Annotated in this window: 440 protein-coding genes, 23 tRNA genes, 3 rRNA genes, 1 other RNA gene, 6 pseudogenes, 5 riboswitches and 1 other annotated feature (2 of these 479 running past the window's edge); of the genes and pseudogenes, 342 read left to right on the top strand and 131 right to left on the bottom strand. The window is 44.9% G+C overall.

Annotated elements, in window-relative coordinates:
- Together NSS75_RS18850 and NSS75_RS18845 are read right to left on the bottom strand one after the other, a co-directional pair.
- Positions 1-307, bottom strand: partial view of a MarR family transcriptional regulator gene (locus NSS75_RS18850; RefSeq protein ID WP_339234422.1) — the 5' portion only. Its footprint begins 203 nt before the window's first position; only the first 307 of its 510 coding nucleotides appear in the window; it begins with the start codon at positions 305-307; the stop codon falls past the left edge of the window.
- 354 nt (positions 308-661) lie between these two features.
- A pseudogene (locus NSS75_RS18845) lies at positions 662-746 on the bottom strand (MarR family transcriptional regulator); the annotation flags it as partial.
- A gap of 134 nt (positions 747-880) precedes the next feature.
- Between NSS75_RS18845 and NSS75_RS18840 the strand changes: the two are divergent.
- Entirely contained in the window at positions 881-4,756 is a 3,876-nt protein-coding gene (locus NSS75_RS18840) for a metallophosphoesterase (RefSeq protein ID WP_339234419.1), read from the top strand.
- A 19-nt stretch (positions 4,757-4,775) separates the two neighbouring features.
- Here the strand turns inward: NSS75_RS18840 and NSS75_RS18835 are convergent, their stop codons facing one another.
- From NSS75_RS18835 to nagA, 3 genes are read right to left on the bottom strand one after another with little or no spacing between them, the layout of a single operon-like run.
- Positions 4,776-5,507, bottom strand: a complete 732-nt coding sequence (locus NSS75_RS18835; RefSeq protein WP_101859884.1) for a GntR family transcriptional regulator — start codon at positions 5,505-5,507, stop codon at positions 4,776-4,778.
- A gap of 13 nt (positions 5,508-5,520) precedes the next feature.
- Positions 5,521-6,249 (bottom strand): glucosamine-6-phosphate deaminase, encoded by a 729-nt coding sequence (nagB, locus tag NSS75_RS18830; RefSeq protein ID WP_339234416.1) that lies wholly within the window; start codon positions 6,247-6,249, stop codon positions 5,521-5,523.
- Entirely contained in the window at positions 6,246-7,436 is a 1,191-nt protein-coding gene (nagA, locus tag NSS75_RS18825) for an N-acetylglucosamine-6-phosphate deacetylase (RefSeq protein WP_339234414.1), read from the bottom strand. Before nagA ends, nagB begins: the two co-directional genes overlap by 4 nt.
- Before the next feature lie 182 nt (positions 7,437-7,618).
- On the opposite strand from nagA, the gene hprK reads away from it, so the two are divergent.
- From hprK to hprF, 5 genes are read left to right on the top strand one after another with little or no spacing between them, the layout of a single operon-like run.
- Positions 7,619-8,551 (top strand): HPr(Ser) kinase/phosphatase, encoded by a 933-nt coding sequence (gene hprK / locus NSS75_RS18820; protein ID WP_010332023.1) that lies wholly within the window; start codon positions 7,619-7,621, stop codon positions 8,549-8,551.
- Positions 8,552-8,564: 13 nt separating this feature from the next.
- Positions 8,565-9,374: a prolipoprotein diacylglyceryl transferase gene (gene lgt, locus NSS75_RS18815; protein ID WP_103671274.1), complete on the top strand. Its 810-nt coding sequence runs from the start codon at positions 8,565-8,567 to the stop codon at positions 9,372-9,374.
- 23 nt (positions 9,375-9,397) lie between these two features.
- The gene (locus NSS75_RS18810; protein ID WP_024122987.1) at positions 9,398-10,336 is read left to right on the top strand and encodes a nucleoside recognition domain-containing protein; all 939 of its coding nucleotides are present in this window, start codon (positions 9,398-9,400) and stop codon (positions 10,334-10,336) included.
- Positions 10,333-10,983 carry a pyrophosphatase PpaX gene (ppaX, locus tag NSS75_RS18805; protein ID WP_024122986.1) on the top strand — a complete coding sequence of 217 codons (651 nt, stop codon included), beginning with the start codon at positions 10,333-10,335 and terminating at the stop codon, positions 10,981-10,983. Before NSS75_RS18810 ends, ppaX begins: the two co-directional genes overlap by 4 nt.
- Before the next feature lie 3 nt (positions 10,984-10,986).
- Entirely contained in the window at positions 10,987-11,508 is a 522-nt protein-coding gene (gene hprF / locus NSS75_RS18800) for a heptaprenylglyceryl phosphate O-acetyltransferase (protein ID WP_095712936.1), read from the top strand.
- A gap of 19 nt (positions 11,509-11,527) precedes the next feature.
- Here hprF and NSS75_RS18795 read toward each other — a convergent pair whose 3' ends face one another.
- Both NSS75_RS18795 and NSS75_RS18790 read right to left on the bottom strand, forming a co-directional pair.
- Positions 11,528-12,193, bottom strand: coding sequence for a pectate lyase (locus NSS75_RS18795; RefSeq protein WP_339234407.1), 666 nt, complete (start codon positions 12,191-12,193; stop codon positions 11,528-11,530).
- 249 nt (positions 12,194-12,442) lie between these two features.
- On the bottom strand, positions 12,443-13,189 hold the full coding sequence (locus NSS75_RS18790; protein ID WP_010332017.1) for a C39 family peptidase: 747 nt from the start codon (positions 13,187-13,189) through the stop codon (positions 12,443-12,445).
- Between the two features lie 247 nt (positions 13,190-13,436).
- Here NSS75_RS18790 and NSS75_RS18785 point away from each other — a divergent pair, with 247 nt between their 5' ends.
- From NSS75_RS18785 to NSS75_RS18685, 21 genes are all read left to right on the top strand, one after another.
- Positions 13,437-14,612 carry an ATP phosphoribosyltransferase regulatory subunit gene (locus NSS75_RS18785; RefSeq protein WP_024122984.1) on the top strand — a complete coding sequence of 392 codons (1,176 nt, stop codon included), beginning with the start codon at positions 13,437-13,439 and terminating at the stop codon, positions 14,610-14,612.
- A complete protein-coding gene (hisG, locus tag NSS75_RS18780) occupies positions 14,605-15,246 on the top strand; it encodes an ATP phosphoribosyltransferase (protein WP_339234402.1) in 642 nt (213 codons plus the stop codon). The genes NSS75_RS18785 and hisG overlap by 8 nt, the downstream gene beginning before the upstream one ends.
- A complete protein-coding gene (gene hisD, locus NSS75_RS18775; protein ID WP_101859888.1) occupies positions 15,243-16,526 on the top strand; it encodes a histidinol dehydrogenase in 1,284 nt (427 codons plus the stop codon). The genes hisG and hisD overlap by 4 nt, the downstream gene beginning before the upstream one ends.
- Positions 16,523-17,107, top strand: coding sequence for an imidazoleglycerol-phosphate dehydratase HisB (gene hisB, locus NSS75_RS18770; protein WP_101864712.1), 585 nt, complete (start codon positions 16,523-16,525; stop codon positions 17,105-17,107). The genes hisD and hisB overlap by 4 nt, the downstream gene beginning before the upstream one ends.
- Positions 17,108-17,746: an imidazole glycerol phosphate synthase subunit HisH gene (gene hisH / locus NSS75_RS18765; RefSeq protein WP_188323333.1), complete on the top strand. Its 639-nt coding sequence runs from the start codon at positions 17,108-17,110 to the stop codon at positions 17,744-17,746.
- Entirely contained in the window at positions 17,743-18,480 is a 738-nt protein-coding gene (hisA, locus tag NSS75_RS18760; protein ID WP_339234397.1) for a 1-(5-phosphoribosyl)-5-[(5-phosphoribosylamino)methylideneamino]imidazole-4-carboxamide isomerase, read from the top strand. Before hisH ends, hisA begins: the two co-directional genes overlap by 4 nt.
- Entirely contained in the window at positions 18,477-19,235 is a 759-nt protein-coding gene (gene hisF, locus NSS75_RS18755) for an imidazole glycerol phosphate synthase subunit HisF (RefSeq protein WP_101859889.1), read from the top strand. Before hisA ends, hisF begins: the two co-directional genes overlap by 4 nt.
- Entirely contained in the window at positions 19,232-19,852 is a 621-nt protein-coding gene (gene hisIE, locus NSS75_RS18750) for a bifunctional phosphoribosyl-AMP cyclohydrolase/phosphoribosyl-ATP diphosphatase HisIE (RefSeq protein ID WP_101859890.1), read from the top strand. Before hisF ends, hisIE begins: the two co-directional genes overlap by 4 nt.
- Positions 19,853-20,102: 250 nt before the next feature.
- Positions 20,103-20,825: a lipoprotein YvcA gene (locus NSS75_RS18745; protein WP_268497350.1), complete on the top strand. Its 723-nt coding sequence runs from the start codon at positions 20,103-20,105 to the stop codon at positions 20,823-20,825.
- Positions 20,815-22,701 carry a DUF6792 domain-containing protein gene (locus NSS75_RS18740; RefSeq protein WP_339234393.1) on the top strand — a complete coding sequence of 629 codons (1,887 nt, stop codon included), beginning with the start codon at positions 20,815-20,817 and terminating at the stop codon, positions 22,699-22,701. The genes NSS75_RS18745 and NSS75_RS18740 overlap by 11 nt, the downstream gene beginning before the upstream one ends.
- A gap of 14 nt (positions 22,702-22,715) precedes the next feature.
- The gene (locus NSS75_RS18735; RefSeq protein ID WP_095712943.1) at positions 22,716-23,075 is read left to right on the top strand and encodes a hypothetical protein; all 360 of its coding nucleotides are present in this window, start codon (positions 22,716-22,718) and stop codon (positions 23,073-23,075) included.
- A 178-nt stretch (positions 23,076-23,253) separates the two neighbouring features.
- Positions 23,254-25,017, top strand: coding sequence for an ABC transporter ATP-binding protein (locus NSS75_RS18730; RefSeq protein WP_101859894.1), 1,764 nt, complete (start codon positions 23,254-23,256; stop codon positions 25,015-25,017).
- 127 nt (positions 25,018-25,144) lie between these two features.
- On the top strand, positions 25,145-26,599 hold the full coding sequence (locus NSS75_RS18725; protein ID WP_101859895.1) for a tetratricopeptide repeat protein: 1,455 nt from the start codon (positions 25,145-25,147) through the stop codon (positions 26,597-26,599).
- Positions 26,600-26,980: 381 nt separating this feature from the next.
- Complete coding sequence (gene cwlO, locus NSS75_RS18720) at positions 26,981-28,393, top strand: peptidoglycan DL-endopeptidase CwlO (protein WP_101859896.1); 1,413 nt, start codon at positions 26,981-26,983, stop codon at positions 28,391-28,393.
- Between the two features lie 218 nt (positions 28,394-28,611).
- Entirely contained in the window at positions 28,612-29,562 is a 951-nt protein-coding gene (gene trxB / locus NSS75_RS18715; protein ID WP_024122970.1) for a thioredoxin-disulfide reductase, read from the top strand.
- Positions 29,563-29,880: 318 nt separating this feature from the next.
- Complete coding sequence (locus NSS75_RS18710) at positions 29,881-30,357, top strand: 8-oxo-dGTP diphosphatase (RefSeq protein ID WP_081638370.1); 477 nt, start codon at positions 29,881-29,883, stop codon at positions 30,355-30,357.
- 24 nt (positions 30,358-30,381) lie between these two features.
- Positions 30,382-31,269 (top strand): RNase adapter RapZ, encoded by an 888-nt coding sequence (rapZ, locus tag NSS75_RS18705; RefSeq protein WP_024122968.1) that lies wholly within the window; start codon positions 30,382-30,384, stop codon positions 31,267-31,269.
- Between the two features lies 1 nt (position 31,270).
- Positions 31,271-32,224 (top strand): gluconeogenesis morphogenetic factor, encoded by a 954-nt coding sequence (gene mgfK, locus NSS75_RS18700; protein WP_024122967.1) that lies wholly within the window; start codon positions 31,271-31,273, stop codon positions 32,222-32,224.
- A 22-nt stretch (positions 32,225-32,246) separates the two neighbouring features.
- A complete protein-coding gene (gene whiA, locus NSS75_RS18695; protein ID WP_024122966.1) occupies positions 32,247-33,197 on the top strand; it encodes a DNA-binding protein WhiA in 951 nt (316 codons plus the stop codon).
- A gap of 23 nt (positions 33,198-33,220) precedes the next feature.
- Positions 33,221-33,478 carry an HPr family phosphocarrier protein gene (locus NSS75_RS18690; protein WP_024122965.1) on the top strand — a complete coding sequence of 86 codons (258 nt, stop codon included), beginning with the start codon at positions 33,221-33,223 and terminating at the stop codon, positions 33,476-33,478.
- 10 nt (positions 33,479-33,488) lie between these two features.
- The gene (locus NSS75_RS18685; protein ID WP_326231258.1) at positions 33,489-34,244 is read left to right on the top strand and encodes an arylamine N-acetyltransferase; all 756 of its coding nucleotides are present in this window, start codon (positions 33,489-33,491) and stop codon (positions 34,242-34,244) included.
- Positions 34,245-34,279: 35 nt separating this feature from the next.
- On the opposite strand, the gene NSS75_RS18680 is transcribed toward NSS75_RS18685, so the two are convergent.
- Positions 34,280-34,489 carry a hypothetical protein gene (locus NSS75_RS18680; RefSeq protein ID WP_010331995.1) on the bottom strand — a complete coding sequence of 70 codons (210 nt, stop codon included), beginning with the start codon at positions 34,487-34,489 and terminating at the stop codon, positions 34,280-34,282.
- A gap of 148 nt (positions 34,490-34,637) precedes the next feature.
- Between NSS75_RS18680 and NSS75_RS18675 the strand changes: the two genes are divergently transcribed.
- The 4 genes from NSS75_RS18675 (at position 34,638) to NSS75_RS18660 (ending at position 39,194) form a co-directional block, all read left to right on the top strand.
- Positions 34,638-35,351, top strand: a complete 714-nt coding sequence (locus NSS75_RS18675) for a response regulator transcription factor (protein ID WP_106019614.1) — start codon at positions 34,638-34,640, stop codon at positions 35,349-35,351.
- A complete protein-coding gene (locus tag NSS75_RS18670; RefSeq protein ID WP_198098053.1) occupies positions 35,345-36,415 on the top strand; it encodes a HAMP domain-containing histidine kinase in 1,071 nt (356 codons plus the stop codon). Before NSS75_RS18675 ends, NSS75_RS18670 begins: the two co-directional genes overlap by 7 nt.
- A gap of 84 nt (positions 36,416-36,499) precedes the next feature.
- Positions 36,500-37,279, top strand: coding sequence for a lantibiotic ABC transporter ATP-binding protein PsdA (gene psdA / locus NSS75_RS18665; RefSeq protein WP_024122961.1), 780 nt, complete (start codon positions 36,500-36,502; stop codon positions 37,277-37,279).
- A complete protein-coding gene (locus NSS75_RS18660; protein ID WP_216393891.1) occupies positions 37,254-39,194 on the top strand; it encodes an ABC transporter permease in 1,941 nt (646 codons plus the stop codon). Before psdA ends, NSS75_RS18660 begins: the two co-directional genes overlap by 26 nt.
- A gap of 37 nt (positions 39,195-39,231) precedes the next feature.
- Here NSS75_RS18660 and NSS75_RS18655 read toward each other — a convergent pair whose 3' ends face one another.
- On the bottom strand, positions 39,232-40,209 hold the full coding sequence (locus NSS75_RS18655; RefSeq protein WP_216393890.1) for a D-glycerate dehydrogenase: 978 nt from the start codon (positions 40,207-40,209) through the stop codon (positions 39,232-39,234).
- A gap of 403 nt (positions 40,210-40,612) precedes the next feature.
- On the opposite strand from NSS75_RS18655, the gene NSS75_RS18650 reads away from it, so the two are divergent.
- Both NSS75_RS18650 and NSS75_RS18645 read left to right on the top strand, forming a co-directional pair.
- Positions 40,613-41,197 (top strand): carbonic anhydrase, encoded by a 585-nt coding sequence (locus NSS75_RS18650; protein ID WP_095712951.1) that lies wholly within the window; start codon positions 40,613-40,615, stop codon positions 41,195-41,197.
- Positions 41,198-41,215: 18 nt separating this feature from the next.
- On the top strand, positions 41,216-42,826 hold the full coding sequence (locus tag NSS75_RS18645) for a SulP family inorganic anion transporter (protein ID WP_024122957.1): 1,611 nt from the start codon (positions 41,216-41,218) through the stop codon (positions 42,824-42,826).
- A gap of 28 nt (positions 42,827-42,854) precedes the next feature.
- Here NSS75_RS18645 and NSS75_RS18640 read toward each other — a convergent pair whose 3' ends face one another.
- Positions 42,855-43,175 carry a MazG-like family protein gene (locus NSS75_RS18640; RefSeq protein ID WP_024122956.1) on the bottom strand — a complete coding sequence of 107 codons (321 nt, stop codon included), beginning with the start codon at positions 43,173-43,175 and terminating at the stop codon, positions 42,855-42,857.
- Positions 43,176-43,291: 116 nt separating this feature from the next.
- Between NSS75_RS18640 and NSS75_RS18635 the strand changes: the two genes are divergently transcribed.
- On the top strand, positions 43,292-43,867 hold the full coding sequence (locus tag NSS75_RS18635) for a TIGR00730 family Rossman fold protein (protein WP_024122955.1): 576 nt from the start codon (positions 43,292-43,294) through the stop codon (positions 43,865-43,867).
- 34 nt (positions 43,868-43,901) lie between these two features.
- Here NSS75_RS18635 and clpP read toward each other — a convergent pair whose 3' ends face one another.
- Positions 43,902-44,498 carry an ATP-dependent Clp endopeptidase proteolytic subunit ClpP gene (gene clpP, locus NSS75_RS18630; protein ID WP_003219849.1) on the bottom strand — a complete coding sequence of 199 codons (597 nt, stop codon included), beginning with the start codon at positions 44,496-44,498 and terminating at the stop codon, positions 43,902-43,904.
- Between the two features lie 280 nt (positions 44,499-44,778).
- Between clpP and NSS75_RS18625 the strand changes: the two genes are divergently transcribed.
- Together NSS75_RS18625 and NSS75_RS18620 are read left to right on the top strand one after the other, a co-directional pair.
- Positions 44,779-44,854, top strand: a tRNA-Arg gene (locus tag NSS75_RS18625).
- A gap of 150 nt (positions 44,855-45,004) precedes the next feature.
- On the top strand, positions 45,005-46,348 hold the full coding sequence (locus NSS75_RS18620) for an FAD-binding oxidoreductase (RefSeq protein WP_024122954.1): 1,344 nt from the start codon (positions 45,005-45,007) through the stop codon (positions 46,346-46,348).
- A 77-nt stretch (positions 46,349-46,425) separates the two neighbouring features.
- On the opposite strand, the gene NSS75_RS18615 is transcribed toward NSS75_RS18620, so the two are convergent.
- Entirely contained in the window at positions 46,426-46,575 is a 150-nt protein-coding gene (locus NSS75_RS18615) for a hypothetical protein (protein ID WP_198098052.1), read from the bottom strand.
- 62 nt (positions 46,576-46,637) lie between these two features.
- On the opposite strand from NSS75_RS18615, the gene NSS75_RS18610 reads away from it, so the two are divergent.
- Positions 46,638-47,153, top strand: coding sequence for a DUF3231 family protein (locus tag NSS75_RS18610; protein ID WP_024122953.1), 516 nt, complete (start codon positions 46,638-46,640; stop codon positions 47,151-47,153).
- A 44-nt stretch (positions 47,154-47,197) separates the two neighbouring features.
- Here NSS75_RS18610 and NSS75_RS18605 read toward each other — a convergent pair whose 3' ends face one another.
- From NSS75_RS18605 to sacB, 6 genes are all read right to left on the bottom strand, one after another.
- Complete coding sequence (locus NSS75_RS18605; protein WP_024122952.1) at positions 47,198-47,512, bottom strand: multidrug efflux SMR transporter; 315 nt, start codon at positions 47,510-47,512, stop codon at positions 47,198-47,200.
- Positions 47,512-47,847 carry a multidrug efflux SMR transporter gene (locus NSS75_RS18600; protein WP_044160350.1) on the bottom strand — a complete coding sequence of 112 codons (336 nt, stop codon included), beginning with the start codon at positions 47,845-47,847 and terminating at the stop codon, positions 47,512-47,514. Before NSS75_RS18600 ends, NSS75_RS18605 begins: the two co-directional genes overlap by 1 nt.
- 77 nt (positions 47,848-47,924) lie before the next feature.
- The gene (locus tag NSS75_RS18595; protein WP_106019606.1) at positions 47,925-48,509 is read right to left on the bottom strand and encodes a TetR family transcriptional regulator; all 585 of its coding nucleotides are present in this window, start codon (positions 48,507-48,509) and stop codon (positions 47,925-47,927) included.
- Positions 48,510-48,604: 95 nt separating this feature from the next.
- On the bottom strand, positions 48,605-50,167 hold the full coding sequence (gene aspP, locus NSS75_RS18590) for an aspartate/proton symporter AspP (protein WP_024122949.1): 1,563 nt from the start codon (positions 50,165-50,167) through the stop codon (positions 48,605-48,607).
- 106 nt (positions 50,168-50,273) lie between these two features.
- Positions 50,274-51,824: a 2,6-beta-fructan 6-levanbiohydrolase gene (levB, locus tag NSS75_RS18585; protein WP_339234369.1), complete on the bottom strand. Its 1,551-nt coding sequence runs from the start codon at positions 51,822-51,824 to the stop codon at positions 50,274-50,276.
- A gap of 76 nt (positions 51,825-51,900) precedes the next feature.
- Complete coding sequence (gene sacB / locus NSS75_RS18580; RefSeq protein WP_095712955.1) at positions 51,901-53,322, bottom strand: levansucrase; 1,422 nt, start codon at positions 53,320-53,322, stop codon at positions 51,901-51,903.
- Between the two features lie 598 nt (positions 53,323-53,920).
- On the opposite strand from sacB, the gene NSS75_RS18575 reads away from it, so the two are divergent.
- The 8 genes and pseudogenes from NSS75_RS18575 to padC all read left to right on the top strand — a co-directional run bounded on the left by NSS75_RS18575 (position 53,921) and on the right by padC (position 60,189).
- The gene (locus NSS75_RS18575; RefSeq protein ID WP_024122946.1) at positions 53,921-54,262 is read left to right on the top strand and encodes a metalloregulator ArsR/SmtB family transcription factor; all 342 of its coding nucleotides are present in this window, start codon (positions 53,921-53,923) and stop codon (positions 54,260-54,262) included.
- Between the two features lie 11 nt (positions 54,263-54,273).
- Positions 54,274-55,572, top strand: coding sequence for an arsenical efflux pump membrane protein ArsB (locus tag NSS75_RS18570; RefSeq protein WP_024122945.1), 1,299 nt, complete (start codon positions 54,274-54,276; stop codon positions 55,570-55,572).
- Between the two features lie 22 nt (positions 55,573-55,594).
- On the top strand, positions 55,595-56,014 hold the full coding sequence (gene arsC / locus NSS75_RS18565; protein ID WP_339234362.1) for an arsenate reductase (thioredoxin): 420 nt from the start codon (positions 55,595-55,597) through the stop codon (positions 56,012-56,014).
- Between the two features lie 328 nt (positions 56,015-56,342).
- On the top strand, positions 56,343-56,909 hold the full coding sequence (locus NSS75_RS18560) for a hypothetical protein (RefSeq protein WP_024122943.1): 567 nt from the start codon (positions 56,343-56,345) through the stop codon (positions 56,907-56,909).
- 132 nt (positions 56,910-57,041) lie between these two features.
- A complete protein-coding gene (locus NSS75_RS18555) occupies positions 57,042-58,406 on the top strand; it encodes a serine hydrolase (protein ID WP_339234359.1) in 1,365 nt (454 codons plus the stop codon).
- Between the two features lie 5 nt (positions 58,407-58,411).
- Complete coding sequence (locus tag NSS75_RS18550) at positions 58,412-59,119, top strand: amino acid racemase (RefSeq protein ID WP_339234356.1); 708 nt, start codon at positions 58,412-58,414, stop codon at positions 59,117-59,119.
- Between the two features lie 107 nt (positions 59,120-59,226).
- Positions 59,227-59,681: pseudogene (locus tag NSS75_RS18545) on the top strand (DUF3237 domain-containing protein).
- 22 nt (positions 59,682-59,703) lie between these two features.
- On the top strand, positions 59,704-60,189 hold the full coding sequence (gene padC, locus NSS75_RS18540; RefSeq protein WP_010331962.1) for a phenolic acid decarboxylase: 486 nt from the start codon (positions 59,704-59,706) through the stop codon (positions 60,187-60,189).
- A gap of 28 nt (positions 60,190-60,217) precedes the next feature.
- On the opposite strand, the pseudogene NSS75_RS18535 reads toward padC, so the two are convergent.
- The 3 genes and pseudogenes from NSS75_RS18535 to slrR form a co-directional block, all read right to left on the bottom strand.
- Positions 60,218-60,406, bottom strand: a pseudogene (locus tag NSS75_RS18535) (hypothetical protein); the annotation flags it as partial.
- Positions 60,407-60,416: 10 nt separating this feature from the next.
- Positions 60,417-61,877, bottom strand: a complete 1,461-nt coding sequence (locus NSS75_RS18530; RefSeq protein WP_339234353.1) for a carboxylesterase/lipase family protein — start codon at positions 61,875-61,877, stop codon at positions 60,417-60,419.
- Positions 61,878-61,951: 74 nt separating this feature from the next.
- The gene (gene slrR / locus NSS75_RS18525; RefSeq protein ID WP_101859908.1) at positions 61,952-62,410 is read right to left on the bottom strand and encodes a transcriptional regulator SlrR; all 459 of its coding nucleotides are present in this window, start codon (positions 62,408-62,410) and stop codon (positions 61,952-61,954) included.
- 245 nt (positions 62,411-62,655) lie between these two features.
- Between slrR and NSS75_RS18520 the strand changes: the two are divergent.
- From NSS75_RS18520 to NSS75_RS18450, 15 genes and pseudogenes are all read left to right on the top strand, one after another.
- Positions 62,656-63,365, top strand: a pseudogene (locus NSS75_RS18520) (YveK family protein).
- 5 nt (positions 63,366-63,370) lie between these two features.
- Positions 63,371-64,054 carry a protein tyrosine kinase EpsB gene (gene epsB / locus NSS75_RS18515; RefSeq protein WP_339234349.1) on the top strand — a complete coding sequence of 228 codons (684 nt, stop codon included), beginning with the start codon at positions 63,371-63,373 and terminating at the stop codon, positions 64,052-64,054.
- A gap of 234 nt (positions 64,055-64,288) precedes the next feature.
- Positions 64,289-66,109, top strand: coding sequence for a nucleoside-diphosphate sugar epimerase/dehydratase (locus NSS75_RS18510; protein ID WP_174754434.1), 1,821 nt, complete (start codon positions 64,289-64,291; stop codon positions 66,107-66,109).
- Between the two features lie 11 nt (positions 66,110-66,120).
- Positions 66,121-67,266, top strand: coding sequence for a glycosyltransferase family 4 protein (locus NSS75_RS18505; protein ID WP_024122934.1), 1,146 nt, complete (start codon positions 66,121-66,123; stop codon positions 67,264-67,266).
- Positions 67,263-68,099: a glycosyltransferase EpsE gene (epsE, locus tag NSS75_RS18500; protein WP_339234344.1), complete on the top strand. Its 837-nt coding sequence runs from the start codon at positions 67,263-67,265 to the stop codon at positions 68,097-68,099. The genes NSS75_RS18505 and epsE overlap by 4 nt, the downstream gene beginning before the upstream one ends.
- Positions 68,092-69,240, top strand: coding sequence for a glycosyltransferase family 1 protein (locus tag NSS75_RS18495; protein ID WP_198098040.1), 1,149 nt, complete (start codon positions 68,092-68,094; stop codon positions 69,238-69,240). Before epsE ends, NSS75_RS18495 begins: the two co-directional genes overlap by 8 nt.
- Positions 69,241-69,242: 2 nt before the next feature.
- Positions 69,243-70,346, top strand: a complete 1,104-nt coding sequence (epsG, locus tag NSS75_RS18490) for a biofilm exopolysaccharide biosynthesis protein EpsG (protein ID WP_339234340.1) — start codon at positions 69,243-69,245, stop codon at positions 70,344-70,346.
- Positions 70,347-70,370: 24 nt separating this feature from the next.
- Positions 70,371-71,405 carry a glycosyltransferase gene (locus NSS75_RS18485; RefSeq protein ID WP_326231272.1) on the top strand — a complete coding sequence of 345 codons (1,035 nt, stop codon included), beginning with the start codon at positions 70,371-70,373 and terminating at the stop codon, positions 71,403-71,405.
- A 4-nt stretch (positions 71,406-71,409) separates the two neighbouring features.
- Positions 71,410-72,486, top strand: coding sequence for a polysaccharide pyruvyl transferase family protein (locus NSS75_RS18480; RefSeq protein WP_339234337.1), 1,077 nt, complete (start codon positions 71,410-71,412; stop codon positions 72,484-72,486).
- A complete protein-coding gene (locus NSS75_RS18475) occupies positions 72,483-73,517 on the top strand; it encodes a glycosyltransferase (protein WP_339234335.1) in 1,035 nt (344 codons plus the stop codon). The genes NSS75_RS18480 and NSS75_RS18475 overlap by 4 nt, the downstream gene beginning before the upstream one ends.
- Positions 73,514-75,031: an MATE family efflux transporter gene (locus tag NSS75_RS18470; protein WP_198098038.1), complete on the top strand. Its 1,518-nt coding sequence runs from the start codon at positions 73,514-73,516 to the stop codon at positions 75,029-75,031. The genes NSS75_RS18475 and NSS75_RS18470 overlap by 4 nt, the downstream gene beginning before the upstream one ends.
- The gene (locus NSS75_RS18465; RefSeq protein WP_101864748.1) at positions 75,028-75,636 is read left to right on the top strand and encodes a sugar transferase; all 609 of its coding nucleotides are present in this window, start codon (positions 75,028-75,030) and stop codon (positions 75,634-75,636) included. The genes NSS75_RS18470 and NSS75_RS18465 overlap by 4 nt, the downstream gene beginning before the upstream one ends.
- Positions 75,633-76,271, top strand: a complete 639-nt coding sequence (locus NSS75_RS18460) for an acetyltransferase (RefSeq protein WP_101859913.1) — start codon at positions 75,633-75,635, stop codon at positions 76,269-76,271. Before NSS75_RS18465 ends, NSS75_RS18460 begins: the two co-directional genes overlap by 4 nt.
- Positions 76,272-76,287: 16 nt before the next feature.
- Entirely contained in the window at positions 76,288-77,454 is a 1,167-nt protein-coding gene (locus NSS75_RS18455; RefSeq protein ID WP_216393881.1) for an aminotransferase class I/II-fold pyridoxal phosphate-dependent enzyme, read from the top strand.
- Positions 77,433-78,401 carry a polysaccharide pyruvyl transferase family protein gene (locus NSS75_RS18450; RefSeq protein ID WP_103671293.1) on the top strand — a complete coding sequence of 323 codons (969 nt, stop codon included), beginning with the start codon at positions 77,433-77,435 and terminating at the stop codon, positions 78,399-78,401. The genes NSS75_RS18455 and NSS75_RS18450 overlap by 22 nt, the downstream gene beginning before the upstream one ends.
- 9 nt (positions 78,402-78,410) lie before the next feature.
- Here NSS75_RS18450 and yvfG read toward each other — a convergent pair whose 3' ends face one another.
- The gene (gene yvfG, locus NSS75_RS18445) at positions 78,411-78,629 is read right to left on the bottom strand and encodes a protein YvfG (protein ID WP_024122922.1); all 219 of its coding nucleotides are present in this window, start codon (positions 78,627-78,629) and stop codon (positions 78,411-78,413) included.
- 79 nt (positions 78,630-78,708) lie between these two features.
- On the opposite strand from yvfG, the gene rpoN reads away from it, so the two are divergent.
- Positions 78,709-80,019, top strand: a complete 1,311-nt coding sequence (gene rpoN / locus NSS75_RS18440; protein WP_024122921.1) for an RNA polymerase factor sigma-54 — start codon at positions 78,709-78,711, stop codon at positions 80,017-80,019.
- Between the two features lie 26 nt (positions 80,020-80,045).
- On the opposite strand, the gene lutP is transcribed toward rpoN, so the two are convergent.
- Positions 80,046-81,737 (bottom strand): L-lactate permease LutP, encoded by a 1,692-nt coding sequence (lutP, locus tag NSS75_RS18435; RefSeq protein WP_024122920.1) that lies wholly within the window; start codon positions 81,735-81,737, stop codon positions 80,046-80,048.
- A 224-nt stretch (positions 81,738-81,961) separates the two neighbouring features.
- Here lutP and lutR point away from each other — a divergent pair, with 224 nt between their 5' ends.
- From lutR to NSS75_RS18400, 7 genes are all read left to right on the top strand, one after another.
- Positions 81,962-82,684, top strand: a complete 723-nt coding sequence (gene lutR, locus NSS75_RS18430; RefSeq protein ID WP_024122919.1) for an L-lactate utilization/bacilysin biosynthesis transcriptional regulator LutR — start codon at positions 81,962-81,964, stop codon at positions 82,682-82,684.
- A gap of 172 nt (positions 82,685-82,856) precedes the next feature.
- On the top strand, positions 82,857-83,849 hold the full coding sequence (locus tag NSS75_RS18425) for a LacI family DNA-binding transcriptional regulator (RefSeq protein WP_024122918.1): 993 nt from the start codon (positions 82,857-82,859) through the stop codon (positions 83,847-83,849).
- 149 nt (positions 83,850-83,998) lie between these two features.
- Positions 83,999-85,264 carry an extracellular solute-binding protein gene (locus NSS75_RS18420; RefSeq protein ID WP_103671295.1) on the top strand — a complete coding sequence of 422 codons (1,266 nt, stop codon included), beginning with the start codon at positions 83,999-84,001 and terminating at the stop codon, positions 85,262-85,264.
- A 39-nt stretch (positions 85,265-85,303) separates the two neighbouring features.
- On the top strand, positions 85,304-86,560 hold the full coding sequence (ganP, locus tag NSS75_RS18415) for an arabinogalactan oligomer ABC transporter permease GanP (protein WP_024122916.1): 1,257 nt from the start codon (positions 85,304-85,306) through the stop codon (positions 86,558-86,560).
- Between the two features lie 3 nt (positions 86,561-86,563).
- Positions 86,564-87,415, top strand: coding sequence for an arabinogalactan oligomer ABC transporter permease GanQ (gene ganQ, locus NSS75_RS18410; protein ID WP_024122915.1), 852 nt, complete (start codon positions 86,564-86,566; stop codon positions 87,413-87,415).
- Between the two features lie 18 nt (positions 87,416-87,433).
- On the top strand, positions 87,434-89,497 hold the full coding sequence (locus tag NSS75_RS18405; protein ID WP_339237693.1) for a beta-galactosidase: 2,064 nt from the start codon (positions 87,434-87,436) through the stop codon (positions 89,495-89,497).
- A gap of 64 nt (positions 89,498-89,561) precedes the next feature.
- Positions 89,562-90,848 (top strand): arabinogalactan endo-beta-1,4-galactanase, encoded by a 1,287-nt coding sequence (locus NSS75_RS18400; RefSeq protein WP_339234324.1) that lies wholly within the window; start codon positions 89,562-89,564, stop codon positions 90,846-90,848.
- Positions 90,849-90,897: 49 nt separating this feature from the next.
- On the opposite strand, the gene NSS75_RS18395 is transcribed toward NSS75_RS18400, so the two are convergent.
- Entirely contained in the window at positions 90,898-92,097 is a 1,200-nt protein-coding gene (locus NSS75_RS18395) for a SpoIIE family protein phosphatase (RefSeq protein ID WP_213418002.1), read from the bottom strand.
- A gap of 29 nt (positions 92,098-92,126) precedes the next feature.
- Positions 92,127-92,939, bottom strand: coding sequence for an alpha/beta hydrolase (locus NSS75_RS18390; RefSeq protein WP_339234320.1), 813 nt, complete (start codon positions 92,937-92,939; stop codon positions 92,127-92,129).
- A 307-nt stretch (positions 92,940-93,246) separates the two neighbouring features.
- Here NSS75_RS18390 and NSS75_RS18385 point away from each other — a divergent pair, with 307 nt between their 5' ends.
- The 10 genes and pseudogenes from NSS75_RS18385 (at position 93,247) to NSS75_RS18340 (ending at position 102,856) form a co-directional block, all read left to right on the top strand.
- Positions 93,247-94,149: an ABC transporter ATP-binding protein gene (locus NSS75_RS18385; RefSeq protein ID WP_101864758.1), complete on the top strand. Its 903-nt coding sequence runs from the start codon at positions 93,247-93,249 to the stop codon at positions 94,147-94,149.
- A gap of 1 nt (position 94,150) precedes the next feature.
- Positions 94,151-94,888, top strand: coding sequence for an ABC transporter permease (locus NSS75_RS18380; protein ID WP_024122909.1), 738 nt, complete (start codon positions 94,151-94,153; stop codon positions 94,886-94,888).
- A gap of 3 nt (positions 94,889-94,891) precedes the next feature.
- Positions 94,892-96,007, top strand: a complete 1,116-nt coding sequence (locus NSS75_RS18375; protein ID WP_339234316.1) for a sensor histidine kinase — start codon at positions 94,892-94,894, stop codon at positions 96,005-96,007.
- A 16-nt stretch (positions 96,008-96,023) separates the two neighbouring features.
- A complete protein-coding gene (gene yvfU / locus NSS75_RS18370) occupies positions 96,024-96,626 on the top strand; it encodes a two-component system response regulator YvfU (protein WP_024122907.1) in 603 nt (200 codons plus the stop codon).
- A gap of 77 nt (positions 96,627-96,703) precedes the next feature.
- Positions 96,704-96,831 (top strand): annotated as a pseudogene (locus tag NSS75_RS18365) (DUF2812 domain-containing protein); the annotation flags it as partial.
- A gap of 229 nt (positions 96,832-97,060) precedes the next feature.
- The gene (gene lutA / locus NSS75_RS18360) at positions 97,061-97,777 is read left to right on the top strand and encodes a lactate utilization iron-sulfur protein LutA (protein WP_213417999.1); all 717 of its coding nucleotides are present in this window, start codon (positions 97,061-97,063) and stop codon (positions 97,775-97,777) included.
- Positions 97,778-97,804: 27 nt separating this feature from the next.
- The gene (lutB, locus tag NSS75_RS18355) at positions 97,805-99,244 is read left to right on the top strand and encodes a lactate utilization iron-sulfur protein LutB (protein WP_095712986.1); all 1,440 of its coding nucleotides are present in this window, start codon (positions 97,805-97,807) and stop codon (positions 99,242-99,244) included.
- Complete coding sequence (lutC, locus tag NSS75_RS18350; protein ID WP_101859923.1) at positions 99,244-99,966, top strand: lactate utilization protein LutC; 723 nt, start codon at positions 99,244-99,246, stop codon at positions 99,964-99,966. Before lutB ends, lutC begins: the two co-directional genes overlap by 1 nt.
- 106 nt (positions 99,967-100,072) lie before the next feature.
- On the top strand, positions 100,073-101,107 hold the full coding sequence (locus NSS75_RS18345; RefSeq protein ID WP_257988142.1) for a glycosyl hydrolase family 18 protein: 1,035 nt from the start codon (positions 100,073-100,075) through the stop codon (positions 101,105-101,107).
- 97 nt (positions 101,108-101,204) lie between these two features.
- Positions 101,205-101,443 (top strand) — a binding site (T-box leader).
- A gap of 69 nt (positions 101,444-101,512) precedes the next feature.
- Complete coding sequence (locus NSS75_RS18340) at positions 101,513-102,856, top strand: amino acid permease (RefSeq protein ID WP_101859925.1); 1,344 nt, start codon at positions 101,513-101,515, stop codon at positions 102,854-102,856.
- A 63-nt stretch (positions 102,857-102,919) separates the two neighbouring features.
- On the opposite strand, the gene NSS75_RS18335 is transcribed toward NSS75_RS18340, so the two are convergent.
- Positions 102,920-104,070, bottom strand: a protein-coding gene (locus tag NSS75_RS18335; protein ID WP_339234310.1) for an IS3 family transposase whose coding sequence is annotated in 2 segments (ribosomal slippage) — positions 102,920-103,797 and positions 103,797-104,070 — 1,152 coding nt in all. Because the reading frame shifts where the segments join, the coding sequence is not laid out codon by codon here.
- A gap of 117 nt (positions 104,071-104,187) precedes the next feature.
- A complete protein-coding gene (locus NSS75_RS18330) occupies positions 104,188-105,105 on the bottom strand; it encodes a DMT family transporter (protein ID WP_339234306.1) in 918 nt (305 codons plus the stop codon).
- 99 nt (positions 105,106-105,204) lie between these two features.
- On the opposite strand from NSS75_RS18330, the gene NSS75_RS18325 reads away from it, so the two are divergent.
- On the top strand, positions 105,205-106,095 hold the full coding sequence (locus NSS75_RS18325) for a LysR family transcriptional regulator (RefSeq protein WP_339234302.1): 891 nt from the start codon (positions 105,205-105,207) through the stop codon (positions 106,093-106,095).
- Between the two features lie 51 nt (positions 106,096-106,146).
- On the opposite strand, the gene NSS75_RS18320 is transcribed toward NSS75_RS18325, so the two are convergent.
- Positions 106,147-106,557 (bottom strand): hypothetical protein, encoded by a 411-nt coding sequence (locus NSS75_RS18320; RefSeq protein ID WP_101859928.1) that lies wholly within the window; start codon positions 106,555-106,557, stop codon positions 106,147-106,149.
- A 321-nt stretch (positions 106,558-106,878) separates the two neighbouring features.
- On the opposite strand from NSS75_RS18320, the gene NSS75_RS18315 reads away from it, so the two are divergent.
- Complete coding sequence (locus NSS75_RS18315; RefSeq protein WP_106021985.1) at positions 106,879-107,889, top strand: LLM class flavin-dependent oxidoreductase; 1,011 nt, start codon at positions 106,879-106,881, stop codon at positions 107,887-107,889.
- A gap of 46 nt (positions 107,890-107,935) precedes the next feature.
- Here the strand turns inward: NSS75_RS18315 and araR are convergent, their stop codons facing one another.
- The gene (gene araR, locus NSS75_RS18310; protein ID WP_141243758.1) at positions 107,936-109,024 is read right to left on the bottom strand and encodes an arabinose utilization transcriptional regulator AraR; all 1,089 of its coding nucleotides are present in this window, start codon (positions 109,022-109,024) and stop codon (positions 107,936-107,938) included.
- A 203-nt stretch (positions 109,025-109,227) separates the two neighbouring features.
- On the opposite strand from araR, the gene araE reads away from it, so the two are divergent.
- The 3 genes from araE (at position 109,228) to gap (ending at position 112,997) form a co-directional block, all read left to right on the top strand.
- Positions 109,228-110,622, top strand: coding sequence for an arabinose-proton symporter AraE (gene araE, locus NSS75_RS18305; protein ID WP_024122896.1), 1,395 nt, complete (start codon positions 109,228-109,230; stop codon positions 110,620-110,622).
- Positions 110,623-110,920: 298 nt separating this feature from the next.
- Complete coding sequence (gene cggR, locus NSS75_RS18300) at positions 110,921-111,943, top strand: gapA transcriptional regulator CggR (protein ID WP_185848608.1); 1,023 nt, start codon at positions 110,921-110,923, stop codon at positions 111,941-111,943.
- A 46-nt stretch (positions 111,944-111,989) separates the two neighbouring features.
- Positions 111,990-112,997 carry a type I glyceraldehyde-3-phosphate dehydrogenase gene (gap, locus tag NSS75_RS18295; protein ID WP_010331916.1) on the top strand — a complete coding sequence of 336 codons (1,008 nt, stop codon included), beginning with the start codon at positions 111,990-111,992 and terminating at the stop codon, positions 112,995-112,997.
- A 112-nt stretch (positions 112,998-113,109) separates the two neighbouring features.
- Here gap and NSS75_RS18290 read toward each other — a convergent pair whose 3' ends face one another.
- Positions 113,110-113,262: a hypothetical protein gene (locus NSS75_RS18290; RefSeq protein WP_024122894.1), complete on the bottom strand. Its 153-nt coding sequence runs from the start codon at positions 113,260-113,262 to the stop codon at positions 113,110-113,112.
- 48 nt (positions 113,263-113,310) lie between these two features.
- Here NSS75_RS18290 and NSS75_RS18285 point away from each other — a divergent pair, with 48 nt between their 5' ends.
- From NSS75_RS18285 to NSS75_RS18220, 14 genes are all read left to right on the top strand, one after another.
- A complete protein-coding gene (locus NSS75_RS18285; RefSeq protein ID WP_095712992.1) occupies positions 113,311-114,495 on the top strand; it encodes a phosphoglycerate kinase in 1,185 nt (394 codons plus the stop codon).
- A gap of 30 nt (positions 114,496-114,525) precedes the next feature.
- The gene (gene tpiA, locus NSS75_RS18280) at positions 114,526-115,287 is read left to right on the top strand and encodes a triose-phosphate isomerase (RefSeq protein ID WP_010331914.1); all 762 of its coding nucleotides are present in this window, start codon (positions 114,526-114,528) and stop codon (positions 115,285-115,287) included.
- Positions 115,280-116,815, top strand: coding sequence for a 2,3-bisphosphoglycerate-independent phosphoglycerate mutase (gene gpmI / locus NSS75_RS18275; RefSeq protein ID WP_339234291.1), 1,536 nt, complete (start codon positions 115,280-115,282; stop codon positions 116,813-116,815). The genes tpiA and gpmI overlap by 8 nt, the downstream gene beginning before the upstream one ends.
- Before the next feature lie 27 nt (positions 116,816-116,842).
- Complete coding sequence (gene eno, locus NSS75_RS18270; RefSeq protein WP_007409956.1) at positions 116,843-118,135, top strand: phosphopyruvate hydratase; 1,293 nt, start codon at positions 116,843-116,845, stop codon at positions 118,133-118,135.
- A gap of 181 nt (positions 118,136-118,316) precedes the next feature.
- The gene (locus NSS75_RS18265; RefSeq protein WP_216393875.1) at positions 118,317-119,594 is read left to right on the top strand and encodes a M20/M25/M40 family metallo-hydrolase; all 1,278 of its coding nucleotides are present in this window, start codon (positions 118,317-118,319) and stop codon (positions 119,592-119,594) included.
- Between the two features lie 261 nt (positions 119,595-119,855).
- The gene (locus NSS75_RS18260; protein ID WP_095712999.1) at positions 119,856-121,190 is read left to right on the top strand and encodes a nucleotide sugar dehydrogenase; all 1,335 of its coding nucleotides are present in this window, start codon (positions 119,856-119,858) and stop codon (positions 121,188-121,190) included.
- A 12-nt stretch (positions 121,191-121,202) separates the two neighbouring features.
- Positions 121,203-122,369, top strand: coding sequence for a DegT/DnrJ/EryC1/StrS family aminotransferase (locus tag NSS75_RS18255; protein WP_283913073.1), 1,167 nt, complete (start codon positions 121,203-121,205; stop codon positions 122,367-122,369).
- Complete coding sequence (locus NSS75_RS18250; RefSeq protein WP_095713000.1) at positions 122,366-123,295, top strand: NAD(P)-dependent oxidoreductase; 930 nt, start codon at positions 122,366-122,368, stop codon at positions 123,293-123,295. The genes NSS75_RS18255 and NSS75_RS18250 overlap by 4 nt, the downstream gene beginning before the upstream one ends.
- On the top strand, positions 123,261-124,505 hold the full coding sequence (locus NSS75_RS18245; RefSeq protein ID WP_339234284.1) for an aminotransferase class V-fold PLP-dependent enzyme: 1,245 nt from the start codon (positions 123,261-123,263) through the stop codon (positions 124,503-124,505). Before NSS75_RS18250 ends, NSS75_RS18245 begins: the two co-directional genes overlap by 35 nt.
- Before the next feature lie 16 nt (positions 124,506-124,521).
- Positions 124,522-125,403, top strand: a complete 882-nt coding sequence (locus NSS75_RS18240) for a GNAT family N-acetyltransferase (RefSeq protein WP_101864770.1) — start codon at positions 124,522-124,524, stop codon at positions 125,401-125,403.
- Positions 125,376-126,134: a WbqC family protein gene (locus NSS75_RS18235; protein ID WP_339234279.1), complete on the top strand. Its 759-nt coding sequence runs from the start codon at positions 125,376-125,378 to the stop codon at positions 126,132-126,134. The genes NSS75_RS18240 and NSS75_RS18235 overlap by 28 nt, the downstream gene beginning before the upstream one ends.
- Positions 126,097-126,774: a PIG-L family deacetylase gene (locus NSS75_RS18230; protein ID WP_024122884.1), complete on the top strand. Its 678-nt coding sequence runs from the start codon at positions 126,097-126,099 to the stop codon at positions 126,772-126,774. Before NSS75_RS18235 ends, NSS75_RS18230 begins: the two co-directional genes overlap by 38 nt.
- 3 nt (positions 126,775-126,777) lie before the next feature.
- Entirely contained in the window at positions 126,778-127,695 is a 918-nt protein-coding gene (locus tag NSS75_RS18225) for a TIM barrel protein (RefSeq protein ID WP_101859936.1), read from the top strand.
- Positions 127,673-128,905, top strand: a complete 1,233-nt coding sequence (locus NSS75_RS18220) for an MFS transporter (RefSeq protein WP_103671312.1) — start codon at positions 127,673-127,675, stop codon at positions 128,903-128,905. The genes NSS75_RS18225 and NSS75_RS18220 overlap by 23 nt, the downstream gene beginning before the upstream one ends.
- A 45-nt stretch (positions 128,906-128,950) precedes the next feature.
- On the opposite strand, the gene NSS75_RS18215 is transcribed toward NSS75_RS18220, so the two are convergent.
- A complete protein-coding gene (locus NSS75_RS18215) occupies positions 128,951-129,418 on the bottom strand; it encodes a GNAT family N-acetyltransferase (protein WP_081638366.1) in 468 nt (155 codons plus the stop codon).
- A gap of 126 nt (positions 129,419-129,544) precedes the next feature.
- Between NSS75_RS18215 and NSS75_RS18210 the strand changes: the two genes are divergently transcribed.
- Positions 129,545-131,362: a zinc ribbon domain-containing protein gene (locus tag NSS75_RS18210; protein ID WP_229043960.1), complete on the top strand. Its 1,818-nt coding sequence runs from the start codon at positions 129,545-129,547 to the stop codon at positions 131,360-131,362.
- A 39-nt stretch (positions 131,363-131,401) separates the two neighbouring features.
- Here NSS75_RS18210 and NSS75_RS18205 read toward each other — a convergent pair whose 3' ends face one another.
- The 3 genes from NSS75_RS18205 to opcR form a co-directional block, all read right to left on the bottom strand.
- Positions 131,402-132,103, bottom strand: a complete 702-nt coding sequence (locus tag NSS75_RS18205) for a zinc ribbon domain-containing protein (protein ID WP_024122879.1) — start codon at positions 132,101-132,103, stop codon at positions 131,402-131,404.
- Positions 132,104-132,264: 161 nt separating this feature from the next.
- On the bottom strand, positions 132,265-132,879 hold the full coding sequence (locus NSS75_RS18200) for a PH domain-containing protein (RefSeq protein ID WP_024122878.1): 615 nt from the start codon (positions 132,877-132,879) through the stop codon (positions 132,265-132,267).
- Between the two features lie 181 nt (positions 132,880-133,060).
- On the bottom strand, positions 133,061-133,618 hold the full coding sequence (gene opcR, locus NSS75_RS18195) for an opuC operon transcriptional regulator OpcR (protein ID WP_044159138.1): 558 nt from the start codon (positions 133,616-133,618) through the stop codon (positions 133,061-133,063).
- A gap of 263 nt (positions 133,619-133,881) precedes the next feature.
- Here opcR and opuCA point away from each other — a divergent pair, with 263 nt between their 5' ends.
- The 6 genes from opuCA to NSS75_RS18165 all read left to right on the top strand — a co-directional run bounded on the left by opuCA (position 133,882) and on the right by NSS75_RS18165 (position 138,440).
- Positions 133,882-135,021, top strand: a complete 1,140-nt coding sequence (gene opuCA, locus NSS75_RS18190) for an osmoprotectant ABC transporter ATP-binding protein OpuCA (protein WP_101859940.1) — start codon at positions 133,882-133,884, stop codon at positions 135,019-135,021.
- Positions 135,022-135,042: 21 nt separating this feature from the next.
- Positions 135,043-135,696, top strand: a complete 654-nt coding sequence (opuCB, locus tag NSS75_RS18185; protein ID WP_024122875.1) for a glycine betaine/carnitine/choline/choline sulfate ABC transporter permease OpuCB — start codon at positions 135,043-135,045, stop codon at positions 135,694-135,696.
- Between the two features lie 64 nt (positions 135,697-135,760).
- A complete protein-coding gene (gene opuCC / locus NSS75_RS18180) occupies positions 135,761-136,627 on the top strand; it encodes an osmoprotectant ABC transporter substrate-binding lipoprotein OpuCC (RefSeq protein ID WP_185848924.1) in 867 nt (288 codons plus the stop codon).
- A 17-nt stretch (positions 136,628-136,644) separates the two neighbouring features.
- A complete protein-coding gene (gene opuCD / locus NSS75_RS18175; protein WP_339234268.1) occupies positions 136,645-137,334 on the top strand; it encodes a glycine betaine/carnitine/choline/choline sulfate ABC transporter permease OpuCD in 690 nt (229 codons plus the stop codon).
- Between the two features lie 219 nt (positions 137,335-137,553).
- A complete protein-coding gene (gene sdpR, locus NSS75_RS18170; protein WP_024122872.1) occupies positions 137,554-137,826 on the top strand; it encodes a sporulation delaying system autorepressor SdpR in 273 nt (90 codons plus the stop codon).
- Positions 137,823-138,440: an SdpI family protein gene (locus tag NSS75_RS18165; protein WP_024122871.1), complete on the top strand. Its 618-nt coding sequence runs from the start codon at positions 137,823-137,825 to the stop codon at positions 138,438-138,440. The genes sdpR and NSS75_RS18165 overlap by 4 nt, the downstream gene beginning before the upstream one ends.
- Positions 138,441-138,492: 52 nt before the next feature.
- Here NSS75_RS18165 and sdpC read toward each other — a convergent pair whose 3' ends face one another.
- From sdpC to NSS75_RS18145, 4 genes are all read right to left on the bottom strand, one after another.
- Positions 138,493-139,107, bottom strand: a complete 615-nt coding sequence (gene sdpC, locus NSS75_RS18160) for a sporulation delaying protein SdpC (protein WP_024122870.1) — start codon at positions 139,105-139,107, stop codon at positions 138,493-138,495.
- A 42-nt stretch (positions 139,108-139,149) separates the two neighbouring features.
- Positions 139,150-140,121: a sporulation-delaying protein SdpB family protein gene (locus NSS75_RS18155; protein ID WP_024122869.1), complete on the bottom strand. Its 972-nt coding sequence runs from the start codon at positions 140,119-140,121 to the stop codon at positions 139,150-139,152.
- Positions 140,118-140,597: a sporulation-delaying system protein SdpA gene (gene sdpA / locus NSS75_RS18150; protein WP_188323822.1), complete on the bottom strand. Its 480-nt coding sequence runs from the start codon at positions 140,595-140,597 to the stop codon at positions 140,118-140,120. Before sdpA ends, NSS75_RS18155 begins: the two co-directional genes overlap by 4 nt.
- A gap of 214 nt (positions 140,598-140,811) precedes the next feature.
- On the bottom strand, positions 140,812-141,345 hold the full coding sequence (locus NSS75_RS18145; protein WP_188323309.1) for a GbsR/MarR family transcriptional regulator: 534 nt from the start codon (positions 141,343-141,345) through the stop codon (positions 140,812-140,814).
- Between the two features lie 284 nt (positions 141,346-141,629).
- Here NSS75_RS18145 and opuBA point away from each other — a divergent pair, with 284 nt between their 5' ends.
- Genes opuBA through opuBD form a run of 4 tightly spaced genes read left to right on the top strand, consistent with a single transcriptional unit; the run spans position 141,630 to position 145,071 of the window.
- Entirely contained in the window at positions 141,630-142,775 is a 1,146-nt protein-coding gene (gene opuBA / locus NSS75_RS18140) for a choline ABC transporter ATP-binding protein OpuBA (RefSeq protein WP_198098023.1), read from the top strand.
- 14 nt (positions 142,776-142,789) lie between these two features.
- Positions 142,790-143,443, top strand: coding sequence for an ABC transporter permease (locus NSS75_RS18135; protein WP_095713009.1), 654 nt, complete (start codon positions 142,790-142,792; stop codon positions 143,441-143,443).
- Between the two features lie 11 nt (positions 143,444-143,454).
- Positions 143,455-144,375: a choline ABC transporter substrate-binding lipoprotein OpuBC gene (opuBC, locus tag NSS75_RS18130; protein WP_198098022.1), complete on the top strand. Its 921-nt coding sequence runs from the start codon at positions 143,455-143,457 to the stop codon at positions 144,373-144,375.
- A gap of 15 nt (positions 144,376-144,390) precedes the next feature.
- Positions 144,391-145,071 (top strand): choline ABC transporter permease OpuBD, encoded by a 681-nt coding sequence (gene opuBD, locus NSS75_RS18125; protein WP_024122863.1) that lies wholly within the window; start codon positions 144,391-144,393, stop codon positions 145,069-145,071.
- A gap of 45 nt (positions 145,072-145,116) precedes the next feature.
- Here opuBD and NSS75_RS18120 read toward each other — a convergent pair whose 3' ends face one another.
- From NSS75_RS18120 to rghR, 4 genes are all read right to left on the bottom strand, one after another.
- Positions 145,117-146,817, bottom strand: coding sequence for a HAMP domain-containing methyl-accepting chemotaxis protein (locus tag NSS75_RS18120; RefSeq protein ID WP_339234256.1), 1,701 nt, complete (start codon positions 146,815-146,817; stop codon positions 145,117-145,119).
- A gap of 126 nt (positions 146,818-146,943) precedes the next feature.
- Positions 146,944-147,270, bottom strand: coding sequence for a catDE operon transcriptional regulator CatR (gene catR, locus NSS75_RS18115; protein WP_010331897.1), 327 nt, complete (start codon positions 147,268-147,270; stop codon positions 146,944-146,946).
- 91 nt (positions 147,271-147,361) lie between these two features.
- Positions 147,362-147,781, bottom strand: coding sequence for a helix-turn-helix transcriptional regulator (locus NSS75_RS18110; protein ID WP_024122861.1), 420 nt, complete (start codon positions 147,779-147,781; stop codon positions 147,362-147,364).
- Positions 147,782-147,809: 28 nt separating this feature from the next.
- Positions 147,810-148,217 carry a transcriptional repressor RghR gene (rghR, locus tag NSS75_RS18105; protein ID WP_024122860.1) on the bottom strand — a complete coding sequence of 136 codons (408 nt, stop codon included), beginning with the start codon at positions 148,215-148,217 and terminating at the stop codon, positions 147,810-147,812.
- Positions 148,218-148,368: 151 nt separating this feature from the next.
- Here rghR and NSS75_RS18100 point away from each other — a divergent pair, with 151 nt between their 5' ends.
- Entirely contained in the window at positions 148,369-148,602 is a 234-nt protein-coding gene (locus NSS75_RS18100) for a helix-turn-helix transcriptional regulator (RefSeq protein ID WP_024122859.1), read from the top strand.
- Positions 148,603-148,645: 43 nt separating this feature from the next.
- Here the strand turns inward: NSS75_RS18100 and NSS75_RS18095 are convergent, their stop codons facing one another.
- The gene (locus NSS75_RS18095) at positions 148,646-149,410 is read right to left on the bottom strand and encodes an alpha/beta hydrolase (RefSeq protein WP_105953907.1); all 765 of its coding nucleotides are present in this window, start codon (positions 149,408-149,410) and stop codon (positions 148,646-148,648) included.
- Positions 149,411-149,562: 152 nt separating this feature from the next.
- On the opposite strand from NSS75_RS18095, the gene secG reads away from it, so the two are divergent.
- From secG to ssrA, 5 genes are all read left to right on the top strand, one after another.
- Positions 149,563-149,793 carry a preprotein translocase subunit SecG gene (secG, locus tag NSS75_RS18090; protein ID WP_003220028.1) on the top strand — a complete coding sequence of 77 codons (231 nt, stop codon included), beginning with the start codon at positions 149,563-149,565 and terminating at the stop codon, positions 149,791-149,793.
- Positions 149,794-149,924: 131 nt separating this feature from the next.
- The gene (locus NSS75_RS18085; RefSeq protein ID WP_127696470.1) at positions 149,925-150,665 is read left to right on the top strand and encodes a carboxylesterase; all 741 of its coding nucleotides are present in this window, start codon (positions 149,925-149,927) and stop codon (positions 150,663-150,665) included.
- 18 nt (positions 150,666-150,683) lie between these two features.
- On the top strand, positions 150,684-153,020 hold the full coding sequence (rnr, locus tag NSS75_RS18080) for a ribonuclease R (RefSeq protein ID WP_216393867.1): 2,337 nt from the start codon (positions 150,684-150,686) through the stop codon (positions 153,018-153,020).
- Positions 153,021-153,163: 143 nt separating this feature from the next.
- Positions 153,164-153,634, top strand: a complete 471-nt coding sequence (gene smpB, locus NSS75_RS18075; protein WP_010331890.1) for an SsrA-binding protein — start codon at positions 153,164-153,166, stop codon at positions 153,632-153,634.
- A 174-nt stretch (positions 153,635-153,808) separates the two neighbouring features.
- Positions 153,809-154,171: a transfer-messenger RNA gene (ssrA, locus tag NSS75_RS18070) on the top strand.
- A gap of 672 nt (positions 154,172-154,843) precedes the next feature.
- On the opposite strand, the gene NSS75_RS18065 is transcribed toward ssrA, so the two are convergent.
- Together NSS75_RS18065 and NSS75_RS18060 are read right to left on the bottom strand one after the other, a co-directional pair.
- Positions 154,844-155,359 carry a hypothetical protein gene (locus NSS75_RS18065; protein ID WP_339234247.1) on the bottom strand — a complete coding sequence of 172 codons (516 nt, stop codon included), beginning with the start codon at positions 155,357-155,359 and terminating at the stop codon, positions 154,844-154,846.
- A gap of 127 nt (positions 155,360-155,486) precedes the next feature.
- A complete protein-coding gene (locus NSS75_RS18060) occupies positions 155,487-155,687 on the bottom strand; it encodes a hypothetical protein (RefSeq protein ID WP_339234245.1) in 201 nt (66 codons plus the stop codon).
- Between the two features lie 1,065 nt (positions 155,688-156,752).
- On the opposite strand from NSS75_RS18060, the gene NSS75_RS18055 reads away from it, so the two are divergent.
- The 8 genes from NSS75_RS18055 (at position 156,753) to azoRB (ending at position 163,501) form a co-directional block, all read left to right on the top strand.
- The gene (locus NSS75_RS18055) at positions 156,753-157,547 is read left to right on the top strand and encodes an SDR family oxidoreductase (protein WP_185848618.1); all 795 of its coding nucleotides are present in this window, start codon (positions 156,753-156,755) and stop codon (positions 157,545-157,547) included.
- A 113-nt stretch (positions 157,548-157,660) separates the two neighbouring features.
- Complete coding sequence (locus NSS75_RS18050) at positions 157,661-158,215, top strand: TetR/AcrR family transcriptional regulator (protein WP_024122853.1); 555 nt, start codon at positions 157,661-157,663, stop codon at positions 158,213-158,215.
- 15 nt (positions 158,216-158,230) lie between these two features.
- Positions 158,231-158,584 (top strand): multidrug efflux SMR transporter, encoded by a 354-nt coding sequence (locus NSS75_RS18045; RefSeq protein WP_188323307.1) that lies wholly within the window; start codon positions 158,231-158,233, stop codon positions 158,582-158,584.
- Position 158,585: 1 nt separating this feature from the next.
- The gene (locus NSS75_RS18040) at positions 158,586-158,975 is read left to right on the top strand and encodes a YvaD family protein (protein WP_024122851.1); all 390 of its coding nucleotides are present in this window, start codon (positions 158,586-158,588) and stop codon (positions 158,973-158,975) included.
- A gap of 94 nt (positions 158,976-159,069) precedes the next feature.
- Positions 159,070-160,017, top strand: coding sequence for a DMT family transporter (locus tag NSS75_RS18035; protein ID WP_216393866.1), 948 nt, complete (start codon positions 159,070-159,072; stop codon positions 160,015-160,017).
- A 6-nt stretch (positions 160,018-160,023) separates the two neighbouring features.
- Positions 160,024-160,680, top strand: coding sequence for a GntR family transcriptional regulator (locus tag NSS75_RS18030; protein WP_103671322.1), 657 nt, complete (start codon positions 160,024-160,026; stop codon positions 160,678-160,680).
- A 135-nt stretch (positions 160,681-160,815) separates the two neighbouring features.
- On the top strand, positions 160,816-162,714 hold the full coding sequence (locus NSS75_RS18025) for an FUSC family protein (RefSeq protein ID WP_103671323.1): 1,899 nt from the start codon (positions 160,816-160,818) through the stop codon (positions 162,712-162,714).
- 160 nt (positions 162,715-162,874) lie between these two features.
- Positions 162,875-163,501 carry an FMN-dependent NADH-azoreductase AzoRB gene (gene azoRB / locus NSS75_RS18020; protein WP_101864801.1) on the top strand — a complete coding sequence of 209 codons (627 nt, stop codon included), beginning with the start codon at positions 162,875-162,877 and terminating at the stop codon, positions 163,499-163,501.
- Positions 163,502-163,535: 34 nt separating this feature from the next.
- On the opposite strand, the gene NSS75_RS18015 is transcribed toward azoRB, so the two are convergent.
- Complete coding sequence (locus NSS75_RS18015) at positions 163,536-164,582, bottom strand: oxidoreductase (RefSeq protein WP_024122846.1); 1,047 nt, start codon at positions 164,580-164,582, stop codon at positions 163,536-163,538.
- 157 nt (positions 164,583-164,739) lie between these two features.
- On the opposite strand from NSS75_RS18015, the gene csoR reads away from it, so the two are divergent.
- The 7 genes from csoR to NSS75_RS17980 all read left to right on the top strand — a co-directional run bounded on the left by csoR (position 164,740) and on the right by NSS75_RS17980 (position 172,129).
- Positions 164,740-165,042 carry a copper-sensing transcriptional repressor CsoR gene (gene csoR, locus NSS75_RS18010; RefSeq protein WP_024122845.1) on the top strand — a complete coding sequence of 101 codons (303 nt, stop codon included), beginning with the start codon at positions 164,740-164,742 and terminating at the stop codon, positions 165,040-165,042.
- 75 nt (positions 165,043-165,117) lie between these two features.
- A complete protein-coding gene (gene copZ, locus NSS75_RS18005; protein WP_024122844.1) occupies positions 165,118-165,327 on the top strand; it encodes a copper chaperone CopZ in 210 nt (69 codons plus the stop codon).
- An 83-nt stretch (positions 165,328-165,410) separates the two neighbouring features.
- On the top strand, positions 165,411-167,822 hold the full coding sequence (copA, locus tag NSS75_RS18000) for a copper-exporting P-type ATPase CopA (RefSeq protein ID WP_101859950.1): 2,412 nt from the start codon (positions 165,411-165,413) through the stop codon (positions 167,820-167,822).
- Between the two features lie 167 nt (positions 167,823-167,989).
- Entirely contained in the window at positions 167,990-170,101 is a 2,112-nt protein-coding gene (locus NSS75_RS17995; protein WP_339234233.1) for a heavy metal translocating P-type ATPase, read from the top strand.
- A 118-nt stretch (positions 170,102-170,219) separates the two neighbouring features.
- A complete protein-coding gene (locus NSS75_RS17990; protein WP_095713025.1) occupies positions 170,220-170,888 on the top strand; it encodes a DsbA family protein in 669 nt (222 codons plus the stop codon).
- Between the two features lie 4 nt (positions 170,889-170,892).
- The gene (locus tag NSS75_RS17985; RefSeq protein ID WP_095713026.1) at positions 170,893-171,309 is read left to right on the top strand and encodes a disulfide oxidoreductase; all 417 of its coding nucleotides are present in this window, start codon (positions 170,893-170,895) and stop codon (positions 171,307-171,309) included.
- A gap of 208 nt (positions 171,310-171,517) precedes the next feature.
- The gene (locus tag NSS75_RS17980; RefSeq protein WP_010331875.1) at positions 171,518-172,129 is read left to right on the top strand and encodes a trimeric intracellular cation channel family protein; all 612 of its coding nucleotides are present in this window, start codon (positions 171,518-171,520) and stop codon (positions 172,127-172,129) included.
- A 100-nt stretch (positions 172,130-172,229) separates the two neighbouring features.
- Here the strand turns inward: NSS75_RS17980 and NSS75_RS17975 are convergent, their stop codons facing one another.
- Complete coding sequence (locus tag NSS75_RS17975; protein WP_024122837.1) at positions 172,230-172,664, bottom strand: hypothetical protein; 435 nt, start codon at positions 172,662-172,664, stop codon at positions 172,230-172,232.
- Positions 172,665-173,245: 581 nt separating this feature from the next.
- On the opposite strand from NSS75_RS17975, the gene helD reads away from it, so the two are divergent.
- From helD to NSS75_RS17955, 4 genes are all read left to right on the top strand, one after another.
- Entirely contained in the window at positions 173,246-175,570 is a 2,325-nt protein-coding gene (gene helD / locus NSS75_RS17970; protein ID WP_339234227.1) for an RNA polymerase recycling motor HelD, read from the top strand.
- Positions 175,571-175,743: 173 nt separating this feature from the next.
- The gene (locus tag NSS75_RS17965; RefSeq protein WP_216393862.1) at positions 175,744-177,558 is read left to right on the top strand and encodes an assimilatory sulfite reductase (NADPH) flavoprotein subunit; all 1,815 of its coding nucleotides are present in this window, start codon (positions 175,744-175,746) and stop codon (positions 177,556-177,558) included.
- Between the two features lie 25 nt (positions 177,559-177,583).
- Positions 177,584-179,302 (top strand): assimilatory sulfite reductase (NADPH) hemoprotein subunit, encoded by a 1,719-nt coding sequence (gene cysI / locus NSS75_RS17960; RefSeq protein WP_044159104.1) that lies wholly within the window; start codon positions 177,584-177,586, stop codon positions 179,300-179,302.
- Positions 179,303-179,554: 252 nt separating this feature from the next.
- A complete protein-coding gene (locus NSS75_RS17955) occupies positions 179,555-181,567 on the top strand; it encodes a Na+/H+ antiporter (RefSeq protein ID WP_101859956.1) in 2,013 nt (670 codons plus the stop codon).
- A 66-nt stretch (positions 181,568-181,633) separates the two neighbouring features.
- Here NSS75_RS17955 and NSS75_RS17950 read toward each other — a convergent pair.
- Positions 181,634-182,784, bottom strand: a protein-coding gene (locus NSS75_RS17950) for an IS3 family transposase (RefSeq protein ID WP_339233173.1) whose coding sequence is annotated in 2 segments (ribosomal slippage) — positions 181,634-182,511 and positions 182,511-182,784 — 1,152 coding nt in all. Because the reading frame shifts where the segments join, the coding sequence is not laid out codon by codon here.
- 122 nt (positions 182,785-182,906) lie between these two features.
- Positions 182,907-183,392 carry a stress response protein YvgO gene (gene yvgO, locus NSS75_RS17945; protein WP_024122833.1) on the bottom strand — a complete coding sequence of 162 codons (486 nt, stop codon included), beginning with the start codon at positions 183,390-183,392 and terminating at the stop codon, positions 182,907-182,909.
- Positions 183,393-183,636: 244 nt separating this feature from the next.
- Here yvgO and pgoN point away from each other — a divergent pair, with 244 nt between their 5' ends.
- Positions 183,637-184,467 (top strand): glyoxal/methylglyoxal reductase, encoded by an 831-nt coding sequence (pgoN, locus tag NSS75_RS17940; RefSeq protein ID WP_024122832.1) that lies wholly within the window; start codon positions 183,637-183,639, stop codon positions 184,465-184,467.
- Between the two features lie 33 nt (positions 184,468-184,500).
- On the opposite strand, the gene modB is transcribed toward pgoN, so the two are convergent.
- Positions 184,501-185,193 carry a molybdate ABC transporter permease subunit gene (gene modB / locus NSS75_RS17935; protein ID WP_142389204.1) on the bottom strand — a complete coding sequence of 231 codons (693 nt, stop codon included), beginning with the start codon at positions 185,191-185,193 and terminating at the stop codon, positions 184,501-184,503.
- Positions 185,165-185,947 carry a molybdate ABC transporter substrate-binding protein gene (gene modA / locus NSS75_RS17930; RefSeq protein WP_024122830.1) on the bottom strand — a complete coding sequence of 261 codons (783 nt, stop codon included), beginning with the start codon at positions 185,945-185,947 and terminating at the stop codon, positions 185,165-185,167. The genes modB and modA overlap by 29 nt, the downstream gene beginning before the upstream one ends.
- A 110-nt stretch (positions 185,948-186,057) precedes the next feature.
- On the opposite strand from modA, the gene NSS75_RS17925 reads away from it, so the two are divergent.
- Positions 186,058-186,984, top strand: coding sequence for a substrate-binding domain-containing protein (locus tag NSS75_RS17925; RefSeq protein WP_024122829.1), 927 nt, complete (start codon positions 186,058-186,060; stop codon positions 186,982-186,984).
- Positions 186,985-187,010: 26 nt separating this feature from the next.
- Here NSS75_RS17925 and NSS75_RS17920 read toward each other — a convergent pair whose 3' ends face one another.
- Positions 187,011-188,867 (bottom strand): LTA synthase family protein, encoded by a 1,857-nt coding sequence (locus NSS75_RS17920; protein ID WP_024122828.1) that lies wholly within the window; start codon positions 188,865-188,867, stop codon positions 187,011-187,013.
- A gap of 103 nt (positions 188,868-188,970) precedes the next feature.
- Entirely contained in the window at positions 188,971-189,453 is a 483-nt protein-coding gene (locus tag NSS75_RS17915; RefSeq protein ID WP_024122827.1) for a metal-dependent hydrolase, read from the bottom strand.
- A gap of 166 nt (positions 189,454-189,619) precedes the next feature.
- Here NSS75_RS17915 and sspJ point away from each other — a divergent pair, with 166 nt between their 5' ends.
- Positions 189,620-189,760, top strand: a complete 141-nt coding sequence (gene sspJ, locus NSS75_RS17910; protein ID WP_010331863.1) for a small acid-soluble spore protein SspJ — start codon at positions 189,620-189,622, stop codon at positions 189,758-189,760.
- A gap of 116 nt (positions 189,761-189,876) precedes the next feature.
- A riboswitch (Lysine riboswitch) is annotated at positions 189,877-190,056 on the top strand.
- A 104-nt stretch (positions 190,057-190,160) separates the two neighbouring features.
- Positions 190,161-191,570 (top strand): amino acid permease, encoded by a 1,410-nt coding sequence (locus NSS75_RS17905; protein ID WP_024122826.1) that lies wholly within the window; start codon positions 190,161-190,163, stop codon positions 191,568-191,570.
- Positions 191,571-191,931: 361 nt separating this feature from the next.
- Here NSS75_RS17905 and NSS75_RS17900 read toward each other — a convergent pair whose 3' ends face one another.
- The gene (locus NSS75_RS17900; RefSeq protein ID WP_024122824.1) at positions 191,932-192,879 is read right to left on the bottom strand and encodes an iron-hydroxamate ABC transporter substrate-binding protein; all 948 of its coding nucleotides are present in this window, start codon (positions 192,877-192,879) and stop codon (positions 191,932-191,934) included.
- A gap of 204 nt (positions 192,880-193,083) precedes the next feature.
- Here NSS75_RS17900 and NSS75_RS17895 point away from each other — a divergent pair, with 204 nt between their 5' ends.
- The 6 genes from NSS75_RS17895 to NSS75_RS17870 all read left to right on the top strand — a co-directional run bounded on the left by NSS75_RS17895 (position 193,084) and on the right by NSS75_RS17870 (position 199,219).
- A complete protein-coding gene (locus tag NSS75_RS17895) occupies positions 193,084-194,133 on the top strand; it encodes an iron ABC transporter permease (protein ID WP_339234219.1) in 1,050 nt (349 codons plus the stop codon).
- On the top strand, positions 194,133-195,137 hold the full coding sequence (locus tag NSS75_RS17890) for an iron ABC transporter permease (protein WP_229043915.1): 1,005 nt from the start codon (positions 194,133-194,135) through the stop codon (positions 195,135-195,137). The genes NSS75_RS17895 and NSS75_RS17890 overlap by 1 nt, the downstream gene beginning before the upstream one ends.
- 14 nt (positions 195,138-195,151) lie before the next feature.
- The gene (locus NSS75_RS17885) at positions 195,152-195,961 is read left to right on the top strand and encodes an ABC transporter ATP-binding protein (RefSeq protein WP_024122821.1); all 810 of its coding nucleotides are present in this window, start codon (positions 195,152-195,154) and stop codon (positions 195,959-195,961) included.
- Positions 195,962-196,133: 172 nt separating this feature from the next.
- A complete protein-coding gene (locus tag NSS75_RS17880) occupies positions 196,134-197,327 on the top strand; it encodes an efflux RND transporter periplasmic adaptor subunit (RefSeq protein ID WP_103671335.1) in 1,194 nt (397 codons plus the stop codon).
- Positions 197,311-197,997, top strand: a complete 687-nt coding sequence (locus NSS75_RS17875; protein WP_103671336.1) for an ABC transporter ATP-binding protein — start codon at positions 197,311-197,313, stop codon at positions 197,995-197,997. The genes NSS75_RS17880 and NSS75_RS17875 overlap by 17 nt, the downstream gene beginning before the upstream one ends.
- Entirely contained in the window at positions 197,990-199,219 is a 1,230-nt protein-coding gene (locus NSS75_RS17870) for an ABC transporter permease (protein ID WP_024122818.1), read from the top strand. Before NSS75_RS17875 ends, NSS75_RS17870 begins: the two co-directional genes overlap by 8 nt.
- Before the next feature lie 33 nt (positions 199,220-199,252).
- Here the strand turns inward: NSS75_RS17870 and NSS75_RS17865 are convergent, their stop codons facing one another.
- The 3 genes from NSS75_RS17865 to NSS75_RS17855 form a co-directional block, all read right to left on the bottom strand.
- Positions 199,253-199,654, bottom strand: coding sequence for a YrvL family regulatory protein (locus NSS75_RS17865; RefSeq protein WP_024122817.1), 402 nt, complete (start codon positions 199,652-199,654; stop codon positions 199,253-199,255).
- 64 nt (positions 199,655-199,718) lie between these two features.
- A complete protein-coding gene (oxdC, locus tag NSS75_RS17860) occupies positions 199,719-200,876 on the bottom strand; it encodes an oxalate decarboxylase (protein ID WP_339234211.1) in 1,158 nt (385 codons plus the stop codon).
- A gap of 119 nt (positions 200,877-200,995) precedes the next feature.
- Complete coding sequence (locus NSS75_RS17855; protein ID WP_024122815.1) at positions 200,996-201,151, bottom strand: YvrJ family protein; 156 nt, start codon at positions 201,149-201,151, stop codon at positions 200,996-200,998.
- Between the two features lie 205 nt (positions 201,152-201,356).
- Between NSS75_RS17855 and sigO the strand changes: the two genes are divergently transcribed.
- From sigO to NSS75_RS17830, 5 genes are all read left to right on the top strand, one after another.
- Complete coding sequence (sigO, locus tag NSS75_RS17850) at positions 201,357-201,887, top strand: RNA polymerase sigma factor SigO (RefSeq protein ID WP_339237684.1); 531 nt, start codon at positions 201,357-201,359, stop codon at positions 201,885-201,887.
- Positions 201,888-201,890: 3 nt separating this feature from the next.
- Positions 201,891-202,127 carry a sigma-O factor regulator RsoA gene (gene rsoA / locus NSS75_RS17845; RefSeq protein ID WP_024122813.1) on the top strand — a complete coding sequence of 79 codons (237 nt, stop codon included), beginning with the start codon at positions 201,891-201,893 and terminating at the stop codon, positions 202,125-202,127.
- Between the two features lie 152 nt (positions 202,128-202,279).
- Positions 202,280-202,999: a two-component system response regulator YvrH gene (yvrH, locus tag NSS75_RS17840; RefSeq protein ID WP_024122812.1), complete on the top strand. Its 720-nt coding sequence runs from the start codon at positions 202,280-202,282 to the stop codon at positions 202,997-202,999.
- Positions 202,996-204,738 carry a HAMP domain-containing sensor histidine kinase gene (locus tag NSS75_RS17835; protein ID WP_339234206.1) on the top strand — a complete coding sequence of 581 codons (1,743 nt, stop codon included), beginning with the start codon at positions 202,996-202,998 and terminating at the stop codon, positions 204,736-204,738. Before yvrH ends, NSS75_RS17835 begins: the two co-directional genes overlap by 4 nt.
- Positions 204,739-204,807: 69 nt before the next feature.
- Positions 204,808-205,686 carry an SMP-30/gluconolactonase/LRE family protein gene (locus NSS75_RS17830; protein ID WP_339234204.1) on the top strand — a complete coding sequence of 293 codons (879 nt, stop codon included), beginning with the start codon at positions 204,808-204,810 and terminating at the stop codon, positions 205,684-205,686.
- A 35-nt stretch (positions 205,687-205,721) separates the two neighbouring features.
- On the opposite strand, the gene NSS75_RS17825 is transcribed toward NSS75_RS17830, so the two are convergent.
- A complete protein-coding gene (locus NSS75_RS17825; protein ID WP_024122809.1) occupies positions 205,722-206,513 on the bottom strand; it encodes an SDR family oxidoreductase in 792 nt (263 codons plus the stop codon).
- A 153-nt stretch (positions 206,514-206,666) separates the two neighbouring features.
- Positions 206,667-206,806: riboswitch (cobalamin riboswitch) on the top strand.
- A 101-nt stretch (positions 206,807-206,907) separates the two neighbouring features.
- Between NSS75_RS17825 and NSS75_RS17820 the strand changes: the two genes are divergently transcribed.
- The 11 genes from NSS75_RS17820 (at position 206,908) to liaR (ending at position 216,947) form a co-directional block, all read left to right on the top strand.
- The gene (locus tag NSS75_RS17820) at positions 206,908-207,861 is read left to right on the top strand and encodes an ABC transporter substrate-binding protein (RefSeq protein WP_024122808.1); all 954 of its coding nucleotides are present in this window, start codon (positions 206,908-206,910) and stop codon (positions 207,859-207,861) included.
- Positions 207,824-208,885 (top strand): iron ABC transporter permease, encoded by a 1,062-nt coding sequence (locus NSS75_RS17815; RefSeq protein WP_101859968.1) that lies wholly within the window; start codon positions 207,824-207,826, stop codon positions 208,883-208,885. The genes NSS75_RS17820 and NSS75_RS17815 overlap by 38 nt, the downstream gene beginning before the upstream one ends.
- Entirely contained in the window at positions 208,882-210,222 is a 1,341-nt protein-coding gene (locus NSS75_RS17810; protein ID WP_339234199.1) for an ATP-binding cassette domain-containing protein, read from the top strand. The genes NSS75_RS17815 and NSS75_RS17810 overlap by 4 nt, the downstream gene beginning before the upstream one ends.
- Before the next feature lie 22 nt (positions 210,223-210,244).
- Positions 210,245-210,826 (top strand): cob(I)yrinic acid a,c-diamide adenosyltransferase, encoded by a 582-nt coding sequence (locus NSS75_RS17805; RefSeq protein WP_326218321.1) that lies wholly within the window; start codon positions 210,245-210,247, stop codon positions 210,824-210,826.
- 176 nt (positions 210,827-211,002) lie between these two features.
- Positions 211,003-212,271, top strand: a complete 1,269-nt coding sequence (locus NSS75_RS17800; protein WP_024122804.1) for an MFS transporter — start codon at positions 211,003-211,005, stop codon at positions 212,269-212,271.
- Positions 212,272-212,432: 161 nt separating this feature from the next.
- Complete coding sequence (locus NSS75_RS17795; protein WP_339234196.1) at positions 212,433-212,813, top strand: protein liaI; 381 nt, start codon at positions 212,433-212,435, stop codon at positions 212,811-212,813.
- 26 nt (positions 212,814-212,839) lie between these two features.
- Entirely contained in the window at positions 212,840-213,520 is a 681-nt protein-coding gene (locus NSS75_RS17790) for a PspA/IM30 family protein (RefSeq protein ID WP_024122802.1), read from the top strand.
- A gap of 99 nt (positions 213,521-213,619) precedes the next feature.
- Complete coding sequence (locus NSS75_RS17785) at positions 213,620-214,492, top strand: DUF4097 domain-containing protein (protein ID WP_339234194.1); 873 nt, start codon at positions 213,620-213,622, stop codon at positions 214,490-214,492.
- Between the two features lie 34 nt (positions 214,493-214,526).
- Positions 214,527-215,255: a cell wall-active antibiotics response protein LiaF gene (gene liaF, locus NSS75_RS17780; RefSeq protein ID WP_024122800.1), complete on the top strand. Its 729-nt coding sequence runs from the start codon at positions 214,527-214,529 to the stop codon at positions 215,253-215,255.
- Positions 215,252-216,334: a two-component system sensor histidine kinase LiaS gene (liaS, locus tag NSS75_RS17775; RefSeq protein WP_024122799.1), complete on the top strand. Its 1,083-nt coding sequence runs from the start codon at positions 215,252-215,254 to the stop codon at positions 216,332-216,334. The genes liaF and liaS overlap by 4 nt, the downstream gene beginning before the upstream one ends.
- On the top strand, positions 216,312-216,947 hold the full coding sequence (gene liaR / locus NSS75_RS17770; RefSeq protein WP_024122798.1) for a two-component system response regulator LiaR: 636 nt from the start codon (positions 216,312-216,314) through the stop codon (positions 216,945-216,947). The genes liaS and liaR overlap by 23 nt, the downstream gene beginning before the upstream one ends.
- A 7-nt stretch (positions 216,948-216,954) precedes the next feature.
- Here the strand turns inward: liaR and NSS75_RS17765 are convergent, their stop codons facing one another.
- The 3 genes from NSS75_RS17765 to NSS75_RS17755 are packed head-to-tail and all read right to left on the bottom strand — an operon-like array spanning position 216,955 to position 220,581.
- Positions 216,955-218,070, bottom strand: a complete 1,116-nt coding sequence (locus NSS75_RS17765; protein ID WP_024122797.1) for a Ger(x)C family spore germination protein — start codon at positions 218,068-218,070, stop codon at positions 216,955-216,957.
- Positions 218,067-219,164: a spore germination protein gene (locus NSS75_RS17760; RefSeq protein ID WP_101859971.1), complete on the bottom strand. Its 1,098-nt coding sequence runs from the start codon at positions 219,162-219,164 to the stop codon at positions 218,067-218,069. The genes NSS75_RS17765 and NSS75_RS17760 overlap by 4 nt, the downstream gene beginning before the upstream one ends.
- Positions 219,133-220,581 (bottom strand): spore germination protein, encoded by a 1,449-nt coding sequence (locus NSS75_RS17755; RefSeq protein WP_095714042.1) that lies wholly within the window; start codon positions 220,579-220,581, stop codon positions 219,133-219,135. The genes NSS75_RS17760 and NSS75_RS17755 overlap by 32 nt, the downstream gene beginning before the upstream one ends.
- A gap of 117 nt (positions 220,582-220,698) precedes the next feature.
- Here NSS75_RS17755 and NSS75_RS17750 point away from each other — a divergent pair, with 117 nt between their 5' ends.
- Both NSS75_RS17750 and fumC read left to right on the top strand, forming a co-directional pair.
- Positions 220,699-220,884 (top strand): YvzF family protein, encoded by a 186-nt coding sequence (locus NSS75_RS17750; protein WP_010331829.1) that lies wholly within the window; start codon positions 220,699-220,701, stop codon positions 220,882-220,884.
- A gap of 66 nt (positions 220,885-220,950) precedes the next feature.
- On the top strand, positions 220,951-222,339 hold the full coding sequence (gene fumC, locus NSS75_RS17745) for a class II fumarate hydratase (protein WP_010331827.1): 1,389 nt from the start codon (positions 220,951-220,953) through the stop codon (positions 222,337-222,339).
- Between the two features lie 37 nt (positions 222,340-222,376).
- On the opposite strand, the gene NSS75_RS17740 is transcribed toward fumC, so the two are convergent.
- On the bottom strand, positions 222,377-223,252 hold the full coding sequence (locus NSS75_RS17740; RefSeq protein ID WP_202853391.1) for a TetR/AcrR family transcriptional regulator: 876 nt from the start codon (positions 223,250-223,252) through the stop codon (positions 222,377-222,379).
- A 168-nt stretch (positions 223,253-223,420) separates the two neighbouring features.
- On the opposite strand from NSS75_RS17740, the gene spxO reads away from it, so the two are divergent.
- Positions 223,421-223,585 (top strand): anti-adapter protein SpxO, encoded by a 165-nt coding sequence (spxO, locus tag NSS75_RS17735; RefSeq protein ID WP_003221681.1) that lies wholly within the window; start codon positions 223,421-223,423, stop codon positions 223,583-223,585.
- Positions 223,586-223,612: 27 nt separating this feature from the next.
- Here spxO and cssS read toward each other — a convergent pair whose 3' ends face one another.
- Positions 223,613-224,968, bottom strand: coding sequence for a secretion stress-responsive two-component system sensor histidine kinase CssS (cssS, locus tag NSS75_RS17730; protein ID WP_339234185.1), 1,356 nt, complete (start codon positions 224,966-224,968; stop codon positions 223,613-223,615).
- A complete protein-coding gene (cssR, locus tag NSS75_RS17725; RefSeq protein ID WP_024122792.1) occupies positions 224,965-225,642 on the bottom strand; it encodes a secretion stress-responsive two-component system response regulator CssR in 678 nt (225 codons plus the stop codon). Before cssR ends, cssS begins: the two co-directional genes overlap by 4 nt.
- A 275-nt stretch (positions 225,643-225,917) precedes the next feature.
- Between cssR and NSS75_RS17720 the strand changes: the two genes are divergently transcribed.
- Positions 225,918-227,294 (top strand): trypsin-like peptidase domain-containing protein, encoded by a 1,377-nt coding sequence (locus NSS75_RS17720; RefSeq protein WP_101859974.1) that lies wholly within the window; start codon positions 225,918-225,920, stop codon positions 227,292-227,294.
- A gap of 40 nt (positions 227,295-227,334) precedes the next feature.
- Here NSS75_RS17720 and mrgA read toward each other — a convergent pair whose 3' ends face one another.
- Together mrgA and NSS75_RS17710 are read right to left on the bottom strand one after the other, a co-directional pair.
- The gene (mrgA, locus tag NSS75_RS17715) at positions 227,335-227,796 is read right to left on the bottom strand and encodes a Dps family protein (RefSeq protein ID WP_024122790.1); all 462 of its coding nucleotides are present in this window, start codon (positions 227,794-227,796) and stop codon (positions 227,335-227,337) included.
- Between the two features lie 77 nt (positions 227,797-227,873).
- Complete coding sequence (locus NSS75_RS17710) at positions 227,874-228,728, bottom strand: oxidoreductase (RefSeq protein WP_268498671.1); 855 nt, start codon at positions 228,726-228,728, stop codon at positions 227,874-227,876.
- 134 nt (positions 228,729-228,862) lie between these two features.
- On the opposite strand from NSS75_RS17710, the gene NSS75_RS17705 reads away from it, so the two are divergent.
- The 4 genes and pseudogenes from NSS75_RS17705 (at position 228,863) to NSS75_RS17690 (ending at position 232,551) form a co-directional block, all read left to right on the top strand.
- Complete coding sequence (locus tag NSS75_RS17705; RefSeq protein WP_103671343.1) at positions 228,863-230,647, top strand: M3 family oligoendopeptidase; 1,785 nt, start codon at positions 228,863-228,865, stop codon at positions 230,645-230,647.
- 108 nt (positions 230,648-230,755) lie between these two features.
- A complete protein-coding gene (locus NSS75_RS17700) occupies positions 230,756-231,193 on the top strand; it encodes a YusW family protein (RefSeq protein ID WP_095714038.1) in 438 nt (145 codons plus the stop codon).
- A gap of 214 nt (positions 231,194-231,407) precedes the next feature.
- Entirely contained in the window at positions 231,408-232,235 is an 828-nt protein-coding gene (locus tag NSS75_RS17695; protein ID WP_095714037.1) for an ABC transporter ATP-binding protein, read from the top strand.
- 27 nt (positions 232,236-232,262) lie between these two features.
- A pseudogene (locus NSS75_RS17690) lies at positions 232,263-232,551 on the top strand (YusU family protein).
- 45 nt (positions 232,552-232,596) lie between these two features.
- On the opposite strand, the gene NSS75_RS17685 reads toward NSS75_RS17690, so the two are convergent.
- Complete coding sequence (locus tag NSS75_RS17685) at positions 232,597-233,463, bottom strand: LysR family transcriptional regulator (RefSeq protein ID WP_106019531.1); 867 nt, start codon at positions 233,461-233,463, stop codon at positions 232,597-232,599.
- A gap of 142 nt (positions 233,464-233,605) precedes the next feature.
- Between NSS75_RS17685 and NSS75_RS17680 the strand changes: the two genes are divergently transcribed.
- Entirely contained in the window at positions 233,606-234,346 is a 741-nt protein-coding gene (locus NSS75_RS17680) for an SDR family NAD(P)-dependent oxidoreductase (protein ID WP_095714035.1), read from the top strand.
- 19 nt (positions 234,347-234,365) lie between these two features.
- Complete coding sequence (locus tag NSS75_RS17675; RefSeq protein WP_339234176.1) at positions 234,366-234,749, top strand: tautomerase family protein; 384 nt, start codon at positions 234,366-234,368, stop codon at positions 234,747-234,749.
- Between the two features lie 34 nt (positions 234,750-234,783).
- Here NSS75_RS17675 and mdtP read toward each other — a convergent pair whose 3' ends face one another.
- The 4 genes from mdtP to NSS75_RS17655 all read right to left on the bottom strand — a co-directional run bounded on the left by mdtP (position 234,784) and on the right by NSS75_RS17655 (position 237,633).
- Positions 234,784-236,397: a multidrug efflux MFS transporter MdtP gene (gene mdtP, locus NSS75_RS17670; RefSeq protein WP_103671374.1), complete on the bottom strand. Its 1,614-nt coding sequence runs from the start codon at positions 236,395-236,397 to the stop codon at positions 234,784-234,786.
- Between the two features lie 25 nt (positions 236,398-236,422).
- Entirely contained in the window at positions 236,423-236,869 is a 447-nt protein-coding gene (locus tag NSS75_RS17665) for a MarR family transcriptional regulator (protein WP_339234172.1), read from the bottom strand.
- A 173-nt stretch (positions 236,870-237,042) separates the two neighbouring features.
- Positions 237,043-237,375, bottom strand: coding sequence for a spore coat protein (locus NSS75_RS17660; protein ID WP_024122779.1), 333 nt, complete (start codon positions 237,373-237,375; stop codon positions 237,043-237,045).
- A gap of 12 nt (positions 237,376-237,387) precedes the next feature.
- Positions 237,388-237,633 carry a hypothetical protein gene (locus tag NSS75_RS17655; protein ID WP_010331808.1) on the bottom strand — a complete coding sequence of 82 codons (246 nt, stop codon included), beginning with the start codon at positions 237,631-237,633 and terminating at the stop codon, positions 237,388-237,390.
- 99 nt (positions 237,634-237,732) lie between these two features.
- Between NSS75_RS17655 and NSS75_RS17650 the strand changes: the two genes are divergently transcribed.
- On the top strand, positions 237,733-238,641 hold the full coding sequence (locus tag NSS75_RS17650; protein WP_101859979.1) for a proline dehydrogenase: 909 nt from the start codon (positions 237,733-237,735) through the stop codon (positions 238,639-238,641).
- 27 nt (positions 238,642-238,668) lie between these two features.
- Here NSS75_RS17650 and NSS75_RS17645 read toward each other — a convergent pair whose 3' ends face one another.
- Positions 238,669-238,812, bottom strand: coding sequence for a YuzL family protein (locus NSS75_RS17645; RefSeq protein WP_010331806.1), 144 nt, complete (start codon positions 238,810-238,812; stop codon positions 238,669-238,671).
- Between the two features lie 175 nt (positions 238,813-238,987).
- Here NSS75_RS17645 and NSS75_RS17640 point away from each other — a divergent pair, with 175 nt between their 5' ends.
- The 19 genes from NSS75_RS17640 to sufB all read left to right on the top strand — a co-directional run bounded on the left by NSS75_RS17640 (position 238,988) and on the right by sufB (position 255,782).
- Positions 238,988-241,357 (top strand): 3-hydroxyacyl-CoA dehydrogenase NAD-binding domain-containing protein, encoded by a 2,370-nt coding sequence (locus NSS75_RS17640; protein ID WP_339234166.1) that lies wholly within the window; start codon positions 238,988-238,990, stop codon positions 241,355-241,357.
- Between the two features lie 10 nt (positions 241,358-241,367).
- Positions 241,368-242,543: an acetyl-CoA C-acetyltransferase gene (locus NSS75_RS17635; RefSeq protein WP_216393846.1), complete on the top strand. Its 1,176-nt coding sequence runs from the start codon at positions 241,368-241,370 to the stop codon at positions 242,541-242,543.
- 14 nt (positions 242,544-242,557) lie between these two features.
- Complete coding sequence (gene fadE, locus NSS75_RS17630; RefSeq protein ID WP_339234161.1) at positions 242,558-244,342, top strand: acyl-CoA dehydrogenase FadE; 1,785 nt, start codon at positions 242,558-242,560, stop codon at positions 244,340-244,342.
- A gap of 111 nt (positions 244,343-244,453) precedes the next feature.
- Entirely contained in the window at positions 244,454-244,810 is a 357-nt protein-coding gene (locus tag NSS75_RS17625; protein ID WP_024122775.1) for an arsenate reductase family protein, read from the top strand.
- Positions 244,811-244,876: 66 nt separating this feature from the next.
- Positions 244,877-245,260 (top strand): glycine cleavage system protein GcvH, encoded by a 384-nt coding sequence (gcvH, locus tag NSS75_RS17620; RefSeq protein WP_010331800.1) that lies wholly within the window; start codon positions 244,877-244,879, stop codon positions 245,258-245,260.
- 55 nt (positions 245,261-245,315) lie between these two features.
- Entirely contained in the window at positions 245,316-245,552 is a 237-nt protein-coding gene (locus tag NSS75_RS17615; RefSeq protein WP_010331799.1) for a YusG family protein, read from the top strand.
- 75 nt (positions 245,553-245,627) lie between these two features.
- Positions 245,628-245,981: a toprim domain-containing protein gene (locus tag NSS75_RS17610; protein WP_339237681.1), complete on the top strand. Its 354-nt coding sequence runs from the start codon at positions 245,628-245,630 to the stop codon at positions 245,979-245,981.
- Positions 245,982-245,992: 11 nt separating this feature from the next.
- Positions 245,993-246,313: a thioredoxin family protein gene (locus NSS75_RS17605; protein ID WP_024122773.1), complete on the top strand. Its 321-nt coding sequence runs from the start codon at positions 245,993-245,995 to the stop codon at positions 246,311-246,313.
- Between the two features lie 107 nt (positions 246,314-246,420).
- Complete coding sequence (locus NSS75_RS17600; protein ID WP_024122772.1) at positions 246,421-246,765, top strand: SCP2 sterol-binding domain-containing protein; 345 nt, start codon at positions 246,421-246,423, stop codon at positions 246,763-246,765.
- Positions 246,766-246,879: 114 nt separating this feature from the next.
- Positions 246,880-246,986, top strand: a riboswitch (SAM riboswitch).
- A 105-nt stretch (positions 246,987-247,091) separates the two neighbouring features.
- Positions 247,092-248,117, top strand: a complete 1,026-nt coding sequence (gene metN, locus NSS75_RS17595) for a methionine ABC transporter ATP-binding protein MetN (RefSeq protein ID WP_024122771.1) — start codon at positions 247,092-247,094, stop codon at positions 248,115-248,117.
- The gene (gene metP, locus NSS75_RS17590; RefSeq protein ID WP_010331792.1) at positions 248,110-248,778 is read left to right on the top strand and encodes a methionine ABC transporter permease MetP; all 669 of its coding nucleotides are present in this window, start codon (positions 248,110-248,112) and stop codon (positions 248,776-248,778) included. Before metN ends, metP begins: the two co-directional genes overlap by 8 nt.
- 13 nt (positions 248,779-248,791) lie before the next feature.
- A complete protein-coding gene (gene metQ / locus NSS75_RS17585; protein WP_095714027.1) occupies positions 248,792-249,613 on the top strand; it encodes a methionine ABC transporter substrate-binding lipoprotein MetQ in 822 nt (273 codons plus the stop codon).
- Positions 249,614-249,695: 82 nt separating this feature from the next.
- On the top strand, positions 249,696-250,073 hold the full coding sequence (locus NSS75_RS17580) for a carboxymuconolactone decarboxylase family protein (protein ID WP_038954281.1): 378 nt from the start codon (positions 249,696-249,698) through the stop codon (positions 250,071-250,073).
- 192 nt (positions 250,074-250,265) lie between these two features.
- Positions 250,266-250,418, top strand: coding sequence for a hypothetical protein (locus tag NSS75_RS17575; protein WP_010331789.1), 153 nt, complete (start codon positions 250,266-250,268; stop codon positions 250,416-250,418).
- Between the two features lie 176 nt (positions 250,419-250,594).
- Positions 250,595-251,380 carry a Fe-S cluster assembly ATPase SufC gene (gene sufC, locus NSS75_RS17570; protein WP_010331788.1) on the top strand — a complete coding sequence of 262 codons (786 nt, stop codon included), beginning with the start codon at positions 250,595-250,597 and terminating at the stop codon, positions 251,378-251,380.
- A 17-nt stretch (positions 251,381-251,397) separates the two neighbouring features.
- Positions 251,398-252,711, top strand: a complete 1,314-nt coding sequence (sufD, locus tag NSS75_RS17565; protein ID WP_095714026.1) for a Fe-S cluster assembly protein SufD — start codon at positions 251,398-251,400, stop codon at positions 252,709-252,711.
- Positions 252,711-253,931, top strand: a complete 1,221-nt coding sequence (sufS, locus tag NSS75_RS17560) for a cysteine desulfurase SufS (RefSeq protein WP_024122766.1) — start codon at positions 252,711-252,713, stop codon at positions 253,929-253,931. Before sufD ends, sufS begins: the two co-directional genes overlap by 1 nt.
- Positions 253,921-254,364: a Fe-S cluster assembly sulfur transfer protein SufU gene (gene sufU, locus NSS75_RS17555; RefSeq protein WP_003222809.1), complete on the top strand. Its 444-nt coding sequence runs from the start codon at positions 253,921-253,923 to the stop codon at positions 254,362-254,364. The genes sufS and sufU overlap by 11 nt, the downstream gene beginning before the upstream one ends.
- A 20-nt stretch (positions 254,365-254,384) precedes the next feature.
- The gene (sufB, locus tag NSS75_RS17550) at positions 254,385-255,782 is read left to right on the top strand and encodes a Fe-S cluster assembly protein SufB (RefSeq protein ID WP_003228608.1); all 1,398 of its coding nucleotides are present in this window, start codon (positions 254,385-254,387) and stop codon (positions 255,780-255,782) included.
- A 1,295-nt stretch (positions 255,783-257,077) separates the two neighbouring features.
- Here sufB and NSS75_RS17545 read toward each other — a convergent pair.
- On the bottom strand, positions 257,078-257,350 hold the full coding sequence (locus NSS75_RS17545; protein ID WP_024122765.1) for a hypothetical protein: 273 nt from the start codon (positions 257,348-257,350) through the stop codon (positions 257,078-257,080).
- Positions 257,350-257,499 (bottom strand): hypothetical protein, encoded by a 150-nt coding sequence (locus NSS75_RS17540; RefSeq protein WP_003240873.1) that lies wholly within the window; start codon positions 257,497-257,499, stop codon positions 257,350-257,352. The genes NSS75_RS17545 and NSS75_RS17540 overlap by 1 nt, the downstream gene beginning before the upstream one ends.
- A 158-nt stretch (positions 257,500-257,657) precedes the next feature.
- Here NSS75_RS17540 and NSS75_RS17535 point away from each other — a divergent pair, with 158 nt between their 5' ends.
- The 7 genes from NSS75_RS17535 to NSS75_RS17505 all read left to right on the top strand — a co-directional run bounded on the left by NSS75_RS17535 (position 257,658) and on the right by NSS75_RS17505 (position 264,514).
- Positions 257,658-258,776 (top strand): FAD-binding oxidoreductase, encoded by a 1,119-nt coding sequence (locus NSS75_RS17535; RefSeq protein ID WP_268498675.1) that lies wholly within the window; start codon positions 257,658-257,660, stop codon positions 258,774-258,776.
- A 102-nt stretch (positions 258,777-258,878) separates the two neighbouring features.
- A complete protein-coding gene (locus NSS75_RS17530) occupies positions 258,879-259,253 on the top strand; it encodes a nucleotide excision repair endonuclease (RefSeq protein WP_024122762.1) in 375 nt (124 codons plus the stop codon).
- Between the two features lie 215 nt (positions 259,254-259,468).
- Entirely contained in the window at positions 259,469-260,455 is a 987-nt protein-coding gene (gene frlB / locus NSS75_RS17525; protein WP_339234150.1) for a fructosamine deglycase FrlB, read from the top strand.
- 80 nt (positions 260,456-260,535) lie between these two features.
- Positions 260,536-261,804, top strand: a complete 1,269-nt coding sequence (locus tag NSS75_RS17520) for an ABC transporter substrate-binding protein (protein ID WP_024122760.1) — start codon at positions 260,536-260,538, stop codon at positions 261,802-261,804.
- Positions 261,805-261,861: 57 nt separating this feature from the next.
- Complete coding sequence (locus NSS75_RS17515; RefSeq protein ID WP_101859987.1) at positions 261,862-262,740, top strand: sugar ABC transporter permease; 879 nt, start codon at positions 261,862-261,864, stop codon at positions 262,738-262,740.
- A gap of 3 nt (positions 262,741-262,743) precedes the next feature.
- Positions 262,744-263,646, top strand: coding sequence for a carbohydrate ABC transporter permease (locus NSS75_RS17510; RefSeq protein WP_339234144.1), 903 nt, complete (start codon positions 262,744-262,746; stop codon positions 263,644-263,646).
- Between the two features lie 13 nt (positions 263,647-263,659).
- On the top strand, positions 263,660-264,514 hold the full coding sequence (locus tag NSS75_RS17505; RefSeq protein ID WP_268498677.1) for a fructoselysine 6-kinase: 855 nt from the start codon (positions 263,660-263,662) through the stop codon (positions 264,512-264,514).
- 24 nt (positions 264,515-264,538) lie between these two features.
- Here NSS75_RS17505 and frlR read toward each other — a convergent pair whose 3' ends face one another.
- On the bottom strand, positions 264,539-265,267 hold the full coding sequence (gene frlR / locus NSS75_RS17500; protein ID WP_024122756.1) for a transcriptional regulator FrlR: 729 nt from the start codon (positions 265,265-265,267) through the stop codon (positions 264,539-264,541).
- A 183-nt stretch (positions 265,268-265,450) separates the two neighbouring features.
- On the opposite strand from frlR, the gene ugpC reads away from it, so the two are divergent.
- Positions 265,451-266,554, top strand: a complete 1,104-nt coding sequence (gene ugpC, locus NSS75_RS17495; RefSeq protein ID WP_339234140.1) for a sn-glycerol-3-phosphate ABC transporter ATP-binding protein UgpC — start codon at positions 265,451-265,453, stop codon at positions 266,552-266,554.
- A gap of 33 nt (positions 266,555-266,587) precedes the next feature.
- Here ugpC and NSS75_RS17490 read toward each other — a convergent pair whose 3' ends face one another.
- Positions 266,588-267,454, bottom strand: a complete 867-nt coding sequence (locus NSS75_RS17490; protein WP_024122754.1) for an endonuclease — start codon at positions 267,452-267,454, stop codon at positions 266,588-266,590.
- A 456-nt stretch (positions 267,455-267,910) separates the two neighbouring features.
- On the opposite strand from NSS75_RS17490, the gene allC reads away from it, so the two are divergent.
- The 7 genes from allC to pucE all read left to right on the top strand — a co-directional run bounded on the left by allC (position 267,911) and on the right by pucE (position 275,857).
- On the top strand, positions 267,911-269,149 hold the full coding sequence (gene allC, locus NSS75_RS17485; protein WP_268498679.1) for an allantoate deiminase: 1,239 nt from the start codon (positions 267,911-267,913) through the stop codon (positions 269,147-269,149).
- Between the two features lie 16 nt (positions 269,150-269,165).
- On the top strand, positions 269,166-270,416 hold the full coding sequence (locus tag NSS75_RS17480) for an alanine--glyoxylate aminotransferase family protein (protein ID WP_216393837.1): 1,251 nt from the start codon (positions 269,166-269,168) through the stop codon (positions 270,414-270,416).
- 216 nt (positions 270,417-270,632) lie between these two features.
- Positions 270,633-271,634 carry an XdhC family protein gene (locus tag NSS75_RS17475; protein ID WP_268545221.1) on the top strand — a complete coding sequence of 334 codons (1,002 nt, stop codon included), beginning with the start codon at positions 270,633-270,635 and terminating at the stop codon, positions 271,632-271,634.
- Positions 271,631-272,296 (top strand): xanthine dehydrogenase accessory protein PucB, encoded by a 666-nt coding sequence (gene pucB, locus NSS75_RS17470; RefSeq protein WP_268545220.1) that lies wholly within the window; start codon positions 271,631-271,633, stop codon positions 272,294-272,296. Before NSS75_RS17475 ends, pucB begins: the two co-directional genes overlap by 4 nt.
- Positions 272,235-273,068 carry a xanthine dehydrogenase subunit C gene (gene pucC / locus NSS75_RS17465; RefSeq protein WP_339234133.1) on the top strand — a complete coding sequence of 278 codons (834 nt, stop codon included), beginning with the start codon at positions 272,235-272,237 and terminating at the stop codon, positions 273,066-273,068. The genes pucB and pucC overlap by 62 nt, the downstream gene beginning before the upstream one ends.
- Positions 273,069-275,306, top strand: a complete 2,238-nt coding sequence (pucD, locus tag NSS75_RS17460; RefSeq protein ID WP_339234130.1) for a xanthine dehydrogenase subunit D — start codon at positions 273,069-273,071, stop codon at positions 275,304-275,306.
- Positions 275,297-275,857: a xanthine dehydrogenase subunit E gene (gene pucE / locus NSS75_RS17455; RefSeq protein ID WP_339234127.1), complete on the top strand. Its 561-nt coding sequence runs from the start codon at positions 275,297-275,299 to the stop codon at positions 275,855-275,857. The genes pucD and pucE overlap by 10 nt, the downstream gene beginning before the upstream one ends.
- A 577-nt stretch (positions 275,858-276,434) precedes the next feature.
- On the opposite strand, the gene NSS75_RS17450 is transcribed toward pucE, so the two are convergent.
- The 6 genes from NSS75_RS17450 to pucR form a co-directional block, all read right to left on the bottom strand.
- Positions 276,435-276,512 carry a YjcZ family sporulation protein gene (locus tag NSS75_RS17450; RefSeq protein WP_072175780.1) on the bottom strand — a complete coding sequence of 26 codons (78 nt, stop codon included), beginning with the start codon at positions 276,510-276,512 and terminating at the stop codon, positions 276,435-276,437.
- A gap of 281 nt (positions 276,513-276,793) precedes the next feature.
- The gene (gene uraH / locus NSS75_RS17445) at positions 276,794-277,147 is read right to left on the bottom strand and encodes a hydroxyisourate hydrolase (RefSeq protein ID WP_268498551.1); all 354 of its coding nucleotides are present in this window, start codon (positions 277,145-277,147) and stop codon (positions 276,794-276,796) included.
- Positions 277,147-278,631 (bottom strand): factor-independent urate hydroxylase, encoded by a 1,485-nt coding sequence (gene pucL / locus NSS75_RS17440; RefSeq protein ID WP_268498552.1) that lies wholly within the window; start codon positions 278,629-278,631, stop codon positions 277,147-277,149. Before pucL ends, uraH begins: the two co-directional genes overlap by 1 nt.
- Before the next feature lie 13 nt (positions 278,632-278,644).
- Positions 278,645-279,937, bottom strand: coding sequence for a nucleobase:cation symporter-2 family protein (locus tag NSS75_RS17435; RefSeq protein ID WP_268498553.1), 1,293 nt, complete (start codon positions 279,935-279,937; stop codon positions 278,645-278,647).
- A 6-nt stretch (positions 279,938-279,943) separates the two neighbouring features.
- Positions 279,944-281,293, bottom strand: coding sequence for a nucleobase:cation symporter-2 family protein (locus NSS75_RS17430; protein ID WP_268498554.1), 1,350 nt, complete (start codon positions 281,291-281,293; stop codon positions 279,944-279,946).
- 146 nt (positions 281,294-281,439) lie between these two features.
- A complete protein-coding gene (gene pucR / locus NSS75_RS17425) occupies positions 281,440-283,035 on the bottom strand; it encodes a purine catabolism transcriptional regulator PucR (protein WP_101859998.1) in 1,596 nt (531 codons plus the stop codon).
- A 180-nt stretch (positions 283,036-283,215) separates the two neighbouring features.
- On the opposite strand from pucR, the gene NSS75_RS17420 reads away from it, so the two are divergent.
- The 7 genes from NSS75_RS17420 to yunB all read left to right on the top strand — a co-directional run bounded on the left by NSS75_RS17420 (position 283,216) and on the right by yunB (position 289,348).
- A complete protein-coding gene (locus NSS75_RS17420; protein WP_268545212.1) occupies positions 283,216-284,559 on the top strand; it encodes an allantoinase in 1,344 nt (447 codons plus the stop codon).
- Positions 284,560-284,657: 98 nt separating this feature from the next.
- A complete protein-coding gene (locus NSS75_RS17415; RefSeq protein ID WP_024122739.1) occupies positions 284,658-285,005 on the top strand; it encodes a hypothetical protein in 348 nt (115 codons plus the stop codon).
- A 37-nt stretch (positions 285,006-285,042) separates the two neighbouring features.
- Positions 285,043-285,891: a DUF72 domain-containing protein gene (locus NSS75_RS17410; RefSeq protein WP_024122738.1), complete on the top strand. Its 849-nt coding sequence runs from the start codon at positions 285,043-285,045 to the stop codon at positions 285,889-285,891.
- A 17-nt stretch (positions 285,892-285,908) separates the two neighbouring features.
- Positions 285,909-286,730: a sulfite exporter TauE/SafE family protein gene (locus NSS75_RS17405; protein ID WP_101860000.1), complete on the top strand. Its 822-nt coding sequence runs from the start codon at positions 285,909-285,911 to the stop codon at positions 286,728-286,730.
- Between the two features lie 20 nt (positions 286,731-286,750).
- Positions 286,751-288,139, top strand: coding sequence for a bifunctional UDP-sugar hydrolase/5'-nucleotidase (locus NSS75_RS17400; RefSeq protein ID WP_101860001.1), 1,389 nt, complete (start codon positions 286,751-286,753; stop codon positions 288,137-288,139).
- Between the two features lie 64 nt (positions 288,140-288,203).
- Positions 288,204-288,509: a YunC family protein gene (locus tag NSS75_RS17395; RefSeq protein WP_010331750.1), complete on the top strand. Its 306-nt coding sequence runs from the start codon at positions 288,204-288,206 to the stop codon at positions 288,507-288,509.
- Between the two features lie 71 nt (positions 288,510-288,580).
- On the top strand, positions 288,581-289,348 hold the full coding sequence (gene yunB, locus NSS75_RS17390; RefSeq protein WP_059292623.1) for a sporulation protein YunB: 768 nt from the start codon (positions 288,581-288,583) through the stop codon (positions 289,346-289,348).
- Positions 289,349-289,375: 27 nt separating this feature from the next.
- Here the strand turns inward: yunB and lytH are convergent, their stop codons facing one another.
- Positions 289,376-290,356 (bottom strand): L-Ala--D-Glu endopeptidase, encoded by a 981-nt coding sequence (lytH, locus tag NSS75_RS17385; RefSeq protein ID WP_095714003.1) that lies wholly within the window; start codon positions 290,354-290,356, stop codon positions 289,376-289,378.
- A 237-nt stretch (positions 290,357-290,593) separates the two neighbouring features.
- Here lytH and lipA point away from each other — a divergent pair, with 237 nt between their 5' ends.
- On the top strand, positions 290,594-291,490 hold the full coding sequence (lipA, locus tag NSS75_RS17380) for a lipoyl synthase (protein WP_010331747.1): 897 nt from the start codon (positions 290,594-290,596) through the stop codon (positions 291,488-291,490).
- Between the two features lie 15 nt (positions 291,491-291,505).
- On the opposite strand, the gene NSS75_RS17375 is transcribed toward lipA, so the two are convergent.
- Positions 291,506-292,135 (bottom strand): YhcN/YlaJ family sporulation lipoprotein, encoded by a 630-nt coding sequence (locus NSS75_RS17375; RefSeq protein WP_101860002.1) that lies wholly within the window; start codon positions 292,133-292,135, stop codon positions 291,506-291,508.
- Positions 292,136-292,247: 112 nt separating this feature from the next.
- Between NSS75_RS17375 and NSS75_RS17370 the strand changes: the two genes are divergently transcribed.
- The 3 genes from NSS75_RS17370 to nucF are packed head-to-tail and all read left to right on the top strand — an operon-like array spanning position 292,248 to position 293,782.
- Entirely contained in the window at positions 292,248-292,523 is a 276-nt protein-coding gene (locus NSS75_RS17370) for a YutD family protein (protein ID WP_003228682.1), read from the top strand.
- A gap of 24 nt (positions 292,524-292,547) precedes the next feature.
- A complete protein-coding gene (locus tag NSS75_RS17365) occupies positions 292,548-292,982 on the top strand; it encodes a DUF86 domain-containing protein (protein WP_101860003.1) in 435 nt (144 codons plus the stop codon).
- Positions 292,983-293,011: 29 nt separating this feature from the next.
- Positions 293,012-293,782, top strand: coding sequence for a 5' nucleotidase NucF (gene nucF / locus NSS75_RS17360; RefSeq protein WP_044158995.1), 771 nt, complete (start codon positions 293,012-293,014; stop codon positions 293,780-293,782).
- A 26-nt stretch (positions 293,783-293,808) separates the two neighbouring features.
- Here the strand turns inward: nucF and NSS75_RS17355 are convergent, their stop codons facing one another.
- Positions 293,809-294,309 (bottom strand): phosphatidylglycerophosphatase A, encoded by a 501-nt coding sequence (locus NSS75_RS17355; RefSeq protein ID WP_024122730.1) that lies wholly within the window; start codon positions 294,307-294,309, stop codon positions 293,809-293,811.
- A 153-nt stretch (positions 294,310-294,462) separates the two neighbouring features.
- On the opposite strand from NSS75_RS17355, the gene yutH reads away from it, so the two are divergent.
- The 5 genes from yutH to NSS75_RS17330 all read left to right on the top strand — a co-directional run bounded on the left by yutH (position 294,463) and on the right by NSS75_RS17330 (position 301,051).
- Positions 294,463-295,476 carry a spore coat putative kinase YutH gene (yutH, locus tag NSS75_RS17350; protein ID WP_216394000.1) on the top strand — a complete coding sequence of 338 codons (1,014 nt, stop codon included), beginning with the start codon at positions 294,463-294,465 and terminating at the stop codon, positions 295,474-295,476.
- A 204-nt stretch (positions 295,477-295,680) separates the two neighbouring features.
- Positions 295,681-296,982, top strand: coding sequence for a homoserine dehydrogenase (locus NSS75_RS17345; RefSeq protein ID WP_106019499.1), 1,302 nt, complete (start codon positions 295,681-295,683; stop codon positions 296,980-296,982).
- Complete coding sequence (gene thrC, locus NSS75_RS17340; RefSeq protein ID WP_024122727.1) at positions 296,982-298,040, top strand: threonine synthase; 1,059 nt, start codon at positions 296,982-296,984, stop codon at positions 298,038-298,040. The genes NSS75_RS17345 and thrC overlap by 1 nt, the downstream gene beginning before the upstream one ends.
- Positions 298,037-298,966: a homoserine kinase gene (gene thrB / locus NSS75_RS17335; RefSeq protein WP_101860004.1), complete on the top strand. Its 930-nt coding sequence runs from the start codon at positions 298,037-298,039 to the stop codon at positions 298,964-298,966. Before thrC ends, thrB begins: the two co-directional genes overlap by 4 nt.
- 108 nt (positions 298,967-299,074) lie before the next feature.
- Positions 299,075-301,051 (top strand): S9 family peptidase, encoded by a 1,977-nt coding sequence (locus NSS75_RS17330; protein WP_339234108.1) that lies wholly within the window; start codon positions 299,075-299,077, stop codon positions 301,049-301,051.
- 39 nt (positions 301,052-301,090) lie between these two features.
- On the opposite strand, the gene NSS75_RS17325 is transcribed toward NSS75_RS17330, so the two are convergent.
- Positions 301,091-301,426, bottom strand: coding sequence for a NifU family protein (locus NSS75_RS17325; protein ID WP_174754433.1), 336 nt, complete (start codon positions 301,424-301,426; stop codon positions 301,091-301,093).
- 101 nt (positions 301,427-301,527) lie between these two features.
- Between NSS75_RS17325 and NSS75_RS17320 the strand changes: the two genes are divergently transcribed.
- Positions 301,528-301,854, top strand: a complete 327-nt coding sequence (locus NSS75_RS17320) for a YuzD family protein (RefSeq protein ID WP_024122724.1) — start codon at positions 301,528-301,530, stop codon at positions 301,852-301,854.
- Between the two features lie 20 nt (positions 301,855-301,874).
- Here NSS75_RS17320 and NSS75_RS17315 read toward each other — a convergent pair whose 3' ends face one another.
- Positions 301,875-302,942 (bottom strand): NAD(P)/FAD-dependent oxidoreductase, encoded by a 1,068-nt coding sequence (locus NSS75_RS17315; protein WP_024122723.1) that lies wholly within the window; start codon positions 302,940-302,942, stop codon positions 301,875-301,877.
- Between the two features lie 263 nt (positions 302,943-303,205).
- On the opposite strand from NSS75_RS17315, the gene NSS75_RS17310 reads away from it, so the two are divergent.
- From NSS75_RS17310 to NSS75_RS17295, 4 genes are all read left to right on the top strand, one after another.
- On the top strand, positions 303,206-303,442 hold the full coding sequence (locus tag NSS75_RS17310) for a YuzB family protein (RefSeq protein ID WP_010331736.1): 237 nt from the start codon (positions 303,206-303,208) through the stop codon (positions 303,440-303,442).
- A 136-nt stretch (positions 303,443-303,578) separates the two neighbouring features.
- Positions 303,579-304,793 carry a NupC/NupG family nucleoside CNT transporter gene (locus tag NSS75_RS17305; protein ID WP_103671357.1) on the top strand — a complete coding sequence of 405 codons (1,215 nt, stop codon included), beginning with the start codon at positions 303,579-303,581 and terminating at the stop codon, positions 304,791-304,793.
- Between the two features lie 122 nt (positions 304,794-304,915).
- Positions 304,916-305,770: a diaminopimelate epimerase gene (gene dapF / locus NSS75_RS17300; RefSeq protein WP_339234099.1), complete on the top strand. Its 855-nt coding sequence runs from the start codon at positions 304,916-304,918 to the stop codon at positions 305,768-305,770.
- Between the two features lie 78 nt (positions 305,771-305,848).
- Positions 305,849-306,211: an iron-sulfur cluster assembly accessory protein gene (locus NSS75_RS17295; RefSeq protein WP_095713995.1), complete on the top strand. Its 363-nt coding sequence runs from the start codon at positions 305,849-305,851 to the stop codon at positions 306,209-306,211.
- A 53-nt stretch (positions 306,212-306,264) separates the two neighbouring features.
- On the opposite strand, the gene guaC is transcribed toward NSS75_RS17295, so the two are convergent.
- Positions 306,265-307,245, bottom strand: a complete 981-nt coding sequence (gene guaC, locus NSS75_RS17290; RefSeq protein ID WP_024122720.1) for a GMP reductase — start codon at positions 307,243-307,245, stop codon at positions 306,265-306,267.
- Positions 307,246-307,524: 279 nt separating this feature from the next.
- On the opposite strand from guaC, the gene NSS75_RS17285 reads away from it, so the two are divergent.
- A complete protein-coding gene (locus NSS75_RS17285; protein ID WP_101860006.1) occupies positions 307,525-307,665 on the top strand; it encodes a hypothetical protein in 141 nt (46 codons plus the stop codon).
- Positions 307,666-307,705: 40 nt separating this feature from the next.
- Here the strand turns inward: NSS75_RS17285 and yumC are convergent, their stop codons facing one another.
- Positions 307,706-308,704, bottom strand: coding sequence for a ferredoxin--NADP reductase 2 (gene yumC, locus NSS75_RS17280; protein ID WP_024122718.1), 999 nt, complete (start codon positions 308,702-308,704; stop codon positions 307,706-307,708).
- Between the two features lie 329 nt (positions 308,705-309,033).
- On the opposite strand from yumC, the gene NSS75_RS17275 reads away from it, so the two are divergent.
- The 4 genes from NSS75_RS17275 (at position 309,034) to NSS75_RS17260 (ending at position 311,706) form a co-directional block, all read left to right on the top strand.
- Positions 309,034-310,254, top strand: coding sequence for an NAD(P)/FAD-dependent oxidoreductase (locus tag NSS75_RS17275; RefSeq protein WP_049809958.1), 1,221 nt, complete (start codon positions 309,034-309,036; stop codon positions 310,252-310,254).
- Positions 310,255-310,428: 174 nt separating this feature from the next.
- Positions 310,429-310,572 carry a YuiA family protein gene (locus NSS75_RS17270; protein WP_024122716.1) on the top strand — a complete coding sequence of 48 codons (144 nt, stop codon included), beginning with the start codon at positions 310,429-310,431 and terminating at the stop codon, positions 310,570-310,572.
- Between the two features lie 50 nt (positions 310,573-310,622).
- Positions 310,623-310,943, top strand: coding sequence for a YuiB family protein (locus NSS75_RS17265; protein WP_024122715.1), 321 nt, complete (start codon positions 310,623-310,625; stop codon positions 310,941-310,943).
- 103 nt (positions 310,944-311,046) lie between these two features.
- Complete coding sequence (locus NSS75_RS17260) at positions 311,047-311,706, top strand: 3D domain-containing protein (RefSeq protein ID WP_095713993.1); 660 nt, start codon at positions 311,047-311,049, stop codon at positions 311,704-311,706.
- Between the two features lie 32 nt (positions 311,707-311,738).
- Here NSS75_RS17260 and NSS75_RS17255 read toward each other — a convergent pair whose 3' ends face one another.
- Positions 311,739-312,215 (bottom strand): divergent PAP2 family protein, encoded by a 477-nt coding sequence (locus NSS75_RS17255; RefSeq protein ID WP_044158979.1) that lies wholly within the window; start codon positions 312,213-312,215, stop codon positions 311,739-311,741.
- Between the two features lie 155 nt (positions 312,216-312,370).
- Between NSS75_RS17255 and NSS75_RS17250 the strand changes: the two genes are divergently transcribed.
- Both NSS75_RS17250 and NSS75_RS17245 read left to right on the top strand, forming a co-directional pair.
- Positions 312,371-313,873, top strand: coding sequence for a leucyl aminopeptidase (locus tag NSS75_RS17250; RefSeq protein ID WP_339234091.1), 1,503 nt, complete (start codon positions 312,371-312,373; stop codon positions 313,871-313,873).
- A 144-nt stretch (positions 313,874-314,017) separates the two neighbouring features.
- Positions 314,018-315,346, top strand: a complete 1,329-nt coding sequence (locus NSS75_RS17245; RefSeq protein ID WP_095713991.1) for a Na+/H+ antiporter family protein — start codon at positions 314,018-314,020, stop codon at positions 315,344-315,346.
- Positions 315,347-315,417: 71 nt separating this feature from the next.
- Here NSS75_RS17245 and NSS75_RS17240 read toward each other — a convergent pair whose 3' ends face one another.
- Positions 315,418-316,020 carry a biotin transporter BioY gene (locus NSS75_RS17240; protein WP_024122710.1) on the bottom strand — a complete coding sequence of 201 codons (603 nt, stop codon included), beginning with the start codon at positions 316,018-316,020 and terminating at the stop codon, positions 315,418-315,420.
- Positions 316,021-316,120: 100 nt separating this feature from the next.
- On the opposite strand from NSS75_RS17240, the gene NSS75_RS17235 reads away from it, so the two are divergent.
- From NSS75_RS17235 to NSS75_RS17200, 8 genes are all read left to right on the top strand, one after another.
- Positions 316,121-316,717, top strand: coding sequence for a sulfite oxidase-like oxidoreductase (locus NSS75_RS17235; protein ID WP_024122709.1), 597 nt, complete (start codon positions 316,121-316,123; stop codon positions 316,715-316,717).
- A gap of 212 nt (positions 316,718-316,929) precedes the next feature.
- On the top strand, positions 316,930-317,799 hold the full coding sequence (gene besA, locus NSS75_RS17230; RefSeq protein WP_101860010.1) for a ferri-bacillibactin esterase BesA: 870 nt from the start codon (positions 316,930-316,932) through the stop codon (positions 317,797-317,799).
- Between the two features lie 187 nt (positions 317,800-317,986).
- Positions 317,987-318,772 carry a 2,3-dihydro-2,3-dihydroxybenzoate dehydrogenase gene (locus tag NSS75_RS17225; RefSeq protein ID WP_095714062.1) on the top strand — a complete coding sequence of 262 codons (786 nt, stop codon included), beginning with the start codon at positions 317,987-317,989 and terminating at the stop codon, positions 318,770-318,772.
- A gap of 25 nt (positions 318,773-318,797) precedes the next feature.
- Positions 318,798-319,994: an isochorismate synthase DhbC gene (dhbC, locus tag NSS75_RS17220; protein WP_213417895.1), complete on the top strand. Its 1,197-nt coding sequence runs from the start codon at positions 318,798-318,800 to the stop codon at positions 319,992-319,994.
- 28 nt (positions 319,995-320,022) lie between these two features.
- Positions 320,023-321,642, top strand: a complete 1,620-nt coding sequence (locus tag NSS75_RS17215) for a (2,3-dihydroxybenzoyl)adenylate synthase (protein WP_326323625.1) — start codon at positions 320,023-320,025, stop codon at positions 321,640-321,642.
- 25 nt (positions 321,643-321,667) lie between these two features.
- Positions 321,668-322,603, top strand: coding sequence for an isochorismatase (locus NSS75_RS17210; RefSeq protein WP_198097978.1), 936 nt, complete (start codon positions 321,668-321,670; stop codon positions 322,601-322,603).
- A gap of 18 nt (positions 322,604-322,621) precedes the next feature.
- Positions 322,622-329,761, top strand: a complete 7,140-nt coding sequence (locus NSS75_RS17205) for an amino acid adenylation domain-containing protein (protein WP_339234080.1) — start codon at positions 322,622-322,624, stop codon at positions 329,759-329,761.
- 13 nt (positions 329,762-329,774) lie between these two features.
- Positions 329,775-329,984 (top strand): MbtH family protein, encoded by a 210-nt coding sequence (locus NSS75_RS17200; RefSeq protein WP_216393825.1) that lies wholly within the window; start codon positions 329,775-329,777, stop codon positions 329,982-329,984.
- Positions 329,985-330,036: 52 nt separating this feature from the next.
- Here NSS75_RS17200 and NSS75_RS17195 read toward each other — a convergent pair whose 3' ends face one another.
- The 3 genes from NSS75_RS17195 to NSS75_RS17185 all read right to left on the bottom strand — a co-directional run bounded on the left by NSS75_RS17195 (position 330,037) and on the right by NSS75_RS17185 (position 333,289).
- A complete protein-coding gene (locus NSS75_RS17195) occupies positions 330,037-330,714 on the bottom strand; it encodes a YukJ family protein (RefSeq protein WP_024122701.1) in 678 nt (225 codons plus the stop codon).
- A gap of 113 nt (positions 330,715-330,827) precedes the next feature.
- A complete protein-coding gene (gene ald, locus NSS75_RS17190) occupies positions 330,828-331,964 on the bottom strand; it encodes an alanine dehydrogenase (RefSeq protein WP_216393824.1) in 1,137 nt (378 codons plus the stop codon).
- A 101-nt stretch (positions 331,965-332,065) separates the two neighbouring features.
- Positions 332,066-333,289: a PucR family transcriptional regulator gene (locus tag NSS75_RS17185; RefSeq protein WP_095714061.1), complete on the bottom strand. Its 1,224-nt coding sequence runs from the start codon at positions 333,287-333,289 to the stop codon at positions 332,066-332,068.
- A gap of 506 nt (positions 333,290-333,795) precedes the next feature.
- Here NSS75_RS17185 and NSS75_RS17180 point away from each other — a divergent pair.
- From NSS75_RS17180 to NSS75_RS17105, 16 genes are all read left to right on the top strand, one after another.
- On the top strand, positions 333,796-334,089 hold the full coding sequence (locus tag NSS75_RS17180; RefSeq protein ID WP_003220661.1) for a WXG100 family type VII secretion target: 294 nt from the start codon (positions 333,796-333,798) through the stop codon (positions 334,087-334,089).
- A gap of 69 nt (positions 334,090-334,158) precedes the next feature.
- Positions 334,159-334,398 carry an ESX secretion system protein YukD gene (gene yukD, locus NSS75_RS17175; protein WP_010331710.1) on the top strand — a complete coding sequence of 80 codons (240 nt, stop codon included), beginning with the start codon at positions 334,159-334,161 and terminating at the stop codon, positions 334,396-334,398.
- A gap of 14 nt (positions 334,399-334,412) precedes the next feature.
- Complete coding sequence (essB, locus tag NSS75_RS17170; RefSeq protein ID WP_105991641.1) at positions 334,413-335,768, top strand: type VII secretion protein EssB; 1,356 nt, start codon at positions 334,413-334,415, stop codon at positions 335,766-335,768.
- 60 nt (positions 335,769-335,828) lie between these two features.
- Entirely contained in the window at positions 335,829-340,316 is a 4,488-nt protein-coding gene (essC, locus tag NSS75_RS17165) for a type VII secretion protein EssC (protein WP_339234075.1), read from the top strand.
- The gene (gene esaA, locus NSS75_RS17160) at positions 340,313-343,525 is read left to right on the top strand and encodes a type VII secretion protein EsaA (RefSeq protein WP_339234072.1); all 3,213 of its coding nucleotides are present in this window, start codon (positions 340,313-340,315) and stop codon (positions 343,523-343,525) included. Before essC ends, esaA begins: the two co-directional genes overlap by 4 nt.
- 31 nt (positions 343,526-343,556) lie before the next feature.
- Complete coding sequence (gene essA / locus NSS75_RS17155; RefSeq protein WP_081638360.1) at positions 343,557-344,009, top strand: type VII secretion protein EssA; 453 nt, start codon at positions 343,557-343,559, stop codon at positions 344,007-344,009.
- A gap of 63 nt (positions 344,010-344,072) precedes the next feature.
- Entirely contained in the window at positions 344,073-344,804 is a 732-nt protein-coding gene (locus tag NSS75_RS17150; RefSeq protein ID WP_024122694.1) for a (S)-benzoin forming benzil reductase, read from the top strand.
- Between the two features lie 197 nt (positions 344,805-345,001).
- A complete protein-coding gene (locus NSS75_RS17145) occupies positions 345,002-345,532 on the top strand; it encodes an HD domain-containing protein (protein WP_024122693.1) in 531 nt (176 codons plus the stop codon).
- 185 nt (positions 345,533-345,717) lie between these two features.
- Positions 345,718-345,954 carry a YuzF family protein gene (locus tag NSS75_RS17140; protein ID WP_024122692.1) on the top strand — a complete coding sequence of 79 codons (237 nt, stop codon included), beginning with the start codon at positions 345,718-345,720 and terminating at the stop codon, positions 345,952-345,954.
- A 436-nt stretch (positions 345,955-346,390) separates the two neighbouring features.
- Positions 346,391-347,500, top strand: a complete 1,110-nt coding sequence (locus tag NSS75_RS17135) for an AI-2E family transporter (RefSeq protein ID WP_024122690.1) — start codon at positions 346,391-346,393, stop codon at positions 347,498-347,500.
- 59 nt (positions 347,501-347,559) lie between these two features.
- Complete coding sequence (locus tag NSS75_RS17130; RefSeq protein WP_044158952.1) at positions 347,560-347,781, top strand: spore germination protein; 222 nt, start codon at positions 347,560-347,562, stop codon at positions 347,779-347,781.
- A gap of 73 nt (positions 347,782-347,854) precedes the next feature.
- On the top strand, positions 347,855-348,103 hold the full coding sequence (locus NSS75_RS17125; RefSeq protein WP_024122689.1) for a YueH family protein: 249 nt from the start codon (positions 347,855-347,857) through the stop codon (positions 348,101-348,103).
- A 70-nt stretch (positions 348,104-348,173) separates the two neighbouring features.
- Positions 348,174-348,572: a DUF1694 domain-containing protein gene (locus tag NSS75_RS17120; protein ID WP_095713979.1), complete on the top strand. Its 399-nt coding sequence runs from the start codon at positions 348,174-348,176 to the stop codon at positions 348,570-348,572.
- A gap of 96 nt (positions 348,573-348,668) precedes the next feature.
- Positions 348,669-349,220: an isochorismatase family cysteine hydrolase gene (locus NSS75_RS17115; protein ID WP_106019480.1), complete on the top strand. Its 552-nt coding sequence runs from the start codon at positions 348,669-348,671 to the stop codon at positions 349,218-349,220.
- A 15-nt stretch (positions 349,221-349,235) separates the two neighbouring features.
- On the top strand, positions 349,236-350,705 hold the full coding sequence (locus NSS75_RS17110) for a nicotinate phosphoribosyltransferase (protein WP_024122686.1): 1,470 nt from the start codon (positions 349,236-349,238) through the stop codon (positions 350,703-350,705).
- Positions 350,706-350,840: 135 nt separating this feature from the next.
- Positions 350,841-352,070, top strand: a complete 1,230-nt coding sequence (locus tag NSS75_RS17105) for an EAL and HDOD domain-containing protein (RefSeq protein WP_044158949.1) — start codon at positions 350,841-350,843, stop codon at positions 352,068-352,070.
- Here the strand turns inward: NSS75_RS17105 and NSS75_RS17100 are convergent.
- Positions 352,046-352,414, bottom strand: coding sequence for a hypothetical protein (locus tag NSS75_RS17100; RefSeq protein ID WP_024122684.1), 369 nt, complete (start codon positions 352,412-352,414; stop codon positions 352,046-352,048). The two genes, NSS75_RS17105 and NSS75_RS17100, sit on opposite strands and share 25 nt — an antisense overlap.
- 460 nt (positions 352,415-352,874) lie before the next feature.
- On the opposite strand from NSS75_RS17100, the gene degQ reads away from it, so the two are divergent.
- From degQ to NSS75_RS17070, 6 genes are all read left to right on the top strand, one after another.
- Entirely contained in the window at positions 352,875-353,015 is a 141-nt protein-coding gene (gene degQ, locus NSS75_RS17095) for a degradation enzyme regulation protein DegQ (RefSeq protein ID WP_024122683.1), read from the top strand.
- 184 nt (positions 353,016-353,199) lie between these two features.
- Complete coding sequence (locus tag NSS75_RS17090) at positions 353,200-354,060, top strand: polyprenyl synthetase family protein (RefSeq protein WP_101860066.1); 861 nt, start codon at positions 353,200-353,202, stop codon at positions 354,058-354,060.
- A 12-nt stretch (positions 354,061-354,072) separates the two neighbouring features.
- Entirely contained in the window at positions 354,073-354,237 is a 165-nt protein-coding gene (comX, locus tag NSS75_RS17085) for a competence pheromone ComX (RefSeq protein ID WP_105991648.1), read from the top strand.
- Positions 354,238-354,248: 11 nt separating this feature from the next.
- On the top strand, positions 354,249-356,549 hold the full coding sequence (locus tag NSS75_RS17080; RefSeq protein ID WP_339234063.1) for a histidine kinase: 2,301 nt from the start codon (positions 354,249-354,251) through the stop codon (positions 356,547-356,549).
- 80 nt (positions 356,550-356,629) lie between these two features.
- Positions 356,630-357,274: a two-component system response regulator ComA gene (gene comA, locus NSS75_RS17075; RefSeq protein ID WP_024122680.1), complete on the top strand. Its 645-nt coding sequence runs from the start codon at positions 356,630-356,632 to the stop codon at positions 357,272-357,274.
- 17 nt (positions 357,275-357,291) lie between these two features.
- Positions 357,292-357,672 carry a hotdog fold thioesterase gene (locus NSS75_RS17070; protein ID WP_024122679.1) on the top strand — a complete coding sequence of 127 codons (381 nt, stop codon included), beginning with the start codon at positions 357,292-357,294 and terminating at the stop codon, positions 357,670-357,672.
- A gap of 38 nt (positions 357,673-357,710) precedes the next feature.
- On the opposite strand, the gene mnhG is transcribed toward NSS75_RS17070, so the two are convergent.
- The 7 genes from mnhG to NSS75_RS17035 are packed head-to-tail and all read right to left on the bottom strand — an operon-like array spanning position 357,711 to position 363,479.
- Positions 357,711-358,085 (bottom strand): monovalent cation/H(+) antiporter subunit G, encoded by a 375-nt coding sequence (gene mnhG, locus NSS75_RS17065; RefSeq protein WP_024122678.1) that lies wholly within the window; start codon positions 358,083-358,085, stop codon positions 357,711-357,713.
- Entirely contained in the window at positions 358,069-358,353 is a 285-nt protein-coding gene (locus tag NSS75_RS17060) for a Na(+)/H(+) antiporter subunit F1 (protein WP_024122677.1), read from the bottom strand. The genes mnhG and NSS75_RS17060 overlap by 17 nt, the downstream gene beginning before the upstream one ends.
- Positions 358,353-358,829, bottom strand: coding sequence for a Na+/H+ antiporter subunit E (locus tag NSS75_RS17055; protein WP_044158941.1), 477 nt, complete (start codon positions 358,827-358,829; stop codon positions 358,353-358,355). Before NSS75_RS17055 ends, NSS75_RS17060 begins: the two co-directional genes overlap by 1 nt.
- A gap of 5 nt (positions 358,830-358,834) precedes the next feature.
- On the bottom strand, positions 358,835-360,316 hold the full coding sequence (locus NSS75_RS17050) for a Na+/H+ antiporter subunit D (protein WP_103671366.1): 1,482 nt from the start codon (positions 360,314-360,316) through the stop codon (positions 358,835-358,837).
- Positions 360,309-360,650: a Na(+)/H(+) antiporter subunit C gene (locus tag NSS75_RS17045; protein ID WP_095713974.1), complete on the bottom strand. Its 342-nt coding sequence runs from the start codon at positions 360,648-360,650 to the stop codon at positions 360,309-360,311. Before NSS75_RS17045 ends, NSS75_RS17050 begins: the two co-directional genes overlap by 8 nt.
- Positions 360,650-361,081 (bottom strand): Na(+)/H(+) antiporter subunit B, encoded by a 432-nt coding sequence (locus NSS75_RS17040; RefSeq protein WP_024122673.1) that lies wholly within the window; start codon positions 361,079-361,081, stop codon positions 360,650-360,652. The genes NSS75_RS17045 and NSS75_RS17040 overlap by 1 nt, the downstream gene beginning before the upstream one ends.
- On the bottom strand, positions 361,074-363,479 hold the full coding sequence (locus NSS75_RS17035) for a Na+/H+ antiporter subunit A (protein WP_095713973.1): 2,406 nt from the start codon (positions 363,477-363,479) through the stop codon (positions 361,074-361,076). The genes NSS75_RS17040 and NSS75_RS17035 overlap by 8 nt, the downstream gene beginning before the upstream one ends.
- A 234-nt stretch (positions 363,480-363,713) precedes the next feature.
- Here NSS75_RS17035 and NSS75_RS17030 point away from each other — a divergent pair, with 234 nt between their 5' ends.
- Positions 363,714-363,929 carry a hypothetical protein gene (locus NSS75_RS17030; RefSeq protein WP_099043587.1) on the top strand — a complete coding sequence of 72 codons (216 nt, stop codon included), beginning with the start codon at positions 363,714-363,716 and terminating at the stop codon, positions 363,927-363,929.
- A gap of 37 nt (positions 363,930-363,966) precedes the next feature.
- Here the strand turns inward: NSS75_RS17030 and maeN are convergent, their stop codons facing one another.
- The 7 genes from maeN to maeL all read right to left on the bottom strand — a co-directional run bounded on the left by maeN (position 363,967) and on the right by maeL (position 372,983).
- Entirely contained in the window at positions 363,967-365,313 is a 1,347-nt protein-coding gene (gene maeN, locus NSS75_RS17025; protein ID WP_339234053.1) for a sodium/malate symporter MaeN, read from the bottom strand.
- A 153-nt stretch (positions 365,314-365,466) separates the two neighbouring features.
- The gene (gene nupQ, locus NSS75_RS17020) at positions 365,467-366,426 is read right to left on the bottom strand and encodes a guanosine ABC transporter permease NupQ (protein WP_024122669.1); all 960 of its coding nucleotides are present in this window, start codon (positions 366,424-366,426) and stop codon (positions 365,467-365,469) included.
- Complete coding sequence (locus NSS75_RS17015; protein WP_101860029.1) at positions 366,427-367,473, bottom strand: ABC transporter permease; 1,047 nt, start codon at positions 367,471-367,473, stop codon at positions 366,427-366,429.
- Entirely contained in the window at positions 367,466-368,998 is a 1,533-nt protein-coding gene (locus tag NSS75_RS17010) for an ABC transporter ATP-binding protein (protein WP_339234048.1), read from the bottom strand. The genes NSS75_RS17015 and NSS75_RS17010 overlap by 8 nt, the downstream gene beginning before the upstream one ends.
- A 132-nt stretch (positions 368,999-369,130) precedes the next feature.
- Positions 369,131-370,210: a guanosine ABC transporter substrate-binding protein NupN gene (gene nupN / locus NSS75_RS17005; RefSeq protein WP_024122666.1), complete on the bottom strand. Its 1,080-nt coding sequence runs from the start codon at positions 370,208-370,210 to the stop codon at positions 369,131-369,133.
- Between the two features lie 471 nt (positions 370,211-370,681).
- A complete protein-coding gene (maeM, locus tag NSS75_RS17000; RefSeq protein WP_024122665.1) occupies positions 370,682-371,389 on the bottom strand; it encodes a two-component system response regulator MaeM in 708 nt (235 codons plus the stop codon).
- Positions 371,382-372,983, bottom strand: coding sequence for a two-component system sensor histidine kinase MaeL (maeL, locus tag NSS75_RS16995; protein WP_024122664.1), 1,602 nt, complete (start codon positions 372,981-372,983; stop codon positions 371,382-371,384). The genes maeM and maeL overlap by 8 nt, the downstream gene beginning before the upstream one ends.
- A gap of 177 nt (positions 372,984-373,160) precedes the next feature.
- On the opposite strand from maeL, the gene NSS75_RS16990 reads away from it, so the two are divergent.
- Positions 373,161-373,718 (top strand): YufK family protein, encoded by a 558-nt coding sequence (locus NSS75_RS16990; RefSeq protein WP_024122663.1) that lies wholly within the window; start codon positions 373,161-373,163, stop codon positions 373,716-373,718.
- A 17-nt stretch (positions 373,719-373,735) separates the two neighbouring features.
- On the opposite strand, the gene NSS75_RS16985 is transcribed toward NSS75_RS16990, so the two are convergent.
- The 3 genes from NSS75_RS16985 to NSS75_RS16975 form a co-directional block, all read right to left on the bottom strand.
- Positions 373,736-374,149, bottom strand: coding sequence for a thiol-disulfide oxidoreductase DCC family protein (locus NSS75_RS16985; RefSeq protein ID WP_024122662.1), 414 nt, complete (start codon positions 374,147-374,149; stop codon positions 373,736-373,738).
- A gap of 20 nt (positions 374,150-374,169) precedes the next feature.
- Positions 374,170-376,044, bottom strand: coding sequence for a transglycosylase domain-containing protein (locus NSS75_RS16980; RefSeq protein ID WP_024122661.1), 1,875 nt, complete (start codon positions 376,042-376,044; stop codon positions 374,170-374,172).
- 92 nt (positions 376,045-376,136) lie between these two features.
- Positions 376,137-377,315 carry a multidrug efflux MFS transporter gene (locus NSS75_RS16975; protein ID WP_106019471.1) on the bottom strand — a complete coding sequence of 393 codons (1,179 nt, stop codon included), beginning with the start codon at positions 377,313-377,315 and terminating at the stop codon, positions 376,137-376,139.
- On the opposite strand from NSS75_RS16975, the gene NSS75_RS16970 reads away from it, so the two are divergent.
- Together NSS75_RS16970 and kapD are read left to right on the top strand one after the other, a co-directional pair.
- Positions 377,248-377,451: a hypothetical protein gene (locus NSS75_RS16970; RefSeq protein WP_339237667.1), complete on the top strand. Its 204-nt coding sequence runs from the start codon at positions 377,248-377,250 to the stop codon at positions 377,449-377,451. The two genes, NSS75_RS16975 and NSS75_RS16970, sit on opposite strands and share 68 nt — an antisense overlap.
- Positions 377,452-377,528: 77 nt before the next feature.
- A complete protein-coding gene (kapD, locus tag NSS75_RS16965) occupies positions 377,529-378,146 on the top strand; it encodes a 3'-5' exonuclease KapD (RefSeq protein WP_024122659.1) in 618 nt (205 codons plus the stop codon).
- Between the two features lie 26 nt (positions 378,147-378,172).
- Here the strand turns inward: kapD and NSS75_RS16960 are convergent, their stop codons facing one another.
- From NSS75_RS16960 to NSS75_RS16950, 3 genes are all read right to left on the bottom strand, one after another.
- Positions 378,173-378,559 carry a kinase-associated lipoprotein B gene (locus NSS75_RS16960; protein ID WP_059334744.1) on the bottom strand — a complete coding sequence of 129 codons (387 nt, stop codon included), beginning with the start codon at positions 378,557-378,559 and terminating at the stop codon, positions 378,173-378,175.
- A gap of 45 nt (positions 378,560-378,604) precedes the next feature.
- A complete protein-coding gene (locus NSS75_RS16955) occupies positions 378,605-379,891 on the bottom strand; it encodes a HAMP domain-containing sensor histidine kinase (RefSeq protein WP_024122657.1) in 1,287 nt (428 codons plus the stop codon).
- Positions 379,892-380,016: 125 nt separating this feature from the next.
- Positions 380,017-381,180, bottom strand: coding sequence for a MalY/PatB family protein (locus tag NSS75_RS16950; RefSeq protein ID WP_213417877.1), 1,164 nt, complete (start codon positions 381,178-381,180; stop codon positions 380,017-380,019).
- 87 nt (positions 381,181-381,267) lie between these two features.
- Here NSS75_RS16950 and NSS75_RS16945 point away from each other — a divergent pair, with 87 nt between their 5' ends.
- On the top strand, positions 381,268-381,528 hold the full coding sequence (locus NSS75_RS16945; RefSeq protein ID WP_024122655.1) for a YugE family protein: 261 nt from the start codon (positions 381,268-381,270) through the stop codon (positions 381,526-381,528).
- A 26-nt stretch (positions 381,529-381,554) separates the two neighbouring features.
- On the opposite strand, the gene NSS75_RS16940 is transcribed toward NSS75_RS16945, so the two are convergent.
- Entirely contained in the window at positions 381,555-382,379 is an 825-nt protein-coding gene (locus NSS75_RS16940; RefSeq protein ID WP_095713965.1) for an alpha/beta hydrolase, read from the bottom strand.
- A gap of 149 nt (positions 382,380-382,528) precedes the next feature.
- On the opposite strand from NSS75_RS16940, the gene NSS75_RS16935 reads away from it, so the two are divergent.
- The 3 genes from NSS75_RS16935 (at position 382,529) to yugI (ending at position 384,785) form a co-directional block, all read left to right on the top strand.
- Positions 382,529-383,029 (top strand): Lrp/AsnC family transcriptional regulator, encoded by a 501-nt coding sequence (locus NSS75_RS16935; RefSeq protein WP_024122653.1) that lies wholly within the window; start codon positions 382,529-382,531, stop codon positions 383,027-383,029.
- On the top strand, positions 383,030-384,190 hold the full coding sequence (locus tag NSS75_RS16930) for an aminotransferase (protein WP_024122652.1): 1,161 nt from the start codon (positions 383,030-383,032) through the stop codon (positions 384,188-384,190).
- A 202-nt stretch (positions 384,191-384,392) separates the two neighbouring features.
- Entirely contained in the window at positions 384,393-384,785 is a 393-nt protein-coding gene (gene yugI, locus NSS75_RS16925) for a S1 domain-containing post-transcriptional regulator GSP13 (protein ID WP_019259312.1), read from the top strand.
- Between the two features lie 63 nt (positions 384,786-384,848).
- On the opposite strand, the gene NSS75_RS16920 is transcribed toward yugI, so the two are convergent.
- Positions 384,849-385,999 (bottom strand): IS3 family transposase gene (locus tag NSS75_RS16920; RefSeq protein WP_339233173.1). Its coding sequence is split into 2 segments (ribosomal slippage): positions 384,849-385,726 and positions 385,726-385,999, totalling 1,152 coding nucleotides; the frame shifts between segments, so codons are not numbered across the junction.
- Positions 386,000-386,122: 123 nt separating this feature from the next.
- Positions 386,123-386,359: a DUF378 domain-containing protein gene (locus tag NSS75_RS16915; protein WP_003220771.1), complete on the bottom strand. Its 237-nt coding sequence runs from the start codon at positions 386,357-386,359 to the stop codon at positions 386,123-386,125.
- Positions 386,360-386,600: 241 nt separating this feature from the next.
- Between NSS75_RS16915 and NSS75_RS16910 the strand changes: the two genes are divergently transcribed.
- From NSS75_RS16910 to NSS75_RS16890, 5 genes are all read left to right on the top strand, one after another.
- Positions 386,601-387,764, top strand: coding sequence for an iron-containing alcohol dehydrogenase (locus tag NSS75_RS16910; RefSeq protein ID WP_216393819.1), 1,164 nt, complete (start codon positions 386,601-386,603; stop codon positions 387,762-387,764).
- Between the two features lie 102 nt (positions 387,765-387,866).
- Positions 387,867-389,039, top strand: coding sequence for an iron-containing alcohol dehydrogenase (locus NSS75_RS16905; RefSeq protein ID WP_213417874.1), 1,173 nt, complete (start codon positions 387,867-387,869; stop codon positions 389,037-389,039).
- Between the two features lie 111 nt (positions 389,040-389,150).
- Positions 389,151-390,503, top strand: coding sequence for a glucose-6-phosphate isomerase (locus NSS75_RS16900; protein ID WP_024122649.1), 1,353 nt, complete (start codon positions 389,151-389,153; stop codon positions 390,501-390,503).
- Between the two features lie 58 nt (positions 390,504-390,561).
- Positions 390,562-390,933, top strand: a complete 372-nt coding sequence (locus NSS75_RS16895) for a hypothetical protein (protein WP_049809957.1) — start codon at positions 390,562-390,564, stop codon at positions 390,931-390,933.
- Between the two features lie 60 nt (positions 390,934-390,993).
- Positions 390,994-391,398 (top strand): YugN-like family protein, encoded by a 405-nt coding sequence (locus tag NSS75_RS16890; RefSeq protein ID WP_024122647.1) that lies wholly within the window; start codon positions 390,994-390,996, stop codon positions 391,396-391,398.
- Here NSS75_RS16890 and NSS75_RS16885 read toward each other — a convergent pair.
- On the bottom strand, positions 391,395-392,381 hold the full coding sequence (locus tag NSS75_RS16885) for a potassium channel family protein (protein WP_024122646.1): 987 nt from the start codon (positions 392,379-392,381) through the stop codon (positions 391,395-391,397). The two genes, NSS75_RS16890 and NSS75_RS16885, sit on opposite strands and share 4 nt — an antisense overlap.
- The gene (locus NSS75_RS16880) at positions 392,378-392,632 is read right to left on the bottom strand and encodes a protein mistic (RefSeq protein WP_185848684.1); all 255 of its coding nucleotides are present in this window, start codon (positions 392,630-392,632) and stop codon (positions 392,378-392,380) included. Before NSS75_RS16880 ends, NSS75_RS16885 begins: the two co-directional genes overlap by 4 nt.
- Positions 392,633-392,764: 132 nt before the next feature.
- On the opposite strand from NSS75_RS16880, the gene NSS75_RS16875 reads away from it, so the two are divergent.
- From NSS75_RS16875 to NSS75_RS16845, 7 genes are all read left to right on the top strand, one after another.
- The gene (locus NSS75_RS16875) at positions 392,765-393,028 is read left to right on the top strand and encodes a hypothetical protein (RefSeq protein ID WP_059335356.1); all 264 of its coding nucleotides are present in this window, start codon (positions 392,765-392,767) and stop codon (positions 393,026-393,028) included.
- Between the two features lie 44 nt (positions 393,029-393,072).
- Positions 393,073-393,750, top strand: coding sequence for a zinc metallopeptidase (locus tag NSS75_RS16870; RefSeq protein WP_024122643.1), 678 nt, complete (start codon positions 393,073-393,075; stop codon positions 393,748-393,750).
- 43 nt (positions 393,751-393,793) lie between these two features.
- Positions 393,794-395,083: a hemolysin family protein gene (locus NSS75_RS16865; protein WP_339234033.1), complete on the top strand. Its 1,290-nt coding sequence runs from the start codon at positions 393,794-393,796 to the stop codon at positions 395,081-395,083.
- Positions 395,084-395,268: 185 nt separating this feature from the next.
- A complete protein-coding gene (locus NSS75_RS16860) occupies positions 395,269-396,933 on the top strand; it encodes an alpha-glucosidase (protein WP_339234030.1) in 1,665 nt (554 codons plus the stop codon).
- 116 nt (positions 396,934-397,049) lie between these two features.
- Positions 397,050-397,448 (top strand): secondary thiamine-phosphate synthase enzyme YjbQ, encoded by a 399-nt coding sequence (locus tag NSS75_RS16855; protein ID WP_339234027.1) that lies wholly within the window; start codon positions 397,050-397,052, stop codon positions 397,446-397,448.
- Between the two features lie 14 nt (positions 397,449-397,462).
- Complete coding sequence (locus NSS75_RS16850) at positions 397,463-398,494, top strand: nitronate monooxygenase (protein WP_339234024.1); 1,032 nt, start codon at positions 397,463-397,465, stop codon at positions 398,492-398,494.
- 24 nt (positions 398,495-398,518) lie between these two features.
- A complete protein-coding gene (locus tag NSS75_RS16845) occupies positions 398,519-398,773 on the top strand; it encodes a hypothetical protein (RefSeq protein WP_024122638.1) in 255 nt (84 codons plus the stop codon).
- 12 nt (positions 398,774-398,785) lie between these two features.
- Here NSS75_RS16845 and NSS75_RS16840 read toward each other — a convergent pair whose 3' ends face one another.
- Positions 398,786-399,523: a protein-glutamine gamma-glutamyltransferase gene (locus NSS75_RS16840; protein ID WP_024122637.1), complete on the bottom strand. Its 738-nt coding sequence runs from the start codon at positions 399,521-399,523 to the stop codon at positions 398,786-398,788.
- A 160-nt stretch (positions 399,524-399,683) separates the two neighbouring features.
- Here NSS75_RS16840 and NSS75_RS16835 point away from each other — a divergent pair, with 160 nt between their 5' ends.
- The 9 genes from NSS75_RS16835 to rhaA all read left to right on the top strand — a co-directional run bounded on the left by NSS75_RS16835 (position 399,684) and on the right by rhaA (position 414,178).
- Positions 399,684-401,672, top strand: a complete 1,989-nt coding sequence (locus NSS75_RS16835; protein WP_339234019.1) for a methyl-accepting chemotaxis protein — start codon at positions 399,684-399,686, stop codon at positions 401,670-401,672.
- A gap of 174 nt (positions 401,673-401,846) precedes the next feature.
- Positions 401,847-403,835 (top strand): methyl-accepting chemotaxis protein, encoded by a 1,989-nt coding sequence (locus NSS75_RS16830; protein WP_268497565.1) that lies wholly within the window; start codon positions 401,847-401,849, stop codon positions 403,833-403,835.
- Positions 403,836-403,961: 126 nt separating this feature from the next.
- Positions 403,962-405,947 (top strand): methyl-accepting chemotaxis protein, encoded by a 1,986-nt coding sequence (locus NSS75_RS16825; protein ID WP_024122633.1) that lies wholly within the window; start codon positions 403,962-403,964, stop codon positions 405,945-405,947.
- Positions 405,948-406,059: 112 nt separating this feature from the next.
- Positions 406,060-408,048 (top strand): methyl-accepting chemotaxis protein TlpB, encoded by a 1,989-nt coding sequence (tlpB, locus tag NSS75_RS16820; RefSeq protein WP_216393814.1) that lies wholly within the window; start codon positions 406,060-406,062, stop codon positions 408,046-408,048.
- A gap of 143 nt (positions 408,049-408,191) precedes the next feature.
- Positions 408,192-410,261, top strand: coding sequence for a bifunctional aldolase/short-chain dehydrogenase (locus NSS75_RS16815; RefSeq protein ID WP_106019458.1), 2,070 nt, complete (start codon positions 408,192-408,194; stop codon positions 410,259-410,261).
- Positions 410,262-410,318: 57 nt separating this feature from the next.
- A complete protein-coding gene (locus NSS75_RS16810) occupies positions 410,319-411,104 on the top strand; it encodes a DeoR/GlpR family DNA-binding transcription regulator (protein ID WP_024122630.1) in 786 nt (261 codons plus the stop codon).
- The gene (gene rhaB, locus NSS75_RS16805; protein WP_103672555.1) at positions 411,101-412,558 is read left to right on the top strand and encodes a rhamnulokinase; all 1,458 of its coding nucleotides are present in this window, start codon (positions 411,101-411,103) and stop codon (positions 412,556-412,558) included. Before NSS75_RS16810 ends, rhaB begins: the two co-directional genes overlap by 4 nt.
- 15 nt (positions 412,559-412,573) lie before the next feature.
- On the top strand, positions 412,574-412,888 hold the full coding sequence (gene rhaM / locus NSS75_RS16800; protein ID WP_101860047.1) for an L-rhamnose mutarotase: 315 nt from the start codon (positions 412,574-412,576) through the stop codon (positions 412,886-412,888).
- A 15-nt stretch (positions 412,889-412,903) separates the two neighbouring features.
- Positions 412,904-414,178: an L-rhamnose isomerase gene (gene rhaA, locus NSS75_RS16795; protein WP_024122627.1), complete on the top strand. Its 1,275-nt coding sequence runs from the start codon at positions 412,904-412,906 to the stop codon at positions 414,176-414,178.
- Between the two features lie 39 nt (positions 414,179-414,217).
- Here rhaA and NSS75_RS16790 read toward each other — a convergent pair whose 3' ends face one another.
- Positions 414,218-415,204, bottom strand: a complete 987-nt coding sequence (locus NSS75_RS16790) for a Gfo/Idh/MocA family oxidoreductase (RefSeq protein WP_024122626.1) — start codon at positions 415,202-415,204, stop codon at positions 414,218-414,220.
- A gap of 180 nt (positions 415,205-415,384) precedes the next feature.
- On the opposite strand from NSS75_RS16790, the gene NSS75_RS16785 reads away from it, so the two are divergent.
- From NSS75_RS16785 to NSS75_RS16775, 3 genes are all read left to right on the top strand, one after another.
- Positions 415,385-416,551 (top strand): AI-2E family transporter, encoded by a 1,167-nt coding sequence (locus NSS75_RS16785; protein ID WP_024122625.1) that lies wholly within the window; start codon positions 415,385-415,387, stop codon positions 416,549-416,551.
- 91 nt (positions 416,552-416,642) lie between these two features.
- Complete coding sequence (locus tag NSS75_RS16780; RefSeq protein ID WP_339234005.1) at positions 416,643-417,473, top strand: undecaprenyl-diphosphate phosphatase; 831 nt, start codon at positions 416,643-416,645, stop codon at positions 417,471-417,473.
- Positions 417,474-417,579: 106 nt separating this feature from the next.
- Positions 417,580-417,652, top strand: a tRNA-Ala gene (locus NSS75_RS16775).
- 204 nt (positions 417,653-417,856) lie between these two features.
- Here NSS75_RS16775 and NSS75_RS16770 read toward each other — a convergent pair.
- Positions 417,857-418,342, bottom strand: a complete 486-nt coding sequence (locus tag NSS75_RS16770) for a cysteine dioxygenase family protein (RefSeq protein WP_095713951.1) — start codon at positions 418,340-418,342, stop codon at positions 417,857-417,859.
- A gap of 540 nt (positions 418,343-418,882) precedes the next feature.
- Here NSS75_RS16770 and NSS75_RS16765 point away from each other — a divergent pair.
- From NSS75_RS16765 to NSS75_RS16755, 3 genes are all read left to right on the top strand, one after another.
- Positions 418,883-420,445 carry an MFS transporter gene (locus NSS75_RS16765; protein WP_095713950.1) on the top strand — a complete coding sequence of 521 codons (1,563 nt, stop codon included), beginning with the start codon at positions 418,883-418,885 and terminating at the stop codon, positions 420,443-420,445.
- A 150-nt stretch (positions 420,446-420,595) separates the two neighbouring features.
- Entirely contained in the window at positions 420,596-421,444 is an 849-nt protein-coding gene (locus tag NSS75_RS16760) for a glucosaminidase domain-containing protein (protein WP_095713949.1), read from the top strand.
- A 107-nt stretch (positions 421,445-421,551) separates the two neighbouring features.
- Entirely contained in the window at positions 421,552-421,815 is a 264-nt protein-coding gene (locus tag NSS75_RS16755) for a YiaA/YiaB family inner membrane protein (RefSeq protein WP_024122620.1), read from the top strand.
- 34 nt (positions 421,816-421,849) lie between these two features.
- On the opposite strand, the gene NSS75_RS16750 is transcribed toward NSS75_RS16755, so the two are convergent.
- From NSS75_RS16750 to NSS75_RS16735, 4 genes are all read right to left on the bottom strand, one after another.
- Complete coding sequence (locus tag NSS75_RS16750; RefSeq protein WP_185848688.1) at positions 421,850-423,187, bottom strand: TrkH family potassium uptake protein; 1,338 nt, start codon at positions 423,185-423,187, stop codon at positions 421,850-421,852.
- 6 nt (positions 423,188-423,193) lie between these two features.
- The gene (locus tag NSS75_RS16745) at positions 423,194-423,862 is read right to left on the bottom strand and encodes a TrkA family potassium uptake protein (RefSeq protein WP_024122619.1); all 669 of its coding nucleotides are present in this window, start codon (positions 423,860-423,862) and stop codon (positions 423,194-423,196) included.
- A gap of 71 nt (positions 423,863-423,933) precedes the next feature.
- A riboswitch (cyclic di-AMP (ydaO/yuaA leader) is annotated at positions 423,934-424,083 on the bottom strand.
- Between the two features lie 158 nt (positions 424,084-424,241).
- Complete coding sequence (bslA, locus tag NSS75_RS16740; protein ID WP_103672559.1) at positions 424,242-424,787, bottom strand: biofilm surface layer hydrophobin BslA; 546 nt, start codon at positions 424,785-424,787, stop codon at positions 424,242-424,244.
- A 207-nt stretch (positions 424,788-424,994) separates the two neighbouring features.
- Entirely contained in the window at positions 424,995-425,537 is a 543-nt protein-coding gene (locus tag NSS75_RS16735; RefSeq protein ID WP_106019451.1) for a GbsR/MarR family transcriptional regulator, read from the bottom strand.
- A gap of 199 nt (positions 425,538-425,736) precedes the next feature.
- Here NSS75_RS16735 and betB point away from each other — a divergent pair, with 199 nt between their 5' ends.
- The 3 genes from betB (at position 425,737) to NSS75_RS16720 (ending at position 429,102) form a co-directional block, all read left to right on the top strand.
- Entirely contained in the window at positions 425,737-427,209 is a 1,473-nt protein-coding gene (gene betB, locus NSS75_RS16730; protein WP_339233994.1) for a betaine-aldehyde dehydrogenase, read from the top strand.
- A gap of 16 nt (positions 427,210-427,225) precedes the next feature.
- Entirely contained in the window at positions 427,226-428,434 is a 1,209-nt protein-coding gene (gene gbsB, locus NSS75_RS16725) for a choline dehydrogenase (protein ID WP_095713945.1), read from the top strand.
- A gap of 89 nt (positions 428,435-428,523) precedes the next feature.
- Positions 428,524-429,102 carry an MOSC domain-containing protein gene (locus tag NSS75_RS16720; protein ID WP_103672561.1) on the top strand — a complete coding sequence of 193 codons (579 nt, stop codon included), beginning with the start codon at positions 428,524-428,526 and terminating at the stop codon, positions 429,100-429,102.
- A gap of 5 nt (positions 429,103-429,107) precedes the next feature.
- On the opposite strand, the gene NSS75_RS16715 is transcribed toward NSS75_RS16720, so the two are convergent.
- Positions 429,108-429,596 carry a DinB family protein gene (locus NSS75_RS16715; protein ID WP_101860055.1) on the bottom strand — a complete coding sequence of 163 codons (489 nt, stop codon included), beginning with the start codon at positions 429,594-429,596 and terminating at the stop codon, positions 429,108-429,110.
- A 168-nt stretch (positions 429,597-429,764) separates the two neighbouring features.
- Here NSS75_RS16715 and NSS75_RS16710 point away from each other — a divergent pair, with 168 nt between their 5' ends.
- Genes NSS75_RS16710 through NSS75_RS16700 form a run of 3 tightly spaced genes read left to right on the top strand, consistent with a single transcriptional unit; the run spans position 429,765 to position 432,388 of the window.
- Positions 429,765-430,289, top strand: a complete 525-nt coding sequence (locus tag NSS75_RS16710; RefSeq protein ID WP_101860056.1) for an NfeD family protein — start codon at positions 429,765-429,767, stop codon at positions 430,287-430,289.
- Between the two features lie 18 nt (positions 430,290-430,307).
- Positions 430,308-431,837 (top strand): flotillin lipid rafts scaffold protein FloT, encoded by a 1,530-nt coding sequence (floT, locus tag NSS75_RS16705; protein WP_059292679.1) that lies wholly within the window; start codon positions 430,308-430,310, stop codon positions 431,835-431,837.
- A 26-nt stretch (positions 431,838-431,863) separates the two neighbouring features.
- Complete coding sequence (locus NSS75_RS16700; protein ID WP_103672562.1) at positions 431,864-432,388, top strand: GNAT family N-acetyltransferase; 525 nt, start codon at positions 431,864-431,866, stop codon at positions 432,386-432,388.
- A gap of 40 nt (positions 432,389-432,428) precedes the next feature.
- Here NSS75_RS16700 and thiT read toward each other — a convergent pair whose 3' ends face one another.
- Complete coding sequence (gene thiT, locus NSS75_RS16695; protein WP_024122611.1) at positions 432,429-433,007, bottom strand: energy-coupled thiamine transporter ThiT; 579 nt, start codon at positions 433,005-433,007, stop codon at positions 432,429-432,431.
- Between the two features lie 100 nt (positions 433,008-433,107).
- Positions 433,108-433,209, bottom strand: a riboswitch (TPP riboswitch).
- 471 nt (positions 433,210-433,680) lie between these two features.
- On the opposite strand from thiT, the gene NSS75_RS16690 reads away from it, so the two are divergent.
- From NSS75_RS16690 to glgP, 29 genes are all read left to right on the top strand, one after another.
- Positions 433,681-435,230, top strand: a 16S ribosomal RNA gene (locus NSS75_RS16690).
- A gap of 169 nt (positions 435,231-435,399) precedes the next feature.
- Positions 435,400-438,327: ribosomal RNA gene (locus NSS75_RS16685) — 23S ribosomal RNA — on the top strand.
- A 53-nt stretch (positions 438,328-438,380) separates the two neighbouring features.
- Positions 438,381-438,496, top strand: a 5S ribosomal RNA gene (rrf, locus tag NSS75_RS16680).
- The 16S, 23S and 5S rRNA genes sit together here with 21 tRNA genes alongside, the layout of an rRNA operon.
- A 22-nt stretch (positions 438,497-438,518) precedes the next feature.
- A tRNA-Val gene (locus NSS75_RS16675) sits at positions 438,519-438,594 on the top strand.
- Between the two features lie 31 nt (positions 438,595-438,625).
- Positions 438,626-438,701, top strand: a tRNA-Thr gene (locus NSS75_RS16670).
- A gap of 37 nt (positions 438,702-438,738) precedes the next feature.
- Positions 438,739-438,814 (top strand) — tRNA-Lys (locus NSS75_RS16665).
- 10 nt (positions 438,815-438,824) lie between these two features.
- Positions 438,825-438,911: transfer RNA gene (locus NSS75_RS16660), tRNA-Leu, on the top strand.
- 5 nt (positions 438,912-438,916) lie between these two features.
- Positions 438,917-438,991, top strand: a tRNA-Gly gene (locus NSS75_RS16655).
- Between the two features lie 14 nt (positions 438,992-439,005).
- Positions 439,006-439,091: transfer RNA gene (locus NSS75_RS16650), tRNA-Leu, on the top strand.
- Positions 439,092-439,100: 9 nt separating this feature from the next.
- Positions 439,101-439,177: transfer RNA gene (locus tag NSS75_RS16645), tRNA-Arg, on the top strand.
- A 15-nt stretch (positions 439,178-439,192) separates the two neighbouring features.
- Positions 439,193-439,269 (top strand) — tRNA-Pro (locus NSS75_RS16640).
- 5 nt (positions 439,270-439,274) lie between these two features.
- Positions 439,275-439,347: transfer RNA gene (locus NSS75_RS16635), tRNA-Ala, on the top strand.
- Positions 439,348-439,368: 21 nt separating this feature from the next.
- Positions 439,369-439,445 (top strand) — tRNA-Met (locus tag NSS75_RS16630).
- A gap of 2 nt (positions 439,446-439,447) precedes the next feature.
- Positions 439,448-439,524 (top strand) — tRNA-Ile (locus tag NSS75_RS16625).
- 6 nt (positions 439,525-439,530) lie between these two features.
- Positions 439,531-439,623, top strand: a tRNA-Ser gene (locus NSS75_RS16620).
- A 23-nt stretch (positions 439,624-439,646) separates the two neighbouring features.
- Positions 439,647-439,723 (top strand) — tRNA-Met (locus tag NSS75_RS16615).
- 54 nt (positions 439,724-439,777) lie between these two features.
- Positions 439,778-439,854: transfer RNA gene (locus NSS75_RS16610), tRNA-Asp, on the top strand.
- Positions 439,855-439,866: 12 nt separating this feature from the next.
- A tRNA-Phe gene (locus NSS75_RS16605) sits at positions 439,867-439,942 on the top strand.
- A gap of 21 nt (positions 439,943-439,963) precedes the next feature.
- Positions 439,964-440,039, top strand: a tRNA-His gene (locus tag NSS75_RS16600).
- Positions 440,040-440,046: 7 nt separating this feature from the next.
- Positions 440,047-440,120 (top strand) — tRNA-Gly (locus tag NSS75_RS16595).
- Between the two features lie 15 nt (positions 440,121-440,135).
- Positions 440,136-440,212: transfer RNA gene (locus tag NSS75_RS16590), tRNA-Ile, on the top strand.
- A gap of 17 nt (positions 440,213-440,229) precedes the next feature.
- Positions 440,230-440,304: transfer RNA gene (locus NSS75_RS16585), tRNA-Asn, on the top strand.
- A gap of 3 nt (positions 440,305-440,307) precedes the next feature.
- Positions 440,308-440,398: transfer RNA gene (locus NSS75_RS16580), tRNA-Ser, on the top strand.
- Between the two features lie 4 nt (positions 440,399-440,402).
- A tRNA-Glu gene (locus NSS75_RS16575) sits at positions 440,403-440,474 on the top strand.
- Between the two features lie 237 nt (positions 440,475-440,711).
- Entirely contained in the window at positions 440,712-442,595 is a 1,884-nt protein-coding gene (gene glgB / locus NSS75_RS16570) for a 1,4-alpha-glucan branching enzyme (RefSeq protein WP_101860069.1), read from the top strand.
- Positions 442,592-443,734 carry a glucose-1-phosphate adenylyltransferase gene (locus tag NSS75_RS16565; RefSeq protein ID WP_024122609.1) on the top strand — a complete coding sequence of 381 codons (1,143 nt, stop codon included), beginning with the start codon at positions 442,592-442,594 and terminating at the stop codon, positions 443,732-443,734. Before glgB ends, NSS75_RS16565 begins: the two co-directional genes overlap by 4 nt.
- A 24-nt stretch (positions 443,735-443,758) precedes the next feature.
- Positions 443,759-444,790, top strand: coding sequence for a glucose-1-phosphate adenylyltransferase subunit GlgD (glgD, locus tag NSS75_RS16560; protein ID WP_095714592.1), 1,032 nt, complete (start codon positions 443,759-443,761; stop codon positions 444,788-444,790).
- The gene (gene glgA / locus NSS75_RS16555) at positions 444,787-446,241 is read left to right on the top strand and encodes a glycogen synthase GlgA (RefSeq protein WP_339233982.1); all 1,455 of its coding nucleotides are present in this window, start codon (positions 444,787-444,789) and stop codon (positions 446,239-446,241) included. The genes glgD and glgA overlap by 4 nt, the downstream gene beginning before the upstream one ends.
- Positions 446,228-448,624 (top strand): glycogen phosphorylase GlgP, encoded by a 2,397-nt coding sequence (gene glgP, locus NSS75_RS16550; RefSeq protein ID WP_339233979.1) that lies wholly within the window; start codon positions 446,228-446,230, stop codon positions 448,622-448,624. Before glgA ends, glgP begins: the two co-directional genes overlap by 14 nt.
- A gap of 30 nt (positions 448,625-448,654) precedes the next feature.
- Here the strand turns inward: glgP and NSS75_RS16545 are convergent, their stop codons facing one another.
- On the bottom strand, positions 448,655-449,122 hold the full coding sequence (locus NSS75_RS16545; RefSeq protein ID WP_101860071.1) for a tryptophan-rich sensory protein: 468 nt from the start codon (positions 449,120-449,122) through the stop codon (positions 448,655-448,657).
- A gap of 153 nt (positions 449,123-449,275) precedes the next feature.
- On the bottom strand, positions 449,276-449,995 hold the full coding sequence (locus NSS75_RS16540; protein ID WP_024122606.1) for a yteA family sporulation protein: 720 nt from the start codon (positions 449,993-449,995) through the stop codon (positions 449,276-449,278).
- Between the two features lie 291 nt (positions 449,996-450,286).
- Here NSS75_RS16540 and NSS75_RS16535 point away from each other — a divergent pair, with 291 nt between their 5' ends.
- From NSS75_RS16535 to NSS75_RS16490, 10 genes are all read left to right on the top strand, one after another.
- A complete protein-coding gene (locus NSS75_RS16535) occupies positions 450,287-451,702 on the top strand; it encodes an isochorismate synthase MenF (protein ID WP_103671659.1) in 1,416 nt (471 codons plus the stop codon).
- Entirely contained in the window at positions 451,699-453,441 is a 1,743-nt protein-coding gene (menD, locus tag NSS75_RS16530; RefSeq protein WP_339233976.1) for a 2-succinyl-5-enolpyruvyl-6-hydroxy-3-cyclohexene-1-carboxylic-acid synthase, read from the top strand. Before NSS75_RS16535 ends, menD begins: the two co-directional genes overlap by 4 nt.
- On the top strand, positions 453,429-454,253 hold the full coding sequence (menH, locus tag NSS75_RS16525; RefSeq protein WP_339233974.1) for a 2-succinyl-6-hydroxy-2,4-cyclohexadiene-1-carboxylate synthase: 825 nt from the start codon (positions 453,429-453,431) through the stop codon (positions 454,251-454,253). Before menD ends, menH begins: the two co-directional genes overlap by 13 nt.
- A 34-nt stretch (positions 454,254-454,287) precedes the next feature.
- A complete protein-coding gene (menB, locus tag NSS75_RS16520; protein WP_010331603.1) occupies positions 454,288-455,106 on the top strand; it encodes a 1,4-dihydroxy-2-naphthoyl-CoA synthase in 819 nt (272 codons plus the stop codon).
- 91 nt (positions 455,107-455,197) lie between these two features.
- A complete protein-coding gene (locus NSS75_RS16515; RefSeq protein ID WP_103671662.1) occupies positions 455,198-456,658 on the top strand; it encodes an o-succinylbenzoate--CoA ligase in 1,461 nt (486 codons plus the stop codon).
- A complete protein-coding gene (gene menC / locus NSS75_RS16510; RefSeq protein WP_339233969.1) occupies positions 456,655-457,770 on the top strand; it encodes an o-succinylbenzoate synthase in 1,116 nt (371 codons plus the stop codon). The genes NSS75_RS16515 and menC overlap by 4 nt, the downstream gene beginning before the upstream one ends.
- Positions 457,771-458,044: 274 nt before the next feature.
- Positions 458,045-458,968 carry a zinc ABC transporter substrate-binding protein gene (locus NSS75_RS16505; RefSeq protein WP_106020313.1) on the top strand — a complete coding sequence of 308 codons (924 nt, stop codon included), beginning with the start codon at positions 458,045-458,047 and terminating at the stop codon, positions 458,966-458,968.
- Positions 458,969-458,986: 18 nt separating this feature from the next.
- A complete protein-coding gene (locus NSS75_RS16500; protein WP_101863546.1) occupies positions 458,987-459,739 on the top strand; it encodes a metal ABC transporter ATP-binding protein in 753 nt (250 codons plus the stop codon).
- 5 nt (positions 459,740-459,744) lie between these two features.
- Positions 459,745-461,052 carry a metal ABC transporter permease gene (locus tag NSS75_RS16495; protein ID WP_339233965.1) on the top strand — a complete coding sequence of 436 codons (1,308 nt, stop codon included), beginning with the start codon at positions 459,745-459,747 and terminating at the stop codon, positions 461,050-461,052.
- Positions 461,042-461,373, top strand: partial view of a metal ABC transporter permease gene (locus tag NSS75_RS16490; RefSeq protein ID WP_339233962.1) — the start only. 556 nt of this gene lie beyond the right edge of the window; the window shows 332 of its 888 coding nt (coding positions 1-332); its start codon is at positions 461,042-461,044; its stop codon lies off the right edge, out of view. The genes NSS75_RS16495 and NSS75_RS16490 overlap by 11 nt, the downstream gene beginning before the upstream one ends.

Raw genomic sequence — 461,373 nt, 5'->3', positions numbered from 1 at the left:
CTTCTTTTTTGTTCTCAGTCAGCTGATAGCGATTGATAAATTCTTCTTTGATCAGTTTTGTGCTGATTTTCGTTACGTTCGCTTTTGATAAGTTCATTTTTTTGGCAATTCCCGTATTATTAATCGGTTCATGTTGGCCAATACAGTCAATGACATGGATGCTAGTGATGTTTTTGGGAACATCAATCACATCTTCTTCTGCGGCCTCCTTAAAGAACTGCCGAAGTGAAGTATTCGCTTTTTGTTCATTAAGATGCAGGAGCCGAACGTATATGTCGTATATCAGCTGTTTTGTCAGATCGGACATAGGCTACCTTCTTTCTTTGAATGAATGGTGTACCAGGAAATAATAAAAATTGTTTACCGGTGAACGATTTTATTTTATCTGTTCTTGTTTTTGTTGTCAATTGCTGGTGCTTAAGGAAGCTGAAAAATGACCAGTAAAAATAGTGTAAAAACCATGGCATTTACACTTATTTTCAATTTTTAGGGCTGATGATATTGACACATGGCAGAATAAGGGATGGAATGACCAATGTTTACTGATAAACATTAATTATGGTAATCGTCTATGAAACGAAAAAAGGTTATTGCTGAAAATGATCCGTTGAAGCTTTAAGTGCTGTCTATCAATAATCCATCTCATTTTAAGAGGTAAATGAGATGGAAGCTGTACCGTGCTTATCTCTTTTTAATGCGAACTCTTGTATCGCTTGAAATCATTCATTATGAATGCTGTTATTCATCAATCTGCCTCTCTGATTTTATCGTTAACCGGTTTAACTTCAAGAGGCCGATGTCTTTTTGTTCTTTTTGCACAAAAATTAACTCATAAGCTTCCCTGTTCAGACGCAAAATACGTGAAAAGGGAGGTGTCGTGATGAGAAAATACACAGTCATAGCTTCTTTATTATTGTCTTTTCTGTTTGTTCATTCTGGCGGCTATCATGAAGCGAGGGCTTTGACCGTCATAAAGCAGGAACCGTTCCAAACGCCTCATTACATACCCTTGCTTGAAAACCCTCCTCAAATTGAAGTGAAGGCTGAAATGAAGGGCAACCTGATCATTCAGGCGCACGTGCGTGACAGTGAGTATCAATCGTTTTCTGCCTTTTTGTTTTATAAACAAAGCAATGAACTGGGCTATAAAATGGTGCCGATGGACCCAACCCCTGGAGCTATCCGCCAGTTTTTGGCGCAAATTCCGAAGAGGTCAATCTGGAATAGCGAGCTCGAGTATTACATTGTGTTCTCGAATGGAAAGCAGCAGGTGGAGTCAGAAACGAAGACACTGAAGCTGGATGGATTTCAGGCTGATCTCGCCCATATCCCGGAGCTGCTGATCACCGAGCTTGCGGTTGATACAAAAAATACCGGGCGTACAGACGGTTATGAATTTATTGAGGTATATAATACAACCGACAGAACAATTGATTTTAAAGATTATCACATCCGCTATCGCTATCCGAAGGAAGGGCCGGACTCCGATTTGATTTGGAGACCTGATCAGCGGGTCGTCATTCCTTCTGGCGAAACCTGTGTATTTTGGCTCAAGCCTGCCGGACATCCTGAGTTGACAGCGGATGATTTTAACCGGCACTATCAGACACATTTGAGAGAAGGGGAAAATCTGTTGGTGCTGGAAGGAACAGAGGGCATGGCGAATACCCGGCCGCGTGCGGTTGCGATATCGACGAATACAGGGAAGGATATTTCAGTTGCGCACTACAGAAAGCATGCGCTGCGCCGCCTGTCGTCTGTGCTTTATAAATATCCTCTCGATGGAACAGCGGAACTGCTCAACATTTCAATAGCAGAAAAAAATCCGTCGCCAGGCTCGGTTTTACAGGCGCAGGTTCCAGAGCAAAAACGAAAAATGATGCTTGATAAAGAAAAGCCGGTTATAGAGGATTTAACAGACCGCAAGCCTGTCCGTCCGGCTGAAAGCATTGAACTGCGGGCTGACATACGTGACCGCAGTTTAGTGAAAACGGCCGCCTTTTATTATCGGACAGATGAAAACAAACCGTTCAAACGCATTTTCGCTGAAAAAGACCGCAACGATCATTTGTACCATTATATTGTCTACTCACCTGAGCTGATCGGGAAGGATCAGCTTGAGTATTACGTCGTAGCCGGTGACGGGATTAATGAAGCGAAGACGCCTGTCAAAATGATTGATATTAAGCAAACAAGCAAGTCGCACGGTTTGCGGATGAATATAGAAAACAGAGATACACTTTCGGGGACACAGTTTCTCAAAGCGACTACGGATGGGCGGATTGACAGCATTAAGTTGTGGATTGACGGAAAAAAACAACTGACAGAGCCCGCCATGGAAAAAGAAGTATATTTTGCGTTCGATACCCGAAAAACGAACCTTTACTTTAAAAATGCTGTAACGATGGACGGCAAGGTGCTAAAAGTCTTCGATGATACGACAAATAAATACCGCACCTATTCTGTCCCTCTGCCGGAGACGCTGCTTCAAAAAGGGAAGCAGTTGCAGCGTATCACGATACGATCGGGTTCAAAGGTATCTCCGTTTGATACGGCTGAAAACCGTGATGACTTTTTAGTCAAAAATGCCCGATTGGTATTATCGGATGGAACGGTGATCAGGGATGAGCGTATTTCTCCCGAGAAGGAGCTTTTTATTGGGGATAATCAGCGCTCAAATAAAAGCTGGCCGTTTCAATTTCATTTGCCTGACGGACTGTTTACGTCACAGCTGCTGAAGTGGGATACAGAGAAGCTGACTGAAGGAGCCCATCATATTGCAGTAAGCGACGGGAATGAAAACCTGAGTTTTGTAGTGCGGGTTGATAATTCAGGGCCGCACATCGAACCGAATGTGACGGACGGACAGACGTATAAAGGAAATCTGGTTCTGCAGGCAGATATGTTTGATAAATGGAGCAAAATAGAGGAAACAGAGGCATTTTTAGATGGTGACAGCATTACGCTCCCATATCATACGTCAACTTCTGAGCTGTCTCCAGGCAAACACACGCTGAAAGTCTCAGCAACAGATTTGGCTGGCAATAAAACGGTTATTGAGCGGACATTTAAGACAGAGCGGGAGCATCCGGACCAGCCGGAAATCGTAAATAGCGATGCCGATACGCACAAAGCCAAGCTTTCGGTGCGGGTGAAGGATCCGACGAATGACGCGATGGATGTGTCTTTTTACAGAGGCTTTCAATATACGGCGCAAAACAGAAATAATGTGAAAATTTTTAAGCATGCGTCACTGACTGAACCTCCGAAGAGCTTTGTCCCGGAAAGCGAGACGCCGTTTACCAATGAAGAAATGAATCGGGTGTCAGGAGCTGACGGAAAAACAGTATCAACTGAAGAGAAGGAGCTTTTTCCTTATCACCGTTTTGAAGTGACGGTTGACCCGTCCATTGATGAGAATGATTTAGCTGAAGCCGTTTGGAGAGGAAGCTCTCTGCCGGGGAGAAAAGTGACAATGTACGCTTGGAATTACCGGACAAGCCAGTGGCAGCCGATTTACAGCTTCGTTGCCAAAGATGACAAACAGTTCACGCTAAAGGCGTCTGTCATCGCTTCCGATTATGTACGGAAATCTAAGGTGAATATCATTGTTCAGGATGAAATTCCTCCTGCGAAGGATATGTATACCTTTGTCTGGATGTCAGACACGCAGTATTATGCAAAAAGCTATCCGCATATTTTTGATAAGCAGACTGCATGGATCAAAAATACCCAAAGGAAGCTGAATACGAAATACGTGTTTCATACAGGGGATATTGTAGATGATTCCGCGGATATCAGACAGTGGAGAAACGCTGATCAATCAATGCGTGTCCTGGACAACAGCGGAATTCCTTACGGCGTGCTGGCCGGAAACCACGATGTCGGTCATAAGGACGGCTCCTACAGGGCATTTGGCAAATATTTTGGCAGCCACCGTTTCGATAAGAGACTGTATTATGGCGAATCGTACAAAAATAATCGTGGGCATTATGACCTCATATCAAGCAGCGGCAATGACTATATCATGCTGTACATGGGCTGGGGCATCACGGACGAAGACATCGCATGGATGAATCAAGTGCTGAAGAAGCACCCTGACAGGACAGCTGTCTTAGCTTTTCATGAATATTTACTCGTAAGCGGAAACAGAAGCCCGATCGGTGAGAAAATTTTCAAGAAAGTTGTCAAGCCGAACCCGAATGTCGTGATGGTGTTAAGCGGACATTATCACAGCGCGATGAGAAAAACAGATGAGCTGGATGATGACGGAGACGGAAAACCGGATCGTCTCGTACATCAAATGCTTGCTGATTATCAGGGCGGGCCCGAGGGCGGCCAGGGATATTTGCGTTTGATGCAGTTTGACCAGGCAAACAATGTGGTGCATGTATCCACATACTCTCCGTATTTGGATGATAAAAACTTTTATGATACAGATAGTTACGGCAACAAGGATGAGTTTACGCTGGAGCTTGATCTGAAGCCAAGAATGAAAAGAGTAGAAACCGATTATTTTGAATGCAATGTCTATACAAACGAACAGCTCGGAAAACGCGAGAAAGTGAAAAGCGGGGAAACCGCCGAATTCCTTTGGGAGAATCTAGAGCCGAGTTCTGTTTATTATTGGTACACCATTGTGGAAGACAGCTTTAACGGAAAAACGAAATCACCGATCTGGAAGTTCAAGACGAAAAAAGAAACCTATCGTCCAGCGCCAGACCAGTTTGATTTTCGCCGTGTCTCCAATCCTTAAAAAGGGGTTGGAGATTTTTTTATGACAGCCGATCCATGTAGTGAACAAAAGTATAACGGTCGCCCCTGTATACAGATTTTACATGCTCAAAAGCAGTCCCGTTCTGCAAATACGTTGTTCGTTTAATCAACAGGACTGGCGCCCCCTCTTGGATGCCGAGCATGCTTGCTTCATCCTGTGTTGCGGCGCTCGGTTCAAGCTCTTGTTTGGCGCGGGAAATCGGCGTGCTGTTGTACCTTTCGATATGCTCGTAAATCGACGACTTGAAATGAGACTGATTTAATTCACCTGCCAGCTCAAATGGGATGTGTGAGGCTTCGATCGCCATAGGAATATCATTCGCCAGCCGAACCCGTGTGATTTTGTGGATGCGGGACGGGTGCCCGCATCCTAGTATGGCGGCCAGCTCCTCAGTCGAATCGATAAGCTGATAATCGATGAGCCTGCTGCTCGGCCTCATACCGCGGCTTTTCATATCTTCGGTAAAGCTTGTAAGCCCTTGGAGCGCTTGCTCCATTTTTAGCTTGCTGACAAAGGTGCCCCGGCCTTTCTGGCGATAGAGAAAACCTTCATTGACCAAATTAGAAAGCGCTTGGCGCACTGTCATCCGGCTGATCCCGAATTGCTCGGCATATTCCCGCTCGGAAGGAAGCGGCATATCCGGCTTCAGCTCTCCGCTCTTTATTTGGGCTTTTAATTGCTCCATAATCTGATAATAAATCGGGATAGGAGATTGTTTATCGATATTCATAGCGAAAATCCTTTCAATGCCTGAATTCCGCGGCTTGTTGATCAATCAAAACCGAAACGTTAGGATGCAGATGCAAAGCAGACGCAGGGAATTCCTCGTTGACTTGTCCGTCCAGCAGCCGTTTGGCAGCTTCGGCTTTGCTTGTGCCGGAGATAAGCAGAAGAATCCGCTTGCTTGAGAGAATCGTTTGAATTCCCATTGTAACGGCTTTTTTTGGCACACTGTCAATGGAGGGAAAATATCTGGCATTGGCCTGACGGGTTTGTTCATTTAATGCCACGACATGTGTGCGGGACTGAAATGATGTACCTGGTTCATTAAAGCCGATATGCCCGTTCCGGCCGATGCCGAGAAGCTGAATGTCCGCTCCGCCAAGTGATTCAATCAATTGTTCGTAGCGTTTGCACTCGGCTTCCAGGTCACCTGCGTTTCCATCAGGAATAAGATGCCGGCTCGTTTGACTGTCGATATGCTGAAAGAAACGGTCATTCATATAGCAGTGATAGCTGTTTGGGTCATCACCGGAAAGCCCGGCGTATTCATCTAAATTAATCGTGGTGATATTTTGAAAAGAAAGATTCTCTGTTTGGTGCAGGCGGATCAGCTCGCGGTACGTGCCTTCCGGTGTCCCGCCTGTTGCTAAACCGAGAACGGCATCAGGCTTTTCCCTGACTGTTTCAGCCACAATGCCGGCAGCTTTTTGGCTTAATGCCTCATACGATTGACATTCGATTACTTTCATATATGATCAGCCTCCTTGGATTTAAATGCAATGTTTCCGCGGCAAACGGTGAGAAGCACCTCACATTCACTGCTGACAATTACAAGATCCGCATCTTTTCCCTCTGTTATACTGCCTTTTCGGTCAAAGATGCCAAGCTGTTTGGCCGCGTTTGCTGAAGTTATATTTGCTATATCCGTCCAAGAGCAATTCGTAAACGCGCGCATATGCCGGGCGCCTTCATTCATTTTTAAAATCGAACCGGCAAGCGTCCCGTCCGGAAGAAGAGCTGTTTTTCCCTTTACTGTCACACTTTGTCCGCCGAACTCGTAGACTCCGTCTTTCAGTCCTTTCGCCCGCATCGAATCGGTGATCAAGATAAGCTTGCTGCTGCCTTTTGCTAAAAAAGCAAGCTTTGCCGCTAACGGATGGGAGTGGATACCGTCAGCAATAAGCTCTGTGACATACCCCTCATGTGCGAGGGCTGTCCCGATTACTCCGGGTTCACGATGATGAAACGGGCTCATCGCATTGTATAAGTGAGTCATATGGCTGGCGCCTGCTTCAAAGGCTTCCAAAAGTAATGCGGAGTCTGCATCCGTGTGTCCCATTGACGCGATAATTGACTCATCTTTTAAATAACGGATCAGCTCAAATTGCTGATCCTCCTCCGGCGCAAGCGTGACGATTTTGATCAGTCCGCCTGCCTCCTGCTGCCACTTCTTGAAAAGTGCAAGATCTGAGGGCCTGATCCATTCCTTTGGCTGCGCTCCGGCCCTTTTAGGTGAAACAAAGGGACCCTCCAAATGAATTCCGATCAATTCCGCACCTAAGGAAGAGGATTCCTCCGCAGACTTCCAATCTCTCGCATTTACCAGAGCTTGAGAAATTTGGCCGTGCTCCTGTGTGATGGTTGTCGCTAAAAAACTCGTTGTGCCTTCCTCAGGCAGTCTTGAGGACATGGCATCGAGCGCGGAAAAGCTCGCATCCATTGTATCTGCGCCATAGCCGCCGTGAATATGAATATCAATCATCCCCGGAAGCAATACGGCATCCTTTGGGCCTTGAAATTCCTTTGAGTATTGCTCTTTTGGCAGTTCTGTTGAGACAGCGCTGATTTTTCCGTCCTTGACCCCAACATAGCCGTTTTTGATCACTTCATTTTCTGTCACGATACTGATTCCGCTGAGAAGAAGACTATCTGCCATAAATGATCCGCCTTTCTGGAATATGAATACATTTATTTTACTCTTTTTCAGACTAGTGATCTAGACCAGCTGACACGTTTGCCAGTCTTTTATAAAATCTGTTTTAGGTTCAAGCCCGAAAGTGATAAAATGAAATTATTGTTGAGCAAGCTCGGGTTATCCCGGAACAGGAGGAACATATCGTGGCAAAGGTTCGGACAAAAGATGTAATGGAACAGTTTCATTTGGAATTAATCAGCGGAGAAGAAGGAATTAACCGCCCGATTACGATGAGCGATTTATCAAGACCAGGCATTGAAATTGCCGGATATTTTACATATTACCCCAGGGAGCGCGTGCAGCTTCTGGGGAAAACAGAGCTCTCTTTCTTTGAACAGCTGCCGGAAGAGGATAAAAAGCAGCGAATGGACTCTCTATGCACGGATGTAACACCAGCTATTATTCTGTCTAGAGATATGCCTATCCCGCAGGAGCTCATTGACGCTTCCGAGAAAAACGGCGTGCCTGTCCTCAGATCGCCTTTGAAAACGACAAGACTGTCAAGCCGATTGACCAACTTCCTAGAAAGCAGACTTGCGCCAACCACAGCCATTCACGGTGTGCTTGTCGATATATATGGCGTCGGAGTGCTGATCACAGGGAAAAGCGGCGTCGGAAAAAGTGAAACCGCGTTGGAGCTTGTGAAAAGAGGCCACCGCCTTGTTGCTGATGATTGTGTTGAAATTCGGCAGGAGGATCAGGATACCCTTGTCGGAAACGCCCCTGAGCTCATTGAGCATCTGCTTGAGATTAGAGGGCTCGGCATTATAAACGTCATGACGCTGTTTGGTGCCGGTGCGGTCAGAAGCAATAAACGAATTACAATTGTCATGAATCTTGAACTCTGGGAGCAGGGCAAGCAATACGACCGCCTTGGACTCGAAGAAGAAACAATGAAAATTATTGATACAGAAATTACAAAACTCACGATCCCTGTCCGTCCGGGACGAAATCTCGCGGTCATTATTGAAGTGGCTGCTATGAACTTCAGATTGAAGCGGATGGGCTTAAACGCCGCTGAGCAATTTACCAACAAGCTGGCGGATGTCATCGAAGACGGTGAACAAGACGAATAGGAGTTGGCAATAAATGAATGAAGCGATAGAACCACTCAATCCGATAGCGTTTCAGCTGGGGCCGTTAGCCGTCCATTGGTACGGAATCATTATCGGCCTCGGTGCTTTGCTGGGGCTTTGGATTGCCATGAGAGAAAGTGAGAAACGAGGACTGCAGAAAGATATTTTTATCGATCTCGTCCTTTTTGCGATCCCAATCGCGATTATTTGCGCACGGATTTATTACGTTGCATTTGAATGGGATTATTATGCCGAACATCCGGGGGAAATCATAAAAATCTGGAAGGGTGGCATCGCGATTCACGGCGGCTTAATCGGTGCCATTTTGACAGGCTATGTCTTTTCGAGAGTGAAAAACATTTCTTTCTGGAAGCTTGCGGATATCGCGGCGCCAAGCATTTTGCTCGGTCAGGCGATCGGCCGCTGGGGAAACTTTGTCAATCAAGAGGCACACGGGGAGGCGGTCAGCAGAGCCTTTTTAGAAAACCTGCACCTGCCTGAGTTTATCATCAATCAAATGTACATCAACGGCCAATATTATCATCCTACTTTTTTATATGAATCACTATGGAGCTTTGTCGGCGTTATTATGTTGCTGCTTTTGCGCAGAGCGAATTTGCGGAGAGGCGAGCTGTTTTTAACCTATATCATTTGGTATTCAATCGGAAGGCTCTTTATTGAAGGAATGCGGACTGACAGCTTAATGCTGACAAGTTCGCTTCGCATCGCTCAGGTGATCTCAATCGTATTGATTGTTTTGGCTGTAGCAGCCATCATCTTCAGACGCGTCAAGGGGTACTCGGCGAAACGTTACGCAGAGTAGACGGTAACAAAGGGGGATGAGGGATGAAGAAGATTTTTCTGGCCGGTTTTGCGGCAGGTCTTCAAACAACATGGACACTCGGCAAAGTCATTTTTCCGGTAACGCTGGTGGTCACTTTGCTTCAGCATACGCCTGTCATGGATTGGCTGGTACGGCTGATCACACCGGTAATGGGCCTGTTCGGGCTTTCCGGTGAAGCGGCGATCCCGCTTGTTCTTGGGAATATGCTGAATCTGTACGCGGGGATTGCCGGGATATTGACACTGGATTTATCCGTGAAGGAAGTTTTTATCTTAGCGGTGATGCTTTCATTCTGTCATAACTTGATTATCGAATCGACAGTCGCAGCAAAGGTCGGGATCAGGATTGGCATCATATTGGCAGTGCGCATTGGTTTGGCAGCTGTTTCTGCAATCGTCATCAATCTCATCTGGCATGGCGGGCAGGAAACGGCGCAGTACGGTTTTATCGCTGCAAGGGGTGATGCGCCTGACGGCTGGCTGGCGATGCTGGCCGAGGCTTTAATGAAAGCCGGTCTTGGCGTTTTGCAGCTGGCGGCAATTGTGATCCCGCTGATGATCATCATTCAATTTATGCGAGACTTAGGCTGGCTGCACACGTTTTCGAAGTGGCTGTCTCCGTTTACGCAGATGCTCGGCATGAATAAAAATACCTCGATGACAATGGTGGCCGGCTTGACAATCGGTCTGGCCTACGGAGCGGGTGTCATGATTAAAGCAGTCGAAGATGACGGCGTTGGCAGGCGCGACATGACACTGGCCTTTATTTTTCTCGTTGCCTGCCATGCCGTCGTTGAAGATACACTTGTCTTTATTCCGCTTGGCATTCCGGTTTGGCCGCTTCTGCTGATCCGGGTCACTACGGCTGTGCTGCTGACGATGGCTATATCGTATACGTGGAAAAAATGGAAACCCTCAGCGGTTGGAAAGGAAGCAGTATGACTGATAAACAAGTTACGACAATTCTGTTTGATTTAGACGGAACCCTTATTAATACGAATGAATTAATTATCGCGTCATTTTTGCATACGCTGGAGCATTATTACCCGAGCCGCTATAAACGTGAAGATGTGCTTGCGTTTATCGGCCCGTCTCTTTTTGAAACGTTTTCTTCAATGGATGCTGAGAAAACTGAAGATATGATCAGCATGTACAGAACATACAATCACCAGATGCATGACACACTTGTCACCGAATATGAAACGGTTTATGAAACGCTGGATGAACTAAAAAAAGCAGGCTTTACATTAGGAATTGTGACAACAAAATTAAGAGATACTGTCAATATGGGCCTTAAGCTGACGGGCATCGGCGAATTTTTCGAAACCGTTGTTACACTTGATGACGTCACGATGGCAAAACCTGATCCCGAGCCTGTTCTGCTGGCGCTGAAACAGCTGGGAAGCGAGCCTGCGGAAGCCATCATGGTCGGCGACAACTATCATGATATTCTGGCGGGTAAAAACGCCGGCACAAAAACAGCCGGGGTCGCTTGGACGATTAAAGGCCCGGAAGCGCTGGCGAAACATGAGCCTGACTATATGCTTGAGAAAATGAGTGATCTATTACAAATCGTTGGAGTGAAGTAATCTGTGAGAAAAACAGACCGGCATCCGGTATCAGGTGCTAACTCACTGTGGCATGTCTATCAAACGGTGCCTTTTTTGAAGGTAGTGAAGAATTTCATGATCATTCAAATCGCGAGATACACACCGTTTATAGGGATGAAAAACTGGCTGTACCGTACATTTTTGCGGATGAAGGTCGGAAAGCAGACATCCTTTGCCCTCATGGTGATGCCCGATATTATGTTTCCGGAAAAGATCTCAGTCGGAACGAATTCAATCATCGGATACAATACGACCATTTTGGCCCATGAGTATTTAATTCAGGAGTATCGAACCGGTAAAGTCCTGATCGGAGACGAAGTGATGATCGGAGCCAACACGACCATTCTGCCAGGCGTAGAAATAGGGGATGGCGCAGTCGTGTCTGCCGGAACGCTTGTCCATAAGGATGTGCCAGCCGGAGCATTTGTCGGCGGAAATCCGATGAAAATCATATACACAAGGGAAGAAATGCAGGAAAGAATAAAAAGCCCGCTGAATAAATAGCGCGGGCTTTTTCTGTATATTAAAATTGGGTATTGTTTTTTTCCGTTACGTGCTGGACGCCGATCCATTTCTTGCCGACGTTGGAGTATCTTGTGTTCGTCATGGTGACAGTGCTCGTTTTACTGTCCGTACGGAAAATCGCTTCCTTCATGTTTGTGATGGTGCATCTGTCGATAATGACATCGGTATGGAAGGTCGACCCGCCCAGCTGTCTAATAAACTTTCCGCCGTTATCCGCAGTGAAGTTTTTCACTATAAACGTGCTGGCTTTATTGATTTGAAAGATTTTATCAGAAGCTTTTTGAGCAGAACCGCCGTCAATGGTTACTTTTCCTTCCTTCTTCACAGTTAACGCGTCCTCACCGACATCTTCCCACGTCACATTCTGAATGTTAACGTTTCCATAAGTGTGCACGCCATCAGCAGCAGGAGCTCCGAGCACTACATTTTTCAGAGTTGCTCCGTCTTCCACACGAAAAACAGGCTTTTGGTTTTCGGATTGGCTTCCGTCACCCAATTCTTTTCCTGCTACAAACCGCTGTCCCTTCCCGTCATATGTTGTATTTTTTGGCACTATAATTGTTTCATGAACCACTTTGTCAGTTGCAAAAGCAGTTGATGTCTGAAACTGGCTGAAGCCCATAACCAAACTGAACATAAATAGGATAGACACGATTTTTTTCAATGATAAAATCCTCCCCGGGTATCTTTAGTTTTGTAAGAGAAGCGTCAGCATCTTGCACCGGCTTCTCTCACATAGATCGGGGCAAGGCTGAATCTGTTTTAATCATAAAAATAGCCAGCCTGAAAGTAAAGACAAATTTGGATGGAAAATGGAAAATGCGTCATTGTTACCTGATTTAAACATCAAGCATGAGTATTGGCGTATTTGCTCAGGAGAGAGCATAAGAAAAGCTTGTGAAAGCGGGCAGCTTTACTTTTGAACGACGATGGCTTGGCTGCCCATTTGCACCCACGCTTTTTCGAAGCTGGTCCGGTCTGTTTTTCTGTTTTTATAGCCATAAGGGTCATTCACATACACGTAATTTTCATCATAACCCGTGACGGCGACACTGTGTTCGCTGTACGTGATATCGATCGTTCCGTTTGGCGTTTTCCATGTCTGCATGTTGTCAACCGGCGTAAAGTTGGCTGTCGTGATAACCCAAACCGGGTTGCCTTTCTCAAGCTGCTCATAAACAGCAGAGATGCTTTTTCCTGTCAGATCAGAAACGCTGTCCCCCGCATAGGTTTTAGCGAGCTGATAGATCGGGCCGTGATAGACACCTAGCCCCGGGCCGTTCGCCATATCACCGACAAATCCGTCATTCGGATCACCTTTTAATCCGCTGCTGTATGTCAAAGGCACTGTTGCGATCTGGTTTGCCAGTGTATTCTTTGTCACGTTGTATCCCGCATAGTGCAGCACCATCGCAAGGCTCGTCACCTCACAGCCATTATAGAGCTTTGGGGCATCCATCTGATTGAAAAGCGTGACGTCCATCGGCTCAGCGCTTCCTTTCAGTTTCTTCTCTTTGTTTGCTGCTTCAGATTCATTCTTCGTTGCACCTAAATCAATTTTGAAAAACGAAATATCTATATCTTTTGCATATATTTTGATGCCGAAGAAAATGACAGCAGAAAGTATGATCAGTACACATAACGTTCGCAGTGTTTTCATCTTTAACTCCTTGTTCTCTATTTGATTTGTATTATAGCATGCCAAACATCAAGAATTTGAGATATGACCTACCTTTCATCATTTATTCATGACTTTTTCATATTTAGGAGGAGGATTTCTGAACGAAAAAGATTCGTGCGAAAGTTAAGCATTGATTTCCATTCTTTCATCTGCTAACATATTATCATATTAGCGAACTAAAGGATTCGGAATTTTCCTTCAAACAATTACGGAGGTGCTCGGGTTGATGTTTATGTTTGAAAAACCGCACGGCATGAGAGATACACTGCCCGGTTTATATGAAACGAAAAAAAAGGTGAGGCAATCGTTAACGGATATGATAGATAAATGGGGCTATCAATTTATGGAAACACCGACGCTGGAGTTTTACGATACGGTTGGTGTGCAGTCAGCAATTGAAGAGCAGCAGCTGTTTAAGCTTCTGGATCAGGATGGAAAGACACTGGTGCTTCGCCCGGATATGACAGGGCCGATCGCAAGGGTGGCGGCATCAAAGCTGCTGAAACATGATCATCCCCTCAGAGTCGGCTATGCGGCAAATGTGTTCAGAGCCCAGGAACGCGAGGGCGGACGTCCTGCCGAGTTTGAACAGGTTGGAGTGGAATTGATCGGTGATGGCACGACAAGTGCGGACGCAGAGGTCATTGCCTTAGTAGTCGGTGCGTTAAAAAATGCCGGCTTGACTTCATTTAAAATTGCAATCGGCCACGCAGGCATTGCAGATGCCCTGTTTGTCGAGGTGCTCGGGAATGTTGAACGAGCGGACGTGCTGCGGAGGTTTTTATATGAAAAGAATTATGTCGGCTACAGAGAGCACGTCAAATCTCTTCCGCTTTCCTCCATTGATAAAAACAGATTGCTTGAGCTTCTTGAATTGCGAGGGAGCATAGAAGTATGCAGACGTGCTGAAGAAATCGTCGATTCAGCGCAAGGTAAAAGTGTGGTTGATGAACTGAAGGCGCTGTGGGAGATTCTTGAGGACTACGGATGTACGGAAAATGTCCGTCTTGATCTGAATATGGTCAGCCATATGAGCTACTACACTGGGATTTTATTTGAAGTGTACGCGAATAATGTCGGCTTTGTGATTGGCAGCGGCGGCCGTTATAACAAGCTTCTGGGACATTTTAATTCACCGGCGCCGGCGACGGGTTTTGGGCTTCGGATTGACCGGATGATTGAAGCGCTCCATATGAAAGACGAACCTTGTGAAATGGATGCTGTCATTTTCAGCAAAGAACAGCGGGTGCAGGCCATCGCTTTTGCAAATGAAGAGCGTTTGAAAGGTAAAAAAGTTGTTCTTCAGGATTTACTGGGGATTGAAAATATTGATCAGATGACAAAATCATTTGCGAATGTCACCTATTTTATCGGTGCCAGAAAGGAAGAGCAAAATGGGTAAGTTACTCACAATGGCAATGCCGAAGGGGCGAATATTTGAAGAAGCAGCAGGGCTGCTGCGGCAGGCGGTATACAAGCTGCCGGAAGAGTTTGAGGATTCCAGAAAGCTGATCATCGACGTGCCGGAGGAAAATCTCCGCTTCATTTTAGCAAAGCCGATGGATGTCACCACATATGTGGAGCACGGCGTGGCAGACGTCGGAATTGCGGGGAAGGATGTCATGCTGGAGGAAGAACGCGATGTATATGAGGTACTGGATTTGAAAATCAGCAAATGCCATCTGGCGGTTGCCGGACTTCCAGATACAGACTGGAGCGGCGTCGCGCCGAGAATCGCCACAAAGTATCCGAATGTGGCTTCCAGTTATTTTAGGGAGCAGGGAGAGCAAGTCGAGATTATTAAACTGAACGGCTCTATCGAGTTGGCACCTCTTATCGGGCTTGCGGACAGAATAGTCGACATCGTATCTACGGGACAGACGCTCAAAGAAAACGGACTCGTTGAAACAGAGCATATTTGTGATATCACCTCCCGCTTTATCGTCAACCCAGTAAGCTATCGCATGAAGGACGATGTCATCGACGAAATGGCATCCCGTTTATCTCTTGTTGTGGAAGGAGAAACGGCAAAATGAAAATCAAAACGATCAGCGGCGCGGACCGGCTTTCTCTCAAGCGGTCAATTGACTCCGGAACGGAAGAACAAAGAAAAGCGGTCCGATCCATTATTGAACATGTAAAAGTAAACGGTGATCAGGCCGTTCGTGACTACACGGCCAAGTTTGACGGCATCAAGCTCGACAGTGCATTGGTCACAACAGAAGAAATTGAAGAAGCATACAGCTTGCTGGATCCCCAGCTGCTGCAGGTGATCAGGCAAGCGATCAAAAACATTACTGAATATCACGAAAGGCAGCTTCAGTCTTCCTGGTTTTATCACAGAAAGGATGGCACAATGCTGGGACAGAAAGTGACAGCACTTGATTCTGCCGGCGTTTATGTGCCGGGCGGAACTGCCGCATATCCGTCATCTGTTTTGATGAATGTCATTCCGGCGCTTACAGCGGGCGTGGAAAGAATTGTTCTTGTCACACCTCCGGGAAAAGACGGACGGCTGTCTCCGGGAGTCTTAGCTGCCGCTGCCGAGCTGGGCATTAAAGATATATACAAAATGGGAGGGGCTCAGGCAATTGCGGCGCTGGCGTATGGAACAGAAACCATTGAGCCGGTGGATAAAATCACAGGCCCGGGAAATATTTATGTCGCGCTTGCCAAACGAGAGGTGTTCGGTGATGTCGATATTGATATGATTGCCGGACCGAGTGAAATCGTCGTGCTGGCTGATGAAACAGCTATCCCGCGGGAAATTGCCGCTGACCTGCTGTCACAGGCGGAACACGACATGCTCAGCTCATGTGTGCTTGTCACAGATTCCATGCCGCTGGCTGAGGCCGTTTCAGCCGAGGTGAACGAGCAGCTTAAAACCTTGCCGCGCAGAGATATTGCGGAAGCTTCAGTGAGAGATTATGGATCTATTTATGTGGCTGAAACGATAGATGAAGCGGTCAATACAGTCAATACGCTCGCCCCGGAGCATTTAGAAATCATCACACGGTCTCCCGAAGCTTTGCTTGGCAATATCAAGCACGCAGGTGCGATTTTCTTAGGCCGATACAGCCCTGAACCGGTCGGAGATTATTTTGCCGGACCGAACCATGTGCTCCCGACAAATGGAACGGCCAGATTTTCAAGCCCATTAAACGTCACGGATTTTCAAAAGAAATCGAGCATTATTTCATACAGCCAATCAGCCTTTGAAGAACATGCGGATAGCATTGCGGCTTTTGCCAGACTGGAAGGATTAGAAGCGCATGCGAGATCAATCGAAGCGAGAGAACGGAGGAATTCAAAATGAGAAAAGCGGAGCGCGCCAGAAAAACAAACGAAACGGATATAGAGCTGGCATTCGCAATAGACGGTGAAGGGCAAGCAGAAATCAAAACAGATGTGCCGTTTATGACGCATATGCTGGATCTGTTCACAAAACACGGGCAATTTGATCTTTCCATTCATGCAAAAGGCGATGTCGATATTGATGATCACCATACAACTGAAGATATCGGCATTTGCTTAGGGCAGGCTTTGCTTGAAGCACTAGGCGATAAAAAAGGAATTAAACGCTACGGCTCGGCGTTTGTGCCGATGGATGAGGCGCTTGCTCAGGTGGTGATTGATTTAAGCAATCGGCCGCACTTAGAAATGCGTGCTGACTTTCCGGCAGCGAAAGTCGGAACTTTCGATACTGAGCTTGTACATGAATTTTTATGGAAGCTGGCGCTTGAAGCACGGATGAACTTGCACGTGATCGTTCATTACGGCACAAATACGCACCATATGATAGAAGCTGTTTTTAAAGCATTAGGACGCGCGCTTGATGAAGCGACAACGATTGACCCGCGTGTCAAAGGGATTCCGTCAACGAAAGGGATGCTGTAAATGATCGGTGTGATAGATTACGGAATGGGCAATTTATACAGCGTCTCAAAGGCGCTGGAGCGTGTCGGCGTGCCGTACTTTGTTTCTGGCATGCCAGAGAAGCTGAGGAAAGCAGATGCTTTCATTTTGCCGGGAGTCGGGTCATTTGGGGATGCGATGGACAATTTGCGCAACGCCAAACTCGATCAATTCATTCACGATATGGTATCAGAGGGGAGACTGCTTCTTGGGATCTGCCTTGGCATGCAGCTATTGTTTGATGAGAGCGAAGAGCATGGAACCGCTGCAGGCCTCGGTTTGTTAAAGGGAAAAGCAGTCAGGCTGAAGCCGGAAGATCAGGAGGGAAACAAGCTGAAGGTTCCGCATATGGGATGGAACCGCCTTTCCTTTCATAACGAATCTCCGCTGCTGGCAGGAGTGGAGGAAGGCTACGCTTATTTTGTCCATTCCTTTTATATTGACGGAATGGATGACGGCGCGCTTTTGGCAAGCGCCGAGTACGGTGTTCGGGTGCCTGCGGTTGTCGGAAAAGAGAACATCTTCGGCGCCCAGTTTCACCCGGAAAAAAGCAGCACGGTCGGAATGTCTATCTTAATCCAATTCACAAAAATGGCAGCAGAACAGAAGGTGAAAAAATGAGTACTTTTACATTATACCCGGCCATTGATATGAGAAACGGCAAATGCGTACGCCTCGTTCAAGGTGATTACAGCAAGGAAACTGTATACGGTGATTCACCGTTCGACATGGCCTCTTTATTTGCGAGTGAGGGGGCTGAATGGATTCATCTTGTTGATCTTGACGGCGCGAAGGAAGGAAAAAAAGTAAATGACCGTCATGTCATCGAAATTGTACAAAAGCTCAATCTGAAAGTCGAAATCGGCGGCGGCATTCGTTCGGAAAGCGACGTCTACGATTACTTATCGGCAGGAGTCGATCGCGTGATCCTGGGAAGCTCTGCTGTTTCTGATCCGCCGTTTGTAAAAAAAATGCTGAAAGAGTATGGCGAAAGGATAGCCATCGGGCTGGACGCAAGAAACGGCTTTGTTTCAACAGAAGGGTGGCTGGAAACATCAAGTCTTAAGGCGGCTGAACTCGGCAAAGAGCTCGCCAACGAAGGCGCAGAAGTTTTTATTTTTACTGATATCGCGACAGACGGGATGCTGTCAGGCCCCAATATCGAAAGCACAGTGGAACTCGCAAAGGAAACCGGAAAATCTGTCATCGCCTCTGGCGGAGTCAGCTCCGTTGCGGATCTTGAAGCTCTTGCCCGTTATCATGCGAATGGGGTTTCTGGAGCCATTATCGGAAAAGCACTGTATACCAACCAGTTTACACTTGGCGAGGCGCTTGAAAGGATGAAGGGGAAATGATAACAAAACGGATTATCCCATGTCTTGATGTGAAAGAAGGGCGCGTTGTCAAAGGGATTCAATTTCTTGAGCTGAAGGATGCCGGCGACCCTGTCGAGCTGGCGGAAGTATACGATCAGGAAGGCGCGGATGAACTGGTGTTTCTTGATATTTCTGCCTCGCATGAAGGCCGCAAAACGATGGTTGACGTCGTAGAGCAGGTTGCTGCAAAGCTTGCGATTCCGTTTACAGTCGGAGGCGGCATCAATCAGCTTAGCGATATGAAAACGATTCTGCGTGCCGGCGCGGACAAAGTTTCTGTAAACACGGCAGCTGTTCTCCGTCCCGAGCTGATTACCGAAGGCGCGGCGTTTTTCGGCTCTCAATGTATCGTACTCGCCATAGACGCCAAGTATGACGAAGAGTCTGACACATATAAAGTTTACACGCATGGCGGCAGAAAGAAAACGGATTGGGAAGTTACAGCATGGGCGAAGGAAGCTGTCAAACGCGGAGCCGGAGAAATCCTCCTGACCAGCATGGACTCGGATGGGGAGAAAAAGGGCTTTGACCACAGGCTGACAAAGCTCGTGTCAGAAGGTGTTCCGGTTCCTGTCATCGCCTCAGGGGGAGCAGGAAACGCGCAGCATATGCTCGAGGCTTTTACAAAAGGGGAAGCGGACGCCGCGCTGGCTGCCTCCATTTTTCATTATAAAGAAACATCAATTAAAGAAGTGAAATCATATTTGAAAGAGCACGGGGTGAATGTGAGATGAAACAGGCAGATGAACTGCGTTTTAACGAAGACGGATTAATCCCTGCCATCGTGCAGGACGCGTCAAGCAAAGAAGTGCTGACACTTGCATATATGAACAGGGAATCGTACGAAAAAACACTGGAAACGAAAGAAACGTGGTTTTACAGCCGCTCGCGGCAAGAGCTATGGCACAAGGGAGAAACATCGGGGAATACGCAAGCCGTCAAGGGCATCCGATATGACTGCGACCAAGATGCACTGGTCGTGCTTGTAGAGCCGTCCGGTCCGGCATGCCACACAGGCAGCTACAGCTGTTTTACAAAGGAACAGACAGAAGAACAAACTTCCGGCCGATTTGACATCTTAAGCGAGCTGGAGCGCGTCATCGCAGAACGCCAAGCGGAAATGCCTGAAGGAGCTTACACCACTTACCTTTTCGATGAAGGCGTCGATAAGATTTTGAAAAAAGTCGGTGAAGAAGCATCAGAAGTCATCATCGCCGCCAAAAACCGTGATCACGAGGAACTGAAATGGGAAGCGGCAGACCTGCTGTATCATCTCCTTGTCCTGCTCAGAGAACAAGCATTGCCGCTGGATGATGTGCTGGAAGTGCTGAGAAAACGACATTCTGAATAGTTAATGAAAAGAGCCTATGGATAACGGCTCTTTTTTTATTGTAAGAAAAATGTAATGGGTATTTAGTAATGCAATAGGTGTTTCACATTCCGAATGGATAAAAGAAGGTCAAAACCAAGTCTGATTTCCTATTTATCCAAATTCCGCCATGATGTAACATGGAAAAGGATAATATAATCACCCTGCAACCGGGTCAAAAGTATTACTTTTGAAAAATAGAATGATCTCACAAAACCCTTGGAGGTTCGTAATGAAAAAAATTATCTTTATTTGCTTCAGCTTATTACTTGCCCTGACAGGAGGATGCAGTATGAACGACAACGAAAAAAACAGCAAAAACAATGAAAATAAAACAGAAGCCGTAAAACCAAAAGACATGGATCCAAAAGACCTGCCGCAAGTTCCCGCGTTTCAGGATGAGAAAACGAGAGAGTACATGGTGTCAACGAAGGAAGAGGAGCCTGGGTACTATTTGCTTGAGTCTAAGCTGAAAGGGTTTAGGATGTTGTTTCCGGAGGATGCGGAGTATTCCGACTCTGAAACTTCAAAGACAAACGAGTCTCTATTTTTTGACAGTGTTAATAAAGAAATGAATATAGTGATGAATGCCTCAGTAAAGTTTTATCAGAATGAATCATTTATAAATGACCCGGAGACTATGCTGGATATAGTTAGCGGTAAAAATGAATACAAAGGTAACTTTGAAAAAATAGAAACAAAAGAAAACGATATTTATTTTGCTTCAAAACAAGAGAACTTTGAGAAAGAAGATAAACCATCCTATATCTATCTTGGTTATATAAAATCGAAAGAACAAGGTTATTTAGGAATGGAGTATTCTTTCATGTTTAGTTGTTCAGCCAATACTCAGACCTGCAACCAAAAGCCAGAAGACTATGAAAAAAAGGTTAAAAAAATACTAAACTCTGTTACCTTCAATTTAAATAAGAAGGAGAAGGAAGATGGGAAGTAAAAATATTTTTGAAGACGAAAATATAAAACTACGTCTTATCAATTTGGAATACAGTTATAAACAAAAATTTGCTTCTTCAGATCCTAAGGTAATACAAAAAGCTAAGGAAGATTTTGAAGCGGATGTCCGAAGAATTTACAAAGAAGAAACTCACCAAGAATTCACACAAAAAATAGAAATTTATACTTCTAAAGATCTGGTCAGCCAAAATAAAGAATCAGGTTATGATGGTACTGCTATTCACGTTACAGATAAAAAGCATGATGTAAATGAACTTCATATTATATCTGAAGGCAGTGCAGATAATAAAGATTGGACTTATAATTTTTTTGGTTTGTTTCTTGGAATGGATGATAGTCAATATAATGCCGCTAAAGAGTTTACTATTGAAGCAAAAAAGAAAGCCGGCAATGACGAAAGTTTAAGAACATTTGCCTTGGGACATTCACTAGCCAATAATAATCAAGTAATGGTGCAATTAATTGATGGAGAATACGATGAAGTTTATGGTGTAAATGGAGCTCAAGTAAGTGTAGATCATTTATTAAAGGCAGATGATCATTTAAGATACACAATGCTTAAAAAGTTTAAAGTGAATACATTTAAAGAGTTAAATTCAATCCCAAAAGACGACCTCAAAAAAGCTATCACCAAATACTATGAAGACAAAGGCGTGACAGCAAACATCTCCCAACGCATCTCAAAAGATGACCCGCTGTACGGAGTCAGCGGCAAGGCGGATTTCATTACATTCGGCGATGTGAAGATGGCGGATACGAACACAAGTGTGAAAGGCATCAGAAACATTATGGATGGGCTTCCTGATGAAGACGTAAGGTCGATGCAGGAATACCTTCAAAAATATAAGGACGACTATGAAAAAGACGGCTTAAACGGTTTTGTAAAGGCAGCCAGCGGAATAGACATAGAATTGATAGAAAAAGTAAAGCATACAGACGGCGTTTTAGCGAAAGCAAGTGTTGTTTATGAAAATTTTGATGATGTTAAGCAAATGTATGGCCGAATTAAAGAGCAGCTGCCAGCCTTTTTAGGTTTTCTTCACACCCTGTTGGGAAACAGCGGGCCTATTGTAGATCAGCTTGCTGAAAATGGTTATATTGATGATACACAGAAAAAAGTCATAAAAAAAGAGTTATCTAATCTTAATGCGAGTATGAAAGGTATAGAATTACAATACGATGATTTCATTGATCATCTAAAGCATGGCCAATTCACGCAAGCTCTAAATGATGTTGGTAAAATTGTGGAGTATGTAAAATCAATGATTTCTTCTTTTGAAACACTCGACACAGAAACAAAAGACGCATTAAAACTCATCGTCGACGGCCACAGCATCGTTCAAATGCTGAACGCATTATCAAAGGAAAAAGGATTTAGCTATAAGGGTTCTGATATTTACTTTACAGGGAAGGGCGGCTCGGGAGAAACGATTAAAGTCAATATCTCTTCCGCTGTCAGAATCTATCAAAACGGCATGAAGATAGTTGAAGATATGGAAGATGCGATTTCCGCGTACCAAAAGGTATTCCGTCAGGAAATCGATGAGGAGTTTATAGACAAAAAACAGGCAATCATCACGTCGATTCAACATATGGAAGAAAACCCTTCGCATTATGCCTTCGATCTTCAATTCCGGCTTGCGGCCGGTTTCAGTCACACATTCGATAAATTAGAGAAAATATCAGTTCATGAATCGTTCCATACAGGTGCTCTCCCTGCTAATGACGGAATTGTTGCAGAACTAAAAAAACAGACATCGGAAAAAAAGAACTTTATCAAAAATATCCGCGAGAGCATCGAAAAGCTATTTGAAAAAGAAGAAATGATCTCACAGTTATTCGATTTTCAGCCTTAGGAGGAATAGACAGAGTGACTTCCTTATTTTCAGAAAGTGAAACAGAAGTTGTATCAACCACCTATATGTTTCTAACCCATGACGAAATGAAGGGGAAAGCAGGCAGTCTCAATAAACCCATCAACGACATTCTCAGCCTGACTAAAAAATTTGAGTCTGCATTAAAAGAAGAAATCAAAGGGCAAAAAGGAATGATTGTCAAAAAAATAAAAGAAGAGCTTGAATCGAAAAGCGAAAAGCAGAAAACTGCACTTCAAACGATAAAAGTAGAGCATACTGCAAAGGTTGACCGGTTCAAGATGATCATTGAAGACCTGAGGCAGCAAGAGGTTACCTTAACGTATCGAAAAAAGAAGCCCGAAAAGGATCTATAAGATGAAACGTCTCCTATTCGAGTCATGAATAGGGGATTTTTATTTTCAGTGTACAAGAAAAATATACTGAAAAAGTCTCTCTCCATTGTTATGATTTAGAAAGAGTAAAAATAATCCTATTATATTCCGTTCAACCTTGCTGACCGCGTAAAGGGATTGAAACAGGAGGAAAAATACTATGTCAACACAGCAACCTAAAAGAAAATTCAAAGCCTTTTTTGCATTAGTGAAACAGACAAACCCATCCTATGGAAAGCTCGCTTTTGCGCTGATTCTCAGTATTGTGACAACACTGGTCAGCCTGCTGATTCCTTTATTAACGAAACAGCTTGTCGACGGTTTTTCCATGTCAGCACTGTCCGGCACGCAAATCGGGCTGATCGCGCTCGTATTTCTTATTCAAGCCGCTTTAAGCGCCTACGCTACATACGCGCTAAACTATAGCGGGCAAAAAATCATCTCTGGGTTAAGGGATTTATTATGGAAGAAATTAATAAAGCTTCCTGTATCTTATTTCGATACTAACGCTTCCGGTGAAACTGTCAGCCGGGTCACGAATGATACGATGGTGGTAAAAGAGCTGATCACCAGCCACATCAGCGGATTTATAACAGGCATCATTTCGGTCATTGGATCACTCACCATCTTATTCATTATGAACTGGAAGCTGACGCTGCTTGTTTTAGTTGTTGTTCCATTAGCTGCGCTGATTTTAGTGCCGATCGGCCAGAAGATGTTCTCCATTTCTCGGGAAACTCAAGATGAAACCGCACGTTTTACAGGGTTGCTCAATCAAATACTTCCGGAAATCAGGCTTGTGAAGGCTTCAAATGCAGAGGAAGTCGAATACAAACGAGGAAAGCTGGGGATTTCTTCATTATTCCAGCTGGGGGTTCGTGAAGCGAAGGTGCAATCGCTTGTCGGGCCGCTTATTTCTCTCGTATTAATGGCCGCACTCGTGGCTGTTATTGGATACGGCGGTATGCAGGTGTCATCAGGCGAATTGACTGCCGGAGCACTCGTTGCTTTTATTTTATATTTGTTTCAAATCATTATGCCGATGGGCCAGATTACAACGTTCTTCACACAACTGCAAAAATCAATCGGTGCAACGGAACGGATGATTGAGATTTTGGCAGAGGAAGAGGAAGATACCGTCACAGGTAACCAAATTGACAACGCGCATCTGCCTATCCGGCTTGATCAAGTGTCCTTTGGCTATAAGCCTGGGCAGATGATCTTGAAGGATATCAGCGCCGTGATTGAAGCGGGAAAAGTAACAGCAATTGTTGGGCCGAGCGGCGGCGGGAAAACCACGCTGTTTAAGCTGCTTGAACGTTTCTATTCTCCGACTGAAGGGACCATTCGGCTGGGAGACGAGCCGGTGGATACGTATTCGCTCGAATCGTGGCGTCAGCATATCGGCTACGTGTCACAGGAAAGTCCGTTAATGTCGGGAACGATCAGAGACAATATTTGTTATGGGCTGGAACGTGAGGTAACGGATGCCGAAATCGAAAAAGCAGCGGAGATGGCATATGCTCTTAATTTTATACTGGAGCTGCCGAATCAGCTTGATACTGAAGTGGGCGAACGCGGCATTATGCTGTCGGGCGGACAGAGACAAAGAATTGCGATTGCCAGGGCGCTTCTCCGTGATCCGAGCATCCTGATGCTTGATGAAGCCACATCCAGCCTCGACAGCCAATCTGAAAAATCAGTGCAGCAGGCACTTGAGGTGCTGATGGAAGGCCGGACAACAATTGTCATCGCTCACCGCTTATCGACTGTTGTAGATGCAGATCAGCTATTATTTGTTGAAAAAGGGGAAATTACGGGACGGGGCACGCACCATGAATTAATGGCTTCCCATGACCTTTACAGAGATTTTGCTGAACAGCAGCTGAAAATGAATGCGGATTTAGAAAACAAAGCCGGGTAAATTCTGGTTGATTCAGCCAGTAAAAAAAAGAGGAGGGATTTTCCCAATCCTTCCTTTTGAACTATTGAGGGGCTTACGATTTATGGTATACTACTGACGGTAATATTGTATAAAACGGAGGGTAGTTGTGGGAAAACACACTTCTGAACATAAAAATCACGCACAAATTGTCCAGCTGCTTCAAGATGGACATTATTTTTTTCATAAAGGTTTGAAGGCGTATAAAGAACGCAATTTGAAGCGGGCAAGCAAACTGATCCAGCGTGCGGTTCATTTGGAGCCGAGGGATTCAGAGATGCTTTCGCAGCTTGCGGTCATTTATTCTGAGATGGGGCAATACCAGGAATCAAACGATTTGCTTGATTATATTTTGGCGAATCTTGAGACGGAAATGCCGGAATGCCATTATTTTAAAGCAAATAACTTTGCCCATCTGGGACTCTTTCAGGAAGCTTATAAAGAAGCTGCTGCTTATTCAGACGCTGATCCGGACGGTGAATTTTCCGAAGAGAATGATAGTCTGCTTGAACTGCTTGATTTAGGAGACGGCGGGCCTGAGGATTCTTTATATGATCAGGATGAATTGCTTATCAAACAGGACCGGGCGAAGTCCTTGCTTGAAAGTGGTCAGCTTGCTGAAGCCGTTGCGGCCCTTGAGGAAATCACACACGAATATCCTGAGCTTTGGTCCGCTTATAATAATCTCGCCCTTGCCCACTTTTATTCCGGCAATGTTGTGAAAGCGAAGCAAACGGCTTATCAAGTGCTGAATAATAATGAAGGAAATCTTCACGCATTATGTAATCTTCTCGTTTTCTACTATTATGAAAGAGAAGATGAAAAGGTGGCAGAGCTGAGTGATCAGCTTTCAAATGTATATCCGATGTTATTTGAACAGCGCTATAAACTGGGTGCCACTCTGTCGCTTGTCGGCCGGTATGATATCGGGTACAAATGGCTCAGATCACTATATAAAAGCGGTTTTGAAGGAGACGACACATTCTACTACTGGCTCTCGTGCTCTGCTTACTTTACGGGCCATAAAGAATTTGCCGAAACGGTATGGAGAAAAGTCGAGTCGCAATATCCAGGAGCAGACCGTCCGGCTCCGTGGATTGAGCGGCGGGAAGTACTTCCTTCGTCAGTAGAACAGCGATTGGCGGCCTATTATATCAGCAGCACCAAGGGTGAAACGGAGCATCTTGAGGCCGTGATACGCTCGAAGCGCATCACCGCTCCTTTTGAAAACCATTTTGTTAAGCTGCTCTTGAACGGAGATTCCGCAGCAGCAGATGTGTCAGAGGATGCGCTTTTCGCTTATCAAACGGTTAAATTGCTGGAAGAAGCAGAACAAGATGAGATGAAAACAGAAGTCATGAGCTGCTGGGTATTCCATGTGATACAGCAAATCCGCGCAGCGGGGCCGCTGAAAAATGTGAGCGGATGGGCTGCGGCTATCTACTATATTTGGAAAGAAGCCCATGGCAAACATGACACCAAAAAAGAAACAGCAGCCCAATTTGGCATCTCTCCGGCTACTTTGACGAAATATATGAAATATATTGATGGTATTTTAGAATAGTATATTGATTGAGAGTTGATTCACAGAATCAACTCTCTTTTTATTCTAAGAAGTATATTAAGAAAGTAATATCGACAGGTTTTTTATCAATTTAAGAAAAATGACAAATGATGTGCAGCCTGACATCTGTTTGAAACACAAATGTAATAAAATTTATCGCTAATTTGTCGAAACTTGATGGTATAATGATTCTCGTACATAAGGAATTAGTGTTTTTTACATATGATGTGAAATAAACGCTATACACCCAGATTAAGAGATGCACAGAATAATTAACCATAAACAATCATCATTCCTCGTAGAGTATGAGGAACGAAACTTGATGTTCAAAATACAATTCCAAATGAGAACAGGTTCACAGTAAAAGGGAGGATATAAAAAGTGAGAAAGAGTTTATTGACACTTGGTTTGGCTTCCGTCATCGGGACAAGCAGTTTTTTGATCCCATTTACAAGTAAAACTGCATCGGCGGAAACATTAGATGAAAAGAAACAAAAAATCGAAAGCAAGCAATCTGAGGTTGCTTCCAGCATTGAAGCAAAGGAAAAAGAATTAACTGAGCTTCAGGAAAACCAATCAAAGATTGAAAAAGAACTGAAAGACATTAACGCTAAGGCGCTCGATACAAGCAACAAAATCGATGATAAAAAAGAAGAAAACGATAAAACAAAAGAAGAAATCAAAAAACTGAAAAAAGAGATTAAAGAAACAGAAGCACGCATCGAAAAACGCAACGAAATCCTGAAAAAACGCGTTCGTTCTTTACAGGAAAGCGGCGGATCTCAAGGATACATAGATGTACTTTTAGGATCAACGAGCTTTGGTGATTTTATCTCACGTGCAACTGCGGTTTCATCTATTGTGGATGCAGACAAAGATTTAATCAAACAGCAAGAGCAGGATAAAGCGAAGCTTGAAGACTCTGAAGCAGATCTGAATGATAAGCTGAAAGAAGTACAAGCTGCACTGGCTAAATTAGAAACAATGCAAAAAGATCTTGATAAACAGCTTGATGAAAAAGACAAGCTTTTCGACGAAGCAAAGGACAGCCAGAAGAAAACAGCTGACGCGATTTCCGAATTAAAATCAGAAGCAGCTGACCTTGCAAACCAAAAAGCAGATACTGAAGAAGAACAAGCGCGTATCAAAAAACAACAAGAAGCTGCGGCTGCCCTGATCAAAAAGCAGGAAGAAGCACAAAAAGCATCTGATGAAACACAAACAGATGACAGCCAAACGGCTACAACTGAAACAGCAAAAGCAAGCTCATCTGATGATGATTCTTCAGACAACTCTTCTAAGGGTTCATCTAACAGTTCGTCTAACGGCTCATCTTCTAAGAAGAGCAGCAGCTCAAGCAATAACTCAGGCGGCACTGTCATCAGCAACTCAGGCGGAATTGAAGGCGCGATCAGCGTTGGTTCAAGCATTGTCGGACAATCTCCGTACAAGTTTGGCGGCGGACGCTCTCAGTCTGATATCAACAACCGTATTTTTGACTGCTCATCATTCGTTCGCTGGGCTTACGCTTCTGCAGGTGTCAACCTTGGACCTGTCGGCGGAACAACGACTGATACTTTAGTTGGAAGAGGACAAGCTGTAAGCGCGTCAGACATGAAACGCGGAGACTTAGTTTTCTTTGACACATACAAAACAAATGGTCACGTTGGAATCTACTTAGGAAACGGTACTTTCCTTAACGACAATACATCTCATGGTGTATCTGTTGACTCTATGAACAACGTGTACTGGAAAAAAGCATTTAAAGGCGTTGTAAGACGTGTTGTTCAATAATAAATAAGACAAGGGCCTTCTATGGACAGAAGGCTCTTTCTTTATTAATATACATACCCTTTTGAAATACATTTAATCGCGTTTCGAAAAAAATGAGCAAAAAAATGGCGTATCACCATGAGATTTTATAGGATATGGGTAAGGAATACGTTTGATGGGGATTCTTATCATATAAGGAAGAGCCCAACTCGAAAAGACGTTTTAAGGAGTGAATGAGTGTGTCAGAAGAAAAAATATATGACGTGATTATTATCGGCGCGGGTCCTGCTGGGATGACGGCCGCTGTATACACATCTAGAGCAAACTTATCGACATTAATGATTGAAAGAGGAATTCCGGGCGGCCAAATGGCAAACACGGAAGATGTGGAGAACTATCCTGGTTTCGAAAGCATCCTCGGACCTGAGCTTTCCAACAAAATGTTTGAACACGCGAAGAAATTCGGCGCGGAATACGCTTATGGCGATATTAAAGAAATTGTGGACGGCAAAGAGTACAAAGTTGTGAAAGCCGGTTCAAAAGAATATAAAGCACGTGCTGTTATCATCGCCGCAGGTGCAGAGTATAAAAAAATCGGCGTGCCTGGCGAAAAAGAATTGGGCGGCCGCGGTGTTTCGTATTGTGCAGTATGTGACGGCGCTTTCTTTAAAGGCAAAGAGCTGGTTGTTATCGGCGGAGGAGACTCAGCGGTTGAAGAAGGCGTGTACTTAACACGTTTCGCTTCAAAAGTAACGATTGTACACAGACGTGACAAACTCCGTGCGCAAAGCATTCTCCAAGCGAGAGCGTTTGATAATGAAAAAGTAGATTTCTTATGGAATAAAACCGTGAAGGAAATTCATGAGGAAAACGGCAAAGTCGGCAAAGTGACGCTTGTAGATACGGTAACTGGTGAAGAAAGTGAATTCACAACAGACGGCGTATTCATTTATATCGGTATGCTTCCTCTGTCTAAACCGTTTGAAAACCTTGGCATCACAAATGAAGAAGGCTACATCGAAACCAACGACCGAATGGAAACAAAGGTTGAAGGGATTTTCGCAGCCGGAGACATTCGCGAAAAATCATTGCGCCAAATCGTAACGGCTACAGGTGACGGAAGTATTGCCGCACAAAGCGTCCAGCATTATGTCGAAGAGCTCCAGGAAACGCTGAAAACCTTAAAATAAAAAGGGCTGTCATACGAGTTTCACATAACGTTACTGGGTTTTAATTCCGCTGTAACAGTTGTGTAAAACTTATCGGTTATGATTAATAAAGTAATTGACCCCCTTTTTATAATGAATACACTTTTGGCACGGATTCTCCAGTTATCCGTGTCCTTTTTTTGTCCAAAAATAAAAGACAATTTCCTTTCACAATAAAATCATCTGAACGCGGGAAAGAATATGCTGTAAAATAGAAGAAAAGATTGTCAATGTCTCTTCATTGTGAGAGGCATCTTGAAACGGTATAATAAAGAGACGATGACAGGACGAGAAGGTTAGGTGACGTACTTGCAAAGAGTGACAAATTGTGTTCTCAAGGCGGATGACAAAGTTCTTCTTCTTCAAAAGCCAAGACGCGGCTGGTGGGTTGCGCCGGGAGGCAAGATGGAGAGCGGAGAATCAGTCAGGGATTCCGTCATCAGAGAATTCAGAGAAGAGACTGGTATCTATATCATAAATCCCCAGCTAAAAGGCGTTTTTACCTTTATTATTAAAGACGGTGACCACATTGTGTCTGAGTGGATGATGTTTACGTTTGTTGCTGATTCCTATACGGGAGAAAATGTGTCAGAATCAGAAGAAGGCATTTTACAGTGGCACAATGTGAAGGATATTCAAAACCTGCCTATGGCCCCGGGAGACGGCCATATCCTCGACTTTATGATGAAGGGACAAGGTCTGCTGCACGGCACATTTACGTATACACCGGAGTTTGAGCTGCTCAGTTATCGTTTAGATCCGCAGCACATCAAATAGAAAGACAAGTCAGGGGGGAGAAAGATGAGTGTTAGTGAATCACATGATATTCAGCTTGTCATTATAACCGGTATGTCGGGAGCGGGAAAAACCGTTGCGATTCAAAGCTTTGAGGATCTCGGCTATTTCTGCGTCGATAATCTACCGCCTTCATTGCTTCCGAAGTTTTTAGAGCTGATGAAGGAATCAAATTCGAAAATGAGCAAGGTCGCGCTTGTTATGGATTTGCGCGGCCGTGAATTTTTTGACCGGCTGATTGAGGCGCTGGATGAAATGGCGGAAAATCCGTGGATTACACCGCGAATTTTATTTTTAGACGCGAAGGATTCGATTCTCGTGACAAGATATAAAGAAACGAGACGTTCGCATCCGCTGGCAGTGACTGGTCTTCCGCTCGAAGGCATCGCGCTGGAACGTGAGCTGCTTGAGGAATTAAAAGGCCGCTCTCAAATGATTTATGATACATCAGACATGAAGCCGCGCGATCTGCGCGAGAAAATTGTAAAGCATTTTGCGACAAACCAAGGAGAGACATTTACGGTAAATGTCATGTCATTTGGTTTTAAATACGGTATTCCGATTGATGCCGATCTCGTCTTTGATGTCAGATTTTTGCCGAATCCATATTATATCGAAAGCATGAGGCCGCTGACCGGAAAAGATGAAGAGGTATCCTCTTACGTCATGAAATGGAATGAAACACAAAAGTTCAATGAAAAATTAATCGATTTACTCAGCTTCATGCTGCCGTCCTACAAAAGAGAAGGAAAGAGCCAGCTCGTCATTGCGATCGGCTGCACAGGGGGCCAGCACCGCTCTGTGACACTTGCCGAGTATTTAGCTGGCTATTTCAAAAAGGATTACTATACTCATGTTACTCACCGGGACATTGAAAAGAGAAGCCGGAAATAAGATGGGACAAAAACCGAAAATCGCAATCTTTGGCGGCGGCACGGGCCTTTCTGTATTGCTTCGGGGCTTAAAGCATAAACCCGTTGATATTACGGCGATTGTCACAGTTGCTGATGACGGAGGTAGCTCGGGACGGCTGCGGAACGAACTGCAAATCCCGCCACCAGGAGACATCAGAAATGTACTTGCCGCTTTATCCGATGTGGAGCCGCTAGTTGAAGACCTCTTTCAGCACCGCTTTAATAAAGGGAACGACTTAACGGGGCATTCACTCGGAAATTTAATTTTGGCAGCGATGACGAATATAACCGGTGATTTTTTTCACGCTGTCACAGAAATGAGCAAGGTGCTGAATGTAAGAGGAAAGGTGTTGCCGGCAGCCAATGCCAGTGTTGTTCTGCATGCCGAAATGGAGGACGGCCGCGTGGTCTCAGGCGAGTCCACTATTCCGGAGTACGGCCAGCGTATTAAGCGCGTTTTTCTGACGCCTGAAAACATTGATCCGCTGCCGGAAACGATAGAAGTAATCAGGGAAGCGGATCTGATTATTATCGGTCCGGGAAGCCTTTATACCAGTATTCTTCCTAATTTGCTCGTCCCAAAAATTGGAGAAGAAGTGATCAAGGCGCCGGCGAAAAAAGTGTATATCTGCAACGTGATGACACAGCCCGGAGAAACGCTGCATTATACCGCTGCCGATCATGTGAAAGCGCTCAATCAGCATATGGGCTGCGGCTTTATCGATACCATACTTGTTAACAGTGAAGACATTCCTGACGAAATAAAACGTAAGTACGCAGTAGAATCGGCGCGTCCTGTTGATTTTGATATCGAAGAGCTGAAAGCGATGGGGCTTGAAGTTATCAGAGATCAAATCGTAACACATAAAAATGACGTAATTCGTCACGATACACATAAAGTGGCTTCTCTTCTTGTCGATTTACTGAAAGAATGAAGCCTTGAAATGAGGTGGCTATATGTCATTTGCATCGGAAACAAAAAAAGAATTAACGAACCTGGAAGTGAAGGACTGCTGCATTAAGGCAGAACTGTCTGCACTTATCCGAATGAATGGATCTTTATCATTTGCTAACCGCCATCTCGTACTTGATGTTCAAACTGAAAATGCAGCGATTGCCCGCCGCATCTATACATTGCTGAAAAGACAATATGATGTGTCGGTTGAGCTGCTGGTCAGAAAGAAAATGCGGCTGAAAAAGAATAACGTCTATATTGTGCGTTTTTCAGAGAATGCAAAGTTCATCTTAGAGGATTTAAAAATACTCGGCGAGAATTTTGTGTTTGAGCGAAATATTTCAAAAGAGCTTGTCAAAAAGAGATGCTGCAAGCGTTCTTACATGAGAGGGGCATTTTTGGCGGGAGGTTCAGTCAATAACCCGGAAACCTCCTCGTACCATCTAGAAATTTTTTCTCTTTATAAAGAACATAACGATTCATTATGCGACCTGTTAAATGAGTTTCATTTAAACAGCAAAACGCTCGAACGGAAAAAAGGCTATATCACTTACTTAAAAGAGGCAGAAAAGATTACTGAATTTCTGAACGTAATCGGCGCACATAATTCGCTGCTGCGTTTTGAGGATGTCAGAATCGTCAGAGACATGAGAAATTCGGTTAATCGCCTTGTCAATTGTGAAACAGCCAACTTAAACAAAACCATCGGGGCTTCGCTCAGACAGGTAGAAAATATTAAATACATCGATGAAAGAATCGGCTTGGAGGCGCTTCCTGAAAAACTTCGGGAAATCGCGCAGCTGCGGATTGATTACCAGGAAGTGACGCTGAAAGAGCTGGGGGAAATGGTAGCGAGCGGAAAAATCAGCAAATCAGGGATCAATCACAGGCTGAGAAAACTTGACGAAATCGCAGAACAGCTGCGGACAGGGCAAACCGTCACTTTAAAATAACCGTAAAGAAAAGGGGAGATCTTATGGTTCAGCAGAAAGTGGAAGTTCGATTAAAGACAGGACTGCAGGCGCGTCCTGCTGCTTTGTTTGTACAAGAAGCAAACCGGTTTACGTCAGATGTGTTCCTTGAGAAGGATGGGAAAAAAGTAAATGCGAAAAGCATCATGGGGCTGATGAGCCTTGCAGTAAGTACAGGCACAGAAGTCACATTGATTGCCGAGGGAGAAGATGAACAAGAGGCGCTGGAAAAGCTTTCGGCGTATGTTCAAGAGGAAGTTTAGGTGATGCAAAATGAATGATTTTCTGAAAGACTGTTTTAAGAAAATCGGCTGGAAGAAGGATCATGTCAGCTTCGACGATCTTCCCCTTTTTCTAAAAGCGATGGCGTACCGATACCCTTTTGAAAACCGGGCAGTTCTTGCAAAAGAGAATTATAAGGTAACCAAAGAGGAGCTTTGGCGCCGTCTGATCAAAGAGCAGCATGGTGGACTATGCTACGACCTGAATGGTTTTCTTTATTATGTCTTACGCGATGCCGGTTTTCATGTGAAGCTCATTCGCGGAACAGTTTATGCAGGAAAGCAAGAAGAGTGGGCATTAGAAGGAACCCATGCTGCTGTATGGCTGTCGGCAGAAAAGGGAGATTACATTGTTGATATTGGTTTTGGCATCAACCTGGCGCTGGAGCCGATACCGCTTTCCGGAGAAACGGTACAATCTACTGTGGGAGCATTCCGAATCAAGGAAAAAGCGACGGAAATGGGCACCCATCTTCTGTTGATGGACAAAGGAGAAGGCTGGCAAATCGGTTATGCCTTTACCCTTGAAGAGAGGGATCCCGGTGATTTAGATGACATGAAGGACCTGATTCATTCTCATGAAAAATCTCCTTTTAACAAATCACTGCTTGCCTCAAAGTTGACACCGAACGGGCGGATGGTCATGTCAGACCGCCATTTTACGATTCATGAAAACGGCGGAGAAGGCCAAAAAAGTGACATCGCCCCTTCAGAGTTTGAAGAGAAATTAAACACTTATTTTTTGTAATGTGAAAAGCTTGCAGACATACTGCAAGCTTTTTCTTATGAACAAGTATTGATTACTACATCAAATGCATCTTCCGGGATATACAGTTTCCCTTTTTCATATTGATAAGGAATGTGATTCTCTTTAAAGCACTCTTTTTCGTATTCAGTCAGTGAATCTCCAATTTCTATGTATTCCCCGGTATAGTTCGGCTGGCATGCTGAAAGAGTTGACGTAATGGTTACAAGTAGCATGATTATCTTCATAATGACACCTACTTATTAAGAAATTTTTCCCTTTTTTCATTCTACCATAACGAATAGAAAAAGACCGATTTACTATCCCCCACATGCTATAATGAATTTTGGAATCTTCTAGAAAAATCACCGTGCTAGACATATAAGGGGGATAAATGTGTATCGGATCTTACTCGTGGAAGATGATGAACGGATTGCTTCATTGCTGGGCGGCCATCTTCAGAAATACGGATACCATATAAAAATAGCTGAAAAGCTGAATAACATAAAGGAAGAATTTGCGGAAATGAAACCGGATCTTGTGCTGCTCGATATTAATCTCCCTTTTTTTGACGGGTTTTATTGGTGCAGGCAAATCCGGACGGTTTCCAATGCTCCGATTATTTTTATCTCGGCGCGGACTGATGAACTGAATCAGGTGATGGCGATTGAGAACGGGGGCGATGACTATATCACAAAGCCGTTTCACTTAGAGGTCGTCATGGCCAAAATCAAAAGCGTACTGCGCCGGACTTATGGTGAGTATTCTCCTTCTTTGTCTCAGGAATCAAGACTGGTGGAGCTTGGCGGTCTAACGATATATCCAGATCAATATGAAGCGGAGTGGAAGAACAGCCGCATCTCGTTTTCACAAAAAGAATTTCAGCTGCTTTCGATTTTCATAAGAGAGCATAAAAAAATTGTCTCGCGTGATGAATTGCTGGAGGCATTATGGGACGACGTCGATTTTGTTGATGATAATACATTAACGGTTAATGTAAACCGGCTGCGGAGAAAGCTGGAGAATGCCGGATTGAAAGACGCCATTGCAACCATCAGGGGGCAGGGCTATGTATTTGAAGTCAATCGGAAGGATGAACGGGAGTGTTAAAGACTTATATAATCGACCGATTAGCCATTATTCTTTTTTCGTTATTAAGCATAGGAGCCGCTATGTTTATTGCCTATTTAAGCATTATAGAGAGCGGTGCCGAGCCTTCTGCAGAAAATATGATGTACATATGGGTTCTGCCTGGTGTCCTTTTGGCGGCTGGTTTTACTGCCGATTACATCCGGCAAGTGTCCTTTCTGGCATTTTTGAAAAAACTGGCCGACCAGGCACCCGCTTCAAATGACATAGGGCGGTCGCTTGAAGCCCGCAAGCCAAGAACAAGAGAGCAAGCCCTTTGGACAAAAATGATTAACTCGCTTGGTGATCAATATGCCGGAAAGCTCTCACAATATATCAATAAACAAAAACAGCATTATACATTTACGAATCAATGGATTCACCATATGAAAACACCCGTATCCGTCATTTCCTTAATGATTCAAGAAGGAAAGAACGGGACCGCTTTTTCCTTTCAGACATTTTTAGAGGAGCTGGAAGATGAAAATGAACGGTTTCGCCATGGGCTGGACATGATGCTGCAAACAGCCCGGCTGGAGGAGTTCGCTTTTGATGTTAAACCAGAAACCTTTGATTTGACAGAGCTTGTCCGCTCATTGATCAATCAGGAAAAACGGCAGTTTATTAAACGGCGGCTTTTCCCGAAATTACATGTGCCGCCAAACGCCGTCCAGGTTTCCAGTGATCAAAAGTGGCTTTCCTTTGTTGTGGAGCAAATCCTTTTCAATGCCCTGAAATATTCAAAGCAAGGCGTTGGGGACCATATTACCATCCGGATTGAAACGCAAGGCCATGAAACGCGTTTATCAGTTGCAGATGACGGTATCGGCATCCCGGCGCAGGATCTTCCACGGATTTTTGATCCGTTTTTTACTGGTGAAAACGGGCGAAGCATGACGCAGGCGACAGGAATGGGCCTATATTTGGCGAAAGAGGTGTGCAGCCAGCTGGGCCATAGACTGTACGCGCAATCAAAAGAGGGAGCGGGCACCGTGATGACAATCGTCTTTTCAAGTGACACCCTGGCGAATGTGACAGCATTGTAAGGTTCGAAAGCGAGATTGAAAGAAAGTTCGATGGGAGGCTGCTGACTTCCTTTTTATAATAAAGAAAAAAGGAGGATCAGAGGCATGAACGTGCTGCAAACAACGAAGCTGTCAAAAACATATTATTCAAATAAAGGAACGATGTCATATCAGGCACTTAGCGATTTTGACCTCAGTGTAAATAAAGGAGAATTTGTCGGCATCATGGGGCCGTCAGGAAGCGGAAAAACCACGCTCCTGAATTTGCTGGCCACCATTGATAAGCCGACCCAGGGCGAGATGATGATCAACGGCATTCAGCCGAAAACGTTAAAGGATCAAGAGATGGCTCTGTTTCGCAGAAGAGAGCTGGGCTTTGTCTTCCAAGACTTTAATCTGCTTGATACGCTGACGATTCGGGAAAACATCCTGCTTCCGCTCGCGTTGGACAAGGTAAAGCTGAGTGAAATGGAAAACCGCTTAGATGAACTGGCAGATACATTGCAAATCAAACATATTCTGGACCACCGTACATACGAAGTGTCCGGAGGCCAGCAGCAGCGTGCGGCCTGTGCAAGAGCCATTATTCATAATCCGGCTCTGATATTGGCGGATGAACCGACAGGCAACCTTGATTCAAAATCTGCAAAACAGGTCATGAACACGCTGGCTCAGCTAAATGAAGAAAAGGAAGCAACGATACTATTGGTTACGCATGATGCCACAGCGGCAAGCTTCTGTAAACGGATCGTCTTTATTAAAGACGGAAGATTTTTTTCAGAGATCCGCAGGGGAACGAATCAGCAGGTGTTTTATCAAAGTATCCTAGATACCCTGAGCGTGTTGGGAGGCGATTTTCATGAATTTGAGAACCATCGCCCGTAAGAACATTATTGGGAATCTGCAAAGATATGTTGCTTACTTTTTAAGCTGTGTGTTTGCCGTCTCGGTCTTTTTCGTCTTCACATCTTTTATTTTTCACCCGGATGTGACGGAAGACAATGTGTATGGCGGAAGCCTTGTGAAAACGTGTTTGAGCGCGGCTCTTATCGTCATTATCGTGTTTTGTATATTCTTTATTTCCTATTCAAATTCAGCATTTTTACAAGCGAGAAAGAAAGAGTTTGGCTTGTTTACGCTGTTCGGGACATCAAAGCAGCAGCTCCGAAAGATGATTTATTATGAGCAGTCGCTGATTTCTCTTGCGGCGATTGCGGCCGGTATCGGCACGGGGCTGTTATTTTCAAAACTGTTTTTTATGGTCATGACATGGATGCTCAGTGTGAAGGTGCCGATCTCGTTTGCGATTGTACCGAAAGCATTTGTGCTGACGGCGGTCGGTTTTCTCATATTGTTTCAAGTCCTGCTTATTTTATCGCTGGGGCAGATTCGCAAGCTCGAAATCATAGATTTGATTAAATCAGCTCAAAAACCTAAAAATTTACCGGCCTATTCAAAATGGCTCACTGTGCTGTCTTTGCTTTGTCTGGCTGGCGGTTATTATCTGTCTGCCACAGCCAATGCGATCGACATGATGTTTCGTGTCTTTCCGATTTTGATTTTAGTGTTAATTGGCACGTATTTCTTTTTTACACAAAGCAGTGTCGCGTTTTTCCGCATGCTGTACAGAAAGAAACACAGCTTTTACAAAGGAACCAATATCATTGTGCGTTCCAACATGATATTCAGGCTGAAAGATCACGCACGCATGCTGTTTTTAACCTCTGTGATTACAGCAGTCATTTTAACCGCTACAGGTGTGATCTATATGTTTTATGCTGATTTAGAAAGGCAGGAGGAGCAAAGCATTCCTCAATCTGTTGCCTGGGTGGAAAAAGACGCTTCCCGCTTTCAGGTTATGAAGCCTGAGACGGCTGAGAATACATTGAAAAGAGCAGATGCTGAGATTAAATATAAAGTGAACGCCACAGGTATTCCTGTTACATTTCAATCAGACTTGCCGTATGGAAACAGGAAGGCGGAAACAGAGGCCTTGCTGATTTCAGAGAAAATCTATAATCAAGTCGCAAAGGAAAAAGGTTTTCCCGTTATTCATTTACAAAAAAATGAAGCGTTTATCAATGTTCCGTTTCAAATGATGGTGAAAGATACGTTCGGGGAAGGGGAAAAAGCAGCATTTCATATGAAGTCAGGAAAATCACTTTCCTATGTCATGAAAAAGCAGCAAAACAAAGGGATATTGATGTCAGTCGGAGGAGTCAGCCGTTTATTGGTTCTCAGCGAAAAAAGCTTTGACAGCCTGACACAGGAGGTGCCGCTGAAGGATCAGACGAGAGTGGTAGGCTACGAGCTTGAGCATTGGCAGGAGACGGTGGACGTCTCTGAGAAGCTTGAAAACATGGTGCCGAAAGAACATACATCTGATTTTCAAACGCGTGCTCCGAGTTTTCAAGTTGTGAAGCAGGGAGTCGCATTAATGCTGTTTATCGGTCTGTTTGTCAGCGTGCTGTTTTTTATCGTTCAAGGAAGCATGCTGTATTTGCGGATGTTTACTGAAATAGAAGATACGAGAGTGCAAGTGTTAGCATTAAAGAGAATGGGGATTACGGACAAAGAGATTCACTCCATCCTTGGAAGACAAATTGGATTTTTGTTCTTCATCCCGTTTATCGCGGGCACGATTCACGCCGGTTTTGCGTATGTGGCGTTAAGCAACATGCTGAATGCTAACTTATTTCTTGAGGCCGTGATTGTCATCTTCATTTATTTTGTGTTCCAGGCTGTTTATTATATCGTCACTCGTCATATTTATAAGCGTGCTGTTCTCCAGCATATGTAATATGAAATCCGGTCTTCATCAGACCGGATTTTTTAATTTACTGAAATTCTCTTGTCAGATTTTTCGGTGTTTCCCCTTTGATAGCTGCGATCATGTTTTCAGCGGCCTGTTTACACATATTGAAACGCACTTTAGCTGTTGCTGAGCCAATATGCGGCAGTAGGGTGACATTATCGAGCTGCAAGAGCGGGTTGTCTTTTGCGATAGGTTCTTCTTCGTACACGTCTAAACCGGCACCGCGAATCCAGCCTTCTTGAAGAGCGCGGATGAGGGCTTTTTCATCAACCGTCTTTCCCCGGGAAATATTGACGAAAATTGCAGAATCCTTCATCAGTTTAAATTCACGTTCCCCGATCATGTGATACGTTTCGTCAGTCAGCGGAGTAATCAGCAGAACAAAATCTGATTGCTCCAGCAGTGTGTCAAGCTCAGCGTATTTGACGCCGATGCTTTCTTCAGTTTCTTGTTTGCGATGGCGGTTATGATAAAGCACGTTCATATCGAAACCGAATTTGGCGCGTCTGGCCGCTTGCTCGCCGATTCTGCCCATGCCGATAATGCCTAATGTTTGATGATGGACGTCAATGCCGAAAAGGTCTTCTTCTTCAACCGTACCCCATTTACCGGCCCGGACGAAACGGTCCAGTTCAGCAACACGTCTGGCCGATGATAGAATTAAAGAAAAGGCCAGATCGGCCACTGTGTCATCCAGAGTATAAGGCGTATGAGTGCCGACGACGCTTCTTTCTTTCATCGCTTCTATATCAAAATTATCGTAGCCGACGGATTGATTGCTGACGACCTTCAGCTTAGGAGCATGTTCAAGCAGCTCGCTGTTGATGGACGGCCCAGATGTTCCAGTAGTTAAAAGCCCTTCAGCATCTTTCATTTTTTCGAATAGCACCTCTTGCGGAAGTGTATCCTCCTGCCATATCTCATAGCGGCAATGCTCACTGATCATGTTTTCAATCTCTTCAGGAATCGGTTTGGTGATAAATACAAATGGTTTCAACAAGGCTCCCCCTTTATGGCTGTTGTCTATTTTATTATATCGGAAAGAAATAGAAGTTAGAAATATTGCTGCGTTTGTTAAAATTTCTGGTTCTTTTGAACTTAAAATGATCGAGATGACTGAAAAAACAGCAGCCTCTGCTTAAATAAGTTTTTTAATTATCTGAATTCGCCTATATTTTTTGTCAGACAAATCACCAAAATATCAGCAGAACCTGGATTATAGGATTCAATAAATATAAATTTTATTATCTTTGAAAGATATAAATTTTTACGTATTTATTTTACAGTCCAATTAGATCGTCTTTTGTTGAAAGCCTTTTCGCAGCCTGTTCCTATGCTATAATTCCTTACTGTAAGCTGGGTAAGAAGGCTTGCAATAACATAGGGATGGGAGATGAATAAAAATGGTTTCTTTAACATCAATTTTGGAACACAATCAGCAATTTGTCAGAGAGAAGAAGTATGAACCCTACAAAACGACAAAATTTCCTTCAAAAAAGCTCGTTATTGTTACCTGTATGGATACAAGACTCACAGAACTTCTTCCGCAAGCAATGGGGCTTAAAAACGGCGATGCTAAGATTGTAAAAAACGCGGGAGCCATCGTTTCTCACCCATTTGGAAGTGTCATGCGCAGCATATTAGTCGCCATTTATGAATTGCAGGCTGAAGAGGTTTGCATAATCGGCCACCATGAATGCGGGATGTCAGGCCTGAATGCGGCCTCGATTCTTGAAAAAGCAAAGGAACGCGGGGTAGAAGCAAGCTGCCTGAGTTTGCTTGATAGCGCCGGATTAGATTTGAAAACCTGGCTGACCGGCTTTCACAGTGTGGAAGAAAGCGTTTCCCACAGTGTCAATCTGATCAAGAATCATCCGCTGCTGCCAAAAAAGCTGCCGGTTCACGGGCTTGTGATACACCCGGAGACAGGCAAACTTGATGTCGTGATTAACGGTTATGAAACTGAGTTCATAAAGACTAATTCATAAGGGAGGTTTTAACAAAATATGCGATTCTCTGGGAGATTCAAGGGATACAATTTGCAGAAATTTCAGAAAGACCTAATTGCAGGTATCGTAGTAGGAGTCGTGGCAATTCCTTTAGGGATGGCGTTTGCCATTGCCTCGGGAGTCGAGCCTGAATACGGGCTGTATACTGTTGTCGTGGCGGGGATCTGTATTTCTTTGTTCGGGGGATCTAAATATCAAATTGGCGGTCCGACAGGCGCGTTTGTCCCGATTTTATTCGGTATTGTGATGCAGTACGGGCTGGAAAATCTGCTGATAGCGGGGTTTATGGCAGGCGTCATGCTGGTGCTGTTCGGATTGTTTAAGCTCGGCAAAATTATGAAGTACGTGCCGAAGCCAGTTATCGTCGGATTTACGGCTGGAATCGCCGTGTTGATCTTCACTGAACAAATCGCTAATTTTCTCGGTTTGAAAAACGTAGAAAAACATGAGAACTTTCATCACAACATGTTTGAAATTGCACAGAAGCTCGGCACCTTTAACGGATATGCCATTTTGACAGCAGTCATCGGACTTGTCATTTTGCTTGTATCCGCCAAAGTGATGCCAAAAGTACCCGGAGCTTTATTGGCTCTTCTCATTTCTACGCTTGTTGCGGTTGTGTTTTTCCCTGACCGCATGGCAACGATTGGCTCAACCTATGGAGATATTCCTCGCCATTTGCCTGAATTTCAGTTTCCGGAGCTGACAATAGATAAAATGGTCATGCTGTTTCCGGCAGCGCTTGTCATCGCGCTTCTTGGCGGCCTCGAGTCAATATTATCCGCGATGGTTGCCGATAATATGAAAGGGTCAAAGCACGACAGCAACAAAGAGCTTGTCGGCCAGGGGATTGCGAATATGGCCGCGCCGCTGTTTGGCGGAATCCCGGCTACCGGAGCGATTGCGCGGACGGCAACCAATATTAAAAACGGAGCGGTTTCACCTGTCTCAGGTGTCGTTCACGGCGTCGTGGTTCTTCTTGTACTGCTTGTATTCGCGCCTTATGCTTCCCACGTTCCGCTTGCAAGTATGGCGCCGATATTGATGGTTGTCGCATGGAATATGAGTGAGCGGAAGGAAGTCGCAAACATGCTGAGATTGAAAAACGCCGATTCCTTCATTTTAGCCGCTACCTTTGTCCTGACCGTTCTGTTTGATTTAATCGTCGGTGTGGCGACCGGATTGCTGCTCGCATTTGTGTTCTTCATCAGAAGAATGAGTGAAGCGACCCGTATTCACAATCAGGAGTCTCATCCAGCTCTTGCGAAAGCGGCTAAGAGTGAGCAGGGGACAGATCCTTCCGTCAGCATGTACTCCATAGAAGGACCGCTGTTTTTCGGATCGATTGATTCGCTTGAATCGTCACTGTTAGAGCATGTACAGAAAAAGCCGAAGACCCTCATTTTACTCATGAATAAAGTGCATTACATGGATACATCTGCAGAAGCGGTGCTTGTGAACATCATGAACAGAATTAAGCGCCACAACGGAAAGCTGATGATCGTAGGGCTGCAGTCTCAGCCTAAAGAGCTCCTGCATAAAACAGGCCTCTTTCACAAAATAGGAAAGCAGCATTTCTTTGATCATCATGATGAAATCACAGGATGAAAAAAACGGCCGACTGCGGCCGTTTTTTTTATGCATGCTCAAATCGCTTTGTCAGTTTTTCTTGGTGGGCTATCATCACGTCTTCTAAAGAAACGCCGTACATATCAGCAAGGATGGCGATATTTCCGATGACGTCTCCCATTTCTTCAATCAATTCTTGTTTTTGCTCAGCTCGTGTCGATTCTTTCTCATCCGGCCGGTCTCTGCCGATTTCGTACGCCCTGACAGCCCGTGCCAGCTCTCCGGCTTCCTCCATTAAAAACCCGACTCGAATAAACGGTCCGTATTCCGTCCAGCCCCTTTTTTCGTAAAACTCTTTCATCCATTTTTCAGCATCAGCCAGCTGCAACATCATCACTCCTGCATTCTTTATGTATTTCATATTGATATTATCACATGAAGGTGGGACAATATATAGTGTATTTTTTGAATGTTAATACGATATATAGATGCGGAGATGACGAGATGAAAACAATTTGTGTATTTGCGGGCTCAAACCCGGGGGGAAATGAAGCGTATAAAAGAAAAGCGACAGAGCTTGGCGTGTATATGGCAGAGCAGGGAATCGGCCTGGTATACGGGGGCTCTCGTGTAGGGTTGATGGGCGCGATTGCCGATGCGTTAATGGAAAACGGCGGCACTGCAATTGGAGTGATGCCAAGCGGCCTGTTCAGCGGAGAGGTTGTCCATCAAAACTTGACAGAGCTGATTGAAGTCAACGGCATGCACGAACGGAAGGCAAAAATGAGCGAACTGGCTGACGGCTATATCGCCATGCCGGGCGGTTTCGGTACATATGAAGAATTATTTGAAGTGCTTTGCTGGGCGCAGATCGGCATTCATCAAAAGCCAATCGGACTGTATAATGTCAACGGATATTTTGAACCGATGATGAAAATGGTCAAATACAGCATTCAAGAAGGATTTTCTAACGACTCTCATCTTAAACTGATTCATAGCTCTTCAAGGCCCGATGAGTTAGTTGAGCAAATGAAGAACTACTCATATCCGATTTTAGAGAAAAAGTGGACAGAAATTTAAAAAAGAGCCCTCCGAAAGGAAGGCTCTTCTCGTTTTACTTTTGCTCTTCAGTGTTGCGAGTCAGAATTTTGTCAATCAGGCCGTATTCAAGCGCTTCTTCAGCAGACTTGAAGTTATCGCGGTCTGTGTCGCGTTCGATCACTTCAAGCGGCTGGCCAGTACGTTCAGCAAGCACTTTGTTTAATTTGTCGCGAAGCAAGAGAATACGTTTCGCGGCAATTTCAATTTCTGTCGCTTGGCCTTGAGCTCCGCCAAGAGGCTGGTGAATCATAACTTCACTGTTTGGAAGCGCATAGCGTTTGCCTTTTTCTCCGGCAGCAAGCAAGAACGCGCCCATTGACGCAGCCATACCGATACAAATTGTAGATACCTTCGGCTTAATAAACTGCATGGTATCATAGATCGCCATACCGGCCGTGATAGAGCCGCCCGGGCTGTTGATGTAAATAGAAATATCTTTTTCAGGGTCTTCCGCTTCTAAGAATAAAAGCTGTGACACGATGGAGTTCGCAACGTTGTCATCAATCGCAGATCCAAGCATGATGATACGATCCTTTAATAAACGAGAATAAATGTCATACGCTCTTTCCCCGCGGTTCGTTTGTTCAATGACTGTAGGTATTAAATTCATAATGCTCCTCCTTCACCTTTTAGGTAAGTATGTAGTTACATGATACATTTTTGGTCAATAAAGGTCAAACAAAAAGCTGGCTTGACATGCAAACTCTTCTCTTTTTCCCATTTTCCCCAAAAATACAACGGTTCAAACCATCGTATGTGAGCTTCTGAAAGAAGGTGATGTGTCTTCTTAAAAAAACAGCCCTTTAAAATAGAGGGTTGTTATTTCGGCTGAAATACCGTATAATGAGTTATGCTGACGTTATCATCACGCAGTGAAAATATGTCAATATGCGCTCGTAGCTCAGTTGGATAGAGCGGTGGTTTCCGGTACCACGTCTGCCGGGGGTTCGAATCCCTCCGAGCGCGTCCAATAGAACAACAGGAAAGACAAGGGTTTGGCATTTGCCGCTCTTGTCTTTTTTGTATGTTTTTAAGTTCGTAGAAAATTTGTCTAAGAATTTATCCAGATCCTACATATGCTGATATCGGAATCAAATTTTATTGGGAGTGAAATATATGGGATCAACACAGTTAACAGGGCGTGTAATCTTCAAAGGGGACCCCGGCTATACACAGGCAGTTAAGAATTGGAACCCTTATGTTGATGTCTATCCTCTTGTCTTTGTTTTTGCACAAGATTCATACGATGTTAGTAATGCTATTAAATGGGCTCGTGAGAATAATGTGCCCTTACGTGTCAGAAGTGGTCGCCATGCTCTAGATAAGAACCTTTCAGTAGTAAGTGGAGGAATTGTTATTGATGTGAGTGACATGAATAAAGTTTTCTTAGATGAAGAAAACGCGATTGCAACCGTTCAAACTGGCATTCATGTTGGCCCGCTTGTAAAAGGATTAGCTCGAGATGGTTTTATGGCTCCGTTTGGAGACAGCCCAACAGTTGGAATCGGAGGAATTACGATGGGCGGTGGATTTGGAGTAGTCTCACGATCGATTGGCCTTATAAGTGATAACCTTCTCGCACTGAAAACGGTAGATGCAAAAGGCAGGATTATTCACGCAAATCAATCTTGCAATGAGGATTTACTATGGGCTTCTAGAGGTGGCGGCGGAGGAAACTTTGGATATAATACCCAATATACTTTCAAAGTTCATCGTGCCCCTAAAACAGCAACTGTCTTCAATATTATTTGGCCATGGGAACAATTGGAGACGGTTTTTAAAGCCTGGCAGAAATGGGCGCCGTTTGTAGATGAACGATTAGGATGCTACCTTGAAATTTACAGCAAAGTAAATGGTTTGTGTCATGCAGAAGGAATTTTCCTCGGTCCAAAAAATGAATTGATTAAATTATTAAATCCTTTATTAAATGCTGGAACTCCAACACGAGCAGATATCAAAACATTATCCTATCCAGATGCTATAGATTTCTTAGACCCTGACGAACCCATCCCTGGCAGAAATGATCAGAGTGTTAAATTCTCCTCAGCCTGGGGACATGATCTTTGGTCTGACGAACCCATTTCAATCATGAGAAAATTCTTGGAAGAGGCCACTGGAGCAGACTCCAACTTCTTTTTTATAAATTGGGGGGGTGCTATAAGAAGAGTACCTAAAGACGAAACAGCCTTTTTTTGGCGCCATCCACTGTTTTATACGGAATGGACGGCTAGTTGGCAAAATAAATCACAAGAAGCTTCAAACCTTGCCTCAGTTGAAAGAGTACGTCAGCTGATGCAACCATATGTAGCAGGTTCATATGTTAATGTTCCAGATCAAAACATTGAAAATTTCGGAAAAGAATATTATGGTGCAAACTTTGCAAGGCTTCGAAAAATAAAAGCGAAATATGATCCCGAAAATTTATTTTGTTTTCCACAAAGCATCCCGCCAGCTCGTTAAAAATTAATTCGTTTCGAAAAGAAAACCCCCTGAGTTTATAACTTTAATTAAAAAATAGATGGAATCAATAACTCATACTACAAAAGCATTTGAATGGTTTCCGGTACCACGTCTGCCGGGGGGCGAATCCCTCCGAGCGCGTCCAATAGAACAACAGGAAAGACAAGGGCTTGGCATTTTGGCGCTTTTGTCTTTTTTTGTTTTATAAAAATTTCCCGCTGAAACATAAATATTCCTCCTCTCGGGCACGTTATGAGATGTACGATATGAATTTGCAAGGAGGATGAACATGGGTATTTTAAGCGGAAACCCGCAGGAAGAACCGATGCATTACGGTGAGGTATTCAGTTTGTGGAGTTATGTGATGGCGGGAAATAAAATGATCGGCAATTACCAGATGTTATTGCATCATGTTGGTGATGGCGATTTAAAGAAGCTGCTTCGTGAGTCCATAGAGAAATGCCAAGATGAAATCAAACAGGTCAGCAATATCCTGAAAGAAAACGGCGTGGGGCTTCCGCCCGCTTCTCCTGAGCCGCCGGATGCAGATCTTAACGACATTCCGCCGGGCGCGCGGTTTCTCGATCCGGATGTGGCCGCATCTGCAGCGGCGCAAAATGCAGCCGGTCTTGTGACATGCAGCAAAATTATGGGGCAGTCGATTCGCGAAGACATCGCCATGATGTTTGGGCAATTTCATATGACCAAGGCGGCAACAGGGGCAAAATACTTAAGGCTGCTGAAAAACAAAGGCTGGCTCATCCCGCCGCCGCTTCATCTTCATAAACACCAGGATGATGAGTAAAAGATAAAAGGCATATACAGCTTTCTGTATATGCCTTTCATGATCTAAGACGTAAGACGCAGGCCGATGACGCCGGCAAGTATCAGGCAAAGAGAAATCAGCTGAGAAAGCTGAAACCGTTCCTTAAACCAAATCAGGCTGACTGCTGTTACGCCTATGCTGCCTATACCGGTCCAGACGGCATAAGCAACACCGGAAGGCAGGACTTGCATGGCCTGTGAAAGACAGTAAAAAGATAAAGCAAATCCGGCAGTCATCACAATAATCGGCCATTTTTTCTTTGTGCCGTCTATATATTTCATGGCGATGGCAGCTATAATTTCTTCTATACCCGCAATAAATAATAAAAACCACGCCATTATTTTTCACCTCTCGGCTGAGTTTTATTTTCTTTTGTGAAAAGCTTCATTCCTAAAATACCGGCTAGCAGCAGCATCAAAAAGAAGATTTGCGCTGCTGAGAAGGATTCGCCTAAGAAGATCCCGGTCGTGTAGGTTCCGACCGTTCCAATTCCGACAAATACGGTATACGCCGCGGCCATAGGAATTTTTCGATAAGAGCGGATTAACAGTATAAAGCTTATCGCTATTAATAGAAAAACGATAATCCAATCAAAAAGCGAATCCGCATGTTTGAGGGAGGAGGCCCAAACCACTTCTAGAAGCCCTGCTATCAAAACAAGTACCCAATACAACAGTAACACCTCTTTTTATGAATGAACGTCAGTCATTTTTAGGTATTAAAAAATGAGCGGTGTCACCCAGTCATTTTTTAAGCTTTACCTAAGCTCCGTTTTAAGAATGTGAAAATTTCTTTTTTAGATACTTCAAGGTTTTCATCTTGTTCAAACCCGATATAAAACCGTTCTGCTGTGTTCTCAACCAAATTGATGATGGTTCTTGCCGTCCACTTTGCATTGATGCCTTCGATCACATCTTGGCTGTCGATCGCCTTGTTGATGATGTTCTCAAGCCAGGAATAATAAGGCTGATAAATGGTCTCCCATTTTTCCATGGAATGGTCGATGGCAAGCCCCGAATAGCAGAGGACAATAATATCTTTATGGCGCTCTGTGATGTGAAACGTCTCATCAATTAAGGTTTGTAAGACGGTCCAAAAATCTTCCTCGCCATTCAGTTTTCCTTTGATTTGCTCTAGCGTATGAGTGAGAAGGTTTTCCGCAATGGCCGGAATCAGAGCATTTTTGGATGAAAAATATAAATAAAACGTTCCTTGGGCAGTGCCGGCTTTTTTTACGATCTCTGAGATGGAGGCTTTATCGAGTCCCTTTTCCGAAATGACTTCAATCGCCGCCTGCAGAATCTTTTCATATTTTCCTGATGTTTGTTTTGGCACGAGGAACACCTCCTGTAATGACTGACTATCATTCATTTTATCTCGAGTGATGGCGTTTGTAAAGCGAAAAAAGAAGCAAGAGAAACTCCTGCTTCTTATTTATCATAATCAATAGCGGCTTTCGGGAGCCCGGTATACTTTGCCCAATAGTAAATCGCAAGCGAGCCGATGGCAACCAATATGAGATCGACGGGATTGCTGATAATGCCTAAGCCATGCCCGAAAGAGCCGATATAGGAAAAAATCAGCATCATGACATAAAATCCGACGAGCCACCAGGCTGATTTCAGCTGCTGGGCCAGGCTGACGTCTTCTTTAGGCGCGTATTTGCTGAAGCAGAGATAGATCAAAAACATGACGAGCTGTGAGCCGAGAAGCCAGGAAACGGTTGTCCATCCTGACCAGTACACAATAAAAGCTGTGAAAATAAATGAAAGCGGCCCGATGATGCTCATTCCTTTTAAATAAAACGGCCTGTTTAAGTCCTTCGCATTTACTCTCAGTGCGGCTGAACAAATTGGTGCAATCGCATAAGAAAGGATGAGAGCGACAGAACAGACATTGACGAGCGCGTTCCACGAAGGGAAGGGGAGCGTCCAGAAAATCGACATGGCAAATGAAAGCCAGAGTGAAGCACGGGGTGTTCCCGTTTCTTTATTGACCTTTGAAAATATGCCAAATAATGTGCCGTTCCGCGCCCAAGCGTAAACGAGGCGAGATGTCGTATTCATAAAAATATTCCCGTTTCCTCCCGGAGACAGAATGGCGTCTAAAATGACAAGCGTTGCAAGCCATCCTAAACCGAGCATGACCGCAATATCTTTAAACGGCAATGAAAATTCACGGCCGATTGCCGGCCAGCCGTTTTTCAGCGTTTCTGTCGGAATCGCACCGATAAAGGTGATTTGTAAAATCGTGTAAATAATGGTTGAAACGATAATACAGATAATTAAAGCGATCGGGATATTGCGTTTCGGATTTTGTACCTCACCGGCAACAGACACAATAGGGTGCAGCCCGAGATATGCAAACATGACACCCCCCGTCGAAATGGCGGCCTGTATGCCTGTAAAACCAAAAGGCGCAAACCCTTCAACCGATAAGTTTCCCGGCTGAAAATGAAAAAACAGCACAATAATGATCGTGACCGGTACGATATATTTAAAAATAGAAATAATGAAATTGGCTTTTGCAAAGGTTTTAACGCTCCAGTAATTCAGCAGGAAAAACAAGCAGAGCAAGGCAAACTGCAAAATCCAGCCTGCAATGGTCGGTGAGTCAGAGCCCTCTTTGGTCAGGCCAGGAAACCAATAGGCCACATATTGCCGGACGGCTGTGACTTCAATCGAAATCAGGCTTGTGTAAGCGACAATTGTGACAAATGAAATTAAATAGCCGACCAAATGGCCGTGTGAATAGACCGGATACCTGATGATGCCTCCAGTGCGGGGTAAAGCGGCTCCGAGTTCTGCGTACACCAGTCCGATTAACAGAATAATGGCTCCTCCGATAATCCAGGAAAAAGCGCCGGAGGGTCCTGCTTTTGAAGCGACATTACTGACAGCGAACAGCCATGCTGATCCAAAGATAGCTCCCATCCCGATCAGAATCAGATCAAACAGCGACATCGATTTTTGAAAATTTCCTTGTTTAGACATCCGCTTCCTCCTTAGAAACAAGCCTTATATTTCTTACAATGCCCAATATGAAACAGAGAATACCGTTCTGAATAAAAAACAGGCGCAGCCCGCGCTGCACCTGTTTTTATTCATGAATCGAATCAAAGTGTTTCACTGTTATATTTTTGAAGGAGGCTGTGCCGCCATCAGAAAAAAGGGTAATACCTTTATCTTCAGGCTTTGGGAAGACTTCATTTGAAAAAACGGTTTTCCCGTCGTCAACAAATACCTCTATCGTTGTTTTATCGACAAGTATTTTCAAATGCACCTTACGTTTGCTTACATCATAAGGAGCTTTGCTTTCGACATAGGTATTGCTTTTGTCAGGCTGATTTGTGGCTGCTCTATTGACATATGCATAGCCGCCTTCAGCGAAAATGCCGACATCAATATGGCGTTTTTGGTCTTCTGATTCTCTGAGCCTGACGCCTGCATTCTTTAGCTCTGACCAAGAAAGATCCGTATCAAGCTGATACGTATCACCTGTTATCGACAGAGTTTTTGATCCGTTCACATCCTGATCCTCTATTTCGTCAGTTGAAACAGTCAGCTGCTCCAAAGCTTCAATCGGCTGTGAGACGAGGCTGTATGTTCCGTCCTGCTCCTGCAGCCGGAGTTCGCGTATGACAGAATCTGTGCCGTTAAAGCCGTTCTTCATTGTCGGGGTGTTGTTGGCATAATCCCAATTGTTCATCCAGGCAAGCGCATACCGCTTTTCTAATGGATCTGTGCTTTTGCTGTCTTCGAACGTCACACCGCCGTACCAGTCGAAGCCATAGTCAAGCCATTGGGTTTCAGTCTGATCGGCTGTAAATTCTTTTCCGTCGAAGCTACCGGTCCAGTAGGCGTACGTATTTGGTTTGCCCCACGGTTTACCGTTCGCGCTCGCACCGAGAACCCATTTATTCGTTCCGTCGCTTGCCCGCATCATGTAGAGGTCAGGACATTCGACCATTCCCGCCTGCTCTGGGAAGAATCCGCTTGTGTAATGCCAGTCCTTAAGATTATCGGATTCATAAAAGCCGATTTTTGATCCTTCAGCCATGACCATGACCCATTTGTTATCCTGGTCATCCCATATCACTTTCGGATCTCTAAAATCGTCTGTGCCCGGATTAGGCATAACGGGGTTGCCACTGTAGAATTTGAATGATTTTCCTTTGTCTGTGCTGTACCACAAATATTGTTCCTGTTTTTTGTCTTTGGCTGAGGGCTGTGTCACAATCGCGACAAGCGCATTTTTCCCGAAGCCGGCTGTGTTCTCTTTATCCACCACGACGGAACCGGTCCAAATATCACCGTCCGGGTTTGTATATTTCGGAATCGCCACGCCTTCATCTGTCCAGTGCACCAAATCGTCTGATACGGCATGGCGCCATTCTGTACCGTTGCCTTTTGGGTAATCCCGGTTATATAGATAGAAATAATGATACTTGCCATCAAAATAGATCGGTTTTTGAGGGTCATTTTTCCATTTATCCGGCGTCGTAAAATGATATGCCGCCCGGTAGTCCGGCTTCTGTGTTGATTTTGTTTTTTGGTCATGTCCTTCTTTTGGAAATAAGTCGATAAACAGCAATATTCCTAAAAAGCTCAGGAATACGGTTAGCCATTTGCCTGCTTTTTTATAGTTCATATGGGATTCACCTTTATGATGTTGATAAGAAATAAAAGAAAATGCCAATAGGATATCGGCATTTTCTTTTGCGTTTTTATTTGTTAACTGTTAATTGTCCTTGTTCAAGGATGCTGTTTTTCACAACAGATGTCTTTTTGCCTTTGATGTTCAGTAAGAAGCTTGGCGCAAACGTTGCCTGTTTGTCTGCATAGAAGCCTCTGTTAGTCATGTAGCTTGTAATAACGACATTGTTTCCTTCAGCTTGCGGTACGGCAAAGTGTGAGTAAGTAAAGGTCACATCGTTAGGATCAAGATCCATTTTCAGCACAAGGCCGGTTTTGTTCAGCGGCTTGTACGGGCCTGTTAAGGAGTTAGAGACATAACCCAGCATGTAAATATCGTTAGATGTAATGCCGTCGATTGTCATTTTTGATCCTCTAGAGTCAGTGAACAGATACCATTTGCCATTCATTTTGAAGACATTCGCACGTTCGATTTCGTCAGTTACTGTGTTAGATGTGATCAGCGGCTTCATGACTTTCTTCAGTGTGTAGTCATCGTTAAGCTCAATCATGCCAAGTGCGCCGTTAGCTAATTCTGCAGTGCGTTTTTTATCGCTTTGCAGAAGTTTTTGACTTTCTTGACGGAAGAATGATGAGCTTTTGCCATAATAAGCTTTGTTAAATAAAGATTCTTCGCCTTGGTAGCCGTCTTCAGTTCCTGTGTTCGCTTCAAATACCAGGTATTTGCGGCCGTGATCTTCCACGTAGTGAGGGTCTCTCAGCGTATGGTTATCGCCTGAACTATAGTTGCCCTCATCAATGAACTGCTGAACATTTTGATATGTTTTGCCGTCGCCATCAAAAATGGACTTGTGATCTTCTACACCGTTAATCGTAAGAGAACTGTCTGAAGTTGACACGTTAACCTGTGCAGTTGTCAGTGTTTGTTTGCCGTAATGTTTACCGGAAAAGTCAGTGTAGAATAAACGGATTTTGCCGTCAGATGTAAATGTAGCTGATCCTGACCATTCTTGTGTCTGATCTTTTAAGATGGGATCATTTGCATCAAACTTGTCACTGTCTTTAAAGACACGGCCTGCGTTCTTCCAGCTGTCAATGGAAGTCTCGCCAACTTTTTGATAGAACATGTAAATCGATGTGTCATCCGCGTTTTTAGGGTCTCCGGCTAATGCAAAGACAACATGGTAGCCATGGTAGTTTGCGACTGTGCCGTCAGCGTTTTGCAATGGCCAGCTGTCCCACACGTCCAAGCCTTTTGCGGAAGAGATGTTTTTAATCTTCGATTGGTCAAATTCAGGCACCTGATATTTTTCATTCTTTTGCTGTTCAGGGATTTGCAGCATGTCGTGGCGGGTAATATGGGAAATGCCGTACGTTTCTTTATACGGTTTGTGATCTGCTTCTTTCGCAAACGCTTGAGTCGCGCCTCCTGCCAGCAGTGCGGTTGTAAAGGTTAATACTGTTGCTTGTTTGGCAAACTTTTTGATGTTCATCGTTCTTGTCTCCTTTTTTATGTACTGTGTTAGCGGTCTGCTTTCTTCCAGCCCTCCTGTTGATAATGGCAAGTCGATTACGTGCAATAAAAAAAGACCTAAAATATGTAAAGGGATGACGTCAAAGAATACACTTTGCCCTTAACACATTTTAGGTCTTGCCTGCTTTATCAGTAACAAACCTGCGTAATTTGCTTTTCGACATTATTCTATTAGACACTGAATCTTATTTCAACGGGTCTATTTTCCTCTTTTGTTTGATAGAAAATGAATAAAAAAAATTTAAGAGTACAGGTCTTATGGACTAATCCGGCTGATTGTTTCTTTACATCTTCTATAGGTTATAACAAGCTTTCGCATGGGCACAAAGTTCCTTTTTATCAGGCCTATCCGAACAACACAAAAGTGATAAAGAAATGTAAATTCATAAATCATTCACAATATGTGACAGTATAAATAAAGCCATTTTAGCTTCATAAGGGAAGGAATGATAATAAAAAAAGATTTTAAACGGTGATCCTTTTTCTTCTATGATATAAGCATTGACTTATATAATCGGTGAGTTATACAATGAACGCGGAAGGGAGCTGATGCTTTCATGAAGCATGCCTTGACATCTGCTGAAATCAGTCACTGCCTGAAGCTTCTTCATGATCAAACCAGGCTTTTGATCATGAAGCTGCTGGAGGAAAAAACATACTGTGTCTGCCAGTTTGTCGATATGTTTGACATGAGCCAGCCAGCTATCAGCCAGCATTTACGGAAGCTGAAACAGGCTGGATTTGTGAATGAAGAGAAAAAGGGACAGTGGCGGTTTTATTCAATTAATTCGGCTTGTCCTGAATATGGATTGATTCAATCGATTCTCGGTCACATCAGCTCAGATGATGACGTGTTGCAGTCTATTCAGAAAAAAGAAACTCAAGTTTCTTGTAAGTAGGAGGTTCTCGTTTGAGTTCAGCAGTTTTAGCAGCAATTATCTTTATCCTTACACTTATTTTTGTTATTTGGCAGCCGAAAAATCTGTCTATTGGCTGGTCAGCCTGCGGGGGAGCGGTTTTGGCTTTGCTTGCGGGGGTTGTGAGCGTAAAGGATGTGGCGGACGTTACCGGCATTGTATGGAATGCGACTCTGGCGTTTGTGGCGATCATTCTCATCTCACTCATTTTAGACCACATTGGCTTTTTCGAATGGGCTGCTTTGCATATGGCGAAGGCGGCTAAAGGCAGCGGCCTGCGTATGTTTATTTATATTTCCGTTTTAGGCGCCGTCGTGGCGGCGTTTTTTGCCAATGACGGTGCGGCGCTTATTTTAACGCCAATTGTGCTTGCGATGATGCGGGCTTTGCGTTTTGAAGAAAAGCTGGTGTTCCCATTCATTATCGCGAGCGGGTTTATCGCTGATACAACATCGCTTCCGCTTGTGGTCAGCAATTTGGTGAATATCGTGTCGGCCGATTTCTTTCACGTCGGGTTCATTGAATATGCGGCACGGATGATTGTCCCGAATCTCTTTTCGCTTGCGGCAAGTATACTCGTCTTATACTTATTTTTCAGAAAAGGGATTCCGAAACATTATGATCTCAGTCAGGTGAAGAAACCGGCTGACGCCATTAAAGATATAAACATGTTTCGTATGTCATGGCTTGTGCTGGGCATGTTATTAATCGGTTATTTTGTAAGCGAGATATGGTCCATCCCCGTATCCTTTATCGCCGGTGCGGTGGCTGTTTTCTTTCTTATTATGGCGAAGAACAGCCCGGCCGTTCATACGAAGCAGGTGGTCAAAGGGGCACCGTGGGCGATTGTGTTTTTTTCCATTGGGATGTATGTCGTCGTGTACGGGTTAAGAAACGCCGGCTTAACAGACCTTCTGTCCAGCCTTATACAGGCAGCCGCAGATCAGGGGCTATTGGCGGGAACCATTGGAATGGGCTTTATCGCGGCTATTTTATCATCGATAATGAATAACATGCCGACCGTCATGATTGATGCTATTGCGATAGCCGGTACAGATACACATGGAATAATGAGAGAAGCCTTAATTTATGCAAATGTCATCGGTTCTGATCTGGGACCGAAAATCACGCCGATTGGGTCGCTGGCGACGCTGTTATGGCTTCATGTTCTCGCCCAAAAAGGAGTGAAAATCTCTTGGGGGACATACGTGAAAACAGGGGTGATCCTGACGGTTCCGACCCTGCTGATTACTCTATTCGGCCTTTATATCTGGTTATTGATCATTCACTAAAACATCTGGGAGATGAACAAACATGTCTAAAAAAACCATCTGCTTTTTATGCACGGGCAACTCCTGCCGCAGCCAAATGGCTGAAGGCTGGGCGAAACAATATCTAGAAGATGAATGGAATGTATACAGCGCGGGAATCGAAGCGCACGGGCTCAATCCGAATGCTGTAAAAGCGATGAAGGAAGCGGGGATTGACATCTCCGGCCAAACATCAGATATCATCGATCCGGCTATTTTAAACAGTGCTGATCTTGTCGTGACGCTTTGCGGGGACGCGGCTGATAAATGCCCGATGACGCCGCCTCACGTCAAGCGCGAGCACTGGGGCTTTGATGACCCTGCAAAAGCGGAAGGATCGGAAGCGGAAAAATGGGTGTTCTTTCAGCTAGTTCGTGACGAAATCGGCGAGCGGCTCAAGCGCTTTGCGGAAACAGGTAAATAAGCTGGAAAAGCCGGGAGGATGGTCTCCCGGCTTTTTTGTGGCTCTCATCGCGGTGATGATGATGGCTGTACCCCAGGTAGGGGATACCAAACGATATTGCCATTGGTAATTCTCGTAATCGCAATTTAAAATGTGGATTGATCTTCTATCTTTTTTATGGTCTTGTAATAGAAGCGGTAATCCGTTTCGGAACTAGAAGCTTTCATTTTTGTTTTGAGTTTAGTCGGGCAGATACCGTTTCAAAGCTTGTAAGGATCAATATAATAATGTATTGCGAAAGCAAACAAATGATAGAAGCGAAAGAAAACGTATAAGGAGGAATAAGTCAATGCCGCCCAGGCCAACTAAATGGATTAAGAGAAACGATCGACCGGAACCTCTTTTATCACCAAGTGTCATGCAAGGCAGAAATGGAAATACCCCATCCACTCAACAAAACCAGCTCTTCGCACCAATTACATCAGATACGAACCAGCCTATTTCTGCTTTCAGAGCCACCAGCAATGCGAATCTGTCAGTGGCTGCAAATGCAGCTAGCGGAGTTCGATTTCAAAATGTACAATTTGATTTGGCGAATGAATATAACCCCAACACATCTACATTTTCACCGAGAACAGCAGGCGTATATTCTTTAAATGCATCAGTTGAGTTTCAAACGAATGCGATTGTTGACTTCAACTTAGAAGTCGTATTTCTCGTGAATCAAGATGTGATAGGCGGAAATAGCCAATTTCAAGCAGGAAATCTTCCGGCAGTCGTAGCCATTACGGAAATTCTTCAGTTAAACGCCGGAGATACGGTGACAGTTGCAATGAGAAGTACTGCCGCCGGATTCATTCAAGCGACTCCGAGAACCCGTTTTGCAGCCGCCAGAGTTCCTTCTCCGACTGCGTAAAAAAGAGATTTTGATTCAATGTAAATCTAAAGTTGATTTTTCCTGCTAGAGGATTGATCAGCTTTTTTTATATTTTCAAAATAATTGAAACATTAATAGCTCAGTATCGTATGAAAAAGGGGAGGTGGAGCAATGAAGCAGAAGAAAAGGAAGGAACTTAAGACTTTATTTGAAACATTAGGTGAAAGAAAACATTTCAACGGGGCGGTTTTAGCCGCAGAGGATGGCGACATATTATATCATCACGCTTTCGGTTATGCGGATTTGCCGGGAAAACGGCTTTTGCAAGAGAATTCTTTGTTTGAGCTGGCATCACTATCAAAGCCTTTTACAGCAATGGCAGTTGTTCTATTGGAGGAGAAAGGGATGCTTGGTTATGAGGATATGGTGGAGCGCTGGATTCCCGGATTTCCTTATGAGGGCGTTACGATTCGGCACTTATTGAACCATACATCCGGGCTTCCCGATTATACGGAGTGGTTTTTTGTCAATTGGGATAAAAGCAGGATCGCAGTGAATCAGGATGTAGTGGATATGCTGATGAATGAGCAGCCTCCTTGCTATTTTGCTCCGAATGAAGGCTGGCTGTACAGCAATACGGGGTATGTGCTGCTGGCAGTTTTGATCGAGAAGGCATCCGGCATGAGCTATGCGGATTTTTTGAAACAACATATTTTCACCCCGGTCGGCATGGCGAACACGAGAGTATATAACAGAAGGCTGCGTCCTGAGCAGATTGATGACTATGCGTATGGATATGTGTATGATGTGCATTCCGGCCAGTACGTTCTTCCAGATGACCTGGAGGAAACCAGCTATGTTGTGTATCTGGATGGAATACAGGGAGACGGTACAGTGAATTCTGTCACAAGCGATTTATTTCGTTTTGATCAGGCTTTATATCAGGACAAATTGATCAGCGAGGTTTCTAAGGAAGCCGCGTTTTCTCCTGTACAACTGAACAATGGGGAAACGGTTGACTACGGATTTGGCTGGGTGCTGCAAAACAGTCCTGAAAAAGGACGAATTGTCAGCCATAGCGGAGGCTGGCCCGGCTATTCGACGATGATGATCCGATATATAGACCATCGTAAAACGCTGATCTATTTGAGCAATATGGAACAGGATGCCGAATATGAACAAGCGATTCTGAAGGCGGCGGAGAATATTTTATTTGACCAGCCATATGAAATCCCGGAACGTCCTGCTGATAAAAAGAAAAAAGACATTGATACAGCGATTTACAGCCGCTATGTTGGCAGCTACTCCATTCATGATGGGACAGCTGCGACGGTGACAGCCGAGAACGAGCGGCTTTATCTGCAAATTACCGGACAGATGAGGTTTGAATTATTTCCTTCCTCGGAAACCCGTTTCTTTATCCAATCATTGCCTGTTGAAGTTGAATTTATGTTAGGGGATGGTGCTGCGAAGAGCTTTATCATTTATCAGGACGGAACAGAGGAAGAAGCGGTCCGGACGGATAGAAAGGAATGAATTTGATGATTGGGATATTAGCTGGAATGGGGCCAAAATCGACCTCTCCGTTTTTAGATAAGGTCATTGATTACTGTCAGAAGCTGTATGGCGCTTCACATGATATCGACTACCCGCAGATGATGATTTATTCCTGTCCGACCCCCTTTTATGTCGATCGTCCAATCGATCATGATGAAATGAAAAAAGCGATTATTGATGGAGCCGTCAAGCTGGAGAAGACCGGTGCGGACTTTATTTCTCTTCCTTGTAATACGGCGCATGCCTATTTTGAAGACATCCAGCAGGCATTGTCGATTCCTTTGTTACATATCATTGAGGAAACGGTGAAGGAGCTTCCGGATTCAGCACAAAAAGTGGCTGTTTTAGGAACAGATTCAACCATACAATCCTGTATTTATCAAAAAGGGTTGAAGGCGGGCGGACATGAGTTTATTCATGAGAAACATTGGCAGCGGGAAGTCAATCAGCTCATCGCCGCGATCAAACAGCCGAATCATGTTCACAAAACTCAGGACATATGGCGGGAGCTATATTTGGAAATCAGTAAAAGAGCGGATCTCATTATTTCGGCTTGCACAGATTTGAACACGGTGTTAGATCATGTTCACGGTGATATCCCGATTATAGATTCCTCTAATTGTCTCGCAAAAAGCACGGTCAGCACGTATCTTACCTATCAAAACGAACCAATCAACAAGGGCTGTATGTAATCGGCTCTTGTTTTTTTGTGTTCTTATCGTTTGACAGCCTCATGTAATGTTGTTAAAGTAAACATGTAAATAGTTACATAATCTCTTCTGAAGATCAGGTGGTGCTTATGAAGAAGCCAGTTTTAAAGAAATCGTCTCTCTAGACATGAAGGTTGATCCTCCGATCACCGTGGGTGAGACAGGCTTAGGGCTGAGACGTTGGATTCCGATTCGATCGGGAACAATAACCGGGGAAGTGGAAGGACGTATTTTGCCGGGCGGAGCTGATTCGCAAATCATTCGCGCTGACGGCAGAACAGATTTATCTGCCAGATATGTCATAGAAACAGCAGATCATGAACTGATTTACATTAAAAACAATGGAATACGGCAAGTCAGCAAGCCGTTCCGAACACAAGCAGCTGCCGGTGAAATGATTGACACCTAGCATGTTTATTTCCGCACGGTGCCGACTTTTGAGACAGGCAGTGAAACCTATCGATGGCTGCATGACCGCTTGTTTATAGGTTCCGCAGAAAGAACCCCTGATTACGTTCGATTAGACATTTATGAAGTAGAGTAAAAGACTAAGGAGAGTGTGAAATATGGAAAACTTTATCGGAAGCCACATGATTTATACTTATGAAAACGGTTGGGAATACGAGATTTATATTAAAAATGACCATACAATTGATTATAGAATTCATAGCGGAATGGTTGCCGGACGCTGGGTTCGGGATCAGGAAGTGAACATTGTCAAACTGACAGAGGGCGTATATAAAGTGTCTTGGACAGAGCCGACAGGTACAGATGTTTCATTAAACTTTATGCCGAATGAAAAACGCATGCACGGCATTATTTTCTTCCCGAAATGGGTGCATGAACATCCTGAAATCACGGTCTGCTACCAAAATGACCACATTGACCTGATGAAGGAATCACGCGAGAAATACGAAACCTATCCCAAATACGTAGTGCCCGAATTTGCTGACATTACATTTCTGAAAAATGAGGGAGCCGATAATGAGGAAGTCATTTCTAAGGCGCCTTATGAAGGAATGACAGACGATATTCGCGCAGGGAAATTGTAAGAAAACAAAAACCCGGTAAAGAGAATGACTTCTCTTTACCGGGTTTTCTTTTTGCTGAGTATGTGGGCACCATCACAATTCCCGCGAAAAACAGTATGATTCCAATCCAGCGAATGGGCTGGTAATAGGCTGTGTCTCGCAAAAAAACGACTGCTGATAAAATGAAGATGCACGCTGCCACAACGATGACGGCACCCATGCAGCCCGATTTCCCCATGTGATTCTCCTTATGAGTGTAATAGTTTTTTCCGCTTCTCACCATCAGGATCATGCTCAATAGAAAGTTCGGAATTCAAAATCAAGGTTTCTCGTTTGTCTTCAGTATAAGCCGGCCATTGTACATCCTCGCAGCTTGGATTTCCTGTTTTTGCGAAGGCAAGCCATGCTGATTGTATTGTGTGTGAGAGCTGTTTGACCTCATCCGTAATGTCTGCTTGTACCATTCGTTTCAGTCCGTTTAGATTGCCGAACACAAACGGCAGTTCCAGTGCGTGAACCGCTTTATTGTACGGCGGCTTGTCCGGATGCCAGTCGAATCGGTACATCCAGACAGGTGCGTAACGGGACTGGGCGGAGGCGCAGGCTACGGCCGGGCGCCAAAACAGCAAATCGGTCATGATATGAATTTGGCTTTCGAGAGAGCGCGGATACAGATCGGCCGCTTTCTTTGCCAGCGGCTGACCCAATAGATACTCAAGCGCTTCATCAATCGTTTCCTGAGAGTGAACTTCTGAATCCGGAGTGAAAAATAAATATCCTTCATCACGATTTGTTCCGACTAACAGCGGAATGCCGTCAGCGGCCCCTTCAGCAATGGCTTTCTCCGGCTCAGCAGGCAGTGTTTTCGGATCAAGTGCAGGCTGGAAGAACAGCTGAAAGATATTTTCATTTTCGGTTTTTCGCAGCTGGTCGGCGGCTTTAAGCAAATCTTCCGCAGACACAGTATGCAGCCTGTCCAATTGGTAACGGTCAATTCCAAGGATTCGTAAAAAAGAATGCGCGGTGCTTGCCGCTTTTTCTTCTGTCATGGTTCGGGAAGAGCCGCTTTCCAAGATTGCTTTCTGGAACAGGCCTTTTGCAGCAGGCATGGCAAGCAGTGCGGCAATGCTCATACCGCCTGCTGATTCTCCAAACACCGTTACATTTTCCGGATCGCCGCCAAACGCAGAGATATTGTCCTTGACCCATTTCAGAGCAGCGGTTTGGTCAAGCAGTCCAAGGTTGTCGGAATACGCTTCATCAATTGAAGACAAATGCAAAAAGCCGAATGGCCCCAGCCGATAGTTCAGTGTGACGACAATGACATCCCCCTGAGCCGCCAGGTTTGATCCGTCGTATAAAGGCTCACTGCCCGCGCCGAGATAAAATGTGCCGCCATGAATCCACACCATGACAGGACGATTTTTGCCCGGAGTGTCAGGTGCAAATACATTTACATACAGGCAATCCTCAGACTGGCGGGGGAGTTCAGGGTATGAATATGAAAGTAAATCAGGCGGCTGCGGGCAAACCGGGCCGTATGCAGTTGCGTCCAGTACGCCTTCCCAGGCCGCCGGCGGATCAGGTGCTTTAAAGCGCAATTGTCCGACGGGCGGCTTTGCGTAGGGGATGCCTTTCCATGTTTGGACACCGTTTTTTGAAATGCCTTTCACTGTGCCGTATTGCGTTTTGACCACTGATTCAGACATAGCGTTCTCTCCCTTTTTCCCCCATTATAAACAGATTTGTCCTGATGGTGCGAACCTCAGCCCTTATCTGATATTCATTTTCCCATCGTTTTTAAAAAGGATTTGACTTCCTGAACCGTCAGGCCGATTTCTCTCGCTTCCGCCATCAGCGCTTTCCACTCTTCTATATTCGATTCTGTCAGCTTTCGGTTTCGGTAGGAGGCGGTTTCAGGCTCCTCTTTCTTTAGCTTGTTCGTAAAAGTGAACAATTCTTCTTTTTCCATTCCGGCTTGAACAGCTTGTACAAGATGCACACGCCATTCTTCCTCTCCGCCGCTGATTTTTTGATACATCATCGTTTCAGCGTCGAATAATTCTGTTAATTCGACATCCAGGGTTGCTGATACTTTTTTCAAAAATTGAACGGACGGATTCGTATGAACGCCTCTTTCAATCTTGCTTAAATAGGATTTAGAAACGCCTGACTCGATAGCCAGCTGATTAATAGAATAGCCTTTTCTTTTGCGGTACAAACGGATAATTCTTCCAATCATAATATGAAATTCTCCTCTATTCCTGTCGTTATTTCGTTCATTATAAGGAATTATTCGTTCTTTATAAAATTTAAAATAATAAGGGAAGCGCAGTAAATAAGAGGAAAATCATGATATTGTTCTCTAAAGAGAACTTATTGGCTTATTTTGCAATTTTTAAATAATAAAGTTTTCTTTTATAATCCAATCATTAACAGAAAGGGGCTTGGGAAGCCAGCCGTGAGAAGGCTGAAGGCTATGAATATATGAATGAGAATATGAGTTTTAAAGAATTATACGCGATTGTCAGACATAGATTCGTGCTGATTCTGCTCATCACAATAGGCGTCACCTTTATTACAGGTTTTGTGCAATTTAAGGTTATTTCACCGACTTATCAGGCGTCGACTCAAGTGCTGATTCATGAATCAGACGGTGAAGAAAACTCGAATCTCAGTGACATCCAGCGAAATCTTCAGTACAGCAGCACGTTCCAATCCATTATAAAAAGCACGGCCTTGATGGAAGAGGTCAAGGCGGAATTGCATCTTTCTGAATCGGCTTCCTCGCTGAAAGGAAAAGTGATGACAAGCAGTGAAAATGAATCAGAAATTATCACTGTTGCCGTTCAGGATCACAATCCGGAGCGAGCGGCTAAGATTGCGAACACGTTAGTCAGCAAGTTTGAAAAAGAAGTAGATGAAAGAATGAATGTCCAAGGCGTACATATTCTATCAGAGGCGAAGGCTTCTGAAAGCTCGATGATCAAGCCGTCCCGAATGAGAAATATGGTCATGGCTTTTGGAGCGGCCGTGATGGGCGGCATTACACTGGCATTTTTTCTGCATTTTCTCGATGATACGTGCAAAAGCGCACGGCAGCTCAGCGAGAAAACCGGATTGCCCTGCTTAGGCTCCGTCCCTGATGTCAAAAAGAAACGGAATCGCAGGGTTGGATAAAACATTTCGAGGAGTGAAGTGAGTGGTCTTTAGAAAAAAGCAAGCAAGGCGAGGTTTGGCTCAAATATCCGTTTTACATCATAAATCAATTGTTGCGGAACAATATCGCACCATTCGGACAAACATTGAGTTTTCATCCGTACAGACCAACTTGCGGTCCATTCTCGTCACCTCCTCTGTGCCTGGTGAAGGAAAATCGTTCAGTGCAGCGAATCTTGCGGCAGTCTTTGCGCAGCAGCAGGAAAAGAAAGTGCTGCTGGTGGACGCCGATTTAAGAAAACCGACAATTAACCAGACGTTTCAGGTTGAAAATCTGACCGGGCTGACAAATGTGCTGGTCGGCAATGCTTCTCTAAATGAAACGGTGCAAAAGACACCGATCGATAACTTATATGTGCTGACAAGCGGACCGACGCCGCCGAATCCGGCAGAACTGTTATCCTCGAAGGCAATGGGAGATTTGATATCAGATATCTATGACCAATTCAGTCTGGTGATCTTTGATTCTCCTCCGCTTTTAGCTGTCGCGGACGCTCAAATTTTAGCGAACCAGACAGATGGAAGCGTGCTCGTTGTCTTAAGCGGAAAAACAAAAACCGATACCGTCCTGAAAGCGAAGGACGCACTGGAGCAATCCAATGCAAAGCTTTTAGGCGCTCTCTTAAATAAAAAGAAAATGAAAAAATCTGAACACTATTCCTATTAATTTGTGCTTTTAGGTGATGTCTCCTTACCTGTATCAATGGAGGCACTCGGCTCCGCTGTGGGCAAGATTGAACAGGCTGCCTTAGATGCTGGTCGTCGCTGGCGGGGCGTGAGGACGGGTTAAATGCCCACTTATTTGATATACATAGGAAATGTTATCGGTTTAGCTGCTGTCGTTTTTTAGATGACGAAAACCGCCGCAGCTAAACCGATAAAAGTATTAGGGGGGAAAAGGTTGAGTTACCGGAGAAGACTGTCAATGATTATCGCGCTGGATACTTATCTCGTTTTGAATTCAGTTATTGCAGGATATCAATTTTTAAAAGATTCTTATCAATTTTATGACTCCGGAGCATTATTGCTTACCGCTGTCAGCTTGCTCCTCAGCTATCATGTATGTGCTATCCTGTTCCGTCAGTATAAACAGGTCTGGACATACACCGGGCTCGGCGAACTGATCGCTCTGCTTAAGGTCATTACGATTTCAGCCGCTGTGACCGGCATCATTCAGTACGCTGTGTATCATACGATGTTTTTCCGGCTGTTAACGGCGTGCTGGGTGCTTCAGCTTCTGTTCATCGGGGGGACCCGCGTTTTATCGAGAATATTAAAAGAAAGCATCAGAAAAAAACGCAGCACGTCGGCCCGCGCACTGATTATCGGAGCGGGATCAGGCGGAACCCTGATGGTCAGGCAGCTGCTGCAGAAAGACGATCCCGACATTACACCTGTCGCTTTTATTGATGACGATCAAACGAAACATAAGCTGGAAATGATGGGGCTGCCCGTCATCGGCGGAAAAGAAAGTATCATGCCTGCGGTGCAAAAGCTCAAAATTAACTATATTATTATTGCGATTCCTTCTCTTCGTACCCATGAACTGCAGGTGCTATACAAAGAATGCGTGCGGACCGGGGTGAACATCAAAATCATGCCTCATTTTGATGAAATGCTGCTTGGAACGCGCACTGCCGGGCAAATCAGAGATGTAAAGGCTGAGGATTTACTCGGCAGAAAGCCGATAACCCTCGACACAAGCGAAATTTCAAACCGCATCAAAGAAAAAACAGTTCTCGTCACAGGAGCGGGCGGTTCAATCGGCTCGGAAATCTGCCGGCAAATCAGCGCGTTCCAGCCTAAGGAAATCGTTCTTCTCGGTCATGGGGAAAACAGCATTCATTCTATTTATTCTGAACTGAATGGACGATTCGGAAAACACATCGTGTTCCACACAGAAATTGCGGATGTGCAGGACCGCGACAAAATGTTTACCTTAATGAAAAAATACGAACCGCACGTCGTCTATCATGCGGCTGCCCATAAGCATGTGCCTTTAATGGAGCACAACCCCGAAGAGGCAGTCAAAAACAACATTATCGGAACAAAAAATGTGGCGGAAGCGGCAGATATGTGCGGGACAGAGACATTTGTGCTCATTTCATCTGATAAAGCGGTGAACCCGGCCAATGTAATGGGGGCAACAAAACGCTTTGCTGAAATGATTATTATGAATCTGGGGAAATTCAGCAGAACAAAATTCGTCGCTGTCCGCTTTGGCAATGTGCTCGGCAGCCGAGGCAGCGTCATTCCGGTTTTTAAGAAACAGATTGAAAAAGGCGGTCCCGTTACGGTGACACATCCGGCGATGACCCGCTATTTCATGACCATTCCCGAAGCGTCACGGCTTGTCATCCAAGCTGGAGCGCTGGCGAAAGGACGCCAAATTTTTGTTCTTGATATGGGCGAGCCCGTGAAGATTGTCGATCTCGCCAAAAATCTCATTCATTTATCGGGCTACACGACAGAGCAGATTCCGATTGAGTTCACAGGCATTCGCCCGGGTGAAAAAATGTATGAGGAGCTGCTGAACAAAAATGAAGTTCACGCCGAACAAGTTTTTCCGAAAATCCATATCGGCAAAGCGGTGGACGGCGACTGGCCATTGCTGATGCGCTTTATAGAAGATTTCAATCAGCTGCCGGAAGCCGAGCTCAGAGAGCGGCTGTTTGCGGCAATAGACACATCAAACGAAATGACGGCTGCCGGCGTTCGTTAGGGGGAGTGGAGATGACGAAAAAAATACTATTTTGTGCCACTGTCGATTATCACTTTAAAGCCTTTCATCTTCCTTACTTTAAATGGTTTAAACAATTGGGCTGGGAGGTTCATGTCGCTGCGAGCGGACAGACGCGGCTGCCGTATGTCGATGAGAAATTCTCCATTCCGATTCGAAGGTCACCCTTTCATCCTCAGAACCTTGCCGTTTACAGACAGCTGAAGAAAGTGATCGAAACCAACGAGTACGACATCGTTCATTGCCATACGCCGGTCGGAGGCGTTCTCGCCCGGCTTGCGTCACGGCATGCGAGACGAAACGGAACAAAGGTGCTCTACACCGCTCACGGATTTCATTTTTGCAGCGGAGCGCCGATGAAAAATTGGGTCCTTTATTATCCGGTTGAAAAATGGCTTTCTGCCTATACAGACTGCCTGATCACCATAAATGAAGAAGATTACACACGAGCGAAAGGGCTTCAAAGACCGGGCGGAATGACAGAAAAAATTCACGGCATCGGCGTTAATACAGACAGGTTCCGGCCAGTCAGCCTTGAAGAGCAGCATAGGTTGAGAGAAAAGCACGGCTTCCAAAAAGACGACTTTATATTGATCTATCCGGCTGAACTGAACCTCAACAAAAATCAGAAGCTGTTAATTGAAGCTGCCGCACTGCTGAAAGATAAGATTCCTGAGCTTCGTCTTGTTTTTGCCGGAGAAGGAGCGATGGAACAAACGTATCGGGCCTTAGCTGAAAAGCTTGGAGCTTCCCGCAATGTTTGCTTTTACGGCTTTTGCCGCGATATTCACGAGCTGATTCAGCTTGCGGATGTATCTGTCGCCTCCAGCATCAGAGAAGGCCTCGGCATGAATGTGCTTGAGGGCATGGCGGCGGAGAAGCCGGCGATTGCCACTGAGAACCGCGGACACCGGGAAATCATCCGGGACGGAAAAAACGGGTTTCTCATCAAAATTGGCGACAGCGCCGCTTTTGCCGATCGGATTGAACAGCTCTACCTTGAGCCGGAACTGCGGAGAACACTCGGACAGGAAGGCCGCCAAACAGCCTTGCGCTTTTCGGAAGCGCGAACGGTAGAAGAAATGGCAGATATTTATTCCGTGTACATGGATATGGATAAAAAGGAGAAAAGCGTATGAATTCAGGACCGAAAGTTTCTGTCATTATGGGCATTTATAATTGTGAACGCACTTTGGCGGAAAGCATTGAATCCATTCTCAGCCAATCCTATAAAAATTGGGAGCTGATTATGTGCGATGATGCGTCAACAGACGGCACGCTCCATATTGCGAAGCAGTATGCCGCTCATTACAGCGACCGCATCAAGCTGATTCACAATCAAACAAACAAGCGGCTGGCCGCTTCGTTAAATCACTGTCTTTCTTATGCGACAGGCGAGTATATCGCCCGTCAGGACGGAGATGATCTGTCCTTTCCGCGCCGTCTGGAGAAGCAGGTTGCCTTTTTAGAAAAGCATCGGCACTACCAGGTGGTCGGCACCGGCATGCTAGTGTTTGATGAATTTGGCGTAAGGGGCACACGGATGCTGCCTTCTGTTCCGGAGCCGGCCATCATGGCGAAAGGGACGCCGTTTTGTCATGGGACAATCATGATGAGAGCCAGCGCTTACCGTACGCTGAAAGGCTATCGTTCGGTGCGGCGGACAAGACGAATGGAGGATATCGATTTGTGGCTCCGCTTTTTTGGAGAGGGCTTCCGAGGCTATAACCTCCAAGAAGCGCTGTATAAAGTAAGGGAAGACAGCGACGCATTCAAGAGGCGGTCTTTTACCTATTCAATCGACAACGCTATTCTTGTGTACCAGGCATGCAGACGCCTGAAGCTTCCTTTTTCCGCTTACATCTATATCGCAAAACCGCTCATTCGCGCGTTTATGCCTCCTGCTGTGATGAATCGTTACCATAAAAAAAGAGTGATGAATCAGAAGGAAGGGCTTGTGAAGCATGAATAACAGCCAGCAGCGCGTGCTCCATGTTTTCAGTGGCATGAACAGGGGCGGCGCGGAAACCATGGTCATGAATTTATATCGGAAAATGGATAGAAGCAAGGTGCAATTTGATTTTTTAACCTATCGAAATGATCCGTGCGCTTATGATGAAGAAATTTTATCGCTAGGCGGGCGGCTTTTTTATGTCCCGAGTATCGGACAAAGCAATCCCCTCACATTTGTGAAGAATGTAAGAAACACAATAAAAGAAAACGGGCCGTTCAGCGCGGTTCATGCGCACACAGATTTTCAAACCGGCTTTATCGCGCTTGCGGCAAGGCTAGCCGGGGTGCAGGTCAGAGTATGCCATTCCCATAACACCTCGTGGAAGACCGGCTTCAATTGGAAGGACCGCCTGCAGCTGATGGTGTTCAGACGCCTCATTTTGGCTTATGCGACTGAATTGTGCGCTTGCGGAGAGGATGCGGGCCGGTTTTTGTTCGGGCGATCAAATATGGAGCGGAAGCGTGTTCATCTGCTGCCGAACGGAATCGACCTTGATTTGTTCTCTCCCGCCGGGCAGGCGGCCGATGACGAAAAAAAAGCACGCGGCATAGCGTCTGACCGTCTGATCATTGGTCATGTGGCCCGATTTCATGAAGTGAAAAATCACGCGTTTTTGCTGAAGCTTGCCGTTCACCTGAAAAAACGGGGAGTTCGCTTTCAGATGGTTCTCGCAGGAGACGGACCGCTGCGGGAGCAGATGGAGGAGGAAGCGCGGCGGCTGAATTTGCTTTCAGATGTCCTCTTTTTAGGAACTGAAGAACACATTCATGAGCTCATGCGCACTTTTGATGTATTTGTCATGCCGTCGCTGTACGAAGGCTTGCCTGTTGTGCTTGTGGAAGCGCAGGCTTCGGGCCTTCCGTGCATTATTTCCGACACGATCACAGAAAAAGTCGACACGGGCCTCGGACTTGTGAAAAGGGTGAGTCTCTCTAAGCCGATGGACATTTGGGCTGAAACGATTGTAAGAGCGGCCGCCGCAGGCAGGCCGAAGCGGGAGCTCGTGAAAGATACCCTTGCGAAACTTGGCTATGATGCGCGGCGAAATGTGGGTGCATTGATGAATTTATATCAGATTAGCACTGAAAAAGGACAATAAAAATGATTGTGTATGTCGTCAATATGGGAATTGTATATATTTGGTCTTGGTTTGCTAAAATGTGCGGCGGCCGGGATGAGTCACTAGCTACCGGCTATCGTCCGAACAAGCTTCTCATTTGGATTCCGCTTGCCTCACTTGTGCTTGTTTCGGGCCTGCGTTACAGGGTCGGTACAGATTTTCAGACGTATACGCTGCTGTATCAAATGGCAGGAGATTATCAAAATATTTGGCAGATATTCGGTTTCGGCACGGCGAAAACGGCAACAGATCCGGGCTTTACCGCACTGCTATGGCTGATGAATTTCATCACGAAGGACCCGCAAATCATGTATGTGACCGTTGCGGCCGTGACCTATATCTTTATTATCAAGACGCTGGCAGACTACGGAAGACCGTTTGAGCTGAGTGTCTTTTTATTTTTAGGGACCTTTCATTATTACGCATCCTTTAACGGAATCAGACAATACATGGTGGCAGCCGCTTTGTTTTGGGCGATTCGCTATATCATCAATGGAAACTGGAAGCGTTATTTTCTGATTGTGCTGGTCAGTTCGCTCTTTCACTCCTCGGCGCTGGTGATGATTCCGGTCTATTTTATTGTCAGAAGAAAAGCCTGGTCACCGGCAATATTCGGCCTCTCAGCTTTATTTCTCGGCATGACCTTTTTATATCAGAAATTTATTTCGGTATTTGTCGTTGTCCTTGAAAACAGCTCATACAGCCATTATGAAAAGTGGCTGATGACAAATACAAACGGAATGAATGTGGTCAAAATCGCTGTTTTGGTCCTGCCGCTGTTTTTGGCCTTTTGTTACAGGGAGCGTCTCCGAAAGCTGTGGCCGCAAATCGATATTGTCGTCAATTTGTGCCTTCTCGGGTTTTTATTCGGTCTCTTGGCCACAAAGGACGTGATCTTTGCCAGGTTTAATATTTACTTCGGACTGTATCAAATGATCCTAGTCCCTTATTTTGTCAGAATATTTGATAAGAAATCGAATGCGTTGATCTATATCGCCATTGTGGTTTGTTATTTTTTATACAGTTATTTGCTTATGCCGGTTGATTCTTCCGTTCTGCCGTACAGAACGATTTTTTCCCGGTAATTTATGCAAGAGGAGCCGGTCATTATGGAAACACCTGCGGTTAGTCTGTTAGTCGCTGTTTATAATACAGAAACCTATATCAGAAACTGCCTTGAATCTTTAAAGAACCAGACATTGGACAATATTGAAATCATCATCGTCAATGACGGTTCGGCAGACGCCAGCCCGGACATCGCGGAGGAATATGCAGAAAAGGATAAACGATTCAGAGTCATTCACCAGGAAAACCAAGGGCTCGGTGCGGTCCGGAACAGAGGGATCGAGGCGGCCCGCGGCGAATTTGTGGCTTTTATTGATTCAGACGATTGGATCGAGCCTGATTATTGCTTGCAAATGGTTCAGGCAGCATCGGAGGAAACCGATCTGGTCATTTGCAACTATGCCGCGGAGTTTGAGGACACTGAAAAAACCGTTGTCTCAGACATTGCGGAAACCTATCAGGATCAGCCGAAGGAGTCCTATATCAAGGCGTTATTCGAAGGGAAGGTCAGGGGATTTTCATGGAATAAACTGTACCGAAGAAGCATGATTGACGCACACCGGCTTTCGTTCCCGCTCAGAGGTGAGCTGGAGCATGTCGAGGATCAGTTTTTCAGCTTCAGGGCACATTTTTTCGCCCGCTCGGTTTCCTATGTAGAAGCGCCTCTCTACCATTACCGAATTCACCTTTCCTCCATCGTGCAGGGTTATCAGAAAAAACTGTTTGAATCAGGACTGGCGCTGTATCAGGCAAACGCAGCGTTTTTACAGGAGAACAACAAGCTGGAGGAGTACCGTAAGGAGCTTGATTTCTTTATCGTTCTCCATGGGACCATCTGTCTCTTGAACGAATGGAAAACAAGCGGCAGCCGGCGTCTTTTGGAAAGGCTCAAAACGGTCGGCGTGATTTGCGCTGATCCGGTGTTTCAAGGCAGTCTGTCGAAAACGGGAACAGCGCCTTTTGACGCAAAACGGTCATGCCTGCTGCTGATGGCGAAATACAGAATGATACCGTTCGTTGCTATGGCGTCCGCCGTGTATCAGCGAGTGATCGAGTACAAAATGAAAATCAGAGGGTGAAGACATGTCGTTATATTCATTGAAAATCAATCTTGCAGAATGGCTGCTGCTAAAGGTCAAGTACCCGTCCCAATTTTGGCTGGGTGCGGCCGATCAGCCGGTAAAGGCTGCCGCACATAAGAAGAAAATCATACTGACCCTGCTGCCTTCCCATGACAATTTGGGGGATCATGCCATTGCTTATGCCAGCAAAGCGTTTCTTGAGCAGGAATACTCCGATTTTGAAATCGTTGAGGTCGATATGAAGGACATATACAAATCAGCAAAAGCGCTGATCCGCTCCCGCCACCCGGAGGATATGGTCTTTATCATCGGCGGCGGAAACATGGGGGATTTATACCGGTATGAAGAGTGGACGCGCCGCTTTATCATTAAAACGTTTCATGATTATCAAATCGTCCAGCTACCGGCAACCGTTCATTTTTCTGATACGAAAAAGGGACGAAAAGAGCTGAAACGGGCGCAGAAAATTTATAACGCGCACCCCGGTTTATTGCTGATGGCGCGGGATGAAACTACGTATCAATTTATGAAGCGGCATTTTAAAGAAAAAAAGATCCTGAAGCAGCCTGATATGGTGCTGTATTTAGATAGAAGCAGCACCCCTGCGGAACGTGAAGGGGTGTATATGTGTTTGCGCGAGGATCAGGAAAGCGTGCTTCAGGAGGATCAGAGAAACCGCGTGAAGGCCGCTCTTTTTGATGAATTTGGCGAGCTCAAAGCTTTTACGACAACGATCGGTCGCCGGGTCAGCCGCGGCACACGGGAACAGGAGCTGGAAGCGCTTTGGTCTAAGCTGCAAAGTGCTGAAGCCGTTGTCACTGACAGGCTGCACGGCATGATTTTTTGTGCGCTGACAGGAACGCCGTGTGTAGTGATTCGGTCTTTTGATCACAAAGTCATGGAAGGCTACCAATGGCTGAAAGAGATTCCAACCATGAAGCTGATTGAACAGCCGGAGCCGGAAATTGTGACAGCCGCAGTGAAAGAGCTGCTGACAAAAGAAACAAACCGTGCCGGCTTTCCGCGGGATATGTATTTTAAAGGGCTGCGGGATAAAATCAGCGGTGAAGCACAATGACACCGCTCGTCAGCATTATTGTCCCGATGTATAACGTTGAACCATTCATTGAAGAATGCTTCAATTCACTGCTTGCCCAAACGCTTACTGATATAGAAATCATCCTTGTTAATGATGGAACACCTGATCGATCTGGTGAGATGGCAGAGGCATACGCGAAACGGGATGAAAGAGTTCAAGTCATTCATAAAAAAAATGGCGGCTTGAGTTCGGCTCGAAACGCGGGAATCAAAGCGGCGCGCGGCACGTATATCGGGTTTGTAGACGGAGACGATTATGTCTCTCACGCCATGTTTCAAAGGCTTGCAGAAGAAGCGGAGCAGCACCGGCTCGATATCGCTGGCTGCGGATTTTATAAACAGTTTGAAGACAAACGGGTATACGTACCGCCGCAGCTCGAAACAGGCCGTATGCTGACAAAAGCGGATATAGCTGTACAGCTCCAACGTGCCCACGAAACGAGATTTATCTGGTATGTATGGCGATATGTGTATCGCCGTGAGCTTTTGGAAAGGGCGAACCTGTGGTTTGATGAAGACATCCGTTTTGCTGAAGATTCACCCTTTAATTTATCTGCTTTTTATGAAGCCGAGCGGGTAAAAATGCTGGATGAAGGCTTGTACATATACCGTGAAAATCCGAACAGCCTGACGGAACTCCCTTATAAACCTGCGATGGATGAAAATATCCAAAAACAATATCAAGCCAAACTCGCATTTTACAATCAGTGCGGCTTATCGGCTGTGTGCAAAGAAGATTTAGATGTGTACATTTGCAAGCACCAGCTTCCGATGCTTCTGGCAAACGCCTGTGCCTCATCGCACCCGGCGAAAGACATCAAAAAACAGATCAGACAGATTTTATCCTATGACATGGTTCGGCAGGCTGTCAGACACACACCGTTCCAGCATAAGAAATTAGGCAGAGGCGAGCGATTGGTCTTAGGACTGTGCAAATGGCGGCTGATCTTTCTCATCAAGCTGTTTTTTGAGACACGCGGAACCATGAAAGGCAGTGCAAAGCAGGCATGAAATTCACCATTAACTTCAGCGCCAATCTCACAGCTTTTCTTCTGTCCGTATTCCTGTCTGTCTGGATGACGCCTTTTATTGTCAAAACGCTCGGTGTGGAGGCTTTCGGCTTTGTGAATTTAACGCAAAATGTGATTAATTATTTTTCAATTATCACGGTGGCGCTCAGCTCCGTGGTTGTGCGTTTTTTTTCTGTTGCAGCCCACAGGGGAGAGCAGGAAAAAGCAAATGCGTATATCAGCAATTATTTGGCTGCGTCTGTTTTGATTTCATTGCTGCTTCTGCTGCCTCTTGTGAGTGCGGCTTTTTTTATTGACCGCGTTATGAACGTCCCTCAGGATCTATTGGCTGATGTTCGGCTGTCGATTTTGATTGGGAGTCTGCTGTTTCTTTTAACATTTTTGATGGCGGGGTTTGGGGCGGCGCCGTTTTATGCCAACCGGCTGTATATCACCAGTTCGATTCAGGCGGTGCAAATGCTCATCCGCGTACTGTGTGTGCTGGCGCTGTTTGCCTGCTTTACGCCAAAAATCTGGCAGATTCAGCTTGCCGCTTTAGCCGGTGCCGTCATAGCGTCTATTCTATCTTTCTGCTTTTTCAGAAAACTGATTCCATGGTTTTCATTTAGGCTGAAAGATTTGTCATTCCGCATAAGCAAGGAACTGTTTCAGGCAGGAACCTGGAACTCAGTCAATCAGATCGGCGTGCTGCTTTTTTTGCAGATCGACCTATTAACCGCCAACTTGGTGCTGGGTGCATCTGAAGCGGGAAAATACGCGGCGATTATCCAGTTTCCGCTGCTGCTGCGCAGTTTGGCAGGAACAGTTGCATCTCTATTTGCGCCTGTCATTACTTCTTATTATTCAAAAGGCGATATGGACGGCTTGGTCAAGTACGCCAATCAGGCAGTGAGACTGAACGGGCTTTTGCTTGCGCTTCCGGCTGCATTATTGGGAGGTTTGGCCGGGCCTTTTCTGACGATCTGGCTTGGACCGTCCTTTTCCTCTGTAGCGCCGCTTTTATATATTCACGCCGGATATTTGGCGGTCAGTCTTGCCTTTATGCCGCTGTTTTATATATGGACCGCCTTTAATCAACAAAAAACACCGGCGCTCGTCACCCTGCTGTTAGGCGCAGTGAATGTTGTGCTGGCGGTCACATTAAGCGGGCCAGCGCATCTGGGGCTTTACGGCATTACGCTGGCCGGGGCGATTTCGCTTGTGCTGAAAAATGTCATCTTTACGCCGCTATATGTATCACGCATTACCGGCTACAAAAAGCATGTGTTCTTTACAGGCATGTTCGGTCCGGTCTTTGCCGCTTTATTTGCCTGGGCGGTTTGTGAGGCCATTCAGTTATGTATCACCATTGAAAGCTGGACATCACTGATTGCCGCAGGTGCCGCTGTCAGCTGCTGCTACGGGGTATTCGCTTTTATGCTTGTTTGTACGAAAGAAGAACGACAGCTGGTGCTGAAACGGTTTAGAAAAACGAAAGGAGCTGTAAATATTTGATCCTGAAACGTCTTTTTGATCTGACGGCCGCTATTCTTTTATTGTGCTGCACAGGTGTCATTATTCTATTCACTATCGCCGTTGTCAGGCTGAAAATAGGATCGCCTGTCTTTTTTAAACAAGTACGGCCCGGCTTGCATGGGAAGCCGTTCACCCTTTATAAATTCAGAACGATGACGGACGAACGGGACAGTGAGGGAAACCTGCTGCCGGATGCAGTCAGGCTTACGAAAACAGGCAGGCTGATCAGAAAGCTGAGCATTGATGAGCTGCCGCAGCTTCTGAATGTTTTGAAGGGGGACCTCAGCCTCGTCGGTCCCCGGCCGCTGCTGATGGACTATCTGCCGCTTTATACGAAACAGCAGGCACGGCGCCATGAGGTGAAACCCGGGATTACAGGCTGGGCGCAGGTCAACGGCAGAAACGCGATTTCCTGGGAAAAGAAATTTGAACTGGATGTTTGGTACGTTGACAACCGTTCATTCTTGATCGATTTGAAAATTTTATGTCTGACGGTACGCAAAGTTCTTGTGTCAGAAGGTATACAGCAAACCAATCATGTGACCGCAGAACGCTTTACAGGAAGCGGAGATGTGTCCTCATGAGAAACGTGGCCATTGTGGGAGACGGCGGTCACGGAAAGGTGATCAGAGAACTCATAAGCGCCCGTTCAGACACGCGCTTAGCTGCGGTGCTGGACGATAAATTCAGCACATTTGATGCCGGGAAAGAGCTGTACACAGGCCCCTCGGCAGCAATTCCTGAATTGCGCAGGCTGATCCCTGACGTCATGTTTGTGATTGCAATTGGAAACAACAGCGTCAGAAAAAAGCTGGCGGAGCGGCTGGGGTTATACAAAGAAGATTTCATCACATTAATCCACCCGTCAGCCATCATCAGCAAATCGGCTGTCATCGGGGAAGGAACGGTTATTATGGCCGGTGCGATTATTCAGGCGGATGTTCAGATCGGCGCCCATTGTATCATCAATACGGGCGCGATTGCAGAGCACGACAATCAGATCGGTGACTTCGTTCATCTTTCTCCGCGCGCCACGCTTTCTGGTGGTATTGCGGTTCAAGAAGGGGCTCATGTGGGCACCGGGGCCTCCGTCATTCCGCAGGTAACTATTGGCTCTTGGAGCATTATCGGCGCAGGCTCCGCGGTGATCCGCTCCATCCCTGACGGAGTAACGGCAGCCGGCACCCCGGCGCGCGTGATTTCCTCTATTCAAACCTAAAGCAAAGGATGGTTACATGCATAAAAAAATTTACTTATCCGCCCCTCATATGAGCGGCAGGGAGCAGCACTATATTTCAGAAGCCTTTCGCTCTAACTGGATTGCGCCGCTTGGGCCGCTTGTGAATACATTTGAAGAAAAACTGGCTGAACGAGTCGGCGCCAAAGGGGCGGCTGCGGTCAGCTCAGGCACCGCCGCAATTCATTTGGCGCTACGTTTGCTGGATGTAAAAGCGGGAGATACCGTGTTTTGTCCGTCCTTTACATTTGTGGCAACGGCAAACCCGATTTTATATGAAAAAGCGGTGCCTGTTTTTATAGATTCTGAGCCGGATACGTGGAATATGTCTCCGAAAGCACTTGAAAGAGCACTGGAGGAAGCGAAACGAAAGGGAAATCCGCCAAAAGCGGTCATTGCTGTCAACCTGTACGGACAAAGCGCGAAAATGGATGAGATTGTAAGCCTGTGCGGCTTATACGGAGTGCCGGTCATTGAGGATGCGGCTGAATCCCTCGGTTCGGTCTATAAAGGGAAGCAGAGCGGGACATTCGGCCGTTTCGGCGTTTATTCATTTAATGGAAACAAAATCATTACCACTTCAGGAGGCGGGATGCTTGTATCAGACGATGAAGCTGCCATTGAAAAAGCAAGATTTCTCGCTTCACAGGCCCGCGATCCTGCTGTTCATTATCAGCACAGTGAAATCGGGCACAACTACAGATTGAGCAATATCCTTGCCGGAGTCGGCATTGCCCAGCTTGAGGTGCTGGATGAGCGGGTGGAGAAAAGACGGGAGATTTTTAAGAGGTATGAAAATGCGCTTGGCAGCCTAGATGGCGTTTGCTTTATGCCGGAATACTCAGAAGGCGTGTCCAACCGCTGGCTTACTGCACTCACGCTCGATAACGGGCTGATTCCATATGAGGTAGTTCAGCATCTTGCTGAAGAACAGATTGAAGCGAGACCGCTTTGGAAGCCGCTGCATACCCAGCCTCTGTTTACTTCGTCTGCATTTTATTCCCATTCAGATTCTGAAAGTGTGTGCGAAAACTTATTCAGGCGAGGGATCTGCCTCCCATCCGGAACAAATATGACCGAAGAAGATCAAGACCGAGTAATCGATGTGTTGTTACACTTATTCCAAACAACAGAGGTGAAGAGATGGACAGCAAGCATTCAATGATCAGCCTGAAGAAAAAACTGGCCGGGCTGCTCGAAATGATTCCGAAGCAATCCGAAATCATTTACGCCGACTATCCTCTATACGGAAATGTAGGGGATCTATTTATTATGAAAGGAACGGAAGCCTTTTTTAAAGAAAATGACATTCGGGTCAGAAACCGCTGGAATCCAGACAATTTCCCAATCGGGCGTAAGCTTGATCCGAATCTGATCATCGTCTGCCAGGGAGGCGGCAACTTCGGGGATTTGTATCCGTACTATCAAGGATTTAGAGAGAAAATCGTTCAAACCTATCCAAACCACAAAATCGTCATTCTGCCGCAATCCATCTATTTTCAAAATGAAGACAACTTAAAACGGACGGCTGACATTTTCTCTGCTCATTCAAATCTGCATATCATCACAAGGGAAAAAGCCTCCTATGCCACGGCACAGGCGTACTTTCAAAACAATCATATCAAGCTTTTGCCTGATATGGCCCACCAGCTGTTTCCTATCATTCCGACACAGCAGCCGACCGGCCAAAAGCTGAGATTTATCAGAACAGATCATGAAGCAAATGATGAGCTTCAAAGACATGCGCAAGCGGAAAGCTATGACTGGCGTACAGTGCTGTCAGCTTCAGACCGCCGGACAATCGCTTTTCTCCAAACGCTGAACGTCCTGAACAAAAAAGCGGGCAATCCTCTGCCGATCGCATTTATATGGAGAAAATACTCGGATTACATCGTCACCAAAGCCATTCGCTTTTTCAGCCGTTACCAATCGGTGGAAACGTCAAGGCTGCACGGCCATATTTTGTCCTCTCTTCTTCAAAAAGAAAACACGGTCATTGATAATTCCTACGGAAAAAACGCCAATTACTATCATACTTGGATGGAGGGAGTGCCAAATACTCAAATCATTCGGGACGCCTCAAAGAAGGAAAACCTTCCTGCTCACATGTGAGCGGAAGGTTTATTTTGATTCTCCGCGTTTTACTTTGTTGTAGGCTTCATCTAAATGCTGAATCCGCTTCAGGACAACTGAGTTTTTTGTCAGCTGATCCTGCACAAGTGTTGAAACGACAGAACGGTAGTAGCTGTTCATTGCGTGGATCTTATCCTCAGACGGGTTCATTTCAATATGCTGCTTTAAGTTTTCAATAAAATACGGTACAGAAAAAAGTTCAGACATTTCTTTTGGCAGCTCCTTTTTCATAAATGTATACGGTGTCATCCCAATCATGTACAATGAAGAAAGGGGAGTGAGCAAGATGGATATGAAACTTCAGCAAGTACAAGTACTAAAGCCTCAACTGACACAGGAGCTCAGGCAGGCCATTACGCTGCTTGGCTATCATTCGGCGGAACTGGCCGAATACATTGATGAGCTCTCACTGGAAAACCCTCTTATTGAACGAAAGGAAACAGACACACCGCCACTATCTTACCATAAAACAAACAAAAACAGGATCAGCAGGCAGGAGGCGGGCCTTCAATTAAGCAATCCGCAAAAAACACTGCAGGATGTCCTCAAACAGCAGTCACTGGATATGAATCTGTCAAACACTGAAAAAAAGATTTTTAATTATCTGATACATTCGCTTGATTCAAACGGATATCTGGAGGAAGATGTGGAGGAGGCAGCCCGGCGCCTGTCTGTTTCGGCAGAGGAAGCGGAAGCGGTTCTGAGAAAACTACAGTCGCTTGAACCAGCGGGAATCGGCGCAAGATCTCTTCAAGAGTGTATTCTGCTGCAATTACAGCGTCTCCCGAACAGAAATGAACAGGCAGAACTGCTTGTTTCAGAACACTTTGATGTATTTGCGCAAAAAAACTGGAAAGCGCTTTCAAAAGAAACTGGAATCCCGCTTCACGCGATTCAGGATATTTCTGATAAAATTGCTGCGCTTCACCCAAGACCCGGCCTTCTGTTTGCCAGTCCGGAGCAGGATATGTATATTGAACCTGACATTTTCATCATCGTTAAAAACGGCCAGATCACAGCGGAACTGAACAGCCGCTCGTTCCCGGAGATTGAGCTGCATCCGCAGTACAGGCCGCTTCTATCGTCGGGCGCCTGTCAGGATACGGTTTCCTATTTATCTGCGAAATATCAGGAGTGGCGCTGGCTGAGCCGCGCGCTGAAGCAGCGGAAGCAGACGATCACCAGAATTGTAAATGAGCTGACCGCGCGTCAAAAAGATTTTTTCCTGAAAGGGCGGAGCGCCATGAAGCCGCTGACACTGAGAGAGGTGGCGGATTGTCTGGGCCTGCATGAATCAACCATCAGCCGGGCCATTAAAGGGAAAACGATACAAACGCCTTACGGATTGTTTGAGATGAAGATGTTCTTCTCAGGAAAAGCAGAGGCCTCTGGGGATGGCGATACATCCAACTATGCGGTCAAAACGCATCTTCAAGCATTGATTCAGCAAGAGGATAAAACAAAACCCCTCTCAGATCAAAAGCTTGCCGACCTGTTATATGAACAGCACCGCATCCAAATCTCCAGACGCACAGTGGCGAAATACCGCGATCAATTGAACATTCCGTCATCGGCAGCAAGAAAACGGTACAAATAAAATCCTCCCTGTAAGGGAGGATTTTTTTACGGGATCATCCAGCTGAAAAACTGGTGCTGCAAAAAGGTGATGATACAGACGAGCAGCAGCAAAAACAAGCTGTGCTTGATCGTAAAGCGGAAAAGATCCGACTCCTTCCCGGCGAGTCCGACTGCCGCACACGCGACCGCGATCGACTGCGGGGAAATCATTTTGCCGGTGACGCCGCCTGATGAATTGGCCGCGACCGATAGGACAGGGTCCATTCCGACCGACAAGGCCGTTACTTTCTGCAGGTTTCCAAACAGCAGGTTAGCCGACGTATCCGAGCCGGTAATAAAGACGCCGAGCCAGCCGAGAACCGGCGAAAAGAAGGTAAACATCGAGCCTGTCAGCGCCAGCGTCATGCCGAGCGTCGTGCTCATTCCCGAGGAGTTGGTGACATATGCAAAACCAACGACCGAGGCGATCGTTAAAATCGGAAACTTCAATTCCTGCAGTGTTTCGCTAAAAACAGCTCCCCATTCTTTCCACGAAATGGACGTGATGAATTTTGACAGCACTGCGGCAATTAAAATCGCGGTTCCTGCCGAACCGAGCACCTCAAGCTTATAAACCGCTTCAATCGGAGTGCCGTCAGCATTGACGATCTGATTGTTCAAAAAAGGCACCCCAGGAGCAAACGTCAGCTGTTCTCCAATCACATTCAGCCATTTTAAGACAACGGCTGTGCCTTCGTAATGCCCTGTCAGCGCGGATTTGACCGAAGGAATGCCCCAAACAGAAATCATCACCGTCAGCAGCAGAAACGGCGACCAGGCCTTAAAAATCTGCCCCCCGGTGTAAGCCGGTGCATCAGGGTGCAGTTTTGCCGCTTCAATCGCGGCGGCCGATTCCTGCTCCCCCGCAAACCGGAATGTCTTCTTCGGCTTCCACCATTTTAAAAACACAGCTAGCGCAGCCATCGACACTAGCGCCGACAAAACATCCGGCAGCTCCGGCCCCAGAAAGTTGGAGCTGAGATACTGAACAGCGGCAAAGGAAACACCGGAAACAAGAATCGCCGGCCATACCTCAAAGGCTTTCCTGAATCCGCTCATAATGATAATTAAATAAAGAGGAATAAATACAGATAAAAACGGCAGCTGCCGCCCGACCATTTGAGAAATCTCCATCGCCGGAATCCCTGTCGGCCCTTCTACAGCTGTAATCGGAATTCCAATCGCCCCGAAGGCTACTGGCGCCGTATTGGCAATCAAACAGATCCCCGCCGCATAAAGAGGGTTAAAACCGAGGCCGACAAGCAGTGCGGCCGAAATCGCGACCGGCGCCCCGAAGCCCGCCGCTCCTTCTAAAAAAGCCCCGAATGAGAAAGCGATCAGCAGCGCCTGAAGCCGGCGGTCATCGGTAATGGAGAGAACAGAGCTGCGAATAATATCAAACTGTCCCGTTTTTACAGTGATTTTATACAAAAAAACAGACGTCACAATGATCCAGCCGATTGGCAGAATGCCGTATACGGCTCCTTGTGTAGCGGACATCAGCGCTTTTTCCGCCGGCATCCCGTAAATCAATACAGCAATCAGCAGCGCGATTCCCAAGGTGGACAATCCCGCCGTATACCCCTTCATTCGTTTAATTGCGAGTGCCCAGAAAAAGAAAATAATCGGTACAAGTGCGGCAAGCGCAGATAAAAGCAAATTTCCCCCTATAGGCGTATATGCCTGTGTCCATTGCATCCCAAACCCCTCCTTCAAACATAACTGGCTATGTGTAAGCGGTTTCTAAAGATGATATGATCATCTGATGACTAGATAATAAGACCAGTTACCTAGCATTATATTTTGAAAAAAATCAAAGTACAAGACTTTTTGACGAAATTGTCTAAATCTTTTGGCGGCGCCCAAAAGGGAGTATAATAGATCGTAAACAGCCAGACCTACAAGTTGCGGGGTGAATTGCATTGAAATATAAACAGATTAAAACAAAAAAGATATATGAAGAAGTAGCGGATGCATTATTAGATATGATCAAAACCGGCCAACTGAAGCCGGGGGATAAATTAGACTCCGTGCAGGCGCTTTCTGAAAGCTTTCAAGTCAGCCGTTCAGCGGTGCGCGAAGCGCTTTCCGCATTAAAAGCGATGGGGCTTGTCGAAATGAAACAGGGAGAAGGCACCTATCTGAAGGAGTTTGAACCTGATCAAATTTCTCAGCCTCTGTCAGCCGCCCTTTTAATGAAAAAAGAAGATGTCAAACAGCTGCTCGAGGTCAGAAAGCTGCTTGAAATCGGCGTGGCTTCATTAGCTGCCGAAAAACGGACAGAAGAGAATCTCCAAAGCATTCATGCGGCGTTAAAGGAAATGGGGGAGATCGAAGCAGACGGGGAGCTAGGTGAAAAAGCAGACTTCGCCTTTCATTTGGCACTCGCTGACGCTTCACAAAACGATCTGCTCAAACATCTGATGAATCACGTATCATCATTGCTGCTGGAAACGATGAGAGAAACGCGGAAAATCTGGCTGTTTTCCAAGAAGACCTCGGTACAGCGGCTTTATGAGGAGCATGAACGGATTTATAATGCCGTGGCTGCCCAAGACGGAGCACAGGCGGAAGAAGCGATGCTGGCACACTTGACGAATGTGGAAGATGTCCTTTCGGGATATTTTGAGGAAAACGTGCAATAACCGACTCATTTCCCGGGCAATTCTGCTGGTGCATACAAACAACCAAGACTGAGCTGTAATGGTTCAGTCTTATTTACATTGTGCGGCTGACACAGCTTGACATTTACGAAAAAGGAAGTAAAATATTTTACTAAAACGACCACTGGCATGTTTGAAAATGGAGGCAGATATAATGGCGACAATAAAAGATATCGCACAAGCCGCGGGATTTTCGATTTCAACCGTTTCCCGTGTTTTAAATAACGATGAGAGCCTTTCTGTACCGGACGAGACGCGTGAAAAGATATATGAAGCCGCGGAGAAACTTAATTATCGCAAGAAAACTGTAAGGCCTCTGGTGAAACACATTGCTTTTTTATATTGGCTGACAGATCAAGAGGAGCTGGAAGATGTCTATTTCAAAACAATGAGATTAGAAGTAGAGAAATTGGCGAAAACCTTCAATGTCGACATGACGACCTATAAAATAACGGACGGTATTGAATGCATTCCAGCTCATACAGAAGGTTTTATTGCCGTGGGCACCTTTTCTGATAAAGAATTAGCGTTTCTCAGAAATCTGACGGAGAACGGCGTTTTTATTGACTCTTCCCCTGATCCCGACCATTTTGATTCGGTAAGGCCGGACTTAGCGCAAATGACGAAGAGAACGGTAAACATCCTAGTTGAAAAAGGGCATAAGAATATCGGATTTATTGGCGGCACGTACAAAAATCCGAACACGAATCAAGATGAAATGGATATTCGTGAAAAAACGTTCCGATCCTATATGCAGGAAAAAGGGATGCTGGACGAGCGCTATATTTTATGCCACCGCGGCTTCTCCGTCGAAAATGGCTACCGCCTGATGACTAAAGCGATTGAAGCATTGGGTGATCAGCTTCCGACCGCCTTTTTTATCGCGGCAGACCCGATTGCGGTCGGCTGTCTGCAGGCCCTGAATGAAAAAGGAATCGCGATACCAAACAGAGTGAGCGTCGTGAGCATCAATAACATCAGCTTTGCCAAGTACGTCTCTCCGCCGCTGACGACCTTTCATATTGATATCAAGGAACTATGTAAAAACGCTGTGGAATTATTGCTTGAGCAAGTGCTGGAAAAGCGGAAAACAGTTAAAACGTTATATATGGGAGCTGAATTAATCGTCAGAAAGAGCATGAATTAAATCGTTTCAAAATGGCTTAGTATTCTAAGTCATTTTTTTGTTTGGTAAAAAAATTTACTTAGAAGAGTAAATAGTTTGTTTACACATTTTCTCAGTCATGCTATATTATTTTTAAAGCGCTTTCATATAATACGGAAGGGTGACAATTGATGAAAATGATAAAAAAGTACGCCGGTGTCATGCTCTGCGCGGCTGTCAGTTTATCTTTAGCCGCCTGCGGACCGCAGGAAAGCAGCAGCGAAAAAACAAGTTCAAAGGGCTCAGAGCTTGTCGTGTGGGAGGATAAAGAAAAAAGCATCGGCATTAAAGACGCTGTTGCCGAATTTGAAAAAGAACATGATGTAAAGGTCAAAGTTGTTGAAAAACCTTATGCCCAGCAGATTGAAGATTTGCGTATGGACGGCCCGGCCGGCACAGGGCCTGACGTGTTAACAATGCCCGGTGACCAGATCGGAACGGCTGTCACAGAGGGATTAATCAAAGAATTAAACGTTGAAAAGGATGTTCAATCGCTCTACACAGACGCATCCATTCAATCTCAAATGGTGGATCAGAAGATTTATGGCCTGCCTAAAGCCGTCGAAACAACAGTGCTTTTTTATAACAAAGATCTCATCTCAGAGGACGAATTGCCGCAAACGCTGGAAGAGTGGTACGACTACTCTAAAAAAACGGCTGATGGCAGCAAATTTGGATTTTTAGCCTTATTTGATCAAATTTATTACGCGCAAAGTGTCATGGGCGGGTACGGCGGATATATCTTTGGAAAGGATAAGGATGGAAACGATGATCCGTCTGATCTTGGAATCAATAATGAAGGCGCTGTCAAAGGTGCTGAGCTGATTCAGAAGTTTTATCAAGACGGCTTATTCCCGGCTGGCATTGTCGGAGAGCAGGGAATCAATGTACTCGAATCACTGTTTACAGAAGGAAAGGCTGCTGCGATTATCTCAGGCCCGTGGAATGTAGAAGCCTTTTCGAAAGCGGGAATTGATTATGGCATCACCAAGCTTCCGAAGCTGGAAAACGGCAAAAACATGAGCTCCTTTATCGGCGTCAAAAGCTACAATGTCAGCGCATTTTCAAAACATGCAGAGCTGGCGCAAGAGTTAGCCGTTTTTCTGACAAATGAAACGAATTCCAAAAAACGATATGAACAAACGAAAGAAGTTCCGGCCGTTCAATCATTAGCGAGTGACAAGGCGATCATGAAAAGCGAAGCGGCACGGGCGGTCACCGAACAATCCCGCTTCTCAGAGCAGACGCCGAATATACCGGAAATGAATGAAATATGGACCCCGGCTGATTCGGCATTACAAACGATTGCAACAGGAAAAGCGGACCCGAAAAAAGCCTTAGATCAGGCTGCCGAAACAGCCAAAGGGCAGATGAAGGCAAAGCATAGCGGAACATAAAGAGAAAAGTAGATTTGTATTGTAAGAGAGGTGAAAACGGTGCAGCATCGTAAAGTCGCTTTGTTATTGTCAATCATTCCGGGCCTTGGTCAATTCTACAACAAACAATGGATTAAAGGCCTCCTGTTTCTCCTCTTGGGCGCATCGTTTTTTGCGGTATTTGGAGATTTGCTGAATATGGGGCTTTGGGGAATCTTTACGCTGGGAACAGAGGTGCCGCGGGATAACTCGGTGTTTCTGCTGGCGGAAGGCATTATCGCTGTCATTGTGACATGCTTTGGACTTGCGGTATATTATGTGAATTTGCGAGACGCTTATCAAAGCGGAAAACGCCGTGATGAAAAGAGGCCCTTGAGCTCTCTCAAGGAACAATATCAAAATATCGTCGCTCAGGGCTATCCATATGTCGTCAGCGGGCCATCTCTGTTTATTTTAGTTTTCGCGGTGATTTTTCCCATCTTATTCAGCTTTGCCTTAGCTTTTACAAACTATGATTTATATCATTCTCCTCCTGCTAAATTAGTAGATTGGGTTGGTTTTCAAACCTTCACTGATATTTTTACTGTCGATATTTGGCGCTCGACCTTTTTTGATGTGCTGGCTTGGACGGTGGTGTGGACGCTTTGTGCTTCCACTCTGCAAGTCAGTCTGGGGATATGGCTGGCGATCATTGTGAATCAGAAAGACATCCGGTTTAAACGGTTTTTCCGGACTATTTTGATTTTGCCATGGGCTGTTCCCGGATTTGTCACGATTTTAATTTTTGCCGGTTTGTTTAACGATAGTTTCGGCGCAATGAATCATGACATCTTGGCTTTCTTTGGCATTGATCCGCTTCCGTGGATGACAGATGCGAATTGGTCGAGGCTGGCGCTGATCCTCATGCAAGGCTGGCTTGGTTTTCCGTATATCTTCCTTGTTTCAACGGGTGTTTTGCAATCGATTCCTGAAGATCTTTATGAAGCGGCGACAATTGATGGTGCTTCCATCTTCTCAAAGCTGAGATACATCACGCTCCCGATGGTGTTCATTGCGATGGCTCCGATTATCATTACGCAATTCACATTTAATTTTAATAACTTCAATATTATTTATCTTTTCAATGGAGGCGGTCCGGCTGTTGCGGGATCAACAGCCGGCGGAACAGATATCCTCGTATCGTGGATTTATAAATTGACGATGCAGTCCAGCCAATATTCCCTTGCGGCTGCTTTAACCATTTTATTGTCTGTGTTTGTGATCGCCATTGCATTGTGGCAATTCAGACAGACGAAGTCTTTTAAAGAGGAGGGCTGAGACATGCTGGCAGATATGAAGGTCAGAAAATTTATGCGGCTCCTTTTCTCTTACTTGTTTTTAGCCTGCATGGCGGTCATCATTGTGTATCCTCTCCTTTGGACGGCAGGCGCCAGCTTTAATCCCGGCAACAGTTTAATCAGTACATCCCTCATTCCGAAGAATCCGACATTTGACCACTACAAAGAATTATTTGCGGGCAAAGAAAGCCTTCAATATGTGCAGTGGTATATCAATTCGATAAAAATCAGCCTGTTTACGATGGCTGGCTCACTGATCTGTGTGACGTTTACGGCCTATGCGTTTTCCCGCTTTCGGTTTAAAGGGAGGAAATACGCATTAACGCTCTTTTTATTGCTGCAAATGATTCCTCAGTTTTCTGCATTGATCGCCTTGTTTGTGCTGGCTCAAATGTTAGGAATGATCAACAGCCATTGGCTGCTGATCCTGCTTTATATCGGCGGCCTGATCCCGATGAATACGTACTTGATGAAAGGATATATGGATTCCATTCCGATTGATTTAGACGAAAGCGCAAAGATTGACGGGGCAAGCAGCACGAGGATCTTTTTGCAGATCATCCTGCCTTTGTCAAAACCGATGGCGGCAGTGGTTGCGATGAATGGATTTACCGGCCCGCTCGGAGATTTTGTTTTGTCATCAACGATATTGAGAACACCTGAATCATATACATTGCCCGTAGGCTTATTCAATTTAGTCAATGATGTCATGGGAGCAAGCTATACGACATTTGCGGCGGGTGCCTTGCTCATCAGCATACCGGTTGCCGTCATCTTTATCATGCTGCAAAAGAATTTTGTGTCCGGATTAACCGCAGGCGGAACGAAAGGATAAGAGAATAAGGGGGAGAAAATCATGTCAAAGCTTGAAAAAAAGCACGTTACAAAAGCGAAGTTTATGCTCCACGGAGGAGACTACAACCCTGATCAATGGCTGGATCGGCCGGATATTTTAGCCGACGATATAAAGCTGATGAAGCTTTCCCATACCAATACGTTTTCTGTCGGCATTTTTGCATGGAGTGCGCTTGAGCCGGAGGAAGGTGTATATCAATTTGAATGGCTTGATGATGTTTTTGACCGTATCCACAGTATCGGCGGCCGTGTCATTTTAGCAACGCCGAGCGGAGCGCGTCCTGCCTGGCTGTCGCAAACCTACCCTGAAGTGCTGCGGGTCAATGCCTCCAGAGTGAAACAGCTGCACGGAGGCCGGCATAACCACTGCCTGACGTCCAAGGTCTATCGTGAAAAAACGCGGCACATCAACCGTTTATTAGCAGAAAGATACCGCGGACATCCGGCGCTTTTTATGTGGCATATTTCCAACGAATATGGAGGAGAATGCCACTGTGACCTATGCCAGAACGCTTTCAGAGAGTGGCTGAGAATGAAATATGACAATAGTCTCAAGGTATTGAATAACGCGTGGTGGACGCCGTTTTGGAGTCATACATTTAATGACTGGTCACAAATTGAAAGCCCTTCCCCGATTGGAGAAAATGGCTTGCACGGCCTGAACTTGGACTGGCGCCGGTTTGTCACGGATCAAACCATTTCCTTTTATGAAAATGAAATTGTACCGCTGAAAGAGCTGACGCCGGACATTCCGATAACAACGAATTTTATGGGTGATACACCAGATTTAATTCCTTATCAGGGTCTCGACTACAGCAAATTTGCAAAGCATGTGGATGTTATCAGCTGGGACGCTTATCCTGTGTGGCACAATGATTGGGAAAGCACAGCAGATTTGGCGATGAAGGTCGGCTTTATCAATGATCTGTACCGAAGCCTGAAGCAGCAGCCCTTTTTATTAATGGAGTGTACGCCTAGCGCTGTCAATTGGCATAACGTCAATAAAGCAAAGCGCCCCGGCATGAACCTGCTTTCATCTATGCAAATGATTGCCCACGGATCAGACAGCGTCCTCTATTTCCAATTTCGAAAATCACGAGGATCATCGGAAAAACTGCATGGGGCGATTGTGGATCATGACAACAGCACAAAGAACCGTGTCTTTCAAGAAGTGGCAAAAGTCGGGGAGACATTGGAACAGCTGTCTGAAGTCGTTGGAACGAAGAGACCGTCTGAAGCTGCTATTTTGTATGATTGGGAAAATAATTGGGCGCTTGAGGACGCTCAGGGATTTGCAAAAGCGACAAAGCGTTATCCGCAAACACTGCAGCAGCATTACCGCACATTCTGGGAACAGGATATCCCGGTCGACGTCATTACAAAAGAACAAGATTTTTCAGCGTATAAGCTGCTGATCGTCCCCATGCTGTATGTAATCAGTGAAGAAACCATTTCGCGATTAAAGAAGTTTACGGCTAACGGCGGAACCTTGGTGATGACCTATATCAGCGGAATCGTCAACGAGCATGACTTAACGTATACAGGCGGCTGGCACCCAGACTTGCAAACGATATTTGGAATTGAGCCGCTCGAAACAGATACGCTGTATCCGAAAGACCGAAATGCCGTCAGCTACCGCAATCAAACGTATGAAATGAAAGATTATGCAACGGTGATCGAATTGAAAGCCGCAACGGCAGAGGGTGTGTATCAGGATGACTTTTATGCGCATACCCCTGCGGTTACAAGCCATCGATATGAACAAGGAAAAGCGTATTTTATCGGCGCGCGTTTAGAGGATCAATTTCACCGGGATTTTTATCAAAGTTTGATAAAAGAACTGTCTTTGTCTCCGGTTTTTCCGGTTAAGCATGGTAAAGGCGTCTCCGTACAGGCGAGACAGGATCAGCACAATGACTATATCTTCATCATGAATTTTACGGAACAACAGCAGCTGGTTTCGTTTGATAAGCGTGTGAAGGATATCGTTACTGGTGAAATGCTTTCAGGAGACCTGATCTTGGAAAAATATGAAGTGAGAATTGTCGTGAACTCACATTGAGGTGTGCCTCCGCTCTATATGGGCGGGGTCTTTTTTGAAATCGCTTACGTGAGAGGGTGGAAATATGAAAAGCAGAATCATCGTGCTGTTAGCCGCTGTCATCGTCTGGAGCGGGATCGGAAGTTCGACGGGATATGCCGCCGCAGAGGGGGAGAAATATGTGTCAGAGCTTCAGGCAAATAACCTTTTTGTTAAAAAGGTAGCGGGCATGAACAAGGACTTTATCAAAGGAGTTGACGTGTCGAGCATTATTGCTTTAGAAAACAGCGGTGTAACCTTTTACAATGCAAGCGGAAAACGTCAGGACATCTTTACAACCTTAAAGCAAGCAGGTGTCAACTATGTCCGCGTCCGCATTTGGAATGACCCGTATAACGCTTATGGCAATGGTTATGGGGGAGGCAATAATGATGTTCAAAAAGCCATCCAAATCGGAAAAAGAGCAACCGCGAACGGGATGAAGCTGCTGGCAGACTTTCATTATTCCGATTTCTGGGCAGATCCTGCAAAACAAAAGGTGCCAAAGGCTTGGGCGAACTTAAGCTTCGAAGCTAAGAAAGCGAAGCTCTATGGATTTACAAAACAAAGTCTGCAAGCCATGGTCAAGGAAGGCATTGATATCGGTATGGTACAGGTCGGAAACGAAACAACAGGAGCATTTGCCGGGGAAACGGATTGGAAGAAGATGAGTCAATTATTCAATGAAGGAAGCCGGGCAGTCAGGGAAACAAATCGTGACATATTGGTCGCGCTGCATTTCACCAACCCAGAAACGTCGGGACGATATTCATATATTGCTGAAACCCTCAACAAAAACAAAGTCGATTATGATGTATTTGCCAGCTCATATTATCCATTCTGGCACGGTACGTTACACAATTTGTCCTCCGTGCTGAAAGCTGTTGCGGATACGTACGGCAAAAAAGTCATGGTGGCGGAAACGTCATACACCTATACGGCTGAAGACGGAGACGGACATGAAAACACAGCGCCTAAAAGCGGTCAGACGCTGCCATACCCGATTTCAGTGCAAGGCCAGGCAAATGCCGTAAGAGATGTGATGGACGCAGTGGCAAAGACAGGAACAGCCGGATTGGGCGTTTTTTATTGGGAGCCTGCGTGGATTCCGGTCGGCCCGAAGACGCAATTGGAGAAAAATAAAACGATATGGGAAACATATGGTTCCGGATGGGCCTCCAGCTATGCAGCCGAATACGATCCTGAAGACGCAGGTAAGTGGTATGGAGGAAGTGCAGTGGATAATCAAGCTTTGTTTGATTTCAACGGACATCCGCTGCCATCATTACAGGTATTCAAATACGCGGAAACAGGCCATATCCCGAAAAAATAATGAAAATCCATGAGGTGTAACAACGCATTGTTATCTCTCATGGATTCTTTTATTTTACATCTACTAAAATAAAACACTCATCATCGTTTTTGGGCTCAGCTTGAAGAGATGAGAGGATTTTGTTTTTCAGCTCAGCTATAGGCAAATCAGGATGATTCTTTATTAAACGGTGTAAATAACATGATGCCGTCGGGTCCATCACACCGTCTGTATACAGAAGCAGCCTTCCGCCGCGTGTATAGTGAAGGCTGCTTGACTGAAACACCGCTTCTTCAAACATCCCAATCGGCGGTGCGGTTGCGTCCAGCGTTGATTGGGTTCCCTCGGCATCCTGCCATAATGCGGGCGGATGGCCCGCGTTGACATAATCAATTCTTTGCCGGTCTGTATCAATGATGAGGCAAATAGCGGTACAGTAATGCCTTGCTTCCTCGTCGTTTTGAAACAAACTGTGAAGATGGTAGTCTAGTTCCTTCATGACTTTGTCGGGACTGATCCCTTGTGTCATTAATCGCTGGAATAAAGGATGGAGGGACATCGTAACTAATGCAGAAGAAATGCCGTGTCCCATCACATCAAGGAGGATCAAGCCGTAGCGGTGCTCATCGATTTGATAAAATCCATATAAGTCGCCTGATAAGTCACTGGATGCTTTATAATACGAATCAATCTGAATTTGATCATTCAAGATCGGCTCGGTCAATGAATTTTCTTGAATCTTTCTGGCGAGTTCAAGCTCTCTTTTTGTATTCGATCTGAATTGCTGATTTTGCTTATTGATCGCAAGAAGCTCTTCTTGTTTCACCTTCAGCGTCTGCAAAGCAATTTCCAGCTCCGCATTTGCTTTCTGTTTGGCGAGCAATGCTTCCTCAGCCGCGTTTCTGGCAATCAGCAGCTCATTTTCATATTCGTTTCGCTTCCGCATCGGAATGACAACGCATTCTGTTACAGCGGCTTCCTGATCCGCTCTCCGAACTGCGTTTACAAGGACGGGGACTTCTTCCCCATTGTTTGTTTCCAGGGAGATGTACATTTCTTCAATGTGTTGTTCAAGCTGCAAAAGCGGAACAAAATAAAGCTGATAAAAAAGCTTTGCAGGAACGGTTAAAAGAGCATTGACATGCTGGCCGATCACCTGTTCCGATTCGTAATCAAGAATCTTAAGCAAGGTGTGATTGACAGCTAAAATTGTACCCTCTTCTGATAAAGTAAGGAAACCGCATGGTGCATGATTCAATTGTTGATCCATTCAGAGGGTCACCTCTATCCCTTTCGTTCCTAAATCACGTATGCGTTCAAATAATCGCTGATCAGCTGTATCGTCTCTTCGGGATGGCTCATATGCGGGCAGTGCCCTTGAGCCTTCATCTGTTTCAGTGTGCTGTAAGGGAGATGCCTGTGCATATACTCACCTACTGCCGACGGTGCAATGACATCATTCGAACATTGCAGAATAAGTGAAGGCACGGTCACCTTTGGAAGATCCCTTCGATGATCTGAAAAAAACGCCGCCTTCGCGAATTGCCGTGCAATGATAGGATCAGTAGAACAAAAACGGCTTTCCAGCTCTTCCTTAATTTCTGGCCGATCTGGCTGATTCAATACGGTTGCCGCAAAAACGGTTGCCCAGCCTATGTAGTTTTTCTCCATCATATCTATTAACCCAAGGAGCTGCTCTTCCTCAAAACCCCCGTAATACTCAGGCGGATGATTTAAATAGCAAGGAGAAGGCCCCACCATAATCAGTTGTGAAAAAAGCTCGGGACGTCGTAATGATGCAAGCATGCCAATCACAGCCCCGACAGAATGCCCCACAAAAACGGCTTTTGACAGATCTAACGCTTCACAAACATCCAGAACATCCTGGGCATAGCCGTCAAGTGTGCGGTAACGATCCATATCATATGCGTGCAAATCAGAATTTCCCGCACCTACATAATCAAATAGAATCAGCTGGTATTCGTCTTCAAAGGCAGGAACTACGGCATCCCACACGCTTTGATCACACCCGAATCCAGGTGCAAATACAATTGGTGTTGTGCCGTTCCCCCTCACCTTCACATGATTCCTAGTCAAAATAGCTTGATCCATAGTCGGCTCCTTTCAGCTAAAACGACATGAAGATTAATATGTATATCATACCACTTCAAGGCCTGAATTGCGGGCTTTCTATGAAAGTAAATAGGCGTCTTGCAGAAAGAGGACATGCGGCATGGAGAGCTGGATTGATTGGAAGATGTAGCGGAAGGATTGCCTAGGTGCCGGATATAATATAAAGCGGTAATATCATCTGAATGACACAAATGACATTTGTCATCTCAAATCATGACACCCCTTACTAAAATCATCTGATCCGGTATTTTACAATCAATGTAAGCAATCAGGAGGTGCTCATAAAATGAATGAGGTTGTGTCAGTAAGAAATGTCACAAAACATTTTCAGCAAAAAACAGCAGTGAAGAACATTCATTTCAGCATAGGAAAAGGAGAAATCGTGGCCATCCTTGGCCCGAATGGCGCAGGGAAGACAACAGCGATCTCTATGATGCTGGGATTGCTGAAGCCAAGTGAGGGTGAAATCAAATTATTTAACCGTCAGCCTGATGAAAAACAGGTGCGTGAAAAAATCGGTACCATGCTGCAGGAAGTAAGTGTCATGCCGGGATTAAAGGTCTGCGAAACCCTCGAGCTTATCCGCAGTTATTATCCCCATCCATTATCCATGAAAGAGCTTGTCTCGCTGACAGCACTCACAAAAGAAGATTTGAAAACACCGGCAGAGAAATTATCCGGCGGACAAAAACGCCGTCTGAGCTTTGCTTTGGCACTTGCCGGCAATCCGGAGTTACTTGTATTTGATGAACCGACTGTCGGAATGGACACGACATCAAGACACCAGTTTTGGAAGACAGTGAACAGCTTGGCGGATCAAGGAAAGACCATTATTTTTTCAACTCATTATTTACAGGAAGCAGATGATGCCGCGCAGCGCATTTTGTTTTTTGCTGAAGGACGGCTTGCCGCAGACGAAACGCCGAAGCAAATCAGAGCAAGGATTCAGAAGCAGTCTGTTTCCTTTAAGGTTTCATCGGATGAATCATTGGAAAAGCTTTATCGGCATCCGGAAGTAGAACGAGTGACTCAAAAGCATCAGCGAGTCAGCATTCAAACGTCAAATACTGATAAAGTGTTAGCGCTCATCTTTCAAGAAAACATCAATGCACGTGATATTCGTATCGAACAAGGAACGCTCGATGAGGCATTTCGACAGCTTGCTGACGGGAACAGGGAGGCGATGTGAGATGAACATGCTGCGGAAACAGTGCATAGCTGAAATGAAAAGGGTGCTCAGGAATAAATACTTTGTGTTTTGGTCGCTTGTTATGCCGATTGCCTTTTACTATCTCTTTACAAACGTAGTGAATACCAATGTTCCTGACAAGGATGCCTGGAATGCCCATTATTTAATGTCAATGACCACCTTCAGCGTAATGGGTTCGTCTATGATGACGCTTGGAATCCGTTTGGTACAAGAACGGGCACAAGGCTGGTCAGTTTTTATCCGCATCACGCCTCTGCCGGATCATATTTATTTGGCGGCTCAGATGATCGGGCAAAGTGTCATTCATCTTTTATCTATTACTGTCATCTTTCTTGCCGGCGCCATCATAAACGGCATTGACTTGTCACCGTTTGAATGGGTCATGAGCGGGCTTTGGATTTTAATTGGGGCATTTCCGTTTTTAGCGTTAGGGACATTAATCGGTCTCATGAGAAAAGTAGAAACGGCAGCCGGGGTCAGTAATGTGCTTTACATGCTGCTGGCGATAAGCGGGGGCATGTGGATGCCGATCGAGGTCATGCCGGACATATTGAAAAACATAGGTCAATGGCTCCCGTCTTATCATTTTGGGAGCGGAGCGTGGGCTCTTGTTCAAGGCGAGCTTCCAACCTGGAAAAATATTCTGATGTTAATCGCTTATTTAGTGATCTTCATGCTACTATTTAAGTATATAAGAAGAAAACAAGAAGCGGTGTAATACATGAAACTCATAAATTCCATATTTCCAAAGCATTTCGGTTTTTTCCCTTATATCTTTTTGGTGTATACCATTATGCCGTTTCTTTCTTTATTGAGAGAATCAGGCAGCAAACAAGTGCTGGGATATGGCATGCTGCTCCTATTTGTTGTGACATATCGTCAATTGTTCGTCAGTGCGGACAGACCTTCATTTACGTATTGGTTATGCGCGCAAATGGCCATTATTTTTATTTATAGTTTGTTTTATCATATCAGCTATATTTATTTAGGGTTTTTCCCGGCAAACTTTGTGGGCTATTACCGTGAGAAAACGAAGTTCAACCGTGCTTTCTTTGGGCTTGTCTTCATGCTGATATTTCCTTGCCTGTATCATTTTCTGGCGGATTCGGCTTCGATCAGGGAGCTGTTTTCTGTTCTTCCGTTTCTGGTCATTATGCTGATTTCTCCCTTCGGAATTCGTTCCATGTTTCGAAGAATAGAGCTTGAAAAAAAGCTTGACCAAGCCAACGAACATATAAAGGAACTCACTAAAAGAGAGGAACGTGTTCGGATAGCCCGCGATCTTCATGATACACTCGGCCATACCCTCTCGCTCCTCACGTTAAAAAGCCAGCTGATTCAGCGGCTGGCGGCAGCAGATGCAGAACGGACCAAGCTTGAAGCAAAAGAAATGGAAACAAGCTCGCGTGCGGCACTCAAACAAGTTCGTGAGCTTGTAGCGGATATGAGAACGGTCACCATGACGGAGGAGCTAGCCAACATTCGGCACATTTTAAGAGCGGGTAATATTACTTTTCAATACGAAGGGACCGAAGATTTTTCAGACATATCCCCCGTCACTCAAAATATTGTCAGTATGTGTATGCGGGAGGCAGTGACAAATATCATCAAGCACAGCAAAGCGACCCATTGTGCAGTCACCATTTCTCAATATGCCGACAAAATGACCGTTCTCATACGGGATGACGGAACAGGAGCGGTGAAGGAGAAGATGTTTGGGAATGGATTGCGGGGAATGGAAGAGCGGCTGATGTTTATTGACGGAGAGATGACTCTTTCAGACCATAACGGAACGGTGTTGACACTGACGATTCCGCTCATTAGAAAAGCAGAATGATAGGAGGACGAAATAGATGATTCGTCTGTTTATTGCTGAGGATCAGCGAATGCTTTTAGGCGCTCTGGGATCCTTGCTTGACCTGGAAGAGGATATGAAGGTCATCGGACAAGCGTTAAATGGAGAAGAGGCGCTGAAAGCCATTCTCAGGCTGGAGCCGGATGTCTGCATCATGGACATTGAAATGCCGGTTCACAGCGGGCTGGAGGTTGCAGAGGAGCTAATGAAAAAAGGCTGTAAAAGCAAGGTCATTATTCTGACAACCTTTGCCCGCCCAGGATATTTTGAACGCGCCGTCAAAGCCGGTGTACACGGATATCTTTTGAAGGATGGGGAAATTGACGATCTGGCAGATGCCATACGAAAGTGTGTAAAGGGAAAACGGATGTTCAGCCCGGAATTAACCTTCAACATGATTCGTGATGAAAATCCGCTGACTGTAAGAGAACAAGAAATACTGCGGCTGGCTGCTTTAGGCAAGACAACAAAAGACATCACACTTGAACTCTATTTATCTCAAGGCACAGTCCGAAACTATATTTCAGAAATCATCCAAAAACTGAATGCGAAAAATCGGACAGAAGCGGCTAGTATTGCTGAGGAGAAAGGATGGATTTAATGAGGAACCTGGTTAATCATACATAACCAGGTTCCTTTTTATTTACATGGTTATTTTTGGTTGGTCTATTTGTCCGCAAAAGCTTGTACTATACACCAGGGTTATGGGATATGTCAGGTTCAGCGTTCATCGGTGCTTTTTTGTTTGAAACCCTTTTGCGCTAATGAGAGGAGGCGCGGGTTGGATCGTCCTTCTCAGTGCTCTTTCGTTCCTTTATCTCTTTGTGAAAACATATAAGAAATACGCAGGAACATTAAAAAGCAATATCAGCCCTTTTGAACGCTCTGTCCTATGTACAGGCGTTTTTTTATTGCTGAAATCATTAGAAAATGCTTTCAATTTTGTGTCCAAATAGTGTACGATATTGGTAAAAGCTTTAACTTCAGGTCATCAGATGACCAGATCATATATTGGGGATGAGAGAGGGGTTCATCATGAAAGTCTCACTTTTTGTCACTTGTCTTGTTGATATGTTTCAAACAAACGTAGGAAAAGCAACGGTAGAGCTGCTTGAGCGGCTCGGATGTGAGGTTGATTTTCCGGAGGGGCAGATCTGCTGCGGGCAGCCGGCTTACAACAGCGGTTACGTCAATGACGCCAAAAAAGCAATGAAACGAATGATTGAAACGTTTCAGGAGTCAGATTATGTCGTCAGTCCATCCGGTTCCTGCACCACAATGTTCAGGGAGTATCCGCACCTGTTTAAAGATGATCCGAAATGGGCGGATAAAGCGCAGAAGCTGGCGGATAAAACGTATGAATTAACAGATTTTATCGTCAACGTCCTTGGGGTAGAGGATGTCGGCGCGACCCTTCATAAAAAAGCGACCTTACATACGTCATGCCATATGACGAGGCTGCTTGGCGTATCTGAGGAGCCGATGAAACTGCTGAGCCATGTGAAGGGGCTTGAATTCACGTCACTTCCGGGGAAACACAACTGCTGCGGATTCGGAGGAACGTTCTCTGTTAAAATGGCGCAGATTTCTGAGCAGATGGTTGATGAGAAAGTCGCATGTGTGGAGGATACGGGAGCAGAGGTGCTCATCGGCGCTGACTGCGGCTGTTTGATGAATATCGGAGGTCGGCTTGATCGTAAGGACAAGAATGTCAAAGTGATGCACATCGCCGAAGTGCTCAACAGCAGATAACACTGGATACAGAGGGGGAAAAGGATCATGGCGATGAAAATCGGTACTGACGCTTTTAAAGAGCGGGTATCACAGGGGATCGATAATGAATTTATGAGAGGCGCTGTCTCGGGTGCGCAGGAGCGTCTGCGGACGAGACGGCTGGAAGCAGCCGAAGAGCTGGGAAACTGGGAAGAATGGCGTTCGTTATCTGAGGAGATCAGACAGCATGTCCTTGAAAATCTTGATTTTTATTTGGAGCAGCTTGCATCCAATGTATCAAGCAGAGGGGGACACGTTTATTTTGCTGAGACAGCTGAAGAAGCTTCCTCTTATATCCGCAGCGTGATTCAAAAGAAAAACGGCAAAAAAATCGTAAAGTCTAAATCTATGGTGACAGAAGAAATCAATCTGAATGAAGTGCTGGAGAAGGAAGGCTGCGAAGTCGTCGAAACTGACCTCGGCGAATATATTTTGCAGATTGATGATCACGACCCGCCGTCACATATTGTGGCACCGGCTCTTCATAAAAATAAAGAGCAGATTCGCGATGTGTTTAAAGAAAGACTGGACTATAAACACACAGAAAAACCGGAAGAGCTCGTCATGCATGCGCGCGGCATCCTTCGGAAAAAATTTCTGGAAGCCGATATCGGCATTACCGGCTGCAACTTTGCCATTGCCGACACGGGTTCAGTCAGCCTTGTAACCAATGAAGGAAACGGGCGGCTTGTCACGACATTGCCGAAAACACAAATTACTGTTATGGGAATGGAGCGCATTGTCCCGTCATTTTCCGAATTTGAAGTGCTTGTCGGCATGCTGACAAGAAGTGCTGTCGGACAGCGGCTGACGAGTTATATCACGGCCTTAACCGGCCCAAAACTGGAAGACGAAATCGACGGCCCGGAGGAATTCCATCTTGTCATTGTTGACAATGGCCGGTCCAACATTCTCGGCACCGAATTTCAGTCTGTGCTGCAATGTATCCGCTGTGCTGCCTGTATCAATGTCTGCCCTGTGTACCGCCATGTCGGCGGACACTCATACGGCTCGATCTATTCGGGGCCGATCGGGGCCGTTTTATCGCCGCTGCTCGGCGGTTATGACGATTATAAGGAGCTGCCGTACGCGTCTACACTGTGCGCGGCTTGTTCAGAAGCCTGCCCGGTCAAAATCCCGCTTCATGAGCTGCTTCTCAAGCATCGTCAGAACATCGTCGAAAAAGAAGGCAGAGCGCCGATCAGTGAAAAGCTTGCGATGAAAGCGTTCGGTCTTGGGTCTTCCTCTTTGTCGCTTTATAAAATGGGCTCAAAATGGGCGCCGGCCGCCATGACGCCTTTTACAGAGGATGACAAAATTTCAAAAGGGCCCGGCCCGCTTAAAGGCTGGACGCAAATCCGCGACTTCCCGGCACCGCATAAATCAAGATTCAGAGACTGGTTTACAGACAGAGAAACAAGTGAACGCACGAAGGAGGAGCAGTGATGACGAAGGGAACCATTCAGAATCAAGAGAGCTTTTTAAACCGGATCGCGTCACGCCTTGGCCGAGACAGAAGAACGGGTGGCGTGGCCGTCCCGGAGTGGGCGCATCAGCCGCAATATAAAACATTTGAAGGGTATTCGGCCGATGACTTAGTCACGGTGCTCAAAAACCATTGTGTCAAAATCCATACTGAGCTGATTGAGACGGATTCAATCGGTTTGTACGATGCCTTGCGCGAACAAGTCAGCCGGTTTTCCGGAGGGCCTGTCATCATTCCGAAGGACCCCCGGTTTGAGGCTTACGGTTTAAATAGCCTGCTCACCAAAGACTGGCCTGGTGAAGGAACGCAAGTCTGGGAATGGGATGCTGACCAAGGTGAAGAAAATATCAAAAAAGCGGAGCAAGCGAATGTGGGGATTACATTCAGTGAAATCACACTGGCCGAGTCGGGTACGGTTGTCCTTTATTCTTCAAAAGACATCGGCCGCTCTGTCAGTCTTCTGCCGACAACCTATATTGCCATTGTGCCGAAATCAAGCATAGTGCCGAGAATGACACAAGCCAGTGATATCATCCGGCAAAATATGGCTGACGGCATCACGGTTCCCTCATGCATTAACTACATTACAGGACCGAGCAACTCCGCCGACATCGAAATGGATTTGGTGGTCGGTGTTCACGGTCCGGTTAAAGCGGCTTATATTCTCGTATCTGACCGCTGATCTGAAAAAGCCCGGCAACTTATGCCGGGCTTTCTGCTTGAAAAAACTTCATTTTCCAAAAATTTGGCCGATGAGAAGAATATGACGTCAAAAAGGAGGGAACGAAATGAAAAAGTGGCTGATCATAGCTGTTTCACTAGCTATTGCGATCGTTCTGTTTATGTATACAAAAACAGAAGCAAAGGCTGCCGGTATGACATTAGGCTATACAACTGGGGATACGGCATCATACAATTCTCTTACGAAGTACCATAAATATATCAGCTCCATTGCCACTGATACGTTTGCGTTTGATAAAAACGGACGTGTGATTGGCGATGTCCCGAGCAAGCAGCTTACATACGCGAAGAAAAATAAAATCAAAACGTGGGCCGTCATTTCCAATTATAATGACGCTATTTATGATTTTGACGGAAACTTAGCGAATCGGGTCATGACTGACAAAACAGCGAGAAAACGATTCACAGACCAGCTCATTTCTTTGGCAAAAAAGCACCACTATTACGGAGTCAATATTGATTTTGAGGCAGTTAATCCGAAAGACCGTTCTGCATACTCAAGCTTCATTCAATATGTCTCACAAGCTTTGAAAAAGAAACATATCAAAACAATGGTTTCCGTTCCGGCCAAAAGCGCCGATGATAAAAACGATGACTGGAGCTGGCCGTATGATTATGCGAAAATCGGGAAATATGCCGACTATGTGCAAGTCATGACTTACGACGAACACGGCATTTGGGGCGAACCGGGCTCAGTGGCAAGCACAAGCTGGATCAAGCGCTCGCTGCAGTTTTCTGTCAAAAAAATCAAAGCAAACAAAGTGATCATGGGGGTCCCTGCGTACGGCTATGATTGGGATCTGAAAGACGGAAGCAGCAGCTCAGCGAAGGAATGGAATGACATCAAGTCCCTCATTAAGAAGCAGAAAGCAAAGCCGGCATTCAATAAAAAAACAGGTTCTATGACGTTTTCTTACACTGACAAAAAGAAACATAAACATGTCGTTTGGTATGAAAATGAAAAAACAATCGAAACAAAAAGCCGTCTGGCGAAACAATATAAAATAGCCGGTGTCTCTGTCTATGCTTTAGGACACGAATCGGAATCCTTCTGGAAGGCCATTCAGAAAGGGACAAAATAACAATTTCTTTTTTCTCGCAAGTTATTGACAGAGAAAAGAGAAGCACGTATATTATGTTAATATATTCAGATCATAAAATTTAAGTTTTTCAGAAAACTAAAACACATAGATTGGGAGCAGTAAAAGAAAGGTATCAGAACAGAGAGCTGCGGGATGGTGCGACGCAGCCTGATTCTTCTTTGAACTCGCCCGGGAGTGGTAGGACGAAACGGAATAGATTGAATATTCCCCATGTTTTAACGGCTAACCTTCGTTACAGGGTCAAAAAGCTGGATTCTTCTAGGAAGGATCAACAAGAGTGGTACCGCGGTCAGCCGAAGGCTCGTCGTCTCTTTATCTATTCGTATAGATAAGAGACGGCGGGCTTTTTTTGTTTTTGAAGACGAGAAGGAGAGGAAAAAGAGGATGAAAAAGGACAATCAGACGTTAAAACGCACGATGACGTCCCGCCATATTATGATGATGGCGCTGGGCGGTGCAATCGGAGCAGGTTTATTTAAAGGAAGCAGTTCGGCAATCGATGTGGCAGGGCCATCGGTCATTATCGCATACCTGCTCGGCGGCATTATTTTGCTGTTTATAATGCAGGGGCTCGCAGAAATGGCTGTGCGCAACCGAAACGCGAGAACCTTCCGTGATCTTGTACAGCAGGTGTTAGGAAATTACGCTGCATATTTCTTGGACTGGATCTACTGGAAAATGTGGGTGCTTAACATTGCGGCTGAGGCTGTTGTAGCTGCGATCTTTATTCAATATTGGCTGCCGGGCTGCCCGATCTGGGTGCTGGCATTAGCAATTTCTCTTGTTGTTACGATTGTGAACTTGCTTTCTGTAAAAATCTTCGCCGAAACTGAGTATTGGCTGGCTATGATCAAGATTACCGTTATTGTTATCTTTATTTTATTAGGATTGCTGCTCTTATTTGTATCATTCGGTGATCATACAGCGGCCGGGTTTTCGAATCTGACAGAGCACGGCGGATTTTTCCCGCACGGAGGCACCGGGCTGATCACAGCCATGCTTGTCGTCATCTATTCCTATGGCGGTACAGAAATTATCGGTGTGACGCTGGCTGAGACAAAAAATCCGGAACAGGTTGTCCCGAAAGCAGTCCGCAGCACATTAACACGGATTGTCGCATTCTACCTGCTTCCGTTTTTCATCATTGTCAGTCTGATCCCGTGGAATCAAGTGAATTCCGTTCCGGAAAGTCCTTTCGTGATGGTCTTTAAAATGGTTGGCATTCCGGGCGCGGATCATATCATGAACGCAGTCATCCTTTTGGCGATCATTTCTTCAATGAACTCAGGTTTATACGGATCATCACGCATTTTATATACACAGGCAACTGACGGAAGACTTCCGAAAATCTTTTCGAAGCTTTCATCGAAAAACGTCCCGATGTTTGCGATTCTGATGTGCACTTCTTCTCTATATATTGGCGTATTGATTTCTCTGTTCGCAGGAAGCCAAACGTTTAATTACTTAATGGGTTCATTGGGATATACCGTTTTATTCATTTGGCTGATCATCGGATTCGCCCATTTGAAATCGAGAAAAGAGCAAACTGAAACACCTGCTTATTATGTCAAATGGTTCCCGTACACGACATGGTTTGCGGTTCTGGCATTACTCGCCATTCTGATCGGGGTCATCATGACAACGTCAATTGTCATTACGCTCATCACTGCGGCGATCTACCTTTTGATTACAGTTGCATATTTGGTCAAAGGACGCAAGTATCAGTAAATAAGAAAAACCCTCTTGCCACAGGGACTGACCCCTGTTTTTGAGACAGGGATCAAAACACTTTTATACAGCCAATTGCCGATAGCTTATCGGTGATTGGCTGTTTAGTTTCGTTTGAATACGAATGTTGTTATAATAATAAATGTATTCTTTGACAGTGCGTTCTACGATGGCGGTCGTGGTTCGATTAATGCTGTTAAGATAGAACGTTTCAGACTTTAGTGAGGAATGAAACGATTCGATGGAGGCATTATCAGCGGGCGTCCCTTTGCGGGACATGCTCATGGTAATGCCTTTTGTTTTAACAGCTTTCTGATACTCATAAGATGTATACACAGATCCTTGGTCACTATGTAACACACAGTTCTGAGGCAGTGTTGGCAGTTGCTCAAGTGTGTTTAAGACAAAGTCTTTGTCCTGCTTATCTCCAATCGTGAAAGCAATCACTTCTCCATTGTATACATCCAATATACTGGAAAGGTACAATTGTTTCTGTCCATAAGGCAAATATGTGATGTCCGTTACTAGTTTTTCAAGAGGACGATCAGACTGAAAGTTCCGATTCAATATGTTATCGACCACGGCATATGGCTGCCCATTCTTCTTGCGTTTTTTCACCTTAACCCGGCACTGCCACTGATTTTTCTGCATGATACGCTGAACCGTTTTATGGTTAATACGCATTCCCTTTTTTAATATAGCTGTAATTTTTCGATATCCATATCGATACTTGTGCTCTCGGCACAACGTGCCGATTTGTTTTTCCAAATGGCATTTGGGATGATCTTTCGTCAGGTTCTTTTTCCAACGATAATAAGATGCTCGTGAAATACCTAAATGAACACAGATATTCTGTACGGTCATTGTGTTGCGCAATACTTCTACAAGTTCGACTGACGTTTGACTATCAACTTCCTTTCCAATTCGTTGTACTTTTTTAAAACTTCATTTTGTTGTCTCAGATAACGGTTCTCAGCCTGCAGTTTCTCTAATTCGGAAGAGTACTCCGGACCTTTTCCGTAAGTGTATTGCTTACCAACAGGCTGTTCAAATCGATGTGTTTCCCCAGCCTTATGCCATCTAACCCATGTCTGAACCTGCGTCTTATTCTTGATATTCAATTCCTGCATGATCTCTTTCATAGGCACACCTGCCAATCTCATTTCTACAGCCTTCTGTTTGACTTCAATCGGATAACTCGCTCTTGTTCCCATACAAAAAACACCTCCAAGTCTTATTTCGGATAACAACTATCCGTTTTCAAACTTGAAGGTGTTTTTTATTTGTCTCATCTTATGGGGTCAGTCCCACATCCGGCAAGAGGGTTTTTTTTATTGTGCGGCCTTCTCCTTTACACCAATCGACGCGGTTTTCTGTGCTTTGGATTTCGAATTCACGAGGCAGATGCTCGTGACAATCAGCAGCAGACCCGCCAAGAGGCTTAAGGTGAGCGGTTCATGCAGGAAAATGGAGCTGGCCACGATTGATATGAGCGGGATCAAAAAAGTATATGATGCGACCTTGCTTGCTTCTCCTGAACCGACAAGGGTAAAAAAGACAAGCCAGCCGAGCGCGATGACGAATACAGAGATGAACAGCAGGCTCGTGATAAAAGGAGCTGTCCATTGGATCGCGGAAAAGCTTTCTGTCCCAAAGCCGGATATCAACAGAAACACGCTTCCGATCGTCAGCTGCAAGGCGACCATCCAAATGGAATCGACGCGGCTCCCTGTTTTTTTCATATATACCGTCCCGAACGCCCAGCTGATTGCGGAACCGAGAGCGAGCAGAACCCCAATGACAGAAATATGCCCGCCAAAGCCCGCGGCACTAATGACCGCTACACCCGCAAAACCGAGGATCAGCCCGATCACTTTCATCGCAAACATCGATTCGCCAAGCCACAGCCAAGAAAACACACCCATCAGCACCGGCTGAAAGAAGACGATAGCGGAAAACAAGCCTGCTGGAAGATAATTCAGCCCGATCATTTGCAGACCATAGAATAATGTAATATTTAAAATCGCAGAAACAAGATAAATCGGCCATGTTTCTTTTAAGCGCAATTTATGAATGCGCGGCAGTGCGACAATGACTAATAAAAGTCCGCCGATCAGCGTCCGGATGCCCGCGAACAACAATGGCGGCGAATAGGCGAGCGCTGCTTTCGACAGCGGCCAATTGACGCCCCACATGATGACGAGAAAGGCGAGCAGGAGCGCTGTCCGCGTTTTTGAGAGCTGGTTCACTTTTTGATCACTCCTTGTAGAACTTTTCCATCATATGATACGGTAGAATATAAGATAAATAAAATGAATCTTTTTTATAAGGAGCATAAGTAAATTGTTATGACCATTACACAATTAAGGGTTTTCGTAAAAATAGCTGAAACGGGAAGTTTTACAAAAGCGGGGCAGGCGCTGAACATGACGCAGCCGGCTGTCAGCCATGCGATTTCTGCCATTGAAGCAGAGCTTGATGTGAAGCTGATCATCCGTGACCGCCGCAATGGCCTGATGCTGACCGAGACAGGAAAAAAGGTTTTAGTCCACATCAGGGAAGTTTTAAAAGGTGTTGAAAAAGTTGAACAAGTCGCGGCCGCGGAAAAAGGCTTCGAATTGGGAACGATCCATATTGGCACATTCTCAACTGCCTCGGCTTATTTTATGCCGAAGCTGATCAGTGAGTTTAAACAAAAATATCCGAAACTGGAGCTCGTACTGCATGAGGGAACCGTAAATGAAGTTAAGGAGTGGCTTCACACGCGGATGATAGATGTCGGCATTCTTCTGTATCCAACAGACGAGATGGAGTACATTCATCTGAAAAAAGATAAAATGGCCGTCGTGCTCAGAGATGATCATCCGCTTTGCAGCCGTTCAGCCATTACGCTGAAAGATCTCGATCATGAACCAATAATCGTCTGTGACGGCGGCTATGAATCACCTTTTCACGATATGTTCAGGCAGGCGGGCGCTACGCTGAACGCCGCTTTTACAGTCTATAACATGAACACCTCGATCAATATGATCAGAGAAGGCTTGGGGCTGGCGATTTTATCAGAAATGTCCATGTCGGGCATGCTGCTGCCGGAGCATGTGGTGACGCGGGATCTGGACCCGCAGGTATACCGCGATGTGCAGCTTGCTGTTCCGTCGCTGAAGGAGGCTTCTCTGGCGGCTAAGCTTTTTATTGAGGTTGCGCAGGAGCTGTTTATTGAGGGAAAATACGAATGCTAATATAGGAGCTCATTTTTTTGAGCTCCTTTGCTAATAGATATATATTAATTATTATCGGTTTATCTTAAAAGTATTGGTAGTGTTTGTTGCTTTAGAACCATTAAAGGTAGCTTTAACACGATAATAGCCTGTTTTACAACCTTTTAGAGAAAATGATTTAGTCACCCGGTACATAAAAGAAAAAGTCGTTTTTTTGCAAGTAGTCCATTTACTACCGGACTTTCGTTGTAAGTAGAGGTTTCCTTTAAATGTACTAGCTCCTGGATACGGCGATGCAAGAGTAAAATCAACGGTTGTTGCTTTTTTAGTGTAGTAGGATGCATCAGTAAATCCATTTACATTTAAGTAGTGTTGATTACCAGACCAAAAATCAGCTGCTAAGGCTTTATTAGTGTTACCACCTAAAATTAATGTTGCTAATAAGATTGTGGTAAACCCTGTTATTAAGAATTTTTTTAACATAGAAACTTCCTTTCTTTTTATTATATTACTAATATTAACATTATCGACATTTGTTTATCAAGAATGGTTATATTAATTTAGGAAATTTCACTTGTGTTAAAAGGGCATTAGGGATTTTGATCTAGTATATATAAATACTAAACTATTTATCTTATATTCATAATAATTTTGTATTTTCTAGTTGAAAATTGTTCGAATCTCATCGAATCAAATTCTTTTAATCCTAAACGCAGTTGTGTTATGGTGTGATAGAAGTCCTTTCGATAAAGACATAACAGCATGAGGCTGTTTACTTATATCACAACTGCAAAGGAGAACAATATGTCTAACAACCAACGCAAAGATACCTTGCTTTCTGTCTTGAATTTATCTCCTGTTGTTCAAGGAGGAACGATAGCAGAGTCATTCCGAAACAGCATGGACTTGGCGCGCCGTGCTGAGGAATGGGGCTATCATCGCTACTGGCTCGCTGAGCATCATAATATAGAAGGTGTCGCAAGCTCTGCCACATCGGTTCTGATTGGCCATATTGCCGGCGGTACAAAGAAAATCCGCGTCGGTTCCGGCGGTATTATGCTTCCGAACCACTCGTCACTTGTAATCGCTGAACAATTCGGCACACTGGAAACACTGTATCCCGGACGGATTGATCTGGGGCTCGGACGTGCACCGGGAACAGACCAATTGACTGCAAGGGCGCTCCGCAGAAACATCGGCAGCGGTGAAGATTTCCCAGAACAATTAGAGGAACTGCGCAATTACTTTAAACCGTCAGGAAACGTGCGCAATCAAGTCCGCGCCATTCCGGGAGAGGGCATAGATGTGCCGATTTGGCTGCTGGGCTCAAGCGATTTTAGTGCCCGTCTTGCAGGTGAGCTGGGCCTTCCGTTTGCATTCGCTGCTCATTTCTCACCGGCGAATACGGTTCCCGCTTTGGAGCTGTACCGCAATTCCTTTACACCGTCAGAAGTGCTCGATGAACCGTATGCGATGGTCGGCGTAACGATTATCGCCGCAGATACAAACGAGAAAGCGCAGCATCTGGCTACATCGCATTACCAGCGATTCCTTGATCTTGTCCGCGGCACGCCGAACCAGCTGAAGCCGCCAGTAGAAGACATGGATCAAATCTGGAGCCCATATGAAAAGGCAATGGTTCATGAGCAGCTTAGTTCAACCATCGTCGGCGGTCCTGAAGAAGTGAAGGAAAAGCTCGAAGACTTTGTCAAAACAACTCAGGCCGATGAAATTATGGTCAACTCAGAAACCTTTGATCACGCTGACAGAATGCGTTCATTTGAAATCGTGGCTGACATTTGGAAAAACAGATAAAGGCCATAAAAAAGCAATGTAAAGGGGAAACCCATACATTGCTTTTTTATTCATTCAGCTTTCTTGCGGACTGACGGATGATCAGCTCAGGCTCAAAAATGACATCTTCCTGCTTAGGCTTTTTATGCTCTAAACAGTCAATAACATATTTTGCAGCCGCTTTTCCCAGCACAGACTTTGGGTGCTTCACAGAGGTTAATTTCACCTCAGAGATTTGCGCGAAATGGGAATCATCATACCCAACGATGGACATATCCTCAGGCACCTTGATATCCATCTCCCGAAGCATATCAATAACCTTCAGTGCAATTTCATCATTATAGCAAAGAATAGCAGTCGGCATGTTTTTGCTGTTTTTCTCCAATGTCTCTTTTACTTTCTCCAGCAGCTTTGATTCCTTTTCTTCCGTCGTAAACGTCACAATCATATCCGGAGAAGGAAATAACTCACGCTCGCGATGCGCCTGTATAAATCCGTTCATCCGTTTGACACCCTGCGTGTCATCAGCTTTAAAAATACCCATCATGTGCGTATGGCCGAGAGAGAGCAGGTGCTCGGCCGCCATCATGCCGCCTTTCACATCATCCAGAGTAAAACTCGGTGCGGCAAGCTCGGCGTATGACGCATTAATCATCGCAAAAGGAATGCCGTTTTTTTCTAAATTGAGATAGTAGCCAATATTCGGCGTTTGCAGAGCGCTTTTTGTCGGTTCTACAATCAATCCGTCAATATGCTGTGACAGCAGGTTTTCTAATCCTCTGCGTTCATTATCCGGATTGTTGTTTGTGCTTGTCAGAAGCATAGAATATCCCTGCTCGCTTAAATAAGACTCGATTCCCCTAATGATGCTCGGAAAAATATAGTCTGATATGTAGGTCGTCAGAACGCCGATCGTTTTATTGGAATGCAGCGCTGATTTAGCAGAGCGTGAAGCGACAAAGGTGCCCCCGCCTTGCACGCTGTAAAGCAGGCCTTGCGATACGAGGTCTCCGATGGCTTTACGAATGGTATGCCGGCTGACGCCAAATTGCTGCATTAACTCGTTTTCGGTAGGGATCTTTTGATCGGGCAGAATTTTGCCTTGATTAATCCATGAACTGATTTCTTCTTTTACTTGAGCATATTTTGGTAACATATCCATTCCTCCAAAATGTATACGGACAAATTTTAGTATATCACAGTGATCTATACAAGAAAACATTGACAGAAAATGCAAACGGGATTATTCTATATTTGTACGTACTAATAAACAATAATTTTCGTTAAATTTTTAAATAAGTACGTACAATTGGAACGGAAAATGTAAACGCTTTACTCAACTTTCGGGAGGGCAGAGAAATGAAGAATACTCCAACTCAATTAGAACCAAATGCTCCTGTAACAAGAAGCCATTCAATGGGATTTGTGATTTTGATATCATGCGCGGCGGGGCTTGGCGGTTTATTGTACGGCTATGACACTGCAGTTATTTCCGGTGCTATTGGTTTTCTAAAGGATTTATACAGCCTGAGTCCGTTCATGGAGGGGCTGGTGATTTCAAGCATTATGATTGGAGGAGTTGCGGGAGTCGGGGTATCCGGGTTTTTAAGCGACAGGTTCGGACGCAGAAAAATCTTAATGACAGCGGCCCTGTTATTTGCGGTATCAGCAGTTGTTTCTGCTGTTTCACAAGACGTGTCGACCTTAATCATCGCGAGGATTATCGGAGGTTTAGGGATCGGAATGGGTTCGTCATTATCCGTGACTTATATTACAGAAGCGGCGCCGCCCGCCATACGCGGAAGTTTATCTTCCTTATATCAGCTCTTTACGATACTGGGTATTTCCGCAACGTACTTTATTAATCTCGCTGTCCAGCGTTCCGGAACATATGAATGGGGCGTGCAAACCGGATGGAGATGGATGCTCGCTTACGGAATGGTGCCATCCGTTATTTTTTTCCTAGTCCTGCTGGTCGTGCCGGAAAGTCCAAGATGGCTGGCGAAAGCAGGCAGAACAAAAGAAGCGTTATCGATTCTGACACGCATTAATGGAGAAACTGTCGCAAAAGAAGAATTGAAGAACATTGAAAACTCTTTAAAAATAGAACAAATGGGGTCACTATCACAGCTCTTCAAACCAGGTCTCAGAAAAGCGCTTATCATTGGAATCCTGCTGGCGCTCTTTAATCAAGTGATCGGCATGAACGCCATCACCTACTACGGACCGGAAATCTTTAAAATGATGGGATTCGGACAAAATGCCGGATTTGTGACAACCTGTATTGTCGGTGTCGTGGAAGTCATTTTTACCGTCATCGCAGTTTTATTGATTGATAAAGTCGGGCGCAAAAAACTGATGTCCATCGGTTCTGCTTTCATGGCTATTTTTATGATCTTAATCGGGACTTCGTTTTATTTTCAGTTAACAAGCGGATTTATGCTGATCTTCTTTATATTAGGGTTTGTCGCCGCGTTCTGTGTATCGGTCGGGCCGATCACATGGATTATGATTTCTGAAATTTTCCCGAACCATCTGCGGGCGAGAGCCGCAGGGATCGCCACCATCTTTTTATGGGGAGCAAACTGGGCGATCGGGCAGTTTGTGCCGATGATGATCAGCTCGTTCGGACTGGCCTACACGTTCTGGATCTTTGCCGTCATTAACATTCTCTGCTTCCTGTTTGTCGTCACAATCTGTCCGGAAACGAAGAATAAATCGCTCGAAGAGATTGAAAAGCTATGGATAAAATGAAAACGCTTTAAAATATGTAGCCCTTTCGATTGAGAGGGCTCTTTTATTTTGTGCGCACCATTAACGGTCTGCTGTATAAGATAGAGATATAAAGGAAAAAATAATGAATAAGAAACGCAGCTGCATGAAAACTGCGCGAATATTGTCGATGAATTGGCTCTTAACAGTTGAATAAACATTTCCACCCTGTTAAAATAATTAAAGAAAGCAGAAATAATTTTTTTTGGCTATGATGGGACGTTTTTTGTCATAGCGGGACGTTTGATGTCCAGCAAAAAAAGGAAGGAACGTTTGAGTCATGAACCAGTTAATACAAGCTCAAAAAAAATTATTGCCTGATCTTCTGCTCGTTATGCAAAAGAGGTTCGAAATCTTGCAGTATATCAGGCTGACAGAACCCATCGGCCGCAGAAGCCTCTCTGCCAGTCTCGGAATCAGCGAGCGTGTGCTGAGAAGCGAGGTTCAGTTTTTAAAGGAACAGAATCTGGTCGATATTAAAACAAACGGCATGACGCTGACAGAAGAGGGTTATGAACTGCTTTCCGTTTTAGAAGATACGATGAAAGATGTTTTAGGTTTGACGCTTTTGGAAAAGACATTAAAAGAACGTTTAAATCTAAAGGATGTCATTATTGTATCCGGAGACAGCGATCAATCCCCATGGGTCAAAAAAGAAATGGGAAGAGCGGCTGTCGCATGTATGAAAAAAAGATTTTCAGGCAAAAATATCGTCGCTGTGACCGGCGGTACGACAATTGAAGCTGTCGCCGAGATGATGACGCCGGATTCTAAAAACCGCGAGCTTTTGTTTGTGCCTGCAAGAGGCGGGTTAGGCGAAGACGTAAAAAACCAGGCGAACACCATATGCGCGCATATGGCGGAAAAGGCTTCAGGCACTTACCGGCTTTTGTTTGTTCCGGGTCAGCTGTCACAAGGCGCCTATTCATCTATTATTGAAGAACCTTCTGTCAAAGAGGTGCTGAACACGATTAAATCAGCGAGTATGCTGGTTCACGGAATCGGCGAAGCTAAAACTATGGCTGAGCGGAGAAACACACCTTTAGAAGACTTAAAGAAAATAGATGATAACAACGCGGTGACAGAAGCGTTCGGCTACTATTTTAACGCGGACGGCGAAGTGGTCCACAAAGTGCATTCTGTCGGAATGCAGCTGGATGACATAGACGCCATTCCCGATATCATAGCGGTAGCGGGCGGATCATCAAAAGCCGAGGCGATCGAGGCTTACTTTAAAAAGCCGCGCAACACGGTTCTCGTCACTGACGAAGGAGCCGCAAAGAAGTTATTAAGGGATGAATAATCCCTCAATATAAATATCTCTCACTTATTTAAAGGAGGAAACAATCATGGCAGTAAAAGTCGGTATTAACGGTTTTGGTCGTATTGGACGTAACGTATTCCGCGCAGCATTAAACAATCCTGAAGTTGAGGTAGTAGCGGTTAACGATTTAACAGATGCTAACATGCTCGCTCACCTTTTACAATATGATTCTGTACACGGAAAATTAGACGCTGAGGTTTCAGTTGACGGTAACAACCTTGTTGTTAACGGTAAAACAATTGAAGTTTCTGCAGAACGCGATCCTGCTAAACTTAGCTGGGGTAAACAAGGCGTTGAAATCGTAGTTGAATCTACTGGTTTCTTCACAAAACGCGCAGACGCTGCGAAGCACTTAGAAGCTGGCGCGAAAAAAGTAATCATCTCTGCTCCTGCTAACGAAGAAGATATCACAATCGTTATGGGTGTTAACGAAGATAAATACGATGCGGCTAACCACGACGTTATCTCTAACGCATCTTGCACAACAAACTGCCTTGCGCCGTTTGCAAAAGTACTTAACGACAAATTCGGCATCAAACGCGGTATGATGACAACAGTTCACTCTTACACAAACGATCAGCAAATTCTTGATCTTCCGCACAAAGACTACCGTCGTGCGCGTGCAGCAGCTGAAAACATCATCCCAACTTCAACTGGTGCTGCTAAAGCAGTTTCTCTAGTTCTTCCTGAACTAAAAGGCAAACTGAACGGCGGAGCAATGCGTGTTCCAACTCCAAACGTTTCTTTAGTTGACTTGGTAGCTGAACTGAACCAAGAAGTAACAGCTGAAGATGTAAATGCAGCTCTTAAAGAAGCAGCTGAAGGAGATCTTAAAGGAATCCTTGGCTACAGCGAAGAGCCATTAGTTTCTGGCGACTACAACGGAAACAAAAATTCTTCTACAATCGATGCTCTTTCTACAATGGTTATGGAAGGCAGCATGGTAAAAGTAATCTCTTGGTACGATAACGAAAGCGGCTACTCTAACCGCGTTGTTGACCTTGCAGCTTACATCGCTAAAAAAGGTCTTTAATTCATAGCTGAAAAAAGGACCTTACTTGGTTCTTTTGAATAGAAGCGCTATAATGAAAGCGGACAAGGGAAGGGGACGGACTCCCTTTCCCTTTTTCCATGAAGACCGGCTTTCAGAAAACGTTCTGTGAAAGAGAAGCATCTGCGTTTTGCAGCTTTCCGGCGCCTTCGCCTGCGGCCACTGCCCTGGCTTCAGACGATCTGCCCTGTGCCGAAAAGTATGCGATCTGCCCTCGCGGAGTAATCGCTTGATCAGACGGTTTCACGTTTTTCGTGCTGCATGCAAACCATTTTGAAGGAGGATCTCCTAAAGCATGAATAAGAAAACTCTCAAAGACATCGACGTAAAAGGCAAAGTTGTATTCTGCCGCGTTGACTTTAACGTTCCAATGAAAGACGGGGAAGTAACAGACGATACACGTATCCGTGCTGCACTTCCGACAATCAAACACCTTGCAGACCAAGGCGCGAAAGTCCTTCTTGCGAGCCACTTAGGCCGCCCGAAAGGCGAAGTTGTTGAGGAGCTTCGTTTAACTCCTGTTGCTGCACGCCTCGGCGAACTGCTTGGCAAAGAAGTGAAAAAAGCGGATGAAGCATACGGTGATGCTGTAAAATCACAAATTTCCGACATGAAGGACGGAGACGTTCTTGTATTGGAAAACGTACGTTTCTACCCTGGTGAAGAGAAAAATGATCCTGAGCTTGCAAAAGCATTTGCTGAGCTTGCAGATGTATATGTGAATGACGCATTCGGTGCTGCCCACCGTGCTCATGCATCTACAGCTGGAATTGCCGAGCATCTGCCAGCGGTTGCAGGTTTCTTAATGGAAAAAGAGCTTGACGTACTCGGAAAAGCAATTTCCAACCCCGATCGTCCGTTCACTGCCATTATCGGCGGAGCGAAAGTAAAAGATAAAATCGGCGTCATCGAAAGTCTTCTTGATAAAGTAGACAACCTGATCATCGGCGGCGGTCTTGCTTACACATTCGTTAAAGCGCTTGGTTATGAGGTTGGTAAATCTCTGCTTGAAGAAGATAAAATCGAGCTTGCGAAAACATTTATGGATCGCGCGAAAGAAAAAGGCGTTAACTTCTACATGCCTGAAGATGTACTCGTTGCAGATGATTTCTCTAACGATGCAAACGTAAAAATTGTGCCGATCTCTGAAATCCCTAGTGATTTAGAAGCGATTGACATTGGTACAAAAACACGCGAAACGTATGCTGATGTAATCAAAAACAGCAAACTTGTCGTGTGGAACGGACCGATGGGCGTATTCGAAATCGACTTGTTCGCTCAAGGAACAAAAGCGGTTGCGGAAGCATTGGCAGAGGCAAAAGATACATACTCTGTCATCGGCGGAGGAGACTCTGCAGCAGCGGTTGAAAAATTCGGCCTAGCTGACAAAATGAGCCACATCTCAACAGGAGGCGGCGCATCCCTTGAGTTCATGGAAGGCAAAGAGCTTCCAGGGGTAGCTGCACTGAACGATAAATAATTTTAAAACTGCTATAAGGAAGTGGAACAGATGAGAAAACCAATTATAGCCGGTAACTGGAAAATGAACAAAACACTCGGCGAGGCTGTCAGCTTCGTTGAAGAAGTGAAATCTTCCATTCCAGCAGCAGACAAAGCGGAAGCTGTTGTTTGCGCGCCAGCGCTTTTCCTAGAAAAGCTGACTTCTGCTGTTAAAGGCACTGACCTTAAAGTCGGCGCCCAAAACATGCACTTCGAAGAAAGCGGCGCGTTCACAGGCGAAATCAGCCCGGTTGCTCTGAAAGACCTTGGCGTTGACTACTGCGTCATCGGCCACTCTGAGCGCCGTGAAATGTTCGCTGAAACTGATGAAACAGTTAACAAAAAAGCACATGCTGCTTTCAAACACGGCATTGTGCCGATCATCTGTGTTGGAGAAACGCTTGAAGAGCGTGAAGCCGGCAAAACAAATGATCTTGTGGCTGACCAAGTGAAAAAAGGCCTTGCTGGTCTTTCTGAAGAACAAGTTGCAGCTTCTGTTATTGCTTATGAGCCAATCTGGGCAATCGGAACAGGCAAATCTTCTACATCTAAAGATGCGAACGACGTGTGTGCGCATATCCGTAAAACCGTCGCTGAAAGCTTCGGCCAAGAAGCGGCAGACAAGCTTCGCATTCAATATGGCGGAAGCGTAAAGCCTGCAAACATTAAAGAATATATGGCAGAGTCCGATATTGACGGTGCTTTGGTCGGCGGCGCGAGCCTTGAGCCACAGTCATTCGTTCAATTATTGGAGGAAGGTCAATATGAGTAAAAAACCAGCTGCACTCATCATTCTTGATGGGTTCGGATTACGAAACGAAACAGTAGGGAACGCAGTCGCTTTGGCGAAAAAACCGAATTTTGACCGCTATTGGAATCAGTATCCTCATCAGACACTGACTGCTTCAGGCGAGGCTGTAGGTCTTCCTGACGGACAGATGGGGAACTCCGAAGTAGGCCACTTAAATATCGGTGCGGGCCGTATTGTGTACCAAAGCTTAACACGCGTAAATGTTGCCATTCGCGAGGGAGAGTTCGAACGCAATCAAACATTCCTTGACGCGATCAGCAACGCGAAAGAAAACGACAAAGCCCTGCATCTGTTTGGTCTATTATCAGACGGCGGCGTGCACAGCCATATCAATCATTTATTCGCGCTGTTAAAGCTTGCGAAAAAAGAAGGACTGACAAAGGTATATATCCATGGCTTCCTTGACGGCCGTGATGTAGGTCCGCAAACAGCGAAAACGTACATCAACCAGCTGAACGAACAAATCGAGGAAATCGGTGTCGGAGAAATCGCCAGCATTTCCGGACGCTACTATTCAATGGACCGCGACAAACGCTGGGACCGTGTAGAAAAAGCGTACCGTGCAATGGCATACGGCGAAGGCCCGACATACCGCAGCGCACTGGATGTTGTTGATGATTCATATGCGAATGGAATCCACGATGAATTCGTTATTCCATCTGTCATCACAAAAGACAACGGTGAGCCTGTTGCGAAAATCGAAGACGGCGATTCTGTGATTTTCTATAATTTCAGACCGGACCGCGCCATCCAGATTTCCAACACGTTCACGAACAAAGACTTCCGCGATTTCGACCGCGGCGAGAATTATCCGAAAAACCTGCATTTCGTCTGCCTGACTCACTTCAGTGAAACAGTTGACGGCTATGTGGCGTTTAAACCGATAAATCTTGATAATACAGTCGGAGAAGTATTATCTCAGCAAGGATTAAAACAGCTTCGAATTGCAGAAACTGAAAAGTATCCGCACGTCACGTTCTTTATGAGCGGCGGCCGTGAAGCTGAATTCCCGGGTGAGGAGCGTATTCTTATCAACTCGCCGAAAGTCGCAACATACGACTTGAAGCCTGAAATGAGTGCGTATGAAGTGAAGGACGCGCTTGTCAAAGAAATCGAAGCTGACAAGCATGACGCGATTATCCTTAACTTCGCAAACCCAGACATGGTCGGCCACTCCGGAATGGTTGAACCTACAATTAAAGCGATTGAAGCAGTGGACGAATGCTTAGGCGAAGTCGTTGACGCGATTCTCGCTAAAGGCGGACACGCTATCATTACCGCTGATCACGGTAATGCTGATATTCTGATCACAGAATCAGGCGAACCGCACACTGCACATACGACAAATCCAGTCCCTGTAATTGTTACGAAAGAAGGCATCACGCTGCGTGAAGGCGGAATCCTAGGCGACCTTGCACCAACGTTATTAGACCTTCTCGGTGTTGAAAAACCGAAAGAAATGACTGGAACATCTTTAATTCAAAAATAAGCTGAAAATCAAAGGAGAGACAAACTCATGCCATACATTGTTGATGTTTATGCACGCGAAGTATTAGACTCCCGCGGCAACCCAACAGTTGAAGTTGAAGTATATACAGAAACAGGAGCATTCGGCCGCGCATTAGTGCCAAGCGGAGCTTCTACAGGTGAATACGAAGCAGTTGAGCTTCGTGACGGCGACAAAGACCGTTACCTTGGAAAAGGCGTGTTAACAGCTGTTAACAACGTAAACGAAATCATTTCTCCAGAGCTTCTTGGCTTTGATGTAACTGAACAAAATGCAATCGACCAGCTTTTAATCGAGCTTGACGGTACTGAAAACAAAGGCAAACTTGGTGCGAACGCAATCCTTGGCGTATCTATGGCTTGTGCACGTGCTGCTGCTGATTTCTTACAGATTCCTCTTTACCAATACCTTGGAGGATTTAACTCAAAAACGCTTCCTGTACCGATGATGAACATCGTCAACGGCGGAGAGCATGCTGACAACAACGTAGATATTCAAGAATTCATGATCATGCCAGTAGGTGCTCCTAACTTCCGTGAAGCACTTCGCATGGGCGCTCAAATCTTCCACAGCCTGAAATCAGTTCTTTCTGCTAAAGGAATGAACACAGCTGTAGGTGATGAAGGCGGATTCGCTCCAAACCTTGGTTCTAACGAAGAAGCGCTTCAAACAATCGTTGAAGCAATCGAAAAAGCCGGCTTCAAACCTGGCGAAGAAGTAAAACTTGCAATGGATGCTGCATCTTCTGAGTTCTACAACAAAGAAGACGGCAAATACCATCTGTCTGGCGAAGGCGTTGTGAAAACATCTGCTGAAATGGTTGACTGGTACGAAGAAATGGTTTCTAAATACCCAATCATCTCTATCGAAGACGGACTTGACGAAAACGACTGGGAAGGCCACAAGCTTCTTACTGAGCGTCTTGGCAAAAAAGTTCAGCTTGTTGGTGATGACCTCTTCGTTACAAACACGAAAAAACTTGCTGAAGGTATCAAAAACGGCGTAGGCAACTCTATCCTGATCAAAGTAAACCAAATCGGTACATTGACTGAAACATTCGATGCGATCGAAATGGCGAAACGCGCAGGCTACACTGCTGTTATCTCTCACCGTTCTGGTGAAACTGAAGACAGCACAATCGCAGACATCGCTGTGGCAACAAACGCAGGACAAATCAAAACAGGTGCTCCGTCACGTACGGACCGTGTTGCGAAATACAACCAGCTTCTTCGCATCGAAGATCAGTTGGCTGAAACTGCTCAATACCACGGTATTAACTCTTTCTACAACTTGAACAAGTAATAAAATGACCGCCGAGATATGTCTCGGCGGCTTTTTTATGCAAACTTTCCTAGCTGTCATTCTTATTCTCCTTCTATCTGATTACCTTGATTTGGTAATTAGTATTCATTTTATTGCTTTTTAAAGGAATCAACACAGCAGAACCGAAAAGAAAGGAGTGAATAAGAGGAGGAATGTAAAAATGAAACTGATATTAATGTCCGCAGCACTGGCCGGAAGCGTCATATGGGGAGCTTCGGCTGAACAGCTGAATGAGAAGCAGCCTCTTTCTGTGTCTGAAATGGCCCCGTTGTTTGATGAAGAGCATGCGTATGAAACCATTCATGAGCTCAGTGAAGTCATAGGTCCGAGAGAAACAGGGACAGAGAAAGAAAAAGAAGCGGCATCATACATATCGAAACGGCTTCAAGATGAGGGGTTAACTGTTCGGGTTCAGCCATTTCATGTGAAAACATATTTTACTGGTTCAGTAATGGCAGGCGATCATGAATATCCAATACGCTCAGCAGATAAGAACTTTGTGGAAGATGAAGAAAAAATAGAGGCTGCCGTCTTTGACGGAGGCTATGGGTTAAACCTTGAAGTAAAAGAAGCAAAAGGAAAAATAGCCGTTATTAGAGAGGGGAAAATATCAGTATCTCAAAAAATAAAAAACGCCCAAGATGCTGGTGCGAAAGCTGTCATTATTTATAACCGCAAGACAAAACCTCTCGCGATCCGTCCGGTAAAACCAAAACACACCACAATACCGACAGCGGGAATGAAAAAAGAAGACGGAGAAGCTTTGCTGAAAGAAAAGCAGGCTGTCATTCAATTTAAGAACTATCAAAACCGCACTTCACAGAATATAATAGCGACACGCAAAGCGCAGCACACAAAACACCCGGATATTCTTTATGTAACTGCCCATTATGACACAGTTAAAGGTGCACCTGGGGCTGATGATAATGCATCAGGCACATCTGCTGTGCTGGAGATGAGTAAGCAAAGCAAGGATCTTCCTAAAAACAAAGAAATCCGTTTTATCTTATTCGGAGCTGAAGAGCTGTGGTCAGCGGGTTCCTCATATTATGTCAGTACGCTTACATCAGATGAAATCAAACACAGCCGGGCAAACTTTAACGCTGATATGATTGCGACTGACTGGAAAGAAGCCAGCCAAATGTATATAACCACTCCGGATGGCAAAAAAAATGCAAGTGTCAATTATGCAGTAAACGCTGCCCGGAAAGCACAGCTTGAAGCACCCCGCCTCACACAACTGGGATACTCGGATCATGTGTCTTTTTATGAAGCGGGCATACCTTCAGCTAATTGGATTTGGCTCAGCCCGGATACACAAGAGCCTGGTTCATGGTATCACACTGAAAATGATAATATAACACATATCAGCAAAGATAGATTGAAGGAAGCGGGGCAGCTCTTGCTATCTGCTGTAAAAGAGGCGAATATAGAATAAAAAACAGGCTTCGGCCTGTTTTTTAATTTTTCACTAAATTCTTTCAATTAAGGGAGATTCTCTCACCATTCTCCTAATAAATACCTTATCATAGGTACGTAAAATACCAATTACTAGTAAATTACAACATAATGTCCTACAAAATAAAAGGATACAAAACTCATTTACCGTTTTTTTACTTTTGTTATAATTGCAGTATCGATCGATAATTGTTTAATTTTGTAAAAATATATCCTTTTCTATCTTATAGGGGGTCCAAAAATGAATCCTGTCACACAAGAAGCTCGAAACCTAGGTCATAAGCGGCTTTTAGAATTGATTGAAACAAAACAGGCTGTTGTAGGTGTATTAGGGATGGGATATGTGGGGTTTCCTCTTGCATTGGAATGTGTCAATAAAGGATACAGCGTCATCGGCTTCGATAGGAACAGCGAAAAAGTTTCTTTGCTGAAAGACGGGCACAGCCATATTCGGGATATAGACGATAACCAATTAAAAGCGGTATTACAAACAGAGCGTTTTCAAGTGAGTGAGAATATGTCTCTCATTGAACACTGCGACATTATTGTGATATGTGTTCCGACACCTTTGAACAAAAAAGATAAAATTCCCGATCTAAGCTACATAGACAGTGCAGTTGACAGTATGTTGGCTTACGGAAGAACAAATCAGCTCTTAATTTTAGAAAGTACAACCTATCCGGGTACAACCAAACAAAAAATCGCCGATAGAATGGCAACAGGGCGGCAGGTAAACATAGGCTCAGATTTTTTTATAGCTTATTCTCCTGAACGAATTGATCCTGGGAACAGCCAATATGAAGTTGCCGATATCCCTAAAGTGGTCGGCGGAATGACCCGGAATTGTACAAAACTTGCCTCAGCGTTTTACAACACTATCGTTGCAAGCATTCATCCAGTAACCTCACCTGAAGTAGCAGAAACAGCTAAACTCCTAGAGAATACCTACCGTTATGTAAATATAGCTCTCATCAATGAAATGGCACTTAATTGCCGAGAACTCGATATTGATATATGGGAAGTGATCAATGCAGCAGACACAAAGCCGTTCGGGTTTCAAAAATTCAGCCCCGGCCCTGGCGTAGGCGGCCATTGTATACCGATTGATCCTTTTTATTTTAAATGGATAGCCAATCAAAAGGGATTGCAGACAAAGCTGATTGATTTAGCTGATGAAATTAATTCTGAAATGCCGTTTTCAGTGTCCGACTATGCCATGAAGCTGGTTGATAAAGAACCGTGCAGCATTTTATTAATAGGTGCTGCTTATAAAAAAAATACCAATGATTCTCGTGAGTCTTCTGCATTTGCAATTATCGATGATCTGATGAAAAAGGGATGCACGATAGATTACTATGATCCTTTTATCAGTGAAATTCGCCTGGAAGACGGCAGCATCAAGCGCTCCGTCCCTTTCACTAAGGAGCAGATCAACCAATATGATGTCGTCATTATTCATACTGATCATGATGATATAAATTACAGCATATTGCGGGATACAGCCCCTATTATTTTCGATACCAGAAATATTTGCAGAGAAAAAATGGCTGACAATGCAAAGCTTGTCACACTATAGGAGGGAACTACCATTAGTAAACGATTTATCTCTTTTCACAGACCTGATATCACAAACGAAGAACTGGAAACTGTAGCCGAAACAATCAAGTCAGGATGGATTTCAAAAGGTCCGAAAGTGATTGAATTTGAAAAAAAGCTGGGCGAATATCTAGGCGCGGAACACGTAATCAGCTGTAATTCAGGAACAGCTGCCTTACACATGGCATTGCTTGCACTCGGTGTAGGAGAAGGCGATGAAGTTATTGTTCCAAGCTTCACGTTTTGTTCAAGTGTAAACGTCATTTTGCATGTCGGAGCAACCCCGGTTTTTGCGGACATCTGCGAGGATGATTTATGTATAGATCCGGAAGATGTTAGGCAAAAACTTTCACCGCGCACAAAAGCAGTCATTGCGGTCCATTTTGCAGGTCATCCGGCAAATTTGGATGAGCTTAGCAGCATATGCAAGGAAAATGGACTGTACTTGATTGAAGATGCCGCTCACGCGCTTGGGACAAGATATAACGGGAAGATGATCGGCACACACGGAGATGCAGTATGCTTCAGCTTTTATGCAACCAAAAATATTACGACGGGAGAAGGAGGAGCTCTTATTCTTAAGGATGAAGAGGCAGCCGAGAGAGCGAGACTGTATGGGTGGCATGGCATTACAAAAAATGCTTGGAATCGATACGGTGAAAAGGGCAGCTGGCGATATGATGTTTTACTTCCCGGCTTTAAGTACAACATGACAGATATCCAGGCTGCGCTCGGGCTCATTCAATTGAAACGTGCTGCTGAGATCCAAGAAAAACGGACAAGAATCGCAAAGTATTATGCGTCTGAGCTTACAAATCAATTAGAAAGAGCAGAACTTCCTTTGACAGACATCCCCAGCCATATCACCCACTCTTGGCATTTGTTTATTCTGCGGGTGAAAAAACGCGGGGAAATGGAGCGAGACCAGTTTATTGAAAATATGAAAGCGAAAAATATTGGCTTGAGTGTCCACTTTATCCCTGTGCATATGCATCCCTACTATAGTGAGCATTTTCCCGCAAAGCTGCCGGTAACTGAACGCATCTTTCCTGAAATTGTATCACTGCCTCTTTATAGCCAGCTATCGAAGGAAGATTGTCAATATATCGTTCAATCAATTAAAGATGTTTTATCTTTAAGCCAGGAGGTCGGACAATGAAACACATTGCTATCTTAGGTGGAGCAGGCTTTATAGGAAGTGAATTAGCCGGGTTATTACAGAATAAAGGCTATCATGCGATCATCGCTGATCAAAAAAAGCCGGATTTTCAGGCGGAGTTCCGACAAACGAATATTTTAGATCGGCAATCGCTTAAGGAATCATTAAAAGGAGCAGATGCTATTGTTCATTTAGCGGCAATGGTCGGAGTAGACAGCTGCCGCAGCAATGAAGAGGACGTCATCAAGGTAAATTTTGAGGGAACGAAAAACGTAACGGAGGTATGCAAGGAGCTAGGCATCAAAACCCTTCTTTTTTCCTCCAGCTCAGAGGTATTCGGGGACTCACCCGATTATCCGTATACGGAATCGAGTAAGAAGCTCCCTAAATCTGCTTATGGAAAAGCAAAATTGAAGTCAGAGGAATATTTGAGGGAGCAGGCATCAAACTCGTTGAATGTCAGAGTTGTCCGGTACTTTAATGTATACGGCCCGAAGCAGCGGGAGGACTTTGTCATTAACAAGTTCTTCAGTTTGGCTGAATCTGGTGCAGAGCTTCCTCTTTATGGAGACGGCGGCCAAATCAGATGCTTCAGCTACATTAGTGATATCGTTAACGGAACATATCTGGCACTTCTGCATAAAGGCAGTGTTTTTGAAGATTTCAACATAGGAAACAATATGCCCATCAGCATAAAAGGGCTGGCAGAGAAAATCAACGTAATGACAGGCAGGAAGAAAGAGAATTACACCTTTAAAAAGCTGGGTGAGGATGGTGTCCGAGGTAAGGATATTGAAATTTTCAAACGTGCTCCTTCCATCGAGAAGGCAAAGCGAATGCTTGGATATGCTCCTAAAGTTCACCTTGATGAAGGCCTGAGGATGATTAAAGTTGAAAGACAAAAACAAAAACTTCCATTATCCTGAGAATCCCAAACAGATCAAGTTTCCCATTTATGCGAGGCAGCTTTCAGGCAGAAGTCTTTTCCCGGCATTCACTCATTTCATCTCAGCTAAAAAAACCAGGTTGGCAGAAAAACTGGAAAAACGCTATGGAAAGGGTATCGAATTGACTTCGAGCGGAAGTGCGGCGTTGGTGCTTGCACTGAAACTTTCCGGAGCGGAGCCAGGAAAAGAAGTTATTTTTTCTTCTTTCAGCTGTCCGAATGTAATTGATGCTGTGCTTCAATCCGGGGCTTCTCCAGTTTTCGCTAATCTGGATGATGATTTATCCCTGTCTTTTGAAGATGTGAAAAACAAAGTGACCGAGAGGACATGCGCTGTCATTTTGACGCACGTCTACGGTCGGAAGGAAAACATGAATCTTATTGAGTGGGCGAAAGCGAAGCGTATTCGTGTCATCGACGATGCTGCTCAGGCTATGTTTACAAAACAAGCCGGAACATTTGCAGGCGGTTTGGGGGATTTCGGTATCTTGAGCTTTGGAATGTCAAAGCCTCTCGGCAGTATAGGGGGCGGAGCATTAATCGCTCGGAAAGATGTGCTGGACAAAATCAGCAGGCTGCCGATGGAACAGCGAAAGCAAGTAGATGCTGATTATGATGCTTATAAGAGACAGCAGCGAATGCAGGCCTTGATGAGTTCTAAGGCTCTATCTTTCTTATTCAGAAAAGCAGGTGTTCGTACTTCTTTAAAAACGAGCAAACTTGAAGTCCTTCCGAAAAAACCTGCTACTGTCCCTTTATTGCGAATGCATCCGGTGAGACAAGCCATTATCGAATACCAGCTGTCCAAGATGGAGCAGTTGGTGAAAGACTCATCAAGAAATTTGGAGACGGCAAGATACATTTTTGCGGAGGCCGAAGAGTTATACGGGATCAAGATGATTCAGCCTCAGGCGGGAGAGAGCCTGAACTATTTGACAATCGTATTTCCTCATGAAGGCGAAAGGTACGATTGCTCCGTTTTTTTAGCGGAAAAAGGCATTCAAACATGCTGGAACTACCTTCCTCTTCACCTGATTCCGCTATATCAGCCTTATTCACAACTTGAGGATGAAAATTCTCTTTGGAAAAGAGTTCTTTCACTGCCGTTCAAACCGCCTCTTGGCACAGAGCAGGTGAAGTATATTGCTGAAACTGTTTTAACGTATGCAAAGCAAAAGAATAAGAAATGAATGTTGGTGATATATCGTGGAAAAAACAGCATTTTCCGTAACTCCTCAAGCATGGGATCGGGCTGCTGACATATTTCAGGCTGGGTTGTTTCAAAGCTATGATTGGGGGAAGCTCATGGAAGAGCTCCCCAATACCTCGTTTCACCCCGTCAGGCTGACATCGGACGGCGGACAAGTGATATATGTTCCGGTGTTTGAGCAGAATGGCTCGCTCAGCGGTAATATGATAGGATACGGCGGCGTCATTTCAGACCGTCCAATTTCATTCGAATGGCTGCAAAGTGAAATCAAAGCATTATTTGGACAGAAACTATCGCGGCTCCTGCTTCCGCATGACCAAACTCCTTTTATCGAAGAAATGGGAAAACAATGGGTGGAGAAAACAACACATATTTTATCGCTTCCCGATACATTTGAAGAGCTATGGACAAACTGTTCGGGAAAAGCACGGACTGCAGTCAGATATGCGGAAAAGAAAAATGTATCCGTCCGCTTAATCGGACAGGAGTCGATTCATGAGTTTTACGATTTGTATAAGGCGCATATAGCAGCTATCGGCGCAGCATATATGCTAAGCCAGGATTTTTTTCAGAGGCTGCATGAAAGCCTTGGCAGACAAGTCTTTTGGGTAGGGGCATTTCTTGAGAATGAAATGATCAGCAGCAGTATTTTTCTATATGACCATTCTCATTTCTATTATTGGCAGAATGTAAACAGCCCTGCCGGTAAAGAAACGCAGGCTTCTTATCTGTTAATGCGGAACGCTTTATCATTCGCCATCGACAAGAAGCTTCAATGGGTTGATTTTGGATATTCTCACAGTAAAGAAATTGCCAGACCGAAACGATATTGGGGAGCTGAAGAGAAACGATGTCGACATTTCACAGAAACGGAGTAAAAGTGGTAAGCGGCCATCAGTCCAGTTATCTCCCTTGGTATGGTTTTTTTGAAAAAATCCATAAATCAGATGTATTTGCGATTCACGATACAGCCCAGTTTGAGAAAAAAGGATTTCTCAATCGGAACAGGATAAAAACGTCTCAAGGCCCTATGTGGCTGACTGTTCCTCTTCTGATGAAAAATTATAAGGATATTGAGCTACGTGATATGAAAATTGATCAAGAACAAGACTGGCGAAAGAAACACTGGATGGCGATAAAAATGAATTATGCAAAGGCTCCCTATTTCGAGGAATATCAAATGTTTTTTAAAGATGTCTATCAGCAGGAATGGGAGTACCTTCACGATTTGAATATGTACATCATTGATTTTTTTCTGCGTGAACTTCGTATTTCAACGCCAATTTGCTATGTTTCGGAGCTCGAATGCCGGAATGAAAAAAAGAGTGATTTTGTGCTCGCACTTTGTAAGGAACTAGGGGCTGATCATTATTATTCAGGCAGCCAAGGATCAGACTATTTAATAGAAAGTGATTTTGATAGAAGCGGAATTACAATCGAATACCAGCAAATCAGGACAATACATTATCCGCAGTTATTCGGAGAGCACATTCCTCATCTCTCTATGCTTGATATGCTTATGAATTGCGGGGCGGATATTTCCGAAACGTTAATCAAAGGGGGACAATATAATGAAAGTAATGGTATTTGCGGCGCACCCGGACGATGAAATTATCGGCGTCGGCGGAGCTCTGGCGAAACATGTCCGTCAAGGAGACAGTGTGTCGGCTGTCATTATGGCTGAGGGAAAATCGTCCAGAAAAGAAGACTATGAAAAACCTTGTGATTCGCTCATGCAGCATTCCTATAGTGAAACGGAACAAGCGCTTAGCACGCTCGGCATAAGCGATTTTGTCAGATTAAATCTTCCTGATAACAGGCTTGATTCACTGGATTTGCTGGATGTCGTAAAAGAAGCAGAAAAACAAATTGAACGCTTTCAGCCGGATATTGTATATACACAATACGGCGGTGATATTAATATTGACCATACCGTAGTATTCAGAGCGGTGATGACGGCAACCCGCCCGCTTCCAGGTCATTCCGTAAAACAGGTCCTGGCATACGAAACATTATCCTCGACAGAGTGGAACTATTTGAATAAGGATCAATTCCACGCGAATTTCTTCATTAATATAGAAGAAGAGCTTGAACTGAAGCTGAAGGCTATGGCGTGCTACGATTCGGAGCTGAGGGATTTCCCGCATCCGCGGTCCTTGCAAGCGATTGAAAATAATGCATATGTTTGGGGAGCTAAATCCGGTTTTTCTGCAGCAGAAGCTTTTATGCTTGTGAGAGGGACGTGGTGACGGATGATTGCGCAAATACCGTTTTTCGGGTTAGACCCGAAGCAAATTGATAAAAAGTGGGTCGAAGCAGGATATGGCCTTGAAGCCAATATTTTTGACGGAAAATCGTTTGAAGCAACAGATTATGTGAAAACCTTCAAGCGGACACTTGATTACACAAAACAGCTTGAGCCGTCATTATTGACACTTCATTTTCCCACCGACAATGCGGATTATGTTCATGAAGCGCATATAAAGGACCGTCTGCTTCATTTTGCAGAGCTTGCGGATGTATATGGCGCCAAGGGGATAATTGTTCATGCCAATCAATTTATGTCCGTTGAAGAATTTCAAGGCTATGATTTAGAAGGAAACCGCAGAAAAGTCATTGAATTTTTTGCAGAGTTTGATGAAGAGCTAAAAGGAACAGATATATGGATTGGAGTCGAAAATCTGCCGATTATCGGGAATCTGGGCGAAGACTTTGACCCGATATTCATTTATCCTGAGGATTTTGAGGAACTGATTCAGCTCGGTTTAAAACATATCGGGATTACATGGGATCTGTGTCATTGGGCCATTACCTATCAGACACATTTATCATCATCACTTATGTTCAGGAATGAAAAGCTGAGATACCCTGACTTTTTTCAATTTCTTTCCTTAAAGGACAGCATTAAACATTATCATTTCAGTTCGTTTTGCCAGCTAGCCTTCCCGCATGGAGGTGTCCGCTGTTTTGAAGGGCGTCATCCCACAGAAGGAACGATAGATGAAACATTGCTCAGACAAGCAGCAGAGATGTTAAAAGAGATACACCGCGGTGATGGCACAGGTATCGTATTTGAAGTGATGGAAGAGGATTATACACAAAGAAAAGAATCATGGAGAACATTAGAATGGTTCGGCGGTGCTTCTGATGAAGATCAAAAACGGCCGTGATTCGGCATATCGAACACCAAATTATGCAAAACTTTGGTCTGCACAAGTATTTTCTTCCGCGGCGGATGGCGTCTGGCTCATCGCGCTGCCGCTTCTTGTACTCGATTTGACCGGAAGCAAAATATTGGTCGGGGTGATTTCTTTTATCGAGCTCGTTCCCCTGACCTTCGGAATGTTTACAGGCCCCTTAATTGATTCTTTACGAAAAAAAACCATATTGTATATGTGTAATACAGGAAGGGCAGTCATTATGATTCTCTTGGCAGTCCTTAGCGCAAATGGTTTTTTAACTGTATGGATCATCGGTGTATGCGCATTTTGTTTATCGCTACAATCGATGCTCTTTTCCCCGGCGAAAGTCGCGCTTATCCCGATACTTGTCCCTCAGAAACATCTAGATCAAGCGACATCTTTAATGAATACAAGCGAACTTATTGGTCTGATCGTCGGAAAGCTGATCAGCGGCGTTTTGCTTGCGGCCATTCCGTTCGGGCTGCTGTTTTTCATTAATGGAACCGCCTTTTTTGTATCCGCTGCATTGATTGCAGTTATCCACATTTCAGAACCTGCCGGCCTAAAAAGCAAAGGGGCAGAAGCCCTTAAGACAGGATACAGAATGCTGAAAGGCAACTCATCTTGGATGACTTCTGTCGGTTATTTTTTTATCGTGAATCTTGTCATTGCCGGGTTTATTTCGGTTATGGGGCCGATTCTTGCAGTGGAACGTTTTCATGAAAACTATTCTGTGTGGTTCGCCGTCATGTATGCAATGTTTCAGGGCGGAATGCTCTTAGGTAATCTTGCTGTATTTTTTAAGTGGAATACTAAGCGGCTTGAACGGCTCTATCCCAGAACTTTAACAGCTGTCGGATTGCTCATAATGTTTTTGTTTTTTCAGCTTAGCGGGCTTGAATGTGTCATTTTTTTGATACTAGGTGTTATTATCTCGTATATTGATGTGCAAACAGTTCTGTTTTTTCAAAAGACTGTTCCGACTGAATACTTCGGAAGAATTTTCGCGCTTATTTTTTCTATTGTAAAGATGGGAGAACCTCTTTCAGCAGCTGTTTATACAGTGCTTCTTGTGTTTATGGACGCTGATTATATTTTTCTGGCTGTCGGTCTGACCCTCGTGCTGACTTTTTTCATACTGTCAGTGAGGCAGGGAATGCAACGGGATGCCGGGAAAAAAGCGAATCAGTTTTTTTAATTTCTATATGAAAGAGCTGCCGATTATCATACGGCAGCTCTTTCATTAAAGATCCAAATAAAGTCTCACCATATCACGGCATTGTATGCCGTTTTCGAAAATGTCCTCATCATAATGTCGGGTAAAGAAATCATGATCGATGGCCTGCAGGCGGAAACCGCATTTTTGATAGAGAGAAAGCTGATGAATGCTGGAATTTCCCGTGCCGATTTCAATCGTGTCCGCACCCAGCTCCTTTGCCTTTTCGATGGCGTCATGGACAAGCTGTTTGCCAAAACCCTTCTTTTGAAGAGACTCTTTTACGGCAATATTTACAATTTCAACTGTTTGCGGCCTTGTTTTTAGCAATACATAAACACCGGCAAGTTCATCACCGGCCCAAGCTGTGTAACATTCTCCTCTTTCAAGATATTCATCTACAATGTCTTTCGACGGATCGGCGAGCAGCAATAGATCGTATAATTCGTCATTTGCTTTTTCTCTTATTTGAATCCTGAGCTTTTGCACGTACATTCCACCTTTTCATATGTTTATAGAGATATTTTCATGATTTCCTCCAATTTCATACCATTCTATTATAAAATATGTAACATAGGAAATCTGTACAAAATAGCGGATAAAAAATAGGAGGAAAGTCACATGTTTTGTAAGGAATGCGGTCAAAAAAATAATGAAGGGGCCAAGTTTTGTAAAGAATGCGGCACCCCGATCGGAGGGAGCAGCAGACAGGCAAATAAAGAAACAGCAAGCACTGCTGAAACGAGGCAGGCTCCGCGGAAACCAATCCCTAAGAAAACCATCATGTTATGGAGCAGCATTGCCGCAGCGTGCGTCATATTATTCACTGCATATAAAACCGGAGCGTACCTTACTTCTAAGGACAGGTTAGTCGACAAATTTGAGCAGGCTGTAAATGATGAGGATAAAGACCAAATCGCTTCGCTGCTAACACCGGCAAATGACAGGCTCAAGCTTACTAAACAAAACGTAAAGCCGTTTCTTACATATTTAAAGGATCATCCTGACAAAAAAGATGAGCTTTTTTCATCGCTGCGTGCTGAAACAGTCCAAAAGGATATTGTTTACGCGGAGAAAGACGGGAAAACTTTGCTAGTATTTGACCATTATGATTTAAAGATAGCACCTGTTTATTTTGAAGTAACCAGCAATTATAAACATACGGATCTCTATGTGAATAAAGAGGAAGCCGGATCTGTAAAGAAAGCAGATCAAGCACAAACCCTCGGACCGTACATTCCCGGCGAATATACAGTCTCAGCCAAACTGAAAAACGATGTAGTCGATCTTGTGAAAAAGGAAGACATTCAGGCGGTTGGTGACAATAGCTTTCGTGTTGATCTCTCATTGGAAGCGGATAATGTAACATTCAGCTTAGCTGACGCTATTAAGGATGGAAAGGGAGATTTGCTGATTAACGGCAAATCCATCCATAAGGATCCGTTCAAATCTGTCACATACGGACCGCTTCTGACAGACGGATCAATGACAGCTGAGGTCGAAGCGGAGTTTCCGTGGGGAAAAACAAAAACAGCGGGTGTGCCGATTGATAGCAAAGAAATGGAGTTAACATTAATTCCTGACCAAGACACACAAGAAACAATCATGAATACGATTGTCAAAACGACAAAGCAATATTCCAAAGCGCTTTCTGATGGAAATACAGCTCAGATGACAGAGGCAAGTGCCAGTTGGAAAGCCGAAGTAAAAGATAACGTGGATTCGAAGAAAAACACGGATTCTTACTTAAAAGATAAATATCTGGAAACAGACTTTGATTTGGATACATTTGCTCTATCCCAGAAAAATGACGGTACATGGCAGGCGTCAGTAAAAGGAAAAGAACTTCACCAGTCGGCTAATTATAATGACTATACGAAACCTGAAATGTCGGATGAGAGCCCGAGCTATGAATATCTGCTTTCATATGATAAAAAACAGAAAAAGTGGATGTTCGAAGATGCAGAATCAACTTTTGATTCTGCCGGCACAAATATAAAGAAAATAAAAAATGATCATGCAGAGACGTACACGTCAGCCTGGGCAGACGCAAAAGGCAAGAAAGCAAGCGTAAGCCCATCGGCCGGCGATGTCACGGATGAACAAGTGACATCATTTATGGTTAGTTATCTGACAAATCAATCAACCGCAGTGAATTTAAATGAATTTGCGGTCATGGAAGGCAATCTGGAAAAAGGAAGTTCATTATATAATGATCAGCAGAAATTGGTTAAGAAGCTGTACAGCGAGGGGACGACTGAAGTATTTATTGATGTAGAGGTAAAAAGCTTTAATCAAAGCGGCTCGAATATCACAATTAAAACATATGAAGAATTTGATATTACAAAATCAGGCGGCAGTACAAAGCGCAGAACATACAACTGGACCTACACCGGCGTAGTGAAAGACGGAAGAATTTATTTAACATCTATTCAATAAAAACAAACCCCCATCACCAGCAGGCGATGGGGGTGTTTTTTAAAAAAAGATATAACGGAAAATCTCTTTGATATAATGTTCGATGATGAACCGAAACGCAACGCACGTGATCAGATAAATCACAATGGTTGAGTAAATGATATCAGCTTTTCCTTTATACGAATGCTGGTAACTGCTCAGCATCGCAGGGGGAATAGCGAAGAATGCGCCGATTAAACCAATCGCTAACACGGTGAAACAAAGATCTGTATGTAATAAAAACAATAGAAGTGCAAGAATCAAAATAGCTGTAAATGGAATAAGAAACGCACCAAATCTGGAGAATGAATCTTTAAATGAGACTTGGTTTCCCGCGATTTTTAAGGAAAAAAAGATCAATGCATGCAACCCGAAAATAAAAAGGGCAAAGTAAATGGTTGGCTTTAAAAAGATTTCTGTAAAGCTCGCACTGCCGGGACCTTCTGAAAAAAGAATATAAAACATCAGCGGAGTTAGTAAACTGAAAAGCACCATTGTAATGATTCCGCTGATCAGCTGTTCGCCGCCTGTTGTTTTGCACTCCTGATAAGGGCGTTTCAGAACAGCCAGAACAAATGAACCGAACTGCTTTGCTGCTTGTTTTGCAGCTTCAGCTCCCGCCTGTGCTCCTTGATTTTCGCCGGCTTGGCGTGGAAGAGGCGATCCGCATTTCTCACAAAACTTTCCGCCATCTGCTTGATGGCCGCATTGAGGACAAAACATATGATGACTCCTTTTACATGTAATATAGGGAAAATAGACTAATAATGTCATTATAAAAGAAAAAAGTAGAAAAGTAACCAATATCCAGCCAAAAAATTTTCTCCAAGATTATGTATCAGAAAAAAGACACGAGCTGCCAGATGCGAACCCGTGTCTTGTTTCTAGTTATTCATATATTTTTCAAATACGTCACCGAAATCTTTAATATGGTACTGCGAGCGGACGGAAGTGACCCATGTAAACCCGAATTCGGTCAGCTCTTTGTATTGTGTTTCAATATTGACGTGCTCAGGGCGGGTATGCTGAAGGATGGTGACTGCTCGTTCCAGACTTTGTTCAGCCTGATTGATCAAAATGTCATTTTCATAGATCGTTTCAGAGATACGGAGAAGGGCTTTATACAAATCTTTCAGCTTTTCAATTTGCTCTTTATGCACATCGATGTCAAATTGTTCAGAGCCCAGCTTGAACTTGATTTCAACATCCAAATCGACCTTCCCGGCGGTTTCCAGAAAAACATCAGAGATTTTATATTGGGAATAAGGGTAGCGTTTCAGCGTTCGTTTGGAGGAAGTGGCACGTTCGCCGTCAACATGGATCAGCGCCAGATTCGTGAAGCAATATTCATCGGCTTTTGTTTTAATCAGGAAATAAATTTTTTCGTTGTCTTCATGCATGACATAGTCATCAGCATCTGTTTTGTCATAATCCTGAGGTTCGATAATTTTTCCGATATCTGATAATCCGAGTGCATCTGCTGCAATTTTCTTAAACATATAGATACATCCTTCCTATTTACATAGTCACTTCATTGTAGCACGCGGCGTTTCCGAACGGCTATAAACGTTTGCGAAGAATCAGCCTCTGGGTAAGGCCAATGTCACATGGAGGAAGTATACGATGTTCTCATGTATGATGTTTCCAATATTAATCTCATCATGTAGAAAAGCAGTTCCCTTACTTCAGGGAGCTGCTTTCAGCTGTTTTCGGCACGTATTCAAATACTTCTTCACTCTCAAAAAACTCAATTAAGCGGCTCAGCCAATCATAGTAATGAAGCCATTCTCTTAATTCATTCAGCAGCTGATTGACTTTCTCTTCGGCTTCTCGGGGAAGCTCGTCCCTTTGTAAAAGATCCGTCAGCTCCCGGTTTAATTTTTTGTACAGCACTTTGTTTTTGCTCACGACCTTTGTCCAGTTCGCCGCAAATAAAGATATGAAGGTTTGATAATAATCCTGCTCTACGTCGTAAAGATCTTTTCTTACGCCTTTTTCAAACACCTTTTCGGCAATGTTGGCATCAATCATTTCACGGACGACCTGGCTCATCCGTGTTTTGCTCATGCCTGTTGCTTCTGACAGCTCGCTTAACGTCATCGGTTTTCGATTCATATAAATAATCCCGAGCACACGCCCGACAGTAGAAGGCATTCCAAACGTATGCATGTTTTCGGCAATCTTCTCGATGAGATGCTCTTCAGCATGTTCAATGATGTCGAGAGCAGTTTTTTCCACAGCTGATCATCCCTTCAAATGGCAATTGATGGTGTCAATATATCATATTTCTGCCAGTTGTTGAAAACAGCTGTATGCGGAGGAAGCGAGAGGTATCCGGCGTAATTGTAAGAACACCCTCTCTGCCTGAGTCATAACAATAAATAATCTGTAAATAACATATAATTTCAACACATTGTAAACTTTTTATTTTACAAAGTTCAAATTATAATAAAGATTATACTTTTCAGAAAAATTAACGGAAACCTGCGGAGGTGCACGGATTGCTGAAATTAGAACAAGTGTCAAAAGTATATAAAGGCGGCAAAAAAGCTGTGAACAGCATTGATTTAGATATTGCCAAGGGCGAATTTATCTGTTTTATCGGCCCGAGCGGCTGCGGAAAAACGACGACGATGAAGATGATTAATCGATTGATAGAACCGTCGTCAGGAAAGATCTTTATAGACGGAGAAAACATAATGGAACAGGACCCGGTTGAACTGCGGAGAAAAATCGGCTATGTGATTCAGCAGATCGGTTTGTTTCCCCACATGACCATTCAGCAGAACATTTCACTCGTTCCGAAACTGCTGAAATGGCCTGAAGAAAAACGGAAAGAACGGGCGAGAGAGCTGTTAAAGCTTGTTGATATGGGCCCTGAATATTTAGACCGTTATCCCCACGAGCTCAGCGGCGGACAGCAGCAAAGAATCGGCGTGCTGCGCGCACTGGCTGCGGAACCCCCTCTCATTTTAATGGATGAACCGTTCGGAGCGCTTGACCCGATCACGCGGGATTCCCTTCAGGAAGAATTTAAAAAACTGCAGAGAACGTTAAACAAAACCATCGTGTTTGTGACCCACGACATGGACGAAGCCATTAAGCTAGCTGACCGGATTGTGATTTTAAAAGCGGGTGAAATCGTTCAGGTCGGCACACCTGATGAGATTCTCAGAAATCCGGCAAATGAATTTGTAGAAGAATTTATCGGGAAAGAGCGCCTGATCCAGACAAGGCCTGAAATTGAGCGGGTTGAGCAGATGATGAACAGAATGCCTGTCACGGTTACAGCGGACAAAACGCTTTCTCAGGCCATTCAGCTGATGAGAGAAAAACGCGTCGACTCGCTGCTTGTTGTAGATGAGCAAAATGTGCTGAAGGGATACGTAGATGTTGAAATCATTGATCAAAACCGCAAAAAAGCGAGCGTTGTTGGTGATGTGTACCGCTCGGATATGTATACCGTGCAAAAAGGAGCCCTTCTCCGCGATACCGTCCGGAAAATCTTGAAGCAAGGAATTAAGTATGTTCCCGTTGTTGATGAAGAGCACCATTTAGCAGGGATTGTGACAAGAGCAAGCCTTGTGGACATCGTATATGATTCCATATGGGGCGAGGAAAACCAGCTAATGACGATCTGATCAGGGGAGGAGCTCTTACACATGAATCAAATGATGACTTTTTTACAGACGAACGGCGGAGAGCTGCTGTATAAAACAGGTGAACATTTATATATTTCTCTTATTGCTGTTGTATTGGGTATTATCGTTGCGGTGCCGCTCGGCGTTCTGCTGACCAGAATGAAAAAAGGCGCAGGCGCGGTTATAGGTGCCGTCAACATTGTGCAAACCTTGCCGAGTCTGGCGATTCTGGCATTTTTTATCCCGCTTCTCGGTGTGGGAAAAGTGCCGGCGATCGTCGCTTTATTTTTCTATTCGGTGCTTCCGATTCTGCGCAATACGTATACAGGCATTAAAGGTGTAAACAAAAATCTGCTTGAGTCAGGAAAAGGGATTGGAATGACCGGCTGGGAGCAGATCCGGCTTGTCGAGATTCCGCTGGCGATTCCGATTATTATGGCAGGCATCCGCACATCCACGATCTATTTAATCGGCTGGGCGACCCTTGCCTCATTTATTGGCGGCGGCGGTCTTGGTGATTACATTTTTATCGGACTGAACCTGTATCAGCCTGAATACATCATTGGCGGTGCTGTGCCGGTTACAATCTTAGCCATTATCATTGATTATTTGCTAGCCGTGACGGAACGAAAAGTGACACCGAAGGGATTGCAAGGGATGAAGGAAGTTTCTTAAGGAGTTGGCTGTATTGAAAACGAAAAAAATCAGATGGATCGGCGCGCTCGCTTTCGCCTTTGTCATGCTGCTGAGCGGCTGTTCTCTGCCGGGACTTGGCGGCGCCTCACAAGATACGATCAAGGTCGGGGCGCAAAGTATAACAGAATCAGAAATTTTAGCGAATATGATTGCGCAGCTTATTGAACACGATACGGATTTAAATACGGCTTTAGTCAAAAATCTCGGATCAAACTATGTTCAGCACCAGGCGATGCTCGGCGGTGACATTGACATATCCGCCACACGCTATTCTGGCACGGATTTAACGAGCACCCTCGGAATGGAGGCGGAGAAGAATCCGGAAAAAGCGCTGAACTTTGTACAGAAAGAATTTGACAAACGTTTTAAATATAAATGGTTTGATTCTTACGGGTTTGATAACACATACGCCTTTACCGTAACAAAAAAGTTTGCGGAAAAGGAGCATGTAAACACCGTGTCTGATCTGAAGAAAAACGCTTCTGAATATAAGCTGGGGGTCGACAATGCCTGGCTGAAACGGAAGGGCGACGGATATAAAGGTTTTGTCAGCACGTATGGATTTGAGTTCGGAACAACCTATCCGATGCAGATCGGACTTGTTTATGACGCAGTCAAAAACGAGAAAATGGACGCCGTTCTTGCTTATTCCACAGACGGCCGGATTAAGGCGTATGATCTCAAAATCCTAGAAGACGATAAACAGTTTTTCCCGCCGTATGACTGTTCGCCGGTGATTCCGGAAAAGGTGCTTAAGGAACATCCGGAGCTTGAAGGCATTATTGATAAACTAATCGGGAAGATTGACACGGAAACCATGCAGGAGCTCAACTACGAAGTGGACGGCAAACTGAAGGAGCCATCTGTTGTGGCAAAGGAATTTTTAGAGAAACATCATTATTTTGACTAAGAAAAGAGGCAGACCAAATGGAAGTATTACAGCAGCTTTGCACTTACTATTCGCAAAACGGTAGTTATGTGCTGCAAGAGTTTTACCGCCATTTTCTGATGTCGGTGTACGGCGTTTTGTTTGCGGCCATCGTCGGCATTCCGCTTGGCATCCTGATTGCCAGATACAGAACATTAAGCGGCTGGGTTTTCGCCGTCACGAACGTGATCCAGACGGTGCCGGCGCTCGCCATGCTGGCCGTGCTGATGCTAGTGATGGGGCTTGGCGCGAATACGGTCATTTTATCGTTATTTCTTTATTCACTGCTGCCGATCATCAGAAATACGTACACAGGCATTGTCAGCATTGAACATGCCTATCTTGAATCCGGAAAAGCGATGGGTATGACAAAGTTTCAAGTGCTGCGGATGGTCGAGCTTCCGTTGGCGCTTTCTGTTATTATGGCCGGCCTCCGCACCGCGCTCGTCATTGCTATCGGCATTACTGCCATCGGGACATTTGTCGGCGCCGGAGGCCTTGGAGACATCATCGTCAGGGGATCAAACGCAACAAACGGGACCGCGATTATATTAGCTGGCGCGATCCCGACAGCCCTTATGGCGGTGATAGCTGATTTGGTCATGGGCTGGCTTGAACGCGCGTTAAGCCCGATTAAAAATAAAAAAAGAAACTATATTAAAGCTGAAAGAAAAACCACCTCTATTTAAATAAAACAGGGGTGGTTTTTTTAGTAAACAACCTGTGTTAGTCCCTTTAACCGATACTTTCCAGCGTTGAAGTTAGACAAGTATTTTAAAAAAATCTTCAAATATCAGATGGTTATTGCCAATTTTAAGGTTGTTTTGAGAAAAGTTTCAAGTTATAATAATAATACATTTATACAAACATCTAAATGTCTAAATGTTTTTCGAAAAGGAGAAAACGCTATGAATAATGTTTTCAAAGCTATATCAGATCCAACTAGGAGGAGAATTTTGGATTTGTTAAAAGGAGGGGATATGACTGCGGGAGATATTGCAGAACATTTTAATATCAGTAAACCGAGTATTTCTCACCATTTGAATATTTTAAAACAGGCGGAAGTCATAGCTGACCACCGTAAAGGGCAATTTATTTATTATTCTTTAAATACCACAGTACTTCAAGACTCAATAAATTGGATGCTTAACTTTATAAATAAAGGGGATAACGATTTATGAAGAAAAATATAATTTCCATAATTATTGTTTGTTTGAGTTTCTTGACTTCAATTATATTTTATCAGTACCTTCCGGAAGAAATACCGATACAATGGTCAGGAAATAAGCCGGCTGCCTTTATATCTAAACCTCTAACACTTTTTATTATACCTATTGTTATGCTTATTTATTATCTTACTTTTTATATGTTAACCATTAAGTCAACGCAAAAAAATAAAGCATTGCTTTTTCTAGCTTCTAATAATATGTTAATCCTTTTATATATTTTACAGCTCTCAACCCTTTTAGTAAGTTTAGGATACGAACTGGATATTGATTTAATAATTGGTCTTGCTGTTGGTATCTTTTTAATTATTGGTGGAAATTCCATGCAGTTAGCAGAGCAAAACCATCTTATCGGATTGAGGACACCTTGGACATTAAAAGATGAGACTGTTTGGAAATTGGGTAATCGCTTTGCCTCTAAAGTACTTGTAGCGTGTGGTTTTATCATAGCCATTCTTTCATTTTTTACAGGGGAATATATTATTATGATTATGATTGTGTTAGTGTTGCTAGCATTAGTTATTTCAACGACTGCTTCCTATCTTTATTACAAAAAGTTAAACGGTTAACGTTAAAAAAGTGTCTTGCGGAGTAACCCGCAAGACACTTTTTTTATAATGATTATTGATGAATCAATTTTAGGGTTTTTGCAGCAGCAGCTTCTAGATCAGAATTATTATTAGAAGCTGAAGAGGAATATTTGGCAACGTATTTCCAAACTGCAGTTGTTACGGCGGCAGCGGTTTGCAATGCTACCGCGTTAACGCCTACAACATATAAATATCCAGCTGCTACACAGACGGCATAAAGCCCGCAAGATGGAGTTGCTTTATTGGTAGAGTATTTTACGTTTTGATTTTTCTTGGCATATTTTTGGATAAGTTGATCTGCTTTATTCATATTATCAATGAGTTTTTTAGGGTCTTTACTGTCAATCGATTGTTTCAATTCATCCAGATATTGTGGTTGATCTTTTTTTATAAATTTGACTACATCATTCACTAATTTTTTACCTTCTGTACTATTCGCCTCTTTTACGAGTTTAGGGTCCAAATCGCTAGAAATTAATTTACCAACCTCTCCTTGGCCAAATAAAAGTCCTCTAAAGTAATCTTCTCCAGAAAATGTATTGTTTTCTTTAGCAGATGTACTTGACTCCTTAGAGAATCCTACTAATGAAAAAACCAATATCGTCACCATGGAAACAATCAATAGCCTAAGTAATTTACTTTTCAAATTATTATACCTCCATTAAGTTATTTCTCCATTATCTAAATATTAGTTATGAAACAATTTTGTAAGGAACTTGACTGATTCACCTCCTAATCTTTTGAAATTCCTTTTTCCTTTTACGGATATATATTTAAATAAAGGAGAACACCAATTCAAATTGATATTTTGTTGTATAGGATGTAGATATATAATTAATGCAGATATCATGATTAAGCCGAAACTTACAATACCGATGCTGATTATTATCCCTATGTGAAATATTATTCCTAATATTAATGCAATTTTTTTTATTCTGATATTAGAAACTATACTTGCTGCTAAGAACAGCTCAAAAATAGTTACTAACCAAGTGATGACAACAATATAGTTGCTTTCAAGCAGTGGATTCAATAAATTAAGTTGATAATCAGGCAATCCAAAAACAGGATCAGAAAAGAAATAATAAATTGCTGTCCCTTCAGCCCACTCTTTATTTTTCAAGCGCTCTAAAGCTGCATTTAAATAGATTACAAAAACTTGAATTTTAATTATTGTCACTAAATAAAATAATACTATCTTCTTTGTGAAAGATTCATAATTGATATCTATTATTTTCCAATGATTTTGCCTTGAATCTAATAATGTAACAGGAAATAAAAGAAATGAAAGAACAGTTGCAATTTGTTCACCGCCATCAATAGTTAAAGCTGAAGTTTGAATGCTATAGCAAATATACCAGTGGAAAAAACCGGTAAATCTAGGCCTCCATCCTATAACCACTAAAGCTAATATAAAAATCATTAAGTATCTTATAACCTCAAAACTGATGCTATATTTGTTAGCAAAACAAAAGGCAGTGGGAATATAGACATTTTCACACGTGACATTATTTGCACTATAACTAAATAAAATATCAGCACTATTAAATACTAAAACTAGTAATGTTGAGAAACCAAGTAAACTTCTAGAAAGTGCATATGTATTTTTCCATGGATTATAGGTGTCAATATAACCTTCGAAACTATTTAATATTTTCATATTATTTTTACTTTTAGCACCTTTCTTTCAAAAGAGGTAGTTTGTTTAAAATCTATCCAATACCATGAGAGTGGCTTTTGTCGGTATATAAGGTACTCTCCTTTGCTAAGATGTGTATAGTCCTTGCTTTTTTTTACTTCAATAGGCTTCATTTGTCTCTCTAAATTTGTGCAGGAAGTGTTGTTTTCACATGTTTTCCAATTCTTTGGTTCGATATTCTCAACAATTTTGCCTAATTCTATTGCCTGAACTCTTCCTTCTCTTTTTATCCCGAAAAAATTATTAGGAAGTGCATTAGGTAACTTTAAATTTTCTTTTGTGTGAAACGAAATGTTTTCTTCAGTAGGGCTTTTACTATAAAAGCCAAAGCCTTGGGGAGACAATTGTTGCAAAAAATTTTTTTTAAACAGTGGATTCTGAGGTGAGATATTACTAAAGTAATAGGAAGAAAGTGAAAGGAAACATATAGTCGTTATAGTTATAATTGCTCTTTTTTTGATTTGGGTTACCTCCTTTAAGCCAATCTAATCATTTCAAAAAGATTATATAATAACTAGTAAGAATAATCAACATAAAATGGATAATAAACAAAATATTGTAAATTATATTTGGTTTTGTTTTGTGGGAAAAATTTGATATTTAAAATTTGTATTGTACGTAAAGTTCCCAATATCAATTTTGGGAACTTCTTTACGGTTTCGGCACATATTTAAAAATCTCTTCACTCTCAAAAAACTCAATCAGACGGCCGAGCCAATTGTAATAGTCGAGCCATTCCTTTAATTCCTTCAACAGCTCATTCACCTTTTCTTCCGCTTCAGGAGAAAGCTCTTCATCCAAGATACTGAGCAGCTCCCGGTTGAGTTTTTTATGCATCATTTTATTTTTGCTGACGACTTTGCTCCAAGTGGCTGTAAACAGAGTGATAAAGGTTTGATAGTAATCCTCTTCAACATCGTATAAGTCTTTTCGCACGCCCTTTTCAAACACCTTCTCGGCGATGTTGGCATCGAGCATGTCCCGCACGGCCTGGCTCATTCGCGTTTTGCTCATGCCGGTCGCTTCTGATAATTCCGTCAGCGTCATCGGCTTGCGATTCATATAAATAATGCCCAGCACACGTCCAACGGTAGAGGGCATTCCAAATGCATGCATGTTTTCCGCGATTCTTTCTATGAGGTGGTCTTCAGTCTGTTCAATTATCGTTAACGGATCTTTCTCCAACAGTTTCAATCCTTTCAGCTAACAATTCCGATGTCAATATACCACATTTTTGATGCGGCGGAAATGCTGTAATCATAGAATTTGGCAGGAAATTGGAGCAATAAGGAGATCATTACCGGTCAATACGGGTAAATCAGGGTTTACACATACTTTATAAATAATATGAACAAATTGTAAACTTTTTATTTTATAAACTTTATTCTATAATGGGAAGCATTCAATTATCTGAAAAATTAAATATGAACTGAACGAATTGAATGAATTTAATTTTGGAGGTGCGATGTTTGCTGACATTAAAAAATGTCTCGAAAACATATAAGGGCGGAAAAAAAGCTGTGAACAGCGTGAATCTGGAAATTGAAAAAGGTGAATTTATCTGTTTTATCGGTCCAAGCGGCTGCGGAAAAACGACAACGATGAAAATGATTAACCGATTAATTGAGCCGTCAGCCGGTCAGATTTTTATTGACGGCGAGAACATGATGGAACAGGACCCGGTAGAACTCAGGCGTAAGATCGGCTATGTCATTCAGCAGATCGGACTGTTCCCCCATATGACCATTCAGCAGAACATATCACTTGTGCCTAAGCTGCTGAAATGGCCGGAGCAGCAGCGGAAAGAACGTGCGCGTGAGCTTTTAAAATTGGTTGATATGGGACCTGAATATTTAGACCGTTATCCTCATGAATTAAGCGGGGGACAGCAGCAGCGAATAGGTGTATTACGGGCACTTGCCGCGGAACCGCCGCTTATCTTAATGGATGAACCGTTTGGGGCGCTTGACCCGATTACGAGGGATTCCCTTCAGGAAGAATTTAAAAAACTGCAAAAAACCTTACATAAAACCATCGTATTTGTTACCCATGATATGGATGAAGCGATTAAGCTAGCAGACCGGATCGTCATTTTAAAAGGCGGAGAGATTGTGCAGATCGGAACGCCTGATGATATTCTGAGAAATCCGGCAAACGAATTTGTTGAGGAGTTTATCGGCAAGGAGCGCCTGATTCAGTCATCAAGTCCTGATGTTGAGCGGGTTGATCAAATTATGAGTACACACCCGGTGACCATTACGGCGGATAAAACGCTCTCTGAAGCGATCCAGCTGATGAGGCAGGAGCGTGTCGACTCGCTCCTGGTTGTAGATGACAGCCATGTTCTTCTAGGCTATGTAGATGTGGAAATCATTGATCAATGCCGGAAGAAAGCCGAGCTCGTAGGCGAGGTCCTGCATCAAGGCATCTACACCGTCTTGGGCGCAACACTGCTGCGGGATACAGTACACAAAATTTTAAAACGGGGTGTAAAGTACGTGCCGGTTGTAGATGAAGACAGCCGTTTAATAGGAATTGTGACGAGAGCGAGCCTGGTTGACATTGTGTATGAGTCCATCTGGGGAGAAGAAAAACAGCTCGCAGTATTGTCATAGGGAGGTTGTCAGACATGAATCATATCATTGAATTTTTGCAAACCAACGGAGGCGAACTGCTTTATAAAACATATGAGCATATCACCATTTCTCTCATCGCCGTCATTTTAGGCGTGGCTGCCGCTGTGCCTCTTGGGATTGTGCTTACCAGAATGAAAAAAGGAGCCGGCACCATTATCGGCATTGTGAATATCATTCAGACGCTGCCCAGTCTGGCAATCCTCGCTTTCTTTATCCCGCTCTTGGGAGTCGGAAAAGTTCCGGCTATTGTGGCCTTGTTTTTCTATTCCGTTTTGCCGATCCTGCGCAACACGTATACCGGGATTCGCGGCGTTAACAAAAATCTGCTTGAATCAGGAAAAGGCATCGGGATGACGGCAGCTGAACAAATCCGCCTCGTGGAACTGCCGCTTGCCGCGCCCGTCATCATGGCGGGGATCAGAACATCCACGATTTATTTAATCGGCTGGGCGACGCTTGCATCTTTTATCGGAGGCGGCGGATTGGGCGATTACATTTTCATCGGCCTGAATTTATATCAGCCGGAATATATCATCGGAGGAGCGGTTCCCGTCACGATATTGGCGATTGTCATTGATTATGTGCTGGCGTTGACGGAACGAAAAATCACGCCTGCCGGACTGCAGGGAATGAAGGAAGTTTCATAAGGAGGCTGCTCATGAAAAGAAAACATCTTAAATGGCTGAGCGGTTTTACGCTCGCAGTAATGCTGATGCTAAGCGGCTGTTCGCTTCCCGGGCTCAGCGCCGCTTCAGACCAGACCATCAAAATCGGCGCGCAAAGCATGAGTGAATCAGAAATCATCGCAAGCATGCTTGGCCAGCTGATCGAACACCATACGGATCTAAAAACAACAACCATTAAAAATCTTGGCTCCAACGCGGTGCAGCAGCAGGCCTTGATGAACGGAGAAATCGATATTGCGGCCACAAGATATACAGGTGACGCGCTGACAGGCACGCTGAGGATGAAACCTGAAAAAGATCCGGACAAAGCGCTGGCGCTGACACAGCAGGAGTTTAAAAAAAGATACGATTTAAAATGGTATGACTCCTACGGGTTTGATAATACGTATGCCTTTACCGTCAGCAAGAAGCTTGCAGACCAATATCATTTAGAAAATGTATCAGACGTCAAAAAATGGGCGCCGCAATTAAAGCTGGGCGTCGATAATTATTGGATGAAGCTTAAAGGGAACGGCTATCAGGATTTTACGAAAACCTACGGCATGACATTCGGCGGCACGTATCCGATGCAGATCGGGCTTGTGTATGACGCGGTGAAAAGCGGAAAAATGGACATTGTCCTCGCTTACTCCACGGACGGGAGGATCAAGTCCTATGATCTCAAAATGCTAAAGGATGATAAACAATTTTTCCCTCCGTACGACTGCTCTCCTGTTGTTCCGGAACAGGTGCTTAAAGAACATCCTGAACTGGAAGGCATCATTCAGAAAATGATCGGAAAAATCGATACAGCCACGATGCAGGAGCTTAACTATGAAGTCGACGGTAACCTAAAAGAACCGTCTGTCGTTGCCAAGGAATATTTGCAAAAGCATCACTACTTCGAATCGTGAAAGGGGGATTGACCAATGAATGTACTTGAACAGTTAATGACGTATTATGCACAGAACGGCAGCTATGTAATGGAAGAATTCGGCCGCCATTTTCTCATGTCGGCTTACGGCGTCTTGTTTGCTGCTGTCGTCGGGGTTCCGGTCGGCATCCTCATTGCGCATTTCCGCCGCTTGTCAGGATGGGTATTCGCCGTAACAAATGTCATTCAGACGATTCCGGCGCTCGCCATGCTGGCAGTCCTGATGCTTGTCATGGGGCTCGGCGCAAACACAGTGATTTTATCATTATTTCTGTATTCCCTGCTACCGATTATCCGAAACACGTACACAGGCATTGTCAGCATTGAACACGCATACTTAGAATCAGGAAAAGCGATGGGGATGACGAAATTCCAAGTTCTTCGGATGGTTGAGCTCCCGCTCGCGCTTTCTGTCATTATGGCAGGCCTTCGAACGGCTCTCGTCATCGCTATCGGCATTACAGCAATCGGCACATTTGTCGGCGCCGGCGGCCTTGGGGATATGATCGTCCGCGGGTCAAACGCCACAAACGGAACGGCGATTATTCTAGCCGGCGCGATTCCGACTGCGGTGATGGCGGTTGCGGCTGATTTGCTCATGGCTTGGGTGGAGCGGGCGTTACATCCGGTCAAGAAAAAAAGAACCAGGGTGAGACGTATTCAAACAGCTGCATAAGAACAAAAAAAGAGGCTTGGATGATTCCAGCCTCTTTTTTCTTATTTAAATTGTAAACTGATCCATTTTCTCATTAAGTTCGTTCGCCAAACGCTCAAGCTCCTCAGCATTTTGAAGCACTTGATCCATTGAATGGGCGGATTGTTCGGTAATGGAAAATGTTTCTTCAATGCCGGCGGCGGATTCTTCAGAAACGGAGGCGATATTTTCAATCGATTGGTTAATTGTGATCGATTGGTTTGTTAACTGCTTTAATCCGTCCGTTACTTCCTTAATACTGTCCGCTACATAGGTGACCGATTGCTTAATGTTCTGCATGGCCTGTCCGGTGTCAGTCAGGTTTTCAGTACCTTTTTCTACTTCGGTAAAGCTGCTTTCCAGGTATTGAATGACAGTGTTGATTTCCTGCTGTGTGCCGCCAACTATTTTAGTGATATCCTGAACGGAGTCAGATACGCCATCTGCGAGCTTTCGGACCTCCTCAGCCACAACGGCGAAGCCTTTGCCGCTTTCTCCTGCGCGGGCTGCCTCAATTGCAGCATTAAGTGACAATAAGTTCGTTTGCTCGGCAATGCCGTTGATGACCTGAACAAGCTTGTTGATGTCCTGAGAATGCTGTTCCAGCGATCTCACTTTATGAACGGCCTCCTGAACGATATGATGGATTGTTTTCATTTGCTGCACTGACGTATCCATATTTTCGTTTCCGTTTACGGCGAGTTCGAGAACGTTTTGAGACGTATCGCTGATCGTCATGCCGTGATTGTAGGCTTTATCAATGCTTTCTGTAAATTCATTCATTGATTCGGCGATTGTCACAGCGTCTTGCGCCTGCTGCTCGGAGCCTTCAGCCATTTCGTTCATCGTTTCGGTAATATGCCTGCTGCCGGTTCTTGTTTCATTCGTTGCAGTGGTCAGCACCTGTGATGAAGAAAGCACGCGGGTGGAGATTTCTTTTGAATATCCGACGATATCTCTTAAATTCCCTACCATTTTCTGAAGCGCTTCGTTCAGATCGCCAAGCTCGTCTTTTGAGGCCAGCGGCTCTATGTCATTTGACAGATTGCCCTCGGCGATTTCATTCGCAGATGACTTCATTCGAATAATCGGTTTTACAATGCTGCGATTGATATAAAGCCAAATACATATGCTGATGGCGATGGAAGCTGCCAGAAGCAAAGCCGTGTAAATGAGGCCTTTATAATAAACGTCCTTGGTTTCTTTCACCGCCGTGTTGCTGCCTTCTTTATTAAAGTCAACCAGTTCAGTGATTGATTTTTTCATATCCTCAAAGCTTGCTTCAGTCTGTACCAATAAACCCCTTGCTTTATCTATATCATTCGTGCGTCCGCTCTCTAAAATCTGGTTATGAATATTCGTATATGAGTTGACTTCAGTCTTGAGCTGTTCGAAAATGCTGCGTTCTTTGTCATTAGAGATTGTCTTTTCGTAGTTATCAAGCTTTTCATTGATATCCTTAAGGATCTGGTTCATATCTTGGTCCAGCGTATCCATTTTATCTTTGTCTGTATAAATCAGGAAATCCTTTTCCTTAGAGGAAAGGTGCTCTGTCAAATAATTAATAGATGTAATTTCTTTAATGCCGTCTATCCATTTCGTGTTGATTTCATCTGTCTTTTTGATGATGTGCTGCATATTGAAAGCGCCTATTCCGCCTATAAGCAGATTGATGAGGATCAGTGTCAAAAATACCAGGCTGAATTTGCGGGAAATCGTCAGTCGCATTTACGTGTTCTCCTTTTAAAAAAGTGATGTGATGTACTATATATCGGCTGAAAAATTGTTTTTTCACCTGGAAATAAAAAATAAAAAACGGCTCTTCTCTCCGTGGAGATAGAACCGTTTTAGCAATTACATATGAAAGGAAGGGTCAATCCATTCAGTCGCCCATTTGGAGATTTCACCCAGAATGGGCGCTAACGCCATTCCTTTGTCGGTTAATGAATATTCGATGCGAACCGGAGTTTCGGGGATGACGTCCCGCTTAACAACTCCTTCAAGCTCAAGTTCTTTCAGCCTTTCTGACAGAACTCTGCCGCTTAGATTTGGAAGTGCTGCTTCTATTTCGCTAAATCGCTGCTGGCCGTTCAACAGTTGAAAAACGATTAAAGCAACCCAGCGTTTGCTCAAGATGTCGACTGCTTTTTCAAATCTAGGACACATTTCTGATTGGTTCATACTTTTCACCTCGTCTGTCATTATTATAACGCAAATAACGAGGGAACGTATGCATGCGTGATTGATAAAATGCGGAAAGAGATGCAGAAGATTACGTGGAAGAGGAGCGTTTTTTCGCTTCGGAAGCTAAAAAATCGAAGTATTTGCTGAGATTTTCAATATCCTGCTTGGAGAGATGCCGCCATTTTTCGCTGTTAAAAAGAGACAGGTTCTCCGTTCCTCGAGTGACAGCCGTCTGATAAATCGCATAAATAGACTGATAGCTTTCCGAAGCCTCTCGAATTTCTTCAGGAAAAGCGGTAATGTGCCCTGCGGCTGCCATCAGGTTTTCGTGCGGTATTTTCAGCACCGCTGCGAGCTTTTTTATGGTCGCGGGCTTTGGTGTGCCGCGCTTGCCGTTTTCTATTTTTGAAATGGTCGCTGAGCTGATGCCCGAGTACACCGCAAGCTGGTTTACTGTCAGTTTGCGGGCGCGGCGCAGCGCCCTTAATTCCTGTCCGAATGTTGACATGATGATCGCCTCGCATTTCTGGAAAGAGTTATTGATCAGCAGATCGTTTTTTGGCTTCGTCTGAAATAAAAGAGAAATAATGATCCAGCATGAGCAAATCCTCTTTGTTGAGATACTGCCATTTTTCACTCTCAAGAAGGGCAAGATTTTTCAGGTCATAAGCCTCCGCCTTTTCAAGCAGCTGGCACTTCGTTTCATAAGGCGCTCTGGCTTCATGAATCTCTTCGATATATCCCGCTTTATACATAAGCCCTTCATAAGGAATTTTTAAGGCCTCCGCCAGTTTTTTGATGGTGGCAGGTTTAGGAACGCCGCGTTTGCCGTTTTCAATTCTGGAGATGCCGGCCGCGCTTACACCGGAATAAGTCGCCAGCTGGTTGACTGTCAACTTTCTCTCCTCACGCAATGCCCGTAATTGTTCGCCGAAGCTTTCCATATGTCTCACCCCGTCCCTCACTGTTACTCATATTTTAGTATGTTTATTGACTAAAGGGAATAGGTAGGCTGGAAATGTATTGACAAAAGTTAACATACGCCGTAATGTAAATGTATAGAAAAAGTTTTTTCATGAACGGAAGGTGAGGAAAGTGCCAGTAGAAAAGATACAGATTAGACGTGATTATGTATTGCAGTATATGGTCAATAACGATTATTCCCTCAATCAGCTTGCGCTGGAAATCGGAGTCTCACCCGCCACACTGAGCCGTGTGCTGAATGGAGAAAGACGGCCGGGGCAGCTTGTGATCGGAAAAATGCTTCACTATTTTGACTTGAAGTTTGAGGATCTTTTTTACTATGATTTCGTTGACAAAAGTCAATAACTTAAGAACGCCTGGGGAACCAAGCGTTTTCTAAGCCTTATCATCAATGTGTCAAAACAAAACCCGTCACAAGTTCATTGCATGTTTTCCATTGTTTTGTCGGCAGCTGATGGCCCTGGTATTCCAGCCTGAAAAATTCAGCGTGGCTGCATGCTTTCCGGTAATAGCCTGCATGTGTAAAGGTCCAGTCGCGCAGGCCGCCATACATAAACAGCATCGGCATGTTAAAACGGGGCAATTGTTCAAGGCAGCTGTAGCGGAGAGAATCCCGATAATATTGATACCAATGGCCGAGGTCAGCTTTTTTCATATGATTCGTTAATAGATTTCGGAGCTGTCTGTTTTTCGTATGGCTGCTGGCGATAATTTTCATCAGCATGCCGGGACTTTTTTCAAGAAGATACATTCCCATTTTGTGAAGCTGCTGACCGGCCATGGTATGAACAGCGGGGTACGCGCCGGCCAACACCAAATGAGATACTTTGTCCGGCCGGGTGAAGCCGATGTGCTGTGCAATTAAGCTGCCGGCGGAATACCCGAATACTGCAGCCTGATCAATGTGCAAACGATCCATAAATTGCACGATCTCGTTTGCGTAATAGGAAATCGAGATTTGCTGGTCTGCATGATCGCTGTCGCCATGTCCGCTTAAATCGGGAAATATCACCCTGAAATGATCCGCCAGAAGGCGCTGATAATAAAAAACCTTGCGTCCCATGCCCGGCGGGTGAATAAAAATGATAGGGATTCCCTGTCCATATTCCTCATAATATAGATGTTTCTTATTGACTGTGCTGATGATCGGCATTGTTGTTCTCCCTTTTCGCTCAATTCATACGAATAGGCTAACCAAAACAAAATGTCTTATCCGGTCTTTTGGCGTCTGATACGGCGTGACATGCCAAACCTTTTCATGTAAAATAGAAGTAATGTAGGCCAGTGAGTCTGGAGGTGTAAGGGATGCACGCGGTTTTGATTACCTTATTGGTTATCGTCAGTATTGCACTTATTATTGTCGTTTTGCTTCAATCCAGTAAAAGCGCCGGATTATCTGGTGCGATTTCAGGCGGAGCGGAGCAGCTCTTCGGGAAACAAAAAGCAAGAGGTCTTGATTTGATTCTGCACCGCATTACGGTTGTGCTGGCAGTCTTGTTTTTCGTGTTGACGATTGCGCTTGCTTATATCCTATAGGGCAATGTTTGTATAAGGTCTGATGTAAAGTCAGGCCTTTTTCACGTTTCTGGCTGATATTCAGAGCGTTTTTTTCTTATCAAACTGTGGAAAACTAAAATGGTCGTGCAGAAAGAAAGGGAGAAATGAGCATGAAAGTTGTGACACCAAAACCATTTACATTTAAAGGCGGAGACAAAGCGGTGCTTTTGCTGCACGGCTTTACAGGGAATACAGCAGATGTGAGAATGCTGGGACGTTATTTGAATGAACGGGGCTATACGTGCCACGCGCCTCAATATGAAGGACACGGCGTTCCTCCTGAAGAATTGGTACATACGGGGCCTGAAGATTGGTGGAAAAACGTCATGGATGGCTATGAATATTTAAAATCTGAAGGCTATGAGGACATTGCTGCCTGCGGACTGTCGCTTGGCGGGGTTTTTTCGCTGAAATTGGGTTACACTGTACCCATAAAGGGAATTGTCCCAATGTGCGCGCCAATGCATATTAAGAGTGAAGAGGTCATGTATCAGGGCGTCCTTTCATACGCTCGCAATTACAAAAAGTTCGAGGGGAAAAGCCCGGAGCAAATTGAAGAAGAAATGAAGGAATTCGAAAAAACGCCGATGAATACCCTTAAGGCGCTGCAAGACTTAATTGCCGATGTGCGAAACAATGTCGATATGATTTATTCACCGACATTTGTGGTGCAGGCCCGTCATGATCACATGATTAATACCGAAAGCGCAAATATTATTTACAACGAAGTGGAAACTGATGAGAAACAGCTGAAATGGTACGAGGAATCAGGCCATGCCATTACGCTCGACAAAGAACGTGACCTCGTCCATCAGGATGTGTATGAATTTTTAGAGAAGCTCGATTGGTAATCAACAGGAGGTCGGATAATGGAAAAAGAAGCATTTATGGATAAGCTTCTCTCGTTTATGAAGGAAGAGGCGTACAAGCCTCTGACTGTTCAGGAACTTGAGGAGATGTTACAGATTACGGATGCCGAGGAATTTAAAGAGCTCGTCAAAGCGCTGGTTGCGCTGGAGGAAAAAGGGCTTATCGTGCGGACGAGAAGCGACCGCTACGGCATTCCGGAAAAAATGAATTTAATTAAAGGAAAGCTTTCTGCGCATCCGAAGGGATTTGCCTTTTTGCTGCCTGAGGATACGTCGTTAAGCGATGTGTTTATTCCGCCTAATGAGCTGAATACAGCTATGAACGGCGATATTGTAATGGTACGCCTGAATTTGCAGTCAAGCGGCTCCAGACAAGAGGGTACCGTCATTCGTATTTTAGAAAGAGCGATTCAGCGGGTTGTCGGAACCTATACAGAAACAAAAAACTTCGGTTTTGTCATTCCGGATGACAAAAAAATCACAAGCGATATCTTCATTCCTAATAGCGGGAAAAATGGCGCGGCTGAAGGGCATAAGGTGGTTGTTAAACTGACCAGCTATCCTGAAGGCCGAATGAATGCAGAGGGTGAGATTGAATCCATTCTCGGCCATAAAAATGATCCGGGCATTGATATTTTATCAGTCATCCATAAGCACGGACTGCCGGGTGAATTCCCTGCCGATGCAATGGAACAGGCGACAAGCACGCCTGATACGATTGATGAAAAAGACCTGATAGACCGCCGTGATCTCCGTGACCAGGTCATTGTCACCATTGACGGAGCGGACGCGAAGGACTTGGATGACGCGGTTACAGTGACAAAGCTGGATGACGGCAGCTATAAGCTTGGCGTTCACATTGCCGACGTCAGCCATTACGTGACTGAAAACTCGCCGATTGACAAAGAAGCGATGGAAAGAGGAACGAGTGTGTATTTGGTTGACCGTGTGATTCCGATGATTCCGCACAGACTGTCAAACGGTATTTGTTCATTAAATCCGAAGGTTGACCGCCTGACACTTTCTTGTGAAATGACCATCAACAGTCGGGGAGAAGTCACAGAGCACGAAATCTTCCAAAGCGTCATCAAAACAACGGAAAGAATGACATATTCCGATGTGAATCAGATTCTTGTTGATGATGATGATGAATTAAAGGAAAAGTACGAACCGCTCGTGCCGATGTTCAAAGACATGGAGCGGCTGGCAGAAATTCTTCGCGAAAAGCGGATGAACCGCGGCGCCGTAGATTTTGACTTCAAAGAAGCAAAGGTGCTTGTCGATGAAGAAGGCGCGGTCAAAGACGTTGTGATCAGAGAACGCTCAGTCGCCGAAAAACTGATTGAAGAATTTATGCTTGTTGCGAACGAAACCGTTGCAGAGCATTTCCATTGGATGAACGTTCCGTTTATTTACCGGATACACGAAGAGCCTAATGCTGAAAAACTGCAAAAGTTTTTAGAGTTTGTGACAACATTTGGCTATGTTGTAAAAGGAACGGCGGGAAATATTCATCCGCGCGCGCTGCAGAGCATTCTTGACGCTGTTCGTGACAGACCAGAGGAAACAGTGATTTCTACTGTCATGCTACGTTCCATGAAGCAGGCGAAATACGACCCGCAAAGCTTAGGGCACTTCGGCCTGTCAACAGAATTCTATACCCATTTCACATCGCCGATCCGCCGTTATCCGGATTTAATCGTCCACAGATTGATCAGAACGTACTTAATCAACGGCAAGGTCGATGAAGCGACACAGGAGAAGTGGGCTGAACGGCTTCCGGATATCGCTGAACATACTTCATCAATGGAACGCCGTGCAGTTGACGCAGAGCGTGAAACAGATGATTTGAAAAAAGCGGAATATATGCTTGATAAAATCGGTGAAGAATTTGACGGCATGATCAGCTCTGTGACAAACTTCGGGATGTTTGTCGAGCTGCCGAATACAATTGAAGGACTCGTCCACGTCAGCTTTATGACGGATGACTATTATCGCTTTGACGAGCAGCACTTTGCGATGATCGGCGAGCGGACGGGAAATGTGTTCCGCATCGGGGATGAAATTACAGTTAAAGTCGTTGACGTCAATAAAGACGAGCGCAATATTGACTTCGAAATCGTCGGTATGAAAGGCACCCCGCGCCGTCCGAGAGAAATGGACAGCCGCAGCCGAAAACGCGGAAAACCTGCCAGAAAACGCGTTTTAAGCACAAATACGCCTGTATCTCCTGCTCCTTCCGAGGAAAAAGGAGAGTGGTTCACAAAGCCGAAGAAGAAAAAGAAAAAACGCGGCTTTCAAAACGCACCGAAGCAGAAACGGAAAAAGAAGAAATAGCAGCTCAACCAGCAAATAGGGCCGCAGCGCTCTATTTGCTTTCTTTCGGAAACAGCTTTTCATTGTAGCCATGCGTGACATTTGGTAAAATAGAGCGTATCGCAAAGGTGGACAGTTTTTCCTTAGTGAGAGGAGGTTCTGGCATGCCGAAAGGGTCAGGAAAAGTATTATCTCAAAATAAAAAAGCCAATCACGATTATTTTATAGAAGAAACATATGAAACAGGCATTGTATTGCAAGGAACAGAAATCAAAGCGATTCGCGCCGGACGCGTGAATCTAAAAGATTCCTTCGCCAAAATCGAACGGGGAGAAGTATTTCTCCACAATATGCACGTCAGCCCGTATGAGCAGGGAAACCGCTATAACCACGATCCGCTCCGGACGAGAAAGCTGTTAATGCACCGCAAGGAAATTAACAAGCTGATCGGCTTAACGAAGGAAAAAGGTTATTCTCTCGTTCCGCTCAAGCTGTATTTGAAAAACGGCTTTGCCAAAGTTCTTCTCGGTCTGGGTAAAGGGAAGAAAAACTATGACAAACGTGAAGATCTGAAGCGCAAGGATGCGAAGCGTGAAATTGAAAGAGCGTTCAGAGACAGTCAAAAAGGGTTCTAAAAGCATAACGCTTGATACTGAAATCCAGCCTGTGCTATACTGATTTCACGATGAGATGACACGGTCTTTTCTTGAAGGATTTGTCAATTGAAATGAGCCGTGATCATGTTATAATAAGAATGTAGCCAGTTTGAGTGAGAGCTTGATATTTCTCCCGTATTTCCCTTATAACAAGGGGACGTTACGGATTCGACAGGGATGGATCGAGCTTGAGCTGCGAGCCGAGAGGCGATCTCGTAAACACGCACATAAATATAACTGGCAAAACTAACAGTTTTAACCAAAACGTAGCATTAGCTGCCTAATAAGCGCAGCGAGCTCTTCCTGACATTGCCTATGTGTCTGTGAAGAGCACATCCAAGTAGGCTACGCTTGCGTTCCCGTCTGAGAACGTAAGAAGAGACAAACAGACTAGCTCTCGGAAGGCCCGCCCGCAGGCAAGAAGATGAGTGAAAACACAAATATGCAGGCTACGCTCGTAGACGCTTAAGTAATCGATGTTTCTGGACGTGGGTTCGACTCCCACCGTCTCCATACATACTTTGAAACCGCAGTGCTATCAAAGCTTCTAAAGCTTTCGAGGGCCCTGCGGTTACTTTTTGGTAACACTTTTAAAATTTTTCGTTTTCCATGAAGCCAATAACTTCATGTTGTGCAGACGGGTAAAGGTGACTATACCTGTTCAATGCCATGACCAATGGATTGCATTTTTTATTGATCAAGTATGATGCATGTGAAGTCTGAAGTCGTGGAGCACTATTTTTTTAACCCCTGATTTTCTAAGGTATTTTTCGTAGCGTCTATCAATTGCGCTAGTCGCTATGCTATCGTAAAAAGAACCAAAAATCCTATAATCTGATTTTACTGGCGCTGTGTTTTCAGCGCTATTTTTTATGTCTTTTAAAAGAGACAGTTACTCTATCGACTCTATCTGAACCTGCATGTGAATTTTATCCTTAATCTCAATTATTCGGGAGATGCAATTGAGATGCTATGGGAGGTTTGTGGCTTAGTGTTAGGGGAGCTGTACACATGAAAAAGAACAAAGGAGGTTAAACAAGCTTGTAGGGGCACTGCGTACTCACTGGTTTTTAGTAAATATACAGTGTTGCCTGAAGCTGGAACTTCATTCTAAGGCGATAATTATATTTTCTGTTTCATAAAGGACCTTACTATAGAAGCCACCTTTAGAGGTGGCTTTGTCATTTATCAATTTTCTTGTGGAGCAATCTTTGCCACTGGAGCACCACAGAGTAAGAAGAATGCAAATACTGCTGGTGGGGAAATTGCTAAACCTATAGTTCCTAGAAATCCTACAACAGTCAACCAATCGCCGTTTTCAATTGCTTTTTGAACTTGATTCAAAGCACCTTTACTTAAGTTAAGTGCATCTTCTAAACATCCTTGAACACTACTGATTTTTACATTCGGATAATTATATTCCTTATTCATATAATTAGCGAAAGCGATCATGCCGTCTTTTTGACCTGTAGTATAAGGAGACTTTTCAAGCTCATCCTCTTTGACTGTATACCCCGTCTCTTTGTCAAAAACTAAAATCTTAGTAAAGATGTACTCAACTTCTGCTACAGATTTTTCAATTTGTTCTTCAGTTAAGCCATCTAAACCGTCCTCCGGATTCAATTGTGTTGCTGAAGCTGCTGGTGCTATTGTGGCAATAGCAAGAAAGAAAACCGATGCCAGAAAAAACCATCTTTTCAACATGTGTGAACTCTCCCTTTTTTGAAATGGTAAAGCAATTCAATAGTAACATACATTTTTTCAAGAAAAAGGGAATTTAATTTAGAATTAACAAAATAGACATAATTGGCAAAATATCGACAGAAGATTGTTACCACAAATGCAAAGCAAGAAACGAAATTGCCCATGCAAATATGCCGAACATTACAAAGAACCTAAGAAAAGTTTCATATTTTGTAAGTTTTCGTTCTCTTTTTGTTTTACCTAATCTCCAATAAAGGGCGTAGCCGGAGAACAATAAAATTATTTGTCCCAGTTGCGACACGGACTCTAAAAATTCTATACCATTCATTGATTTCACCTCTTATTTTATTATCGCAGACGGAAAAACCGTTTCCAACAGTTATATAAAAATTAAGCAATCCGTAATATGTCTAATGGTATAAGAAATGATGTTTCCCTTATCCAGCAGAACCATAAGTGTATAGTAGCAGAATACGTTACGTCCCTCCACTAAAGAAACAGATGTGTTAATAAAAGATAAAAGAGCCAAGTTTTAGGCTCATTCACATTGAAGCTTTATCATTTATTTTTATGATTCGTGTCCTCCTGTCAATTTTGCTCTTTGAAGCGCGTTCCTGCCGGTATGTAAGAAACTGCTCTAAGAATTGCTTTCGATCCATATTTGCTTCTTCTAATATCAACGATTACGAATCCAATCGATAAATTAAGCCCAACTCACACGAGAAGGGCTTTTTAGATTATCCATACTTTCTTTTCTTTATCCCAAGAAAGAGCGCCTTTACGGATCAGCTTTTTATTGCCTCACGTATTTCCTGTTCGCTTTTCCCGGTCTTTCTTTTAAGTTCGGGAAGAGTCGGATTTTTTCCGTAATGACGCATATTAACATATCTGATATAACTTTCATTCAAAGTCTGTCATACTCATTTGTATTTCCTAGCTTCTCACTCACACCCCATACCACCAGGCGGATCACACCACATCCCGATGGCTGGATCATAATATGTACTACTGACGGATCGAGTTTTGTATTCTTCATTTGTCTCAACTCCCATCACAAAGAATATGATAATACTTTAATTAAATTATATCTGTGAGTAGGGATTCCGTGGCAACATTTTGGCAACAAATTCAATGAAAATCCTTATTTATCAACATTTTTCCACCATTTTAAAAATATATAATTGTAGTATAATAGACTCCCACCGTCTCCATACATAATGCAAATAAAGCAGAACCTTTTACAGGTTCTGCTTTATTTTTTCGTATAACAGGCACCAATAAGTGCGTACTTCCATTTGAATCCCAGCTGTTTCATACTGGTTTTACAGCAGATATTTTACCAATCGCATTTCTGTTAATAAATAAGAGGAAACAAAAACGGAGGGATGAACGAATGAAGCTGAATTTACGTGGGAAAACCGCACTGGTGACCGGCTCAACGTCGGGGATCGGCAAAGCGATTGCCGCTTCGTTAGCGGAAGAAGGCGCTGCGGTTATCATTAACGGACGCCGGGAAGAAAAAGTGAATCAGACGATAGACGATTTGAAAACACAGCATGCAGAGGCTGTGTTTTATCCGGCCGCATTTGATCTTGGAACCGAAGAAGGCTGCAATGACCTGTTTCAGGCATATCCGCAGGTTGATATTTTGGTCAATAATTTAGGGATTTTTGAACCGGCGGCGTATTTTGATATTCCCGATGATGAGTGGTTCCGATTTTTTGAAGTGAATATTATGAGCGGTGTGAGGCTCACACGCAAGTATTTACACAAAATGATAGAGAAGAAAGAAGGCCGGGTGATTTTTATTGCCAGTGAAGCGGCAATCATGCCTTCTCAGGAAATGGCCCATTACAGCGCGACGAAAACGATGCAGCTTTCCATTTCCCGCAGCTTGGCGGAGCTGGCAACCGGCACAAATGTAACGGTAAATACAGTCATGCCGGGTTCAACCTTAACAGAGGGAGTGGAAACAATGCTGAACTCTCTTTATCCTGGTGAAAACCTGACTGTTCAAGAAGCTGAGACCCGTTTTATGAAGGAAAACCGTCCGACTTCAATTATCCAAAGGCTGATCCGGCCGGAAGAAATCGCTCACTTTGTTACATTCCTAAGCAGCCCGCTGTCTTCCGCGATTAATGGCGCGGCACTTCGGGCGGACGGCGGCTTGGTCCGCAGCGTCTTTTAGAAAACCTCTCCCTCTGGGAAGAGGTTTTTTTATTGTATTGATTTCCAGAACTTGCTGTCGTATAATTTTGGTACTGAAATAGTTTTTTTAGTACCGAAAGCGAGGTGGTTGATTTGGAAAAAAGAATATTGGCGGAAACCATTCGGCTGATCAGACAGAAAGGTTTTTCATTTACAATGAACGATCTGGCGGGAGCGCTTGGAACAAGCAAGCGGACGCTTTATGCGCATTACCCGTCGAAAGATCAGCTTACGGAGGCCGTCGTGGCGCAGTTTATCGCAGAGATGAAGCAACTGGAAAAAAGCATCTATGAAGATGAGACCCTAGATGCGCTTGAAAAGGTGAAACAAATGCTGATCGGTCTTCCAAAGGAAATGGAGCTGCTGAACATGGGGTTATTACAAGAGCTGAAGAAATCCCATTACGATGCGTGGCTCAAATTAGACACGTTTATGAAGGAAGAATGGTCAGTTGTTATTGGATTGTTAAACGAGTGCAGGGAGCAAAAGAAGATCAGAAACATCAACATTGATTTATTGGTTCAAATGTATATAGGAAGCATCAACCAAGTATATGATCCTGATTATCCGCTCAAACATCAGTACACGACAGGAGAAGTTCTTGAATCAATCGTAGATGTATTATGTAACGGGATAACAGAAAAATGAGGAGGCTGGTGGCGCGTGCAGTGGATGTTTTTATGTTTGGCCATTTTATTTGAAGTTGCCGGAACGGTCAGTATGAAGCTTTCAGCGGGTTTCACGAAGCTTCTGCCGAGTGTGCTATTGATGTTTTTTTATGGCGGGAGTCTTTTCTTTCTGACGCTTACGCTCAAATCTATCGATGTATCTGTTGCTTACGCTGTCTGGTCGGGGATGGGCATTGTCCTGATCACAGTTGTCGGGTTTTTGTATTTTCAAGAGAATATAAGTGTCATGAAACTGATTTCAATCGGGCTGATTATTGCCGGTGTTGTGTCTTTAAACCTGATCGATCAAGGGGCGGAGCCTCAAACGGTACATAAAAATGAGCAGTAACATGAGAGTGATGAAACTGTTCTTTCTCGTGACTGATATCGGTTTTATATTGTACTGGCTGTCTGCCGGCTTTTCATTAATGCCGGAAAGCTGGGCCTTTAAACATTATCAAGATCCGTTTATGATCGCCTGGAATTGGTCCTTTTTTCCCTTGGATATCTTAATCTCCATTACTGGTTTGTACAGCTTGTATTTGCAGCGCGTCAAAAGAGCAATATGGAGGCAGCTGGCGCTGATTTCTCTTGTGCTGACCTTCTGTTCAGGCCTTCAGGCTTTATCATTCTGGACATTTAGCGGGGATTTTGATCTTGCATGGTGGCTGTTTAATGGATACCTTTTGATTTATCCTTTATTTTTTATTCACAGACTTTTATCTAAGCAGTGCGAGTAGCACTGTTTTTATTTTTTGAAAACACTTTGTTTTCTGAAAAGTAAAACGATATAATATGTAATATATTGCATATTACATGTCAGGAGGATATACGTTGACGACTCAGAAACAACGGTTGTACGGCTTTTTAATGGTGATTGTCGGAGCTGCTTTTTGGGGATTATCGGGAACGGTTGCCCAGCATTTATTTGAAACGAGTGATGTATCGGTAGAGTGGCTTGTAACGGTGCGTTTACTGTTATCAGGCCTGTTGGTGCTGATTATTGTGTCCGCCGGTAAAAACAGGAGGGCAGTTTGGGGCATATGGAAAGATAAAAAAGCGGCTGTCCAGCTTATTGTTTTCGGGATTGCCGGCATGCTGGGTGTTCAGTATACGTTTTTAGCTTCAATCGGAACCGGAAACGCAGCGGTGGCTACGCTGCTTCAATACTTAGCGCCTGTTCTGATTATGCTGTATTTGCTTCTGACCCGAAAGAATTCATTTCAGTTTTCCGATTTTTTGGGGCTATTATTGGCTTTAGCAGGCACTTTTTTGCTGCTGACGAATGGAAACATCAGCAATTTAACAGTTTCTCCTTTATCTGTTGTATGGGGTCTTCTTTCTGCTGGCGCACTTGCCTTCTATACGCTGTATTCCAGTTCTCTTTTGAAAACATGGGGGTCGGCTCTCGTCATTGGCTGGGGGATGCTGATCGGGGGCGTCGGCATGAGCTTTATTCATCCGCCTTGGGCAGTACAGGCAGAAGGCTGGACGGTTTCTGGAATTGTATCGGTGGCTTTTATTGTTATTTTCGGAACGTTATTGGGATTCTGCATGTACCTAGAAAGTTTGAAATATTTATTCCCGCAAGAAGCGAGCATGCTGGGATGCACTGAGCCGGTTGCCGCAGTCGCGTCTTCTATTCTTTGGCTTGGCGTGTCCTTTGGGTTGTTTCAAGCAGCAGGAGCGGCATGCATTTTAGTCATGATTTTTGTCCTTTCACAGAAGAAAAGTGCCGGCAAAACGGCAGCATTAAAAAACAAAACCCATATTCAGAGGTGATGCTTTGTGCCGATACCGTCCAATGCCCCGAAGCCGAAACGGCAGACTGCCAAAAAGCTTGCTTTTGAGCAAATTCAAAAATGGATCGTGGAAGGAGTGCTTGTGCCCGGAGAAAAATTGAATGACGATGCGTTGGCCAAAGCGCTTGGCGTCAGCAGAACACCGGTCAGAGAGGCTTTGCAATTATTAGAGATGCAGGGGTTTGTTGAAATGTCTCCGGGGAAAGAAACAAGAATTTCACAGATTGAAAAAAATGATGTCTTCAAAGTCTATCCGCCGATGGCGTCTCTCCAATCCACCGCTGCCGAATTGGCAATTGAAAACATTCATTCGTCTCATATAGAGCAACTGACAGCCATCAATCACGAAATGAAAGCGGCAATTGACCGAAACGAAATCTATGAAGTGCTTGGCATTGATAAAGCGTTTCATGATGTGATAATTGAGGCGGCTGATAATGAATATATCCGCAATTTTACCTCAGTTCTTCACATGCATATTCTTCGGCTTGAGTACCTTTTTTTCAAGTCTCCGCAGAATTCTATTGAAGAACATAACCAAATCATTCAGGCATATAAGGAGAAGAACCGGAAAAAGGCGGCTGAGCTGACATACAGCAACTGGATCAAACCAATGCATGACATTGCGAAAAAACTTGTGTAATGAAGGCAGAGAAGATATGTCTCTGTCTTTTTTGATGAGAGCATATCCAATGAGAAGATGGGTCTGTTTCTGGGCATACTATGGCGAATAAACGGGAAGAGACCAACATCATGTCGTTAAAGAGGGTTATGTAATATGAACAAGTCTTCTGATCAAAATCGAAGAACAGTGCCAAGTGTCGTCAAGGATGCCTTTCGCATTCATGCAACCCCTTTCCCATGGAAAAAGGCAATCGGGTCAGGCGTCGCTTCAGGATTTCCTGTGTTTGTCGGCGCAATGTCGGGACACACGGATTTCGGTTTGACCGCTAGCATCGGCGGCTTTGTTTTTTTATATGCAGGCGGGGAATCGTATACGAAACGTATTCTGAAGCTGCTGTTAGTTTCATTGGGGATCGCCGCATCGTTTGGATTAGGGACGCTTTTGGCAGGGACTTTCTGGAGCATGGCGGCTGTTCTGGGGCTTATCGGGGCAGCTGCAATGTTTATTTTTGGCGCGCTTGGGATACAAGGGCCAGCACCGATGTTTTTTGTCCTTGCCTTTTTGGTGAGCTCGGGTTTGCCGGCAGATCCTTCAGAAGCTCCGTTCAGAGCGGGACTGACATTTGCCGGCGGGCTTTTCGCCACAGGAATCGCCTTGATTGGCTGGATCAATAACAGGCATGGACCGGAAAATACAGTGCTGAAAAGAACATACCGCCAGCTTGCATCCTGCCTTTCCGATGTCGGAACTCCTGATTTTCATAACGCGCAGCATCAGACCGTGCTGATGCTGAGAACAGCCCGTCAAACGGTGCTCGGCAAAGGGAATAGATGGAGAAAATCGCCTCATGATGAACGTTTTATCCGCTTGCTGGAAAAAGCGGATGATCTCTTCATCTCGATTATTCATTTTTCTGCCGAAACACCAAACGCAGATAAGGCCCAGAGCGCAAAGGCACTTCGCCAAACTGCCGACATGCTGGGGCAATCTCGTGTTTCCGATGCGTTTCCTATTCAGGAGGATGAAGCGGAGCCAGCCCGGAAGCTGTATGAAGAAATCAACGAGGTGTTGAGTATCGCTTCAGGGCGGAATGATGATCCATCGGACGCGGAGCCAAGCCGTCTGCCATCCTCCTATTACTTTCTGAGAAATGCCTTTGACTGGGAGTCACCTGTTTTGATTCGGGCATTAAAGTATGGGATTGTGCTGTTTGCGGCGGCTTTGTTTGCCAATGCTTTCGGTTTTCACCGTTCTTACTGGATTCCGCTCTCGGCAGCGGCGGTGATGCTGGGCACGACTGTTGTCTTTACGCTGCAAAGAGCCATTCAGCGTTCGGCAGGAACCGTAATTGGCGTGATGCTGGCAGGAGCGATCCTGTTCTTTAAGCCATCCGGCGTGTATATCGCTTTATGTATCACAATGCTTCAATTTCTTCTTGAAATGCTGATTGTCCGCAATTATGCTTTGGCTGTTCCTTTTCTGACCGCAAACGCGCTTGTTATCACAGAAAGCATGCATGGCGGCTTGGGGGCCGGTTATTTTATAGCGGCGAGGCTGACCGATGTGGCTGTCGGCAGCACAATTGGCCTATTGGGAACGATGCTTTTGTGGAGACGTTTTTCAGCAAAACGCCTGCCTGAATACATGAGGGAAGTGATCAGGCTGGAAGGGCAGTTTATGGAGAAACTGTTAGCCGGACAGCAAATAGACGGACATCAGCTTAGAGTGAGCTTAGTCAGGCTTCGGGATGCATATGATAAAGCACTTGGAGATTTTCCAAAAGCGAAAGCGGATACGCTGTGGGCGGCGATCTCTGGAGTACAGCACTTAGGTTATTATTTGCTCTCGGCTCAAGCCCATCATCGTCCGCCCTCTCCGGTTTCTGAAGAAGAAATAAACCATTTGAGAGCGTTTTTTGAACAGGCTGAGCAATCAGTACTGATGAAAATGCCGCCCGCTGTTGTAGAAGTGCCGCGTTTTCCGTATTATCCGCGAATCAGCGGGGAGCTCTACACATTGTATACAGGTTTGCGAACAGCTTATGAAAAGTAAGCTGTTCGTACGGATTTAAAAAAATCTTTAATTCGAGATATTTTTCTTGAAAGCAATTTTTATTGCACCTATAATAAGGTTTAAGAGATAAAGAATAATCATGACGCGTCTGAATGATAATAACGGATGTGTAATTTTAAAATTGAAAGGGCTGGTAAAAATGGCAAAAGTATTGTATATCACTGCTCACCCGCATGATGAAGCGACTTCTTACAGCATGGCAACCGGTAAAGCGTTCATCGAATCATACAAAGAAGCAAATCCAAATGATGAAGTTGTACATATCGACTTGTACAAAGAAAACATTCCTCACATTGATGCTGATGTATTCAGCGGCTGGGGCAAGCTCCAGTCCGGCGATGCACTTTCTGAAAACGAAAAAGAGAAAGTGGGCCGTTTAGGAGAGCTTAGCGATCAATTTGCATCAGCTGATAAATATGTGTTCGTCACACCATTATGGAACTTCTCATTCCCGCCGGTGATGAAAGCGTACCTTGATTCAGTTGCAGTAGCAGGAAAATCTTTCAAATATACTGAACAAGGTCCTATCGGCTTGTTAACTGATAAAAAAGCGATTCACATTCAAGCGCGCGGCGGCTATTATTCAGAAGGCCCTGCGGCTGAAATGGAAATGGGCCACCGTTACATTGGCATCATGATGAACTTCTTCGGCGTTCCATCCTTCGATGGCATTTTCGTAGAGGGTCATAATGCAGAGCCTGACAAAGCACAGCAAATCAAAGAAGATGCGATTGCCCGTGCAAAAGAAGCAGGAAAAACATTCTAATGAAAAAGCCTCCCCGTATAAAGGGAGGCTTTATTTATTGTTCTAACGAAATGGTCCGTTTCTCTTCACTGCTTTTCACAGCCGCTTCAATGATCCGGATGACATCAATTCCCTCTTCAGCTGTGACAGGCAGCGGCGCGCCTTCGCGTATGCTGTCCGCTATTTTGCGGTAATAGGTAAGGTAAGAGCCGTTAACTGATGGAATGGTTTCTGTTTTTTTGTTCTCGCCATGAACAGTTGTCAGCTGACCGTAAGACTCGTGATCATCCGCACCCCAGCTGTCATCCTCCGGTTTTTTCCCGGCTCTGAGGGCATCCTCCTGTCCGTCAATCCCGTATTTGATAAAGCTTGATTGCTGTCCGTGAATTTGATAACGCGGCCCGTTTGCCGGGACGATTGATCCGGCGTATAGAATGGCTTGAAGCTTGCCGTAATCCATTGTCAGATGAAAATAATCAACGGTTTCAGCATGTTCTCTTTGAGCCATGACTTTTGCGGTTACAGCTTTAGGCATTCCGAATAAATGCAGGGCCTGGTCTATGATATGAGAGCCGAGATCATACAGCGTACCGGTGGCAGCCCCTTCTTTTTCCCGCCATCTTGCTTGAATCTCAGGTTTGTATCGATCATAGGAGACCTGATATGTATTGATATCTTCTAGAGACCCGTCATCAATGAGTTTCTTAATTGTTAAAAAGTCATTATCCCATCGCCTGTTATGGTATACGCTTAACAAGACGCCTCGTTCGTCGGCCGCTTTTTTTAATTTCTCCCCTTCTTCAGCAGTGGCTGTCATCGGTTTTTCAATAACGACATGTTTGCCCGCCTGAATGCATGCCAATGCGTGCTCGTAGTGGAGGCCGCTCGGAGTGGTGACGATGACAAGCTCAATTGCCGGATCATTTGTCATCTCCTCAAGCTCATGCACTACCTCGGCATCAGGGAAATCACGCTTCACCTCTTCCGTTCGCGATGTCATCACCTTGCTGATATGATACTCGTCCAGAACGGCAAGCAGCGGCGCGTGAAAGACCGAGCCTGACAGTCCGTACCCTAATATCCCTACCTGTATCGTATTCACTTTTCTTCTCCCCTTTTAAAAGTGCTTTGATAAAGGTATATACCCTTATCTTCAAATGGTAAAACCTGCATAGTGGCTTTTTTTGCCGCCGCAAGCTTAGACAACGGTTTGGACAATCAGTATAATGGGAATTAATATATGAAACAGAGGTGTGCGCATGGAGAAGCATAATGAACATAAAGCATTAAACCATAAAAGCTCGAAAGAAAAGGATCAAATTACAAACCGATTGAAACGGATAGAAGGCCAGGTCAGAGGTATTCAAAATATGGTGGAAAACGATCGATATTGTGTAGATATTCTTGTACAGATTTCAGCTGTTCAGGCGGCAATGCAAAAAGTGGCTCTCCACTTGCTTGAAGATCACGCCCATCATTGCGTAGCAGACGCCATCAAAAGCGGAGACGGGGACCAAGCCATTTCTGAGCTATTAGACGTATTTAAAAAATTAGCGAAATAATCATGTTTTATTATTGTAATACCCTACGGGGGTATGGTAGGATGAAAACAGATCGAATAAACAGGAGGAATTCATATGGAACAAAAAACATTGCAAGTTGAAGGCATGTCTTGTCAGCACTGCGTCAAAGCAGTTGAAACGAGTGTGGGAGAACTGGACGGGGTTAGTGCTGTTCATGTCAATCTTGAAGCGGGGAAAGTTGATGTCACGTTTGATGCCGGCAAAGTGTCAGTCAAAGACATTGCGGATGCGATAGAAGACCAAGGCTATGATGTAGCCAACTGATTCACGTTATCGCGCCTTCATCAAGGCGCGATATTTCTTTCATTTTTATATACCCCCCGGGTGTATATAAAGGAGTGAGTGTATTGAGTGAGCAAAAGGAAATTGCGATGCAAGTATCTGGTATGACTTGTGCGGCGTGTGCCGCCAGAATTGAAAAAGGCCTGAAGCGGATGCCTGGTGTCACGGATGCCAATGTGAATCTGGCGACGGAAACGTCAAATGTTACCTATGACCCTGCTGAAACAGGAACAGAAGCAATCCAAGAAAAAATAGAAAAACTGGGTTATCACGTCGTAACGGAAAAAGCTGAGTTTGATATTGAGGGCATGACCTGTGCAGCATGCGCCAATCGGATTGAAAAGAGGCTTAGCAAATTAGAAGGCGTTACAAATGCTCCGGTGAACTTTGCTTTAGAAACTGTAACAGTTGAATACAACCCAAAAGAAGCGGCTGTCAGCGATTTTAAAGAAGTCGTTGATAAGCTCGGATATCAACTTAAGCTGAAAGGCGATGAGGATAGCGAAGCCGCTGCTTCCAAAAAGAAAGAAGAACGGCAGCAAACAGCGAGACTGATCTTTTCAGCTATTCTGTCATTTCCTTTGCTGTGGGCGATGGTGAGCCATTTTACATTTACTTCGTTCATTTGGGTGCCGAATTTATTCCTCAATCCGTGGATGCAATTTGCCCTTGCGACCCCGGTGCAGTTTTTGATCGGCTGGCCGTTTTACGTCGGCGCATATAAGGCGCTCAGAAATAAAAGCGCCAATATGGATGTATTGGTTGCACTCGGAACAACGGCTGCTTATGCTTACAGTCTTTATCTTACGATTCGAAGCCTCGGTTCCCATGGGCATACTGACGGCCTTTACTATGAAACAAGCGCGATTTTGCTGACGCTCATTTTGTTAGGAAAGCTGTTTGAAACGAAGGCGAAAGGGCGCTCATCAGATGCCATTAAAAAGCTCATGAAGCTGCAAGCCAAAACAGCGGCGGTCGTAAGAGACGGACAGGAGCAAATCATCCCGATAGATGAAGTGGCTGTTGGTGATATTGTTCATGTCAAACCAGGCGAACGAATTCCTGTCGATGGAGAGGTGCTGGAAGGCCGCTCGGCTGTAGATGAATCCATGATTACAGGAGAAAGTCTTCCCGTTGACAAATCTCCCGGTGACAGCGTGACAGGAGCGACTGTGAACTCAAACGGTTTCCTGAAAATCAAGGCTGTTAACGTCGGGAAAGAAACAGCGCTTTCTCATATCATCAAAATTGTGGAGGAAGCACAAGGATCAAAAGCGCCGATCCAGCGTCTCGCCGACCAGATCTCAGGCATTTTTGTGCCGATTGTATTGGGGATCGCCGTCCTCACGTTCCTTATTTGGTATCTTTGGGCGTCTCCAGGTGATTTTGCTGAAGCGATCAGCAAGTTTATTGCGGTTCTCGTCATCGCCTGTCCATGTGCACTGGGTCTTGCCACCCCGACAAGCATTATGGCAGGATCCGGACGGGCGGCTGAATTCGGCATTCTTTTTAAAGGCGGAGAGCATTTAGAAAAAACACACCGCCTTGATACCATTGTTCTCGATAAAACCGGAACAGTGACAAACGGAAAGCCGAAGCTGACTGATGCCATTCCGGCCGATGGCTTTGAAGAAACAGAGCTGCTCCGGTTCGCAGCAGCAGCTGAGACGGGCTCGGAACACCCGCTCGGCGAAGCGATCGTTGCCGGTGTGAAAGATAAAGGGCTGGAGATACCGAAGCTCACCCATTTTGTAGCGAAAGTAGGCGCTGGTATTTCAGCCGAAGCCGGAGGCAAAACGATACTCGTCGGCACAAGACGGTTAATGGAGAGCGAACGGATTGAGCATGAGGCTTTTCTTCCTCGGATGGAGGAGCTTGAAGGAGAAGGAAAAACGGTGATGCTCGTGTCCATTGATGGAGCAGCAGCGGGGCTTGTAGCGGTTGCCGACACGATAAAAGACACGTCGCGGGAGGCAGTCACCCGTCTGAAAGAGATGGGTCTGGATGTCATCATGATGACCGGGGACAATCGCAGAACGGCAGAAGCGATAGCAAAGGAAGCTGGAATTGACAGCGTCATTGCTGAGGTCCTTCCTGAGCAAAAGGCAGCGGAAATCTCCCGCCTGCAAAAAGAAGGACGCCAGACGGCAATGGTCGGTGATGGCATCAACGATGCACCCGCGCTTGCCACAGCGGATATCGGCATGGCCATTGGAACAGGCACCGACATCGCGATGGAAACAGCGGACATAACGCTCATTCGCGGCGATCTGAACAGTATTGCGGACGCCATCCGTATGAGCAGACTTACGATGAAAAACATTAAACAAAACTTATTCTGGGCACTTGGCTATAACAGTCTTGGCATACCAGTCGCGGCCCTTGGATTTTTAGCGCCATGGATAGCGGGAGCGGCAATGGCTTTTAGCTCTGTATCTGTTGTTCTGAATGCGCTGCGTCTGCAAAAAGTAAAATAAAAACCGGTGATTTGCCGGTTTTGTTTTTCATTGACACTTTCTTGGAAAACACCATATAATAGATGTAACTATTATATGAGTATATGCTCATATATGTAATTTTGATACTCACACTCATTCATATGCTTTGATGAGGGAACCCTAAATCGGAAGGTAAGGTGAGACAAATGAAACAAGTGACGCGGGAATATGTTCTGGACGGTTTGGATTGCAGCAACTGCGCACAAAAAATCGAAAATGGCGTCAAAGGCATCAAAGGCGTTGACGGATGCGCGGTTAACTTTGCAGCAAGCACACTGACTGTCTCAGCCGATGGCAAAGAAGAACAATGGGTCACCAATAAGGTCGAGAAAAAAGTAAAATCAATTGATCCTCATGTAACAGTTCGTCCGAAACATAAAAAGAAATCAGCAGATGACGGTTATCGAAAAAGAATGATCAATATGCTGATCAGAATGGCAGCAGCGGTCCTTCTCGGAGCGGCGGCATATTTGATTCATGCCGGCCCAATGCTGGAATTTTTATTATTTTTCGCCGCCTACTTGATAATCGGAGGAGACATTGTCGTTCGAGCGGTCAAAAATATCAGCCGCGGACAAGTGTTTGATGAACATTTTTTAATGGCTCTTGCTACAATCGGCGCTTTTTTAATTCAGCAATACCCGGAAGGCGTTGCTGTGATGCTGTTTTATCAAATCGGCGAGCTGTTTCAAGGAGCCGCGGTCAGCCGTTCTAGAAAATCGATCAGTGCATTAATGGATATCAGGCCGGATTACGCCAATATGAAAATAGGAGACGGCATCAAGACCGTTTCTCCGGAGGACGTGCAGACAGGAGATATCATTGTCGTCAACCCGGGAGAAAGCATACCGCTGGACGGAAAGGTTGTGCAGGGATCGGCGATGGTTGATACATCAGCGCTGACAGGAGAATCTGTACCAAGAAAAGCGGCAGAAGGACAAGAAGTCATGTCCGGCTTTATCAATCAAAACGGCGTTCTGCATATAGAAGTAACAAAAGGCTATCAGGATTCCGCGGTATCCAAAATATTAGATTTGGTTCAAAATGCGAGCAGCCGTAAAGCGCGGACCGAAAACTTTATCACGAAGTTTGCCAAGTATTATACACCGGCTGTCGTCATTATCGCCGCCCTGCTGGCATTTGTCCCGCCGCTGTTTATTCCTGGCGCTTTACTTTCTGATTGGGTGTACCGCGCGCTTATTTTCTTAGTCATTTCATGCCCATGCGCCCTTGTTGTCTCCATTCCGCTCGGTTTCTTCGGCGGAATCGGCGCAGCTTCGAAGGCCGGGGTGCTTGTGAAAGGAAGCAATTACTTAGAAGCCTTACATCAAGTCAAATACGCTGTGTTTGATAAAACAGGCACACTGACAAAAGGCAGCTTTGAAGTGACAGAGATCAAACCTGCGAAAGGTTTTTCGAAGGCGACTTTACTCAAAGCCGCGGCATACGCTGAGCTCCACTCTCAGCACCCGATTGCAGAATCTGTGCGGAAAGCCTATGGGAAGCCGCTTTCCCCGGACACAATCGAGTCATATGAGGAAATATCCGGGCACGGTATTTTCGCAAAGGTGAACGGAAAAGAAATCCTTGCGGGGAACAAGAAGCTGATGGAAAGAGAGCAGATTGAGAGCGTCCCGGATGAAAACGCCGGTACAATTGTTCACGTGGCTATTGATCAGCGCTATGCCGGGGCGATCATCATAGCAGATGAAGTAAAGGAAGACGCAAAACAAGCGATCGCAGATTTGAAATCGCTCGGTATCAAACAGACAGTCATGCTGACGGGCGATTCAAAACAGACAGGAGAAACAGTCGGAAAACAGCTCGGCCTCGACGAGGTTTATGCGGAGCTGCTGCCGGAGGATAAAGTGGAGCGGGTAGAAGCATTGGAATCGAAGCTGCTCCCGAATGAAAAACTCATTTTTGTCGGTGACGGAATTAATGACACTCCGGTGCTTGCACGCGCGGACATTGGAGCGGCGATGGGCGGACTCGGGTCAGATGCAGCTGTAGAAGCCGCGGATGTTGTGCTGATGACAGATCAGCCGTCAAAAATAGCGGAAGCGATTCGGATTGCAAAACGGACTCGGCGAATCGTGTGGCAAAACATCGGATTTGCTTTAGGTGTTAAGGCCATTTTCCTCTTACTCGGAGCGTTTGGATTTGCGACCATGTGGGAGGCGGTTTTCTCAGATGTCGGTGTTACGCTTCTCGCTGTTGCAAACGCTATGCGCGTGATGCGCCTCAAAATAAGATAATTGTCGGAGAGAATTCACTATTTCGGGCTTTTCTTATAGACGGTTGTCTTGTTAAAATAAAGAAGTGGGTCAATTGAGATCCGCTTCTTTTTTAATTTTAAAACGATGAGGTGTCGGAGTGAAAAAGAAACAGCAGTCTTCTGCGAAATTCGCGGTCATCCTTACGGTTGTCGTTGTTGTCTTGTTAGCAGCAATTGTCATCATTAATAACAAAACGGAGCAAGGCAACGAAGCAGTGTCAGGACAGCCGTCTATCAAAGGCCAGCCTGTGCTTGGCAAAAATGATGCACCGGTAACGGTAGTGGAATTCGGAGATTATAAATGTCCGTCTTGCAAGATGTTTAACAGCGACATCTTCCCTAAAATCCAAAAAGACTTTATTGACAAGGGCGATGTGAAATTTTCTTTCGTGAACGTCATGTTCCATGGAAAAGGCTCAACGTTAGCGGCTCTTGCCTCAGAGGAAGTATGGAAAGAAGATCCTGATTCTTTCTGGGCATTTCATGAAAAGCTGTTTGACAAGCAGCCGGACACAGAACAGGAATGGGTAACGCCGGCGGTTCTCGGTGATATCGCAAAAAGCACGACAAAGGTAAATCCTGATACGCTGAAGGACAATCTTGATAAGGAAACATTTGCTTCTGCAGTGGAAAAGGATTCGGACCTTAATCATAAAATGAACATAAAAGCAACGCCTACGATTTACGTTAATGATAAAGTGATCAGTGATTTTTCGGATTATGAAGAAATTAAAGAAACGATAGAAAAAGAGCTGAAAGGGAAGTAAGCGAATGAAAAATAGAATTGTTTTTTTATATGCTTCCTGGGTTGTTGCTCTTAGCGCCATGCTGGGCAGCCTGTATTTCAGTGAAATCAAAAAGTTCATCCCATGTGAACTGTGCTGGTACCAGCGTATCCTCATGTATCCGCTCGTTCTGATTTTAGGAATCGCCACCTTTCAGGGTGACACACGCGTGAAAAAGTATGTGCTGCCGATGGCAATTATCGGCGCATTTATTTCGATTATGCATTATCTGGAGCAAAAAGTGCCGGGCTTTAGCGGCATCAAGCCATGTGTAAGCGGTGTGCCTTGCTCGGGTCAATATATTAACTGGTTCGGTTTTGTAACCATTCCGTTTCTGGCCTTGATTGCTTTTATTCTGATCATCATTTTTATGTGCCTTTTAAAAGGTGAAAAATCTGAATAAGAAAAAAGCGCCCGCGAATGCAGGGCGCTTTTTTAACTTGTACAAATGATAGGAGCTGCCAGAGGTAAACCCATGCTGATCGGTGTTTGCTGTTTTCCCTCTAAATTTATCTTTTTTTATCATAAAAATGTTATTGATTTTCACCTGAAGCGGTTATAAAATCTAGAGGTCGTCAGAAAATTTAACAAATATAAAGGGAGTCATCAGAATGGCTTGGGAGCTGCTCAGTGTGATCGGCATCATTGCGTTTGCGGTTAGCGGCGCAATTGTTGCGATGGAAGAAGAATATGATATTTTAGGTGTTTATATATTAGGAATTGTCACAGCTTTTGGAGGAGGAGCGATCCGCAATTTGCTGATCGGCGTTCCGGTGTCAGCATTGTGGGAGCAGGGTGCGTACTTTCAAATCGCTCTGGTATCGATCACGATCGTTTTCTTGTTTCCAAAGCTGCTGCTGAAGCATTGGAACAAATGGGGAAATTTATCGGATGCGATTGGTCTTGCAGCCTTCGCTATTCAGGGCGCCCTGTATGCCGTTAAAATGGGGCATCCGCTTAGTGCCGTTATCGTGGCTGCGGTGCTGACGGGAAGCGGCGGAGGAATCATTCGGGACCTGCTTGCCGGGCGCAAGCCGCTCGTGCTGAAAGCGGAAATCTATGCGGTATGGGCGGCGCTCGGCGGTTTAATCGTCGGCTTGGGCTGGACCGGAAACTCGATCGGTTTATACGCGCTGTTTTTTGTGCTCGTCGTATGCCGCGTTTGTTCTTATATGTTCAATTGGAAGCTGCCAAACCGTTATTTTCGCTTAGATAGCCAGTAAATAAAAGAAACCTCATCCATGTCGGAGAGGTTTTTTTATTGCAGCCAGCTGGATCAAAGTCTTTTCAAATGCTGACCACGCAGAGCAAAGTTGTTTGAAATTAATAAGTAGCCCAAAATGTATAGCTGATGGTCTTTTTAGTTCCTGTGTTAGTGAATTTGAATCTGTAATTTGTTTTGTAGCTTTTAGAAGCTTGTTTGTAACTTAAATTTGTAGAGCCTTTTTTCTTTGCATAAAAAGTTTTCACATTTTTCCAGCCTTTATTTGTCTTTTGTTGCAGAGTTGCTGTAATTTTCCCGCTGCCTGATCCGTTTGCCGTAATGTTGGCCCAAGTTCCTTGCCCTGGATAATAAATATGAAAAGTTGGCGAGTAAGTATAGTTTTTAAATGAGCCCGAATGGTAATGAGTACTCCATATTTGACCTTTTTTAACCCAATCTTTAGCTTCTGCTTTGTTGTTTACTAGGTCAATAGCCGTAAAACTTGTTACGGCTACGACGAAAGCCAGCAACATCATATATAGCTTTTTCTTCACTGAGTATTTCCTCCTAGCTTATTCTGGTTCTTTCTTCATGTTCATATCATAAACCATGAGAAATAATGTAACATCGTCCTAATCTCCCGAATTAGAAACTTCATTTTGTTGAAATATGTCGAAATTGGATAAAAAATGACTATTTTACTGCGTCTATAGGTATGATAGCAAGGATGGAAGGCTATTGATTTTAGTTGCTATATGGATGATAATACAGCCAGTTTAGTCACTCTTCACGTGAGATGAACTGATAAACACGGCAAAGCTCTGTGTGTTTTTAAAATGAAAAAGATATATTTTCATATGGAAGATTGAATGTTATAAGGAATCGATACTGATGAAAGAGAAGATTCGCAACCTTAAAAAGCACGTACAACAGTGAAATCTTAAAATAAAAAAAACGATTTCGAGTTGAAATCGTTTTTTTTATGCATATAAATAACCCAAACCTTGAACGATGTTGGGTGAATGTGCTATTATAAATTGTATTTGCCTGTTTTTATCATATATTAAATATATATCCAATTCTATTTTACATTATTTCTTCTTCGTTTGTCAACTATTTTCTGGAGGTGCCGTTCATGAATCAGCATGATAAGGAATGGAAAGAAGAGCAGTCAAGAATAGATGATGTACTGCAGGAGCTCGAGAATAAAGAGCGGCTTCTCGAAACGTCCGCGGGCGGATTAAAGCATGATATTATCGGATTACGAAAAAACTTCTGGGAGGATGTCACGGTTAACTTTGATGACGTCCATGAAGCGGTTGAAACGATGGCAAGCATTAAGCAGCAGGCAGAGCTGCTGTCTGATCGGGAACGGAATCATCGGCATATGGATCAGCAGCTCAAACGAATTCATCAATTAAAAGCATCGCCTTATTTCGGCCGGATTGATTTTATTGAAAACGGCGAGAAACAGGCGGAGCAGATCTATATCGGTTTAGCATCCTGTATGGATGAGCAGGAGGAACACTTTCTGATTTATGATTGGAGAGCACCGATATCAAGCCTTTACTATAATTATTCCCCAGGAAAAGCTGAATATGAGGTTCCCGGCGAAACGATAGAAGGGGAAATGGTGCTGAAGCGCCAGTTTATTATTAAAAACGGCGCTCTCAAAGCGATGTTTAATACTGATATGACGATCGGCGATGAAATGCTGCAAGAGGTATTAAGCCATCACTCTGATACACAAATGAAAAACATCGTGTCTACGATTCAGAGAGAACAAAATCAGATTATCCGAAATGAAAAAAGCAAATTTCTGATTGTGCAGGGTGCGGCAGGCAGCGGAAAAACGTCAGCAGCGCTCCAGCGTGTCGCTTATTTGTTATACAGGCACCGCGGTGTAATTGATGCTGGACAAATCGTTTTATTTTCCCCAAACTTTTTGTTTAACAGCTATGTCTCCTCTGTTTTGCCTGAATTAGGCGAAGAAAATATGGAACAGGCGACGTTTCAGGAATATATCGAGCATCGGCTTGGCCGCAAGTTTCAATGTGAAAGCCCCTTTGATCAGCTGGAATATTGCCTGACCAAAACAAAAGATGACAGTTTTCAATCAAGGCTTGCCGGAATCACGTGGAAGGCAGGCTTATCTTTTCAGCAATTTATTGATGAATACGCCAGCAGGCTGTCTTCTGAAGGAATGATCTTTAAAAATATCGTTTTCCGCGGACAAAAACTGATCACAAAGGAACAAGTCCAAGCGTATTTTTACTCGCTTGATCAAAGCCTGTCCATTCCGAACCGGATGGAACAAACGGCAAATTGGCTGCTGAGTGAGCTTAACAAGCTGGAGAAAAAGGAACGGCGAAAGGATTGGGTCGTTCAGGAAGCCGAGCTTCTCGACAAAGAGGAATATTTGGAAGTGTACAAAAAGCTGCAGGCAAAGAAACGGTTTAGTGAGAGTACATTTAACGATCATCAGAGAGAACAGCAGCTGCTTGCCGCCATGATTGTAAAAAAGGCCTTCAGAGCAATTAAACAGGCGGTCAGGCAGCTGGCGTTTCTTGATGTCAAACAGCTGTATCTGCAATTGTTTTCTGACTGGGGAAGCAAAGCTCAAACAGAGGATACTGCGGCAATAGGGGAGCTGACAAGATCGGCATTTGGAGAAAATAAACTTCTCTATGAGGACGCGTCTCCATTTCTATATTTGCAGGATTTGCTAGAAGGCAGAAAGAAAAACATGCAGATCAAACATCTATTTATCGATGAAGCTCAAGATTATTCTCCATTCCAGATGGCGTATATAAGGAGTATTTTTCCGTCTGCCAGCATGACGGTGCTCGGGGATATCAATCAGTCTATTTACGCCCATGCGATAAACGGTGCAGCACGTATGGATGCCGGCTTTGAAAAAGAGCAGGCTGAGTGTGTCCGTTTAAAAAGAACGTACAGATCAACGAGACAAATTGTGGAATTGACAAAAGCGCTGCTGCAGGACGGAGCGGACATTGAGCCTTTTAACAGAGATGGGGAAATGCCCTGCGTGTTAAAAAGCGAGGGTCGCGAGGATCTTTGTCAAAAGCTTATGCGAGAAATTGGGCGACTTAGAAAGAAAGGGCATGAAACCATTGCTGTTATTTGCAAAACGGCGCAGCAGTCAAGACAGGCACACGCTCAAATAAGCGAATATACCGATATTCGGCTGATTCATAAAGAAAACCAAACGTTTCAAAAGGGAGTCTGTGTTATTCCGGTTTATTTAGCGAAGGGAATTGAGTTTGACGCAGTACTTGTCTATGATGCCTCAGAAGAACAATATAGAACAGAGCACGACCGGAGGCTGCTGTACACTGCCTGCACCCGGGCCATGCACGGGCTGACCGTTTCTTCTATCGGTGAACCAAGTCCGTTTGTGAGTGCTGTGCCCCCTCATTTATATAAGAGTGCTGATTGAAAGAGAAGGGTGCCTTCTCTTTTTTCTTCATTTAAATGAGACAAAGGGGTTTTATCATTAATAATCTTAATCGTTATCATCATGTAAATATATTTTACTTGCGGTGTGTCTTCCGGTAAAGTTCAATTAGATACTATTTCGATCAGTTTATACAATTTTGTGAGGTGGATACGTTGCAACTTCAGGTAATGAACAGTCCGTTTAATCAGGAGCAGGCAGAGCTCCTTAACCGCCTTCTGCCAACCTTGACAGAATCTCAGAAAATCTGGCTGAGCGGCTATTTATCAGCGCAATCTGTTTCCGTCCTGGAAACATCGGGGGCGCCGGCTGCTGTGTCTGCGGGTGTAACGGCACCGGCCATTTCAAAAGAAGTCACCGTCCTTTACGGTTCACAGACGGGAAACGCACAAGGGCTTGCAGAGAACGCCGGCAAGCAGCTTGAGGAGCGAGGCTTTCAAGTCACCGTTTCATCCATGAGCGACTTTAAGCCGAACCAGCTCAAGAAAATTAACAATCTTCTGATTGTCGTCAGTACGCATGGCGAAGGTGAGCCGCCTGATAACGCGCTGTCGTTTCACGAATTTTTGCACGGAAGACGGGCGCCTAAGCTTGATGATCTTCGCTTTTCTGTTTTGGCGCTTGGTGACAGTTCATACGAATTCTTCTGTCAGACAGGAAAAGAATTTGATCAGCGCTTAGAAGAGCTTGGCGGGAAACGAATTTCTCCGCGCGTTGACTGTGATTTGGATTATGATGAGCCGGCTGCTGAATGGCTGGAAAGCGTATTTGAGGGCTTAAGTGAAGCTGAGGGCGGAAGCGCCGCGCCTGCGCCGGCCGCAGCGCCTCAAACTGGTGAATCTGCGTATTCAAGAACAAATCCGTTTCGGGCGGAAGTGTTAGAAAATTTAAATTTAAACGGCCGCGGATCAAATAAAGAAACACGCCATGTGGAATTATCTCTTGAAGGATCAGGCCTTACGTATGAACCTGGTGACAGCCTCGGCGTCTATCCGGAAAATGATCCGGAGCTTGTCGATGCGCTGCTTCAGGAAATGAATTGGGATCCCGAAGAGATTGTGACGCTGAATAAGCAAGGCGATGTCCGCCCGCTGAAAGAAGCGCTGATTTCTCATTATGAAATTACTGTTCTCACAAAGCCGCTTCTTGAACAGGCTGCTCATTTGACGGGAAGCGAGGAGCTTAGAGAGCTTTTAGCACCGGGAAATGAGGGTAAAGTGAAAGCGTATATTGAAGGGCGCGATTTGCTTGATCTGATCCGGGATTATGGCCCGTTCAGTGTAACGGCGCAGGAGTTCGTATCCATTCTTCGAAAAATGCCGGCCCGCCTCTATTCAATTGCGAGCAGCTTATCCGCAAACCCGGATGAAGTGCATTTAACGATTGGTGCAGTTCGGTACGACGCGCATGGCCGCGAACGAAAAGGCGTCTGCTCGATTTTATGCGCGGAGCGTCTGCAGCCGGGAGACACACTGCCGGTTTATGTCCAGCATAATCAGAACTTCAAGCTTCCGAAGGATCCTGAAACACCGATTATCATGGTCGGCCCTGGGACAGGCGTTGCGCCGTTCCGTTCCTTTATGCAGGAGCGCGAGGAGACGGGAGCTGAAGGAAAAGCATGGATGTTCTTCGGTGATCAGCATTTTGTCACAGATTTCCTATATCAGACAGAGTGGCAGAATTGGCTGAAAGACGGCGTGCTGACAAAAATGGACGTAGCGTTCTCACGCGATACGGAAGAAAAAGTGTATGTGCAGCACCGCATGCTTGAGCAGAGCGCAGAACTGTTTGAATGGCTTCAAGAAGGAGCGGCTGTTTACATTTGCGGAGATGAAAAGCACATGGCACACGATGTCCATAACACACTCTTGGAAATTATAGAAAAAGAAGGCAATATGACCCGTGAAGAAGCGGAAGTTTATCTTGCCGATATGCAGCAGCAAAAACGTTATCAGCGTGATGTATACTGATTTGACCTGAAAGGAGTTTTTCAACATGGTGACCAAAATCTTAAAAGCACCGGACGGCTCTCCAAGTGACGTCGAGCGCATTAAAGAAGAAAGCGATTATTTGCGCGGCACACTAAAAGAAGTGATGCTGGATCGGATCAGTGCGGGAATTCCGGATGATGACAACCGCCTGATGAAACACCACGGCAGTTATTTGCAGGATGACCGCGATCTCCGCAATGAACGCCAAAAGCAAAAGCTTGAACCGGCCTATCAGTTCATGCTGCGCGTCCGTATGCCGGGCGGCGTATCGACGCCTGAGCAATGGCTCGTGATGGATGATCTTTCGCAGAAATACGGTAATGGCACCCTAAAGCTGACGACGCGTGAAACGTTCCAAATGCACGGGATTTTAAAATGGAACATGAAAAAAACCATTCAGACGATCCATTCGGCTCTTCTGGATACAATCGCGGCTTGCGGGGACGTAAACCGGAATGTGATGTGCGCATCGAATCCTTACCAGTCTGAAATCCATTCCGAAGTATACGAATGGTCCAAAAAATTAAGTGATGATCTCCTGCCCCGAACAAGAGCGTATCATGAAATTTGGCTTGATGAGGAAAGAGTGGCCGGCACGCCTGACGCAGAAGAAGTCGAGCCGATGTACGGGCCGCTTTACCTGCCGCGGAAATTCAAAATCGGTATTGCGGTTCCGCCGTCAAATGACATTGACGTCTTTTCGCAGGATCTCGGATTCATTGCGATTGTGGAAGACGGCAAGCTCATCGGTTTTAACGTGGCAATCGGCGGCGGTATGGGAATGACGCACGGCGACAAAGCGACATATCCGCAGTTAGCCAAGGTAATTGGATTCTGCCGCCCTGAACAAATGTATGACGTTGCTGAAAAAACAATTACGATTCAGCGTGACTACGGAAACCGTTCCGTCCGTAAAAATGCCCGTTTCAAATACACAGTTGACCGCCTCGGTTTGGAAACAGTGAAAGAGGAATTGGAAAACCGTCTCGGCTGGAGCCTGGAAGAAGCGAAGCCGTACCATTTTGATCATAACGGCGACCGCTACGGATGGGTGGAAGGCATTGAGGATAAATGGCATTTTACGCTGTTTGTCGAAGGCGGCCGTGTGACGGATTACGAAGATTATAAGCTGATGACAGGCTTGCGTGAAATTGCTAAAGTTCATACAGGCGATTTCCGTCTGACAGCCAATCAGAACTTGATTATCGGTAATGTTCCAAGCGAGAAAAAGGATGAAATCAACGCATTAATCGATCAATACGGGTTAACTGACGGAAAGCATTATACAGCGCTGCGCCGCAGCTCTATGGCGTGTGTTGCTCTTCCGACCTGCGGATTGGCGATGGCTGAAGCAGAACGTTATTTGCCGTCCCTTTTAGATAAAGTGGATGAGATTATTGATGAAAACGGTCTTCGTGATGAGGAAATTACCATTCGCATGACAGGCTGCCCGAACGGCTGCGCCCGCCATGCGCTCGGAGAGATCGGATTTATCGGAAAGGCGCCTGGGAAATATAATATGTATCTAGGCGCTGCGTTTGACGGCAGCCGCTTAAGCAAAATGTACCGCGAAAATATCGGAGAAGAAGACATTTTGAGCGAGCTGCGCGTCCTGCTTTCCCGCTATGCGAAAGAACGCGAGGAAGGTGAGCACTTCGGTGACTTCGTCATTCGCGCCGGTATCATTAAAGCGACAACTGACGGGATGAATTTTCATAATTGAGATGAGAGACAGGGGGGATTGCCCTGTCTCTTTTTGATTTTGCTTTGCGGCAAAAAAGTTCACCATGAGCATATCATGAGAAAAAATACCCTAAAAAGGGTACTATAAAAGAAGACTAGTGTGGAGGAGACTCCTGCGGAATCCAGTATTGGATGTAAGGCCATCCTTTATCTTTTGCAAGCCTCAGCCTCTTCGGACAAATATTGATCAACTCATCATGCAGATACGCAGCAGATTAAGGAGGTTATGCATTTGGACATATTTTTAGTCGTCCTTGTTTTACTGGCTATTATTGCGATTTCTAACATTGTCAATCGGTTTATCCCGTTTATTCCAGTGCCTCTGATTCAGGTGGCGCTTGGGATTATTGCCGCCTCATTTCCACAGGGGCTTCATTTTGAATTAAACACGGAATTGTTTTTCGTCTTGTTTATTGCGCCTCTTCTATTTAATGATGGAAAGAGGACGCCTCGGGCTGAGCTTTGGAATTTAAGAGCTCCCATTTTATTGCTTGCACTTGGCCTTGTATTTGCGACTGTGATTGTAGGAGGATACACGATCCACTGGATGATTCCTGATATTCCGCTGGCAGCGGCCTTTGGGCTGGCAGCCATTCTTTCACCGACTGATGTTGTCGCTGTCAGCGCATTATCAGGAAGGGTGAAGATGCCGAAAGGAATTCTGCGCCTGCTTGAAGGGGAAGGACTGATGAATGATGCATCAGGTCTGGTCGCCTTTAAATTTGCGATTGCCGCAGCGGTTACCGGGGCATTTTCACTGGCGCAAGCAGCTGTCAGCTTTGTGTTTATTTCTGTTGGCGGCCTTTTGTGCGGGGTTGTCATTTCGTTCTTGATTATCCGCTTTCGTCTATTCCTGCGCCGCCTTGGCATGCAGGATGTCACGATGCACATGCTGATTCAAATTCTGACGCCTTTTGTGATTTATTTGGCAGCGGAGGAAATCGGTGTTTCCGGCATTTTAGCCGTTGTGGCGGGCGGTATTACGCATGCGGTTGAACAGGACCGTCTCGAATCGACGATGGTGAAGCTGCAAATCGTCTCATCGAGTACGTGGAACATTATTTTATTTATTTTGAACGGTCTTGTCTTTGTCATCCTTGGCACACAGATTCCGGATGTCATTTCGGTGATTTTTAACGATACAGCGATCAGCAACATGAAAGTGATCGGCTATATTCTGGTCATTACATTTACGTTAATGCTTCTTAGATTTCTGTGGGTGCTGTTCTTCTGGAACGGCAAGTGGTTCTTTAATAAAGATCAAACCATTTATAAGCCGGGACTTCGTTCTACATTGTTAATTTCCATTTCAGGTGTGCGGGGAGCGGTTACGCTTGCAGGTTCATTCTCCATCCCATATTTCCTGGAGGATGGCACACCGTTTCCGGAAAGAAATCTGATTCTCTTTTTAGCCGCAGGCGTCATTTTATGCACGCTTGTTATTGCCACCTTCGTGCTTCCGCTTCTGACTGAAAAAGAAGAAGAGGACGAAGAAAAAAATAAGAAGCTGCTGACGGCGAGACGCAAGCTGATTAAAACGGCTCTCAAAACGATTAAAGAAGACATGAATGATACAAACAAAACGGCGTCTCTTGCGGTCATTGCCGAATACAATGAGAAAATGAAAAACCTTCGTTTTCAGCAATATACTACGTCAACCCGCATAAAAAAGTATGAACGGAAAGTCCGCGCTCAAGGGATTAAAGCCGAGCAGGAAGAACTGATGAAACTGCTGGAGCGGGGAGACATCCCGGAAGAAACGGCAAACGCTCTGCAAGAACGGTTTAATGAATTGGAAATTTTGTATGCCAACCCGTTTAAAGTCGGTTTATCAAAAACAAGGCTGAAACGTCTGATGTATTGGATTTTCTTCGGAGAACATAAAAAGCCGGAGATGTCGATTTTAAACGAAGAGGGATTAATGAGAGCAACTAGGGTTAAAACGGCTAAAGCTGCGATAGGACATTTGGAAAAGCATATACCGGAAGAACATAAGGAAGTATTTTTCTCGGTCATCTCGTTTTATAAACAATTAATTTTCAGATTGGAGCACAGCCATCACGAACATAAATCGAACGCCCATTTTGAAAATCAGAAGCTGGAAGTGAAGCTGAAGGCTGTGCAGGCGATCAGAAATGAGATTCAGACGCTCTTTGAGGAGCGGGAAATTTCCCGGGACATCTCTCATGAGCTTCGCCAATATATTAATGATGTGGAAGCCGCAATGCTAGAAGGCGGCGAATAATTCCAAGAAAAAAAGCTGGCATCTGGGGACTGACCCCCGTTTTTGAGACAGGGATCAAAACACCTTTTATACAGCCAATTGCCGATAGCTTATCGGTGATTGGCTGTTTAGTTTCGTTTGAATACGAATGTTGTTATAATAATAAATGTATTCTTTGACAGTGCGTTCTACGATGGCGGTCGTGGTTCGATTAATGCTGTTAAGATAGAACGTTTCAGACTTTAGTGAGGAATGAAACGATTCGATGGAGGCATTATCAGCGGGCGTCCCTTTGCGGGACATGCTCATGGTAATGCCTTTTGTTTTAACAGCTTTCTGATACTCATAAGATGTATACACAGATCCTTGGTCACTATGTAACACGCAGTTCTGAGGCAGTGTTGGCAGCTGATCAAGTGTGTTTAAGACAAAGTCTGTGTCCTGCTTATCTCCAATCGTGAAAGCAATTACTTCTCCATTGTATACATCCAATATACTGGAAAGGTACAATTGTTTCTGTCCATAAGGCAAATATGTGATATCCGTTACTAGTTTTTCAAGAGGATGATCGGACTGAAAGTTCCGATCTAATATATTATCAACCACGGCATATGGCTGCCCATTCTTCTTGCGCTTTTTCACCTTAACCCGGCACTGCCACTGATTTTTCTGCATGATACGCTGAACCGTTTTATGGTTAATACGCATTCCCTTTTTTAATATAGCTGTAATTTTTCGATATCCATATCGATACTTGTGCTCTCGGCACAACGTGCCGATTTGTTTTTCCAAATGGCACTTGGGATGATCTTTCATCAGGTTCTTCTTCCAACGATAATAAGATGCTCGTGAAATACCTAAATGAACACAGATATTCTGTACGGTCATTGTGCTGTGCAATACTTCTACAAGTTCGACTGACGTTTGGCTATCAACTTCCTTTCCAATTCGTTGTACTTTTTTAGAACTTCATTCTGTTGTCTCAGATAACGGTTCTCTGCCTGCAGTTTCTCTAATTCGGAAGAATACTCCGGACCTTTTCCGTAAGTGTATTGCTTACCAACAGGCTGTTCAAATCGATGTGTATCCCCAGCCTTATGCCATCTAACCCATGTCTGAACCTGCGTCTTATTCTTGATATTCAATTCCTGCATGATCTCTTTCATAGGTACGCCTGCCAATCTCATTTCTACAGCCTTCTGTTTGACTTCAATCGGATAACTCACTCTTGTTCCCATACAAAAAACACCTCCAAGTCTTATTTAAGGATAACAACTATCCGTTTTCAAACTTGAAGGTGTTTTTTATTTGTCTCATCTTATGGGGTCAGTCCCCTGACGCCAGCTTTTTTTTCTATAGGTTAGGGGCGATGGAATTCGACAGTGTTGTCGTTTCGATCGAACCAGCCTCTGAAGGCCCAGTTGATCCAGCCGCCGTCTCCTTTGTTTGTGAAGCTTCCGTCCTCAAATACCCAAATGCCGTACGTAATGCCGTCATAAACGGCCGAGCCGTAAAACTGCACACCATTTAAGTGATCTTCATATTCCTGGCTTAAGTTAAAAACCATGACGTTATATTTTTGGCCGGATGCGTAGAAGGAAGACTCCATGAGATTTTTCACAAAACCGTCCCGGTTCTGGGCTGATTTAATGGCATCTGAAATTTGGTTGGCAATCCCTAGCAAATCAAGGTTGACGTTTAAACCGACTTCTGCGGCAGCTGTTCCGGCTGTTGTTTTCTGTGAGATCTTCGGTGCGGGATTTTCCTCAGCAGAGGCAAGGGACAAAGGGGCAATTGTCAAAGCGGCGCCAAGTGCAAGAGTCATTGGGATACGAATACGTTTCAATTTGTTTCCTCCTCTATGTTTTTGTGGGCTACAGTATTCGCTTACCCTGCTCACTGTCTAAATAATCTTATAATTGATAAAATAGGAAAAAAATAGTACAAATGCGTATTGTTTACTATGAAATAAAAAACGTCCGTATGAAAAAAGAAGCAAAAAGAGGCTCTTAAGCGTATTATTGGTATCTGCTGAGAGGAATGTGAGATAATATAGACGCTTACATTTCAATGGAAGGGTGGATGTTCAAGTGGCAACAAGTTTAAAAGATACTGTAAAGCTACATAACGGAGTTGAAATGCCTTGGTTCGGTCTTGGTGTTTTTAAAGTAGAAAACGGAAGTGAAGCGACTGAATCGGTTAAAGCTGCGATTAAAAATGGCTACCGCAGCATTGATACAGCGGCTGTCTATAAAAATGAAGAAGGTGTAGGCATCGGCATTAAAGAATCCGGTGTTGCAAGAGAAGAGCTCTTCATTACATCAAAAGTATGGAATGAAGATCAGGGCTACGATACAACGCTTGCTGCCTTTGAAAAAAGCCTGGAAAGACTTCAGCTTGATTATTTAGACTTATATTTAATCCACTGGCCTGGCAAGGATAAGTATAAAGATACATGGCGCGCGCTTGAAAAGCTGTACAAAGACGGCAAAATCCGCGCGATCGGCGTCAGCAACTTCCAAGTTCATCATTTAGAAGAGCTTTTGAAAGATGCTGAAATCAAACCAATGGTGAACCAAGTTGAATTTCACCCTCGTTTGACGCAAAAAGAATTAAGAGACTACTGCAAAAAACAAGGCATCCAGCTGGAAGCATGGTCTCCGCTTATGCAGGGCCAGCTGCTTGATAACGACGTGCTGACACAGATCGCTGAAAAATATAATAAATCTGTAGCACAAGTGATTTTGCGCTGGGATCTTCAGCATGAAGTTGTAACGATTCCAAAATCGATTAAAGAACACCGTATTATCGAAAACGCTGATATTTTTGATTTCGAATTGTCTCAAGAAGACATGGACAAGATTGATGCGTTAAATAAAGATGAACGTGTCGGTCCAAACCCCGATGAGCTTCTGTTTTAATCAAAAACTCCCCGTCTAAGTACGGGGAGTTTTTTAATGTGTTTTTTTCAGTTGAATCAAAAACAGCATCAGAAAAGAAATGACGATGATACAGACGACCCACGCCCATGCAAGTGCGTTGTTGCCGGAATCCAAAGCGACATAAATGGCTGTCGGCAGCGTTTGGGTAACACCCGGGATATTCCCGGCAAACATTAAGGTGGCGCCGAATTCACCGAGCGCCCGCGCCAGACTGAGAATGCTTCCGGTCAGCAACGATGGATACGCCAGCGGAATGGAGATATGGATAAAAACCTTCCATCTGCTTGCGCCGTCTACCATTGCCGCTCCCTCTATATCGGGGTCAATATCGGAAAATCCGGTTTTGGCCGATTGATACATAAGCGGAAAAGCCACGATAGCAGAAGCAATCACAGCGGCCCACCAGGTGAAAATGACGGGCTGATGAAAGATCCATTCGATTGTTTGTCCGATGAAGCTGTGCTTTCCAAACATGACGATCAAAATAAAACCGACAACGGTGGGCGGAAGAACGAGAGGAAGCATAAAAATCGTTTCGAGTGCGGTTTTTCCGAAAAATGATGCTCGTGACATCCATGCCCCTGCCAAAGTTCCGAGAATGATCACCGCGATTCCGGCGACCGCCGCCACTTGAAAAGAAAGCATAACCGGCGTGAAAAATTCTGAAGTGCTGATGTTATTCAGCAGTAAAACCATATTTCTCAAACACTTTCATCGCTTCGTCAGTTTGCAGGTAATCGTAAAATTGCTTCGCTTCCTTATGGTGTTTCGTATCTTTTACAATTCCTAACGGGTAAACGATCGGGCTGTGTGTATCAGCTTTTGTCTCATCGACGATTTTGACTTTCTTAGAGATCAGCGCGTCTGTTTTATAAACGACACCTGCGTCTACATTGCCTGTTTCTACATATGAAAGAACCTGGCGAACGTCTTTTCCGTACACGATCTTATCTTTTACTTTGTCCCATAGAGACAGCTTTGTCAGTGATTCTTTTCCATATGCTCCTGCCGGCACGGATTCCGGGGTTCCAAGAGCGATTTTTTCTGAATCAGTCAGATTGTCGAAGCCTGTGACTGGTGAATCTCCATCCTTAGGCACAACGAGCACAATTTCATTTCCGACTAAATGAGTGCTGTCTTTTTTAGCGATATCCCCATCATCTACAAGCTTTTGGAATTTGTCCTCAGCGGCTGAGAAGAACAGATCCGCCCCGGCTCCTTGAGAAATTTGCTTTTGCAAGGCACCTGATGAGCCAAAGTTATCTTGGATTGTAATATTGTGATGGGTTTTCTCGTAATTCTTTTGAATTTCCTCGAGTGCATCCTGGGCACTGGCAGCTGCTGAGACAGTTAAGGTCACTTCTTTCTCATTGTCACTTGATGACTGGCTGGCAGAGCAGGCTGCTGCAAGCAGAAAAACAGTTAATGCTGCGGTCAGAATGGAATACTTCTTAAACATGATTGCACCCCTTATAATTAGTTATATCCAATTATAACTGATTATGTTTGGGTTATGTGGGTTTTTTTACATTCTCCGAAAAGGTATAATGAAATAGGAGAGTGATGATGATGAATGAAACCTCTTCCTATACGATAGAAGAAGTTGCTGGTCTGCTGAAGGTATCAAAGCTGACCGTTTATGATTTGATTAAAAAAGGCATGATCCCTGCTTACCGTGTCGGAAGGCAGATGCGTGTCGATGAAGCAGATTTAAAGCAATATAAGGCGAACATGAGAATGTCTCAGCCTGTGTCTTCACCCGAAGAGCCGAGAAAGGCACAGGAGCCGATGCCGGAGGGAAGGCGGAATGTCGTCATCAGCGGACAGGATATATCGATGGATCTGCTCAGCAAGCATTTGGAAAATGCCATTCAAGAGACGCCGTTCCGCCAATACAAAGGCAGCTTAAACAGCCTCATTGACATGTACCAAGGCAAATGCGACATTGTCAGCTTGCATCTGTACGATGCGGAAACCGCTCAATATAATACGCCTTATGTCAAACGCATTCTGTCAGGCGAACCGTTTTGTCAGATGAATGTTGTCCTTCGCAAAGCCGGCTTATACGTTCAAAAAGGAAATCCGAAAAACATACAAGGCTGGGATGACCTGAAACGAACCGACATCCGCATCATCAACAGAGAAAAAGGATCGGGCGCAAGAGTGCTGCTTGACGAACAGCTTGGTCTGCTTGATGTGACACCCTCAGACGTCAAGGGCTACAGTGACATTGTGACTGATCATTATGCTGTTGCCTCCCAAGTCTCGAGGGGACAGGCAGACGCGGGAATCGGGGCGCAGCACGCGGCACATATGGGAAGCGTTGATTTTATCCCGCTCATCGAGGAACAATACGACATTGTCATTTTGAAAAAACACCAGCAGCTGCTTGAAGCTGTAAAGAGCATCTTGAAATCGGAAGAATATAAGGCCAACCTGTCTCATCTTAATGGCTATCAAACGAAGCTGACAGGTAAAGTGATATACGAAACATGAAAAAAATCCCTCGTAGAGGGATTTTTTTATTGACCATAAAAACGCAGAAGGTCTCCATTTAACATTTTATCAGAGAGAGACAGCTCTTCATTTGCTTTTTCTTTATAGGGAGCGCACGCATCTTGATTTTCTAACACTTCTCCTGTTTTTTGGCTGTAGCATGTGTTTTTCGTATATACATAGTCGTTCGTGATAAAGCTGCCGTTTCTCAGCACGGCAAATGGCGTTCGGTTGTTTGACAGCAAATCATTGCCAAACTGAATATCACCTTTTGTATCAATTCCGAGCAGGTGCATCAGAGTCGGCCTGACGTCAACCTGTCCTCCGGCATCGGAGATTGTTTCCGGGTTTTGATCAGTGATTCCAGGAATATGAATGATAAACGGCACCCGCTGAAGCTGGACGGTGTCATATGGCGTAATTTCACTTTTTTCTAAAAACTCAGCCAGGGCTTTATTATGGGCTTCTGATATGCCGTAATGATCTCCCATAAAGACAATCATCGAGTTATCGTATAAGCCTTCATCCTTGAGCTTTTTGATAAAATGCTTCAGTGCTTCATCCTCATAGCGAACCGTCGTCACATAGCGGTTTAACAGGTCGCTGCTTGAATCATATTCATCAATCAGCTGATCCTTTTCATCAATTTCAAACGGAAAATGGTTCGTCAATGTGATGAAATTGCTGTAGAACGGCTGCGGCAGGCTTTTCAGTTTAGAAGCTGACTGTTCCAGAAATTCCTTATCCTTTAATCCCCAGCTTGTTGAGGTTTCAGGAGTCACATGGAACTCATCGACATCAAAAAAACGGTCAATCCCAAACGTTTTATACATTACATCTCTGTTCCAAAATGTTTTATGATTGGCGTGAAAGACGGCTGAATAATAATCATTCTGCTTGAGTGATTTGTACATCGTATGAAATTGATGGTCACTTTTCGTAAAAAAGACGGCGCCGCTTAGGGAAGGGTATAGAGAGTTAGCGACGATAAATTCCGAATCAGACGTTTTGCCTTGCTCTGTTTGCTGATAAAAATGATCAAAGGAATAGCTTTTTTTCATCAGATCATTCATAAACGGGGTAATTTCTTTTCCGTTTACCTTTTCATTCAGAACAAAGCTTTGAGTCGATTCAAGCGTCACAAAAATCACATTCCGTCCCTTTGCCAGTCCGAACTTGCTTTGATCAGGCTTGCTGTAGTCAGCCTCAGTGTAGTTTTTGATTGTAGAGAGGCTGTCTTCATCGGCAAATGCCTTCGCACTCATATTGACAGTCTGAGAAATGGTATCGTAGATGTGGAACTGAAACAGGCCAATACTTTTGACGAGCACTTCCCGGTCGAAGGAATGTGCCAATAGCTTCGGCTGTTCAATTTCTGCAAGTCCCAGCGTACATATAAGAATCCCGCAGGAAGCGGCATAGTACCGCTTGACCGTACGGGGGTTCGCTTTCGACTCGGGACTCTTCTCTTTTCTGGAGAGCAGCAGAAGAAAAGCCAAATCCGCAAACAGAGCGATGAACAAAGGATTGAACAGTTCTTTTACACTGCTGCCCATATCGCTCATGTTGCTGGCCTGAAACAAAACCGGGATGGTAATAAAATCGATATAAAAGCCGTAAAAAATCGTGTTGGAGATCAAAATGGCAGTCAGAACCAAATTGGCAATCAGCAAAAAGATGCGCTGCTTGCTGCCTTTTAAAAGCAGTCCAATCCCAAATAGAGGGAGTATGAAGCTAAGCGGATTGATCAGCAGAATCAGCTCCTGCAATAGAGAGTCGATCTGCAAATCAAAACCCAGTTTATAGATCACATAAGTTTTGATCCACATGAATAAGATGGATAAACTTAAAAAACGCTGATTGTGAAAAAAGGTTCCTTTCATCAATTTATAACTCCTCACGTTTTCTTGAACATCTGCCATGAAGATGCTTCTTATGTAAAACCTACTAAAAACAGTCTTCTTAGACAAGCTTCAGCACTCGTGTTTAAAACATACGCCCATGGAACAGCATATAAAAATAATAGCATGACGCTATTGTCAGACCGGCCAACACAAGCTGTTCGGAAAAACTGCCTGTCTTCATATACAACGGCAGCCGTATGCGAATGGTTGAAGGGAATAACAATTTGATGCCATTCACTGTCCAGGCATCCAGAACCAAGTGGCTTGCCATTCCGATCATCAGCCCTGCTGATATGTTTTTATCTGGAATATATGTGGCTGTGATAAAAAACATGATGAGCAGAAACAGCAGGCTGTGTGTAAAGGTGCGGTGGCCAAATACGGAACTGACAATTTTCGATAAGATAGGAAATCTTCTTCCGATTTTACTTTGCGTGTGGCAGATGTCGGGAATTAATGCGCCAACCGCGCCGGACGCCGCCATGAGTACTGGGTCAAATCCATAATAATAAGCCGCTGCGGTACAAGAAGCGATGCCTCCCATGATGTGTGTTTTTCCTGTCATTTCCCCGCTTCTCCTTTATCTTTTGCAAAAATCTCTGAATTACAAATATATCAAGAGAATGTATGTTTGAGCAACAGAACTTTGGCCGATAAAAAAATGAGCCGCATAATTTCCTGAGAAAAAGGCATCTTAAAGATGTACCTATTTTCTAAAAGAGGTGATACGAATGGCTTTCTTTAATAAAGATAAAGGTAAACGTTCTGAAAAAGAAAAAAACGTAATCCAAGGAGCTCTTGAAGATGCCGGTTCAGCTCTTAAAGATGATCCGCTTCAAGAAGCTGTACAAAAAAAGAAAAATAATCGCTAACCGCATGCGGATAGGGCTTGGCTCTATCCGCATTTTCCATCTGTTCCCTTTGACAGATCATTCTTTCTTTGATAACCTTCTGGGAGTAACTGAATAAATAAATCCTCACTCTTTCTCAGTGAGGTAGAGGTTGCGCGGATGATGAGTCACACATGCCAGGCTGACAGGAGCTGTTAAACATGTGTAAAAGGCATCAGCGCCGAAGTGTGGAGAAAGCCGATCCTTCTCTATGCTGGGACTGTATCTGAATAAGTGCAGGACTGCCGCGTGCTTTTTCGCGGAGGGCTATCCGGAGATCAAGGGTGTGTGTTTCTTTAAGCATGGACTTTTGTTCAGGCTTTTTTTGTGTTTACATGATCTCGGGTTCTGGTCCGTACAAAGAATCATTGGAGGTACTGGAATGGAACAGACAAAAAAATGGGGTTTTTGGTTATTAACGGCGTTTGTCGTTGGAAATATGGTTGGATCGGGGATTTTCTCCCTGCCAAGTTCGCTTGCTTCGATTGCAAGTCCGCTTGGCGCTACGTCCGCCTGGCTTTTGACAGGTGCGGGCGTGCTGATGATTGCGCTTGTCTTCGGGCACTTGTCTATTCGCAAGCCTGAGCTGACAGCGGGGCCGCAAAGTTATGCGAGAGCGCTGTTTTCTGATCCGAAGAAAGGGAACGCTGCCGGATTCACAATGGTGTGGGGCTACTGGGTGGCGAGCTGGATCAGTAACGTGGCGATTATCACAAGTCTAGCCGGTTACTTGACTTCGTTTTTCCCAATTTTAGTTGATAAACGTGTACTGTTTGCTGTCGGCAGCCAAGAGGTGACACTCGGCCAATTGCTGACGTTTGCTGTATGTACGATTTTGCTCTGGGGAACGCACACGATTCTTGTTGCAAGCATTAACGGTGCTAGTAAATTAAACTTTATCACAACGTTTTCAAAAGTATTAGGTTTTGTTTTCTTTATCATTGCCGGATTGTTTGTGTTTCAAACGACATTATTCGATCATTTTTATTTTCCGATTCAAGGTGAGAACGGCACAAGCATTGGCATCGGCGGACAGGTTCACAACGCCGCCATTTCTACTCTATGGGCGTTTGTGGGAATTGAATCAGCAGTGATCTTGTCTGGACGCGCGCGTACTCAGCGTGATGTGAAACGTGCGACCATCACAGGTTTGTTGATCGCGTTAAGCATTTACATTATTGTCACATTGATCACAATGGGGGTTCTGCCGCACGATAAGCTTGTCGGATCTGAAAAACCGTTCGTTGATGTGCTGTATGCGATTGTTGGAAACGCAGGAAGCGTGATTATGGCGCTACTGGCGATTCTTTGCTTATTCGGAACGATGCTCGGCTGGATTTTGCTTGGCTCTGAGGTTCCGTACCAAGCTGCTAAAGCAGGAGATTTTCCGGCGGTCTTTGCGAAAACAAATAAAAAAGGAAGCCCGGTTATTTCTTTGATCATTACAAATGTGATGTCACAGGTCTTCATATTCTCTGTTATTTCCCGGACAATAAGTGACGCATTTACGTTTTTAACGACAGCGGCAACCCTTGCGTATTTAATTCCGTATTTAGTGTCTGCGATTTACAGCCTGAAGCTTGTTATAAAAGGCGAAACGTATGATCAGCTGAAAGGTTCCCGGGTAAAAGACGGATTGATCGCGATTTTAGCGTGTGTATACTCATTGTTTGTTATCGTAACAGGCACAGCGGATTTAACGACATTTATTCTCGGTATCGGTTTGTTCTTTGTCGGTCTGGCAATTTATCCGTTTGTGATAAAGAAATTCTCTAAAGAAAAACAAGCATAAAAAAAGACACCTGACAATGCAGTCAGGTGTCTTTTTTATAAAAACGTATTTCTCCTGTTATAAGTCCCATACACAAAATAGCGGACAGGAACGCTGTCAGTGATAGGACATTCGAATATGCAAAAAACGCTTTTTCCGTTTCTTCAGAAAATGAAACAAAGCCAGCACTTAAATAAAAACGAGAAGCACATGAGAAAAAGGCTTTCCGATATAAAGACCGTTGAAAAAACTTACGGCGATGATGATGCAGCTTAATATGAATTGAGAAAGAAAATATGCGATGCGGTTCAATATGAGTTGCTCCGTCCTGTCGGATTCTTTGCAATATAGAAAAGAGCCGCAGATCAGTGCGGCTCTTTGTTTATTTTGTTAAGCTTTTCGTGATAAACTTCAGCTGTCCTTCTAGTGAAATCGGGTCTGAGAAATAGAAGCCGATCGGGTCAATTTTATAGACATGATCATTTTTGACAGCATCGAGGTTTTTCCAAATGGAACTGTCAAATACGCCGCCATCGTCTCCGCCTGATTGCCATGGACCCGCGAAAATGTAATCTCCGGCGAAGTCAGGGAGCTTTTCTAAAGAAATGCTGGTATACCCTGGGCCTTGGTCAATCGCTTTTTCCTTTGTCAGCTTTGTGGCCTGTAAACCAAGATCTTTGTAGACGATGCTTCCGCCTCTTCCGAAATCTTTACCGAATACATAAATGTCTTTGCCGTTTGTTTGCATAATAGAAACTGTTTTGTCACCAATGACTTTTTGAATTTTTGTTTTGGCTGCCGCGACTTTTTTGTCCCACTCGGCAAGCCACTTCTCCGCTTTATCTTCCGTTCCTGTCATTTTTGCGAATTCTTTAAACTGTTCGATGTTATCGAGTTTATCGTATTTCACCGCAACAGTCGGCGCGATTTTTTCGAGCTTTTTAATATCGGCGCCTTGTGTAGTCCAAACGATGATCAGGTCAGGCTTTAAATCAATCACTTTTTCAACAGAAGTGCCGTCTCCGATATTTGTGACACCATCGGTTTTACCTTTGTAGTAAGGGTTTTTAAATACATTTTCAGGTGCACCGACGACGTTGATGCCCAGTGTTTTGAAGTCTCCGTAGTAGCCGTCAGCCATGACAACCACCCGTTTAGGATGTTTGGGAATTTTTACATTTCCGTTTTCAGCCTTGTATGTAACGGTTTCTTCGTCTTTTGAATCAGAGGAAGAGCCTTTGCTTTCTGAGTGATTTCCGCAGGCTGCCAGCGCTGCAATCAATAAAAGAGCAAAAAAAGCGGCACCAAGCTTCTTGTATGTATGGGTCATATCTCATACCTTCTTTCCAAATAAATAGATGATAAAGAGAATCATTATCACCTGTGATTATATCATCACAAGTGCCAGTTGACACGATATTTTTGCATTCATATTCTCATTTTTATCAAAACGCTCTATTAAATCAGCAGAAAAAAGTGATATACTGAAACAGCAATTGATAATCATTATCATTATCGAAAGGAAGTACGGCTGTTGAGTCACATGAAAAATAAACAGATGATATCAGATGAAGAAATTCAATGGACATCCCGGTCGTTTGGTGCGGTCATTGTGCTTGTTGCGGGGGTATGTTTATTATGCTTCGGCGCGATGCTGTCCATTTCTCTCGGTGCTGCGGATATCCATTTACGGACTGTGTGGGACGCCATCTTTCATTTCCAGCCAAATGAAACCTCACACCAAATTATACACGATCTTCGGCTGCCAAGAACGGCTGCTGCCACGCTTGTCGGCGCATTGTTAGCCGTGTCTGGGGCGATCATGCAGGGCATGACGAGAAACCCATTGGCGGAGCCTTCTATTATGGGGATAACATCGGGCTCTGCTTTTGCTATTTCGATTGCGTTTGCTTTTTTTCCAGGGCTTTCTGGCTTCGGGCTTGTGCTGTGGTCCTTTGCGGGCGCCGGACTGGGGGCATCGACGGTATTGGGCATCGGCATGTTTTCCAGGGGCGGTCTCACGCCTGTAAAGCTTGCTCTTGCCGGAACGGCCGTCAGTTATTTCTTTACGGGCATTTCAACCGCAATTGCGCTCCGTTTTGATGTAGCACAGGATGTCAGCTTTTGGTACGCAGGCGGGGTAGCGGGTGTGAAATGGTCAGGCGTTCAGCTGCTGGTTATTGCAGGAGCTGTCGGTTTGACGTTTGCGTTTATCATTGCCCGGTCTGTGACGGTGTTAAGCCTCGGTGACGATCTGGCGAAGGGGCTTGGGCAGTATACATCAGCGGTGAAACTGGTTGGCATGCTTGTCGTTGTGGTGTTGACGGGAGCTGCTGTTTCCATTGCCGGCACCATCGCGTTTATCGGACTGATCATTCCTCATATCACAAGGTTTTTGGTAGGGGTTGATTATCGGTGGATTATTCCTTGCTCGGCGGTGCTTGGCGCTGTTTTGCTTGTTTTTGCTGACATTGCGGCCAGACTCGTGAACGCGCCGTTTGAAACGCCTGTCGGCGCGCTGACCTCTCTCATCGGTGTTCCCTTTTTCTTTTATTTGGCACGTCGTGAAAGGAGAGGGCTGTAATGAAAACGAAAAAACCTCTTGTTGTGATAGCAGTAACTTTTCTGCTGATCATGTTTGTCTTTTTTATCAGTCTGAATCTGGGTGTCATTAAAATTGCCCCATTGGAAACGCTCAAGGTCTTTTTCGGCCAAGGAACGGCGCGGGATGAGCTTGTCTTATTTGAGTTCAGGCTGCCGCGAATAATGTTGTCGCTGCTTGTTGGGGCGGGTATTGCTGTTGCCGGAGCCATTTTGCAAAGCGTGTCTCAAAATGATTTGGCTGAACCGGGTATTCTCGGGATTAACGCCGGGGGTTCGCTTGCTGTTGTGCTCTTTATTTACTTTTTTCAAGGGTCAGCATCAGATCTCGGCTTTTTAGGGACGTTTATGCTGCCGTTCAGCGCTCTGGCAGGCGCGTTCCTCGCCGCGTTTCTCATTTATCTTCTGGCTTGGAAAAAAGGTGTGACTCCGATTCGGCTGATCCTAGTCGGAATCGGTGTAAATGCCGGATTTAATGCCCTTTTGCTTATTTTTCAGCTCAAAATGGACCCGCATGACTTTATGCAGGCTGCAGTTTGGATATCAGGCTCGATATGGGGGGCCAATTGGAACATGATCTGGGCGGTACTCCCCTGGATTGTGATCTTGCTTCCTTTTACTTTATATAAAGCACGCTATCTGAACATTTTACAGCTGGGAGACCACTTAGCGACCGGACTTGGCACTGCTGTTGAAAAGGAAAGACGGATTCTCCTTCTGGCAGCGGTCGCTCTTGCCGCATCCTGTGTGGCAGCTGCAGGAGGCATCGCGTTCCTCGGATTAATTGCACCGCATGTGGCAAGGAGGCTTACCGGTCCCCGCCACCAGACGCTTATACCGGTTTCCGCCTTTATCGGCGCGTTTCTGTTTCTTCTGGCTGATACGCTGGCGAGAAATGTATTGGCACCGTCAGAAATTCCGGTCGGACTTGTCATCTCCGTTTTAGGTGCGCCTTACTTTATTTATTTATTGATGAAATCGAATTGAGGAGGGGACCGAACTTGAATTCATTATCAACGGAACAGCTTGGGATCGGTTATGGCGACAGGCTGATTGTAGAAGATTTAAATATATCCATTCCTAAAGGAAAAATAACAACCTTAATTGGGCCGAATGGCTGCGGAAAGTCAACGATATTAAAAACGATGTCCAGAATTATGCGCTCGCATCAAGGTGCCGTTTACTTAAACGGCAATGCGATTCATAAAATGTCTACTAAGGACATTGCGAAGGATATGGCCATTCTGCCGCAGACGCCTGAGGCTCCGAGCGGTTTAACGGTGTACGAATTGGTGTCGTACGGCAGATTTCCGCATCAATCAGGCTTCGGCAGATTAAATGATGAAGACCGCCGCATCATCAAATGGGCACTCGAAGAAACCGGCATGGCGGAATACCATGAGCGTCCGATTGAGGCATTGTCAGGCGGACAGCGTCAGCGCGTGTGGATTGCGATGGCGCTTGCACAAGGGACAGAGCTGCTTTTGCTTGACGAGCCTACAACATATCTCGATCTCGCACATCAGCTCGAAATCCTGCAGCTGCTTGACAGACTGAACAAGGAGCAAGGACGGACGATTTTAATGGTGATTCATGATCTGAATCACGCGGCCCGATTTTCCCATTATATGATTGCGCTCAAAAAAGGCACGGTTATTAAGGAAGGGACCGCACTGGAGGTCATGACGCCGGATATTTTGAAGCGGGTATTCCAGATTGATGCCGAAATCGTCACTGATCCTCGTACAAATAAACCAGTATGCTTAACTTATGACCTGATTAAAACTGAAAAACAGCTTGTTTCTGTGTAAGAAAAATCCTGGTATGACGCCGGGATTTTTTTATTTTTAACCACAAAAATATAATTTTTCTTGCTAATTCCAGATTTTGAAGAAAAAGATTGAAAGTCTATTTGAATTAATAGATAATATTGGTTAGAATGTTTCGAAAATATTACGAAGATTACAGAAAGAGGAGATCATTGTGTCCAAGAAGAAAAAATGGCTTATTGCCGGTTCGATATGTGCCGGTGTGCTCGTACTGGCGGGGATCGGCGCCGGCGGTTTTTACTTTTTTACTCACATGAACCAAGTTGCCGTATCATCGGAGCCTTATGCTGAATCGGTCGCGGTGTATATGGGCGGTGAATCTGAATCTGCCCAATCGTTTTCGGGAAAAGTTGAACCAGAGAAACAGCAAAAAGTATACATAGATTCAGAGAAAGGAAGCATTAAAAAAACGTACGTCAAAGAAGGCGATAAGGTTAAAAAAGGCGATAAGCTTTTCGAGTACGAGGGCGAGGATCATTCTGACGAAATTGAGCAAAGCAATTTACAAACCGAAATGACAAACCTTCAAATCAGCCGCTTGCAAAAATCAATAGCAGAAACTGAGAAGAAGCTAAAGACAGCCGGAAAAGACGAGAAAGCACAGCTTCAAGACGAGCTTGACCAGGCCAATTTTGATTTAAAAACAAGCCAGCTTGAACTGAAGCAGCACCAAAAAGAACTGGCTGCACTTACGAAAAACAAAGGTTCAAATGTGATCACAAGCAAGCATGACGGTATCGTTCAAAGCGTCAATCAGGATATTGCGGACGGCGCAACGGGTGATCAGGCAGCAGGCCCGTATATCCAAATCGTTTCAACGGGCAAATACCTTGTGAAAAGCCAAATCAACGAGCTGTTAATGGACACGATTAAAAAAGGCAGCAAAGTCAGAGTTACGCTGAAAACAGGCGGTGAAGGCGAGTGGAAAGGCAAGATTACTTCAATCGGCAAGCTTCCTGCTGGAACAGGCGAGGGGGAAGAGTCAGAAAGTTATGCTGAAGAGGAAATGAATCCCCAATCCTCTAACTATCCTTTCACTGTTTTATTGGACAGCCATAAGGGCCTTGAAGTCGGCTATCATGTCAATATTGAAGTCATGAGTGACGAAGCAGATGCGAATACCATTAAGCTGCCGTCCGACATGATTATCCAGGATGATGGCGAACCATACGTTTGGAAGACGGATGAGGAGCAGAAAGCGGTTAAACAGCCTGTTGAAATCGGGGAGACAGACGAAAGTGACATGGTCGAAATCAAAAGCGGCCTGACGCCGGAAGATTATGTGATCTATCCTGATCCCGAGGTCAAGGAAGGAAAGCAGGTTACAGTCAATGCTGACACTGAATAATATTTCTAAATCGTACAAGCTGGGCAAAGAAGAGGTGCCGATCTTAAAGCATATTAATCTCACCGTCAAAGCTGGTGAATTTCTGGCCATTATGGGGCCGTCCGGTTCAGGGAAGTCTACGTTAATGAATATTATAGGCTGTTTGGACAGGCCGACCTCCGGAAACTATATGCTGGACCAGATGGATGTATTAAAAGGGAAAGACGGTGCTTTGGCTGACATTCGCAACGAATCGATCGGGTTTGTGTTTCAAACCTTTCATTTGCTGCCGCGCCTTACCGCACTTCAAAATGTCGAGCTGCCGATGATTTACAATAAGGTAAAGAAAAAAGAAAGAAGGCAAAGAGCCTATGAAGCTCTTGAAAAGGTTGGTTTGAAAGATAGGATCTCTTACAAGCCGCCAAAGCTGTCCGGCGGACAAAAGCAGCGGGTGGCGATTGCCAGAGCCCTTGTCAATCAGCCTCGGTTTATTCTGGCAGATGAACCGACCGGGGCGCTTGATACAAAATCAAGTGAACAAATTTTGTCGCTGTTTTCACAATTGCATCGGGAAGGAACAACGATCATTATGATTACCCATGACCCGGACGTCGCCAAAAAAGCCGACAGAACCGTTTTCATCAGAGACGGAGAATTAGTGTTAGACGAGAGAGGGATTAGCCATGCTTGAACATATTCGGATCTCCTTTCAATCTATTTTTTCACATAAGCTGAGGTCGATTCTTACGATGCTTGGTGTCATTATCGGTATAGCGGCGATCATTGCGATCGTCTCTATGCTGAAAGGCCAAAGCGAGCAATTAAAGCAAAGCATGATCGGCATGGGAAATAACGCGATTAATGTTGTGTACCAGCCAACAGGCGGGGAGGAGGAAGGCGGTTATCAGGAGGTTTCTTACACGTCCGCACCCCCTGTATCTGAAGAAACCATTAAGGCAATAAAATCAGACCCGGTTGTAAAAGGATTATCTTTATATTACTTGTCCGAAGGCGCCACCGTTTTTCACTTAACGAACGTTTCTTATCCTCAAGTGTACGGAGTGGATGCTGATTATTTCAATATGTTCCCGATCAGCATCACTGAGGGGAGAAAGCTGGCGGAAAAAGAATTAAACAGCACACACCAAGTGGTTATGATCAATGAGGCCGCAAGAGATGAGCTGTTTCCTGACGGTGACGCTCTGCACAAAAACATTGAGATGAATGGTGTGCCGTTCCGGGTTGCCGGTGTTTTTCATGAAAAGAAACAGGAAGAAAGCATGTTTGATGGCGAATATGCGAATCCGGTTTTATATGTGCCGAAAAAAGTGTGGCCGCTTATTGAAGGATTTGACGCGCCGACACAGATTGCGGTGCAGGCAGACTCTTCTGAGCATATCCAAGAAGCCGGTGTAATGGCCGCGGACCTTCTAAATCAAGGACTGTCAGATGCTGATTTGGAAAAAGCGGAGTACAGCGTGATGGATCTTCAGGAGGTCGCTCAGGAAGTGGAGTCCTTTAACCAGTCATTTGCTCTGCTGCTTGGCGGAATTGCAAGCATCTCACTTTTGGTCGGAGGCATCGGTGTCATGAACATTATGCTTGTTTCAGTGACGGAGCGAACGCGGGAAATCGGAATTAAGAAGGCGCTCGGTGCCAAGCGGCGCGTGATTTTATTTCAATTTTTAACAGAGGCCGTCGTGCTGACAAGTATTGGCGGAATTCTCGGTGTGCTGGCGGGCTTTGGCATCGCTAAACTTATCACGGTGATCTTTCCGATGCCTTTTATCATCTCCGTTCCGGCAGTTATCGGAGCACTCATTTTCTCAATGGCAGTCGGCATTATTTTCGGCTTGCTGCCGTCCATTAAGGCATCGAAGCTTCAGCCTGTTGACGCACTTCGATATGAATAAAAAGAACGCATCCAATCGGATGGCGTTCTTTTTTTAGCTGGGCAGTGCTGAATTGCATTTATCCAAAATAAGAAAAACGGCTGCGAGGATCATTTCTTCTGTGGTTGACAGCCAAATGTTATGAATCATTTGATCTGCCGTATAAGCGGTCATCCATAAAAACAGCAGCTGGACGGTGCCGGCCATAAGGATAAAAGCTCGTTTTCCAGTCTTAAAAAACGTAAAACTATGTATCATCAGCCGTTCAAAAGGTTCAAAGCATAGTCCGAGCACAAGAAATAACACAGCAAAAAGCAGGACATGAGCAGCTGATCGGTAGCTCGTTCCCGCCAAAGAAAAGACACAGAGAATGATTGTAAAATAGCAAAATAACACAGCCGCCGCTGCCAGCACATACTGTACGGCCTGCCGTAATAAATACTTTTGATGTATCACTGGTTCAGCTCCTTATCAGCGCTTGCAGAGAGAGAACGAGCGCTCTCTGCAAGCTGCCAGTTTTTTATTTACTGCTTTTCTTTTTCACAACCGGATGCTTTTCTTTTGAAAGGACATCCGTAAATTCTTTGCCTAAGTCAAGGTGTTCTTGGATGAAGGTTTCAGGAAGCATTGCGAGCCATTGGTTTAAAGACACATCGGCATAATGGTCATCTTTAAAGATTTCTAAAAAGACGAGCGGTTCATCGCCTAGGTTTTCTACGTAGTGGCCCATCGCAAATGGAACATAACCGACATCACCGGCTTGATAGTTAAAGGTTCTCGCATGGCCGTCAGCAGCAAAAACAGTCATTCTCGCTTTACCGGAGATGTAATATTGCCATTCATGCGTATTCGGATGCCAGTGAAGCTCTCTCATGGCGCCTGGTTCCACGGTTACAAGCGCGGATGCAATGGTTTTAGACACTGTAAAGTTTGTCGAATCCGCAATGTACACCTTTCCCCCTTCTGATGCAATCGGCTCCTGTTCAAGAAGGCGGTACGTAAACGGATAAGGCACTTCGCCGTACGGCCCTTCCACAATGTCATCTTTTAAACAGCCGGGCACAGGTTTTTCAAATATATATTTTTCTTTGCCTGGCAAATTGGCGATTTCTTCTTCTGTTACGCCAAAATTAGCGGCAATCACTTCTTTAGGGGTGTGGGCAAGCCAGTCTGTCAGCTGGAACGTGCTGTTTTCAGAGAATGACCCGTCGTCAAATACGAGCAGGAACTCTGCCCCTTCTTCAAGCGCTTGAATCGAGTGCGGCAGGCCTGACGGGAAGTACCATAAATCTCCTTCGCCTACATCATCAATAAAGCTGCGGCCCTTTTCATCCACAATCGTGACGCGTGCTTTCCCGTAGATCATATAAGCCCACTCTGCTTCCTTATGCCAATGAAGCTCTCGAATGGCGCCAGGTTTCAGCCGCATATTAACAGAAGCCAGGTTTTCTGAAATCGGCAGCTCACGTACGGTAACTTCACGGGCGTACCCGCCTTTTTCCAAACGGTTATGAGTATCTGAGAAAGAAAACTTCATATTTTCAACGGTGCCATGATCTGTTTCCGGCGGTACGAGCATATCGGGATTCTGCCGGTCCCTTTCAATATTACGCGGGATTTTCACTGTCGCTCCCTTATCTCCTCTGATTGGCTGCGGAATATCGTTTTGTTTTTTCATTTTCCTGTCTCCTCCTTAAAAATAATTGTGGCGCAGAAAGAGAATGTGAAAGGCCTTTCGTTTTCCCTTCTGTCTTGTTAAGTGAAAAAAACCGATGAAAAGTCAACTTCGATACAAAATTAATGTTTCGCTTTTTGATCTTTCAGCTCTGTCATCAGTTCAATGAGCTGATCGAATTTTTTCTCGAAACGGGTCAGCAGGTACATTGCGATCAGTGCCGGGAACCCGAGATTGCTGATCTGCTTGACGACTTCCTCTATAAAAACCTGATCCATGAAAAACACCTCCCTCCTTTTTGTGCAGTCATGTAAGTAAGTGAAGGGAATCCAAGAAATCGTAAACCATGACTGGAAGGTTTGCTTCAGCAAACGCTAGTCTGAAAGTAGTAGTTTACTTTTTTTTGCTTTCCTTCATTTAATTTAGTAGGGAGGCGGTTTGATGGACTATCAAGGTCTGTTGCGATCGAAATGTAAGGAGATTATGAAGCATCCCATCGTGAAGCATTTTTTGAGCAACCCTCAGCATTACCGTTTGTTCAAAAATGTAATGGAAAACCCGAATGAAAAGGATGCAAAATCGTTGGACGAGCAATTCAAGCAATTTTATAAGGAGATTCGCATCGTCAAGTATATGAATTCAATGATTCGGATTTTTTCCATCGATTTTGATAAGCGGGTTCGCAAAAATCAAAAACGGTATCCGCTGACGGTTGATCATCCGGAAGCAGGAGAACGACTTCCTGCCGAAGCGGGAAGTGACGCGTTTGAGGAATTTTTAGACCTGCAGGATGATTTGAGCCAGCATGTCCAGGATTATCAGCTTTATCAAGCGATCCAGAAGCTGACTGACAAACAAAAAAGCGTGCTGACAAAAGTCTATCTTCACGGTGCCACGATGCAGGAAATCGCTGATTCATTAGGTGAGTCCCGGCAAAATATCTCTAATATTCATAAAAAGGGATTAGAAAATATCAGAAAGCAGCTAGCGGCGCAAAAAAAGGGGGAAAAGTAAACTGTGAGCGGCCAGTTTGAACATAATAGGAATAAAGATGAAATGTACGACATTGAGCATCTGATTGCATGCTTTTCACCGATGATCAGAAAAAAACTCAGCAATACGTCCTATCAAGAGAGAGAAGATTTGGAGCAGGAGCTGAAAATCAAAATGTTTGAAAAGGCTGATATGCTTCTGTGTCAGGATGTTCCGGGATTTTGGGAGTTTATTCTGTATATGGTAGACGAGAACTCATAACGATACCTCATTCTAAGAAAAACGGGAACATTTTGCAGGTTCCCGTTTCCTGCTGTTCACCCCCGTCAAGAGCCCTCCTATTCAAAAATGTACCAAAAAGAAACGATATAATGATAAGATGAAAAAAAACAGTGACAGAAAGGAACATAAAAGTGGAAAATGCGTCAATTTTAATCGTAGACGATGAGAAAGCGATTGTGGATATGATCAAACGCGTTCTCGAAAAAGAAGGTTATCGACATATACTGGATGCGGCAAGTGCAGAGGAAGCCATTCCGGTTGTCAAGACAAATAAGGTTGATTTAATCGTATTGGATGTCATGATGGGCGGAATGACCGGTTTTGAGGCGTGCACATTAATCAGGGAGTATTCAGACGCCCCGATTTTTTTCCTGACGGCGAGATCATCGGACGCTGACAAATTATCGGGTTTTGCGGTCGGAGCTGATGATTATATTACAAAACCATTTAATCCGCTGGAATTAGCCGCGCGGATCAGAGCGCATTTAAAGCGTACGTATCAGTCGAATGCAGCTGAATCAAACAAAACCTATACATATGATTACTTTACATTTTCTCCGCAAAATGCCGAGCTGATTGTGGGCGGGGAAACTGTAGCCTGTTCGGCTCAGCTTTTGCAGCTGCTTCAGTATTTTTGCGAACATCCCAATGTGGTGCTTTCTAAAGATCAAATTTATGAAAAAGTATGGGGCTATCCTTCGTACGGAGATAACAATACCGTCATGGTTCATATCCGTAAGCTCCGGGAAAAAATTGAGCGTGACCCGAGCAATCCGGAATATATCGTAACCGTTCGCGGTCTCGGATACCGTTTTATCCCGAGTCCAGAAGGAAACGGAAAGCGCCCATGAGGTTAAGGTGGAAGTTTCTGTTTCACTTTTTCGGGCAGATGCTGATTGTTATCCTTCTTCTTTCGATCATGCTTGTGGCTTCCTTTTTCTATTTAGACGCGCGATTCAGCGATGCGGAATCCAATTCAGGGCTGACAAAGGCAACGACTGACACGCTTGAGGCGTATCTCGATGTAAACGAAGACGGGTCATGGGAAGTGGACGATTTTCTGAAGAAATCTGTTGATAAACAGCGCGGCTGGATGCAAATCATTGATTCTAATGGGAAAACGGATTATTCCTACAGCGTGCCGAAAGACGTGCCCGGCACCTACACCAAGAAGGAGCTTTTGTCTATTTATAAAAGCAAGAAGCTTGATAACTATAAGCTGAATTATTGGGCAATCAATATTGAAGACAAGTCGTACCTCCTCTTGTTCGGCTGGAAATCAAAGAGCGAACAGCTGCTGACTTCCATTGAAAGCCGTGAACCCTCCATCGACTCTTTGTCACAATATAAGTCCAGTACAATTAACTATATTAAGCGTGAAAAAGGAGCCGTGTATCTGTTAGACAGAAACGGGAACTTACTCGACAGCATTAACAGCAAGAAAAGCGAAAGAAAAACGATGAACCAGCTGGAGCTTCTCAAATACAGCTCTAAACCATGGAACTATAAACGGGAGATTTCTGTTAAATTCCTCGATCAAAACAGGTGGATGGTCGCTTCGGTGCCAAACCCTGTCTATATTACTGACCAGGAGTTTAATAAATCGTTTCTGAGGGTTGTCCTGAAAGCGATGTTTCTGATTATGGGCGTTCTGATTCTTTATATATTCTGGATGACTGCCTGGTATATGTTCAGATTCGGTTTGCCGATTTTTCATACAATCAAATGGCTTGTCAATCTATCAAAAGGGAAGCTTGAAGAACCGAAAAACCATAAAGGGCGCCCTGTCAGTAAAAACAAAAAGGGAAAAATCAAACAGCCGTACCGCTTCTTCGGTGAGATATTTGAATCTATGGATCAGCTGACTGAAACGCTGAGACGGGATAAGACAAACAGAGAAAAAATCCAGGCGACACGGGAAGAATGGATCGCCGGTTTGTCTCATGATTTAAAAACACCCCTCAGCAGCATTTACGGCTACAGCATGATGCTTGAATCGAAGCAATACGACTGGTCTCCTGATGAAGTGAAAGAAATGGGACAGGTTGTCAGAGAGAAATCGGAATACATGTCAAAGCTGATCGAGGACTTAAATTTAACGTATCGTCTGAAAAATGACGCTCTGCCGATGGAGAGAAAGCTCACGAACCTCATTCCGTTTTTTAAAAATGTCATTGAGGACTTCAAGAAAAATCCGTTTTCTGAAGGATATGATATTTCATTTGTATCAAGAGAAGAGCATATTGAATTTGCGCTGGATGAAGCCTGGTTCAGACGCATTCTGGAAAATCTGCTCGGAAATGCTGTGAAGCACAACGATAAAGGAACAGCGATCCAGGTGATTCTTGAACAGACAAAAAATCATATTTCATTGAAGGTCAAAGACAATGGAAAAGGAATGGATGAGGAAACGATTACCCATTTATTTAACCGTTATTACAGAGGAACCAATACGAAAGATCCGGCTGCCGGGACGGGGCTTGGACTGGCGATTGCCAAAGAGCTGGTGCATTTGCATAACGGAACGATTCACGTCAACAGCAGGATCAATATTGGCTCCGTCATTACCATCCTTTTCAAAAAAGAATAAGGCGTGTGGTTTGGACACCTCTTTGCCGGGAATAACAATATATAGACTGAAGCTAAAGAGGTGTTACACATGGATGCAGTATTAGAAGCAGACACTAGGGCAGTAATCGGTGAAGGTCCGTTATGGGATGAAGAAAACGGCCGTCTATACTGGGTTGATATTTTAGGAAGCGAGCTCCATATTTTCGATCCTAAAGAAAAAATCAATCGTTCGGTCAAATTTACATCCTTTGTGACGGCGCTTGCGAAATATTCAAAGGATGAGCTGATCATGACGATGAAAGACGGTTTTTACCTGTATCATCTTCATGATGACAGTCTTGAAAAAATCAAACAGCCGAAGGATATGCATGAGAGCCTTCGGTTTAACGACGCCAAATGTGATCCGTACGGAAGGCTTTGGGCAGGAACGACGAGCATGGAAGGCGAACAAAAACAAGCCTCGCTTTACCGTTTGGACACAGATGGCAGCCTTGTCAAAATGAAAGATCAAGTTTCAACCTCGAACGGTTTGGATTGGGATCGCGAACGCAGCCTGATGTACTACATTGACACGCCGACGCAGGAGATTGTGTGCTATCAATACGATCCCGAAAGCGGAAACGTCTCAAACCCAGAAACCGTCTATCGTTTTGAAAAATCGGATGGATTGCCGGATGGCATGACAATTGATCAAAACGGCATGCTGTGGGTGGCGCTATTTGGCGGGAGCCGTGTGGTTCACATTGATCCTTTTCAGAAAAAAGAAATTGGTTCAATAAGTGTTCCGGCCAAATATGTCACGTGCTGTGCGTTCGGCGGCCAGGACATGAAAACCCTTTACATCACAACAGCTACTGAACAAATGACTGAAACAGAAAGATATGAACAGCCTCATGCGGGCGGATTGTTTTCAGCCCAACTGGAAACGGGCGGATACCAGCCGGTTCCATTCGCTGGGGAGTTATAAAAAAAACGCATCCGAAAACGGATGCGTTTTTGTATTTAAAGTGAACGGATAATGCCGCCTTCCACACGCTGTGCCGTGCCGTTAATGGCAGATGCAGCGTCAGATGCGAGGAATACAATTGTGCTCGCGACTTCTTCGGCTGTTGCGTATCTTTGAATGAGTGAAGTCGGCTCATTCACTTTAAAATAGTCTTTCACAAATGTATCTGTATCCTGGCCGGCTGCCTTTGCGGCGCCCTCCATATAGGAAGCAACGCCTTCTGTCCAAGTAGGACCCGGAAGCACTGAATTAACCGTAACCTTTGTGCCCTTTGTCATTTCAGCCATTCCTCTGGACAGGCTGATCAGCGCTGTTTTGGTCATTGAATAAGGAATCATAGTCGGAAGCGGTTTGACGCCTGCTTCACTTGCGATATTCAAGATGCGGCCGCTGTTTTTGGCAAGCATCTTTGGAAGGAAGTGACGGCTTGTCCGAACAGCGCTCATCACGTTTACTTCAAAATATTGATTCCATTCTTCATCCGTTACCTCGGCGAAATCCTTCACTTCAAAGAAACCGAGATTGTTGACAAGAACATCTATATCACCGATCTGCTTCACTTTTTCAAGAAAAGCTGCTGCTTCATCCGGTTTTGATAAGTCGGCGGCTGCTCCATGAACCGTTCCATATGAAGAAAGCTCTTCAACCGTGCGATCGACTGTCTCTTGTTTTCGGCCATTGACTATAACGGCTGCACCTTCTTGCAAAAAGCTTTTCGCTGCGGCTTTCCCGATGCCGGAAGTTGAGCCTGTGATTAAGACAAGCTTGTCTTTTAGCTGTAGGTCCATAAGAATCATTCCTTTTTATTGATCATGCTACTTAGTATACAAGATGAAATTTAGTGTTTACGAGAATTTTGCTTCCATACATACAGCGGCGGAAAAGTCATTCATACTGCATATACAAGCCTGTCAGCCATATAGTATAATAACTCCGAAAAAGGATACGAATGTCAAACAGGTGCCGGTACGTGAAAATAGCCGGCTTAATAGGGAAACCGGTAAAAGCCGGTGCGGTCCCGCCACTGTAATTGGCCTTTGCGCCAAAAGCCAGGATACCTGCCTGTTTGATAAACACGAAGTCTGCGAGGACAGATGATGTGTAAACAATAGGCTTTTTTGTTGTTTACAGCGTCTTTACCATCGTAGAGATGCTTTTTTAGTTCATTTAGGAGGAAAGGGTATGAAAAAATTAGCCGGAATATGGACGGCGCTACTGCTGACCGCCATTATGATTTCAGGCTGCGGCAATGCGGCAGGTGAGAAGGATTCCAATGCGAAGCAAAAGACAGCTGCGTCTGAAGCGTTCCCTGTCACAATTGATGATGCGTCAAACCAGGATGTTACCATCAAAAAGGAGCCGAAAAAAATTGTTTCGTTAATGCCGAGCAACACGGAAATTACATATGCTCTCGGACTCGGTGACAAAGTGGTCGGCGTCACCACAAACGATACATATCCAAAGGAAGTCAAACAGGTTGAGAAGGTTGGGGATATGAATGTAAACGTCGAGAAAGTCATTTCTCTTAAACCTGATCTCGTTCTCGCTCATGAATCTTCCATGTCAGCTTCAGCAGATGCTATCAAGCAGCTGAAGGACGCTGGCATTGCTGTGCTGACTGTCAATGATGCACAATCATTCGCAGAGGTTTACAAATCAATCGAAATGATCGGTGAAGCTGCCGGAGCTGAGAAAAAAGCGGGCCAACTGGTCAACAGCATGAAATCAGACCTGCAGGAGATTAAAGAAAAAGCGAAATCCATTTCAAAAGACGAGGAAAAAAGCGTCTTTATTGAGGTTTCGCCTGATCCTGACATTTACACAACCGGAAAAGACACGTTTATGAATGAAATGCTGAATGTCATCCATGCTAAAAACGCTGCAGCGGATCAAAAAGGCTGGGTGCAAATGACAGACGAGGCCATCGTAAAGCTGAATCCAGACGCCATTGTCACAACGGACGGTGTAAAAGCGGATGCGGTGGAAAAACGCGATGGCTGGAGCGGAATCAATGCTGTGAAACATCATCGCGTTTATGATGTTGATCCTGATCTCGTCACGCGTTCAGGTCCGCGTCTGATCGAAGGGGTCGAAGAACTTGCGGAAAGCATCTACCCGGATACGTTTAAAGAATAATCGTTTTGCTGCTTATAGCATCAGTTTCTTATTTTTAGCTGCCAGTATCATATTGGGCATTTCCTGCGGCAGTCTGCCAATTCCGATATCCGCCATCTTTCATATCTTTTGGCATGAAGGTTTTGGCGGCTCTGCCGGCTCCTATGATCCAATGTATACAAATATTATGATGAATATCAGACTGCCGAGAGTCGTGCTGGCCGCCCTTGTGGGGGCGGCTCTTTCTATCGCAGGGGCTGCTTTTCAGGGGCTTTTGAAAAATCCGCTCGCTGATCCGTATACGCTCGGTGTTTCGTCCGGTGCTTCCGTCGGGGCGGTTTCAACCTTATTTTTTGGACTGCAATTCCCCGTCATCGCAGGCTTTACACTGCCGGTTGTAAGTGTAGCTGCAGCGCTTGTCACGATTGTGGCTGTTCTTTCGTTCAGCCGCCTCGTTCACGCTTCGATGTCTGTCTCTACGCTTATTCTGACCGGTGTCATCATCAATTCATTTTTGGGCGCATTTATTTCTCTCATCATTGCTCTGACAGGTGATAATTTGCTGCCGATTGTGCATTGGCTGCTTGGCAGCGTCTCGATGAGAGGCTGGAGCTACGTTGCCCTGTTTCTCCCGTTTTTTCTTTTAGGAACCGTGATCCTGATCATAAACGGAAGAGAACTCAACGTGATGACCTATGGAGAGGAGAAAGCAAGGCTTCTCGGGGTCAGCGTCCAGCACAGAAAAATGCTGATTTTAATTGCAGGGTCACTGCTGACAGGCAGTGCTGTGGCTGTATCCGGCACCATTGGCTTTGTCGGGCTTGTGATTCCGCATATCACAAGATTGCTGTGGGGAACGGATCACCGGCATTTATTGCCGCTGTCTGCCTTGCTTGGCGCGGGATTTCTCGTTTTGGCCGATCTGCTTTCGAGAACAATGATTGAACCGGTTGAACTGCCGATCGGCATTATTACAGCCTTAGCGGGAGCTCCTGTTTTCGCTCTGATTTTAATTCGGCAGCATCGCGGGGGGAGAAGCTTATGATCAAGGCAGAGGGGCTGTCGGGAGGTTACGGAGACAGCCGGCTGATTAAAAATATCAGTTTAACAGTGAAGAAGGGAGAATTTCTTGGCATTCTCGGACCGAACGGGAGCGGAAAAACAACACTGCTTCACTTGCTGACAGGAACACTTCCGGCAATAGAAGGCTCCGTTTGTCTGGCTGGCAAACCACTCACTGAATATAAACCGAAGAAACTGGCGCAAATGATGGCAGTTCTGCCGCAAAAAACAGAGCAAGCCTTTAGCTTCACTGTCAAAGAAACCGTATCCTTCGGCAGATATCCATTTCAAAAAGGGCTGTTCAGCCAGCAGACTGAAGAGGATGAAGCCATTATTCGGAATGCGATGGAACAAACAGGGGTACTCGCTTTCGCTGAGAAATTGATTCGTGATCTAAGCGGGGGCGAACAGCAGCGGGTTTATTTGGCTCAAGCACTGGCGCAGCAGCCGCGTATTTTATTTTTAGACGAACCGACTAATTTTCTGGATTTGGCCTATCAAAAAGAACTGCTCGATCTTATCAAGCGCCTGACGAGAGAAAATGGGCTGACTGCTGTCAGTGTTTTTCACGATCTGAACACCGCTAGCCTGTACTGTGATGAAATCGTCTTTACAAAAAACGGAACAGCCGGGCCTAAGCAAAAACCGGAAACCGCCATCACAGAAGAGCACATTAAGGCGTTGTATAACACGAAAGTCAGCACTTTCATCCATCATCAATTGCCTAAACCGCTTATTGCAATTCAGCCTGAAAACAGCGACCTAAAGCAGCAGGCGATTCCGTTTGAAACTTTGCTGCAAGTGCGGCGCGACGAGATCCTCTTGCAAACGGAAATCCCGCTCCGCACGCTGGCTTCTGCTCCTGTCGGTTCAGGCTTTTCTTGGAACCGGACGTTTCTCCATAAACGGCTGCCTGCCCAGTCTGATCAAAAAGAGGAGCTTTCAGCCTATTTATCTGAAAACGGCTTTTATCCGCAGGAAACCTGTGCGATGGCCTCCTCCGGCAGACTTGACCGGCTTGTGTGCCGTACGTTTGAAGACGAAGAGCTGTCCGTTTGTATTTGTGTCATGTCCGGCTTTTCGATATGGATTTTGATCAACGGCTTTGCGACAGACCAATTCTTTGTCAGGGCTGTCATGGGGGCGGAAGCTGAGCGGATGAAAGTGCTGTGCGGTGAACAGGATGAACATGGAGAAATCCTCGTTGCAGCGACACAAACTGAAGAGACATCTTCAGAAACCATAGAAAAACGGCTGAATCAATTGATTCGGTTTGGGACAGCTGAATGTGTGCGGGAGGCTGCGGACCTGCTTGAATAAGTCTGTAAAGGAGACAGATATGATGAAACTATATACAAAAACAGGCGATAACGGGCAAACGAGTTTAATCGGAGGCAGAACAGACAAGGACAGCCTCCGAGTAGAAAGCTACGGCACGATTGATGAGCTGAACAGTTTTGTCGGACTGGCTTTGGCTGAGCTTTCCGGGAAGCGCGGCTTTGAGGATCTAACGGCCGAGCTGCTCAACATTCAGCACGAGCTCTTTGACTGCGGGGGCGATCTGGCAATCATCACAGAAAAAAGAGACTATAAGTTGAAGGAAGAATCCGTCTCCTTTTTAGAAATGCGCATCGACGCCTATACAGAAGAGGCACCTGACCTAAAGAGATTTATTCTTCCGGGCGGATCAAAGGCCGCTTCGCTTCTCCATGTGGCGCGCACCATTACAAGGCGGGCGGAACGCCAAGTGGTGGCGCTGATGAAAACGGAAGAGATCCATGAAATGGTGCTCCGTTATCTCAATCGATTGTCCGACTATTTCTTTGCCGCAGCACGGGTTGTCAACGTGAGAAGCGGTATTGACGATGTGGAGTATGAAAGAAGCGCTATTGTGTTTCGCGATCGAAACAGCAGCGGATCATAAAAACACATTAATGAAAGCTGGCATTTTCAGTACATGCCGGCTTTTTATTTTTTTCATTTTGTCAATTTCCCTTTTTACGACAAAAAATGAACCTTATGAATTATTGACTGAAAAATGGAAAAATGAGATATTGTAACAAATTGATGTAAAAAATAGGCAGTGGGGGGCTCTGATAGATGGTGAGACTCATTGAAAGTGATAGCGTCTGGAAGAGAAATTTTAACTTTCTTTTTTTCTCAAGAATAGTCAAGATTTCCGGCGATATGTTCGCATTTAATTCGATATTATGGTTTTTGATTTTTGACGGTGAAGGTGCGATCGGAACTGCTTTATTGATTGCTGTCACCTTTTTGCCGGAAGCCGTTTTAGCACCTGTGACGGGTCCTTTCATGAAGCAGAATACATTGAAATTCTGGATGTACTTTTCAGACCTGACAAGAGCCGCGGTTGTTTTAATCATTCCGATCTGCCATTTCGGCGGATTCTCTCCGCTGTGGTTTGTTATGACTCTTATGATTGTGCATTCAGCTACTGGCGCTGCCTACAATCCTGCTTCCATTGCTTTAATCCCTCAAATTGTAGATGAAAAGGGCATTCAAAAAGCAAATGCTGTGCTGCAGTCGTCCGCCCAAATTGTTCGGCTTGGAGCTGTGACACTATGCGGCGCTCTCCTTACGTTTATCAGTCCTTCATATACAATGCTTATGGCTCTCGTACTTTATCTTATTTCTGGTTTTCTTGTTCTCTTTATCAAATACACTGCTGTTGAAACAAAATCGGAATCAGCGGCCGTTGCACAGAGAGGTACATATTTTGGCAGACTGAAACGCGGTTTTGTCCTTGTCAGAAAACACCAAATCTTATATCCGCTCGCTATCTATTGTATTTTTATGAATTTCGCGGCAGCCCCTTGGGAAGCGCTCTCCGCTGTGTATGTTGCGGAGGATTTAAACGGACAGCCGATTGTATATTCGCTATTAAAAGCCACCACCGCAATAGGCGCGTTTTTATTGGGATTTGTTCTGACAAAAGTAAAAGTAAACAAGTACGGACTGCTCTTCGTAACGGCAGGCATTATTGAAGGGTTCGCATTCTTTATTACCGGAATGAATACCTTTTTGCCGCTCGTCTTTTTCGCCGCCTTTACTTTTGGCGCTGCAGTCAGTGCGATCAATGTTCCCGAGTATACGATTATACAGACATCTGTCGATAGCGAGGACCAGCCGCAAGTTTATGCCGTCATACATATGATCTCAAATATTTCGATTCCGGCCGGCGCTGTCATTTGCGGATATGCCGCAAATGCTTTTGGTTCAGGAAATGTGATCGCTGCCGGGGGAGTTGTGGAAATTATCGCGGGTATCGGAATCCTTCTGTTTACAAAGCTGGCCAAAGCAGAACAATCCGATTTGGTAAAAGAAAGGGAAGCAAGTGTTCATCTGTAAAGGTTTTTGAAGAAGCCATGCCTCGTGCATGGCTTTTTTTATGCCGCTGGGTCCGGTGCTGTCTACGACTCTGGTCTTATCCAAAAATCAATCTCTGATTCGTTTTGCTCATCTGCTGTTTTGTATAAGATGAAGACAAGGAAAACGAAAGGAGGATCTGCATGAAGATCAACAAGAAAACGATAGGCGGATTCTTATTAATTGTATTTGGAATCTCCGTCTTTTTTGGGGGAGGCAGCTTCGGATTTATGATTCCGCTTGTGATCGGAGGCTTGCTGACATACGTGGGAATCAAAAGATTCGCAGCGGGCAAAACCATCACAGGCATCATCTTGGGCGGAATCGGGGCGATGATGCTCATTTGCTCACTGCCGTTTCTCGTCGGAATTGCACTCGCAGCCGCTATGGTGTATTACGGCTGGAAACTGATGAAAAACGGATCCGCGGAAAGCGATGTGTCAGGCTTTGACCCTGAACCAGCTTCTGCCGGCTACCAGTCTCATTTTGATGACGAATGGGAAAATTTCTTAAAGAAAAAATAACACATGATATGAGGAGGAATAACGGTATGGTATTAAAAAGAATGAGAGATATGTTTGTTGCGTCAGTTCATGAAGGCTTGGATAAACTGGAGAACCCTAAGGTGATGCTTAATCAATACGTTCGTGATATGGAAAGCGATATTGCAAAAGCAAAACAAACGATCGTCAAACAGCATACGATTGCCTTTCAATTTAAGAAAAAATATGAAGAAGCAAATGAAGTGGCTGGAAAGCGTAAGAATCAAGCTCAGCTCGCTTTTGATGCCGGTGAAGAAGAGCTTGCGAAAAAAGCGCTGACAGAAATGAAGTATTTAGAGGGAAAGGCAGCAGAGCACAAAGCTTCCTACGAACAGGCAAGCAGCCAGCTGGCTGAGCTGAAAGAACAGCTGGCCACACTTGAAACAAGGCTTCAGGACGTAAAGGATAAAAAACAGGCGCTGATTGCCCGGGCAAACGCCGCAAAAGCAAAAGAGCATATGAACGCGACATTCGACAAAATTGACAGTGAAAGCGCGTATCGTGAATTTCTGCGGATTGAAAACCGAATTGAGGAAATGGAAATCCGTGCTGATTATTCGAAATCAGCGGAAGCCGGCACAGAATCGAGCCGAAGTGAATTTGCAGGTGAAGTAGAAGCTGAAATCGAAAAGATGCGGGAACTCTCATTGAAAAAATCAGATCAAACATCACATGCAGCAAATGAATAAGCGGGACAGGGAAGGGTTTTCGTCAAGTCCTTCCCTTCCGCACGTATCAATTCACAGGCTTTTCCTTTATAATAGAATGAATGAGAAGGATGAAAACAAATGAAAAAAATGCTGGGCAAACTGCTGATCATTGCCGGTATTCTTGTTTTTTCCGCAGTTGTTATCAAAGACGTGCTTGCTGAAGGCCTTTCATTCATAAACGGCACTGAAGCTGATTCAGCCAGTGCTTCACCGCATGAGATCGAAAGCGTAATCATTGAATCGGATCACAAGAATGTGAAGATCATAGCGGAAGAGCGTAATGACATATCAGCAACCATCTCAGGTGACTCTGGGAAATTGTTTGTGGCTGAAAAGAGAAGAAAGCTGGAGCTGACGGCAAAGGAAAAAGAATTTCAATTTTTGAATGGATTTCATCGCGCTTCCCTTGTCGTCCGCATTCCATACACGTACAAAGGCGGTTTGGTTGTGAGAACCTCAAGCGGCGACGTGTCTGTAGCCGGTAACAAACATCTCACGCTTTCCGAGCTGAACGCAGCGTCTGCAAGCGGAAATATGGACGTAACGGGTATCCGCCTTCAAGAGCTGAAGATGAAGGGCTCTTCCGGGGATGTGTCGATATCAAATACAGACGCTAAAACAGCCGGCATCCGCTTAACTTCAGGCGACGCAAACTTGGACGGTGTTTCAGGCTCACTTGATGTACGGATGACATCAGGAAACTTTCGTGCGGATTTAGAAAAGGTAGCAGGCTCTTCAGCTGTCACATTAACGAGCGGTGATGTGTATCTGGAGCTTCCCGAAAACGGCAGTTTCAAAGTTAATGCGGCTTCAGAGAGCGGAAGCGTCAGCTCGGCGTATCCATTTGCTGATACAGCACATAAAGATCATCATCAAATCACAGGCTCACATGGAAGCGGCCAGCATCTAGTCGATATTAAAACAGACAGCGGGGATGTAGCGATACAGTAGCATCTGGCAGAAGAAAGGAGGCGGAACAACCAGAATGACAAAAAAACAGCTTCTCGGACTTATGATTGCTTTATTTGGCATCAGTATGTTTTTGCAAATTATCGGAATAGGCGATCTGCTGTTTTGGCCGCTCTTTTTTCTGATTGCCGGCTATTTTTTAAAAAAGTACTCCCGTGACTGGCTTGGGTCCGTCATGTATATCTTTGCCGCTTTCTTATTTTTGAAAAATCTGTTCAGCATCACCTTTAACTTATTTGGCTACGCGTTTGCCGCATTTTTAATCTACGCCGGCTACCGGCTTGTGAAAGGAAAGCCAATTTTTGAACCGAGTGAGAAGCCTATCGACTTAACGAAAAAAGAAAAACAGTCCGAGCCTCCTAAAGATGTGAAACACCCTGACATGCGAAGCTTTTTTATCGGCGAGCTTCTGATGATGAAGCAGCCGTTTGATCTGAATGATTTAAATGTATCGGGTTTTATCGGCGATGTGAAAATCGACTTGTCAAAAGCGATGATTCCGGAGGGAGAGAGCACGATTGTCATCAGCGGAGTGATCGGAAACGTTGATATTTATGTTCCATCAGACCTTGAAGTGGCTGTCAGCTCGTCCGTTTTTATCGGCGACATTAATCTGATCGGCTCGAAGAAAAGCGGATTAGGCACAAAGGTATACGCTGCGTCTTCTGATTTCAGCGAGTCCAAACGCCGGGTAAAGGTATCCGTCTCCCTATTTATCGGTGATGTGGATGTGAAATACGTATGAGAAAAAAACTGCTTGCCAGTCTCCAGTGGCGCGCCATTCGCATGACAACGGGAATCAGTCTGCTCCTTTTTGTCTGCTTGATTTCTTTTATGATGGTTTACTATCGGCTCGATCCGTTTGTGCTGCTGTCGTCAAGCTGGTTCGGGATTCCGTTTATCCTGATTTTGGTGCTGATCAGCCTTACGATCGGTTTTGCGTCAGGCTACATGTACGGCAACCGGCTGAAAACAAGGGTCGATACATTGATCGAATCGATTTTAACATTTGAAAACGGTAACTTCGCTTATCGTATACCGCCGCTCGGGGACGATGAAATCGGGCTTGCAGCCGATCAGCTGAATGAAATGGCGAAGCGGGTTGAACTTCAAGTCGCTTCCCTGCAAAAGCTTTCAAATGAACGGGCTGAATGGCAGGTGCAAATGAAGAAATCAGTCATTACAGAAGAACGCCAGCGATTGGCAAGAGACCTGCACGATGCTGTCAGCCAGCAGCTCTTTGCGATATCCATGATGACCTCCGCCGTATTAGAACACGTAAAAGATACGGATGATAAAACTGTGAAACGGATCAAGATGGTAGAGCACATGGCGGGAGAAGCCCAAAATGAAATGAGGGCGCTGCTGCTCCATTTAAGGCCAGTGACGCTCGAAGGGAAAGGGCTGAAGGAGGGTCTTACGGAGCTTTTGGACGAGTTCCGGAAAAAACAGCCGCTTGATATCGAGTGGGACATACAGGATACACCGATTTCCAAAGGAGTAGAGGATCATTTATTCAGGATCGTACAGGAGGCCCTTTCGAATGTATTCAGGCATTCAAAAGCCTCAAAAGTATCCGTAATCCTCGGTGCAAAGAACAATCAGCTGCGGCTGAAGGTCATTGATAACGGAAAAGGATTTAAGATGGACCAGGTAAAAGCGTCATCCTATGGCTTGAATTCGATGAAAGAACGTGCAAGCGAAATCGGCGGAGTTGCCGAGGTAATTTCGGTTGAAGGAAAAGGCACACAAATCGAAGTAAAGGTCCCGATTTTCCCGGAAGAAAAAGGAGAGAACGAACGTGATTCGAGTATTGTTGATTGATGATCATGAAATGGTCAGAATGGGGCTCGCCGCTTTTTTGGAAGCACAGCCCGATATTGATGTCATCGGCGAAGCATCTGATGGCAGCGAGGGTGTACAGCTTGCTGTTGAATTAAAGCCTGATGTGATTTTAATGGATCTTGTCATGGAAGGCATGGACGGCATTGAAGCGACAAAGCAAATTTGCCAGAAGCTTTCCGATCCGAAAATTATTGTGCTCACAAGCTTCATTGATGATGACAAAGTGTACCCGGTCATTGAAGCGGGAGCGCTCAGCTACTTATTAAAAACGTCAAAAGCGGCCGAAATCGCTGATGCGATCCGTGCCGCAAGCAAGGGAGAGCCAAAGCTTGAATCAAAAGTGGCGGGGAAAGTATTATCCCGGCTGCGCCACTCAGGCGAAAACGCGCTCCCGCATGAATCCCTCACGAAACGGGAGCTTGAGATTCTCTGTCTGATTGCAGAAGGAAAAACAAATAAAGAAATTGGGGAGGAGCTGTTTATCACGATCAAAACAGTCAAAACCCACATCACCAATATTTTATCAAAGCTGGATGTCAGCGACCGGACACAGGCAGCCGTCTACGCACACCGCAATCACCTCGTAAAATAGGCGTCCGTTATTTGGACGCGCCCTTCGTTCCGAAGTCTCTGACGACCACATTGACATGATATTCTATTTCCGCATTGCTGAAATAATCATCCCATTTGTTTGAGATCTTTTTCCATTTCTGAGGATAATGGATTCTGACTTCGTTTCCCAGTCCGGTCACGTCTGTTTTGATCTCTTTCTGCAGCGTGCCCTTAATAAATGCTGTGACTGTGTCTTCTAATCGTTTTTCGACTGTTCTTTCAATATCTTTGATATATGAATCCTTAAACGAATCTTCATCAGGATTCCAGTCCTCGGATAAACGCCCTTCAATATTGCGTGTGACGGTGAATGTAAACTTTCCGTCCTTGTAGGATGTCTTGACCTTTCGATTGCTGGAATACACTTCGTAAGAAAAAAGATAGCCATTACGTCTCAAATCAATGACGCCGCCTTTGACCGCGCCGGTAAATAAGTTAATATTTTGAACTTCACCCGGTGTTAAATTTCTGCTCCATAACTTATCTTTTATGATAGCAGCTCCGTTTATTGCGAGTTTGCCGTTTTCCACACCGACATGGGGAATGAGGAACGAATCGTCAGAGGTCAAGTGTTCTGAAATCTCCCCCAATGTAACAGGCTCCATCATTCTGATGGTGACCTTGTCATTCTCTGTCAGATCATAAATCACATTGGATGCGGGCTCGCCTTGATCATTCATTTTAAATATGTCCTTCGGGCGTCCATCGGTGACAAACACATACGAACTCCGCCTTGTCCCGTTGTCTCTGACAAATTGATTAATGATCGAGTCCATTCCAATATCAGCAAGCACGTCCTTGGAAAATAAAATGAGACGTAAATGCTGGGAAAATGTAGGATTGTGCTTTAATGCCGACGTTCTCATCATTTGATGAACCGTTTCACCCTTTGTGACAGCAATCTGTGTCGGATCAGATGAAGAGCCTTCCTTTGAACTGATTTTTTTCGGCACAAGAATCTGCTGGGTCAGTTCTAAATTATGATCATCCGGCTTGTCTAAGCCTACTCCGATCACCAAACTTAATTCTTCGATATTCTTGCTGTCCCAGCATCCGGACAGCAAAAGGGTGCATATGAAAATACATAAAATCCGGATTTTCATTTTGCTGTAATCCTCCTTTTGACAGCTACAATGAAAAAGAGAATGAAGGGAAGTAAAAACACGCAGACGAAAATGTATCCGAGATAATCGCTATACATCATGACCTGATTGGCGTCATCCGGCCACAAAGAAAAATAATAGACAGCCGCGCCAATGAGAACCATGCTTTTTTTAGTCGATAATCCAAACGTCTTCTTCAGCCCGTTAGCGGCAAAATACCCGTAAATGACAAACGTTGTGAAAAATTGAATAATCCAAACGACTAGCAAAAACGATTCAAACCGTTCAATGAATATGCCTTTCAGCTCAAAAGACTGAAAGAGAGAAATGGTCGGCCAGATCAGCGTTTTCACCTCAGGAGCTGTCAAAGCCCCGACAACGATGATATACGTCAGGATATATAAAATAATCGGAATCAGAAATCCGATAGCCGCGTATCTGAATGTGTATTTCTTTTTCTTCATATGTTCAGGAAGAAACAGCATCACTTCCATTCCTAAAAAAGAGATGGAAACGACAGTTAGGGAGTTCGCAATGGGTCCCAAGCCCTCACCTAAAACAGGGCGCAAGTTATTGATGTCAAAAATTTTAAAACTGATCCCAAACACTATCAGCAAAATAATAATCGTAATCGTTAAATAAAAGGGAAACAGCCGCGAAACATCACTTAGCCCCCCAATGATTAAATAGATGCCGCAGCAGATAAACGTTAAAATAATGACCTGAATCGGCGTTCTCTCCAGCAGGAAAAACTTCACCATTTCAGCCATCGCCCTGGTTTCAAAACTGGCCACTCCGATAAAATAGCAGGAGATCAAAAGCCCCATGATGCTGCCAATCCATTTCCCAAGCCCTTCCCGCAGATACTCAAACAGTGAGGGATATTGATGTTTTTTCTGAATGAGCGTGTTTAAATAAATGAAAAAAATAAAAATGACACCTTCTAATATCAGCGAGATCCAGCCGTCAGGAGTATTACCCTTAGTGGTCAGCGCTCGGGGCAATGTTAAAAGACCAGCACCGAGCATTGTATTTGCAACAACAGAAATACCTTGAAAGGTATTAAGTTTGAGTGGAGTCTGTTTTTGGCTCATTTGGATTATTCGCCTCTTTTGGTTTGTTTTTAATTGGGAGACGGATAATGGAATCCTCTGTATTTTTCAGGCTGAAAAATCCATTTGGCGAAAAATACGGAGATCCAAAGCTCGTTTGTCTCGTAAGGTGCGTATAAATGACCAGCATAAATAAAATAATCCCGTACAGCCCGAGTATTGCGGCGGAAAACATCGAAATAAAACGCAGCACCCGGAAAGACAGCCCCATTCCGTATTGGGGAACGGTAAAGGATGCAAGGGCAATGACACTGACGACAATCACCATAATCGAGCTGACGAGATTCGCTTCTACCGCCGCTTGTCCGATGACGACACCCCCGACGAGGCCGATCGTCTGGCCAAGTGGGTTGGGAAGACGCAGCCCGGCTTCTCTTAGTAGCTCGATCGTCACTTCCATCAGCAAGGCTTCAAATATCGGAGGAAACGGCACGTTTTCCCTGTTTGCTGAAATTGTGACGGCGAGCGCGGTGGGCAAGAGCCCTTGATGGAATGACACGAGTGCGATATAAATCGATGACAAAAACAAGGTGATGAATATAGAAGCAAAACGCAGCGACCGGATGAGGGATGCCGAGATCCAGCGTTCGTAGTAATCATCCGGAGATTGCATCAGTACACCGAGTGAAACCGGCACCAAAAGCACAAATGGGGAACTGTCCACCAAAATCGCAACCCGGCCGTTGAACAGGGCGGACGACACCTTATCGGGCCTTTCCGTATTTTGAATTTGCGGAAACGGCGAGTATTTATTATCTTCAATAAGTTCTTCAAGCGTTCCGCTGTCCTGGATATCCTCCAGTTTGATATTGTTAAGCCGCGCTTTTACTTCTTTCACAACGGACTTTTTTGCTTTGCCTTCAATGTACATCATCGCCGCCGGCTTCAGTTTGTTATCGCCAATCATGATTTTTTTGGTAATGAGTTTCGGATGAGAGGTCCTTTGCCTGATCAGAGCAAGGTTTGTATCGATATCCTCCACAAATGCAACCTTTGGTCCGCGAACCACTTTTTCAGTTGTCGGCTCTGTCAGGCTTCTTGTTTGTTTCTTTCCTGTGGACAGGATATAGGCTTTGTTGAGGCCATTAACAAACACCGCGCAATTGCCGCTGAGAATTTCCTTAACCGTTTTTTCGGACGTTTCTACTGGCCTTGCGTCAATTTGGTCGAGGCGTTTTTTGACCTGGTCAAGCGTCAGCGTCTCCTCATCCTTGATTAAGGTTTTGATTGATTCCAAAACCTTCTGCTGGTCATTCAATTCACTAAAGTAGAGATAGTAAAAAACAAGTCCGTTCGCCAGCATTTTTTTATTTTTCACCAGATCATCGTTTTCTTTTAATTTTGGAAGCACCAATGCTAAATTATCGTGTATATATTCCTTAAATTCTGTTTGTTCCAACGAGGTCACCTCTTGTCCAAAACCTTAGTAGAGGTTATCTTTTCCTGTTAAAAAAATGATATACTGTGTTACAGTATTTTATGGCAGAAGTTTTTTTATGAAAGCGGAGGATATGAAGTGGCACAGGTAAGACTTGCAGGAAAACAAGAAGAAATAGAACAGCTCATTAAATCATTTGAAAAGCATTACGATGTCTCTTATACATCGAGGGAGTACGGACGAACGAATCCGAAGTACAAATATTCAAAGGACTCCCGCGTATATCTTGAATTAAAATTAAAATCTGCCAAGATCGAAAAATAAAAAGGATTTTTTATATCACTGGCGAATTTGATCTATTGAAGCAACCGTTATGGAGGGATACATAAAATGGACTACAGAATTGAAAGAGACACCATGGGAGAAGTAAAAGTTCCTGCTGATAAATTTTGGGGCGCCCAAACACAGCGAAGCAAGGAGAACTTCAAGATTGGTTCTGAAAAAATGCCGATGCGTGTTGTGAAGGCGTTTGCAATATTGAAACGCAGCACGGCGATCGCTAATAAACGCCTGGGCAATCTAGATGCGGAAAAAGCGGAAGCCATTGCAGCAGTTTGTGATGATGTGCTCAAAGGCAAATACGATGATAACTTCCCGCTTGTTGTATGGCAGACCGGAAGCGGCACACAAAGCAACATGAACATGAACGAAGTGGTGGCCAATCGTGCGACTGCGTTATTAAAAGAAAAGAACTCTGATCAAACGATTCATCCAAACGATGACGTTAACCGCAGCCAAAGCTCAAACGATACGTTCCCGACAGCGATGCATGTTGCTGCCGTTTTATCTGTCTATGAACAGCTTGTGCCTGCGCTTGATCAGCTTCGCAATACGTTAGACGAAAAAGCGAAAGCATACAATGATATTGTGAAAATCGGACGTACGCATCTTCAGGATGCCACACCTCTGACTCTTGGACAGGAAATCAGCGGATGGGTGCACATGCTCGATCGTTCGAAGGAAATGATTTTAGAAGCGACAGACAAAATGCGCGCGCTTGCAATCGGAGGTACAGCTGTCGGAACAGGAATCAATGCTCACCCGGAATTTGGAGAGCTTGTTTCAGAGGAGATCACGAAACTGACAGGTCAAACGTTTAACAGCTCGTCGAATAAATTCCATGCGCTGACAAGCCATGACGAAATCACATATGCACACGGCGCTTTAAAAGCTCTTGCCGCTGATTTAATGAAAATCGCAAACGATGTCAGATGGCTTGCGAGCGGGCCTCGCTGCGGCATCGGGGAGATTGTCATTCCTGAAAATGAGCCTGGCAGCTCCATTATGCCTGGAAAAGTGAACCCGACACAAAGTGAAGCACTGACGATGATCGCAGCGCAAATTATGGGGAACGATGCGACAATCGGCTTTGCCGCAAGTCAGGGGAACTTTGAACTAAACGTATTTAAACCTGTGATCATTTACAACTTCCTGCAATCCGTGCAGCTGCTGAGTGACGGAATGAACTCCTTCCATGATAAGTGTGCTGTCGGTATCGAGCCAAATAAAGAAACGATTCAGGAAAACTTGTCGAATTCTTTAATGCTGGTTACGGCGCTGAATCCGCATATCGGATATGAAAATGCCGCAAAAATTGCCAAGCTTGCCCATAAAGAGGGATTGACGCTGAAAGAAGCGGCTTTGAAGCTTGAATTGCTGACAGAGGAACAATTTAACGAAATGGTGAAACCGGAAGATATGGTAAAACCAAAGGCGTAATAGAGAAAAAACGGCTGCTTGTAAAGCAGCCGTTCTTCTAAATATATTGCTGTTTCAAGAGATATGTAAGCTGCTCAGCATCCTCTGCGAGAGCTTCCGACTCCATCAGATTATGGATCATTCCTTTTATGATCACCAGCTTTGGTGTTTTTTTCTTCATTTCTGCTTCAAGTATGTCCAAGCTCTCCGATAATTCAAAAGAGGAGTTTGTGTTCAAGTTTTTTATTTTTTCACGAAGGCTTTTCACAATCGATTCAGTCAGCGGGTCAGGCCGTCCGTGAGACAGGGGCCCGAATAAAGAGCTTGCTTCTTCTAATGTAATGAAAGGCTCATCGTTTCGTTCAGACATGCCTTTGACCATATCATCAATTCGGTTAATAACGATATCTGCTAATTGATCCGGCTTCACAGTATACCCGAGCAAAATCATGCATTCCAGGTAAATCTGGCTGATTCCTTCTATTAGAAAACAAAGCTCCGCTGTATAAGGTTCAGCTTTCTCTCCATATATGTTTAACAGACTGTCAATGTGAAATTGAAGGGAAGTCTGTCGGATTTTTTTCGCGTATTGCTCTACTTCATCCGTATAAGGCAGAGAACCTTCCTTCATCTGCATTGTAATAAAGTCTTTGTGTTCAAGGATGTTTTCATAGAACACGGTAAGCTGCTTGCGGTAAGCTGTTCTGGGACTGTCGCCTTTCGTTTTAATATTTAAAATACGGGTAAACGTTTTATCATAATAGTAATTCAGCATAGACAAAAGCAGCGCTTCTTTAGAAGGAAAATAAATATAAAAAGCGCCTTTAGAAATTTTGCATGCTTTGGCAATTTCCTGAACCGATGTTGAGTTATATCCTTTTTGGGCAAACAGTTTAATGGCTGTTTCAAAAATCAGCTTCTCTTTTTCCTTCAAATGGTTCCACCCTTTCGGAGCCTGAGGCCTACATAGGATATGACCATATAGTCATACCGTACGTTATAAATTTAACCTTATTGTAACTTGTTTTTTTATCATGTATTATTTATATTATAAATTGAGATGACCGAACGGTCAAAGCTCAAGCGAAAGGGTGAATCTGAAATGAGAGAATTGGACGAAATGATCAGCCGCTTGCGAAACAGAGGAATTAAAGTGGAAAAAGTCAAATATCCGAAGCAGACGTTGTCAGAGAAAAAATGGGTTCATCAATGCAAACAGCCGCTCAAAACAAATTACAGAGATTTTAACGGCTATTCTTTCACATAAAAAATAGACTGCAAAAACATCTACAGTCTATTTTGGCACTGCTATGCGGTATGTTACACCCGTTTTGTCATTTTCAATTGAGATAGACGCCTTATGAAGAGTTAAAATACGTTTTACGATGCTGAGCCCAATGCCGAATTCGCCTTTCTTCCCTTTATTAAAAGGCTCATAAAGGCTGGAAAGCATCTCATCTTCAATATGCGGTCCGTCATTTTTAATGGTGATAAAGATATTCCGATCATCTTGTTTCATGATGATTTCAATCTTTGTTGCGGCATAGCGGATTTGATTTTCCAGTATGTTCTCCAGAAGCTTGTTCCATTGCTCGGGATCACCCGGCATGAGAATGTCTTCTTCTACATCAATTCCCCATGATATTTCTTTTCGCGCCCATTTCAGTCTTTCAATGACTTCTTCTGTCACTTCCATAATACTGAATGTTTCATGTTGTACTTTTTGCTTAGATAAGTAATCGAGCTTTGTTAAATATAATAAATCTTTTATTTTTTTCTCCAGCTTAAGGGCTTCGCCTTCAATGACATCTACTGTATTTTCAAGATCTCCTTTAGGAAAAATCCCATCTTTGATGGACTGGGTATATCCCCTGATCACCATAACCGGCGTTTTTAAATCGTGAGAAATATTTTGTAAAAGGGTTCTTTCTGTTTCATCCTTTTGCACGAGCTTTTGGCGCATCTCTTCGATGGTATGGCCCAATTTGCCGATTTCATCTTTCCGATCCACTATGACAGGATCATCCCAATCCTGTTCTGAAATCCGTTTGACGTGCTTTTCAAACGAAACGAGAGGCCTTGATAAATATTTCGCAAGCCAAATCGCCGGAATCCAGCTTAATAAAATGACAACCGCTATAATAAACAGCAGCTGTTTGAACAGGGTGAAGGCCAGATCGTCCCGATAAGAATCAAGTGCATAGGACAGCATCATGGCGGATTGCCGGTTGACGGAAAGTCCCTTCTTAATGACAAAAAACACTTTTTCGCCATTAATTTCAGCGCTGTATCGTTTCTTTTTGGCTTCCTGTTTATCAGCCAGCTGGTATACCTTATGGATAAAATCAGACGACAGGATTCGTAAATCCTTGTCTGACGAAGCCGCTTCATTTTCGGGCAGAAGCACGTGCTGTACAGAGCGCACGGTCGTCGGCGCCGTGGCTTCCTCGCTGTAATAGCGCCTTTCGATAGAACCAGGCAGGCGGTACTCAGTCAGAACATGCTGTTCATTTTCAATGGTGGTGTACGTTTCATTGGTGAAAAAATCACGCAGCGTGTTTGAAAATAAAACAAGCAATAAAATCGATATGGCTAACAGGATGCCGGAGATAACAACCCATATTTGAAACGAGAGCGGCTTGTTTTTCATGATGTCATCATCCTGTAGCCAAACCCGTAAATGGTCTCCACTTTGAGTTCAGGCATCTTTTTACGCAGCCTCCGGACAAGATCATCAACAACGCGGTCAGTTCCAAAGTAATCATGTCCCCATACCTTGACGAGAATATCCTCACGGGAATATGGATGTCCTTTATGATGGATAAATAAGAGGAGGAGATCAAATTCCTTCGACGTTAAATTAATCAAATTGCCGTTTTCATCATAGACCTCACGGGCGTCTTCCGCGACCCGATAGGAGGAGACGACGGTTTCGTTTTTTTGTGCGGCCGGCGCTTCCTTATAGACAAGCTGCAATAGTTTTTGCACACGTATAATCAGTTCCCGCGGGAGAAATGGTTTTGAAATATAGTCATTGCTTCCAAGCTCTAACCCAAGCACTCTGTCAATATCGGCGTCTCGTGCGGAAATAAAAATGACCGGCACGTCAGGGTCTTTCTCTTTGATTTCTTTTATTAATGTATAGCCGTCAGTATCCGGCAGCATGATATCGAGAATCCACAGGTGGGGAGACGGCGTCATTTTTTTTCTGGCGTCTTCGCCTTTCGTAAAAGATGTAATGTTCCAGCCCTCATTCTCTAAATACTTCGTCAGCAATTCATTCAGATTATCCTCATCCTCAACTAGATAAATGGTATATGACAAGGCTCTTCACATCCTTTCAACGTCATTATAAACTAGTTTTAACATACGGCAGGCAATTTTCATAATTTCACATATTCTTTTCATTTTTATCCCACAATGTTTGTTTATGATGTGTATAAGGGAAGAAAGGAAAAGAAAAGAGCGGGGAAGATGTAGGATGATCAAACATATTCTATTTTGGTGCTTTGCTTTTCTCCTCATTATTGGGACAATTGAACTTGTACATGCGATGAATATGTAACGATAAACGAAAACCGAATAAGGAGTGTATGCATATGGATTACAGACGTGATGACCAGAACGGAGAACAACACACAGAACCTTCACATACAGAAAAAATGAATACAGAAAACCGGAAGCTGATTGAGCATCCTGAACAAGAATTGCTTGATCCGCTTCATTCTGATGAAGCGGGACGAAAAGAAACGGCTTCCGCTTTAGAAATGGAGAAGAAAGAAACAGCTGTAAAAAAAGAGAAGAAGCGGAGAGCCGCATGGCTGAGCCCGATTTTAGGCGGGATCATCGGCGGCGGACTGATGCTCGGCATCGCGCCTTATTTGCCGTCTGACCATAATCAGACGACCGAAACGGCTTCCGCAAATAAACAGGTGCAATCAGACAACTTTACAACGACACCTGTGACAAACGCGACCAACGTGGCTGATATGGTAGAGGACTTAGAGCCGACAATTGTCGGAATCTCAAATATCCAAACCTCTCAAAATAACACATTCGGCACAGAAGGCAGCTCCGGCTCTGAAAGTGAAAGCGGAACGGGGTCAGGGGTCATTTTCAAAAAAGACAATAACAAAGCATATATCATTACAAACAACCACGTGGTGGAAGGAGCGAATAAGCTGACTGTTACTCTGTACAATGGTAAAACGGAGACAGCCAAGCTTGTGGGAAGCGATACAATTACAGATTTGGCTGTTTTGGAAATCAGCGGCAAGAACGTCAAAAAAGTGGCGAGTTTCGGTGACTCTTCGCAGCTGCGCACAGGTGAAAAAGTCATCGCCATCGGTAACCCGCTCGGCCAGCAGTTCTCCGGAACAGTGACACAAGGGATCATCAGCGGACTTAATCGGACGATTGATGTCGATACGACTCAAGGTACGGTTGAGATGAATGTGCTGCAAACAGACGCGGCAATCAATCCGGGGAACAGCGGCGGCCCGTTAATCAATTCAAACGGCCAAGTGATCGGTATCAACAGTTTGAAAGTAAGTGAAAACGGGGTTGAGTCACTCGGTTTTGCGATTCCAAGCAACGATGTAGAGCCAATTGTTGACCAGCTTCTTGAAAACGGAAAAGTGGAACGTCCATTCTTAGGCGTGCAAATGATTGATATGTCACAAGTTCCTGAAACGTACCAGGAAAACACACTCGGCCTGTTTGGCGATCAATTGAGCAAAGGTGTCTACGTCAAAGAAGTTCAATCCAATTCACCGGCGGCTAAAGCAGGAATGAAATCTGAGGATGTGATTGTCAAATTAAACGGCAAAGATATCCAAAGCAGTGCGGATATCCGTCAAATCCTATATAAAGATTTAAAAGTCGGAGATAAAACAACAATTCAAGTGATACGAAACGGAAAAACGAAAAACCTGAACGTGACACTGACCAAGCAGACAGAAAGCCTCGGCAGCTAAATAGCAAAAAAGCTGAACCCGAAGAGGGTTCAGCTTTTTTTTAGCCTAAATAAGAGGAAAGCATCCACACTTGTTTTTCGACTTCATCGATTAATCCGACAAACAAGTCTGCTGTCGCATTGTCTTGATTTTCTTCCGCAAGGCCGATGACGAATTTAGACTCGCTGCTGATTTGTTTGTAGTCGTTCACCAAAGCTTGGACCATTTCTGAAGCTGACGTTTCGTTTCCGCCGTCTGTGATAGATGCTTGCTCAGTGTATTCTTTCAAAGTGGCAACAGGCTGTCCTCCGATAGCCAGCAGGCGCTCAGCAATCGTATCCACAGTTTCCGCCGCGTGGTCATACAGTTCTTCAAATTTTTCATGCAATGTAAAGAAGTGAGGTCCTTTTACATACCAATGAAAACGGTGCAGCTTGGAGTATAGAAGAAACCAGTTTGATAATTGGGTGTTCATTGAATTCTCAACTAATGTCAGGTTTGTTTTTGCGTTTTCGGTTTTCATAATCTTACGTCCTCCTTGTGATCTGTTAATTTAATTATACCACGTATTAATTAAAAATCAATACTAAATTATAATAATTATAATTTAGATCGACTGAATAGTTTTTTCTTCAGGATAGACTCCCATGCGGACCAAGGAAAAAGCGCTCGGAATAACAGGGTGAGCTTGACGCCTTTTCCGATCGGATAACGCAATTTCTTTAAACGCTGTTTCATCGCTAATTGATAAATGAGGTCGGCAACCTCTTGGGGATCTCCGCTTTCATCGGCATTTTTTTCAACATAAGAAAGGATCTTTTTATAGTATTGATGATAAGCTGAATCGTCAGCCGGCACAGTCATGTGATTCGATAACGATGTTGACCAGATCGATGTTTTGTATGAGCCTGGCTCGATCAGAGCGGTTTCAATGCCGAAAGGAAGCAGCTCCAGACGCAGGCTTTCTGAAAACCCCTCCAATGCATACTTGGAAGAGGCGTAAGGCGACAATGCGGGAAATCCGGTTAAACCGCTGATACTGCTTACGTTTATAATCTTTGCCCCGCTATGCTTTCGTATGTAAGGAAGGACGGTTTTTGTGACATTGATTAATCCGAAAACGTTCGTTTCAAATTGCTTTCTGAAATGCTCCATCGGCACATCCTCGATAAATCCTCCGTAAGCTGTCCCCGCGTTGTTGACGAGTAAATCAATTGGGGCATACGCACTTATGGTTTTTCCAAAGGCTTCGATCGAGTGTTCATCAGTGATATCGAGAGCGGTGATGTGAATGGAGTCAGCTACATGATGTTTTGCTGCTAAACCGCGCAGCTGTTCCGCTTTCTCGGGCTGCCTTGCTGTGGCAATGACGAAAAATGACTGAGCCAGTTTGACTGCTGCCAGCAGACCGAAACCGCTAGACGCTCCTGTAACGATAGCTATTTTTTTATTCATTTTCCATATCCTCCTGTTCGGCGCTACAGCTATTGTACAATGATGCACAGAGAATGACGCTATAAAAGAAAATTTTATACAATAATTCAGAATTGTTCTATAATAAAATCAAATAAGGAAAGGGGTTTTGAGTCATGGGATTGCAAGGGGTAAACAAAACATGGGATCTGGACTCGTTTTTTAAAGGCGGGAGCCAGTCAGAAGAATTCAAGGGATATATTGAAAAGCTGTCACAAAGCCTGCGTGCATTTCAAGACATGGCAGATGCATTTGAGGCGCCAGAAACATCTGATGATGCTGGAAGGCTGACCGCATTGCTTGATGCATTTGAACAAAATTCGGTAAAGCTGCAGCAGGCCGGTGCTTTTGTCTCTTGTCTTCAGGCACAGAACATTAGCGATCAGAAGGCGAATGAACATAAATCATTCATGCATCAGCTAGTCGCAGATTTTCAATCCTCCCTTGTCACATTGGATCATAAACTTGTGGAAATTGATCAAGGCGTGTGGGAAGAATTGCTCAAAACACCTGGACTGCGAGAGGTATCATACATATTAAATGAAAGAAGAGAACGGGTTGCGGAAAAGCTCAGCCCAGACAAAGAAAAACTGATTGGAAGCCTTGCGGTTGACGGTTATCATGCCTGGGATGATTTATATCATATCGTTGTCGGAAAAATGACCATTCCGTTTGAGGAAAAACAATTATCTGTCGGACAGGCGGAAAACATGATGTCTTCTCAGGACCGTGATGTCAGAAAAACCGTTTTTGAACGCACCAATCAAGCTTGGGAGCGGGAACAGGATATTTTCAGCAGCACGCTGAATCATTTGGCGGGGTTCCGGCTGGAAACCTACAAAGCGAGAGGATGGGAGGACGTTCTGAAGGAGCCGCTGCAAATCAACCGGATGAAAAAAGAAACGCTGGATACGATGTGGCAGGTCATTACTGAAAATAAGCAGCCGTTCGTTCAGTTTCTCAACCGGAAAGCATCCATGCTTGGACTCGAAAAGCTCAATTGGTATGACGTTGAGGCACCGATTGGGTCTGCCGGGAAGGAATATTCATACGATGAAGCCGCAAACTTAATTGTCAGCCAATTTTCCACGTTCGGCCGAAAGTTGTCCGCTTTTACAGAAAAGGCGTTCCGTGACCGCTGGATTGAAGCCGAGGACAGAAGCGGAAAAAGAGTCGGCGGCTTTTGCACGAGCTTTCCGGACAGCGGGGAATCCCGTATCTTCATGACGTTTTCCGGCAGTGCCTCGAACGTTTCAACGCTTGCCCATGAACTCGGGCATGCCTTTCATCAGGAATCGATGCTCAATGTAAGGCCGTTAAATCGATCCTACGCCATGAACGTAGCGGAAACTGCCTCAACTTTTGCGGAAATGATTGTGGCAGACGCGACTGTCAATCAGGCGGAAACAAAGGAAGAAAAGCTTGTGCTTCTGGAGGATAAAGTGCAAAGAAGCGTTGCTTTCTTTATGAATATCCATGCGAGGTTTTTATTTGAAACGAGATTTTACGAGGAACGAAAGCGGGGAATTGTGCCGGCGGACCGTTTAAACGAGATGATGGAAGAAGCGCAAAAAGAAGCGTTCTGTGGCGCTTTAGGCGAGTATCATCCGCTATTCTGGGCGTCAAAGCTCCACTTTCATATTACGAGAGTGCCGTTTTATAATTACCCTTATACGTTCGGCTATCTGTTTTCTCTCGGTATTTACGCTCTGGCGCTTGAAGAAAAAAACACGTTTGAAGAGAAATATATAGCGCTATTGCGTGATACGGCATCCATGACCGTAGAAGATTTAGCGATGAAGCATTTAGGCGCAGACATCACGAAGAGAGACTTTTGGGAAAATGCCATCAAGCTGGCAGTGCAGGACGCCGAAGCCTTTTTGCAAATGACTGAATCATAAAGGAAAGCCGGGCGCTGAAGCCCGGCTTTTTCTGCTCTTTTCTCTGAATGAGGATTCCATCCCTTGGACATACCTAAAAGAAATGGAATTCTACAGGGGGGAACCATTATGCATTTGATCAGAGCGGCGGGGGCCGTTTGTCTCGCAGTTGTTCTGATTGCGGGCTGCCGTCTCAATGAAGAACAGCAGCAAGCAGAAGGAGAAAATACAGCAGTTACTCATATGAAATCTGTTCCTTACAGCAATTTCTCGCTTCGCGTCAGCTATGGTGACGGTGAGCATAATCGCTATGAAGGGATATACGAAAAAAACGGAACTCATGAAACAGCAGAAATACAAGATAAGCTCTCAGGCATCAATCAAGAGGGAGAAGAAGCGCTGGATGAGATGAAAATGATTCTGAGCGAGCTATCCGTGACAGATCAAATGGCTGAAAAGGAAGTGATTCACAGTGTGCTGGCGGCTTTTAACCTTGACAGCCACTATGATCATATCGACTTAAAACTGAAGCTTAAGAACGGCGCTGTCAGAGAAATTAAAAAATAATCATGTGCTGAAAAACCCATAACCGCCATTTTTGACCAGAAAACTAATTGAAAATGATTTTCAAAGTCACTGTTTTCTGCTACAATGAGGGTATATGACCATATCAGAGACTGAATATTGTATCACTTGCATTGATGACAATTTACTTACATGCATGTCTATATAAAACGTGCGATACATAGAGCTGCTAAAAAGCCAGCAAAAAGGAGCGGTTATGGGTATGAGTGCAATTTCTACAGAAACGCTGAGCTTAGGGTACGGGGATGCTGTTATTATTGATGAACTGAATTTAACGATTCCAAAAGGTGAAATTACCGTATTTATCGGCAGCAACGGCTGCGGAAAATCGACACTTTTACGTTCGTTGGCGCGGCTGATGAAGCCGAGAGGCGGTTCTGTGCTATTGGAAGGAAGAGCGATCGCCAAGCTTCCGACAAAGGAAGTCGCAAAGGAGCTTGCCATCTTGCCGCAGGGGCCTTCTGCTCCGGAGGGACTGACGGTGCATCAGCTTGTAAAGCAGGGAAGATATCCTTATCAAAACTGGCTGAAACAGTGGTCAAAAGAGGATGAGGCAGCTGTTGAGAGAGCGCTTAAAGCCACAAAGCTGGAAGAGATGGCTGACCGCGCCGTCGATTCCTTATCAGGCGGACAGCGCCAGCGGGCTTGGATTGCGATGACGCTTGCCCAGGAAACGGATATTATACTTCTGGATGAACCGACAACGTATTTGGATATGACGCATCAAATAGAAATTCTTGATTTGCTGTTTGAGCTGAATGAGAAGGAACAGCGGACGATCGTCATGGTGCTCCATGATTTGAATTTAGCGTGCCGCTACGCACATCACCTTGTGGCTATTAAAGATAAACAGATTTACGCTGAAGGCCGTCCGGAAGAGGTCATTACTTGTGATCTGGTGCAAAATGTGTTTTCTATGAACTGTCAGGTCACACAGGACCCGCTGTTCGGAACGCCTCTTTGCATTCCTCATGGCCGGGGCAGATGCATTGTCCGGGAAGCGGCTTTCACATCACATGGATAAATAACACGGCTAAAGGAGCTTTCATCAATGAGAAAGCTCCTTGCTGTTTTTTTGAAAGGAAGATGTATAAATGGAACAAAAACTGCAAGAACAGCTGGATGGATTGCTTGAAAAATATACCGAGCTGCTCCTTGGGGAGTCAAATCATGAATTAAAAGAAGAAGTGAAGCAGTGGATCTTGTACACGCATATCGCCAAAAGCATGCCTCCGCTCGCTAAGCATTGGAATACTACATATCCTGACGCAAAGCAGGGCATGAAAGACATCATACAGCATATCAAACAGTTAAACGAAGAGCATCGAAACAAAGAATAGGCTAAAAAAGCAGTCTGCCGCTCATGAACGGCAGACTGCTTTTTGTTATGTGGCTGTTTCATTTGGTGCGAAGGAATCCATAAAGGTGCGCAGCGCGCTGCTGATAAACGAATCCTTCCGGAAAATAAACTCCGTTTTCATCTGTCTGAGAGGTTCAGGGAGCGTGTACAATCGGATCGAACCTTCAGACTCGTGTTTTTGTACAACAGTCCGCGGCAGCAATGAGATGCCAAGGCCCGCTGTTACCCCGCCTATAATCGCTTCAAGTGTGCCGAACTCCATAATCACCGGCTGTGTGACGCCGACGGAGTGCAGCCATTTTTCAAGGGTATCTCGGTAGGAACAGCCTGTGCTGTAAACGAGAATCGGCTTTGTGATCGCTTCTTCTGCACAGGACACAGAAGAAGCGGACACGACTACGGGCTCCTCCTCAAATGCGGGGAAGGACTGAAGCTCAGGATGATTGCATTCACAGCCGATAAACGCTCCATCGAGTTCATACCGAAGAACTTTATCGATTAAAAATTGTGTATGCCCTGTTGTTAAAGACAGCTGTACGTTTGGATACTCTTCATAATACGAAGCAAGCAGTTTTGGTAGCCTGACTGCGGCGGCTGTCTGAGTGGAACCGATCATCAGCTGTCCGCTCGGCTCAGTTGAGGAAGAGAGCGCTTTGGACGCCTCATCCAGCAGCCCGATAATTTTATCCGTATAATCCAGCAGAAGCTTTCCGCTAGAAGATAGTGTCATGCCTCGATTATGGCGCAAAAAAAGGGTGGTGCCGAGCTCAGCTTCCAATTGCTGAATTCTGGCCGTCACATTTGATTGCACGTAACCAAGCAGCAGTGCGGCTTTCGTAATTGTGCCTTCACGGGCTACCATTTGAAACACACGCAGATCTCCGCTTTCCATGTTGAATCCCCCGTTCTTTTGATATCAATCTAAATGATATCGAGTATCTTTAACAATCATTATACGTAACACCAAACCTCCATTACAATAGAATCAGCAGTTTAGATTTCAAAATATATACAAACAACAAGGAGTGGCGGCAATGGATCTTAAAAACAAAACAGCTCTCGTCACTGGGGGCGGCACGGGAATAGGAAGAGCAGCATGCATTGAATTAGCGAAACGCGGAGCGATTGTTGCGGTGAATTATTCACGCTCGCAAGCTGAGGCGGAGGAAACAGCAGAAATCATCAAAAGCGAGGGCGGGCAGGCCGTTGCTATCCAAGCCGATGTGTCCAAAAACAGTGAAGTGCAGGACATGGTTCAAGCGATAGTAAAGCAATACGGCACGATTGACGTTTTAATCAACAACGCAAGTATTACACGGCATATTCCAATGGATGATCTCGACGCCGCGACAGAGGACGTATGGGACGAGTTGTATGCAGTCAATGTCAAAGGAATGTTTTTTTGCGCGAGAGCAGCGGCTCCTTTCATGAAAAAAAGCAAGGCTGGGGCGATCGTTAATATCGGCAGTATCGCGGGGTCAACCGGGGCGGGCTCTTCTATGCCTTACGCTGTGTCAAAAGCAGCGGTGCACGGCCTGACAAAATCATTGGCACACGCTTTGGCGCCAGAAATCAGAGTGTGCGGTGTCGCACCCGGAGCTGTCGCGACAAGATGGTGGGCGGGGCGTGAAGAAAAAATGAAAAATATGAGCGGCACTTTGCTGTTGCAGCGAATTGCTGAAGCGAGTGATGTGGCACGGCTGATTTGTTCCGTGCTTGAACAGGAATCCCTGACAGGACAAATCATCACGATTGACAGCGGCCAGACGATGTAAAGAAAGGAGCGCCTGAGAGATGCCATTTGTACAGATTCATTTACGAGCGGGGAGAAGCAAAGAATGGCTTCAAAAACTGAGCAGTGCCATTCACCAGTCTATGATCGAAGAAATCAATGTACCGGCTGATGATTACTTTCAAGTGATCCGGCAATACCAAAAAAGCGAATTTTTTTATGATCCATCTTATTTACAGGTAGAGCGTACAGATGAACTGATTTACATCCATTTTACATTGAAAGATTCAAGAACAACAGAACAGAAAAAATCGTTTTACCATTCAGTGGCAAGCCGGATTCATTCGAAGCTCGGTGTAAGAAAAGAAGATGTGTTTATCATACTGGCCGGAAATCAGGATGAGGATTGGTCCTTCGGAAACGGAAGGGCCCAGATGATCGAATAAAAAAGCCCCGCGGTTATGTCCGCGGGGCGCTCTATTAATGAGAAGGGGATTCAACGGCTTGTGCCGATTTTTCCTTTTGTTCATCCGTTTTCTTATTCGAAAGCTTAATAGGCTTTAAGAATAAGGTAAATACAGCTCCGACTGCGATAAAGATCAGGCCTGTATAAAATACGCTGTGGAGCGAATCCATCAACGATGTTTTTAATATCGGCATAATATGGGATGAGAAAGCCGCAGGGATTTGTTTAATTGCGTCCGGGCTGAACAGTGATTGCAGCAGCCCTTGCGGATTTGTGTCAATCATGCCCTTTAATTGAGATGCAAAGGCGTTTGCCTGTGCCGGGAGCGAGTCTAAATATGGAACCAGTTTATCAGTCAGCAAGCTTCCGGATCTGGCATTCATTACAGCGCCCAGCATGGTAATGCCGAATGTGCCCCCGATAGAACGGAAGAATTGGCTGGAAGAGGTGACGACCCCAAGCTCCTCTTTCGAAAAGCTTTCCTGTAAAGCCAGCGTCAGAATCGGCATAACAAGACCCATTCCAAGACCGATAATGGCCATATAGGATGTTGCGACAAGTTTGCTCGTGTCTAAATCCAAGGTGGTTAACAGAAGGAATCCGCCAGCCATAATCAGCATGCCTGTTATGATTTGCGGTTTAATTCCTATTTTGTAAACAAGCTGGCCGCCGATAATGCTTGTGATGATCATTGAGATCATCATCGGTGTCATAATGGTGCCTGATTCAGATGCGCTTACACCGACAATTCCCTGCATAAAGAAAGGAACAAACGTAATCGCGCCAAACATTCCGATACTCATAAAAAAGCCGATCAGGTTCAAAAACGTAAATGTTCTATTTTTAAATAGATACATTGGAAGAATCGGTTCTTTCGCTTTCGATTCAACAATAATAAAGCTCACAATTCCGATCAGTGCGAGTGCGAACAAGCCGAGAATCTGCCATGAACCCCATGCGTAATCTTTCCCGCCAAAGCTTAGGGCAAGAAGAAGGCTGACAACCCCGACAATCATTGTGAAAATACCGGCGATATCAAAGTTGATCGGACCGGTCTGCTTACGGCCCTGCAATCCTCTGGCAATAAAAATAACTGCGATAATTCCAACAGGAAGGTTAATGTAAAAAACCCATTTCCAGTTTAATGAATCAACGATCCAGCCGCCGATTTGCGGCCCGATAACAGAAGCAAGCCCGTAAATGGCTCCAAAGACCCCTTGGAATTTGGCACGCTGTTTCCCTGTAAATAAGTCACCAATGACAATCATGGCCATCGGCATCATAATACCTCCGCCAATTCCCTGCAAACCGCGGAAAATAATCAATTCTGTCATATTGTTGGCCATTCCGCACAGAGCTGAAGCAGCCATAAAAATAAGCAACCCTGATACATAGACGATCCGGCGCCCCAATAAGTCCGCTAATTTACCGGCAATCGGCACGACCGTTGTTGATGTTAACAAATACGCCGTAGTCAGCCAGGTCATCATGCTCAAACCGCCAAGATCTCCGACGATTTTCGGCATGGCAGTTCCGACAATGGTACCGTCAAGGGCTGAGAAAAACATGGCAATGATTAAGCCTGTTATTAATAAAGTCCGTTTTGATTGTTTTCCTTCATTACTCATTTCATCCGTTTCCTCTTTTCCTATTTTACGTTTCATTGGTTTCGGCAGCAGCTTGTGCCAGCTTTTTCGTCATATGCGCTGCCTGCAGCAGTTCCTCTTCCGTCAGGTAGGAAAGGTATCGTGCCATTATGGCTTTTCTGCCCGCCAGAACGTCCTCGAACTTTCTGTCTCCTTCATCGGTAAGGCTGATATTAATGACTCGCCTGTCTTGGGTATTGTGTTTTCTGACGATCAGATTTTTTTGTTCAAGGCGGTCTGCCATTAACGTTACCGCGCTTGGCTTGACCTCCATCCGTTCGGCAATTTCAGAAATTTTAAGGCTGCCATTCTTTTTTAAGCTTGCGAGCACAAACAGCTGCGCGGGGGTAATCCCCTGTTTCTCCATACTATCCAGCATTTCAGGCTGTATCTTTTGAAAGAGCGCCTGAAGCGATAATTGAATATCAGACATTAACTGATCCGCACTCTTCATCTTCATTTCTCCTCTTTAATATAATCCATGTTTATATTTAATGTATTGAAATAGTTAATGCTTATTAAATATAAATAAGCGTTAATAAAAAGTCAACTGATTTTACACACAAAAAAAGGATAGATGCCAGTAAAGCACATCATACCCTTTTTGCGGATCTGATTGACAGAGCTTTATTGCTGATAAGGAGACTGCTGCTGAATGGTTTGCTGGAACTTTTGATAGGATTGCTGCAGCTTTTGGGCGTCTTCTGCTTCAACAGTATACCATCCGTATTGGAACATGAGATCATACAGTTTTCTTTGCGCTTTTTGTGACTCATCAAAAATGGATTGAATATCCTGATAGAGAGATTCATGGCTGAACTCATGCAGAGCAGTGCAATACGCAGTGGTCATGTATTTTTCCGTTGTCAAAAGTTCATTGACGACATCTCTGTCATTCATTTCTGATGTAGTCGGCACAGGTGTTTGCGGGTTGCTGATTTTCTGATTTTGCTGATTCATTTTGGCGCCTCCTTATTGGATATAGCCGGACTGCTGCTGGCCTGGCTGCAGGTGCTTTAATATTCTTTGATAGTGATCGTGATGCATATGTCCGACGCGGTCTAGTTCTTGTTTTAATGTTTGATCCTGGCACTGCTGCGCCATAAAATGCGCTTTTTTCATCGCGAGCAGATTCCAGTTCAGCATGTCATTCAGATACAAATGATCCTTTGTCGAAATAACAGAGGGCGGCATTTGAGATTGCTGCTGATTGTTCATTGTAATCCTCCTTTGCGTTCTATTCGTTTTATGTTTCCTTCAGTATGGGAGTTATATACAGGTGTTTTGAAGAAGGCTGTATCGTCAGGAGGGAATTGGATGTTGAGACATATGTTTTTATTCTTATCTCAAAATAAAACGCTCACCAAGCTTGCCAAAGCATACGGATCACGGCTGGGGGCGCGGAGATTTGTCGCGGGGGACACGATTGAATCGGCTGTTCGGACCATTAAAAAGCTGAATCGATCCGGTTTGTGCACAACCATTGATTATTTAGGCGAGTATGCGGCTACACAAAAAGAAGCGAGTCGAGTCGCAGAGGAATGCAAGAAGGCGATTCAAGCGATTGCCGAACACCGGTTAGATTCCGAGTTTTCCCTTAAGCTGACGTCACTGGGGCTCGATATTTCAGAAGAGCTGACCGTTTCACATTTGCGTGACATTTTATCTGCTGCGAAGGAAAATGACGTGGCTGTGACGATTGATATGGAGGACTACTCACATTATGAACAGACGCTTGCCATCTACAGGCAGTGCAAGCAGGAATTTGACATGCTGGGTACGGTGATACAGGCGTATCTTTACCGGGCTGCAGAAGATATCCGAAAGCTGCACGATCTGAAGCCGAATCTCAGACTTGTCAAAGGCGCTTACAAGGAATCTGCGGCCGTTGCATTCCCTGATAAAAAAGGAACAGACCTTCACTTTCAGAGCTTGATTAAACTTCATCTGCTGAGCGGGAACTATACTGCCGTCGCTACACATGATGATGACATCATTGCGTTTACGAAGAAACTCGTTGCCGAGCATCAAATCCCGCTGTCACAATTCGAGTTTCAAATGCTTTACGGGATTAGGCCGGAGCGGCAGAAGGAACTCGTGAAGGAAGGGTACAAGATGCGTGTATATGTCCCGTATGGAACCGACTGGTTTAGCTACTTTATGAGAAGAATCGCCGAAAGACCCGCAAATGCGGCTTTTGTGTTAAAAGGGATTTTCAAAAAGTGAAAGCAGCCGCGAACCGCAGCTGCATTGTTATTGTTCCATGTTGTGTTTCTTATACTGCTGATTTTGGCTTGTCCGTTTTCCGCCGCCGTAATGCTGTGTCGGACCGGCATCCCCTTTCACGCTCGCCGCGCTTACTGCTGCTGAAGACGGGTTCTTTTTCTCTCGCACCATTCCCTTCACCTCCGGGTTTAAGTTTCCCGTCTTCTATTTGCTTCATACAAAAAAATAACAAATTAGCTATTGAAGTCGAAACAAAAATCTTTTATGATGAAAGAAGAAACGGGTTTCCATTTTTTTTGACCAAAAAATGAATGATTATTCATTCAACGTTCAAGGGGGATGTCTCATGCACAAACACATTCAAAAAGCAGCCGTTTTAGGATCGGGGGTTATGGGTTCCGGTATTGCTGCGCATTTGGCTAACATCGGAATTCCGGTCCTGCTGCTTGATATTGTGCCGAACGATTTAACAAAGGAAGAGGAGAAAAAGGGGCTGACGAAGGAAAGTCCGGAGGTGCGCAGCAGGCTGAGCAGATCTGCGGTGAAAAAGCTGCTGAAACAAAAGCCCGCCCCTCTTACGTCAGCACAAAATACCGCTTATATTACTCCCGGCAATCTAGAAGATGATGTTGAGAAGCTGAAGGAAGCTGATTGGATTATTGAAGTCGTTGTCGAAAATCTTGAGGTCAAAAAGAAGATTTTCTCTCTCGTGGATGAGCATCGGAAACCGGGCAGCATTGTCTCGAGCAACACGTCCGGCATTTCAGTGCAGGCAATGGCTGAAGGCAGGTCTGATGATTTTAAAGCTCATTTTCTTGGAACACACTTTTTTAACCCGGCGCGATATTTAAAGCTGCTGGAGATCATTCCGATTAAGGAAACGGATCCTGACATTCTGGCGTTTATGACATCCTTCGGTGAAAATGTCCTCGGCAAAGGTGTGGTCACAGCAAAGGACACACCAAATTTTATCGCAAATCGAATCGGGACGTACGGACTTCTCATTACGGTTCAAGAAATGCTGAAAGGCGGCTATCAGGTCGGAGAAGTCGACTCCATCACAGGCCCGCTGATCGGAAGACCGAAAAGCGCAACCTTCAGAACGCTGGATGTTGTCGGCCTTGATACGTTTGCCCACGTCGCCCGAAACGTATATGACAAAGCAGAGGGAGACGAAAAAGAAGTGTTTCGCCTGCCTGACTTCATGAATGACATGCTGCAAAAAGGCTGGATCGGAAGCAAATCCGGTCAAGGCTTTTATAAAAAAGAAGGAAAAACGATTTATGAGCTTGATCCGATGACGCTTACTTACGGAGAACGGTCAAAGATGAAAACGCCGGCTCTTGAAGCGGCAAAGCAAGCTAAAGGGATAAAAGCTAAAATTAAAGCGCTTATTTATTCAGAAGACAGGGCTGGCCAGCTGCTGTGGAATGTCACGTCGCAAACGCTGCTTTACTCAGCCCAGCTGCTCGGAGAAATTGCCGACGATATTCATGCAATTGACCAAGCTATGAAATGGGGATTCGGCTGGGAACTGGGGCCATTCGAAATCTGGGACGCAATCGGTCTCAGACAGTCGGCGGAAAAGCTTGAACAGCTTGGAGCGGAGATTCCCGGCTGGATAAAAGATATGCTGGACAAAGGGAATGAGACCTTCTATATCAGAGAAAACGGAACAGTGCTTTATTACGAAAGCGGCGAATACAGAGCTGTAAAAGAAAACAAGAAACGAATCCATTTACAGTCAGTTAAAGAAACAAACGGCGTCATTGCGAAAAACAGCGGAGCGAGCTTGATCGATCTTGGTGACGATGTAGCGCTTCTGGAATTTCACTCGAAAAGCAATGCCATCGGGCTCGACATCATTCAAATGATCAACAAAGCATTGGAAGAAACAGAGCGGAATTACAAAGGGCTTGTCATCGGCAATCAAGGAAAAAATTTCTGCGTGGGCGCCAATCTTGCCATGATCTTAATGGAAGTACAAGATGAAAACTTTATGGAAGTTGATTTGGTGATACGGCGTTTTCAAGAGACAATGATGAACATCAAATACAGCACGAAACCTGTTGTTGCCGCTCCATTTGGCATGACGCTCGGCGGAGGAACGGAAGTGTGTCTCCCTGCTGCACGAATACAAGCGGCAAGCGAAGCCTATATGGGACTTGTAGAATCAGGAGTCGGCCTTATCCCTGGCGGAGGGGGCAATAAAGAGCTGTACATCAATCAACTTCGCCGCGGTCTTGATCCGATGAATGCGGCCATGAAAACATTTGAAACGATCGCAATGGCTAAGGTGTCAACTTCCGCCCAAGAGGCTCGGGAACTGAACATTTTAAAAGAGGCTGACCGTATCAGCACTAACCAGGATCACCTCCTGTACGATGCAAAGCAGTTAGCCGCCTCTTTATACGATACCGGCTGGCGGCCGCCTGTAAAAGAAAAGGTCAAGGTGGCGGGGGAAACAGGTTATGCCGCGCTTCTGCTCGGTGCAGAGCAAATGAAGCTGTCCGGCTACCTATCTGAGCATGATATGAAAATCGCTAAAAAGCTCGCTTTTGTGATTGCCGGCGGAAAAGTGCCGTTCGGAACAGAGGTGGATGAAGAGTATTTATTGGAAATTGAGAGAGAAGCGTTTTTAAGTCTGGCAGGCGAGGCGAAATCTCAAGCGAGAATGCAGCATATGCTGGTGAAAGGCAAACCTTTACGGAACTAGGAGGGAGTTTATGAAAGAGGCAGTTATTGTGGCAGGAGCAAGAACACCGGTAGGGAAAGCGAAAAAAGGTTCATTGGCCACCGTTCGCCCGGATGATTTGGGAGCCATTTGCGTGAAAGAAACGCTGAAACGAGCAGGCGGCTATGAGGGCAATATTGACGATTTAATTATTGGCTGTGCAACACCTGAAGCAGAACAGGGGCTCAATATGGCGAGAAATATCGGCGCGCTTGCGGGTCTGCCATATACGGTGCCGGCGATTACGGTCAACCGCTACTGTTCCTCAGGTCTTCAGTCCATCGCATATGCGGCAGAAAAAATTATGCTTGGCGCCTACGATACGGCCATTGCAGGCGGAGCGGAATCTATGTCACAGGTTCCGATGATGGGGCATGTGACCCGTCCGAACCTCGCATTAGCCGAGAAAGCGCCGGAGTATTACATGAGCATGGGACACACGGCAGAACAGGTTGCGAAAAAATACGGCGTTTCCCGTGAAGATCAGGATGCTTTTGCCGTGCGCAGCCACCAGAAAGCTGCCAAAGCCCTTGCAGAGGGGAAATTTAAAGACGAAATTGTCCCAGTCGAATTCAAGGTGACAGAAATCGGCGAAAACCATAAGCCGCAGGAAAAACATACTGTTTTTTCTCAGGATGAAGGTGTCCGCCCGCAAACGACCACAGACATTTTAAGCACATTACGCCCGGCCTTTTCTGTTGACGGGACAGTCACTGCCGGAAATTCCTCGCAAACAAGTGACGGGGCGGCGGCTGTCATGCTGATGGATCGCGAAAAAGCGGATGCGCTTGGTTTGGCGCCGCTTGTCAAATTCCGTTCCTTTGCAGTTGGCGGGGTGCCGCCGGAAGTCATGGGCATCGGGCCCGTGGAAGCCATTCCGCGCGCACTGAAGCTTGCCGGGCTTCAACTGCAGGACATCGGGCTGTTCGAACTGAACGAAGCGTTTGCATCACAAGCCATCCAAGTCATCAGGGAGCTGGGGATTGATGAGGAGAAAGTGAATGTCAACGGGGGCGCTATCGCACTCGGACACCCGCTTGGCTGTACGGGCACAAAGCTTACTCTCTCGCTGATTCACGAAATGAAACGAAGAAACGAGCAATTTGGTGTCGTCACAATGTGTATCGGCGGCGGAATGGGAGCAGCCGGTGTATTTGAATTATGCTAAAGGGGGAAAAACAAATGACGAAAAAAACGGCTGAAGTACTAAAAGGCGGCGGCTTCTTAATCGAGGATGTCACATATGATCAGATGTATACACCGGAGGATTTCACCGACGAGCATAAAATGATTGCGAAAACAACGGAGGATTACATTGAGCAGGACGTTCTGCCGCATATAGATGAAATTGAGAACCATCAATTTGAACATTCCGTCCGGCTTTTGAAGAAAGCGGGAGAACTGGGGCTTCTCGGAGCCGATGTGCCCGAGGAATACGGCGGGCTGGGCCTTGATAAGATCAGCTCGGCGCTGATCACTGAAAAATTTTCGCGTGCGGGAAGCTTTTCACTTTCTTACGGTGCGCATGTCGGCATCGGTTCCTTGCCGATCGTATTCTTCGGAACGGAAGAGCAAAAGAAAAAATATCTCCCTGATCTGGCTTCAGGGGAAAAGATCGCTGCGTACGCACTGACTGAGCCGGGTTCCGGATCTGATGCGTTAGGCGCAAAAACGACAGCGGTGCTGAATGAAGCTGGAACGCATTACGTATTAACCGGGGAAAAACAGTGGATTACCAACTCAGCTTTTGCCGATGTCTTTGTCGTTTACGCCAAAGTGGACGGCGAAAAGTTTTCCGCTTTCATTGTAGAAAAAGATTTTCCGGGCGTATCAACCGGACCTGAAGAAAAGAAAATGGGAATTAAAGGGTCATCGACGAGAACCCTTATTTTGGATCAGGCTGAGGTGCCGAAGGAAAACCTTCTTGGAGAAATCGGCAAAGGGCATGTCATCGCTTTTAATATTTTAAATATCGGCCGCTACAAGCTGGCAGTAGGAACGATCGGCGCGTCCAAACGGGTGATCGAGCTGTCTGCAGCTTACGCAAATCAGCGCCGCCAATTTAAAACGCCGATCGCAGGCTTTTCGCTGACCCAGGAAAAAATCGCGACGATGGCATCAAGACTGTATGCGATGGAAAGCTCTGTGTACAGAACCGTTGGGCTGTTTGAAGACAATATGAGCCAGTTTACAGCTGAAGACCTAAAGGACGGAAGACAAATTGCGAAGTCCATTGCCGAATACGCCATTGAATGCTCTCTCAACAAGGTGTTTGGCTCTGAAACGCTTGATTATATTGTCGATGAAGGCGTGCAAATCCACGGCGGCTACGGATTTATGCAGGAGTATGAGGTGGAAAGAGCCTATCGGGATTCCAGGATCAACCGGATTTTCGAAGGAACAAATGAAATTAACCGGTTAATCGTGCCAAGCACGTTTCTGAAGAAAGCGATGAAAGGCGAGCTGCCTCTTTTTGAAAAGGCACAGGCGCTTCAAGAAGAACTCATGATGCTTATGCCTGAGGAGCCGGGCACCGGCGTATTAGAGCAAGAGAAATATATGGTCAAGCAAGCCAAAAAAATCGCCCTGTTCGCCGCGGGCCTTGCCGCGCAAAAATACGGAAAAGCGATCGACCGCGAACAAGAAATCCTCGTAAACGTTGCTGATATTGTCAGCAATGTATATGCAATGGAATCAGCGGTGCTCAGAACGGAAAAGGCAATTGCCGCGCAAGGAAGCGATAAAGCAGCGCAAAAGCTGCTGTACACAGAAATTTTCGTTCAAGAAGCCTTTAACGAAATTGAAGCCCATGCGAAAGAATCTTTACTAGCAATGGAAGAAGGGGATTCTCTCCGTATGATGCTCTCGGCTCTCCGCAAGCTGACACGCGTGACGCCTAAAAATGTCATTCGGAAAAAACGTGAAGCGGCAGCGGGTGTGTTCGAGGCAGAAAAATATATTGTCTGAGTCCCAAGGAGCTCCGCTCATCCGGAGCTCTTTTTTTATGAAGCACTGTTTTAGGTTTTTAAAACAAACTGTGTTAAAATAACCTCGATTATTTTATTGAGGGGGAAGAAGATGTCGTTAACTTTTTACTGGTACCCTAAATGCGGAACGTGCCGCAAAGCGAAAAAATGGCTTGAAGAACACGGAAAAGAAATCAACGAAATACATATTGCAGAACAGCCTCCAAGCAAAGAGGAGCTAAAATCGCTTTATGAAAAAAGCGGGCTGGATTTAAAGAAATTCTTCAACACAAGCGGCATGAAATACCGTGAACTGAATCTGAAGGAAAAACTGTATCATATGTCAGAAGACGAACAGCTTGAACTGCTGGCTTCAGACGGAATGCTGATCAAGCGCCCGCTCACAACAGACGGCGAAAAAGTGACAGTCGGCTTTAAAGAAGATCAATTTGAAGAAAACTGGTCATGATGTAAATTTTTTTCGAAAAGTGTGGTATCTTCTTATTGTAGTGCTGTAAAAAATGGAGGGATTCAATTGAGCATACCTAAAGATTTGCGTTACTCAGAAGAACACGAGTGGGTAAAAGTTGAAGGAGAAAAAGCCAAAATCGGCATTACCCATTTTGCCCAATCCGAGCTCGGAGATATCGTGTTTGTTGAGCTTCCTGAAGTCGGCGCTGAAATTAAAGCGGACGAGCCTTTCGGAAGTGTAGAATCCGTAAAAACGGTATCTGAGCTTTACGCACCGATTAACGGAACTGTAGTGGAAGTAAACGAAGATCTTGATGACAGCCCGGAGTTCGTCAACGAATCTCCGTATGAAAAAGCATGGATGATCGTCGTTGAACCGTCTGATGCGTCTGAAATTGAAAAACTAATGACAGCAGAGCAATACGAAGAGATGACACAGCAAGACTAAAACCGGATAGCTGAGCAGGCAATTGGATACGCTAACGCTATGGGAGGTGTCCAATATGGCTTTCAGCAAACAAAAGCTCGATGTCACCAATGATGTGACAGGCCGCTTTCAAAATGGCCGGCTCTCGTTATATCATGAAGATGAGATGATCGGCCAAATGACAGGCATGAATGAATATGAGCTTAAGTCCGGTTTTACCTATGAAAATGAAAAGTTTTATAAGACAGCCGACGTGGTTTCAGGAGACGATCAGAAATATGTGGATTGTGACTACGAAAGCGGCTGGTGTTAATGTTGGCGGTGAATTTCACTGCCTTCTTTTACAATCTGAACGTTTCAAATTTGGCGGCAGGTGAAGCAGATGAACATGGACGAGCTGGAAAAAGTCTTGATTGTTGAAGGGAAATCAGATAAAGAAAAGATTGAAAGCGTCCTGAATGAGCCAGTGCGCATTCTCTGCACAAACGGAACAATCAGCCAGCTGAAGCTGGAGGAATTGGCTGACGAGCTTTATGAGAAGGACGTCTGTATTTTGGTTGATGCCGATGAATCGGGCGAGAAATTGAGAAAACAGCTGAAAAGGGAATTTAATGAAGCCTTCCATATACATATCGACAAAGCCTATAAGGAAGTCGCGGCGGCGCCCAGACACCATATAGCATCTGTATTGCTGAGCGCAAATCTGAATGTCCATACGATTTTTCTTGAAAGAAAGACCTGAGGTGTTATAGCATGAAAGAACTCCAAGAACAAGAACTTGAACACATTACTGATGATGTGTATCTCCTATATTTATATACTCCGTTTTGCGGGACCTGCCAGCTGGCAAGCAAAATGCTGACAGTCGTCGAAGAAATGCTTCCGTCTGTCGCCTTCTATAAAAATAATCTCAACTATTCACCGGCGTTTGCTAAAGCATATCAAATTGAAAGCGTCCCTTGTTTTCTGCTGTTTAAGGGCGGGAAAGTAATTGAAAGAGGGTATGCGTTTCATTCCGTTTCTTACTTATATGAGCTGATCAAACAAAAATCATCTTCTGCATCTCATTTATGACATTTTTCTCGGCGCATTCCAATGAAATTGTCGTTCGTTTTATAAAGGGGTTCTTGCGCTGAGGAGAGAAATGTGTATGTATGACCAACAAATAGGAGGTTGTACAAATGGAGAAAGCGGAAGTTTTAGAAGATGATTACCAGCATCTGTTTTTAAAACCCCTTTTGAACACTTCAACATTGCTCATTACCTTCCAAGGAGAAACAGAAGCCTTAACCGTCTCAATAAACGAACAAGGGGAAATGAAAAAGATTTCTCCGCCCCACACGTCCAACCTGACCTTTTATGGAAACCAAACAGAAATCATTGATCTTTTGCATGGAGACATTTCCCTTCAGCACCTGATCCAGAGCGGAAGCCTAAAGGTAAAGGGTTCATTCAGAGCGCTGTTAAAGCTGGAAGCCATTCTGTGGCTGACTAATGGTTTTTTTCAGAGGATTCTAAAGAATTGAAAAATAGTAAATTATTATAATAGTAAAAGTTGACATCATTTATTTTATTGACATTTTATCATTCGCCATGCTATTCTACATTAAGAATTTCCGGACGAAAAAGACTATATATTTCTCTTATCAAGAGAGGTGGAGGGAAGTGCCCTATGAAGCCCGGCAACCATCAACACTGTTGAAATGGTGCCAATTCACACGAAGCGTTCAGCTTTGAAAGATGAGAGAAAGGCGTTTTATATAAGCCTTTCTGCTCAAGTATGCAGAAAGGCTTTTCTTTTGCAGAAAAAACCGGAAGATTTCTTAGAATAGTGTTAAGGCAGGTGATCGCTTTGATCAATCTTCAGGATGTTTCAAAAGTGTATAAGTCGAAACATGGAGATGTCAATGCTGTCCAAAATGTCTCGCTTTCCATAAAAAAAGGTGAGATTTTTGGAATTATAGGATATAGCGGAGCTGGTAAAAGTTCCTTAATCCGTCTGCTGAACGGACTTGAGAAACCAAGCTCAGGAATCGTGGAAGTGGCGGGAACAAAGATTAATGAAGTAAACGGACGCAATTTAAGAAAAGCACGCCATGAAATCAGTATGATTTTCCAGCATTTCAATTTGCTCTGGTCGCGAACTGTCAGAGATAACATTATGTTTCCTTTAGAAATTGCCGGGGTGAAAAAAAGCGAGCGGATCAAGCGTGCCAATGAACTGATTAAACTGGTAGGTTTAGAAGGAAAAGAAAAATCTTACCCATCCCAGCTGAGCGGCGGACAAAAGCAGCGGGTCGGAATCGCCAGAGCGCTCGCAAACAATCCGAAGGTTCTCCTTTGTGATGAAGCGACATCAGCTTTAGATCCGCAAACAACTGATTCAATCTTGGATCTTTTGTCCGATATTAATGAAAGACTCGGTTTGACGATTGTGCTGATCACACACGAAATGCATGTCATCCGCAAAATCTGCAACAGAGTCGCTGTCATGGAAAACGGAAAGGTTGTTGAAGAAGGAGAAGTTCTCGATGTCTTCAAGAATCCGAAGGAAGAAATGACAAAACGATTTGTCCAGCAGGTGACTGAGCCTGAAGAAACAAAAGAAACGCTTCAGCATCTTCTTGACGAAAAAGCGTCAGGAACAACGGTTCAGCTCACATTTGTCGGCGAAGCGGCTGAACAGCCTCTGATTACAGAGATGATCAGAAACTTCAATGTCAGTGTCAATATTCTGCAAGGGAAAATCTCGCAGACGAAGGACGGAGCATACGGTTCATTGTTCATCCATATTGACGGTGACGAGGAAGAAGTGCAAAACGTGATCCGGTTTATTAATGACAAACAGGTGAAAGCAGAGGTGATCACGAATGTTTGAAAAATACTTCCCGAACGTTGATGTAACTGAATTATGGAACGCGACATACGAGACGCTTTATATGACGCTGATCTCTTTGGTTTTTGCCTTTGTCATCGGGGTGATCCTCGGTCTGCTGCTCTTTCTCACAAGCAAAGGGAGCCTCTGGCAGAACAAAGCGGTCAACACTGTGATTGCGGCCATTGTCAATGTATTCAGGTCTATTCCGTTCCTCATTTTAATTATTTTATTACTAGGTTTTACGAAGTTTTTAGTCGGCACCATCTTAGGGCCGAACGCGGCACTTCCGGCGTTAGTCATCGGCTCAGCCCCGTTTTACGCGCGGCTTGCTGAAATTGCGCTGCGCGAGGTGGATAAAGGCGTCATCGAAGCTGCGAAATCAATGGGAGCCAAAACATCAACGATTATTTTCAAAGTGCTGCTTCCGGAATCCATGCCGGCCCTTATTTCTGGGATCACGGTTACGGCCATCGCTTTGATCGGCTCAACGGCAATTGCGGGCGCCATCGGTTCAGGAGGCCTTGGAAACCTTGCATATGTAGAAGGATATCAGTCTAATAATACTGATGTGACCTTCGTTGCTACTGTATTTATTTTAATCATCGTTTTCATTATTCAAATGATCGGTGATGTCATAACAAATATAATAGACAAACGATAAGGGAGGATTTACATTGAAAAAGCTATTTTTAGGTGCATTACTGCTTGTATTTGCAGGAGTTATGGCTGCCTGCGGTTCTAATAACGCTGAATCCGGCAAGAAAGAAATTGTTGTTGCAGCTACAAAAACACCGCATGCAGAAATTTTAAAAGAAGCTGAACCATTGTTAAAAGAAAAAGGCTACACACTGAAAGTGAAAGTGCTTAGTGATTACAAAATGTACAACAAAGCCTTAGCTGATAAAGAAGTGGATGCGAACTTCTTCCAGCACATTCCTTACCTTGAGCAAGAAATGAAAGAAAACAAAGATTATAAACTTGTGAATGCCGGCGCGATTCACTTAGAGCCATTCGGTATTTATTCTAAAAAATACAAATCATTAAAAGATCTTCCCGACGGTGCGACAATTATCCTGACAAATAACGTGGCTGAACAAGGCCGTATGCTTGCAATGCTTGAGAATGCAGGATTAATTACACTTGATTCCAAAGTGGAGACAGTCGATGCAACACTGAAAGACATTAAGAAAAACCCGAAAAACCTTCAGTTCAAAAAAGTAGCGCCTGAATTAACGGCAAAAGCATATGAAAACAAAGAAGGAGACGCGGCCTTCATCAATGTGAACTATGCGATCCAAAATAAATTAAATCCTAAAAAAGACGCGATTGAAGTGGAATCAACAAAAGATAACCCTTACGCCAATATCATTGCAGTGAGAGATGGCGAAGAGGATTCTGCAAAAATCAAAGCGCTGATGGAAGTTCTTCACTCTAAAAAGATCAAAGACTTCATCGATAAAAAATATGACGGAGCTGTGCTTCCTGTATCTGAATAAGACTGAAACCCCGGATGAGAAATCCGGGGTTTTTTGGGTATTTTCCTTAAAGCTGTTCATAATAAAAAGGAATGTTAAACAGATGGAGGGATTTTCTTTGAATCAAGATAGAGGAAGCATGCAGGACGCGCTAAAACAATATAAACAAAGTTTAGGCACATTTGAACAGAAGATGCCGATGATGGGAAGAAAGTTTAACGAATTTACCGAACAATGCTTTGCAGCTAATTCGCTAACAGAAAGAGAAAAACAGCTGATTGCACTGGGGATCGCCATCAATGCTCAGGACGAATATTGCATGATCTATCACACAAAAGGCTGTCTTGACCAAGGAGCGACGGAAGAAAACATTCTTGAAGCTGTCAGTGTGGCGGCTGCATTCGGAGGCGGAGCTGCTCTAAGCCAAGGTGTGACAGTTGTCCAGCAGTGCATAGAGGAATTTGGAAACACTACGCATTAGAAGAAGGAATATTCCGAAAAACGATTCTCATTTCAACTCAAAGGGTCCTTTCGTCTCATCCGTTGTTATATCAAGCCATATCCATTTTGCAGCGCCGGTCGAAGAGCTGATACAATAGCAGTAAATAAATGAAGGGATTGATTCATTATTTGCAGCAGCCAGGACAGACTGGACCTCGATTATACGTCAGAAATGGAAAAAGCGATGCAGCTGTCGCATGGAATCGGGTACGAGGAATACGGACGCCGGCTGGATACAAGAATGGAAGTTGAGCGGCAGAGAGAGCTTGAATATAAAAAATGCAAACGGTATTCTGCGGAGCTTAATGAGAAAATCGGTCTTTAAAAAAGGGTGGGAATCCACTCTTTTTCTTTTTCAATTGCTTTAATAAAGTGCTGAACTTTGTTAAACTTGAGAAATGTGCAAGGCACGATAAAAAGTTGTATTTACTTTTCATTTGTTATAAAATTAGAATGAGAATAAAATGAGAATAATGATTATATATTTTTGGAGGTATAGATATGGCTGCTTCAACATTAACGATCAAAGATCTTCACGTTGAAATCGAAGGGAAAGAGATCTTAAAAGGTGTAAACCTTGAAATAAAAGGCGGAGAGTTCCACGCCGTAATGGGACCGAACGGTACTGGTAAATCAACTCTGTCAGCTGCTATTATGGGGCATCCTAAATATGAAGTAACGAAGGGCAGCATCACGCTTGACGGCAAAGATGTACTGGAAATGGAAGTGGACGAGCGTGCGCAGGCAGGTTTGTTCCTTGCAATGCAGTACCCAAGTGAAATCAGCGGTGTGACAAATGCCGACTTCCTTCGTTCTGCGATCAACGCGCGCAGAGAAGAAGGCGATGAAATTTCCCTTATGAAATTCATCCGCAAAATGGACGAAAACATGGAGTTCTTAGAAATGGACCCTGAAATGGCTCAGCGCTACCTCAACGAAGGCTTCTCAGGCGGGGAGAAAAAACGCAACGAAATCCTTCAGCTAATGATGATTGAACCGAAAATCGCCATCCTTGATGAAATCGACTCAGGTCTTGATATTGACGCTCTGAAAGTTGTATCAAAAGGGATCAACAAAATGCGCAGCGAAAGCTTTGGCTGCCTGATGATCACTCACTATCAGCGTCTGTTAAACTACATCACTCCTGATGTGGTTCACGTTATGATGCAAGGCCGCGTTGTAAAATCCGGCGGTGCAGAGCTTGCACAGCGTCTTGAAGCAGAAGGTTATGACTGGATCAAAAAAGAACTTGGCATTGAAGACGAAACTGTAGGCCAAGAAGCGTAAGCGTTAGGGGGATTAATATGACACTAGATACAAAACTATCCGTAGATCAGGAGTATCTCAAAAGCTTTTCCGAAAAGCATCAAGAACCTGCCTGGCTGAAAAACCTGCGCTTACAGGCTCTTGAACAAGCTGAGGATCTGCCGATGCCGAAGCCTGACAAAACAAAAATCACAAACTGGAACTTCACGAACTTCGCGAAGCATACAGTTGATAATGAGCCGCTTTCTTCATTAGAAGATTTGACTGATGAAGCAAAAGCGCTGATCGATGTCGAAAACGAAGATAAAACGTTATATGTACAGCGTGATCAGACGCCTGCATACCTTTCTCTTTCTCAGGAATTGAAAGACAAAGGCGTCATCTTTACTGATATTTTGACTGCTGCCCGCGAGCACAGCGACTTAGTGGAGAAATACTTTATGAAAGACGGCGTGAAGGTTGATGAGCATAAATTAACTGCACTTCACGCAGCTCTTGTTAACGGAGGGGCATTCCTCTATGTTCCGAAAAATGTTCAGGTGGAGACGCCGGTTCAGGCTGTTTATGTCCACGAAAGCAACGATACAGCTCTATTCAACCACGTATTGATTGTGGCGGAAGACCATAGCTCAGTAACGTATGTAGAAAACTACATCAGCACGGTCAACCCGAAAGATGCTGTATTCAATATTATCAGTGAGGTTATCACAGGTGATAATGCCAGTGTGACATACGGTGCGGTGGATACTCTGTCTTCCGGCGTGACAACTTATGTCAACCGCCGCGGTGCTGCGCGCGGACGCGACAGCAAAATCGAGTGGGCTCTCGGCCTCATGAACGATGGCGACACCATTTCCGAAAACACAACAAACCTTTACGGTGACGGCACTTACGGCGACACGAAAACGGTTGTTGTCGGAAGAGGAGAGCAAACAGAAAACTTCACGACACAAATCATTCATTTCGGTAAAGCTTCTGAAGGATATATCTTGAAGCACGGTGTGATGAAGGATTCCGCTTCTTCTATCTTTAACGGAATCGGCAAAATCGAACATGGCGCTTCTAAAGCGAATGCGGAACAGGAATCCCGTGTGCTGATGCTCAGCGAAAAAGCGCGCGGAGACGCAAACCCTATTCTTTTAATTGACGAAGACGATGTAACTGCAGGACATGCGGCATCTGTCGGCCGTGTGGACCCTATTCAGCTTTACTACCTGATGAGCCGCGGGATTGCGAAAGAAGAAGCAGAACGCTTAGTCATCTATGGATTCCTTGCGCCGGTAGTTAACGAACTTCCGATTGAAGGCGTTAAGAAACAATTGGTTTCTGTTATCGAAAGGAAAGTGAAGTAATGAATATCACAGATATTCGTGAACAGTTCCCGATCCTTCATCAGCAAGTGAACGGACATGATCTCGTTTATCTCGACAGCGCGGCGACTTCTCAGAAGCCGCGTGCTGTCATTGAAACACTGGATAAGTATTATAACCAATACAATTCCAATGTTCACCGGGGCGTCCATACGCTTGGAACCAGAGCGACAGACGGTTATGAAGGAGCGCGTGAAAAAGTCCGCAAGTTTATTAACGCGAAGTCAATGGCTGAGATTATTTTCACAAAAGGCACGACCACATCACTGAACATGGTGGCGCTAAGCTATGCACGCGCCAACCTCAAACCGGGTGATGAAGTGGTCATCACCTATATGGAGCATCATGCGAATATCATTCCGTGGCAGCAGGCTGTCAAAGCGACTGGCGCCACATTAAAATATATTCCGCTGCAGGAAGACGGCACGATTTCATTAGATGACGTCAGAGCAACGGTCACAAGCAATACAAAGATTGTTGCGGTATCTCATGTGTCTAATGTTCTCGGCACGATCAACCCGATAAAAGAAATGGCGAAAATTGCTCATGACAACGGGGCTGTCATTGTGGTGGACGGTGCACAAAGCACGCCTCACATGAAAATTGACGTGCAGGATCTCGATTGCGACTTCTTTGCGCTTTCTTCCCACAAAATGTGCGGCCCTACCGGAGTAGGTGTGCTGTACGGAAAGAAAGCCCTGCTGGAAAACATGGAGCCTGCCGAATTCGGCGGTGAAATGATTGACTTTGTCGGGCTTTATGAATCAACTTGGAAAGAGCTTCCGTGGAAATTCGAAGCGGGTACTCCGATTATTGCTGGAGCAATCGGTCTCGGTGCCGCAATTGATTTTCTCGAAGAAATCGGTCTTGATGAGATTTCCCGCCACGAGCACAAGCTTGCAGCTTATGCGCTTGAACGCTTCCGTCAGCTTGACGGCGTGACGGTTTACGGACCGGAAGAGCGTGCCGGGCTGATCACATTTAACCTTGATGATGTTCATCCGCACGATGTGGCAACCGTACTTGATGCGGAAGGGATCGCTGTCAGAGCGGGTCACCATTGCGCCCAGCCGCTGATGAAATGGCTGGATGTAACTGCTACTGCGAGAGCAAGCTTTTATCTGTATAATACAGAGGAAGAGATTGATAAGCTTGTGGAAGCTCTTCAAAAGACAAAGGAGTATTTTACAAATGTCTTTTAATGCAAACTTAGATACATTGTACAGACAAGTGATTATGGATCATTACAAAAACCCGCGCAACAAAGGGGTTTTGAATGACAGCATCGTCGTGGATATGAACAACCCGACATGCGGCGACCGAATCAGACTGACAATGAAGCTTGACGGAGACATCGTGGAAGATGCGAAATTTGAAGGGGAAGGCTGTTCCATTTCAATGGCATCCGCTTCGATGATGACTCAGGCGATTAAAGGGAAAGATATTGAAACAGCCCTTTCCATGTCTAAGATTTTCTCGGATATGATGCAAGGGAAAGAATATGATGATTCTATAGATCTGGGTGATATTGAAGCCCTTCAAGGCGTTTCAAAATTCCCGGCCCGTATTAAATGTGCAACCCTGTCATGGAAGGCACTTGAAAAAGGAGTCGCTAAAGAAGAGGGCGGCAATTAAAAGGATTGGAGTGAAAATGGATGGCTAAAAAAATGCCTGATATTGGTGAATACAAATATGGTTTTCACGACAAGGACGTTTCCATTTTCCGTTCAGAGCGCGGATTGACAAAAGAAATCGTAGAAGAAATTTCTCGCATGAAAGAAGAGCCTCAATGGATGCTTGATTTCCGCTTGAAATCACTTGAACATTTCTACAACATGCCAATGCCACAATGGGGCGGAGATCTAAACTCACTGAACTTTGACGAAATTACGTACTACGTAAAACCGTCTGAGCGTTCAGAGCGTTCTTGGGATGAAGTTCCTGAAGAAATTAAGCAAACATTCGACAAGCTCGGGATTCCTGAAGCTGAACAAAAATACCTTGCGGGTGTTTCTGCTCAGTACGAATCAGAGGTTGTATACCACAACATGAAAGAAGATCTTGAAGCGCAAGGCATCGTCTTTAAAGATACAGACAGCGCGCTGAAAGAAAATGAAGATATTTTCCGTGAGCACTGGGCAAAAGTGATTCCGCCGACTGATAACAAGTTTGCGGCGCTGAACTCAGCTGTTTGGTCCGGCGGATCTTTCATCTATGTGCCAAAAGGCGTGAAGGTTGAGACACCGCTTCAAGCTTACTTCCGTATCAACTCTGAAAACATGGGTCAGTTCGAACGTACACTGATCATCGTTGACGAAGAAGCAAGCGTGCATTACGTTGAGGGCTGTACGGCACCTGTTTACACAACAAACTCTCTTCACAGTGCGGTTGTTGAAATCATCGTGAAAAAAGGCGGCTACTGCCGTTATACGACGATCCAAAACTGGGCGAACAACGTTTACAACCTAGTAACGAAGCGTACAGTATGTGAAGAAAACGCAACGATGGAATGGATCGATGGCAACATCGGATCTAAACTGACAATGAAATATCCGGCTTGTATCCTAAAAGGCGAAGGCGCGCGCGGTATGACGCTTTCTATCGCTCTTGCGGGTAAAGGCCAGCATCAGGATGCGGGTGCAAAAATGATTCACCTTGCGCCAAACACATCTTCCACAATCGTATCAAAATCGATCTCTAAACAAGGCGGGAAAGTAACCTACCGCGGAATCGTCCACTTCGGACGTAAAGCGGAAGGCGCCCGTTCCAACATCGAGTGTGATACGCTCATTATGGATAACAAATCAACATCAGATACAATTCCTTACAATGAAATCTTAAATGATAACATTTCATTGGAGCACGAAGCGAAAGTGTCTAAAGTATCTGAAGAACAGCTCTTCTACTTGATGAGCCGCGGTATTTCCGAAGAAGAAGCGACTGAAATGATCGTAATGGGCTTCATCGAGCCATTCACAAAAGAGCTTCCAATGGAATACGCAGTTGAAATGAACCGTTTGATTAAGTTCGAAATGGAAGGTTCTATTGGATAACTAACGAAAAACCCTTGTTTATCAAGGGTTTTTCTTATTTTTGGCACGTGCCAAGTTTCTATTGTGCCAACTTTTATGCCAAGTTTTTTGTTATCTTGATGTGTAAGAAGCGTATTTTTCAAGCTCATCTTGTTCGATTTTTTCAGTTATGTGTGAATATTTTTCACTTGTTGTTTTAGTGTTCTTGTGTCCGAATCGTTTTGATAGATAGATATAGCAGACTTACACATGACTCAAGGGCGAAAACAGTGTGCGTGTGTCTGAAAGCATGTAAGCCTCTATATTCAACCCCTGAAGCTTGGTGATAGTTCCGAATCGTTTCACGTATAGTGGAAGGTGTAAGATAGTGCTCATTGTAATTTTGAAAAATGATTCCATTTTTTTTTGAACCTTGGATTTCCAAGAATCAATTCATTTTGCTATGTTTTAAACGTTTTTAATTCACAAATAACTTCTTCATATACGAAGATTAGGCGCAGTGTTTTAATATAGAGTTGGAGTCGGAGGAGAACAATAGAAGGAAACAATATCTCTTAAATCAACGGAATAATTATTCCATCTTCCACCGAAAAACCTATATCCATAAACTCTTGATTCCCCGATAGTCGTTAAGAAAAACCAGAAATTATCATCGTTTCTAAGCCACAAATACGTGAAACGATACAAACAATTTTGTAGATCCCAGGGATTCAGGGCATAGGGTGTCATTTGTCTTTGATATACCATAATTCGAGGTTCACTCCTTATTGCAATTAGACTTTTAACCAGTTTACGCTCAGGGTCAAAACTTGGATTGGATGTATGCCTAGTAGCCCAAAAAAATTTAAATATGAATAAAGAAGCTTATATGGAGTGGTTTATAGATTAGACACCTATTTTTATTGAGAACGGGATCTCTATTTTAAAAGGAAATTAGTACAGTTTAAATAAGCCGTGGACTTGTTCAACTAACGGGTGCATTACTTTGTAAGAACCTTCAAACGAAATGAAACGTACTCACGGCAGCACCCGTGAGTTATCACTGTAAAACTCTTATATCATGTGACTTCAGCCCATGCCAACACCGTGCTAAGTTGAGATTATAATCTATTTTAAACCATTTGAAGAAATGGCTTTATATCAAGGGTTTGGGCGCCTTTTATAAATCATTTCGTACCATTTCGAGCAAAATTAATCAAGTTCGAAACGGAAGGTTCAATCGGTTAATTTTCTTTTGAAAAGGACGTGACTGGTTACCAGTTGCGTCCTTTTATGTATGCAGAAGAAAATCCGCAGGCCGAGGGGGCCCGCGGTTTCTACACTTCATTCTCCTGATTGATGATTTGCTTTACAGATGTGCCATTGTGATATCCATTGTTCATCTCTCGTAATTGCGTATAAGCCGTGTCAAATTCCTCTTTTGACATCTGTTTTGCGGCTAATGCTGAGCATAAAATGGCAAAGGCGATCGGCATTGTATCAATGTGGATTTCGATATGGACTTCTGAGTTGCCGCTGTTTTCGATCATAGATCCATTGCTAGGCATATCTTGAGTATGTCTGTTGATAGGAATGATATTCTCGTTCATTACTCTTCTCCGTCTTGAGACTGTGCCTGTGCCTGATCCTGATCTGTATTCACGTTGACTACGACTTTTGCATTGCCGCTGTTTTCAACTTTAGCAACTGATACATTGCGCTTTTGGTTTTCTTCATTTTCATGACGATTTTCGCTCATGGTATCATCCTTTCTCTATTGATAGTGACAGGATATTCAATAGGAGAGTGAAGAGATTGGACGAACTTCGCGGTTTTTCCACATTGGGGCTAAAGGTCGAAGGAAAGCACTCTATTTGGTAAAATGAATAGATATTATAAAAGAAAAGGTGTTTGCATATGAAGTCTTACATCATCGTCGGCGCAGGCATACTAGGTGCATCGACGGCTTATCATCTCGCAAAATCAGGAGCCCGGGTTACGGTGATTGACCGGAAGGAACCGGGACAAGCTACGGATGCGGCGGCGGGAATCGTCTGTCCTTGGCTGTCGCAGCGCCGCAATCAGGATTGGTATCAGCTCGCTAAGGGCGGAGCGCGATATTATAATGATTTAATCAATCAATTGGAAGAGGACGGAGAAACAGACACCGGATACAAGCGTGTCGGTGCGATCAGCATTCACACTGATGCGATGAAGCTCGATAAGATGGAGGAGCGGGCGTATAAGAGACGCGAGGATGCGCCGGAGATCGGTGACATCACCCGTTTGTCTGCGAGTGAAACGAAAAAGCTGTTTCCCATTTTAGCTGATGGCTATGAATCGGTTCATATCAGCGGCGCCGCTCGTGTGAACGGGAGGGCGCTATGCCGGTCGCTTTTAAATGCTGCCGAGAAACATGGTGCAGTCATTGTAAAAGGAAACGCGTCCTTGCTTTTTGGGAACGGAAGAGTCACCGGTGTCCAAGCAGACAAGCAGCAGTTTGAGGCTGATAATGTGATCGTGACTGGAGGGGCATGGGCCAATGAATTGATGAAGCCTCTGGGCATTCATTTTCAAGTGTCCTTTCAGAAGGCGCAGATTATGCATTTTGAAATCTCTGGCGCAGATACCGGATCGTGGCCGGTGGTGATGCCGCCGAATGATCAGTATATTCTGTCCTTTGATGACGGCAGAATTGTAGCAGGCGCCACCCATGAAAATGAGGCCGATCTTAAAGACCTGCGTGTGACAGCAGGGGGACAGCATGAAGTCTTGAGCAAAGCACTTGCCGCAGCCCCGGGGCTTGCTGACAGCACAGTCATTGAAACAAGAGTGGGCTTCAGACCGTTTACACCGGGGTTTCTGCCAGTGGTGGGTGCCGTGCCGAATGTTCAAGGACTTTACGCCGCTAACGGTTTAGGCGCGTCGGGATTAACGATGGGGCCGTTTCTCGGTTCAGAGCTCGCAAAGCTAGTTCTCGGAAAGCCGACAGAAATAGACCTTAGCCCTTATGATCTTGCCGGAGCGCTTGCATAATAATGAAAGGCATGACAAACAAATATAATAAAGCTGTTCTAGCTTTTCTTTCCTGTCTGTGTTAGCATTTATCTTTAATGAAAAAGAGGACGTGAACTGATTTTGATAAAAATTGATATACCCGCACCGAATGTGACGATCACCGAGCGACAGCAGTCAGCCAATCATAACGAACCGAAAATAAAGGCGATTCACGGGTTCATTGACTTTCACCAGATACCAAGGGATAAAGGCGGCATCTTCATGTTTTACAACATTCATGACGAGCTGCTGTTTGTCGGTAAAGCCAGAAAGTTAAGACAGAGAATTAAAAAGCATTTTGAAGACACTGTCTCACCGATCAAAAATCACAGAGACGAAGTTTATAAAATTGAAGTATGTGTAGTTGAAGATCCAATGGAAAGAGAAATTTACGAAACCTATATCATCAATACACAGCACTCGAAGTACAATATAGACAAGGTATTTTTTAAATAAGAAGTCAGTCTGCGGATTGAGCAGTGAAGCCAGAGCTTATGTTAAGTTCTGGCTTTTTGATTTGGCATTTTTCTACACGTAGGCCTGTTGTCTATCACCTAATTAAATTATTGAGAAATTTCAGAAAATGATATTGACAATCCAAGCTGCGGACTTTAATATAACAATATATAATGTTATATAACGTTATATAATAAAAACGAGGAGTGAAGGATTTGAGTCAGGTCACAGCAAAAGTTAATCGTGAGGTTCAAGCTTTCTTGCAGGATTTGAAAGGAAAAACCATTGACCATGTATTCTTTGTCGCATGCGGAGGGTCTTCGGCCATCATGTATCCGAGTAAATATGTGTTTGACAGGGAGTCAAAATCAATCAGCTCTGACCTTTACAGCTCTAATGAATTTATTCAGCGAAACCCTGTTCAGCTTGGTGAAAAGTCTCTTGTCATTTTGTGCTCGCATTCGGGAAATACCCCGGAAACGGTAAAAGCCGCTGCATTTGCGAGAAGCAAAGGCGCGCTTACGATTGCAATGACGTATAAGCCGGAGTCTCCTTTAGCACAGGAAGCGCAATATGTAGCCCATTATGACTGGGGTGATGAGGCGCAGGCGATCAATACGAACTATGGCGTTCTATATCAAATCGTTTTCGGCGCTTTGCAGGTATTAGAAAACAATACGACATTTGAACAAGCAATAGAAGGTTTAGATCAATTGCAGGCTGTGTATGATGAAGCCCTTAAGCAAGAAGCAGACAACGCACAGCAATTTGCAAAAGCACATGAAAAAGAAAGCATCATTTATACAATGGCAAGCGGTGCAAACTACGGTGTCGCTTACTCCTACAGCATCTGCATTCTCATGGAAATGCAATGGATTCATTCCCACGCCATTCATGCCGGAGAATATTTTCACGGACCGTTTGAAATTATTGATGAATCCGTGCCGTTTATCATCCTGCTCGGTTTAGATGAAACAAGGCCTCTTGAAGAGCGGGCGCTTACCTTCTCGAAAAAATATGGCAAAAAGCTGACTGTGCTCGATGCCGCATCTTACGACTTCACTGCAATTGACGATTCAGTAAAAGGCTACCTTGCTCCGCTTGTTCTTAACCGTGTGCTGAGAAGCTATGCGGACGCTTTGGCAGAAGCGAGAAATCATCCTTTATCTCATAGAAGATACATGTGGAAAGTTGAGTATTGATCTGAAAAAGAGGAACCATTATGCATTAGACTATAATGTTATATAACATTATAGTCTAATGTCCAGAGGAGGCCAACCCTTTGAAGAAAATGTTTTTATTTTTGATCATTGCAGCTGTCAGTATGCTCACCATTGCGGGCTGTTCGAGCCAGAGCAGTTCAGCGGATGGAAAGGTGACATTGAAATTTTTCCACAGATGGCCGAAGGAGCCGGAAAAAAGGTATTTTGAAGAGGTTGTAAAGGAATTTGAAAAAGAGCATCCGGATATCGACATTCAAACTGAAGCGGTTTTGAATGACTCCTATAAAGATAAAATTAAAGTTATGCTGGGAACCAGCAGCCCTCCTGATATTTACTTCTCATGGAGTGACGAGTTTGCTTTTAAATTTATCAGAGGAAATAAAGCACTTGATCTCTCGTCCTACTACAAAGATGATACAGATTGGTCATCGCAGCTCGTTCAATCGCAAGTTACACCATTTACGTATGAAAACAAACAATATGGCGTGCCGTGGCAAATGGACGCTAAATCATTTTTCTATAATAAAGATATTTTTAAAAAGCTCAATTTAGAGCCCCCGGCGACTTGGGATGAACTCATCGATGTCTCCAAGAAGCTGAAAGAAAATGGCTATACGCCGATCAGTTTCGGAACAAAAGCGCCTTGGACAATCTCACATTATATCGGCACGCTGAATCAGCGGATGGTCGATGAAAAAACAAGAGAAAAGGATTATAACGCCAAAACGGGTGAATTTACCGATGAAGGCTATGTGAAAGCACTTGAAAAGCTGCAGGAACTGATGCCTTACTTCAATAAACATGTAAATTCCGTCGACCATGAATATGTGAGACAGCAATTTAAGAGCGGAAAGTCGGCGATGATATATGCGGAAACGGCTGAAATCAAACTGGTCGAGCCAGTGAATCTAGGGATGTTCTCATTCCCTGAAATCAGCGGGCAAAAAGGATCTTCAGAAGCGTTAACGGGGGCGCCTGAAGGATTTATGATTTCTTCGAAAACAAAACATCCGAAGGAAGCAGTGGAATTTTTGCAATTTCTGACGTCGAAAAAAATGGGTGAAAAGCTCGTTAAAGACGTTGGCAAATACAGTGCGGTGCAAGGAACGGCAACCGAAGAAAATTCTACAGCCATTCAGCGTGAAGCCGTTCAGCATATCGTAGATGCCAAATCAATGGTTCCGTGGTTCGATATGGATGTTGATGTTGAAATCGCAGATGTGTACTTAACAAGCGTCCAGCAAATGCTTGGCGGCGACATGACACCGGAGCAAGTCATGAAAGCCGTCCAAAAAGCAGCCAAGCAAGTGAAGGCGTCAGCTGAATAAATCAAAGAAAAGGTGAAGCGACGCACCTTTTCTTTTTATAAAGGAGATGAGTTATCCTTGGTCAACCAAAATAGAATAATCCCCTATTTGTTTTTACTGCCGGCTCTTGTTTTTCTACTTTTCGTTTATATCCCGATTTTTGAGAATGTCTTTCTCAGTCTGTTTCAATGGAGCTCTTTTTCTCCGGAAAAAACGTTTATCGGATTGAAGAACTATGTTGAATTATTTCGTGATCCTGTCTTTTATCAAGCCCTCACGAATAACGTGCTCTACGCAGTGATCTCAATTATATGCCAGGTGTTTGGCGGTTTGATTTTGGCGGCGGTGCTTGAGGATAAGCTGGTCAGAAAATGGTCGCCTTTTTTTCGTACCGTTTTCTTTTTGCCGGTTGTCATCTCAATGACGGTTATCGCGCTTTTATTTGATTTTATTTACAACCCTGAGACGGGGCTTTTGAATCAGCTGCTTCAGGCAATCGGGCTGGATCAGCTGACGAGGGCATGGCTCGGGGAGGACAGCACGGCTATGCTTTCTGTCATCTTTGTATCGCAGTGGCAGTCTGTCGGTTATATTGCGATGCTGTATATTGTGTCGATTCAAAAAATACCGGATGAACTGTATGAAGCGGCGCGGCTTGACGGTGCGGGGAAAATTCAGCAGTTTTTTCACATTACCATTCCCCAGACGAAAGAGATGTCTTTTGTTGCGGTGGTGATGACGCTGACAGGCGCTTTTACAGTGTTTAACGAGCCGTACATTTTGACAGGCGGCGGACCGGGAAACGCTTCTGAGGTATTAAGCACATTCTTATATAAAAGCGCCTTTACAAAGGATATGATGGGCTATGCTTCAGCGATTGCCACTGTTGTGTTACTCATTACGCTTGCTTTGTCGCTCATGCAAATGAAGTTCTTTAAAACCGGAAAGGAGGATTAACAGATGCTGCCTCAAAAGAAGACAGATTCGTTCAGATTAGAGCCTGTGCCTGACCGGCACATCGAGGTGAAAAGAAAGCCGAGGCGAAAATGGTATATCGGAGAAACGTCTGTATGGGTTTTTCTGTTTCTTTATCTTATCGCGATTGCTTATCCGCTTTTATGGATGGTCATGAGCGCCTTTAAAAGCTCGGATGATATTTTTGAGAACAGCTGGTCGCTGCCGTCTTCGTGGCATCCGGAGAACTTTGTGTCCGCCTGGAATCAGGGGATTTCTTCTTATTTTATGAACAGTGTGATCGTGACGGCGCTGACATGTGTGATTACTGTTTTTATCAGCGCATGGGCGGCGTACGGGCTTTCGAGGTTAGAGTTTAAAGGAAGAGGGTTCTTTTTGGTGCTTTGTCTTGGCGGTTTGATGCTGACGCCTCAGGTCAGTCTTGTGCCGCTTTATTCCATTATTCAGTCGCTTGGGCTTTACAATACGTATTGGGCTTTGATTTTGCCTTATGCGGCTTATCGGATTCCATTTACCATCATTTTAATCCGCTCTTATTTTCTTTCTATTTCTAAAGAATTAGAAGAGGCGGCTTATTTAGATGGGTGTACGAGTTTCGGAGTATTTTTCAGAATTTTCTTACCAATGAGTGTGCCGATTTTAGTGACGTCGGGTATTCTGACAGCTTACCATACGTGGAATGAGTTTATGTTTGCGATTATTTTCATAGATGACGAGAATTTGCGGACCATTCCAGCGGGGCTGATGCAGTTCCGAGATGCACTGCAGACGGATTGGGGCGTCTTGCTGGCGGGATTAACGATTTCTGCCGCGCCGATTATTATTCTATTTTTATTTATGCAGAAATATTTTGTCCGCGGGATTGCAAGCGGAAGTGTAAAAGGATAAAGGAGGAAGCATAATGAAATTAATTGCTGTTGGAGACAACGTTGTAGACTACTATCAGGATCAAGAAACATTCTATCCGGGAGGAAATGCCTTAAATGTCGCAGTGCTTGCAAAACGGCTCGGGCATGAGTCTTCTTATATCGGAATCGTTGGCAATGACGAAGCCGCGGCTCATCTGCTGAATGTGCTGAAATTGGAGAAGGTCAACGCTGATTTTATTCGCCAGGCGCATGGGGAAAACGGAATGGCAATCGTTACCCTTGATGAACAGGGGGACCGGACCTTTGTCCGATCGAATAAGGGCGGCATCCAGTCGCGTCTCCGTCTTGTGTTTCAGGAAAAGGACTTATCTTTTATCAGCGGGCATGATCTGCTGCATACCAGTGTGTACAGCAGGCTTGAGAACGATTTGCCGCAGCTGTGCGGGCTGATCCCGGTCTCTTTTGATTTTTCAACAAATCGAGAGGATGAGTATTTGAAAAAGGTCTGTCCTTATGTGACGTACGCGTTCTTTTCAGGAAGCGATTTGAGTGAGACGGAGTGCGGCCAGCTTGCCAAAAAGGCACATGAGTACGGAGCAAAAATCGTTTGCATGACCCGCGGCGGGCAAGGGGCGATCCTGTCTGCGGGAGACCGAATCTATCATCAGCCGATTGTGGAAGCTGATATAATAGACACACTCGGAGCGGGAGATTCATTTATCGCGGGATTTTTGACTGCGTTTTGTGAGAAGCAGGATATGATGAACGCTTTGCGCCAAGGAGCGGAAACAGCTGCGAAAACATGCGGAGTGTACGGGGCATTCGGCTATGGCTATCCCTATCGCCTGGAGGAAGGGGGAAGCAGTGAAAAAACGAGAATACTATAAGCAGTGTCTCGTTTTTTATGCCTGTCATGTGTAGGGACTGTTGATTGTAAATGTGACACGGTTTGTGTGCATCAAAAACAGTGAGCAGTAGATCGGCTGATCGTTTGAGGTAAATGCGGTTTTATCGATTTCAAACAGCGCATCCCCGATATCGCAATCTAAGTATTTGCTTTCCTCCTGCTGGGCATAGACAACATTTAATAGTTTTGTATTGTGAGTGGGAACAACTTGGTATTGCTGCTTTAAAATATCATGCATAGATACACCGTCAGCAATAAACGTATTGATGGCAGGAAACATGTCCAGCGGGTAATGCGTGATCTCAAAGGTGAGCGGCTGATCATCGTTATATAAAATCCGTTTTAATTCAACGACAGGGCTCTCGGGATTGATCTGAAGCTTTTCGGCGATCGGTTTCGATGCTGGAATGATTTCATGGGACAGAACCTGGTGCTTCGGTTTTTTTCCGGTTGATTCCATAAATTCCGAGTAGCCGTTTACTGCGATCAGCTCTCTCTTCAATTTAGGGCTTTTAACGAACGTTCCTTTTCCCTGCTGCCTGATCAGATAGCCTTCTTCGACCAGATCGAGAATGGCTTTTCTGACGGTAATGCGGCTGACATTATACTTGCTGCAAAGCTCGTTTTCTGTGGGCAGCTTGGCAGCCGGGGAATACAAGCCCTTTTTAATGTCATCTGTTATGATTTGTTTTAGCTGAATGTATAAAGGTGTTGAACTTCCATTGTTTAACAAGGGGTAGCCTCCTTTTAAGCTATTATTTATATTATAATGTATTATGACGTTATAATACAAATTTGCGTTTTTTGTTTTAGAAATATAGCAAATATGGGAATCGATTACTCTAAAAATAACAGAAAGACCGAGTTGTTTCCAGTGACGAAATAACGGAGAAAAAAAGACGGGGGGAGTTTTCTGATGGCTTCATTAACATTTGAACATGTCAAAAAATCATATCATTCACAATTAACGGTGAAGGACTTTGATTTAGATGTAAAAGATAAAGAGCTTTTGGTGCTGGTGGGGCCGTCAGGATGCGGCAAATCGACAACCCTGCGGATGGTGGCTGGGCTGGAAAGCATTTCGGAAGGAAGCCTCTTCATCGATGGGGAACGGGTCAATGATCTTCCGCCGAAGGAGCGTGATATCGCGATGGTGTTCCAAAACTATGCGCTGTATCCGCATATGACTGTTTTCGATAACATGGCATTTGGACTGAAGCTTAGAAAAATGCCGAAACAAGAAATTGCCGAGCGGGTGCATGCAGCTGCAAACATTTTGGAGATTGAGCATTTGCTGAAGAGAAAACCGAAGGCACTTTCCGGCGGCCAGCGGCAAAGGGTGGCGCTTGGCAGATCAATTGTGCGGGAACCAAAGGTCTTTTTAATGGACGAGCCGCTTTCTAATCTTGATGCGAAGCTGAGAGTGACAATGCGGACAGAAATCAGCAAGCTTCACCAGCGGCTAGAAGCAACCATTATCTATGTCACCCATGATCAGACTGAAGCGATGACGATGGGCGATCGGATTGTCGTCATGAATGAAGGTAAAATTCAGCAAGTGGCCAAGCCTCATGATATCTATCATTATCCGGCAAACCTGTTCGTGGCCGGGTTTATTGGCTCTCCCGGAATGAACTTTTTCAAAGGCATGATTGAAGAGCACCATGGCGAGCTGTTTTTCACAAACCCTTCGATCCGGCTTCATATCCCTGAAGAAAAGGCAAAACGGCTGAAGAAAAAAGGCTATGCCGGACAACCGATGACAGCCGGTGTACGGCCGGAGCACATCGCACAAATGACTGGAAATGACCGGCTGTTTGATTCTGTGTTTAAAGCGACGGTGGAAGTGAATGAAAATTTGGGATCTGAGCTGATTGTGCATGTCAGCGCCGGGAACGAGCGGCTCACGGTTCGCCTGGATGGCGGCAATCGAATCTCCGCGGGCGATACAATTCAGCTGGCGGTGAAAATGGATCACGCCGTCTTTTTCGATGCTGAAACGGAACAGGCTGTGTATTAGAAAAGGTGCTCCCTTCGGGGGAGCACCTTTTTCTTACGGCCAAATGTCGTCTGCCCATTCAGGGTGATCGATAAATGGATTTCGGTTGTGCTGATATTTTTCATAAATGATTTCATTTCTTTTTCTTTCGCGGGCATCAACAGGGTCCTGCCTATTCCATTCAAGCAAGGCGGATTGTTTTCCATGATAAGGAGCAGAGCCGTTTCCTGTCCTATCATTGAGCTCAAGGTCAGGGTAGCCGTCATCTCCTTCGTAACGGACAGCCATGTAAAACAGCATGCGGGCGACATCGCCTTTCACATCATCGCGGGGCTCCCAAGAATCTCCGTCATAATAATTTCCGGGTGCTTTCGCATACTCGTTGCCGCCGTTGTCAAAGTCCATGTTGCCTCTGGCACTGTTTACTTGGACGTCTGCTGGACGCAAGTGATGAATATCAGTGCCGGGCCCTTTGCTTGTACCAAAATCGCCATGGGATTTCGCCCAGACATGCTCCCGGTTCCAGTCCCCGACATTGCCGCCGTTCAGGTTTTTCGAACGGGATTCATTCGTATAGAGCAGGATGACGTTATTCGGATTGGCCGGATCTGCATCTGTTTCTTTCAGCGCGTTCCATACCTCGCTGTAAGACAGCATCGTATGTCCGCTAATGATGCGGTGCAGCGCGCTTTTTAACGCCTCTCCGCTTTTTCCTTCAGCACCTTCATAATAGGTGTCTGTGTCGGCGTATGGTGCAGCGGGAGAGACTAATGTGAGAATGCCTCCGGAGGCTGCGGAAGAAGTAGCTGCACGGCCATTCAGGTTCAATCCGGTTTGCGCGCTTGCTGAGGCAGAGGGCGCAAACCATCCGGAAATCAGTAATACACAGACGAGCGGCAGAAACCTTGCTTTTTTTGTCATCACTTGCCCTCCTTTAGATCAGATCATGTCTATTATCTAAAATTGAGATAAAGGTTAGAAGTGTCATTTTGTATATTTTTTATTAAATTTGTAAATTAGTAACTTTGGAGGAGGCGGAACTCTATTGTTCCAGGATCTTTAGTCCGCGTTATTGCTCCCGCTGAGTTTTGGCAAGCGCTGTTCCTTGATCGAGTGCTGCTTCACTGAAAGCATTGCCTTCCCGTGTTTTTCGCTAGTTCATACAATAAATCTTTAGAACCACTTTTTCCTCTCGCTGTTTTTTTAATCCATCGCTGCCTATTGACTCTCTTCCTTACTGGCTGCTATTCCTAAAATGGAATGGCAGGCTGGTTATTATGACCAAAAAACAAACGTTTTTTTGGTTTATGTGCTGATGAACTATACGTCTTCCTCCCTCTATAATGAAGTCACCATAACGGCCAGAGGAGGAAGCACATGGAAAAGCAGAGGCTTTCAGTAGAAAGCGGCATCGCTGATTACATCGATTGGCTTGCCCAATTCGGTGCGTCTGCTGATGGCGGAGTGACGAGACTTTTGTACACCAAGGAGTGGATGGACGCGCAGCTCGCCGTGAAAGAGGAGATGTCGGCATTTGGGCTTGACGCCAGATTTGACGACGTCGGCAATGTCTTTGGAAGGCTTCAGGGCACCCAGTCTCTGGATGAAGTGATTTTAGCCGGCTCACATATCGATACGGTGATCAATGGGGGAAAGTATGACGGCTCATATGGCGTGCTTGCGGCAATGCTTGCTTTAAAGCAGCTCAAAGAAACATATGGAGCGCCGAAAAAAACGCTTGAGGCCGTGTCTTTATGTGAGGAAGAGGGCAGCCGTTTTCCGATGACATACTGGGGATCAGGGAATATGATGGGTGCTTTGTCATTGAAGCATGCGGAAGTACCGAGAGACGGATCAGGTGTTTCATTACAAGAGGCGATGCATGACAACGGTTTTGGCAGAGGCGTGTATCCGTCAGCGCACAGGACAGATATCAACGCTTTTATTGAAATTCACATTGAACAAGGACAGACGCTTGAAATGTCAGGACGAGATCTCGGTGTGGTGACAAGTATAGTCGGGCAGAGGAGATATCTGATTACGCTTGAGGGAGAATGCAACCACGCAGGGACCACCTCCATGAAGTGGCGCAAGGACCCGCTCGCAGCCAGCAGCCGAGTGATTCATGAACTGCTGTTTCGCGCTGAAGAACAGCCGGATGAGCTTCGTCTGACATGCGGAAAAATGACGGTGCAGCCCAATGTGGCCAATGTCATACCTGGATGGGTGCAGTTTTCAATCGATATTCGACATCAAAATCAGTGTGTACTGGAGCATTTTCATGAAGAAATGACTGCTGTCATCAACGGCATTTGTAACAAAAAAGGGATTCACGCCATGATTGATGAATATATGCGGATAGAGCCTGTGCCGATGGACAAAACGCTTTCTGCCAAGGCTCTTGAGACAGCGGCAGAAAACGGTATCAGCTGTGAAGAAATGGTGAGCGGGGCAGGGCATGATGCGCAAATGATCGGAAGGAGCTGCCCCGCTTGTATGCTGTTTGTGCCGAGCAGAGGCGGCATCAGCCATTCGCCGAAGGAGTTTACTTCTGCACGTCAGCTTGAGATCGGCGTCCGCACATTGACTAATTTATTATACAAACTGGCTTACTGATGAAGGAGGAATGGCTGTGTCAGGCAGAAAAGAATTATGTACACCGTTAAGAACGATTATGACACCGGGGCCTGTAGAGGTCGATCCGCGTGTATTAAGAGTGATGAGCACGCCGGTTGTCGGCCAATTTGATCCGGCGTTTACCGATATCATGAATGAAACGATGGAGATGCTCCGAGAATTATTTCAAACGAAAAATCGCTGGGCGTATCCGATTGACGGCACCTCCCGGGCGGGAATCGAAGCGGTGTTAGCGAGTGTCATTGAACCGGGAGATGACGTGCTTATTCCGATATACGGACGCTTTGGCTTTTTGCTGACTGAAATCGCTGAGCGGTACGGGGCGAATGTTCATACGATTGAGTGTGAGTGGGGAACGGTTTTTGACCCTGAGGATATTATACGGGAAATGAAAAAGGTGAAGCCGAAAATTGTGGCGATGGTGCACGGGGAAACATCAACTGGCCGAATCCATCCGCTGAAAGCGATTGGAGAAGCGTGCCGTGCTTGGGATGCACTGTTTATTGTCGATGCGGTAGCGACAATTGGGGGATGCGAGGTGAAAGTGGATGAATGGAACATTGACGCAGCTATCGGCGGCACGCAAAAGTGTTTGTCTGTTCCGTCGGGGATGGCGCCGATTACATATAATGAACGGGTGGCGGACATCATTGCGGCGCGCAAAAAGGTGGAACGCGGAATTGCGACTCAGGCAGACAAGGCGCCGCTTACCGGAAATCGTCCGATCACCAGCAATTATTTTGATTTGAGCCAGCTTGAGGATTATTGGAGCGAACGGCGGCTCAATCATCATACAGAAGCGACGACGATGCTTTATGCCTTGCGTGAGGGCGTGAGACTGGTGCTTGATGAAGGACTCGAAGCACGTTTCGAGCGGCATCAATACCATGAGGCCGCATTAATCGCCGGGATTAAGGCGATGGGGCTGAAGCTGTTTGGGGATGAGAGCTGCAAAATGCCTGTTGTCACCTGTGTGCAAATCCCGGACGGCATGGACGGAGAGTCGGTCCGCCATATGCTTTTGGCACAGTTCGGAATCGAAATCGCCAGCTCATTCGGCCCTTTAGCCGGAAAGATTTGGAGAATTGGTACGATGGGCTACAGCTGCAGAAGAGAAAACGTACTGTTTGTCCTTGCAGGATTAGAAGCTGTGCTTCTCAGACACGGCGCAGTGATCGAAGCGGGAAAAGCGCTTCAGGCCGCGCTTGATGTATATGAAAATGCTAAGAGCCAGGCAGCGATTTAAAGAAAAAGCTTGCGGAATTCCGCAGGCTTTTTTCATTTTCGCTCATTCTCCAATCTGATTTTCTCCGTTTGACTCTTTTTACAAATCCGTTTTCTCTGTGTTGCATTTTCTGACGGAGCATGAGTCACTTTTTCTTTTTTCATCTATTCTTTATACAAGGCACCTATAAAATGACGTTTTATTTCTTACAGCAATTTTTGAAAGGGGGATGCGGCATTGGAGTATTTTCACACGATTTTAGATGCGCTTCTGGAAGATCAGGACGAAGCTGTGCTGGCGACCATTGTACAAGTCGAAGGCTCTGCATATCGAAAAGCGGGCGCCACCATGCTCTTTAAGAAAAACGGAGAAAGAATCGGCTTGCTGAGCGGCGGGTGTCTGGAAGAGGATATATCCAAAAGAATCGGTGAACTCGGCGATCAGCTGACGACAGCGCTTATATCCTATGACATGCGGGCTGAAGACGATCTTTCGTGGGGCATGGGAGTCGGCTGCAATGGCGTTATTCATATCTATGCGGAACGAATCTCTCAGGAAAAAAAGCGGCACTATGAAAGAGTAAGAGACTGCCTTCATTCAGGAAAAGCCGTAACAGCCGTTACACAGATTGAATCCCCACAGTCAGGGCGTTATCTGTTTTTGTCAGAGAACGGATATTTTGGGCACTGGCCGGATGTGCCGCTTCAAGATATTCAACGCACCGCTTCAAGGCTTCATGTACCGCATTTTGATCCATCATCAAACATTTTTATTCAGCGTATTGAGCCGAAGCCGCGTCTCATTCTGTTTGGGGCGGGCCCAGATATGATACCGCTCGCCAATTTGGCGGCTGAGACCGGATTTTCTGTCATTGTGACAGATTGGCGGCCTGCATATTGCACAGCCTCTCTTTTTCCAAAAGCAGATCAGCTGATCACTGCCTTTCCGGAGCAGATGCTGAGTGAATTTGAATTTTCGCCTCAGGATTTCGCTGTTGTGGCGACTCACCATTTTCAGCACGATCAAGTCATCGTTGAATCCTTATTTTCTCGAGACCTTCATTATATCGGGCTTCTAGGCTCTGAAAACCGCACGAAACGGCTGCTGAATGGAAAACAGCCGCCCGCGCATTTTTACAGTCCGGTCGGGTTGAAAATCGGCGCGGAAGGCCCAGAGGAAATTGCCGTCAGCATCGTTGCGGAAATCCTTCAAACGCGAAAACGGCTGGCGGTTACATGAGCATTATCGGTGTATTTTTGGCGGCCGGAAAAAGCGAGAGAATGGGCACAAACAAGCTGGCATTGCCGCTAAAAGGAGAAACGATCGGATCGGCTTCATTAAAAACAGCTCTATTATCCCGTCTTGACCATGTGCTGATTGTCGAGAGGACAGAACATGCTTCACTTGAGTGGATCGGGGAGCAATATCAAGCACCGCCTTTTCTGGATCGCTGGAGTTTGCATGTCTGTAAAGAGGCGGAAAAGGGCCAAGGGCATTCCGTCAGCAGCGGGGTGAAAAAAGCGGAAAGCATGGGGGCAGACGGGGTCGTCATTCTGTTGGGTGACCAGCCGCAGCTTTCTGTCGATCATGTAAATGCCCTGATATCAAGGGCTCATGAAATGTTTGCCGTGTCAGCATCTTTGCGTACGCTCAGTCCGCCTATTTATTTCTCATCCGCCTGTTTTCCATATGTAAAGGAGTTAAAGGGAGATGAGGGTGCCCGCAGGCTGCTGAAAAACGGACAGCTTGGCACTGGAGCGGTGCTGGCAGTGAAAGCGTGCGAGGAACTGGAAGATATTGATATGCCGGAGGAATATGACACTGTCAGGAGGCGAATACATGAACGGACAAGTGACACAAGCGCGAATGAACATTCAATTATGGAGGCCGGCAGCGCTTGATGAGGCATTTTCTCTTTTGGAGCAGCTTGCGCCAGATGTGTGTGCAGTATCGGGCAGCACGCTGCTCCAGCTCCAATGGGACAAAGGAATTCTTCCGAAAGCGCATCTCATCAGCCTTGAAGGCATTGATGAGATGAAAGGCATTACCGCTGACGGCACCCATATGTCGATCGGGGCGCTCACCACGCTGAATGAATGCAGAAAAAACAGCCTCATCAAGCGGGATCTGGCTTGCTTATGTGATGCAGTTTCTGCTGTTGCAGCGCCGGGAATCCGAAGCCGGGCCACAATTGGCGGCAACATAGCGAGTAAAATAGGGGATTTGATTCCGCTTCTGCTTGTGCTTGATGCGGAGCTTATCGTTTATCAGAAGGAGCTTGTCAGGCTGCCGCTTGCTGAATGGATCTCCAGTGAAGAGTATTCACATGGAATCGTGACGCGTGTGATCATCCCGCATCATGATGGAGATCGTGTGTTTTTCCGCAAGCTGGGAAGGCGGCAGGCATTTACCGGAGCGGTTGCTGTGGCGGCAGGACGTTTACTGAAAGACAGTGACATTCGCCTCGCAGCGGGCCATGCCGATATCAGGCCGAAAAGATTAATAGAAAGCGAGGCGAAATGGATGGATCCTGAATGGGAGGCGCACGAGCTGTACGAAACACTTATCAAGGAGCTGCCGTTTTCAGCCGATGCTTTCGTGTCAGCGGCATACAGAAAAAAAGCGGCTGCCAACGTCATCATGTCCGAGCTGATGTTTGAGGGAGGGGAATAAATGAGCGTAAGCAAACCATCAAGAATAAGGCCAGATGGAAGGGAAAAGGTCACGGGTGAATTGAAGTATATGACTGATCTCACTTTTCCGGGGATGCTGTATGGCAAAATTCTGAGAAGCGCTTATCCTCATGCGGAAATCGTGTCGATTTGCACAAAAAAGGCTGAAGAAATGGAAGGTGTGCGAGCGGTTGTCACCCATAAGGACGTTCCAGGTTTCAACCGTTTTGGAATTGTCATCCCTGACCAGCCGGTTCTATGCGAGGATAGAGTGCGTTATGTCGGAGATGCAGTGGCGGCCGTCGCAGCAGAAACAGAAGATATTGCCGAAGCCGCGCTGGAGCTGATTCATGTGGTGTACAGGGAGCTGGAGGTCATTGATTCTCCGGAAAAAGCGCTCCGACCAGATGCGCATATGCTGCACCCGGACGGGAACATCCTTCATCGCGCGTTTTTCTCGCACGGCGATGTGGAAGCGGGATTCCAATCGTGTCACACGATTCTTGAAGAAACCTACGAACTGCCGCGGCAGATGCATACGTATATGGAAACGGAAGGGGGTGTAGCTGCTCCGGAACGTGACGGGGGTTTTACAATGTACGCTGGCACTCAGCACGGCTACAAGGACCGTTTTCAGCTTGCCCGCATTTTTGGTATTCCTGAAGAGAAAATTCGGGTTGTGTCGAGTCCGATGGGCGGCTCATTTGGCGGAAAGGATGAACTGAATATTCAGCCGTATGCCGCGCTTTTGGCCCGTAAAAGCGGACGCCCGGTCAAAATTCATCAGACGAGGCAGGAATCTGTACGCTCAGGAATCAAACGCCACCCGATGAAAATCACGATCAAAACAGGGGCTGATCAAACAGGAAAGCTTCTGGCTCATGATGTGAAAATCATTGCCGATACAGGCGCTTACGCCACGCTGGGACCGGCAGTCCTGGACTTTTCTGCTGAGCATGCCGCGGGTCCGTACCGCATCCCGAATATCCGCACTGAAGGGATCTCTGTGTTTACGAACAATGGGGTGGCGGGAGAATTCCGAGGCTTTGGCGGCAATCAAATTACATTTGCGCTTGAAACCCATCTTGATCGCCTCAGCAGCATGCTCCGCATCGACCCACTGGAACTGCGAAGAAAAAATATCAGAAAACCGCATGACCTGGGCCAGCTTGAGCATCGGATTGCGCCCACTGACGGAGCGGCGCAGGTGTTGAACGTCATTTCTGCATCTCCTATTCTCAAAAGAAAACATCAGACGTCTCGTTATAAACGAAGAGGTGTTGGAGCCGCGATTACCATGCACGGGGGCGGGCTTGGCTATGGCCGGATGGATGCCGCAGGAGGGCGCCTTTCCCTTTCAAGTGACGGCAAAATCACGGCTTCGTTTGGGTTTGAAGAGTGCGGGCAGGGCATCCTCGCCGCGATTGAACATATTGTCACCGAAGAGCTGGGCTGTGCGGCGGAGGATATTTCCATTATCATCGGAGATACCGCAAAAGTGCCAAAGTCAGGCTCCTCCACAGCATCCCGCGGCACGAGCATGGTGTGGCACGCGATCCAGCGTTTGAAGAAACCGTTTCTATATCAGCTGAAAAAACGTGCCGTACAACTGGTTCCCTGTTCGCCGGAACAACTCATTTTCGGCGCTGGGGGGCTGCGGATGCATAATACAAAGGATCTGGTGGTGACCTATAAGGAATTGGCAGAAAAAGGCCCTTTGACTGAGGAAACAGCATTCGATTTTCCGACAACGCCTGATCCTGTGGTCGGCGGCCATTTTCTCTACTCATTTGGAGCGGCTGCAGTTGAGGTGGAGATTGATCTATTAACAGGCGATGTCAGAGTGATAGATTGTGAGCACGCCATTGCGGCAGGGCCGGTTGTCAGTCCGCAAGGCTATCGTGGACAAATCGAAGGCGGCGCTGCTATGGCGCTCGGCTATACGCTGATGGAGGAAGCAAAAATGACGGACGGCCGTTACACGGCGGAGAATTTGGATCAATATGTCATTCCGGGAATCAAAGATGTTCCGGCAATGAAACTGACTGCGATAGAAGAGCTAATGGATGGTGACTCATATGGCCCGCGCGGTGTCGGAGAAATAGGAACGATCGCCATCACCCCGGCGATTGTAAAGGCTGTACATGACGCGATAGGGTGCTGGGTGAATAAACTGCCGATTTCGCGTGAAGAGCTGCTTGATGAAATAGACAGAAAGGGGATAAAGCAATGGACGTAAAAGAAGCAGGATCTTTCTCTGCAAGAAAGCAGCGATTCCGAATGAAAGTGAATGGAATAGAGCAGGAGGTTGATGCGGTTCCTACAGCTTGCTTGAGTGACCTTCTCCGGACAGAATTCCAGCTGACCGGAACTAAGGTTTCCTGCGGAATCGGCCGTTGCGGAGCATGTTCTGTCCTGCTCGACGGCAAGCTCGCCAATGCGTGTATGACCATGGCATACCAAGCGGACGGCCATTCGATCACAACCATTGAGGGGCTTCAAAAAGAAGAACTGGATATCTGCCAAACCGCTTTCCTGGAGGAAGGAGGCTTCCAATGCGGATATTGCACACCCGGGATGACGATTGCGCTTAAAGCTCTGTTTCAGGAAAAACCGCAACCTACTGACGAAGATATTGAAGAAGGGCTGGCGGGCAATTTGTGCCGGTGTACCGGTTATGGAGGGATTATGCGGTCAGCTTGCAGGATTAGAAAAGAGGTAGCAAGTGGGAAAAGGCAGTCATTGGACTTTTTCCGCAGCTACGGCAAAGCACCGGATATAAAAAATTAAGCGAATCGATAAAGGATAAACTTCAATTACAGATCGTGAAGATGAAATACCTCTTCTCCCTTTACTTTTTGCCTAGTTGTGTTTGATACTAGAAATGAGTAATGTTACAAATTAAGGAAAGAGGGAGAAGAGATGATGAATAACTTAAATTGGTGGAAAATACTTTTACTAACCTTTCTTTGTTCCCTGATTTTTTCTGTCGTCTTTGTCACTGTTCAACGGATTGACTTAATACTCAATCCACCGGAAGTACCTGTTAAATCGATTGAAAAAATAAAATAATTCATTTTGGAGAAAAGGGAATGAAAAAATTTTTTTGTAGGTGCGGAAGAAATCGATCCGATAGAAACTAACAAATCCGTTAACAAGCGTTTCTAAATGGTGGGATTAATTGAAGAGCGTGATCAAGACGCGGCCGCGTTGTGGGAAAACATCTCGCTCTCATCTCATATTGTAATGGAGGACGAGGATTTGTAGCGAGTGTTATATTTCCCTGCTCAAAACCTTGTCGCTATAGCAAAACAAACGCCATAAAGAATTCTTATGGCGTCTGACGGATATGGGGTAAGGTGAGTTCTTAATAGCCACCGAAGAAAGAAGTGCCAACGATGATTAATAGGATGAATAGCACCACGATCAAAGGGAATGACCTCATAACTTCACCTCCCTTAAAAGAGGATAGTACATGATATGCTGATGGAGATAACTTGATAGTGATACTAGTTTAATTGATTTTAAATTTTTTTTAGTCTAAGTAGAAATAGAGAACGATAAATTTAATATTTAAAAACAAACTCGAACTCTCAAATACGAGGTCCGGATGTGGCATAATTCGCAGGAACCTTCTCACAATAGGGAGGGTCTTTTATTTATGCAGTGATCCAGCAACCCCTAAACATTTGCGGAGCCCGCCTCACCAGCGGGCGGGCTCTTTTCTTAACTCCCCCTATACACCTGATAACCAAACGGCGACAGCAAAAGCGGGATATGATAATCAGCTTCCGGATCAGAAAGATGGAAACGAACTGTTACAATCGTTAAGAACGGCTCAGCCGTGTTCGCTTTCTTTCCCGCAAAGTACTCCCCCGCATGGAACTCCATCACATACTCCCCTGATTTCAGCTCTTCTCCCGCAAGGAGCGGAGCGTCGACTCGGCCGTCTTTATTCGTAAAAGCCCCTTTGATAAGAATAAGACTTTTGTCTTCGCACAGCCGCTTCAATTCGATTTTTACGTTTGCCGCGGGTTTGCCGCAGGTTAAGTCCAAGATATGCGTTGTCAGCTTCCCCATCAGGCATTCAGGCTCCCTAATGCTTCCCCGGCTTTCCGTTTTTCTTTCTCGGCGTCTTCTCTCGTCACGGTGAACCGCTGGAAACCGAATGGCGGGCGCGGTTCTGTGTAGACTTTTCCTTTTGTGCCCGGAATCTCTTCGACGACTGTATCCCATGTGTGATTTTGAGATTGGAAGCTGACATCCGCGAGCTGCGGGAATCTCGTTAATATTCTGCATCCGATATGATAGATTAAGTTTTGAATGGAGGGCGTTTCGAGCTCGTGAAATACAGTGCTCGCTAAGTCACGGACCTGCTCAGCCGCCACGTAACGGGCTGGATCGGCGGCGTATGCATCTTCCGTATGTTCGTAACGCCAGCTGATGTTTAAATAGACAAAGAGCGGACGATTTCCATCTTCAGGGAGAGTCGTATATTCGTCTCTGATAAAGCCGACGAAGGAGTTTCCGCTTACTTTGACAAGCTGGAGATCCGTTATTTCGCTGTATTGCTCCTTCAGCGTTATCGTATCCCCCATTCGTTCTGCTTTCAGCACCGACCGAGCGCGTTCATTGCACGATCTTCTGAAGACAAGCTGGCTTGTCCCGAGCTCTTGATCCTCGTATGCAGGCATCGCTTCAAACGGAATGTCTTCACCTGTCAGGGTGATCGTATCCATATGAGAATAGGTGTCTAAAAATCTGTGAGCCACATAATGCAAGAAGCCTTCGGTGGTTGTTCCCTCATAGGAAGCGAGGTGGCGCTGAATAAAGTTTTTCATCGAATCCGTAGCCACGATGAGCGTATTATCTCCGTCTGTAAATGACTGCAAAAAGGCATCTCCGCCAATTTCGCATGTCACGTCAATGCCAACAACTGTATTGGTTCTCCCGGTAAAAGAAGACTCTGGGATTTTCTTTATGCCTGTGAGCGGTTTTAAAAACGTTCGGTATGCAAACACATTTCCTTTGCCGTAAGACATGGTTCTTTTCATTTGAATCTCTCCTTTTTCTGTAATGATGTCCTCTAAACGAAAGCGGGCGATGCGGTATATTTCCTCAAGAGCCTGCTGGAATTCTGTTTCCGGTTTGTTCTTCAGCCTTGTCAGCAGAGCTTGGCGGATCTCCTGTTTCGTTTTTTCCTTTACCGCTAAAATAAAAGGAAAACCGAAGTTATGATAGTAGTCTTCATTTCGTTTGAGAAATTCCTCGTATTCCTGCTGTTCAAGCTTACTGAGCCCTGCGTTTTGCTGCTCTTTTACAGAGGAAGCGCTCATTGGTTTCTTGGTGCCGAGGCGAGGGTGTTTGCAGATGAGCTCAAGCTGTGTCTTGCGATCCGCAGCTTTGACTAAGCGGGACATTTTTTGATGCAAATCAGAAAGGGAGGAAAATGGGCGGAGTGCCGCGGCCTCCTCCGCAATCCATGCAGAGTGCTCGAAAATAGATCCAAGTGTGTCAGTCAGTGTTTGTCTATCCATTTGATTCAGGTCGTTAATCGTGAACATGAGCCATCACCCTTTACGTATTGATTTCCGCGCCATGGGGCCGTTTGAATTGAAAAAAAGCGTTCAGTGCGATCGCGGTTAAGCTGCCAATGACAATGCCGCTTCCGGTCAACACGGAAGCTGCTCCCGGAAGAGATGAAAACAAAGCGGGCACCGTCGTGGCGCCAAGCCCTAAGCTGACAGAAGAAGCAATGATCAGCAGATTGCCTTGTGATTCAAAATCGACGCCGGAAAGCATTTTAATACCGTAAGAAATGACCATGCCGAACATGACAATCATCGCGCCGCCGAGCACTGCATTCGGGATCACGGTCGTCAATGCCGCGGCTTTTGGAATCAGACCGACTGCCATCAGCATAAACCCGGTGATGGCGATGACATTGACACTTTTCATTTTTGAAAGCTGAACGATACCGACATTTTGCGAGAAGGCTGTATAAGGAAACGCGTTCAATAAGCCGCCAAGCACAATCGCAAGCCCTTCCGCACGGTAGCCTTTCTCAAGATCTTTCTCTGTTAGTTTCCGGTTTGTCATATCGGATAGAGCAAAGTAAACACCCGTTGATTCAACAAGGCTGACAATCGCAACCAATAGCATGGTGAGAATGGCGGGCAGCTCAAAGGTTGGCATGCCGAAATAAAATATAGAAGGAATATGAACCCAGGACGCCTCCGCGACCTCAGAAAAATCGACTTTTCCCATAAAGAAAGCGGCTGCCGTTCCAGCTGCAAGGCCGAGCAAAATCGCAATGGAGCGGATAAACCCTCTAAAGAAATAAAACAGCACTAAAATAAAGGCTGTAACGGCAAAGCCAAGGAGCACGTTGCCTAGTGAGCCGAAGTCTTTGCTGCCTTCGCCGCCGGCCAGGTTATTCATCGCCGTCGGAATCAGGCTGATGCCGATAATCATAACGACTGAGCCGGTTACGACCGGCGGGAAAAAACGGACAAGCTTCCCGAAGAAGCCCGCGGCTAAAACGACAATCAGCCCGGCTGCGATAATCGAACCGTAAATCGCTGAGACACCGTATGTGCTGCCAATAGAAATCATCGGGCCGACTGCAGTAAACGTACAGCCGAGCACAACAGGAAGGCCGATGCCGAAATAGCGGTTTTTCCAGAGCTGTAACAGAGTCGCAGCCCCGCACATAAACAAATCAATGGCAATTAAATACGTCAGCTGGCCCGCATTGAGCCCGATCGCAGCTCCGACGATCAGAGGGACGAGAATGGCTCCCGCGTACATCGCCAGCATATGCTGAAGCCCAAGCATCAAAAGCTGAAAGGAATGATACTGTTCCTTCATCTCTATTTACACCTCTTTTTCTAAAACGAGTGTGTTTTCTAATACAGGCTGTTTTTCCTTCTGAACGGTTTTTTCCTTTCTGTCGCGCAAACTGAAGAATAGGTTTAAAAGGATCGCAGTCAGGCTTCCTGTGATCATGCCGTCACTGACCAGAATGCGGATCGGAGCGGGAAACTCTGCGAAAATCGCCGGTACTGTGCTGGCGCCGATACCGAGTGCGATTGAGCAGGCGATGGTCAGCAGATGATATTGGTTTTTCAGATCCACTGTACTGAGCATTTTTACTCCGGAGGCGATAACCATGCCGAACATGACAACGGTTGCGCCACCGAGCACAGCCGCGGGAACGGAGGAAGCAAGAGCGGCAACCTTAGGAATCAGCCCGAGGAAAAGAAGGATACAGCCCGCGGTGACGACGACGTTTCTCGTTTTCACCTTTGTCAGCTGCAATAATCCGGCGTTTTGTGCAAATGTATTATAGGGAAAGGCGTTGAACAGCCCGCCTATCATAATGGCGAGTCCTTCCGCCCGGTAGCCTTTGACCAGGTCTTTTTCGGTTAGAGGCCGGCCGCATATCTTTCCGATGGCGTAAAAAACGCCGGTTGATTCAACAATAATGACAATTCCGACGATCAGCATCGTGATGATCGGACCGATTTCAAAAGATGGAGCGCCGAAGTAAAACGGCTTCGGGATTTGAAAGAAAGGGGCTTCAGATACAGATGAAAAGCTGACCTTGCCCATGACGGCAGCCGCCGCAGTACCCGCAGCAATCCCGATCAGAACGGAAAGCGTTCGGGCAAACCCTTTGAGAAAGCGGTTGAGGACTAAGATCAGGATAAGGACGCTGACAGAAAGAAGAAGATTTTCGAGCGAACCGTACTCGGGATTGGCGCTGCCGTTTGCTTTTTCTCCGCCAGCCATATTTTTCACACCTGTCGGAACAAGAGAAAGACCAATCAAGGTGACAACAGTTCCTGTTACGACAGGAGGGAATAACACGGTCAGCTTGCCGAAGAAACGGGCACACAAGAAGATCAAGACACCGGCTGCGATGATTGAACCGTAAATCGCTGAAATGCCGTAATTTGCACCAATTGCAATCATCGGGGTGACGGCCACGAACGAGCTGCCGAGCATGACGGGAAGCCCAATGCCGATGTGCGTTCCTCGCCAGGTCTGCAAAAGCGTCGCGGCTCCGCATGTTAACAGGTCAATCGCCAATAGGTAGGACAGCTGTTCCGACGTTACATTCAGCGCTCTGCCGACAAGCAGAGGCACCAAAATCGCACCTGCGTACATGGCCAGCACATGCTGCAGGCCAAGAGTGAACACCGCAAACGGTTTTTGTTTCACTATAGCTCCTCCTTTTACATGTGAACTTTAGTAACATGATAGCGTGCCGTTTGCCAGATGTCATTGGGTACAGTAGCTGAAAAATAGGAGCGTTATTGCTGAAAGTAACGAAAAACCATTTCTTTTGTAACATTATATGACAAATGCTAGCTGATCAGCCGCTGCATCCGCAAGGCAAGCCGCAACCGCATTGTCGTTTCGGGATCTTTTAAGCTCTTGCCCAGTAATTCTTCACACTTTTCGAGGCGGTAGATGACCGTATTGCGATGCACGTACAAGCGTTTTGCCGTCTCGGAAATCTGGCAGTGTGTCTCTAGATAGACAGACAGTGTGTGAAGCAGGCTTTGATCCTCCTGCTGCTTTTCAGCCAAGCTTTGAAGAGTGGAATTGTAAAATTTCTTCAAATCCTCAACCGGGAGCAGGCGGAGAAGCTCAGGAACATCTTTCGCGTGGTACACTTGGATAAACTCCGTGCTTCTTGATAAATGTCCTGATTGGAGAGCGTCAGACGCTTCTGTGAAAGCGTCCGGAACATCGATCAGCTTTTGGCAAATGTTGCTGATGCCAAAGGACAATGTCCGTTTAAATTGGTTTTTAACCTGTGCCTGAAACTGCTCTAAAAAGCTGATCACCGAAGCGTGCATTTCACTCCAGCTGTCTGTCGCCTCGATCAGCAGAATGCCGACATTTCCTTTAATAAAGAGGTGAGGCGGGAATGGGAAGGCAGACAATTCGCCTTCGAGAAATTCAAATACACTGTCAGAGGCCAGCTGATTTTCAGTAAAGCTGATCGATCTGTCATTCCGGTCGAGCTTTCCGGCGATGCACATATATTTTTGATCCCAGCTGAGCTTAAATTCTTTTGCCCGGTTTTTAATTTCGTCGTCTGAAGAGAACGACCGCTCGATAAAATTACTGAAAAACTCATTCCGCGCCCGCCGGCTGTATTGCTTCAGCGCGTTTTCCTTCAGCAGCTCAAAGGAAATCACGTTCGCAGCCTGTTCAATGGTGAGAATCAATCCTTTATCAGCGGCTTGGACCATTTCCGGTATAAGCAGGTAGCCGCAGCTTTTTTCGTGATTATAGATAGGAAGGACAGAATATGTTTTCTGATTTGAGATCGAAGAAAAACAAGTGAAAAACGGCCCGGACACGGTGTGCAGCGTGCTTTTGAGCTTTTCGGTTTCAAATGAAATCTGATGAGATGCAGAAAGCATTTTGGCATGCTGGTCAAGGAGCAGCACGGGAAGATGAAGGAGGTCTGATACCTTTTTGAGCAGAGATTGCAATCCCTTGCCGCTCATAATGTGGTTTGTGAATTTCTTATGTGCGTAAATGGCTTGCTGAAGCTCGTTTGAACGCATATCAAGAATATGGCTCAGCGTGGCGTTGACAATGTCTCCGAGGCGTATATGCTCAGGGAGCTCGATGATCGGAAACGCGTGTGAATCGGCGAGGTCAATGATTTCTTTCGGGATATCCTCCAGGTACCGTTTTGTTTTAATGCCGAGACCGGCACAGCCGCGTTTTGCCATTTGCCGAATCAGCTCTGATAACTGGTGAGGATTGTCCTTCAGGTGATACGCGGTGGTGACGAGCAGCTCGTCTTTATGCAGAAAATCCGCGATATCAGGAGCATCCATCATGTTGACATGCTGAACCTCTCTTTCTCCCCCTGCTTTGCCCGCAATTAAAACTGCATTTTCGTAAGCCGGTATTTTCATCACATCAAAAATATTCATAGCTCATTCTCCTTTTTTCACAAAAAGTAACCATTGGTTAAGATGAATAAATTTCATTATTAATTCTAGCTGTTTTGCTGATGTAATACGATCATAGTAACAGTAAAATGTTGAAAATAGACTGATTGTGTTACATAAACTGACATAAAAATTCATCATCCTTACAGGGGAGGGTTCAGTATGGCTTACGATTTAGTAATAAAAGGAGCAAAGGCAGTCACGCCGGATGGTGTTAAAGAAGCTGATATTGCAATGAAAAACGGGACTATTGCCAAGATCGGTTCTGCAATTGAAGCAGAGGGGGCACCAGTTGTGGAGGCTAGCGGGCAATATATTTTTCCGGGTTCGATCGATTGCCATGTTCATTTCAACGAACCGGGCAGAGAGGATTGGGAAGGGTTTGAAACGGGCTCACAGATGATGGCTGCAGGCGGCTGCACCACTTATTTTGATATGCCGCTGAACTGCATTCCATCCACGGTGACGGCTGAAAACATTCTCGCAAAAGCTGAAATCGGCAGGCAAAAATCGGCGGTGGATTTTGCGTTATGGGGCGGCCTTGTGCCCGGTCATATTGATGACATACATCCGATGGCTGAAGCGGGTGCGATAGGATTTAAAGCATTTTTATCAAAATCAGGCACAGAGGAGTTTCGCTCTGTTGATGAACGGACCTTGCTCAAAGGCATGAAAGAAATCGCGGCCGCAGGAAAAATCCTTGCTCTTCACGCAGAAAGCGATGCGATCACAAGCTTTTTGCAGATGGAATGGGCGAATAAAGGGAAAGTGAATGCAGATGCATACGCGGCCTCCCGCCCGGAGGAAGCCGAAGCTGAAGCGGTGTATCGCACGATTCAGTATGCGAAAGTGACGGGCTGTCCGGTTCATTTTGTCCATATCAGCACGGTGAAAGCGGTTCGGCTGATTAGAGAGGCGAAACGGGAAGGGCTTGATGTTTCGGTCGAAACATGCCCGCATTATGTTTTGTTCAGCCATGACGATTTACGGGAAAAGGGTTCTGTCGCAAAATGCGCCCCTCCGCTCAGATCGCAGCCATCAAAAGAGGCGTTAATTGATACGCTGATCGCGGGGGATATTGACATGGTGTCCTCGGACCACTCCCCCTGCCGTCCTTCTCTGAAGCGGGAGGATAATATGTTTTTGTCATGGGGCGGAATCAGCGGCGGGCAGTTTACTTTATTGGCCATGCTTGAATTGGCCCTTGAGCGGGATATTCCATTTGAAACCATTGCTGAATGGACAGCGGGGGCACCCGCGAAGCGATTCGGCCTTCAGCAAAAAGGGAGGCTTGAAGAGGGGCGAGACGCGGATCTCGTTCTCGTCAGCATGGAGCCGTACACAGTCACAACAGAAACGATGTTTGCAAAACATAAGCAGAGCATTTATGAAGGACATACTTTCCCCTGCCGCATCTCGGCCACCTACAGCAGAGGACGGAGCGTGTACAGTGATGGGGAGAAAGCAGACAGCGGAATTGAGGGAGCATTGGTCGTTCCTTCGTAAGCCCGGCAGATTGAATTCTGCCGGTTTTTTTATGTCAGTGACTTTGGTTTTTAAAAATCAATCATCGTGGTATCTTTTTAAAAAGGGGGCTTTCGATGATGGAACACATCAAACACATACTAAATCAATCATGGTCGCTGCATACGAGTTCCAAATGGACGAAAGAATGCCCGGCATGCGGCCAATGCGGCGTGACGGCATTGGTGATACAGGAGCAATTCGGGGGCGATATTTTCAAAACAAAGGTCGGTGGGAGCTGGCATTTTTATAACAGCATAAATGGGGCTGTGTATGACTTTACGAGTGAACAGTTTCAGGAGCCTATTGAGTACCAAAATATCCCTTCCTCAAGAGAGGAGGCGTTTTTGGATACCAATGAGGAACAATATCAGCATCTGCGCTCAGCGTTTTTCCGCAATATGAACAGCATTTCCGAGGAAACCTGAAAACGCGTGTGATAAACTGGAAGAGAGGTGAATGATTGTGATTTATATCGGACTGACGGGATGGGGGGATCATGACAGCATTTATCCGCCGAAAACGGCCAGCCAGAAAAAATTGCAGGCCTATTCCTCCCATTTTCCGATCGTGGAATTAGACGCGAGCTTTTACGCGATTCAGCCGGCGCGCAACAATGAAAAGTGGGTGAAGGAAACACCGGAAACCTTCCAATTTATCATTAAAGCGTATCAGGGCATGACGGGGCATCAGCGCGGCGACATTCCGTTTGACTCCAAAGAGGAGATGTTTGATGCTTTTAAGCTGTCCTTAACGCCATATTTACATAGCAATAAGCTCGCCATGGTGCTGTTTCAATTTCCGCCGTGGTTTGACTGCAAGAAAGAAAATGTCGCTTATTTAAGATGGTGCAAAAATCAAATGGGCGATATTCCTTGCGCGCTTGAGTTCAGAAACCGCTCCTGGTTTTCGCCGCCATTTTATGAGCAGACGCTTTCCTTTATGAAAGCGGAAGGCTGGATTCACAGCGTATGTGATGAACCGCAAATCGGCGATGGAAGTGTCCCGACTGTGTTGCGGGCGACCGATGAAAACAAAACGCTCGTCAGGTTTCACGGACGCAATAAGCAGGGCTGGATGAAGCCTGATGGCGGGAAAAACTGGCGTGAGGTCAGATATTTATACCGCTATAACAAACAGGAGCTGGAAGACTGGAAAAAGCATCTGAATGAATTGCAGCAGCAGTGTAAAGATGTATTTGTCCTGTTCAACAACAATTCCGGCGGAGACGCCGCGGATAACGGCAAGCAGATGCTTGAACTGCTTGATATCGAGTACTCCGGACTTTCTCCGAGACAGCTCGATTTATTTTAGAAAAGAGGTTTTGATTGATGTCGTTTGTGATTTTGATCGTACTGGGATTTATTGCGGGTACGGTAGGAAGTTTGATTGGACTCGGCGGCGGGATTGTCATCGTTCCGGCCATGATGTTTTTAAGCGCGGTGACGCCGTATTTTCAGGATGTGACGCCGCAGGTCGCCATCGGGACTTCGCTTCTGGTCATTATTTTTACGGGTCTTTCCTCAACTTTGGCTTATATTAAATATAAAACGGTTGATTATAAAAGCGGGCTCATTTTCTTTATCGGTTCAGGTCCCGGCAGCATTATTGGGGCTTACGTGTCAAAGCTTTTTAATTCAAACTCGTTTTCCATTTGGTTTGGCATATTTATGATTCTTATTTCATTATCCTTAATGCTGAAAGCGAAGGCGCGGCCGGTAAACAAAGAGCACAGAGGAATAATACGGACTTTTCAGGATGATGCCGGAGAGCCCTATACTTACTCGTATCAGGCGCCTGTCGGGATTGCCATCGCCTTTGTTGTCGGCTTTTTAGGCGGGCTCTTTGGAATAGGCGGCGGCTCGCTGATGGTTCCGGCCATGATGCTGTTATTTCTGTTCCCGCCAAAGGTTGCGGTGGCAACGTCCATGTTCATTATTTTCCTGTCCTCTATGACAGGATCTGTTTCACATATCATGTCCGGGCATGTGAATTGGCTGTATGCCCTCGCACTTGTGCCCGGCGCTTGGTTCGGCGGAAGGCTTGGCGCCGCCATCAACCGAAAAATGCAGACGAAAACGATCGTTATGATTATGAGGATCGTATTAATTTTGATCGGCTGCCAGCTCATTTATGAAGGCATTTTCAGCTGAACGATTAGGGAGAGAATGGTATGAAAGAGAAGCTCCGCTTATATCACACAAATGATTTGCACAGCCATTTTGAAAATTGGCCAAAAATAACAGATTATATTGAGCAAAAAAGAAAAGAACATCAGTTGCACAGCGAAGAGACGCTCGTTTTTGATATTGGTGATCATATTGATCGTTTTCATTTTGTGACAGAGGCGACATTCGGAAAAGCCAATGTAGACCTCTTAAACCGTCTTGAAATTGATGGAGCGGCTATCGGCAATAACGAGGGGATTACGCTTCCTCATGAAGAGCTTGCTTCTTTATATGATCATGCCGAGTTTCCCGTTATCGTCTCTAATCTGTATGACAAAAACGGAAACCGCCCGTCCTGGGCGGTTCCTTACCATATCAAAACATTGGGAAACGGCATGACCATCGCTTTGTTAGGCGTAACGGTGCCGTATTATCCCGTATATGACAAGCTGGAATGGACTGTTACTGATGCGCTCGAAAGTATAAAAGAAACCATACAGGAAGTGAAAGGACAGGCTGATATCATCGTTCTCCTGTCGCATTTGGGAATTCTTGACGATCAAGCGGTTGCTGAAGCGGTTCCGGAGATTGACGTTATCCTCGAGTCTCATACTCACCATCTGCTTGAAAATGGACAGATGGTCAACGGCGTATTGCTTGCCAGCGCTGAGAAATACGGAAACTATGTCGGCTGTGTAGACATCACGATGGACACTGAAAAGCGAAAAATCATCAGCAAAACAGCGTCTGTTCAAAACATGGCTGAATGGACAGGGGAATCGGCGGAAACCAAAGCATTTCTTGAGGAAAAAGAGCGTGAAGCCAAGGAAAAGCTGTCCGTTGCCGTTGCGGAGCTTGCGCAAGATGCTGAAGTCAAGTGGTTTGAAGAATCTGATCTGCCTTTACTTTTGGCATATGCGTTAAAGGAATGGTGCGGAGCCGACATCAGCATGGTGAATTCCGGCGTCATCCTCGGACCGCTTAAAGCCGGCCCGGTGACCAAGCTTGACCTGCACCGCATCTGCCCTCACCCCATCAACCCGGTTACTGTCCGCCTGACGGGAGAGGAACTGAAGGAAACGATTGTTCATGCCGCTTCGGAACAGATAGAGCAGCTCCGAATTAAAGGATTGGGCTTCCGGGGAGAAGTGATGGGAAAAATGGTGTACGCGGGTGTCGATGTCGAAACAAAACGGCTGGACGATGGGATGACCCACGTCACCCGGATTACGCTGAACGGAGCTGACATAGATAAAAATAAACAATACGCTGTGGCCGTGCTTGACATGTTTACGCTCGGCAGGCTGTTTCCAATCATCCGCGACGCCGAGGTAAAAGAATATTTTATGCCGGAATTTTTGCGGGATCTGCTTGCCTGGAAGCTTGCACAATAAGGAGGTCAGCCCACAACAAGCCGTGCCCTTCATCATAAAGTGATGAAGGAAGGGAGTGGTTGACGTGGTAAATCTGACACCGATTATGATCGAAGGACAGCCTTTTACAGCTGTGACAGTAAAGCTTCCAAAAACAAATTTCATGGCAGTTTCCAATGATCACGGATACATTATGTGCGGCGCGCTTGATGTGGCGCTGCTGAATGAAAAATTAAAGGAGCGTGGAATTGTGGCGGGACGGGCGGTTGGTGTGCGAACAATTGACCAGCTGTTAGACGCCCCTTTAGAATCCGTCACATATGCCGCAGAAGATCTTGGCATTCATGCCGGCATGAGCGGCAGAGAAGCGCTTTTAAAAATGGTGAAATAAAATAAATTGGCCCGGCTATTACTATGTCCCCCCTTACAAGCATACATTGTGATATGTAAGGGGGGATTTTCTTGCCAAGATATCGCGGCCCTCTTCGCAAGAGAGGACCTTTGCCTTTCCGGTACGTGCTGCTGCTGTCACTCGTATTTTTTATCATATCAACAACAGTCAGCCTTTGGATTATCAACGGCTCGATTAAACCGGTATTAATGAGCATCGGTGAAATGGAAACGAAGCGTGTGGCAACAGAGGTGATTCAGGATTCGATTGAGGATTATATGTCTGACAGCGAAAATATGAAAGATATGTTTCAAATGAATTCTGATGAAAACGGAAATTTAACGACAATCGATTTTAATACACAGATTATAAACAGTGTGAAAACAAAGGTGACAAAACAGCTTCAGTCTCATTTGAAAGAGATGGAAACCCACACCGGACACAGCGGCGCCAGTGAAAATATTATGATCAACATCCCATTGGGACAGGTGACAGGAAACAGCCTTCTTGGAAACCTCGGCCCGAAAATCCCGGTCCGGTTCAATTTAATTGGTGACGCCTTTACGGACGTCAAAACAAAAATAAAGCCATACGGCATTAACAACGCACTTATTGATATCAGCATCTTCGTAGAAATTAAAGTGAAGGTCATTATCCCGTTCGCAAGCAAAACGGCCGTGGTCACCAATAATGTTCCTGTATCAATTAAAGCAGTGCAGGGCGAAGTGCCGCAATTTTATAACGGAAGCGGCGGTTCAGGTGTTACGCCTTCTGTCCAGCTTCCAAGCAGCAAAGAAGAAGACAGCCATGATTCAAAAAATGAAAAAAACAGCAAATAAAGCCGCCTTTTCATGAGGCGGCTTTCATCATTTCTTTTTCTTGTACTCATAGCGCTCCCAAGCTCTCAAATGAGGATAAGGATCAAACGACCATTCAGTTTTTCCATTATCCTTATACATGCCATAGTGCAGGTGCGGCGGAAATTTTCCGGCCGTGCCAGGCGGGCCGTATCCTGAGCTGCCCACTGACCCGATCACTTGACCGGGCTCAACGATCTGCCCTGTTTTAATGCCTTTTGCAAACCCATTGAGATGGGCGAAATAATGATACGTATTGTTAATATCTCTGATGCCGATTCTCCATCCTCCAAAGCGGTTCCAGCCTTTCATTTCAATGACGCCGTAACAGGTGGATTTAACAGGAAGGCCATAGTGGGCAAAGAGATCTGTTCCTTCATGAATCCGCCTTCCCCCAAAGCCGCGGGCGTCTCCCCACGTGCTGCGGTAGCTGTAATCCGTTCTGATCGGAAGCGGAAACGCATGCTCGCCCAAATCAATATGACCGTAAGCCTTAAACAGCTTCATGAACTCGGATATGATTCCCACCGTTTGATCACGGCGGTAATAATTCCAGAGCCCAATGCGGATATTCTCCTCATCTGTGCCGTATGACAGCAGATATTGTGCGAATGTATACAGAATGTCTTCATCATTGCTGACCTCGGCTTTCCCGTCGCCGTCACCGTCCATTCCGATTCCGTCAAACACTTTTATGCTTAACGGCGCATCGTCTTTCGGATTCGGGTTTTCTGGTCCGCTCCAGATCTCATCCGGTACATAGATGCTGATGATTCCCGTTTTTTCAGGCAGATCCTTTCTGTTGCTCCGCACATTCTCCTCGTATTGATCAACAGCGGCAAGCGCATACCAAGGAATCTGCGTTACAGCCTCGACTTTATGATATAATTCCATCCGTTTGGAAAGCACCGGATCTGAAAGCTCTTTTCCAGACGCATAAGGTTCAAATGCAAACAAAAGGAGAAGAAGGGCAGATAACACAACTTTCACAAAATAATCTCCTTTCAATATTGAATACACATAGTTTGCGGCAACCCGGCGAGAAAATGTCAGTAATCATCTTCCCTTGTCGAGAAATTTTTCCTATGTTAAAGTGTCTAAAGAAAAGACTTTCTTTAGTTAGAAAAACATTATTTTTGTTGCAGAAATGAAAAAACTGCACCTATCTCGTTTTCAGAATGTTTCGTGTCAGAAATTGAGTATATTGGATATTGGAGATGATGGGAATTGGCAAAGAAAGACGAACACCTCAGAAAGCCCGAATGGCTCAAAATCAAATTAAATACAAATGAAAATTATACAGGACTCAAAAAACTCATGCGGGAAAACAATCTGCACACCGTATGTGAAGAAGCAAAATGTCCGAATATTCATGAATGCTGGGCAGTGAGACGTACAGCGACATTTATGATCTTAGGATCCGTTTGTACGAGAGCGTGCCGTTTCTGCGCAGTCAAAACGGGTCTTCCGACTGAGCTTGACCTGCAAGAGCCGGAACGCGTAGCAGATTCCGTCGCTCTGATGAATCTGAAACACGCGGTTATCACAGCTGTTGCGCGTGATGACCAAAAAGACGGCGGTGCGGGTATTTTCGCGGAAACTGTCCGTGCAATCCGCAGAAAAAGCCCGTTCACAACGATTGAGGTGCTTCCGTCAGATATGGGCGGAAACTATGATAACTTAAAAACGTTAATGGATACGCGCCCTGACATCCTGAATCACAATATCGAAACGGTTCGCCGCCTGACGCCAAGAGTCCGCGCGCGTGCGACGTACGACCGTTCGTTGGAATTTTTGCGCCGCGCGAAAGAAATGCAGCCTGACATCCCGACAAAATCAAGCATCATGATCGGACTCGGTGAAACGAAAGAAGAAATTATCGAAGTGATGGACGACCTCTTGGCAAACAATGTTGATATTATGGCAATAGGCCAATATCTGCAGCCGTCGAAGAAGCACTTAAAAGTCCAAAAATATTATCACCCTGATGAATTTGCAGAATTGAAGGAAATCGCGATGCAAAAAGGCTTCAGCCACTGTGAAGCCGGTCCGCTTGTCCGTTCCTCCTACCATGCGGATGAACAGGTTAACGAAGCATCTAAAAAACGCCAAGCGCAAGCATAATGCCAAAACGCCAGATCATCTGGCGTTTTTGTCATTCCTATTCGTTTCCTTGTCCTGGCGTGTTTCTCCATTGGCATTTTCGTTTTCCGAGACAGGGCTTCCTTGCGGGGAGGTTTTCATTTCTTGTATCGTCCCCGACATGATGTCTCTGACATCTCTTGAACCGGAACCGAGATTGCTGTAATTTTTGATGGCCTGCATGTGATTTGGATTGTCGGAAATGTACACATGATAGTAACGCGGAATCACCGAAACCGCCGTTTTTTTCACTTGATCAGCTGTCAGCTCACGGTTTTTCGAATCTGTTTTGTACACGACAAGCGCTTCTTGGTCAGTGACAAGCGCTGCGGCATCTTGAATATGAGGGAGCTGAACCGTTAAGCTTGATATAATGTGAGCGGTTTCTTCACGGTCTGGCACCGGAGTTTCTTGCTGTTCGCCGTCAAATTGTTCTTTTTGATAGCGGACATAACCAAACTGTTCATTCTCATCATGCCTGTTAAAAGCTTCATTGCGGTCAGATACATGAATGGGCCTGGTTTCATTTTGATGCTGGGCATTCTGTTCAGCGTTATTGAGTCCTGCGCCTCCGCATCCGGATAAAAGCCCGGTCATCAGGCAGAGGCTGACAGCAGTTCGCTTCATTTGTAATCCCTCCTCATGTGTAGGGTAGCCAAATCACACGAATTATTCTTTAGCAATTGATGGGGACGGGGCAATGAATTATGATAGGAATGAGTGAAAAAGAGGTGAGATCATGATTCTTATTCAAAATGCCGAATTTGAGCTGGTGCACAATTTCAAAGACGGCTTCAACGAAGAGGCTTTTAAAGCCCGTTATTCCGATATTTTAAATAAATACGATTACATTGTGGGAGACTGGGGATACGGCCAGCTCAGGCTCAAGGGCTTCTTTGACGACCAGAATCAAAAGGCGACCTTTGAAACGAAAATCAGCACATTGGACGAATACATTTACGAATACTGTAATTTCGGCTGTGCGTATTTTGTATTAAAACGGATCAGAAAATAATCATTACACAAAGGGGATGCTGTCATGTATTTTGTTGACAGAAACAAGATAGAGCATACACTTGGGTTCTTCGAGCGTCAGCTGGCGCTGTTTCATTCACAAACAGACTGGGAATCCGAGATCGAGGGGCTCGCGCTTGAACGCATCGGCCACCTGTTAATCGAATGCATTCTCGATACAGGAAATGACATGATTGACGGTTTTATTATGCGGGACCCGGGCAGCTATGATGATATCATGGACATACTGGTTGATGAAAAAGTCGTAACGGAAGAAGAGGGGGCAGAGCTGAAGCAATTGATTGCGTACCGAAAAACATTGGTTCAGCAATACCAGCTCGCTGACAGTGCAGAGCTTTACAAGCTGATCACCGCGCATCTAGCGGTCCTTCAAGTCTTTCCGAAACGAATCAGAAGCTACTTGGAAACAGAGCTGGGCCCTGTTTCCGCGTTTAAATAACGACAGGAAAGCCACAGGAGTGTTTAAAAATGAAAACATATAAAGGATATTTAATTGATTTAGATGGAACGATGTACAACGGCACAGAAAAAATCGAGGAAGCGTGTGAATTTGTCAGAACGCTGAAAGACCGCGGCATTCCTTATCTTTTTGTGACAAACAACTCTTCCCGCACACCGAAGCAGGTGGCGGACAAGCTGGTCTCTTTTGACATTCCGGCAACAGAGGAGCAGGTTTTTACGACAAGCATGGCGACTGCCCAGCATATCGCCCAGCAGAAAAAAGACGCGTCTGTGTATGTGATCGGGGAAGAAGGAATTCGCCAGGCGATTGAAGAAAACGGCCTGACCTTTGCAGAGGAAGATGCGGACTTTGTTGTTGTCGGAATTGACCGCGGGATTACATACGAAAAACTTGCCGTCGGCTGCCTCGCAATCAGAAATGGCGCCCGCTTTATTTCCACAAACGGTGACATTGCCATACCGACTGAAAGAGGCCTCCTGCCGGGCAACGGTTCACTGACCTCTGTGTTAACCGTATCCACAGGCGTGCAGCCGGTATTTATCGGCAAGCCGGAATCCATCATCATGGAGCAGGCGATGCGTGTTCTCGGCACTGATGTATCCGAAACACTTATGGTCGGCGACAACTACGCGACTGACATTATGGCAGGCATTAATGCAGGGATGGATACGCTGCTTGTCCACACAGGCGTAACGAAAAGAGAGCATATGACAGACGATATGGAAAAACCGACTCACGCTATTGATTCTCTGACTGAGTGGATTCAGCATATATAAAAAAGGGCGCCCCAAAAGGGTGCCCTTTATTCTGTATGCCGCGCGCGGTGTGCAAGCCTGCTGGAGGCCGCAGCGGAAATGGCGCCGACAATGTCATCAAGAAATGTATGGCATTCGCCGGTTGATTTATCATTTAAACGGCCGAGGATACCGGGTTTTTCTTTGTCGATGTAGCCATAGTTTGTAAACCCGATGGACCCGTAAATATTCACGATGGAAAATGCCAGAACTTCATCTACTCCATATAGGCTTTCATCTATCTCCAGCATCGTTTGCAGCGGTTCAGACAGTTTTTTCTGCTCAGCAAGAACGTCCAATTCAATGCCCGTTAAAATCGCGTTTTGCACCTCACGCTTTGCGAGGACCCGATTCACATTCAACGTGCATTCATCCATGGTTAAATCCGGATGATATTTTTTCTGCAGAAAAAAGACAAGCTCGGCAATATCGGATACCTCAACGCCGCGCTCCTTCATCCGTTCTCTTGCTTTGGCTTCCATCTGACTGATTTGTTCTTTATCTGACATCAACTTCACCCAATCTTTTTTTACTAGTTTATACAAAACGTACGAGATGTTTACGACTTTTTCTTGCTCCTTCGTCGGATTAAAATATGTATTCATAATTCCGCCTGTGTATGACTACGATGTGATGAGCCCTAATTCAACAGGCAGGTGATCATTGTGAAAGGCACAATAAAAGAAAAATACGGCATTCATATCAGGCAGCTTTCAATGTATCAGCATACGTATCAATGCTTTCAAACACCGAATTCCTTCTTTTTGATTGTTCCCGTTTCCCATTTTTCAGATGAGGAGCTGGCGGAGCTTTATTACATGAGTCAGTATTTACAAGAACAAAGTGACCCATACGTTTCCGTTTTTATCTTTACAAAAGAAGGCGAGCTGACCTTTGAACATGAAGGAAAAACGTACGCCCTGCTGAAGGCGGCCCCTCCTTTTTCAAACCGGGCATTTTCCATAGGGACAGAAATGGCGGAGTTTCATCGAAAGGGCAGAGGATACCCGTACGAAGTGAAGGAGGCCGGAAGAATCGGGCAGTGGAAAGACCTGTGGGGAAAACGCATTGATCAGCTTGAAGCGTTTTGGCAGCGAAAGGTTCATACCCCTCCGCACGAGCCCTTTGATAAAAAAATGATTGAATCGTTTCCATATTATTTAGGACTGTCAGAAAACGCGATTCAATATTTAGTCGATACCGAGCTCGATGACAAACCGCAAGCAGCTGATTCAGGAACAATATGCCATCAGAGGATGGAAAAAAATACGTGGTCTTCTGAATCCCTAATCAGGATTCCGGCTGACTGGGTATTTGACCACGCTGCACGCGATTTAGCCGAATATATGAGACACACATTTTTGCATCATCGTGATGATTTTAACCGGCAGGGCTTTCGCTTTTTGCAGGAATATGAGCAAATCACACCGCTGTCTTCATTTTCGAAACGTCTTTTGTACAGCCGTCTCCTTTTTCCGCTTCATTATTATGAAATCGTGGAAGGCTACTATATTTCTTCAGAATCGGAAAAGCACTATTATGAAGAGCAGCTCGACTACATTCTCAGCGATTCGGGCTATGAACAATTTCTGAATGCCGCCCAGGAGTTTATGAACATGAGAGCGCAGAACATTTTTGTCCCCCCTGTCAGCTGGCTCGGAAAGGGCGGCTTGTAAGGAAGGAGAAAATCTGACAAAAATAATTAGAAAATAAAGAATCTTGTCATATCAATTGGTTAAGCGTTTACATTCGCAAAATTCAGCAGATTGTTGTCTTGTCAAAACAGAAATGGGCTTATATAATATTTGTAACTTATATGTCTGTGTTGAGTTAACAATTGTCTCTCTTGAGAGGACAATCCGAAGAAGGGTGGAGTTTTTTTGAAAGCAATTCGTGTAGGGCTTTTAGGCTTAGGTACCGTCGGAAGCGGTGTCGTTAAAATTATTCAAGACCATCAGGATAAGCTGATGCATCAGGTTGGCTGTCCAATTACAATAAAAAAAGTGCTTGTGAAAGATTTAGAGAAAAAAAGAGAAGTAGATTTGCCGAAGGAAGTGCTCACGACAGAAGTATATGATGTGATCGACGATCCAGATGTTGATGTCATCATCGAGGTGATCGGCGGTGTTGAGCAGACAAAGCAATATTTGCTTGACGCTTTGAGATCGAAAAAACACGTTGTCACGGCAAACAAAGATTTAATGGCCGTGTACGGTTCTGAACTGCTAGCTGAAGCAAAGGAAAATGGCTGTGATATTTACTTCGAAGCCAGCGTTGCCGGCGGGATTCCAATTCTTCGCACATTAGAGGAAGGCCTCTCATCAGACAGGATTACTAAAATGATGGGAATCGTAAACGGAACAACGAACTTTATCTTAACCAAAATGATTAAAGAGAAAAGCCCTTACGAGGAAGTGCTTAAGGAAGCGCAGGATCTGGGGTTTGCCGAAGCTGACCCGACTTCAGATGTGGAAGGGCTCGACGCCGCACGGAAAATGGCAATATTGGCGCGTCTCGGCTTCTCAATGAACGTCGATCTGGAAGATGTCAAAGTGAAGGGGATCTCCCAGATTACAGACGAGGATATCAGCTTCAGCAAACGTCTCGGCTACACAATGAAGCTGATCGGAATTGCCCAGCGTGACGGCAGCAAAATTGAAGTCAGCGTTCAGCCGACGCTGCTTCCAGACCACCATCCGCTTTCTGCCGTGCATAATGAATATAACGCCGTCTACGTGTATGGCGAAGCTGTCGGAGAGACGATGTTCTATGGCCCGGGAGCGGGAAGCATGCCGACAGCCACATCAGTTGTGTCTGACCTGGTTGCTGTCATGAAAAACATGCGTCTCGGCGTAACCGGCAACAGCTTTGTTGCGCCGCAATATGAGAAAAACATGAAGTCGCCGTCCGATATTTATGCACAGCAATTTTTGAGAATTCACGTGAAGGATGAGGTAGGCTCATTCTCGAAAATCACGTCTGTGTTCTCAGAACGGGGCGTCAGCTTTGAGAAAATTCTTCAGCTGCCGATTAAGGGGCATGATGAGTTAGCAGAAATCGTCATCGTCACACACCACACATCAGAAGCTGATTTCAGTGATATCCTGCAAAACTTAAATGATTTGGAAGTCGTTCAAGAAGTCAAAAGCACATATCGTGTAGAAGGGAACGGTTGGAGCTAATGTGGAAAGGACTTATCCATCAATATAAAGAGTTTTTACCCGTAACGGATCAAACACCGGCGCTTACGTTACATGAAGGCAATACGCCGCTCATTCATTTGCCGAAGCTGTCTGAACAGCTCGGGATTGAGCTCCATGTCAAAACAGAAGGCGTAAACCCTACTGGATCTTTTAAAGACCGCGGGATGGTCATGGCGGTGGCAAAGGCGAAAGAAGAAGGCAACGACACGATTATGTGCGCGTCAACCGGAAATACATCAGCGGCTGCGGCTGCTTATGCAGCCCGCGCCGATATGAAATGTATTGTCATCATCCCGAACGGGAAAATCGCGTTTGGCAAGCTCGCTCAAGCAGTCATGTACGGAGCTGAAATCATTGCGATCGACGGCAACTTTGACGATGCCCTTAAAATTGTCCGTTCAATTTGTGAAAAATCACCGATCGCGCTTGTCAACTCGGTCAACCCTTACCGCATCGAAGGCCAAAAAACAGCTGCCTTTGAAGTATGCGAACAGCTGGGCGAAGCACCGGACGTTTTGGCGATTCCGGTCGGAAACGCGGGAAACATCACAGCGTACTGGAAGGGCTTCAAAGAATATCATGAGAAAAACGGCACTGGCCTTCCGAAAATGCGCGGTTTTGAAGCGGAAGGTGCAGCTGCGATCGTCCGCAACGAAGTCATTGAAAACCCGGAAACAGTGGCAACAGCGATTCGTATCGGAAACCCGGCAAGCTGGGATAAAGCTGTAAAAGCGGCTGAGGAGTCCAATGGGAAAATTGACGAAGTCACTGACGATGAAATTCTTCATGCGTATCAGCTGATTGCCCGTGAAGAAGGCGTGTTTGCAGAACCGGGCTCCTGCGCATCTATTGCAGGTGTGCTGAAACAAGTAAAATCCGGAGAAATTCCGAAAGGCAGCAAGGTTGTGGCTGTGTTAACAGGGAACGGGCTGAAAGACCCGAACACAGCGGTCGACATTTCTGAAATGAAGCCGGTCACCCTGCCGACTGATGAAGACAGCATCCTCGAATACTTAAAAGGAGCGGCCCGTGTATGAACGATGCCGACATGCTGTTCTCTGTCACTGTTCCAGGAAGCACGGCTAACCTAGGCCCCGGCTTTGATTCAGTCGGAATGGCGCTCAGCAGATATTTGAAGCTGACCGTCTTTGAAAGCGATCAATGGTCTTTTGAAGCTGAAACAGAAACAGTCGCCGGAATTCCGGCGGGTACAGATAATATGATCTATCAAGTGGCGAAACGGACGGCAGATATGTACGGAAAAGCAATGCCTCCTGCACATGTGAAAGTGTGGAGCGACATCCCGCTTGCACGCGGTCTTGGCAGCAGTGCTGCGGCCATAGTGGCGGCTATAGAACTGGCAGACGAATTATGCGGTTTACAGCTCTCCGAAGCAGACAAGCTGCATTTAGCCAGCCTTGAAGAAGGACATCCGGACAATGCAGGCGCTTCTCTCGTCGGCGGGCTTGTGATCGGACTGCATGAAGACGACGAGACGCAAATGATCCGCGTGCCGGATGCCGACATTGATGTTGTGGTTGTCATTCCTTTTTACGAGGTGCTGACAAGAGACGCGCGGGACGTGCTCCCGGCAGAGTTTCCATATGCGGACGCTGTAAAAGCCAGCGCCGTCAGCAACATTCTCATCGCGGCGATCATGTCAAAGGATTGGCCGCTCGTCGGAAAAATCATGAAAAAGGATATGTTCCATCAGCCGTATCGGGCGATGCTTGTCCCGGAATTGTCTAAAGTGGAGCATGTTGCCGAGATGAAAGGCGCTTATGGAACTGCCCTCAGCGGAGCGGGCCCGACGATTCTCGTCATGACCGAAAAAGGAAAAGGAGAAGCGCTGAAAGAGCAACTCGCACTTCATTTCCCGCATTGTGAAGTCGACGCTTTGACCGTTCCGAAAGAGGGAAGTATAATAGAGCGAAATCCTTTCTATCAAGTGAAAAGTGTATAGTTCATTCCAAGCGTTCCTCAGCGTGAGCAGAGGACGCTTTTTTTCTTCATGATATAAAGGGATTTTTATTTAGAAAAACGAAATACATGTAAAAAGGAGGAGATTGATATGAAAAAGCTGATGACCGCCGAAGATATGACAGCCATTGTCTCGGTGACGGACCCTCAATACGCCCCGGACGGCAAGCGTGCGGCTTATGTGAAGTCACAAGCAAACAAAGAGAAAGATTCATATACTTCAAATATATGGGTATATGATGCGGAAAGCGGCGCGTCCATTCCTTGGACACACGGAGAAAAGCGGAACACTGATCCTAGATGGTCTCCGGACGGACGCCAAATTGCGTTTGTTTCTGACCGTGATGGCGAAGTGTCTCAGCTTTATATAATGAGCGCTGAAGGCGGTGAGGCAAAAAAACTGACTGATATTCCGTATGGTGTGTCTCAGCCAGTATGGTCTCCGGATGGAGAGTCAGTGCTTGTCACGGTCAGCCTGGGAGATGAAGAAAGTGTTTATGATCAAGAGAAAACGGAACCCGACAGCTTTGAACCGGTTGAAGTGCATGGTTTAGCCTATAAACGGGACGGAAAAGGGCTGACGAGAGGGGCGTATGCGCAGCTTGTGCTTGTCAGCGTGAAGTCTGGTGAGGTAAAACAGCTGACAAATGAAAAAGCTGACCACTTCGATCCGGCTTTTTCTCCTGACAGCAAATCTATCGTTTTTTCAGCTAATTTGACTGAAACGGATGATGCCAGCAAGCCGCACGATGTCTGCTTGGTGTCGCTGGAGACTGAAGATCTCAAGCTGATTACCTCTCATCGCGGCTCATTCGGACCCAGCTCTTTTTCACCGGACGGAAGGTACCTTGCTTTGCTTGGGCATGAACAGGAATATCGGAATGCAACGCTAGAAAAAGCGTGGCTTTATGATATAGAGCAAGACCGCCTTACGTGTCTCACTGATATGCTGGACGTTCACTTAGCGGATGCGTTGATTGGAGACTCACTGATAGGAGGAGCTGAACAGCGCCCGGTTTGGACAAAAGACAGTCAAGGGTTTTATGTCATCGGCACAGAACAAGGCAGCACGGGAATCTATTATGTTTCTATAGAAGGACTCGTATATCCGATTCGGTTAGAAAAAGAATATATCAACAGCTTTTCCATTCATCCTGATGAACAAAGCTTTATTGCCAGTGTGACAAAGCCTGGCAGACCTAGTGAGCTATACAGCATTCCGCTTGGACAGGAAGAAAAACGGCTGACTGATGCGAATGACAAGTTTGTTGACGAGCACCTCATTTCGTTACCTGAAGACATTCAATATGTGACAGAAGACGGGATGACGGTGAACGGCTGGCTGATGAAACCTGCTCAGGCTGCAGAGGGCAAAAACTATCCGCTTATTCTCAATATACACGGCGGTCCGCATATGATGTACGGGCATACATATTTTCACGAATTTCAGGTGCTGGCGGCGAAAGGATATGCAGTGGTTTATGTAAATCCAAGAGGAAGCCATGGCTACGGACAGGAATTTGTGAACGCAGTCAGAGGGGATTACGGCGGAAAAGACTATCAGGACGTGATGCAGGCAGTGGATGAGGCGATCAAAAGAGACCCGCAGATAGATGCCGAGCGGATAGGGGTCACAGGCGGAAGTTACGGAGGCTTTATGACCAACTGGATCGTGGGGCAGACAAATCGTTTTAAAGCAGCTGTCACTCAGCGTTCGATTTCAAACTGGCTCAGCTTTCACGGCGTTAGTGATATCGGCTATTTTTTCACGGACTGGCAGCTTGAGCATGACATGTTTACCGATACAGAAAAACTGTGGGACCGTTCCCCTTTAAAATATGCGGCAGACGTGGAGACGCCCCTTTTAATTCTTCATGGCGAACGTGATGACCGGTGCCCGATTGAACAGGCTGAACAGCTTTTTATCGCCTTGAAAAAAATGGACAAGGAAACCGTGCTGGTCCGTTTTCCGAAAGCGTCGCATAATTTGTCACGCAGCGGACACCCGGGACAGCGGATCAAGCGCCTGGCCTATATAAGCTCATGGTTTGACCAATATCTCTCATAAAAAAAGCCAGGCTGATCAAATATCAGCCTGGCTGCTTTATTAAAAGACTTGTTCTACTTCAATTACACCAGGCACTTCTTCAAGAAGAGCGCGTTCAATTCCGGCTTTCAGCGTAATTGTTGAACTTGGGCAGCTGCCGCATGCGCCTAGAAGACGAAGTTTAACAATACCTTCATCAACGTCTACAAGCTCACAGTCACCGCCGTCACGAAGTAAAAACGGACGAAGTTTGTCCAGTACTTCCTGCACCTGTTCTTTCATTTCAACTTCAGTCATGACATTCGCTCCTTTCGTCGTCATAAAACCATTATATTCAGTGTAACAATAAAAATCTATTGTTTGGTTTGCAGAATTGCTCCCATTATTATAGCACATTCAGACTTGAACACAAAAACGGTTTTTTTCTATAAAAACGTCTTTTGTCTCTGTATACTTAATAGAAAGAATGTAACGCAGAGAAATGGGGGCACTTATCAATGACCAAAACAGTCATGCTCAGCGTATATGGGGCAGAAACCGTTTGTGCAAGCTGTGTCAATATGCCGACGGCTAAAGATACATATGAATGGCTTGAGGCTGCGCTGAAAAGAAAATATCCGAATCAGCCTTTTGAAATCCAATACATCGACATTTACGAGCCGCCTGACGTCGAAAACGTAAAACAGCTTGCGGAAAAAATCAGAAATGACGAATATTTTTATCCGCTCGTCCTCGTAGAAAATAAAATTGTCGGAGAAGGCAATCCGAAATTGAAGGATGTATATGAGGAAATGGAGAGATACGGTTATACAGAAAACCGCTGACTTCATCAGCGGTTCTGCTATTATCCGTTATGGTGTTTGTACATCCACAGCAAGCCGGATTTCAGCAAACGCGGAACACGGCCGATCAGCGGCCGGTCAGCAACAAGTCCGAAGCCGGCTTTTTTTCCGAGTGAACCTAAAACGCCTTTCAGCTTAAACTGAGGCATTGATTCAGGAAGGGCTTCACCATTCCAGCGTTTTTGCAATATTTGGACAATCTGTTCAGCTTGAGCTTCTGCCAGCTGGGCACTCGGTGCGTGAGGAAGGCTGGCACAATCTCCGACAACGTACAGATGTTCATCACCCGGGACATTGTGATGAGGGGTTAACACGACACGGCCTTGTGCGTCCTTTTCCACATCCAAGTCTCTGACGACTTTATTCGGCTGTATGCCGGCTGTCCATACGATGGCGTCTGCGGAAATTGCGTCATCGTGGTTATACACAACGCCTTCTTCTACTCTTGTGATATTTGCCCTGTTAATAATGCGGACACCGTGCTCTTCGAACCATTTTTGCACATATTTGCTCAAACGCTCGGGAAAGCTTGATAAAATGAGATCTCCGCGGTCAAACAAAATAATGTTCAGATCGTCACGGCTTTCTCTTAATTCACTTGCAAGTTCAACGCCGCTAAGGCCTGCTCCGACAATGGCAACAGTCGCTTCGGCGCATAAGTTGTTCAGCTTTTGATAGGTTTCGCGGGACTGATCGATGGTTTGAATGCTGTAGGTGAATTCGGGCGCTCCCGGCACGTTATGATATTTATCCTCGCAGCCGAGCCCGATCACTGCGTCATCGTAAGAAATCGGTTCGCGGTCATGGAACAGCACTTGTTTTTGTGCAATATCAATTGATGAAATATCGCCGTACTCGACATCCAGGCGAGGGTGCTCTGGGAACGTCACTCTGATATGGTGGTCAGAAATTGTGCCTGCGGCAAGGGCATAATATTCTGTTTTTAAGCAGTGATAAGGATTTCTGTCAATTAACGTGATTGAAACATCATGAGGCAGCTGGTTGGGCAATAAGCGATGAAGAACACGCATGTTTCCGTAACCTCCGCCGATCAAGACCAATTTTTTCATTTGAATTCCCCTTTAACCCGAAGAGTATGATAGACACATTGATGAAAAATACGAACTTTGTAAAATAACATCTAGAATTATATCGAATTTGATCTAAAATCACAATATTAGTTTCAAAATAACCTACAAATTAGCCTTAAAACGCAAATTAGTAAAACGTTATTGCAGGAATGATATGTTACGATAATAAATTTTAATGCGTTCGTTGTCTTTGACGAATAGTGAAAAATTCGCGATAATGTTCATATGTGAGGTGAAACCGCATGAATCCAATGATTGAATTTTGTGTAAGCAATCTGGCTCACGGCTCTCAGGAAGCCCGAGCGATTTTAGAGAAAGATCCGAATCTGGATGTTCTTGAATACGGCTGTTTAAGCTATTGCGGGAAATGTATGGAATCACTATTCGCTCTAGTAAACGGAGAAGTCGTTACGGGTGAAACACCTGCTGAGCTTGTTGAGAATATATATACATTTATTGAAGAAAACCCAATGTTTTGAAGAAAAGGGCCTGTCTCAGGCCCTTTTTTATTTTGCGGTACAAAAGTACTGAAAAAATGTGTAGACATCAAAAAATATTATTGTTATCGTATAAAAGATTTGTTTTAAATAAATTTTAAGAGGTGTAGGTGTATTCATGAATGTTCTTTGGGGACTGCTCGGCGCAGTTGGGATAATCGCCATCGCGTTTTTATTTTCAGAAAAGAAAAGCAATATTAGAATAAGAACCGTCATCGTTGGTTTATGTATACAGGTGGCGTTTGGATACATCGTGTTGAAATGGGAAGCGGGACGCGCTGTTTTTTTATGGTTTTCAAGCCGTGTACAGCTTCTGATTGATTATGCGAATGAAGGCATCAGTTTCATATTTGGGCCGCTTTTAAAAGTCGGCGACAGCCCGGCGTTTGCATTAAGTGTACTGCCTGTTATCATTTTCTTCTCAGCACTGATCGCAGTTTTATATCATTTGAAAATCATGCAGCTCATTTTCCGTGTGATCGGCGGCGGATTGTCGAAACTTCTTGGTACAAGCAAAACGGAATCTCTTGCGGCTGCTGCTAATATTTTTGTAGGGCAATCGGAATCTCCGTTAGTGATCAGGCCCCTCATTGCAGGACTGACGCGCTCTGAACTGTTTACAATTATGACGAGCGGTCTATCGGCTGTTGCGGGTTCAACTTTGTTTGGCTACGCCCTTCTCGGTATTCCGATTGAATACTTGCTCGCGGCGAGCTTCATGGCTGCTCCTGCGGGTCTGGTATTCGGAAAATTACTCATTCCTGAAACGGAAACGCCGCAAACAGTAAAAGGCGATTTCAAAATGGATGAAGGCGAAGGAGCGGCCAATGTAATTGACGCGGCTGCAAAGGGTGCGTCAACAGGTCTGCAAATTGCGCTGAACGTTGGTGCGATGCTGCTTGCATTCGTCGCATTAATCGCCGTGGTCAATGGTATTCTCGGCGGTGTTTTCGGCTTGTTCGGTTTAAAAGATGTCACATTAGAATCTATCCTCGGCTATGTATTTTCTCCAATCGCCTTTATGATTGGTGTGCCATGGCATGAAGCCTTGCATGCCGGAAGCTTTATCGGCCAGAAATTGGTGCTGAATGAGTTTGTCGCTTATTCTAACTTCGGTCCGCACATCGGCGAGTTTTCTAAAAAAACCGCTACGATTATCAGTTTTGCGTTATGCGGGTTCGCAAATTTCTCTTCGATTGCGATTATGCTCGGTACGCTTGGCGGTTTAGCGCCAAGCCGCCGCTCAGATATCGCACGCCTCGGGTTAAAGGCTGTTCTGGCGGGAACATTAGCCAATCTGCTGAGCGCGGCTATTGCCGGCATGTTCATATAAAAGATAAAAGCTCCTTGCGTCATTGCAAGGAGCTTTTATGTATGAAAAACGGGGGATAATTGTATTGTGTCCGTTTATAATAGCTTTTATACTAAGAAAAAGAGAAAAAGTTGGAGGCATCTATGAACTCATTTCGATTTACCAAAATGCACGGACTTGGAAACAGCTATATATACGTGAATCAATTTGAAGAACAACTGCCGGAAGAACAACTGTCTGAAATAGCGGTTCAAGTGTCTTCCGTTTATACAGGGATCGGCTCCGACGGTATGATCCTCATATGTCCTTCAGATCAAGCACCTGTCAAAATGCGGATTTTTAATAATGATGGGTCTGAAGGGAAAAACTGCGGCAACGGCCTGCGCTGCGTTGCAAAATACGCGTATGAGCATATGCTGGTTGAGGAAACATCTTTTCTGATTGAAACCCTCTCCGGGCTTGTAAAAGCGGAAGTTCAAGCTGAAAACGGAAAAGTGAATGTTGTCACTGTCGATATGGGTGAACCGCGTCTGACAAAAGCCGAGCTTCCGATGCTTGGCGGCGGTGAGGAGCAAACCATTAATGAAACAATGACATTTGGCGAAGCTGAACTAAAAGGCACCGCGGTTTCCATGGGCAATCCGCATATCGTTTTTCCGATTGCCGATATTGAACAGGCACCGCTGACGACATTGGGACCGGTGATTGAAAAAGATCCAAGATTTCCGGAAGGTGTGAATGTCGAGTTTGTGGAAACCGTGAATGAGCATGAACTGCACTTCCGCGTGTGGGAACGGGGATCAGGCATCACACAGGCTTGCGGAACAGGCGCTTGTGCAGCGGCTGTCGCATCTGTTTTAAACGGCGTATCAAGACGAAATGAAGACATTACGGTTCATTTAGCGGGCGGAGATTTGGTCATTAATTGGAAAGAGAACGGCCATGTGATGATGACAGGTCCGGCAGAGACTGTTTGTGAGGGCGTCTATTTTTTATAAAACAGCTAGTTTGAGAAATGAGCCGATCAAGTTTATAATAAAAGACAACATCCGGTTTCTAAAAGGAGGTTCACATTAATGACCAACCCTGTAACAATTACAGAAGCAGCAGCTTTGCATATAAAAGATATGATGAAAGAGCATGAAGAAGAAAACGCGTTTCTGCGTGTCGGCGTTAAAGGCGGCGGCTGCAGCGGCCTTTCATACGGAATGGGCTTTGAGCATGAAAAAAGCGAAGCAGACAGTATGTTTGAGGAGCACGGCATTACTGTTCTCGTTGACAAAGAAAGCCTTGATATCATGAACGGCACTATTATAGACTTTAAGCAATCCATGCTTGGCGGCGGTTTTACCATCGATAATCCAAACGCCATCGCCTCATGCGGCTGCGGTTCTTCTTTCAGGACAGCGACGAATGCAGGTAAACCAGAAGAGTGCTAATAATAGAAAAAGCCAAGTCAAGCGGCGAGCCGCTGACTTGGCTTTTTTTATTTTTAATACTTATCTCCATTAAAAATCGAATTCTTCACGATGACATAATCCACATTGCGGATAGCCTCCAGCTTAGTTCCGCCAGCATAAGAAATAGAAGATTGAAGATCCTGTTCCATTTCAATCAGCGTATCCATGATTGCGCCTTTATGCTCTACGTGCATTTTTTTGCCTTCAACATTTTTCTTTTCGCCTTTTTGATATTCAGAGGCTGAGCCAAAGTATTCTTTGTAGAGCTTTCCGTCTTTTTCAATGGTTTGTCCCGGTGATTCCTCGTGTCCGGCAAATAGTGAACCGATCATGACCATGGTGGCGCCGAATCGAATTGATTTTGCGATGTCGCCATGGGTGCGGATTCCGCCATCCGCGATAATCGGTTTGCTGGCGGCTTTTGCGCACCAGCGCAGCGCGGCTAATTGCCATCCGCCTGTGCCGAAACCGGTTTTAATTTTCGTTATACATACTTTTCCCGGTCCGATGCCGACTTTTGTGGCATCCGCTCCGGCATTTTCGAGCTCTCTGACCGCTTCCGGTGTTCCGACATTTCCCGCGATGACAAAGCTGTCCGGAAGATGTTTTTTGAGGTGCTGAATCATCTCAATGACGGCATTGGAATGTCCGTGAGCGATGTCGATGGTCACGTATTCAGGGACCAGATTTTCTTCTGCCAGGTGACGGACAAATTCATACTCCTCATCTTTGACCCCAACGCTGATAGAAGAGAATAGGCCGCGTGCGTTCATGTCCTTTATAAAGTCAATCCGTTTTTCAGGTTCAAAGCGGTGCATCACATAAAAGTAGCCGTTTTCGGCTAATGAAACCGCAAGTTTCTCATCTATAATCGTCTGCATATTGGCAGGAACGACGGGCAATTTAAATGTACGTCCGCCTAAACGCACGGATGTATCACATTCAGAACGGCTGTTCACAATACATTTTGCAGGAATTAGCTGAATATCTTCGTAATCAAACACGTTTTCCATAGAATCCACTCCTAAATACGAATATTTATAATAAATATATATCAAATGTTCGCCTTGTATAATGTACTCTGTTTGAGAGAGGATGTCAAACGATTTATCTGATGATGGATGTGATCCAGGTGCGGAAGCTTGTCATTCACGATGAGTTTGGGTATCATAGTCTTAACGAATGATCTCATAGAGCGGATGATAAAACGCTAATATATAAGTTCAGCACAGCTTGGTCCTACAGCACCAGGCTTTCTTTATGACATGGATATGTGAAAGGAGCGAGTGGAGATGACTCAAAACGAAGAACAAACACCGAAGTCCCAAAAGATCCAAGACCGCATTATCATGGCCATGATCTGGGTTGTAGCAGCCCTTGTGATTGCGCTGGTTATCGGAACTGCGATGAATTATATAAATATCTTTAAATAAAAAAGGAGCTGTGTCATCTTGACACAAACTCCTTTTTTTATTATTTATTTTCAAAAAGACTTGTAGAGTGCAGAGGCTGTACGCGAGCTTTCGGGTCCATGTAAGCTTTCGCGTTGTTAACAGCTGTCGGTGCTTCGCCGAAGCCGCTTGCGATCAGGTTGACTTTTCCTTCGTATGTGCAAATGTCACCTGCTGCGAAGAAGCCTTCGATATTTGTTTCCATCGTTGATTTGACGACAATGGAATTTTTCTCAATTTCAAGTCCCCAGTTTTTAATCGGTCCAAGAGATGAGACGAAGCCGTAGTTGACAATTAAGTCATCGATTTCTAAAATCTCTTTGCGCTCGCCTTTCACTTCCTCAAGCACAAGCTGCTCGATTTTGTCTTCTCCGATGAGCTCTGTCGGAACAAATGGAGTCAGGACATTCACTTTAGATGCGTGAAGGTTTTCCACACTGTGCTCATGCGCGCGGAATTTATCGCGGCGGTGAACGATGGAAACTTCTTTTGCGATTGGCTCAAGCATAAGCGCCCAGTCAACCGCTGAATCTCCTCCGCCCAGAATCGCAACGCGTCTGCCGGCAAATTTTTGTAAATCATCAACGAAGTAGTGAAGGTTTTTGCCTTCGTATTGTTCGGCTGTTTCAAGCTCGAGCTTTCTTGGTTTGAATGCGCCGTTTCCTGCAGTGATGATGACCGTTTTAGAGTAATGGGTTTCTTCGTTTGTCACAAGCTTAAACACGCCGTCTGCTTGTTTTTCAACAGATTCAACCGCTTGCTCTAAACAAATCGTTTGGTCGAATTTCGCCATTTGCTCTTTTAAGTTGTTCACTAGCTCTTGGGCGCGGATTTTCGGGAATCCTGCTACGTCATATATATATTTCTCAGGGTACAGGGCACTAAGCTGTCCGCCAAGCTGAGGCAGGCTTTCGATAATTTTGACGCTTGCCTGTCTCATGCCTCCGTAAAAAGCGGTGAATAAGCCGACCGGTCCCCCGCCTATAATTGTAATATCATAAACCTTTGTATCCTCTCGCATACGAAAATTGCCTCCTAAATGAAAATTGTTATTAATTATACCATATTGCTCTTAAAATTGACGAGTCAGCAGAAAAATTTGCGAGTGCATTGTATGCGCATTCATTCTTGATCATATGCCCGCGGGCCGATACGATAAGAAAAAAATGAATTCATCTTTTTTCTGAATGTTTCATGAACCAGCCGGATACACATGATAGTAGTGCTATGGGTGTGGACTTCACAAAAAACTTTTCAATATATTTCATAAAATCCTGCCAATAAGCTGAAGATAACACAAATGATGATTTTTATATGCGTCTAACAGAAAAAAAAGAGAAGGTGGATGTGATGGCATTGAATAAGCCCAAAATCGTGATTTTAGGTGCAGGTTATGGCGGATTGATGACAGTGACAAGGCTGACGAAGCATGTCGGTCCGAATGATGCTGATATTACGCTTGTGAATAAACACAATTATCATTATGAAACGACATGGATGCACGAAGCGAGCGCCGGCACGCTCCATCATGACCGCTGCCGTTATCAGATAAAAGATGTAATCAACCAGTCACGTGTCAATTTTGTACAGGATACCGTGAAGGCAATCAAAATAGACGAGAAGAAAGTTGTGCTTGCCAATGGAGAGCTGCAGTACGATTATTTAGTTATCGGCCTCGGAGCGGTACCTGAAACGTTCGGCATTAAAGGCTTAAAAGAATTTGCGTTTCCGATCGCCAATATCAATACATCTCGTGTGCTTCGGGAACATATTGAGCTGCAATTTGCGACTTACAACATCGAAGCTGAAAAAAGGCCGGACAGGTTAACAATCGTTGTCGGGGGAGCCGGGTTTACGGGTATTGAATTTCTTGGCGAACTGGCTGCCCGCGTGCCGGAGCTCTGCAAGGAGTATGACGTTGACAGAAGCCTTGTACGCATTATCTGCGTAGAAGCAGCGCCGACCGTATTGCCGGGCTTTGATCCCGAGCTTGTCGATTATGCTGTTCACTATCTTGAGGAGAATGGCGTTGAGTTTAAAATCGGCACGGCGGTTCAAGAGTGTACCTCAGAAGGAGTCACAGTCGGCAAAAAAGATGAGGAGCCCGAGCAAATCAAATCGCAAACGGTGGTGTGGGCGGCAGGTGTCCGCGGACATCCGATTGTGGAAGAAGCCGGCTTTGAAAATATGCGCGGCCGGGTGAAAGTCAATCCTGATCTTCGCGCGCCCGGACATGACAACGTGTTTATTCTCGGCGACAGCTCGCTGTTTATCAATGAAGACACTGACCGTCCTTATCCGCCGACCGCCCAAATTGCGATGCAGCAGGGAACTACGGTCGCTAAAAACATTGCAAAACTCATTAAGGGCGGCGAGCTTGAAGAATTCAAACCTGATATAAAAGGAACGGTGGCTTCTCTCGGCGAGCATAATGCGGTCGGAGTCGTGTACGGAAGAAAACTGAAAGGCACGCCGGCTTCTTTTATGAAAAAAGTCATCGATAACCGCTCGCTGTTTTTAATCGGCGGACTCGGACTCACACTGAAAAAAGGCAAATTTAAGTTTTTCTAAAAACCCGCTCTCCGCGGGTTTTGTTTTATTAAAAAACGTCAAAATAAAAAGAGAACAAGAGCAAAATAAAAATGTTTCCGCTTACATCAAAAGATTTGTCACATGATCTGACTTTATCATTGACAGCTCGGTATGGTATTATTATCTGAAAATTAAGAAAAAGGTGATGCTAAGATGAAAACCGCAACGACAACCGCTTCACAGGCATGCCCGTTTTGCTCAGGGAAAGGGTATTTTCAATTAATCCTCGGCGGTTCAGAAACTTGTCCTTCATGTCAGGGGACAGGTAAAGACAGTCATTCATTTTCCAGCCGTTGACTTTTTAAAAGCCCCCGCGGTACACTAAAAGTAACGCAGGGGGTGGGGTTTTGATTAGTCTGCCAGTCGTTATCATCTCAATTGTTTTATTTTTTGTTTTGTTTTTTGGAATCGGTTTCTTATTAAACATGCTGCTGAGAATGTCCTGGATTATGGCTGTGATTTATCCGATTGTATGCCTATTTATAATCAGCAAGGAAAAGCTGATCAGCTATATCCAATCGCCAGGCGAATCCTTTGCCAGCCTGTTTCAGAGAATCGTATCGTTAGCTGCTGCAGATGTATTGATTTTAGCCAGCGGTCTGGCCGGCGCCATTGTCTCAGGCATAGCGATCAACATGCTCAGAAAAAGAGGATATCAGATGTTTTAATGCCGCTTTCTTTCTTAAGAAAGCTTTTTTTGTGCCTTCAGCGCATTCACCGTTTTGAATATTGCTCCCGCTATTTGGGAACAATGATTCGGAGGAGAGGTGAATAATGTTGAAAATGATCAGACGTTTGCTGATGGCCTGTTTATTTCTGCTCGCGTTTGCCACGACATATTTAGCCATATCAGGAGTAGAGGCGAAGGACTTATCAAAATGGGTGCAAGAAAATAATGAGAAGCACTCGAAGAATACAGGGCTGACATTAAAAGCATTGCAGCAGAAAAACGAAAAAACGATGTCCGCTGCAGCCAAAGCAAAAGACAAACCATTGGAAGAAGCCTTTGACTGGAACCAGTATCCGGCGCGAAAAGTAACGGCTACAGGCTATACAGCGGGAGTCGAATCGACGGGTAAAAAACCTGGTGATCCATTATACGGGCTTACATATTCAGGTGTTAAAGTGAAAAGAGATTTATACTCTACGGTTGCCGCCGATCCATCCGTTTTTCCGATCGGCACCATTTTATTCATCCCGAACTATGGTTTGGGCGTCGTTGCGGACACAGGATCGGCCATCAAGGGAAACCGCATTGATCTGTACTTTGAAACCGTTCATGATGTCTACAATGAATGGGGCAAAAAAACCCTGGACGTGTATGTGATTAAGAAGGGGACCGGAAAAGTCACTGAGGATGAACTGGTAAAGCTTAATGAAACAAAATCATTGCAGGTGTTCAGAAATCAATATAAAACCGTGAAAGAATAAAACGCTCCAGCTGCGGCTGAAGCGTTGTTTTTTTACAGAAAAAAGTATGCCAGTGCCAGTGTTAATAAAATTCCTGTCAATCCCCCAAAAAAGACCTCGATTGGCTGATGGCCGAGAAGCTCTTTTAGCTTTTTTTGTTTTTCTTTCTCTTCGGCTTTCGGGAAATCTTTTGCTTCATTCACAAAACGGTTAAAATCAATCACAAGTTTATTAATGACTGTTGCCTGCTCGCCGGCATGACGTCTGACGCCGGTTGCGTCAAACATGGTAATGACGGCAAAAATGGCTGAAACCGCAAAGAGAGAGGAACCTAATCCATGCTCTAAGGCTACGCCTGTAGAGAGCGCCGTAACAGCTGCGGAGTGGGAACTCGGCATGCCGCCTGTGCTTGTCACCAGCGACCAGTCCAGTTTTCTGGATACGATAAATTGTATCGGCACTTTAATGACTTGTGCAAAGATGATGGCAGCAAGGCTTGATAATAAAGGAAAATTCATAAAAAGTTCCATAGGCGACATCCTTTCTATATGAAAATCTTTCGTGTTACAAAAGAAAAAAGCAGGTCTTTGTCTGTTGTTTGATAAAATAAATGTAAGGAAAGAATGTTTTTCCTATTATACCATTGTTCATTACAAATACCCATTACGTTAGGAGTGTAAGCCTTATGTTTTATGCGGTTCAACAATTAGAGCATACTGAAACCCTAGTGGTCGGACTTTTTCAAAAAAGCCAGCTGACAGGCAAAGCAAAGGAAATTGATGAAAAACTGGAAGGCCATCTGACTCAGCTTCTGAAAGACGGTGATGTCTCTGCCAAACGGAATCAAGTATCAAAAGTATTCCCTCCGTCCGCCGCTGGTATGAAACGTATTTATTTCGTCGGTTTGGGAAGAGAGGCGAATTATTCATTTGAAGAGGCGAAGGAAAGCTTTGCCCATGTTTTTCAAGCCATTCATAAAGACAGAAAACAAGAGGCTGCCGTACTGCTTGACACATTTATTTGTGAAGAAGTTCCCGCAGCGGATGCCGCTCACGCATTAGCTGAGAGCTGCCTGCTTGCTTCTTATGAGGTGCAGGATTATAAGCACAAATCTAATGAGCCGGATAAACAGCTTGAATCCATCTATGCCGTCACAGATGAAGATACACAAGAAGTGCAGGCCGGTCTTCTTGTCGGCCGGGCATACGGGCAGGGCACAAATTCGGCGAGAACGCTTGTTAATATGCCGGGAAATATGCTGACAGCAACTGACTTGGCTTCTTATGCGTCCGAGCTTGCGGCGAAGTATGATTTTGAGTGTGAAATATTGGAGAAATCGGATATGGAAGAGCTCGGTATGGGCGGAATCCTTGCGGTAAACCAAGGCTCTGCCGAACCGCCCAAAATGATTGTCTTGAAGTATCAGGGCAAAAAGGAATGGGAAAACGTTATCGGGCTTGTCGGAAAAGGAATTACCTTTGACACAGGCGGTTACTCTATTAAAACGAAAACAGGAATTGTCGGCATGAAATCCGATATGGGAGGAGCGGCAGCGGTCCTTGGCGCAATGGAAACGATCGGCGAGCTTCGTCCGGAGCAAAATGTGCTGGCTGTCATTCCGTCAACCGACAACATGGTTTCAGGCGGAGCGATGAAGCCTGACGATGTCATCGTGTCATTAAGCGGAAAAACAATTGAAATCCTTAACACGGATGCAGAAGGAAGGCTTGTGCTTGCAGACGGCCTTACATATGCAAAACAGCATGGCGCGTCTGTACTTGTTGATGTGGCAACGCTCACCGGCGGCGTTGTTGTGGCATTGGGCACAGAAACAACCGGCGCCATGACAAATAACGAGAGCTTTTATCAGCGGGTGGCTGAAGCTGCGGAAGAGTGCGGTGAGGCCATCTGGCAGCTGCCGATTACAGAAAAGGATAAAAAACGTGTGAAAAACAGCCAAATGGCGGATTTAAACAATTCACCGGGACGGGAAGGCCATGCCATTATGGCAGGAACGTTTCTAGGTGAGTTTGCTGAAACGACTCCTTGGGTCCATCTTGATATTGCAGGCACAGCAACTTCAAGTAAAGCAAGCTGCTTCGGTCCGTCCGGTGCAACCGGCGTCATGGCAAGAACACTGGCTACGCTGGCAGAAAGATTCACAGCGGAAGAAGACGCAAAAGCATAATAAATATAGCCCTGCTGCGATTTCGCGGCAGGGTTTTTTTCTCCAAAATCTTTAGTTGACTAAAGTATTATGAATATGATAAGATACTTTCGTACTTTATTTATCTACTACATTAGCAAACTAAAGGATTTTTGGAGGGGTATCATGAATGCAGTCGTAATCGCAGTGCTGCTTATGCTTGTCTTAAGTCTTCTGCGTGTCAATATAGTTATTGCTTTAATCATAGGTGCTTTGGCCGGCGGCTTAACAGGAGGACTCGGTCTGGGTGAAACGGTTAAAGCCTTTACAGAAGGGCTCGGCGGAAATGCCACCGTTGCAGTCAGCTACGCTATGCTTGGTGCGTTTGCTGCGGCTTTAACGAAAACAGGTCTTCCGGATGCTATGGTAGAAGCTTCTGTGAAATTAATTGGAAACAAAGAAGATACTCGAAAAAAGGCACTGTCTAAAGTGCTTATCGTACTGATTATTTTAATCGTAGCTTGTTTTTCACAAAACGTGGTACCGGTTCACATCGCATTTATTCCTGTGCTGATACCGCCGCTTTTGAAAATCTTTAATGAGCTTGAAATGGACCGCAGGCTGATTGCGTGTGTGATTACGTTCGGCTTAACGGCTCCTTATATTGTACTGCCTGTTGGCTTCGGCCAGATATTCCAAGGCATGCTGAAGGACAACATGGCCGATGCGGGTTTAAACGTTCCGCTTGGCGATATCCCGTACGCGCTGATTATACCGGTTGCAGGCATGGTTGTCGGTTTGATTTTATCAGTAGTCGTTTATCGAAAACCAAAAGTGTATGAAACAAAAGAAATCTCAGGTGTAAAAGCATCTCCATATACGAAAAAAAGCTTGGGAATCGCGGTTCTCGCCATTTTAGTGTCACTCGGCGTCCAGCTTTATTTATCGCAGACATTGGGAGTAGAAGGGATGATTATGGGGGCGCTGGCCGGTCTGATTATTCTGTTTGTCAGCGGTGTAATGAAACGTGACGAAGCGGATTCATTGATTACTGACGGTATGGTATTAATGGCCTTTATCGGATTTGTTATGCTTGTTGCAGCCGGTTTCTCAAATGTATTGACAAAAACCGGAGATGTCGAGTCATTGGTCAAAACATCAGCAGGTATTATCGGGCACAGTCAGTCGCTGGGTGCATTACTGATGCTGATTGTCGGCTTGCTGATTACTATGGGAATCGGCTCATCTTTTGCAACGATTCCGGTGATCACAACGATCTTTGTGCCTCTATGTATGCAGCTCGGATTCAGCCCGATGGCAACGATTGCGATTATCGGAGCGGCTGCCGCGCTTGGCGACGCCGGTTCACCTGCCAGCGACAGTACACTTGGCCCGACTTCGGGTCTGAGTGCGGACGGACAGCATCACCACATTTGGGACACTTGTGTGCCGACATTTATCTTTTATAACATTCCGCTTGTTATTTTTGGCTGGATTGCGGCGCTTGTCTTATAGAAAAAAGGCTCTCCATAACGGGAGAGCCTTTTTTGTTTATCATTTCAAAAAACCGTCCATCGGAACGGATTTTAAGTGGACGATATTTGATGTCTGTTAAAGCCGGTTGCTTTATGAATAGAGCGGTAGATCGCAGGTGCGATAAACGTCAGCAGCACAGCCAGTGCCGTGTCTTTTACCATAAACCAAGTCATAAAGCCCCAAGCCGTGCCGTAGCTCACCGGTGTATGAATCCACAGCTTCAGCGCAAGATACATATAGGTGGTGCCGATGATATACATAATGGCCGTTCCGATAAGAGAAGCAATCAGAAAACGGATTTTACTTGGCTGAATTTTGCGTTCTAATAACCATCCAGCTGCGAATGCTGCAGGAATATATGAGATAATGAAGCCGCCGCTTTTACCTGCAAATGGTGCGAAGCCCGCGGAAAACTGAGCGAACACTGGTGCCCCGGCCAATCCGACAAGCGCATATACAAGCATCGCGATAGCAGCGCGTTTGCTGCCGAGAAGCAAAGCCGCCAAGAGGCAGAAAAACGGCTGCATCGACAGCGGAATGCCGGCAACTTGCAAAAAGGGCGCGACTGATGTAATGTTGGCGCCGACAGCCATAAGTGCGGCGAACATGCCGATCAGCGCCATATCACCCGCACGAAGTTTAGGTTGTTTCATCGTTGTTCCCCCTTAGGTTTACATACACAATCATAGAGTAATAAAGATCTGAATGATTGTCAACATAAATATAATTTAGGTTAACAAAAGGAGGATTTGCATGTATTTCGGAAAAATAAAACAGGCAGATCAGTCAGGAAGAGTGCCGCCCAATCAAAATGTGACGACTTCGTTTCCTGTGCTTCATACGGGGAACGTTCCGTATTATGAGGATATGACGAAGTGGAATCTGCAAGTATACGGATTGGTTGATCACCCGATGCTTTTAAGCTTTGAAGATATAAAAGCTTTTCCTCAGTGCGAATCAGAAAATGACATTCATTGCGTGACAGGCTGGTCGCGGCTTGATAACGTTTGGCAGGGGGTAAGGACAAGGGATATTGCGGAGAAAGCCGGGGTAAAAGAAGAGGCGGGCTATGTCATTTTACACGCGGAAGAGGGCTGGACGACAAATCTGCCGCTCGATGACTTTTTGGCTGAAACATCACTGCTCGCTTATGCGCATAACGGCGAACCTTTAACGCCTGAACACGGCTTCCCGCTGCGAGGGGTGTTTCCTCATTTGTATTTTTGGAAAAGCGCTAAGTGGCTGCGCGGCATCCAATTTACGAAAGAAAATCATCCCGGTTTTTGGGAGCAGAACGGCTATCATATGAGAGGCGACCCTTGGCGGAATCAGAGATTTACATGGGATTAAGGTTCTAGTAAACGTAGGATAATCAGCATCTTTTACAGGATTTTATTTCCATATTGCTAGTCATCAGGTACCTTATTTAGAGAAGGTGCCTTTTTTATTAAGGAAAAAGTTGACTTTGTTTGCCAGAAAACCTATTATTTGAGTTGTCTAGTTGATAGTGAAAATCATTATCATAAATGCAGCCAGTTTTAAGGAGAGGAATGTCGTACTGCATGATTGAGAAAAAAACAGATGAGGCTAAAGGCGGGACCTACAACGCATTTACCATTCCGGGAACGGAAGTGCGTAAAATGTCTTCACGCAATGACAGCCGCGGCTATCAAATCTTTATCTCAAAACCGAGCACGGAGCCGCCGCCTTCTGGTTATCCGGTTATTTATCTGCTCGATGCCAATTCTATCTTCGGTACAATATCGGAAGCTGTTCGAGTGCAGGGGCGCCGTCCTGAGAAAACAGGGGTGATTCCCGCTGTAATTGTCGGTATTGGCTATGACACAACAGAACCGTTTTCTTCTGCGCGCCACCGGGATTTTACAATGCCTACGTCTTACTCGGAGCTTCCGGTAAGGCCTGACGGCAAAGAATGGCCGGAGCATGGAGGAGCGGGGGACTTTTTAAGGTTTATTGAGGAGGACCTCAAACCGGAGATTGAACAAGATTATGAGATTGACAGAAACAGACAAACGATCTTTGGTCACTCTCTTGGCGGGCTCTTCGTTTTGCAGGTGCTCTTAACGAAACCGGATGCATTCCAAACGTATATCGCGGGCAGTCCGTCCATTCATTGGAATAAACCATTTATTGAAAAGGAAACTGAGCGTTTCGTTTCCTGTTTAAAGAAAAACGATCAGCCTGTCAATCTTCTGCTTGCGGCAGGAGAATTGGAAAAGCATCATAAATGCCGAATGAACGATAACGCGAAGGAGCTTTACGAGCGGCTGTCTACTTTGGCTGAACAAGGCATACGGACAGAATTTTGCGAGTTTTCAGGAGAAGGACATATTTCGGTTCTTCCTGTTTTGGTCAGCAGGGCATTGCGTTTCGCGCTTCACCCTGACGGCCCGCACATATCAATGAGCTGAGAATTGTCTCAGCTCCCATATTTGTCACAAAAATTATATTTGACTGTCGGATGACATAAGGATATGATTATTTTTATAATTGATAATGATAATCATTATCAATTGATTGTGATTAATGGTAAGGTGAAGCAGTCTTTTTCGCAAAATGTCATTTTTGGCGTTACAAGCGAAGAAAGGAAATGATGAAATGAATGTAAGAGGTATAGAAGGCAAGATCGCATTGATTACAGGGGCTGCCCAAGGAATAGGTGAAGCTGTTGCACGGACGCTTGCCGGTCAGGGGGCGCACATTGCTGCGGTTGATTACAATCCAGAAAAGCTCGAAAAAGTCGTGAACAGCCTCAAAGCTGAGGGGTGTCATGCCGAAGCCTTTCCGGCGGATGTGAGAGACAGTGCGGCGATTGACGATATCACGGCTCGAATCGAACGTGACATGGGCCCGATTGACATATTGGTGAACGTAGCGGGTGTGCTTCGGCCAGGGCTGATTCATTCTCTCAGTGATGAGGAATGGGAGGCCACTTTCTCAGTGAATTCGACTGGTGTTTTTAACGCGTCGCGCTCAGTCAGCAAATATATGATGAACCGCAGATCCGGTTCGATTGTAACAGTAGGATCAAATGCAGCCGGTGTGCCAAGGACATCTATGGCGGCATATGCCTCATCAAAGGCAGCGGCCGTGATGTTTACAAAGTGCCTTGGCCTTGAGCTTGCAGAATACAACATTCGCTGCAATATTGTTTCTCCCGGATCAACGGAAACAGACATGCAGTGGTCCTTATGGGCTGATGAAAATGGAGCAGAGCAAGTCATCAAAGGATCGCTTGATACATTTAAAACGGGAATTCCGCTCAAAAAACTGGCCCAGCCTTCGGATATTGCGGATGCCGTGCTCTTTTTGGTTTCTGAGCAGGCAGGCCATATTACGATGCACAATTTATGTGTAGATGGCGGCGCGACCTTAGGCGTATAACTTAACTCAAAGGAGGTTTATGAAGATGTTGGAACAAAACGTTATATCTGAAACAAAGGCGGAGCATTTGCTTCGTGATTATCAGCCGGGCACTTTTTTCCTGGCTTCCCCTCACCGTGTGCTGCTTGGAAAAGGAATAAGTGAAACCGTGCCGGATGCAGACGGCCAAAACCAATTAGAAACCTTACCCGGCCGCATTGCTGAGGCGCTTAACAAAGCAAAGCAATCGGGGCAAAGCCGTCCGGTTGTTGTGGGAGCTGTTCCATTTGATCATTTGAAATCGCCCCGGCTCGTCGTTCCGGAGGAGGTACGGTGGTCAGGACCGCTTCAATTCGATCATGCCAACATCGAACAGCAGCGGGAACATACATATCAAATACAGCCTGTTCCTGCACCGGAGGACTATAAAAAAGGTGTAGAACAAGGATTGGCAAGCATTGCTGACGGCACACTCAGCAAAATTGTCCTGTCCAGATCGCTGCATCTGACATCATCTGAAGCGATACAAACGGGAGAACTGCTTCACCATCTGGCGCGGCATAATACACACGGTTATACTTTTGCAGCCGATGTATCCGGCCGAGATGATTCATCTTCCCATCGGACATTACTCGGAGCAAGTCCGGAGCTTCTCGTTTCGAGAATGGGAACCCAGGTGGTATCCAATCCGTTAGCGGGCTCTAGACCTCGCAGTGATGATCCTGTTGAGGACCAGCGCCGGGCCGATGAATTGCTTTCCTCCGCAAAGGATCTTCATGAGCATGCTGTTGTGGCTGATGCGGTTGCCGCCGGGCTGCGGCCTTTTTGCCGGACGCTGGACGTTCCGGAAAAGCCTTCGCTGATCCAAACTGAGACGATGTGGCATTTGTCCAGTGTCATTAAAGGAGAGCTTTCTGATCCGACTGTAACCGCGCTGGAACTAGGCGCCGCGCTTCATCCTACGCCGGCAGTCTGCGGAACACCGACTGGCCTTGCAAGAGAAGCCATCCGGGAAATTGAACCTTTTGACCGAGGTTTCTTCACCGGCATGGTAGGCTGGTGTGACGATGCAGGCGATGGCGAATGGATCGTTACGATTCGCTGTGCAGAGGCTGAAGAACGTTCACTTCGTCTTTTTGCAGGTGCCGGTGTTGTAGCCGGATCAAAAGCAGAGGACGAGCTCCAGGAGACATCCGCAAAGTTTCGGACAATGCTTCGGGCAATGGGTGTCAATCACATATGATCAGAAATAAATGCAGGAGGGAAACAGCATGCTGAATGGATTTACGCCTTGGCCCAAGGAGTTTGCGGAAAAGTACCGGGAGAACGGGTGCTGGGCCGGTGAGACTTTTGGAGATATGTTAAGAGACAGGGCTGCCAAACATGGCGATCGTATCGCGATTACATGCGGGGACACCCATTGGAGCTATCAAGAGCTTGACACAAGGGCTGACCGTCTGGCAGGCGGATTGCAGAAGCTCGGTATTAAACAAATGGATCGTGTAGTGGTGCAGCTGCCGAATATCGCGGAGTTTTTCGAAGTCATCTTTGCGCTTTTTCGGCTGGGGGCGCTCCCGGTCTTTGCACTGCCCTCTCATCGAAGCAGTGAGATTACATATTTTTGCGAGTTTGCTGAAGCGGAGGCTTATATCATCCCCGCTTCTCATTCGGGATTTGACTACCGCACACTTGCCAGACAGGTTCAAAGCAAGCTGCCGTCCTTGAAACACATCATTGTCGCAGGTGAGGCGGAGGAATTCCAGCCGCTTGAGGCATTGCATACAGAACCTGGCGAGCTGCCTGAAGTAAAATCTTCGGATGTGGCGTTTCTCCAGCTTTCTGGCGGAAGCACCGGCTTATCGAAACTGATACCGCGAACCCACGATGACTATATATACAGCCTGCGGATGAGTGCGGAGGTTTGCTGGCTTGATCACAGCACTGTGTACTTGGCCGCATTGCCGATGGCGCACAATTATCCGCTGAGCTCACCTGGGGTGCTAGGCGTATTATACGCTGGAGGAAAAGTGGTTTTATCTCCTTCTCCGAGTCCGGACGACTCGTTCCCTTTGATTGAACGGGAACAGGTGACAATAACAGCTCTTGTCCCGCCGCTTGCAATGGTATGGATGGACGCTGCTGCCTCACGAGATGACGATTTATCAAGCCTTCAAGTGCTGCAGGTAGGCGGCGCGAAATTCAGCGCTGAAGCCGCGCGCAAAGTGAAATCTGTATTCGGCTGCACCTTGCAGCAGGTCTTCGGAATGGCAGAAGGACTCGTTAATTATACAAGGCTTGATGACCTGGAGGAAATTATTGTTAATACCCAAGGTAAGCCGATGTCTTCTTACGATGAAATACGTGTGTGGGATGACCAGGACCGTGACGTGAAACCTGGTGAAACGGGGCACCTGCTGACACGGGGACCGTATACGATCCGGGGATACTATAAGGCTGATGATCACAATGCGGCTTCGTTTACCGAGGACGGCTTTTACCGCACTGGCGATCTAGTGAGACTGACACCCGACGGTTATGTTGTCGTGGAAGGACGGGCAAAGGATCAAATCAACCGCGGCGGAGAAAAAGTGGCGGCTGAAGAGGTTGAAAATCATCTTCTGGCACATCCGGCTGTGCATGATGCGGCAATGGTCTCAATGCCTGACCAATTTCTTGGTGAAAGATCCTGTGTTTTCATTATTCCCCGGGATCAAGCGCCGAAAGCCGCAGAGCTCAAAGCTTTTCTAAGAGAACGCGGGCTTGCAGCATATAAAATTCCAGACCGGATCGAATTTGTTGAGTCCTTCCCGCAGACAGGGGTAGGAAAGGTAAGCAAAAAGGCACTTCGCGAAGCAATCGCCGAAAAACTTCTTGCAGGTTCGAAAAAATAGAAACGATTTGAAAGGGAGTGTTCAAATGGCTATTCCTGCCATTCAGCCGTATCAAATGCCGACAGCGTCTGATATGCCAACAAACAAAGTATCATGGGTGCCTGATCCAAATCGGGCAGTCTTCTTAATACACGATATGCAAAACTATTTTGTCGACGCGTTTACAGCAGGAGCGTCTCCGGTAACAGAGCTTTCAGCAAATATACGCAAGCTGAAGGATCAATGTGTTCAGCTCGGAATACCTGTTGTCTACACAGCGCAGCCCGGCAGTCAAAATCCGGAGGAACGGGCATTGCTGACTGATTTTTGGGGACCTGGATTAAGCAGCGGTCCTTACGAGGAAAAAATTGTGGCCGAGCTTGCACCGGAAGACGATGATCTCGTATTGACAAAATGGAGATACAGCGCATTTAAGAGAACGAATCTGCTTGAGATCATGCGTGAACAGGGGCGCGATCAGCTGATCATCTCCGGGATTTATGCTCATATTGGCTGTCTCGTTACAGCATGTGAAGCGTTTATGGAGGATATCGAAGCATTTTTTGTTGCTGATGCAGTTGCGGACTTTTCTCGGGACAAGCATAAAATGGCCCTTGACTATGCGGCTGGGCGCTGTGCGTTTACGCTGATGACCGACAGCTTGCTTGATCAGCTGAAACATACGCCTTCTGCGGCTCAAAAGCCATCAGAAAAAGCTGAAAAACATATATTTACCTGCGAGAGTATCCGAACACAAATTGCTGAGCTTCTTCAAGAATCGCCTGATGACATTGCAGATAATGAAGACTTACTGAATAGGGGACTTGATTCTGTAAGGATCATGACATTAGTTGAACAATGGCGCCGTGAAGGAGCCGAGGTGACATTCGTCGAACTGGCTGAACGGCCGACAATAGAAGAATGGCAGAAATTGCTTTCAATCCGCATTGAGAGAGTGCTGCCAAACGCGGACTATTTATAAAAGGAGGTAAAAAAACGGATGCCTGATACAAAAGATCTTCAATATTCTTTAACCGGAGCGCAAACCGGTATTTGGTTTGCTCAGCAGCTTGATCCGGATAATCCAATCTACAATACAGCCGAATATATAGAAATCAACGGCCCAATCGACATTTCTCTTTTTGAAGAAGCTTTACGGCACGTGATAAAAGAAGCGGAATCACTTCATGTCCGCTTTGGTGAAGATATGGACGGGCCCTGGCAAATGATGAATCCATCACCGGATGTACAGCTCCAAGTCATTGACATTAGCTCTGAGCCTGATCCGGAAAAGACAGCTTTACACTGGATGAAAGCTGATTTGGCAAAGCCGGTCGATTTACAGCATGACCCATTGTTCCGCGAAGCTTTGTTTAAAGCCGGGCCACAGCGTTTCTTTTGGTATCAGCGCATTCACCATATAGCGATCGACGGCTTTGGGTTTTCTTTGATCGCCCAGCGGGTTGCACATGCTTATACTGCACTTGCAGGAGGGCGGTCCGCTGATGATCGTTCCTTCGGCTCTTTGCAGGATATTTTGGAGGAGGACGCAGCGTACCGCTCGTCTGAAACATATGAAGAGGATCGGCAATTCTGGCTGAATCGTTTTGCGGACAGGCCTGAAGTTGTCAGTTTAGCAGAACGGGCGCCGAGAACCTCAAAAAGCTTTCTGCGCCAGACTGCTTATTTGCCGCCATCAGATGTAAACGCGCTGAAAGAAGCGGCGCGCTATTACACCGGAAGCTGGCATGAAGTCGTGATTGCGGTATCAGCTGCTTATGTGCACCGTATGACCGGCTCTGAGGATGTTGTGCTCGGACTGCCTATGATGGGACGGATGGGATCGGCATCCCTGAATGTTCCGGCTATGGTGATGAACCTTCTCCCGCTGAGGCTGTCTGTGAGTCCTTCGATGAGCTTTTCTGAGCTTGTGCTGCAAATTTCCCGGGAAATCCGCAGTATCCGGCAGCATCATAAATACCGCCATGAGGAACTGCGGCGGGATCTGAAACTAATAGGAGAAAATCATAGATTATTTGGCCCGCAAATAAATCTTATGCCTTTTGATTACGGTCTCGACTTTGCCGGAGCCCGGGGGACGACGCACAATCTGTCAGCCGGTCCTGTTGATGATTTGTCGATAAATGTCTATGACAGAACAGACGGAAGCGGACTGCGAATTGATGTGGATGCCAATCCTGAAGTATACAGCGAGTCAGAAATAAAGGTGCATCAGCAGCGGATCTTACAGCTTTTACAAACGGCATCAGCCGGTGAGGACATGCTGATTGGGCAAATGGAATTTCTTTTGCCGGCAGAAAAAACACGGGTCATAAGCGAATGGAATGAGACAGCAAAATCCGAGCAGCTGCTCAGCCTTCCGGATATGTTTCAGGAGCAGGCTGACCGTTCCCCTGAACGTATCGCCCTGATTTGCGATCACATTCAATTAAGCTATCAAGAGCTGAATGAACAAGCAAACCGCCTCGCGCATCTTTTGATAGAAAAAGGGCTTGGGCCGGAGCAGTTTGTCGCCTTGGCCCTGCCGCGGTCTTCCGAAATGGTAGCTGCAATGCTGGCCGTACTAAAGACTGGTGCTGCTTATCTTCCGCTTGATCCGGAGTTTCCTGCCGACAGAATTTCATACATGCTGAAGGATGCAAAGCCATCATGCATTATAACGACTGAGGAAATTGCAGATACTCTGCCTGACGATCTAACGGCACCGCAGCTTGTGCTGGATCTGCCTGTGACAAAAGAGATTGTGAAGCGTTATTCTGCTGACAATCCAAATGTACATGTATCTCTTGCTCATCCGGCGTATATCATCTATACATCAGGATCAACAGGAAGGCCAAAGGGTGTTGTTGTCACGCTGAAAAGTTTAAGTAATTTTCTGCTGTCTATGCAGGAGACATTTTCTCTCAATGAACAAGACAGGCTGCTGGCTGTGACGACTGTCGCTTTTGATATTTCTGCTTTAGAATTATTCCTCCCGCTTATCAGCGGAGCGAGTATTGTTGTTGCTCAAAAAGAAACAACCCGTGAGCCGCAGGCATTAGCTAAAATGATTGAATATTTTGATATAACAATTATGCAGGCAACGCCGACCCTGTGGCATGCGTTGGTCACAAACGAACCTGAGAAACTTCGGGAGCTCAGGGTGCTTGTCGGGGGAGAGGCGCTTCCGAGCGGGCTTTTAGAGGCCTTGCACGCGCTTGATTGTCCAGTGACTAATTTATACGGTCCTACTGAAACAACCATTTGGTCTGCGGCAGCTTTTCTCGAAAAAGGAGTACAGGGTGTGCCTCCGATCGGAAAGCCGATTTGGAATACGCAGGTATATGTGCTCGATAATAGTTTGCAGCCCGTTCCGCCAGGCATTGTTGGAGAGCTCTATATTGCGGGAACCGGATTGGCCCGCGGATATTTAGGGCGCCCTGATTTAACGGCGGAGCGCTTTGTTGCTGATCCGTACGGACCGCCGGGCACACGGATGTACCGGACCGGAGATCAGGCCCGCTGGCGTGCGGATGGGTCTCTGGATTATATCGGGCGGGCCGATCATCAAATCAAGATTCGCGGTTTCCGCATTGAGCTTGGAGAAATTGATGCCGTGCTTGCTAAACATCCTCAAATGAAACAGGCTGCGGTTGTCGTTCGAGAGGACCAGCCGGGAGATAAACGTTTGGTGGCGTATCTGGTCGTTTCTTCAGCTCTAGATATTGCTGAGCTTCGCCGTTATGTCGGTGCCAGCCTGCCTGATTATATGGTGCCTGCGGCATTTGTGGAGATCGATGAACTGCCATTAACACCTAACGGCAAGCTTGACCGGAAAGCATTGCCGGCACCTGATTTTGGGGCGTCTGTCACTGATCGGGGACCGCGAACGCCTCAAGAAGAGATACTGTGTGATCTGTTTGCGGAGGTTCTAGGTCTTGCACGCGTAGGCATCGATGACAGTTTCTTCGAGCTGGGTGGCCATTCTCTCCTTGCTGCACGTTTGATGAGCCGTATTCGTGAGACGATGGGAGCTGAGCTGGGCATCGCCAAGCTCTTTGACGAACCGACAGTTGCCGGACTTGCTGCACATCTTGATCAGGCGCAGAGTGTCCGTCCCGCTTTGCAAAGAGCTGAACGTCCTGAGAACATTCCGCTTTCTTTTGCACAGCGCCGGCTATGGTTCCTCCATTGTCTGGAAGGGCCAAGTCCTACATATAATATCCCGGTTGCCGTCCGTCTTTCAGGTGAACTGAACCAAGAAGCACTGCAAGCGGCCCTATATGATCTCATCAGCCGCCATGAAAGCCTTCGGACCATTTTCCCTGAATCACAGGGGACATCTTATCAGCGCATTTTGGACGCCGATCAGGCCCGTCCTGATTTATATGTTACAGAAATGAAGAAAGAGGAGCTTTCTGAGAGGCTTGCCGATGCTGCTCGCTACAGCTTTGACCTTGCAGCTGAGCCTGCTTTCCGGGCCGAGCTTTTTGTTATCGGTCCCGACGAGTACGTGCTGCTGCTGCTCGTGCACCATATTGTCGGAGACGGATGGTCATTGACTCCTCTGACTCGTGATCTGGCTGCTGCTTATACCGCCCGCTGTCACGGGAGAGCTCCCGAATGGACACCGCTTGCTGTGCAGTATGCGGATTATGCGCTCTGGCAGCAAAGTCTGCTCGGAAGCGAGCATGATCCAGACAGTTTGATTGCCGGTCAGCTTGCTTTCTGGAAAGAAAGACTGAAAGATTTGCCCGATCAGCTCGAGCTGCCAACCGATTATTCACGACCTGCTGAGCCGAGTCATCAAGGAGATACAATCCATTTCCATATAGACTCAGAGCTTCACAGCCGATTGCTGGAGCTGGCCCGTGCCAATAGAGTAAGTCTGTTTATGGTGCTACAATCAGGACTTGCCGCCTTGCTGACAAGGCTCGGAGCTGGAACTGATATTCCGATTGGAAGCCCGATTGCGGGGCGGAATGACGATGCGCTTAGTGATCTTGTGGGACTGTTTATCAATACATTGGTGCTCAGAACAGACACCTCTGGTGATCCGAGTTTCCGTGAGCTTCTTGACAGAGTGCGGGAAGTGAATCTGGCAGCCTATGAAAATCAGGATCTGCCGTTTGAGAGACTTGTAGAGGTGCTCAATCCTGCTCGCTCCCGGGCGACGCATCCATTATTCCAAGTCATGCTCGCGTTCCAGAACACACCTGACGCAGAGCTGAGCCTGCCTGGTACAGAAAGCAGCCTGCGCATTCACAGCGTAGGATCTGCCAAATTTGATTTAACATTAGAAATCAGTGAAAGCCGTCTTGATGACGGGACACCAAATGGACTGGAAGGACTGCTTGAGTACAGCACCGATCTATTTAAACGGGAAACTATTCAAGCTCTTGCTGATCGCCTTCTGCGGCTGCTTGAGGCTGCCGAGGCTGATCCTGATCAGGAAATCGGAAGACTGGATATTCTTGCACCAGAGGAACGCAGTATCACGGTAACGGATTGGCAAAGTGTTTCTGAAAAGATTCCGCAAGCGTGTCTTCCGGAGCTGTTTGAGAAACAAGCTGCGCTGAGCCCTGATTCCATTGCTGTCGTTTATGAAGATCAGGCGATGAGCTATATGGAGCTGAATGAAAGGGCGAACCGGCTTGCCAGGCTGCTGATCAGTAAAGGCGTCGGACCGGAGCAATTTGTGGCATTAGCTTTGCCTCGCTCATTGGATATGACTGTTAGCCTGTTAGCGGTACTAAAAGCGGGAGCTGCATACCTGCCGCTTGATCCGGACTATCCGGCTGACCGAATCGCTTTTATGCTGAGCGATGCGCGGCCTGCGTTTATCATCACGAGCTCACAGGCGGAAAATCAAATCCCGCCTGCAGAAAATGTGCAGAACATTGTGCTGGATGATCCGGAATTACGCGAGAAACTAAAAACATACAGCCCTTTGAATCCGGATAATACGGACAGGATTCGCCCGCTGTCACCTTACAGCACGGCTTATGTTATTTATACATCCGGATCAACAGGCGTTCCAAAAGGCGTCATGATTCCTCACCAAAATGTGACGAGGTTATTTGGAGCGACCGATCACTGGTTCCATTTCGGTTCAGACGACGTGTGGACAATGTTCCATTCCTACGCGTTTGACTTTTCTGTTTGGGAGATTTGGGGACCTTTGCTGCACGGCGGCCGCCTTGTTATCGTGCCTCATGACATCAGCAGATCTCCGGAAGCGTTTCTGCGTCTGCTGGTAAAAGAGGGTGTGACTGTTTTGAACCAGACACCATCAGCGTTCTATCAGTTTATGCAGGCGGAAAGGGAGCAGCCTGATCTCGGACAGGCGCTCAGCCTTCGATATGTTGTTTTTGGCGGAGAAGCGCTTGAACTCAGCCGTTTAGAGGATTGGTATCATCGCCACCCTGAAAAGGCGCCGAAACTGATCAATATGTATGGTATTACTGAAACAACAGTGCACGTCAGCTATATCGAATTAGACCGGAATATTGCAGCTTTACGAGCAAACAGCCTGATCGGCTGCGGAATTCCCGATCTTGGGGTGTATGTGCTGGACGAGCGTTTACAGCAGGTTCCGCCGGGTGTGGCTGGAGAACTGTATGTGTCAGGCGCCGGATTGGCCCGAGGCTATTTAGGACGGCCCGGTTTAACGGCGGAACGCTTCATCGCTGACCCGTTCGGGCCTCCGGGCACACGGATGTACCGCACGGGAGATGTAGCCCGCAGGCGTGCTGACGGTTCTCTCGATTATGTCGGCCGTGCCGATCATCAAGTGAAAATCCGGGGCTTCCGGATTGAACTGGGAGAAATTGAAGCTGCGCTTGTTCAGCATTCACAGATGGAAGATGCGGCAGTGATCGTGCGTGAGGACCAGCCGGGAGATAAACGTTTGGCAGCTTATGTCATACCTTCCTCGGAAGAAACGTTTGATACGGCGGAACTGCGCAGGTATGCTGCTGAGAGACTGCCGGATTACATGGTGCCTTCAGCCTTTGTGACGATGAAAGAATTGCCGCTGACGCCGAATGGAAAGCTTGACCGTAAAGCGCTGCCTGCTCCAGATTTTGCTGCTGCGGTGACAGGTCGCGGGCCGAGAACCCCGCAAGAAGAAATCCTTTGTGACTTGTTTATGGAAGTGCTTCATTTGCCGCGTGTCGGTATTGATGACCGTTTCTTCGATTTGGGCGGACATTCCCTGCTCGCAGTTCAGCTGATGAGCCGCATACGTGAAGCGCTCGGGGTTGAACTCAGCATTGGCAATCTATTTGAAGCGCCGACTGTGGCAGGGCTTGCCGAAAGACTTGAGATGGGATCAAGCCAAAGCGCACTTGATGTTTTGCTGCCGCTCCGAACAAGCGGAGACCGGCTTCCGTTGTTTTGCGTACATCCGGCGGGCGGACTTAGCTGGTGTTATGCCGGACTGATGACATCTTTAGGAACGGATTATCCCATCTATGGACTGCAAGCACGGGGAATTGGACAGCAGGAGGCGCTTCCGAAAACACTCGATGACATGGCTGCCGACTATATAGAACAGATTCGGACGATCCAGCCGAAAGGGCCGTACCATTTGCTTGGCTGGTCCTTAGGCGGAAATGTCGTTCAAGCAATGGCAACACAGCTGCAAAAGCAAGGGGAAGACGTTTCTCTATTGGTTATGCTGGACGCCTACCCAAACCACTTCCTTCCTATAAAAGAGGCACCGGATGATGAGGAAGCGCTTAGTGCCCTCCTCGCGTTAGGCGGGTACGACCCAGACAGCTTAGGAGATAAACCGCTTGATTTTGAAACAGCTATTGAGATTCTGCGGCGAGATGGAAGCGCACTTGCCAGTCTGGACGAATCGGTCATTTTGAATCTAAAGAATACGTACGTCAATTCTGTCGGCATTTTAGGTTCATATGCACCGAAAACCTTCCGTGGAAATGTTCTGTTTTTCAGATCAACTATCATTCCTGAATGGTTTGACCCGATTGAACCTGATTCGTGGAAGCCTTATATTAACGGACAAATTGAACAAATCGACATTGACTGCCGCCATAAAGATCTCTGTCAGCCGGAACCGCTCGCAGTCATCGGCCGGGTTCTGGCGGCTAAATTGGAAGAAATGAATCAATAAAGGAGGAAAAGCAATGGCAAATCCTTTTGAAAATGCGGATGGCATATACCTTGTTCTCATCAATGAAGAGGGCCAATATTCCTTGTGGCCCGGCTTTATCGATGTGCCGAGCGGCTGGACAGTCGTTCATGAACAAAAAGGGCGTAAGGCTTGTCTGGACTACATCCAATCGCATTGGAGCGATATGAGGCCGAACAGCCTAAAGCCTGTCGAAAATGTCTAAATGCATTGACGGTAAAAAAAAGAGACTGCAGCAGGCAGTCTCTTTTTCTATCTTACGCAGACGTTTGGGTATGATCGCAATCTCTGACCGGGTTCCCGTTTTCATCCGTACACCATGACTGGGATAAGAACGCCAAAAACACAGCCGCCCACTGATCGGCAAATTGAATCAGAATACCTCCGTCATGCCAAGAGCCGTTGTCTTTTTTCCAGCGGGTATCCAGCGCATTGCCTTGATTCATGTGGATATTGTGCATACCGTTTGTCGGGGTAAAGCCGAATATTTTATCTGCCGCCTGTTCAGGTCCAAATTTTGATCCAAATATATAAACCGGCGCTTTCTCTTCTTTCGCTTTCTTCATATACGTTTCAATAAAGTCATTTAAATCATTATCAGGCCCCGTGATTTCATGAGGCAAAGGCTTCATTTCCCGCGGATCAAAAAGATTGCTCCGCACATAATCCAGGGCTACTTCACGGTTTTCGTCATTGATCTTCGTATATCCATACGGCATGTTCGGAAGAATGGTAATTGAGCTCGAATCAAACTGATCATCAGCTAAATACAATACTTCTGATTCCTCAGAACTGGACATGACATTGATGGCGCACCTGTAATACGTATTCTCTTCACCGAGCATCTTCACTTGGAAATGAGGACTGTCATCATCTGTTTCCCGCTTCATATCTAAGACAACGCCTTTTAACACGCCATATTGCTGAACAGCCATATGAATCCTCCTTTATGATCAAGTTCTTCGTTTTAATTCGAGAAATCATTTCCATTTTCCTTTTTAAAAGATAAAAAAAGCCTGCAGAAATTTTTCTGCAAGCTCCATATGAGTTAAGCGCCCGCCACAGATGATTCATCGTGTAAGGCTTTCTCGGCAGGGACATATTCGTATCCTAAATCTTTGGCAACCGCCTCATAGGTCACGTGGCCGTTTGCTGTGTTTAATCCCGCTCTTAGTGCCGCATTGTCCGCGAGAGCTTGTGCTGCCCCTTTGTTTGCGATTTGCAGCGCATATGGAACCGTGACGTTCGTTAATGCAATTGTTGATGTGCGAGGCACAGCGCCCGGCATGTTCGCAACAGCATAGTGAACGACGCCGTGTTTTTCATATGTCGGCTGATCGTGTGTCGTAATGTGGTCGACAGTTTCGACGATGCCGCCTTGGTCAATTGCAACGTCCACAATCACTGAACCAGTCTTCATTTGTTTCACCATTTCCTCTGTGACAAGCGTCGGAGCTTTAGCACCAGGGATTAACACGGCGCAAATGAGAAGGTCCGCTTCGGCTACCGAGTCGGCGATATTGACCGGGTTAGAAATTAACGTTTTAATTTGATGGCCGAATATATCATCAAGCTGACGCAGGCGATCCGCGTTTAAGTCGATGATTGTCACATCTGCACCCAGGCCGACAGCCATTTTCGCCGCGTTGGTTCCGACTACACCCCCACCGATAATGGTTACCTTTCCGCGGGCAACGCCAGGCACTCCGGCAAGAAGGATTCCTTTTCCGCCTTTAGGTTTCTCCAGGAACTGCGCTCCGATTTGCGCTGCCATTCTGCCTGCCACCTCGGACATCGGTGTAAGCAGCGGCAATGTCCGTCCCTCACTTACCGTTTCATACGCGATCGCTGTGACGCCTTTATCCTTCAGTGCCTGTGCAAGCTCCGGTTCAGCCGCTAAGTGGAGGTAAGTAAACAGTACAAGCCCTTTCCGGAAGTATGCATATTCTTCCGGAAGCGGTTCTTTGACCTTCATGACCATTTCAGCGTCCCAGACCTGTTTAGGATCAGCAATGATTTCCGCTCCTGCTGACTCATAAGCTTCATTTTCAAAGCCGCTTCCAAGGCCTGCGCCTGATTCAACCAGCACGCGGTGACCGTTTGAAACGAGCTGTGAAATACCCCCAGGCGTCAATGCGACACGGTTTTCATTGTTTTTTATCTCTTTAGGAACCCCAATGATCATATCTATTTCCTCCCGTATATGTGATATGTTCAGTGTAGCTTGATTTTTTGGAAAATTCTTTGTTTGAAAAAGAAAATAAAAAAACAAGGGTTTGTGAAATTTCACAAACCCTTGTTTCGAAGTTTGATATCCAAATATATAGTAAACTTTTGATTCACATTTTTTAAATCGATCTCAGCGATCTGGCTGATTCGCTTCAGCCGGTAATTCAATGTATTAACGTGAATATTCAAGAGCTTAGAGGCGGTATTCACATTGCTGTCGGCTTCAATAAAACGTTCGAGCGTTTCGACCATATTGGACTGGTGATCCCGGTCGTACTGCTCGAGTTTTGAAAGGGAGTAGTTGAAATATCCCGTTTGCTTCCGTTTCTCATCTAACACGTCCAAGTATTGATAGATGCCTAATTCTGAAAAACTGAAAAGATGCTTGGTTTCTTCAGCAAACCGTTCCTTTGCTTTTAATACGGACAATGCTTCCTGATATGAACGGCAGACAAACGAAATGGAGTTGTATATTCCGCCAATTGCAATAGAAGCATCCTCTATTTTATAACGTTCCCTCAGCTGCCTTTGCGTGCTGAAAGCGAACTGTTTTAAATCTTGAAAAGGACGATCCGTTTTTGGCGCGGTTAAAATGATAAGTTCATTAGAATCAACGGTTGTCAGCAGAGCATGAACCTGCTGGGTCGTTTCCTGCAGATAATGAAGCTGCTGTTCTGTTTTTTCGGTCAGCTCGCCGTTTACCCGGATGATCATCACGGAAAATTCAGAGGGAACGACCATTCCAAGCTTGTTAAACCCATCCGTCATGTCCTGTTCTTGATAGATGTGTCCGGTCAGCATTTTCCAGAAAAATTCTTGGCTGCGCTCCTCATTTTTCGTTTTTCGGATTTGGAGCTTAAGCAGCTTGTTTCTGACTGCATTAGCCGCCATTTTTAATGTCAGCAAATCATCATCCGACAGTGTTTTTTGAATTTCAAGCGCCCAAATAAACCCCAGCACCTGGTTGTTCTTCCAAATCGAAATCGCGACGCGGTTGCTTAGTCCGACTTCGTCAATTTCCTTCACTCTGATCGGCTGGTCCGTTTTTAGCAGTGCGGGAATCGTCCCGTCTTTCCACAATTTATTAATAACCTTCTCCGGCACTCTTCTGCCAATGATCGTAGACGTCCGTGCAGGATCAGTACAATCGCTGTGGGTGCTGTAGGCTAGCAGTTTGTGGTTCACATCTTCAATGGTGATCGGACATTGCAGCACTTCACTGATATGGTCAGCCACATCTTCCAGTCTGTCAAAACTGTATTTAAACGGATCCTTTGGCATGGTCATCATTATCCCTACTTTTCCATCCTTTTATTCTTTGTTCTCTTTGACATCAAATCGTCTTGCTTTTATTATGATTGTTCTTGTTTGTGAAAATCAACAACAAAGAATGGCAGTATAATAGAAGTGAAAAACACTTTTTAAATATAATGAGATACATATTCTGTCTTGGGCGGTGAACAGACTGATGAATATTTCTGAAAACTGAACCTTTCAGAGATGGTGCTGTAGCATCAAATTTTCTGAAAGGTTTTTTTTGGGAGTTAGAGAATCATTTGGGCCTTTTGGATTATTTGGAGAAGGCGGAGCGGATTGAGAAAATAAACCTATTTGTTTAACAAAATATGTAATTTTTAAGAGGTGAGAGGTAAACCATTGGACTCATTTTGTAAAATTAAAACATATTTGTTTGACTGTACCGAAAAACTGTTTTTATAATAATTACGTTCTAAAAATAAGTGAATTAGCCCATATTTAGGCTGATGGCACAGGAGGTAATGAGGAATATGGCAGGATTAATTCGTGTCACACCCGAAGAGCTAAGAGCGATGGCGAAGCAATATGGCGTTGAAAGCCAAGAAGTATTAAATCAGGTTGATCGTTTAAACCGAATGATCTCTGATTTAAAAAGCATGTGGGAAGGTGCTTCTAGCGAAGCGTTCGCAGATCAATACGAGCAGCTCAAACCTTCATTTATCAAAATGTCAGATTTGCTTCAAGATGTAAACCAGCAGCTTGATCAAACAGCAAATACTCTTGAGTCTACTGACCAAGACATCGCAAATCAAATCCGCGGATAACAGTATGAAAGGGAAGGAGCGCCTGATTCACCAGAAGACGGCGCTCTTTCTATGTAAGGGTGAATGAACATGTATATTGATATTACGATAGATTTGAAACATTATAACGGAAGTGTCTTCGATCTCAGATTGTCAGATTACCACCCGGTGAAAAAAGTCATTGACATCGCTTGGCAGGCCCAAAGCGTTTCCATACCTCCGCGCGAAGGGCACTGGATCAGAGTGGTCAATAAGGATACGGTGTTTTCTGGAGAATGCAAGCTATCTGATTGCGGCATTACAAGCGGAGACCGGCTTGAAATATTATGAAAGGATCTGGTTGAATGTCAGGTGAACAAACATCATATTTAGAAAATCAATTAGAAGCTGCTTCTCAGAAAACGGAAGACGGCTATACATTTACCTTTCAACGGGAAAAAATAAAGCTTCTGGACGGTCTCGAAGCGAACGTGATCAAGGATGTAAATCCATCTTTTCATAAAGAGATCGATGTGACGGAAGACGAAGTGATCATCACAATCCAACCTCCTCCCTCCTATAAAGAATTTCGCTTGATAAAAGCTAAAGATAAAAAAAGCAAATGGCAGTTTGCCTATCAGCTTGTTCAGGCTGTACAGCAGCACAAGTTATCAAGGCTGCATTTGATTGTGGCCCCGGAAAACATTGTATTCGATAAAGGACTGACCCCATATTTTCTTCATTACGGCGTAAAAGAAAGCATTCCGCCTTACGAGCATGATGAGGAAAGAGTCTGGCAGGAGCTGAAAGCCGCAGCGGCTTTGGCAGTCGACGGCGCTTTTGCATTTGAGGACTATTTGAAATTCAATGAAACGCTGACATTCTCTCCGGAGGCAAAAGCGATATTGGACGCGAAGTCCTATGATGAACTGCTCGAGCTGATTCAGACACATATCGATGAGCTCGAAGCCAAAGCAAAAACATACATACATATCCCGAAAAAGAAGTGGAACATCCAAAGATATATCGGCCTGGGACTCATTGTGTTGCTTGTGCCGGCTCTGATTTATTCGATGTATGCCTTATTTTTCGCGCAGCCGAAGCATCAGGCGATTGTGGAAAGCAACCGCGCTTTTTTGAACAAGCAGTACAGCGGGGTCATCAACACGCTGGCTAAATATGATGCGGAAAGCCTGCCTGAATCAGTGCAGTATCAGCTTGCAATGTCTTATGTTGAGGTTGAAAAATTAGGCGACACTCAAAAGAAACAAATTGAAAATAATCTGGTCACGCTGCAATCAGATCCACAGCACTTTCTTTATTGGATAGATATAGGGAGAGGCGAGAATAAAGAAGCCATTAGTATCGGAAGAAAGCTGGAGTATAACCCGTATATAGGGCTGGGGCTGATCCGATATAAGGCTGAGATATTAGCAGATGACAGTATGAAAGATGATGAAAAGCAAAAAGAATTGGATACGGTACAAAGCGAGATCGACCAAATTACCAAACAAATGAAAGAACAAAAAGAAGAAGCGATAACAGACACGGCAGAAACTGATACAGCCAGCCAAGCCGCTGAAGAACAATCAGATAAAGAAAAGCAGCAAGCTGAAGAGAAAGCGGCAGAAGAAAAAGCCGCAGCCGAGGAAAAAGCGAAAAAAGAAGAACAAGAGAAAAAAGAGAAAGAAAAGAAAGATGAGAAAAAAGATGACAAATAAAGTGAAACATGAAGTTCAGGTCATCGCACGCCGTATTTCGGCCGTTAGGGGGTTCGCCATTTGAGTCTATTATGGGTTTTCTATCAGCAAAACGTCCAAAAACTAAAACTGTCTGATCTCCCGGCGTCCCAGCCGGTGACCATAGGGCCTGATGTGAAGGATTCCATTACGATCGGCACCATTCCGTTTGAGAACGGAGTGATTTCTCTTCAAAGGAAGGAATCCGGCGGCCAGTACGATGTTTTCCTGGGAAATGATTGCCTGGGCAGTCTTGAAACTGATACATCATTTTCTCTTCAAACGGATCAGCAGGATATATGTCTGTTTTTAATTGCCGGCAAACCTGAAAAATCCGTTTATTTTACAGGAAACAGAGACGAAATGACATGTTCCTCAGAAAAGACAGATGCAGATATCTATCTGAACCCGAATGATTTTGCTTTTGCGGAGCAAAGCACATTTTCATTACTGCATATCGGCGAGAAATGGTCGATTCTCCCAAAAAGCGGAAATGTGTTCTTGAACGGAGAGAAGGTAATAGGTGCTGCACCGCTCAAGCCGGGGGATGAAATATTCTGGAACTTTACGCAAATGAGAGTAACTGAACAAGACCTCTTAGAAATCGTTCATTACACACCGCTTGAAACAGTGTTAACCAAAACCGTCAAACCAAGCACAGAAATGCAGAAGAAATATCCGCAGTACAGAAGAACGCCGCGGATGGTGTACGATTTGCCAGATGACCGTGTGTCCTTCAGTTTTCCCTCTCAGGAGAGCGATCAAACCAATAGAGGGCTGTGGCTCGTCATCCTGCCTCCGCTTGTGATGCTGATCGTGATGGGCGTTGTCGCTATCATCCAGCCGCGAGGCATATTTATACTCGTATCACTGGCAATGTTTATGATGACCCTTATTACCTCGACCGTTCAATATTTCCGGGATAAAAACCAGCGGAAAAAACGCGAGGAAAAGCGGGAGCGCGTGTATAAGCTTTACTTAGATAATAAGAGAAAAGAGCTTCAGGCGCTTGCTGAAAAGCAAAAGCAGGTTCTTGACTTTCATTTTCCTTCTTTTGAACAAATGAAATACTTAACAAGTGAAATCAGTGACCGAATTTGGGAAAAATCGCTCGAAAGCAAGGATTATCTCCAGGTTCGGCTCGGGACCGGAACAGTTCCTGCAAGCTATGAAATCAATATGAGCGGCGGAGACTTGGCGAACCGTGATATTGATGACCTTATGGAGAAATCGCAGCACATGCAGCGTGTCTATAAGGACATTCGCAATGCGCCGGTTACGGTCGATTTGGCGGAGGGGCCGATGGGTCTTGTCGGGAAATCGCAGATTGTTAAGAATGAGATTCACCAGCTGATCGGCCAGCTTTCGTTTTTCAACAGCTATCACGATTTGCGCTTCGTCTTTATTTTTCATGAAGAGGAGTATAAAGACTGGGAGTGGATGAAGTGGCTTCCGCAATTTCAAATGCCCCATATTTATGCGAAAGGCTTTATTTATAATGAACAAACGCGTGACCAGCTCCTGTCCTCACTTTATGAATTGATCAGAGAGCGCGATCTCGAAGATGACAAAGAAAAACTGCAGTTTAAACCGCATTTTGTATTTGTCATTACGAATCAGCAGCTGATTTCAGAGCACGTCATTCTTGAATATTTAGAAGGGCAGCATGAGCAGCTGGGCATCTCTACAATTGTCGCCGCGGAAACAAAGGAAAGTTTATCAGAAAACATTACGACCCTTGTCCGCTATATCAACGAAAATGAAGGCGACATTTTAATACAAAAGAAAAAAGCAGTAAGAATTCCGTTCCGGCTCGATCATCATCAGCGCGAGGACAACGAACGGTTTTCACGCACGCTTCGCACGCTGAATCACCAGGTGGGCATTACGAACTCCATTCCGGAAATGGTCTCGTTCTTGGAGCTTTTCCATGCGAAGGAAGTAAAAGAAATCGGAATCCAGCAAAGGTGGCTGACGAGTGAATCGTCGAAGTCGCTGTCGGTGCCGATCGGCTATAAAGGGAAGGATGACATTGTGCATCTGAACCTTCACGAAAAAGCCCACGGTCCGCACGGTTTGCTTGCGGGGACGACAGGTTCGGGGAAAAGTGAATTTCTCCAGACCTACATCTTGTCACTTGCGGTGCATTTTCACCCGCATGAAGCGGCTTTCTTATTAATTGACTATAAAGGCGGAGGAATGGCGCAGCCGTTCCGCAATATTCCCCACCTGCTTGGCACGATCACCAATATTGAAGGCAGTCAAAACTTCAGTATGCGTGCGCTCGCTTCGATTAAAAGCGAGCTGAAAAAAAGGCAGCGTCTGTTTGATCAATATCAAGTCAATCACATCAATGACTATACAAAGCTGTACAAGCAGGGGAAAGCAGAAGTAGCAATGCCGCACTTATTCTTAATTTCTGATGAGTTTGCAGAGCTGAAAAGCGAAGAGCCTGATTTTATCAGAGAACTTGTCAGTGCTGCACGTATCGGCCGAAGCCTTGGCGTACATTTGATTTTGGCGACACAGAAGCCGGGCGGTATCATCGACGACCAAATCTGGAGTAACTCGCGCTTTAAAGTAGCGCTTAAAGTTCAGGATGCCACCGATAGTAAAGAGATTTTGAAAAACAGCGATGCCGCGAACATCACGGTTACCGGACGCGGTTATTTGCAGGTCGGAAACAATGAAGTGTACGAGCTGTTCCAATCCGCCTGGAGCGGGGCCCCTTACTTAGAGGAAGTTTACGGAACAGAGGATGAAATCGCGATTGTCACGGATACCGGCCTGATACCGCTTTCTGAGGTCGACACGGAAGAAATGGCGAAAAAAGAGGTTCAGTCAGAAATCGAAGCAGTGGTTGACGAAATCGAACGCATTCAAGAGGAAATGGGAATCGAGAAGCTGCCGAGCCCTTGGCTGCCGCCGCTTGCGGAACGTATCCCGCGCACCCTTTTCCCATCAGAAGAAAAGGACCATTTCCACTTTGCTTATGTTGATGAACCTGATCTGCAAAGACAGGCGCCGATTGCTTATAAAATGATGGAAGACGGAAATATCGGCATTTTCGGCTCCTCAGGCTATGGGAAATCGATTGCAGCGGCAACATTCCTGATGAGTTTTGCAGACGTCTACACGCCTGAAGAGCTTCATGTCTATATCTTTGATTTCGGGAACGGAACGCTCCTGCCATTAGCGAAGCTGCCGCACACGGCGGATTACTTCCTGATGGATCAGTCGAGAAAAATTGAAAAGTTCATGATCCGGATCAAAGAGGAAATCGACCGCCGAAAACGTCTGTTCCGTGAAAAAGAAATCAGCCATATCAAAATGTACAATGCGCTGAGCGAAGAAGAGCTTCCATTCATTTTCATCACAATCGACAACTTTGATATCGTCAAGGATGAGATGCATGAGCTTGAATCGGAATTTGTCCAGCTTTCCAGAGACGGACAAAGCTTGGGGATTTACTTTATGCTGACGGCAACGCGCGTAAATGCTGTCCGCCAGTCGCTCTTGAACAACCTGAAAACAAAGGTTGTCCATTATCTGATGGATCAATCTGAGGGATATTCGATTTACGGACGGCCGAAGTTCAGCCTGGAGCCGATCCCGGGGCGCGTGATCATTCAAAAAGAAGAGCTTTATTTCGCCCAAATGTTCCTGCCTGTTGAAGCAGAGGATGATATCGGCATGTTCAACGAGCTGAAAGCAGAAGTGCAGGTTCTTCAGGATCGCTATGCTTCACTTCAGCAGCCGGCTCCGATTCCGATGCTGCCGGAAAGCCTGTCGACGAGAGAGTTTTCTCTCCGCTTCAAGCTGGAACGCAAGCCTTTATCTGTGCCGATCGGGCTTCATGAAGAAACCGTCAGCCCGGTGTACTTTGACTTGGCTAAGCACAAGCATTGTCTGATATTAGGGCAGACACAGCGAGGAAAAACAAACGTCTTAAAAGTGATGCTTGAGCATCTGCTTGATGATGAAACGGAAATGATCGGTTTGTTTGACTCGATCGACCGCGGTTTATCCAAATATGCAAAAGAAACAGATGTCGCATACATGGAAACAAAAGATGATATTGAGCAGTGGATTGAAACAGCAGAAGACATTTTTAAAACAAGAGAAGCAATGTATGTAGAAGCCGTTCGCCAGGGAGACGCACAAAGCCTGCGATTCTCTCAAGTGGTTCTGATGATTGACGGAATTACGAGATTCCAGCAGACGATCGATACGAGAATTCAAGACCGCTTGGCGAACTTTATGAAATCTTACGCGCATCTTGGCTTCAGCTTTATTCCGGCAGGCAATCACAGTGAGTTCTCCAAAGGCTATGATTCCCTGACGACTGAGATGAAGCAAATCAGACACGCTATCCTGCTGATGAAAAAATCTGAACAAAATGTCATTCCTCTTCCGTACCAAAGACAGGAGCCGGAGATTCAGCCGGGCTTCGGATATGTTGTGGAAAACGGGAAGGAGCAAAAAGTTCAAATTCCTTTATGTTCTGCTGAAAGGGAGAGTGCTAGATGACAGAACAACGAAAAAACTTGATCAAGTTAATATCAGCCGTCATCATTATTTTGCTGCTGCCGGTTTTGTTTTTCCGGTTCATCGGGGAAGATCCGGCGAAAAAAGCAGCCAATTCCACGCGACAAATCGCAGTGGTGAATGAAGACACAGGCGTATTGAGTGATGAGGTGAAAGCGGACGATGAAGATGATCAATCCGCCCAGTTCGGTAAGGAAGTAGCTGCCGTTCTGGGGGAACGTCCTGATTATTCTTGGACGGTCGTGAACCGAAGTGCAGCCGAAACAGGCCTGAAATCGAAAAAATACGATGCGATCGTCTACATTCCCTCAGATTTCTCAAAAAACATTTTGAGCTATGACAAAGAGCGTCCTCAAAAAGCCACGCTTGAGTTCAGCATTCAAGATAACCTGAATGCGGTCAACAAAGAAAAAGTGCAGCGTGAGCTTGAAGATGCCCAGAAAACAATGAACAAAAAAATGTCGGCCTTATATTGGAACTTTGTCTCACAAAAAGTGGACAATATCAGAGGAGAGTTTGACAAGATCGTCAATAAAGAATCTGAATTCCAAAATGTCATGTACAATTTCTACAAACCAAGCTCTAACGATTTGGCAGGTGAAATCAAACGCCAGAAAGACCTAATCGATGAGCTGAAGAAATCAATGAATGAAGCCCAAGGCACGACAAAAGAAAAAGCATCGACAGCGGAGGAAGCAAAAAACACGCTGAAAGACTTCGTTGATACAGTTGAACGATACAAAGAATATCAAGAAAATCAAAAAAAGCTGCTATTGGCAGCTCAGGATTCAACTCAGCAGCAAATCCAGACAGGATTGGATGCCATTTCAGCACAGCAAAAGGCCAATCAGTTCAGCGAGCAGATGAGCGGCCTGTCAACAGGGATCAGCCAAGTGAAAACACAGCTTGGACAAACCAGCACAGTTCTGGCAGCCGCCCAGCAAATCAGGGAAGGCCAAGTGCCTCAGCAGGAACTTGGTATGGCGAAGATACAAAGCGATTTAATTAATCAATACCAGGCCGCATCAAGACAGGCTGCACTAAATCAGGTGTACGAACGGCTAGTTGAAGCGCGCGAGGCGCTCACTGTTGCGAAAGGTGAGCCGCAGCCTGATGGAGGTAATGGTTCAGATGATGAAGATAAAGACCCGAACGAAGAAAATCCTGAAGAACTGAAAATCGATCTTGAAAAACAGCGTGAAGAATTGAAAAACATTGCCGCTGACATTCAAGATATTTCAGACAATCTGAAGGAGCCTGAAAAAGAGGATCCGACACCGGAGGACCCGGGAACTGAAAAACCGGGAACAGACGAGCCGTCCACTGACAAGCCGGATCATCCAGATGACGGAGGCAGCACCAATCCCGATGATACACAGGGAGACACCGGAAACGATGATAACAGCAGTGATACCGGGAATGACGGGCAAACGGACGGCAATACTCAGGATCAAGACCAGCAGCAGGGAACAGACGGTCAGGAGCAGAACGGAGATGCCTCCAATGGTGAGTCAGACAGCGGACAAACCGAAACGGGCACATCTGCCGAACAGACTGCTTCATCTGACTCAGCCCTTCAATTTATCCAGCTGGCAAACGAAAACGAAGACACGACTCAGCCTGGAAATGAAGATCAACCAGGAAACGAAGACATTTCTGATATCGCAAAAGCGAAAGAACAGCTCAGCAAAGCGTCAGAACGAATTAAGCAAATCGAAGAAGAGCTCAAAGAAAAAGAAACTGCCCATAATGATGAGCTGAATAAGAAATTAGAAGAACTTAAAGAGCAAATGGATGGGCTTAATGATGAAATTGATGACTTGAAAGACCAAGTGGAAAAACTCGAAACGAAACTTGAAAATCTCGAAGCGAAACGGCAGAAGGAGTTCGAAGGGATTTACAGAGCGATTCGCGAGCTGGAGAATAAAGATCAGCTTCAATTCCCGGGGGAAATCAACACAGAAAGCATCTCCGCTTTAATGAGATACTATAAATATTTATCTGTGTATGACTCTGTATTATCCGGAACGATAGACAGCACTGCAAAAAACTTTGCCATTGACGGCCAGCAGGACAACGTCAAATCAGTCCTAGCCATCAAACCGGAAGAATCAGCAAGCTGGGAAGATCTCAAAAACAACACGATGCAAACCGATGAAGACATCGACAATTTCATCAATGGCATGACCGAGTTTGCAGACAACTACGGCAGCTATATCCGTGATTCTCAAGCCGGTGTTCTCGACGAACTGACGAAAATCTCTGAGAGTGCGTCTAAAGCGTCAGAACAGCTTGTAACCGGTGCGGCGCAGGAATCTGCAACGTTCAATAATGATGGTCTGTCAGGCACAATGGCACTGAGCGTGCAAGATACGGTCGGCCAGGAAGTGCTGCAAATGTCAGACGTGATGGGCTCATTATCTGAACGCCAGTCAGGCATTATTGATTACACAACCAACATGCAGCAAAGCGTAAATGATGTGCAGACGAAAGCTGACACCTTAAACAACAACTGGGGTAAAAATGTTGCTTCCACGAAGCTTGTACGCAGTGACGTATACGGCATTCTGGGCAATACATTAGTAGACGGCCAAAACAACGGCTATGTATATGATTACTTGGCAAACCCGCTTAAAATCAGCGGTCAGGTTCCGGAAGAAAAAATTCAGACGGTGCCGCCGGTTGTCATCCTGGTTATTATTTTGATCAGCAGTCTGTTAATCGGATATTTCAGCTCGTATTATCAAAATGCGCCGCTGCTCGTCAAAGGAGCGCTTTTCGGAATTCTGAATATCCTTGTCGGCTTGATGATCAGCTTGTTCGGTTTGAATATTTATTCACTGCCGGACGATCAGACGATTAAGTGGTCTGTATTTACGATTTTATTGCTGGTCGCAAGCTCTGCCTTTATCCGGGCGGCATTCCGATTCGGATCAATTCCTGGATGGGTTGCTTCAGCGGCAATGATTTTATTCTATGTTGCGCCGCTTATTGATTTAATTATGCCAAACTTCACATTTGAAGATCCGGTGTCGAAGGTATATATCGACATCCAGTACGGAACAGGGCATTTGTTTACAATGGGAATATCGGTTCTGCTGATCATTACGTTGATTGCAGCGGCTCTGCCGCTTGTCATTCGCTTGATAGCAGAAAAAACAGCAGAAAGCGATGAAACGTATGAAGCGTAATCGCAGCTTGGAAAAGGGGATCATGATGTGTATGCTCTCCTTTTCCCTTTTCATACCCTCTGCCGCTGCTGCCGAAACCGAAGAAAATACGGATGTCGCGCCAAACCAATATGAAAAGAAAGATATTGAAATCGATACGAATTATTTGCATGAAGATTCTTCCTATGAGGAGAAAACAGAACTGCCTGAGGAGCAAAAGGATATTACCTTTGATAAGCCGAAGGATCGGGACGCCGAGCTGATAAAGGATTTGTTTACATCAACAGATGCCGAGGGCTCCAACACCATCGCCGCTCAATCTAAACAGCTTGGGATTACATTTGCCGAGAAACCGATCACAAAAGCGTCATCAACGGAAATGAAAGAAAAAGATTCATCTTCACTCCTGCTTCCGATCATCTATAGCGTGCTGATTCTGCTTGGGATCGCAGGCATTGTTTTTCTCATACCAAAGGTTATCGTGCAGGAAAATAAAAAGGCGTAAGCGCCCGCGCTTGTTTTGCATAAAAGCGGTCCGTACAATAAGAACGGAAGGAGGAGGTTTCCAATGGAACTTTATATCATCACCGGAGCGTCAAAAGGACTGGGGAAAGCCATTGCATTACAGGCTCTGGAAAAAGGCCATGAAGTCCATGCTCTGTCCAGAACAACAACAGATGTTTCTCATGAGAAACTGACACAGCACCAGATCGACCTGATCAATCTCACAGAGGCTGAGCAGCAATTCAAAACATTGCTTTCATCCATCAATCCGGCTGATTATTCAGCCATCACACTGATCAATAATGCCGGAATGGTGACGCCGATCAAACGCGCCGGAGAAGCGTCTCTTGAAGAGCTGCAGCGCCATTATCAGCTTAATCTGACAGCGCCGGTGCTCTTGAGCCAGCTGTTTACCAAACAGTTTGCTGCTTTCAGCGGAAGAAAAACAATCGTAAATATTACCTCTGGCGCGGCCAAAAACCCATACAAGGGGTGGAGCGCGTATTGCAGCTCAAAAGCCGGACTTGATATGTTTACGAGAACGTTCGGATTTGAACAGGAGGATGAAGAACTGCCGGTGAACATGATTTCTTTCTCACCGGGTGTCATGGACACTGACATGCAGGCCGTCATCCGTTCATCATCGAAAAAGGATTTCCACGATATCGAGCGGTTTCGGAAATTGAATGAAACAGGAAGCCTTCGCAGTCCGGCCTTTATTGCCGGCACGCTGCTTTCTTTATTAGAGACAGGCGCGGAAAACGGGCGCATATATGATATTAAAGAGTTTTTGTAGAGCAGAGTGAATCTGCTCTTTTTTTATATAAAAAGGCGATAACTTAAGCATTCCGGAGTCCGGCTGCATATACTGACTGAAACTCTGCTTTTAGGGTATAACAAACATGAAAAGTAAACAAAAATGATATGACATAAGAATTGAGTTTCTCTGCAAATTATGTTAGGATTCTAAAAATATCTAAAGGAGGGGTTTCCATGAGAAAGGTTACATTAATGGATGTCTTCGCCCATCCAATTGCACAAAAATATTTACAGCGTTCCGGCGTGGCTCATGCGATTGCCTGCGCCTATCATGCATACAGGCTGTCTGTAAAGGCTGATATCAGCCCTGATTTAGCCGCAAAAGCGGCATTGCTGCATGACATCGGACATTATGAATGGTATACAGACGGAAAATGGGATTATGAGAAATACAGAAGGAATGACATCCATGCCATTAAAGGGGCGGAACGGGCGCATAAGCTCTTGATTCGTCTTGGTGAAGAACCGAAAGCGGCAAAAGAGATTGCTCTTGCCATATTGCTTCATACCGATTCCTATCTGCCTGAAGGTGAACTCGATAAAAATACGCTGCAGCAGATTGTCAAAAAAGCGGACGAACTTGATGAAGAACCTGGCGGCCACCATCATTACCGACAAATTGACGAAGCAACCGCACTGAAAAAAATAGAAAAACTGGACCGATTAATCGACCAAGCCCAGTCTTCTATAAAAAAGCCTGTATAGGTCCCGCCTGTATTCGGAACAGCGTCCGCTTTCTTCGCTGTCTCCGTTTCATCACCATTTCCTTACACCCGCGTGAATCACACTCCCCAATCGTCTCCGCATCCCCTGGTGTTATCCGGTAAGCCTGTGTCATTATCCTTAACCGTGGCATAAGCTGAGATAAAACATATAAAGGGGATTGAAGTATGGCCAACCAAGGTAGTCCGCAACTGGTCTCATTAGTCGATCCTTATGTCTATCAGACCATCAAAAAGCTCATCGGCTCAAAATTCATTATCCAGACAGTACGAGATACGGTCAGAGGCAGACTGATTGATGTAAAACCGGACCATATCATCATTGAAGCAGCCCGAAATTCTGTTTTTTTTATCAGTATCCAGCACATGGTTTCCGTCACGCCAGATTACAGTGAACGGGTGTAACAGTGCTTGCGCTTGAAAAATAGGCGTACACAGGGACGTCCTATTTTTCAGTTAAGCGCTGTAAAAACGCTCCGTCATAAATTGTGCCGCCAAGATCAAAGCCGGAGCGGTCATCTGAAATAATGCCTAAACAACAACCGAAGTGATACCCGCCCGCATCCTTTACATATAAACGGGGCTTCCCGGCAAACGGAGCACAGCGCCGCTGCCTCTCAGTCATTCTATCGTTTTGATTCACATCAAGCAGGATAAAATCTAAACGTTAAGCTAGTCCGCAAGTACATAAATCAGTGCGGCGTCCCTGCCGTATGTCACAGCCTGCATAATCAACAGCCCATTCACTGATTAAGAGTTCTGATATCAGTTCATTTTTGTTACAATGATGGGGTGCAAGTTCTTTTATCTGATAGACAAAGAAAAACTAGGAGGAACAAGCTTGTTGAAATCAAAAGTCCATTTTTGGACATTGCAAATTTTATTTGTTTTGCTGATTATTTTCGTAGCAACAAAAGTTTCATTTGTGTTTCAGCCGTTTATCGTGTTTATCTCGACATTGTTTTTCCCGATGCTGATCGCCGGAATTCTGTATTTTATTTTTAATCCGGTCGTCCGACTGCTTGAGAAAAAAATGCCGCGGACATTATCGATTCTGCTCATCTATTTAGTATTTATCGGTTTGCTTGCCTTCGTTTCTGCGGCAGTCGGGCCTGTCATTACATCGCAGGTGACCGGGCTGTTTAACAATCTTCCTGAATATATAAAACAGATTCAGGCATTAACAAAAGATTTATCTCACTCTCAGTGGTTTACCTGGATGATGACACAGGATTATGTATCCATATCAAAAATTGAGCAGTCTCTGACAAGCTTTCTCCAAAACCTGCCGCAAAATATTACATCCAGTTTATCCGCGGTGTTTGGTGTCGTGACAAATATCACACTTGTCATTATCACTGTTCCGTTTATCCTCTTTTATATGCTGAAGGATGGACACCGCTTTCCGCACCTGGCAGTCAAAATTCTTCCGGCTTCTTACCGGACAGAAGGTCTAAAGATCTTTAAGGATTTATCCGACACACTCGCTGCGTATTTTCAGGGACAGCTGTTAATCTGTCTTTTTGTAGGGACAGCGTGCTTTATCGGATACTTGATTACCGGGCTGCCATATGCGCTGATTCTTGGAATTGTCATGGCCATTACAAATATCATTCCTTATGTCGGGCCTTTTCTCGGCGCTGCGCCGGCTGTCATTATCGGCTTTATGGATTCACCGGCCAAAGCGCTTTTTGCGATCATTGTGGTTGTGATCGTTCAGCAGCTCGACGGAAATCTGCTTTCTCCGCTCGTTATCGGAAAACGTTTGAATACGCACCCGCTTACCATCATTTTGCTGTTGATTGGAGCAGGAAGCTTCGGCGGCATTCTCGGCATGATTTTAGCTGTGCCGGTGTATGCGGTAGTCAAAGCGTTTTTCCTGAATATCGTGCGGCTGATCAAGCTGCGCCAGCGGTCACGCCTTGAAGAAAACGAACGTCCCGCTGAATAGGCGGGCACCATTGGCTCCTTTCCGCATATGATGCTGTAAATCAGTGCGGAGGTGGGGAAATGCCTGCGATTGTAGGGCCGATATATATTATGTCTATATCAGGTGATGCTGCGGCCAGCTTTGGAGATGTGTTTGCGATTGCGCCGAAAAGCGTCGATCACACAGGTGCTGGGTCTGGCACATTTCAGCTGGGGGATTTTGTGAAGATCAATAACGAATATAGTAAAACAATTTTAAACGATGCCGATATCATTGATGATACCGTTTCGTTTAACGGGTAACAGCCTTTTCTAGAGAGGCTGTTGCTTTTTTATTGTATAATATGGATAGTCTTTTAGTTAGCGAGGTCATGTTATGAAAATCAGAAAAGCAAATATCAGCACACAAACAGGAATGATCACTGATGTATATCTGCATGAAAACAGAAAAGAGCTGCATACGCTAGTAGCCGTTCCGCAGCTGGAGTGGAGCACGATTATTTCATACGAGGAAGAAAAATCATCGCTGCCTGAACGGCTGGAGGCTTCTTTGCGCCGGCATACAGAGGACGAGCCTGCTGGTGAGCTGGCAAAAAAAATCATTCACTGGGTAACGGAAATGTAACAGCCCTTGAAAGTTTAGCCCCCGCAGGATCAGGCGATAATGAAGACAAACAAGACGGGAGGACGAGCTTTTGAGTGATGAAACGCTGGATCTCTATTTACAGCAAGGAATGTACGGGCCGCTGGAAACAAAACCAGATGAGCGCCATTTGTTTTTAGGCTCATTGCGGGAAAGAGTGCTTTTGGCACTGACGAAAGGGCAGGTGCTCAGAAGCAAACCGTATCACGAAGCGGAGCAAGCGTTTAAACGCAATAAACATATATCTCTTCTTATCAATGGAGAGCTTCAGTATCAGTCTTATTCACCTTATGTAAAAATGGCGAACCGAAACGGAGTGCCTTTTAAAGTCGTATCTGATCTTCAGTTTCATACGCCTTTAGGCCTTATCATTGCGGCGGACAGTGCGGTAAATCATGAATCTATATATATTCAGGACGACATTTTTAACCGGTCGGTGCTGAAATCTTAAGAGACAAACGGACTGTTTGTCTTTTTATTCATGGCAATTCCCTTACAACGGGAGATAAGATATAATGTTCTCATACTGATGGCGGGGAGGCCGGCTATGAAAAAAGCACTTATTTGTATTGATTATACGAATGATTTTGTGGCGAGTGATGGAAAATTGACCTGCGGGGAGCCCGGCAGAATGATTGAAGAGGCGATCGTCAATTTGACAGAAAACTTTATCACAAACGGTGATTACGTCGTATTTGCAGTAGATTCTCACAATGAAGGGGATCAATATCACCCTGAAACCCGTCTGTTCCCGCCGCATAATATCAAGGGTACGGAAGGAAAAGACCTGTACGGAAAGCTTTTGCCTCTATATCAGAAACATGCACATGATCATAATGTATATTACATGGAAAAAACGAGATATTCTGCTTTTGCGGGTACTGATTTAGAACTGAAACTCAGAGAGCGGCAGATTGACGAGCTGCATTTAGCCGGCGTCTGCACAGATATCTGTGTCTTGCATACAGCGGTTGATGCATACAACAAAGGTTTCCGGATTGTTGTGCATAAACAGGCTGTTGCCAGCTTTAATCAGGAGGGGCATACGTGGGCTCTTTCCCATTTTGCAAACAGCATCGGAGCGCAAGTGGCAGAGTAAGGAAGGGGAAAAACAGTGTTAGAGTACGGTTTTAAAGATGACAGCCTGTCATTACATACAGACCTTTATCAAATCAATATGGCGGAAACTTACTGGAGAGACGGCATTCATGAAAAGAAAGCGATTTTTGAGCTTTTTTTCAGAAAGCTTCCGTTTGAGAATGGCTATGCGGTTTTTGCGGGCTTGGAAAAAGCCATTGAATATCTGGAAAACTTCAAGTTTACCGATAGTGACCTGACTTATTTACGAGATGAGCTTGGCTACCATGAAGATTTTATTGATTATTTGAGCGGTTTATCTTTTACAGGTTCTCTTTATTCCATGAAAGAAGGAGAGCTGGTTTTTAACAATGAGCCGATTATGAGGGTGGAAGCTCCTCTTGTAGAAGCGCAGCTTATTGAAACAGCTTTGCTTAACATTGTGAATTACCAAACATTAATCGCGACAAAAGCAGCGCGCATCAAAGGCGTCATTGGTGATGAAATTGCACTTGAATTCGGAACAAGACGGGCGCATGAAATGGATGCGGCTATGTGGGGAGCGAGAGCAGCGTTAATCGGCGGCTTCAGCGCGACAAGCAATGTAAGAGCCGGAAAGCGCTTTAATATCCCGGTATCAGGCACACATGCCCATGCGCTAGTGCAGGCCTACCGCGATGAATATACAGCATTCAAAAAATACGCGGAAACGCATAAGGATTGCGTCTTCTTAGTCGACACGTATGATACGCTTCGTTCAGGCATGCCGAATGCGATTAAAGTGGCCAAGGAATTCGGAGACCGCATCAACTTCATTGGCATCCGCCTGGATAGCGGCGATTTGGCGTACCTGTCAAAAAAAGCCCGGAAAATGCTTGATGAAGCAGGGTTTACAGACGCGAAAGTCATTGCATCGAGTGACTTGGATGAGCATACCATTATGAATTTAAAGGCTCAGGGAGCGCGCATAGATGTCTGGGGTGTCGGCACGAAGTTGATTACAGCTTATGACCAGCCGGCTCTCGGCGCGGTTTATAAGCTCGTCTCCATCGAAGAAAACGGAGAAATGGTCGACACGATCAAAATTTCATCCAACCCTGACAAAGTGACGACACCTGGCAGAAAGAAAGTGTACCGGATTATTAATCAGTTAAATCATCATTCTGAAGGAGATTACATTGCGCTTTATGACGAGCAGGTGAATGACCAGAAGCGGCTGAGAATGTTCCACCCGGTTCATACCTTCATCAGCAAATTCGTCACGAATTTCTATGCGAAGGATCTTCACGAGCTGATTTTTGAAAAAGGCATCCTATGCTACCAGAACCCTGAGATTTCTGACATTCAGCAATATGTACAAGACAACCTCAGCCTTCTGTGGGAGGAATATAAGAGAATCAGCAAACCTGAAGAATACCCGGTTGATTTAAGCGAGGACTGCTGGAGCAACAAAATGCAGCGGATCCATGAAGTGAAAAGCAGACTTGAAGAAGAGCTCGAAGAATAAAGCAAACTGGCCTTTCGTTCGCGAAGAGGCCAGTTTTTTTGTGGGAATAATATTTTTCATGTTTAGACAAATTTCGTCAAATTATTTGATATACTTAGGGTGGAAAGCCGCGTGTTTTGTAAGGAGGATAAATCAATGAGGGTGTTTGTTGCAAGACAGCCTATATTTAATCGAAAAGAACAGGTTGTCGCTTATGAACTTTTATATAGAGAGAGCGAAGAGAATGTGTATTCCGCTGCAGACGGCGATCAGGCTACAACAGATTTGGTGATTAACAGCTTTTTAAACATCGGAATCGAGAAGCTGACAGAAGGAAAACGCTGTTTTGTCAATTTCACTGAAAGCCTGATGTTTTCGGATCTCCCCACCTCCTTCAATCCAAAACAGCTTGTGATTGAAATCCTTGAAGATATACCGATCACTCCGGCTCTCGTCTCAAGGTGCAGAGAGCTGAAAAAAATGGGGTATACGCTGGCACTCGATGATTTTTACGCGATAAACCCGAAAAATGAAAAATTATTGGAAAAGCTCATGAGCTATATTGATATATTGAAAGTTGATTTTCTTAAAACCACCCGAATGGAACGCCGAAACATTTTGCAAACCTACAGCTATTGCGGCCTGATTTTTTTAGCTGAGAAAGTAGAAACACGCAAAGAATATGAACAAGCGGCGCAAGATGGCTTTCAGTTATTCCAAGGCTACTTTTTCAGCGAACCGCGCATCATCAGCGGCCATGATCTGTCGACCCATTTTTATTCTTACTATGAATTGCTCAACGAATTAAGCAAAGAGCAGCCTAACATCCAGCGTGTAACTGAGTACATAGAACGTGATTTATCGCTGTCATATCAAATTTTAAAATTCTTAAACTCTTCCCATAGCCGCTTAACCCAAAAGATCGACAGCATTAAGCAGGCTATCATGCTTCTTGGGTTTAACGAAATCAAACGGTGGATATACATCCTATCCTTTAAGGATTTAAGCAGAAAAGGGAATTCCAGCAAACACGAAATCATAAAAATTTCTTTAATGAGAGCAAAGCTATGTGAACTGTTGGCTAGAAAAACAGCGCGCCCGCAGCCGGCCTCGTATATGCTGATCGGGATGTTTTCTCTCATAGACACCCTTTTGCACAGAGAAATAGAAGAGATTATTCAAGAATTGCCTTTAATAGATGAAGTAGGTCAAGCGTTATTAGGTCATCAAAATGACTATTACCAAATGCTTGAGCTTGTGAAGTTAATCGAAACCAACAATTGGGACACTTGCGGAGAATTAGCAAAAGAATTGGACAAGGAAGAAGCGTACGACTGTTATTTGGAAGCCTTGGAGTGGTGTCATAAGCTCATGGGCGAAAAGTAATTGCGGTCTTCTGACCACCGCAATGCCACGATAATTCGGCTTTGCGTGCTGATCAGGCTGATGTATATGCCATCGGGATTAAAGACCGAATCCACATCATGCCGGACGCCTGTCTGTTTGATTAGACGTTTTACTGTCTGTTTATCTGACTGCTCCGCTGCGGTCATGATGCGGCGCGAAAGCTCCTGTGACCCCGCAATGCGCCTAAGTACAAGCTGAGCATCAGCGAGCAGCCCGGCGGCATCCTGTGCGGAACGGATAAAGGTTTCTGTATTGGCGGCAGGAGCGGGCGGACGGCGTATGTCGTACGGATAGACGTAAAACCAAGGATAAGGATATCTCATGGAAGCACCTCGCAAAAAGGGGATATGTCTATATGTATAGATCACTCAGGTGCTGGATATGACAAAGCGAAAAGGCCACAACTTTGCGTTGCGGTCTTTTCGGTGTTTGTCGGTCACGATACGCCAAGAATCGCATATTGAATTTTGAAAAAGCGGCGAGGGGGACTATAGTCTTACATTGTGAAACAGATAAACACAATAAAATCAAAGGAATTAAGAATCTTTCTCAATTCCATCTTAAATCACCGTTTTCACACGTAGAAAAATAGTCCTGTTCTCATTGTGATTCCTTTAAGCACAAAGACCTATTGATATTTGCGGTGTCACGCAGGATCTTTTTGTATACTTTTCGGTGAAAAATAACTCGAAACCAGATACACTATTAGTAACAGATCAAATACCTAGGACTCGTTCACCATACACAATTCATTGATCTTTCAAAAAAAGGAGTGTGGAAACGATGGAAAAGAAACTTGAAGAAGTAAAACAATTGTTATTCCGACTCGAACTTGATATTAAAGAAACGACAGATTCATTACGAAACATTAACAAAAGCATTGATCAGCTCGATAAATACACATATGCAATGAAAATTTCGTAAAAAAGACTTGGAAACAAGTCTTTTTTTTCGTTCTTCCCGTACAATAAATGGATAAAGTATTATATGATTGTTAAAAAACGAAAAACTTGCTGTCCTTTAAATGTCCCATTTAGTAAAATGGAATGGGAAGGGGGAAGTCGTTATTGAGCAGATGTGTTTAGATACTGTCCGGATCAAGGAGAAAATGAAGGATATTGTAAGCCAAAAAATAATGAATCAAGACTTGAATCACTATCTTCAGGATTTTATTGGATCCAAGGATACTTTTGAGTTTGCTGATTTGGCTTTTCATCATTATCTAGCTTTTAACGGTCAGGACAAAAAAGCAATTGAATTGCTAGCTGCCGGAATTGAATTGCTTATACTCTCATTTGATATTTATGATGACTTAGAGGATAAAGACAATGTAAATGCTGTATGGATGAAGATTGACTCGTCTATCGCTTTAAATGCCGTTACAGCTCTTTACACCCTAAGTATTCAGGTTATGTGTCAAGCTAGTCATGAACCAGAATTTTCACAAGAGATATTGAATTTTGCGTTACAATCAATTCAAGGCCAGCATGATGATATTGTGAATGCGCCGCAAACTGAAGAAACCTGTCTTGACATGATCAAAAATAAGTCAGGAGCGCTAACGGCATTGCCCTGTGTAATGGGAGTAATGCTGGCAACAGGCAAATACCATCCCATTGTGGCTTCTTATTCTTATGAACTTGGCATTATTGCACAAATTGAAAATGATTACCAAGGTTTATATTATTTAAATAACGATTTTGTTCAGAAAAAGAATACATTGGCATACTTATATTTAAATAAACGTTTTAATGAAGCTTCTGAAGAAATCTTGAGTTGGTATGAAAATGCTGCGTTGTTCTTATCATTAGATCCCAAATATATAAAAGATAAACTAACTGAGGCAGGCGTAGTGCAATATTTACTTGTGATGAAACACTTGTCATTACAAAAACTCAAAAAAGAAATCGCTAGATTAGATTTACAAGATAATAAGATAGAAGAATTAATAACAGGAATGATAAAATAAAGGAGGATTTATATGCAGGAAATCGTTGGATACTTAGTGAAAAATCCGGAAGTTTTAGATGAGGTCATAGAAGGAAGAGCCTCCTTATTGAATATAGATAAGGATCAATTGAAAAGCATAGTTGATGCTTTTGGAGGATTGCAAATTTATACCAATGGTAATTGGGTTCCTTCGTGAGGCTTTATTAAATGAAGGCATGGTACAACAAAGTTTCAATTTTGTTGATTTTAGTAAGTTTAGTTTATGTAACTTATTTAACGTATATAAGTTCGAGTAAACTTTTAGTTGGTGCAGCGGTAGCCAAAAACCATGACAATGAAGTTGTGGTAACAAACATTGAGGAATTCTCTACGGCTTACTATTCTGGATTACAAAAAGGGGACGTTATTAAAAGTATTAATAATCATAAAGTTAAACGTCCTCTTGAAGTTCAAAAATATAATTCAAACCATGTGAGTTCAATAGTCGTCGAGAGGGATGGAGAAAAGGTTAGGGTTAAGCCTGATTTAATGAATGATGGGAATTTTACTACTTTTGTAATCCCACTAATATTTTATATAGCTTGTCTATTTTGTTGTTTCTTTGTCCTGAAAATAAATGAATCGAAAAAATTATTCTCTGCTTTAATTTTAATCATTTTTTTGTTATCTGCTTCTTTAGCATATTTAAGTGCGGGTGGATCCGCAAAGGGGGATTTGTTAAGCAGATGTATAATGGTATTCACTTTAACATCTGTAATGCTTAACTATCTTCTCTTCTTATATCAGTATTTTAAAGAGCTAGGCACTGTGTTATTTAACAAAAAAGTTTTTATATTATATTCAATTCCAGTATTAAATCTAGTTTTTGAATTGTTTCGTACTCAACTTTTCTTTAGGCATTATGTGCCTAAAATAAATTTACTATCGTTCTTTATTTCATTTATAATCGTGAGCGTTTATTTTGGATCTATTTTAATTAAAAGTAAGGATACTGAACAAGCGCATATTATAAAAGTTCTTACCATAATTAATATTTTATCTTTTTCGCCGTTTTTGTTTTTATATATAATACCTTATGTATTCTTAGGTACAGATGGCATTTCTTCTTTTCTAGCTGCTTCTTTTATGTTCCTAATACCATTTTCTTTGGTTTATCAATTTATGACAAATAAAATTTATAATGTGGACTTTATTTTAAGCAGGTTAAAATATTATGGAATATTAGCATTAACACCCACAATTGTTTTAGTTACTGTATTTGAGTTAATGGGAAGTCCAGCTGGAGATTATTATTATTTCAGACTTGCGATTCTGATGTATTTGATTATGGTGGCAGTGTTTTATTATAAAGAAGTACTTGATTTCAGATTTAGATTAAAGAGAGTTTCGGAAAAATTTAATTATCAAGACAGCACATATAAATTTACACAGCTGATTAGAGACTCAACCTCCTTGACCCAAGTATTTGAAGAACTGAAAAACACAATACTTGAGGTTTCACTTGTAAGCAGAGCTCATGTTTATGAGGTTTCAGCTGATGGAAGTATTAAACTCCATGAAGAACTTAATATAAATTCATTTGAAAAAGTCTATCAAAAAGAGTTCAAAAAAGTAACATCTGAAATTGGTAAAATTGTTGAATTTAATAAGGGATTTGTCATGAAAATAGGTGAACGCGGCGGAAAATCATTTGTGATTCTATGTTTATCTAAAATGAATACGCCCCGCCTCACGCTTGAAGAACTTTCTTGGCTGAAAACCTTGGCTTTTTATACAAATGTCTCAATCGAAAACGTCATGAAAATTGAAGAGCTGATGAGTCATTTAGAAGAAATAAAACAACAGGAATCAAACCCCGTCTGGCTCAAAAAACTCATGTACACCATTGAAGAAAAACAACGCTCTGATCTCGCCCGCGATCTCCACGATTCCGTTCTTCAGGATCTGATTTCATTAAAACGCCAGTGTGAGCTGTTTTTGGCTGATTTTAAGAAGGATGATGATCCATGTCGTGAAGAGGTGCAGGGCAAGCTCGTGCAGATGAATGAGCAGATGTCTGATGTGATTTCGATGACGAGAGAGACGTGTCATGAATTGCGGCCGCAGCTTTTGTATGATTTGGGACTGGTGAAGGCGTTGTCCAAGCTGGTGGCGCAGCAGCAGGAGCGGGTTCCGTTTCATATCCGCTTAAATACCGGCAGATTTACGGCGTCGCTTGATTTGGATTCGCAGCTGAATTTGTACCGGATCATTCAAGAGTTTTTATCAAATGCAGTGAAACACTCTCAGGCGACGGAAGTGCTTATCATGCTGATCAGTATTCAGAACAAAATTGTTCTTCATTATGAGGACGATGGTGTCGGATTTGATCTGGAGAAAAATAACGAACATTCCATGAGTATGGGTCTTTCTGGCATTAAGGAGCGAGTCAGGGCTTTAGATGGACGCCTCCGAATCGAAACAAGTGAAGGAAAGGGCTTTAAGGCCGATATTGAAATGGAATTGTAATGGTTTTATAACGTAAACGACTTGGCAGAAGCCAAGTCTTTTTTATAAAATGGAAATGAGTGAGTAAAAGGGAGGAAAACATGAAAAAGATACTAGTGATTGATGACCATCCGGCTGTCATGGAAGGCACCAAGACAATTTTGGAAACGGATTCGAATTTGTCTGTTGATTGTCTCAGTCCTGAACCCAGCGAACAGTTCATACACCAGCATGATTTCTCATCATATGATCTCATCTTAATGGATTTGAACTTAGGCGGCGATGTCAATGGGATGGAGCTTTCTAAACAGATTTTACAAGAGAATCCTCATTGTAAAATTATCGTATATACCGGTTATGAGGTCGAGGATTATTTTGAGGAAGCGATTCGTGCGGGTCTGCACGGCGCCATCAGCAAAACCGAATCAAAGGAAAAGATCACCCAATACATATATCACGTGCTCAACGGAGACATTTTAGTCGATTTCGCTTACTTTAAACAGCTGATGACTCAGCAAAAAACAAAGCCGGCCCCTTCCTCTCAAAAAGAACAAGATGTGCTCACACCAAGAGAATGCCTGATTCTTCAAGAAGTTGAAAAAGGTTTTACCAACCAAGAAATTGCAGATGCGCTTCATTTAAGCAAGCGGTCCATCGAATACAGCCTGACGTCGATTTTCAACAAGCTTAATGTCGGTTCCAGGACGGAAGCGGTGTTGATTGCAAAATCAGACGGTGTGCTTTAAATAAGGGAGTTAAAACTATGGATATGAAACATACATTGCTTGGCGCGCTGGGAATTGAAATTGTAGAAAGCACAGCGGAACGCTGCGTGGCAGTGATGCCGGTGGATCATCGGACCGTCCAGCCCTTTGGTTATTTGCATGGAGGCGCTTCAGTGGCTCTTGCGGAAACTGCGGCGAGTGTGGGTGCCCAGCATCTAATCGATTCTCGTACACAAGCTTGTGTCGGTTTGGAGATTAACGCCAATCATCTGAAATCTGTCAAGGAAGGAACGGTAAAGGCGGTAGCCGAGCCCGTTCATAAAGGCAGAACGACCATTGTGTATCAGATTCACATTTATGACGGGCAAGAGAGGCTGATCTGTATATCCAGATGCACGCTGGCTGTCATCACAAAATAAAAAAACAGCCGGAACTCTGCCTGTCCGGCTGCTCATTTTTATAGGTAAGAATCCTCTTTTCGTTTAATTACAAAGTTTCTGATTCCGTTATAGTCATCCTGTACACTTCTTTCATCCAGCTTGACACCAGAGTTGTACGCAGCTCGGCAGATCAAGTGTCCCCCGACCGGCGTCGTAATAAAGATAAAGAAAATCCCGAGCAGAATTTTTGCTGATATCTCTCCTGTTATAAACCACAAAAAGAAGAAGACACCGAGCAAAATCATATTTACCCCTAATGTTGAGCCTTTAGAAGCAGCGTGAGAGCGTGTGTACATATCGGGAAGGCGAAGCGTCCCGAAGGAAGCCGCAAGACAGATTAGCGCCCCCATTAAGATCAATATCGCCACTGCTATTTTAGCGATCACGATCATTTTCGATAATCTCTCCTTTCTCTAAGAACTTAGAAAACGCAATGGTTCCGATAAAAGACAAAATACCCAGCAATAATATGATATCAAGAAAAATACTCGTATTCAGCAGGATGGAGACAAGCGCTGTCATCGCTATCAGATTAATGCCGATTGCATCCAGAGCCACAACCCGGTCAGGAACAGTCGGCCCTTTGATGACACGAACGACATACAACAGGGTGGACACCGCCATAATGCCGAGCGCGATTTGAAGGATTAACGTAAACATCAGCGGCTCACCTCCTGTATGGCTTTTTCAAATGACTCACGAATATCAAAAATCGCTTTTTCCGCATCCTCAATATCCATCGCGTGAATATAGAGAATGGTCCGGTCATCGGAAATATCCATGACCAATGTTCCCGGCGTTAATGTAATAAGCAGTGAAAGCAGGGTAATTTCCCAATCCTTTGTCAGCTCTGTTTTAAATGCGAATATGCCTGGTTTGATATCCAGTTTTGGCGACAGGACTGTTTTCAGCACACTGACGTTGGCAAGGTATAATTCCCTTATAAAGATCAAAAAAAGTTTGATAATCGAAAACATTTTCCATAGATAAAACGGATGAGCAAGGAAGCGCCGGAAGAAGAAGAGAGAGATCATTCCCAGGATAAAGCCTGTGATGAATCCGGCGGCGCTTGCGTCATTGCTCAGGAACATCCAGCAAAAAGCGAGAAATACATTTAATAAAATTTGAAATGCCATGCGATCTACTCCTTCAAAACAGCTTCAATATATTTTTCCGGATTCAGCAAAGTCTCGGCCGCTTGATCAACGTACGGTGACACCCATTCTGTACCCAATCCGAAGAGAAGAGACAGCAAGAGAAAAATAGCTGCCGGATATAGAAGCCCTTTAGCTGTTCTAAGATTTTGCTTCGGTGTTTCTTTTTCTTCGCCCCAAAACGCATGGATAAAGATTCTTAACACGGAATACAGGACGAGCAGGCTTGAAAGCAGGATCAGCATGGAAATCGTAAATTCACCTTCAGCGAAGCCGCCTTCTGCAATTTTAAATTTGCCTACAAATCCGCTGAGAGGCGGGATGCCGGCAAGAGATACAGCCGACATGAAGAACATCCATCCAAGAACGGGGTATCGTTTGATCAGCCCGCCCATTCGTTGCAGGCTTGCTGTTCCTGTCAAAGCAATCAGCGTGCCTGCCAGCATAAATAATGCGCCTTTAATCAGCATGTCGTGAATCAGGTAGTAAATCGCACCTTGAATGGATGCGGGCGTTTGAACTGCAACACCGAACAAAATAACGCCGACAGCGGTAATAATGTTATAGATCACGATTTTCATGACATTCTGATAGGCAAGTGAACCGATGACACCTAAGATGACAGTGAGAGCCGCGAGCCATATCATCAGCTGGTGGGTAAACGCTGTATCGTGAATGAAAATCAGTGTGAACACTCTTGTGATCGCATATAACCCGACCTTTGTCAGCAATGCGCCGAACAATGCAGAGATGGCTGCCGGCGGCGCGTAATAAGAGCCGGGAAGCCAAAAGTAGAGAGGGAAAATCCCGCCCTTCATACCAAACACGATAAGTAACAGGACACCGATTACAGTAATCAGCCCAGTTTGTCCGGATTCGCTGATTCTCACACTTAAATCCGCCATGTTTAATGTGCCGGTCACCGCGTATAAAAAGCCGACGCCGATGACAAACAATGCTGATGACACAATATTAAACACAATGTATTTAAGCGACTCCCGCAGCTGAATTTTTGTGCCGCCTAATACAATCAGCATATAAGAAGCAATAAGCAGAAGCTCGAAAAATACGTACATATTAAATAAATCGCCTGTTAAAAACGCTCCGCTTACACCAGCCAGCAAAAACTGCACGCCGGAATAATAAAAGGCACGTTCCCGTTTTTCACCGATAGAACGGAAGGAATAAAGCACAACCAATAATCCGATGACTGCCGTGGTGAGAACAAGCAGGCTGGCAAATTGATCTGCAACAAGCACAATTCCGTAGGGGGCTTTCCAGCCGCCCAAACTGAGTGTCTGGATGCCCTTAGTAAAGACAGTCTGTACGAGTATGCCGCTGATCACAATCCCGATTGCCGACGCCGCAGTGCTGAAGATCCGCATGAGCATGATGTGTTTGTTCATGAAAATCAGCAGAATGGCGGACAGGAGCGGGATCAGAATTGGCAATATAACAAAATTATTCATGTTGATCATTTCCCCTCATTTGATCCAAATCGTCCGATTTCAATTCCTGATAGGCCCGAAACGCCATGACGAGGATGAAGGATGTAACTCCAAATGAAATGACAATAGCCGTCAAAATCAGGGCTTGCGGAAGCGGATCGACAAATGACTTGGCATGCTCGCTCAAAATCGGAGCGGCGCCTTTTTTTAATCCTCCCATAGTTAAAAGCATTAAATGAACGCCGTGGCTCAAAAGCGCTGTTCCGATAATGACCCGAAGCAGGCTTTTAGACAGCAGCAAATACGTAGCAGCCATAAAAATAATACCTGCTGTAACAGCCATTAAGATTTCCATTATTCTTCCTCTCCAATCGTTTGAATAATGGTCATCGTAATGCCTACGACAACAAGATAAACGCCTAAATCAAAAAGCGTCGCCGTGGCGAGCTCCGTTTTCCCTAAAATCGGCAGATGAAAGTAACCGAATGTGTGGGTTAAGAAGGGCGCTCCGAAGACAAAAGAGCCAACGCCTGTTAAGACAGCGAGCAGCAGACCGGCTCCCGCGACGTAAATGAAATTAACCGGCAAAATGGAACGCACGGTTTTTAAATCATAAGCCAAGAGCAATAGAACGATGGAAGAGGACGTGATCAGCCCGCCGACAAAGCCTCCTCCAGGGGCGTTATGCCCCGATAAAAATAAATAGAAAGAGAAAAGCAAAATGATAAAGGATACAAGCTTTGTCACGGTTTGAAGAATCAAGTCATTTGTTTTTTGTTCATTCACCGCTTTTCCCCTCCTCTTTTACTTTTGTTTTAATCATGCTGAAGATGCCGAGAGCGGCAATCGTTAATACTGTAATTTCAAACATTGTATCAAAGCCCCTGAAATCAACGAGAATGACATTGACGACATTATCTCCTCCGCCAAGATCGTGGCTGTGCTTTGTAAAGAAGGAGGCGATACTGTCTTTTGTCCGCTGGCTTGAGGATGCAATACCGAGCAGGGTGACAATAATGCCGACTCCTAAAGCAATGATAAAGTTTGTCATTCGGAACGTTCTCGTTTTCTTTTTCAGCCGCAGTTTCGGCAAATGATAGAAACAAAGCAGAAACAGGGCGACGGAAATCGTCTCAATGACCAGCTGGGTCAAAGCCAAATCGGGCGCTCTGAAAATAACAAAAAACAATGCAAGCGTATAACCGACAACGCCAAGTGAAATAATCGCCGTCAGTCTGGATCGGGCGAATACAGTCGCCGCTGTCGCGCTGATCATGACAAGTGTCAGAATCATTTCGTATATGCCGATTTTCGCCATACCCTCAGTTGTAAAGGAAAATCCGCCTTTCAAAACGAGAGCCCCGCTCATCAGAATGATAAATCCAGCGAAGATATATAGAAGATAATCCCGCAAAAATCCGGTCATATATTGTTTTGTCACTCGATAAGAGCCTTTTTCCATGATGGTCAGGAGCTTCTCGTATAACCGATTGAGCGTGAGTTTCGATGGAAACAGCTTATAGATCCCTTTCCACTTGTTTATCGTCAAGTATCCGATCGTACCGACAGCGATAATGCCCAGTGTCATCAGAACTTCGGCTGTAAACCCGTGCCACTGCGAAATATGAACATGAAACTTCTCATGGCTGTCCAGCAGTGTCGGATAGATTGAATTCATCGCAGGCTCTATCAAGCTGTAGGACAATATATTCGGGAAAAAGAAGAGACTGACAGCGAGCGCAACAAGAATGACAGGTGATACGAGCATTCCAATCGGCGCTTCATGAGCCTGTTTTTCGAGTTTTTCAGGCTGGTAATTGCCTTTAAATGTTTTAAACAGCAGTTTCATGCTGTAGATAAATGTAAACACACTTCCTGCCCAAGCGAGGACAGGGAACAGCGCTCCCCACGTCTGGACGTTGAACAAATCGACATGTGTCACACGAAGCATGCTGGTGAAAAACATTTCTTTACTCAAAAATCCGTTAAACGGCGGGAGACCAGCCATTGAAAATGTGCCAATCAAGGAAATCGTAAATGTAATCGGCATGATCGCCATCAGTCCGCCGAGCTTTCTGACGTCCCGTGTGCCTGTTTCATGATCAATGATGCCGACTGCCATAAACAAGCTTCCTTTAAAGGTAGCATGATTGATGAGATGGAAAATGGCAGCCATGGCGGCAACTGTGTAATATTCTGTATGGCCGTAATGCAGGGCTGCAGCGCTGACACCAAGCATCGAGATGATCATGCCGAGCTGGCTGACGGTTGAAAACGCCAAAATGGATTTTAAGTCGGTTTGTTTGACGGCATGGAATGAACCCCAAACCATGGTGAAAATCCCGACGAGAGAAACAATCCAAAACCACTGAGCTGAAAAGGCGAAAATAGGACTGAATCTTGCAATCACATAAATTCCCGCTTTGACCATCGTTGCTGAATGGAGATACGCGCTGACAGGCGTCGGCGCTTCCATGGCGTCAGGCAGCCAAATGTAAAAAGGAAACTGGGCGGACTTTGTAAATGCGCCTAGTAAAATCAAAATCATCGCCGGAATAAATAGATCATGGCCGGCAATCAACTGAACCTGATTGATCATTTCTCTGATACTGAATGAATCTGTGATCAGATAAAGGAGAATGAATCCTCCCAGCATACACAGTCCGCCGCTTACCGTAATCAAGAGCGATTTTGCGGCGCCGTAGCGAGATTTTTCACGCTTGTACCAATATCCGATCAGCAAAAAGGACGAAAGGCTGGTAAGCTCCCAAAACATGTAGAGAACCATGACGTTGTCAACAAGAACAACACCGAGCATAGCGCCCATGAACATTAATAAATAGACATAAAAAGGCCCAAGCTGTTCTTTTTCTTTCGATAAATAAAAAATACTGTAAAGAGTGACCAACGAGCCGATCCCCGTTATCAGTAAGGCGAATAGCAGTCCGAGACCGTCTACATAAACGGTAAAGTTAATGCCTAATGAAGGAATCCACTCCAATACCGATCGTAATGTTTCTCCCGACTGAGTCATTCTGATCATTGGAAGAAAGTATATAAACAGCAAGACGGGCAGGATCAGAACAAACCAGCCCGTATGCACTCTTTTTGCGTATTTTGCCAGAAAGGGAATGATAAAAGCAAATACAAAAGGCGATAAAATAGCAAAATGTAAGAGCTGCAAAGACAAGACCTCCTTTTCTTTAATTGAAACCTGTTCTATGTATAAATAATTAGAATATACGGTCAAACGACCCAGTCCAAATTATATCGCACTTTTTTGGAAGCCGCCATGCTTCAACCTGCCGCGAATGAATTTTACAAGTTCTTTTGACCTTAAAATAAGTTTAACAAAAATCAGGTTATTTGTATATTTAAAATCGCTCCTGATCAAGCTGTATGTAAGGAGCTGATCATGGTGAAGAGAAAGGTCCTTATGTGCTCAGGTTTATTCTGCTCGATATGTGCAGGGGCATTCATGCTGAATCAATATGACGGCCGTGCCCGTGTGGCAGACAATGATGATTGGGAACTGTATTTATTGGAGCATCACCTGTCAACTAAAATGAGTGAGGCGGAATCTAAGGATAGGCCGTTTGGGCCCAGGGAGTATATGCGGATTGTGAACAAATAAAAAAAGAGTTCCGTCTAAGACGGAACTCTTTTTCTGATTATGAAGTGAAAAAGCGAAGTAAAATCGTCGCGCAAATGACAGTTCCAGCTCCGCCAAGACGTGTAGAAATTTGGGCGAATGGCATAAGGCCCATTCTTCCTGAAGCGGACAAAATGGCGACATCTCCCGTTCCGCCGAGACCGCTGTGACAGCAGGTAACGATTGCGGATTCAACAGGGTACATGTTCATCAGCTTGCCTACAAAATATCCGGAAGAAATCATGGCAACGACAACTGAAATACAAATGATGACAAACGGAATAGAAATCACAGACGCCACGTCATCTAAAGGGATAAAGAGAATCCCGAGGCCTACCATAAGCGGCCATGTAAAGCTTGATGAAATAAACTTATAAAGCTGGTACGCGCCATCCTCCATTTTTTTCGGAAGGATATTTGCATATTTGATTGCAGCTGCTGAAATAATCATTAAAATAGCGCCCGGGATGAAGATAAATTTCTCCAGTAAACCGCCGAAAATAAAGAACGTACAAGCGATCAGGACTCCGGCTCCCATCAGTTTAAAGTCAATTTTAGCTTCAGCCTCTTTTTGATTGAAAATATCGTTCGCTTTCTTAGATTTAACGAGACGCCCATTGCCGTTTAGGTCAGGACGTTTTTCGCCCAGTTTTTTCATTAAAGCAGCACAGATAATAGCAAAAACGTTTCCAATGATAGCGGCAGGAACCAGCTGCGACACATACACATCAGCGGAAGACCCCAATATTTGCGAATAAGCAATCGAGAGCGGCAAAATTCCTTCACCTATTCCCCCGGCAATAATCGGCACAACGACAAAGAAAAAGGAATCATAGGCACTGTAGCCGAAGATGAATCCGACGAGCACGCCGGCCGCAACCGCCGCAATTGTGCCCGCTACTAAAGGAACGAACATTCTGATGAATCCCTGTATTAAAACAGTTCTGTTCATTCCAAGAATGCTTCCTACAACAAGACAAGCGATATAGAAATAAAGAAAGTTAGACGTTTTCATTAAATTGGTTACAGCATCTAATGATGATGGATTCAACACATTATAAAAAACTAAAAAAGATGGCACAAACAAAGATAAAATAGCAGGACCGCCAATATCCTTTAAAATCGGAATCCGCTGGCCGATATCGCCAAGAAAGACACCTAAAATCATAATGATGGCAAAACCGCCCAGCATGTTTGCAGGCAGCTCGTTGTAATAGGCCGCAAGAATAATAATGACAGCTAATGCTGTATATAATGGGAGAGGAATCACGCCGATTTCCCAAGTCCATATTTTCTTAAACAGGCTTTTCTCCTGTGCGTCTTTGTGCTCAGGTAAAACTTCCTCTGTTTTGTGAATTGCTCCCATTGTCATACACCCCCATGTATTGTTTGTTACAGTCTACAAGAAAGCGCTAACAAAGGATATTTTTTTAAGTTAAATAATTAATAAACAACTAAATTAATTGGGTATTTTGGAGCAGAAAAAATCCCTGAGAAGCCGCTTCCCAGGGAGATGTGGTTACCGTTTTCCTTTGATATAAGGCACACCATTTGCTTTTGGCGCATCTGCGCGTCCGATAAAGCCGGTTAAGGCGAGAATGGTTAATACGTAAGGGGCAATCAGCATATATACATTCGGTATGTCCTTAAAAAGAGGGAGCAGTGAGCCGATAATGCTTAAGCTTTGCGCGAATCCGAAAAACAGGGCAGCGCCGAGTGCGCCGATCGGATGCCATTTTCCGAATACAAGGGCGGCGAGTGCGATAAAGCCTTGCCCGGAAATGGTAGAGTGCGTAAAGTCGAGGGCAATCGTTGACGCATATACGCCGCCCCCGAGGCCGCCGAACAATCCGCTGATCATCACGCCGATATAGCGCATTTTGTAAACATTGATCCCCATAGTATCGGCCGCCATCGGATGTTCTCCGACGGAACGAATACGGAGGCCGAACGGGGTTTTAAACAAGATAAACCACGAAATAAAGGCCAGGACAATTGCGAGAATAGACGTATAATAGACATCTGAAAAGAAGATTTTTCCCAATACGGGGATGTCGCTCAAGCCGGGAATACTTGTTTTATAAAAAGGCTCGGGAATTTTGTCTGTTTGCGCCTTTCCGTAAATCAGCTTTACGATAAATAAAGTAGCCCCAAGCGCCAGCATATTAATGGCGACGCCGCTGACTGTCTGATCAGCGCGAAACGATATCGCCGCTGCCGCATGAATCAGTGAAAACAGCGCGCCGGCTGCCATAGCGGCAATGAGCGAAAGCCAAGGTGCTGCGGCTCCCAATTCAGGGCCTAAAAATAAATTGAATAAAACACTGGTGAATGCTCCGATAATCATAAGGCCTTCAAGGCCGATATTGACGACGCCTGATCTCTCGGAAAATACGCCGCCGAGAGCGGTTAAAATAAGCGGGGCTGCGTATACGAGTGTGGCAGGGACAATGATTGATACAATCTGCAGAAAGTCCACTTAGTTCGCCCCCTTTTTCTTCAATTTATCCGCGACAAAACGAATGGCATAGCTTGAAGCAACAAACAGAATGATAATGGCAATCACAATATCGACAACCTCAGAAGGTACGCCTGATTCAATTGGCATATTTAATGCCCCGATTTTGAGGCCGCCAAGCAAAGCTGCCGCAAGCACAACACCGACCGCAGTGTTCCCGCCCAGAAGAGCGACGGCAATACCGTCAAAGCCGACGCCGGTAAATGCGCCTTTGACAGCTGCGTATTCAAACGTTCCCAGGCCTTCCATGGCACCTGCAAGGCCTGCAAAAGCTCCTGAAATGAGCATGGAGGTCATAATATTCTTCCGCACGCTCATACCGGCGTACTGGGACGCATGCTGGTTGAATCCGACTGCCCGAAGCTCAAAGCCTTTCGTTGTTTTGTTAATCATAAACCACATAACAACAGCTGCGAGAAGGGCGATGACGATCCCCCAGTGAAGCCTTGAATAATCCGTAATCTGCTCAAGAAACGGCGAGCGCAGTGAGGCCGATTCGTGAATTTTTTCCGTCTTATCCTGATTGTCTGTCAGGACTTTTGAAATCAAATAATTGGTCATATGCAGCGCGATATAATTCATCATAATGGTGACAATGACCTCATGAACATAGAACCGTGCTTTTAAAAAGCCGGGAATAAATCCCCATAAACCGCCTGCTGCAGCCGCTGTGATCAGTGCAAGCGGCATATGAATATATGCCGGTCCGTCAAACGCCGTTCCGACCCAAACGGCAGCTGTCCAGCCCACTAGCAGCTGTCCCTCTACCCCGATATTGAAAAGCCCGGTTCGGAACGCGAAAGCAACAGCTAATCCGGATAAAATATAAGGTGTAATCTGCCGGACGGTTTCCCCGATGTAATAGATTTCTCCAAATATCCCATTCCATAAAGCGGAATAGCCGCTGATCACACTGTATCCGCTCGCAAGCATAATAAGTGCGCCGGCCAGCAAGCCAAGCATGATTGCAATGAGCGGCACGAGTAAATGAGAGAGTCGTTTAACCATTTGCTTTCCCCGCTTCCTTTTGCGTGCTTCCCGCCATCAAGAGGCCGAGCTCTTGCTCAGTCGTATCCTGCGGATTGACGCTGGATATGATGCTGCCTTCAAAAATGACAGCGATTCTGTCACTGAGATTCATGATTTCATCCAGCTCAAACGATAGAAGAAGAACGGCTTTTCCGGCATCACGCTGTTCAATGAGTTTTTTATGGACAAATTCAATCGCTCCGACATCAAGGCCGCGAGTCGGCTGGGCGGCGATTAACAAGTCAGGATTTCGGTCAATTTCCCTTCCGATTATTGCTTTTTGCTGGTTTCCGCCTGACAATGCCCGCGCGTGTGTATATTCATCGGGGGTTCTGACATCGTACTCGCTGATCAGGCTGCGTGCTTTCTTATACATTTCGCCTTTATGTAAAACACCGAATGCTGAATAAGGCTTTTTGTAATAGCTTTGGAGCACGATATTCTCACCGATCGGAAAATCCAAAACGAGGCCGTGTTTATGGCGGTCCTGTGGAATATGCCCGATTCCGGATTCCGTTACTTTTCTCGGCGTCAGGTTTTGTATCTGTTTTCCGTTTAAGGAAATGGTTCCAGACTCCGTTTTTCGGAGTCCTGTAATCGCTTCAATCAGCTCTGACTGTCCGTTTCCGTCAACGCCGGCTATGCCGACAATTTCTCCGGCATTGACAGAAAGCGATAAATTCCTTACAGCTTCTACTCCGCGAGTATCTTTTACAGTGATTCTGTCAATCGCCAGCACTTCAGATCCCGGCTGAGCCGCTTTTTTTTCTGTTTTGAACGATACCTCGCGGCCGACCATCAGACTGGCGAGCTCGTCTTGATTTGTATCCCGGACATCCAGTGATTTGATGCCTTTTCCTTTGCGGATAATGGTAACGCGGTCACAAACCTCCATGATTTCTTTCAGTTTATGGGTAATTAAAATAATTGATTTTCCCTCATTGACGAGGTTCTTCATGATTTGAATGAGCTCTTTGATTTCATGAGGCGTCAGCACAGCTGTCGGTTCATCAAATATCAGATTGTCAGCCCCGCGGTAGAGGGTTTTTAAAATTTCTGCACGCTGCTGCATGCCGACGGATATGTCAGCTACTTTTGCCTCGGGATTAATTTGAAGTCCGTATCGGTCGGAAATGTCCTGAACCTCTCGGACAGCCCGTTTTCGGTCAATCCGCCCGAGCTTTTTCGGCTCCTTCCCGAGAATAATGTTTTCAGCAACTGTAAATGTATCGACAAGCATAAAATGCTGATGCACCATGCCGATTCCGAGATCATTCGCTTTGTTCGGGCTGTTGATGTGCACCTTCTCACCGCGGACCCGAATTTCCCCCTTTTCTGGCTGATACAGCCCGAAAAGGACGTTCATCAAAGTTGATTTGCCCGCTCCGTTTTCACCGAGCAGCGCGTGGATTTCGCCTTTTTTGACCTGAAGATTAATGTTGTCATTTGCGACGATACCGGGAAACTCCTTGCGTATATTGAGCATTTCAATGACATATTCCACAGAATTGACCGCTCCTTTTTTCAAGATGCTTTTAAATAAGAGACTGGCAATAGAAAAGCCGCAAGGACATGTGCAGCTTTGCTCTGAAAGAAAAACAAGGGATAAGGGCTCTTCTCCTTATCCCCGCGATTCTTATTCAGCTTTGAAATTTTTCAGCTCTTTCTCTGTTCCCGGCACTTCTAATCCGTCGATGATTTTTTTCTTCCAATCATCAACTGCTTTGATTACATCATCCGATAGGTTTTGTTTAGAGGAAGAAATGCCGACTCCGTCTTGATCAAGTCCGTATGTAAGAGTTTCTCCGCCGGGGAATTTGCCTTCGCTTGCTTTCTTTGTTAAATCTTCAACTGCTGTATCAACCTTTTTGACCATGGAAGTAAGGGTGACGTTATCGTCTGTTCCTTCTACTTGGCCTTCTGCGTATTGATCTTTATCGACTCCGATCACCCAAACATCACGCTTCGGGTCTTCTTTTTTCAGGTTCTTGGCTTCTGTAAAGACACCTGTGCCGGTGGCGCCTGCGGAGTGGTAAATCACATCAACGCCTGACTTATACATGCTCTCGGCGGTTGCTTTTCCAACGTCCGCTTTATCGAATCCGCCCGCATACTTCACCTGGACAGTTGCGTCAGGTTTTACGGCCTGAACCCCTGCACGGAAGCCGACTTCGAATTTTTTGATTAACTCGGATTCCATGCCGCCCACAAATCCGATTTTTCCTGATTTGCTTGTTAAAGCTGCGGCCACTCCGACGAGAAATGAGCCTTCCTGCTCTTTAAACGTAATGCTTGCGACGTTGTCTTTATCGACAACTGCGTCAATAATCGCAAAGTTTGTATTTTTGCGCTGATCGGCGATTTCACTGATTGAATCTTCCATTAAATAACCAACGCCATAGATCAAGTCGAAATTCTCACGCGCTAATTTATTTAAGTTTGTTGTATAATCTGCATCTGATTTAGATTGCAGGTAGTCGTATCCGTTTTTTCCTTTTTCCAGGCCATTATCTTTACCGAAGGCTTGGATGCCTTCCCATGCTGATTGGTTAAAAGATTTGTCATCAACCCCGCCAATGTCGGTGACCATCGCCACACTGAATTTGTTTTTGCCCTCACTGTTTCCGCTGCTTTTTTCGCTGTTTCCGCATGCGCCTAAAATGGTGCCCGCTGCGATTACAAGTGACATCGCCAATCCGATTTTGCGTTTATTCAAGATATAACCCCCCAGAAAAATTTGGCCTAAGCTGATCCGGTCAGTCATGAGATGGGATGCCTCACTCAATTCTTAGAATCGATAAAATTTTCAGATAATAACAATTAGAATGAGCTGAGACAGTTCTGATCTTCCCTTAGTAAGTGTGGCGTGAATGTTTCCTTCGAAAGGCGGGGAAGAGAAGGATGCGGAAGGTGTTCCGGGCGGAAAACCGTGACATCTCTTTCTGAAGTGTGACTTATGACTTAGTCTAGGGATCAACTAACCACTCATAATTTATCATTTTACTTACAAGAAATAAATAGAATTACGCATTATTTTTTAAAAAATAAGTATTTTTAGAATTATATACTCAAATATACAAAAAAGTCCTTTATTATTCTTGTATAGCTTATTGGCGAAAGGTTCAAGCACCTTGGCAAGAGATGTGACAGAAAAAAACGCACTGCTCGACATGAACAGTGCGTTTTTTTATAAATATTGCTTAATTCCGTTAAGGTTGCCTGTATTGACATTGTACTGAAACACTGGTCTTCCGATCGTTCCGTACGCCATTTCGACATTCAGAACCTGTATATCCTCAAGAAATTTTAAGTATTTTCGGATGGATACTTGAGATATTTCAGTATGATTTGCCAGGTCTTCTGTCGTAAAGGACTCGTTTTCAAAGGATTGAATGCTGGACCAAATCAGCTTCAGCGTGCTTTTTGTCAGCCCTTTTGGCAGGTGCACTTTTTCTGTCGCTTCCTTCTTATGAAACAGTTCCGCGTCCAATTCTTTTTGGCTCATGTTTCGATGGGTGGAATACACTTTTTGTTTTCGTCTGTAATCAGAAAGGGCAGTCTGAAAACGTTCAAATTCAAACGGTTTGATTAAGTAATCCACAGCTCCGTAACGAAGTGTTTTTTTGATGACGTCCAGCTCGCTTGCCGCAGAGATGACAATCACGTCAACCGCTTCATTTTGGGCTCTCAATTCCGTCAGCAGCTCAAGCCCGTTTTTGCCCGGCATATAAATATCAAGCAAAATAAGATCGATATGATGCTCTCCTAAAATATGCAGAGCGCTTTGAAAGGAAGAGGCGATACCTTTCAGCTGAAAGCCTTCTATTTGGCTTAAATATCGTTTATTTAATTCACCCACCATGGGGTCATCTTCAACTATTAGTACATTAATCATGGTTTTCCTCCTTCGGTTCGTACGGGATGCGAAGACTGAATGTGGTTCCTTCATTTTTTTCGCTGGTGATAATCATTTGGCCCTTTAAATTCTCCATGCTTTGCTGGGTGAAATAAAGGCCGAATCCCCGGTTTTTGCCCTTTGTTGAATAGCCTTGTTCGAATACCTTGACTTGGTCTTCTTCGGACATGCCGGCTCCTGTATCGGTAATTTCGATGTCCAATATCTTGTCATGAAAACGCATGGACATCGTGATTTGTTTTTTCGGCATATTGGCAACAGCGTCCAAGGCGTTGTTGATGAGATTCCCGATAATCGTAATCAGTTCATGAATGACTGAAGGATCTGCTGCGTTTGGAATAACCCCGCTGCATTCAATATCGAGATTTGCGCCCTGCTCTCGTATGTAGCTCTGTTTTCCCAACAGAAATCCGGCCAGCACGGAGCTTTTAACATCATTTATGATTTCACTCGTTTCTGATTTTTGCTGAATGGCAATATCTTTAATATAATCTCCAAGATCGTCATACTCTTTCAGCTGGACGAGACCTAGTATCACATGCAGTTTGTTCATAAATTCATGAGACTGCGCTCTCAGTGCGTTTGCATACATTTTAACACCGGAAAGCTGTTCAGCTAAATGTTTTACCTCGGTTTTGTCCCGGAATGTCGCAATCGCTCCGACGGTTTGTCCTTTTAGCTGGATGGGCACTTCATTAAATACAAGCTCTAATCCGTTAATGCGCACATCTCTGTCTTGAAGAGGTTTTCGGGTCTCAATGACATTTTTCAGACGGCTCTTCGGCAGGATGTCATTGACATCCTGATCGACGGGATTTGTTTCTATGCCCATTTTAATGAAAAGGCGCTTTGCTTCGGCATTGGCAAGCTTGATTTTACCGTGTTCATCGACAGCGAGTATGCCTTCTTTCGTTGATTCAAGCATGGCGCTCCGTTCTTGAAGAAGTGTCGCGATTTCATACGGTTCAAGTCCGTACATGATATTTTTCACCGTGCGTGCGACGATAACAGCTCCGATGACGCCGACGAATATACTGACGCAAATAATAAAATAGAGCGGCCGTAAGCTGTGGCTGATGACTTCGTCAATTTCATTCACTGTGATGCCGACCGCAACGGCTCCGACTTGTTTTCCATTCTTAGCGTAGACAGGCACGAACGCTCTCTGCGATTTCCCAAGCGTGCCTGAGGCAGTGCTGATATGGACATGTCCTTTTAATACTTCGGCTTCATCTCCGCCCCTGAATTTTTTTCCGATTTTGCTGTGGTCCGGATGGGTTCTGCGAATGCCGTTCATATCCATGACAACGACAAATTCTGTGCCGGTAATTTTCTGGACGTCCAGCGTGTAGCTGAGCAGTTCCTTCTGGTTTTTTCCGCTCTCCAAAGCGGAGGCAGTAATCGGTGCGTCGGCAACCATTTCAGCCGTTTGCAGCGCTGTGTCTCTTTCCTGATCACGTATCCTTTTAGAGGTTTGGGCACCGACAGTAAAAAAGGTGATGAGCAGTGCGATTAACACGACGATACAGACAAATATGGTGAGTCTGGTTTGCAGTTTTAATGTTTTTTTCATATAAAACTTCCTTACGTTTTATGATTCCTGCGTACTACTTTACTCTCAAAATGCCGCTTTGTGAAGATTTGGGACCGTAATTCGTAAAAAGGAGAAAAAATGGAATAATTTATCTTGTCAATGTGTTTTAAGTCCTCCATAATAAATGAGGTAGATTACAGAAAGGGACTTTTTTATATGAAAAATACTTATTTGACAGGATACTTTCCGCTGATTGCGATCCTGCTTTTTAGTTCGTCTTTATCCATTTCAACTTCACTCTATGCATTGAAGATGCTGTCTTCATTTGGAATGTACGATGGGATGCTCGATTACTTCTCTGAGAAAGGAATCAGACTTGCGTTATTTGCGGCCTTTGCACTTTTATATTTTATGGTTCTGTCCGCTCTGAAATTAATTGCAAATACCGTGACTGAGCTGTCACTGCTGTTTTTCGCAAATGATCCGGAAGGAAACAACCTGAAAACAGTCAGAATGGGCTCTATCATATATTTAGGCGGCGGGATCTTATCCTTTGTGCTATTGCAAAATGTCATCTGGATTGTGATCTGGTTTGCAGTTGTTACACTTGCTTACTTTGTGTTCGTTGTTTACCGGATTTATTCAACACTTTCTATCATGTCATTGGTCGGATTCATTCTGTTGGAACTGCTGTTTTGGTTTACATTTGTTATCGGTATTCTGTTCATATTTATCAAGCTTTATAATAGCATAATGGCTAGCTTACCTGTGTAAGCTAGCCATTTTTTCGTTTATGGTAAAAATCTATTTTTTATAGAAGGGGAGGGGAGCATACATTCATTTTTTTTGCCGAACCACTTATAGCGGTTTTTGGCAATAAAAGAATAGAGTATATCTCTGACAGGTTTCGGAACTGCAAAAAACAGGACGAAGAGCCGCCATGGGCCCCGCAGATGCCTGAAAACCTTTATGGCTGCAGTTGACTTAGTGTAAACCTGGCCGTCTTCAATAAAGACAAAGCTGTCAAAATGCTCAGTCGGAAGCCCGCTTTTTTTCAGCAGGCTCTGTCCTGTTTCCGATTGAAGCGATGCAAATGAAATCAAACCGTTTGGATCACGCTTTATGATAAATTGAACGGCACCGTTGCATAAGTTGCACACACCGTCAAACAGCAATACGCGATTTGGAATTTGTTTTGATGTCACTGCAGATCCCCTCCGATTCTTTAATAAGCTGCCTGCAGCGTTCCTTTCCAGATGGAAAGCTGAGGGCTGATACTGTGAAGGTATTCAACGCTGCTCGGTGTATCTTTTCCGACCCAGACACCCATTGTGTACGTATCTGTCAGGCCGACGAACCACATATCATGATAATCATTTGAGGTTCCCGTTTTACCGCCGATATAAGGCGCTTTGAAATATGCTTTTTTCCCTGTCCCGCTTTTGACAACGGAAGACATCAGTTTTTTCAGCTGCATGTTTGTGCGGACGCTGAATATCTGTGTCGCTTTGTCATTCCATTTATAAATCGTTTTTCCTTTTAAATCCGTCACTTTTGTAATCGCGTGGCTCGGCGAGTAGCTTCCGCTGTTGCCGAATGTTGTATACGCCTTTGTCATCTCAAGAGGCGTCATGCCGTGTGTAAATCCGCCAAGCGCCGCCGGCAGAAGATAGTCGCTGTTGACAAGCTTTGAAAAATGATACGGCTCAATATAGCTGAATGCTTTTTGGATGCCAACACGGTCCAGCATTCTGATGGCCGGTGTATTATACGAGTTTTTAAACGCTGTATCGAGCGTTACTGTGCCGTATGTGCGGTTATTGTAGTTTTGCGGACAGTAGTCCCTGCTGCAAAATTTGCCGGCATCAATTGTACTGCTTGCCGTCGCACCTGTCTGTTCAATATAAGGTCCGTAATCGAGAAGCGGCTTAATGGATGACCCTGGCTGTCTGTATGCTTGGTAGGCACGGTTAAAATCATACTTATGATAGTTTTTGCCGCCGGATAGAGCGACAACTTGATGCGTCTGGTGATTAATCACAGCCGCTCCGCCCTGTACGCCCGCATACGGAAGCTTCGAATTCATTTGTGCCACGACTTGATTTTGCATGTACGGATCAAGTGCGGTATAAATTTTTACGCCGTCTTTCAGAAGTGTGCTGACTCTGGCGGACAGCTCGTTTTCTATCTTGTCTTTTTGTTTTCCTGACGCTTTTTGAAGACGCTTATCAAAGCCTTCAGATTCAGACACTAGTTGAGTGAATTCATCATTTACGTAGGAAACGTAGTCCGGATATTTGTCTTCTTTCTCTTCGACATCCAGTTTGATTTTTTGTTTTACGGCTTTTTTCAGCTCTTTGTCCGTAATGACTCCGGCATTTTTTAACCCTTTAAGCAAGCGTTCTTGACGGCTTTTCGTGTAGTCAAAATGCTTGAGAGGATCATATAATGTAGGGTTATTAGGTATAGCGCAAATAAAAGCCATTTCTCCCAGTGTGAGAGATTTCAGCGGTTTGCTGAAATAGAATTCAGCAGCTGATCCGACGCCATAAACGCCGTTATTAAAATAAATCGTATTTAGGTAGGCTTCAAGAATCTCATTTTTCGTATACTTTTTCTCAAGCTGATAGGAGTACGCGAGCTCAGTCAGTTTGCGGCTGAAGGAGCGCTCGTGGCTCAAATACAAGTTTCTTGTAAGCTGCTGTGTGATGGTGCTGGCCCCCTGGTCAATCTTTTTGTCCTTCACGTTGGAAGCGGCCGCCCGCACCATCCCCATAAAGTCAAAGCCTTTATGTTCGTAAAAATGGCGGTCCTCGGAAGTTAAAAATATCTGTTTGACTTCTTCGGGAATCTTCTTGAAGGGAACCAGCACACGGTTCTCATCATCGCTGACGATTTCCGAGACCAGAGATCCGTCCCTGTCGTACATGTAGCTGTTCTGAACAAGGCTGATCTCTTTCAAATCAATATTCTTATCAAGCACCTGATCCAGGGACTTCATTTGTTTTACTTCTTTTCCGGAAGCGATAACTGTAAATGCAAACAATGGGATTATGCAAAGGAGCAAAATCCATCCGATAATTTTTCGTAACATGGTCACTCTCTTTTCTCCTAAATTCTAGCCATATCGTACCATTCTTTTGAGTTTACGAGAAGGTTAAATTTAGAAGACTCCTCAATTTTTGCTGAGAATCAGCTTGCTTTGGCATACGATTCTTTTTGGAATTTCTTCATGATCCAAAGCAGGCAGGCACCTGCGAAAAAGAGAAATGCTGTGACATAAAAGGCTGCAGAGATATTGAAGTGACTCGATATAATACCGCCGAGAAGAGGTCCGAGAACGTTTCCTAAAAAGCGAAAGCTGACATTGTAGCCGAGGACCTCTCCCTGGATGGAGCCGGGAGCCTGAACGCGGATTGCCGCTGTGATGCATGGCAGAAGGCCGCCCATCGCCATCCCGAATAAAAACCTGAAAACAAGCAGCACACTGAATGAAGAAGCGAGTGCCTGCGGAATAAAAAATAAAGAGGCGGCGATTAAAAGCCCGATTAAGATGCGGCGGTGGCCGTAGCGGTCTCCTAAATCTCCCCATTTTCTTGCCAGAAGCAAACTGCCGAGTCCGGTTGCCGAAAATGCCATGCCGGAGAAAAAGGCCAGATTGTCAGATCCGTGCAGCTCGTTTACATATAAAGCGAGCAACGGCTGGATACTGAAATTTCCTGTTTGAATCAGCATGGTTAACAGCATCATGACCCAAAGCGCGGGCTGGTGAAAAATATAGGAGAGCACTTCTTTTCTCGTATAAGACTGACGTTTATTTATCTTCTCTGTGAGCGGCTGTTCTTTGACCCCGAATAACACGAGAAGAACGGCTGAGAAAATCACAAAGGATGTGATAAAAAAGGTATACGTAAAGCCGAAGTGGTCAGCAAGAACGCCTCCCAAAAGCGGGCCGAACAAGCTTCCGGACACTTGCCCCATTTGGAGCGTGCCAAGCGTTTTGCCGGCTGAGCTTTTAGGCGTCTGCGCGGAAATCATTGCAAGGGATGTCGGGATAAATCCGGTTACAAGTCCCATTGCCATACGCAGAAAAAACAATTGATAAACCGACGTGACAAAGCCCATTAATAAAATGCTGACGGCAATGCCGGTTCCGGTTGTCAAAAGGATTTTCTTGTAACCGCGTTTGTCTCCGAACCGCCCCCAGAATGGGGATACCAAAAAAGCCATTAAAAATGTAATGCCGAACACATAACCGCTCCACCTTTGCACAAAGCTGTTGGAAAAGGTGCTGAGCGTCTCAATATACAAGGAGAGAAACGGGACGATCATCGTTGTGCTGGCTGATACAAAGAAATTCGCCAGCCACACAATGACAAAGTTTTTCTTGCGGATAGAAATAACATCACCTTCTTATTATTTCGGGTTCCTTACTAATTATAAAGAAACAGTGCACCATTTAAAAGAAACAATGCGGCTGGGAAAATTCATTATTTTTAGAAAATGAAGAAATGAAGAGAAGGAGAATTGATATACTATAAAGATAGCATTCTTCTGATCGGAGGAAAGGCAGGTGTAAAAATAGTGGAGGCAGGCAACTTACTCATTATTGATTTCGAATTTACGATGCCCGAAGGAAAATACAGTCCGCAAAATTTTTTTCCGGAAATCATTGAAGCAGGAATTGTAAAGTCGGTTAATGGTGAAGTAGTTGAGACGTTTTCGAGTTATATCAGGCCGAAAAAATTCCCCAAGCTGACGAAACGCTGCAGATCATTTTTAAACATTACGCAAAACCAGGTAGATGAGGGGATGAGGTTCGAGGACTTTATCCGTAAATTAAATGAGCTTGATCCTGAAAAAAATTGCACGATCATCACATGGGGAAACATGGATATGAAAGTGCTGAAGCAAAATTGTATGTTTAACCATATTCCTTTCCCTTTTAAAGGGGAGATGAGAGATTTATCGCTTGAATATAAAAACTTTTTTGGAGACCGGACACTGACCGGCTTGTGGAAGGCCGCGGAAGAGTACGGAGATAAAGGAACCGGCACCCATCATAAGGCGCTTGACGATGCTCTTACAGCCTATAAGCTTTTTAAGCTTGTCGAGCAGGATAAGCAGTATCTTGAAAAACCAAAACCGCCGACAATCGGCGAGAGGATTGATTTATCTGAACTGTTCCGGCGCGCCACATAAAAAACCCAATCTTTTGTCAGACTGGGTTATGGCCGAGTGAAGTATTCTTTTTCTAAAACGTCCAGATTATTCAGGGAGCGCTTTGCCCATTCTGAATCATCTCCGGTCAGTTTGGCTCTCAGCTGTGCAACCGCTTCCCGCAAAGACTCGTTATAATCCGGCACTTCACTGTCATAGGGCTTCACCATATGATGAGGGATATTGGTCTGTTCGCCGAAAGCGAGCGCTCTTCTCTCATGGAAAAACGGCACATCTGCCTGTTTTGGATTGTGAAGGTCTCCTTGAGCGGGATGGGTAAGAACCGCCTTGATTTTGACTAAATAATGCTGCGGTCTGCAATCTGTTATTTCTCCTATGTATACACCTGTTTTGTAAAACCCTTTTACGATAGAGCCTTTCTCAAATGTACTCATCTGTTATCACCTCGCATTCATTCTATAAAAGTTCCAATTGATTTGCTAGTGAGGAAGGTCGGCAGGGAGCTTGATCGTCACAATGGTTCCTCTTTGAAAGCTGCTGCTGAACGAAATGGTTCCGTGATGGTGTTCAATGATGGAAAACGTCACAGTCAGTCCAAGTCCCGTTCCGTTCGTTTTTAAAGAGTAATAAGGTTCACCCAGCTTCTGCATTTGGTGATCCGTCATGCCGACACCGTTATCTGAGATTTTGATTACGATCATATGGCCGCTTCTTTTGGCTGAAACTTGGATGACCCCTTTACCCGGGGGAACGGCTTCAATGCTGTTTTTCATGAGGTTGATCACAGCCTGCTTCAGCTTTGTTGCATCCCCGTATACCAAAAGGTCCGGCTCGGCGTCCGCCTCTACTGTCACAGATTTGTAATTGGCATACGAAATCATGAGGGAGCTCGTCTCTCTGATAAGAGAAGATAAATCAAAAATCTCTTTTTCATATAATTGCTGTTTGGCGATATCAAGATAATTTGTAATAATGCCCTGAGCCCGGTCAAGCTCTGACAGCACAAGCTTTTTATAATCCGCACTGGATTTGTTTTGAAAGGATTCATCATTAAAAAGCAGCTGGACAAATCCCCGGACAACTGTCAGCGGATTTCTAACTTCATGAGCCACACTTGCCGCAAGTTCACTCACAATCTCCATTTTTTCCGAATGAATAAGCTGGGAACGCAGGGCGATATTTTCTGCGATGCTTTCTATAATATAAATGCTTAAAAGAAGAACGATGCAGCGGAACAAACCCGATACAGCTGCCTCATAATATAAGGATTCTGAATTTTGAAAATTTAAAATATTCACGGCGGAAAAAACCAAGATGGAGGCGAAAAATAAGAAGATCTCCAAGCAACCGATGAATAAAGACAGCAGCAGTTTTCTCGCTTTGGACATGAATGGCCACTTTTTTTGAAGCAAAATTGGGATGATGATATGAAAAGGCAGCAAAGTAAAAACAAAAATGGCGGAAGGCTCAAAAAACAGCAGTTCAAAACATAAGACGGATGCGGCGACTGTTAGCCCGGAAGCAGTGTTTATGTAAAATAAACAAATGATGACAGGAATGATTTGAAGACCGTATTGGATGTAGTCCATTTCCTGTATAGGGAAGATAATGCATAAAACGGAGGCGCCGCATGCAAATAACGTGACCAATCCGTTGTTGATTTTTGGTACAAGGATTGACGGTTTTCCAAGCCAAAACACTTGGTAAAGAAGAATGGGAAACAAAATAAAGCAAATATGCAGGAGATAGTCTTTTAGAATTTCCATTCGAGTGAAATCCTTTCGTATAAAATATGAATCTATTATAACACTTATCATTAGAAGTAAAATACAAAATTTCTTTATAAAGAACGCCTTTACGATTGATGCGTAAAGGCGTTTGTGACGAATATTTACTCCAACGCTGTTTTTATTCGGCGCAGTCCGTCCTGCAAGGTTGCCAGAGGGCACCCTGCATTCAAACGCATAAATCCTTCTCCGCCAGGGCCGTATTTCTTGCCGGGCTCCAAAATAATTTTCCCTTTGTGCAGCATCTTTTGCTGCAGCTCTGCATCAGACAGGCCGTATGCGCGGAAATCGAGCCAGATCAGGTAAGACGCATCAGGCTTCATCATCTTGACATTCGGGAGCTCGCTGGTCAAAAAGGCTGCCGCCTCATCCATATTTTTCTCAAGATAAGATATCAGTTCATCAAGCCACGGCCCGCCATTTGAGTAAGCGGCTTCGATTGCGCTCACGGCAAACGCGTTTAATCCGCCTAAACCGTTTCGCTGCAGGCTTGCTGAAAATTTGGCGCGCTTCAGCCGGTCTGGAATAATAATTGCTGACGCCTGCAAACCCGCGATGTTAAACGTTTTGCTCGGTGCTGCGCAAGTCACAGAAATCTCAGCGAAATCGTCAGAGAGAGAGGCGAACGGTGTATGGGTATTTCCGTAGAGCATCAAATCGGAATGAATTTCATCTGAAACGACTGTAACGCCGTGTTCAAGGCATAATTCGCCGAGCTTCAGCAAATCTTCCCGGCCCCAGGCACGCCCTGAAGGGTTATGCGGATTGCATAAAATAAACATTTTGACGCTCGGATCACTGATTTTTGTCTCCAAATCTTCAAAATCCATTACATATGTTCCGTCTTTTTCTTTAAGAGGATTATGTAAAATACGCCGGCCGTTTTTCTCAATCATATGGTAAAAAGGCGTGTAAACAGGGGATTGGACAATCACTTGATCCTTTGGTTCTGTAAAAGCCTGAACCGCCATGCCTAAAGCTGTGACCACACCGGGACTGAATGTAATGCTTTCCGGGTTCACCTTCCAGCTGTGCCGGTTATGCATCCATGCACACACTGCATCTTTTGTTTTCTGATCTGGAGCTGTATATCCGAAAATCCCTTGTTCCAGACGCTGTTTTAATGCTTCTGTTATGGCTTCCGGCGCACGAAAATCCATATCCGCCACCCACATCGGGAGTGCGTCTGTCACGCCGAATAATTCGCCTGCCTTGTCCCATTTGACGGATTGGGTGCCGAGGCGCTGTTCTTGTTTATCAAAATTCATTCTGTTCCACCTCTTATGTATGTTTATTTTTCTTAGCGTAACTATGATAAAATAGATCTGCAAATTTTATTATAAGCGGTGATGAAAATGGAAGAAAGTCAAGCGGTCAGGGAAATGATCAATGTCATTGCCAAATGGGACCCGTTTAAATATGGTGAAGATTTTTATGAAACGGAGGCTGTTGATGTCGTACAGGCCGTCTATGATGAAGACGATCCTGAAGTGTTAGCGAAAAGCATACAGCATATTTTCGAAGCTTCTTTTGAACAAACACTTCCGATCGACAGCTGCCGGAATGTGGCTGGCCAGCTGCTGTTCATTAAAGACAGCAGCTCTTGCACGCCTTGAAAAAACCGGTATACAAACCGGTTTTTTTATTCTGTGATAAACTCTGCAATTCGTTCGGAAACGAATTCAGGGCGTTCTTCCGGCACCAAATGCCCTGTTTCCCGCAATGAATACAGTTTGGAATCCGGCAGGTCACGGTGCAGGCGTTCGCCGATTTTCAACGGAACCACCTTGTCCTCCTCGCCCCAAATCAATAAAGCGGGTTTGTTGATTTTTTTCAATTCCTCACACTGTAAATCTCCTTCTCTGTGCCGGATGAACCTCGTCATTGCTTTGAAAATCTGTTCATCTTGAAAAGGTTTGCCGTAGCCGTCAATCATCGCCTCGTCTATCAGCGATTTGTTGTGAACGACATTTAATAAGTTTTTCATCACGCCTTCTTTGGAAAGCCAGCGTTTGATATAAAGATGAAAATATGGGAGGTGAGTCCCGAAGATAATCGTCGGGTGCGAGCGTTTTAAATAACCTGAACTGCAAAGAAGCACAATCTTCGAGAAGAGCTCAGGCTTTAATAGAGCAGCCGACAGCGATATCTGTCCTCCCATCGAATGCCCGACAAGCGCCGCCTGTTTGACTTGCAAGTGCTCCAGGAGTCCGATGATAAGCATGGCGAGGTTTTGATAGGTATATATAAATGTCCTTGATTTTTCTGATTGGCCGAAAGGAGGCAAATCGAGCGCGATGATGTCATACTGGTCCCGAAGCAAGGGGATTAATTTTCTGAAGCTGAAAGCAGAAGATAAAAAACCGTGTACGCAGACAATTGTTTGTTTGCCTGGATTTTGATAGTGCTCATAATATACATGTACTCCTCCGACTTTAACACGCCTTATTGGTGTAACCGCCTCCATTTTGCCGTCACTCCCTTCATAGGATGTCCTGTATTATGCCCTGAAATTGTCAGTTCTAGCGGAAGTTTCTCCTCGTTTTTTCTTAGCATTCGTCAAAAAACGTGATATAATGTCATGAGATTTCTTGACATTGCAAAGGTGTGAATTGAATGAAATTGACCGAGAAAGAAACAGAAATATTAGAAATTTTAGACGAAAACAGCCGCGCCGATCTAGAAACAATCGCAAAGATGGCCGGTATCCCTGTAAATGAAGTAAAAGCGATCATTGACAAATTGGAAAAAGAAAAGGTTATTATCGATTATTCCGCTATGATCGACTGGCGGAAGGTGGACGGCCATGAAGGCGTGACAGCCATGATTGATGTGAAAGTCACTCCGAAGCGCGGAGTCGGTTTTGACGAAGTGGCGGAGCGGATTTACCGATTCCAGGAGGTAGAATCAGTCTACCTGATGTCAGGCGTATACGACCTGTCTGTCGTGATCCGCGGCAATTCAATGTCTGACGTTGCGCGTTTCGTATCTGATAAACTGTCAACTCTTGATTCAGTTGTGTCTACGACAACACATTTTATCCTGAAAAAATACAAGCATGACGGCAAAGTATTTGAAACGGGAGACGACGACAAAAGAATCGTGGTGTCACCGTAAATGACTTCTTATTTATCCGATTATGTACAACAAATAAAACCATCCGGCATCCGCAGATTCTTTGATTTGGCGGCAACGATGGAAGGGGTTATTTCTTTAGGAGTCGGAGAACCTGACTTTGTAACGGCTTGGAATGTCCGTGAAGCAAGCATTCTTTCCCTTGAACAAGGGTATACGTCATATACCGCTAATGCAGGTTTATACTCATTGAGGGAGGAAATCAGCCGTTATGTCAGCAGCCGGTTTGGTCTTACATACTCTCCTGACGATGAACTGATTGTGACGGTAGGGGCGAGTCAGGCTTTGGATATTGCGATCCGCGCCATTGTAAATCCCGGTGAGGAAGTGATTATTCCTGAGCCGTGTTTTGTGGCGTATGAATCGCTTGTGTCTTTGACAGGCGGCGTCCCTGTTCATGTCCATACGACGGCTGATAAAGGTTTTAAAGCGACTGCTGAGGATTTTGAAGCGGCAGTGACCGAAAAAACAAAGGCCATTCTCATTTGTTCGCCTTCGAATCCGACCGGCTCGGTTTACTCAAAGAAAGAGTTACATGAAATTGCTGAGTTTGCCAAAACACATGATTTGATCGTACTGAGCGACGAGATTTACGCAGAACTGACATACGATGAGGAATTTACAAGCATAGCAGCATTCCCGGGGATGAAAGAGCGGACGGTTGTCATTTCGGGATTTTCAAAGGCGTTTGCCATGACAGGCTGGAGACTCGGTTTTGCCGCGGCGCCTTCAGAAATTCGCAACGCGATGCTTAAAATCCACCAGTATGCGATGATGTGCGCGCCTGCAATGGCGCAATATGCAGCGCTTGAAGGATTAAAAAACGGAATAGAAGACGTAGAAAAGATGAAAAAGAGCTACCGAAGAAGGCGTAATTTGTTTGTCGAAACGCTAAATGAAATCGGTCTCAGCTGCCACCATCCGAGCGGTGCTTTCTATGCTTTCCCATCCATCAAAAGCACTGGGATGAGCTCAGAACAGTTTGCCGAGGAGCTGCTGATGCAGGAAAAAGTAGCCGTTGTTCCCGGTAATGTGTTTGGGCCGAGCGGAGAAGGATATATCCGCTGTTCGTATGCGACATCAATTGAACAGCTGCAAGAAGCATTGGTCAGAATGAAGCGCTTCTTACACAAAACAACATAAAAAAAGATACGAACCTTTTGTTCGCATCCAATAAAAGGGGGAATACTAGAAAGCCTTTGGTATTTGCAGTATGCCCTCTTTTTGATATGCTTAAACCTGATATCATATTAAAAAAAGTTTCCTTTGCGGAAATGAGACATGTATGATATAATTTTAAATTGCGTATAAACAGATATTTAATTTAACTTAGGAGTTGTTATGAATGGCAGCAAAATTTGAAGTGGGCAGTGTTTACACTGGTAAAGTTACAGGATTACAAGCGTATGGTGCGTTTGTTGCATTAGATGAAGAAACTCAAGGTTTAGTACACATTTCTGAAGTGACTCACGGTTTCGTAAAAGACATCAACGAGCACCTTTCAGTTGGCGACGAAGTACAAGTAAAAGTACTTGCTGTTGATGAAGAAAAAGGAAAAATCAGCCTTTCTATTCGTGCGACACAAGCTGCGCCTGAGAAAAAAGAAAGCAAACCAAGAAAACCTAAAGCTGCGCAAGTAAGCGAAGAAGCTTCTGCACCACAAGGTTTCAACACATTAAAAGATAAGCTTGAAGAGTGGATTGAAATGTCCAACCGTAAAGACCTTATCAAAAAATAAGCATGAAAAAAGCACCGGACAGGGGACTGACCCCCGTTTTTGAGACAGGGATCAAAACACCTTTTATACAGCCAATTGCCGATAGCTTATCGGTGATTGGCTGTTTAGTTTCGTTTGAATACGAATGTTGTTATAATAATAAATGTATTCTTTGACAGTGCGTTCTACGATGGCGGTCGTGGTTCGATTAATGCTGTTAAGATAGAACGTTTCAGACTTTAGTGAGGAATGAAACGATTCGATGGAGGCATTATCAGCGGGCGTCCCTTTGCGGGACATGCTCATGGTAATGCCTTTTGTTTTAACAGCTTTCTGATACTCATAAGATGTATACACAGATCCTTGGTCACTATGTAACACGCAGTTCTGAGGCAGTGTTGGCAGCTGATCAAGTGTGTTTAAGACAAAGTCTGTGTCCTGCTTATCTCCAATCGTGAAAGCAATTACTTCTCCATTGTATACATCCAATATACTGGAAAGGTACAATTGTTTCTGTCCATAAGGCAAATATGTGATATCCGTTACTAGTTTTTCAAGAGGATGATCGGACTGAAAGTTCCGATCTAATATATTATCAACCACGGCATATGGCTGCCCATTCTTCTTGCGCTTTTTCACCTTAACCCGGCACTGCCACTGATTTTTCTGCATGATACGCTGAACCGTTTTATGGTTAATACGCATTCCCTTTTTTAATATAGCTGTAATTTTTCGATATCCATATCGATACTTGTGCTCTCGGCACAACGTGCCGATTTGTTTTTCCAAATGGCACTTGGGATGATCTTTCATCAGGTTCTTCTTCCAACGATAATAAGATGCTCGTGAAATACCTAAATGAACACAGATATTCTGTACGGTCATTGTGCTGTGCAATACTTCTACAAGTTCGACTGACGTTTGGCTATCAACTTCCTTTCCAATTCGTTGTACTTTTTTAGAACTTCATTCTGTTGTCTCAGATAACGGTTCTCTGCCTGCAGTTTCTCTAATTCGGAAGAATACTCCGGACCTTTTCCGTAAGTGTATTGCTTACCAACAGGCTGTTCAAATCGATGTGTATCCCCAGCCTTATGCCATCTAACCCATGTCTGAACCTGCGTCTTATTCTTGATATTCAATTCCTGCATGATCTCTTTCATAGGTACGCCTGCCAATCTCATTTCTACAGCCTTCTGTTTGACTTCAATCGGATAACTCACTCTTGTTCCCATACAAAAAACACCTCCAAGTCTTATTTAAGGATAACAACTATCCGTTTTCAAACTTGAAGGTGTTTTTTATTTGTCTCATCTTATGGGGTCAGTCCCCAGGAATGTTCGGTGCTTTTTTTTATCCTATCGCATTTCAGGATTTGCTGCCTCTTCACGTGATCTTTCCTCGTTTGGTTTAAACAGCAGACCGAGGTTGATTAAGCCGGCGATTCCGACAAGACCGTAAATAATACGGGAAAGAGCTGACCCTTGGCCGCCGAAGATGGCCGCTACTAAATCAAATTGGAAAAATCCGATCAGTCCCCAGTTAATAGCGCCAATGATTGTTAATACAAGGCAAATTCTCTGAATTGTACTCATGTTTTGCAACCTCCTCCATGAATTATTAAAACAGTTATAGATTGTGACAAAATGGAGAATCTATACATGCATTCTCCATATTGAGAGTAGCCGGACGAAACGGCCCAAACTCAGCTTGTATCTGTTTCTTTCCCAGCATCTTGCAAATGAAAACTGCCCGATACGCTGAAAACGGAAAGAGCTGATTGCTTTACATGGAGCGCAGGCATTCTGCATAATGAAAATCTAAGGAGGAGATGTCATGCAAAACTTTACATATTGGAATCCGACGAAATTAATTTTCGGCCGCGGAGAAGTTGAAAAACTCCCGGAGGAACTGAAACCTTACGGAAAAAATGTATTGTTAGTCTACGGAGGCGGAAGCATTAAACGCAGCGGCCTTTATGATCAAGTGATGGAACAGCTGAATAAAGCCGGTGTCACGGTGCATGAATTAGCAGGCGTAGAGCCGAACCCGCGTGTGTCGACTGTTAATAAAGGTGTTGCGATCTGCAAAGAAAACAACATTGATTTCTTATTGGCTGTCGGCGGCGGAAGTGTCATCGACTGTACAAAGGCGATTGCTGCGGGGGCAAAGTATGATGGTGACGCGTGGGATATCGTAACGAAAAAACACCAGCCGAAGGAAGCTTTACCGTTCGGAACTGTTTTGACTCTCGCCGCAACTGGCTCTGAAATGAACGCAGGTTCAGTTATTACAAACTGGGAAACAAAAGAGAAATATGGCTGGGGAAGCCCGCTCGTGTTCCCTAAATTCTCTATTTTGGACCCAGTGAACACATTTACTGTTCCTAAAAACCACACGATCTACGGAATGGTTGATATGATGAGTCACGTGTTTGAGCAATACTTCCACCATGTATCAAACACACCTTACCAGGATCGCATGTGTGAATCTCTTTTACGCACAGTCATCGAAACAGCGCCTAAGCTGATCAATGATCTTGAAAATTACGAACTGCGTGAAACGATACTTTACACAGGGACAATCGCTTTAAACGGGATGCTGTCAATGGGCGCAAGAGGGGATTGGGCCACTCATAATATCGAGCATGCCGTTTCAGCCGTTTACGACATTCCGCATGCCGGCGGACTTGCGATTCTCTTCCCGAACTGGATGAGACATACATTATCAGAAAACCCGGGCCGCATGAAGCAGCTTGCGGTGCGTGTGTTTGATGTAGAAGAATCTGGAAAATCAGATGAGGAAATCGCGCTGGAAGGCATCGACAAGCTGTCTGCTTTCTGGACAAGCCTAGGCGCTCCAAACCGTCTGGCTGACTACGATATAAATGACGAACAGCTCGGCACAATTGCCGACAAGGCAATGGCCAACGGTACGTTCGGCCAGTTTAAATCACTTAACAAAGAAGATGTACTCGCTATTTTAAAAGCATCTCTATAACAAAAGGGGGAAATAGCCGATCCGGCTGCTTCCCTTTTTCTTTGGACTTATGTTACAATTGTTAATCTGTTTTTTGATACAGCAATATTTGGAGGTTTTACAATGGAAAATTTCACTTATTATAACCCGACGAAGCTGATCTTCGGAAAAGGCCAGCTTGAACAATTAAGAAAAGAATTAAAGCAATACGGTAAAAATGTTCTGCTTGTCTACGGAGGCGGAAGCATTAAACGTAATGGCCTTTATGACCAGGTAACAGGCATATTAAAAGAAGAAGGCGCCGCTGTCTATGAACTGTCGGGGGTAGAGCCGAACCCGCGTCTTGCAACTGTGGAAAAAGGCATTGACCTATGCAGACAGCATGATATTGATTTTCTGCTTGCTGTGGGCGGCGGAAGTGTCATTGACTGCACAAAAGCGATCGCTGCGGGAGTAAAATACGACGGAGACGCTTGGGACATTTTCAGCAAGAAAGTAACAGCCGAAGATGCACTGCCGTTCGGTACCGTTCTAACCCTTGCTGCTACAGGTTCTGAAATGAACCCTGACTCTGTGATTACAAACTGGGAAACAAACGAGAAATTTGTATGGGGAAGCAATGTAACTCATCCGCGGTTCTCGATTTTAGACCCTGAAAATACGTTTACAGTGCCTGAAAATCAAACGGTTTACGGTATGGTTGACATGATGAGCCACGTGTTTGAACAATACTTCCATAATGTCGAAAACACACCGCTGCAAGACAGAATGTGCTTTGCCGTTCTGCAGACGGTAATCGAAACAGCTCCAAAACTATTGGAGGATCTGGAAAATTACAAACATCGTGAAACGATTTTATATGCAGGCACAATCGCTCTGAATGGCACGCTTCAAATGGGCTACTTCGGCGACTGGGCTTCTCACACTATGGAGCATGCCGTATCAGCTGTTTACGATATTCCGCATGCCGGCGGACTCGCGATCCTGTTCCCGAACTGGATGAGATACACGCTTGATACAAATGTCGTCCGCTTTAAAAACCTTATGCTCAATATGTTTGACATTGATACAGAAGGCAAAACGGATAAAGAAATCGTGCTTGAAGGAATCGACAAGCTGTCTGCGTTCTGGACAAGTCTGGGTGCGCCTTCCCGTTTATCCGACTATGATATCGGAGAGGAAAAACTGGAACTGATTGCTGATATCGCAGCCAAAGAAATGGAGCATGGCGGCTTCGGCAACTTCCAAAAACTGAACAAAGATGACGTGCTTGCCATCCTTCGCGCGTCACTCTGATTTCTAAGGACGGAATGCAGTCATTCCGTCCTTTCTTCTTGACTTGATTTCACAGATAAGTTCATATAAAGTGAAAGATGAAAACATTATACCGTTATGGAGGGACAAGCAATGACGCATGTACGCTTTGACTACTCAAAAGCGTTGACTTTCTTCAACGAACATGAACTTACATATTTACGCGACTTTGTAAAAACAGCACACCATAATATTCATGAAAAAACAGGCGCGGGCAGCGATTTTCTAGGCTGGGTGGACCTCCCTGAACATTATGATAAAGAAGAATTTGCGCGCATTAAAAAAAGCGCGGAAAAAATCAAATCTGACTCTGATGTATTGCTTGTTGTCGGTATCGGAGGTTCTTACCTCGGCGCGCGGGCAGCGATTGAAGCGCTTAATCACGCGTTTTACAATACACTGCCAAAAGCAAAACGAGGCAATCCGCAAGTCATTTTCATCGGAAACAACATCAGTTCGTCTTATATGAGAGATGTCATGGATCTTCTCGAAGATGTTGACTTCTCCATTAACGTCATCTCTAAATCAGGTACAACAACTGAACCTGCAATCGCTTTCCGTATTTTCCGCAAGCTTCTTGAAGAGAAATACGGCAAGGAAGAAGCGAAAGCGCGGATTTACGCGACAACTGATAAAGAGCGCGGCGCGTTAAAAACACTTTCTAACGAAGAAGGCTTCGAATCATTTGTCATTCCTGATGATGTCGGCGGCCGTTATTCTGTCTTAACAGCCGTTGGTCTCCTGCCGATTGCTGTCAGCGGCGTCAACATTGACGACATGATGAAAGGCGCGTTTGATGCGAGCAAGGATTTTGCCACATCAGAATTGGAAGATAACCCTGCATACCAGTATGCGGTCGTTCGCAATGTGCTTTACAATAAAGGTAAAACGATTGAAATGCTTATCAACTATGAGCCGGCGCTTCAATATTTTGCGGAGTGGTGGAAGCAGCTGTTCGGCGAAAGTGAAGGCAAAGACGAGAAGGGCATTTATCCTTCTTCTGCCAACTATTCAACAGACCTTCACTCATTAGGACAGTACGTACAGGAAGGCCGCAGAGACTTGTTCGAAACGGTGCTGAATGTCGAAAAACCTAAACACGAGCTGACAATCGAAGAAGCCGATAACGATCTTGACGGCTTAAACTATTTAGCCGGAAAAACTGTAGACTTCGTTAACAAAAAAGCATTCCAAGGTACAATGCTGGCTCATACAGACGGAAATGTTCCGAACCTAATCGTCAACATTCCTGAGCTGAATGCATATACTTTTGGATATCTTGTTTATTTCTTTGAAAAAGCCTGCGCGATGAGCGGTTATCTCCTCGGCGTCAATCCTTTTGACCAGCCTGGAGTAGAAGCATATAAAGTCAATATGTTTGCATTGCTTGGCAAACCTGGCTTTGAAGAGAAAAAAGCTGAGCTTGAAAAACGTCTCGAAGATTAATGTACGAAAGCTGACTGGCATTTGCCGGTCGGCTTTTTATAAAATCAGAAAGGTGCTGATGTTCATGAAACAAGTGGTCAAACATCTCATCATTGCGGGTTTTTCTGCAGCTGTTTTAGTTATTCTCATATCCTTTGATGCCGTGAATACAGAGTTTTCTTCCAACCTTGGCGGCACACTCTCACACTTTTTTATCCACACCTTTCTTCTGATCGGGCTGCCGCTTGCCATTTTTACCGATGCGGTGCACCATTTTCTGAAATTGAACAGATCTCACACCCTTTTAACAAAGTTAGGACTCTATACAGCTGTTGTCTATGTTTCATGGGAATCTGCAGCGGGGATTGCTGCAGCGATGACTGTTTACTTCTTAATTGAATGCGCTTTCTTTTCGGTTGGCCGTGCAAAGGAAAAAACGGTTTCCATGTAATCAGCCTCTGAATGAAGTCTTGTTCTGCGGGACAGGATAAACGAAAAAAGGGGCAGTTTGATGATTACGATACCTTCCGCGATAGATGGACAACCTTTCTTGCTTCAAGAGCTGGAACAAGTCATGAAGCCGCTCGGTTATGTGATAAACGGCGGCTGGGAGTACGACCACGGCTATTTTGATTATAAAATTGATGATAGAGACGGATATTTGTTTTTAAGAATTCCCGTCAATGCCATACAAGGCAGTCTGGATGAACGCGGGGCAGCTGTCCGTATCGGAACTCCGTTTATGCTGAGGCAGGTGTTCCAGGCAGGCCTTGATGATCATGCTGAAGGAGGGCCGTTTCAATCGCTGTTTAATCAATTTTCTGAGCCCGAGAGACGGGACGCAGAGATTGATCCGGCGTATTTGGATATCGGCGCCTCCCTTGTCAAAGAGCTGGAGGATGTTTTGTTGGGTTAAAGCGCAAGGAATTGATCCGTTTCAAGCACTTTATATGAAAGAGGAGGGGTAATCATAGGCCCTTCCTCTTTTTGTATGCCGATAATAGTGGTGTTGTGATCAAGAAAATAGAGGACGCATGTTTTATAAGCGGCACCATGCAGTTCAGAAGGAACCGAAATCAGCCTCACTTTTTTATCGAGTGTCAGCTCGATTAAGCTTTGCGGTTTAGACAGCTGCAATTTGACCCGGTAATGTTCCAGCATCACGCGGCTTAAGAGCTGAGACGTCCCGATAATTTTATTAGCGCCCGCCCGTTCTGCATTGGTGACAAAGCGGTCTGTCAGAATTTCGACAATACAGTATGCCAGCGGATTCAATCCTTTGACTGATAACAGAATCAGCACCGACAGCATATCCGCTTCCGCTTCACTTTTATATTGGTCGGCAGTGACCATAACTGTGTCCGCCTCAGTAATATTGGCTCGTTTCAGCGTTTCATCATCAGCGGCGTGTCCGCGTATGAAATGGACATTTTCAATGAGCGGCCCTTCTTTTAACGATTCATCAATCAGAACGACTGTCTTGGAGGGCGCCGCCAGCTGAAGCTCTCTCAAAAGGCGATTTGATTTTTCATTCCAGCCGATAATAATCACATGGCCCCGTCCTTTGTAAGCGACCTTTCCCTCTATGTAGCGGTGCTGTTTACTGAAAGCGGCAGCGGATAAGGTGGCAAAGTAAGCAGTGACAAAGCTTGCGCCGATGAATATCAGCAGCATTCCGGCTGCTTGACCAAGCGGCGTGTGCGGCACATAGTCTCCGTAGCCCACTGTTGAGATGGTAACCACGGCCCACCAAATACCTTCGAAGACGGAAGTAAACTGCTCGGGCTCAAGTAAATAAATGATTTGTCCGAACAAAAGAATCAGAAAAAGAATGATCAGCCCGATTCGGATAAATAAAGGCCATCTCAGCCAAGAAATAAAGATCCGGTTTGACTTCATTCTTTTTCCCCTTCTTCAGATAATGAAATAGATAAAATCTGTTTAATAATCGTATTCAGCTTCTCATTTAGCTTTTCCTGACCGTACAGGTCGCGGGCCTGCTTCATGAGATCAGCTGTATCGTCTTCAAACTGAATGAGCGGTTCGTCGATTTCGGATTCATTATAAAACTGGATAAATACGTCCAGCCCTTCATTCATTCGGTCAATCGCTGTACTCAGCTGTTCCTTTTCCTCGCTCGTCACTTTCATGTTCATCACACCCGTGCTCTTTTTATAACAGTATGTCCCACTTCCGGCATTGTTTTTCAAAAAATGAACAAAACATATAAAACCGGATTTCTCCATAAACTAAAACAAATAGGCGAAAAAAGGATGGAACAGATGACGATCATTCAAAGAACCGTCGTGGTTTTGATCGGTACCCAGCTTGCGGCATCCGCAGTGATTTTGTTTATTTTCGACTTGAATTCGTATAATCACTTCTCCGATAGCTTCTCATGGCATCATTTTTTGAAAGAGCTGATTGGAGGCTTTTCTTTTTATTTGTTTTCGGCCGGCTTGTTCCTTTTGCTTATCGGAATGTGTGCGCCTAGACGGAAGAAGAAGCGCTTTTCTGTACACGAGAAAGAAAACTCATTAAAATAATCGTAATAAAGAAACATACGATCTTTAAAAAAGGATGATGAAACATGCTGTTTATATTTTTAACAATAGCCGCATTGGGATTGTCGTTTTGGGCACAATTTAAAGTAAAGAGCAACTTTGAAAAATATTCAAAAGTGGAAGCCTCAAGCGGTCGAACAGGGGCAGAAACGGCAAGACGGATTCTAGATATAAACGGTCTTTACGACGTGCCGGTCGAACCGGTAAGAGGCGCTTTAACAGACCATTACGACCCGACAAGACGGGTGGTGCGTTTATCTGAGCCGGTCTATTATGGCCGCTCAATTTCCGCCATCTCCGTAGCTTCCCATGAAGTCGGACATGCCTTGCAGCATCAGGAGTCATATGGTGCGCTTGTGCTGAGACATAAAATTTTCCCAGTCGTGAATTTTGCATCCGGTGTAGCTCCTTTGCTTTTCTTAGGAGGCATGCTTCTCGGCAGCCTGAATTTGATCGGGCTTGGCATCATTCTGTTTTCAGCCGCTGTCTTTTTCCAGCTGATCACACTGCCTGTCGAATTCAATGCAAGTTCACGCGCGAAGCAAATTATTGTGTCAGAAGGATTCATCCGGAACAATGAAGAGAATGGGGTAAATAAAGTGCTGAGCGCCGCCGCCTTAACGTATGTGGCCGCCGCCCTGGTTTCCCTGTTTGAACTTCTTCGCTTTGTGATGATCTTCTTAAACGGTCGTAATGAGAATTAACGTTAAGGAGGTGGCCCCTTACCATTTATGGTAAGGGCTTTTTTTGCTTATATTACAATTGATCGCCATTTTTGTTTTGATTGGCATTACGGCTGTTTTCGTTGCAGCCGAATTTGCAATCGTCAAAATCAGAGGTTCAAAAATCAATCAGCTCATCGAAAGCGGAGACAGCCGGGCGCTTGCCGCACATAAAATCATCTCCAATCTTGACGAGTATTTATCAGCCTGCCAGCTCGGGATTACAATTACAGCCCTCGGCCTTGGATGGCTTGGTGAACCGACATTTGAACGCATTCTTCATCCCTTATTTACAGCGGCAGGCATACCGGAACCGTTTAACCACATTGTCACATTTGTAATTGCATTTATCATCGTCACTTTTTTGCATGTGGTAATGGGTGAGCTTGCTCCGAAAACGGTTTCCATTCAAAAGGCTGAAGCTGTCAGTTTATGGATTGCAAAGCCGCTGATCTGGTTTTATAAAATCACATATCCGTTTATCAAAGCATTGAATGGCTCTGCAAGCTTTCTTGTGAAATTGTTTGGTTTTCATTCAGTCAAGGAGCATGAGGTTGTCATAAGCGAGGAGGAACTGAGGCTGATCCTGTCAGAAAGCTATGAAAAGGGAGAAATCAACCAGTCCGAATTTCGCTATGTGAATAAGATTTTTGAATTCGACAACCGCGTGGCGAGAGAAATTATGATTCCGCGAACAGAAATCGCTGTCATCTCTCTGGAGCAGTCGCTTGAAGAAGCGATTCATCTCATCATTAACGAACGGTATACACGGTATCCTGTCATCAAAGAAGATAAGGATCATATTTTAGGGATTATCAACAGCAAAGATATGTTTAAAGCATATTTTCTCGGCCAGCCGATTAAGCTGAAGCAAATTATGAGACCTGTCATCAGGGTCATTGAAAGCATTCCTGTCCAGCAGCTTTTAATCCGCATGCAGAAGGAACGGATTCATATGGCGATTCTCGTAGACGAATACGGGGGAACGGCGGGGCTTGTCACTGTCGAGGATATTATCGAAGAAATTGTCGGGGAAATCCGTGATGAATATGATCAGGATGAAACGCCGCATATTTTGAAAAAAGGCGAGCACCATTATGTGATGGATGGCAAAGCGCTAATAGATGAAGTGAACGACCTGCTCGACATTGCCATTGAGAATGAAGAAATTGATACGATTGCAGGCTGGCTTCTGACGCAAAAAATGGAGCTGGAAGCAGGAGATATGATACAGGCGGAGGGCTGCGAGTTTAAAATCCTCGACGCTGAAGACCATCACATTCGATTTGTCGAAATCAAAAAAACAGAGTTTTAATCAAAAACAGCCGGGCTGGATCGCGGCTGTTTTTTGAGCTCAAAGAAAATCAGGACCAAAGGCTTCTGAAAAATTGATCAGTCTCTTGTCATCGGCAAGAGGCTTTTTTTCTGAAAAAATGAATGCTTCAAAGGCCTTTTTCTACATAAGATATAAAAACCGCACACGCAGGAAGGAGTGGCTGTATGAAAAAGGCTTGGTGGAAGGAAGCGGTGGTCTACCAAATTTATCCCCGCAGCTTCAAGGATTCAAACAGCGATGGAATCGGGGATATTCAAGGAATCAGGTCCAAGCTTCCGTACATAAAAGAACTTGGTGCCGATGTGATTTGGATTTGTCCTTTGTACGACTCACCCAATGCGGATAACGGCTATGATATAAGAGATTACAAAAACATATTGAGCGATTTCGGCACAATGGCAGATTTCGATCAGCTGCTTCATGATATTCATGAGCTTGGCATGAAGCTCATTATGGATCTTGTCGTGAATCATACAAGTGATGAACATCCATGGTTCATTGAATCACGTGCATCTTTACAATCCCAAAAACGCGACTGGTATATTTGGAAGGACGGGAAAGACGGAAAAGAGCCAAACAATTGGGAAAGCATTTTCGGAGGATCGGCTTGGCAGTATGATCAGCAGACAAGCCAGTATTATCTCCACCTTTTTGATAAAAAGCAGCCAGACCTGAACTGGGAAAATCAAGAGGTAAGAAACGCCGTTTATGACATGGTCAATTGGTGGCTCGATAAAGGCATAGACGGATTTCGGGTGGATGCCATTTCTCATATTAAGAAAAAAGAAGGGCTGCCTGATCTGCCGAATCCGAAAGGGCTGTCCTATGTTCCTTCTTTTCCTTATCATATGAATGCTGAGGGCATATTGGATTTTTTAACAGAGCTGAAGGAAAACACATTTTCCCGCTACCCGATCATGACGGTCGGAGAGGCAAACGGTGTCGCGGCAAAGGAGGCGGCTGAGTGGGCGGGGGAGGAATCCGGCATTTTCAGTATGATTTTTCAATTTGAACATCTCGGTCTGTGGGATATAGAGATAAATGAAAGCATCGATATCGCTGCTTTCAAACGGATTTTAACAGAGTGGCAGAACAGTTTGGAAGGAATCGGCTGGAACGCTTTGTTTATGGAAAACCATGATCAGCCCCGTTCTGTTTCTGTATGGGGAAACGACGGGAATTCCTTAAAGGAAAGTGCAAAAGCACTCGCCGCTGTTTATTTTCTGATGAAAGGCACGCCGTTTATTTATCAGGGACAGGAAATCGGCATGACCAATGTGGCGTTTCCTTCGATTGAGGATTATGATGATGTCGCGATGAAGCGGCTGTATGACATAGAGACCGCAAAAGGCGCTTCTCACGAGGAAGTGATGAAGATTGTCTGGAAAAAGGGAAGAGACAATTCTCGAACACCAATGCAATGGAATGCATCTCCTCACGCTGGGTTTTCCGATGCCAAGCCATGGATTGGGGTTAATGACAATTACACATGGCTGAACGCCGAGGCGCAAATAAACGATAACACATCTGTCTATCACTTTTATAAAAGCTTGATCAAACTCCGCCAAACATATGATGTATTTATTTATGGCCAATACGAGCTGATTCTGCCGGAAGATCAGCAAATCTTTGCATACCTTCGCAAAAATGAGAGCCAAACTGCGCTCATTGTGGCAAATCTGACGGGTGCGCCGGCGTTCTGCAGATATCCCGCATTGCCGTTATCTTCTGACAAACTCCTATTGTCGAATATGGAAACAGAACCGCACAAGCATACGACATCACTGCTGTTAAAACCTTATGAAGCCAGAGTATATCTATGGCAATAAAACTCCAGAAACAAGCTGGAGTTTTTGTTTTCTTCAGGTTTATGAGCCTGGTTTAACAGGAAAAAAAGAACACAGAACGAATATGCAAAGAGAAGGGGAATTGGAAGGAGAAACAAATGCTGAAAACTCTGCAAATCAAAACAAACAAAAGAGATGAAATGGTTGAAATCACTCACGAGGTCGAAGCGTTTCTTCAAGAAACAGGAGTGGCAAGCGGGGCAGCGCTGATTTACTGTCCGCATACGACGGCGGGCATTACAATTAATGAAAATGCCGATCCCGATGTGAAAAGAGATATGCTCCGAAGATTTAATGAGATGTATCCATGGGACCATGAGCTGGACCGCCATATGGAAGGCAATACAGCTGCACATATGAAGTCCAGCACGGTAGGCGCTTCACAGCATGTCATCATTGAAAACGGGCGTCTCATTCTCGGGACGTGGCAAGGTATTTATTTCTGCGAATTTGATGGTCCGCGTCATCGAACTTGCCATATCAAAATCATGGAATAACAGGAGGTGCTTCTATGACTCAATGGATGAAAGCATTATCATTATCAAAGCCTGTCATTCAGGCGCCGATGGCAGGCGGCCTGGTCACACCCCGACTGGCAGCCGCTGTGTCGAATGAAGGCGCGCTCGGAAGTCTCGCTTCCGGATATCTCAGTCCAGCTACGCTTGAAAAACAAATCATCGAGATGCAGGAGTTGACAAGCAGCGCTTTTCAGGTAAATGTGTTTGTGCCGGAAAAAAGGAAGACACCGGACGATAAAACGGTTCACACATGGAAACAGAACATTCCGTTTGCGGAACAGGCGGCTGCTTTTCCTTTAGAGGAGGAAGAGTGGGAGGATTTTCATCAAAAAATAAATCTGATTCTTACATACAATGTAAGAGCCTGTTCATTTACGTTCGGCATTCCGCCTGATGAAAGCATTCATTTATTAAAGAAAAATGGCTGCTGTCTTATCGGAACGGCTACTTCGCCGCAAGAAGCCGTCCTGCTGGAAGAGCGCGGAATGGATATCATCGTGCTGCAAGGCAGTGAAGCAGGCGGCCACCGCGGTTCTTTTCTGCCGGTCAGCGGAGAGTCTTCTATTGGCTTAATGTCACTGGTTCCCCAAGCTGCAGACGCTGTTTCGGTACCCGTGATTGCGGCAGGCGGAATTGCAGACCGCCGCGGCGTCCAAGCGGCTCACTGTCTCGGAGCGCAAGGTGTACAGGTCGGGACTCCATTTCTTATGTGTGAGGAAAGCGAAGCCTCTGAAACGTACAGACAGGAATTAAAAGAAGCGCATGGAACAGACACGCGCCTTACCGCATTGTTTTCGGGGAAGTCTGCAAGGGGTATAGTCAACCAATGGATGAAAGAGCAACAAGCTGAAGAGGCAAATACACTTCCTTATCCATTGCAAAACACGTTAACAAAACCAATGAGAAAACATGCCGCCGCAGCCAAAGATTCTGGTCACATGTCTCTGTGGGCGGGGCAATCAGTCGGATTGCTCAATGGGCCCTCTGACGTGAAAACGCTGATAGCTGAGCTTTGCCAATCGTAACGTAACTAACAGAGGTGACAGACGATGAACATTCTTCAATATTCTTATAAAAAGAAAGGGAAAATTGAGTTTGTATTTGAAGACTGGCCTCATTCAAAAGTTACAATGGCTCCCATCAAAGGGTATTATTTTGTCCGGTTTATCAAGTGGAGCAGCCAAGATCCCATCGTGACGAGAAATGACCTTGAAAAAATGGAATGGGCTGCGAACCAGTATGTCGGCACAGCTCCTTTCTATCGAAAACGAAAAGCATTTGAAACCCCATCGTCCCCAAAATAGACGGTGGGGTTTTTAGCGGGTGATGGGATAGAGTGACGGAATATCAAGCCTGGTCGCTTGTGAAAGGAGATAAGCTGACTGTACGGCTCCTTTTCGTCTGAAAGAATTCAGCTTATCAATAATTTGCTGAGCGTTTAAAATTCCCAGGCCGTGAGCAAAATATTTGTCCTTTTCTAATAAAATCACATTTTCGCCTCTCCACTGCGCTTTCTGCGGATCAAATTCAGGATTTTTAAAATACAAACAGTCTCCAAGGAAAAAGTGATGTCCCGTTTCCGTATATATCGGCAATTTCTCATAATGCCAGTCATATAAAATAATTCTGTCAAAGGCTGCGTCGAATTTTTCTTCTCCGATGGTTTTAAGCAATGCTAAGTAATAAATCACAACGATTGCCGTCGCGCATTCAAACGCGTAAAACGGGCCGTTTTCTGCAATATCCCGAATCGCCTTTGAAGGCGGCATTTTATACTTAAGCTCCAGAGCCCCTTCCGGTGAAACCCGCCAATACGCTGTATTCCCGTATGTTTTTACAAAGGTGGCGAACTTCGCCCCGCTTTTATGCAGCGCTTTTGCCGATTCAACGATATTCATGCGCAAATGAAGCTCAAACATCAGTTCAGCGATCGAATGATAATCAAACTGAACGGGTGTTTCAATCATTTCTTTTAGCAGCGGATTCAAGTTCTTGTCAATTTGCCAGTTTTCAATGTCTTGGGGACGGAGCCATTGTCCGGATACAATAATCATCTGAAGCCCCCCTTGTTTTTTATAAACTATGCACAAGGCTTGGGCAATGAAAGCTAAAAAGACAGAGAAAAAAGCTGAAAAGGAAATTTCTTGTTTTTGATTTTAAAAACTTTTTAAAGCAGCCGATATATAGTGTATCAACCTGAAGGAGAAGCTGGATATGAAGACTTTTATCAATTGGCTGACAAAACCGTCAATTTCTAGAAAACTAATGATTTCATTTGTTGTGATTTTAATCATTCCGATTCTTATATTGGAATTCAGTTCTTACCGCTCAGCAAGCGGAAAACTGGATCAGGAAATCATGGGAAATGCGAAAAATAGTGTCGATTCATTTAATACAACAGTTACAAATGATTTAGGAGCAAAAGCGAAAGGCATCAGCTTTTTCAGCGAATCACTGAAAAGCTCCGCATTTAAAGGAAAATCCAAACAAGAAGAGCTTAAGGCCAAGTTTTCGCAATATGTTTCCATTAACCAAGATGTAGCCAGAATTTACGGAGGGGCAGAAAACGGAACATATGTACAGGCACCGAAAGAAAAATTGCCGGATGGCTACGATCCGAGAAAACGCTCTTGGTACCAGGATGCAATGAAAGCCGGCGGTGAAATCGTAGTGACCGATCCTTATGTGGCAGCCAGCGACGGAAGCATGGTCATTACCATTGCTCAGGAATTGAAGGATGGTTCAGGCGTCGTTGCCATGGATATCACAATTGATAAACTGTTAGAACAGATGAAACAAATTAAAGTCGGAAAAGAAGGCTATGTTTTCATCGCGACGAAAAACAAAACATATGTCGCCCATCAAAACCATAAGGCTGGTGAAAAGCTGTCTGGCGACTGGGTTGCCAAAATGTATGACAAGGACAGCGGCGAGCTGCAGTATACCCTGAATCATGAAGATAAAAAGATGACATATACGACAAATCAACTGACTGGCTGGAAAATTGCCGGCACCATGTATATGAGTGAAATCAAGGAATCCTCAAAATCTGTCCTGACAACAGGCATGATCGTGCTGATTGCTTCAATACTTATAGGCGGGATGTTAATCCTGTTTATCGTTGGTTCGATCACAAAACCGTTAAAACGTCTGGTTCAATCATCAAAAATGATCAGCAGCGGGGATCTGACAGAAACCATCGAAATCCGTTCGAAAGATGAACTGGGCGAGCTTGGCGAAAGCTTCAACGAAATGGGACAATCCTTGCGTTCGCTTATCAGCACTATTCAAGACTCTGTTAATAATGTTGCCGCATCATCCGAACAGCTGACTGCATCAGCCGGACAAACGAGCAAGGCGACGGAGCATATCACAATGGCAATTGAGCAGTTCTCAAACGGAAACGAAGAGCAAAGCGAAAAAGTGGAGTCCAGCTCTCATCAGCTGAACATGATGAATGAAGGGCTCCAGCAAGTCTCACAAACATCATCAGACATTACGAAAGCGTCTATCCAATCAACGGAAATCGCGGGTACAGGCGAGAAGTTTGTCCAGCAGACAGTCGGGCAGATGAATTCAATTAATGAGTCGGTTCAGCAGGCTGAAGCAGTGGTGAAAGGGTTAGAAGAAAAATCAAAAGATATCACGAGTATTTTACGAGTCATCAATGGGATTGCTGATCAAACAAACCTGCTGGCATTAAATGCAGCCATTGAAGCAGCGCGGGCCGGGGAATCTGGACGAGGCTTCTCTGTTGTAGCGGAGGAAGTGCGTAAGCTGGCCGTTCAATCTGCAGATTCATCTAAAGAAATCGAGAATCTGATCCAGGAAATCGTTGCAGAAATCGAAACTTCTCTTCACATGTTTAAAGCCGTTAATCAAGAAGTGCAATCAGGGCTAGTTGTCACAGACAATACAAAGGAAAGCTTCCAAAGTATTTTCAGCATGACAAATGAGATTGCAGACAAATTGCAGACGATGAATACAACCGTAGAACAGCTGTCAGGCCGTTCAGAGCATGTATCGGCATCGGTGAGCGGAATTGCCGATGTTTCAAGAGAAAGCTCGGCAAGCATTCAAGACATTGCTGCATCGGCCGAGGAGCAGCTTGCTTCTATGGAAGAAATCAGTTCATCAGCCACGACCCTGGCGCAGATGGCAGAAGAGCTCCGTGATCTGACAAAGAAATTTAAAATTGAATAAGAGCAAAAAACAGCGCTTATGAAGCGCTGTTTTTCTGTATAAGAAATAATAAAAAAGACCTGTCTAAATCGGTGAGTTTTGAACTATTTTTCATTTTTTCCTTCATTTTCAATGTAAGATAAAGGAATATCAGCCGATATAATTTGTAAATTATTGAAAGAAGGTTCAAGAGGAATGAAAAAAACACTCACCACCATTCGCAGATCATCAATTGCCAGGAGACTCATTATTTCTTTCCTGCTGATCTTAATTGTCCCGATTACGGCACTATCGGTAAGCGCTTATCAATCAGCCGTTGCATCTCTTGACATACAGATGACGCAAAGCGCAAAGGAGAACGTTCAAATATTAGATAACATTATTGATGGCAAAATCAAAACGACTGAAAAAAGCCTCGCGTTTTTCAGCGATTGGGCGACAGCAGACAAGTTGAAAGACAAGAAAAAAACGGAGCTCAAACAAGAATTTAAACAATTTATTCAAATGAATGACAATGTCGCTGCGGTGTTTTCAAGCAGCAAAGACGGGACATTCACACGCTATCCGCACGCAGACATGCCGAGTGACTTTAATGCTTTAGAACGTGACTGGTACACAGAAGCCATGGCTAATAAAGGAAAGATAATTGTGACCGAACCTTACGAATCCATTTCATCAGGAAAAATGGTTGTCACCATTGCACGCCAGACAAAGGATGGATCAGGCGTTGTCGCCATGGATATGAAAATCGATGACCTTGTGGCAACAGCAAAAGAAATCAGTATTGGCAAAGAAGGCTATGCCTTTATCCTCAGCCAAAATAAAGAAGTCATCGCCTACTCCGGTGAAAAAGCGGGTACGCAGTTAGAAGGGGAGTGGATAGACAAACTTTACAAAGACAAAAGCGGCGACTTTGAATATACGCACAAAGGAAAGAAGAAGAAAATGGCGTTCGCCACAAGCGAAACAACAGGCTGGAAAATCAGCGGCACGATGTATGCCGACGAGATCCATGATGCCGCAAGCAGGGTTCTAGTTATGGCATCAGTTGTTCTGGCCATTGCCATTGCAGCCGGAATAACGGCGATTTATTTTGTCATCCGGTCGATTACAAGGCCTTTGAAACGCATCGTTGCATCAGCAGAAAAAATCAGCAAAGGCGATTTAACAGAAACGATAGAAATCAAATCAAAAGACGAACTCGGGGTTTTGAGCCAAAGCTTCAACAATATGGCGCACTCTCTCCGCTCGCTGATATACGGCATCAAAGAATCTGTAGAACATGTCGCCTCATCGTCAGAAGAGCTGACAGCTTCCGCAGATCAGACAAGCAAGGCCACTGAACACATTACAATGGCGATCGAACAATTTTCAAACGGAAGCGAAAACCAGAGCGACCGAATCGAGACGACAACAGAACAAATTAACGAAATGAACGACGGACTTGCTGAGCTGGCCCGGGCGGCGGCAGTCATTACAGAAACCTCTGCAGACTCCACCGAAGTGTCAAGCACAGGGGAAACACTTGTTCAGAGAACAGCCGGCCAAATGAATACGATTGATCATTCTGTGAAAGAAGCGGAGCAAGTGGTCAAAGGCCTGGAAATCAAATCAAAGGATATCACAAATATTTTACGTGTTATCAACGGCATCGCAGATCAAACCAATCTTTTAGCATTAAATGCCGCCATTGAAGCGGCAAGAGCAGGCGAGTACGGACGAGGCTTTTCTGTAGTCGCTGAAGAAGTGAGAAAACTTGCGGTACAGTCGGCAGATTCAGCTAAGGAAATTGAATCGCTGATCAGCGAAATCGTAAAAGAGATCCATACATCATTAAACGTTCTTCAATCCGTAAATAAAGAAGTGGAAACAGGTCTGGTCATGACAGACGAAACAAAACAAAGCTTTAAACATATATCAAAAATGACGAATCAAATTGCCGCAGAATTGCAAAACATGAATGCGACGGTTGAACAGCTGTCGGCAGGGTCTCAGGAAATTTCCGCTGCTTCTATAGATATCGCCGCTATTTCTAAAGAAAGTTCAGACGGCATTCAAGATATCGCAGCTTCAGCCGAGGAGCAGCTTGCCTCCATGGAAGAAATCAGCACATCAGCACAGACGCTTGAAAAAATGTCCGAAGAGCTGCGGGATTTGACAAAACGATTTAAATTGGATGATTAATAGGTCTAAATCACTAATTTTTAATAGGGATTTAGTTATTTTTCTTGAATTTCTTCTTTTTTAATGTATATATTTACCCATTTTCAGCCGATATGAAGGGTAGCATAAAAAAGGAGAAATGAACTGATGAAAAAAATACTCCAACTTATTAAACAGAGATCAATTACACGGAAGCTTCTGGTTTCCTTTCTATCGATTCTCATCATACCGGTTGCCATAGTAGCGGCGATTGCTTATGGATCTGCCAGCAGCTCGCTCGACAGACAGATGATGGGAAGCGCCTTAGAAAATGTACAGCAACTAAACGAAATCATTAACACCAGCATCGGAGAAAAAGAAAACAGCGCCGAATACTTCAGCGAATGGCTGACACAAAAGAAATATAAAGCAAAGAGCAATGCCAGCATTGAAGAGAAATTCTCACAATATATTAAAATCAATAAAGACGTGGAATCTATTTATACAAGTGACAAAGACGGGCGCTTTACCCGTTACCCGGATCTGCCGATGCCAAGCGATTATAATCCCGTTGAACGGGACTGGTACAAAAAAGCGGTTGCCAATAATGGCAAAGCCGTCGTAACAGATCCATACAAAACAGCATCTACGAACACAATGGTTGTGACAATTGCCCAGCAGACAAAAGACGGATCAGGCGTTATCGCAATCAACATGACGATCGATAACCTGCTGAAAACGACGAAACAAGTGAACATCGGCACAGAAGGCTATGCTTTTATTATGACGAACGACAAAAAGGTCGTTGCGCATCCTGACGAGGCTTCAGGGACCGAATTGAAAGGCGACTGGCTTGAACAGATGCTGTCTGCCGATAAAGGCGATTTTCAATACAGCATGAACGGCGATAAGAAAAAAATGGCCTTTGATACGAACAAGCTAACGGGATGGAAGATAGGCGGAACGATGTATCTGGACGAGATTCATGATGCGGCTAAGCCTGTGCTTCACCTTGCATCAATTGTCCTGATTGCAGCCATTCTCGTCGGTATCATCGTGATGACATTGGTTATTCGATCAATCACGACACCGCTGAAACAGCTTGTCGGTTCATCTAAGCGGATCAGTGAGGGAGATTTAACGGAAACGATTGATATCCGTTCAAAAGATGAACTGGGCGAACTGGGCAAAAGCTTTAACAATATGGCGTCTTCACTTCGCTCTCTCATACACGCCATTCAGGATTCGGTAGACAATGTTGCCGCTTCCTCCGAGGAATTGACGGCATCTGCCGCGCAAACAAGCAAGGCGACCGAGCATATCACATTGGCAATAGAACAATTTTCAAACGGCAATGAAAAACAAAATGAAAACATCGAAACAGCGGCGGAGCATATTTATCAGATGAATGACGGATTGACGAATATGGCTCAAGCTTCTGAAGTCATTACAGATTCATCTGTTCAATCGACAGAAATCGCGAGTGCGGGCGGACAGCTTGTTCATCAGACTGTCGGCCAAATGAACGTGATAGACAAGTCCGTGAAAGAAGCAGAACAAGTTGTTCGCGGATTGGAAACCAAATCAAAAGACATCACAAACATTCTGCGCGTGATTAACGGTATTGCTGACCAGACGAACCTGCTTGCACTAAACGCTGCCATTGAAGCGGCGCGCGCAGGTGAATACGGGCGCGGCTTCTCCGTCGTAGCAGAAGAAGTCAGAAAACTGGCTGTACAGTCCGCTGATTCAGCTAAAGAGATTGAAGCACTCATCATTGAAATCGTGAAAGAAATCAACACATCTCTCGGCATGTTCCAGTCTGTGAACCAAGAGGTGCAAACAGGCCTTGACATCACAGATCAAACTGAGACAAGCTTTAAACGAATCTCTGAAATGACAAACCAGATAGCCGGAGAACTGCAAAACATGAGTGCGACGGTTCAGCAGCTTTCTGCCAGCTCTGAAGAGGTATCGGGAGCGTCTGAGCATATTGCATCGATTTCAAAAGAAAGCTCAGCCCACATTCAAGATATCGCGGCATCAGCCGAAGAGCAGCTTGCTTCTATGGAAGAAATCAGCTCATCAGCAGAAACACTTTCAAGCATGGCTGAAGAGCTTCGCGATATGACAAAACGATTCAAAATTGAATAATGAGTCAAAACACCCAAGGTTCTGCGCTTGGGTGTTTTTTTTAGTTTTTTTATTAAAGCTTTTATCCTAGCTTGACGATATTATTTTTAGCTTAAAGGAGGAATTATCGAGAATGGGAAAATTCATACATTGGATCAAACAGCCATCAATCAGCAAACCGCTTATCGCTGCGTTTCTGACAGTGCTCATTTTGCCGATTGGGGTATTAGCATATTTCAGTTATCAATCAGCTTGGAACGCACTGGACAGGGAACTTACGAATAGTGCAATAGGAAACGTTGAAGAACTCAACAGCACACTTGAAAACAAATTGAAAAATAAAGTAAAAGCAATTGATTATTACAGCGAGACGATTGATAAGGACATATTACAAGGCAAAAATAAAACCTTACTGAATGAAAAATTTAAGCAGTACACAACACTAAATGCCGATGTAGGAGCAATCTATGCGGCTTCAGAAAATAAAAAGCTTTACAAATATCCGGAAAGCGGCGTTCCTAAAGGTTTCGATCCGACAGGACGTGACTGGTACAAACAGGCTGTTGCGAAAAAAGGACAGGCTGTATTCTCAGAGCCATATACTGACGAAGCGACAGGGGATATCGTTATTACAATTTCCAAACAATTAAAAGATGGCTCAGGGGTCATAGCGCTTGATTTAAATCTGGATGAAGTGCTGGCAGCTTCACAGAGAATAAAAATCGGTAAAAACGGCTTTGCATTTATTACAACAGGCAACAAAAAATATATCGCCCATCCGACGATTAAGCCTGGAACAACTGGATCCGGCGACTGGACAAAAGAGGTATATTCAAAAGCAGACGGTTCATTTCAATATACCTTCGAAGGCAAAGAAAAGAAAATGGCATTTACGACAAATAAATTGACAGGGTGGAAAATCGCGGGTACGTACTTTGTCAGTGAATTGCAAGATGCTTCAAGTCCGGTACTGAACACTGCCGTTATCATTCTATGTGTGTCAATTGTGATCGGCGGCATACTCATTCTCTTTATTATACGCGCCATCACCAAACCGTTAAGAAAACTGGTTTTAACATCTGCGAAAATCAGCAGCGGAGATTTAACGGAAGTGATTGATATTCAGTCGAAAAATGAGTTTGGCCAGCTAGGAGAAAGCTTTAACGAAATGTCTGAATCATTGCGTTCTGTCATCGGTGTTATTCAAACATCTGTAGAAAATGTGGCATCATCTTCCGAAGAACTGACGGCAAGTGCAGCCCAAACGAGCAAGGCGACTGAACACATTACGCTGGCAATCGAACAATTTTCAAATGGCAACGAGGCGCAAAGCGAGAAATTGGAAACAAGCTCAGATCATCTTTCTCAAATGAACCATGGCATATCAAAAGTGGCTCAGGCTTCATCAACCATTACGAAGTCTTCGATCCAGTCCTCTGAGGCAGCCGGAAGCGGAGAAAAACTGGTAGAGCACACAGTCGGCCAAATGAAGACAATCGATGAATCCGTACAAAAAGCGGAAGCGGTTGTCAAAGGACTTGAAACAAAATCTCAGGACATTACCAGTATCTTAAATGTAATCAATGGCATTGCCGATCAAACGAACTTGTTGGCTTTAAATGCAGCAATTGAGGCAGCCAGAGCCGGAGAATACGGCAGAGGCTTCTCTGTTGTAGCGGAAGAGGTCAGAAAACTTGCTGTGCAATCAGCACATTCTGCGAAGGAAATTGAAGGATTAATTCAAGAGATTGTCAGAGAAATCAGCACGTCGCTCTCTATGTTCCAATCCGTGAATCATGAAGTTAAAGAAGGCTTGCAAATTACAGACCAAACAGCTGAAAGCTTTAAGCAAATCTACGAGATGACATCGCAAATATCCGGTGAATTACAAAATCTGAATGCAACGGTTGAACAGCTGTCAGTCGGATCACAGGAAGTATCAAGTGCGGTTGAGGAAATTTCCGAAGTAGCGAAAGAAAGCTCAGCGGGCATTCAAGATATCGCAGCTTCGGCGGAAGAGCAGCTTGCGTCTATGGAGGAAATCAGTTCTTCAGCTGAAACATTGGCGAACATGGCGGAAGAACTTCAAGACATTACGAAAAAATTTAAAATTGAATCTTAATAGAAAAAGAAAGCGGCATATCTTTGCTGCTTTCTTTTTTTGTTTCTTGATAAAAACAAAAATAAACAAAAGGTATTCAAAAACAAACAAACATAATATATAATGAAAGCGGATACAAATAAAAGGGACGGAGGAAGATGAAAATGGTGAAACATGTATGGGAATCAGAACATGCCGCCCAGCTGCCAAAGGGTGTTGAAGAATTGGTGTATCGGTCCAATTTAATCGGAGCAGACCGCACTGTATGCAACTGGGGCGGCGGCAATACGTCGATGAAAACAACGGAGAAGGATTTCAGAGGCCGCGAAACAGAAGTGATGTGGGTAAAAGGAAGCGGCTCAGACTTGGCAACAATGAAAACGCATAACTTTACCGGCCTGAGATTAGATGACATCCGTCCGCTGATTGAAAGAGACCAGATGTCAGATGAAGAAATGGTAGATTACTTGTCTCATTGTATGATAGACAGCAAACATCCCCGCCCTTCCATTGAAACACTCTTACACGCATTTTTGCCATACAATCATGTTGACCATACCCATCCGGATGCAATTATCAGCATTTGCTGCGCTGATAATGGAAAACAAATTGCCGAAGATATTTATGGCAGCCGGTTTGTATGGGTGCCATACGTTCGCCCGGGATTTACTCTGTCTAAAATGATCGCAGACGGCGTGGCAAACAATCCAAATGCCGAGCTTGTCTTAATGGAAAAACACGGCTTAGTCACTTGGGGAGATACGTCAGAGAAGTGTTATGAGAAAACGATCTCCATTATTCAAGAAGCTGAGCAGTACATTCATGAACGCATCAACCAAAAACAGCGATTCGGCGGCAGGCGATACGAGTCACTGCCAGCAGATAAGCGGAAACAAATTCTGGCGGGTATCATGCCTGTTATCCGAGGAGCTGTAAGCGATGAAAAGAAAATGATCCTCTCCTATGACGATCATGAAGAGGTATTAGAATTTGTAAACAGCGTGCAAGCGCCGGAGCTTTCTCAAATTGGCGCTGCGTGTCCGGATCACCTCGTTCATACAAAGCGTGTCCCGCTGTACATTGAATGGAATCCGGAAACGCAAGATGCACAGGAGCTGGAGGATCTTCTGAAGTCAGGGATCGAGCGCTTCAAAGCAGAGTATCAAGCTTACTTTGCACGCAATCAGCAGGAAGGGGATCAAATCTTTGAATCAGCGCCGCGTGTCATATTGATTCCTGGCATTGGCATGGTCAATACGGGAAAAAGCCTTGCCATGTCAAAAGTTAGCGGTGCTTTATACCAGAGAGCTATTGCTGTAATGAAAGGCTCTGCCTCACTCGGACGATTTGTTTCATTAAACGAAAATGAATCCTATCATGTTGAATACTGGCCGCTGGAATTATATAAACTCACGCTGGCCCCGCCGGAAGCAGAATTTTCTCGAAAAGTAGCATTGATAACAGGTGGCGCCGGCGGAATCGGAAGTGCAGCCTGCCGGCACTTTGCAGCAGAAGGCGGACACGTGATCGCGGCTGACCTGAATGTAGAAGGCGCACAAAAAATTGCCGAGGAAATAAACGAAACGTACGGAGAAGGACGCGCAATGGCTGTCAAAATGGATGTGACAAATGAAGATGAGGTACAGTCTGCCTTTGAACAAGCAGCGCTTACCTACGGCGGCATTGACATTGTCGTTAATAATGCCGGGCTGGCAACATCAAGCCCTTTTGACGAAACAAGTTTAAAAGAATGGAATCTCAATATCAATGTATTGGGAACCGGCTATTTTCTCGTGGCCCGGGAAGCGTTTAAGCAAATGAAACAGCAAAACATAGGCGGAAGCATGGTGTTTGTGGGATCGAAAAACGCTGTCTATGCGGGAAAAAACGCTTCAGCCTACAGTTCGGTAAAAGCACTTGAAACCCATTTGGCTCGATGTATTGCAGCAGAAGGAGGAGAATACGGCATTCGTGTAAACTCAGTTTTGCCTGACGCGGTTCTCCAAGGCTCAGCGATTTGGGGGTCAAGCTGGCGGGAGGAACGGGCTGCGGCATATGGAATAGAGCCGGATCAGCTAGAGGAACATTATCGGAAACGCACAACGCTTTTGGTTAATATTTACCCTCAGGATATTGCCGAATCAATCGCGTTTTTGGCTTCTTCTAAAGCTGAAAAGACGACAGGGTGTATGATTACAGTAGACGGCGGCGTCCCGGCAGCTTTTACGCGTTAGAAGTATGCTATGATATGGGAAAAGCAAGACGGATATTAATGAGGAAGGACGTTACCGATGTTAGTAGCAGAACGGCAGAAAAAAATAGTCGAACTAGTGAATAAGCGTTTAAGCATCCGCGTATCCGAATTGAGTGACATATTTTCTGTCACAGAAGAAACGATTCGGCGGGATCTTGAGAAGCTTGAGAAAGAGCATAAGCTGAGCCGCAGCCACGGAGGTGCGGTCAGCATTCAGCAGCAGGAGTCAGAAATTCATTTTTCTGAACGTGAAATTACAAATGTAATAGAGAAAAAAGCCATTGCTCATGAAGCGGCCAAATATGTAAAAAGCGGTGACCGAATCATTCTCGATGCAAGCACTACCGCTTGGTACATGGCGAAAATACTCCCTGATATTGAGCTCACCGTCATTACAAACTCAATGAAGGCAGCCATTGAACTGAGCAAAAAACAAAAGATATCAGTTATTTCAACCGGCGGTATCTTGCTGACAAAATCATTATCATTTGCGGGACCGTTAGCTGAGCGTTCACTTGAAACCTATCATGTAAATAAAACCTTTCTGTCCTGCCAAGGGTTTGATATGGAACATGGAATGAGCGACTCAAATGAGTGGCAGGCACTGCTTAAAATACGGATGATTGAAAGATCTGATCAGACCATTTTGATGGCCGATTCAAGCAAATGGGGGAACCGCGAGTTTTCACATATCGCCTCTTTGCAGGATGTCAGCTGCATCATTACCGATTCCAGACTTGATCCGGTATCAGTAAAAGCCCTTGAAGAAAAGAATGTGAAAGTGACAGCCGTCCCCCTTCCTAAAGAAAGGGTGAAAGGATGATATATGCTGCTGTTGATATAGGGGCATCAAGCGGGAGAGTCATAATAGGCGAACTCCAGGAAGGAAAGCTTGCAGTACAAGAGATTCACCGATTCGCAAACGGCTTCATGCAAAGAGACGGACATGGCTATTGGGATATTGATCATTTGCTAGAGCAAATCCTGCAAGGGCTGCAAAAGGTGAAAGCCCTTGGCTATGACTGCTGCACCGTCGGCATTGATACATGGGCCGTTGATTATGTCTTGCTGGATGAGAAAGGCAGCCGCTTACGAGAAGTCATATCATACCGGGATAAAAGAACAGAGAACACAATGGAGAAGCTTGCGCAAACGATATCAAAAGAAACAATCTATCAAAAAACAGGCATTCAGTTTCAGCCTTTTAACACAATCTATCAATTATATGAAGAAGACCAGGAGCTGCTGAGAAAAACAGAGCAGATTTTAATGGTGCCGGATTATTTAGGCTATTGCTTAACCGGCAAAGCAGCAGCGGAAATCACAAATGCGTCCACGACACAGCTCTTAAACGCCTTAACAGGAAAGTTTGATCTCGAATTGCTCGAAGCCGTGTCTGTTAAGGAACAGCAATTTCCGCCGCTGACTGAACCGGGACAGGAACTTGGCATGCTAAGAAATGATTGGTTTCCAGGCTATGATCTGCCGGCTTGCAGGGTGATTACCGTCGCAACACATGATACTGCTTCAGCTGTCCTCGCCGCACCAGGCATAAACAATGATTGGGCGTATATCAGCAGCGGAACATGGTCGCTAATCGGAATTGAGAACGAAGCGCCGATTATAAATAAACTCGCATTGAAAAACAATTATACAAATGAACGCGGCGCAAACAACACCATTCGTTTCCTGAAAAACATCATTGGCATGTGGATGATACAAGAAGTCCGGAAACAATTACGAGAAGATTACAATTTTCAGCAACTGACAGAAGAAGCTGGAAAAACAAAACCGTTTCAGCAGTTTATCAACTTAAATGATGATCGTTTTCTGTATCCGCATGACATGATAAAGGAAATACAAAATTATTGCAGAGAAACCTTCCAACAGATTCCTCACACAGCAGGCGAACTTGCCTGCTGTATCTACAGCAATTTAGCCATCATCTATGCGATAGCCATCTCAGAACTAGAAACCATTACAGGGAAAAACATTCAACAGCTTCATATTATCGGAGGAGGCGCCCAAAACGACTTCTTAAATCAATTAACCGCTGATATGAGCGGAAAAACGGTATACGCCGGACCTGCTGAGGCGACAGCCATCGGAAATCTGCTGATGCAAATGATTGCTGCCAAAGAAATAAAGGACGTAAACCAGGCCCGCAAGACCGTCAGAAACTCCTTTCCCATTAAAGTGTTTATCCCTAAAGATACTGACAGAAGCGCCATCATTCAGTCCTATCATCAAACTGTTTTGAAAGCGCTATCTAAATAAAAAGAGGTGATCAGCTTGAAAAGAAAAGCGAGTATCATGTTCGTCCATAAAGATAAATTCAAGGAATACAAACAGAGGCATGATGACATTTGGCCAGAAATGGCGGAAGCGCTTAAAGCCCATGGGGTGCATCACTATTCTATTTTTTTAGACGAAGAGACAGGCCGGTTATTTGCTTATTTAGAGATAGAGGATGAGGAAAAGTGGAAGAAGATGGCAGACGCAGAGGTGTGCCGCAGATGGTGGAAATCAATGGCGCCATTAATGAAAACAAACGCCGATGACAGTCCCGTTTCAATCGATCTGAAGGAAGTCTTTTATTTCGAATAAAAGGGAGAGAGCCGTATGACGATAAAAGCGAATTATGACAGCGCAAAACAAGAATATGAAAAATGGGGAATTGATGTTGAAGCTGTGTTCCGGCAATTGCAGCAAGTTCCGATCTCAATCCACTGCTGGCAGGGTGATGACATTGAAGGGTTTGAAGTGAATAAGGGCGAGCTTTCCGGCGGCATTGACGTCACAGGCAATTATCCCGGAAAAGCGCAAACCCCGGAAGAATTAAGAAGAGATTTGGAGAAAGCTCTGTCTCTCATCCCGGGAAAGCATCGGGTAAACCTGCACGCTATATACGCAGAAACAAACGGAGAAGTTGTTGAACGTGATCAGCTGAAGCCGCATCACTTTGAAAATTGGGTGAAGTGGGCAAAGGGTCTTGGTATCGGATTAGATTTCAATCCGACACTGTTTTCACATGAGAAAGCGGATGACGGGCTTACACTCGCACACCCTGATCCATCCATCCGGGAGTTTTGGATTCATCACTGCATCGCGTGCCGCCGCATCGGAGCGTATTTCGGCAAAGAATTAGGCACGCCTTGCTTGACGAATATTTGGATTCCGGACGGCTATAAGGATATTCCGAGTGACAGGCTGACGCCGCGCAAAAGATTAAAAGAATCATTGGATCGGATATTCCGCGAGGAAATCAGTGAAGATTACAATGTTGATTCGGTCGAGAGCAAGCTGTTCGGACTTGGATCAGAATCATATGTCGTCGGGTCTCATGAGTTTTATTTAGCCTATGCTTTAACGAACCATAAGGTATGCTTGCTCGATACGGGACATTTCCACCCGACAGAAACGGTATCAAACAAGATCTCGGCGATGCTGCTTTACACAGACAAACTCGCCTTGCACGTATCCCGGCCCGTTCGCTGGGACAGTGACCATGTCGTGATGTTAGACGATGAATTGAGAGAAATCGCCCTTGAGATCGTCCGTAATCAGGCATTAGAGAAAGTCGCCATCGGTCTGGATTTTTTCGATGCCAGCATTAACCGTGTCGCCGCTTGGACTATCGGAACGAGAAATATGATGAAAGCTTTAATGTACGCTTTGCTTCTTCCGAATGACCATTTAAAACAATTGCAGGATGAGGGGCGCTTTACAGAAAGGCTGGCGCTGTTGGAGGAATTTAAAACCTATCCTTTCGGTGCCATCTGGGATTATTACTGTGAGCAAATGGGAGTGCCGGTAAAAGAAGCTTGGCTTGATGATATCAAAGAATATGAACAAAACGTGCTTTTCAAAAGGCAGGCATCCTCACCGATCGTTTAAAAAAATCCGCCCGCGTGCAACATGCCGCGGGCGGATTTTTTAGGCTTGATCAGCAGGGTACACAATACCCATCTGTTTTCTTGCTTCCTCCATGATGTTAGCAGTGATCAAGGAGCGTTCATATGTATTTTCTTCAGATTCCTGTTTCTTCTCTTTCACGAGCGAAACAAATTCAGCCGCTTCGTAAAACATTGCCGGTTTAGGATCAGAGAGCGAAATGTTTTCCAGGCGGCCGTCACGATAGCGGATTTCCACTCGTTCAGGACGATGGATCGTATCCAATACTATTGTCCCGTCTTCTCCTTGGATTTCAGCAGGCGCGTAGGAAGTTGAGATTTTAGAATGCATCAGTACGGCCTCAAACCCGTCATATGAGAGAATGACGGTACCTTCTCCATCAACGCCGGAAGATAAAGTGTATCCGTTCGCTTTCACGGCTTTCGGCTCTCCAAACAGTACAACGGCAGGGTAAATACAATAGATGCCGATATCCATCAATGAGCCGTTAGACAGCTCAGGCTGAAACGCGTTCAAAACAGTTCCGTTTCTAAACGCATCATACCTTGAAGAGTACTGACAGTAGCTTGCGGTAAATCTGCGGATTGTGCCGATTTTGTGGAAGTGTTTTTTCAGCTCTTTAAAATTAGGCAGGAATGTGGTCTTCATTGCTTCCATGAGGACAACACCATTCGCTCTGGCGGCTGAAATCATCTCTTCTGTTTCTCTGGTATTTGAAGCAAGCGGTTTCTCGCATAGCACATGTTTGCCATGTTTCATAAAGAGGATCGCCTGCTCCTTGTGAAGAGCATTCGGGCTGGCGAGATATACAGCATCAAAGCCATCGCTTGCCGCCATTTCCTGAAGGTCGGAGAAGGTATGTGCAGCCCCATGCCGAGCGGCAAACTCAGCGGCGCGTTCAGGTGTTCTTGAATAAACGGCTGTGAGCTGGAAATCTTCAACTTCTGAAGCTGCTTCTAGAAAGCGGTCTGTAATCCAGTTGGTTCCTACTATTGCAAATCGTATCACGCATATCGCTCCTTTTGTATGATATAGCTAAATTATAGCTTAAAAAGATGAAAAGCACATGATAGATCAAATCACATTTTTTAGATAAGGAAGTTTTTCCAGCAATTAGCGGTTTTTATTTTTCATTATAGGTACGATAGTGTACAATTTACTTAAACTATGTATGACGGAGGAACGATAGTGGAGACGTTGCAAACATGGAGCGGCAGATTCAAGCGATTCTTCTTGGACAACAAGTTTGTTTTATTCCTGCTTGTTCTGCTGCTGATTGGTTTAAATATTCTCGTATTTACAAAAACATCATTTATTTTCACCCCGATCATTGTTCTGCTCAAAACGATATCGCTTCCGATTATTTTAACAGGCATTGTTTTTTATCTGTTAAACCCTGTCGTTGATTTCCTTGAGAGAAGAAGAATCAGAAGAATCTATTCCATTTTGCTGTTATATCTGTTGATTATCGGGCTGATCACGATCACAATCGTGTCGATTATCCCCTTTTTAAAAGAGCAAATTATGAGTTTGATTGACAACATCCCGAGATATGTGGATGTTGTTGAGAATCAGACAAAAGAACTGATCGGCAGTAACTTTGTCAATCAGGCGCAGCAAACGATGAACATTAATATATCTGATCTCGCGACAAAGGTGTCAGATCAGGCAGCGACGATTGTAAACAGCACCTTTACCGGCGTTGGGAATTTTATCGGCGCCTTAACTGAGATTATCATTTCGATCGTGACAGTTCCATTTATTCTTTTCTATCTGTTAAAGGACGGAAAGAAATTGCCGATCTACATACTGAAGTTTGTGCCGACACAATTAAAAGAGCAAACATACACAGTTTTAAGCGAGATGAATCATCGGCTAAGTTCTTATATCAGAGGACAGATCATTGTCAGCTTCTGCATTGGATTTTTGCTGTTTATCGGCTATTTGATCATCGGACTGGATTACGCTTCGCTACTTGCCGTTATAGCGGCTTGTACAAGCATCGTGCCGTATTTAGGTCCGACAATCGCCATTACGCCTGCGATCATTATCGCAATTGTGACATCGCCTCTGATGCTGCTCAAGCTTGTGATCGTCTGGACAATTGTTCAGCTTATTGAAGGGAAACTGATCTCCCCGCAAATTATGGGGAAAAACCTTCATATCCACCCAATCACCATTATTTTTCTGCTGTTAACCGCCGGCAAGCTGTTTGGTGTTATCGGAATTATTCTTGCGATTCCGGGCTATGCGGTTGCCAAAGTCATTACGACACATTTATTTGACTGGTTTAAAATGCAGTCGCATCTATACGATGAAGAAAAAAATGAAAATGCAAAGAGTCATAAAGCATAAATTTCATTTATAGTTATATAAGACGGGCTTTCCATTTATGGAAGGCTCCCGTTATGTGAAAAATAAATGTCTAATGGGGAGAATTAAAATCATGACTCTATGGGAATTGTTTGTAGCTGCTATTTTAGGAATCGTAGAAGGGTTAACAGAGTACGCACCGGTTTCTTCGACAGGACATATGATTATAGTAGACGATATCTGGCTTAAATCAGGCAGTCTCATGTCTGAAGAAGCAGCCAACTCATTTAAAGTTGTCATTCAGCTTGGCTCTATTTTAGCGGTTGCGATTGTGTTTAAAGACAGGATTTTGAATTTGCTTGGCTTGAAAAAAAATATCACGAGTGACCAAGAGCATGGTCACAAATTAAGCATTGCCCAAATCGCAGTAGGGCTTGTGCCCGCCGCGGTTCTCGGCTTTTTGTTTGAGGATTATATTGATGAAAATTTATTTTCAGTCCGCACCGTGGCCATTGGCTTAATTGCCGGGGCAGTTTTAATGCTTGCAGCCGATTGGATTAATAAACGGAAAGAAACGACAGACACTCTAGACCGTATTTCATATAAGCAGGCAATCGGCGTCGGTTTATTCCAATGTCTTGCCCTTTGGCCGGGTTTTTCACGCTCCGGCTCAACGATTTCCGGCGGCGTTATTCTCGGGTTGAATCACCGTGCGGCAGCCGATTTCACATTCATAATGGCAATGCCGATTATGATGGGAGCCAGCACCTTAAGCCTAGTGAAACACTGGGACAGCTTAAGCTCCGATTTAATGCCGTTTTTTATCGTCGGCTTTATCTGTGCCTTTGTTGTTGCGCTGTTTGTGGTCCGTTTCTTCCTAAGACTGATTAACAAAATCAAACTTGTTCCGTTTGCAATCTACCGAATCATTCTCGGCGTGATTTTACTTTTGTTTATGATGTAAATCGAAAAATAAGGCTCCGGAAAGGGCCTTATTTTTTCTGTCAATTAGAAAGGAACAGCTTGTTTTTCAAAAAAAAATCATCTATAATAAACATGACGTTACATACGGGGCCATAGCTCAGCTGGGAGAGCGCTACGCTGGCAGCGTAGAGGTCAGGGGTTCGAGCCCCCTTGGCTCCATACCTGTAAACCCTTATTCTATAAGGGTTTTTTTGTTTTTAATAGATAGGATTCATTCGCTGAACCCTTCTGTTGATCCGAAATCATATGTCCTCAGGAGCATTTCATAAACCAATGATAAAGTCAGATATTCCTTCATTAGGCTCCTGCGTTTGGAAAATGACATATAACAAACTAATCAAGTAAAGTAGTTCAGACTATAAATCATGAATTTTCCAATACACCACTTTGTTCTTCAAAGACCGTCATGTCTTCCAAAGGGGGTGAGTAAACATGAAGAGACACCATTCGTTCGGAAGTCGGATTGGACATTTTGTGAATTAAACCTTTGGTTGATATAAGACATTCTCCTTTGTGGACAAAATATGAATTGGAGAGTTCTGTATGATCGCCGGTTGAGCGATAAATAGAATTAAGAAGTTTTCCTTCTAACACCATTGCACTACCAATGGATTGACCATGATCGTGGACTGCTGTCTCCTTGTTTGGGGGAATGTTAATCACGATAATTTCTAATTCATTGTTTCTATAGATGGCATTTCGGCCGTAAGCGTACTGGTCTGGTTCCTTTATATATGGTTGACTCAATTCTGCCACGTTTGGAATTTGTTTTAAAGAAGCTGCCAAATCTTTAACCGATGGATTTTTCAAGCCGCCAAAAATTTCTTCGATACACTTATACAGTTCCATTCGTTTTTACCTCCCGGATCATTTAAAATTGCCTAGCATTGGTATTTCGCAGATTAGTTCATGATATTTACCCATAGACAATTTAGAGGCGGCAAACGCCTAGTGAACACAAAAAAATGTGCGGTCAACATGTTGTTCTTATCACCAACTTATTCGGGTTGATTAGTTTGAATTTTGATGAAAACAGTGAATTGAAAGGTGCCGTCATTACCCAAGCGAAGACCGATAGGATTAATTTTAAAACGGCCTGCTTTAAATCGCTTGAGGGAGCAGGCAGGGACTCATAAGTCACGATATCGGGCAAAAGCCGTTTAGGTGTTTGATTTGTGCTTGAAATTTGCGCCATTGACAAAACACAATCGGTTTGGAATAATGTTTGAGTATATGCTCATTTTTTCACATATTATCATAAAATAATATCATTTCCCATGATGGGGAGAGAATCCGAATGAAAGCTAATGGCATGCAAAATCTATTAGCTTCTTTTGTTTTCAAAAAATGATGTGTTTCGTATGTATTCATATAGGAAGGAATGACAACATGAAGACAAAACACTATTGGGTGATTTCTTTGCTCGCTGTTTTAGCGGTCGGGCCGGGATTGATGTCTAACACGGCATTGTCGTCAGTTCAAGGCCTTGTTCAGAAGACGGTTGGAACAAGTGACTTCACATCAGTAAATCCAATATTGATCGGCAATATGGCCTTCGCTTTATTAGTTCCGGCAGGACCGCTGCTAAGGAAAAAATTCGGTGCCCGTCCGATCTATCTGGCTTCATTACCCGTTTTTATACTTGGCTCACTGCTCTTCGCATTTTCAAGCGATATTGCCTGGATGGCGGCAGGACGCTTTTTACAGGGAGCGGCTACAGGTGTCATGCTGATGATTATGATTCCGATGCTAGTCCTGTCATTTCCGATTGACCGGCGGAATTACGCACTACTGGTGCTTATCGGCGGGTTCTATGGCTCTGTTATTATCGGTTCGATTTTAGGAACGATCGCGTTGAGCTACGGCCACTGGAGATGGCTGTTTTTTACCTTTGGCACATTGTCTTTGATCGGCGTCGCAGTGAGTTATTTCTTTCTCTATGATGAGCATCATGGGGGATCAGAAAAGGAACAGTCATCACTCGACAGAGCAGGGATCATTTTATCTGTATGCGTGGCCGCAGCCTCAGCGTTTACATTCATTTTTCTGCAAAAATGGGGCTTTTCATCAGGTTATGTACGGGCTGGTTTTGGGGTTGCTTTATGTTTGCTCCTCATTCTGTTATTTGTAGAATATAAGGTGAAAAACCCTTTCATCTCTATTAAACAGATGCTGCTGCCTAAACCTGTGCTCGGTTTATTTATCATAGCGGCAGGAACGATTACGGTAGCTGTCAGTCTGGCAGCTTTTCAAGGCTTGCTTCGTCAAATGTATGATATATCCCGAGATCATCTCATTCTTTTAAACATGACTCTATTGATTGGAGTGGCCATCGCAGCTATTGCGAGTGCTCTGTTATATGATAAAGTCGGACCAGGGATGCTGGGGATTATAGGTTCTCTCATTCTCGTTTTTGTGAATTTTCAATGGCTTCATATGCAATATCAATCGTCTCTCTATGTGTTTGCGGCGCTGTTCATCATGCTGGCAGCAGGAACCGGCCTGACGGTCGCAGCAGGACTAATGGGAGCCGCTATGGGCGGCCCGCTTCCTGATCTGGTCAAAAGAATGACAGCTGTTCAGTTTTTAAGATTGTTTGTCTATATGGGTGTGCCTATCCTGATCGGCTATTTCACGAAAAAGGATGCTGCCAGACAAAACGGATCGATGCAGGATGCTATGATGACTGCCTATCATGATCTGTTTTTGATTTCTTTTATCCTGAGCGTGCTGCTCGTTTGTTTATCGTTTTGTATGAACGCCACCGGAATGGGGCACAAGCTGGCTCATAAGCCTCATGATAAAGGAAAATCCGCTCCGGAAAAACCGGCTGTTTCTGCACATGGACTGACAAAGGCTGCCGTAAAATCTCATAAAGTCATACATGATCAAGAATATCGTGATGCGCTCAGACATTTTAAACAGCACAGTCTTACAAAAATAGATACATGATCACTGCCTTTCCCTTGATGGGAAAGGCTTTTTGTGTGTTCTCTCTCAAACTTTATCCCTAAAGAATTGAAAAATATTAGAAGTACAAGTAAAATTCTTAAAGGTAGATTCTTTTACACTCGTAATCTTTTAAATCGAAGGAAGGTTTTCATGGCCCGTAAAAAACTGAAAAAACGTAGACTCTTCATCTCTCTATTTTTCGTTGTATCGATTCCGCTAGCCTTGTTTGTTTTAGCGACAACTCTTTCAAAGCCAATTGAAACATCCAAAGAACCTGAAGAAATTGATGAACAGCAAGTATTTATTGACAGCCTTTCCGGACATGCTCAAATTTTATATGAAAAATATCATGTCCTTCCCAGCATAACGATAGCTCAGGCCATACTCGAATCTGACTGGGGAAACAGCGAGCTTGCCTCTAAAGCCAACAACCTGTTTGGCGTAAAAGGAAATTATAAAGGACATCACGTCACCATGGATACAGATGAATTTGAAAAAGGAAAAAGAAAAACGATTCGCGCGAAATTCCGCAAATACAGCACGTTTTTTGAATCAATGGATGATCACGCCAAATTATTTGTCCAAGGCACATCGTGGAATAAAAAGAAGTATAAGCCGGTGCTTGAAGCTGAGGATTATAAAGAAGCAGCAGGCGCTCTTCAAACATCAGGCTATGCCACAGACCCGGAATATGCTGACAAAATCAGCGCCATTGTGGAAAAGTACGATTTAGATGAATACGATGAGGTGAATCCATCTCTGAAAGCTGTGGATTTAAAAGGCTCCATCAAAGACAGCGCCGTTCAAGATGTATGGTCTAAGCCTTCTACTGATGATCAATCCATTAAGCTGACCTCTGCGCAATCTTACGTTGGCAAGGATATAAAGGTTGTATCTAAAAAACAGAAAGGCCAGTCCGTATGGTACCAATTCCAAGTCAATAATAAACTGGTCGGCTGGATTGATGACTCAGCTGTTGAAATAAAGGAAGCAATCTGAGCCGTTTTTCCTGGTATTTTTATTTTTTTGTTCCATTCAGGGGAATTTGAGGTATAATATTCCACGGAAGTTATCACTTAATAACTATGCTTCAGGAGGGAACAAAGGTGCAGAAATATAGACGGAGAAACACGGTTGCCTTTACTGTATTAGCTTATTTCACTTTTTTTGCGGGAGTATTTTTGTTTTGTATCGGACTCTATAACGCTGATAATCTCGAACTCAATGAAAAAGGCTACTACATTGCAGTGATGATCCTTGTAGCGGTCGGCGCGATCCTTACACAAAAAGTGACGCGTGATAACGCAGAAGATAATGATATCATCGCGGAGCAGGAAAAAAGACAAAGTCAATCTCATATTGAATCATAAAAAATCCGGCATGTAATATGCCGGATTTTTTACATTACCCAGTAAACACCTCACCGTCAGGGTAACGAATATTTGATTTTTCTGTTTTAGCAAATGAAAAAACAAACGTCAACGGTCCGATTCTTCCGATGAACATAATCGCAATAATGATACATTTCCCCGCTGTTGTCAGTTCGGGTGTCAGCCCCATTGTCAGTCCGACCGTTCCGAAAGCTGAAAAAGTTTCAAAAACAACCTGTATAAACGGCGCTTCTTCTGTAATGGTCAAGGCGAAAATCCCTATAAAGACGATGAACAAACTGATAACACTGACTGCTAAGGCCTTAATAATGATCGGATATTTTATGGTCCGGCGGAAAATAACAGTTTCTTTATGCCCTCTTAAATAAGCGATAACAGACATCAAAATCACAAGAAAAGTAGTCAGCTTAATACCGCTCGCCGTTGAAGCGCTGCCCGCTCCGATAAACATCAACAGCAGGACAAATACAATGGTGCCTTCTCTCATGCTGCCAAAATCCACAGAGTTGAAGCCCGCGGTTCTCGGCGTCACTGCCTGAAAATACGAAGCCCACAGTTTATCTGGCAAATGCAAGGAACCAAGCGTGCCGGGGTTGCTGTACTCTAAAATAAAAATAATCAGTGTGGCAGCAATATTCAAAACGAACGTTCCCGCTAGCATCAGTTTTGTATGTAATGAAAAGGCTTTGAAACGCCGATTTTTCAGGATGTCAAATAGCACCGTAAACCCGATGCCCCCTGTGATAAATAAGATAGTAATGACAAGATTGACTGCAGGATCACCAACGTAGCTCATTAAATTATCCGGCCATAAAGAAAAACCGGCATTGTTAAAAGCCGATATTGCATGAAACACGCTGGCAAACAATCCGGATGCCCAGCCATACTGGGGCACAAGCCGGATGGATAAGATCAGGGCGGCGATCAATTCGATACTGATTGAAAATAGAAACAGGACTTTGACAAGGCCTATCACGCCGCCGATTGTCGGCTGGTTTAAGGCTTCCCGGATCAGCATTCGTTCTTTCAATCCGATTTTTTTTCCTAAAATCATGACGATCAGAACAGCAAATGTCATAAAGCCAAGCCCGCCGACTTGAATCAGACCCATGATGACAGTTTGCCCGAACACCGTAAATTCTGTCCCAGTGTCAACAACTGCAAGCCCGGTAACAGTTGTAGCAGAAGCCGCTGTAAAAAGGGCATCTATCCATGACAACGGCTTCGCAGTAGAAATCGGGAGCTTTAACAAAAGAGAGCCAATAATAATAGTAAGAAAAAAACCAATCGCAAGCACTTGCGGGGGAGAAAAACGAACCCACTTGATTACAGTTTCCTTATGAAGTCCCACCTTTGTCTACATCCCTTCGTTTTCGAAGCGTTTAATATCCTTTTTGTGACCCATCATCACCAGGCAGTCTTGTTCGTAAATCACCTCTTCCGGTGCAGGAGAAAGGCGAACATCTCCATTATGTTTAATTGCCAGGATGGTACATCCGTACTTCGCTCTAACATTCAGATCATGAATGGATTTGGAATTCAGCTTTCGTGTTGCCAGCAGCTCAACAATACTGTAATCATCAGATAAGTCGATATAATTCAAGACATTTTCATCAGAGAGACTTTGTGCGATTTTGACGCCCATATCCTTTTCCGGATGAATAATGCGGTCGGCGCCGATTTTTTCCAGCACCTTATGGTGATAATAATTTTGAGCTTTCACCCAAATATTTGGAATGTGAAGCTCTTTTAATAGCAAAGTGGTCAGTGTGCTCGCTTGAATATTCGCCCCTATAGCCACGACGACATATTCAAAATTACGAATTCCCAGTGAAAGCAATTCGTTTTCTTCAGTGGCATTGGCAATGACCGCATGGGTTGCGTAGGAAGCGAAGGCATTGACCTTTTCTTCGTTAATATCAATGGCAAGGACCTCATGGCCCATTCTGTGCAGCTCTTTGCAAATGCTTCCGCCGAACCGTCCAAGCCCGATGACTGCAAATTGCTTGTTTTTTATTCTTCCCAATGTTCAAGACTCCCTTAATAAAATTAGCGTTTTGAAGTAAAAAAGACCATTACAAAGAATGGTCAAAATAGACCTCCTCTCTGTATACGCCTACGAGGTTAGCTGTCGGATTAGGGATTCAGAGTACCCCTTCTTACTAAGTAAGATTCACCCCAAGGCCGTTTTGTGAAACAGCCAATCATTGGTTTCCCCGTTCGTGTTTGATTAAGCGGTAAAAGAGACTTTATGAAATTGAACACTCAAGAATTTACTCCTGTTTCTAGTGTTTGTCAATTTAAATTTAATACAAGTGAAAAGGTAACTGGAAATAGAGGGAAAAGGGAGAGGGAAAGGAATCAAAAAACGTAAAAAAGACCGGCGTTAAGCCGGCCCTCTGTGATTATTTACAGCCGCATGGCTGAGTCGGAGGTGTGCTGCGCTTAGCCACTTCGATGCTGGCTTCCGCGTAAAATTTATTTCCGATGCTCAGTGATTTGTTCTCTGCACGGAAAGTATATGTACCAGCGGCAGGAAGCGTTTTGTTATTCAGTTTTAACTTGAATTCACCAGCGCCTAATAAATCAAGAGCCAGAGGTACCCTTACTGTTTTACCGTTATTGAGGATCTGTGTTTCGCGCAATGCATTTCCGTTCATCGTATCTTTTGTATTTGCTGTAAATCCGCTTGGCAATGTAAATTCCATCACGCCAAGGCTGAGAAGCGTGTTTGGACGGTATGTCAATTCGATATCAGAGAAAGACCATTCTGTTTTGCTCGCTCCTGTAATTGTTGCAAACAATGAAGCTGTTGATTGGGCTCTCATCGTAGACTCAGTATGAGCAGAAGATGACTTAGATTCAGCTGCAAAAGAAGCTGAAGGTGCAGAAACGAGTAAACCGAGACTTAATACACTGATGGCCAAAGAAGATAATAACTTGCGTTTCATAACAAAAATTCCCCCTAATAAGTGATAAAGATTAAAGGCCTGCCTCTGCTTTCCACCTCCTCTTAAAGGCCAAATACAAATTTTACCTACATAAAATTACCATCAAATAAAATGGAAGTAAATGGGGTGTTTTTCCCGTATTTTTCAAATTTGTAGTAAATATAGTGAAAAAACAAAAAAACGTCCGGTTTTCCAGACGTTTTTTGATTATTTTGTTTCAATTGGTATAAATTTAAAAATCTCTCCGCTCTGCACCGATTCAGCGAGACGTTTCAGCCAATCGTAGTAGGCTTTAGAACTTTCCAGCTGCTCGTATAAACGCTGCGCTTCATTCTTCGTTTCCTCATTGAGTTCTTCCTTATGCAATATCTCTTGTAAATCAGCCTGAGCCTCCTCAATTGCTGATACATTCACCTGAACTTCACGTTCCCATTTTGGCGGAAAGAAATTTGTGAAAAATTTAAAGAAATCTTTTTCGGCTACAAATGTGTGCTTACGGATGCCTCGGTGAAATGTCTTTTTCACGACATTTAAATCCTGAAGCTTTTTGACACCCGTGCTCATGCTGGGCTTGCTCATTTGCAGCTCCTCCCGCATTTCGTCAAGCGTCATCTCGTCCCGCATGTACATCGTTCCATATAATATCCCGACACTTCGGGTAATTCCGTAAAGATCCATTGTTTCAGCAATGGAGTCAATAACAAGATCCCGTGCCTGTTCTATAGCTGCAAATTCTGGATTTTCATCCATACTGACCCTCTTTTCCTTTAGAAAATTAAATTTGTTAAGTCATTTCTTTATGTTCTTTATCTTAACGAAACCTAGAGAAAAGTCAAAATGAAAATCACAATTAGGGCTTTGACAGTTTAAAAACCATATGTTAGATTAAGGTTGTTAAAAACATTAAATTTTTATTTAACAAACTTTATTTTCGTCAAGGAGGACTTAGATGAGTCAAACATTATACATTGACGGTGAATGGATCAGTGCCGAAAAAGGGCAGGTCCGCAGTATTATTAATCCATTTAATCAAGAAGAAATTGCAACAGTTAGCGAGGGCGGACGTGAGGATGCCGTTAAAGCAATCGCTGCTGCACGAAGAGCTTTTGATGCAGGAGAGTGGCCTTCTCTTTCAGGGCTTGAACGCGGAAAAATAGTTCTGAAAATTGCGGAATTAATCAGACGCGATCTAGACGAGCTGGCTGAGCTCGAATCCCTTGATACAGGAAAAACACTTGAGGAAAGCAAAGCCGATATGGACGATATCGCCAATGTTTTTCAGTATTATGCTGGTCTGGCAGATAAAGATGGAGGAGAGATCATCTCATCTCCAATCCCTGATTCAGAAAGCAAAATCATCAGAGAGCCAATTGGCGTATGCGGACAAATCACGCCGTGGAATTATCCGCTTCTGCAAGCGAGCTGGAAAATCGCCCCGGCTTTAGCGGCAGGCAATACAATTGTCATGAAGCCGAGTGAGATCACACCGCTGACGACAATGAAAGTCTTTAAGCTGATGGAGGAAGCCGGGGTTCCAAAAGGTGTCGCAAACCTTGTGTTGGGACCGGGCGCCACAGTGGGTGACGAGCTTGCTGTAAACAAAGACGTTGACTTGATTTCGTTTACAGGCGGAATTGAAACAGGCAAAAAAATCATGCGGGCGGCAAGCGGCAACGTTAAAAAAATTGCGCTTGAGCTTGGAGGGAAAAATCCAAATATCGTCTTCAAAGACGCAGACCTGGAAGTCGCGGTTGATCAGGCGCTAAACGCCGTATTTTTCCACGCCGGCCAAGTATGCTCCGCCGGGTCCCGATTGCTTGTAGAAGAAGATATTCATGACCGATTTTTAGCAGAGCTTGTCAAGCGGGCGAAACGCATTAAACTCGGAAACGGTTTTCACGAAGAGACAGAAAGCGGTCCGCTTATCTCCGCGGAGCATAGAGCAAAGGTTGAAAAATATGTAGAGATCGGACTGGAAGAAGGTGCAAAACTGGAGACTGGCGGCAAACGTCCGGAAGATCCAGCATTTCAAAACGGTTTTTTCTATGAACCTACCATTTTCTCAAACTGTAAATCTGACATGAGAATTGTTCAGGAAGAAGTATTTGGGCCAGTATTAACAGTCGAAACATTCAGTTCTGAGGAAGAAGTAATCTCACTGGCGAATGATACGATTTACGGATTGGCCGGAGCTGTATGGTCGAAAGATATTGAAAAGTGTGAACGTGTAGCAGCCCGTTTGAGAATGGGAACGGTTTGGATTAACGATTTCCATCCGTACTTTGCGCAGGCGCCATGGGGCGGCTATAAGCAATCCGGGTTCGGACGGGAACTTGGAAAAATAGGGCTTGAAGAGTACACAGAAGTCAAACATGTCTATCGCAACACAAAACCGGCAGCGGTTAATTGGTTCAATTCATAAGAAGGGGAGATTGATTATGACATTAAATATGAAAGTAGAAAGCATGCATAAATTTCACACATTTGAAATTCCGACTGTGATTAAGCACGGAATTGGCGCCGTCAACCATGTAGGAAAAGAAGTAGCTGGACTGGGTGTTTCAAAAGCATTGCTTGTTACAGACCCTGGAATTTATAAAGCCGGCGTCGCAGATCCTGTCATCGAGTCATTAAAAGGGGCAGGCATTGAAGTGGTGCTCTTTAATAAAGTTGAGCCAAACCCTCCTGTACGGCTTGTAAATGAAGGTTCCGAGCTTTACAAAAAAGAGAACTGCAACGGCTTGGTGGCAGTCGGAGGCGGAAGCTCCATGGACACAGCGAAGGCCATCGGGGTAGAAGCGACTCACGAGGGAAGCGTACTTGATTATGAAGCAGCTGAAGGAAAGAAACCGCTGGAAAACCGCATTCCTCCGCTTACGACAATTCCGACAACCGCTGGAACAGGCTCAGAGGTAACGCAATGGGCGGTTATTACAGATGAAGAAAGAGAATTCAAATTTAACACAGGCGGTCCGCTGATTGCCGCGCATTTGACTGTGATTGACCCAGAGCTTCACGTCTCAATGCCGCCGCACGTAACAGCGATGACGGGGATTGATGCTCTCGCTCACGCCATTGAGTGCTACACAATGAAATTTGCGCAGCCGATTACAGACGCAGTGGCGTTGATGGCGATTGAATATGCCGCTCACTACATTAAGAGAGCATTTGCTGACGGAGAAGATCTCGAAGCTAGATACGGAATGGCACAGGCTGCTATGCTTGCCGGTCTTTCTTACGGCAGTGAATCAGCGGGTGCTGCTCACGCCATGAGCCAAACACTCGGCGGTATCATCCCTGTCGCTCACGGCCAATGTGTAGCGGCAATGATGGGCCCTGTTATGGAATACAACTGGAAGGGCTATCCGGAGAAATTTGCCCGTATCGCAAAAGCGTTCGGCATTGATACAAGCAATATGACAACAGAAGAAGCTGCAAAAGCATCTGTCAACTGGATGTACGATCTTGTGAAAGAGTTAGAAGTACCGACTTTAGAAGAACAAGGGGTATCGCCGGACATGATCGAGCGCTTGTCAAAAGAAGCAATGAAAGATCCGCAAACCTTCGGAAATCCTAGAGATTTAAATGAGAAAGCATATAACTGGATCTACAAACGCTGCTTTAATCTTACGCCAAAAACTGTATAATGCGATGATCCCGCTCCTTTACAGAGCGGGATTTTTTTGGATAATTGAACATAAGTGACAATCCTAGAGATGAAGGACGGTGCAAGCTTATGTGGAAACGCATGACCGCAAAAACGGAAGGCTTATATGTTGCAGATACAGAAAGCTTTGTAACAAAACAAATGGACAAGCTCGATTTTGATTATGGCGGCATTCCCGGCGACTTACATTTCGGCCTGACAAAAAAAGCTGGGGCCCGAGAGCCAATGTTTTCAAGAGGAACAGAAATTTTTAACCGCAGACAAATTTCAATTGTTTCAACAGAAGAATGTGACGAAATTGCTTTGAAAATGGGAGTCCCGAGTATTTTTCCCGAATGGCTCGGTGCAAATGTTGCAATTAGCGGTATACCTGATTTCACAACATTAAAAGAAGGAAGCCGGCTTATATTTCCGAGCGGCGCCGCTTTACTGTGTGAGGGAGAAAATGATCCGTGTATCCAGCCGGGTGAAGTCATCCAGTCTTATTATCCGGACAAGCCAAAGCTTGCATCGGCTTTTGTCCGCCATGCATTGGGGATAAGGGGCATTGTATGTATTGTCGAGAGACCCGGTGCCGTGTATGCGAGTGACGAAATAATCGTTCATTCATACCAGCGGAACATCAAACAAAAAGCAGAAAGAGTCTGAATAAATCAGACTCTTTCTATTTTCTCTTTAATTTCTTTGATCTGGCTGAGGTGGCGTTTTTCGTGATGGCCGATAAATTCGATCCATTGTCTGACGGTCAGCTCTTGAAACAAGGGATGCGGCAATACTCTCTCAAAATCTTCTTCTTTAAGAGAGGCAATAACAGCTGTCAGCTGCTCCCTTACAACATCAAGCTCCCGTTTCATTTGGCTGCCTGAAATAAAATCATGATCCGGTTCAAGATGGGCCGGCGCTTTCCGTTTATTGCTTCTATCCTGGGCGGCCGTAAGCGGTTTTTCCTCAATCTCCTTAACAGGCGCTTCCTTTACTCGTTCTTTCAGCATGTTTTGGGCGGTCATATCAATTTTCTTCAAATGATCAAGAACTTCCCGTATACTCCATTCATCAGAAGAAGGCTTCTGATTCAGCTTTTCATCGGAAAGTCCTTTTACTTCATTCCATGTTTCTAATCTGGCTTCATTAAAGATACTCATCATATCTCCTCCTGAAAAAACATTACCATATATAAGAGCATTTATCATTTATAAAGTGCTTCGCGGGGAAGCATTTATCGAAAAATTTTGAAACCTTTTCCTCTGTATCTCGTATAAAAGGTAACGACGGCCGTCGGTTAAAGTAGCAGCTTAGAAAGGATGAGAAAATTGGAGTTATACGGTATTCCTGTCCAAACGATTTACCTTTACACCCTTATCATAGCCGGAAGCCTCACGCTGCTATTTTTATTTTTCGGAGATGTGTTTGAAGGGCTGTCCGAAGCTATTCCGTTTTTACACCCGACATTGGTGCTCTCATTTTTCACATTTTTCTCCGCATCTGGATATATAGGCGAAACAGTTTTCCCCCTCTCCAGCCTGATTATTGCTCTAATATCCTGTCTTCTTTCAGTGCTGCTGGTGATATTGCTCCATTTATTTGTGCTTGTCCCTTTATCATCGGCAGAAGAATCATTGACTTATCGAGAAGATGATCTTAGAGGCAGACTCGGAAAAGTCATAACCGCTGTTCCGGTTGATGGATTTGGAGAAGTACTGATTGAAGGGATAGGCGGTACGATTTCAAAATCAGCGATCAGCTTTGAAAATGAACAGATCAGTTACGGAACAGTCGTCTTAGTTGTGGATGTCAAAAACGGAGTTCTTTCAGTTACTCCGCATGAACCTTTATAAAACAAGGAGGAATGTCATATGACAATGCCGATTATCATCGTCATCGCAGTTGTATTCTTTTTACTCATCGCACTTATAGCGGTATTTATTACAAAATATCGTACGGCAGGGCCTGATGAAGCGTTAATTGTTACAGGAAGTTATCTTGGAAATAAAAATGTTCACGTTGATGAGGGAGGCAACCGCCTGAAGATTGTTCGCGGAGGGGGAACATTTGTTCTTCCGGTTTTTCAGCAGGCTGAGCCGCTAAGTCTGTTATCAAGCAAACTCGATGTATCGACACCTGAAGTGTATACCGAGCAAGGTGTGCCTGTAATGGCAGACGGAACTGCAATTATTAAAATCGGCGGCTCTATTGGAGAAATCGCCACAGCAGCCGAACAATTTTTAGGAAAGTCAAAAGAAGACCGTGAGCAGGAGGCCCGTGAGGTACTGGAAGGCCACCTCCGTTCCATTCTCGGGTCTATGACAGTAGAAGAAATTTATAAAAACCGCGAAAAATTCTCTCAAGAAGTGCAGCGTGTCGCTTCACAGGATCTTGCGAAGATGGGTCTTGTGATTGTCTCCTTTACCATTAAAGATGTCCGTGATAAAAACGGCTATCTTGAATCACTAGGTAAACCGAGAATTGCGCAGGTAAAACGTGATGCTGACATTGCAACCGCAGAGGCCGATAAAGAAACAAGAATTAAGAGGGCGGAAGCCGATAAAGAAGCCAAAAAATCAGAGCTTGAACGAGCGACGGAAATTGCCGAAGCTGAAAAAATCAATCAGCTTAAAATGGCTGAATACCGGCGAGATCAAGATACAGCAAAAGCCAACGCTGACCAGGCATACGATTTGGAAACAGCCAAAGCACGCCAGCAGGTGACTGAGCAGGAAATGCAGGTCAAGATTATAGAACGCCAAAAACAAATTGAATTAGAAGAAAAAGAAATTCTCCGCCGTGAACGCCAGTATGATTCTGAAGTGAAGAAAAAAGCCGATGCAGACCGCTATTCAGTTGAGCAATCTGCCGCTGCTGAAAAAGCCAAACAGCTAGCCCAAGCCGATGCCAAGAAATACAGCATAGAAGCGATGGCGAAGGCTGAAGCTGAAAGGGTCAGAATTGACGGCCTTGCAAAAGCAGAAGCTGAAAAAGCAAAAGGTGAGACAGAGGCCGAGGTTATTCGCTTAAAAGGTCTTGCTGAAGCGGAAGCGAAAGAAAAAATTGCCGCTGCCTTTGAGCAGTACGGTCAGGCTGCGATTTTCGATATGATTGTCAAAATGCTTCCGGAATACGCGAAACAGGTATCAGCACCGCTTTCAAATATTGATAAGATCACCGTTGTTGATACAGGAGGAAACGGTGATTCAAGCGGCGCCAACAAAGTCACAAGCTATGCGACAAATTTAATGTCCAGTCTGCAAGAAAGCTTAAAAGCGTCTTCGGGAATCGACGTAAAAGAAATGATTGAGAACTTTTCAGGAAAAGGCAACATCAAACAGAGCATCAACGAACTGACAAATGAATTAAAAGAAACAAAACCTGTTCAAAAATCTGAATAACCATTGCGGAAAGGATTAGAGAATGAATGGTGACTATAAGAGAAGCACGACTAGATGATATAAAGGCAATCGCAAAAGTGCATGTTGACAGCTGGGTGACAACATACAGCGGCATTGTCTCCGCTGAATACTTAAATGGTTTGAACTACAAGGATTTTGAATCCAAATGGAAAAGCCGTTCATTAAAGGGGGTCTTTGTAGCAGAAGATGAAGAAGGTTCAGTATTCGGCTTTGCATCTTTTGGTCCAATTCGTTCAGAGCAGAGCGGCTATGACGGAGAGTTGTATGCCATTTACCTTTTAGAAGAAAAACAGCGGCAAGGTGCAGGCAGAGCGCTTTTGACAAAGGGAACAGATTTTTTGCTTGATCAGGGCTTTACGAGCATGTTTGTTTGGGTCGTAGAGGAGAATCCTTCGATTACATTTTATCAGTCGTTTTCACCTGAAAGAGCAGCCGAGGATAGTTTTGAAATCGCAGGAGAAAGCATGAAAGAAGTAGGGTTCGGCTGGCCGAATCTTGCTTCATTAAAAAATCTGCTTAACGGAAGATAAAAAACAACCCCCAGCGGAACGGCCGCTGGGGGTTGCTAGATTAAGCTTTTTCAGTTTTCAGCAAGCGCGGAGCTGTCATGAACAATAAACAAAGGACAATCGCACAGATAATGAATGACGGAACCATATAAGTAGCATTATAAGTTAATGAGTAGATCCATACCGGCGTTCCTTTTGGTGCAAAGCTGCCGAAAAATACAGCCCCTGAAATCACGTGTGCAGCATAACGCAGAAAACTGCCGATAAAAACTGCGCAAATAATTGATACGATCAATTTCCCTTTTGCTCTTGATAAGGCGGATTTGCGGACAGCGGAAGCGAAAAAGCCGCTTATGCCGACAGCGGCGAACGCTGCAATGTAATCAAGCAACAGCTGAACAGGGTGCTGAAGAAATAGATTTCCGATCGCAATTTGAACGAGACCTGTCAATAGACCGGTGGTAAGCCCCGCTTTAACTCCCCAGCGAAAAGAAATCAAAAAAATCGGAATCATCATGATGGATACCGACCCTCCTTGAGGCATACGGAGGAACATTCCGGAAACGATGTCTAAAATGACAGCAGCAGCAGTCATGATTGCAATTTCAATAAGACGTACCAGTTGTCTTGATTGAGCCATAAAAATCCCCTTCCATCGATAGACAATCCAAAAGGACAACAAAAAAGCAGCACGCGGAAGGATGAGGAAAGTTCCACGCACTGCTTTACAATCTGCAATTCATTTGACTTTGCCACATCCCTACGCCAGCGTTAACTAACAGGTTCAAAGGGTCAGAACGAAACCGCTCACTCTCAGCTTTTATGCTCCCCTTGTGGTCATCGGATATTTAGTTCGTTTCTACTATACAAGAAAAAGGTTAAAACAACAAGATGACATTGCCTGTAGTAAATGTTCTTTAATAGATAAATGTTTTATAAAGCATTACAAGTTAGATAGAATAAAGATGATTACAGTTTTATTGTTTTATAGATTTTTTTAAAAAACTATTGCAATAAATAATTATAGGTGTTATATTATTAAACGTCGCTGATGAACAGCAGACAAAACAAGAAGCTTTAAACAACTTTTAAAAAAGTTGTTGACAATTAAGAAGTTGAGTGTTATATTAGTAAAGCTGCTTCATTGAGAGTGGTGATGATCTTTGAAAACTAAACAAGACAAAACGTACCTGTTAATTCAAGTTTTATTATAAATCGCACAGCAATGTGCGTAGTCAGTCAAACTGAGGTCTGCACGATGCAGATCACGCAGATGTTGCCACAGGATGTGGTGAACTTAATCTGCGATCCATTTATCGGAGAGTTTGATCCTGGCTCAGGACGAACGCTGGCGGCGTGCCTAATACATGCAAGTCGAGCGGACAGATGGGAGCTTGCTCCCTGATGTTAGCGGCGGACGGGTGAGTAACACGTGGGTAACCTGCCTGTAAGACTGGGATAACTCCGGGAAACCGGGGCTAATACCGGATGCTTGTTTGAACCGCATGGTTCAAACATAAAAGGTGGCTTCGGCTACCACTTACAGATGGACCCGCGGCGCATTAGCTAGTTGGTGAGGTAATGGCTCACCAAGGCAACGATGCGTAGCCGACCTGAGAGGGTGATCGGCCACACTGGGACTGAGACACGGCCCAGACTCCTACGGGAGGCAGCAGTAGGGAATCTTCCGCAATGGACGAAAGTCTGACGGAGCAACGCCGCGTGAGTGATGAAGGTTTTCGGATCGTAAAGCTCTGTTGTTAGGGAAGAACAAGTACCGTTCGAATAGGGCGGTACCTTGACGGTACCTAACCAGAAAGCCACGGCTAACTACGTGCCAGCAGCCGCGGTAATACGTAGGTGGCAAGCGTTGTCCGGAATTATTGGGCGTAAAGGGCTCGCAGGCGGTTCCTTAAGTCTGATGTGAAAGCCCCCGGCTCAACCGGGGAGGGTCATTGGAAACTGGGGAACTTGAGTGCAGAAGAGGAGAGTGGAATTCCACGTGTAGCGGTGAAATGCGTAGAGATGTGGAGGAACACCAGTGGCGAAGGCGACTCTCTGGTCTGTAACTGACGCTGAGGAGCGAAAGCGTGGGGAGCGAACAGGATTAGATACCCTGGTAGTCCACGCCGTAAACGATGAGTGCTAAGTGTTAGGGGGTTTCCGCCCCTTAGTGCTGCAGCTAACGCATTAAGCACTCCGCCTGGGGAGTACGGTCGCAAGACTGAAACTCAAAGGAATTGACGGGGGCCCGCACAAGCGGTGGAGCATGTGGTTTAATTCGAAGCAACGCGAAGAACCTTACCAGGTCTTGACATCCTCTGACAATCCTAGAGATAGGACGTCCCCTTCGGGGGCAGAGTGACAGGTGGTGCATGGTTGTCGTCAGCTCGTGTCGTGAGATGTTGGGTTAAGTCCCGCAACGAGCGCAACCCTTGATCTTAGTTGCCAGCATTCAGTTGGGCACTCTAAGGTGACTGCCGGTGACAAACCGGAGGAAGGTGGGGATGACGTCAAATCATCATGCCCCTTATGACCTGGGCTACACACGTGCTACAATGGACAGAACAAAGGGCAGCGAAACCGCGAGGTTAAGCCAATCCCACAAATCTGTTCTCAGTTCGGATCGCAGTCTGCAACTCGACTGCGTGAAGCTGGAATCGCTAGTAATCGCGGATCAGCATGCCGCGGTGAATACGTTCCCGGGCCTTGTACACACCGCCCGTCACACCACGAGAGTTTGTAACACCCGAAGTCGGTGAGGTAACCTTTATGGAGCCAGCCGCCGAAGGTGGGACAGATGATTGGGGTGAAGTCGTAACAAGGTAGCCGTATCGGAAGGTGCGGCTGGATCACCTCCTTTCTAAGGATATTTACGGAATATAAGACCTTGGGTCTTATAAACAGAACGTTCCCTGTCTTGTTTAGTTTTGAAGGATCATTCCTTCGAAACGTGTTCTTTGAAAACTAGATAACAGTAGACATCACATTCAATTAGTAACACAAGATATCACATAGTGATTCTTTTTAACGGTTAAGTTAGAAAGGGCGCACGGTGGATGCCTTGGCACTAGGAGCCGATGAAGGACGGGACGAACACCGATATGCTTCGGGGAGCTGTAAGCAAGCTTTGATCCGGAGATTTCCGAATGGGGAAACCCACCACTCGTAATGGAGTGGTATCCATATCTGAATTCATAGGATATGAGAAGGCAGACCCGGGGAACTGAAACATCTAAGTACCCGGAGGAAGAGAAAGCAAATGCGATTCCCTGAGTAGCGGCGAGCGAAACGGGATTAGCCCAAACCAAGAGGCTTGCCTCTTGGGGTTGTAGGACACTCTATACGGAGTTACAAAGGAACGAGGTAGATGAAGAGGTCTGGAAAGGCCCGCCATAGAAGGTAACAGCCCTGTAGTCAAAACTTCGTTCTCTCCAGAGTGGATCCTGAGTACGGCGGAACACGTGAAATTCCGTCGGAATCCGGGAGGACCATCTCCCAAGGCTAAATACTCCCTAGTGACCGATAGTGAACCAGTACCGTGAGGGAAAGGTGAAAAGCACCCCGGAAGGGGAGTGAAAGAGATCCTGAAACCGTGTGCCTACAAGTAGTCAGAGCCCGTTAACGGGTGATGGCGTGCCTTTTGTAGAATGAACCGGCGAGTTACGATCCCGTGCAAGGTTAAGCAGAAGATGCGGAGCCGCAGCGAAAGCGAGTCTGAATAGGGCGCATGAGTACGTGGTCGTAGACCCGAAACCAGGTGATCTACCCATGTCCAGGGTGAAGTTCAGGTAACACTGAATGGAGGCCCGAACCCACGCACGTTGAAAAGTGCGGGGATGAGGTGTGGGTAGGGGTGAAATGCCAATCGAACCTGGAGATAGCTGGTTCTCTCCGAAATAGCTTTAGGGCTAGCCTCAAGGTAAGAGTCTTGGAGGTAGAGCACTGATTGGACTAGGGGCCCCTACCGGGTTACCGAATTCAGTCAAACTCCGAATGCCAATGACTTATCCTTGGGAGTCAGACTGCGAGTGATAAGATCCGTAGTCGAAAGGGAAACAGCCCAGACCGCCAGCTAAGGTCCCAAAGTATACGTTAAGTGGAAAAGGATGTGGAGTTGCTTAGACAACCAGGATGTTGGCTTAGAAGCAGCCACCATTTAAAGAGTGCGTAATAGCTCACTGGTCGAGTGACTCTGCGCCGAAAATGTACCGGGGCTAAACGTATCACCGAAGCTGCGGACTGTTCTTCGAACAGTGGTAGGAGAGCGTTCTAAGGGCTGTGAAGCCAGACCGGAAGGACTGGTGGAGCGCTTAGAAGTGAGAATGCCGGTATGAGTAGCGAAAGAGGGGTGAGAATCCCCTCCACCGAATGCCTAAGGTTTCCTGAGGAAGGCTCGTCCGCTCAGGGTTAGTCGGGACCTAAGCCGAGGCCGAAAGGCGTAGGCGATGGACAACAGGTTGATATTCCTGTACCACCTCCTCACCATTTGAGCAATGGGGGGACGCAGGAGGATAGGGTAAGCGCGGTATTGGATATCCGCGTCCAAGCAGTTAGGCTGGGAAATAGGCAAATCCGTTTCCCATAAGGCTGAGCTGTGATGGCGAGCGAAATATAGTAGCGAAGTTCCTGATTCCACACTGCCAAGAAAAGCCTCTAGCGAGGTGAGAGGTGCCCGTACCGCAAACCGACACAGGTAGGCGAGGAGAGAATCCTAAGGTGATCGAGAGAACTCTCGTTAAGGAACTCGGCAAAATGACCCCGTAACTTCGGGAGAAGGGGTGCTCTGTTAGGGTGCAAGCCCGAGAGAGCCGCAGTGAATAGGCCCAGGCGACTGTTTAGCAAAAACACAGGTCTCTGCGAAGCCGTAAGGCGAAGTATAGGGGCTGACGCCTGCCCGGTGCTGGAAGGTTAAGAGGAGCGCTTAGCGTAAGCGAAGGTGCGAATTGAAGCCCCAGTAAACGGCGGCCGTAACTATAACGGTCCTAAGGTAGCGAAATTCCTTGTCGGGTAAGTTCCGACCCGCACGAAAGGCGCAACGATCTGGGCACTGTCTCAACGAGAGACTCGGTGAAATTATAGTACCTGTGAAGATGCAGGTTACCCGCGACAGGACGGAAAGACCCCGTGGAGCTTTACTGCAGCCTGATATTGAATGTTGGTACAGCTTGTACAGGATAGGTAGGAGCCTTGGAAACCGGAGCGCCAGCTTCGGTGGAGGCATCGGTGGGATACTACCCTGGCTGTATTGACCTTCTAACCCGCCGCCCTTATCGGGCGGGGAGACAGTGTCAGGTGGGCAGTTTGACTGGGGCGGTCGCCTCCTAAAAGGTAACGGAGGCGCCCAAAGGTTCCCTCAGAATGGTTGGAAATCATTCGCAGAGTGTAAAGGCACAAGGGAGCTTGACTGCGAGACCTACAAGTCGAGCAGGGACGAAAGTCGGGCTTAGTGATCCGGTGGTTCCGCATGGAAGGGCCATCGCTCAACGGATAAAAGCTACCCCGGGGATAACAGGCTTATCTCCCCCAAGAGTCCACATCGACGGGGAGGTTTGGCACCTCGATGTCGGCTCATCGCATCCTGGGGCTGTAGTCGGTCCCAAGGGTTGGGCTGTTCGCCCATTAAAGCGGTACGCGAGCTGGGTTCAGAACGTCGTGAGACAGTTCGGTCCCTATCCGTCGCGGGCGCAGGAAATTTGAGAGGAGCTGTCCTTAGTACGAGAGGACCGGGATGGACGCACCGCTGGTGTACCAGTTGTTCTGCCAAGGGCATCGCTGGGTAGCTATGTGCGGACGGGATAAGTGCTGAAAGCATCTAAGCATGAAGCCCCCCTCAAGATGAGATTTCCCATTCCGCAAGGAAGTAAGATCCCTGAAAGATGATCAGGTTGATAGGTCTGAGGTGGAAGTGTGGCGACACATGGAGCTGACAGATACTAATCGATCGAGGACTTAACCTAATTTCTAATGATGTCACACCTGTTATCTAGTTTTGAGAGAACACTCTCAATTGTTTGGTGGCGATAGCGAAGAGGTCACACCCGTTCCCATGCCGAACACGGAAGTTAAGCTCTTCAGCGCCGATGGTAGTCGGGGGTTTCCCCCTGTGAGAGTAGGACGCCGCCAAGCAATTGCACGTTAGTGCAATTATGGAGGATTAGCTCAGCTGGGAGAGCATCTGCCTTACAAGCAGAGGGTCGGCGGTTCGAGCCCGTCATCCTCCACCATTTTAACTATACATAATATGTTTACATATGAGCCGGTGTAGCTCAATTGGTAGAGCAACTGACTTGTAATCAGTAGGTTGGGGGTTCAAGTCCTCTTGCCGGCACCACTTTTATATGATATAATATTCAAGTCTCTTGTAAGAAGAGCCATTAGCTCAGTTGGTAGAGCATCTGACTTTTAATCAGAGGGTCGAAGGTTCGAGTCCTTCATGGCTCACCATTTATACGTTGCGGATGTGGCGGAATTGGCAGACGCGCTAGAATCAGGCTCTAGTGTCTTTACAGACGTGGGGGTTCAAGTCCCTTCATCCGCACCATTTCTGCGGAAGTAGTTCAGTGGTAGAACACCACCTTGCCAAGGTGGGGGTCGCGGGTTCGAATCCCGTCTTCCGCTCCAACTATACCATCCACGCCGGGGTGGTGGAATTGGCAGACACACAGGACTTAAAATCCTGCGGTAGGTGACTACCGTGCCGGTTCAAGTCCGGCCCTCGGCATTATAATTTGCGCCCGTAGCTCAATTGGATAGAGCGTTTGACTACGGATCAAAAGGTTAGGGGTTCGACTCCTCTCGGGCGCGCCATGATCTACATGAAATCGGGAAGTAGCTCAGCTTGGTAGAGCACATGGTTTGGGACCATGGGGTCGCAGGTTCGAATCCTGTCTTCCCGACCATTCTTGGGGCCTTAGCTCAGCTGGGAGAGCGCCTGCTTTGCACGCAGGAGGTCAGCGGTTCGATCCCGCTAGGCTCCACTTGATTTCAATATATGATTTGGCGGTGTAGCTCAGCTGGCTAGAGCGTACGGTTCATACCCGTGAGGTCGGGGGTTCGATCCCCTCCGCCGCTACCAAAGGACCTTTAGCTCAGTTGGTTAGAGCAGACGGCTCATAACCGTCCGGTCGTAGGTTCGAGTCCTACAAGGTCCACCACAATACGGAGGAATACCCAAGTCTGGCTGAAGGGATCGGTCTTGAAAACCGACAGGGGTGTCAAAGCCCGCGGGGGTTCGAATCCCTCTTCCTCCGCCATATATATTCTTGCATTTTATCATCGCGGGGTGGAGCAGTTCGGTAGCTCGTCGGGCTCATAACCCGAAGGTCGCAGGTTCAAATCCTGCCCCCGCAACCAAACAAATATATCCTTTTAAATAAGAAGCGCCCGATGGGTGCAACTAATTAAAATGGTCCGGTAGTTCAGTTGGTTAGAATGCCTGCCTGTCACGCAGGAGGTCGCGGGTTCGAGTCCCGTCCGGACCGCCATTTAAATAATAAGGCTCGGTAGCTCAGTTGGTAGAGCAACGGACTGAAAATCCGTGTGTCGGCGGTTCGATTCCGTCCCGAGCCACCATTTACAAATATATATATTTTGGCGGTTGTGGCGAAGTGGTTAACGCACCAGATTGTGGCTCTGGCATTCGTGGGTTCGATTCCCATCAATCGCCCCAAAAAATTGCGGGTGTAGTTTAGTGGTAAAACCTCAGCCTTCCAAGCTGATGTCGTGGGTTCGATTCCCATCACCCGCTCCATTTCTATATCGTCATGGGCCTGTAGCTCAGCTGGTTAGAGCGCACGCCTGATAAGCGTGAGGTCGATGGTTCGAGTCCATTCAGGCCCACCATACCATGACTTTTACGTTCCACAGTAGCTCAGTGGTAGAGCTATCGGCTGTTAACCGATCGGTCGCAGGTTCGAATCCTGCCTGTGGAGCCATATGGAGAAGTACTCAAGTGGCTGAAGAGGCGCCCCTGCTAAGGGTGTAGGTCGTGTAAGCGGCGCGAGGGTTCAAATCCCTCCTTCTCCGCCATGACGGCCCGTTGGTCAAGCGGTTAAGACACCGCCCTTTCACGGCGGTAACACGGGTTCGAATCCCGTACGGGTCATCCTGAAACCTTGCATATCCTGCAAGGTTTTTTTGTTTTTTAAAACTATATGATATGCGTCTGATTTTGTTTTTTATTCTATATCAAATTTACAACAAAAAACTCCATATCTTTTGTTTTTCTTCAGAAAATGAAGTTTTATGTCAATAAATATAAGCGCTTTCTAGAAAGGGCTTTTTTTTATTTCTACGAATAAATAATATAAATGAAAACTATGATGTCAGAAAGGATGATTACATGGCCGCTGCCAGCCCAACAGCACATGATGTTTATCTTTTTCACGAAGGCAGTCTGTTTAAAAGCTATCAGCTGTTTGGCTCGCATTATCGCGAGCTGAATGGCCAAAGCGGGTATGAATTTTGTGTGTGGGCGCCTCATGCGTCAGAAGTTCGAGTGGCTGGAGATTTTAACAGCTGGTCAGGTGAGCTTCATGTTATGCAGAAAGTTAATGATCATGGCATTTGGACGTTATTTGTTCCAGGTTTGAAAGAAAAGGAACGATATAAGTATGAAATCGTGACAAATAGCGGAAAGACCATGCTGAAGGCAGACCCGTATGCTTTTTATTCAGAAGTAAGACCGAATACGGCGTCTCTTACTTACGATCTTGCAGGGTACAGCTGGAATGATCAAAAGTGGCAGAAGAAGCAAAAAGCTAAAACGATATATGAAAAGCCGGTTTTTATTTATGAGCTTCATCTTGGTTCATGGAAGAAGCATCCCGATGGCACGCTTTACTCCTATGAAGAATTAGGCCAGTCTCTTATTCCTTATATCAAAGAGCAGGGATTTACCCATATCGAGCTGCTGCCCGTTTATGAACATCCTTATGATCGCTCTTGGGGTTATCAAGCAACAGGGTATTACAGCCCGACAAGCCGATTTGGCACGCCTCATGATTTGATGAGGTTTGTTGATGAATGCCATCAGGCAAACATCGGCGTCATACTTGATTGGGTCCCCGGACATTTTTGTAAAGATTCGCATGGGCTTTATCAGTTTGATGGAGCGCCTCTTTACGAATATCAAAAAGAGCATGACAGGGAGAACTGGCTGTGGGGCACCGCTAACTTTGATTTAGGAAAACCGGAAGTTCATAGTTTTTTAATTTCTAATGCGTTGTACTGGGCGGAATTCTATCATATAGATGGTTTTAGGGTCGATGCGGTGGCTAATATGCTGTATTGGCCAAATCAGGATGAACGCCATACGAATCTCTATGCAGTTGAATTTTTAAAAAAGCTAAATCAAACAATGCGAGAGGCATATCCGCATGTCATGATGATAGCGGAAGATTCCACCGAATGGCCTCAAGTAACAGGTTCTGTTGAGGAAGGAGGACTCGGCTTTCATTTTAAATGGAATATGGGCTGGATGAATGATGTGCTGAAATATATGGAGACGCCTGCTGAACAAAGGCGGCACTGCCATCAGCTTGTGTCTTTTTCCTTGCTTTATGCGTTTAGTGAACATTTTGTATTGCCATTTTCTCATGACGAAGTCGTCTATGGAAAAAAATCACTTCTTCATAAAATGTCTGGCGACTATTGGCAGAAATTTGCCCAATATCGGCTTTTACTCGGTTATATGACGGCTCATCCCGGAAAAAAACTCATTTTTATGGGATCAGAATTTGCCCAATTCGATGAATGGAAAGATACAGAGCAGCTTGATTGGTTTTTGAACTCCTTCCCCATGCATCAAAAAGCAAGTGTTTTTACTCAAGATCTTCTCCGCCTTTATCAAAAAAGCAAAATCCTTTATGAAAATGACCATCGTGCTCAATCATTTGAATGGATTGATGTCCACAATGAGGAGCAATCAATCTTTTCTTTTATTCGGTATGGCAGACGGCACGGTGAGGCGCTTATCATCTTATGTAATTTTACACCCTCGGTCTATCATCAATACGATGTTGGCGTTCCCTTTCTTACCCAATATATCGAAGTGTTGAACAGTGATAATGAAAAATATGGGGGCTCAGGTCAATTGAATAAAAAGCCGTTGGCAGCCAAAGCTGGAGCTGTTCATCACAAACCGTGCTATATCACAATGACAATCCCCCCTTATGGCATTTCGATTATGCGGGCGGTGAAAAAAAGAGGAGAGATAAATGAATGAAAAAACAATGTGTGGCTATGCTCCTTGCCGGCGGGAAGGGCAGCCGTCTCAGCGGATTAACAAAAAACATGGCAAAACCGGCCGTATCTTTTGGGGGAAAATACAGGATTATTGATTTTACGCTCAGCAACTGTTCGAATTCAGGCATAGACACAGTAGGCATCTTAACGCAATATCAGCCGCTGGAGCTGAATTCCTATATTGGCATTGGCAGTGCATGGGATCTTGACAGGCACAATGGCGGCGTTACGGTATTGCCTCCTTATGCCGAGTCATCCGAAGTGAAATGGTATAAAGGGACGGCAAGCGCAATTTATGAAAATCTCAATTACCTGAACCAGTACGATCCTGAGTATGTGCTGATCTTATCAGGCGATCACATTTATAAAATGGACTACGGCAAAATGCTTGATTTTCATATTGAAAAGAAAGCGGATGTGACCATCTCCGTGATTGAAGTAGGATGGGAAGAAGCGAGCCGATTCGGCATCATGAAGACAAATGAAGACGGGATAATCACACATTTTGATGAAAAGCCTAAATTTCCAAAGAGCAATTTGGCATCCATGGGTATTTATATTTTCAATTGGCCGCTCTTGAAGCAATACCTTGAGATGGATGACCGGAATCCGTATTCAAGCCATGACTTCGGCAAAGACATCATTCCTTTGCTTTTGGAGGAGAAAAAGAAGCTTTCCGCTTATCCGTTTAAAGGATATTGGAAGGATGTCGGCACGGTGCAGAGCTTATGGGAAGCCAATATGGATTTGCTGAAAGACCAGTCTGAGCTAAGGCTGTTTGAACGCAATTGGAAGATTTACTCTGTCAATCCGAATCAGCCTCCGCAATTTATTTCGCCTGAGGCGCAGGTTCATGACTCACTTGTGAATGAGGGGTGTGTTGTTTATGGGAATGTGTCTCACTCCGTTCTATTTCAAGGTGTCACCGTCGGTAAGCACGCAACGGTCAAGCGTTCAGTGATTATGCCGGATGTGACAATCGGTGAGCATGTCGTGATTGAGAATGCTATCGTGCCCAAGGGCTTAGTGCTTCCGGATGGCGCAGTGATTAAATCTGAAAAAGACATTCAGGAGGTACTGCTTGTTTCGGAGGAATTTGTAGAGAAAGAATTGATTTAATGACTGAAGAGGAGGCAGAATCAGTTGATCAATAATCAAATGTTAGGTGTTATAGATGAAACCACATATAAGCATTCTCTTCAGGATTTAACCGCACAGCGGTCGCTTGGTGCGATTCCTTTTGCTGGCAGATACCGTTTGATAGATTTTATGCTGTCCAATATGGTGAATGCGGACATTAGGAGTGTGGCGATTTTTCCGAAATATCGCTACCGGTCTCTTATGGATCATCTTGGAGCAGGGAAGGAATGGGATTTGCACCGAAAAAAGGACGGCCTCTTTTTTTTTCCGTCACCGCATTTGCATGATGAGTATAATGAATTCGGTTCATTTCGCCAGTTTTCTGATCATCTTGATTACTTTCATAGAAGCACACAGCAATATGCCGTCATCACCAACAGCCATACTGTGTGCAACATTCAATTTCAATACGTGCTGAAAAGACATCAGGAGGCGGGCTGTGACATTACCGAGGTCTTTCAGGACGGTCAGTCGCTGCAAATCTATATCATGTCTTCTGAACTCTTGAAAGATCTGATTTACGGACATATTGAAAAAGGATACAGAACCATTCAGGAGGTTGTTGAAAAAGAAGCCCCCGCATTGACCATTTGCCCATATGAATATTCGGGGTATGCAGCTGTTATTGATTCTGTAGAAAAGTATTATACCCACAGTATGGAGCTTATTCAGCCGCGTTTTTGGCAGCAGGTGTTTTTGCCTCAGCAGCCGATTTATACAAAAGTGAAGGATGAGCCCCCAACGAAATACGGGAAGAACAGCACTGTTAGAAATTCTTTAGTGGCAAACGGCTGTGTGCTTGAGGGGGAGGTCGAAAACTGCATTTTGTTCAGGGCGGTGCATGTCGGGAAAGGCACAAAACTGAAAAACTGCATTATTATGCAAAAAACGCAGATTGGTGAGGATTGTTTGCTGGAGCAGGTGATTGCTGATAAAGATGTCAAAATCGGCAATACAACTGAAGCTGCGGGAACGGAGGAGCAGCCGCTCGTATTAAAAAAAGGTTTGGTGCAAGGAGAGCTGATGAATTCTTGAAGGTGTTATTTGCTGTCTCAGAATGTATCCCGTTTGTAAAATCAGGAGGCCTGGCCGATGTGGCCGGCGCGCTGCCCAAAGTGCTTTCTCGTCTTGGGAACGACGTAGCGGTGATCATGCCGAAATACAGTCAAATTCCTGATCCTTGGAAAAAGCGTATGAAGAAAACAGCTGAATGTACGGTTGCTGTTGGCTGGCGTCAGCAATATTGCGGGATTGAACATTTGGCTGAAGATGGTGTGAATTATTATTTTATCGACAATAAATATTATTTCTCAAGGGATTCCCTGTACGGGCATTTTGACGATGGGGAGCGGTTTGCTTATTTTTCAAGAGCTGTGCTGGAAGCGGCAGAAGCAGTGAGTTTTCAAGCCGATATCATTCATACCCATGACTGGCATACAGCGATGGTCAATTACTTGTTGAAAGAGGAATACAGCAAGCGCCCTTTTTATAAGCAGATGAAAAGTGTGCTCACGATCCATAACTTGCAGTTTCAAGGTATATTCCCGCCTGAGGTGACACATGACTTGCTCGGTCTGGACATGAGTCATTTTCATTATGAGAGATTAGAATGCAATGGATTTGTTAATTTTATGAAAGCAGGGATTCTCGCTGCTGATCATGTAACAACGGTGAGCCCGACTTATAGAAATGAAATCTTAACGCCGTATTACGGCGAGCAGCTTGAGCCAGTTTTGCAGCATAGGGAAAAAGATTTAACAGGGATCTTAAACGGTATTGATGACTCTTTCTATCAGACAGAGAGCGATCCGTATATTGAGATGCATTACGATCCTGAACGTCTTGATTTAAAGGAAGAAAATAAAACGAAGCTCCAGCGGCGGATGGGCCTTCCGGAACGAAAAGATATTCCGCTGATCAGTATGGTAACAAGGCTGACCAAACAGAAGGGGCTTGATCTTGTTAAGAGAATGATGCACGAGCTGCTGGGGGAGAGAGACATACAGCTGATTGTGCTCGGTACGGGGGAACGGGAATTTGAGGACTACTTCCGGTACATTGAATTTGCATTTCACGATAAATGCAGGGCGTATATTGGATTTGATGAGCCGCTGGCCCATCAGATTTATGCGGGCTCGGATTTGTTTCTGATGCCGTCGAAATTTGAGCCGTGCGGTCTGGGGCAGATGATCGCGCTTCAATATGGCGCTATTCCGATTGTCAGAGAAACAGGCGGGCTTTATGACACTGTCCGTTCCTACCGGGAGGAAGAGGGCACAGGCAACGGTTTTACGTTCGCAGCCTTTAATGCTCACGATCTGAAATTTACGATCGAGAGGGCGCTGTCGTTTTATCGCCAAAAGGATGTATGGAAGAGCATTATGAAGACCGCAATGAATGCAGATTACAGCTGGAAACAATCAGCCAAACAGTATCAGCGCATTTTCGAGCATGTGACAAGGAGTGGACGGGATGTTCTCGAGTAAAGAATGCTTTGCGGCCTTATTTTTAAAGCGTCTGGAAATGACGTGCGGGAAAAGCTTTAAGGACTCTTCCAGGCTTGATCAATATAAAACCTTAGGCAATATGATCAGAGAGTACATCAGCGCTGATTGGATCCAGACAAATGAAAGAAGCAGGTCCAATTCCGGAAAGCAGACATATTATTTGTCGATTGAATTTCTTCTCGGACAGCTCCTTGAACAAAATTTAATGAATCTCGGTATTCGGGATGTAGTGGAAGCGGGTCTGAAAGAAATCGGCATCAGTTTAGACGAGATCCTTTATATGGAGAGCGATGCAGGGCTTGGGAATGGCGGTCTGGGGCGATTGGCAGCTTGCTTCTTAGATTCTCTGGCTTCGTTAAACTTGCCAGGGCATGGGATGGGGATTCGCTATAAGCATGGCTTATTTGAACAAAAAATTGTTGACGGGCATCAGGTTGAGCTGCCTGAGCAATGGCTGAAAAACGGAAATGTGTGGGAAGTAAGAAATGCTGATCAAGCGGTTGACGTGCCGTTTTGGGGCGAGGTGCATATGACTGAAAAAAACGGCCGTCTGCATTTTCGTCATGAGCAAGCAACAATCATTACCGCCGTTCCTTATGATATCCCGATCATCGGATATGATACGGGCACAGTCAACACATTAAGACTTTGGAACGCCGAGCCTTATGCGCATTATCATGGCGGCAATATTTTGTCTTATAAACGGGAAACAGAAGCTGTATCTGAATTTTTATACCCTGATGACACGCATGACGAGGGTAAGATATTACGGCTGAAGCAGCAGTATTTTTTAGTATGTGCAAGTTTAAAAAGCATTGTGAACAATTACCGCAAAACGAATCAATCATTATATGGTCTGCATAAAAAAGTAAGCATTCATATTAATGACACCCATCCTGCACTTGCTGTGCCTGAACTGATGCGGATTTTGCTTGATGAAGAAAACATGAGCTGGGATGATGCCTGGCATATCACGGTACATACGATTTCTTACACGAATCATACGACACTGTCAGAAGCGCTTGAAAAATGGCCGATTCATTTATTTAAGCCGTTGCTCCCGCGAATGTATATGATTATTGAAGAGATTAATGAGAGGTTTTGCAGAGCGGTTTGGGAGAAGTATCCCGGTGACTGGAAAAGGATAGAGGATATGGCGATTACGGCGCACGGTGTTGTCAAAATGGCTCATCTCGCAATAGTGGGAAGCTACAGTGTAAACGGAGTTGCCAAAATTCATTCTGACATTTTAAAGGAACGGGAGATGCGTCATTTTCATTTGATGTTTCCGAATCGGTTTAACAATAAAACAAATGGAATTGCCCATAGGCGCTGGCTGTTAAAAGCTAATCCCGGCTTGTCCGCGATGATAACGGATGCGATAGGCGATGAATGGATAAAACAGCCTGAATCCTTGATTCGGCTGGAACCGTACGCTACTGATCCCGCTTTTATTGAGCAGTTCCAAAACAACAAAAGCAGAAAAAAGCAAGAGCTTGCTGATCTGATTTTTTGCACGGCCGGAGTGGCTGTAAATCCGGACAGCATATTTGACGTACAGGTGAAACGGCTTCATGCGTATAAACGGCAGCTGTTGAATGTTCTTCATATTATGTATTTGTATAACCGCCTGAAGGAGGATTCGGGATTTTCTATTTATCCGCAAACCTTTATTTTCGGAGCAAAGGCTTCACCAAGCTATCATTACGCGAAGAAAATTATTAAACTGATTCATTCCGTTGCGGAGAAAGTAAATTATGACCCGGCGGTGAGGCAGCTGCTCAAGGTCGTTTTTTTAGAAAATTATAGGGTCTCTATGGCGGAGCAGATTTTTCCGGCATCAGATGTAAGTGAACAAATTTCGACTGCAAGCAAGGAAGCGTCCGGTACAGGAAATATGAAGTTTATGATGAATGGCGCGCTGACAATCGGCACGCATGACGGGGCGAATATTGAAATGCTGCAACGGGTCGGAGCTGATTGTGTTTACACTTTTGGTTTGAAAGCGGATGACGTTCTTTCCTACCAGGAAAACGGAGGCTACAGATCAAGGGAGTATTATCAGCATGACCGCAGAATCAGGCAGGTAGCAGATCAGCTGATCAACGGTTTTTTTGAAGGTGAAGCCGATGAATTTGAATCCATCTATGATTCGCTGCTGCCGCATAATGACGAGTATTTTGTATTGAAGGATTTCAGTTCATACGCGGATGCCCAGGAGCGTATTCAAGCCGATTATCAAGATCGGCGAAAGTGGTCAGAGCGTTCGATTTTAAACATTGCCCATTCAGGTTATTTTTCAAGCGACCGGACGATTCACGAATATGCGAAACACATTTGGAGAATTAAGCCGATGGTGTAAAAAAGCCGCTGTTTGAGCGGCTTTTTTTGTTCAAAGATTCATTGAATAGATCGTAAAGGATAAGACAGTTGCAAAGGCACTCCATAAAAAATAAGGCACTAGAAGCCAGCTTGCGGCCCTGCTGTATACTTTTGCAATGATGATTACAACCAGCGCTGTTATGGCGACAAGCAGGCAGTCAATGGATGCGGCAAGGAGATTCTTTTGCGTAAACTGAAAATAACTGAATGCCTGATTAAGCACATAATTGATCAAAAACGCCAGCCAAAAGCTTTTGGCCTTTTTAAATGAACATTTGGCAAAAACAATGGCAGCTGAAAGAGAAATCAGTGCAAACAGGACGGCCCAGATGATGCCGATCGTTGACCCGCTTGGCGTCCAGTCTGGCTTTTTCAGTGAATGATACCAACTTTGGTCGATCGGAAATAGAAAGTCTGCGGCTGAAAACAGTGCGTATGTAATGATAAAAACTACGATTGCGCCGATCATCTTTCTCATATATTTCCCTCCGGTATGTATTTATTTTACATGTAGCTTTACCCTTTATCTTGGATAGATCAAACCCCTGATATGCGGGGGAGATGATGTAGAGAGCCGCTCTAATGCGGTCATTTATGAAAACAAAAAAGAGAACCCCCTTTGCCTGGGGGTTCAATCTGCATGGAGATCGCCAAACGTCGTCATGATGCCTTCTTCATCCAGCTCTTCCTCATAACGTTCATGCGCCCTGCTTGGATACACTGTAATTTCTTTGCCGGTAATATCTGTGGCAATGAAATTCTCATATGATTCTGTATTGCCGATATTTTCTTCGGCATTCATCGTCATATCATCATAGCTGAGCGGCGGATTTTCCATGTCCTGCGGTGTTTCTGAGTTTCCGTATTTTTCAACGTCCTGGTAGGAATCTTCACTGTCGTAAGGCGCTCTGATTTCTTCATCATCGTCAAATTCAAATTGCCCGAAGGGTGTTTCTTCTTCGATTGGACGGTCTTTGGAAACAACATCCTGTGATGAATATTCCGCGAGCGTTGTAGCAGTCGGAAGCGCTTCTAGGCGTTCATAAGGAATTTCCTTTCCGCTGACCTCACAAATCCCGTACGTGCCGTTTTCTATCGCCTTCAATGAATGCTCAATGTCCCGGAGATGCTCCCGTTCATGCAAATCAAGAGCAATGTCTTTTTCTCGCTCATAAAGCTCTGTCGCCTGATCGCCTGGGTGGTTGTCATAAGCAGAAAGCTCACCCCACGAATCATATGGAAAAGCGGAATTGAGCTGAAAATGGTCATTGTCTTTGAAGCGGTTCAATATATCTTCTTTCGTTTGTTCAAGTTCCTTTTTTAAATGCTGAAGCTGTTCGTTTGTAAGCAATATGATCGCCTCGTTTCTCTGTAATGCATACCTTTAGTATGGACAGATCGCCTGAGAACTTTCATAAATCCCTAGTGGAGGAATATAGGAGATTTTCCTTATGTGGTAAGCGGATACAAGCTTTGCTATCAGTGGAGAAAGAAATTTAAGGTTTGTTTCTTTTTCATTTCTGCAATTAGGTTTATAATAGGTAAGGCAGGCCATTTGGACTGCATGATCTGTGTATTTGACACAATGTAGACACAGGTGTATGGTATTAAAAGCATTTTAAGAATTATGGAGGAATGTCTCATGGTGACAACGGTGCAGCGTACGTTCCGAAAGGAAGTTCTACATGCATTACATAAAGCCAAAGAAGTCAACCATGCTGTCTTAATAAGCTATTCGAGACAAATTGAGTCTCTTGACCCTCTATCATTTTTCAATTACGGAGCAAAAAAATATACAGGCAATCGATTTTTTTGGTCAGAACCTGAAAGTGAATTGACAATAGTCGGTCTTGGCAAAGAAGCTGTTTTCCAGACGAATCAAAAAAACGACAAGCGGTATCGCGAGGTTTTTGAACAATGGGAGCGCTTTAAAAAGACGGCTTTTCATATTTATGAAGAAGAAAAGCTGCAGCATTCTGCAGTGGGACCTGTCTTATTCGGAGGCTTTTCCTTTGACCCTTACGAAGAAAGAGGTACTCAATGGGACCATTTCTCGGAAGGGGATTTCTTTGTGCCTTCGCTTATGCTGACAATGTCTGCTGACGGTTCGTTTTTAACAGTCAACAGATGGGTCAGCGGAGAAGATGATGCAGAAGCTGTTTTGGAAGGCTTAAAAGCTTTTGCAGCGGAATTTATGGTCCCCGATTTAAATCAAGAAGATCAGGCTGTGATGACAGCATCTCAGGAGCTGGATAAGTCTGATTGGCTGAAAGCAATCGAAACGGCAACAAGCCAAATTAAAGAGAATCATTATGATAAAGTGGTTCTTGCCAGAGAGCTGCTGCTCACGTTTGACGGTCCGGTCAAAATGGAACCGGTGCTTAAAACGCTTTTGACCGATCAGCAGACAAGCTATGTTTTTGCAATCGAACAAGAAGGCAAAACCTTTGTCGGCGCATCCCCGGAAAGACTGATCAAAAGAGACGGCAACACTGTCATGTCTACTTGTCTGGCAGGTTCCATAAAGCGCGGCTCCGATGAAGAAGAAGACCGCCGCATCGGCCTTGAATTATTAAATGATGAGAAAAATCTGCTGGAGCATGACATTGTTGTAGGCATGATTCATAACGCTTTTGTATCAAGCTGTTCTGACGTTGAAAAGCCTGACGAACCTGTATTGTACAAAACGAAAAGCGTCCAGCACTTATTTACGCCGATTGTCGGACAGCTTCACGCGTCTGCTTCGCTTTTTGACTTAATTGAGAAACTGCATCCCACACCGGCGCTTGGGGGAGCACCTCAGAAAAAAGCTGTAGAAGTGATCAGAGAGATCGAACCGATGTCCCGCGGCTGGTATGCGGCTCCTGTCGGCTGGATTGACAGTCAGGATAACGGAGAATTTGCTGTTGCCATCCGTTCAGGGCTGATTGAAGGCAGCACAGCACGCCTGTTTGCCGGGTGCGGCATTGTGGAAGACTCTGAACCGCAATCGGAATACGAAGAAACACAGATTAAGTTAAAGCCGATGATCTCTGCACTGGGAGGTGAGAGACGTTGACAGTGAACCCGATTACTCATTACATCGGAAGCTTTATTGATGAATTCGCCCTTTCCGGAATTACGGACGCTGTCGTTTGTCCGGGCTCAAGATCTACACCGCTGGCAATTCTTGCTGCCGCGCATCCGGATATCAACGTCCATATCCAAATTGATGAAAGATCTGCCGGATTTTTTGCATTAGGGCTGGCAAAAGCACAGCAGCGTCCCGTGCTTCTGATTTGCACATCAGGAACAGCCGCGGCCAACTTTTATCCGGCTGTGATTGAAGCCCATTATTCAAGAGTACCGATTATAGTGTTAACTGCTGATCGGCCGCACGAGCTGCGTGAAGTAGGCGCACCGCAGGCCATTAATCAGCACTTCTTATTCGGTAACTTTGTTAAGTTTTTCACAGACTCTGCTCTGCCCGAAGAGTCGCCGCATATGCTGAGATATATCCGAACGCTGGCAGGCCGTGCCGCCGGGGAAGCGCAAAAGCGTCCAATGGGGCCTGTGCACGTGAATGTACCTCTTCGTGAGCCGCTGATGCCTGACCTTTCTGATCAGCCGTTTGAAAGAATGAGAACTGGGCGTCACGTGTCAGTGAAAACGGGTACGCAATCCGTGGACCGGGACTCTCTGTCTGACGTGGCTATGATATTGAAAGAGGCCGAAAAAGGCATGATTGTCTGCGGGGAACTCCACAGTGATGCTGATCAGCAAAAAATTGTGGAGCTGTCAAAAGCGCTGCATTATCCAATTTTAGCTGACCCGCTGTCTAACCTGCGGAACGGCGTCCATGATAAAAGCACCGTTATAGATGCGTATGACTCATTTTTGAAAGATGATGAGCTGAAGTCAGCACTGCGGCCTGATGTCGTGATCCGTTTCGGACCGATGCCTGTTTCAAAGCCGGTTTTTTTGTGGCTGAAGGATGACCCGGCCATTCAGCAGATTGTGATTGATGAGGATGGCGGCTGGAGAGACCCGACACAGGCAAGCGCACATATGATTCACTGCAGCCCGTCTAGTTTTGCCGATGCGATCATGGCTGAACATACGGGAATGGATCGAACATCGGAATGGCTGGAAAAATGGCAGATCGTGAATCAGCGTTTCCGTGAATATCTGCAAACGGTCAGCAGTGAAGAGGTTTCATTTGAGGGCAACCTCTATCGAATCCTCCAGCATCTTGTGCCTGAAAATAGCTCGCTGTTTGTCGGAAACAGCATGCCAATCAGGGATGTCGATACGTTTTTCGAAAATCAGGACCGCAATTTCCGTATCTATTCAAACCGTGGCGCAAATGGGATTGATGGTGTTGTCTCTTCTGCCATGGGTGTTTGTGAAGGAACAAAAGCACCTGTGACACTCGTGATCGGGGATTTGTCTTTTTATCATGATTTAAACGGGCTGCTGGCGGCTAAAAAACTGGGCATTCCGCTTACTGTGATCCTCGTGAACAATGACGGCGGAGGGATTTTTTCATTTTTGCCGCAGGCATCTGAAAAGACACACTTTGAAGATTTGTTCGGCACGCCGACGGGGCTCGATTTCAAGCATGCGGTTGAGCTTTACGGGGGCACGTATTCATGCCCGGCTTCGTGGGATGAGTTTAAAGCATCATACGCACCGCAGGCTGACAAGCCCGGCCTTCACATTATAGAAATCAAGACTGATCGCCAATCAAGAGTTCAGCTTCATCGTGATATGCTGAATGAGGCTGTGCGGGAAGTGAAAAAACAATGGGAACTGTAAACATAACTGTTGCAGACGGCGTCCGCTATGCTGTGACAGATGATCGGCCGAATGCTTCTGATGTCATAGTCTGTCTGCACGGGTTTACCGGCAGCAAACAATCCTGGACCTTTCTGGACCAGTTGCTGCCTGATTCCCGTGTCATCAAAATTGATTGCTTAGGGCACGGAGAAAGTGATGCCCCGCTGAATGGAAAAAGGTATAGCACGAGCCGGCAAGTTTCAGACCTTGCCGAAATATTTGATCATTTAAAACTTCACAAAGTGAAACTTATTGGTTATTCTATGGGGGGAAGGCTTGCATATTCCTTTGCCATCACATACCCCGAACGGATATCAGCGCTTGTGCTCGAAAGCACGACACCCGGCCTTAAAACCCTCGGGGAACGGAAAGAACGAATCTTGCGGGATCGGAAGCTTGCCGATTTTATTTTGCGTGACGGGATCAAAGCCTTTGTGGACTATTGGGAAGGCATCCCTTTGTTTTCAACGCAGCAGCGGCTTGCTGAAGGCGTTCGGCAAAGGATACGGTCGGGCCGTCTTAGAAACAATAACATTGGACTGGCCAACAGTTTAATCGGTATGGGCACCGGTTCACAGCCTTCCTGGTGGAGCCGGTTAAAAGATATTGCGGCGCCTGTGCTTCTCATCTGCGGAGAATGGGACGAAAAGTTTTGCGCCATTAATCAAGAGGTGCATAAGAAGCTTCCATCTAGTAGAATAGAGATTGTTCCTGAAGCAGGCCATACAGTGCATGTGGAACAGCCGCGTTTTTTTGGTAAAATAGTGAGTGGGTTTTTAACAAACTTATAACTCGTTCATATGGAAAAATAGAGGAGGTCATATCATGGCTGTAGAATGGAAAACTGAACGTACATACGATGAAATACTGTATGAAACGTATAATGGTATTGCAAAAATAACTATCAACCGCCCTGAGGTACATAATGCGTTTACCCCTAAGACGGTTGCTGAAATGATTGATGCATTTGCTCGCGCGAGAGATGATCAAAACATCGGCGTTATCGTGCTTGCCGGTGCCGGAGACAAAGCGTTTTGTTCTGGAGGAGACCAAAAAGTGCGAGGACACGGCGGTTATGTAGGCGACGACCAAATTCCGCGTTTAAACGTATTGGATCTTCAGCGTTTAATCCGCGTCATTCCGAAACCTGTTGTTGCGATGGTATCCGGATATGCGATCGGCGGAGGACACGTGCTTCACATCGTATGTGACTTGACAATCGCTGCCGACAATGCGATTTTCGGACAAACCGGCCCTAAAGTGGGAAGCTTTGACGCAGGATACGGTTCAGGCTACCTGGCTCGAATCGTAGGACATAAAAAAGCCCGTGAAATCTGGTACCTGTGCCGTCAGTACAACGCGCAGGAAGCGCTGGATATGGGACTTGTCAACACAGTTGTTCCTTTGGAACAGCTTGAAGAAGAAACGATTAAATGGTGTGAAGAAATGCTTGAGAAAAGCCCGACCGCACTTCGTTTTCTTAAAGCTGCGTTTAACGCGGACACAGACGGACTTGCTGGAATTCAGCAGTTTGCAGGGGATGCAACCCTTCTTTACTACACAACTGATGAAGCAAAAGAAGGCCGTGATTCCTTTAAGGAAAAACGCAAACCGGATTTCGGTCAATTCCCGCGTTTTCCGTGATCAGCAGATACGTATGAAACGAACAGCTTGAGCCATTGCGGTCCAAGCTGTTTTCTTTTCAATAAAGTAATTTTACCTCGGAGATGATGACATGCTGACAGAACAGCCCAACTGGCTCCTGCAACGGGCACAGCTAACACCTGAGAGAATCGCTCTCATTTATGGAGATCAAATCGTGACATTTGCTGAATTATTTGCCGCATCCAAACGAATGGCGTCCCAGCTTTCCGCTCATTCTTTTCGAAAAGGGGACACCGCGGCTCTTCTGCTCGGAAACCGGGCGGAGATGGTATATGCCGTACACGCGTGCTTTTTGCTCGGCGTAAAAGCGGTGCTGCTCAATACAAAGCTGTCTAAACATGAAAGGCTGTTCCAGCTGGAGGATTCCGGCGCCCGCTTTTTACTGACGGATGAAAGTTTTGACATGCAGGATTATGAGCATATGGTTGAAACCGTTAATGTGGATGAACTGGTAAAAGAAGATGCACAGGATATTGAAATTGAGCTATACATGCAAATGGACGAAACGGCGACTCTCATGTATACCTCCGGGACAACCGGCAAGCCCAAGGGAGTTCAGCAAACGTTTGGAAATCATTATTTCAGTGCGGTGTCTTCTGCTCTTAATTTGGGTATAACAGAACAAGACCGCTGGCTTATCACGCTGCCGCTCTTTCATATCAGCGGACTGTCCGCATTATTTAAATCTGTGATTTACGGAATGACGGTCGTGCTTCACCAGCGTTTTTCCGTAAGTGATGTATTGGATTCAATCGACAGGCATCAAGTTACGATTATTTCTGCGGTGCAGACAATGCTGGCAAGTCTTTTAGCAGAAATAAGCTACTGCCCGTCATCCCTCAGATGCATCCTGCTCGGCGGAGGTCCTGCGCCGCTTCCTTTGCTGGAAGAATGCCGAGAGAAAGGCTTCCCCGTCTTTCAATCGTACGGAATGACGGAGACGTGCTCACAAATCGTTACTCTCTCGCCGGAATTCAGTATGGAAAAGCTCGGATCAGCAGGAAAACCGCTGTTTTCATGCGAAATCAAAATTGAGCGGGACGGAAAAGCGTGTGAGCCGTTTGAACACGGTGAAATTATGGTGAAAGGCCCGAATGTCATGAAAAGCTATTTCAACCGGGAAAGCGCAAATAAAGCATCCTTTCAAAATGGCTGGCTGAAAACAGGCGATCTCGGTTATTTGGACAGTGAAGGGTTTTTATATGTATTAGACAGGCGATCAGATCTTATCATTTCAGGCGGAGAAAATATTTATCCCGCTGAAGTGGAGTCTGTGCTGCTTTCTCATCCGGCTGTTGCAGAAGCCGGCGTTTCAGGCGCGGAGGACATAAAATGGGGAAAAGTGCCTCATGCTTATCTTGTGCTCCATCAGCCTGTCAGCGCTGAAGAACTGACCGTTTTTTGCAAAGAACGTTTGGCGAAATATAAAGTTCCGGCAAAATTCTTTGTATTAGACCGCCTGCCGCGCAATGCGTCGAATAAGCTATTGCGAAATCAGCTGAAGGATGCGCGTAAAGGAGAACTGTTATGATCGAAATAGAAAAAATTACGCTTTATCATTTGAGCATGAATCTAAAAAAACCGTTCAAAAACAGTATTGAGACGCTTCAGGAGCGCAAATTTCTGATTGTAGAAGCCATCGATATATCCGGAGTTACAGGATGGGGAGAAGTGTCTGCATTCTCCTCACCATGGTACACCGAGGAAACGATTGGTACTTGTCTGCATATGCTGAAGGATTTTTTTATTCCTAATGTCGTCGGACGTGAATTCAGCCACCCTTCTGAAGTGCCGGACAGCTTGGCGCGCTATAAAGGTAACAGGATGGCAAAAGCGGGGCTTGAATCGGCTGTTTGGGATATTTATGCAAAAAAGAAGGGGATTTCTCTTGCGGAGGCATTAGGAGGGACAAGAGACAAAGTCCCTGCCGGAGTCGTTGTCAGCTTAGCGCCTCTTGAGGATATGCTGAAAGAAATTGAAGCTTATCAAAAAGAAGGCTATCAAAGAATAAAAATTAAAATTCAGCCAGGACAAGATGTGGAACTGGTAAAAGCCATCCGCAGCCGATTCCCTGGCATCCCGCTTATGGCTGATGCGAATTCCTCTTATGAACTCAAGGATATCAGCCGCTTAAAGGAGCTTGATGAATATCATTTAATGATGATTGAACAGCCGCTCCAAGCTGATGATATTGTTGATCACCGCCACTTGCAGAAGCATATGAAAACGGCGATTTGCCTTGACGAAAGCATTTGCTCAGCTGATGACGCGAGACGGGCGATTGAGCTGGGAAGCTGCAAAGTAATTAATATCAAGCCTTCTCGTGTCGGCGGATTGACGGAAGCTCTGAAAATCCATGATCTGTGCAAGGAGCACAATATGCCGGTTTGGTGCGGAGGAATGCTGGAGACTGGCATTTCAAGAGCGCAAAACGTGGCGCTGGCTTCCTTGCCCCAATTTACGATACCGGGCGATATTTCGTCATCTTCAAGGTATTGGGATGAGGATATTGTGGCCCCTGATATCCGTATCGATAACGGATTTATTTCTGTGTCGAAACAGCCTGGTTTAGGGGTTGAAGTAAATCAGGAAATAATGCGAAAATATGTGACCAAAATGGATGTTTTCACACAGCATGGATGAGAAAAAGGCATTTTATCAATTTGAGAGAATGTGAGTGTGCTGTTAGAGTAAAAGCGTTGAATACATCCCTTCTCGTTTGACCGGCTGCTGAACCAGCCGGTTTTTTTATGTGAAAATATCTTGACAGAAATGGACAAACGCGATATTTTTGCACTAAGGAAACTTTTTGTCCTATATAAACAAAACATGCTTTTGTCTAATTAAATGTCACATGTCTAAGAAAACACAACATAAGATAAAACAACAGGACATCGATGACAAAGAGGAGGAACAAATGAAAAAAAGAGGACTGATAGCGGCATTGATCCTTGCATGCCTTGCTTTAACGGGCTGTGGATCAGAGTCTTCCGGTAAAAGCTCTGATCAGCGGCTGCAAGTGACGGCAACGACTTCCCAAATTGCAGACGCGGCTGAAAAAGTCGGCGGAAAGCATGTTAAGGTCACTTCTTTAATGGGACCGGGAGTAGACCCGCACCTTTACAAAGCGTCACAAGGTGATGCGAGAAAATTGACATCAGCAGACGTTGTACTGTACAGCGGCTTGCATCTCGAAGGGAAGATGGAAGACATTCTCCGTAAAATCGGTGAACAAAAACAAGCGGCGGCGGTTGCCGAAGCGATTCCGAAAAGCAAGCTTATTTCTGCGGAAAAAGGGAAGATGTATGACCCTCACGTCTGGTTCAGCATCCCATTATGGATTTACGCAATTGATGAAATCGAAGAGCAATTCAGCAAAGCGATGCCTGAGCATGCGGATGATTTTAAGAAAAACGCAAAAGAGTACAAAGATAATTTGCAATATTTAGATAAATGGGCTCGTCAGGAGGTTGCGAACATTCCGGAGAAAAGCCGTGTGCTTGTAACCGCTCATGATGCGTTTGCGTATTTTGGGAAAGAGTATGGATTTAAAGTGGAAGGCCTGCAGGGGCTCAGCACAGATTCAGATTATGGTTTAAAGGATGTACAGGACCTGGTTGAGCTTTTGGCAGAAAAACAAATTAAGGCTGTTTTTGTAGAAAGCAGCGTGTCTGAAAAATCAATTAATGCCGTGGTGGAAGGGGCTAAAGAAAAAGGCCATTCGGTGTCAATCGGCGGTCAGCTCTATTCGGATGCAATGGGTGAAAAGGGGACAAAAGAAGGCACATACGAAGGCATGTTCCGCCATAATATCAACACGATTACCGAAGCGCTTAAATAAGGAATAGAGGTGAAAGAAATGTTTCCTGTTGAGCTGGAAAATGTAACAGTCGCTTATGATAAAAAGCCCGTTCTGCAAGAGATTTCGCTGCAGGTGCCGGAGGGGAAATTAATCGGTATTATCGGCCCGAACGGCGCTGGAAAGTCCACTTTGATCAAAACGATTCTCGGTCTTGTGCCCCGTGCCTCAGGAGACATCTCCATTTACGGCGAAACTTATAAACAACAGCGGACAAGAATCGGATATGTGCCGCAGCGAGGTTCGGTTGATTGGGATTTTCCTACCAGCGCTCTCGATGTCGTGCTGATGGGAAGGTATGGCCGAATCGGCTTGCTGAAAAGACCGAAAAAGGCAGACGCGGAAATGGCTGAAGCGGCTTTGGAAAAAGTCGGCATGCTCGATTATGCGAACAGGCAGATCAGCCAGCTGTCAGGGGGCCAGCAGCAACGGGTATTCCTTGCCCGGGCACTCTGCCAGGACGCCGACATTTACTTTATGGATGAACCGTTTGCCGGCGTGGATGCAGCGACGGAGCGGGCAATCATGACTCTTTTGGCGGAGCTTAAGGATAAGGGCAAAACCGTACTTGTCGTCCACCATGACCTGCAAACCGCCGAAGACTATTTCGATTGGATATTGCTGCTTCATTTAAGGAAAATCGCCTTCGGACCGGCGGAGGAAGTGTTTACGATTGAAAACCTTCAAAAAACGTATGGAGGAAGGCTGACATTTCTAAAAGATAAAGTGCTGGCAGAAGGTAATAAGGGGTGAGCGCATTGATAGAAAGTTTGTGGCTGCAGCTCCAGCATCCGAATACACAGTGGGTGTTGGCCGGGACGCTTTTGCTCGGCGCAGCAAGCGGCGTGTTGGGGAGCTTTGTGCTGCTTAGAAAACAAAGTTTAATCGGAGATGCGATGGCCCATTCTGCCCTGCCGGGTGTGTGTCTCGCTTTTCTGTTCACCGGAGAAAAATCGCTCCCTTTCTTTTTGCTCGGCGCAGCGCTTGCAGGGCTTCTCGGAACGTGGATGATTCAGCTGATACCGCGGCTGTCAAAAACAAAAGAGGACTCGGCAATTGGGATCGTTCTCTCTGTGTTCTTTGGCGTCGGTATTATACTGCTGACATATATTCAGCAGCTGGGGTCGGGAAGCCAAAGCGGACTTGATTCCTTTCTGTTCGGCCAGGCTGCTTCATTAGTCAGACAGGATATCATTTTGATTGCGGGAGTATCCGCCGTTTTATTGCTGCTTTGTACTGTCTTTTTTAAGGAATTTAAAATCATCACCTTTGATATCGCATTTGCAAAGGGATTGGGATTGCCGGTACGTTTTTTAAACGGACTTATGGCCTGTCTTATTGTCTGCGCTGTTGTGATAGGGCTTCAAACTGTAGGTGTCATCTTAATGGCAGCTATGCTCATTACACCCGCGATTGCCGCAAGATATTGGACCGAGCGTTTAACAGGCATGATCGTGATTGCCGGGATGACAGGCGGGATCAGCGGCGTGTCCGGAACATTGCTGAGTACAACAATGGAGGGCATGGCGACGGGGCCTTTGATGATTTTATTGGCAACGATCATTTTTCTTTTTTCGATGATTTGTGCACCTAAGCGGGGACTGGCTGCTAAAGGGATAAGATTAATAAGGCTGCGCAGAAAAACAAACCGGGAGCAGGTGCTTCTGACGATTTTTGAGCAGTATGAACATAAGGAAATATATGTAACGGAGGAAAGTATACGAAAGAAAAGGCGGCTTTCACCTTCATCATGTCATAAAGTTTTGAATGATTTGGAAAAAGAGAGGTGCGTTGTACGGATTGAAAACGGAGTTTGGAAAGTGACACAGGCTGGGATAGAAAAAGGTTATCTGACGGCTTTAAAATATCGGATGTATGAAATGTACCTCATGCATGAAATGGATATAGAAAAAGCAGGTGCGGATCAGGATGATTTTGTGCCGGACCGATTGCCGGAGGCTACAAGAGATAGGCTTCTTTCACTTTTGAAGCTGCATGGCAGGATGCCTGAGCTCCGTCAGCCATACCCTGAAATCGGAAAGGGGAAGATTGCCAATGAGCTTTGAAGCGTGGATTATAGTGACGGGCATACTAGTCGGTGTCAGCTGTGCGTTGATCGGAACATTTCTTGTATTAAGGAGAATGGCAATGCTGGCTGATGCCATCAGCCATACTGTTTTGCTTGGAATTGTGGGTGCTTTTCTTGTGACAAATAGTCTGGACGGGATTTCTATGTTCATCGGTGCAGCCGTGTCGGGACTGTTAACGGCATTTTTGGTACAGCTTCTTCACAGCAAAGGGGTTCAATCAGATGCCGCCATAGGCGTTGTTTTTACCTCCTTATTTGCAGTTGGTGTCATTTTGTTATCAGTATATGGAGCGAATGT

The organism is Bacillus sp. FSL K6-1012 (assembly GCF_037964915.1).
GTDB lineage: Bacteria > Bacillota > Bacilli > Bacillales > Bacillaceae > Bacillus > Bacillus halotolerans.
Note: the sequence above shows the minus strand (reverse complement) of the source record. Positions and strands in the feature narration are given on the sequence as shown.

Excerpts from the sequence above, each read along its gene's own strand:
- NSS75_RS18840 (WP_339234419.1), top strand. The coding sequence starts at position 881 with ATGAGAAAATACACAGTCATAGCTTCTTTATTATTGTCTTTTCTGTTT.
- NSS75_RS18835 (WP_101859884.1), bottom strand. The coding sequence starts at position 5,507 with ATGAATATCGATAAACAATCTCCTATCCCGATTTATTATCAGATTATG.
- nagB (WP_339234416.1), bottom strand. The coding sequence starts at position 6,249 with ATGAAAGTAATCGAATGTCAATCGTATGAGGCATTAAGCCAAAAAGCT.
- nagA (WP_339234414.1), bottom strand. The coding sequence starts at position 7,436 with ATGGCAGATAGTCTTCTTCTCAGCGGAATCAGTATCGTGACAGAAAAT.
- lgt (WP_103671274.1), top strand. The coding sequence starts at position 8,565 with ATGAATGAAGCGATAGAACCACTCAATCCGATAGCGTTTCAGCTGGGG.
- NSS75_RS18810 (WP_024122987.1), top strand. The coding sequence starts at position 9,398 with ATGAAGAAGATTTTTCTGGCCGGTTTTGCGGCAGGTCTTCAAACAACA.
- ppaX (WP_024122986.1), top strand. The coding sequence starts at position 10,333 with ATGACTGATAAACAAGTTACGACAATTCTGTTTGATTTAGACGGAACC.
- NSS75_RS18790 (WP_010332017.1), bottom strand. The coding sequence starts at position 13,189 with ATGAAAACACTGCGAACGTTATGTGTACTGATCATACTTTCTGCTGTC.
- NSS75_RS18785 (WP_024122984.1), top strand. The coding sequence starts at position 13,437 with ATGTTTATGTTTGAAAAACCGCACGGCATGAGAGATACACTGCCCGGT.
- hisG (WP_339234402.1), top strand. The coding sequence starts at position 14,605 with ATGGGTAAGTTACTCACAATGGCAATGCCGAAGGGGCGAATATTTGAA.
- hisD (WP_101859888.1), top strand. The coding sequence starts at position 15,243 with ATGAAAATCAAAACGATCAGCGGCGCGGACCGGCTTTCTCTCAAGCGG.
- hisB (WP_101864712.1), top strand. The coding sequence starts at position 16,523 with ATGAGAAAAGCGGAGCGCGCCAGAAAAACAAACGAAACGGATATAGAG.
- hisH (WP_188323333.1), top strand. The coding sequence starts at position 17,108 with ATGATCGGTGTGATAGATTACGGAATGGGCAATTTATACAGCGTCTCA.
- hisA (WP_339234397.1), top strand. The coding sequence starts at position 17,743 with ATGAGTACTTTTACATTATACCCGGCCATTGATATGAGAAACGGCAAA.
- hisF (WP_101859889.1), top strand. The coding sequence starts at position 18,477 with ATGATAACAAAACGGATTATCCCATGTCTTGATGTGAAAGAAGGGCGC.
- hisIE (WP_101859890.1), top strand. The coding sequence starts at position 19,232 with ATGAAACAGGCAGATGAACTGCGTTTTAACGAAGACGGATTAATCCCT.
- NSS75_RS18745 (WP_268497350.1), top strand. The coding sequence starts at position 20,103 with ATGAAAAAAATTATCTTTATTTGCTTCAGCTTATTACTTGCCCTGACA.
- NSS75_RS18740 (WP_339234393.1), top strand. The coding sequence starts at position 20,815 with ATGGGAAGTAAAAATATTTTTGAAGACGAAAATATAAAACTACGTCTT.
- NSS75_RS18730 (WP_101859894.1), top strand. The coding sequence starts at position 23,254 with ATGTCAACACAGCAACCTAAAAGAAAATTCAAAGCCTTTTTTGCATTA.
- rapZ (WP_024122968.1), top strand. The coding sequence starts at position 30,382 with ATGAGTGTTAGTGAATCACATGATATTCAGCTTGTCATTATAACCGGT.
- mgfK (WP_024122967.1), top strand. The coding sequence starts at position 31,271 with ATGGGACAAAAACCGAAAATCGCAATCTTTGGCGGCGGCACGGGCCTT.
- whiA (WP_024122966.1), top strand. The coding sequence starts at position 32,247 with ATGTCATTTGCATCGGAAACAAAAAAAGAATTAACGAACCTGGAAGTG.
- NSS75_RS18690 (WP_024122965.1), top strand. The coding sequence starts at position 33,221 with ATGGTTCAGCAGAAAGTGGAAGTTCGATTAAAGACAGGACTGCAGGCG.
- NSS75_RS18685 (WP_326231258.1), top strand. The coding sequence starts at position 33,489 with ATGAATGATTTTCTGAAAGACTGTTTTAAGAAAATCGGCTGGAAGAAG.
- NSS75_RS18680 (WP_010331995.1), bottom strand. The coding sequence starts at position 34,489 with ATGAAGATAATCATGCTACTTGTAACCATTACGTCAACTCTTTCAGCA.
- psdA (WP_024122961.1), top strand. The coding sequence starts at position 36,500 with ATGAACGTGCTGCAAACAACGAAGCTGTCAAAAACATATTATTCAAAT.
- NSS75_RS18660 (WP_216393891.1), top strand. The coding sequence starts at position 37,254 with ATGAATTTGAGAACCATCGCCCGTAAGAACATTATTGGGAATCTGCAA.
- NSS75_RS18650 (WP_095712951.1), top strand. The coding sequence starts at position 40,613 with ATGGTTTCTTTAACATCAATTTTGGAACACAATCAGCAATTTGTCAGA.
- NSS75_RS18645 (WP_024122957.1), top strand. The coding sequence starts at position 41,216 with ATGCGATTCTCTGGGAGATTCAAGGGATACAATTTGCAGAAATTTCAG.
- NSS75_RS18635 (WP_024122955.1), top strand. The coding sequence starts at position 43,292 with ATGAAAACAATTTGTGTATTTGCGGGCTCAAACCCGGGGGGAAATGAA.
- clpP (WP_003219849.1), bottom strand. The coding sequence starts at position 44,498 with ATGAATTTAATACCTACAGTCATTGAACAAACGAACCGCGGGGAAAGA.
- NSS75_RS18620 (WP_024122954.1), top strand. The coding sequence starts at position 45,005 with ATGGGATCAACACAGTTAACAGGGCGTGTAATCTTCAAAGGGGACCCC.
- NSS75_RS18615 (WP_198098052.1), bottom strand. The coding sequence starts at position 46,575 with ATGTTTCAGCGGGAAATTTTTATAAAACAAAAAAAGACAAAAGCGCCA.
- NSS75_RS18610 (WP_024122953.1), top strand. The coding sequence starts at position 46,638 with ATGGGTATTTTAAGCGGAAACCCGCAGGAAGAACCGATGCATTACGGT.
- NSS75_RS18605 (WP_024122952.1), bottom strand. The coding sequence starts at position 47,512 with ATGGCGTGGTTTTTATTATTTATTGCGGGTATAGAAGAAATTATAGCT.
- aspP (WP_024122949.1), bottom strand. The coding sequence starts at position 50,167 with ATGTCTAAACAAGGAAATTTTCAAAAATCGATGTCGCTGTTTGATCTG.
- levB (WP_339234369.1), bottom strand. The coding sequence starts at position 51,824 with ATGAACTATAAAAAAGCAGGCAAATGGCTAACCGTATTCCTGAGCTTT.
- sacB (WP_095712955.1), bottom strand. The coding sequence starts at position 53,322 with ATGAACATCAAAAAGTTTGCCAAACAAGCAACAGTATTAACCTTTACA.
- NSS75_RS18575 (WP_024122946.1), top strand. The coding sequence starts at position 53,921 with ATGAAGCATGCCTTGACATCTGCTGAAATCAGTCACTGCCTGAAGCTT.
- arsC (WP_339234362.1), top strand. The coding sequence starts at position 55,595 with ATGTCTAAAAAAACCATCTGCTTTTTATGCACGGGCAACTCCTGCCGC.
- NSS75_RS18560 (WP_024122943.1), top strand. The coding sequence starts at position 56,343 with ATGCCGCCCAGGCCAACTAAATGGATTAAGAGAAACGATCGACCGGAA.
- NSS75_RS18555 (WP_339234359.1), top strand. The coding sequence starts at position 57,042 with ATGAAGCAGAAGAAAAGGAAGGAACTTAAGACTTTATTTGAAACATTA.
- NSS75_RS18550 (WP_339234356.1), top strand. The coding sequence starts at position 58,412 with ATGATTGGGATATTAGCTGGAATGGGGCCAAAATCGACCTCTCCGTTT.
- padC (WP_010331962.1), top strand. The coding sequence starts at position 59,704 with ATGGAAAACTTTATCGGAAGCCACATGATTTATACTTATGAAAACGGT.
- NSS75_RS18530 (WP_339234353.1), bottom strand. The coding sequence starts at position 61,877 with ATGTCTGAATCAGTGGTCAAAACGCAATACGGCACAGTGAAAGGCATT.
- slrR (WP_101859908.1), bottom strand. The coding sequence starts at position 62,410 with ATGATTGGAAGAATTATCCGTTTGTACCGCAAAAGAAAAGGCTATTCT.
- NSS75_RS18505 (WP_024122934.1), top strand. The coding sequence starts at position 66,121 with ATGACGAAAAAAATACTATTTTGTGCCACTGTCGATTATCACTTTAAA.
- epsE (WP_339234344.1), top strand. The coding sequence starts at position 67,263 with ATGAATTCAGGACCGAAAGTTTCTGTCATTATGGGCATTTATAATTGT.
- NSS75_RS18495 (WP_198098040.1), top strand. The coding sequence starts at position 68,092 with ATGAATAACAGCCAGCAGCGCGTGCTCCATGTTTTCAGTGGCATGAAC.
- epsG (WP_339234340.1), top strand. The coding sequence starts at position 69,243 with ATGATTGTGTATGTCGTCAATATGGGAATTGTATATATTTGGTCTTGG.
- NSS75_RS18485 (WP_326231272.1), top strand. The coding sequence starts at position 70,371 with ATGGAAACACCTGCGGTTAGTCTGTTAGTCGCTGTTTATAATACAGAA.
- NSS75_RS18480 (WP_339234337.1), top strand. The coding sequence starts at position 71,410 with ATGTCGTTATATTCATTGAAAATCAATCTTGCAGAATGGCTGCTGCTA.
- NSS75_RS18475 (WP_339234335.1), top strand. The coding sequence starts at position 72,483 with ATGACACCGCTCGTCAGCATTATTGTCCCGATGTATAACGTTGAACCA.
- NSS75_RS18470 (WP_198098038.1), top strand. The coding sequence starts at position 73,514 with ATGAAATTCACCATTAACTTCAGCGCCAATCTCACAGCTTTTCTTCTG.
- NSS75_RS18460 (WP_101859913.1), top strand. The coding sequence starts at position 75,633 with ATGAGAAACGTGGCCATTGTGGGAGACGGCGGTCACGGAAAGGTGATC.
- NSS75_RS18455 (WP_216393881.1), top strand. The coding sequence starts at position 76,288 with ATGCATAAAAAAATTTACTTATCCGCCCCTCATATGAGCGGCAGGGAG.
- NSS75_RS18450 (WP_103671293.1), top strand. The coding sequence starts at position 77,433 with ATGGACAGCAAGCATTCAATGATCAGCCTGAAGAAAAAACTGGCCGGG.
- yvfG (WP_024122922.1), bottom strand. The coding sequence starts at position 78,629 with ATGTCTGAACTTTTTTCTGTACCGTATTTTATTGAAAACTTAAAGCAG.
- rpoN (WP_024122921.1), top strand. The coding sequence starts at position 78,709 with ATGGATATGAAACTTCAGCAAGTACAAGTACTAAAGCCTCAACTGACA.
- lutP (WP_024122920.1), bottom strand. The coding sequence starts at position 81,737 with ATGCAATGGACACAGGCATATACGCCTATAGGGGGAAATTTGCTTTTA.
- NSS75_RS18425 (WP_024122918.1), top strand. The coding sequence starts at position 82,857 with ATGGCGACAATAAAAGATATCGCACAAGCCGCGGGATTTTCGATTTCA.
- NSS75_RS18420 (WP_103671295.1), top strand. The coding sequence starts at position 83,999 with ATGAAAATGATAAAAAAGTACGCCGGTGTCATGCTCTGCGCGGCTGTC.
- ganQ (WP_024122915.1), top strand. The coding sequence starts at position 86,564 with ATGCTGGCAGATATGAAGGTCAGAAAATTTATGCGGCTCCTTTTCTCT.
- NSS75_RS18400 (WP_339234324.1), top strand. The coding sequence starts at position 89,562 with ATGAAAAGCAGAATCATCGTGCTGTTAGCCGCTGTCATCGTCTGGAGC.
- NSS75_RS18395 (WP_213418002.1), bottom strand. The coding sequence starts at position 92,097 with ATGGATCAACAATTGAATCATGCACCATGCGGTTTCCTTACTTTATCA.
- NSS75_RS18390 (WP_339234320.1), bottom strand. The coding sequence starts at position 92,939 with ATGGATCAAGCTATTTTGACTAGGAATCATGTGAAGGTGAGGGGGAAC.
- NSS75_RS18385 (WP_101864758.1), top strand. The coding sequence starts at position 93,247 with ATGAATGAGGTTGTGTCAGTAAGAAATGTCACAAAACATTTTCAGCAA.
- NSS75_RS18380 (WP_024122909.1), top strand. The coding sequence starts at position 94,151 with ATGAACATGCTGCGGAAACAGTGCATAGCTGAAATGAAAAGGGTGCTC.
- NSS75_RS18375 (WP_339234316.1), top strand. The coding sequence starts at position 94,892 with ATGAAACTCATAAATTCCATATTTCCAAAGCATTTCGGTTTTTTCCCT.
- yvfU (WP_024122907.1), top strand. The coding sequence starts at position 96,024 with ATGATTCGTCTGTTTATTGCTGAGGATCAGCGAATGCTTTTAGGCGCT.
- lutA (WP_213417999.1), top strand. The coding sequence starts at position 97,061 with ATGAAAGTCTCACTTTTTGTCACTTGTCTTGTTGATATGTTTCAAACA.
- lutB (WP_095712986.1), top strand. The coding sequence starts at position 97,805 with ATGGCGATGAAAATCGGTACTGACGCTTTTAAAGAGCGGGTATCACAG.
- lutC (WP_101859923.1), top strand. The coding sequence starts at position 99,244 with ATGACGAAGGGAACCATTCAGAATCAAGAGAGCTTTTTAAACCGGATC.
- NSS75_RS18345 (WP_257988142.1), top strand. The coding sequence starts at position 100,073 with ATGAAAAAGTGGCTGATCATAGCTGTTTCACTAGCTATTGCGATCGTT.
- NSS75_RS18340 (WP_101859925.1), top strand. The coding sequence starts at position 101,513 with ATGAAAAAGGACAATCAGACGTTAAAACGCACGATGACGTCCCGCCAT.
- NSS75_RS18325 (WP_339234302.1), top strand. The coding sequence starts at position 105,205 with ATGACCATTACACAATTAAGGGTTTTCGTAAAAATAGCTGAAACGGGA.
- NSS75_RS18320 (WP_101859928.1), bottom strand. The coding sequence starts at position 106,557 with ATGTTAAAAAAATTCTTAATAACAGGGTTTACCACAATCTTATTAGCA.
- NSS75_RS18315 (WP_106021985.1), top strand. The coding sequence starts at position 106,879 with ATGTCTAACAACCAACGCAAAGATACCTTGCTTTCTGTCTTGAATTTA.
- araR (WP_141243758.1), bottom strand. The coding sequence starts at position 109,024 with ATGTTACCAAAATATGCTCAAGTAAAAGAAGAAATCAGTTCATGGATT.
- araE (WP_024122896.1), top strand. The coding sequence starts at position 109,228 with ATGAAGAATACTCCAACTCAATTAGAACCAAATGCTCCTGTAACAAGA.
- cggR (WP_185848608.1), top strand. The coding sequence starts at position 110,921 with ATGAACCAGTTAATACAAGCTCAAAAAAAATTATTGCCTGATCTTCTG.
- gap (WP_010331916.1), top strand. The coding sequence starts at position 111,990 with ATGGCAGTAAAAGTCGGTATTAACGGTTTTGGTCGTATTGGACGTAAC.
- NSS75_RS18285 (WP_095712992.1), top strand. The coding sequence starts at position 113,311 with ATGAATAAGAAAACTCTCAAAGACATCGACGTAAAAGGCAAAGTTGTA.
- tpiA (WP_010331914.1), top strand. The coding sequence starts at position 114,526 with ATGAGAAAACCAATTATAGCCGGTAACTGGAAAATGAACAAAACACTC.
- gpmI (WP_339234291.1), top strand. The coding sequence starts at position 115,280 with ATGAGTAAAAAACCAGCTGCACTCATCATTCTTGATGGGTTCGGATTA.
- eno (WP_007409956.1), top strand. The coding sequence starts at position 116,843 with ATGCCATACATTGTTGATGTTTATGCACGCGAAGTATTAGACTCCCGC.
- NSS75_RS18265 (WP_216393875.1), top strand. The coding sequence starts at position 118,317 with ATGAAACTGATATTAATGTCCGCAGCACTGGCCGGAAGCGTCATATGG.
- NSS75_RS18260 (WP_095712999.1), top strand. The coding sequence starts at position 119,856 with ATGAATCCTGTCACACAAGAAGCTCGAAACCTAGGTCATAAGCGGCTT.
- NSS75_RS18250 (WP_095713000.1), top strand. The coding sequence starts at position 122,366 with ATGAAACACATTGCTATCTTAGGTGGAGCAGGCTTTATAGGAAGTGAA.
- NSS75_RS18235 (WP_339234279.1), top strand. The coding sequence starts at position 125,376 with ATGTCGACATTTCACAGAAACGGAGTAAAAGTGGTAAGCGGCCATCAG.
- NSS75_RS18230 (WP_024122884.1), top strand. The coding sequence starts at position 126,097 with ATGAAAGTAATGGTATTTGCGGCGCACCCGGACGATGAAATTATCGGC.
- NSS75_RS18225 (WP_101859936.1), top strand. The coding sequence starts at position 126,778 with ATGATTGCGCAAATACCGTTTTTCGGGTTAGACCCGAAGCAAATTGAT.
- NSS75_RS18220 (WP_103671312.1), top strand. The coding sequence starts at position 127,673 with ATGAAGATCAAAAACGGCCGTGATTCGGCATATCGAACACCAAATTAT.
- NSS75_RS18215 (WP_081638366.1), bottom strand. The coding sequence starts at position 129,418 with ATGTACGTGCAAAAGCTCAGGATTCAAATAAGAGAAAAAGCAAATGAC.
- NSS75_RS18210 (WP_229043960.1), top strand. The coding sequence starts at position 129,545 with ATGTTTTGTAAGGAATGCGGTCAAAAAAATAATGAAGGGGCCAAGTTT.
- NSS75_RS18205 (WP_024122879.1), bottom strand. The coding sequence starts at position 132,103 with ATGTTTTGTCCTCAATGCGGCCATCAAGCAGATGGCGGAAAGTTTTGT.
- NSS75_RS18200 (WP_024122878.1), bottom strand. The coding sequence starts at position 132,879 with ATGTTTAAGAAAATTGCAGCAGATGCACTCGGATTATCAGATATCGGA.
- opuCB (WP_024122875.1), top strand. The coding sequence starts at position 135,043 with ATGAATCAAATGATGACTTTTTTACAGACGAACGGCGGAGAGCTGCTG.
- opuCC (WP_185848924.1), top strand. The coding sequence starts at position 135,761 with ATGCTGCTGAGCGGCTGTTCTCTGCCGGGACTTGGCGGCGCCTCACAA.
- opuCD (WP_339234268.1), top strand. The coding sequence starts at position 136,645 with ATGGAAGTATTACAGCAGCTTTGCACTTACTATTCGCAAAACGGTAGT.
- sdpR (WP_024122872.1), top strand. The coding sequence starts at position 137,554 with ATGAATAATGTTTTCAAAGCTATATCAGATCCAACTAGGAGGAGAATT.
- NSS75_RS18165 (WP_024122871.1), top strand. The coding sequence starts at position 137,823 with ATGAAGAAAAATATAATTTCCATAATTATTGTTTGTTTGAGTTTCTTG.
- NSS75_RS18155 (WP_024122869.1), bottom strand. The coding sequence starts at position 140,121 with ATGAAAATATTAAATAGTTTCGAAGGTTATATTGACACCTATAATCCA.
- NSS75_RS18135 (WP_095713009.1), top strand. The coding sequence starts at position 142,790 with ATGAATCATATCATTGAATTTTTGCAAACCAACGGAGGCGAACTGCTT.
- opuBC (WP_198098022.1), top strand. The coding sequence starts at position 143,455 with ATGAAAAGAAAACATCTTAAATGGCTGAGCGGTTTTACGCTCGCAGTA.
- opuBD (WP_024122863.1), top strand. The coding sequence starts at position 144,391 with ATGAATGTACTTGAACAGTTAATGACGTATTATGCACAGAACGGCAGC.
- NSS75_RS18120 (WP_339234256.1), bottom strand. The coding sequence starts at position 146,817 with ATGCGACTGACGATTTCCCGCAAATTCAGCCTGGTATTTTTGACACTG.
- catR (WP_010331897.1), bottom strand. The coding sequence starts at position 147,270 with ATGAACCAATCAGAAATGTGTCCTAGATTTGAAAAAGCAGTCGACATC.
- NSS75_RS18110 (WP_024122861.1), bottom strand. The coding sequence starts at position 147,781 with ATGTCAACATTCGGACAGGAATTAAGGGCGCTGCGCCGCGCCCGCAAA.
- rghR (WP_024122860.1), bottom strand. The coding sequence starts at position 148,217 with ATGGAAAGCTTCGGCGAACAATTACGGGCATTGCGTGAGGAGAGAAAG.
- NSS75_RS18095 (WP_105953907.1), bottom strand. The coding sequence starts at position 149,410 with ATGCCGATCATCAGCACAGTCAATAAGAAACATCTATATTATGAGGAA.
- secG (WP_003220028.1), top strand. The coding sequence starts at position 149,563 with ATGCACGCGGTTTTGATTACCTTATTGGTTATCGTCAGTATTGCACTT.
- NSS75_RS18085 (WP_127696470.1), top strand. The coding sequence starts at position 149,925 with ATGAAAGTTGTGACACCAAAACCATTTACATTTAAAGGCGGAGACAAA.
- rnr (WP_216393867.1), top strand. The coding sequence starts at position 150,684 with ATGGAAAAAGAAGCATTTATGGATAAGCTTCTCTCGTTTATGAAGGAA.
- smpB (WP_010331890.1), top strand. The coding sequence starts at position 153,164 with ATGCCGAAAGGGTCAGGAAAAGTATTATCTCAAAATAAAAAAGCCAAT.
- NSS75_RS18065 (WP_339234247.1), bottom strand. The coding sequence starts at position 155,359 with ATGTTGAAAAGATGGTTTTTTCTGGCATCGGTTTTCTTTCTTGCTATT.
- NSS75_RS18060 (WP_339234245.1), bottom strand. The coding sequence starts at position 155,687 with ATGAATGGTATAGAATTTTTAGAGTCCGTGTCGCAACTGGGACAAATA.
- NSS75_RS18055 (WP_185848618.1), top strand. The coding sequence starts at position 156,753 with ATGAAGCTGAATTTACGTGGGAAAACCGCACTGGTGACCGGCTCAACG.
- NSS75_RS18040 (WP_024122851.1), top strand. The coding sequence starts at position 158,586 with ATGAGAGTGATGAAACTGTTCTTTCTCGTGACTGATATCGGTTTTATA.
- NSS75_RS18025 (WP_103671323.1), top strand. The coding sequence starts at position 160,816 with ATGAACAAGTCTTCTGATCAAAATCGAAGAACAGTGCCAAGTGTCGTC.
- azoRB (WP_101864801.1), top strand. The coding sequence starts at position 162,875 with ATGGCAAAAGTATTGTATATCACTGCTCACCCGCATGATGAAGCGACT.
- csoR (WP_024122845.1), top strand. The coding sequence starts at position 164,740 with ATGGAGAAGCATAATGAACATAAAGCATTAAACCATAAAAGCTCGAAA.
- copZ (WP_024122844.1), top strand. The coding sequence starts at position 165,118 with ATGGAACAAAAAACATTGCAAGTTGAAGGCATGTCTTGTCAGCACTGC.
- NSS75_RS17995 (WP_339234233.1), top strand. The coding sequence starts at position 167,990 with ATGAAACAAGTGACGCGGGAATATGTTCTGGACGGTTTGGATTGCAGC.
- NSS75_RS17985 (WP_095713026.1), top strand. The coding sequence starts at position 170,893 with ATGAAAAATAGAATTGTTTTTTTATATGCTTCCTGGGTTGTTGCTCTT.
- NSS75_RS17980 (WP_010331875.1), top strand. The coding sequence starts at position 171,518 with ATGGCTTGGGAGCTGCTCAGTGTGATCGGCATCATTGCGTTTGCGGTT.
- helD (WP_339234227.1), top strand. The coding sequence starts at position 173,246 with ATGAATCAGCATGATAAGGAATGGAAAGAAGAGCAGTCAAGAATAGAT.
- cysI (WP_044159104.1), top strand. The coding sequence starts at position 177,584 with ATGGTGACCAAAATCTTAAAAGCACCGGACGGCTCTCCAAGTGACGTC.
- modA (WP_024122830.1), bottom strand. The coding sequence starts at position 185,947 with ATGTTTAAGAAGTATTCCATTCTGACCGCAGCATTAACTGTTTTTCTG.
- NSS75_RS17925 (WP_024122829.1), top strand. The coding sequence starts at position 186,058 with ATGAATGAAACCTCTTCCTATACGATAGAAGAAGTTGCTGGTCTGCTG.
- NSS75_RS17920 (WP_024122828.1), bottom strand. The coding sequence starts at position 188,867 with ATGAAAGGAACCTTTTTTCACAATCAGCGTTTTTTAAGTTTATCCATC.
- NSS75_RS17915 (WP_024122827.1), bottom strand. The coding sequence starts at position 189,453 with ATGACAGGAAAAACACACATCATGGGAGGCATCGCTTCTTGTACCGCA.
- sspJ (WP_010331863.1), top strand. The coding sequence starts at position 189,620 with ATGGCTTTCTTTAATAAAGATAAAGGTAAACGTTCTGAAAAAGAAAAA.
- NSS75_RS17905 (WP_024122826.1), top strand. The coding sequence starts at position 190,161 with ATGGAACAGACAAAAAAATGGGGTTTTTGGTTATTAACGGCGTTTGTC.
- NSS75_RS17900 (WP_024122824.1), bottom strand. The coding sequence starts at position 192,879 with ATGACCCATACATACAAGAAGCTTGGTGCCGCTTTTTTTGCTCTTTTA.
- NSS75_RS17890 (WP_229043915.1), top strand. The coding sequence starts at position 194,133 with ATGAAAACGAAAAAACCTCTTGTTGTGATAGCAGTAACTTTTCTGCTG.
- NSS75_RS17875 (WP_103671336.1), top strand. The coding sequence starts at position 197,311 with ATGCTGACACTGAATAATATTTCTAAATCGTACAAGCTGGGCAAAGAA.
- NSS75_RS17870 (WP_024122818.1), top strand. The coding sequence starts at position 197,990 with ATGCTTGAACATATTCGGATCTCCTTTCAATCTATTTTTTCACATAAG.
- oxdC (WP_339234211.1), bottom strand. The coding sequence starts at position 200,876 with ATGAAAAAACAAAACGATATTCCGCAGCCAATCAGAGGAGATAAGGGA.
- NSS75_RS17855 (WP_024122815.1), bottom strand. The coding sequence starts at position 201,151 with ATGGATCAGGTTTTTATAGAGGAAGTCGTCAAGCAGATCAGCAATCTC.
- sigO (WP_339237684.1), top strand. The coding sequence starts at position 201,357 with ATGAAGCATCCCATCGTGAAGCATTTTTTGAGCAACCCTCAGCATTAC.
- NSS75_RS17835 (WP_339234206.1), top strand. The coding sequence starts at position 202,996 with ATGAGGTTAAGGTGGAAGTTTCTGTTTCACTTTTTCGGGCAGATGCTG.
- NSS75_RS17830 (WP_339234204.1), top strand. The coding sequence starts at position 204,808 with ATGGATGCAGTATTAGAAGCAGACACTAGGGCAGTAATCGGTGAAGGT.
- NSS75_RS17825 (WP_024122809.1), bottom strand. The coding sequence starts at position 206,513 with ATGGACCTACAGCTAAAAGACAAGCTTGTCTTAATCACAGGCTCAACT.
- NSS75_RS17820 (WP_024122808.1), top strand. The coding sequence starts at position 206,908 with ATGAAAAAATTAGCCGGAATATGGACGGCGCTACTGCTGACCGCCATT.
- NSS75_RS17810 (WP_339234199.1), top strand. The coding sequence starts at position 208,882 with ATGATCAAGGCAGAGGGGCTGTCGGGAGGTTACGGAGACAGCCGGCTG.
- NSS75_RS17805 (WP_326218321.1), top strand. The coding sequence starts at position 210,245 with ATGAAACTATATACAAAAACAGGCGATAACGGGCAAACGAGTTTAATC.
- NSS75_RS17800 (WP_024122804.1), top strand. The coding sequence starts at position 211,003 with ATGGTGAGACTCATTGAAAGTGATAGCGTCTGGAAGAGAAATTTTAAC.
- NSS75_RS17795 (WP_339234196.1), top strand. The coding sequence starts at position 212,433 with ATGAAGATCAACAAGAAAACGATAGGCGGATTCTTATTAATTGTATTT.
- NSS75_RS17790 (WP_024122802.1), top strand. The coding sequence starts at position 212,840 with ATGGTATTAAAAAGAATGAGAGATATGTTTGTTGCGTCAGTTCATGAA.
- NSS75_RS17785 (WP_339234194.1), top strand. The coding sequence starts at position 213,620 with ATGAAAAAAATGCTGGGCAAACTGCTGATCATTGCCGGTATTCTTGTT.
- liaF (WP_024122800.1), top strand. The coding sequence starts at position 214,527 with ATGACAAAAAAACAGCTTCTCGGACTTATGATTGCTTTATTTGGCATC.
- liaS (WP_024122799.1), top strand. The coding sequence starts at position 215,252 with ATGAGAAAAAAACTGCTTGCCAGTCTCCAGTGGCGCGCCATTCGCATG.
- NSS75_RS17765 (WP_024122797.1), bottom strand. The coding sequence starts at position 218,070 with ATGAAAATCCGGATTTTATGTATTTTCATATGCACCCTTTTGCTGTCC.
- NSS75_RS17760 (WP_101859971.1), bottom strand. The coding sequence starts at position 219,164 with ATGAGCCAAAAACAGACTCCACTCAAACTTAATACCTTTCAAGGTATT.
- fumC (WP_010331827.1), top strand. The coding sequence starts at position 220,951 with ATGGACTACAGAATTGAAAGAGACACCATGGGAGAAGTAAAAGTTCCT.
- spxO (WP_003221681.1), top strand. The coding sequence starts at position 223,421 with ATGAGAGAATTGGACGAAATGATCAGCCGCTTGCGAAACAGAGGAATT.
- cssS (WP_339234185.1), bottom strand. The coding sequence starts at position 224,968 with ATGAAAAACAAGCCGCTCTCGTTTCAAATATGGGTTGTTATCTCCGGC.
- NSS75_RS17720 (WP_101859974.1), top strand. The coding sequence starts at position 225,918 with ATGGATTACAGACGTGATGACCAGAACGGAGAACAACACACAGAACCT.
- mrgA (WP_024122790.1), bottom strand. The coding sequence starts at position 227,796 with ATGAAAACCGAAAACGCAAAAACAAACCTGACATTAGTTGAGAATTCA.
- NSS75_RS17710 (WP_268498671.1), bottom strand. The coding sequence starts at position 228,728 with ATGAATAAAAAAATAGCTATCGTTACAGGAGCGTCTAGCGGTTTCGGT.
- NSS75_RS17705 (WP_103671343.1), top strand. The coding sequence starts at position 228,863 with ATGGGATTGCAAGGGGTAAACAAAACATGGGATCTGGACTCGTTTTTT.
- NSS75_RS17700 (WP_095714038.1), top strand. The coding sequence starts at position 230,756 with ATGCATTTGATCAGAGCGGCGGGGGCCGTTTGTCTCGCAGTTGTTCTG.
- NSS75_RS17695 (WP_095714037.1), top strand. The coding sequence starts at position 231,408 with ATGGGTATGAGTGCAATTTCTACAGAAACGCTGAGCTTAGGGTACGGG.
- NSS75_RS17685 (WP_106019531.1), bottom strand. The coding sequence starts at position 233,463 with ATGGAAAGCGGAGATCTGCGTGTGTTTCAAATGGTAGCCCGTGAAGGC.
- NSS75_RS17680 (WP_095714035.1), top strand. The coding sequence starts at position 233,606 with ATGGATCTTAAAAACAAAACAGCTCTCGTCACTGGGGGCGGCACGGGA.
- NSS75_RS17675 (WP_339234176.1), top strand. The coding sequence starts at position 234,366 with ATGCCATTTGTACAGATTCATTTACGAGCGGGGAGAAGCAAAGAATGG.
- mdtP (WP_103671374.1), bottom strand. The coding sequence starts at position 236,397 with ATGAGTAATGAAGGAAAACAATCAAAACGGACTTTATTAATAACAGGC.
- NSS75_RS17665 (WP_339234172.1), bottom strand. The coding sequence starts at position 236,869 with ATGAAGAGTGCGGATCAGTTAATGTCTGATATTCAATTATCGCTTCAG.
- NSS75_RS17660 (WP_024122779.1), bottom strand. The coding sequence starts at position 237,375 with ATGAATCAGCAAAATCAGAAAATCAGCAACCCGCAAACACCTGTGCCG.
- NSS75_RS17655 (WP_010331808.1), bottom strand. The coding sequence starts at position 237,633 with ATGAACAATCAGCAGCAATCTCAAATGCCGCCCTCTGTTATTTCGACA.
- NSS75_RS17650 (WP_101859979.1), top strand. The coding sequence starts at position 237,733 with ATGTTGAGACATATGTTTTTATTCTTATCTCAAAATAAAACGCTCACC.
- NSS75_RS17645 (WP_010331806.1), bottom strand. The coding sequence starts at position 238,812 with ATGGTGCGAGAGAAAAAGAACCCGTCTTCAGCAGCAGTAAGCGCGGCG.
- NSS75_RS17640 (WP_339234166.1), top strand. The coding sequence starts at position 238,988 with ATGCACAAACACATTCAAAAAGCAGCCGTTTTAGGATCGGGGGTTATG.
- NSS75_RS17635 (WP_216393846.1), top strand. The coding sequence starts at position 241,368 with ATGAAAGAGGCAGTTATTGTGGCAGGAGCAAGAACACCGGTAGGGAAA.
- fadE (WP_339234161.1), top strand. The coding sequence starts at position 242,558 with ATGACGAAAAAAACGGCTGAAGTACTAAAAGGCGGCGGCTTCTTAATC.
- NSS75_RS17625 (WP_024122775.1), top strand. The coding sequence starts at position 244,454 with ATGTCGTTAACTTTTTACTGGTACCCTAAATGCGGAACGTGCCGCAAA.
- NSS75_RS17615 (WP_010331799.1), top strand. The coding sequence starts at position 245,316 with ATGGCTTTCAGCAAACAAAAGCTCGATGTCACCAATGATGTGACAGGC.
- NSS75_RS17610 (WP_339237681.1), top strand. The coding sequence starts at position 245,628 with ATGGACGAGCTGGAAAAAGTCTTGATTGTTGAAGGGAAATCAGATAAA.
- NSS75_RS17605 (WP_024122773.1), top strand. The coding sequence starts at position 245,993 with ATGAAAGAACTCCAAGAACAAGAACTTGAACACATTACTGATGATGTG.
- NSS75_RS17600 (WP_024122772.1), top strand. The coding sequence starts at position 246,421 with ATGGAGAAAGCGGAAGTTTTAGAAGATGATTACCAGCATCTGTTTTTA.
- metP (WP_010331792.1), top strand. The coding sequence starts at position 248,110 with ATGTTTGAAAAATACTTCCCGAACGTTGATGTAACTGAATTATGGAAC.
- NSS75_RS17580 (WP_038954281.1), top strand. The coding sequence starts at position 249,696 with ATGGAGGGATTTTCTTTGAATCAAGATAGAGGAAGCATGCAGGACGCG.
- NSS75_RS17575 (WP_010331789.1), top strand. The coding sequence starts at position 250,266 with ATGGAAAAAGCGATGCAGCTGTCGCATGGAATCGGGTACGAGGAATAC.
- sufC (WP_010331788.1), top strand. The coding sequence starts at position 250,595 with ATGGCTGCTTCAACATTAACGATCAAAGATCTTCACGTTGAAATCGAA.
- sufD (WP_095714026.1), top strand. The coding sequence starts at position 251,398 with ATGACACTAGATACAAAACTATCCGTAGATCAGGAGTATCTCAAAAGC.
- sufS (WP_024122766.1), top strand. The coding sequence starts at position 252,711 with ATGAATATCACAGATATTCGTGAACAGTTCCCGATCCTTCATCAGCAA.
- sufU (WP_003222809.1), top strand. The coding sequence starts at position 253,921 with ATGTCTTTTAATGCAAACTTAGATACATTGTACAGACAAGTGATTATG.
- sufB (WP_003228608.1), top strand. The coding sequence starts at position 254,385 with ATGGCTAAAAAAATGCCTGATATTGGTGAATACAAATATGGTTTTCAC.
- NSS75_RS17545 (WP_024122765.1), bottom strand. The coding sequence starts at position 257,350 with ATGAACGAGAATATCATTCCTATCAACAGACATACTCAAGATATGCCT.
- NSS75_RS17540 (WP_003240873.1), bottom strand. The coding sequence starts at position 257,499 with ATGAGCGAAAATCGTCATGAAAATGAAGAAAACCAAAAGCGCAATGTA.
- NSS75_RS17535 (WP_268498675.1), top strand. The coding sequence starts at position 257,658 with ATGAAGTCTTACATCATCGTCGGCGCAGGCATACTAGGTGCATCGACG.
- NSS75_RS17510 (WP_339234144.1), top strand. The coding sequence starts at position 262,744 with ATGCTGCCTCAAAAGAAGACAGATTCGTTCAGATTAGAGCCTGTGCCT.
- NSS75_RS17505 (WP_268498677.1), top strand. The coding sequence starts at position 263,660 with ATGAAATTAATTGCTGTTGGAGACAACGTTGTAGACTACTATCAGGAT.
- ugpC (WP_339234140.1), top strand. The coding sequence starts at position 265,451 with ATGGCTTCATTAACATTTGAACATGTCAAAAAATCATATCATTCACAA.
- NSS75_RS17490 (WP_024122754.1), bottom strand. The coding sequence starts at position 267,454 with ATGACAAAAAAAGCAAGGTTTCTGCCGCTCGTCTGTGTATTACTGATT.
- allC (WP_268498679.1), top strand. The coding sequence starts at position 267,911 with ATGGAAAAGCAGAGGCTTTCAGTAGAAAGCGGCATCGCTGATTACATC.
- pucB (WP_268545220.1), top strand. The coding sequence starts at position 271,631 with ATGAGCATTATCGGTGTATTTTTGGCGGCCGGAAAAAGCGAGAGAATG.
- pucC (WP_339234133.1), top strand. The coding sequence starts at position 272,235 with ATGAACGGACAAGTGACACAAGCGCGAATGAACATTCAATTATGGAGG.
- pucD (WP_339234130.1), top strand. The coding sequence starts at position 273,069 with ATGAGCGTAAGCAAACCATCAAGAATAAGGCCAGATGGAAGGGAAAAG.
- pucE (WP_339234127.1), top strand. The coding sequence starts at position 275,297 with ATGGACGTAAAAGAAGCAGGATCTTTCTCTGCAAGAAAGCAGCGATTC.
- NSS75_RS17450 (WP_072175780.1), bottom strand. The coding sequence starts at position 276,512 with ATGAGGTCATTCCCTTTGATCGTGGTGCTATTCATCCTATTAATCATC.
- uraH (WP_268498551.1), bottom strand. The coding sequence starts at position 277,147 with ATGGGGAAGCTGACAACGCATATCTTGGACTTAACCTGCGGCAAACCC.
- pucL (WP_268498552.1), bottom strand. The coding sequence starts at position 278,631 with ATGTTCACGATTAACGACCTGAATCAAATGGATAGACAAACACTGACT.
- NSS75_RS17435 (WP_268498553.1), bottom strand. The coding sequence starts at position 279,937 with ATGAAGGAACAGTATCATTCCTTTCAGCTTTTGATGCTTGGGCTTCAG.
- pucR (WP_101859998.1), bottom strand. The coding sequence starts at position 283,035 with ATGAATATTTTTGATGTGATGAAAATACCGGCTTACGAAAATGCAGTT.
- NSS75_RS17420 (WP_268545212.1), top strand. The coding sequence starts at position 283,216 with ATGGCTTACGATTTAGTAATAAAAGGAGCAAAGGCAGTCACGCCGGAT.
- NSS75_RS17415 (WP_024122739.1), top strand. The coding sequence starts at position 284,658 with ATGGAACACATCAAACACATACTAAATCAATCATGGTCGCTGCATACG.
- NSS75_RS17405 (WP_101860000.1), top strand. The coding sequence starts at position 285,909 with ATGTCGTTTGTGATTTTGATCGTACTGGGATTTATTGCGGGTACGGTA.
- NSS75_RS17400 (WP_101860001.1), top strand. The coding sequence starts at position 286,751 with ATGAAAGAGAAGCTCCGCTTATATCACACAAATGATTTGCACAGCCAT.
- NSS75_RS17375 (WP_101860002.1), bottom strand. The coding sequence starts at position 292,135 with ATGAAGCGAACTGCTGTCAGCCTCTGCCTGATGACCGGGCTTTTATCC.
- NSS75_RS17370 (WP_003228682.1), top strand. The coding sequence starts at position 292,248 with ATGATTCTTATTCAAAATGCCGAATTTGAGCTGGTGCACAATTTCAAA.
- NSS75_RS17365 (WP_101860003.1), top strand. The coding sequence starts at position 292,548 with ATGTATTTTGTTGACAGAAACAAGATAGAGCATACACTTGGGTTCTTC.
- nucF (WP_044158995.1), top strand. The coding sequence starts at position 293,012 with ATGAAAACATATAAAGGATATTTAATTGATTTAGATGGAACGATGTAC.
- NSS75_RS17355 (WP_024122730.1), bottom strand. The coding sequence starts at position 294,309 with ATGTCAGATAAAGAACAAATCAGTCAGATGGAAGCCAAAGCAAGAGAA.
- thrC (WP_024122727.1), top strand. The coding sequence starts at position 296,982 with ATGTGGAAAGGACTTATCCATCAATATAAAGAGTTTTTACCCGTAACG.
- thrB (WP_101860004.1), top strand. The coding sequence starts at position 298,037 with ATGAACGATGCCGACATGCTGTTCTCTGTCACTGTTCCAGGAAGCACG.
- NSS75_RS17330 (WP_339234108.1), top strand. The coding sequence starts at position 299,075 with ATGAAAAAGCTGATGACCGCCGAAGATATGACAGCCATTGTCTCGGTG.
- NSS75_RS17325 (WP_174754433.1), bottom strand. The coding sequence starts at position 301,426 with ATGTGCTATAATAATGGGAGCAATTCTGCAAACCAAACAATAGATTTT.
- NSS75_RS17320 (WP_024122724.1), top strand. The coding sequence starts at position 301,528 with ATGACCAAAACAGTCATGCTCAGCGTATATGGGGCAGAAACCGTTTGT.
- NSS75_RS17315 (WP_024122723.1), bottom strand. The coding sequence starts at position 302,942 with ATGAAAAAATTGGTCTTGATCGGCGGAGGTTACGGAAACATGCGTGTT.
- NSS75_RS17310 (WP_010331736.1), top strand. The coding sequence starts at position 303,206 with ATGAATCCAATGATTGAATTTTGTGTAAGCAATCTGGCTCACGGCTCT.
- NSS75_RS17305 (WP_103671357.1), top strand. The coding sequence starts at position 303,579 with ATGAATGTTCTTTGGGGACTGCTCGGCGCAGTTGGGATAATCGCCATC.
- dapF (WP_339234099.1), top strand. The coding sequence starts at position 304,916 with ATGAACTCATTTCGATTTACCAAAATGCACGGACTTGGAAACAGCTAT.
- NSS75_RS17295 (WP_095713995.1), top strand. The coding sequence starts at position 305,849 with ATGACCAACCCTGTAACAATTACAGAAGCAGCAGCTTTGCATATAAAA.
- guaC (WP_024122720.1), bottom strand. The coding sequence starts at position 307,245 with ATGGAAAACGTGTTTGATTACGAAGATATTCAGCTAATTCCTGCAAAA.
- NSS75_RS17285 (WP_101860006.1), top strand. The coding sequence starts at position 307,525 with ATGACTCAAAACGAAGAACAAACACCGAAGTCCCAAAAGATCCAAGAC.
- yumC (WP_024122718.1), bottom strand. The coding sequence starts at position 308,704 with ATGCGAGAGGATACAAAGGTTTATGATATTACAATTATAGGCGGGGGA.
- NSS75_RS17275 (WP_049809958.1), top strand. The coding sequence starts at position 309,034 with ATGGCATTGAATAAGCCCAAAATCGTGATTTTAGGTGCAGGTTATGGC.
- NSS75_RS17270 (WP_024122716.1), top strand. The coding sequence starts at position 310,429 with ATGAAAACCGCAACGACAACCGCTTCACAGGCATGCCCGTTTTGCTCA.
- NSS75_RS17255 (WP_044158979.1), bottom strand. The coding sequence starts at position 312,215 with ATGGAACTTTTTATGAATTTTCCTTTATTATCAAGCCTTGCTGCCATC.
- NSS75_RS17250 (WP_339234091.1), top strand. The coding sequence starts at position 312,371 with ATGTTTTATGCGGTTCAACAATTAGAGCATACTGAAACCCTAGTGGTC.
- NSS75_RS17245 (WP_095713991.1), top strand. The coding sequence starts at position 314,018 with ATGAATGCAGTCGTAATCGCAGTGCTGCTTATGCTTGTCTTAAGTCTT.
- NSS75_RS17240 (WP_024122710.1), bottom strand. The coding sequence starts at position 316,020 with ATGAAACAACCTAAACTTCGTGCGGGTGATATGGCGCTGATCGGCATG.
- NSS75_RS17235 (WP_024122709.1), top strand. The coding sequence starts at position 316,121 with ATGTATTTCGGAAAAATAAAACAGGCAGATCAGTCAGGAAGAGTGCCG.
- besA (WP_101860010.1), top strand. The coding sequence starts at position 316,930 with ATGATTGAGAAAAAAACAGATGAGGCTAAAGGCGGGACCTACAACGCA.
- NSS75_RS17225 (WP_095714062.1), top strand. The coding sequence starts at position 317,987 with ATGAATGTAAGAGGTATAGAAGGCAAGATCGCATTGATTACAGGGGCT.
- dhbC (WP_213417895.1), top strand. The coding sequence starts at position 318,798 with ATGTTGGAACAAAACGTTATATCTGAAACAAAGGCGGAGCATTTGCTT.
- NSS75_RS17215 (WP_326323625.1), top strand. The coding sequence starts at position 320,023 with ATGCTGAATGGATTTACGCCTTGGCCCAAGGAGTTTGCGGAAAAGTAC.
- NSS75_RS17210 (WP_198097978.1), top strand. The coding sequence starts at position 321,668 with ATGGCTATTCCTGCCATTCAGCCGTATCAAATGCCGACAGCGTCTGAT.
- NSS75_RS17205 (WP_339234080.1), top strand. The coding sequence starts at position 322,622 with ATGCCTGATACAAAAGATCTTCAATATTCTTTAACCGGAGCGCAAACC.
- NSS75_RS17200 (WP_216393825.1), top strand. The coding sequence starts at position 329,775 with ATGGCAAATCCTTTTGAAAATGCGGATGGCATATACCTTGTTCTCATC.
- NSS75_RS17195 (WP_024122701.1), bottom strand. The coding sequence starts at position 330,714 with ATGGCTGTTCAGCAATATGGCGTGTTAAAAGGCGTTGTCTTAGATATG.
- ald (WP_216393824.1), bottom strand. The coding sequence starts at position 331,964 with ATGATCATTGGGGTTCCTAAAGAGATAAAAAACAATGAAAACCGTGTC.
- NSS75_RS17185 (WP_095714061.1), bottom strand. The coding sequence starts at position 333,289 with ATGCCAAAGGATCCGTTTAAATACAGTTTTGACAGACTGGAAGATGTG.
- NSS75_RS17180 (WP_003220661.1), top strand. The coding sequence starts at position 333,796 with ATGGCAGGATTAATTCGTGTCACACCCGAAGAGCTAAGAGCGATGGCG.
- yukD (WP_010331710.1), top strand. The coding sequence starts at position 334,159 with ATGTATATTGATATTACGATAGATTTGAAACATTATAACGGAAGTGTC.
- essB (WP_105991641.1), top strand. The coding sequence starts at position 334,413 with ATGTCAGGTGAACAAACATCATATTTAGAAAATCAATTAGAAGCTGCT.
- esaA (WP_339234072.1), top strand. The coding sequence starts at position 340,313 with ATGACAGAACAACGAAAAAACTTGATCAAGTTAATATCAGCCGTCATC.
- essA (WP_081638360.1), top strand. The coding sequence starts at position 343,557 with ATGCTCTCCTTTTCCCTTTTCATACCCTCTGCCGCTGCTGCCGAAACC.
- NSS75_RS17150 (WP_024122694.1), top strand. The coding sequence starts at position 344,073 with ATGGAACTTTATATCATCACCGGAGCGTCAAAAGGACTGGGGAAAGCC.
- NSS75_RS17145 (WP_024122693.1), top strand. The coding sequence starts at position 345,002 with ATGAGAAAGGTTACATTAATGGATGTCTTCGCCCATCCAATTGCACAA.
- NSS75_RS17140 (WP_024122692.1), top strand. The coding sequence starts at position 345,718 with ATGGCCAACCAAGGTAGTCCGCAACTGGTCTCATTAGTCGATCCTTAT.
- NSS75_RS17130 (WP_044158952.1), top strand. The coding sequence starts at position 347,560 with ATGCCTGCGATTGTAGGGCCGATATATATTATGTCTATATCAGGTGAT.
- NSS75_RS17125 (WP_024122689.1), top strand. The coding sequence starts at position 347,855 with ATGAAAATCAGAAAAGCAAATATCAGCACACAAACAGGAATGATCACT.
- NSS75_RS17115 (WP_106019480.1), top strand. The coding sequence starts at position 348,669 with ATGAAAAAAGCACTTATTTGTATTGATTATACGAATGATTTTGTGGCG.
- NSS75_RS17105 (WP_044158949.1), top strand. The coding sequence starts at position 350,841 with ATGAGGGTGTTTGTTGCAAGACAGCCTATATTTAATCGAAAAGAACAG.
- NSS75_RS17100 (WP_024122684.1), bottom strand. The coding sequence starts at position 352,414 with ATGAGATATCCTTATCCTTGGTTTTACGTCTATCCGTACGACATACGC.
- degQ (WP_024122683.1), top strand. The coding sequence starts at position 352,875 with ATGGAAAAGAAACTTGAAGAAGTAAAACAATTGTTATTCCGACTCGAA.
- NSS75_RS17090 (WP_101860066.1), top strand. The coding sequence starts at position 353,200 with ATGAAGGATATTGTAAGCCAAAAAATAATGAATCAAGACTTGAATCAC.
- comX (WP_105991648.1), top strand. The coding sequence starts at position 354,073 with ATGCAGGAAATCGTTGGATACTTAGTGAAAAATCCGGAAGTTTTAGAT.
- NSS75_RS17080 (WP_339234063.1), top strand. The coding sequence starts at position 354,249 with ATGAAGGCATGGTACAACAAAGTTTCAATTTTGTTGATTTTAGTAAGT.
- comA (WP_024122680.1), top strand. The coding sequence starts at position 356,630 with ATGAAAAAGATACTAGTGATTGATGACCATCCGGCTGTCATGGAAGGC.
- NSS75_RS17070 (WP_024122679.1), top strand. The coding sequence starts at position 357,292 with ATGGATATGAAACATACATTGCTTGGCGCGCTGGGAATTGAAATTGTA.
- mnhG (WP_024122678.1), bottom strand. The coding sequence starts at position 358,085 with ATGATCGTGATCGCTAAAATAGCAGTGGCGATATTGATCTTAATGGGG.
- NSS75_RS17060 (WP_024122677.1), bottom strand. The coding sequence starts at position 358,353 with ATGTTTACGTTAATCCTTCAAATCGCGCTCGGCATTATGGCGGTGTCC.
- NSS75_RS17055 (WP_044158941.1), bottom strand. The coding sequence starts at position 358,829 with ATGGCATTTCAAATTTTATTAAATGTATTTCTCGCTTTTTGCTGGATG.
- NSS75_RS17050 (WP_103671366.1), bottom strand. The coding sequence starts at position 360,316 with ATGAATAATTTTGTTATATTGCCAATTCTGATCCCGCTCCTGTCCGCC.
- NSS75_RS17045 (WP_095713974.1), bottom strand. The coding sequence starts at position 360,650 with ATGGAAATCTTAATGGCTGTTACAGCAGGTATTATTTTTATGGCTGCT.
- maeN (WP_339234053.1), bottom strand. The coding sequence starts at position 365,313 with ATGGGAGCAATTCACAAAACAGAGGAAGTTTTACCTGAGCACAAAGAC.
- NSS75_RS17015 (WP_101860029.1), bottom strand. The coding sequence starts at position 367,473 with ATGGTTAAACGACTCTCTCATTTACTCGTGCCGCTCATTGCAATCATG.
- maeM (WP_024122665.1), bottom strand. The coding sequence starts at position 371,389 with ATGATTAATGTACTAATAGTTGAAGATGACCCCATGGTGGGTGAATTA.
- maeL (WP_024122664.1), bottom strand. The coding sequence starts at position 372,983 with ATGAAAAAAACATTAAAACTGCAAACCAGACTCACCATATTTGTCTGT.
- NSS75_RS16990 (WP_024122663.1), top strand. The coding sequence starts at position 373,161 with ATGAAAAATACTTATTTGACAGGATACTTTCCGCTGATTGCGATCCTG.
- NSS75_RS16960 (WP_059334744.1), bottom strand. The coding sequence starts at position 378,559 with ATGAGTACATTTGAGAAAGGCTCTATCGTAAAAGGGTTTTACAAAACA.
- NSS75_RS16955 (WP_024122657.1), bottom strand. The coding sequence starts at position 379,891 with ATGGAAATTCTAAAAGACTATCTCCTGCATATTTGCTTTATTTTGTTT.
- NSS75_RS16950 (WP_213417877.1), bottom strand. The coding sequence starts at position 381,180 with ATGAATTTTGATAAACAAGAACAGCGCCTCGGCACCCAATCCGTCAAA.
- NSS75_RS16945 (WP_024122655.1), top strand. The coding sequence starts at position 381,268 with ATGGAAGAAAGTCAAGCGGTCAGGGAAATGATCAATGTCATTGCCAAA.
- NSS75_RS16940 (WP_095713965.1), bottom strand. The coding sequence starts at position 382,379 with ATGGAGGCGGTTACACCAATAAGGCGTGTTAAAGTCGGAGGAGTACAT.
- NSS75_RS16935 (WP_024122653.1), top strand. The coding sequence starts at position 382,529 with ATGAAATTGACCGAGAAAGAAACAGAAATATTAGAAATTTTAGACGAA.
- NSS75_RS16930 (WP_024122652.1), top strand. The coding sequence starts at position 383,030 with ATGACTTCTTATTTATCCGATTATGTACAACAAATAAAACCATCCGGC.
- yugI (WP_019259312.1), top strand. The coding sequence starts at position 384,393 with ATGGCAGCAAAATTTGAAGTGGGCAGTGTTTACACTGGTAAAGTTACA.
- NSS75_RS16915 (WP_003220771.1), bottom strand. The coding sequence starts at position 386,359 with ATGAGTACAATTCAGAGAATTTGCCTTGTATTAACAATCATTGGCGCT.
- NSS75_RS16910 (WP_216393819.1), top strand. The coding sequence starts at position 386,601 with ATGCAAAACTTTACATATTGGAATCCGACGAAATTAATTTTCGGCCGC.
- NSS75_RS16905 (WP_213417874.1), top strand. The coding sequence starts at position 387,867 with ATGGAAAATTTCACTTATTATAACCCGACGAAGCTGATCTTCGGAAAA.
- NSS75_RS16900 (WP_024122649.1), top strand. The coding sequence starts at position 389,151 with ATGACGCATGTACGCTTTGACTACTCAAAAGCGTTGACTTTCTTCAAC.
- NSS75_RS16895 (WP_049809957.1), top strand. The coding sequence starts at position 390,562 with ATGTTCATGAAACAAGTGGTCAAACATCTCATCATTGCGGGTTTTTCT.
- NSS75_RS16890 (WP_024122647.1), top strand. The coding sequence starts at position 390,994 with ATGATTACGATACCTTCCGCGATAGATGGACAACCTTTCTTGCTTCAA.
- NSS75_RS16885 (WP_024122646.1), bottom strand. The coding sequence starts at position 392,381 with ATGAAGTCAAACCGGATCTTTATTTCTTGGCTGAGATGGCCTTTATTT.
- NSS75_RS16880 (WP_185848684.1), bottom strand. The coding sequence starts at position 392,632 with ATGAAAGTGACGAGCGAGGAAAAGGAACAGCTGAGTACAGCGATTGAC.
- NSS75_RS16875 (WP_059335356.1), top strand. The coding sequence starts at position 392,765 with ATGACGATCATTCAAAGAACCGTCGTGGTTTTGATCGGTACCCAGCTT.
- NSS75_RS16870 (WP_024122643.1), top strand. The coding sequence starts at position 393,073 with ATGCTGTTTATATTTTTAACAATAGCCGCATTGGGATTGTCGTTTTGG.
- NSS75_RS16860 (WP_339234030.1), top strand. The coding sequence starts at position 395,269 with ATGAAAAAGGCTTGGTGGAAGGAAGCGGTGGTCTACCAAATTTATCCC.
- NSS75_RS16855 (WP_339234027.1), top strand. The coding sequence starts at position 397,050 with ATGCTGAAAACTCTGCAAATCAAAACAAACAAAAGAGATGAAATGGTT.
- NSS75_RS16850 (WP_339234024.1), top strand. The coding sequence starts at position 397,463 with ATGACTCAATGGATGAAAGCATTATCATTATCAAAGCCTGTCATTCAG.
- NSS75_RS16845 (WP_024122638.1), top strand. The coding sequence starts at position 398,519 with ATGAACATTCTTCAATATTCTTATAAAAAGAAAGGGAAAATTGAGTTT.
- NSS75_RS16840 (WP_024122637.1), bottom strand. The coding sequence starts at position 399,523 with ATGATTATTGTATCCGGACAATGGCTCCGTCCCCAAGACATTGAAAAC.
- NSS75_RS16835 (WP_339234019.1), top strand. The coding sequence starts at position 399,684 with ATGAAGACTTTTATCAATTGGCTGACAAAACCGTCAATTTCTAGAAAA.
- NSS75_RS16830 (WP_268497565.1), top strand. The coding sequence starts at position 401,847 with ATGAAAAAAACACTCACCACCATTCGCAGATCATCAATTGCCAGGAGA.
- NSS75_RS16825 (WP_024122633.1), top strand. The coding sequence starts at position 403,962 with ATGAAAAAAATACTCCAACTTATTAAACAGAGATCAATTACACGGAAG.
- tlpB (WP_216393814.1), top strand. The coding sequence starts at position 406,060 with ATGGGAAAATTCATACATTGGATCAAACAGCCATCAATCAGCAAACCG.
- NSS75_RS16815 (WP_106019458.1), top strand. The coding sequence starts at position 408,192 with ATGGTGAAACATGTATGGGAATCAGAACATGCCGCCCAGCTGCCAAAG.
- NSS75_RS16810 (WP_024122630.1), top strand. The coding sequence starts at position 410,319 with ATGTTAGTAGCAGAACGGCAGAAAAAAATAGTCGAACTAGTGAATAAG.
- rhaB (WP_103672555.1), top strand. The coding sequence starts at position 411,101 with ATGATATATGCTGCTGTTGATATAGGGGCATCAAGCGGGAGAGTCATA.
- rhaA (WP_024122627.1), top strand. The coding sequence starts at position 412,904 with ATGACGATAAAAGCGAATTATGACAGCGCAAAACAAGAATATGAAAAA.
- NSS75_RS16780 (WP_339234005.1), top strand. The coding sequence starts at position 416,643 with ATGACTCTATGGGAATTGTTTGTAGCTGCTATTTTAGGAATCGTAGAA.
- NSS75_RS16770 (WP_095713951.1), bottom strand. The coding sequence starts at position 418,342 with ATGGAACTGTATAAGTGTATCGAAGAAATTTTTGGCGGCTTGAAAAAT.
- NSS75_RS16765 (WP_095713950.1), top strand. The coding sequence starts at position 418,883 with ATGAAGACAAAACACTATTGGGTGATTTCTTTGCTCGCTGTTTTAGCG.
- NSS75_RS16760 (WP_095713949.1), top strand. The coding sequence starts at position 420,596 with ATGGCCCGTAAAAAACTGAAAAAACGTAGACTCTTCATCTCTCTATTT.
- bslA (WP_103672559.1), bottom strand. The coding sequence starts at position 424,787 with ATGAAACGCAAGTTATTATCTTCTTTGGCCATCAGTGTATTAAGTCTC.
- NSS75_RS16735 (WP_106019451.1), bottom strand. The coding sequence starts at position 425,537 with ATGGATGAAAATCCAGAATTTGCAGCTATAGAACAGGCACGGGATCTT.
- betB (WP_339233994.1), top strand. The coding sequence starts at position 425,737 with ATGAGTCAAACATTATACATTGACGGTGAATGGATCAGTGCCGAAAAA.
- gbsB (WP_095713945.1), top strand. The coding sequence starts at position 427,226 with ATGACATTAAATATGAAAGTAGAAAGCATGCATAAATTTCACACATTT.
- NSS75_RS16720 (WP_103672561.1), top strand. The coding sequence starts at position 428,524 with ATGTGGAAACGCATGACCGCAAAAACGGAAGGCTTATATGTTGCAGAT.
- NSS75_RS16715 (WP_101860055.1), bottom strand. The coding sequence starts at position 429,596 with ATGAGTATCTTTAATGAAGCCAGATTAGAAACATGGAATGAAGTAAAA.
- floT (WP_059292679.1), top strand. The coding sequence starts at position 430,308 with ATGACAATGCCGATTATCATCGTCATCGCAGTTGTATTCTTTTTACTC.
- NSS75_RS16700 (WP_103672562.1), top strand. The coding sequence starts at position 431,864 with ATGGTGACTATAAGAGAAGCACGACTAGATGATATAAAGGCAATCGCA.
- thiT (WP_024122611.1), bottom strand. The coding sequence starts at position 433,007 with ATGGCTCAATCAAGACAACTGGTACGTCTTATTGAAATTGCAATCATG.
- glgB (WP_101860069.1), top strand. The coding sequence starts at position 440,712 with ATGGCCGCTGCCAGCCCAACAGCACATGATGTTTATCTTTTTCACGAA.
- NSS75_RS16565 (WP_024122609.1), top strand. The coding sequence starts at position 442,592 with ATGAAAAAACAATGTGTGGCTATGCTCCTTGCCGGCGGGAAGGGCAGC.
- glgP (WP_339233979.1), top strand. The coding sequence starts at position 446,228 with ATGTTCTCGAGTAAAGAATGCTTTGCGGCCTTATTTTTAAAGCGTCTG.
- NSS75_RS16545 (WP_101860071.1), bottom strand. The coding sequence starts at position 449,122 with ATGAGAAAGATGATCGGCGCAATCGTAGTTTTTATCATTACATACGCA.
- NSS75_RS16535 (WP_103671659.1), top strand. The coding sequence starts at position 450,287 with ATGGTGACAACGGTGCAGCGTACGTTCCGAAAGGAAGTTCTACATGCA.
- menH (WP_339233974.1), top strand. The coding sequence starts at position 453,429 with ATGGGAACTGTAAACATAACTGTTGCAGACGGCGTCCGCTATGCTGTG.
- menB (WP_010331603.1), top strand. The coding sequence starts at position 454,288 with ATGGCTGTAGAATGGAAAACTGAACGTACATACGATGAAATACTGTAT.
- NSS75_RS16515 (WP_103671662.1), top strand. The coding sequence starts at position 455,198 with ATGCTGACAGAACAGCCCAACTGGCTCCTGCAACGGGCACAGCTAACA.
- menC (WP_339233969.1), top strand. The coding sequence starts at position 456,655 with ATGATCGAAATAGAAAAAATTACGCTTTATCATTTGAGCATGAATCTA.
- NSS75_RS16505 (WP_106020313.1), top strand. The coding sequence starts at position 458,045 with ATGAAAAAAAGAGGACTGATAGCGGCATTGATCCTTGCATGCCTTGCT.
- NSS75_RS16500 (WP_101863546.1), top strand. The coding sequence starts at position 458,987 with ATGTTTCCTGTTGAGCTGGAAAATGTAACAGTCGCTTATGATAAAAAG.